Origin of the sequence: Sinorhizobium chiapasense (genome assembly GCF_045277575.1) — a bacterium.
GTDB classification, from domain to species: Bacteria; Pseudomonadota; Alphaproteobacteria; order Rhizobiales; family Rhizobiaceae; genus Ensifer; species Ensifer chiapasense_A.
In genome coordinates this window covers 1361171-1818188 of the sequence record NZ_CP144205.1, presented here as the reverse complement: position 1 = coordinate 1818188, position 457018 = coordinate 1361171, and the positions used below count along the sequence as shown (strand labels likewise).

At 62.6% G+C, this 457018-nt stretch carries 412 protein-coding genes, 12 tRNA genes, 8 pseudogenes and 3 riboswitches (2 of these 435 cut by a window edge); of the genes and pseudogenes, 225 read left to right on the top strand and 207 right to left on the bottom strand.

The genetic code is table 11. From position 1 onward, the window contains the following. Both bmt and QM996_RS08770 read right to left on the bottom strand, forming a co-directional pair. Window positions 1-245, bottom strand: partial view of a betaine--homocysteine S-methyltransferase gene (gene bmt / locus QM996_RS08775; protein ID WP_500270091.1) — the beginning only. Its footprint begins 772 nt before the window's first position; 245 of the gene's 1017 nt are visible here — the first part of the coding sequence; it begins with the start codon at window positions 243-245; its stop codon lies beyond the left edge, outside the window. Between the two features lie 65 nt (window positions 246-310). Then, window positions 311-1705 carry an O-antigen ligase family protein gene (locus QM996_RS08770; RefSeq protein ID WP_500270090.1) on the bottom strand — a complete coding sequence of 465 codons (1395 nt, stop codon included), beginning with the start codon at window positions 1703-1705 and terminating at the stop codon, window positions 311-313. 356 nt (window positions 1706-2061) lie between these two features. On the opposite strand from QM996_RS08770, the gene QM996_RS08765 reads away from it, so the two are divergent. Continuing rightward, entirely contained in the window at window positions 2062-2925 is an 864-nt protein-coding gene (locus tag QM996_RS08765) for a D-alanyl-D-alanine carboxypeptidase family protein (RefSeq protein WP_500270089.1), read from the top strand. A 293-nt stretch (window positions 2926-3218) separates the two neighbouring features. Here QM996_RS08765 and QM996_RS08760 read toward each other — a convergent pair whose 3' ends face one another. The 4 genes from QM996_RS08760 to QM996_RS08745 all read right to left on the bottom strand — a co-directional run bounded on the left by QM996_RS08760 (window position 3219) and on the right by QM996_RS08745 (window position 7393). Next, a complete protein-coding gene (locus tag QM996_RS08760) occupies window positions 3219-4265 on the bottom strand; it encodes a quaternary amine ABC transporter ATP-binding protein (RefSeq protein ID WP_500270088.1) in 1047 nt (348 codons plus the stop codon). Next, complete coding sequence (locus tag QM996_RS08755) at window positions 4258-5169, bottom strand: ABC transporter permease (protein ID WP_500270087.1); 912 nt, start codon at window positions 5167-5169, stop codon at window positions 4258-4260. Before QM996_RS08755 ends, QM996_RS08760 begins: the two co-directional genes overlap by 8 nt. 294 nt (window positions 5170-5463) lie before the next feature. Next, window positions 5464-6462: an ABC transporter substrate-binding protein gene (locus tag QM996_RS08750; protein ID WP_500270086.1), complete on the bottom strand. Its 999-nt coding sequence runs from the start codon at window positions 6460-6462 to the stop codon at window positions 5464-5466. Between the two features lie 787 nt (window positions 6463-7249). Next, window positions 7250-7393 carry a hypothetical protein gene (locus QM996_RS08745; RefSeq protein WP_173516819.1) on the bottom strand — a complete coding sequence of 48 codons (144 nt, stop codon included), beginning with the start codon at window positions 7391-7393 and terminating at the stop codon, window positions 7250-7252. A 250-nt stretch (window positions 7394-7643) separates the two neighbouring features. Between QM996_RS08745 and QM996_RS08740 the strand changes: the two genes are divergently transcribed. Further along, the gene (locus tag QM996_RS08740; RefSeq protein WP_500270085.1) at window positions 7644-9101 is read left to right on the top strand and encodes a cobyric acid synthase CobQ; all 1458 of its coding nucleotides are present in this window, start codon (window positions 7644-7646) and stop codon (window positions 9099-9101) included. Between the two features lie 184 nt (window positions 9102-9285). After that, on the top strand, window positions 9286-9927 hold the full coding sequence (locus QM996_RS08735; protein WP_500270084.1) for a class I SAM-dependent methyltransferase: 642 nt from the start codon (window positions 9286-9288) through the stop codon (window positions 9925-9927). Between the two features lie 22 nt (window positions 9928-9949). Here QM996_RS08735 and QM996_RS08730 read toward each other — a convergent pair whose 3' ends face one another. Continuing rightward, a complete protein-coding gene (locus tag QM996_RS08730; RefSeq protein ID WP_500270083.1) occupies window positions 9950-12178 on the bottom strand; it encodes an adenylate/guanylate cyclase domain-containing protein in 2229 nt (742 codons plus the stop codon). A gap of 203 nt (window positions 12179-12381) precedes the next feature. Further along, window positions 12382-12598: riboswitch (cobalamin riboswitch) on the top strand. A gap of 378 nt (window positions 12599-12976) precedes the next feature. Between QM996_RS08730 and cobU the strand changes: the two genes are divergently transcribed. The 4 genes from cobU to cobO all read left to right on the top strand — a co-directional run bounded on the left by cobU (window position 12977) and on the right by cobO (window position 19739). Next, window positions 12977-13501, top strand: a complete 525-nt coding sequence (gene cobU, locus QM996_RS08725; RefSeq protein ID WP_500270082.1) for a bifunctional adenosylcobinamide kinase/adenosylcobinamide-phosphate guanylyltransferase — start codon at window positions 12977-12979, stop codon at window positions 13499-13501. Between the two features lie 3 nt (window positions 13502-13504). Next, window positions 13505-14569, top strand: a complete 1065-nt coding sequence (cobW, locus tag QM996_RS08720; RefSeq protein WP_500270081.1) for a cobalamin biosynthesis protein CobW — start codon at window positions 13505-13507, stop codon at window positions 14567-14569. 103 nt (window positions 14570-14672) lie between these two features. Continuing rightward, window positions 14673-18935, top strand: coding sequence for a cobaltochelatase subunit CobN (cobN, locus tag QM996_RS08715; RefSeq protein WP_500270080.1), 4263 nt, complete (start codon window positions 14673-14675; stop codon window positions 18933-18935). A 159-nt stretch (window positions 18936-19094) separates the two neighbouring features. Next, window positions 19095-19739: a cob(I)yrinic acid a,c-diamide adenosyltransferase gene (gene cobO, locus QM996_RS08710; protein ID WP_500270079.1), complete on the top strand. Its 645-nt coding sequence runs from the start codon at window positions 19095-19097 to the stop codon at window positions 19737-19739. A 617-nt stretch (window positions 19740-20356) separates the two neighbouring features. On the opposite strand, the gene QM996_RS08705 is transcribed toward cobO, so the two are convergent. After that, window positions 20357-21142 (bottom strand): sulfite exporter TauE/SafE family protein, encoded by a 786-nt coding sequence (locus QM996_RS08705; RefSeq protein WP_500270078.1) that lies wholly within the window; start codon window positions 21140-21142, stop codon window positions 20357-20359. Between the two features lie 521 nt (window positions 21143-21663). Here QM996_RS08705 and QM996_RS08700 point away from each other — a divergent pair. The 6 genes from QM996_RS08700 (at window position 21664) to QM996_RS08675 (ending at window position 26939) form a co-directional block, all read left to right on the top strand. After that, window positions 21664-22128, top strand: coding sequence for a cobalamin biosynthesis protein (locus tag QM996_RS08700; RefSeq protein ID WP_500270077.1), 465 nt, complete (start codon window positions 21664-21666; stop codon window positions 22126-22128). A 130-nt stretch (window positions 22129-22258) separates the two neighbouring features. Then, entirely contained in the window at window positions 22259-23098 is an 840-nt protein-coding gene (gene cobA, locus QM996_RS08695) for a uroporphyrinogen-III C-methyltransferase (RefSeq protein WP_500270279.1), read from the top strand. Continuing rightward, window positions 23095-24396 carry a hydrogenobyrinic/cobyrinic acid a,c-diamide synthase gene (locus QM996_RS08690; RefSeq protein WP_500270076.1) on the top strand — a complete coding sequence of 434 codons (1302 nt, stop codon included), beginning with the start codon at window positions 23095-23097 and terminating at the stop codon, window positions 24394-24396. The genes cobA and QM996_RS08690 overlap by 4 nt, the downstream gene beginning before the upstream one ends. After that, window positions 24393-25412 carry a threonine-phosphate decarboxylase gene (gene cobD / locus QM996_RS08685; protein WP_500270075.1) on the top strand — a complete coding sequence of 340 codons (1020 nt, stop codon included), beginning with the start codon at window positions 24393-24395 and terminating at the stop codon, window positions 25410-25412. Before QM996_RS08690 ends, cobD begins: the two co-directional genes overlap by 4 nt. Then, the gene (gene cbiB / locus QM996_RS08680; protein ID WP_500270074.1) at window positions 25413-26384 is read left to right on the top strand and encodes a cobalamin biosynthesis protein CobD/CbiB; all 972 of its coding nucleotides are present in this window, start codon (window positions 25413-25415) and stop codon (window positions 26382-26384) included. It abuts the gene before it with no gap. Window positions 26385-26549: 165 nt separating this feature from the next. After that, window positions 26550-26939 carry a L,D-transpeptidase gene (locus tag QM996_RS08675; RefSeq protein ID WP_500270278.1) on the top strand — a complete coding sequence of 130 codons (390 nt, stop codon included), beginning with the start codon at window positions 26550-26552 and terminating at the stop codon, window positions 26937-26939. A 247-nt stretch (window positions 26940-27186) separates the two neighbouring features. Here the strand turns inward: QM996_RS08675 and QM996_RS08670 are convergent, their stop codons facing one another. After that, the gene (locus tag QM996_RS08670) at window positions 27187-27924 is read right to left on the bottom strand and encodes a Crp/Fnr family transcriptional regulator (RefSeq protein WP_500270073.1); all 738 of its coding nucleotides are present in this window, start codon (window positions 27922-27924) and stop codon (window positions 27187-27189) included. A gap of 304 nt (window positions 27925-28228) precedes the next feature. On the opposite strand from QM996_RS08670, the gene hemN reads away from it, so the two are divergent. From hemN to QM996_RS08630, 8 genes are all read left to right on the top strand, one after another. After that, window positions 28229-29578 (top strand): oxygen-independent coproporphyrinogen III oxidase, encoded by a 1350-nt coding sequence (hemN, locus tag QM996_RS08665; RefSeq protein WP_500270072.1) that lies wholly within the window; start codon window positions 28229-28231, stop codon window positions 29576-29578. Window positions 29579-29693: 115 nt separating this feature from the next. Beyond that, on the top strand, window positions 29694-29978 hold the full coding sequence (locus QM996_RS08660) for an acyl carrier protein (protein ID WP_089044188.1): 285 nt from the start codon (window positions 29694-29696) through the stop codon (window positions 29976-29978). 130 nt (window positions 29979-30108) lie between these two features. After that, window positions 30109-30594, top strand: a complete 486-nt coding sequence (locus tag QM996_RS08655) for a 3-hydroxyacyl-ACP dehydratase FabZ family protein (RefSeq protein ID WP_500270071.1) — start codon at window positions 30109-30111, stop codon at window positions 30592-30594. Window position 30595: 1 nt separating this feature from the next. Continuing rightward, window positions 30596-31798, top strand: a complete 1203-nt coding sequence (locus tag QM996_RS08650) for a beta-ketoacyl-ACP synthase II (protein ID WP_500270070.1) — start codon at window positions 30596-30598, stop codon at window positions 31796-31798. A gap of 12 nt (window positions 31799-31810) precedes the next feature. Next, a complete protein-coding gene (locus tag QM996_RS08645; RefSeq protein WP_500270069.1) occupies window positions 31811-33094 on the top strand; it encodes a beta-ketoacyl-ACP synthase II in 1284 nt (427 codons plus the stop codon). Between the two features lie 274 nt (window positions 33095-33368). Then, window positions 33369-34397 carry a zinc-binding dehydrogenase gene (locus tag QM996_RS08640; protein WP_500270068.1) on the top strand — a complete coding sequence of 343 codons (1029 nt, stop codon included), beginning with the start codon at window positions 33369-33371 and terminating at the stop codon, window positions 34395-34397. 11 nt (window positions 34398-34408) lie between these two features. Next, the gene (locus QM996_RS08635) at window positions 34409-35338 is read left to right on the top strand and encodes a lipid A biosynthesis lauroyl acyltransferase (RefSeq protein ID WP_500270277.1); all 930 of its coding nucleotides are present in this window, start codon (window positions 34409-34411) and stop codon (window positions 35336-35338) included. Window positions 35339-35707: 369 nt separating this feature from the next. Beyond that, window positions 35708-36418, top strand: a complete 711-nt coding sequence (locus tag QM996_RS08630; RefSeq protein WP_429807592.1) for a PAS domain-containing protein — start codon at window positions 35708-35710, stop codon at window positions 36416-36418. Window positions 36419-36632: 214 nt separating this feature from the next. Here QM996_RS08630 and QM996_RS08625 read toward each other — a convergent pair whose 3' ends face one another. Then, window positions 36633-37067, bottom strand: a complete 435-nt coding sequence (locus tag QM996_RS08625; RefSeq protein WP_500270276.1) for a hemerythrin domain-containing protein — start codon at window positions 37065-37067, stop codon at window positions 36633-36635. Between the two features lie 254 nt (window positions 37068-37321). Between QM996_RS08625 and ccoN the strand changes: the two genes are divergently transcribed. The 4 genes and pseudogenes from ccoN (at window position 37322) to ccoP (ending at window position 40807) form a co-directional block, all read left to right on the top strand. Continuing rightward, on the top strand, window positions 37322-38950 hold the full coding sequence (ccoN, locus tag QM996_RS08620; protein ID WP_500270067.1) for a cbb3-type cytochrome c oxidase subunit I: 1629 nt from the start codon (window positions 37322-37324) through the stop codon (window positions 38948-38950). Between the two features lie 13 nt (window positions 38951-38963). After that, window positions 38964-39695 (top strand): cbb3-type cytochrome c oxidase subunit II, encoded by a 732-nt coding sequence (gene ccoO, locus QM996_RS08615; protein ID WP_500270066.1) that lies wholly within the window; start codon window positions 38964-38966, stop codon window positions 39693-39695. An 11-nt stretch (window positions 39696-39706) separates the two neighbouring features. Beyond that, window positions 39707-39856: pseudogene (locus QM996_RS08610) on the top strand (cbb3-type cytochrome c oxidase subunit 3); the annotation flags it as partial. An 87-nt stretch (window positions 39857-39943) separates the two neighbouring features. Beyond that, window positions 39944-40807, top strand: a complete 864-nt coding sequence (gene ccoP / locus QM996_RS08605; RefSeq protein ID WP_500270065.1) for a cytochrome c family protein — start codon at window positions 39944-39946, stop codon at window positions 40805-40807. A gap of 293 nt (window positions 40808-41100) precedes the next feature. Here ccoP and QM996_RS08600 read toward each other — a convergent pair whose 3' ends face one another. From QM996_RS08600 to QM996_RS08590, 3 genes are all read right to left on the bottom strand, one after another. Beyond that, window positions 41101-41454 carry a VOC family protein gene (locus QM996_RS08600; protein ID WP_500270064.1) on the bottom strand — a complete coding sequence of 118 codons (354 nt, stop codon included), beginning with the start codon at window positions 41452-41454 and terminating at the stop codon, window positions 41101-41103. Beyond that, a complete protein-coding gene (locus tag QM996_RS08595; RefSeq protein WP_500270063.1) occupies window positions 41447-41869 on the bottom strand; it encodes an SRPBCC family protein in 423 nt (140 codons plus the stop codon). The genes QM996_RS08600 and QM996_RS08595 overlap by 8 nt, the downstream gene beginning before the upstream one ends. Before the next feature lie 64 nt (window positions 41870-41933). Further along, window positions 41934-42734 carry an AraC family transcriptional regulator gene (locus QM996_RS08590; RefSeq protein ID WP_500270275.1) on the bottom strand — a complete coding sequence of 267 codons (801 nt, stop codon included), beginning with the start codon at window positions 42732-42734 and terminating at the stop codon, window positions 41934-41936. 343 nt (window positions 42735-43077) lie between these two features. Between QM996_RS08590 and ccoG the strand changes: the two genes are divergently transcribed. From ccoG to gnd, 5 genes are all read left to right on the top strand, one after another. Continuing rightward, window positions 43078-44652, top strand: a complete 1575-nt coding sequence (gene ccoG, locus QM996_RS08585; RefSeq protein WP_500270062.1) for an RdxA/RdxB/FixG family protein — start codon at window positions 43078-43080, stop codon at window positions 44650-44652. Window positions 44653-44654: 2 nt separating this feature from the next. Next, window positions 44655-45176 carry a FixH family protein gene (locus tag QM996_RS08580; RefSeq protein ID WP_500270274.1) on the top strand — a complete coding sequence of 174 codons (522 nt, stop codon included), beginning with the start codon at window positions 44655-44657 and terminating at the stop codon, window positions 45174-45176. After that, window positions 45173-47464: a cation-translocating P-type ATPase gene (locus QM996_RS08575; RefSeq protein ID WP_500270061.1), complete on the top strand. Its 2292-nt coding sequence runs from the start codon at window positions 45173-45175 to the stop codon at window positions 47462-47464. Before QM996_RS08580 ends, QM996_RS08575 begins: the two co-directional genes overlap by 4 nt. After that, a complete protein-coding gene (ccoS, locus tag QM996_RS08570) occupies window positions 47461-47619 on the top strand; it encodes a cbb3-type cytochrome oxidase assembly protein CcoS (RefSeq protein ID WP_034788403.1) in 159 nt (52 codons plus the stop codon). The genes QM996_RS08575 and ccoS overlap by 4 nt, the downstream gene beginning before the upstream one ends. 180 nt (window positions 47620-47799) lie before the next feature. Beyond that, a complete protein-coding gene (gene gnd / locus QM996_RS08565; RefSeq protein ID WP_500270060.1) occupies window positions 47800-49230 on the top strand; it encodes an NADP(+)-dependent, decarboxylating phosphogluconate dehydrogenase in 1431 nt (476 codons plus the stop codon). 118 nt (window positions 49231-49348) lie between these two features. On the opposite strand, the gene QM996_RS08560 is transcribed toward gnd, so the two are convergent. From QM996_RS08560 to QM996_RS08550, 3 genes are all read right to left on the bottom strand, one after another. Continuing rightward, window positions 49349-49534 carry a hypothetical protein gene (locus QM996_RS08560; protein ID WP_500270059.1) on the bottom strand — a complete coding sequence of 62 codons (186 nt, stop codon included), beginning with the start codon at window positions 49532-49534 and terminating at the stop codon, window positions 49349-49351. 201 nt (window positions 49535-49735) lie between these two features. Next, entirely contained in the window at window positions 49736-51358 is a 1623-nt protein-coding gene (locus QM996_RS08555) for an ABC-F family ATP-binding cassette domain-containing protein (RefSeq protein ID WP_500270058.1), read from the bottom strand. A 112-nt stretch (window positions 51359-51470) separates the two neighbouring features. Further along, complete coding sequence (locus QM996_RS08550; RefSeq protein WP_500270057.1) at window positions 51471-52529, bottom strand: LacI family transcriptional regulator; 1059 nt, start codon at window positions 52527-52529, stop codon at window positions 51471-51473. 520 nt (window positions 52530-53049) lie between these two features. Between QM996_RS08550 and QM996_RS08545 the strand changes: the two genes are divergently transcribed. The 11 genes from QM996_RS08545 to QM996_RS08495 all read left to right on the top strand — a co-directional run bounded on the left by QM996_RS08545 (window position 53050) and on the right by QM996_RS08495 (window position 65861). Continuing rightward, the gene (locus tag QM996_RS08545) at window positions 53050-54285 is read left to right on the top strand and encodes an ABC transporter substrate-binding protein (protein WP_500270056.1); all 1236 of its coding nucleotides are present in this window, start codon (window positions 53050-53052) and stop codon (window positions 54283-54285) included. A gap of 211 nt (window positions 54286-54496) precedes the next feature. After that, window positions 54497-55405, top strand: coding sequence for a carbohydrate ABC transporter permease (locus QM996_RS08540; RefSeq protein WP_500270055.1), 909 nt, complete (start codon window positions 54497-54499; stop codon window positions 55403-55405). A 19-nt stretch (window positions 55406-55424) separates the two neighbouring features. Then, a complete protein-coding gene (locus tag QM996_RS08535; RefSeq protein WP_500270273.1) occupies window positions 55425-56348 on the top strand; it encodes a carbohydrate ABC transporter permease in 924 nt (307 codons plus the stop codon). A 4-nt stretch (window positions 56349-56352) separates the two neighbouring features. Further along, entirely contained in the window at window positions 56353-57447 is a 1095-nt protein-coding gene (locus QM996_RS08530) for an ABC transporter ATP-binding protein (protein WP_500270054.1), read from the top strand. Window positions 57448-57595: 148 nt separating this feature from the next. Next, window positions 57596-60070, top strand: coding sequence for a beta-mannosidase (locus QM996_RS08525; RefSeq protein ID WP_500270053.1), 2475 nt, complete (start codon window positions 57596-57598; stop codon window positions 60068-60070). Between the two features lie 5 nt (window positions 60071-60075). Beyond that, window positions 60076-60765, top strand: coding sequence for a D-lyxose/D-mannose family sugar isomerase (locus tag QM996_RS08520; protein ID WP_500270052.1), 690 nt, complete (start codon window positions 60076-60078; stop codon window positions 60763-60765). A gap of 50 nt (window positions 60766-60815) precedes the next feature. Beyond that, complete coding sequence (locus QM996_RS08515; RefSeq protein ID WP_500270051.1) at window positions 60816-61577, top strand: sugar phosphate isomerase/epimerase family protein; 762 nt, start codon at window positions 60816-60818, stop codon at window positions 61575-61577. A 15-nt stretch (window positions 61578-61592) separates the two neighbouring features. Further along, on the top strand, window positions 61593-62771 hold the full coding sequence (locus tag QM996_RS08510; protein ID WP_500270050.1) for a Gfo/Idh/MocA family protein: 1179 nt from the start codon (window positions 61593-61595) through the stop codon (window positions 62769-62771). Window positions 62772-62900: 129 nt separating this feature from the next. Continuing rightward, on the top strand, window positions 62901-63929 hold the full coding sequence (mgrA, locus tag QM996_RS08505) for an aldo-keto reductase family protein (RefSeq protein WP_500270049.1): 1029 nt from the start codon (window positions 62901-62903) through the stop codon (window positions 63927-63929). Between the two features lie 275 nt (window positions 63930-64204). After that, window positions 64205-65311 carry a TRAP transporter substrate-binding protein gene (locus tag QM996_RS08500; protein WP_500270048.1) on the top strand — a complete coding sequence of 369 codons (1107 nt, stop codon included), beginning with the start codon at window positions 64205-64207 and terminating at the stop codon, window positions 65309-65311. A gap of 136 nt (window positions 65312-65447) precedes the next feature. After that, window positions 65448-65861, top strand: coding sequence for a cupin domain-containing protein (locus QM996_RS08495; protein ID WP_500270047.1), 414 nt, complete (start codon window positions 65448-65450; stop codon window positions 65859-65861). Window positions 65862-65952: 91 nt separating this feature from the next. Here QM996_RS08495 and QM996_RS08490 read toward each other — a convergent pair whose 3' ends face one another. Together QM996_RS08490 and QM996_RS08485 are read right to left on the bottom strand one after the other, a co-directional pair. Next, the gene (locus QM996_RS08490) at window positions 65953-67758 is read right to left on the bottom strand and encodes a TRAP transporter large permease (protein WP_500270046.1); all 1806 of its coding nucleotides are present in this window, start codon (window positions 67756-67758) and stop codon (window positions 65953-65955) included. Then, window positions 67755-68330 (bottom strand): TRAP transporter small permease subunit, encoded by a 576-nt coding sequence (locus QM996_RS08485; protein ID WP_429815887.1) that lies wholly within the window; start codon window positions 68328-68330, stop codon window positions 67755-67757. The genes QM996_RS08490 and QM996_RS08485 overlap by 4 nt, the downstream gene beginning before the upstream one ends. Window positions 68331-68675: 345 nt before the next feature. Between QM996_RS08485 and QM996_RS08480 the strand changes: the two genes are divergently transcribed. Continuing rightward, the gene (locus QM996_RS08480; RefSeq protein WP_500270045.1) at window positions 68676-70301 is read left to right on the top strand and encodes a glycoside hydrolase family 43 protein; all 1626 of its coding nucleotides are present in this window, start codon (window positions 68676-68678) and stop codon (window positions 70299-70301) included. Between the two features lie 124 nt (window positions 70302-70425). Then, complete coding sequence (locus tag QM996_RS08475; protein ID WP_500270044.1) at window positions 70426-70815, top strand: RcnB family protein; 390 nt, start codon at window positions 70426-70428, stop codon at window positions 70813-70815. Here the strand turns inward: QM996_RS08475 and QM996_RS08470 are convergent. The 3 genes from QM996_RS08470 to znuA all read right to left on the bottom strand — a co-directional run bounded on the left by QM996_RS08470 (window position 70787) and on the right by znuA (window position 73585). Next, window positions 70787-71065, bottom strand: a complete 279-nt coding sequence (locus QM996_RS08470) for a hypothetical protein (RefSeq protein WP_500270043.1) — start codon at window positions 71063-71065, stop codon at window positions 70787-70789. The two genes, QM996_RS08475 and QM996_RS08470, sit on opposite strands and share 29 nt — an antisense overlap. Beyond that, window positions 71065-72267, bottom strand: coding sequence for a zinc metallochaperone GTPase (gene zigA / locus QM996_RS08465; protein ID WP_500270042.1), 1203 nt, complete (start codon window positions 72265-72267; stop codon window positions 71065-71067). The genes QM996_RS08470 and zigA overlap by 1 nt, the downstream gene beginning before the upstream one ends. Before the next feature lie 289 nt (window positions 72268-72556). Then, window positions 72557-73585 carry a zinc ABC transporter substrate-binding protein gene (gene znuA, locus QM996_RS08460; RefSeq protein WP_500270041.1) on the bottom strand — a complete coding sequence of 343 codons (1029 nt, stop codon included), beginning with the start codon at window positions 73583-73585 and terminating at the stop codon, window positions 72557-72559. Between the two features lie 183 nt (window positions 73586-73768). Between znuA and QM996_RS08455 the strand changes: the two genes are divergently transcribed. From QM996_RS08455 to QM996_RS08445, 3 genes are read left to right on the top strand one after another with little or no spacing between them, the layout of a single operon-like run. After that, window positions 73769-74674 carry an ATP-binding cassette domain-containing protein gene (locus tag QM996_RS08455; RefSeq protein WP_500270040.1) on the top strand — a complete coding sequence of 302 codons (906 nt, stop codon included), beginning with the start codon at window positions 73769-73771 and terminating at the stop codon, window positions 74672-74674. Continuing rightward, on the top strand, window positions 74667-75497 hold the full coding sequence (gene znuB, locus QM996_RS08450; RefSeq protein WP_500270039.1) for an ABC transporter permease: 831 nt from the start codon (window positions 74667-74669) through the stop codon (window positions 75495-75497). Before QM996_RS08455 ends, znuB begins: the two co-directional genes overlap by 8 nt. After that, window positions 75497-75892 carry a Fur family transcriptional regulator gene (locus QM996_RS08445; RefSeq protein WP_500270038.1) on the top strand — a complete coding sequence of 132 codons (396 nt, stop codon included), beginning with the start codon at window positions 75497-75499 and terminating at the stop codon, window positions 75890-75892. The genes znuB and QM996_RS08445 overlap by 1 nt, the downstream gene beginning before the upstream one ends. 46 nt (window positions 75893-75938) lie before the next feature. Here QM996_RS08445 and QM996_RS08440 read toward each other — a convergent pair whose 3' ends face one another. The 5 genes and pseudogenes from QM996_RS08440 to QM996_RS08420 form a co-directional block, all read right to left on the bottom strand. Then, window positions 75939-76469, bottom strand: a complete 531-nt coding sequence (locus QM996_RS08440; RefSeq protein ID WP_500270037.1) for a gamma carbonic anhydrase family protein — start codon at window positions 76467-76469, stop codon at window positions 75939-75941. A gap of 76 nt (window positions 76470-76545) precedes the next feature. After that, window positions 76546-77232 carry a fumarylacetoacetate hydrolase family protein gene (locus tag QM996_RS08435; protein WP_500270036.1) on the bottom strand — a complete coding sequence of 229 codons (687 nt, stop codon included), beginning with the start codon at window positions 77230-77232 and terminating at the stop codon, window positions 76546-76548. A gap of 253 nt (window positions 77233-77485) precedes the next feature. Beyond that, on the bottom strand, window positions 77486-77692 hold the full coding sequence (locus QM996_RS08430; protein ID WP_173516759.1) for a hypothetical protein: 207 nt from the start codon (window positions 77690-77692) through the stop codon (window positions 77486-77488). 323 nt (window positions 77693-78015) lie between these two features. Next, complete coding sequence (locus tag QM996_RS08425; protein ID WP_500270035.1) at window positions 78016-78252, bottom strand: DUF982 domain-containing protein; 237 nt, start codon at window positions 78250-78252, stop codon at window positions 78016-78018. Between the two features lie 213 nt (window positions 78253-78465). Continuing rightward, window positions 78466-79223: pseudogene (locus QM996_RS08420) on the bottom strand (IS5 family transposase). A 134-nt stretch (window positions 79224-79357) separates the two neighbouring features. Here QM996_RS08420 and QM996_RS08415 point away from each other — a divergent pair. Continuing rightward, window positions 79358-80392, top strand: a complete 1035-nt coding sequence (locus QM996_RS08415) for an IS110 family RNA-guided transposase (protein ID WP_500269373.1) — start codon at window positions 79358-79360, stop codon at window positions 80390-80392. Window positions 80393-80687: 295 nt separating this feature from the next. On the opposite strand, the gene QM996_RS08410 is transcribed toward QM996_RS08415, so the two are convergent. The 3 genes from QM996_RS08410 to QM996_RS08400 form a co-directional block, all read right to left on the bottom strand. Continuing rightward, complete coding sequence (locus QM996_RS08410; RefSeq protein WP_500270034.1) at window positions 80688-80924, bottom strand: hypothetical protein; 237 nt, start codon at window positions 80922-80924, stop codon at window positions 80688-80690. 213 nt (window positions 80925-81137) lie between these two features. Next, the gene (locus tag QM996_RS08405) at window positions 81138-81530 is read right to left on the bottom strand and encodes a hypothetical protein (protein WP_500270033.1); all 393 of its coding nucleotides are present in this window, start codon (window positions 81528-81530) and stop codon (window positions 81138-81140) included. Window positions 81531-81765: 235 nt separating this feature from the next. Beyond that, the gene (locus tag QM996_RS08400) at window positions 81766-81888 is read right to left on the bottom strand and encodes a hypothetical protein (RefSeq protein WP_282439026.1); all 123 of its coding nucleotides are present in this window, start codon (window positions 81886-81888) and stop codon (window positions 81766-81768) included. Between the two features lie 336 nt (window positions 81889-82224). Here QM996_RS08400 and dusA point away from each other — a divergent pair, with 336 nt between their 5' ends. Next, window positions 82225-83322 carry a tRNA-dihydrouridine(20/20a) synthase DusA gene (gene dusA / locus QM996_RS08395; RefSeq protein WP_500270032.1) on the top strand — a complete coding sequence of 366 codons (1098 nt, stop codon included), beginning with the start codon at window positions 82225-82227 and terminating at the stop codon, window positions 83320-83322. A gap of 300 nt (window positions 83323-83622) precedes the next feature. Here dusA and QM996_RS08390 read toward each other — a convergent pair whose 3' ends face one another. Further along, entirely contained in the window at window positions 83623-83835 is a 213-nt protein-coding gene (locus tag QM996_RS08390; RefSeq protein ID WP_173516754.1) for a cold-shock protein, read from the bottom strand. Window positions 83836-84719: 884 nt separating this feature from the next. Here QM996_RS08390 and QM996_RS08385 point away from each other — a divergent pair. Further along, window positions 84720-85307: a J domain-containing protein gene (locus QM996_RS08385; RefSeq protein ID WP_173516753.1), complete on the top strand. Its 588-nt coding sequence runs from the start codon at window positions 84720-84722 to the stop codon at window positions 85305-85307. Window positions 85308-85381: 74 nt separating this feature from the next. Here the strand turns inward: QM996_RS08385 and tyrS (QM996_RS08380) are convergent, their stop codons facing one another. Continuing rightward, window positions 85382-86644: a tyrosine--tRNA ligase gene (gene tyrS, locus QM996_RS08380; protein ID WP_500270031.1), complete on the bottom strand. Its 1263-nt coding sequence runs from the start codon at window positions 86642-86644 to the stop codon at window positions 85382-85384. A 344-nt stretch (window positions 86645-86988) separates the two neighbouring features. On the opposite strand from tyrS (QM996_RS08380), the gene QM996_RS08375 reads away from it, so the two are divergent. Further along, window positions 86989-87261 carry a ParA family protein gene (locus QM996_RS08375; protein WP_500270030.1) on the top strand — a complete coding sequence of 91 codons (273 nt, stop codon included), beginning with the start codon at window positions 86989-86991 and terminating at the stop codon, window positions 87259-87261. On the opposite strand, the pseudogene QM996_RS08370 reads toward QM996_RS08375, so the two are convergent. Then, window positions 87223-87411: pseudogene (locus QM996_RS08370) on the bottom strand (integrase core domain-containing protein); the annotation flags it as partial. The gene QM996_RS08375 and the pseudogene QM996_RS08370 overlap by 39 nt on opposite strands. A 95-nt stretch (window positions 87412-87506) precedes the next feature. On the opposite strand from QM996_RS08370, the gene QM996_RS08365 reads away from it, so the two are divergent. The 4 genes from QM996_RS08365 (at window position 87507) to QM996_RS08350 (ending at window position 90716) form a co-directional block, all read left to right on the top strand. After that, window positions 87507-87719: a DUF5372 family protein gene (locus tag QM996_RS08365; protein WP_013845646.1), complete on the top strand. Its 213-nt coding sequence runs from the start codon at window positions 87507-87509 to the stop codon at window positions 87717-87719. 181 nt (window positions 87720-87900) lie between these two features. Next, window positions 87901-88350 carry a helix-turn-helix domain-containing protein gene (locus tag QM996_RS08360; RefSeq protein WP_018210163.1) on the top strand — a complete coding sequence of 150 codons (450 nt, stop codon included), beginning with the start codon at window positions 87901-87903 and terminating at the stop codon, window positions 88348-88350. A gap of 22 nt (window positions 88351-88372) precedes the next feature. Continuing rightward, window positions 88373-88642 carry a hypothetical protein gene (locus QM996_RS08355; RefSeq protein ID WP_101792481.1) on the top strand — a complete coding sequence of 90 codons (270 nt, stop codon included), beginning with the start codon at window positions 88373-88375 and terminating at the stop codon, window positions 88640-88642. Next, on the top strand, window positions 88632-90716 hold the full coding sequence (locus tag QM996_RS08350; protein ID WP_334198642.1) for a recombinase family protein: 2085 nt from the start codon (window positions 88632-88634) through the stop codon (window positions 90714-90716). Before QM996_RS08355 ends, QM996_RS08350 begins: the two co-directional genes overlap by 11 nt. Here QM996_RS08350 and QM996_RS08345 read toward each other — a convergent pair. Next, window positions 90681-91412: pseudogene (locus tag QM996_RS08345) on the bottom strand (DDE-type integrase/transposase/recombinase); the annotation flags it as partial. The gene QM996_RS08350 and the pseudogene QM996_RS08345 overlap by 36 nt on opposite strands. Before the next feature lie 68 nt (window positions 91413-91480). Here QM996_RS08345 and QM996_RS08340 point away from each other — a divergent pair. Next, complete coding sequence (locus QM996_RS08340) at window positions 91481-92530, top strand: IS110 family RNA-guided transposase (protein WP_334198641.1); 1050 nt, start codon at window positions 91481-91483, stop codon at window positions 92528-92530. A 233-nt stretch (window positions 92531-92763) separates the two neighbouring features. Here QM996_RS08340 and QM996_RS08335 read toward each other — a convergent pair. Both QM996_RS08335 and QM996_RS08330 read right to left on the bottom strand, forming a co-directional pair. Next, window positions 92764-93108 (bottom strand): annotated as a pseudogene (locus QM996_RS08335) (transposase); the annotation flags it as partial. Between the two features lie 284 nt (window positions 93109-93392). Further along, entirely contained in the window at window positions 93393-94418 is a 1026-nt protein-coding gene (locus QM996_RS08330; protein ID WP_334198640.1) for an IS110 family RNA-guided transposase, read from the bottom strand. A 103-nt stretch (window positions 94419-94521) separates the two neighbouring features. Between QM996_RS08330 and QM996_RS08325 the strand changes: the two genes are divergently transcribed. Both QM996_RS08325 and QM996_RS08320 read left to right on the top strand, forming a co-directional pair. Continuing rightward, window positions 94522-95460 carry an AAA family ATPase gene (locus QM996_RS08325; RefSeq protein WP_500270029.1) on the top strand — a complete coding sequence of 313 codons (939 nt, stop codon included), beginning with the start codon at window positions 94522-94524 and terminating at the stop codon, window positions 95458-95460. A 9-nt stretch (window positions 95461-95469) separates the two neighbouring features. Further along, window positions 95470-96354, top strand: a complete 885-nt coding sequence (locus QM996_RS08320; RefSeq protein WP_500270028.1) for an SIR2 family protein — start codon at window positions 95470-95472, stop codon at window positions 96352-96354. Between the two features lie 11 nt (window positions 96355-96365). On the opposite strand, the pseudogene QM996_RS08315 reads toward QM996_RS08320, so the two are convergent. Next, a pseudogene (locus tag QM996_RS08315) lies at window positions 96366-96762 on the bottom strand (excinuclease ABC subunit UvrB); the annotation flags it as partial. A gap of 181 nt (window positions 96763-96943) precedes the next feature. Here QM996_RS08315 and QM996_RS08310 point away from each other — a divergent pair. Next, window positions 96944-97600 (top strand): uracil-DNA glycosylase, encoded by a 657-nt coding sequence (locus QM996_RS08310; RefSeq protein WP_500270027.1) that lies wholly within the window; start codon window positions 96944-96946, stop codon window positions 97598-97600. Between the two features lie 17 nt (window positions 97601-97617). Here the strand turns inward: QM996_RS08310 and uvrB are convergent, their stop codons facing one another. Then, complete coding sequence (gene uvrB / locus QM996_RS08305) at window positions 97618-100602, bottom strand: excinuclease ABC subunit UvrB (RefSeq protein WP_500270026.1); 2985 nt, start codon at window positions 100600-100602, stop codon at window positions 97618-97620. A 319-nt stretch (window positions 100603-100921) separates the two neighbouring features. Between uvrB and QM996_RS08300 the strand changes: the two genes are divergently transcribed. Together QM996_RS08300 and QM996_RS08295 are read left to right on the top strand one after the other, a co-directional pair. Beyond that, complete coding sequence (locus QM996_RS08300) at window positions 100922-101866, top strand: FecR family protein (RefSeq protein WP_500270025.1); 945 nt, start codon at window positions 100922-100924, stop codon at window positions 101864-101866. A gap of 185 nt (window positions 101867-102051) precedes the next feature. Continuing rightward, window positions 102052-103065 carry a FecR family protein gene (locus QM996_RS08295; protein WP_500270024.1) on the top strand — a complete coding sequence of 338 codons (1014 nt, stop codon included), beginning with the start codon at window positions 102052-102054 and terminating at the stop codon, window positions 103063-103065. A gap of 191 nt (window positions 103066-103256) precedes the next feature. Here QM996_RS08295 and QM996_RS08290 read toward each other — a convergent pair whose 3' ends face one another. Together QM996_RS08290 and QM996_RS08285 are read right to left on the bottom strand one after the other, a co-directional pair. Next, window positions 103257-105428 carry a CHASE2 domain-containing protein gene (locus QM996_RS08290; RefSeq protein WP_500270023.1) on the bottom strand — a complete coding sequence of 724 codons (2172 nt, stop codon included), beginning with the start codon at window positions 105426-105428 and terminating at the stop codon, window positions 103257-103259. Window positions 105429-105434: 6 nt separating this feature from the next. Further along, on the bottom strand, window positions 105435-107189 hold the full coding sequence (locus QM996_RS08285; protein WP_500270022.1) for a tetratricopeptide repeat protein: 1755 nt from the start codon (window positions 107187-107189) through the stop codon (window positions 105435-105437). Between the two features lie 401 nt (window positions 107190-107590). Between QM996_RS08285 and QM996_RS08280 the strand changes: the two genes are divergently transcribed. Next, window positions 107591-108136, top strand: coding sequence for a GNAT family N-acetyltransferase (locus QM996_RS08280; protein ID WP_500270021.1), 546 nt, complete (start codon window positions 107591-107593; stop codon window positions 108134-108136). Window positions 108137-108166: 30 nt separating this feature from the next. On the opposite strand, the gene QM996_RS08275 is transcribed toward QM996_RS08280, so the two are convergent. Next, on the bottom strand, window positions 108167-108610 hold the full coding sequence (locus QM996_RS08275; protein ID WP_500270020.1) for a C40 family peptidase: 444 nt from the start codon (window positions 108608-108610) through the stop codon (window positions 108167-108169). 577 nt (window positions 108611-109187) lie between these two features. Here QM996_RS08275 and QM996_RS08270 point away from each other — a divergent pair. Then, complete coding sequence (locus QM996_RS08270) at window positions 109188-109541, top strand: DMT family protein (RefSeq protein WP_500270019.1); 354 nt, start codon at window positions 109188-109190, stop codon at window positions 109539-109541. 117 nt (window positions 109542-109658) lie between these two features. Here the strand turns inward: QM996_RS08270 and QM996_RS08265 are convergent, their stop codons facing one another. The 3 genes from QM996_RS08265 to QM996_RS08255 form a co-directional block, all read right to left on the bottom strand. Then, the gene (locus QM996_RS08265) at window positions 109659-110291 is read right to left on the bottom strand and encodes a TerC family protein (protein WP_500270018.1); all 633 of its coding nucleotides are present in this window, start codon (window positions 110289-110291) and stop codon (window positions 109659-109661) included. 132 nt (window positions 110292-110423) lie between these two features. Further along, window positions 110424-111014, bottom strand: coding sequence for a hypothetical protein (locus tag QM996_RS08260; RefSeq protein WP_500270017.1), 591 nt, complete (start codon window positions 111012-111014; stop codon window positions 110424-110426). Between the two features lie 11 nt (window positions 111015-111025). Next, window positions 111026-111415 (bottom strand): acyl-CoA thioesterase, encoded by a 390-nt coding sequence (locus QM996_RS08255; protein WP_429815789.1) that lies wholly within the window; start codon window positions 111413-111415, stop codon window positions 111026-111028. Between the two features lie 273 nt (window positions 111416-111688). Between QM996_RS08255 and QM996_RS08250 the strand changes: the two genes are divergently transcribed. The 8 genes from QM996_RS08250 to QM996_RS08215 all read left to right on the top strand — a co-directional run bounded on the left by QM996_RS08250 (window position 111689) and on the right by QM996_RS08215 (window position 119648). Further along, the gene (locus QM996_RS08250; protein WP_500270016.1) at window positions 111689-113503 is read left to right on the top strand and encodes a methyl-accepting chemotaxis protein; all 1815 of its coding nucleotides are present in this window, start codon (window positions 111689-111691) and stop codon (window positions 113501-113503) included. A gap of 407 nt (window positions 113504-113910) precedes the next feature. Further along, on the top strand, window positions 113911-114462 hold the full coding sequence (locus tag QM996_RS08245) for a Kazal-type serine protease inhibitor family protein (protein ID WP_500270015.1): 552 nt from the start codon (window positions 113911-113913) through the stop codon (window positions 114460-114462). A 322-nt stretch (window positions 114463-114784) separates the two neighbouring features. After that, window positions 114785-116035: an extensin-like domain-containing protein gene (locus tag QM996_RS08240; RefSeq protein WP_500270014.1), complete on the top strand. Its 1251-nt coding sequence runs from the start codon at window positions 114785-114787 to the stop codon at window positions 116033-116035. Window positions 116036-116641: 606 nt separating this feature from the next. Then, window positions 116642-116974, top strand: a complete 333-nt coding sequence (locus QM996_RS08235) for a metalloregulator ArsR/SmtB family transcription factor (protein WP_500270013.1) — start codon at window positions 116642-116644, stop codon at window positions 116972-116974. Further along, window positions 116971-117378 carry a YeeE/YedE family protein gene (locus QM996_RS08230; protein ID WP_500270012.1) on the top strand — a complete coding sequence of 136 codons (408 nt, stop codon included), beginning with the start codon at window positions 116971-116973 and terminating at the stop codon, window positions 117376-117378. The genes QM996_RS08235 and QM996_RS08230 overlap by 4 nt, the downstream gene beginning before the upstream one ends. Beyond that, the gene (locus tag QM996_RS08225) at window positions 117375-117857 is read left to right on the top strand and encodes a DUF6691 family protein (RefSeq protein WP_500270011.1); all 483 of its coding nucleotides are present in this window, start codon (window positions 117375-117377) and stop codon (window positions 117855-117857) included. The genes QM996_RS08230 and QM996_RS08225 overlap by 4 nt, the downstream gene beginning before the upstream one ends. A gap of 106 nt (window positions 117858-117963) precedes the next feature. Beyond that, entirely contained in the window at window positions 117964-118890 is a 927-nt protein-coding gene (locus tag QM996_RS08220) for an ABC transporter ATP-binding protein (RefSeq protein WP_500270010.1), read from the top strand. Beyond that, a complete protein-coding gene (locus QM996_RS08215; protein ID WP_500270009.1) occupies window positions 118887-119648 on the top strand; it encodes an ABC-2 transporter permease in 762 nt (253 codons plus the stop codon). The genes QM996_RS08220 and QM996_RS08215 overlap by 4 nt, the downstream gene beginning before the upstream one ends. Window positions 119649-119661: 13 nt before the next feature. Here the strand turns inward: QM996_RS08215 and QM996_RS08210 are convergent, their stop codons facing one another. From QM996_RS08210 to QM996_RS08195, 4 genes are all read right to left on the bottom strand, one after another. Then, window positions 119662-120351, bottom strand: coding sequence for a permease (locus tag QM996_RS08210; protein WP_500270008.1), 690 nt, complete (start codon window positions 120349-120351; stop codon window positions 119662-119664). Between the two features lie 101 nt (window positions 120352-120452). Continuing rightward, window positions 120453-121154, bottom strand: a complete 702-nt coding sequence (locus tag QM996_RS08205; protein WP_500270007.1) for a retropepsin-like aspartic protease family protein — start codon at window positions 121152-121154, stop codon at window positions 120453-120455. Beyond that, a complete protein-coding gene (locus QM996_RS08200; RefSeq protein WP_173516725.1) occupies window positions 121151-121372 on the bottom strand; it encodes a DUF1289 domain-containing protein in 222 nt (73 codons plus the stop codon). The genes QM996_RS08205 and QM996_RS08200 overlap by 4 nt, the downstream gene beginning before the upstream one ends. A 36-nt stretch (window positions 121373-121408) precedes the next feature. Then, window positions 121409-122197 (bottom strand): adenosylcobinamide-GDP ribazoletransferase, encoded by a 789-nt coding sequence (locus tag QM996_RS08195; RefSeq protein ID WP_500270272.1) that lies wholly within the window; start codon window positions 122195-122197, stop codon window positions 121409-121411. 213 nt (window positions 122198-122410) lie between these two features. Here QM996_RS08195 and cobT point away from each other — a divergent pair, with 213 nt between their 5' ends. Beyond that, entirely contained in the window at window positions 122411-123427 is a 1017-nt protein-coding gene (gene cobT / locus QM996_RS08190; RefSeq protein ID WP_429815761.1) for a nicotinate-nucleotide--dimethylbenzimidazole phosphoribosyltransferase, read from the top strand. A gap of 328 nt (window positions 123428-123755) precedes the next feature. Next, window positions 123756-124169 (top strand): diacylglycerol kinase, encoded by a 414-nt coding sequence (locus QM996_RS08185; RefSeq protein WP_173516722.1) that lies wholly within the window; start codon window positions 123756-123758, stop codon window positions 124167-124169. Window positions 124170-124207: 38 nt separating this feature from the next. Here QM996_RS08185 and petA (QM996_RS08180) read toward each other — a convergent pair whose 3' ends face one another. After that, window positions 124208-124777, bottom strand: a complete 570-nt coding sequence (gene petA, locus QM996_RS08180; RefSeq protein ID WP_500270006.1) for a ubiquinol-cytochrome c reductase iron-sulfur subunit — start codon at window positions 124775-124777, stop codon at window positions 124208-124210. Between the two features lie 324 nt (window positions 124778-125101). Beyond that, window positions 125102-126637: a sensor histidine kinase gene (locus QM996_RS08175; protein WP_500270005.1), complete on the bottom strand. Its 1536-nt coding sequence runs from the start codon at window positions 126635-126637 to the stop codon at window positions 125102-125104. A gap of 276 nt (window positions 126638-126913) precedes the next feature. On the opposite strand from QM996_RS08175, the gene QM996_RS08170 reads away from it, so the two are divergent. The 3 genes from QM996_RS08170 to QM996_RS08160 all read left to right on the top strand — a co-directional run bounded on the left by QM996_RS08170 (window position 126914) and on the right by QM996_RS08160 (window position 128719). After that, window positions 126914-127534, top strand: coding sequence for a thermonuclease family protein (locus tag QM996_RS08170; RefSeq protein WP_500270004.1), 621 nt, complete (start codon window positions 126914-126916; stop codon window positions 127532-127534). Next, a complete protein-coding gene (locus QM996_RS08165) occupies window positions 127527-128165 on the top strand; it encodes a uracil-DNA glycosylase family protein (RefSeq protein ID WP_500270003.1) in 639 nt (212 codons plus the stop codon). Before QM996_RS08170 ends, QM996_RS08165 begins: the two co-directional genes overlap by 8 nt. Window positions 128166-128230: 65 nt before the next feature. Then, complete coding sequence (locus QM996_RS08160) at window positions 128231-128719, top strand: Lrp/AsnC family transcriptional regulator (protein ID WP_173516716.1); 489 nt, start codon at window positions 128231-128233, stop codon at window positions 128717-128719. Window positions 128720-128728: 9 nt separating this feature from the next. Here QM996_RS08160 and QM996_RS08155 read toward each other — a convergent pair whose 3' ends face one another. The 3 genes from QM996_RS08155 to QM996_RS08145 all read right to left on the bottom strand — a co-directional run bounded on the left by QM996_RS08155 (window position 128729) and on the right by QM996_RS08145 (window position 131245). Continuing rightward, the gene (locus tag QM996_RS08155; protein ID WP_500270002.1) at window positions 128729-129439 is read right to left on the bottom strand and encodes a DNA alkylation repair protein; all 711 of its coding nucleotides are present in this window, start codon (window positions 129437-129439) and stop codon (window positions 128729-128731) included. After that, a complete protein-coding gene (locus QM996_RS08150) occupies window positions 129436-130305 on the bottom strand; it encodes an NAD(P)-dependent oxidoreductase (protein ID WP_173516714.1) in 870 nt (289 codons plus the stop codon). Before QM996_RS08150 ends, QM996_RS08155 begins: the two co-directional genes overlap by 4 nt. Before the next feature lie 112 nt (window positions 130306-130417). Then, a complete protein-coding gene (locus tag QM996_RS08145; RefSeq protein WP_500270001.1) occupies window positions 130418-131245 on the bottom strand; it encodes a class I SAM-dependent methyltransferase in 828 nt (275 codons plus the stop codon). 203 nt (window positions 131246-131448) lie between these two features. Between QM996_RS08145 and QM996_RS08140 the strand changes: the two genes are divergently transcribed. Beyond that, the gene (locus QM996_RS08140) at window positions 131449-132174 is read left to right on the top strand and encodes a DUF2270 domain-containing protein (protein WP_500270000.1); all 726 of its coding nucleotides are present in this window, start codon (window positions 131449-131451) and stop codon (window positions 132172-132174) included. Window positions 132175-132292: 118 nt separating this feature from the next. Here the strand turns inward: QM996_RS08140 and QM996_RS08135 are convergent, their stop codons facing one another. The 4 genes from QM996_RS08135 to QM996_RS08120 form a co-directional block, all read right to left on the bottom strand. Then, the gene (locus tag QM996_RS08135; protein WP_173516711.1) at window positions 132293-132559 is read right to left on the bottom strand and encodes an usg protein; all 267 of its coding nucleotides are present in this window, start codon (window positions 132557-132559) and stop codon (window positions 132293-132295) included. Between the two features lie 253 nt (window positions 132560-132812). Next, window positions 132813-133643, bottom strand: a complete 831-nt coding sequence (locus QM996_RS08130; RefSeq protein WP_500269999.1) for an ABC transporter permease — start codon at window positions 133641-133643, stop codon at window positions 132813-132815. Continuing rightward, window positions 133640-134443 carry an ABC transporter permease gene (locus tag QM996_RS08125; RefSeq protein ID WP_500269998.1) on the bottom strand — a complete coding sequence of 268 codons (804 nt, stop codon included), beginning with the start codon at window positions 134441-134443 and terminating at the stop codon, window positions 133640-133642. The genes QM996_RS08130 and QM996_RS08125 overlap by 4 nt, the downstream gene beginning before the upstream one ends. A gap of 168 nt (window positions 134444-134611) precedes the next feature. After that, window positions 134612-135394 (bottom strand): ABC transporter substrate-binding protein, encoded by a 783-nt coding sequence (locus QM996_RS08120; protein ID WP_173516708.1) that lies wholly within the window; start codon window positions 135392-135394, stop codon window positions 134612-134614. Window positions 135395-135810: 416 nt separating this feature from the next. Between QM996_RS08120 and QM996_RS08115 the strand changes: the two genes are divergently transcribed. Next, a complete protein-coding gene (locus QM996_RS08115; protein WP_500269997.1) occupies window positions 135811-138312 on the top strand; it encodes an OmpA family protein in 2502 nt (833 codons plus the stop codon). Between the two features lie 149 nt (window positions 138313-138461). Continuing rightward, window positions 138462-139205 (top strand): polysaccharide deacetylase family protein, encoded by a 744-nt coding sequence (locus tag QM996_RS08110; RefSeq protein ID WP_500269996.1) that lies wholly within the window; start codon window positions 138462-138464, stop codon window positions 139203-139205. A 294-nt stretch (window positions 139206-139499) separates the two neighbouring features. Here QM996_RS08110 and mobB read toward each other — a convergent pair whose 3' ends face one another. From mobB to QM996_RS08095, 3 genes are read right to left on the bottom strand one after another with little or no spacing between them, the layout of a single operon-like run. Beyond that, window positions 139500-140027, bottom strand: coding sequence for a molybdopterin-guanine dinucleotide biosynthesis protein B (gene mobB / locus QM996_RS08105; protein ID WP_500269995.1), 528 nt, complete (start codon window positions 140025-140027; stop codon window positions 139500-139502). After that, entirely contained in the window at window positions 140024-140689 is a 666-nt protein-coding gene (gene mobA, locus QM996_RS08100) for a molybdenum cofactor guanylyltransferase (RefSeq protein ID WP_500269994.1), read from the bottom strand. The genes mobB and mobA overlap by 4 nt, the downstream gene beginning before the upstream one ends. Window positions 140690-140699: 10 nt before the next feature. Continuing rightward, window positions 140700-141608, bottom strand: a complete 909-nt coding sequence (locus QM996_RS08095) for a DMT family transporter (protein WP_500269993.1) — start codon at window positions 141606-141608, stop codon at window positions 140700-140702. A gap of 410 nt (window positions 141609-142018) precedes the next feature. Between QM996_RS08095 and QM996_RS08090 the strand changes: the two genes are divergently transcribed. After that, window positions 142019-144562, top strand: a complete 2544-nt coding sequence (locus QM996_RS08090; protein ID WP_500269992.1) for a methyl-accepting chemotaxis protein — start codon at window positions 142019-142021, stop codon at window positions 144560-144562. A gap of 307 nt (window positions 144563-144869) precedes the next feature. On the opposite strand, the gene moaA is transcribed toward QM996_RS08090, so the two are convergent. Beyond that, window positions 144870-145919 (bottom strand): GTP 3',8-cyclase MoaA, encoded by a 1050-nt coding sequence (gene moaA, locus QM996_RS08085; protein WP_500269991.1) that lies wholly within the window; start codon window positions 145917-145919, stop codon window positions 144870-144872. A 310-nt stretch (window positions 145920-146229) separates the two neighbouring features. Here moaA and QM996_RS08080 point away from each other — a divergent pair, with 310 nt between their 5' ends. Next, on the top strand, window positions 146230-146604 hold the full coding sequence (locus tag QM996_RS08080) for a gamma-butyrobetaine hydroxylase family protein (protein WP_500269990.1): 375 nt from the start codon (window positions 146230-146232) through the stop codon (window positions 146602-146604). Between the two features lie 112 nt (window positions 146605-146716). Here the strand turns inward: QM996_RS08080 and QM996_RS08075 are convergent, their stop codons facing one another. Further along, window positions 146717-147199, bottom strand: a complete 483-nt coding sequence (locus QM996_RS08075; protein ID WP_500269989.1) for a MarR family winged helix-turn-helix transcriptional regulator — start codon at window positions 147197-147199, stop codon at window positions 146717-146719. Between the two features lie 47 nt (window positions 147200-147246). Between QM996_RS08075 and QM996_RS08070 the strand changes: the two genes are divergently transcribed. The 3 genes from QM996_RS08070 to QM996_RS08060 all read left to right on the top strand — a co-directional run bounded on the left by QM996_RS08070 (window position 147247) and on the right by QM996_RS08060 (window position 149718). Then, window positions 147247-148155, top strand: coding sequence for an alpha/beta fold hydrolase (locus tag QM996_RS08070; RefSeq protein WP_500269988.1), 909 nt, complete (start codon window positions 147247-147249; stop codon window positions 148153-148155). An 86-nt stretch (window positions 148156-148241) separates the two neighbouring features. Continuing rightward, window positions 148242-148850, top strand: coding sequence for a pyridoxamine 5'-phosphate oxidase family protein (locus tag QM996_RS08065; protein WP_500269987.1), 609 nt, complete (start codon window positions 148242-148244; stop codon window positions 148848-148850). A 61-nt stretch (window positions 148851-148911) separates the two neighbouring features. Beyond that, window positions 148912-149718: a M15 family metallopeptidase gene (locus tag QM996_RS08060; RefSeq protein ID WP_500269986.1), complete on the top strand. Its 807-nt coding sequence runs from the start codon at window positions 148912-148914 to the stop codon at window positions 149716-149718. 23 nt (window positions 149719-149741) lie between these two features. Here the strand turns inward: QM996_RS08060 and QM996_RS08055 are convergent, their stop codons facing one another. The 3 genes from QM996_RS08055 to fumC all read right to left on the bottom strand — a co-directional run bounded on the left by QM996_RS08055 (window position 149742) and on the right by fumC (window position 153216). Next, window positions 149742-150386, bottom strand: a complete 645-nt coding sequence (locus QM996_RS08055; RefSeq protein WP_500269985.1) for a L,D-transpeptidase — start codon at window positions 150384-150386, stop codon at window positions 149742-149744. Between the two features lie 175 nt (window positions 150387-150561). Continuing rightward, a complete protein-coding gene (locus QM996_RS08050; protein ID WP_500269984.1) occupies window positions 150562-151632 on the bottom strand; it encodes a GGDEF domain-containing protein in 1071 nt (356 codons plus the stop codon). 192 nt (window positions 151633-151824) lie between these two features. Next, window positions 151825-153216 carry a class II fumarate hydratase gene (gene fumC / locus QM996_RS08045; protein ID WP_500269983.1) on the bottom strand — a complete coding sequence of 464 codons (1392 nt, stop codon included), beginning with the start codon at window positions 153214-153216 and terminating at the stop codon, window positions 151825-151827. A 510-nt stretch (window positions 153217-153726) separates the two neighbouring features. Here fumC and QM996_RS08040 point away from each other — a divergent pair. Next, entirely contained in the window at window positions 153727-155619 is a 1893-nt protein-coding gene (locus QM996_RS08040; protein WP_500269982.1) for a L,D-transpeptidase family protein, read from the top strand. 46 nt (window positions 155620-155665) lie between these two features. Here QM996_RS08040 and QM996_RS08035 read toward each other — a convergent pair whose 3' ends face one another. Further along, complete coding sequence (locus tag QM996_RS08035; protein WP_500269981.1) at window positions 155666-156343, bottom strand: HAD family hydrolase; 678 nt, start codon at window positions 156341-156343, stop codon at window positions 155666-155668. A 224-nt stretch (window positions 156344-156567) separates the two neighbouring features. Between QM996_RS08035 and rpiA the strand changes: the two genes are divergently transcribed. From rpiA to QM996_RS08010, 5 genes are all read left to right on the top strand, one after another. Further along, the gene (gene rpiA, locus QM996_RS08030) at window positions 156568-157263 is read left to right on the top strand and encodes a ribose-5-phosphate isomerase RpiA (RefSeq protein ID WP_483502838.1); all 696 of its coding nucleotides are present in this window, start codon (window positions 156568-156570) and stop codon (window positions 157261-157263) included. Window positions 157264-157385: 122 nt separating this feature from the next. Next, entirely contained in the window at window positions 157386-157931 is a 546-nt protein-coding gene (locus QM996_RS08025; RefSeq protein ID WP_500269980.1) for a DUF2059 domain-containing protein, read from the top strand. A gap of 192 nt (window positions 157932-158123) precedes the next feature. After that, window positions 158124-159512, top strand: coding sequence for a glutathione-disulfide reductase (gene gor, locus QM996_RS08020; RefSeq protein WP_500269979.1), 1389 nt, complete (start codon window positions 158124-158126; stop codon window positions 159510-159512). Window positions 159513-160027: 515 nt separating this feature from the next. Next, complete coding sequence (locus QM996_RS08015; RefSeq protein ID WP_500269978.1) at window positions 160028-161401, top strand: 3-deoxy-7-phosphoheptulonate synthase class II; 1374 nt, start codon at window positions 160028-160030, stop codon at window positions 161399-161401. A 209-nt stretch (window positions 161402-161610) separates the two neighbouring features. Then, on the top strand, window positions 161611-162009 hold the full coding sequence (locus QM996_RS08010) for a GFA family protein (protein WP_500269977.1): 399 nt from the start codon (window positions 161611-161613) through the stop codon (window positions 162007-162009). Window positions 162010-162013: 4 nt separating this feature from the next. Here QM996_RS08010 and QM996_RS08005 read toward each other — a convergent pair whose 3' ends face one another. The 5 genes from QM996_RS08005 to QM996_RS07985 all read right to left on the bottom strand — a co-directional run bounded on the left by QM996_RS08005 (window position 162014) and on the right by QM996_RS07985 (window position 168127). Beyond that, window positions 162014-162931, bottom strand: a complete 918-nt coding sequence (locus QM996_RS08005; RefSeq protein WP_500269976.1) for a hypothetical protein — start codon at window positions 162929-162931, stop codon at window positions 162014-162016. Window positions 162932-163125: 194 nt separating this feature from the next. Continuing rightward, window positions 163126-164865 (bottom strand): Tad domain-containing protein, encoded by a 1740-nt coding sequence (locus QM996_RS08000; protein ID WP_500269975.1) that lies wholly within the window; start codon window positions 164863-164865, stop codon window positions 163126-163128. 1 nt (window position 164866) lies between these two features. After that, on the bottom strand, window positions 164867-165289 hold the full coding sequence (locus tag QM996_RS07995; RefSeq protein ID WP_500269974.1) for a TadE/TadG family type IV pilus assembly protein: 423 nt from the start codon (window positions 165287-165289) through the stop codon (window positions 164867-164869). 240 nt (window positions 165290-165529) lie between these two features. Further along, a complete protein-coding gene (locus tag QM996_RS07990; RefSeq protein ID WP_500269973.1) occupies window positions 165530-166078 on the bottom strand; it encodes a DUF1003 domain-containing protein in 549 nt (182 codons plus the stop codon). Window positions 166079-166195: 117 nt separating this feature from the next. Beyond that, on the bottom strand, window positions 166196-168127 hold the full coding sequence (locus QM996_RS07985) for an LTA synthase family protein (RefSeq protein ID WP_500269972.1): 1932 nt from the start codon (window positions 168125-168127) through the stop codon (window positions 166196-166198). Between the two features lie 267 nt (window positions 168128-168394). Between QM996_RS07985 and QM996_RS07980 the strand changes: the two genes are divergently transcribed. The 4 genes from QM996_RS07980 to QM996_RS07965 all read left to right on the top strand — a co-directional run bounded on the left by QM996_RS07980 (window position 168395) and on the right by QM996_RS07965 (window position 173073). Next, window positions 168395-170077: a glutamine-dependent NAD(+) synthetase gene (locus QM996_RS07980; RefSeq protein ID WP_500269971.1), complete on the top strand. Its 1683-nt coding sequence runs from the start codon at window positions 168395-168397 to the stop codon at window positions 170075-170077. A gap of 3 nt (window positions 170078-170080) precedes the next feature. Beyond that, the gene (locus tag QM996_RS07975) at window positions 170081-170416 is read left to right on the top strand and encodes a hypothetical protein (RefSeq protein ID WP_500269970.1); all 336 of its coding nucleotides are present in this window, start codon (window positions 170081-170083) and stop codon (window positions 170414-170416) included. A gap of 26 nt (window positions 170417-170442) precedes the next feature. Continuing rightward, window positions 170443-171270: a TolB family protein gene (locus tag QM996_RS07970; protein WP_500269969.1), complete on the top strand. Its 828-nt coding sequence runs from the start codon at window positions 170443-170445 to the stop codon at window positions 171268-171270. A gap of 216 nt (window positions 171271-171486) precedes the next feature. Then, window positions 171487-173073, top strand: a complete 1587-nt coding sequence (locus tag QM996_RS07965) for a sensor domain-containing diguanylate cyclase (protein ID WP_500269968.1) — start codon at window positions 171487-171489, stop codon at window positions 173071-173073. Here the strand turns inward: QM996_RS07965 and QM996_RS07960 are convergent. After that, complete coding sequence (locus QM996_RS07960) at window positions 173048-174067, bottom strand: LacI family DNA-binding transcriptional regulator (RefSeq protein ID WP_500269967.1); 1020 nt, start codon at window positions 174065-174067, stop codon at window positions 173048-173050. The genes QM996_RS07965 and QM996_RS07960 overlap by 26 nt on opposite strands. A 104-nt stretch (window positions 174068-174171) precedes the next feature. Here QM996_RS07960 and QM996_RS07955 point away from each other — a divergent pair, with 104 nt between their 5' ends. From QM996_RS07955 to bluB, 3 genes are all read left to right on the top strand, one after another. Then, window positions 174172-175365 carry a phytanoyl-CoA dioxygenase family protein gene (locus QM996_RS07955; RefSeq protein ID WP_500269966.1) on the top strand — a complete coding sequence of 398 codons (1194 nt, stop codon included), beginning with the start codon at window positions 174172-174174 and terminating at the stop codon, window positions 175363-175365. Between the two features lie 89 nt (window positions 175366-175454). Beyond that, on the top strand, window positions 175455-176267 hold the full coding sequence (locus QM996_RS07950; RefSeq protein WP_500269965.1) for an SDR family oxidoreductase: 813 nt from the start codon (window positions 175455-175457) through the stop codon (window positions 176265-176267). 98 nt (window positions 176268-176365) lie between these two features. Next, window positions 176366-176578: riboswitch (cobalamin riboswitch) on the top strand. A 46-nt stretch (window positions 176579-176624) separates the two neighbouring features. Next, window positions 176625-177368, top strand: a complete 744-nt coding sequence (gene bluB, locus QM996_RS07945) for a 5,6-dimethylbenzimidazole synthase (RefSeq protein WP_500269964.1) — start codon at window positions 176625-176627, stop codon at window positions 177366-177368. Here bluB and QM996_RS07940 read toward each other — a convergent pair. From QM996_RS07940 to QM996_RS07925, 4 genes are all read right to left on the bottom strand, one after another. Beyond that, on the bottom strand, window positions 177325-178431 hold the full coding sequence (locus QM996_RS07940) for a DUF2865 domain-containing protein (protein WP_500269963.1): 1107 nt from the start codon (window positions 178429-178431) through the stop codon (window positions 177325-177327). The two genes, bluB and QM996_RS07940, sit on opposite strands and share 44 nt — an antisense overlap. A gap of 127 nt (window positions 178432-178558) precedes the next feature. Then, window positions 178559-179203, bottom strand: coding sequence for an acyl-homoserine-lactone synthase (locus QM996_RS07935; RefSeq protein ID WP_429815626.1), 645 nt, complete (start codon window positions 179201-179203; stop codon window positions 178559-178561). A gap of 247 nt (window positions 179204-179450) precedes the next feature. After that, window positions 179451-180185 carry a helix-turn-helix transcriptional regulator gene (locus QM996_RS07930; RefSeq protein ID WP_500269962.1) on the bottom strand — a complete coding sequence of 245 codons (735 nt, stop codon included), beginning with the start codon at window positions 180183-180185 and terminating at the stop codon, window positions 179451-179453. A gap of 282 nt (window positions 180186-180467) precedes the next feature. Further along, window positions 180468-182780, bottom strand: a complete 2313-nt coding sequence (locus QM996_RS07925; RefSeq protein ID WP_500269961.1) for an NADP-dependent malic enzyme — start codon at window positions 182778-182780, stop codon at window positions 180468-180470. Between the two features lie 173 nt (window positions 182781-182953). On the opposite strand from QM996_RS07925, the gene QM996_RS07920 reads away from it, so the two are divergent. Both QM996_RS07920 and QM996_RS07915 read left to right on the top strand, forming a co-directional pair. Beyond that, window positions 182954-183790, top strand: coding sequence for a UDP-2,3-diacylglucosamine diphosphatase (locus QM996_RS07920; protein ID WP_500269960.1), 837 nt, complete (start codon window positions 182954-182956; stop codon window positions 183788-183790). A gap of 97 nt (window positions 183791-183887) precedes the next feature. After that, window positions 183888-185108 (top strand): MFS transporter, encoded by a 1221-nt coding sequence (locus tag QM996_RS07915; protein WP_500269959.1) that lies wholly within the window; start codon window positions 183888-183890, stop codon window positions 185106-185108. On the opposite strand, the gene dgcA is transcribed toward QM996_RS07915, so the two are convergent. After that, window positions 185060-186043: a dipeptide epimerase gene (gene dgcA / locus QM996_RS07910; protein WP_500269958.1), complete on the bottom strand. Its 984-nt coding sequence runs from the start codon at window positions 186041-186043 to the stop codon at window positions 185060-185062. The genes QM996_RS07915 and dgcA overlap by 49 nt on opposite strands. Window positions 186044-186281: 238 nt before the next feature. Here dgcA and QM996_RS07905 point away from each other — a divergent pair, with 238 nt between their 5' ends. The 4 genes from QM996_RS07905 (at window position 186282) to QM996_RS07890 (ending at window position 190518) form a co-directional block, all read left to right on the top strand. After that, window positions 186282-187430, top strand: a complete 1149-nt coding sequence (locus QM996_RS07905; RefSeq protein ID WP_500269957.1) for an ABC transporter permease — start codon at window positions 186282-186284, stop codon at window positions 187428-187430. 22 nt (window positions 187431-187452) lie between these two features. After that, window positions 187453-188262, top strand: coding sequence for an ABC transporter ATP-binding protein (locus QM996_RS07900; RefSeq protein ID WP_173518140.1), 810 nt, complete (start codon window positions 187453-187455; stop codon window positions 188260-188262). Window positions 188263-188442: 180 nt separating this feature from the next. Continuing rightward, on the top strand, window positions 188443-189813 hold the full coding sequence (locus QM996_RS07895; RefSeq protein WP_500269956.1) for an MlaD family protein: 1371 nt from the start codon (window positions 188443-188445) through the stop codon (window positions 189811-189813). 87 nt (window positions 189814-189900) lie between these two features. Next, entirely contained in the window at window positions 189901-190518 is a 618-nt protein-coding gene (locus QM996_RS07890) for an ABC-type transport auxiliary lipoprotein family protein (protein ID WP_500269955.1), read from the top strand. A gap of 6 nt (window positions 190519-190524) precedes the next feature. Here QM996_RS07890 and QM996_RS07885 read toward each other — a convergent pair whose 3' ends face one another. Further along, window positions 190525-190797 carry a BON domain-containing protein gene (locus tag QM996_RS07885; RefSeq protein WP_500269954.1) on the bottom strand — a complete coding sequence of 91 codons (273 nt, stop codon included), beginning with the start codon at window positions 190795-190797 and terminating at the stop codon, window positions 190525-190527. A 195-nt stretch (window positions 190798-190992) separates the two neighbouring features. Here QM996_RS07885 and QM996_RS07880 point away from each other — a divergent pair, with 195 nt between their 5' ends. Then, window positions 190993-191130, top strand: coding sequence for a hypothetical protein (locus tag QM996_RS07880; RefSeq protein WP_500269953.1), 138 nt, complete (start codon window positions 190993-190995; stop codon window positions 191128-191130). A 48-nt stretch (window positions 191131-191178) separates the two neighbouring features. Here the strand turns inward: QM996_RS07880 and hemF are convergent, their stop codons facing one another. Next, window positions 191179-192090: an oxygen-dependent coproporphyrinogen-III oxidase gene (hemF, locus tag QM996_RS07875; RefSeq protein ID WP_500269952.1), complete on the bottom strand. Its 912-nt coding sequence runs from the start codon at window positions 192088-192090 to the stop codon at window positions 191179-191181. Window positions 192091-192398: 308 nt separating this feature from the next. On the opposite strand from hemF, the gene QM996_RS07870 reads away from it, so the two are divergent. Beyond that, window positions 192399-192659, top strand: a complete 261-nt coding sequence (locus QM996_RS07870) for a hypothetical protein (RefSeq protein WP_173516665.1) — start codon at window positions 192399-192401, stop codon at window positions 192657-192659. A gap of 18 nt (window positions 192660-192677) precedes the next feature. Here QM996_RS07870 and soxR read toward each other — a convergent pair whose 3' ends face one another. After that, window positions 192678-193148 (bottom strand): redox-sensitive transcriptional activator SoxR, encoded by a 471-nt coding sequence (soxR, locus tag QM996_RS07865; RefSeq protein ID WP_500269951.1) that lies wholly within the window; start codon window positions 193146-193148, stop codon window positions 192678-192680. 76 nt (window positions 193149-193224) lie between these two features. Here soxR and QM996_RS07860 point away from each other — a divergent pair, with 76 nt between their 5' ends. Beyond that, window positions 193225-193800: an NADPH-dependent FMN reductase gene (locus QM996_RS07860; protein WP_500269950.1), complete on the top strand. Its 576-nt coding sequence runs from the start codon at window positions 193225-193227 to the stop codon at window positions 193798-193800. Between the two features lie 87 nt (window positions 193801-193887). Here the strand turns inward: QM996_RS07860 and QM996_RS07855 are convergent, their stop codons facing one another. Further along, a complete protein-coding gene (locus tag QM996_RS07855) occupies window positions 193888-194349 on the bottom strand; it encodes a tRNA (cytidine(34)-2'-O)-methyltransferase (protein ID WP_500269949.1) in 462 nt (153 codons plus the stop codon). A gap of 152 nt (window positions 194350-194501) precedes the next feature. On the opposite strand from QM996_RS07855, the gene QM996_RS07850 reads away from it, so the two are divergent. The 6 genes from QM996_RS07850 (at window position 194502) to QM996_RS07825 (ending at window position 201906) form a co-directional block, all read left to right on the top strand. Further along, window positions 194502-194909, top strand: coding sequence for a hypothetical protein (locus QM996_RS07850; protein WP_500269948.1), 408 nt, complete (start codon window positions 194502-194504; stop codon window positions 194907-194909). A 12-nt stretch (window positions 194910-194921) separates the two neighbouring features. Next, entirely contained in the window at window positions 194922-196775 is a 1854-nt protein-coding gene (locus tag QM996_RS07845) for an ABC transporter ATP-binding protein (RefSeq protein ID WP_429815578.1), read from the top strand. 120 nt (window positions 196776-196895) lie between these two features. Further along, window positions 196896-198761 (top strand): ABC transporter ATP-binding protein, encoded by a 1866-nt coding sequence (locus QM996_RS07840; RefSeq protein WP_500269947.1) that lies wholly within the window; start codon window positions 196896-196898, stop codon window positions 198759-198761. 369 nt (window positions 198762-199130) lie between these two features. Next, window positions 199131-199709: a ubiquinol-cytochrome c reductase iron-sulfur subunit gene (petA, locus tag QM996_RS07835; RefSeq protein ID WP_173516657.1), complete on the top strand. Its 579-nt coding sequence runs from the start codon at window positions 199131-199133 to the stop codon at window positions 199707-199709. Between the two features lie 14 nt (window positions 199710-199723). Next, window positions 199724-201004, top strand: coding sequence for a cytochrome b (locus tag QM996_RS07830; RefSeq protein ID WP_500269946.1), 1281 nt, complete (start codon window positions 199724-199726; stop codon window positions 201002-201004). Window positions 201005-201036: 32 nt separating this feature from the next. Then, complete coding sequence (locus QM996_RS07825; protein WP_500269945.1) at window positions 201037-201906, top strand: cytochrome c1; 870 nt, start codon at window positions 201037-201039, stop codon at window positions 201904-201906. A 275-nt stretch (window positions 201907-202181) separates the two neighbouring features. Here QM996_RS07825 and QM996_RS07820 read toward each other — a convergent pair. From QM996_RS07820 to QM996_RS07810, 3 genes and pseudogenes are all read right to left on the bottom strand, one after another. After that, window positions 202182-203061: pseudogene (locus QM996_RS07820) on the bottom strand (AraC family transcriptional regulator). Window positions 203062-203318: 257 nt separating this feature from the next. Beyond that, window positions 203319-203741 carry a VOC family protein gene (locus tag QM996_RS07815; RefSeq protein WP_500269944.1) on the bottom strand — a complete coding sequence of 141 codons (423 nt, stop codon included), beginning with the start codon at window positions 203739-203741 and terminating at the stop codon, window positions 203319-203321. Window positions 203742-203996: 255 nt separating this feature from the next. Beyond that, a complete protein-coding gene (locus QM996_RS07810) occupies window positions 203997-210632 on the bottom strand; it encodes an apolipoprotein A-IV repeat region-like domain-containing protein (RefSeq protein WP_500269943.1) in 6636 nt (2211 codons plus the stop codon). A gap of 539 nt (window positions 210633-211171) precedes the next feature. On the opposite strand from QM996_RS07810, the gene QM996_RS07805 reads away from it, so the two are divergent. Both QM996_RS07805 and QM996_RS07800 read left to right on the top strand, forming a co-directional pair. After that, complete coding sequence (locus QM996_RS07805) at window positions 211172-211540, top strand: Hpt domain-containing protein (RefSeq protein WP_500269942.1); 369 nt, start codon at window positions 211172-211174, stop codon at window positions 211538-211540. Between the two features lie 226 nt (window positions 211541-211766). Continuing rightward, window positions 211767-212087, top strand: a complete 321-nt coding sequence (locus tag QM996_RS07800; RefSeq protein WP_173516650.1) for a 2Fe-2S iron-sulfur cluster-binding protein — start codon at window positions 211767-211769, stop codon at window positions 212085-212087. Between the two features lie 541 nt (window positions 212088-212628). Here the strand turns inward: QM996_RS07800 and QM996_RS07795 are convergent. Further along, entirely contained in the window at window positions 212629-213258 is a 630-nt protein-coding gene (locus QM996_RS07795) for a DUF922 domain-containing Zn-dependent protease (RefSeq protein WP_500269941.1), read from the bottom strand. A 107-nt stretch (window positions 213259-213365) separates the two neighbouring features. Between QM996_RS07795 and folP the strand changes: the two genes are divergently transcribed. From folP to folK, 3 genes are all read left to right on the top strand, one after another. Beyond that, window positions 213366-214217: a dihydropteroate synthase gene (folP, locus tag QM996_RS07790; RefSeq protein WP_500269940.1), complete on the top strand. Its 852-nt coding sequence runs from the start codon at window positions 213366-213368 to the stop codon at window positions 214215-214217. Window positions 214218-214343: 126 nt separating this feature from the next. Then, a complete protein-coding gene (gene folB / locus QM996_RS07785) occupies window positions 214344-214712 on the top strand; it encodes a dihydroneopterin aldolase (RefSeq protein ID WP_057248908.1) in 369 nt (122 codons plus the stop codon). Beyond that, complete coding sequence (gene folK, locus QM996_RS07780) at window positions 214702-215226, top strand: 2-amino-4-hydroxy-6-hydroxymethyldihydropteridine diphosphokinase (RefSeq protein WP_500269939.1); 525 nt, start codon at window positions 214702-214704, stop codon at window positions 215224-215226. The genes folB and folK overlap by 11 nt, the downstream gene beginning before the upstream one ends. An 87-nt stretch (window positions 215227-215313) precedes the next feature. Here folK and QM996_RS07775 read toward each other — a convergent pair whose 3' ends face one another. The 4 genes from QM996_RS07775 to QM996_RS07760 all read right to left on the bottom strand — a co-directional run bounded on the left by QM996_RS07775 (window position 215314) and on the right by QM996_RS07760 (window position 219306). Further along, complete coding sequence (locus QM996_RS07775) at window positions 215314-215865, bottom strand: hypothetical protein (RefSeq protein ID WP_500269938.1); 552 nt, start codon at window positions 215863-215865, stop codon at window positions 215314-215316. Between the two features lie 207 nt (window positions 215866-216072). Further along, on the bottom strand, window positions 216073-217164 hold the full coding sequence (locus QM996_RS07770) for a YcjF family protein (RefSeq protein WP_500269937.1): 1092 nt from the start codon (window positions 217162-217164) through the stop codon (window positions 216073-216075). Next, window positions 217161-218657, bottom strand: coding sequence for a YcjX family GTP-binding protein (locus tag QM996_RS07765; protein ID WP_500269936.1), 1497 nt, complete (start codon window positions 218655-218657; stop codon window positions 217161-217163). The genes QM996_RS07770 and QM996_RS07765 overlap by 4 nt, the downstream gene beginning before the upstream one ends. 130 nt (window positions 218658-218787) lie before the next feature. Further along, on the bottom strand, window positions 218788-219306 hold the full coding sequence (locus QM996_RS07760) for a SixA phosphatase family protein (protein ID WP_500269935.1): 519 nt from the start codon (window positions 219304-219306) through the stop codon (window positions 218788-218790). A 415-nt stretch (window positions 219307-219721) separates the two neighbouring features. On the opposite strand from QM996_RS07760, the gene dksA reads away from it, so the two are divergent. Next, the gene (gene dksA / locus QM996_RS07755) at window positions 219722-220141 is read left to right on the top strand and encodes an RNA polymerase-binding protein DksA (RefSeq protein WP_043614592.1); all 420 of its coding nucleotides are present in this window, start codon (window positions 219722-219724) and stop codon (window positions 220139-220141) included. Between the two features lie 130 nt (window positions 220142-220271). Here the strand turns inward: dksA and QM996_RS07750 are convergent, their stop codons facing one another. After that, the gene (locus QM996_RS07750; protein ID WP_500269934.1) at window positions 220272-221255 is read right to left on the bottom strand and encodes a flagellar biosynthetic protein FliO; all 984 of its coding nucleotides are present in this window, start codon (window positions 221253-221255) and stop codon (window positions 220272-220274) included. Window positions 221256-221523: 268 nt separating this feature from the next. Between QM996_RS07750 and cckA the strand changes: the two genes are divergently transcribed. Further along, on the top strand, window positions 221524-224148 hold the full coding sequence (gene cckA / locus QM996_RS07745) for a cell cycle histidine kinase CckA (RefSeq protein ID WP_500269933.1): 2625 nt from the start codon (window positions 221524-221526) through the stop codon (window positions 224146-224148). A gap of 107 nt (window positions 224149-224255) precedes the next feature. Here cckA and QM996_RS07740 read toward each other — a convergent pair whose 3' ends face one another. Next, window positions 224256-225185 carry a pseudouridine-5'-phosphate glycosidase gene (locus QM996_RS07740; RefSeq protein WP_500269932.1) on the bottom strand — a complete coding sequence of 310 codons (930 nt, stop codon included), beginning with the start codon at window positions 225183-225185 and terminating at the stop codon, window positions 224256-224258. A 31-nt stretch (window positions 225186-225216) separates the two neighbouring features. Beyond that, window positions 225217-226164 (bottom strand): carbohydrate kinase family protein, encoded by a 948-nt coding sequence (locus QM996_RS07735; RefSeq protein WP_500269931.1) that lies wholly within the window; start codon window positions 226162-226164, stop codon window positions 225217-225219. A 321-nt stretch (window positions 226165-226485) separates the two neighbouring features. On the opposite strand from QM996_RS07735, the gene recA reads away from it, so the two are divergent. Beyond that, on the top strand, window positions 226486-227574 hold the full coding sequence (recA, locus tag QM996_RS07730; RefSeq protein ID WP_500269930.1) for a recombinase RecA: 1089 nt from the start codon (window positions 226486-226488) through the stop codon (window positions 227572-227574). Between the two features lie 229 nt (window positions 227575-227803). Next, complete coding sequence (alaS, locus tag QM996_RS07725; RefSeq protein WP_500269929.1) at window positions 227804-230467, top strand: alanine--tRNA ligase; 2664 nt, start codon at window positions 227804-227806, stop codon at window positions 230465-230467. A 44-nt stretch (window positions 230468-230511) separates the two neighbouring features. Here alaS and QM996_RS07720 read toward each other — a convergent pair whose 3' ends face one another. Beyond that, window positions 230512-232185 carry a SulP family inorganic anion transporter gene (locus tag QM996_RS07720; RefSeq protein ID WP_500269928.1) on the bottom strand — a complete coding sequence of 558 codons (1674 nt, stop codon included), beginning with the start codon at window positions 232183-232185 and terminating at the stop codon, window positions 230512-230514. A 173-nt stretch (window positions 232186-232358) separates the two neighbouring features. Here QM996_RS07720 and QM996_RS07715 point away from each other — a divergent pair, with 173 nt between their 5' ends. Then, on the top strand, window positions 232359-233207 hold the full coding sequence (locus QM996_RS07715) for an AraC family transcriptional regulator (protein ID WP_500269927.1): 849 nt from the start codon (window positions 232359-232361) through the stop codon (window positions 233205-233207). 209 nt (window positions 233208-233416) lie between these two features. Beyond that, entirely contained in the window at window positions 233417-234412 is a 996-nt protein-coding gene (locus QM996_RS07710) for a carbon-nitrogen hydrolase family protein (RefSeq protein WP_500269926.1), read from the top strand. Window positions 234413-234543: 131 nt separating this feature from the next. Here QM996_RS07710 and QM996_RS07705 read toward each other — a convergent pair whose 3' ends face one another. Further along, window positions 234544-235758: an NADP-dependent isocitrate dehydrogenase gene (locus QM996_RS07705; protein WP_429815515.1), complete on the bottom strand. Its 1215-nt coding sequence runs from the start codon at window positions 235756-235758 to the stop codon at window positions 234544-234546. A gap of 276 nt (window positions 235759-236034) precedes the next feature. Between QM996_RS07705 and QM996_RS07700 the strand changes: the two genes are divergently transcribed. The 3 genes from QM996_RS07700 to murI all read left to right on the top strand — a co-directional run bounded on the left by QM996_RS07700 (window position 236035) and on the right by murI (window position 239771). Beyond that, window positions 236035-238011, top strand: a complete 1977-nt coding sequence (locus QM996_RS07700) for an FUSC family protein (RefSeq protein ID WP_500269925.1) — start codon at window positions 236035-236037, stop codon at window positions 238009-238011. An 85-nt stretch (window positions 238012-238096) separates the two neighbouring features. After that, on the top strand, window positions 238097-238942 hold the full coding sequence (locus QM996_RS07695; RefSeq protein ID WP_500269924.1) for an RNA methyltransferase: 846 nt from the start codon (window positions 238097-238099) through the stop codon (window positions 238940-238942). Continuing rightward, the gene (murI, locus tag QM996_RS07690; protein WP_500269923.1) at window positions 238929-239771 is read left to right on the top strand and encodes a glutamate racemase; all 843 of its coding nucleotides are present in this window, start codon (window positions 238929-238931) and stop codon (window positions 239769-239771) included. Before QM996_RS07695 ends, murI begins: the two co-directional genes overlap by 14 nt. A 12-nt stretch (window positions 239772-239783) precedes the next feature. Here murI and QM996_RS07685 read toward each other — a convergent pair whose 3' ends face one another. Next, window positions 239784-240005 carry a hypothetical protein gene (locus QM996_RS07685; RefSeq protein ID WP_500269922.1) on the bottom strand — a complete coding sequence of 74 codons (222 nt, stop codon included), beginning with the start codon at window positions 240003-240005 and terminating at the stop codon, window positions 239784-239786. Between the two features lie 278 nt (window positions 240006-240283). Between QM996_RS07685 and QM996_RS07680 the strand changes: the two genes are divergently transcribed. Continuing rightward, window positions 240284-241801: an ATP-binding protein gene (locus QM996_RS07680; RefSeq protein ID WP_500269921.1), complete on the top strand. Its 1518-nt coding sequence runs from the start codon at window positions 240284-240286 to the stop codon at window positions 241799-241801. A gap of 51 nt (window positions 241802-241852) precedes the next feature. On the opposite strand, the gene QM996_RS07675 is transcribed toward QM996_RS07680, so the two are convergent. Next, window positions 241853-242188, bottom strand: a complete 336-nt coding sequence (locus tag QM996_RS07675) for a cupin domain-containing protein (RefSeq protein ID WP_500269920.1) — start codon at window positions 242186-242188, stop codon at window positions 241853-241855. A gap of 117 nt (window positions 242189-242305) precedes the next feature. Here QM996_RS07675 and QM996_RS07670 point away from each other — a divergent pair, with 117 nt between their 5' ends. The 5 genes from QM996_RS07670 (at window position 242306) to QM996_RS07650 (ending at window position 246598) form a co-directional block, all read left to right on the top strand. Next, a complete protein-coding gene (locus tag QM996_RS07670; protein ID WP_500269919.1) occupies window positions 242306-242833 on the top strand; it encodes a MarR family winged helix-turn-helix transcriptional regulator in 528 nt (175 codons plus the stop codon). Between the two features lie 227 nt (window positions 242834-243060). Continuing rightward, the gene (rpsD, locus tag QM996_RS07665; RefSeq protein WP_500269918.1) at window positions 243061-243678 is read left to right on the top strand and encodes a 30S ribosomal protein S4; all 618 of its coding nucleotides are present in this window, start codon (window positions 243061-243063) and stop codon (window positions 243676-243678) included. 136 nt (window positions 243679-243814) lie between these two features. Continuing rightward, the gene (locus tag QM996_RS07660; protein WP_500269917.1) at window positions 243815-244762 is read left to right on the top strand and encodes a glutaminase; all 948 of its coding nucleotides are present in this window, start codon (window positions 243815-243817) and stop codon (window positions 244760-244762) included. Window positions 244763-244895: 133 nt separating this feature from the next. Next, entirely contained in the window at window positions 244896-245777 is an 882-nt protein-coding gene (ttcA, locus tag QM996_RS07655) for a tRNA 2-thiocytidine(32) synthetase TtcA (RefSeq protein ID WP_500269916.1), read from the top strand. Next, the gene (locus tag QM996_RS07650; protein ID WP_500269915.1) at window positions 245774-246598 is read left to right on the top strand and encodes an inositol monophosphatase family protein; all 825 of its coding nucleotides are present in this window, start codon (window positions 245774-245776) and stop codon (window positions 246596-246598) included. Before ttcA ends, QM996_RS07650 begins: the two co-directional genes overlap by 4 nt. 125 nt (window positions 246599-246723) lie before the next feature. Here QM996_RS07650 and QM996_RS07645 read toward each other — a convergent pair whose 3' ends face one another. The 5 genes from QM996_RS07645 to QM996_RS07625 all read right to left on the bottom strand — a co-directional run bounded on the left by QM996_RS07645 (window position 246724) and on the right by QM996_RS07625 (window position 250948). Then, complete coding sequence (locus QM996_RS07645; RefSeq protein ID WP_500269914.1) at window positions 246724-248016, bottom strand: multidrug effflux MFS transporter; 1293 nt, start codon at window positions 248014-248016, stop codon at window positions 246724-246726. Between the two features lie 149 nt (window positions 248017-248165). Next, a complete protein-coding gene (locus QM996_RS07640) occupies window positions 248166-249404 on the bottom strand; it encodes a multidrug effflux MFS transporter (RefSeq protein WP_500269913.1) in 1239 nt (412 codons plus the stop codon). 478 nt (window positions 249405-249882) lie between these two features. Then, on the bottom strand, window positions 249883-250221 hold the full coding sequence (gene grxD / locus QM996_RS07635) for a Grx4 family monothiol glutaredoxin (RefSeq protein ID WP_173516619.1): 339 nt from the start codon (window positions 250219-250221) through the stop codon (window positions 249883-249885). A gap of 238 nt (window positions 250222-250459) precedes the next feature. After that, window positions 250460-250708, bottom strand: coding sequence for a hypothetical protein (locus tag QM996_RS07630; protein WP_500269912.1), 249 nt, complete (start codon window positions 250706-250708; stop codon window positions 250460-250462). A gap of 6 nt (window positions 250709-250714) precedes the next feature. Beyond that, window positions 250715-250948: a BolA family protein gene (locus QM996_RS07625; RefSeq protein WP_057248940.1), complete on the bottom strand. Its 234-nt coding sequence runs from the start codon at window positions 250946-250948 to the stop codon at window positions 250715-250717. Between the two features lie 300 nt (window positions 250949-251248). Here QM996_RS07625 and QM996_RS07620 point away from each other — a divergent pair, with 300 nt between their 5' ends. Next, the gene (locus QM996_RS07620; protein ID WP_500269911.1) at window positions 251249-251704 is read left to right on the top strand and encodes an ester cyclase; all 456 of its coding nucleotides are present in this window, start codon (window positions 251249-251251) and stop codon (window positions 251702-251704) included. On the opposite strand, the gene QM996_RS07615 is transcribed toward QM996_RS07620, so the two are convergent. Then, complete coding sequence (locus tag QM996_RS07615; protein ID WP_500269910.1) at window positions 251701-252612, bottom strand: LysR family transcriptional regulator; 912 nt, start codon at window positions 252610-252612, stop codon at window positions 251701-251703. The two genes, QM996_RS07620 and QM996_RS07615, sit on opposite strands and share 4 nt — an antisense overlap. A gap of 42 nt (window positions 252613-252654) precedes the next feature. Further along, window positions 252655-254886 carry a phosphoribosylformylglycinamidine synthase subunit PurL gene (purL, locus tag QM996_RS07610; RefSeq protein ID WP_500269909.1) on the bottom strand — a complete coding sequence of 744 codons (2232 nt, stop codon included), beginning with the start codon at window positions 254884-254886 and terminating at the stop codon, window positions 252655-252657. On the opposite strand from purL, the gene QM996_RS07605 reads away from it, so the two are divergent. Further along, window positions 254873-255040 carry a hypothetical protein gene (locus QM996_RS07605; RefSeq protein ID WP_483502734.1) on the top strand — a complete coding sequence of 56 codons (168 nt, stop codon included), beginning with the start codon at window positions 254873-254875 and terminating at the stop codon, window positions 255038-255040. The two genes, purL and QM996_RS07605, sit on opposite strands and share 14 nt — an antisense overlap. 44 nt (window positions 255041-255084) lie before the next feature. Here QM996_RS07605 and QM996_RS07600 read toward each other — a convergent pair whose 3' ends face one another. Both QM996_RS07600 and QM996_RS07595 read right to left on the bottom strand, forming a co-directional pair. Beyond that, window positions 255085-255603 carry an acyloxyacyl hydrolase gene (locus QM996_RS07600; RefSeq protein WP_500269908.1) on the bottom strand — a complete coding sequence of 173 codons (519 nt, stop codon included), beginning with the start codon at window positions 255601-255603 and terminating at the stop codon, window positions 255085-255087. Between the two features lie 155 nt (window positions 255604-255758). Beyond that, complete coding sequence (locus tag QM996_RS07595) at window positions 255759-257177, bottom strand: aminotransferase-like domain-containing protein (RefSeq protein ID WP_500269907.1); 1419 nt, start codon at window positions 257175-257177, stop codon at window positions 255759-255761. Window positions 257178-257208: 31 nt separating this feature from the next. Between QM996_RS07595 and QM996_RS07590 the strand changes: the two genes are divergently transcribed. Continuing rightward, entirely contained in the window at window positions 257209-257514 is a 306-nt protein-coding gene (locus tag QM996_RS07590) for a DUF1127 domain-containing protein (RefSeq protein WP_500269906.1), read from the top strand. A 146-nt stretch (window positions 257515-257660) separates the two neighbouring features. On the opposite strand, the gene QM996_RS07585 is transcribed toward QM996_RS07590, so the two are convergent. The 4 genes from QM996_RS07585 to purC all read right to left on the bottom strand — a co-directional run bounded on the left by QM996_RS07585 (window position 257661) and on the right by purC (window position 259990). Further along, on the bottom strand, window positions 257661-258068 hold the full coding sequence (locus QM996_RS07585; RefSeq protein ID WP_500269905.1) for a hypothetical protein: 408 nt from the start codon (window positions 258066-258068) through the stop codon (window positions 257661-257663). A gap of 55 nt (window positions 258069-258123) precedes the next feature. Continuing rightward, window positions 258124-258795 carry a phosphoribosylformylglycinamidine synthase subunit PurQ gene (gene purQ / locus QM996_RS07580; protein ID WP_500269904.1) on the bottom strand — a complete coding sequence of 224 codons (672 nt, stop codon included), beginning with the start codon at window positions 258793-258795 and terminating at the stop codon, window positions 258124-258126. 170 nt (window positions 258796-258965) lie between these two features. Next, window positions 258966-259208 (bottom strand): phosphoribosylformylglycinamidine synthase subunit PurS, encoded by a 243-nt coding sequence (gene purS / locus QM996_RS07575; protein ID WP_034794427.1) that lies wholly within the window; start codon window positions 259206-259208, stop codon window positions 258966-258968. Window positions 259209-259225: 17 nt separating this feature from the next. Continuing rightward, window positions 259226-259990 carry a phosphoribosylaminoimidazolesuccinocarboxamide synthase gene (purC, locus tag QM996_RS07570; RefSeq protein WP_173516607.1) on the bottom strand — a complete coding sequence of 255 codons (765 nt, stop codon included), beginning with the start codon at window positions 259988-259990 and terminating at the stop codon, window positions 259226-259228. A 230-nt stretch (window positions 259991-260220) separates the two neighbouring features. Between purC and QM996_RS07565 the strand changes: the two genes are divergently transcribed. Further along, window positions 260221-260535, top strand: a complete 315-nt coding sequence (locus tag QM996_RS07565) for a DUF1476 domain-containing protein (RefSeq protein ID WP_500269903.1) — start codon at window positions 260221-260223, stop codon at window positions 260533-260535. 43 nt (window positions 260536-260578) lie between these two features. On the opposite strand, the gene QM996_RS07560 is transcribed toward QM996_RS07565, so the two are convergent. Together QM996_RS07560 and QM996_RS07555 are read right to left on the bottom strand one after the other, a co-directional pair. Next, a complete protein-coding gene (locus tag QM996_RS07560) occupies window positions 260579-263113 on the bottom strand; it encodes an EAL domain-containing protein (protein WP_500269902.1) in 2535 nt (844 codons plus the stop codon). Window positions 263114-263315: 202 nt separating this feature from the next. Then, a complete protein-coding gene (locus tag QM996_RS07555) occupies window positions 263316-263870 on the bottom strand; it encodes an RBBP9/YdeN family alpha/beta hydrolase (RefSeq protein WP_173516604.1) in 555 nt (184 codons plus the stop codon). 259 nt (window positions 263871-264129) lie between these two features. Here QM996_RS07555 and QM996_RS07550 point away from each other — a divergent pair, with 259 nt between their 5' ends. After that, window positions 264130-264945 carry a DUF2189 domain-containing protein gene (locus QM996_RS07550; protein ID WP_500269901.1) on the top strand — a complete coding sequence of 272 codons (816 nt, stop codon included), beginning with the start codon at window positions 264130-264132 and terminating at the stop codon, window positions 264943-264945. A 106-nt stretch (window positions 264946-265051) separates the two neighbouring features. On the opposite strand, the gene QM996_RS07545 is transcribed toward QM996_RS07550, so the two are convergent. The 7 genes from QM996_RS07545 to QM996_RS07515 all read right to left on the bottom strand — a co-directional run bounded on the left by QM996_RS07545 (window position 265052) and on the right by QM996_RS07515 (window position 271013). After that, a complete protein-coding gene (locus QM996_RS07545) occupies window positions 265052-265357 on the bottom strand; it encodes a PilZ domain-containing protein (RefSeq protein ID WP_500269900.1) in 306 nt (101 codons plus the stop codon). Window positions 265358-265509: 152 nt separating this feature from the next. Next, window positions 265510-266811, bottom strand: a complete 1302-nt coding sequence (gene purB, locus QM996_RS07540) for an adenylosuccinate lyase (protein WP_500269899.1) — start codon at window positions 266809-266811, stop codon at window positions 265510-265512. Window positions 266812-266873: 62 nt separating this feature from the next. Then, window positions 266874-267431 carry a hypothetical protein gene (locus QM996_RS07535; protein ID WP_500269898.1) on the bottom strand — a complete coding sequence of 186 codons (558 nt, stop codon included), beginning with the start codon at window positions 267429-267431 and terminating at the stop codon, window positions 266874-266876. Next, window positions 267428-268171 carry a DUF2259 domain-containing protein gene (locus QM996_RS07530; RefSeq protein WP_500269897.1) on the bottom strand — a complete coding sequence of 248 codons (744 nt, stop codon included), beginning with the start codon at window positions 268169-268171 and terminating at the stop codon, window positions 267428-267430. The genes QM996_RS07535 and QM996_RS07530 overlap by 4 nt, the downstream gene beginning before the upstream one ends. Beyond that, window positions 268168-268845 carry a ribulose-phosphate 3-epimerase gene (gene rpe, locus QM996_RS07525; RefSeq protein ID WP_500269896.1) on the bottom strand — a complete coding sequence of 226 codons (678 nt, stop codon included), beginning with the start codon at window positions 268843-268845 and terminating at the stop codon, window positions 268168-268170. Before rpe ends, QM996_RS07530 begins: the two co-directional genes overlap by 4 nt. Window positions 268846-268920: 75 nt before the next feature. Next, the gene (locus QM996_RS07520; RefSeq protein ID WP_500269895.1) at window positions 268921-269928 is read right to left on the bottom strand and encodes a P1 family peptidase; all 1008 of its coding nucleotides are present in this window, start codon (window positions 269926-269928) and stop codon (window positions 268921-268923) included. Continuing rightward, window positions 269925-271013, bottom strand: coding sequence for a branched-chain amino acid ABC transporter substrate-binding protein (locus QM996_RS07515; protein ID WP_500269894.1), 1089 nt, complete (start codon window positions 271011-271013; stop codon window positions 269925-269927). Before QM996_RS07515 ends, QM996_RS07520 begins: the two co-directional genes overlap by 4 nt. Before the next feature lie 330 nt (window positions 271014-271343). Between QM996_RS07515 and QM996_RS07510 the strand changes: the two genes are divergently transcribed. The 7 genes from QM996_RS07510 to QM996_RS07480 all read left to right on the top strand — a co-directional run bounded on the left by QM996_RS07510 (window position 271344) and on the right by QM996_RS07480 (window position 277108). Beyond that, on the top strand, window positions 271344-271793 hold the full coding sequence (locus QM996_RS07510; protein WP_429815951.1) for a flavin reductase family protein: 450 nt from the start codon (window positions 271344-271346) through the stop codon (window positions 271791-271793). A gap of 126 nt (window positions 271794-271919) precedes the next feature. After that, window positions 271920-272849 carry an AAA family ATPase gene (locus QM996_RS07505; protein ID WP_500269893.1) on the top strand — a complete coding sequence of 310 codons (930 nt, stop codon included), beginning with the start codon at window positions 271920-271922 and terminating at the stop codon, window positions 272847-272849. A 1-nt stretch (window position 272850) separates the two neighbouring features. Next, the gene (locus tag QM996_RS07500) at window positions 272851-274107 is read left to right on the top strand and encodes a vWA domain-containing protein (RefSeq protein WP_500269892.1); all 1257 of its coding nucleotides are present in this window, start codon (window positions 272851-272853) and stop codon (window positions 274105-274107) included. Between the two features lie 23 nt (window positions 274108-274130). Next, window positions 274131-274463 (top strand): XdhC family protein, encoded by a 333-nt coding sequence (locus tag QM996_RS07495; RefSeq protein ID WP_500269891.1) that lies wholly within the window; start codon window positions 274131-274133, stop codon window positions 274461-274463. A 2-nt stretch (window positions 274464-274465) separates the two neighbouring features. Beyond that, window positions 274466-275173 (top strand): XdhC family protein, encoded by a 708-nt coding sequence (locus QM996_RS07490; protein ID WP_500269890.1) that lies wholly within the window; start codon window positions 274466-274468, stop codon window positions 275171-275173. After that, on the top strand, window positions 275170-276786 hold the full coding sequence (locus QM996_RS07485) for an NTP transferase domain-containing protein (protein ID WP_500269889.1): 1617 nt from the start codon (window positions 275170-275172) through the stop codon (window positions 276784-276786). Before QM996_RS07490 ends, QM996_RS07485 begins: the two co-directional genes overlap by 4 nt. Before the next feature lie 4 nt (window positions 276787-276790). Beyond that, the gene (locus QM996_RS07480; RefSeq protein WP_500269888.1) at window positions 276791-277108 is read left to right on the top strand and encodes a TfoX/Sxy family protein; all 318 of its coding nucleotides are present in this window, start codon (window positions 276791-276793) and stop codon (window positions 277106-277108) included. A 67-nt stretch (window positions 277109-277175) separates the two neighbouring features. Here QM996_RS07480 and QM996_RS07475 read toward each other — a convergent pair whose 3' ends face one another. From QM996_RS07475 to QM996_RS07455, 5 genes are all read right to left on the bottom strand, one after another. Continuing rightward, window positions 277176-277607: an NUDIX hydrolase gene (locus QM996_RS07475; RefSeq protein WP_500269887.1), complete on the bottom strand. Its 432-nt coding sequence runs from the start codon at window positions 277605-277607 to the stop codon at window positions 277176-277178. Between the two features lie 8 nt (window positions 277608-277615). Further along, window positions 277616-279124 (bottom strand): DEAD/DEAH box helicase, encoded by a 1509-nt coding sequence (locus tag QM996_RS07470; RefSeq protein WP_500269886.1) that lies wholly within the window; start codon window positions 279122-279124, stop codon window positions 277616-277618. 200 nt (window positions 279125-279324) lie between these two features. Then, window positions 279325-280659, bottom strand: coding sequence for a M23 family metallopeptidase (locus tag QM996_RS07465; RefSeq protein WP_500269885.1), 1335 nt, complete (start codon window positions 280657-280659; stop codon window positions 279325-279327). Between the two features lie 102 nt (window positions 280660-280761). Beyond that, window positions 280762-281589: a ferritin-like domain-containing protein gene (locus tag QM996_RS07460; protein WP_500269884.1), complete on the bottom strand. Its 828-nt coding sequence runs from the start codon at window positions 281587-281589 to the stop codon at window positions 280762-280764. Between the two features lie 8 nt (window positions 281590-281597). Further along, window positions 281598-282065, bottom strand: a complete 468-nt coding sequence (locus QM996_RS07455; protein ID WP_500269883.1) for a peroxiredoxin — start codon at window positions 282063-282065, stop codon at window positions 281598-281600. 413 nt (window positions 282066-282478) lie between these two features. Here QM996_RS07455 and QM996_RS07450 point away from each other — a divergent pair, with 413 nt between their 5' ends. Continuing rightward, the gene (locus tag QM996_RS07450; protein ID WP_500269882.1) at window positions 282479-285871 is read left to right on the top strand and encodes a YhdP family protein; all 3393 of its coding nucleotides are present in this window, start codon (window positions 282479-282481) and stop codon (window positions 285869-285871) included. Between the two features lie 153 nt (window positions 285872-286024). On the opposite strand, the gene tyrS (QM996_RS07445) is transcribed toward QM996_RS07450, so the two are convergent. Continuing rightward, window positions 286025-287278, bottom strand: a complete 1254-nt coding sequence (gene tyrS, locus QM996_RS07445; RefSeq protein ID WP_500269881.1) for a tyrosine--tRNA ligase — start codon at window positions 287276-287278, stop codon at window positions 286025-286027. 98 nt (window positions 287279-287376) lie between these two features. On the opposite strand from tyrS (QM996_RS07445), the gene QM996_RS07440 reads away from it, so the two are divergent. Beyond that, on the top strand, window positions 287377-288504 hold the full coding sequence (locus QM996_RS07440) for an anhydro-N-acetylmuramic acid kinase (RefSeq protein WP_500269880.1): 1128 nt from the start codon (window positions 287377-287379) through the stop codon (window positions 288502-288504). Window positions 288505-288642: 138 nt separating this feature from the next. Then, window positions 288643-289848 carry a GGDEF domain-containing protein gene (locus tag QM996_RS07435; protein ID WP_500269879.1) on the top strand — a complete coding sequence of 402 codons (1206 nt, stop codon included), beginning with the start codon at window positions 288643-288645 and terminating at the stop codon, window positions 289846-289848. A gap of 65 nt (window positions 289849-289913) precedes the next feature. On the opposite strand, the gene QM996_RS07430 is transcribed toward QM996_RS07435, so the two are convergent. Continuing rightward, window positions 289914-290591 carry an alpha/beta hydrolase gene (locus QM996_RS07430; protein ID WP_429815396.1) on the bottom strand — a complete coding sequence of 226 codons (678 nt, stop codon included), beginning with the start codon at window positions 290589-290591 and terminating at the stop codon, window positions 289914-289916. Between the two features lie 224 nt (window positions 290592-290815). Here QM996_RS07430 and QM996_RS07425 point away from each other — a divergent pair, with 224 nt between their 5' ends. The 9 genes from QM996_RS07425 to QM996_RS07385 all read left to right on the top strand — a co-directional run bounded on the left by QM996_RS07425 (window position 290816) and on the right by QM996_RS07385 (window position 300084). Next, the gene (locus tag QM996_RS07425) at window positions 290816-291982 is read left to right on the top strand and encodes a cysteine desulfurase family protein (RefSeq protein ID WP_500269878.1); all 1167 of its coding nucleotides are present in this window, start codon (window positions 290816-290818) and stop codon (window positions 291980-291982) included. A gap of 152 nt (window positions 291983-292134) precedes the next feature. Then, the gene (gene sufB / locus QM996_RS07420) at window positions 292135-293604 is read left to right on the top strand and encodes a Fe-S cluster assembly protein SufB (protein ID WP_500269877.1); all 1470 of its coding nucleotides are present in this window, start codon (window positions 292135-292137) and stop codon (window positions 293602-293604) included. A 78-nt stretch (window positions 293605-293682) separates the two neighbouring features. Beyond that, the gene (gene sufC / locus QM996_RS07415; protein WP_500269876.1) at window positions 293683-294438 is read left to right on the top strand and encodes an ABC transporter ATP-binding protein; all 756 of its coding nucleotides are present in this window, start codon (window positions 293683-293685) and stop codon (window positions 294436-294438) included. 22 nt (window positions 294439-294460) lie between these two features. Beyond that, a complete protein-coding gene (gene sufD / locus QM996_RS07410) occupies window positions 294461-295741 on the top strand; it encodes a SufB/SufD family protein (protein ID WP_500269875.1) in 1281 nt (426 codons plus the stop codon). A 128-nt stretch (window positions 295742-295869) separates the two neighbouring features. Beyond that, the gene (locus tag QM996_RS07405) at window positions 295870-297111 is read left to right on the top strand and encodes a cysteine desulfurase (RefSeq protein ID WP_500269874.1); all 1242 of its coding nucleotides are present in this window, start codon (window positions 295870-295872) and stop codon (window positions 297109-297111) included. Window positions 297112-297180: 69 nt separating this feature from the next. Beyond that, a complete protein-coding gene (locus QM996_RS07400) occupies window positions 297181-297561 on the top strand; it encodes a DUF59 domain-containing protein (RefSeq protein WP_500269873.1) in 381 nt (126 codons plus the stop codon). A gap of 93 nt (window positions 297562-297654) precedes the next feature. Continuing rightward, a complete protein-coding gene (gene sufA, locus QM996_RS07395; protein WP_500269872.1) occupies window positions 297655-298047 on the top strand; it encodes an iron-sulfur cluster assembly accessory protein in 393 nt (130 codons plus the stop codon). A gap of 92 nt (window positions 298048-298139) precedes the next feature. After that, the gene (locus tag QM996_RS07390; RefSeq protein ID WP_500269871.1) at window positions 298140-299645 is read left to right on the top strand and encodes a sensor histidine kinase; all 1506 of its coding nucleotides are present in this window, start codon (window positions 298140-298142) and stop codon (window positions 299643-299645) included. A 40-nt stretch (window positions 299646-299685) separates the two neighbouring features. After that, window positions 299686-300084, top strand: coding sequence for a response regulator (locus QM996_RS07385; RefSeq protein ID WP_500270271.1), 399 nt, complete (start codon window positions 299686-299688; stop codon window positions 300082-300084). A 77-nt stretch (window positions 300085-300161) separates the two neighbouring features. On the opposite strand, the gene gcvP is transcribed toward QM996_RS07385, so the two are convergent. Genes gcvP through gcvT form a run of 3 tightly spaced genes read right to left on the bottom strand, consistent with a single transcriptional unit; the run spans window position 300162 to window position 304544 of the window. After that, window positions 300162-303026 (bottom strand): aminomethyl-transferring glycine dehydrogenase, encoded by a 2865-nt coding sequence (gene gcvP, locus QM996_RS07380; RefSeq protein ID WP_500269870.1) that lies wholly within the window; start codon window positions 303024-303026, stop codon window positions 300162-300164. Beyond that, window positions 303026-303388, bottom strand: coding sequence for a glycine cleavage system H protein (gene gcvH / locus QM996_RS07375; RefSeq protein WP_500269869.1), 363 nt, complete (start codon window positions 303386-303388; stop codon window positions 303026-303028). Before gcvH ends, gcvP begins: the two co-directional genes overlap by 1 nt. A gap of 16 nt (window positions 303389-303404) precedes the next feature. After that, entirely contained in the window at window positions 303405-304544 is a 1140-nt protein-coding gene (gene gcvT, locus QM996_RS07370; protein ID WP_500269868.1) for a glycine cleavage system aminomethyltransferase GcvT, read from the bottom strand. A 141-nt stretch (window positions 304545-304685) separates the two neighbouring features. Then, a riboswitch (glycine riboswitch) is annotated at window positions 304686-304773 on the bottom strand. 223 nt (window positions 304774-304996) lie between these two features. Here gcvT and QM996_RS07365 point away from each other — a divergent pair. Together QM996_RS07365 and QM996_RS07360 are read left to right on the top strand one after the other, a co-directional pair. Then, on the top strand, window positions 304997-305386 hold the full coding sequence (locus QM996_RS07365) for a hypothetical protein (RefSeq protein WP_500269867.1): 390 nt from the start codon (window positions 304997-304999) through the stop codon (window positions 305384-305386). A 94-nt stretch (window positions 305387-305480) separates the two neighbouring features. Next, window positions 305481-306479: a copper chaperone PCu(A)C domain-containing protein gene (locus tag QM996_RS07360; protein WP_500269866.1), complete on the top strand. Its 999-nt coding sequence runs from the start codon at window positions 305481-305483 to the stop codon at window positions 306477-306479. Between the two features lie 22 nt (window positions 306480-306501). On the opposite strand, the gene QM996_RS07355 is transcribed toward QM996_RS07360, so the two are convergent. Further along, window positions 306502-306858, bottom strand: a complete 357-nt coding sequence (locus tag QM996_RS07355) for a hypothetical protein (RefSeq protein WP_500269865.1) — start codon at window positions 306856-306858, stop codon at window positions 306502-306504. A 209-nt stretch (window positions 306859-307067) separates the two neighbouring features. Between QM996_RS07355 and QM996_RS07350 the strand changes: the two genes are divergently transcribed. Further along, window positions 307068-307520 (top strand): nuclear transport factor 2 family protein, encoded by a 453-nt coding sequence (locus QM996_RS07350; protein ID WP_500269864.1) that lies wholly within the window; start codon window positions 307068-307070, stop codon window positions 307518-307520. On the opposite strand, the gene QM996_RS07345 is transcribed toward QM996_RS07350, so the two are convergent. Next, complete coding sequence (locus QM996_RS07345; protein ID WP_500269863.1) at window positions 307484-307798, bottom strand: chaperone modulator CbpM; 315 nt, start codon at window positions 307796-307798, stop codon at window positions 307484-307486. The genes QM996_RS07350 and QM996_RS07345 overlap by 37 nt on opposite strands. Next, window positions 307795-308715 carry a J domain-containing protein gene (locus QM996_RS07340; protein ID WP_500269862.1) on the bottom strand — a complete coding sequence of 307 codons (921 nt, stop codon included), beginning with the start codon at window positions 308713-308715 and terminating at the stop codon, window positions 307795-307797. Before QM996_RS07340 ends, QM996_RS07345 begins: the two co-directional genes overlap by 4 nt. 284 nt (window positions 308716-308999) lie before the next feature. Here QM996_RS07340 and QM996_RS07335 point away from each other — a divergent pair, with 284 nt between their 5' ends. After that, window positions 309000-309242, top strand: a complete 243-nt coding sequence (locus tag QM996_RS07335; protein WP_500269861.1) for a hypothetical protein — start codon at window positions 309000-309002, stop codon at window positions 309240-309242. Between the two features lie 208 nt (window positions 309243-309450). Beyond that, window positions 309451-309573, top strand: a complete 123-nt coding sequence (locus tag QM996_RS07330) for a hypothetical protein (protein ID WP_282439023.1) — start codon at window positions 309451-309453, stop codon at window positions 309571-309573. A 302-nt stretch (window positions 309574-309875) separates the two neighbouring features. Here the strand turns inward: QM996_RS07330 and QM996_RS07325 are convergent, their stop codons facing one another. The 8 genes from QM996_RS07325 to uvrA all read right to left on the bottom strand — a co-directional run bounded on the left by QM996_RS07325 (window position 309876) and on the right by uvrA (window position 324154). After that, on the bottom strand, window positions 309876-311195 hold the full coding sequence (locus QM996_RS07325) for a glucoamylase family protein (RefSeq protein ID WP_500269860.1): 1320 nt from the start codon (window positions 311193-311195) through the stop codon (window positions 309876-309878). Between the two features lie 124 nt (window positions 311196-311319). Beyond that, a complete protein-coding gene (locus QM996_RS07320) occupies window positions 311320-313782 on the bottom strand; it encodes a phosphoketolase family protein (protein ID WP_500269859.1) in 2463 nt (820 codons plus the stop codon). Between the two features lie 211 nt (window positions 313783-313993). After that, window positions 313994-314659, bottom strand: coding sequence for a CBS domain-containing protein (locus QM996_RS07315; RefSeq protein WP_500269858.1), 666 nt, complete (start codon window positions 314657-314659; stop codon window positions 313994-313996). Window positions 314660-314891: 232 nt separating this feature from the next. Next, window positions 314892-314967, bottom strand: a tRNA-Ala gene (locus tag QM996_RS07310). 341 nt (window positions 314968-315308) lie between these two features. Continuing rightward, window positions 315309-319106, bottom strand: coding sequence for a vitamin B12-dependent ribonucleotide reductase (locus QM996_RS07305; RefSeq protein WP_500269857.1), 3798 nt, complete (start codon window positions 319104-319106; stop codon window positions 315309-315311). Window positions 319107-319888: 782 nt separating this feature from the next. Next, complete coding sequence (locus QM996_RS07300; RefSeq protein ID WP_500269856.1) at window positions 319889-320692, bottom strand: DUF72 domain-containing protein; 804 nt, start codon at window positions 320690-320692, stop codon at window positions 319889-319891. A 42-nt stretch (window positions 320693-320734) separates the two neighbouring features. Beyond that, a complete protein-coding gene (locus QM996_RS07295) occupies window positions 320735-321187 on the bottom strand; it encodes a GNAT family N-acetyltransferase (protein ID WP_500270270.1) in 453 nt (150 codons plus the stop codon). A gap of 45 nt (window positions 321188-321232) precedes the next feature. After that, on the bottom strand, window positions 321233-324154 hold the full coding sequence (gene uvrA / locus QM996_RS07290) for an excinuclease ABC subunit UvrA (protein ID WP_500269855.1): 2922 nt from the start codon (window positions 324152-324154) through the stop codon (window positions 321233-321235). 279 nt (window positions 324155-324433) lie between these two features. Between uvrA and QM996_RS07285 the strand changes: the two genes are divergently transcribed. Beyond that, a complete protein-coding gene (locus tag QM996_RS07285) occupies window positions 324434-324982 on the top strand; it encodes a single-stranded DNA-binding protein (RefSeq protein WP_500269854.1) in 549 nt (182 codons plus the stop codon). A gap of 109 nt (window positions 324983-325091) precedes the next feature. Here QM996_RS07285 and QM996_RS07280 read toward each other — a convergent pair whose 3' ends face one another. Next, window positions 325092-325721 carry a MarC family protein gene (locus QM996_RS07280; RefSeq protein WP_500269853.1) on the bottom strand — a complete coding sequence of 210 codons (630 nt, stop codon included), beginning with the start codon at window positions 325719-325721 and terminating at the stop codon, window positions 325092-325094. Between the two features lie 421 nt (window positions 325722-326142). Between QM996_RS07280 and gyrA the strand changes: the two genes are divergently transcribed. Beyond that, on the top strand, window positions 326143-328920 hold the full coding sequence (gene gyrA / locus QM996_RS07275) for a DNA gyrase subunit A (protein ID WP_247958970.1): 2778 nt from the start codon (window positions 326143-326145) through the stop codon (window positions 328918-328920). Window positions 328921-329138: 218 nt separating this feature from the next. Here the strand turns inward: gyrA and QM996_RS07270 are convergent, their stop codons facing one another. Then, window positions 329139-330068, bottom strand: a complete 930-nt coding sequence (locus QM996_RS07270) for a LysR family transcriptional regulator (protein ID WP_500269852.1) — start codon at window positions 330066-330068, stop codon at window positions 329139-329141. Between the two features lie 92 nt (window positions 330069-330160). On the opposite strand from QM996_RS07270, the gene QM996_RS07265 reads away from it, so the two are divergent. Then, window positions 330161-331177, top strand: coding sequence for a Rossmann-fold NAD(P)-binding domain-containing protein (locus QM996_RS07265; RefSeq protein WP_500269851.1), 1017 nt, complete (start codon window positions 330161-330163; stop codon window positions 331175-331177). Here QM996_RS07265 and QM996_RS07260 read toward each other — a convergent pair whose 3' ends face one another. Both QM996_RS07260 and QM996_RS07255 read right to left on the bottom strand, forming a co-directional pair. Further along, complete coding sequence (locus QM996_RS07260) at window positions 331178-332176, bottom strand: lytic transglycosylase domain-containing protein (protein ID WP_500269850.1); 999 nt, start codon at window positions 332174-332176, stop codon at window positions 331178-331180. It lies immediately after the preceding gene. Window positions 332177-332228: 52 nt separating this feature from the next. Then, window positions 332229-332738 (bottom strand): GNAT family N-acetyltransferase, encoded by a 510-nt coding sequence (locus tag QM996_RS07255; RefSeq protein WP_500269849.1) that lies wholly within the window; start codon window positions 332736-332738, stop codon window positions 332229-332231. A 39-nt stretch (window positions 332739-332777) separates the two neighbouring features. On the opposite strand from QM996_RS07255, the gene QM996_RS07250 reads away from it, so the two are divergent. Then, a complete protein-coding gene (locus QM996_RS07250) occupies window positions 332778-333347 on the top strand; it encodes a helix-turn-helix domain-containing protein (RefSeq protein WP_500269848.1) in 570 nt (189 codons plus the stop codon). A 2-nt stretch (window positions 333348-333349) separates the two neighbouring features. On the opposite strand, the gene QM996_RS07245 is transcribed toward QM996_RS07250, so the two are convergent. The 6 genes from QM996_RS07245 to QM996_RS07220 all read right to left on the bottom strand — a co-directional run bounded on the left by QM996_RS07245 (window position 333350) and on the right by QM996_RS07220 (window position 338887). Beyond that, window positions 333350-334153 (bottom strand): aminoglycoside phosphotransferase family protein, encoded by an 804-nt coding sequence (locus QM996_RS07245; protein ID WP_500269847.1) that lies wholly within the window; start codon window positions 334151-334153, stop codon window positions 333350-333352. A gap of 66 nt (window positions 334154-334219) precedes the next feature. Further along, entirely contained in the window at window positions 334220-335341 is a 1122-nt protein-coding gene (locus QM996_RS07240; protein ID WP_500269846.1) for an alkene reductase, read from the bottom strand. A gap of 54 nt (window positions 335342-335395) precedes the next feature. Further along, a complete protein-coding gene (locus QM996_RS07235) occupies window positions 335396-335686 on the bottom strand; it encodes an ArsR/SmtB family transcription factor (protein ID WP_500269845.1) in 291 nt (96 codons plus the stop codon). A gap of 613 nt (window positions 335687-336299) precedes the next feature. Beyond that, window positions 336300-337196 (bottom strand): LysR family transcriptional regulator VtlR, encoded by an 897-nt coding sequence (locus QM996_RS07230; RefSeq protein ID WP_173518131.1) that lies wholly within the window; start codon window positions 337194-337196, stop codon window positions 336300-336302. Between the two features lie 115 nt (window positions 337197-337311). Further along, on the bottom strand, window positions 337312-338286 hold the full coding sequence (trxB, locus tag QM996_RS07225) for an NAD(P)/FAD-dependent oxidoreductase (RefSeq protein WP_500269844.1): 975 nt from the start codon (window positions 338284-338286) through the stop codon (window positions 337312-337314). Window positions 338287-338431: 145 nt separating this feature from the next. Then, window positions 338432-338887, bottom strand: a complete 456-nt coding sequence (locus QM996_RS07220; protein WP_500269843.1) for a hypothetical protein — start codon at window positions 338885-338887, stop codon at window positions 338432-338434. Between the two features lie 55 nt (window positions 338888-338942). On the opposite strand from QM996_RS07220, the gene QM996_RS07215 reads away from it, so the two are divergent. The 3 genes from QM996_RS07215 to QM996_RS07205 are packed head-to-tail and all read left to right on the top strand — an operon-like array spanning window position 338943 to window position 341274. Beyond that, entirely contained in the window at window positions 338943-339413 is a 471-nt protein-coding gene (locus QM996_RS07215) for an Lrp/AsnC family transcriptional regulator (RefSeq protein WP_043614306.1), read from the top strand. Window positions 339414-339422: 9 nt separating this feature from the next. Then, complete coding sequence (locus tag QM996_RS07210; RefSeq protein WP_500269842.1) at window positions 339423-340244, top strand: glycosyltransferase family 2 protein; 822 nt, start codon at window positions 339423-339425, stop codon at window positions 340242-340244. A gap of 7 nt (window positions 340245-340251) precedes the next feature. After that, window positions 340252-341274 carry a glycosyltransferase gene (locus QM996_RS07205; RefSeq protein ID WP_500269841.1) on the top strand — a complete coding sequence of 341 codons (1023 nt, stop codon included), beginning with the start codon at window positions 340252-340254 and terminating at the stop codon, window positions 341272-341274. Window positions 341275-341292: 18 nt separating this feature from the next. On the opposite strand, the gene QM996_RS07200 is transcribed toward QM996_RS07205, so the two are convergent. After that, window positions 341293-342351, bottom strand: coding sequence for a glycosyltransferase family 4 protein (locus QM996_RS07200; RefSeq protein WP_500269840.1), 1059 nt, complete (start codon window positions 342349-342351; stop codon window positions 341293-341295). Between the two features lie 85 nt (window positions 342352-342436). Next, window positions 342437-342913 carry a transcription elongation factor GreA gene (greA, locus tag QM996_RS07195; RefSeq protein WP_034791305.1) on the bottom strand — a complete coding sequence of 159 codons (477 nt, stop codon included), beginning with the start codon at window positions 342911-342913 and terminating at the stop codon, window positions 342437-342439. 294 nt (window positions 342914-343207) lie between these two features. Between greA and QM996_RS07190 the strand changes: the two genes are divergently transcribed. After that, window positions 343208-344722: an MFS transporter gene (locus QM996_RS07190; protein ID WP_500269839.1), complete on the top strand. Its 1515-nt coding sequence runs from the start codon at window positions 343208-343210 to the stop codon at window positions 344720-344722. Between the two features lie 60 nt (window positions 344723-344782). On the opposite strand, the gene QM996_RS07185 is transcribed toward QM996_RS07190, so the two are convergent. The 3 genes from QM996_RS07185 to QM996_RS07175 all read right to left on the bottom strand — a co-directional run bounded on the left by QM996_RS07185 (window position 344783) and on the right by QM996_RS07175 (window position 349992). Then, window positions 344783-345058 carry a DUF6894 family protein gene (locus QM996_RS07185; protein WP_500269838.1) on the bottom strand — a complete coding sequence of 92 codons (276 nt, stop codon included), beginning with the start codon at window positions 345056-345058 and terminating at the stop codon, window positions 344783-344785. 199 nt (window positions 345059-345257) lie between these two features. After that, window positions 345258-348749, bottom strand: coding sequence for a carbamoyl phosphate synthase large subunit (carB, locus tag QM996_RS07180; RefSeq protein ID WP_500269837.1), 3492 nt, complete (start codon window positions 348747-348749; stop codon window positions 345258-345260). Window positions 348750-348963: 214 nt separating this feature from the next. After that, window positions 348964-349992 carry a zinc-dependent alcohol dehydrogenase family protein gene (locus QM996_RS07175; RefSeq protein WP_500269836.1) on the bottom strand — a complete coding sequence of 343 codons (1029 nt, stop codon included), beginning with the start codon at window positions 349990-349992 and terminating at the stop codon, window positions 348964-348966. 229 nt (window positions 349993-350221) lie between these two features. On the opposite strand from QM996_RS07175, the gene ypfJ reads away from it, so the two are divergent. Next, on the top strand, window positions 350222-351160 hold the full coding sequence (ypfJ, locus tag QM996_RS07170) for a neutral zinc metallopeptidase (RefSeq protein ID WP_500269835.1): 939 nt from the start codon (window positions 350222-350224) through the stop codon (window positions 351158-351160). Between the two features lie 62 nt (window positions 351161-351222). Here the strand turns inward: ypfJ and QM996_RS07165 are convergent, their stop codons facing one another. Further along, complete coding sequence (locus tag QM996_RS07165) at window positions 351223-352215, bottom strand: aldo-keto reductase family protein (protein WP_500269834.1); 993 nt, start codon at window positions 352213-352215, stop codon at window positions 351223-351225. Between the two features lie 120 nt (window positions 352216-352335). Here QM996_RS07165 and QM996_RS07160 point away from each other — a divergent pair, with 120 nt between their 5' ends. From QM996_RS07160 to QM996_RS07150, 3 genes are all read left to right on the top strand, one after another. Further along, window positions 352336-353244: a LysR family transcriptional regulator gene (locus QM996_RS07160; RefSeq protein WP_500269833.1), complete on the top strand. Its 909-nt coding sequence runs from the start codon at window positions 352336-352338 to the stop codon at window positions 353242-353244. 168 nt (window positions 353245-353412) lie between these two features. Continuing rightward, a complete protein-coding gene (locus QM996_RS07155; RefSeq protein ID WP_500269832.1) occupies window positions 353413-354726 on the top strand; it encodes a TCR/Tet family MFS transporter in 1314 nt (437 codons plus the stop codon). Between the two features lie 143 nt (window positions 354727-354869). Continuing rightward, entirely contained in the window at window positions 354870-356285 is a 1416-nt protein-coding gene (locus QM996_RS07150) for an MATE family efflux transporter (RefSeq protein ID WP_500269831.1), read from the top strand. A 128-nt stretch (window positions 356286-356413) separates the two neighbouring features. Here the strand turns inward: QM996_RS07150 and QM996_RS07145 are convergent, their stop codons facing one another. After that, the gene (locus tag QM996_RS07145) at window positions 356414-356542 is read right to left on the bottom strand and encodes a hypothetical protein (protein ID WP_255571450.1); all 129 of its coding nucleotides are present in this window, start codon (window positions 356540-356542) and stop codon (window positions 356414-356416) included. A 360-nt stretch (window positions 356543-356902) separates the two neighbouring features. On the opposite strand from QM996_RS07145, the gene coaD reads away from it, so the two are divergent. From coaD to tgt, 5 genes are all read left to right on the top strand, one after another. Next, on the top strand, window positions 356903-357397 hold the full coding sequence (gene coaD / locus QM996_RS07140) for a pantetheine-phosphate adenylyltransferase (RefSeq protein WP_173516535.1): 495 nt from the start codon (window positions 356903-356905) through the stop codon (window positions 357395-357397). A 34-nt stretch (window positions 357398-357431) separates the two neighbouring features. Continuing rightward, entirely contained in the window at window positions 357432-358004 is a 573-nt protein-coding gene (locus QM996_RS07135) for a peptidylprolyl isomerase (RefSeq protein ID WP_429815256.1), read from the top strand. A gap of 22 nt (window positions 358005-358026) precedes the next feature. After that, window positions 358027-358536 carry a peptidylprolyl isomerase gene (locus QM996_RS07130; RefSeq protein ID WP_057250311.1) on the top strand — a complete coding sequence of 170 codons (510 nt, stop codon included), beginning with the start codon at window positions 358027-358029 and terminating at the stop codon, window positions 358534-358536. A 73-nt stretch (window positions 358537-358609) separates the two neighbouring features. Next, complete coding sequence (gene queA / locus QM996_RS07125) at window positions 358610-359692, top strand: S-adenosylmethionine:tRNA ribosyltransferase-isomerase (RefSeq protein ID WP_500269830.1); 1083 nt, start codon at window positions 358610-358612, stop codon at window positions 359690-359692. Beyond that, a complete protein-coding gene (gene tgt, locus QM996_RS07120; protein ID WP_500269829.1) occupies window positions 359693-360823 on the top strand; it encodes a tRNA guanosine(34) transglycosylase Tgt in 1131 nt (376 codons plus the stop codon). A 13-nt stretch (window positions 360824-360836) separates the two neighbouring features. Here the strand turns inward: tgt and QM996_RS07115 are convergent, their stop codons facing one another. The 3 genes from QM996_RS07115 to QM996_RS07105 all read right to left on the bottom strand — a co-directional run bounded on the left by QM996_RS07115 (window position 360837) and on the right by QM996_RS07105 (window position 363515). Next, entirely contained in the window at window positions 360837-361259 is a 423-nt protein-coding gene (locus QM996_RS07115) for a DUF4864 domain-containing protein (protein ID WP_500269828.1), read from the bottom strand. A gap of 304 nt (window positions 361260-361563) precedes the next feature. After that, window positions 361564-361821 (bottom strand): hypothetical protein, encoded by a 258-nt coding sequence (locus QM996_RS07110; protein WP_500269827.1) that lies wholly within the window; start codon window positions 361819-361821, stop codon window positions 361564-361566. Between the two features lie 320 nt (window positions 361822-362141). Continuing rightward, window positions 362142-363515, bottom strand: coding sequence for an ISNCY family transposase (locus QM996_RS07105; protein ID WP_500269826.1), 1374 nt, complete (start codon window positions 363513-363515; stop codon window positions 362142-362144). A gap of 241 nt (window positions 363516-363756) precedes the next feature. Here QM996_RS07105 and QM996_RS07100 point away from each other — a divergent pair, with 241 nt between their 5' ends. Continuing rightward, on the top strand, window positions 363757-364704 hold the full coding sequence (locus QM996_RS07100) for a phosphoribosylaminoimidazolesuccinocarboxamide synthase (protein ID WP_500270269.1): 948 nt from the start codon (window positions 363757-363759) through the stop codon (window positions 364702-364704). A gap of 32 nt (window positions 364705-364736) precedes the next feature. Here the strand turns inward: QM996_RS07100 and QM996_RS07095 are convergent, their stop codons facing one another. The 3 genes from QM996_RS07095 to metG are packed head-to-tail and all read right to left on the bottom strand — an operon-like array spanning window position 364737 to window position 367923. Beyond that, complete coding sequence (locus QM996_RS07095; RefSeq protein WP_500269825.1) at window positions 364737-365576, bottom strand: MBL fold metallo-hydrolase; 840 nt, start codon at window positions 365574-365576, stop codon at window positions 364737-364739. Window position 365577: 1 nt separating this feature from the next. After that, complete coding sequence (locus QM996_RS07090) at window positions 365578-366357, bottom strand: TatD family hydrolase (RefSeq protein WP_500269824.1); 780 nt, start codon at window positions 366355-366357, stop codon at window positions 365578-365580. Window positions 366358-366369: 12 nt separating this feature from the next. Beyond that, a complete protein-coding gene (metG, locus tag QM996_RS07085) occupies window positions 366370-367923 on the bottom strand; it encodes a methionine--tRNA ligase (RefSeq protein ID WP_500269823.1) in 1554 nt (517 codons plus the stop codon). 178 nt (window positions 367924-368101) lie between these two features. On the opposite strand from metG, the gene QM996_RS07080 reads away from it, so the two are divergent. Next, window positions 368102-368407 (top strand): nucleoside triphosphate pyrophosphohydrolase family protein, encoded by a 306-nt coding sequence (locus QM996_RS07080; RefSeq protein ID WP_500269822.1) that lies wholly within the window; start codon window positions 368102-368104, stop codon window positions 368405-368407. On the opposite strand, the gene QM996_RS07075 is transcribed toward QM996_RS07080, so the two are convergent. From QM996_RS07075 to QM996_RS07060, 4 genes are all read right to left on the bottom strand, one after another. Next, a complete protein-coding gene (locus QM996_RS07075) occupies window positions 368402-369433 on the bottom strand; it encodes a DNA polymerase III subunit delta' (RefSeq protein WP_500269821.1) in 1032 nt (343 codons plus the stop codon). The genes QM996_RS07080 and QM996_RS07075 overlap by 6 nt on opposite strands. Then, a complete protein-coding gene (gene tmk, locus QM996_RS07070) occupies window positions 369430-370113 on the bottom strand; it encodes a dTMP kinase (protein WP_500269820.1) in 684 nt (227 codons plus the stop codon). The genes QM996_RS07075 and tmk overlap by 4 nt, the downstream gene beginning before the upstream one ends. 215 nt (window positions 370114-370328) lie before the next feature. Then, a complete protein-coding gene (locus QM996_RS07065) occupies window positions 370329-371489 on the bottom strand; it encodes a D-alanyl-D-alanine carboxypeptidase family protein (protein WP_500269819.1) in 1161 nt (386 codons plus the stop codon). 63 nt (window positions 371490-371552) lie between these two features. After that, window positions 371553-372587 carry a septal ring lytic transglycosylase RlpA family protein gene (locus QM996_RS07060; RefSeq protein WP_500269818.1) on the bottom strand — a complete coding sequence of 345 codons (1035 nt, stop codon included), beginning with the start codon at window positions 372585-372587 and terminating at the stop codon, window positions 371553-371555. Between the two features lie 314 nt (window positions 372588-372901). Between QM996_RS07060 and QM996_RS07055 the strand changes: the two genes are divergently transcribed. The 3 genes from QM996_RS07055 (at window position 372902) to lexA (ending at window position 374620) form a co-directional block, all read left to right on the top strand. Next, window positions 372902-372991, top strand: a tRNA-Ser gene (locus tag QM996_RS07055). A 257-nt stretch (window positions 372992-373248) separates the two neighbouring features. After that, window positions 373249-373545, top strand: a complete 297-nt coding sequence (locus tag QM996_RS07050; protein ID WP_500269817.1) for a hypothetical protein — start codon at window positions 373249-373251, stop codon at window positions 373543-373545. 349 nt (window positions 373546-373894) lie between these two features. Continuing rightward, on the top strand, window positions 373895-374620 hold the full coding sequence (gene lexA / locus QM996_RS07045; protein WP_500269816.1) for a LexA family protein: 726 nt from the start codon (window positions 373895-373897) through the stop codon (window positions 374618-374620). Between the two features lie 93 nt (window positions 374621-374713). Here the strand turns inward: lexA and QM996_RS07040 are convergent, their stop codons facing one another. Continuing rightward, window positions 374714-375040 carry a hypothetical protein gene (locus QM996_RS07040; RefSeq protein ID WP_500270268.1) on the bottom strand — a complete coding sequence of 109 codons (327 nt, stop codon included), beginning with the start codon at window positions 375038-375040 and terminating at the stop codon, window positions 374714-374716. Between the two features lie 392 nt (window positions 375041-375432). Here QM996_RS07040 and QM996_RS07035 point away from each other — a divergent pair. Beyond that, window positions 375433-375506, top strand: a tRNA-Cys gene (locus tag QM996_RS07035). Window positions 375507-375579: 73 nt separating this feature from the next. Here the strand turns inward: QM996_RS07035 and QM996_RS07030 are convergent. Beyond that, window positions 375580-376302, bottom strand: coding sequence for a thermonuclease family protein (locus QM996_RS07030; RefSeq protein WP_500269815.1), 723 nt, complete (start codon window positions 376300-376302; stop codon window positions 375580-375582). A 178-nt stretch (window positions 376303-376480) separates the two neighbouring features. Continuing rightward, the gene (locus QM996_RS07025) at window positions 376481-376774 is read right to left on the bottom strand and encodes a hypothetical protein (protein WP_429820254.1); all 294 of its coding nucleotides are present in this window, start codon (window positions 376772-376774) and stop codon (window positions 376481-376483) included. Window positions 376775-376933: 159 nt separating this feature from the next. Between QM996_RS07025 and QM996_RS07020 the strand changes: the two genes are divergently transcribed. The 4 genes and pseudogenes from QM996_RS07020 (at window position 376934) to QM996_RS07005 (ending at window position 378694) form a co-directional block, all read left to right on the top strand. Next, a tRNA-Asn gene (locus tag QM996_RS07020) sits at window positions 376934-377008 on the top strand. A 408-nt stretch (window positions 377009-377416) separates the two neighbouring features. After that, window positions 377417-377929, top strand: a pseudogene (locus QM996_RS07015) (class I SAM-dependent methyltransferase); the annotation flags it as partial. An 80-nt stretch (window positions 377930-378009) separates the two neighbouring features. Beyond that, entirely contained in the window at window positions 378010-378381 is a 372-nt protein-coding gene (locus tag QM996_RS07010) for a DMT family transporter (protein ID WP_500269814.1), read from the top strand. Then, a complete protein-coding gene (locus QM996_RS07005) occupies window positions 378368-378694 on the top strand; it encodes a DMT family transporter (RefSeq protein ID WP_500269813.1) in 327 nt (108 codons plus the stop codon). Before QM996_RS07010 ends, QM996_RS07005 begins: the two co-directional genes overlap by 14 nt. Here QM996_RS07005 and QM996_RS07000 read toward each other — a convergent pair. After that, window positions 378682-379521 carry an SDR family NAD(P)-dependent oxidoreductase gene (locus QM996_RS07000; RefSeq protein ID WP_500269812.1) on the bottom strand — a complete coding sequence of 280 codons (840 nt, stop codon included), beginning with the start codon at window positions 379519-379521 and terminating at the stop codon, window positions 378682-378684. The two genes, QM996_RS07005 and QM996_RS07000, sit on opposite strands and share 13 nt — an antisense overlap. Before the next feature lie 305 nt (window positions 379522-379826). Between QM996_RS07000 and QM996_RS06995 the strand changes: the two genes are divergently transcribed. From QM996_RS06995 to QM996_RS06975, 5 genes are all read left to right on the top strand, one after another. Continuing rightward, entirely contained in the window at window positions 379827-380867 is a 1041-nt protein-coding gene (locus QM996_RS06995; protein WP_500269811.1) for a cysteine synthase A, read from the top strand. 7 nt (window positions 380868-380874) lie between these two features. After that, window positions 380875-381624 carry an alanyl-tRNA editing protein gene (locus tag QM996_RS06990; protein WP_500269810.1) on the top strand — a complete coding sequence of 250 codons (750 nt, stop codon included), beginning with the start codon at window positions 380875-380877 and terminating at the stop codon, window positions 381622-381624. A gap of 16 nt (window positions 381625-381640) precedes the next feature. Then, window positions 381641-382495 (top strand): sulfurtransferase, encoded by an 855-nt coding sequence (gene sseA / locus QM996_RS06985; RefSeq protein ID WP_500269809.1) that lies wholly within the window; start codon window positions 381641-381643, stop codon window positions 382493-382495. A gap of 4 nt (window positions 382496-382499) precedes the next feature. Next, complete coding sequence (locus QM996_RS06980; protein ID WP_500269808.1) at window positions 382500-383063, top strand: GNAT family N-acetyltransferase; 564 nt, start codon at window positions 382500-382502, stop codon at window positions 383061-383063. A 93-nt stretch (window positions 383064-383156) separates the two neighbouring features. Further along, window positions 383157-383624, top strand: a complete 468-nt coding sequence (locus QM996_RS06975) for a DUF1203 domain-containing protein (RefSeq protein ID WP_500269807.1) — start codon at window positions 383157-383159, stop codon at window positions 383622-383624. 47 nt (window positions 383625-383671) lie between these two features. Here the strand turns inward: QM996_RS06975 and ald are convergent, their stop codons facing one another. Then, a complete protein-coding gene (ald, locus tag QM996_RS06970; RefSeq protein WP_500269806.1) occupies window positions 383672-384790 on the bottom strand; it encodes an alanine dehydrogenase in 1119 nt (372 codons plus the stop codon). A 157-nt stretch (window positions 384791-384947) separates the two neighbouring features. Between ald and QM996_RS06965 the strand changes: the two genes are divergently transcribed. Beyond that, entirely contained in the window at window positions 384948-385409 is a 462-nt protein-coding gene (locus QM996_RS06965; RefSeq protein WP_057255972.1) for an Lrp/AsnC family transcriptional regulator, read from the top strand. A gap of 9 nt (window positions 385410-385418) precedes the next feature. On the opposite strand, the gene QM996_RS06960 is transcribed toward QM996_RS06965, so the two are convergent. Continuing rightward, the gene (locus tag QM996_RS06960; RefSeq protein WP_500270267.1) at window positions 385419-386666 is read right to left on the bottom strand and encodes a GGDEF domain-containing protein; all 1248 of its coding nucleotides are present in this window, start codon (window positions 386664-386666) and stop codon (window positions 385419-385421) included. Between the two features lie 219 nt (window positions 386667-386885). Here QM996_RS06960 and QM996_RS06955 point away from each other — a divergent pair, with 219 nt between their 5' ends. Then, window positions 386886-388859 carry a 2',3'-cyclic-nucleotide 2'-phosphodiesterase/3'-nucleotidase gene (locus QM996_RS06955; protein ID WP_500270266.1) on the top strand — a complete coding sequence of 658 codons (1974 nt, stop codon included), beginning with the start codon at window positions 386886-386888 and terminating at the stop codon, window positions 388857-388859. 174 nt (window positions 388860-389033) lie between these two features. On the opposite strand, the gene QM996_RS06950 is transcribed toward QM996_RS06955, so the two are convergent. After that, a complete protein-coding gene (locus tag QM996_RS06950) occupies window positions 389034-389354 on the bottom strand; it encodes an HlyU family transcriptional regulator (protein ID WP_500269805.1) in 321 nt (106 codons plus the stop codon). Window positions 389355-389431: 77 nt separating this feature from the next. Further along, window positions 389432-390679, bottom strand: coding sequence for a threonine ammonia-lyase (ilvA, locus tag QM996_RS06945; RefSeq protein WP_500269804.1), 1248 nt, complete (start codon window positions 390677-390679; stop codon window positions 389432-389434). A 156-nt stretch (window positions 390680-390835) separates the two neighbouring features. On the opposite strand from ilvA, the gene QM996_RS06940 reads away from it, so the two are divergent. The 4 genes from QM996_RS06940 (at window position 390836) to QM996_RS06925 (ending at window position 394021) form a co-directional block, all read left to right on the top strand. After that, complete coding sequence (locus tag QM996_RS06940; RefSeq protein ID WP_500269803.1) at window positions 390836-392290, top strand: TrkH family potassium uptake protein; 1455 nt, start codon at window positions 390836-390838, stop codon at window positions 392288-392290. An 82-nt stretch (window positions 392291-392372) separates the two neighbouring features. After that, window positions 392373-392963 (top strand): hypothetical protein, encoded by a 591-nt coding sequence (locus tag QM996_RS06935; RefSeq protein ID WP_500269802.1) that lies wholly within the window; start codon window positions 392373-392375, stop codon window positions 392961-392963. 4 nt (window positions 392964-392967) lie between these two features. Further along, window positions 392968-393672, top strand: a complete 705-nt coding sequence (locus tag QM996_RS06930; RefSeq protein WP_500269801.1) for an HAD family hydrolase — start codon at window positions 392968-392970, stop codon at window positions 393670-393672. Window positions 393673-393936: 264 nt separating this feature from the next. Continuing rightward, window positions 393937-394021: transfer RNA gene (locus QM996_RS06925), tRNA-Leu, on the top strand. A gap of 84 nt (window positions 394022-394105) precedes the next feature. On the opposite strand, the gene QM996_RS06920 is transcribed toward QM996_RS06925, so the two are convergent. The 3 genes from QM996_RS06920 to wrbA form a co-directional block, all read right to left on the bottom strand. Next, window positions 394106-394324 (bottom strand): hypothetical protein, encoded by a 219-nt coding sequence (locus tag QM996_RS06920; RefSeq protein ID WP_429820221.1) that lies wholly within the window; start codon window positions 394322-394324, stop codon window positions 394106-394108. A 193-nt stretch (window positions 394325-394517) separates the two neighbouring features. Next, window positions 394518-394760: a DUF2188 domain-containing protein gene (locus QM996_RS06915; RefSeq protein ID WP_500269800.1), complete on the bottom strand. Its 243-nt coding sequence runs from the start codon at window positions 394758-394760 to the stop codon at window positions 394518-394520. A 230-nt stretch (window positions 394761-394990) separates the two neighbouring features. Further along, on the bottom strand, window positions 394991-395590 hold the full coding sequence (gene wrbA, locus QM996_RS06910) for an NAD(P)H:quinone oxidoreductase (protein ID WP_173516499.1): 600 nt from the start codon (window positions 395588-395590) through the stop codon (window positions 394991-394993). A 166-nt stretch (window positions 395591-395756) separates the two neighbouring features. Here wrbA and QM996_RS06905 point away from each other — a divergent pair, with 166 nt between their 5' ends. Continuing rightward, entirely contained in the window at window positions 395757-396509 is a 753-nt protein-coding gene (locus QM996_RS06905; protein ID WP_500269799.1) for a competence/damage-inducible protein A, read from the top strand. A 192-nt stretch (window positions 396510-396701) separates the two neighbouring features. Then, window positions 396702-397199: a xanthine phosphoribosyltransferase gene (gpt, locus tag QM996_RS06900; protein WP_500269798.1), complete on the top strand. Its 498-nt coding sequence runs from the start codon at window positions 396702-396704 to the stop codon at window positions 397197-397199. A gap of 78 nt (window positions 397200-397277) precedes the next feature. Here the strand turns inward: gpt and QM996_RS06895 are convergent, their stop codons facing one another. Beyond that, window positions 397278-398753 (bottom strand): NAD(P)H-hydrate epimerase, encoded by a 1476-nt coding sequence (locus tag QM996_RS06895; protein WP_500269797.1) that lies wholly within the window; start codon window positions 398751-398753, stop codon window positions 397278-397280. A gap of 344 nt (window positions 398754-399097) precedes the next feature. Here QM996_RS06895 and QM996_RS06890 point away from each other — a divergent pair, with 344 nt between their 5' ends. The 3 genes from QM996_RS06890 (at window position 399098) to hspQ (ending at window position 401535) form a co-directional block, all read left to right on the top strand. Beyond that, entirely contained in the window at window positions 399098-399436 is a 339-nt protein-coding gene (locus tag QM996_RS06890; protein ID WP_003528058.1) for a P-II family nitrogen regulator, read from the top strand. A 67-nt stretch (window positions 399437-399503) separates the two neighbouring features. Continuing rightward, window positions 399504-400913, top strand: a complete 1410-nt coding sequence (gene glnA / locus QM996_RS06885) for a type I glutamate--ammonia ligase (RefSeq protein WP_173516495.1) — start codon at window positions 399504-399506, stop codon at window positions 400911-400913. A 292-nt stretch (window positions 400914-401205) separates the two neighbouring features. Beyond that, a complete protein-coding gene (gene hspQ / locus QM996_RS06880; RefSeq protein ID WP_429820207.1) occupies window positions 401206-401535 on the top strand; it encodes a heat shock protein HspQ in 330 nt (109 codons plus the stop codon). A 167-nt stretch (window positions 401536-401702) separates the two neighbouring features. On the opposite strand, the gene QM996_RS06875 is transcribed toward hspQ, so the two are convergent. Next, the gene (locus tag QM996_RS06875; RefSeq protein WP_173516493.1) at window positions 401703-402332 is read right to left on the bottom strand and encodes an invasion associated locus B family protein; all 630 of its coding nucleotides are present in this window, start codon (window positions 402330-402332) and stop codon (window positions 401703-401705) included. Window positions 402333-402639: 307 nt separating this feature from the next. Between QM996_RS06875 and QM996_RS06870 the strand changes: the two genes are divergently transcribed. Both QM996_RS06870 and QM996_RS06865 read left to right on the top strand, forming a co-directional pair. Further along, a complete protein-coding gene (locus QM996_RS06870; protein WP_500270265.1) occupies window positions 402640-404421 on the top strand; it encodes an extracellular solute-binding protein in 1782 nt (593 codons plus the stop codon). A gap of 89 nt (window positions 404422-404510) precedes the next feature. After that, the gene (locus QM996_RS06865) at window positions 404511-405173 is read left to right on the top strand and encodes a DsbA family oxidoreductase (protein ID WP_500269796.1); all 663 of its coding nucleotides are present in this window, start codon (window positions 404511-404513) and stop codon (window positions 405171-405173) included. Between the two features lie 110 nt (window positions 405174-405283). Here the strand turns inward: QM996_RS06865 and mfd are convergent, their stop codons facing one another. Together mfd and QM996_RS06855 are read right to left on the bottom strand one after the other, a co-directional pair. Further along, a complete protein-coding gene (gene mfd / locus QM996_RS06860) occupies window positions 405284-408787 on the bottom strand; it encodes a transcription-repair coupling factor (RefSeq protein WP_500270264.1) in 3504 nt (1167 codons plus the stop codon). Window positions 408788-408794: 7 nt separating this feature from the next. Next, the gene (locus QM996_RS06855) at window positions 408795-409100 is read right to left on the bottom strand and encodes an FAD assembly factor SdhE (RefSeq protein ID WP_173516491.1); all 306 of its coding nucleotides are present in this window, start codon (window positions 409098-409100) and stop codon (window positions 408795-408797) included. 328 nt (window positions 409101-409428) lie between these two features. Here QM996_RS06855 and recG point away from each other — a divergent pair, with 328 nt between their 5' ends. Further along, window positions 409429-411534: an ATP-dependent DNA helicase RecG gene (recG, locus tag QM996_RS06850; RefSeq protein ID WP_500269795.1), complete on the top strand. Its 2106-nt coding sequence runs from the start codon at window positions 409429-409431 to the stop codon at window positions 411532-411534. 41 nt (window positions 411535-411575) lie between these two features. Here recG and QM996_RS06845 read toward each other — a convergent pair whose 3' ends face one another. From QM996_RS06845 to glmU, 4 genes are all read right to left on the bottom strand, one after another. Continuing rightward, window positions 411576-412259 (bottom strand): DUF502 domain-containing protein, encoded by a 684-nt coding sequence (locus tag QM996_RS06845; protein ID WP_500269794.1) that lies wholly within the window; start codon window positions 412257-412259, stop codon window positions 411576-411578. 74 nt (window positions 412260-412333) lie between these two features. After that, window positions 412334-412831: a GNAT family N-acetyltransferase gene (locus tag QM996_RS06840; protein WP_500270263.1), complete on the bottom strand. Its 498-nt coding sequence runs from the start codon at window positions 412829-412831 to the stop codon at window positions 412334-412336. Next, window positions 412831-414657, bottom strand: a complete 1827-nt coding sequence (gene glmS, locus QM996_RS06835) for a glutamine--fructose-6-phosphate aminotransferase (RefSeq protein WP_500269793.1) — start codon at window positions 414655-414657, stop codon at window positions 412831-412833. Before glmS ends, QM996_RS06840 begins: the two co-directional genes overlap by 1 nt. 227 nt (window positions 414658-414884) lie before the next feature. Next, window positions 414885-416255: a bifunctional N-acetylglucosamine-1-phosphate uridyltransferase/glucosamine-1-phosphate acetyltransferase gene (gene glmU / locus QM996_RS06830; protein ID WP_500269792.1), complete on the bottom strand. Its 1371-nt coding sequence runs from the start codon at window positions 416253-416255 to the stop codon at window positions 414885-414887. Between the two features lie 244 nt (window positions 416256-416499). On the opposite strand from glmU, the gene QM996_RS06825 reads away from it, so the two are divergent. Next, window positions 416500-418266, top strand: a complete 1767-nt coding sequence (locus QM996_RS06825; protein ID WP_500269791.1) for a hypothetical protein — start codon at window positions 416500-416502, stop codon at window positions 418264-418266. Window positions 418267-418276: 10 nt separating this feature from the next. On the opposite strand, the gene QM996_RS06820 is transcribed toward QM996_RS06825, so the two are convergent. Beyond that, window positions 418277-419923: a Na/Pi cotransporter family protein gene (locus QM996_RS06820; protein ID WP_500269790.1), complete on the bottom strand. Its 1647-nt coding sequence runs from the start codon at window positions 419921-419923 to the stop codon at window positions 418277-418279. 351 nt (window positions 419924-420274) lie between these two features. Between QM996_RS06820 and QM996_RS06815 the strand changes: the two genes are divergently transcribed. The 5 genes from QM996_RS06815 to QM996_RS06795 are packed head-to-tail and all read left to right on the top strand — an operon-like array spanning window position 420275 to window position 425735. Next, the gene (locus QM996_RS06815) at window positions 420275-422167 is read left to right on the top strand and encodes a peptidylprolyl isomerase (protein WP_500269789.1); all 1893 of its coding nucleotides are present in this window, start codon (window positions 420275-420277) and stop codon (window positions 422165-422167) included. An 18-nt stretch (window positions 422168-422185) separates the two neighbouring features. Beyond that, on the top strand, window positions 422186-423199 hold the full coding sequence (gene trpD, locus QM996_RS06810; RefSeq protein WP_500269788.1) for an anthranilate phosphoribosyltransferase: 1014 nt from the start codon (window positions 422186-422188) through the stop codon (window positions 423197-423199). Window positions 423200-423215: 16 nt separating this feature from the next. Then, window positions 423216-424031: an indole-3-glycerol phosphate synthase TrpC gene (gene trpC / locus QM996_RS06805; RefSeq protein ID WP_500269787.1), complete on the top strand. Its 816-nt coding sequence runs from the start codon at window positions 423216-423218 to the stop codon at window positions 424029-424031. Beyond that, entirely contained in the window at window positions 424031-424519 is a 489-nt protein-coding gene (gene moaC / locus QM996_RS06800) for a cyclic pyranopterin monophosphate synthase MoaC (RefSeq protein WP_500269786.1), read from the top strand. Before trpC ends, moaC begins: the two co-directional genes overlap by 1 nt. Before the next feature lie 4 nt (window positions 424520-424523). Beyond that, window positions 424524-425735 carry a molybdopterin molybdotransferase MoeA gene (locus QM996_RS06795; RefSeq protein WP_500269785.1) on the top strand — a complete coding sequence of 404 codons (1212 nt, stop codon included), beginning with the start codon at window positions 424524-424526 and terminating at the stop codon, window positions 425733-425735. Window positions 425736-426002: 267 nt separating this feature from the next. Here the strand turns inward: QM996_RS06795 and QM996_RS06790 are convergent, their stop codons facing one another. The 8 genes from QM996_RS06790 to pcsA form a co-directional block, all read right to left on the bottom strand. Next, window positions 426003-427295, bottom strand: coding sequence for a hemolysin family protein (locus tag QM996_RS06790; protein WP_500269784.1), 1293 nt, complete (start codon window positions 427293-427295; stop codon window positions 426003-426005). Window positions 427296-427461: 166 nt separating this feature from the next. Further along, entirely contained in the window at window positions 427462-428205 is a 744-nt protein-coding gene (locus QM996_RS06785) for a FadR/GntR family transcriptional regulator (RefSeq protein ID WP_500269783.1), read from the bottom strand. Window positions 428206-428463: 258 nt separating this feature from the next. Further along, window positions 428464-429534 (bottom strand): BMP family ABC transporter substrate-binding protein, encoded by a 1071-nt coding sequence (locus QM996_RS06780; RefSeq protein ID WP_500269782.1) that lies wholly within the window; start codon window positions 429532-429534, stop codon window positions 428464-428466. 49 nt (window positions 429535-429583) lie between these two features. Further along, window positions 429584-430504, bottom strand: a complete 921-nt coding sequence (locus QM996_RS06775; protein WP_500269781.1) for an ABC transporter permease — start codon at window positions 430502-430504, stop codon at window positions 429584-429586. Further along, entirely contained in the window at window positions 430504-431598 is a 1095-nt protein-coding gene (locus QM996_RS06770) for an ABC transporter permease (protein WP_500269780.1), read from the bottom strand. Before QM996_RS06770 ends, QM996_RS06775 begins: the two co-directional genes overlap by 1 nt. Then, on the bottom strand, window positions 431588-433207 hold the full coding sequence (locus tag QM996_RS06765) for an ABC transporter ATP-binding protein (protein WP_500269779.1): 1620 nt from the start codon (window positions 433205-433207) through the stop codon (window positions 431588-431590). Before QM996_RS06765 ends, QM996_RS06770 begins: the two co-directional genes overlap by 11 nt. A 106-nt stretch (window positions 433208-433313) precedes the next feature. Further along, the gene (locus QM996_RS06760; protein WP_500269778.1) at window positions 433314-434291 is read right to left on the bottom strand and encodes a quinone oxidoreductase family protein; all 978 of its coding nucleotides are present in this window, start codon (window positions 434289-434291) and stop codon (window positions 433314-433316) included. A 9-nt stretch (window positions 434292-434300) separates the two neighbouring features. Continuing rightward, the gene (gene pcsA / locus QM996_RS06755; protein WP_500269777.1) at window positions 434301-435026 is read right to left on the bottom strand and encodes a CDP-alcohol phosphatidyltransferase family protein; all 726 of its coding nucleotides are present in this window, start codon (window positions 435024-435026) and stop codon (window positions 434301-434303) included. A 276-nt stretch (window positions 435027-435302) separates the two neighbouring features. Between pcsA and QM996_RS06750 the strand changes: the two genes are divergently transcribed. After that, window positions 435303-436514 carry a UbiH/UbiF family hydroxylase gene (locus tag QM996_RS06750; protein WP_500269776.1) on the top strand — a complete coding sequence of 404 codons (1212 nt, stop codon included), beginning with the start codon at window positions 435303-435305 and terminating at the stop codon, window positions 436512-436514. On the opposite strand, the gene QM996_RS06745 is transcribed toward QM996_RS06750, so the two are convergent. Both QM996_RS06745 and QM996_RS06740 read right to left on the bottom strand, forming a co-directional pair. Beyond that, entirely contained in the window at window positions 436482-437444 is a 963-nt protein-coding gene (locus QM996_RS06745) for an AEC family transporter (RefSeq protein WP_500269775.1), read from the bottom strand. The two genes, QM996_RS06750 and QM996_RS06745, sit on opposite strands and share 33 nt — an antisense overlap. 223 nt (window positions 437445-437667) lie before the next feature. Then, window positions 437668-438414 carry a cytochrome c biogenesis CcdA family protein gene (locus QM996_RS06740; protein ID WP_500270262.1) on the bottom strand — a complete coding sequence of 249 codons (747 nt, stop codon included), beginning with the start codon at window positions 438412-438414 and terminating at the stop codon, window positions 437668-437670. A gap of 191 nt (window positions 438415-438605) precedes the next feature. Between QM996_RS06740 and QM996_RS06735 the strand changes: the two genes are divergently transcribed. Further along, window positions 438606-438681 (top strand) — tRNA-Lys (locus QM996_RS06735). Between the two features lie 205 nt (window positions 438682-438886). Here QM996_RS06735 and QM996_RS06730 read toward each other — a convergent pair. Further along, the gene (locus QM996_RS06730) at window positions 438887-439222 is read right to left on the bottom strand and encodes a hypothetical protein (RefSeq protein ID WP_500269774.1); all 336 of its coding nucleotides are present in this window, start codon (window positions 439220-439222) and stop codon (window positions 438887-438889) included. A 515-nt stretch (window positions 439223-439737) separates the two neighbouring features. Here QM996_RS06730 and QM996_RS06725 point away from each other — a divergent pair. Both QM996_RS06725 and QM996_RS06720 read left to right on the top strand, forming a co-directional pair. Continuing rightward, window positions 439738-439992, top strand: a complete 255-nt coding sequence (locus tag QM996_RS06725; protein WP_429817154.1) for a YMGG-like glycine zipper-containing protein — start codon at window positions 439738-439740, stop codon at window positions 439990-439992. A 315-nt stretch (window positions 439993-440307) separates the two neighbouring features. Then, window positions 440308-440571: a hypothetical protein gene (locus tag QM996_RS06720; RefSeq protein WP_500269773.1), complete on the top strand. Its 264-nt coding sequence runs from the start codon at window positions 440308-440310 to the stop codon at window positions 440569-440571. Between the two features lie 157 nt (window positions 440572-440728). Here QM996_RS06720 and QM996_RS06715 read toward each other — a convergent pair whose 3' ends face one another. Next, window positions 440729-441709: a GlxA family transcriptional regulator gene (locus QM996_RS06715; protein WP_500269772.1), complete on the bottom strand. Its 981-nt coding sequence runs from the start codon at window positions 441707-441709 to the stop codon at window positions 440729-440731. Window positions 441710-442131: 422 nt separating this feature from the next. On the opposite strand from QM996_RS06715, the gene QM996_RS06710 reads away from it, so the two are divergent. Beyond that, window positions 442132-442944: an alpha/beta hydrolase gene (locus tag QM996_RS06710; protein ID WP_500269771.1), complete on the top strand. Its 813-nt coding sequence runs from the start codon at window positions 442132-442134 to the stop codon at window positions 442942-442944. 65 nt (window positions 442945-443009) lie between these two features. Here QM996_RS06710 and QM996_RS06705 read toward each other — a convergent pair. The 4 genes from QM996_RS06705 to QM996_RS06690 form a co-directional block, all read right to left on the bottom strand. Further along, a tRNA-Arg gene (locus QM996_RS06705) sits at window positions 443010-443086 on the bottom strand. Window positions 443087-443122: 36 nt separating this feature from the next. Then, on the bottom strand, window positions 443123-443428 hold the full coding sequence (locus tag QM996_RS06700; protein ID WP_113537239.1) for an ETC complex I subunit: 306 nt from the start codon (window positions 443426-443428) through the stop codon (window positions 443123-443125). A gap of 409 nt (window positions 443429-443837) precedes the next feature. Further along, window positions 443838-444119: a hypothetical protein gene (locus QM996_RS06695; RefSeq protein ID WP_500269770.1), complete on the bottom strand. Its 282-nt coding sequence runs from the start codon at window positions 444117-444119 to the stop codon at window positions 443838-443840. Window positions 444120-444503: 384 nt separating this feature from the next. After that, window positions 444504-444580 (bottom strand) — tRNA-Pro (locus QM996_RS06690). 245 nt (window positions 444581-444825) lie between these two features. Here QM996_RS06690 and QM996_RS06685 point away from each other — a divergent pair. Both QM996_RS06685 and QM996_RS06680 read left to right on the top strand, forming a co-directional pair. Continuing rightward, complete coding sequence (locus tag QM996_RS06685) at window positions 444826-446013, top strand: GGDEF domain-containing protein (protein WP_500269769.1); 1188 nt, start codon at window positions 444826-444828, stop codon at window positions 446011-446013. 492 nt (window positions 446014-446505) lie between these two features. Then, entirely contained in the window at window positions 446506-447147 is a 642-nt protein-coding gene (locus QM996_RS06680; RefSeq protein WP_500269768.1) for a DUF1062 domain-containing protein, read from the top strand. A 48-nt stretch (window positions 447148-447195) separates the two neighbouring features. Here QM996_RS06680 and QM996_RS06675 read toward each other — a convergent pair whose 3' ends face one another. The 3 genes from QM996_RS06675 to QM996_RS06665 form a co-directional block, all read right to left on the bottom strand. Then, window positions 447196-447843: an outer membrane protein gene (locus QM996_RS06675; protein ID WP_500269767.1), complete on the bottom strand. Its 648-nt coding sequence runs from the start codon at window positions 447841-447843 to the stop codon at window positions 447196-447198. Between the two features lie 287 nt (window positions 447844-448130). Next, on the bottom strand, window positions 448131-448610 hold the full coding sequence (locus QM996_RS06670; RefSeq protein ID WP_500269766.1) for a DUF192 domain-containing protein: 480 nt from the start codon (window positions 448608-448610) through the stop codon (window positions 448131-448133). Next, window positions 448610-449188: a cold-shock protein gene (locus QM996_RS06665; RefSeq protein ID WP_043623636.1), complete on the bottom strand. Its 579-nt coding sequence runs from the start codon at window positions 449186-449188 to the stop codon at window positions 448610-448612. Before QM996_RS06665 ends, QM996_RS06670 begins: the two co-directional genes overlap by 1 nt. Window positions 449189-449384: 196 nt before the next feature. On the opposite strand from QM996_RS06665, the gene QM996_RS06660 reads away from it, so the two are divergent. The 6 genes from QM996_RS06660 (at window position 449385) to QM996_RS06635 (ending at window position 452598) form a co-directional block, all read left to right on the top strand. Then, entirely contained in the window at window positions 449385-449825 is a 441-nt protein-coding gene (locus QM996_RS06660; protein ID WP_500269765.1) for a VOC family protein, read from the top strand. A 397-nt stretch (window positions 449826-450222) separates the two neighbouring features. After that, complete coding sequence (locus QM996_RS06655; protein WP_500269764.1) at window positions 450223-451560, top strand: D-Ala-D-Ala carboxypeptidase family metallohydrolase; 1338 nt, start codon at window positions 450223-450225, stop codon at window positions 451558-451560. Between the two features lie 136 nt (window positions 451561-451696). Next, window positions 451697-451771, top strand: a tRNA-Glu gene (locus QM996_RS06650). Window positions 451772-451971: 200 nt separating this feature from the next. Further along, window positions 451972-452046, top strand: a tRNA-Glu gene (locus QM996_RS06645). A gap of 200 nt (window positions 452047-452246) precedes the next feature. Further along, window positions 452247-452321 (top strand) — tRNA-Glu (locus QM996_RS06640). Between the two features lie 202 nt (window positions 452322-452523). Beyond that, window positions 452524-452598, top strand: a tRNA-Glu gene (locus QM996_RS06635). Window positions 452599-452673: 75 nt separating this feature from the next. Here the strand turns inward: QM996_RS06635 and recJ are convergent. The 3 genes from recJ to QM996_RS06620 all read right to left on the bottom strand — a co-directional run. Continuing rightward, a complete protein-coding gene (recJ, locus tag QM996_RS06630; protein WP_500269763.1) occupies window positions 452674-454476 on the bottom strand; it encodes a single-stranded-DNA-specific exonuclease RecJ in 1803 nt (600 codons plus the stop codon). A 237-nt stretch (window positions 454477-454713) separates the two neighbouring features. Next, complete coding sequence (locus QM996_RS06625; protein ID WP_500269762.1) at window positions 454714-456036, bottom strand: homoserine dehydrogenase; 1323 nt, start codon at window positions 456034-456036, stop codon at window positions 454714-454716. A gap of 90 nt (window positions 456037-456126) precedes the next feature. Beyond that, window positions 456127-457018 carry the 3' portion of an LL-diaminopimelate aminotransferase gene (locus QM996_RS06620; RefSeq protein ID WP_429817114.1) on the bottom strand. 326 nt of this gene lie beyond the right edge of the window, so the window shows 892 of its 1218 coding nt (coding positions 327-1218); its start codon lies off the right edge, out of view; its stop codon occupies window positions 456127-456129.

Below are 457018 nucleotides of genomic sequence, written 5' to 3'. Positions count from 1 at the left end.
GCCTGGTGCAGCTTCAGGCGATGGCGGGTGCCGCCGAAGGTGTTGGTGAGGATGATGTCGGCGCCGGCGTCGACGAAGTCCTGGTGCAGCTTGGTGATGTTCTCCGGCTTCGTCTCGTTCCAGAGTTCCGGCGCTTCGCCGGCTTCGAGCCCCATGGCGAAGAGCGAGGTGCCGGTGGCGCCATCGGCGAGAAGAATGCCTTTTTCGGCAAGCAGAGCGGAGAGGACATTGGATGCTGCGGTCATCGGTTTTTCCCGGCTAGAATGAACAGTAGTAAGATATAAAGATATCTTTATGTCTTGGCAAGCGGTCAGCGTTGGGCGGTTGCCGCTTCGGCGCGCATGCTCATGCGGCCGGCAAGGCCGAGGCCGAAGACGGCAAGCGCCGTCAAGAGCCACATTGGATCGGCGCGGTTGAGGAAGAAGCTCTCGAGCATGGCGTTATAGGTCATGAAGATGACCACCATGACGCAGAAATCGGCGAAGATCCGCGCCTGCGGGCGGCGATAGGCGCGCATGTAATCGAAGAGGGGCTTGATGAAGAGGAGCGCCGTCATGAGGATGCCGCCCGGCGCGCCGAACATCAGCACCGAGTCGAGATAGCTGTTGTGACCGGTGACGATGCCGCGCACGTCCCAACTCGCCTCGAAGTTCGCTTCCATGCCCATGATGACCGGCGACAGCCAGAAGCTCGCATAACCCTGGCCGAGCCAGGGGCGCTCGGCGATGCTGGCGCTGGCGAATTTCCAGATGTCGTCACGGCCGGTAAAGGTCGCATCGTCGATCAGCGCCTTGGTGAGCGATAGCAGCGTGTCGGAATAGATGCTGCCAAGCGTCAGGCCAAAGACCAGAACCGACATGGCGAGATGGGCAAGGACCATCAGGCCGGGGCTGCGCACCGCGCGACCGGCAAAGACCAAACCGATCGCGATCGGCAGGAAGCCGATCGTCGTCTTCGACCCGGTATGCAGAATGAAGTTGGCCGCGAGCAGGGTGATTGCCCAACCGCGCAGCGGCGCGCCCGCGCGCAGGCAATAGATGCCGAACATGCAGAGGATGGAAAAGACCGGTGCCGAGACGTTCTTGTGCAACAAATGCCCGCGCCAGAAGCCCGCATGCCAGGGTTCGTCGCCAAAGGCCGAATGAATGGCGCGATCCGGCGCCGCGAAGAGTGCTGCATAGTCGATCAGGATCAAAAGCAGAATGGCGTTGGCGCCGGCATTGACGAAGTCCCGTTCGCTGCGCGGCAACACCAGCACGCCCGCCACCATGATCATCGCGATGAGGCTCAGCGTCAGGCCGCGGGCAGATGCGGCGGGATCATAGGATTGCAGGCAGGAGAGATAGGCGACCGCGAAGATCGCGATCCAGCTTGGCGAGACTAGACGGCCCAATATCCGCCTGTCGACCGCAAGCAGCATCGCGAAAAGATAGACCGCGCCGAGCACCAGGTAGCCGACCTGGTTGATGATGTTGCCTTCGTTGGCCGCGTTCGGATCGGTCTCGACCGCGCCCTGGAACGGGATCAGGGTGAAGACGATGAGGAACAGGCCAAGGCCCGAGAGCAGCGCGGCAAGACCCTGAACGAGCTCCGCCAAGCCGGCGCCGAAGGCCGTCGGCACCCGCTGCCGCGTGGTGGAGTGGTCTGCCGTGGCTGAGTTCGAGTGCATGGCGGTGCCGAAACGGGTGAAGTTCAGATGCCGCAACGCGGGCGGTATCGTCGATTGCGGTTCCCTGTCCGAAGCTGCCGTTCAGCGCTGGCCGGGCAGGGAGGCCGCCGTCACCTTGGCGCAATCAGGTTAAACCTCGGTGAAACGCCCAAGGACCTGCGCGCGTCTCGCTTGGCCTCCGGCGTTTGAGGATCCGATATTTGCGCGCCGATTGCCGCAGGTGCTTGCCGCGCCGTCGTCATAGCCGTAAAAAGGTGGGGCCCCGTGAAAAGGTGGGGAGACTCGGCCGTGGAAAACGCGGCCGCTGCCGTGTTCCGCGGCATGCCTTCCATAATTCGATCACGATTTTCGTCCCGAGGTCGATCGATAGCGTCGAAACGAGAAAACACGATATGCAGTCCCTTATCCGTATGGTCGCGTCTACCGCGGTCTCCGTGAGCCTGCTGCTTGGCAGCGTTTCCTTTGCTGCCGCCGGACAGGCGCATTTTGTCGTCAATGCCGAGACCGGCTCGATCCTCGAGGCCGACAATGCGGACGAGTTGAACTTTCCGGCATCGCTGACGAAGATGATGACGATCTATCTCGCCTTCGAGGCGCTGAAGAACGGCACGTTCAAGTGGGACCAGAAACTGACGGTATCGGAGCATGCCAACGGCCTGGAGCCGTTCAAGCTGGCGGTCGGCGCCGGGCGCCAGATCACCGTGCGCGAAGCGGTCCTGGGCATGGTCGTGCTTTCGGCCAATGATGCCGCCGTCGTCATCGGCGAGACCCTTGCCGGCAACGAGCCCGCCTTCGGCGAGATGATGACCCGCAAGGCCAAGGCGCTCGGCATGAGCCGCACGGTCTTCAAGAATGCCAACGGCCTGCCGGACCCGGCCCAGGTGACGACGGCGCGCGACATGGCGACGCTGGGTCTCGCGCTGATGCGCGATTTTCCGCAGGAGTTCCAGCTCTTCGCCAACAAGACGATCGAGTTTCGCGGCATGAAGCTGCGCGGCCATAACGGCGTGATGAAGCGCTATGAAGGCGTCGACGGCATCAAGACCGGCTATACCGACGCGTCCGGCTACAATCTCGTCACCTCGGCCAAGCGCGGCGGCACCCGCCTCGTCGCCGTCGTCCTGGGCGGCAAGACGGCGCAATCGCGCGACAACGACATGATCGCGCTGCTCGACAAGTTCCTGCCGCCGAAGCAGGACGCGAGCGCTGCAAGTGTTGTCGAACCGGTTGCGGCGGCTGCGACCACGACGAACTGATCGCCTCGCACGGGGATCGCCAGAGCCTGCCCCTCACCCTAACCCTCTCCCCGCAGGCGGGGAGAGGGGACGCGGGCTGGTTGCTATCCGCTCGTGGTGCGGCAGTTCGCAGGGGATTCCAGGTTGAGTTCGGGGGGCTGAGAAACTGCCTGGCTCTCATTGTCAGAGCGCCGAGACGGCCATGTTGACTTGAAAATGCGGCGTTGCCCAACGTCCCTTCTCCCCGTCAGGACGGGGAGAAGGTGCCGGCAGGCGGATGAGGGGCAGTCGCTAATCGGCAACGTGCACCATACTCACGCCGCCGCGCGATCCTCGTGGCTGACCGGCGTGACCATGGCGGCGATGACCGTGGAAAGGTCGAGCGCGCCGATCGGACGGCCATTGCTATCGACGACATGGGCGCTCGCGACGCGGGCGGCGGTCATCGTGCGCGCTGCCGCTTCCAGCACCGTGCCGGCCGCAAGCGGCACGCCGTCGGCATTGCCGGAAAGCGGACGCATGATCGTTTCGACATTGATCACCCGGCCGCGGTTCACTTCCTTGACGAAAGCGGTGATGTAGTCGTCGGCCGGCGAAAGCACGATCTCCTGGCCCGTGCCCTGCTGCACCACCCGGCCATCGCGCAGGATGGCGATCTTGTCGCCGAGGCGCAGCGCCTCGTCGAGGTCGTGGGTGATGAAGACCACGGTCTTCTTCAGCTCCTTCTGCAGGTCGAGAAGCACGGTCTGCATGTCGACGCGAATCAGCGGATCGAGCGCCGAATAGGCTTCGTCCATCAGCAGGATATCGGCATCGTTGGTGAGTGCGCGGGCGAGGCCGACGCGCTGCTGCATACCGCCTGAAAGCTGGTTCGGATAGTGGTTCTCGAAGCCCTTGAGGCCGACGCGTTCGATCCAGCGTCGGGCGCGCTTTTCGCATTCCTTGCGCTCGATGCCCTGGATTTCGAGACCGTAGACCGTGTTGTCGAGCACGGTGCGGTGCGGCAGCAGCGCGAACTTCTGGAACACCATCGCCGTCTTGTGGCGGCGGAATTGCCGGAGGTCGGCGTCGTTCATCTTGCAGACGTCGACGCCGTCATAGAGCACTTCGCCTGCGGTCGGGTCGATCAGCCGGTTGATATGGCGAATCAGCGTCGACTTGCCGGAGCCCGAGAGACCCATGACGACCATGACGCCGCCGGCGGGCATGGAGATGTTGATGTCCTGCAGGCCGAGCACGTGGCCGTGCTTCTCGTTGAGCTCGGCCTTGCCCATGCCTTTCTTGACGGCGTCGACGAAGTCGCCGCCGCGGGGGCCGAAGATCTTGTAGAGGTTCTTCACCTCGATTGCATGACTAGCCATGGATAACCTCCGAGTGCTTTTGCAGCCGCTTGCCGAAGGCCTGGCTGGTACGGTCGAAAATGATGGCGATACCGACAAGGGCAAAGCCGTTGAGGAAGCCGACGGTGAAGAACTGGTTGGCGATTGCCTGCAGCACGTTCTTGCCGAGGCCGCCGACGCCGATCATCGATGCGACGACAACCATCGCCAGCGACATCATGATGGTCTGGTTGATGCCGGCCATGATGGTCGGCAGAGCCAGCGGCATCTGCACGTTCTTCAGTTTCTGCCAGCCGGACGAGCCGAAGGCGTCGGCCGCTTCCAGCACTTCCTTGTCTACGAGGCGAATGCCGAGATTGGTGAGCCGGATCATCGGCGGCACGGCATAGATGACGACCGCGATCAGGCCCGGCACCTTGCCGATGCCGAAAACCATGACGACGGGGATCAGATAGACGAAGCTCGGCATCGTCTGCATGACGTCGAGGATGGGATTGACGAAGGCCTGCACCCGGTCCGACCGCGCCATGAGGATGCCGATCGGAATGCCGATCAGGATCGATATCAGCGTGCAGACCGTGACCATCGCCAGCGTGATCATCGTGTCGTTCCAAAGCCCGACAAGGCCGATGACGATCATCGCCAGCGTCGTTCCGATGGTGACGGCGGTGTTGCGGCTGCCGAAATAGACGATCGCGATCATGACAGCCAGGATCACGATCCAGGGCGAACCGACGAACAGGCTTTCGAGATAATTCAGGAACCATTGAAGCGGTTGCACCACCGTATCGATGGCGTTTCCGTAGGATCGGACGAAGCTCTTGAAACCGTCGTCGACGGTCTTGCGTGCCAGGCGGATCGTGCTGTCGTCAATGGCAGGGAACTTGCAGAGCAAAGCTGGCAAGACACTGCAGATGGATGCCATATGTTTCCCCTTCTTGGCCGGAAGTCTTTTATCGAGCCGGCTGCGTCTCGGCATCGACTGGCGTCGATTCCTGCGCACACTTTGGGTGGCCTCTTTGGGCCCGGCTTTTAGACTGTGTCAGCGAAATGTGGCGCCCGCTTTACTATTTGCGACGCGGACGGCCATGCTTCGCCGCCTCTGGAACGATGCGCGCCCGAACGGAACCCGCAAGGGCGCTGCATTGTTCCGTTCCGCAGGATCATGCCGGAACGGAAAGGCGGCCGTCATGGACGGCGCGCCTGCCATCATGACGTGTCAGAGCGCCGCCTTGACCTTCTCGGCCACTTCCGGGCTCACCCACTGCGTCCACATGTCAGGGAATTCTTCGAGGAAGTGCTTGGCCGCATCCTCGTTGGTGCCCTGGTTCTGGTCCATCCAGGCAAGAACCTTGTTGACCGTGCCGTTGTCCCACTTGCGCGCCTTGACATAGTCCATGGCGACGCTGGCCTTTTCGGCGAAGGACTTGGTCACGACCGTGAAGACGTCGGAGACCGGGTAGGAGTTGACCTTCGGGGCCGGGCAGTCCGGAACGGCCGTGCAGGAGTCCCATTCGGCCTTGTCATGGTCGACGCCGAAGGACAGGCGGGTCATGTCGTATTTGCCGAGGATCGCGGTCGGCGCCCAGTAGTAGCCGAGCCAGCCGGTCTTCTTTTCGAAGGCGTTGGCAATCGAGCCGTCGAGGCCGGCGGCCGAACCGGTGTCGACCAGGACGAATCCGGCCTTTTCCGCATCCAGCGCCTTATAGAGATTGGCGGTCGAAACCTGGCAGTTCCAGCCGGACGGGCAATTGTGCACCGCGGCCTTCGTCGGGTCTTCCGGCGCCGGGAAGAGCTCGGGATGTTTCAACGCATCCTGTACGGTCTTGATGTCCGGGTGCGCGTCGGCGAGGAACTTCGGGATCCACCAGCCTTCGACGCCGCCTTCGCTGAGGATCTTTGCGGCCTCGATCAGCCGGCCTTCCTTGATCGCCGCGTCGAGCGGCGTGCGCACGGCGTTGACCCAGAGTTCCGGCGCCATGTCGGGCTGCGCCTTTTCATTCATCGAGGCGAAGGTCGGCATGGTGTCGCCGGTGACCAGCGTCACGGTGCAGCCGTAACCGTTTTCGAGAATGAACTTGTCCACCTGAGCGGCGACGCCGGCAGAAGCCCAGTTCATTTCGGCAATGCTGACTTCACCGCATTCCGCGGCCTGCGCGGAACCCGCCAGGGCATAGAGGCCCGCCGCGAGAATGGTGGAAGCGAGGAGTTTCTTCATGTTGCAAGACCTCCCAGTCTTTTTTGCAGCCAATATCCAAACGGGAATCCACGGCGGATGCTGGACATCCTCCGTTACCCGGAGCAACTGTGCAGCCTGAGGGTTCGGCATCAAACAAGCCAAGGTTCACCCTTGCTGCGGACGGTGCGGGAGTTCGTTTTCAGCCCTGGCCGCGGAACCCTGTCGCCAGCCAATCTCCTCTTATACCGCCAGCCAAGCCTAAGTATTCTCGCTGAGAAATCAACCTCTTCAATCGGAAGGTCGGGTCGCGATCACTTCTCGCGCGTTCTGTCTGCGACATGGTCGAAGGGCGTTTTATGAGCGCGGGAAGGGCCGAATTTAAGCAATAGCGACAATTCCTGCCGCAAAAGACGGCGCTATGCGCCGCGCGATCCGGAAGCCTGTCGAGATCCTGACTTTTCCTATCGTGATTGCGCCACGGAGATTGGCGCGCATGTCGCGAAAAAAAATCAAAAAAAGCCGGAATTCATCTTTGATTAAATCCTCAATAACCATCCGGTAACGATGTCCAGCTAATTGTTCTCTCGCGGCGGGGGAACTGCCGCGGGTCCGGATCAGGTAGAGCGTCCCGGGCTTGACGCGAACCTTCGGTGCGTTACTCCGAAGTGACCAGGTGTTTTTTTGGCGGCCGCATCCCTCTGTCGAGGTTGATGCGGCCTTCGCATTTCTGGGTCATCGTCGCCATAAAAAACCGCCCCAGATGGGGCGGTGGGAGGAAGCTCTGGGAGGGGAGCCCCGAGGGGCGAGGAATGCCCCGGTCGCTTAATCAGCCGACGTTCGACGTGCGGATGACGCCGAGCGGGCCGAAGGGAGCGTCGGCCACGAGGTTGCGCACGCGCGACTGGCTATTCGGAACCTTGGAGTTCCAGGCGATCTGGACGAAATTAGGCTTGCTGAAAATGTACAGCATGGACGTGAACCTTGAGAGGCCGGAGGCCTATCCTCCGGGGCTTGTTGCGGTGGCGGTGATATAGGTGTGCGCCGCAAAAAAATGAATGCCAAACTCGCCATGCCATGTCGCATTTGGGCTATCCGCTGCGGCGTTTTCGACAAGCCTTGCGACGGCGCGAAACATTGCGTGAGCACCCTGGCTCGATTGCGGCGAAATCGTGTCGAAACAGACCTTTGCCGCTGAGCGTTTCAGTGTTACCGATGGCCCCATGACACGCAGGATCATGTTGCAGGGAACCGGCTCGGATGTCGGAAAATCGGTACTGGTGGCGGGGCTCTGCCGGCTCGCTGCCAACCAGGGCTTGAAGGTCCGGCCGTTCAAGCCGCAGAACATGTCGAACAACGCCGCCGTTTCCGATGATGGCGGCGAGATCGGCCGGGCGCAGTGGCTGCAGGCGTTGGCCGCGCGCATGCCGTCGTCCGTGCACATGAATCCGGTGCTCCTGAAGCCGCAGTCCGATGTCGGCAGCCAGATCGTCGTCCAGGGCAAGGTGGCCGGCCAGGCGAAGGGGCGGGAGTATCAGGCACTCAAACCGAAGCTGCTTGGCGCGGTGATGGAGAGCTTCGAACAGATTTCGGCCGGTGCCGATCTCGTGGTGGTGGAAGGCGCGGGTTCGCCGGCGGAAATCAACCTCAGGGCCGGCGACATCGCCAATATGGGCTTTGCGACCCGCGCCGGCGTGCCGGTCGTGCTCGTCGGCGACATCGACCGCGGCGGGGTGATCGCCTCGCTCGTTGGTACGCATGCGATCCTGCCCGAGGAAGACCGGCGCATGGTCACCGGCTATCTCATCAACAAGTTTCGCGGCGACGTGACCCTGTTCGACGATGGCATTGCCGCCGTGAACCGCTTCACCGGCTGGCCCTGCTTCGGCGTCGTACCCTGGCTCAAGGCGGCGGCGCGGCTGCCGGCGGAAGATTCGGTCGTGCTGGAGAAACTGGCGCGCGGCCAGGGACGGGCATTGAAGGTTGCGGTGCCGGTGCTGTCGCGCATCGCCAATTTCGACGATCTCGATCCGCTTTCGGCCGAGCCGGAGATCGATCTTGTCTTCGTGCGGCCGGGCCACCCGATCCCTGACGATGCCGGCCTCGTCGTCATCCCCGGGTCGAAATCGACGATCGGCGATCTCATCGACTTCCGGGCGCAGGGCTGGGACCGCGATCTTCAACGCCATGTGCGCCGCGGCGGCCGGGTCATCGGCATCTGCGGCGGCTACCAGATGCTCGGCCGGCGCGTGAGAGATCCGCTCGGCATCGAAGGCGGCGAGCGGGAGGTCGAGGGCCTGGGGCTGCTCGACGTCGAAACCGAGATGGCGCCGGAAAAGACCGTGCGCAACAGCCGCGCCTGGTCGCTGGAGCACGACGTGGCGCTCGAGGGCTACGAGATCCACCTGGGCAAGACGCAAGGCGCGGATTGCGACCGGCCTTCCGTGCGCTTCGACGACCGCGCCGACGGGGCGCTTTCGGCCGATGGTCGGGTGATGGGCACCTATCTGCATGGCCTGTTTTCGAGCGATGCCTACCGCGCTGCCCTCCTGAAGAGCTTCGGCATCGAAGGCGGTACCAGCAATTATCGCCAATCGGTCGATGCGGCGCTGGACGATGTCGCGGGCGAGTTGGAGGCGGCGCTCGACCGGCACTGGCTGGACGGGTTGCTTGGACGCTAACCGGACGCCTTGGCTTAGTCGTGCCGAGCGGGCGCTGAAGTTCCTTGATCGGGCGCAGCGGCGGAAAGCCACACAGCTTTCGCTTTTCCGCTCTATTGCATGTCTCCTGAAATCGACTTCGGCTTGAAGTCGTCGACAAGGAGAGAGAGTTCGGCAGCCGCCGTGCGGAGAGGCAGGTGTTTCAATGCAGGACGAAAACACGCGGGCGCACTGGGATAATGCCTACCAGACAAAAGGTGAGGCTGGGGTCAGCTGGTTCGAGGATACGCCGGCGATTTCCCTCGATCTCATCCGCAGGCATACGGCAATCGCTTCGTCGTCGCTGATCGATATCGGTGGTGGCGCCTCGCGGCTGGTGGACGCATTGCTTGACGAGGGCATGAGGACGATCACGGTGCTCGATCTCTCGCCGGCTGCCCTGGGTGCCGCAAGGGCAAGGCTCGGTGCCCGCGCCGACGACGTGCAATGGGTTGCCGCCGACGTGACCGAGTGGGAACCGGATCAGAGCTACGACATCTGGCACGATCGCGCCGCCTTTCACTTCCTGACCGAATCGGAAGACAGGGCCGCCTATGTCGAACGGCTGACCGCGGCCGTGGCGCCCGGCGGGCACGCGATCATCGCCACCTTCGCCCCCGACGGGCCGGAGCGCTGCAGCGGCCTGCCGGTGGTGCGCTACGACCCGGCGACACTCGCCGCGGTGATCGGGCCGTCCTTCCGGCTGGTCGAGCATATGGAGCATCAGCACAGGACCCCGTGGAACTCGACCCAGGCGTTTCAGTTCAGCGTGCTGCAGCGGGTCTCTCACGGCGTCGCCGCTCTGTAGCCGGAAGAGCCGGCTCCATGGGCTAACGGATCTGCGAAAACGTGAAGGCTCTGTCGCCATGGTACCAGATGAACTCGTTTTCCCTGGCCTTCAGTCCTCCGGGATTGCGTAGCACCGCACCACAGAGGTTTGTTGTCTTCAGCCACAGGAAACAAACCTCGTCCTTCTCAAATCGGACCTCGACATCGGTCATGCGACCGGCGCCCATGGAAGCCCAGTCTCCCGTCAGGGCGGCTATGCCCTCAGGCGAAACGAAAGCTTCGTGTTCCTCCCCCGAGTCCAGCATGCGTCCACGCAATTGGTGCCCAAAGAACAATGAGCGGACATCTCCGGCCGGTAGCCTGTTTTGGATGCTGAAGTCGGCATCCATCAAGGCTTCGGGCACGCCTGCCAGGCGCAAGCCCTGACGGAACCTCTCGCTGGCATGCGGCTTTGCCAGGTCCAGCGGTGGGTGCCCCAAGAGGGTGACAGCAACTCCACCGCGGCTGACGCGAAGCGCGTTGAAACGCGCGATCGCCGCCTCGGCTTCGGGGCGGCGGCCGAGATGCCCGGCGGTCGAGGCAAGGAGAAGGAAGGATCCGTCGTCCTCGGGGTTGAGCTTGATACTGCTGCGCGCCGACGCCGCTGCGGCCTTGAAGTCCTCCAGGCTGAATTGAGTCAGCCCGAGAACGTAGATGAAAAAGGATGGCGGGTGGGGATCGAGGCGCATGGCCGTACGGATATAGGGCAGAGCCTCTGCCGGGCGGCCGGCGGAGGTCAGAACGAATGCCGTCAGCGCGTAGCTCCAGGAGTCGCCGGGTTCGAGCGCGATGGCCTGCTTGAGTTCGGCGAGCGCGTCGGCATGCTGCCAGTCCGCTTCCGCCAGGAGAGCGGCCGCCTGGTGGGCCAGCGCTGTTCTATGCGTCTGCGCGGTACGCAGATATTGCCACGCCTTCGCTCTCGCTTCGGACCGGGAGATGCCCAGTTGGTAGTGCCAACGCCACAGATAAATGCGAGCGTAGACCATGGCCGCTGCGCCGTAGGCGCGTCCATAGGCAGGATCGAGCGCGATCGCCTGCTCGAAAAAAGGCACAGCCTTCGCGAAGTCTTCGGGCGTCGTGCGCCGGTTGTGCTCCCATCCGCGCAGGAACGCATCGAAAGCCGCCGGCACTGTCGTTTCCTTTCGCCCGAAGGCCATCTGCTGGTCGGGATCCAGCCGAAGCGCCAGTGCCTCGGCAATCCCGCGCATCACTTCGTCCTGCAGCGCGAAGACATCGGAGAGCGAACCGTCGAATTTCCCGGCCCATACGTTTCCGCCACTGAGTGAGTCTATGAGCTGGGCGTTGATGCGGAGCTGCTCTCCGGCCCGCTGCACGCTGCCTTCGAGCACATATCTGACACCGAGTTCTTCCGACACCTGCCTGGGCGTCACCGACTTATCCTTATAGGTGAAGGTCGAATTGCGCGCGATGACGAATAGGCCAGACACCTGGGCTAGTTCGGTGACAAGGCCGTCGGTCATGCCATCGGCGAAAAAATCCTGCTTGGGATCATCACTCACATTGGCAAACGGAAGCACTGCGATCGAGGGTTTGTCCGCCGCGCTCAGGTCCAATGCCTGAGCCTGACTGTTGTCCGCCGGCGGCTCCCACGGGCGCCACCAAGCCACGCCGGCGGCGGCTGCGAAAACAACCGCAGACGTTGCTAGCGCCGCCCAGCGTCTGGCATGGCGCGCCTTGACCCTTGCCTTTCCAGCGTGGGCTTGATCGAGCAAGAGACGATAGGTCCGCACCGGCTTTTCGACATGTTTCAGGCGCTGTTCGCCGAGAAAGACGAAACCGACATCGAGGTGCTTCTCGACCTGGTCGTAAGCCGTGCCCGAAATGACGATGCCACCCGGTTCGGCAAGGCTCTGCAGCCGCTCGGCGATGATAACGCCATCGCCCTGGATGTCGTCGCCTTCGACGATCACGTCGCCAAGATTGATGCCGATGCGGAATTCCAGCCGGCCCGCGTCGGCCCCGCGGCTGTTGGATTTCGCGCGCTGCACTTCCACCGCACAACGCACCGCCTCGACGACACTATGGAACTCGACCAGCAGGCCGTCGCCCATGGTCTTGATCAGCCGGCCTCGATGCGCGGCGATCTTCTGTTCGAAAAGATCGTGCAGGTCGGCCTGAAACCGGGCGCAGGTACCCTCTTCGTCGGCTTGGGTGAGTAGTCCATAGCCGCAAACGTCGGCAATCATCACGGCGGCGAGCCTGCGTTCCATCTGCCTTCCGGATAATCGAAGCCCCTATTCCGGCTAGTCTACCGCAATATCCGGTGTCGCTAAAATAAAGTTCACGGCGATGGTGTGCCGCTTTTTACTCTTCAATTGCGCCGCGTCTGCTTCCCGTCCGACAAATCGTCGCGCGGCGCAACTCGGTGGCCAAGGTGTCGCAAGCGTCGATTGACTTTGCGCTGCCCGCTTCCTAATCATCTGACGTTGGATGGTTTCCCCGTGTCGTGGCGACATGGGGGAATAATTGGGAATGCGACGGATGGACCCAAATCGGGCATCCTTATCGCAGCCGACCCCGCGACTGTAGAACGGTCAGGGTTCGCCATCGGGCTCGAAGCTTTGGCTTGCCTGGCGATTGCATGGGGCAATCGCGGCAGATCGGAAACGAGCCGGAAAAGCCACTGGCGTGGCATCGTGATCAACCGGGTTGGACGCCTCTTCTTCTACGAATCGTCCGCCTTTCACGAGACCGCCCACAGCGCCCTCGCGTCGGAGACGACGCGCAAAGATTCGCTGTGGCACCGGAAAGCGCCGGGAAGGTGAGGCGGGCCGCTCGGGTCCTGACATCGGAACCTCGCCCTCGCGGGCGAGGCGATGCGGGAAGCCGTGACGCCGTGAGCCAGGAGACCTGCCATCCGGCATGGGCATTCCGCCCGAGGAGACCCGCGGTCTCCAACGCCATCACGGAGGTTGTTTTGGCTCACAGATATTTTCCCGACCGCGCCGCCGGCGCGCCGAACGATCGTTGCCATCTGCCGCTGACCTCGGCGTGTTGAGGCGGCGGCGATGAGCAATTCCAGCGCCGGCCCCGTTCTGGTCCTCGGCGGCGCCCGTTCCGGCAAATCCAGCTTTTCCGAGAGGCTCGTCGAAGCGTCCGGGCTCACCATGCACTATGTCGCGACAGGCCGCGCCTGGGACGACGAAATGCGCGAGCGGATCGACCATCACAAGGCGCGCCGCGGGCCAAACTGGACGACGCATGAGGAGCCGCTCGATCTCGTCGGCATCCTCAGGCGAATCGATGATCGCAATCATGTCGTGCTGATCGATTGCCTGACGCTGTGGGTCACCAATCTCATGCTCGAAGAGCGCGACATGGCGGCGGAGTTCGCCGCCCTTGCCGCCTACCTTCCAGAGGCGCAAGCGCGTCTCGTCTTCGTTTCCAACGAGGTCGGCCTCGGCATCGTGCCCGAGAACCGTATGGCCCGCGAGTTTCGCGACCATGCCGGCCGGCTTCACCAGATCGTTGCGGAGAAATCCGCTGAAGTTTACTTTGTCGCGGCCGGTTTGCCGCTGAAAATGAAGGGTTGATCAATGACCACTGCGAAGGCCAGCCACGGCAAGATCCCGGCGACCGTCATCACCGGCTTCCTCGGCGCCGGCAAGACGACGATGATCCGCAACCTGCTGCAGAACGCCGACGGCAAGCGCATCGCGCTGATCATCAACGAGTTCGGCGATCTCGGTGTCGACGGCGACGTGCTCAAGGGCTGCGGCGCCGAGGCCTGCACCGAGGACGACATCATCGAGCTCACCAATGGCTGCATCTGCTGCACCGTCGCCGATGATTTCATCCCGACCATGACGAAACTGCTCGAGCGCGAGAAGCGCCCGGACCACATCATCATCGAGACTTCGGGCCTTGCTCTGCCGCAGCCGCTGGTCGCCGCCTTCAACTGGCCGGATATCCGCAGCGAAGTGACCGTCGATGGCGTCGTGACGGTGGTCGACAGCGCCGCCGTTGCCGCCGGCCGTTTTGCCGACGACCATGACAAGGTGGATGCGCTGCGCGTCGAGGACGACAATCTCGACCATGAAAGCCCGATCGAGGAACTGTTCGAGGACCAGCTCACCGCCGCCGACCTCATCGTCCTCAACAAGACCGATCTGATCGACGCTTCCGGCCTCAAGGCCGTGCGCGACGAAGTGTCCTCGCGCACCAGCCGCAAGCCGACCATGATCGAGGCGAAGAACGGCGAAGTCGCCGCCGCCATCCTGCTCGGCCTTGGCGTCGGCACGGAAGGCGAGATCGCCAATCGCAAGTCGCACCACGAGATGGAGCACGAGGCGGGCGAGGAGCACGACCACGACGAGTTCGACAGCTTCGTCGTCGAGCTTGGTTCGGTCGCTGATCCGGCTGCCTTCATCGATCGCCTGAAGGGCGTGATCGCCGAACACGACGTTCTGCGCCTCAAGGGCTTTGCCGACGTGCCCGGCAAGCCGATGCGCCTTCTGATCCAGGCGGTCGGCGCCCGCATCGATCAATATTACGACCGCGCCTGGGCGGCCGGCGAAAGGCGCGGCACGCGCCTCGTCGTCATCGGCCTGCACGACATGGACGAAGCGGCGGTGCGCGCCGCGATCACCGCGCTCGTCTAGATCATTGCTTGAGTGAAATGATCTAACGTATTGAAATGATGCAGTTCCGGACGGAGGTCGCTTTCGGCGTTTTCGTTCGGGATTGCCCGAACGGACAAAACGAATGCATCTGCTTCTCGCCCAGAAAGGAACGATCGCCGACGGCAACGAAGCTATCGACCTGGGGCAAACGCCGGCCGACATCCTGTTCCTGTCGGCCGCCGACACCGAGCTTTCCTCGATCGCCGCCGCCCACGGCCACCGCGACGGTGGCCTCAGCCTGCGCATCGCCAGCCTCATGAACCTGATGCATCCGATGTCGGTCGACACCTATGTCGAGCGCACGGCGCGTCATGCGAAGCTGATCGTCGTTCGTCCGCTCGGTGGCGCCAGCTACTTCCGCTATCTGCTGGAAGCGTTGTACGCGGCCGCCGTCACTCACCGTTTTCAGATCGCGGTGCTGCCCGGCGACGACAAGCCGGATCCGGGGCTCGAGCCTTTCTCGACGGTTGCAGCCGACGATCGCCAACGGCTCTGGGCCTATTTCACCGAAGGCGGCGCCGACAATGCCGGCCTTTTCCTCGATTATGCCGAGGCATTGGTCACAGGTGCGGAGAAGCCGCAGCCGGCGAAGCCGCTCTTGAAGGCCGGCATCTGGTGGCCGGGCAGGGGCGTCATCGGGGTTTCTGAGTGGTTGGGCGTGGTGGGTGCGAGTGTACCCCCCTCTGTCCTGCCGGACATCTCCCCCACAAGGGGGGAGATCGGGGATGCGGACGCTCGCTCCGAGGTGGGCGGAGAGCGTGGGGCGCGTTCCGGGCAGACCGATTTGTCCGTTGCCGCCAAGTCGAGCGGTGCAGTTGCTGCCGTTACACTAACCGCCGACCTTAGTTTTGGGCCGAGCGCTCACCCCCAGCCAATCTCCCCCCTTGTGGGGGAGATGTCCGGCAGGACAGAGGGGGGTAACGCCTCCACAAGCGCAACGGTCGCCATCTGCTTCTATCGCGCCCTCGTCCAGAGCGGCGAGACCCGACCAGTGGAGGCGCTGATCGATGCGCTGGCGCAAGAAGGTGTCCGCGCGCTGCCGGTCTTCGTGTCGAGCCTCAAGGATGCCGTCTCGGTCGGCACGCTGCAGGCGATCTTTGCCGAGGCGGCGCCCGATGTGGTGATGAACGCCACCGGTTTCGCCGTCTCCTCGCCCGGGGCCGACCGGCAGCCGACGGTCTTGGAATCGACCGGTGCGCCAGTGCTGCAGGTAATTTTTTCCGGCTCGTCGCGGGCGCAATGGGAGACGTCGCCGCAAGGGCTGATGGCGCGCGATCTCGCGATGAACGTCGCGCTGCCGGAGGTCGATGGCCGCATTCTTGCGCGGGCCGTCTCCTTCAAGGCGGCATCGATCTATGACGCCAAGGTCGAGGCCAATATCGTCGGCCATGAGCCGCTTGAAGATCGTGTGCGCTTTGCCGCCAGCCTCGCCGTCAACTGGGCGAAGCTTCGCCGCACCAGGCCTGCCGAACGCCGCATCGCCATCGTCATGGCCAACTATCCGAACCGCGACGGTCGCCTCGGCAATGGCGTCGGGCTCGACACCCCGGCCGGTACCGTCGAGGTGCTTCGCGCCATGACGCGGGAAGGTTATGCCGTCGGCGAGGTGCCCGGGGATGGCGACGCGCTGATGCGTTACCTGATGGCCGGCCCGACCAACGCGGCAAGCCGCGATCGTGAAATCCGCGAGCGAATTTCGCTTAGGGATTACAAGGCCTTCTTCGATTCGCTTCCGAAACGGATTCAGGATGAGGTCGGTGGTCGATGGGGCGCGCCCGAGGCCGATCCCTTCTTCCTCGACGGCGGCTTCGCCCTGCCGCTCGCCCGCTTCGGCGAGGTTGTCGTCGGCATCCAGCCGGCGCGCGGTTACAACATCGATCCGAAGGAAAGCTACCACTCGCCGGACCTCGTGCCGCCGCACGGCTATCTCGCTTTCTATGCCTTCCTGCGCCAGCAATTCGGTGCGCAGGCGATCGTGCATATGGGCAAGCACGGCAATCTCGAATGGCTGCCGGGCAAGGCGCTGGCGCTGTCGGAGAGCTGTTATCCCGAGGCGATCTTCGGGCCGCTGCCGCACATCTATCCCTTTATCGTCAACGATCCGGGCGAAGGCACGCAGGCCAAGCGCCGCACCAGCGCCGTCATCATCGACCACCTGACGCCGCCCCTGACGCGAGCCGAATCCTACGGGCCGCTCAAGGATCTGGAAGCGCTCGTCGACGAATATTACGACGCCGCCGGCGGCGACCCGCGGCGGTTGCGGCTCTTGAGCCGCCAGATCCTCGATCTCGTGCGCGACATCGGTCTCGACAGCGACGCCGGTATCGACAAGGGCGACAGCGACGACAAGGCGCTGGAAAAGCTCGACGCCTATCTCTGCGACCTCAAGGAGATGCAGATCCGCGACGGCCTGCACATCTTCGGCGTGGCGCCCGAGGGGCGGCTGCTGACGGATCTCACCGTGGCGCTGGCCCGCGTGCCGCGCGGCCTCGGCGAGGGCGGTGACCAGAGCCTGCAGCGGGCGATCGCGGCGGATGCGGGGTTGGGTGGAAACGTACCCCCCTCTGTCCTGCCGGACATCTCCCCCACAAGGGGGGAGATCACGGATGCGGGCGCTCGCACTGTATCGGCCGGAGAACTGGAGGCGACGGCGATCGCGGATCCGAGGGTAACGGCTGGCGGCCGTGCAACCGTCGCTGACGTGATTTTGAGAGCGAGCGGCAGCCCCACGCCGATCTCCCCCCTTGTGGGGGAGATGCCCGGCAGGGCAGAGGGGGGTATCCCGCCCCACGCTCAACCCTTCGACCCTCTCGATTGCGTCATGTCGGACCCCTGGACCGGCCCGAAGCCCGCCGTGCTCGCCGATCTCTCCGACGCTCCTTGGCGCACGGCCGGCGACACCGTCGAGCGCATCGAGCTCCTAGCCGCAAAACTCGTCTCGGGCGAACAGACGTGCCCCGGCGACTGGGCCAATACCCGCGCCGTGCTCGACGAAATCGCCACCCGCCTCAAGCCCTCGATCTCCGGCTCCGGCGCGGCCGAAATGACCGGTTTCCTCACCGGTCTCGATGGCCGTTTCGTCGCCCCTGGACCCTCCGGCGCGCCGACCCGCGGCCGGCCGGACGTGCTGCCGACGGGGCGCAATTTCTATTCCGTCGACAGCCGCGCGGTGCCGACACCGGCGGCCTATGAACTCGGCAAGAAATCGGCGGAACTTTTGATCCGCCGCTATCTGCAGGATCACGGCGAATGGCCGTCGTCCTTCGGGCTCACCGCCTGGGGCACGGCGAACATGCGCACCGGCGGCGACGACATTGCCCAGGCGCTGGCGCTGATCGGCGCCAAGCCCGTGTGGGACATGGTCTCGCGCCGGGTGACGGGCTACGAGATCGTGCCGCTTGCCGTGCTCGGGCGGCCGCGCGTCGACGTGACGCTGCGCATTTCCGGTTTCTTCCGCGATGCCTTCCCGGACCAGATCGCGCTCTTCGACAAGGCGATCCGCGCCGTCGGCGCGCTGGAAGAGGATGATGGCGACAACATGATCGCGGCGCGCATGCGGGCCGAGGCCCGGCGGCTGGAGGCGGCGGGCGTGGACGCCACGGAGGCGGCCCGTCGCGCCTCCTACCGCGTTTTCGGCGCCAAGCCGGGGGCCTATGGCGCCGGCCTGCAGGCGCTGATCGACGAGAAGGGCTGGGACACCAAAGCCGACCTCGCCGAGGCCTATCTCACCTGGGGTGCCTATGCCTATGGCGCCGGCGAGGAGGGCAAGGCCGAGCGCGATCTCTTCGAGGAACGCCTGCGCACGATCGACGCGGTGGTGCAGAACCAGGATAACCGCGAGCACGACCTGCTCGACAGCGACGACTACTACCAGTTCGAAGGCGGCATGAGTGCCGCTGCCGAACATCTGGGTGGCAACCGACCCGCGATCTACCACAACGACCATTCGCGGCCGGAAAAGCCCGTCATCCGTTCGCTGGAGGAGGAGATCGGCCGCGTGGTCAGGGCGCGCGTCGTCAATCCCAAGTGGATCGATGGCGTCATGCGCCACGGCTACAAGGGCGCGTTCGAGATTGCCGCGACGGTCGATTACATGTTCGCCTTTGCCGCGACGACGGGGGCGGTCCGCGATCATCATTTCGAGGCCGCTTATCAGGCCTTCATCGTCGATGAACGGGTGGCCGACTTTCTGCGCGACAAGAACCCGGCCGCCTTTGCCGAGCTTGCCGAACGCTTCCTCGAGGCGATCGACCGCAATCTCTGGACCCCGCGCTCGAACTCGGCGCGATTTGAACTTGCCGATATCGGCAACGCCGCGACCCGGCTTCGGGCCGGCAACGAATAGAGGAGTTCCGGGCAGCGGTTTTCCGTCCGGAATTGCTTGGAAGCAAAGACCTGGTTCCGTTTCGCTGTTCAGTGCAAGGCGGAACTGAACGGAGAAGGGATGAGGAAAAACGCGTGCGGTTTTCCGCCGGCATCCCGCTGATTTGATGAGGGAGTGATCATGAGCGACGAGACGACAGTGAACGGCGAGGCCCCCGCCGAGAAGGATGATGCCCGCCACGCCATGAAGATGGCGAAGAAGAAGGCGGCGCGCGAAAAGATCATGGCGACGAAGACGGACGAGAAGGGCCTGATCATCGTCAACACCGGCAAGGGCAAGGGCAAGTCGACCGCCGGCTTCGGCATGATCTTCCGCCATATCGCCCACGGCATGCCCTGCGCCGTCGTGCAGTTCATCAAGGGCGCGATGGTGACCGGCGAGCGCGAGCTGATCGAGAAGCATTTCGGCGACATCTGCCAGTTCTACACGCTCGGCGAGGGCTTCACCTGGGAAACGCAGGACCGCGCCCGCGATGTGGCGATGGCGGAGAAAGCCTGGGAGAAGGCGAAGGAACTGATCCGCGACGAGCGCAACTCGATGGTGCTGCTCGACGAGATCAACATCGCGCTGCGTTACGACTATATCGACGTCGCCGAAGTGGTGCGCTTCCTGAAGGAAGAAAAGCCGCACATGACCCATGTGGTCCTGACCGGTCGCAACGCCAAGGAGGATCTGATCGAGATCGCCGATCTTGTCACCGAGATGGAACTGATCAAGCATCCGTTCCGCTCCGGCATCAAGGCGCAGCAGGGCGTCGAATTCTGATGAGCCAGAGCTGGCAGCCCTGCAGCGCCGTGCATCCCCGGGACGCGCAAAGGCCGCTGTAGCACTTGGAGGCCTGCATGTTTTTCGCCCTTAAATCGGCATGCCGATTTAAGGAGCCATGTTGTCTGCCGTCCGCGAATTTGTTCCCCGAATGCCCGCTCGATCCAGCCGGCCCTTGATGGGGCTCCTGGAAGCACGCATATAGTTGCTCCACATGGTTTAGATCGCGGGTGAAGCTTGAAGACCGTTGCTAGAGTTGCGTTTGCTGTCGCATCGCTGTTGCTAATCGCATCATGCAGTGAAACCGGCTCATCCCAAACGACCAGGACCAGCGCGTCCGCGATCGAGAAGGCGGAAAAAGCAAAGGCGGCTCCGACACCAAAGATGAGCCGAAAGCAAAGAGCCGCGGCCGAAGCCGAGGCAAAGGCGCGTGCTGAAGCGCGCAGCCCTCGGCAATGCAAGACCCCCAAACAGACATGTGGTTACGGCGTGGGGCCGGCAGGCGAAGAATGCTCATGCTGGTCAACCACAGGCGCGCCCGACGTTGGCCTGACAGTCAAGTGACGTTCGCTTAAGTCGCGGTATCTCGTTGCGGTCTCGGCGAGCCGGGAACTGTCTCAAAGCCCCAGCCAGATCCTGAGGGGATGCGACGGATCGGCGAGCAGGCGAACGGCGAGCGCAATCGAGACGATGACGAGCAGCGGCTTGATGATCTTGGCGCCCTTGGCCATGGCGTAGCGCGAGCCGACCTGGGCGCCGAGGAACTGGCCGAAGCCCATCATCAGGCCGACCTTCCAGAGGATGGCGCCGAAGAAGAGAAAGACGCCGAAGGCGCCGATGTTGGAGCCGAAGTTCAGGAACTTCGTGTGCGCGGTGGCCTTCAAGACGCCGAAACCTGCAAGCGTCACGAAGCCGAGCATGAAGAAGGAGCCGGTGCCGGGGCCGAAGACGCCGTCATAGAAGCCGATCAGCGGCACGAGGGTGAGCGTGAAGACGAAGGGCGTGACGCGGCGGTGCTGGTCAACGTCGCCCATGTTCGGTTTCAGGCCGAAGTAGATCGCGATGGCGATGAGAAGGAAGGGAAGGACCGCCTTCAGCACGTCGCCGGGAACGACGGTCGCGAGCAGCGCGCCCAGCACGGAGCCGGCCGCCGACATCAGCGCCATCGGCAATTGCTCCCTGAGGTTCACGTGTCCGCGCCGCGCATAGGAAAGGCTTGCCGAGCCGGAGCCGAACAGCGCCTGCAGCTTGTTGGTGCCGAGCGTCTGCAGCGGCGGGATGCCGGCGATCAGCATGGCGGGAATGGTGATCATGCCGCCCCCGCCGGCGATCGAATCGATGAAGCCGGCAATGAAGGCGGCAGCAAACAGGAAGGCGAGCAGGTGGAAGGCGAGATCTTGCACGGGAGGGACTCGGGGAGGGAGCTGTCGTGAGGGCTTTTCCGCCTTGTGTCAGAGCCGGGCGCGTTTTGCAAAGCCTTCTGTGGCGGCGGCGCGGCGGCTGCAGCTCGTAAATGAGCAAAACACCCAAGGATTCAAAACCTTGTTCTGAGTCGCTGTGTTTTCGGATGGGGCGCCGGCGATGAGCGGCGGCCGGAAGAGGCTGTCAACGCGATAGAGTGTGTAGGCAGCCGTCTTCGCCAATCGCGACATGGCGATGGCGCAATCCGGTTTGACCGGCCTCACGCGCTTCGGTAAAAATGACGGATATGCGACGGCGTCCGCTTTGGCGGACTGAAAGAGCGTCCGGTGCGGCCGACCCAATCAGGGGGCCTTCAGTCGGTGCTGTCCAGATCGGCCCCGGAACATCTGTTCCAGCCGGCGCTTCGTTAAGGAGAACCGACGAGGGGAGCCGGCCACCGATGGCATCGGTTAGGGGATCAAGGCAATTCCAGCAAAAATGCGCAGCGGTTTTGCGTCCGGAATTGCGTGAAAATAACGCGCTGGTCGAGACGACGAAAGCAGGGGGCGGACTGGTGCTCGGGCTCGGCTGCGAGCGGCGAACGCCGGTCGACGAAGTGATCGCGCTTGCTGAGCGCGCCTTGGCTGCCGCCGGTGCGGCGCCTGCGGATCTCCGGCTTGTCGCCTCGCTCGATGCCCGCGCCGAGGAACCGGCGATCCTGGCGGCAGCGAAACATTTCTCCGTTCCGGCGGCATTTTACGATGCGGCCACCCTCGAAGCCGAGGTTCACCGGCTCGCCAACCCCTCCGAGATCGTCTTTGCCCATACGGGCTGTCATGGCGTTGCCGAAGGTGCCGCGCTCGTCGGCGCCGGGGAAGAGGCCGTGCTGATCGTGCCGAAGATCGTCTCTGCGCATGCGACGGCGGCGCTTGCCGGCCCGCTGAAAGGTGCGGCAGCGCGCGCGCCGGCTGCGGCCGAGGTCGTCTGATGCGAGCTTATGTTGTTGAATTGAATCAATCTTTTGTCCGGGTTTGCTCTAAAATGGAATCCGGTTCTTCGCAGATGAAATTAGGCGCACCGGCAAGCGGTGCCGGTATACAGGGTGGGCAACACGAATGATCGACGACCTCTTTGCCGGATTGCCGGCGCTCGAGAAAGGTTCGGTCTGGCTCGTCGGTGCCGGCCCCGGCGATCCCGGTCTCTTGACCTTGCATGCGGCCAATGCGCTGCGCCAGGCGGATGTGATCGTGCATGATGCGCTGGTCAACGAGGATTGCCTCAAGCTCGCGCGGGCAGGTGCCGTGCTCGAGTTCGCGGGCAAACGCGGCGGCAAGCCGTCACCGAAACAGCGCGACATCTCGCTGCGGCTGGTCGAGCTCGCGCGGGCCGGCAACCGGGTGCTGCGCCTCAAAGGCGGCGACCCCTTCGTCTTCGGCCGTGGCGGCGAGGAGGCGCTGACACTCGTCGAACATCGGATCCCGTTCCGCATCGTGCCCGGCATTACCGCGGGCATCGGCGGGCTTGCCTATGCCGGCATTCCCGTCACCCATCGCGAGGTCAATCACGCGGTCACCTTCCTCACCGGCCACGATTCCTCCGGCCTGGTGCCGGATCGCATCAACTGGCAGGGGATTGCCAGCGGCTCGCCCGTCATCGTCATGTATATGGCCATGAAACATATCGGCGCGATCACCGCCAACCTCATTGCCGGCGGGCGCTCGCCGGACGAACCGGTCGCCTTCGTCTGCAATGCCGCAACGCCGGAACAGGCGGTGCTCGAAACGACGCTTTCGCGCGCCGAGGCCGATGTCGAGGCGGCCGGGCTGGAGCCGCCGGCGATTGTCGTCGTCGGCGAGGTGGTGCGGCTTCGGGCGGCACTCGACTGGATCGGCGCGCTCGACGGGCGCAAACTTGCCGCCGATCCCTTCGCCAATCGCATGCGCAGGAACCCGGCATGAGCGGACTGCTGATCGCAGCACCCTCGTCGGGCTCGGGCAAGACGACGGTGACGCTCGGGCTGATGCGCGCGCTGAAGAAGCGCGGTGTGACAATTGCGCCGGGCAAGGCCGGGCCCGACTATATCGATCCCGCCTTCCATGCGGCGGCAACGGGCGAGCCCTGTTTCAACTACGATCCCTGGGCGATGCGCCCGGAACTGCTGCTTGCCAATGCCTCACAGGCGGCCGCGGGCGGCCGCACGCTGATCGTCGAGGCGATGATGGGGCTGCATGACGGTGCCGCTGATGGCTCGGGAACGCCAGCGGATCTCGCGGCGACGCTCAATCTTGCCGTCATTCTCGTTGTCGATTGCGCCCGCATGTCGCAGTCGGTCGCTGCACTCGTTCGCGGCTACGCGGATCACCGCAGCGATATCCGGGTGGTTGGCGTCATCCTCAACAAGGTCGGCAGCGATCGGCACGAGAAGATGCTCTGCGATGCCCTGGAACGGGTGCGCATGCCCGTGTTCGGCGTGCTCAGGCAGGACAGTGCGCTTCAACTGCCGGAGCGCCATCTGGGTCTCGTGCAGGCGGGCGAGCACGGAGCGCTCGAAGGTTTCATCGAGGCCGCCGCAGCGCGGATCGAGGCGGCATGCGACCTCGATGCCATCAGCCGCGCTGCAGCGATCTTTCCGCGCGGATCGGCCACGGACATCGAGCGGCTTCGCCCGCTCGGCCAGCGCATCGCCGTGGCGCGCGATATCGCCTTTGCCTTCTGCTACGAACATCTGCTGTTCGACTGGCGGAGCGCCGGCGCCGAAATCTCGTTCTTCTCGCCGTTGGCGAACGAAGCGCCCGATGCTGCGGCCGACGCTATCTATCTGCCGGGCGGCTATCCGGAGCTGCGTGCGGGGCAGTTAAGTGCGGCTTCAACCTTCCGTTCCGGCATGCTTTCTGCTGCCGGGCGGGGAGCCCGGATCTTCGGCGAATGCGGTGGCTACATGGTGCTCGGCGAAGGACTTGTCGCCGCCGATGGCGCACGCTACGACATGCTCGGCCTGCTGCCGCTGGTAACCAGTTTCGCCGAGCGCAGGCGGCACCTCGGCTATCGCCGGGTCGTGCCTGTCGACAACGCCTTCTTCGATGGACCCATGACGGCGCACGAATTCCACTATGCGACCATCGTCGCCGAAGGTGCGGCCGACCGGCTGTTTTCGGTGAGCGATGCGGCCGGCGACGATCTCGGCCATGCCGGTCTGAAACGCGGCAACGTTGCCGGGTCCTTCATGCACCTCATCGATATTGCGGGTGAGCCATGAGCGCACCGATCGTTCACGGTGGCGGCATCACCGAAGCCGCGGCGCGCTTTGGCGGCCGGCTCGAGGACTGGCTCGATCTTTCGACCGGCATCAATCCATGCCCCGTCGCCTTGCCCGAGGTACCCGAGCGCGCTTGGCATCGGCTGCCCGATCGGCAGACGGTCGATGAGGCACGGTTGGCAGCCCGGGAATATTACCGCACCAATGGCGTGCTGCCGTTGCCCGTGCCCGGCACGCAATCGGTGATCCAGCTTTTGCCGCGTCTCATGTATGAAAACGGGAAGACGCCGGCGAACAGGCGCGTCGCGATCTTCGGGCCGACCTATGGCGAATATGCCCGCGTGCTGTCGGCGTCCGGCTTTGCTGTCGATTGCGTGGACAATGCCGGTGCCGTGAGTGCCGAGCATCGTCTGGTCATCGTGGTGAACCCCAACAATCCGACCGGCCGTGCCTTCGCCCCGGCCGATCTTCTGGAACTGGCCGCGCGGCAGCGCGCGAGCGGCGGACTGCTGCTGGTCGACGAGGCCTTCGGTGATCTGGAGCCGGAACTGAGCGTCGCCGGCCATGTGCACGGTGAGGGCAACCTCATCGTCTTCCGCTCCTTCGGCAAGTTCTTCGGGCTTGCCGGTTTACGCCTCGGTTTTGTCGTCGGCAGCGAGCCGGTCCTCGCTGCGTTTGGCGATTGGCTCGGCCCCTGGGCTGTTTCCGGCCCGGCGCTGACCATTTCCCGCGCGCTGATGCAGGGCGATACGACAGCGATTGCCGCCGGCATTCGCGAGCGGCGCGCGGGCCTCGATACCGCGCTTGATGGGGCAGGGCTCAAGCGGATCGGCGGCACCGGGCTTTTCGTACTGGTCGAGCATCCGAGGGCCGCTCTGCTGCAGGAGCGGCTCTGCGAAGCCCATATCCTCACGCGCAAGTTCGACTATGCGCCCGAGTGGCTGAGGATCGGTCTGGCGCCTGATGCGGCGGGTGACCGGCGGCTGGCGGATGCGCTTGCCCGGATGGAACTCTGAATGTCCAGCACCACCCTTTTCGTCCTCGCGCTGGCGCTGGTGATCGACCGTCTCGTCGGCGATCCGGATTGGCTGTGGGCGCGCCTGCCGCATCCCGTGGTCTTCTTCGGCAAGGCCATCGCCTTCTTCGATGACAGGCTGAACCGCGAGGATCTGGCGGATGGCGCGCGCAAGCTTCGCGGCGTCGTCACGATCGTGCTGCTCGTCGCCGTCAGCGCCTGGCTTGGCCACCTGCTGCACCGCCTGTTCGCCACCTTTGGCCCGTTCGGCTTCCTGCTGGAGGCGATGCTGGTCGCCGTCTTTCTGGCGCAGAAGAGCCTGGCCGATCATGTGCGCCGCGTCGCCGAGGGCTTGCGGCAGGGCGGGCTGGAAGGGGGGCGGAGTGCCGTTTCGATGATCGTCGGCCGCGATCCGAAGACGCTCGACCAGCCGGCGGTCTGCCGCGCGGCGATCGAAAGCCTCGCCGAGAACTTCTCCGACGGTGTCGTGGCGCCCGCCTTCTGGTATGCAATCGCCGGTCTGCCCGGTCTCATCGCCTACAAGATGCTGAATACGGCCGATTCGATGATCGGCCACAAATCGCCGAAATATCTGCACTTCGGCTGGGCTTCGGCGCGGCTCGACGATCTCGCCAACCTGCCGGCAGCGAGGCTCTCGATCCTGCTGGTCGCCGCCGGCGCGCTGATCCACCGTGGCGCGCGCGCCGCCAAGGATGCGCTCGTTGTAGCCCTTCGCGACCACGGCCTGCATCGTTCGCCGAATTCCGGCTGGCCGGAAGCGGCGATGGCCGGCGCGCTCGATCTGCAGCTTGCCGGCCCGCGTATCTATGGCGGCGTCAAGGTCAGCGAGCCGATGATCAATGGTCCGGGTCGCGCTGTTGCTCAAAGCGAAGATATCGATGCCGGCATCGCCGTATTCTATGGCGCCTGCACGGTGATGACCGTTGTCGTCCTGGCCGTCGCGATGATTTGATCGCTTCGGCGGAACCCGTCCCGCGAAAACGAGTTCCGCGTTAGGATTGTTTGATACTCGGCCGGTTATTCTCTTCGGATGTCTGGTGCCACCGGCAAGTATTTGCCCTCCCGGAGAGAGCGAAGCATGCGGAATGCGTTTTTGACCGTGCTCGTTGCCGCTTTGATGCATTTTTCCGTTCAACCGGTGAACGCCGCCAATCTCATTGCCGATATCAGCCTGTCCTCGCAGACCATGACCGTGATGCAGAACGGCATCGTCATGTATCGCTGGAAGGTCTCTACCGCCCGCAGGGGCTATGTCACGCCGCGCGGTAGCTGGAAGGCAAAATGGCTCTCGCGTTACCATCGCTCGAGCAAATACGACGACGCCCCCATGCCCTTTGCGGTGTTCTTCAATGGCGGTTATGCCATTCATGCCACCTATGACATCAAGCGGCTCGGGCGCCCGGCCTCGCACGGCTGCGTGCGGCTGCATCCGAACAATGCCGCCGAGTTCTTCGCACTGGCGCAGCAGCACGGGCTGGAGAATACGCGTATCGTGATTACGCGGTGACGGCGCTGCCCATGCTGTCTCGTCCAGTTCGCTGACGGGATTTGCCCCTCATCCGGCTGCCGCCACCTTCTCCCCGCAGGCGGGGAGAAGGGACGCATGGCGCCGCCTTGCACCACGCTACTGTGGAGAAGGTGAGGCCAACAGCGAGCTCGTTCCCTCTCCCCGCCTGCGGGGAGAGGGTTAGGGTGAGGGGCAATCCCGCTCAAAAAGACATGAGGAGCAGCGTCGCAACGACGCCGAGCGCCGCTCAGTCGATGCCGGCCACATCCATCAGCCGGTCGAGGCTCGGCACGGTGACGTGGCGGCTGTTTTCGATGCGGATGACGTTGTCCTTGCGCAGCTTGGTGATCTGCCGGCTGACGGTTTCGATTGTCAGGCCCAGATAGTCGGCGATGTCGGCGCGGGAGAGCGGCAGGTCGAACTCCTTCGCGGTTCCCTGTTCCGGATCGACATGGGTGGCGATGATGTAGAGGAAGCTCGCCACCTTCTCCTGGGCCGTTTTCCGCCCGAGCGTCAGCATCCAGTCGCGCGCCTCGTCGAGTTCCTTGAGCGCCTGCTCATGCAGCCGGTGTTCGAGACCCGGCGCCTCGGAAACGAGCCGCTCGATGATGTTGCGCGGGAAGCAGCAGATGTCGGTGTCGACGGCCGCTTCCGCCGTCAGCGCGCTTTCGCGGGTGAAGGGGCGGCCCATGAAGTCGGGCGCGAACTGCAGGCCGACGATCTGCTGGCGGCCATCGGCCAGAACCTTGCTGAGCTTGACGACGCCGCTGATGATGTTGGCGTAGCTGTCGGTCGTTTCGCCCTGGCCGACGACCTCGCGGCCGGGCTCGATGCTGCGGCGGGTCGAGTGGCGGCTGAGGTCGAGCAGTTGATCCGGGGTGAGCGTCCCGCAAACGCCGCCATGACGCGCCTCGCAGGCCACGCAGACGGCCGGAATGTCCGAGTTATGGATATCCTTGCGGCGATGTTCGTTCACGATCTGCAATTCTTTCTACCTGCATGTCGTTGCTCTTACAGCGCCGCGCGTCTCATGAGAGGCGCAAAGGTCGCTGTAGCACTTTGAGGTGCTGCATGTCTTTTCCTTCAAAGGAAACATGCAGCAGAATGACCAAAGAGGATGCGGGTCGTTAAATCAAGAGTTGACAGGTGCTAATTCCGAAAGCGCGAAACAATGTCTCATGCTGGCTTGCGCATTGTCAATTTTAACGTGTTAATTCGGCGACTTGATCAAAATCAAAGGCGTCTCCGCGCATCCGCCCTATGCCATCGTCATGACAGCGGAGAGACCGATGGAAGACGCGCTTATCCTCAAATATGCAGGCCCGGTGCCGCGCTATACCAGCTACCCGACCGCCCCGCATTTTTCCGAGGCGGTGGGCCCTGCCGATTATGAAAGCTGGCTCGATGCGATCGGCCCGGGTGAGGCGATTTCGCTTTATGCCCATGTGCCCTATTGCGACCGGCTCTGTTGGTTCTGTGCCTGCCACACCAAGCAGACGCTGCGCTACGATCCCGTCGCAACCTATTTGCAGGGCCTGCATCGCGAGGTTGCATCGGTCGGCGGGCGGGTGAACCGCGAAGCCCGGGTAACGGCGCTGCATTTCGGCGGCGGTTCGCCGACGCTCGTCCGGCCGGGGGACATGATCGCGCTCAAGCGCAGCTTCACCGATCATTTCACCTTCGCGCCGGATTGCGAGATCAGCGTCGAGATGGATCCGAACGACCTCGACGAGGCGCGTCACGACGCGCTGGCGGCGATCGGGGTGACGCGGGCGAGCTTCGGCATCCAGGATTTCGACCCCGTGGTGCAGAAGGCGATCAATCGCATCCAGACCTACGAGCAGACCCGCGATGCGATCGAGGCGTCGCGGGCGAGGGGTGTCAGTTCGGTCAATTGCGACGTCCTTTACGGGCTTCCGTATCAGAGCCTTTCGTCACTGGAGCGGACGATGGAGGCGGTGCTGACGCTCGCACCCGATCGCGTCGCGCTCTTCGGTTACGCGCATGTGCCCTGGATGAAGACGCACCAGAAGATGATCCCGGACGAGAGCCTGCCCGGCGTGGTCGAGCGTTTCGCCCAGATGAGCCGGGCGGCCGAAATGCTGCTGTCGGCCGGCTACGAGGCGATCGGTATCGACCACTTCGCAAAGCCCGAAGACAGCCTGGCGCGCGCCAATCGGGAAGGGCGCCTCCGCCGCAATTTCCAGGGCTACACGGACGATGCGGCGGAATCGCTTGTTGGCCTCGGCGCCTCGGCGATCGGCCAGTTCCGTCAGGGTTATGTCCAGAACATGCCCGCGACCGGCGAATATCTGCGTCATGTGGAGCAGGCAGGCATGGCGGCGGTTCGCGGCTATCGCTTCACGCCGGACGACCGGTTGAGAGCAAAAGTGATCGCCGACATCATGTGCCGTTTCGCCTTCTCCTTTGACGATGTCGAACGGGCATTTCCGGGGTTGGCCGGTGCGGTGATCGAGGAGGCGCGGCTTTTCCGGGCGCGCGATCTCGACGGGCTAACGACGATCGAAAACGGTGTCTTCCGCCTCACAGAACGCGGACGGCCCTTTGCGCGATCGGTGGCGGCGAACTTCGACGCCTATCTCGGCAATGGTCGCGGTCGGCATTCGGTCGCCGTTTGAGGCGTAAGCCTGCAACACCGGTTTTCAATTCGCGAACGGTTGCAATCAAGGCCATTGGCTTTTGCGGCGCATTTACCTATAGGATCGCCGAGACTCGACTTAAGTTACTAGAGGTATGCGCGTGACAGCTACATTCGACAAGGTTGCCGACATCATTGCGGAGACGAGCGAGATCGATCGCGAGACGATCACGCCGGAAAGCCACACGATCGACGATCTCGGCATCGACAGCCTGGACTTCCTGGACATCGTCTTCGCGATCGACAAGGAATTCGGCATCAAGATCCCGCTCGAGCAGTGGACGCAGGAAGTCAACGAAGGCAAGGTCTCGACCGAAGAGTATTTCGTTCTGAAGAACCTCTGCGCCAAGATCGACGAACTGCGGGCTGCCAAGGGCTGATCGGGCTTTCGCCCAAGCCTTGCCGCACCAATTCCAATGCCGCCCGTCGCGCCCCGCGCTTGACAGGCGGCATTGGCGTTTTTACTTGAGCCCGAAACGAACGGCCCGAAAACGAACAGGGTGAGCCTCAATGCTCCTTGAATACTTCCAGATGATCGATCGTGTCGAAACGATCGATCTTTCGGCTGGCCGGCTGACGGCGCGGTCCGTCGTTCCCGAGAAGAGCCCGGTGTTCGAAGGCCATTTTCCAGGCTACCCGCTGGTGCCGGGCGTGCTGCTGATCGAGACCATGGCGCAGGCCTCCGGTTTCCTGGTGCTGGCCGCCACCAATTTTGCCGCCATGCCCTTCCTGATGTCGGTCGACGGCGCCAAGATGCGCACCTTCGTCGAGCCCTCGGCCGAACTCGAGATCGAGGCCTTCCTCGAGCATGAAGGTTCGGGCTTTGCCGTTACCAAGGCGAAGATCACCTCGGCTGGCAAGAAGGTCTGCGACGCTCAGCTCAAACTGAGGACGATGCCGTTCGATCAGGTTCCGCTCGGCGATATCGTTCGCAAGCGGGCCGAGGAACTGGGCCTGATGGCGGCACTTTCGGCGACAGCCGGTTCGGAGAAGTAAGATGACCAAATCCGCAAACGACGTTGTCATTACCGGCGTCGGCATCGTCACCAGCCAGGGCGTCGGCGTCGAGCCGCATCTGGCCCTCTTGAGCGCCGACGCTTCGCCGGCCGTGCGCGTCGAGACCGAGAAGTTCAGCCCCTATCCGGTGCATCCGCTGCCGGAAATCGACTGGTCGCAGCAGATCGCCAAGCGTGGCGACCAGCGCCAGATGGAAAACTGGCAGCGCCTTGGCGTCTTCGCCGCCGGTCTGGCGCTCGATGATGCCGGTCTCAAGGACAATCTCGAAGCCTGCGGCAGCATGGACATGATCGTCGCTGCCGGCGGCGGCGAGCGCGACATCAACGTCGACTCGCTGATCGTCGACGAAGCGCTGAAGCGCAACGATCGCGAACAGCTCCTCAACGAAAAACTGACCACCGAACTGCGCCCGACGCTGTTCCTCGCGCAGCTTTCCAACCTGCTCGCCGGCAACATCTCGATCGTGCACAAGGTCACCGGTTCGTCGCGCACCTTCATGGGCGAGGAAGCGGCCGGCATCTCGGCGATCGAAACCGCCTTCGCCCGCATCAAGGCCGGCCAGTCGAGCCATACGCTCGTCGGCGGCGCGTTCTCGGCCGAACGTCTCGACATCATTCTCCTGATCGAAGCGATCCAGGGCCATGCGCTCGGCGACTGGCACCCGATCTGGTCTCGCAGCAAGGATAATGGCGGCGGCATGATCCTCGGTTCGGTCGGTGCCTTCCTGGTGCTGGAATCGCGTGAATATGCCGAAGCCCGCGGCGCCCGCATCTATGCCACGATCGACGCGATCGGCGGCGACCGCGGCTCGCGTGAAAGCGGCAAGCTCGAAGCCCGCCTTGCCGATCTCGCCAAGCCGGCGGAGAAACTTGACCCGGCATCGACCGTCGTGTTCTCCGGCACCTCCGGTTTCCATGACCTGGTCGCGCGTGAGAAGGCGTTCCTCGAGGCGAAGCTGGCCGGGGCGCCGGTGCGCGCCTATGGCGGCCTCGTCGGCCACAGCATCGAAGCACAGTTTCCGCTGGGCCTGGCGCTCGCGGCCCTTTCGCTCGGCGAGGGCGCCAAGGTGCCGGCCTTCGATGCCGATGCAGAAAAGCCGATGACGGCAGCGGCCAAGGCCGCGGTGGTGACCACCATCGGCCATTCGCGCGGCGAAGGCGTCGCCGTCCTTTCGGCGGAATAACAGGAGCGGACCATGAGCAACGCTTACAAGGATCATCTCGGCCGCCCGATCATCGCCGTCACCGGCATGGGCGTCATCACCTCGCTCGGCCAGGGTGTCGAAGACAACTGGGCAGCGCTTTCAGGCGGCGTCTCGGGCATCCACAAGATCACCCGTTTCCCGACCGAGGGCTTGAACACCCGCATTTCCGGCACGGTCGATTTCATCGACATCCCCGCGAACAATGCCGTCGAGCGTTCCTATGCCATGGCGCGCGAAACGACGCTGGAAGCGCTGGCGCAGGCCGGCATTTCCGGCGATTTCAACGGCCCGCTGTTCCTGGCCGCCCCGCCGGTCGAGCCGGAATGGAGCGCGCGCTTCGAGCTTGCCGATCGTTCGCCGCCGTCGGAACAGCCGGGCGACGCCTATAATCGTTTCCTCGCCGCCATGCGCCAGAAGGCCGATCCGGTGTTCCATGAGGCCGTGCTCTTCGGCTCGATCTCGGAACGTCTTGCCGATCGCTTCGGCACGCGTGGCCTGCCGGTGACACTGTCGACCGCCTGTGCCTCGGGCGCCACCGCGATCCAGCTCGGCGTCGAGGCGATCCGCCAGGGCCGCACCGATCGTGCGCTGACGGTCGCGACCGATGGTTCGGTCAGCGCCGAGGCACTGATCCGCTTCGCGCTGCTTTCGGCGCTCTCCACCCAGAACGATCCGCCGGAAAAGGCGTCGAAGCCCTTCACCAAGGACCGTGACGGCTTCGTCATCGCCGAAGGTGCAGCGACCCTCGTGCTCGAATCTCTGGAAGCGGCGGTCGCCCGCGGCGCCCGCGTCTACGGCATCCTGAAGGGCTGCGGCGAAAAGGCCGACCTCTTCCACCGCACGCGCTCCTCGCCGGATGGTGGCCCGGCGATCGCGACGATCCGCGCGGCCCTTGCCGACGCCGGCATCGACGAAAACGGTATCGGCTACATCAATGCGCACGGCACCTCGACGCCCGAGAACGACAAGATGGAATACCTGTCGATGTCGAACGTCTTCGGCGATCGCCTGCCGTCGATCCCGGTCTCGTCTAACAAGTCGATGATCGGTCACACGCTGACGGCCGCCGGTGCGGTCGAGGCGGTGTTCTCGATCCAGACGATGCTGACCGGCACGCTGCCGCCGACGATCAACTACCAGAACCCCGATCCGGCGATCGTGCTCGACGTGGTGCCGAACGTGAAGCGCAGCCAGCAGGTGACTGCGGTGCTGTCGAACTCCTTCGGCTTCGGCGGCCAGAACGCCAGCCTCGTCATGACTGCCGAGCCGGCTTGAGTCTCACGAGGGCGATCGGCTCAGGCGTTACCCCCCTCTGCCCTGCCGGGCATCTCCCCCACAAGGGGGGAGATTGGATGTGGCGCCGTCTTGCCCTTCTAAGGCGCTAACGCTGAGACTTAGAGTGATTGGCTTGCCGCGGGTCGATCTCCCCCCTTGTGGGGGAGATGGCCGGCAGGCCAGAGGGGGGTGCAGCGCCACTCTCCCAAAGTGTATATATGCCCAGTCAGCACGGCACAGCCGCTCGACTAGATAGAGATTTAAAGGAAGAACCATGCGCGCCCTGCAACTGCTCGATGACCGCAAGCTCGAAATCACCGACATTCCGGAACCGGAAGCACCCGGCCCGGGTGAGGTGACGCTGCGCGTCAAGGCGGTAGCGCTCAACCATATCGACGTTTGGGGCTGGCGCGGCATGGCCTTTGCCAAGCGCAAGATGCCGCTCGTCATCGGGGCGGAAGCATCCGGCGTCGTCGACGCGATCGGTCCGGGCGTTTCGAGCGTGCTGCCGGGCCAGCTCGTCTCGATCTACGGCGCGCGCACCTGCGGTCTCTGCCGCCCGTGCAAGGAAGGTCGCGACAATCTCTGTGAACATGTCGGCGGCGTGCACGGCTTCCACCTCGACGGCTTCGCGCAGGAGAAGATCAACCTGCCGGCGCGCCTCTTGGTTCCGGCACCTCCGGGTGTCGACGCGGTCGGCGCAGCCCTTGCTCCGGTCACCTTCGGGACCGTCGAGCACATGCTGTTCGACAATGCCAAGCTCGAGCCCGGCGAAACGATCCTCGTCCATGCCGGCGGCTCCGGCATCGGCTCGGCGGCGATCCAGCTCGCCAAGAAGATCGGCTGCACCGTGATCACGACGGTGGGCTCTGACGACAAGATCGAGAAGGCGAAGGCGCTCGGCGCCGACCATGTCATCAACTACCGCACCGACCGCTTCGAAGGCGTGGTGCGCAAGCTCACCAAGAAGAAGGGCGTCGACGTCGTGTTCGAGCACGTCGGCAAGGACACCTGGGCGGGCTCCATGCTTTGCATGAAGCGCGGCGGCCGTCTGGTCACCTGTGGTTCCACCTCGGGCGTTTCCACTGACATGAACCTGATGATGCTGTTCCAGCAGCAGCTGAAGCTGCTCGGCTCCTTCGGCTGCCGCATGGAGAACATGGCGAATGCCATGCAGAAGATGGCGCGCGGCCTGGTGCATCCGGTCATCGATACGGAGGTCGGCCTCGACGAGATCGACCGGGCACTGGAGCGCATGGAATCGCGCCAGATCTTCGGCAAGATCATCCTGAAGATGGACTGATCGACGTGCGCATGCTGATCACACGGCTGGTGCTGGCGGCGGATCGTACCCGGCAGTGGCTGATTGCGCAGTTCGTCTTTCTGCTGCTGACGCTCCTGAAGATGTTTCCCGCCGACGGCGCGATCAACTTCATGGATCGCGCGGTGCGCTTCATCGGCCCGAAGACCGGGCGGCACAAGCTGACGCTCACCAATCTGCGAAACGCCTTTCCGGAAAAGAGCGATGCGGAGATCGAGGCGATCGCGCTCGAAAGCTGGGGCAACATGGGCCGCATGGCGGCCGAATACGTCTTCCTCGACCGTCTCTTCGACTTCGATCCGGAGCGCACGACGCCTGGCCGCATCGAAGTGTCGGGCATTCCGTTGTTCCTGGAGCTCCGGGACAATCCGCGCCCCTTCATCGTCTTCACCGCCCACAGCGGCAATTTCGAGATGCTGCCGGTTGCCGGCTCCGCCTTCGGTCTCGATGTGACGGTCTTGTTCCGCCCGCCGAACAATCCCTATGTGGCCGAGAAGGTGTTCAAGTTCCGCGAGGAGCGCATGGGCAATCTCGTGCCGTCGCATGCCGGCTCGTCCTTCGCGCTCGCTCGGCAGCTCGAACGCGGCCTGGGCGTTGGCGTTCTCGTCGACCAGAAGTTCCGCAAAGGGCTGAAGACCAAGTTCTTCGGCCAGGACGTGCAGACCAATCCGCTGCTTGCCAAGCTCGTCCGTCAGTTCAACTGCGAAGTCTATCCCGCCCGCTGCATCCGGTTGCCCGGCGGCCGTTTCCGGCTGGAGCTCGAGCCGGCGATCGCGATTCCGCGAAAGGCAGATGGCAATGTCGACGTCACCGCCACGGCGCAGGTGCTGAACGACAAGGTGGAAAGCTGGGTGAGGGAATATCCCGGCCAGTGGCTCTGGTATCACGACCGCTGGCACATCAAGCGCTACCTCAAGGACTGATTCCCTTCCGCACGAACAAGCGCGCTTGAGCTGGCTTCAGGGCGGCTTTGAGGATTTGGCGCGTCCGGACATAAAGCTCGGCGGTCGGCACTTTCGCCGGCCCGCCTGCGGCAGCGCATGCCGATTTTGTTTGAAAATGCTTCAAAAGGTTAAGTTTTTCTTTCTGCTGTTGAACGCTAATGCAATGAGTGTAAACTCAACGTTGTCTCGCGAGGGGAAGATTGCAAGCGCTTTGGATGACCGGAGCGGTGCGGTTTTACGCGGAAGTTGTGGGGAGAAGCATCAAAACTAGATCAGTGTCTGCAGCATCAACGCCTGTCTTGTAAGTTGCATCGAAGCGGCTCTGCCGTGGGGAATTGGGGTTTCGAATTGAACGCACTGATTGAGCTGTTCTGGTTCAAGTATTCGCAGCTGCAGTATGCCGTACGTACGGCAGACGAGCATTTGATCGGCATTCTGGATCGCGAATTGGATCCGATCCTCAGATCCGTCTACGACGAGAAGGCGGTGAGCGTCGAAGACGCCCGACTTCAGTTCCAGTTCCTGATCGACATCCTGCGGGTCGAAGCCGACGACATCTCCTGCGTCCTCCGGCACTCGCAACTGCTGCAATCGCTGATCAACCGCTATTTCGCGGCGACGGGCGCGGAGAAATTCGCCGACCTCCAGCTCGAGCGGCTGCCGGCCCAGCCGAGCAAGGGCAGGGCCGATGAAGGCCTGCTCAACGAGGCGATCCTCGACAGCTTCCCGGATCGCATCGCGGTGATTACGCCGGATTACCGCTACCTCTACACCAACCCGCGCAATGCCGAGCATCTGGAGAGCCGCCCGATGGACCTGATCGGCCGGCATATCGTCGAGTTCATCGGCATCCAGCGCTTCGAGCAGCGGGTGAAATCCTATCTCGATCGCTGTTTTGCGGGCGAGGTGGTCGACTATACCTTCGCCAAGACGGTCGATGCGCGCACGGTCGTCGTTCGCTGCCGGCTGACGCCGTGCATGTCCAGCACCGGCAAGCTCATCGGTGCGATCCTGGTGATCCAGGAACATGCCGACCGTCGCCGCGCGATCGCGGCCTGACGCTACAGCGCCGCGCGTCTTATGAGACGCGCAAAGGTCGCTGTAGCACTTTGATTTGCTGCATGTCTTCGTCCTTAAATCGAGGTCGATTTAAGGAGACATGCAGTAGACCCGTCGGCAAGGTCAAGCGAGACGATTTCCGGAATGAAGAAGCGCGACCGCAGTACGGCCGCGCTCAATCCCGTTCTCAAGTACGAGCTTGTCCCTGGCGCCTTCACTCGGCCGGCGAGGTGATGGCGCGCAGACATTCCCGCTCGAAGCCGACATGCCGCCTAAGGCTGGTAAAGAAGCCGCGCAGCATGTAGCCGGCCGTCTCGGCATTGACCGTCTGGTCGGCGGCGCCGAGACGCTCCAGCATTTCCGTCAGCTCTTCTGCGAAGCACTCGTCTTCGCAGTGCTCGTATTTCAGCCGCTCCAGCGTCGCGCCGAGAGTCGGATCGCCGCGGAAGGTGCGCTCGATCCACGGGAACACCAGGCTTTCCTCGCCGGAATGCAGCTCGCGGATCAGCGGTTGCAGCACCTTGGCGGCGTAGACGCATTTCTGCCGGTCGATTTCCGTGGGCAGGCTGTCGGCGATTTCCTCGAGGCTGTTGCAGAGCGCCAGTTGTTCTTCATGCGCGCGGGCGAGCCAGGCGAAGGGCTCGGCCATCGGGGCGGGGCGGGGAGGCGGCTCGGGCCGGCTCCGGATTCGTCCATCCTCAAAGGTCTTTTTCATCGGCTTCAGACGCCAGCTCCCATGGCGCTCCCTATTGTCTGCCGAGGATGATGCATTCGAGGCGCTCCAGCCTTGATCTGAATCAAGGCCGGGCTGCCCCGATTCTGACACTTTCCGGCAAGCTGCAGTGACGTGCCTCGTTCAGGGCGTGTCTCCGCGTGCGATCGGACCAAGTTGGGGACCCAACCATGAAATACACATTCGAGATGATCCTGCTCGGGGTCGGTGCATTCCTGGCGCTTGTCGGCGCCGGCTTTGCGCAGGACCGGCACTTTGAAGCCCATATGTGGGTGCTGTTCTTCGTGCTCCTCGCCGGCACCATCATGCTGATGCGACGCATCGAGTTCAGCCCGGTTTCCGCGGGCAGGGCGCCGCCGCCACCACCGCAGTCGGAATATTTCGACGAGGTGGTCAAGTATGGCGTGATCGCCACCGTCTTCTGGGGCGTCGTCGGCTTTCTCGTGGGCGTCGTGGTTGCGCTCCAGCTCGCCTTTCCGGACCTCAACATCGAACCCTGGTTCAACTTCGGCCGCATGCGGCCGCTGCACACCTCGGCAGTGATCTTTGCCTTCGGCGGCAACGCGCTGATCGCGACGTCCTTCTACATCGTCCAGCGCACCAGCCGCGCGCGCCTCTTCGGCGGCAATCTCGGCTGGTTCGTGTTCTGGGGCTACCAGCTCTTCATCGTCATGGCCGCCACCGGCTATCTGCTCGGCATCACCCAGTCCAAGGAATATGCGGAGCCGGAATGGTACGTCGACCTCTGGCTGACGATCGTCTGGGTTGCCTATCTCGTCGCCTTCCTCGGCACGCTGCTGACACGCAAGGAGCCGCATATCTATGTGGCCAACTGGTTCTACCTCGCCTTCATCGTCACGATCGCAATGCTGCACATCGTCAACAACCTGGCGGTGCCGGTTTCCTTCGTTGGCTCGAAGAGCTACTCGGCCTTCGCCGGCGTGCAGGATGCGCTGACGCAATGGTGGTACGGGCATAACGCCGTCGGCTTCTTCCTGACGGCTGGCTTCCTCGGCATGATGTATTACTTCATCCCCAAGCAGGCCAACCGCCCGGTCTATTCCTACCGGCTTTCGATCATCCACTTCTGGTCGCTGATCTTCATGTACATCTGGGCGGGTCCGCACCACCTGCACTATACGGCGCTGCCCGACTGGGCGCAGACGCTCGGCATGGTCTTCTCGGTCATGCTGTGGATGCCCTCCTGGGGCGGCATGATCAACGGCCTGATGACGCTCTCGGGCGCCTGGGACAAGATCCGCACCGACCCGATCATCCGCATGATGGTGATGGCCGTCGCCTTCTACGGCATGGCGACCTTCGAAGGTCCGATGATGTCGATCAAGACGGTCAACTCGCTCAGCCACTATACCGACTGGACCATCGGCCACGTGCATTCCGGCGCGCTCGGTTGGAACGGCCTCATCACCTTCGGCGCGATCTACTATCTCGTTCCGAAGCTGTGGAACCGCGAGCGCCTCTATAGCGTGCGCATGGTCAACTGGCACTTCTGGCTCGCCACCCTCGGCATCGTCGTCTACGCGGCAGTCATGTGGGTCGCCGGCATCCAGCAGGGCCTGATGTGGCGCGAGTACGACGACCAGGGCTTCCTCGTCTATTCCTTCGCGGAATCGGTCGCGGCCATGGTGCCCTACTACGTGCTGCGTGCACTTGGCGGCGCACTGTTCCTCTCCGGGGCTCTGCTCATGGCCTTCAACGTAACAATGACCATCCTCGGCCGCCAGCGCGACGAAGCTCCGATCTTCGGTGCGACGCCCGCGCTGAAAGCTGCGGAATAGGAGGGCATAGACCATGTCCATTCTCGACAAACACGCTTCGCTGGAGCGTAACGCCACCCTGCTGCTCGTCGGCTCGCTGCTCGTCGTCTCCATCGGCGGCATCGTGGAAATCGCGCCGCTCTTCTATCTCGAAAACACCATCGAGAAGGTGGAAGGCATGCGGCCCTATTCGCCGCTGGAGCTCGCCGGCCGCGACATCTATGTCCGCGAAGGCTGCTATGTCTGTCACAGCCAGATGATCCGCCCGTTCCGCGACGAAGTGGAGCGCTACGGCCATTACTCGCTGGCGGCGGAATCCATGTACGACCATCCGTTCCAGTGGGGCTCCAAGCGCACCGGGCCGGATCTTGCCCGCGTCGGCGACCGCTATTCCAACGAGTGGCACGTGCAGCACATGACCGAGCCGCGCTCGGTGGTGCCGGAATCGGTGATGCCGAGCTACGCCTTCCTCAAGGAGACGCCGCTCGACGTAAACAACATCGCCATGAACCTGAAGGCCAACAAGGCGGTCGGCGTTCCCTATACGGACGAGATGATCGACAACGCGCTGGCTGACATCAAGGCGCAGGCCGATCCGAATGCCGACACTTCGGGCGTCGAGGCGCGCTATCCGAAGGCCAAGCTCGGCGACTTCGACGGCAACCCGCAGAAGCTGACGGAGATGGATGCGCTCGTCGCCTATCTGCAGATGCTCGGCACGCTGGTCGACTTCTCCACCTACGACGACACCACCGGCTATCGCTAAGGAGAACGCAGATGGAAACCTACACGGCCATGCGTCAGTTCGCCGACAGCTGGGCGCTGCTTGCCATGACGCTCTTCTTCCTCGGCGTCGTCGCCTTCATCTTCCGGCCCGGCGCCAAGAAGGCCGCCGACCGGGCCGCAGCCATCCCCTTCGATCACGATGTGATCGAGACTCAAAAATCAGAGCGGCATGCGGGCGGAAAACCGCAGCACACTTTTGCTCATGCCGCTCGTAAGGAGGATTGATCCATGGCGGAAAAACACGTCGACGAAATCAGCGGCGTCGAGACCACCGGCCACGAATGGGACGGTATCCGCGAACTCAACAACCCGATGCCGCGCTGGTGGGTCTATACCTTCTACGCGACCATCGTCTGGGCGATCGGCTACATGATCGTCTATCCGGCGGTACCGCTCCTGACGGATGCCACCAAGGGCGTGCTCGGCTATTCGAGCCGCGCCGAGGTGAGCGCAGAGCTTGCAAGCGCCAAAGCCGCCCAGGCCGGCAACCTCGAAAAGATCGCCTCGAGTTCGATCGCCGATATCATGGCCGATCCGCAGCTCCAGCAGTTCGCCGTTTCCGGCGGCGCCTCGGCCTTCAAGGTCAACTGCGCCCAGTGCCACGGCTCGGGTGCGGCCGGTTCCGCCGGCTTCCCGAACCTGAACGACGACGACTGGCTCTGGGGCGGCAAGCCCGAGGAGATCTACCAGACGATCGCCCACGGCATCCGCTATGATGGCGACGGCGAGACCCGCGTTTCGGAAATGCCGTCGTTTACCGAAATCCTGCAGCCGGAAGAGATCAAGCAGACGGCAGCCTACGTCGTCAGCCTCACCGGCACGCCGTCGGACGTCTCGATGGTCGAGCCGGGCAAGGCATTGTTCGAGGCCAACTGTGCCTCGTGCCATGGCGCCGACGCCAAGGGCAACCGCGAGTTCGGCGCCCCGAACCTGGCTGACGCATTGTGGCTGAAGGGCGAGGGCGAGCAGGCGATCATCGCGCAGATGAAGGCGCCGAAGCACGGCGTCATGCCCGCCTGGCTGCCGCGCCTCGGCGACACCACGGTCAAGCAGCTCGCCGTCTTCGTGCATTCGCTGGGTGGCGGCGAGTAGGGCGCGCCGGCATTGAGCCGCGGTTGCCCCTCATCCGCCTACCGGCACCTTCTCCCCGGCTGCGGGGAGAAGGGCGCAAGCGGCTCCGGCTCCGCCCCCCCTCTACGGCTGAAGCTTGGCGAAGGTCCTGCGCCCAGCGTCTCTCTCCCCGCCTGCGGGGAGAGATGTCCGGCAGGACAGTGAGGGGCGAGATCGCCAAGCGCGCAGTGGCCGCGAGGCTCATAAGCCGAGAACATGTGGCCGCGCCTGCGACGCGGCCTTTCTCATTCCAGCGCGGCGGGACGTTGTCAGCTTTACTGCGCCGACCACACCGCCAGCTCATAACCATCCGGGTCGGCGAAGTGGAAGCGGCGGCCGCCGGGGAAGGAAAAGATCGGCTTGACGATCTTGCCGCCTGCCTTTTCGACACGGGCCTGTGTTTGCTCGAGATTGTCGGCATAGATGATGACCAGCGGTCCGCCGCTGCCGACAGGGCCGGTAGTCGTGAAGCCGCCGGTCAACCGGCCGTCCTGGAACTCGCAATATTCCGGGCCATAGTCGGTGAAGGTCCAGCCGAAGGCGCCGCCGTAGAAGGCCTTGCTCGCAGCGATGTCGGCGACGTTGAATTCGATATAGTCGATGCGGCTGTCGTTGCCCTTGTTACCCATTTTTCACCCTGTCTTTTCCGGATTCCATGAGAGATTTCAAAGTGGCGAGATCCTTCGCCACCCAACCGGCGTCGCCGGCAAATTGTTCCGCGCTCATGCCCGGCTGGCGCAGAAGCGTGAACATCACCTCCGCCCCGTCGCCGTTCGGCACGACGCGCAGCGCGTTGTTGACCTTGGTGCCATCTGCAAGCGTGACGAGATGATCGACGACGCCGAAGTCGTTGTCGGGGGCAAAGCGCACGCGCGCATCGCCGAGCGGTCCCGGCGCCAGCCAGTCCTCGCCGTCACGCGTGAGGCCTGACGAGAGGCCGGACGCCCAGCGGGGCATGTTCTCGTGCTTGGCCATGAAGGCATAGACCTCGTGCCAGTCGCGGTCGATGGTGGTGTGAACGATCTTCGCTTCAAGTGTTGCCATGCTTGGTTCTCCTGAACGCAGAATTAGCACGGGGGAGCGCGCCGGTCTTGAACGAAACGGCCAGTCAGGCGGCCTGCCGATGGCCGCCAAGCTGACGGCGGATCTCCGCAGGCGAAAGCGATGCCAGCTCCTTTGTCTCGCGCGAAAGATGCGCCTGGTCGGCGTAACCGGCATCGAGCGCAAGGATGCCGAGGCTCACCGACAGTTCGCGGCGGCAGGCTGCGAGGAAGCGTTGCAGGCGGAGAATGCGGTCGAGCGTCTTGGCGCCATAGCCGAAATGCTCGTGGCAGCGGCGGCGCAGCGTCCGTTCGCTGGTGCCGGTGGCAGCGGCCAGCGACCGGATTGGATTGTCCGAGGAATCATGATTCTGCTGCAGGTAGGCGAGGCAGGCGGCGACGTCGCTCGATGGCGGCGCAACCGCTGGCAGACGCTGCAGCACGGCCTCCGCCAGGATGTCGGCGCGGCGTGCCGAATCCGATGCGTCCTGAAGCTTTACGTCGAGTTCGCGCCCGGCCTTGCCCCAGAAGGCGTCGAGCGGGACGATTTCACCGGTGATCTCGGAAAGCGATGTGCGCAGGAAGGACGCGGCGACGCCCGGCCGGAAGCGCAGGCCGACGACCTTGGCGCCGGCGGCGATCACTGGAAAGGCGGCAACCCGGTCGGGGCCGGCGACCACGAGACCGCGATCCGACCAGAGGATATCGACGCAACCGTCGGGCACGACCGCGATCGGCGCGGGCGGTCCCGCCGGCATCTGGTGGCTCCAGAGGCATTCGACATGGCGGACAAGCGCTGGAGGTGCGGCGCGCTCGCGATAGATCCCGTGCTGCTTTGCAAGCGTCAGCGGCTCTTGGGAGCCGTCCATGCCGTGTCCTCCACGCTTCGGCCCGTGCCCGATTGCCTCTTTGCGCGACCTGATCTCGCCGGCGATCTGGCCCAGCAGCTCCGGATACGGCGTGAAACACCGGATCGAGACCCTGCCGCCTAGAGGCGAAATAGTCCTTCGTCAGTTCGGCAATGGTACCGGAGAGGAGCAGGATGGCAATCCGCCGCGTCGAACATGGTGGGGATGCGCTCCGACGCCCACCCTGGACCTTTCGCCGCATGCGGGCGCTTTGGCCCGCAAACTTGACACAGATCAACGTTTTCGGCGGCCAAATCGGGCAAAACGTGGTGCAATACATGACATATCCGGGGATTTCCCACAAATGAGCCCTCATCCAGCCGCAAATCCTGCCTCTGTCGAACGTCACGAGGCCGAACCGGTCAATGCGGCGCATGTGCGCAAGCCGCTTTACGAAAAACGCAAGAAGATCTTCCCGAAGCGCGCCGAGGGCAGTTTCCGCCGCTTCAAGTGGCTGGTGATGCTGGTGACGCTCGGCATCTACTATCTGACGCCGTGGATCCGCTGGGATCGCGGCGCGCATGCGCCCGACCAGGCGGTGCTCGTCGATCTCGCCGCCCGGCGCTTCTATTTCTTCTTCATCGAGATCTGGCCGCAGGAATTCTTCTTCGTTGCCGGCCTGCTCGTCATGGCGGGCTTCGGCCTGTTCCTGGTGACCTCGGCCGTCGGTCGCGCCTGGTGCGGCTATACCTGTCCGCAGACCGTGTGGGTCGATCTGTTCCTGGTGGTGGAACGCTTCATCGAGGGCGACCGCAATGCCCGCATGAAGCTCGATGCCGGGCCGTGGACGCTCGACAAGATCGGCAAGCGCGTGTCGAAGCATTCGATCTGGATCCTGATCGGCATCGCCACCGGCGGTGCCTGGATCTTCTATTTCGCCGATGCGCCGACGCTGCTCAAAAGCTTCGTTTCGCTCGAAGCGCCGGCTGTCGCCTACATGACCGTCGGCATCCTGACAGCCACCACCTATGTCTTCGGCGGCCTGATGCGCGAGCAGGTCTGCACCTATATGTGCCCGTGGCCGCGCATCCAGGCGGCGATGCTGGATGAGAACTCGCTTGTCGTGACTTACAACGACTGGCGCGGCGAGCCGCGCTCGCGCCACCAGAAGAAGGCGGTGGCAGCAGGCGAGGCGGTCGGCGATTGCGTCGATTGCAACGCCTGCGTCGTCGTCTGTCCAATGGGCATCGACATCCGCGACGGCCAGCAGCTCGAATGCATCACCTGCGCGCTCTGCATCGACGCCTGCAACGGCGTCATGGACAAGCTCGGCCGCGAGCGCGGGCTGATTTCCTACGCGACGCTGAACGATTATGCGTCCAACATGGCGCTCGCCACCGATGGCGGCACGACGGCCATCGACCCGAGCCGGGTTCGCGATGCGGACGGCGCCTTCTCCGACAAGGTTCGCCATTTCAACTGGAAGATCGTCTTCCGCCCGCGCGTGCTGCTCTATCTCGGGGTCTGGACGCTCGTCGGCATCGGTCTGCTCTATGCGCTACTGTCGCGCGACCGGCTGGAACTCAACGTGCTGCACGACCGCAACCCGCAATTCGTCGTCGAATCCGATGGCTCGGTGCGCAACGGCTACATGGTCAAGCTCTTGAACATGATCCCCGAACAACGCACCATCACGCTCGCGATCGAGGGCATGCCCTCGGCGACGATGCGCCTTGCCGGTCATGCCCCGGGCGACGGCCGCACCTTTGCCGTCGGGGTCGATCCGGACAAGGTGACGGCGGTCAAGGTGTTCGTGACTCTGCCGAAGGAGAAGCTTGGCGAAGCGGCCGATGGTTTCAGCCTGATCGTCGAGGATCCGTCGAGCCACGAGCGCGACGTCTACAAGGCCAACTTCAACAGCCCGGGAGCCGCGAAATGACAATGAATCAGCTAGGGGCGAACCAGGCAGGGGCGAAACAGGCAAAGGCACCGCGCCCCTTTACCGGCTGGCACATGCTGGGCGTCATGGTGCTGTTCTTCGGCACGATCATCACCGTCAACGTGATCATGGCCTGGAACGCCAGCCATAGCTGGAGCGGGCTGGTGGTTCAGAACACCTATGTCGCGAGCCAGCAGTTCAACGGCAAGGTGAAGGAGGCGAAGGCCTTTGCCGCCAGCGGTCTCGACGGCAAGCTCGCGATCGAGCCCGGTGCCCTGCGCTATACGCTGACGCGCCAGGGCAGGCCGGAGCTGACCGCCGACAAGGTGGTCGCGATCCTGAAGCGCCCGGTCGAGGAGCATGAGGATGTGACCGTCGAGATGGCGCATCAGGGCGAGGGTGTCTTCGTCGCCGCCGCGGTTCTCAAGCGCGGTCAGTGGATCGCCGACATTACGGCGACCAAGGGCGATACCGTCGTCTATCGCCAGGCGGTCCGCTTCATGGTGCCGGGAGAGACCCCATGAGCTGCTGCGCTCCCGGGACCGAAATGGCTCTGGAGATCGACAGGGCTGGACAGGGGCTGCCAAGCTCGGAAGAGCTGTGGCTGACGAGCCGGTCGCTTGGCGGCGGGCTGCGCCAGACGGATCTCAGCGTGCCCGGCGTGCATTGCGGCGCCTGCATCATGACACTCGAGGGTGCCTTGAAAGCGCGGCCCGAGGTCGAGCGGGCGCGGGTGAACCTTTCGTCGCGGCGCGTGTCGATCGTCTGGAAGGAAGAGGTCGACGGCGCCCGCACCGAGCCGCAGGAACTGGCGCGCACCATTCGCGCCCGCGGCTATGAGACCCATCTCTTCGCGCCGGGCGAGGAGGAGGGCGACCAGACGCTGAAGAAACTGGTGCGCGCCGTCGCCGTCTCGGGCTTCGCCTCGGCCAATATCATGCTGCTTTCGGTCTCCGTCTGGTCGGGGGCGGAAGCGGCCACCCGCGATCTCTTCCACTGGATCTCGGCGCTCATTGCCGCGCCGACGCTGATCTATGCTGGGCGCTTCTTCTATGCGTCTGCGTGGAACGCCTTGAAGCACGGCCGCACCAACATGGATGTGCCGATTGCGCTCGCGATCACGCTGTCCTTCTCGATCTCGCTCTATGAGACGATCACCCATGGCACCCATGCCTGGTTCGACGGCACGGTGATGCTGCTCTTCTTCCTGCTGATCGGCCGCACGCTCGACCATATGATGCGCGGACGCGCCCGCTCGGCGATCAGCAGCCTCGCGCGGCTTTCGCCGCGCGGCGCCATGGTCCTCGATGCGGCCGGCGGGCGGGAATATCGTCCCGTCGACGAGATCAAGCCGGGCGAGAAGCTGGCGATATCAGCCGGCGAGCGCATCCCGGTCGACGGCCGCATTCTCACGGGGGCGAGCGATCTCGATCGCTCGATCGTCAACGGCGAGAGCGCACCCGCAGCGGTCAAGAGCGGCGACACGGTCGAGGCCGGCACACTGAACCTCACCGGACCGCTGACGATCGAGGCGACGGCTGCGGCGCGCGACTCGCTGCTTGCCGAGATCATGGGGCTGATGGAGGCCGCCGAAGGGGGCAGGGCGCGGTACCGCCGCATCGCCGACCGGGCGGCGCAATATTATTCGCCGGCGGTGCATCTGCTCGCGCTTTTGAGCTTCATCGGCTGGATGTTCGTCAATGGCGATTTCCACCATGCGATGCTGGTCGCGGTCGCGGTGCTGATCATCACCTGCCCCTGCGCGCTCGGCCTTGCCGTGCCGGTCGTACAGGTCATTGCCGCCGGACGGCTTTTCCAGAACGGTGTCATGGTCAAGGACGGCTCGGCCATGGAGCGGCTCGCCGAGATCGATACCGTGCTGCTCGACAAGACCGGCACGCTGACGATGGGCGAGCCTCGGCTCGTCAACGGCCAGGACATTCCGCCATCGGTGCTGGCGACGGCGGCTGGACTTGCCGCCCATTCGCGCCATCCGCTGGCGATGGCCATTCACGACGCCGCGAAGCTTGCACCTGTCATTGCCGGCGAGATCAGGGAAATCCCCGGTGCCGGCATCGAAGTCCACACGGAGGCGGGCGTCTATCGGCTCGGCAGCCGCGCCTTTGCCTGCGGCGATGCCGGCGAGGCGAGCGGCCAGTCCGAGGCGGTTCTCTCGCTCGACGGCCACGAACTCGCCTGCTTCCGCTTCGAGGACCGGTTGCGGCCCTTCGCCCGCGAAAGCATCGAGGAACTCGGGCGGCTGGGTCTGTCGACCGGCATTCTTTCGGGCGACCGCGCGCCTGTCGTCGCGGCGCTTGCCCACCGGGTCGGCATCGCACGCTTCCAGGCGGAACTGACACCGCGCGGCAAGGTCGATGAGTGCGCGGCTGCCGCCGAGGGCGGTCACCGCGTACTGATGGTCGGCGACGGTATCAACGACGCCCCAGCGCTGCGGGCAGCGCACGTGTCGATGGCGCCGGCAACGGCGGCGGACGTCGGCCGCCAGGCGGCGGACTTCGTCTTCCTGCACCAGGGGCTCAATGCCGTGCCGATGGCGATCGACACGTCGCGCCGGGCCGGGCGACTGATCCGCCAGAATTTTGCGCTGGCGATCGGCTACAACGTGATCGCCGTGCCGATCGCGATCCTCGGCTATGCGACGCCGCTGATCGCAGCGGTTGCCATGTCAACCTCGTCGGTGATCGTCGTTGCCAATGCCTTGCGCCTGCGCGCCGCCACGGGCAATGTCGCCGAGGCGGCACCGGACGGCCGGGCGCCCGCCACCCTGCGACCGGTCGGGAATGCCTCATGAACACGCTGATCTATCTCATCCCCATCGCGCTGTTTCTGGGCGGCATCGGGCTTGCCGCCTTCCTCTGGGCACTGAAGAGCGGGCAGTATGAAGACCTCGAAGGCGCGTCCTGGCGGGTGCTCGACGATGGCGACGGCAAGCCCGAAAAGAAGTGATTTTGTCAGGAATCGCTTGTCGTTAATCGATTTGAATGCCAAAACAACCTCCGCCGTCGCTTCTCGCGCCAGGGCCTTCGACAGAGCCCGCCACGAGAGGGCGAAGTTCAATTCGAAGGGCCGGCTCTGACGCGCTTATCCCGATCGCGCCCGGCACTTCTGTCCAATGGAGGCAATCACGTGTCACAGGCGGAAATCGGCCTAATCGGTCTCGGTGTCATGGGCTCGAACCTGGCGCTCAACATCGCTGAAAAGGGCAACAAGATCGCGGTGTTCAACCGCACCGTCGAGGCGACGCACAAATTCTACGCGGAAGCCGGCGAGCTCCAGGGTCAGATCGTGCCCTGCGACACGATTGAAGCGTTCGTCGCCGCCATCCGCCCGCCGCGTCCGATCATCATCATGATCAAGGCCGGCGAGCCGGTCGACCAGCAGATGGAAATCCTCAAGCCGTATCTCGCCAAGGGCGACATCATGATCGATGCCGGCAACGCCAATTTCCGCGACACGATGCGCCGCTTCGAGGCGCTGAAGGATTCCGGCCTCACCTTCATCGGCATGGGCGTTTCCGGCGGAGAAGAAGGCGCGCGCCACGGTCCGTCGATCATGGTCGGCGGCACCGAAGAGTCCTGGAAGCGGGTCGAAAGCGTGCTGACCTCGATCGCCGCGAAATACGACAACGACCCGTGCGTTGCCTGGCTCGGTGAAAACGGCGCCGGCCACTTCGTCAAGACGATCCACAACGGCATCGAATATGCCGACATGCAGATGATCGCCGAAATCTACGGCATCCTGCGCGACGGCCTGAAGATGTCGGCGACCGAAATCGGCGAGGTCTTCGGCGCCTGGAACAGGGGCCGCCTCAACTCCTACCTGATCGAGATCACCGAAAAGGTGCTGAAGGCGGCCGACCCGCTGACCGGCAAGCCGATCGTCGACATGATCCTCGACAGGGCCGGCCAGAAGGGCACCGGCAAATGGTCGGTGATCGAGGCGCAGAACATGGGCGTGCCGGCGACCGGCATCGAGGCGGCGGTTGCCGCGCGCAGCATCTCCTCGATGAAGGACGAGCGCGAGGCGGCCGAGAAGATCCTTGGGCTTCCTCAGGTCGGTGACTTCCAGGTGGCCGACAGGGGCGCCTTCATCAAGGATCTCGAAAGCGCGCTGCTCGCCGCCAAGATCGGCGCCTATGCGCAGGGCTTTGCGGTGATGTCGGCGGCGTCGAAGGAGTTCGGCTGGAACCTGCCGATGCCGACGATCGCCAAGATCTGGCGCGCCGGCTGCATCATCCGTTCGCAGTTCCTCGACGAGATCACCACCGCCTTCACCAAGGCGCCGGATGCCGCCAACCTGATCGTCACCCCGGCCTTTGCCGCCATGGTCAAGGAGACCGACGGGGCGCTGCGGCGCGTCGTCTCGGCGGCGGTGCTCGGCGGCCTGCCGGTGCCGGCGCTCGCCTCGGCGCTCGGCTATTTCGACAGCTACCGCCGCGGCCGCGGCACGGCCAACGTCATCCAGGCGCAGCGCGACTTCTTCGGCGCCCACGGCTTCGACCGCACCGACGGCGCCGACAGCCACCACGGCCCGTGGGGCAGCGGCCTCAACGGCTAAATCTGACGATAGAGCAGTTTGAAGCGGGGCGGCCTTGGCCGCCCCGTTTGCCATTTGGCCCTGCGTGGCAACCCCTTTGGCCCTGCGGGGCAACCCCTTCGGCCACGCGACACGCTGCCTAGGCCTTCGATACGGGCGTCGATATCTCCGCCGAACCGGGGCCGCTCGAGGGGCCCGGATTGGAGCATGACTTGATCGGCAACACGGCGAAGAGCGAGGCGGTCATCAACACAACGATGATCAGCAACAGCCTGTCGGTGAAGGCGGCCCGAAAAATTTGCAGCACATAGTGCTTGGTCTTCATGATGCCCACGCGCTTTCATCGTTACCAGCAAACGATGGCGGCAACGCACCGTCGGCACCTCAGCATCACGGTCCATGAGACGCGCGAAGCCCCCCGGACGATGCGCTGCCTACGTCAATAGGATAACCGCTGACAGTCGAGATGGTTCCGAACGGAAAAGCGCGCCGGGCTTGCGAAAGCGGCGCGCGGGCAGGCTGAGGCTTAGCTCCTGAGCCCCGGGGCCTCCTGGCCGGTGCGGGCGACGTATTCGGTATAGCCGCCGCCATATTGGTGGATGCCTTCGGGCGTCAGCTCCAGCACGCGGTTGGAGAGTGCGGCGAGGAAGTGGCGGTCGTGCGAGACGAAGAGCATGGTGCCTTCGTATTCCGCCAGCGCCTTGATCAGCATTTCCTTGGTGTCGAGGTCCAGGTGGTTGGTCGGCTCGTCGAGCACCAGCAGGTTCGGCGGATCGAAGAGCATGATTGCCATCACCAGGCGCGCCTTCTCGCCGCCGGAAAGCACGCGGCACTTCTTCTCGACGTCGTCGCCGGAAAAGCCGAAGCAGCCGGCAAGCGCGCGAAGCGGCGCCTGGCCGGCCTGCGGGAAGGTGTCTTCGAGCTGCTGCAGTACCGTGCGCTCTCCGTCGAGCAGGTCCATGGCGTGCTGGGCGAAGTAACCCATCTTGACGCTGGCGCCGAGGGTAACATTGCCTTCGTCCGGCTCGGTGGAGCCGGCAACGAGCTTCAAGAGCGTGGACTTGCCGGCACCGTTGATGCCCATGATGCACCAGCGCTCGCGGCGGCGCACCATGAAGTCGAGCCCCTCATAGATGCTCCGGCTGCCATATTTCTTATGAACGCCCTTGATGTTGATGACATCTTCGCCGGAGCGCGGCGCCGGGCGGAATTCGAAGGCGACCGACTGGCGGCGCTTCGGCGGCTCGACCCGGTCGATCTTGTCGAGTTTCTTCACCCGGCTCTGCACCTGGGCTGCGTGCGAGGCGCGCGCCTTGAAGCGCTCGATGAACTTGATCTCCTTGGCAAGCATCGCCTGCTGGCGCTCGAACTGCGCCTGCTGCTGCTTTTCGTTCTGGGCGCGCTGCTGCTCGTAGAAGCCGTAGTCGCCGGAATAGGCATTGAGCGAGCCGCCGTCGATCTCGATAACTTTAGTAATGATGCGGTTCATGAACTCGCGGTCGTGCGAGGTCATCATCAGCGCGCCATCGTAGTTCTTGAGGAAGTCTTCGAGCCAGATCAGGCTTTCGAGATCCAGGTGGTTGCTCGGCTCGTCCAGCAGCATAACGTCGGGCCGCATCAGCAGGATACGCGCAAGCGCCACGCGCATCTTCCAGCCTCCCGAAAGTGCCGACACGTCGCCGTCCATCATTTCCTGGCTGAAGCTCAGGCCCGCCAGCACTTCGCGGGCGCGCCCCTCGAGCGCGTAGCCGCCGAGCTCCTCGTAGCGCGCCTGCACCTCACCATAGCGCTCGATGATCGCGTCCATCTCGTCGAGACGATCCGGATCGACCATGGCAGCCTCGAGCTCGTGCAGCTCGGCGGCGACTTCGCTCACCGGACCCGCACCGTTCATCACCTCGGCAACGGCGCTGCCGCCGGCCATTTCGCCGACGTCCTGGTTGAAGTAGCCGATGGTCACGCCCTTATCGACGGCGACCTGGCCCTCATCCGGTACTTCCTCGCCGGTGATCATGCGGAAGAGCGAGGTCTTGCCGGCGCCGTTCGGCCCGACGAGGCCGACCTTTTCGCCGCGATTGAGTGCAGCAGAGGCTTCGATGAATAGGATGCGGTGGCTGAGCTGCTTGCTGATGTTTTCGATGCGGATCATGTCTGCGGTAGCCTGAAGGGAGGAGAGGGGCGCCGTCGCGCCGAAATGTTGCCCCGGCCTGTCGCAGGTTTCTGCGTCACAAGCAAGACACGAAGGGAATTTCCGGATTTCTCTATGCCCGCAAACCGCGGATGATCGGCGGCTGGAACTCCGGCTGGCTGAGGCTCTGCAGCGTTTCCGGCGGCGCGCCGTCGATATGGCCGATCACCGCCTTGGCGAGCTCCCGGCCGGCGACGCGGATGTCCTCATACATGGTCATGACCTCCGGCCGCAGCCAGCGCAGGAAGTCGCTCGGGACCTTCGAGACCATGTCGCAGTCTTCGGTCAGCTTCTTCTTGGCCATCTCCAGGCCGGCGATCAGCGCGATCGCGCCGGAGCCGCTGCCGGAGACGATGCCGTCGGGCGCATCCTCGGAACGCATCAGCACCTCGAAGGCGTCGCGGATCTCGACGAGCGAATGGTCGATGTTGGTCTGGTGGAAACTGACCGCGTCCGCCTGGAAATCGCGCAGGCCCCGTTCGAAGCCGGCACGCATGTGTGAGTAGAAGGTGAGGTGCGGCGGCGGCTCGAGCAGCACCAGCCGGCGGCGCCCGCGGGCGACAAGCTTGCGCACCGCCTCATAGGCGAAGCGCTCATTGTCGAAGTCGTGATAGGGGTGGACGATGCCCATCTCGGTGCGGCCGTGGGTGACGAAGGGCAGGCCGCGCTCGGTCAGAAGTGCGACGCGCGGATCGTGCGGCTCGGTGCGCGAGATGATCACGCCGTCGGCCGCACCCGTGTCGAGAATATAGCGGATCGGCGCCAGTGCGTCCTTGACGGCGCTATAGGGCGTGACGACCAGATGATAGGGCGTGCCGGCGAGGATCTCGGTGATGCCGACGACCATCGGGCTGGTGATGCCCATGATCTCTTCTTCCAAGGTCAACACCAGGCTGATGACATTGGTCTTGCCGGTCCTCAGGCGCACGCCGGCGCGGTTCGGCTGATAACCGATCTGCTTGGCGACGAGACGCACGCGCTCCTTGGTTTCCGCGCCGATGTCGGGCGCATCCTTCAGCGCCCGCGACACCGTGGTGATCCCGAGCCCGGTCATGAAGGCGATCGTCTTCAGGGTCGGCCGGCCACCGTCCGGCGGCGGCGTCTGCGGCCTGTTTTTCGTCTTGCTGTCCATTGCCGTCACCCGCCCATTCTCTGCCCGCGCGCTGCCGGCATTGTCCGTCCGGCAACGAAACGCGTCGGTTCAGCCCTGTCCACTGCTGCCCGCCGCGTCACTTCATCGCCTTATATACGAAAAGCAGCGAGCGGCTATCCTGCTTCGGACGGAGCGAATTGCTTCAAATCTGTAACGATACAGTAGCGATGTCGAGCGTTTTCGTTGCTGCGCTGCGAAAGATGAAGCGGTCTGGTTGAATCTCGCCTCTGTGCGGATGTTTTTTGCGCTTGCGAGATGACGACTTTCACCGCAGCGCTGGAAAATCGGATAAACATAATAGATCTGAGTGCTTTGAGAAAAACTCGTGGATGATGTGAACGCACGCGGCGGAGGCGCAAAGCGCTTTGGATGACCGATGTCACATGCACGCAATAGGTGTTCTCTAAGATTCTGTTTAAATCGATTGTGGTGGGTGTTGCGTCCTGTAATCGATTGCATTAAGTTTTTTACGGTAACGTTACAGTGAGGGAGGAGACTCATGAATTTACGTTCTTTCGCCGTCGTGCTTTCGGCCGCCGTGGCCCTGCCGCTCAGCGCAGCCAATGCCGCCGATCTTGAAGTGACCCATTGGTGGACCTCCGGCGGCGAGGCGGCCGCGGTTGCGGAACTGGCCAAGGCCTTCGACGCGACGGGCAATCACTGGGTCGATGGTGCGATCGCCGGATCCGGCGGCACCGCCCGCCCGATCATGATCAGCCGCATCACCGGTGGCGACCCGATGGGCGCCACGCAGTTCAACCATGGCCGTCAGGCGGAAGAGCTGGTTCAGGCCGGGCTGATGCGCGACCTGACCGATGTCGCGACCCGCGAGAAGTGGAAGGACATCATCAAGCCGGCGAGCCTGCTCGATTCCTGCACCATCGACGGCAAGATCTACTGCGCGCCGGTCAACATCCACTCCTGGCAGTGGCTGTGGCTGTCGAACGCCGCCTTCAAGAAGGCCGGCGTCGAGGTGCCGAAGAACTGGGATGAATTTGTCGCCGCAGCACCGGCGCTGGAAAAGGCCGGCATCGTGCCGCTCGCCGTCGGTGGCCAGCCCTGGCAGGCAGCCGGCGCCTTCGACGTGCTGATGGTCGCGATCGCCGGCAAGGACACCTTCCAGAAGGTCTTCGGCGACAAGGACGAGGAAGTGGCGGCAGGCCCGGAGATCGCCAAGGTCTTCAAGGCTGCCGATGATGCTCGCCGCATGTCGAAGGGCACCAACGTCCAGGACTGGAACCAGGCGACGAACATGGTCATCACCGGCAAGGCCGGCGGCCAGATCATGGGCGACTGGGCGCAGGGTGAATTCGCGCTCGCCGGCCAGAAGGCCGGAACGGATTACACCTGCCTGCCGGGCCTCGGCGTCAACGAGATCATCTCCACCGGCGGCGACGCCTTCTACTTCCCGCTCCTGAAGGACGAGGAGAAGTCCAAGGCGCAGGAAGCGCTCGCTTCGACGCTGCTCGATCCGAAGACGCAGGTCGCCTTCAACCTCAAGAAGGGCTCGCTGCCGGTCCGCGGCGACGTCGATCTCACCGCCGCCAACGACTGCATGAAGAAGGGCCTGGAGATCCTTGCCAAGGGCAATGTGATCCAGGGCACCGACCAGCTGCTTTCGGCCGACAGCCAGAAGCAGAAGGAGGACCTGTTCTCCGAATTCTTCGCCAACCCGTCGATCACGCCGGAAGACGCGCAAAAGCGTTTCGCCGAGATCATCGCCGCGGCGGAGTAACCGCAACTGCCTTGATTGACCGGCTCTGCCAAGTTGGTGGAGCCGGCCAAGGCCTCCCTTTCGGTGCGGCGTGAACCGCGCCGGTGGCCTGTGCGGGCTGTTCCCGCACGGCGCCTGGGGAGCGGTTGTCGCCCTGATGCGGCGGCACGCGCGTGGAACGCGCGGCGCTGCCCATCGTCCGAAACCCATTGCAGTTCCGGAGGAACGAAACATGGCGGGTTACAGTGAGGGTTCGGGCCGACCGAACCAGTGGCTGCGGAACCTGAATGCGAAGATTGCCTCCGTCCCGATGATCCTGACGGCCGTGGTCATTTTCCTCGGCGGCACGATCTGGACGGTCGTCTATTCCTTTACCAATTCCAAGCTCTTGCCGCGACTCTCTTTCGTCGGCCTCGATCAGTATGAACGCCTCTGGGCGGCGCCGCGCTGGCTCGTCTCGGTGCAGAATCTGGCGATCTACGGCATCTTCTCCTTGATTTTCAGCCTGGTGATCGGCTTCGTTCTGGCGGCGCTGATGGATCAGAAGATCCGCTTCGAGAACACCTTCCGCACCATCATGCTCTACCCCTTCGCCCTGTCCTTCATCGTCACGGGCCTGGTCTGGCAATGGCTGCTGAACCCGGAGTTCGGCATTCAGTCGGTGGTGCGCTCGCTCGGCTGGGAAAGTTTCACCTTCGACCCGCTCTACAATGCCGACATCGTCATCTACGGTATCCTGATCGCGGCACTCTGGCAGGGCACAGGGCTTGTGATGTGCCTGATGCTCGCGGGCTTGCGCGGTATCGACGAGGATATCTGGAAGGCCGCGCGCGTCGACGGCATTCCCATGTGGAAGACCTATCTCTTCGTCGTCATCCCGATGATGCGCGGCGTCTTCATCACCACGCTGGTCATCATCGCCAGCGGCATCGTCAAGGTCTACGACCTGGTCGTGGCGCAGACGAGCGGCGGTCCCGGCATCGCGTCCGAAGTGCCGGCCAAATACGTCTACGACTACATGTTCCAGGCGCAGAACCTCGGCCAGGGCTTTGCCGCCTCGACCATGATGCTCGTCACCGTCGCCATCATCATTGTGCCTTGGGCCTATCTGGAATTCGGGGGAGGGCGCAAGCGTGTCTGATATTGTTGCTTTCAATTCGGTGGCCGAAGAGGCCACACCCAAGGCGCAAGTCGACCGGGTCGTCGCCGGTCCGCGTGGGCGCAAGCCGCGCCGGGCGCTGTCCTCGCGCAATATCGTGATCTACGGCACGCTGATCGTCGTCGCGCTCTATTACCTGCTGCCGCTTTACGTGATGGTGATGACCTCGCTGAAGGGCATGCCGGAAATCCGGCTCGGCAACATCTTCGCCCCGCCAGTCGAAATCACCTTCGAGCCCTGGGTCAAGGCCTGGGCGAGCGCCTGCACGGGCCTCAATTGCGACGGGCTTTCGCGCGGCTTCTGGAACTCGGTGCGCATCACCGTTCCCTCGACAGTCGCTTCGATCGCGATCGCTTCGGTCAACGGCTATGCGCTGGCGAACTGGCGCTTCAAGGGCGCGGAACTGTTCTTCACGATCCTGATCGTCGGCGCCTTCATTCCCTATCAGGTGATGATCTATCCGATCGTCATCGTGCTCCGCGAAATGGGAATCTACGGCACGCTGACCGGCCTCATCATCGTGCACAGCATCTTCGGCATGCCGATCCTGACGCTGCTCTTCCGCAACTATTTCGCCGGCCTGCCGGAGGAACTGTTCAAGGCGGCGCGCGTCGATGGTGCGGGCTTCTGGACGATCTACTTCAAGATCATGCTGCCGATGTCGCTGCCGATCTTCGTGGTGGCGATGATCCTGCAGGTCACCGGCATCTGGAACGACTTCCTGTTCGGCGTCGTGTTCACGCGGCCGGAATACTATCCGATGACGGTCCAGCTCAACAACATCGTCAACTCGGTCCAGGGCGTGAAGGAATACAACGTCAACATGGCGGCGACGATCCTGACTGGCGCCGTGCCGCTCTTCGTCTACTTCGTCTCCGGTCGGCTTTTTGTCCGCGGCATCGCCGCCGGCGCAGTGAAAGGGTAACAACATGCAAAACGTCAGCGTATCGGTCAAAGACCTGTCGTTGAGCTTCGGTGCCGTCACTGTGCTCGACACGCTCAACCTCGACATCAAGGACGGCGAGTTCCTGGTGCTGCTCGGCTCGTCCGGCTGCGGCAAGTCCACCCTGCTCAATTGCATTGCCGGCCTGCTCGATGTCAGCGACGGGCAGATCTTCATCAAGAACAAGAACGTCACCTGGGAGGAGCCGAAGGACCGCGGCATCGGCATGGTGTTCCAGTCTTACGCGCTCTATCCGCAGATGTCGGTGGAGAAGAACCTCTCCTTCGGCCTGCAGGTCGCCAAGGTCCCGAAGGAGGAGATCGACAAGCGCGTGCGGCGCGCCGCCGAGATCCTGCAGATCCAGCCGCTCCTGAAGCGCAAGCCCTCGGAACTCTCCGGCGGCCAGCGCCAGCGCGTGGCGATCGGCCGGGCGCTGGTGCGCGATGTCGATGTGTTCCTGTTCGACGAGCCGCTCTCCAACCTCGACGCCAAGTTGCGCTCGGAGCTGCGCGTCGAGATCAAGCGGCTGCACCAGTCGCTGAAGAACACGATGATTTACGTCACCCACGACCAGATCGAGGCGCTGACGCTCGCCGACCGCATCGCCGTCATGAAGAGCGGCGTGATCCAGCAGCTTGCTGATCCGATGACGATCTACAACGCGCCGGAAAACCTGTTCGTCGCAGGCTTCATCGGCTCGCCATCGATGAATTTCTTCCGCGGCGAGCTGCAGCTTCGCGACCAGCGCGCCTATGTCCACGTCAACGGCGTCGATTTCGACGTGTCGGCCTATCCGTCGCGGGCGCCATTCGTGCATGGGCAGAAGGTCGTTCTCGGCCTCAGGCCCGAACATGTGCGCGTCGACGAGGCGGCGGGCGGTGCGGCGGCCTCGCACCGGGCGGTCGTCGATATCGAGGAGCCGATGGGCGCCGACAACCTGTTGTGGCTGAAGCTCGCGGGGCAGTCGATGTCGGTGCGCATCGCCGGCCAGCGGCGCTATGCGCCCGGTACGGCGGTGACGCTTTCCTTCGACATGGGCGTTGCCTCGATCTTCGATGCGACGAGCGAGAATCGCATTTAGCGGCATGCCGCGCAAAAGTCTGAAGCGGTTTTGCGGAAACGACATGCGCGGACGTAAAGAATAGAGGATGGCGCCGGGTGGAACTGCTGCCCGGCCTATTCCGACAATGACTGTGCCGGCGTTGCCGGTCGACCAGTGGATTACGATAATGCTCTCCGAGGACTACACCCGCACCGCCATCCGTCTCGACCTCGCAGGCGATTGGCAGCTCTCTTCCGTCGACCACAGCCACACGCTGGCGATGGCGTTGCCGGGCGACGTGCACTCGGCTTTGCTGAAGGCCGGGGCGATCGACGACCCCTATGTCGGTCGCAACGAGAACGACGTGCAATGGGTGGCGCACAAGGACTGGGTGATCGAACGCACGGTTACGGTCGCAGCCGATGACCTCTCGGGCTACTGGTATCTCGACCTCGAATACCTCGACACGGTTGCCTCGGTCTTCGTCAACGACCGGCTGGTGCTCGAGGCGGATAATTGCTTCCGCCGCTACCGGCCGGAAGTCTCGAAGGCGCTCGTCGCCGGTGAGAACCGCATCCGCATCGCGTTACGGTCCTCGATATCGGAAGGCGCGCGCCGTCAGGCGGCGCAGCCCTTCTACGTGCCCTATCATCCCGGCAATTCGCCGATCGCCAATGGCAATATGCTGCGCAAGCCGCAATGCCACTTCGGCTGGGACTGGAACCTCGCGATTGCACCACTCGGCGTCTACGGGGAAATCGCCCTTTGCCGGCTGGAGATCGCCCGCATCGAGCATGTGACGACGAAGCAGGTCTGGCTGGAGGACGGCGCCGTCGACCTCGTGGTGACGGTGACGCTCTTTGCCGATGCGCCCGGCATCGTGCCCATACATTTCTCGCTCGACGATGACCGCGAGCGGCTGGACTGCGCCGTCGGCAAAGGCGAGACGCGCATCACCCATGTCTTCAGCGTCGCCAAGCCGAAGCGCTGGTGGCCGGCCGGCAGCGGCGAGCAGCACCTGTCAGTCCTGACCGTCGAGGTGCCGCAGGGTGAGGTGACCCGCCAGATCGGCTTCCGCACCATCGAACTGCTCACCGACAAGGACGAGGCCGGCAGCCGCTTTGCCTTTCGCGTCAACGGCCGCGAGATCTTCTGCAAGGGCGCCAACTGGATCCCGGCGGATGCGCTGGCGTCGCGGGTGACGCGCGAAGGCGTCGAGGATCTGCTGATCTCGGCGGTCGAGGCCAACATGAACATGATCCGTGTCTGGGGCGGCGGCTTCTACGAGCCGGACTGGTTCTACGATCTCTGCGACCGGCTGGGGCTCATGGTCTGGCAGGACTTCATGTTCGCCTGCAACCTCTATCCGTCGACCCCGGATTTCCTGGAAAACGTCGCGGCCGAAGTGGACTATCAGGCCAAGCGCCTATCGACCCATCCGTCGATCGCGCTCTGGTGCGGCGACAATGAGCTCGTCGGCGCGCTCACCTGGTTCGACGAGCCGCGCAAGGATCGCGACCGCTATCTCGTCTCCTATGATCGGCTGAACCGCACGATCGAGGTGGCGTTGAAAGGGGCGTTGCCCGAAGCGATCTGGTGGCCGTCGAGCCCGGCGTCGGGCTATCTCGATTTCGGCGACGCCTGGCATGCCGATGGTTCCGGCGACATGCACTACTGGTCGGTCTGGCACGAGAACAAGTCCTTCGACAATTACCGCACGGTACGCCCGCGCTTCTGCTCGGAGTTCGGTTTCCAGTCCTATACGTCGATGCCGGTGATCCGGCAGTTTGCGGCGGAAAAGGACCTCAACATCGCGTCGCCGGTCATCGAGAGCCACCAGAAGAATGTCGGCGGCAACGAGCGCATCGCCGGCACGATGTTCCGCTACTTCCGCTTCCCCAAGGATTTCCCTGCCTTCGTCTATCTCAGCCAGATCCAGCAAGGGCTGGCGATCCGCACCGCCGTCGACTACTGGCGCTCGCTGAAGCCCCATTGCATGGGCACGCTCTACTGGCAGCTCAACGACACCTGGCCGGTCGCCTCCTGGTCGAGCCTCGACTATGGCGGCGGCTGGAAGGCGATGCACTACATGGTCCGGCGCTTCTTCCAGCCGGTCTCGGTTGCGGCGATTCCGTCCGCGGACGGCAAGGACATCGCCTTCTCGATGGTCAACGATACGGCGGAGCCGGTGACGGTCGAGCTGCAGACCTTCCTCGTTTCGCTCGACGGCAAACGCACGCCGCTGACGGCGGCCGCCGGCACCTGCAGCCCGGATCGCGCGGCCACTCTGGTGACGATCGCGGCTTCCGATATTCCTGCGGACAATCTGCTGTTCTGGACCTTCGAGGCGTCGAACGGCATGCGCGGCGAGGGGCATCACGTCAACGGCACCTACAAGGCGCTCGACCTCCAACCATCCGGCCTGACGCTCGATGTTGCGCCAATGGGCGAGGGCGCGTTCGATGTCACCGTCAAGGCGAGCGGGCTGGCGCTGCACGTGATGATCGAGGCGGACGTCCCCGGCCGCTATTCTGACAACGCCTTCGACCTCTTGGCCGGCGAAACGAAGGTCGTCCGATTTACGTCAAAGGAACTGCTTGGCCTCGGTGAGTTCCCGCGCTTCACCGCCTTCGATCTCGAATCCTGCCGGGGAAAGGGTTGACCGCCATGAAACGCAGCCACGTCAACGATATCATCGCCAAGAGCGATGCCTTCATGAAGCGCTTCGGCTTCACGCTGCCGCCCTTTGCCTATTGGTCGCCGCAGGAGTTGAAGGCGCGGGTCGCCTCCGACAGCCCGACGATCTTCGATGCTCGCCTCGGCTGGGACATCACTGACTACGGCAAGGGCCGCTTCGACGAATTCGGGCTGGTGCTCTTCACGCTTCGCAACGGCGATGCCTCCAACCTCAGGACCGGGCAGGGCATGGTCTATGCCGAGAAGCTGATGATCACGGCCAAGGGCCAGGTCAACCCGTTGCACCGCCATGCGGTGAAGACCGAGGACATCATCAATCGCGGCGGCGGCACGCTGGTGCTGCAGATGTACAATTCCAGGCCTGACGGTTCCGTCGACGAGGAAAGCGATGTCGTCGTCGCCACCGATGCGCGGCTCCGCACGCTCAAGGCCGGTGAACTGCTGAAGCTGAAAGCTGGCGAGAGCGTCACGCTATTGCCCGGCAACTGGCACGCCTTCTGGGCCGAAGGCGCCGACGTGCTGATGGGCGAGGTTTCGACCGTCAACGACGATCTTACCGACAACTATTTCCGCGAACCCGTCGGCCGCTTCTCAGCGATCGAGGAGGACACGGCACCCACCCACCTGCTGGTGTCGGATTACGACACCTGGCTCAGGTGATCCCAGGACCCCAGCAATCCCAAGACTAAGGACCAAACGAGGAGGATTTCATGAAGGACGTCAGTTTCCAGCTCTATAGCGCCCGCAATTTCCCGCCTTTCGCCAACGTGCTGGAGGCGCTCGGTGAGGCCGGCTACAGCCAGGTCGAAGGTTATGGTGCGCTCTATGCGGCGCTCAGCGACGCGGAGATCGCGAGTTTCAAGGAAGGGCTGGACAGCAACGGTTTGGCCATGCCGACCGCCCACTTCGGTCTCGACATGCTGGAGAGCGATCCGGCGCGCGTGCTCGAGATCGCCAAGGCGCTCGGCATCAAGGCGATCTATTGCCCCTACCTGATGCCCGACCAGCGCCCGACGGATGCCGCCGGCTGGCGCGCCTTCGGCGAGCGGCTGCAGAAGGCCGGCAAGCCCTATCGCGACGCAGGGCTGATCTTCGGCTGGCACAACCACGATTTCGAATTCGCAGCGCTTCCCGACGGCAGCATCCCGCAGGATCTGATCTTCGCGGGCGGGCCGGATCTTTCCTGGGAGGCCGACATCGCCTGGATCATCCGCGGCGGTGCCGACCCGATCGCCTGGATCGGGAAATACGGCGACCGCATCACCGCCGTACACGTGAAGGACATCGCGCCGGCGGGCGAGAAGAAGGACGAGGACGGCTGGGCCGATGTCGGCGAGGGCACTGTCGACTGGAAGGGGCTGTTCCAGGCGCTTGCCTCCACCAAGGCCCGCTACTTCATCGCGGAGCACGACAATCCGAGCGATTTCAAGCGCTTCGCCAAGCGCTCGCTCGCCTCCATCCAATCCTATTGAGAAGCAGGTTCATCCATGACCAAGGAACTCGGCGTCGGCATCATCGGATGCGGCAACATCTCCACCACTTATTTCCGGCTCGCGCCACTCTTTAAGGGCATCAAGGTTATCGCCTGCGCCGACATCAATCCGGCGGCGGCCGAGGCGCGGGCGGCCGAATACGGCGTCGAGGCGCAGAGCATCGAGGCGCTGCTTGCCAATCCGGATGTCGATATCGTCGTCAACCTGACGATCCCGGACGCGCATTTCCCGGTTTCGAAGGCGATCCTCGAAGCCGGCAAGCACGTCTACTCCGAGAAGCCGCTGGTGCTTTCGCTTGAACAGGGCGAAGAATTGCGGGCGATCGCCAAGGCGAAGGGCCTGACGGTCGGCTGCGCGCCGGATACCTTCCTCGGCGGCGCGCACCAGCTTGCCCGCAGCACCATCGACGCCGGCAAGATCGGCCGGGTGACCTCGGGCACCTGCCACGTCATGAGCCCGGGCATGGAGATGTGGCATCCGAACCCGGACTTCTTCTTCCTGCCGGGCGGCGGGCCGATCCTCGATCTCGGGCCCTATTACATCGCCAACCTGATCAACCTGATCGGGCCGGTGAAGCGCGTCGCAGCCCTTTCCTCGATGGCCAATCCGACCCGTACGATCACCAGCGAGCCGCGCAAGGGCGAGGTGATCCCGGTCAAGACGCCGACCAACATCCATGCGCTGCTCGAATTTGAGAACGGCGCGACGATCACGCTGTCGGCAAGCTGGGATGTCTGGTCGCACCGCCATGCCAACATGGAGCTCTACGGCACCGAGGGCTCGCTCTACGTGCCCGATCCGAACTTCTTCGGCGGCAAGGTGGAAGCAAGCGGCCGCGACAAGAACATCCAGCCGCTGGAACCCTGGGATCACCCGTTCGGCCTCGAGAACCAGGAACATCCGCAGGGGCCGACGGCGAACTACCGCACCGCCGGCCTTGCCGACATGGCGCTGGCAATCCTCGAGGGTCGTGACGCCCGTTGCTCGCTCGACCGTGCGCTGCACGGCGTCGACGTGATGGTCTCGATCCTGAAGTCGGGCGAGGAGGGGCGGTTCATCGACCTTTCCACCATCTGCACCCAACCGGCCGCCCTCGGCATCGACGAGGCGCGGGCGCTGCTGCGCGAGACGGAGGAAGAAATATCGGGAAATCGCGTCGCTGCCGCTTCATAGGGACGGCGGACAGGTTTAGACCTTTGTGACTTCAGGTTTCCGTTGCGGCCAACCGCTACGGAAACCGTTTCATTTTCGAGGGTGGCGGATAGGGTCGCCATCCGGATACGGATCGCGGAGGATTGTGCGATGACCTGGCTACCGGCGGAAAACCGCTACGACACCATGAAATATAACCGCGTCGGGCGCTCCGGCCTGAAGCTGCCGGCGATCTCGCTGGGGCTCTGGCACAATTTCGGCGGCGACACGCCGCACGACCGCAAGGTCGAGATGTGCCGCACCGCCTTCGATCTCGGCATTACCCATTTCGACCTCGCCAACAATTACGGCCCGCCTCCCGGCTCGGCCGAGACCGCCTTCGGCGAAATCATGCGCACGGATTTTGCGCATCTCCGCGACGAGCTGATCATTTCCTCCAAGGCCGGCTATGACATGTGGGCCGGCCCCTATGGCGAATGGGGCAGCCGCAAATACATGATCGCTTCCTGCGACCAGAGCCTGAAGCGCATGGGCCTCGACTATGTCGACATCTTCTATTCGCACCGCTTCGATCCGGATACGCCGCTCGAAGAGACCTGCGGCGCGCTCGACCATATCGTGCGCTCGGGCCGGGCGCTCTATGTCGGCATCTCCTCCTACAATTCGCAGCGCACCCGCGAGGCTGCCGCCATCTTGAACGATCTCGGTACGCCGTGCCTCATCCACCAGCCGAGCTATTCGATGCTCAACCGCTGGATCGAGGATGACGGCCTGATCCACACGCTCGAAGATCTCGGCATCGGCTCGATCGTCTTCTCGCCGCTTGCCCAGGGCATGCTGACGACCAAGTACCTCCAGGGCATTCCGGCCGACAGCCGCGCGGCGCAGAACCACTTCCTCAAGAAGGACTTCATCCGGCCGGAGATCATCGACAACATCCGCAAGCTGAACGGCATTGCCGAAAAGCGCGGCCAGACGCTGGCGCAGATGGCGCTTGCCTGGGTGCTGCGGGGCGGCCGCATCACATCGGCGCTGATCGGCGCCAGCCGCTCCGAGCAGATCGTCGATTGCGTCAAGGCGCTGGAAAACGACACGTTCACGGCAGACGAGCTGGCCGAGATCGATCTCTATGCGCGTGAGGCCGACATCAACCTCTGGGCCAAGTCAGCAGAGCTCTAAGTTCTGCTGAAAACATTGATTTGCCTGCATTTTGGGCAATATTGGCTGCTTTCCGGCGCATTAGACAAAAGTCGAAGATGTGCCGGAAATCGCCTTCTGGACATGCCTTGGTGTTTCTGTAAGGTGCGAGCATGCCCGTCGATTGCGGCGCCGATTTGCGCCGCTTCGGCAGGTTAACGAGGAGGAGCCACCTTCGTCCGGGAAGGGGCAGGGTGGATTGATGGGTGGTGGCGCTGATCGCGGCCGCCCTTTTGGCGAGAACTAGGGGAGGAACCATGGATCGCCGTTCATTTATCAAAAACGCGAGTCTCGGTGGGCTTGGTGCGGTCGCCGCCACGGCGCTCGCATCGCCGGCCATCGCGCAATCGAACCCGAAGATCAACTGGCGCCTGGCATCGTCGTTCCCGAAATCGCTCGACACGATCTATGGCGGCGGCGAGGTGCTGGCAAAATATGTGTCGGAAGCAACCGACGGCGCCTTCCAGATCCAGGTCTTTGCTGCCGGCGAAATCGTCCCCGGCCTGCAGGCCGCTGACGCTGCTGCGGCCGGTACGGTCGAAGCCTGCCACACGGTTGCCTACTATTACTGGGGCAAGGACCCGACCTGGGCGCTGGGCGCTGCCGTTCCCTTCGCGCTCAACGCGCGCGGCATGAACGCCTGGCACTACCATGGCGGCGGTATCGACCTCTTCAACGAGTTCCTGGGCACGCAAGGGCTCGTCGGCTTCCCCAACGGGAATACCGGCGTGCAGATGGGCGGCTGGTTCCGCAAGGAGATCAAGACGGTCGCCGACATGCAGGGCCTGAAGATGCGCATCGGGGGCTTCGCCGGCAAGGTCGTCGAAAAGCTCGGCGTCGTGCCGCAGCAGATCGCCGGCGGCGACATCTATCCGGCGCTCGAAAAGGGCACCATCGACGCCGCCGAGTGGGTCGGCCCCTATGACGACGAGAAGCTCGGCTTCTACAAGGTCGCGCCCTATTACTACTATCCCGGCTGGTGGGAAGGTGGCCCGACGGTCCACGCCATGTTCAACAAGGCGGCCTTCGACGGTCTGCCGAAGAACTATCAGTCGTTGCTGCGCACCGCCTGCCAGGCCACCGACGCGAACATGCTGCAGAAATACGACTACCTGAACCCCTCGGCGATCAAGCGCCTGGTGGCTTCCGGCGCCAAGCTCAGCCCGTTCAGCGCCGAAATCCTCTCCGCCTGCTTCGAAAAGGCGAACGAGGTCTATGCCGAAATGGAAGACTCGAACCCGACCTTCAAGAAGATCTGGGACTCGATCAAGGCCTTCCGCGGCGAGTATTACCTCAACGCCCAGATCGCCGAATACAACTACGACACCTTCATGATGATCCAGCAGCGCGGCGGCAAGCTCTAAGCTTCCACCCATTGCATAAAGATCAGGAGCCGCTCGCAACACCCGTTGCGGGCGGCTTTTTCGTTTGGCGGCATCAGCCGGCGAACATAGCGATTTCGTGGTAGGGTTGCGGCCTCAACGGAACGGAGGAGCAGCCATGCCAAGCAAAGGCCAATCGCTCGTGCTCGGACCAGACGAGGGCCGGCGGTACGACATGGGCGCCATACAGGCGGTCTTCAAAGCCGATGGGCCGGAGACGGAGGGACGCTTTTCAATCTCGGAATGGTGGCTGGAGGCCCGGCACGAGGGGCCGGGCGCGCATAAGCACGACGACAATGATGAGATCTTCTACGTCATCGAGGGAACCGCCAGCATCCTCGTCGGTGAGACCTGGCACCAGATGGCCAAGGGCTCGCTCTGTGTCATCCCACGCGGGACGATGCATGATTTTCGCAATGAGAGCGCCTCGCGCATGGGCCTGCTCAACGTCTTCGTCGGCGGGCCGTTCGAGGAGATGATGCCCATGATCGTCGACTGGTATCGCGACAACCCGGCGAAGCGGCTCGACTGAGCGGACCTCGTAGCGCCAACAACCGTCGGACTTAATCGAAAGAGAAGAGGGCGGCCCGTGGGGCCGCCCTCTATTTGCGTGCCTGTCCGCTCTACTTGAACGATGGCGGCTGGCTGAGGTCGTTCGACGGCGCCGTCTGCGGCTGGGCGCCGGTGCCGCCGTTCTGGTCGGCCGGCTTCTGATCGGCTGGCTTCTGGTCGAGCGGGCTGCCGCCGGGAAGCTGCAGGCCGCCGGGCAGGCCGAGGCCGCCGCCGTTGTCCGGCAGCGTCAAGCCGCCGCCGGGAGCAAAGCCAGGCACCTCGATCTTGATGGTGTTCGGATCGACGGCAGCACCAGTTCCCTTGTAGTGCATGACCATCTGCGGGAACATGATTGTCAGCGCCACCATCAGGATCTGGATGCCGACGAAGGGCACCGCACCCCAGTAGATCTGCCCGGTCGTGACGGGCTGGATCGTCTTGCCGGTGATCTTGTCGAGATAGGGTATCCTTGCCGCGACCGAGCGCAGGTAGAAGAGCGCGAAGCCGAAGGGTGGGTGCATGAAGCTCGTCTGCATGTTGATGCCGAGCAGCACGCCGAACCAGATGAGGTCGATGCCGAGCTTGTCGGCGGCGGGCGCCAGCAGCGGAACGATGATGAAGGCAAGCTCGAAGAAATCCAGGAAGAAGGCCAGGAAGAAGACGAGCACGTTGACGGTAATGAGGAAGCCGACTTCGCCGCCCGGCATTGCCGTCAGCAGGTGTTCGACCCAGATGTGGCCGTTGACCCCGTAGAAGGTGAGCGAGAAGACGCGCGCCCCGATCAGGATGAACAGCACGAAGGCCGAAAGCCGGGTGGTGGCCGTGAGCGCGCCGCGCACGACGTCCATATGCAGCCGACCCTTGGCCGCAGCCATGATCAGCGCGCCGACCGCGCCCATGGCGCCGCCTTCCGTCGGCGTCGCGATGCCGAGGAAGATGGTGCCGAGAACGAGGAAGATCAGTGCCAGCGGTGGGATCAGCACGATGATGACCTGCTGGGCGAGCCGCGACATCGCATTGATCTTCAGGTTCTTGTCGGCAAGGGCGACGACATAGATGAAGGCGACGCCAACCGTTGCACCGAGAATGTCGGCGTTCTCGCCCTGGGTCGGGGAGAGGTAGACGTGGGCGGCATAGGCGATGCCGGCGGCCACCGCGAGCGCGATCGCCAGCGAGGTGACGCCGGACCCCAGCGTGCGCGCTTCCAGCGGCAGCGCCGGCATGGAGTCACGTTTCAGGATCGTCATGATCAGGATGTAGAGCATGTAAAGGCCGGTGAGCACCAGACCCGGGATCAGGGCGCCGGCATACATGTCGCCGACCGAGCGGCCGAGCTGGTCGGCAAGAACGATCAGGACGAGCGACGGCGGGATGATCTGGGCGAGCGTGCCCGAAGCGGCGATGACGCCCGAGGCGACCTTCCGGTCATAGCCGTAGCGCAGCATGATCGGCAGCGAGATCAGGCCCATGGCGATGACCGAGGCGGCAACGACGCCGGTCGTGGCGGCCAGCAGCGCGCCGACGAAGATCACCGCATAGGCAAGACCGCCGCGGATCGGGCCGAAGAGCTGGCCAATCGTGTCGAGCAGGTCTTCGGCCATGCCCGATTTCTCGAGCACGATCCCCATGAAGGTAAAGAAGGGGATGGCGAGCAACGTGTCGTTGGACATCACCCCCCAGAACCGGTCCGGCAACGCGTTGAGCAGCGGCCAGGAAAGGTTGATCGAGTCGGACAGCGGTGCGAGTTCCACGCCGACGATGAAGAACAAGAGGCCATTGGCGGCGAGCGAGAAGGCGACCGGGTATCCCAAGAGCAGGAACACGATCAGCGACGCGAACATGATCGGCGCCAGGTTTTCAGCGATGAATTCGATCATGGACGGGTCTCCGGAGACACGGCATCGTCAAGCGGCGCATGAGTCGGCACATAGGGTGTCGGGTCCTCCATGTTGCCGGTCATGATCGCGATCTTCTTGATGATCTCGGATACGCCCTGAAAGGCGAGCAGCAGAAAGCCGACGAGCAGGATGGCCTTGGCCGGCCAGATGATCAGGCCGCCGGCCGAGGAGGAGACTTCACCCGAGACGTAGGACATCTTCACATAGGGGAAGAGGTAGTAGAGCACGAGCAGCACGAAGGGCATCAGGAACAGGAGATGCCCCAGCAAGTCGATCCAGTGCTGCACGCGGCGCGAGAACTGGCCGTAGACCACGTCGATACGGATATGCTCGTTCTGGCTCAGCGTGTAGGCGGCCGCAAACATGAAGGCGGCGCCGAACAGGTACCATTGTGCCTCGAGCCAGGCGTTCGACGACATGTTGAAGATCTTGCGGATCACGGCATTGCCGGCGCTGACGAGCACAGCGGCCAGGATCAGCCATGAAACGCTCTTTCCGATGAATTCCGTAATCGTGTCTATTAATCGGCTGAAGCCGAGCAAAGCTCTCATCGATTTCCTCCCCGCGATGGCTTTTTATGGTTGTTGTGCCAAGCACAGCCAGAGTGCCGATTTCAAGCGCGCGTTCAAGTCCGTGGCGTGATTTTCCCGTGTAGTTCGGCCGTGTCCGACTAAAGTAGAATGCGCTGTCGCGCGCTCTGCTCATTGTTTGTGCAAACCCGTGCCGTCTCGTCGGTTCGAGCACCGGCGGACGGTTCAAGGCAGCGCGCCAGCCGTGCGAATCGGTGTGAAAAGACCGCCACAGAGGCCGGCGTGCGTATTTACTGCAACGTTGCAGTCTTGAAATTGTATGATTTTTGAGGTCGGATGCGCGCACCAACGGAGGACGCCGAAACCATGACAGCCATCCGCAACCCGATTCTCAGGGGATTCAACCCCGACCCTTCGATCTGCCGCGTCGGTGACGATTACTACATCGCGACCTCCACCTTCGAATGGTATCCGGGCGTGCAGATTCATCACTCGCGCGACCTCGTGAACTGGCGGCTCGTGCGCCGGCCGCTGGAGCGGGCCAGCCAGCTCGACATGCGTGGCAACCCCGATAGCTGCGGCATCTGGGCGCCGTGCCTCTCCTATGACGACGGGCTGTTCTGGCTGGTCTATACCGACGTCAAGCGCTTCGACGGGAACTTCAAGGACGCGCATAACTATATCGTCACCGCGGAGGCGATCGAGGCGACCTGGTCAGACCCGGTCTACGTCAATTCCTCCGGCTTCGACCCCTCGCTTTTCCACGACGACGATGGCCGCAAGTGGTTCCTCAACATGCAATGGAACCACCGCACCGAGAGTTTCGGCGGTTCGCCGAAACATCCGGCCTTCGACGGCATCTTGCTGCAAGAGTGGGACGAGCGCACACGCAAGCTCGTCGGTCCGGTGAAAAACATCTTTGCCGGTTCGCCGCTCGGCCTCGTCGAGGGCCCGCATCTCTTCAAGAAGAACGGCTGGTACTATCTGACGACCGCCGAGGGCGGCACCGGCTACGATCATGCCGTCACCATGGCGCGTTCGCGCACCATCGACGGCCCGTACGAGATGCATCCGAACACCTATCTGATCACGTCGAAGGATCATCCGGAGGCGCCGTTGCAGCGCGCCGGTCACGGCCAATATGTCGAGACGCCTGACGGCCAAGCCTATCACACGCATCTCACCGGCCGGCCGTTGCCGCCGCAGCGTCGCTGTACGCTCGGCCGCGAGACGGCGCTGCAGAAATGCGTCTGGCGCGATGACGGCTGGCTCTATCTCGAAAGCGGCGGCCCGGTGCCGGAGGTACTCGTGCCCGCTCCGGCTGTGGTGGAGCAGCTACCGGAAGAGATCATGGTGGAGACGGATTTCGACGAGGGCGTACTTCCGATCGAGTTTCAGTGGCTGCGCACGCCTCAGCCGCAGCGGGTCTTCTCGCTCGAAATGCGGCCCGGACATCTGAGGCTCTTCGGGCGGGAAAGCATCGGCAGCTGGTTCGAGCAGGCGCTGGTGGCGCGTCGGCAGGAGCATCATTCCTTCCGCGCCGAAACAGCGGTCGAGTTTGTGCCCGAAACCTACCAGCAGGTCGCTGGCCTGACGCATTACTACAACCGCCACAAGTTCCATGCGCTTGGCGTGACGTGGCACGAAACGCTCGGGCGGGCGCTGACGATCCTCTCATGCCCCGGCGATTTCCCGCATGGGCGGTTGGCGTTTCCCGTCGGCAGCGGTATCGCCATTCCGGAGGGGCGGATCGAGCTTGCCATGGAGATCCGCGACAATGACCTGCAGTTCTTCTGGCGGGAGACGCATGCCAGGGATTGGCACGCGATTGGCCCGGTCCTCGATGCGGGCGTGGTCTCGGACGAGGGCGGCCGCGGCGAGCATGGATCTTTCACCGGCGCCTTCGCCGGCATGTTCGCCTTCGACACATCCGGCGCGGGCACGGCGGCGGATTTCGATCACTTCCGATACATAAGCCTTGCGGCCGTCTGATGTGCGTGCATTAGAAAATCAGAATAAGTGTCGGATATCATTATGCATTTGTAATGCTGAGTTTCATATTCGGTTCAGGAAGCGCGACCTAATTTCCGGGTGTAGACAACGAAAGGACACCCGAATGAAACGTCTCCTGATCGCGCTCGTCGCCAGTTCCGTTCTGATCACGCCGGTCGCAGCGCTTGCCCAGCCGGCAGGATCCTTCGAGGTGGCGCAGAACTATGACCGCTCCCGCCGCCCAATCGACCGGAATGGTGATCGTCACGTCGACCGCCATGTCGACAAGCACGCCACGATCGAGAAACGCGTGATCGTCAAGAAGAAGGAGCGCTGGACGCGCGGCCATCGCCTGACACCGGCCGAACGCCGCCACATGGCGCAGGTGCGCGACTATCGCTATTACAAGCTGCGTCCACCACCGCGCGGCCAGCAGTGGGTGCGGGTCGACAACGACTTCCTGCTGATCAGCCTGGCGACCGGCGTCATCGTCGGACTGGCGAGCGTGCGGTAATCGGCGTGACGGATCGTTGGTCGAAGGGGTGGCGTTCTGACGCCGCCCCTTCACCGTTTCGGTCGTCGGCGACTGCGTCCGTTCGTTCGCCAAACAGCAGACGTTCGATCTCTCCGATTGGCTCCGGCGCTTCTTCGTCCCCGGGCGTATCCCCGAGGAACGGATCGAACATCGGCACCGGGCGTCCGGCGGTATTCAGCGCCATGCACATGAAGCGCGGCCGGCGCGGGGCGGGCGCAGTCTTGGCCATCAGGCGGCTCGCGGCGACCAGTTGGCGAAGGGATCGGCGAGATCGCGCCAGCGTTCCGGGCGGAAGCTTTCGTCCGTCAGCAAGCAGGCGTCGAGTTCGGCGCGAAGCTCTGCCTCATCCATGGGATCCGCACCGATGAAGACGATCTCCTGGCGGCGGTCGCCCCAGATCGGATCGATATAGGGGCCGACCGCTTTCAGGAAACCGGGATCGCGCGGCCATTGTTCCTTCGGCACCGCCGACCACCAAAGGCCCATCTTGCCGGTTCTGACCAGCGGCCCCGCCTGGCTGATCTCGCCGACATAATGCGGACGGGTCGCGAGCCAAAAGAAGCCCTTGGCCCTGAGCACGCCCGGCCACGAGCGATTGAGGAAGACCTGGAAGCGCATGGGGTCGAAAGGCCGGCGGGCGCGATAGACGAAGGAGCGGATGCCGTATTCCTCCGTTTCGGGAATATGGTCCCTGAAGCCGTTGAGTTCCTTGTACCAGAGCGGATGCTGCTCCGCCTTCACAAGGTCGAAGCGGCCGGTTCCAAGCACGTCCCGAAGCGCCACCTTGCCGAAGTCGGTTTCGATCAGTTGCGCGTCCGGATTGAGGCCGACGATGATCTTGCGGGCGGCATCCACCTGCTCGGGCGTAGCGGTGCCGATCTTGTTCAAGACCACGACATCGGCAAATTCGATCTGCTCGACCAGGAGGTCGACGAGCGTGCGCGTGTCGCCTTCGCCCGCCGTCTCGCCGCGATCGGCAAGGAAATCGAGCGAGGAATAGTCTGCGATCAGGTTCACCGCATCGACGACCGTCACCATCGTGTCGAGGCGGGCGACGTCGGCAAGGCTCTCGCCGTCCTCGTCGCGAAAGTCGAAGGTGGTGGCAACGGGCAGGGGTTCGGAAATGCCACTCGATTCGATCAGCAGATAGTCGAAGCGGTTCTGTTCGGCGAGGTTGCGGACCTCCTTCAGGAGGTCGTCGCGCAATGTGCAACAGATGCAGCCATTGGTCATTTCCACCAGTTGCTCTTCCGTGCGCGAAAGACCGGCGCCACCATCGCGCACCAGCGCCGCGTCGATGTTGACCTCGCTCATGTCGTTGACGATGACGGCGACGCGCAGACCGTCGCGATTGGATAGCACGTGGTTGAGCAAGGTGGTCTTGCCGGCGCCGAGGAAGCCGGAGAGCACGGTTACGGGGAGCTTTTCCATCGAATAATCTCGTACGTTATATCGTTACATAAGTTTGTGAAAGAAACGGCGGGCACGGTCGCCCACCTGATACGAGAGTGCGGCGTTTGGCGTTCGATCTTCCGGCCTGACTCCGATTTGCCAGGCAGCCGGATCGTTGTCGCAACCTCTCCGTTGCCTGTGGTTGACCTTTCCTCTCGTCGTCCTCGGGCTTGACCTGGTCAAGCCCGAGCATGACGCAAGGAGGGAAGGGATGGCAGGAGGGGACGGCGGGCGCGGGCGCCCGCCCATCCCGTCTTGGGAGGACGGGTCAGCTTGCCGAGGCAAGGCAGGTCTTGAGCGATGTGCCGATGCCTTCCATCATCTGGAAGTAGAGATCCGGGCCGGCGTCGAGCGTTCCGGCTTCCGGGTCGAGGGTGCCCGACTTCGCCGGCGTTCCCTCGATCACCACGTTGATCAGCTTCGGCTCGAACTGCGGCTCGGCAAAGACGCAAGTAGCACCCAGTTCCCTGATCTTGGCATGGATTTCAGAGAGCCGCTCGGCGCCCGGCAGCACCTCGGGGCTGACGGTGATCGAGCCGGCGACGCGGACCTTGTAGCGGTGCTCGAAATACTGGTAGGCGTCGTGGAAGACGACGAAGGGCTTGTCCTTCACCGGCGCCACTGTCTCCGTCAGCTTGGCGTCGAGCGCGTCCAGCCGCTTGTTGAGTGCTTCGAGATTGGCCTTGTAGGCGCCGGCATTGTCCGGATCTGCTTCGGCGAGCGTCTTTTCGATCTCGGCGGCCATGGCCTTGGCATTCATCGGGTCGAGCCACATGTGCATGTCGGTATCGCCGTGGCCGTGGTCGTGATCGTGGCCTTCGTCAGCGGCTGCAGCCTCCGGCGCCGCTGCGTGGTCGTGCTCCGCTTCGCTCTCCGCATGCTTGTGCCCTTCTTCGCCGTGTCCTTCATCACCATGGTCCTCATCGTCATGGGCTTCAAAGGCGCCGCCCTCGCGGAACTTCAGCTTCTCGATGCCCGGCGCCTCGCTGAGTTCCACCACCTTGGCGCTGTCGCTGAGTGCATCCAGCGGCTTGTCGAGAAAGGCTTCGAGGCCCGGGCCGACCCAGAAGACCACCTTCGCCGCCTGCAAAGCCGAGGCGTTCGAGGGCTTCATGTTGTAGGTGTGGGGAGAGGCGGCACCCTCGACGATCAGCGACGGCTCGCCGACGCCCTGCATGATCGAGGCGACGAGGGAGTGGATCGGCTTGATCGAAACCACCACATTGGGTCCGGCCGCCACGGCGGGCGCGGCCAGAAGCATGGTGGAGGCAAAGAGCAGGGCGGATGTCGATTTCATCGGGTTCTCCAGGCTTGATTGGCGCCCCTGGCCGCATCGACCAAGCACGCTTCGGGGATGCAAAGCTTTCACTCCAACAGGCCATTGATGGCCTTGAAGTGAGTATGTAATGTTATTACATCAATTGCGTTATGCTATAACGTGTGCGATAGCCAGTGGCAACCATCAACCCGGAATTTTTTCATGCTGAATTTCCGCTCCCCAGAAACGCTGCCGCTGGTCAATCTCAGCAATGCCGGCGTGCGCCGCAACGGCCGCTGGCTGGTGCGCGGCGTCGAGTTCTCGATCAGCCCGGGCGAGATCGTCACGCTGATCGGGCCGAACGGCTCGGGCAAATCGACGACCGCGAAGACGGCGATCGGGGTGCTGAAGCCGGACGAGGGCTATGTCGAGCGCAAGCCGGGCCTCAAGGTCGGCTATGTGCCGCAGAAGCTCGCCGTGGACTGGACATTGCCCTTGACGGTGGAGCGGCTGATGACACTGACCGGGCCCTTGAAGGGCCGGGAGATCGAGGAGGCGCTTTCGGCGACGGGCGTGCTGCATCTCGCCAACTCCGAGGTGCAGCATCTTTCGGGCGGCGAGTTCCAGCGGGCGCTCTTGGCGCGCGCCATTGCCCGCAAGCCGGACCTGCTGGTGCTCGACGAGCCGGTGCAGGGGGTCGATTTCAGCGGCGAGATCGCGCTCTACGAACTGATCAAGCAGATCCGCAACCGCACCGGCTGCGGCATCCTGTTGATCTCGCATGATCTGCATATCGTCATGGCGGAGACCGACACCGTCGTCTGCCTGAACGGCCACGTCTGCTGCCGCGGCACGCCGCAGGCCGTCAGCCAGAGCCCGGAATACCAGAGGCTCTTCGGACGTCGGGCCGCCAATACGCTTGCCGTCTACAGCCACCACCATGACCACACGCATCTGCCGGATGGCCGCGTCCTGCATGCGGACGGGTCGATCACCGAACATTGCTTCCCCGGTGACGGCCACCACCACGACGACCAGCAAAACGTACACGACCACGGCGAGGACTGCGGCTGCGGCCACCATACGCGGCTGCACGGTTATGAGCAGAAGGAGAAGCGCGATGCTTGATGATTTCTTCGTGCGCGCGCTGATCGCCGGCATCGGCATCGCCGTCATGGCCGGGCCGCTCGGCTGCTTCGTCATCTGGCGGCGCATGGCCTATTTCGGCGACACCATGGCGCATTCGGCGCTGCTCGGTGTGGCGCTGTCGCTGCTTCTCGAACTCAACCTGATGCTCAGCGTCTTCATCGTCGCCGCCGTCGTCTCGGTGCTGCTGCTCTTCCTGCAGCGGCGCGGCGCGCTGTCGACCGATGCGCTGCTCGGCATCCTCTCCCATTCGGCGCTGTCCTTCGGCCTGGTCATCGTCGCCTTCATGACCTGGGTGCGCATCGATCTCGTCGGCTTCCTCTTCGGCGACATCCTCGCCGTCTCGGAATCCGACATCGACATCATCTGGGGCGGCGGCATCCTCGTCGTCTTTGCCATTGTCTATCTCTGGCGGCCGCTCTTGGCCTCCACCGTCAATCCGGAACTGGCGGAGGCGGAGGGGCTGCAGCCTGAGCGCGCGCGGCTCTTCTTCATGCTGCTGATGGCGCTGGTGATCGCGATCGCCATGAAGATCGTCGGCATTCTGTTGATCACCTCGCTGCTGATCATTCCGGCCGCCACGGCGCGGCGCTTCTCGACCTCGCCGGAGGTGATGGCGGTGCTTGCCTCCGTCATCGGTGCGCTCGCGGTCACCGGCGGACTTTTCGGTTCGCTGCACTGGGATACACCGTCGGGACCGTCTATCGTCGTTGCTGCGGTTGGGCTTTTCGCTCTGAGTCTGCTGCCGCTCGGTCGCCGCCCGATCGAGGCGGCGCATCATTCCACGCCCGGAGGACACCACTGATGGCTACCCCGCTACTGACCAAGAACCAGACGCTGGTGATGGATGCGCTCAGCCATTCCGAAGGGCCGATGAGCGCCTATACGATTCTCGACAAGCTGCGCGACCATGGCTTTCGCGCGCCGCTGCAGGTCTATCGCGCGCTCGACAAGCTGCTGGAATACGGCCTCGTGCATCGGCTGGAGAGCCTGAACGCCTTCGTCGCCTGTACCTGCCCGCATGACCACGAGCACGACCATGGCGTCACCGCCTTCACCATCTGCGAAGGCTGTGGCCAGGTGACGGAGTTCCACGATGCGGTGATCGAGCAGCGGCTTTCGACGCTGACGCAGGCGCAGAATTTCAAGACCGAGAAGACCACGATCGAAATTCGCGGCCATTGCCAGAGCTGCGTGTAAGGTCGGCTCCCTCGACCGGAGCCGCTTTCCTGGAGCCGCTTGGCTTTCAATCCAGCCGGCTGAGGTCGGCGGCGTAGCGCCGCCAGTTCTTCACATAGTGCGCTGCCGAGCGCTTCAGGCCCTCGACGGCGGCGTCGTCCAGCGTGCGGATCGCCTTCGCCGGCGCGCCGACGATCAGCGAATTGTCGGGGAATTCCTTGCCTTCGGTCACCAGTGCATTGGCGCCGACGAGGCAGTTGCGGCCGATCTTGGCGCCGTTGAGCACGGTCGCGCCCATGCCGATCAGCGAGTTGTCGCCGATGGTGCAGCCATGGATGATGGCGCCGTGGCCGATGGTGCAGCCTTCGCCGATCGTCACCGGGAAGCCGGGGTCGACGTGGATGACGACGTTTTCCTGGATGTTGGTGCGGGCGCCAAGCCGGATCGGCTCGTTGTCGCCGCGCAATGTCACGCCGAACCAGATGCCGACCTCGTCGCCGATCTCGACCTGGCCGATGACATTCGCGTCCGGCGCCACCCAGTAGCTGCCGTCCGATGGAGTCTGCGGGCGAAGCGATCCAAGGGCATAAAGCGGCATCGGCAGATATCCTTCCTGTCGTCTGAAATGATGCAATGCCGGGAACAGTGCGTCAGCCGTTCCCGGCACGGTTCTGCTAAAGGACGTGCACGGCTAGGGCTGCGACGCCGTCGACGCCGCAGGTGACCTCGTCGCCGCGCACCACGGCACCGACGCCCGACGGCGTGCCGGTCATGATGACATCGCCGGGGGCCAGCGTGAACAGCTTGGAGAGTTCGGCGATGATTTCCGGCACCTTCCAGATCATCTGGTCGAGATCGCCCTGCTGGCGCATTTCGCCATTCACCTTCAGCCAGATATTGCCGTTGACCGGATGGCCGATCGCTTCGGCCGGCGTGATAGCCGAGACCGGGGCGGAATGCTCGAAGGCCTTGGCTGCCGCCCAGGGCTTTCCTGCCTTCTTGGCCTCGGCCTGCAGGTCGCGGCGGGTGAAGTCGATGCCGACGGCATAGCCGTAGACGCAATCCAGTGCGTCCTCGACGGCGATGTCGCTGCCGCCGCGCCTCAGCGCCACGACGAGTTCGACCTCATGATGGACATCGGTGGTCAGCGGCGGATAGGGGAAGGCGCTGCCGGCAGCAAGCAGGTTGTCCGGATTCTTCTGGAAGAAGAACGGCGGCTCGCGATCCGGATCGTGCCCCATCTCGATGGCGTGGGCGGCATAGTTGCGGCCGACGCAGTAAACCCGGCGAACCGGAAAGCCGACCAGGCTGCCTGAGATCGGCAGCAGAACGGGAAGCGGGGGAGGGATGATTGTTTCCATGATCGTCCGGTCTTGGGGCGCCTATCTGTCTCAAGCGACAGGAAGGTTGCCGCGCATTTCGTGTACGCTCGCCGTCGGCCGATTGCGGTTTCAAGCGAGGCGGAGAAGAATCCGGACGTTACTGCATAAATCCGCGAATCGGAATCGATCCGTAGAAAAATAAGACGAAGGATCGAGTGGAGGTTTCGGCATGGGCGCGCCCGTCCGGGCGCGCGGGATCACGGCATCCGAAAGGGTGCCGTGAGCGGCAAACTCAGGCGCACTGTGCGTAGGCCTGAAGCTGATCTCGGGTCAGGAACCGGCCGTCCGAGCGCGAATTGAGCTCAGGATGGCTGTATTCGAGACTGGGAACCTGGGGAAGCTCAAGCGCCTGGCGCACGGTCATGATGCCGACGTCACGGCGGCCACCTTCACGCTTCACGCTGACTTCAACGATGCGATAGAGATTGCTCTCGCTCATATGTTCTCTCCCGTGTATCGTTTTTTTTGAATTCCCTTGTGGGGATTAAGCGCTCCGAAATTGGTTTTTGTGAGGCACCTCAGAATATAGGCCAGAGAAATGAAGGCTTCACGACAGAAATCGGGCCGTTTCTGGAAAAATCATGCGCGATTGGGCGATAATGCGCCGAAACGATGCAGTTCTTGAGCAAATGCTCAATATCTGAGCCATCCCTCTCTTGTCATCGGGTATGCGGCTTCAACGAAAAAACGGTAGCTTGCGCTCGCCGATGGCGAGCGTTCGCCACCCGGAAGCGGCGAGATCCAGTCCGGCGCGGATGCGCCTCAGTGCGTGCCCAGTTGGGCTTCCTCGGCCGCCGAGATGAACAGTTTTCGCGCTTCCTCGGCCGTGCGGCGACCATCGATCGCGGCGCGGCAAGCACTGCGGGCGGCAACATAGAACGGCCCTCGGCGGGGCCAATGGTCGGCAAGGCAGGCGAGCGCGTCTGAGGGGCCTTTGACGGTGCGGCAAACACCGCCAACAAAGTCGAGCTCGATCGGCTGTTTCCAGACTAATTGCATGCGTCTCCTCCTCGAGATCATCTCAATGAACATCGGCATTGCGGCTGTCGGCCCCTGGCTCCTCTCAAGTGGCGTCGGCAGTCGATCTTGCTAATGTAGCGCAGGAGGACGGATTTGTAAGCAGCTTTTCCGTGTTTGTACGGCCGGATGCAAGCGCAGGCCGTAGGCTCTGATGCCGATGAAGGACGTGGCAGGCCTAGGACGGATCGACATTCAGCGTAGCCAGATAGTGATCGCGGCCAGATGGATTAGTCCGGTGAAATGAATGGTTCGGCGTTCGTAGCGGGTTGCGAGACGGCGGAAATGCTTCAGGCGATTGAAGCACCGCTCTATGCGGTTGCGATGCTTGTAGGCGACCGGGTCGTGGGGGATGATAATCTTGCGGGAGCGGTTCGAAGGGATAACCGCCTCGGCGTCCATAGCCTTGATCGTCTCACGCAAGGCATTGCTGTCATAGGCTTTGTCGCCGAGCACAGCCTTGCCCACCTGTCCATGGAGAAGAGTGGGAGCCTGCGTGATGTCGCCGACCTGGCCGGCCGTCACGATGAAACGCAGGGGACGGCCGAGCGCATCGGCCAGCATATGAACTTTGGTTGTCAGTCCGCCTCTGGAACGCCCCAGCGCCTGATCCTTGGCCCCCCTTTTCCGCTCGCCGCCTGTTGATGAGCACGCACGATGGTGCTGTCGATCATCAGATATTGATTGTCCCGGTCGGCCGTCAATGTGTCGAAAACCCGCTCCCACACACCGGCATGGCACCAGCGGCTGAAACGACGATGGACTGTCTTCCACTTGCCGTAGCGCTCCGGCAGGTCCCGCCAATGTGCGCCCGAGCGCAGCACCCACAAGCACCCGTTCACGAACAACCGGTTATCCGCACCCGTCCGGCCCGGATCGCCGGCCTTGCCAGGTAGCAAAGGCGCAATTTTCGACCACTGCGCCTCGTTCAACTCGTATCGCTTCACCGCCATCAAAGGCCTCCGTGCTTAACACGGTGTCCTATGAATCACCCATCAACTGATTTGATGTTGTGGAACGGCTCTGCTCCCGCCCTATCCTGAAAAGGGCCGAGCATCCGGTTCGGCGAACAGCTTGGAGCGCTCTCATGACCTTGATCACGACGATCGGCCTCGACACGGCTAAGCACCTCTTTCAGTTGCATGGAATAAACGACGAAGGAACCCTTGTCCTCCGCCGGCAGCTCCGACGCTCTGAGCTTCTGGCGTTCTTCAAGAAAATCCCGTCGTGTGTCGTTGGATTGGAGGCGTGTGGGGGCGCTCATCACTGGGCACGCGAGATAAGTGCTCTCGGACATAAAGTTCGGTTGATCCCACCCGCCTATGTGAAACCCTATGTCAAAAGAGGAAAGAATGACGCGGCAGATGCTGAGGCGATATGCGAAGCTGTAGGCCGACCCTCAATGCGTTTCGTGCCGGTCAAGACCATCGGCCAGCAAGCTGCAGCCATGCTGTTGAAGTCGCGAGACTTGCTGGTTCGACAGCGCACCCAAACGATCAATGCTTTGCGCGGCCATCTTGCCGAGCTCGGCATCACCGCCACCAGAGGTGTTGGCAAGGTTGATGACCTTGTCAGCATCGTTCGTGACGAGAATGATGCTCGTGTGCCACCTTTGGCGCGTACCGCCCTGTTGCCGCTGACGCTCCAGATAGACGCCTACACGGCAGAGATCGCAAAACTGGAAAAGCACATGGTGCGCGAAGCCAGACAGGATGCGACCTTGAGCCGACTGACCACAATTCCTGGCGTGGGACCAATAACCGCCGCCTCCATCGCGGCATTTGTACCCGACCCACTAGCCTTCAGGTCTGCTCGCCATTTTGCGGCCTGGATAGGGCTAACCCCGAAATCGAACTCCACGGGTGGGAAGACCAGATTGGGAAGAATCTCAAAGATGGGAAACCCGGTCTTGCGATCTCTCTTGGTCGTGGGGGCGTCCGCGGTCATCCAGCACGTGCGTCGGGGTGCCAAGGTCTCAGGCTGGTTGACCGATCTGCTGAAGCGCAGGCCGTACAAGGTTGCGGCCATTGCCCTGGCGAACAAGATGGCCCGGATCATATGGGCTCTTCTGGCAAGGGGTGGGCAATTCCGTGGCGTTGCGAGCGAAATGGTGGCGGCATGAAATCCGCGCGAAGGTAGCTTGTCGGCATCAGCCGACAGACAGAGGCCAAGGTGCAATGTCAATGATGACCCCGAGGAAAGACATCCGGATTGGATCAAGACCGTGATTCCCAACGTGCTTTGAGCTCGCTGATTTGTTTAGGTCAATCCAATCGCGAACGTCATCAAGGCCGGTAGCCCAGCGCTGCGCGAAAAGGCCGGACATATGGGCGCATCAGCCCTCGGATCATCTGAGGTCAGAAACACCTTGACCGCAGAGCCGTTCCACATATGGGAATCCTGAATGTCGATCCGACCTAGCGGGAAGCGTCGCGCTGCAGGCGCTCGGCAAAGGCGCGGCCGGCAATGAGCAGGCGCATCTCGTCGGTGTTGCCGGCGAGATAGTCGTCGATCAGCATCCGGGCATGGCGGCGTGCCCGTTCGCCGTCGCGGGCCCAGCCCTGTTCACGGCAAAGCTCGTCGAAGACACGCTGCAGCCTCTCCATGTCGCCCTTCGACAGGGCAAGGCATTGTGTCGCTCGCAAAGGGGCCACCTGTTCCTCCCGCAGCACCGAGTTCCCCGGTGCACACTATGGCAGAACGCGGCCGAATTGAACCCCTCGGGAATGAGGGGTCTGCCGGTCTGGCGACTACAGCGCCGCGCGGCTAATCAGACGCGCAAAGGTCGCTGTAGACTTTGATTTGCTGCATGTCTTTGTCCTTAAATCGAGGTCGATTTAAGGAGACGTGCAGTAGGAGCTTGTCGGTCAGGCCGCCGGTACGACGCGGTCGACCTTGGTGCGGCGGCCGCCTTCTTCGATGCGGTAATAGTCGGAGCCGATCAGCGCGTACTGGTCGCAACGCCGACCGCCGTCCTCGAAGGTGATGCAGACCTCGTCGCCGGTGATCGTGTAGGTTCCGCCGTCGCGCACTTCGTAGTCGCGATAGCCATAGCGGCCGTCGGCGAAGAAGGTGGAGTTGACGCCGTTGAGATTGTAACGCAGCGTCTTGCCGACGAGGAAGGCCTGCAGCGCGTCGCCCGACAGCGTCGGCACCGAAGGGGCGGCAGGTCTCGGTGTTGCGACCTCCGGCGCCTCCAACTCCATCGACTGGCATCCGGCCAGTAGAAGCGTGAGCAGTGCCGCGATCGCGCGTTTCATGCCGTCCGTCCTTGTTTCTGTCGGCAACGTTGCAGGAGCCAGGGCTTCCGCGGGTCAAACCACAGCGCCGCGCGTCTTATCAGACGCGCAAAGGTCGCTGCAGCGCTTTGATTTGCCGCATGTCTGTGTCCTCAAATCGAGGTCGATTTATGGAAACATGCAGCAACCGCGCGGCGCTGTAATCGCCTCCAGGGGCACCTGTCAAGCCCGCGAACGCGGGCGGGCGGGGCAGCCTTCAGAAGAAGTTGCCGGCCACCGCCGCTGCGACCGTGGCAGCCAGCGCTGCAAGGACGATTGCAGCACCTATGACGGTCGCTATTGTTCGCCGGCGCCGTGCGCCGCTCCAATCGTAGCTCATGTTTTCGCTCCGACGACGATCATGTCGAAACGGGACAATCGGCGATTCTGCTTAACAAAAGGGAAACCATGGCCGCTGGCCGTCGAGGTGGGCTCGGGGACGCCGGAGCGTGTGCGCAATTTCGCTGCACAGATGGTGACATCAATTGACTGTCGCCGAATTTAAATGCTGATTCCGGCATGGGGACGCCATCTCGCATTCTGCGGTCTTACGCTGTATAAGGCGCCGTCCCGCATGGGAGCTTTGGCGCCGGAGGGCGCCACTGCAGCAGATCCGTCGCGAGTGCTACAGTGTGGCACCGGCGCGCACAGCCAGAATGACGAGAGTTGACCGAGCATGGCAGAAGGCCGCGCACAGCCCGGAAACCCGGGCAATCGCCACTATTTCAACGCACCGGTCTTCGCCGTTGCGCCCATGATCGATTGGACCGATAGGCACTACCGCTTCTTTGCGCGGCGGCTCTCGCAGCATGCGCTGCTCTATACGGAAATGATCGTCGCCGAGGCGATCCTGCGTGGCGACCGGCAGAGGCTGCTCGGCTTTGATCTCTCGGAGCATCCGGTAGCGCTGCAGCTTGGCGGCAACGATCCGCGGAAGATGGCGGAGGCGGCCAAGATTGCCGAGGACCTCGGCTATGACGAGATCAACATGAATGTCGGCTGCCCGTCGGACCGGGTGCAGTCCGGCACGTTCGGGGCGTGCCTGATGCAGGAACCGGAGACGGTGGCGGCCTGCGTTGCGGCGATGAAGGCGGCGGTCAAGATCCCGGTCACGGTCAAATGCCGCATCGGCGTCGACGACCAGGATCCGGAAGTGGCGCTGAGGACGCTCGTCGCGCAGGTTGTCGCGGCCGGCACGGATGCCGTCTGGGTGCATGCGCGCAAGGCCTGGCTGCAGGGCTTAAGCCCCAGGGAAAACCGCGAGATCCCGCCGCTCGACTATGAGCTCGTGCACCGGTTGAAACAGGAAAACCCTAATCTTTTCATCGGTATCAATGGCGGCATTCAGACGTTGAGTCAGGCGCTTGAGCAGGTGCGGCACCTGGATGGCGTCATGCTCGGTCGTGCGGCCTATCACGACAGCGCCATGCTGACGGCGGCCGACGGGCATTTTCCGCATCCGCTGACGGGGGCGGCGCCGGCGGCCCAGGAAGCCGGTGCGTTTTCCGAGCGTGGCCATCGCCTCGATCTCGATTTCTGGGCCGATGTCCGCGACGCAATGGCCGACTACGCCGGCGCGCATATCGCCAATGGGGGTCGGCTGATCCATGTGACGCGCCACATGGTCGGCCTGTTCCAGGGCTGGCCGGGGGCGCGGCGCTATCGTCAGCTTCTTTCGGCCGATGCCACCCGCAAGGGCGCCGGGCCGGAGGTGATCCACGCTGCCTTCGACGCCGTGTTCGAGGCGACGGCGGCCAAGCAGGCGGCGGAGTAGGGCAGTGAGGTGAGCAGGCAGCGGCGACCTTGCGGGCTCTCGAGGTAGTGGGCGCGCAAACCTCTCCACTCGTCATCCTCGGGCTTGACCCGAGGATCCATCAGGCCGGGCAGCCAAGGCGCAGACACTGCCGGTCGAGGGATCGAGAGCGGCGCGCCTGGCTCTGGATGCTCGGGTCAAGCCCGAGCATGACGGAGAGTGTGGAGTCGTTGCGAACCCGCTTTCTACCGATCCCCAAACGAAAACGGCGCCCCTTGCGGAGCGCCGTTTCCAAATGAATGTCCGACTGGACGATCCGGCTTAGGCAGCCTGGATGTTGACGGCCTTCGGGCCCTTGCCCATGCGGTCCGGCTCGGTGTCGAAGGTGACCTGCTGGCCATCCTTGAGGGTTGCGAGACCAGCGGCCTGAACGGCGGAGATGTGTACGAACACGTCCTTCGCGCCGCCTTCCGGCGTGATGAAGCCGAAGCCCTTGTCCTGGTTGAAGAATTTTACGGTGCCCTTGGTGGCCATGGAAGAAGTCCTTTTCCTTCAGTCAAATTGCGTTGCCCGCGCCCCCTGGGGGATGTGGGCATGTCGTCTTCCGCTTGCAAGCGGAAAGGCGTCGAGTGGTCACGATATCGGGGAAAAGACGTCTACGGTGCCGATGCCGGCGGTCCCGGCACGGAGCCAGGCGCAGGTGAAAGTCCAGTCTCCGGGATAGAAATCGCCCGAACGGCGCAAGAAGTGACAGGATTTGCAGAAAAAGGCAAGCGCCTTGTATGCCGCACGAAGGCACGGAGTGTCTGTCTTTGCAAGGCTTTGGCCGGTTCTCGCCGCTCCGTTCACCGCCAGGCAGAAAAATCGGGGACGGTCCGTTTCTCGACACAATTTCGTCCCGAGCTCGACCGAACGTGCGCGCCGCCGAAGGGCCGCTCGCGGATCCCAGCGGAGGGTGTCGTGGCGCCTGGCCTCGTGCCGGAGGCGTGGGCATCCCCGGATGAGCCTCGCGCATCCCCCGGGATAGCCTTGCGATACCCGTGATAAGGCTTGCGCATCCCCGGGATAACGCGCAGGCTTTACCGAAGGTTGGTTTCGTCTTCGCTCACGATGGCGTAGCCAAGGGGTCGGGGCGGCGCGCCGTTTCGGGTGGCCGATGACGGCGCGTGCGGATCGGATGAAGGGCGACTGCCCTGGACGATTGTCGCCCGCAAGGGGTGGTTGATCGTCACAAGGCGGGGCGAATGTGTGCCGAAGCCGGACGAATGGCCGAAAGGGCCGGACGACTTGCCGCCTTGGCCGGACGACGATGTCGCCTTGGCCGGACGATGGCCGGCTAGATTGGGGCGACCTATCGCCAGGAGAATGCGCCGGCCGGCTCTGCCGGGCGGCGGGAGTGACATACGGAGAGGGAAAGCGTGATCGACCCTTACGAATTGCTTGGACTGGAACGCGACGCCGACAATCAGGCGATCCGCAGCGCCTATCGCAAGGCGGCGAAATCGGCGCATCCGGATTCCGGCGGCGATCCCGAACAGTTTGCGCGGCTGCAGGTGGCCTATGAACTGCTGAAGGATCCGGTCCGCCGCAAGGTCTATGACGACACCGGCTACGATCCGCAGCTCGCCGACCCGCGCGACCTCAAGGGCCTGATGATGCTGGAGACGCTCGTCAACGAGTTCATCCTCGACGAGCGCGAGCCCGGCACCTTCGATCCGGTCGCCGCCATGCGGCGCAAGCTCTCCGACGATATCGTCAAGAGCCGCTTCCATATCCTCGAGCTCGAGCGCCACCGCGCCCGCGTGCGCAAGCACCTCGACCGCCTCGGCCGCCGGCCGGAAACCGACGTGCTCGGCTCGATGCTGCGCGCCCGCTCGCGGTCGATCGCCGAGGCGATCAAGAACACCGATGAGCAGATCAAGACGATCGAGCAGGCCTACGAGATGCTGGAAGGCTACAGCTACGAACTGGAAGCGCTGGAGGTGAAGGCGCACGCGGCGGAGTAGGGGGCATCGATTCAAGACGATCTGACGCCGCCCAACACCTGTGCCGGGAACCACCGGTTCCCGGCACAGGTGTTTCACGTCACGACTGCATGGCGTTTGCGGCCAAAGGAGAGCCGTATGGGAAGGGTGTCGGCCCTTATGATCGCCTCAACATCCTCCACGACATCGCCATCGATGCGAATGCCGCGACCGGATATCGCCCGTCGCGCCTCGCTCTTCGAGGACGCCATTCCGGCCCGCAACACCAACTCCACGAGGCCGACTCCATTCGCGCGTTCCTCGTCGCTTAGCCTGACAGTTGGAAGCCCCTCGGCAGCTTCTCCCGCGCCAAAAGCCTGCCGCGCCGTCGCCTGCGCCCGCCGTGCTGCGTCGGCTCCGTGCACCAGGGCCGTTGCCTCATTGGCGAGGCGTTCCTTCACCGCGTTCAGCGCCGCGCCCTCGGCGCGACCGAGGCTTTCGATCTCGTCGAGCGGAAGATCGGTGAAGAGCTTTAGGAAGCGCACCACATCGGCATCCTCGGTGTTGCGCCAGAACTGCCAGTAATCATAGGGCGACAGGCGGTCTTCGTTGACCCAGACGGCGCCGGCCGCCGTCTTGCCCATCTTGATACCGGAGGCTGTGGTGAGCAGCGGCGTGGTCATGCCGAAGACCTCGGCACCCTCGATCCGCCGCACCAGGTCGACGCCGTTGACGATATTGCCCCATTGGTCGCCACCGCCGAGCTGCAGCCGGCAGCCGGTGCGGCGAAACAGCTCGAGGTAGTCGACCGCCTGCAGGATCATGTAGTTGAACTCGAGGAAGCTCAGGTTCTCCTGCTGCTCCAGCCGCGTCTTGACGCTGTCGAAGGAGAGCATGCGGTTAACGGAGAAATGCTTGCCGACGTCCCTGAGCATGTCGATCCAGGCCATCCGGCCCAGCCAGTCGGCATTGTTGACCATCAGCGCATCGGTCGGGCCATCGCCGAAGGTCAGCAGCCGCTCGAACACCTTTCTGATGCCGGCGACATTGGCTGATATCTCGTCCTCCGACAGCATCGGCCGCGCCGCCGAGCGAAAACTCGGATCGCCGATGCGCGTGGTGCCTCCGCCGATCAGCACGATCGGCTTGTGGCCCGCCAGCTGCAGCCTCCGAAGCGCCATGATCGGCAAGAGATGGCCGACATGCAGGCTGTCCGCCGTTGCGTCGAATCCGGCATAAACAGGGATGATCTCTGCCGCAAAGGCGCGATCGACGCCCGCAAGGTCGGTCACCTGATTGACATAACCGCGCTCGACCAGCGTCCGGGTGATCGCCGAACGCGGCGCGAAGACATCGGTGGGACTGTCGGAATGTGTCATTGGAGCTCTCCATGGCATTGCCGCCAGGGAGCACTGAACAAAACAAAGCCGCCTGACGGCGGCTTGTTTCAAGGCCTGATCGAAACGCGCCGCTCCCTATGGAGACGTCGCATAATAGATGGCAGCGATGAGCGCGGTCTTGATCATGCGGTGGTTGTAGCGGGAGTTGGGAGAGGCGGCAAGGGTATACATCCCCGACAAGATGCTGGCGAAGGCCGCCTAAATCACCTTACTTAGGTTGTTTTCATAATTAGTACACCAATAACGGACTATCAAAGGTGCGCACGTCTCGGTGGGTACTGGGAATGTGACTCTACGACAAGTACAGGTGAAAGAGCGAGCAGATGGCAAAGAGGCAAAGAGCTGTAAATTCAGGTATCCCAGTTACTCGCGAGCAAGCCGAGCTCTTTGACAAAGTTCGTTCGTTGGGAAGTCGTGCAACTTGCTTCTTCAACAACAAAGGAGGGGTCGGTAAGACGACGCTGGTTGCGAACCTCGGCGCCGAACTCGCAATGAACTTCGGGGCGAAGGTGTTGGTCGTTGACTGTGTGGAGTTGCCCCCAAAAGACCGGACGTGCTCAGGTTTGAGATTGCGAGCTGATGAACTCGCGGGGTGATTGATATCCTAATGCCTTATGCGGGTGAAGATCGTTGTAATGATCGAACCAGAAGGGCAGTTGTGCGATGACGGTTTCGGCATCCGGAGTTGGGTTTACCGAGACGTAATCGCGCTTGAATGTTTTGACAAAGGCCTCCGCCATCCCGTTCTTTCAAGTCCCGGACTGCAGTTCGTACTGACACTCAAGCGCGTATAGAGTTCGAGGTCACGCACCCGTTCCATCCGTGGCGCGGCCAGCGCTTCGTGCTGTCGACACGCAAACAGAACTGGGGCGAAGACCGCGTCATGTTCTACGACGCTCAGGGACGGTTGCGTTCGCTGCCGGCCTCGTGGACCGATGTCAATGAGGCTGACCTGTTCAGTCAGGTTGCTGCGGGTCGGTCCTTCTCCCGCCCAGACGATCTGTCGGCGCTGGCGTCATTGATTGATCGCATTAAGAGCCGTCAGGAAGAGTGAAGAGGCGTCAAGTAAATTACGCCGCGACTGTAAGGCTAATTATGCCGCGCGCGCGATGCGAACGGCCATCAATCAAGGGCATTTCGCCTGTGATGACTGGGATATCAGTGATAATAGAGATAGAATTTAATTGACGTGTGATCTGTATGCGGCATAATTTAGATTACACAAGGAGGCTCCCGTGACCAAAGAAAGCAAGCCCGATCGCCTGCGCCAGATGGGCGCTCTGAACCCCAAGCCCGAGGGCGTCCGCGCCCCCTGGTTCCGGGAAGCAGGTTTCTTTGATCCGCTCGATCTCGTGCAAGTGAAGTATGAGATGCTTCGGCACGCCCGCGAAGACGGCACCAACAAAGCCGATGCGGCCGCGCTTTTCGGGCTGTCTCGGCAGACCTACTATCAAGCGGAGGCCGCGTTCGAGCGCGATGGCATGTCCGGCCTCTTGCCGCGCACCCGCGGGCCAAAGTCAGCCCACAAGCTTACTGGCGAGGTCATGCGTCTCGTCGAGGAGCACCTCGATGCGAACGGCCAACTGCAGGCCCGTTCTCTGGCGGACCTGGTGCATGCGAGACTGGGCATCAGCGTCCATCCGCGCAGCATCGAACGCGCGGTGGCGCGTAAAAAAAAACGATGAAGAGCCGACGCACGCAATCGCCATGTCGGAGAGCGGCAAGGATGTTTACGAAGCGCTCCGCGCCGATGTTATTTGCGGCACGGCTTGCGCGAGGCGCATGGGCGCCATCGTCTTTCACGGACTGTGGCGCGGCCTGGCAGTGCTGATCGCACCCCATCAATCCGCGATAGCGCGACAGCAGTCGACGCCTCGGCTCAAGACAACTTCGCTGGTCGCGCACGATCGCCAGCTCGTGCACATGCTCGCCAATATGGTGCTGGCAGCAGAGACAGGAGGAAGCCATGTCTACTGATAATGCCATGAAGATTAGCGCCGATCACCTGCGGCGCGATGCCTTTCTCTACGTTCGCCAATCCTCCCTTCGTCAGGTGTTCGAGAACACCGAGAGCACGAAGCGACAATATGCATTACGGGACCGCGCGGTGGCTCTGGGTTGGCCGATTGAGCGCGTCCACGTCATCGACAACGACCTCGGCCTTTCCGGCGCACAGTCGCAGGACCGCGATGGATTTCAGCGCTTGGTGAGCGAGGTCGCAATGGGACACGCAGGCATCGTGCTGGGGTTGGAAGTATCTCGCCTGGCTCGCAACAATGCGGATTGGCATCGCCTTCTGGAACTGGCCGCCATGTCGCGCACGCTCATCATGGACGAAGATGGCGTTTACGACGCCGCGTCGTTCAACGATCGTATGCTGCTCGGCCTGAAGGGCACGATGAGTGAGGCCGAACTCCACATCCTGAAGTCTCGACTGCAAGGCGGCATTCTCAACAAGGCGCGTCGTGGCGAGCTCGAGTTGCCGTTGCCGATCGGACTGGTCTACACGCCCGATATGCGCGTGGTGCTTGATCCGGATCGACAGATCCAGGACACGGTGCGCATGCTGTTCGATACCTTCCGGGAGGTGGGCTCAGCCTGTGCGGTCGTGCGCCGCCTGCGCAGCGAGAAGATCCTGTTTCCCCGTCGTATCCGTCGCGGCATCGGCAAGGGCGACGTGCTGTGGAGCCAGATCGACCATTCTCGCGTGATCCAGATTTTGCACAATCCACGATACGCTGGTGCTTTCGCATACGGACGCACACGCACGGTCTACAATGCCAAGCTTAAGTCCGCACAGCAGAAGATGCCGAGGTCCGACTGGCAGGTGCTCATCCCGCAGGCCCATGAAGGCTACATCTCGTGGGACGAGTTCGAACGCAATCAAACAAGTCTCCAACAAAATGCAGTCGGTTTTTCTCCTGGCCTGCGGGGTCGTATGCCTCGCCAGGGCAACGGCTTATTGCAAGGAAGAGTTTTGTGTGGTCGCTGCGGCGCCCGCATGCGGGTCCATTACGAACAGTTCGAAGGCAATCTTCGTCCCTATTACATCTGCAACGAGGCCGTCGTGCGCCACGCGGGCAAGGCTTGCCAATGGGCAAGAGGACCAGCGATCGATGAAGCGGTCAGCGCGTTGCTGCTCGAAGCAATGGCACCGACGGCGATAGAGGTCGCGCTTGCGGTGCAGGAGGAGATCTCACAACGTGTCGAACAAGCTGCCTCGCTGCGCGACAAGCAGTTACAGCGCGCCCGGTATGAGGCTGAACTCGCACGCCGCCGCTATCTGAAGGTCGATCCCGACAACCGCTTGGTTGCCGACGCACTCGAAGCGGACTGGAATGGCAAGCTTCGCGACCTCGATACGCTTCAGCGCGAACACGAGCGGCAGAACGAGACAGACCAGTCATTGCTGGGCGGCGCTATGCAGGAACGGATCCGAGCGCTGGCCGCAGATTTTCCGCGCATCTGGAACAACGAGCGCACGAGCCCGGTCGAGCGTAAACGCATGCTTGGTCTCCTCATCGAAGACGTGACACTGCTGGTCGACGAGAAGATCAACATGCACATACGCTGGCGCGGAGGTCGCACGCAAAGCCTGGCAGTCGCTCGTCCCCAACCCATGGCCGTGATCCGCAAGACCCCGGAAGCGGTTGTGGCACTGATCAACGAACTGCTGGAGACCGACAACGATCAGCAGATTGCCAGTCGTCTCAACGCACTCGGGCATCGTAACTGGCGCGGTGAGGCTTTTACCTTGAAGAAAGTCATGCTCGTTCGTCGTGCCTATGGGCTGAAGACCCGGTTCGAACGGTTGCGCGAGAGCGGCATGCTAACTGGCGAAGAAGTGGCTCGCCGATTTGGCGTAAGCGCCACAACCGTACACCAACTCGGACGCAATGGTGTTCTCAAGCGCCATCGCTACGCTACCAACCACCGCTACCTGTATGAGCCACCGGGCAACGTCAGACTCGCAAAAGGCGTCGGCGGCCGCTATGGTAGCCGCCAACCCCGGTTAATTGACGCTCAACAAATCCAACAAGGTGCATCGTGATGTCTGCTCCTTCGACTGCGGGCTGCGCACCGGCGTCGAGCACGGCTCCATGCCGATGTCGCGGAGCAAGGATTTGGTGTCCTTGGCGATGAAGCAGGAGCCGTTGTCGGTGAGCCATTCGATAGGCTGCGGCAACATGTTGATGCGGCCAAAGCGGTTCTCGACAGCCGTGATCACGAGGTCCTGCACATCCTGGCTCTTGATGCCTTCCGTGGTGGCGATATGGGCGATTGCTTCCCGGTCGCAGCAATCGAGAGCGAAGGCCACTCGGACCTTCTCCTTGTTGTCGCAGCCGATCTCGAAGCCATCGGAGCACCATCTGGTGTTCGAGCGGGCGACGGCGACCTGGCCGTCATGAAGACGATCATCGACGGCTCCGGTATGTCGCACGAGCAGTAGATGATGCAGCTTCATGACCCGGTAGACGCGCTTGGCATTGGGCCATGACTTGCCCTGTTTTCGGGCATTCCTGCGTAGGATGGCATGGACCCGGCGATAGCCGTAGGTGGGCATGTCGGCGATGACGGCCTTGATATCTTCCACCAGCTCCCGATCCGGGAGTGGCGGGCGTCCTCTGGCTCTGGAAGGGGAACCTGTGGCACGGGCAGCGATATTCGACCGGGCGACACCCAAAGTCTCGCAGACGGTCTTCATTTCAAAAAGTCCTTCGGAAGAGAGAGCGAACGCAACATCTGTTTATGGAATGGCCCGCCCCTTCTCCCGCATCGAGTATGATGCTGGCATCAAAAGAAAGGAACGAGCCGATGTCTATCGTGATCCTTGGAATTGATCTGGGCAAGAATTCTTGCAGTGTAGTTGGTGTCGACGCAACCGGCGCTGTAGTCGCTCGTCGGACGATGCGTCGGCAGACGCTGATTGATTACGCGGCGAAGCTTCCGACGTGTGTAATCGCGATGGAAGCGTGCTGTGGCGCCCATCATCTGGGGCGCCTGTTTGCGGCACAGGGCCACGAGGTTCGACTGATGTCGCCGGAATATGTGCGCCCCTATATCAAAGCCCAGAAAAATGACGACCGGGATGCTGAGGGTATTGCCGAAGCTGCATCGCGGCCGACCATGCGTTTCGTCGACCTTAAGAGCCACGAGCAACTGGACATCCAGACGCTGCATCGCGTGCGTTCTCGCCTGGTAGGCGAACGAACGAACCTTATCAATCAACTCCGCGGCATACTGCTGGAACGCGGAGTTATCTTTCCGGCTGGGCGGCGGAAACTCGAGCTCGGCGTGGACGGCATGCTTGCCCAAGGCGTAGAGATATTGTCTGCGCGCGTGCATCAGTTGGTTGGCGATCTGCGTGCGGAATGGAAGGAACTCGACGCTAAGATCGGAGCCTTGAATACCGAGTTTATCCAATTGGCACGCGGTGATGCCGCCATGCGCAGGCTGACTTCCATCCCCGGAGTTGGGGTTCTTAATGCGACGGCCCTGGTCGCTGCGGTGGGCAATGCGAGCAGCTTCGCCAAAGCGCGTGATCTCGGGGCCTGGCTCGGACTGGTACCCAGACAGTACAGCACCGGCGGCAAGCCCCGACTGCTTGGCATATCCAAGCGTGGTAACACGTATTTGCGCACTCTGCTCATCCACGGTGCCCGTGCGGCCCTGCCAGCGTTGTCCCAGAGCAATACGCCCCTCGGAGGATGGCTGAAGGCCATGATAAGCCGAGGGGTCCATCGCAACGCCGTAGTGGTGGCATTAGCCAACAAACTGGCGCGGGTCGTTTGGGTCGCCTTACGGAAAGAAGCAACCTTCGACCGCAACTATCCGGTCGTACCTATGGAGATCGAGGCCGTGTGACAACACGCGTAGCCCAACGAGATTTGCAGGAAGGATCGTGAAGATGGCCTGACAGTCGAACGGCGTTTAGAAAGCCCGGCCAAAAAAATGGCATTTACTGCCGATCTGTTTATGGGGCTCTGGACGCGCGGATGTCCATCTTGGCCATGAGCTTGCTCATGAGACCGTATACGTTGACGCAGACTGATCAGAACACCGTAAAATCCTCTTGCAAACGGGGCGGGCCATACGTTTTTTGGGCCGGTGGCGATTTCGAGGGCTTCCTTGAGGATTTCGCCTTCCATCGTCTTCTTGCCCAACAGGCGCTGCAACTCCTTCACCTGGGCCTGAAGCGCCCGGTATTCGGAAGCCGGAACGACCTCCTCCTCGGCGGCCGTCGCCGTCAGCGCCCCTTGAGACGCCAGCTTGCGCCATGCGAACAACTGGTTCGGCTGAATGCCGTGCCGCCGGGCAACGACGCTCACCGTCGCATCCGCCTCGTAGGTCTCTTGAATGATGGCCAGCTTCTCCGCCGTGCTCCAGCGCCGTCGCCGTTCCGGACCCGAAAGGACTTCCATCTTAAAGTTGCTACTAGTCATATTACCAACATTACTTCTGTGGTTGCCGTCCGTTGCGCAAGAAGTTTCCAACCCTTCTGACGTGTGATCGAGTGCGGTCTTCTGTCAGGCCTTTTATTGCGGCACTTCGAAAGACCGCTGGCCGGTATGGTGATCTGCGGATCGGGTCCAAATCTCCTACACGGGCTATAGACCCTGAGTAATGTTCTGGTTTTCCCAATCCCGATCGGTTCGATCATGCGCCCATTCAGGTCGTCGACTTCTCACACCTCATCGCCGGCTCTGCTACTCGCAGCCGGTTCTTGTCAGGCCACAACCAATGCCTGGTTTCGATAATCCTCCTGCTTCATCAACATTGCCCATATTCTTCGGGCCATCTTGTTTGCCAGTGCAATCGCTACCAGCATCCGCGGCTTTCTTGTCAGCATCCGCGCTAACCATGAGCCCTTCACAGGTGGCTTGAGGCTCGCCCACCTGATACGGGTCATCGCCCCGATTATCAGCAGCCTGCGTATGTCAGCCTGTCCGGCTTTTGAAGCTCGCCCGAGCCGTTCCTTTCCACCAGATGAGAACTGCCGGGGAACAAGGCCAAGCCAAGCGGCAAAGTTACGCCCACATTGGAAGTTTTCCATCGCTGGCGCGAAGGCCTCAACAGCCATTGCAATCATCGGCCCAACGCCCGGCATGGTCTGAAGCCGCCTTGCATTATCGCTCTGCCGTGACAGCTCGATAAGCCGCTTCGTCTTTTCCTCGATCCGTGCGGTCTTCTCGTTGATCTGTGCTAGCAGATCACGGCATTCATCTCGCACAAGCTCAGGCAGGTCGATATCAACGTCCTCAACTATCACTGCGATGCGCTTGACGCGGCCAATCCCGAGCGGAACAGCCTGCCCATACTCGTAGAGAATAGCGCGCAGAGCATTCATCAGCTCCGTTCGTTGGTGGACAATACGCTCGCGTGCTCGAAACAGGATCGCCTGAGCTTGCTGGTCCGCGGTTTTGGGTGAGACGAAACGCATTTCGGGCTGACGAGCTGCAATAACGATAGCCTCGGCATCAGCAGCATCGTTTTTCTGCCGCTTCACGAACGGCCGCACATATTGCGGCGCGATCAACTTTACTTGATGGCCCAGTTTGACAAGTTCTCGCGACCAGTAATGCGCGCTGCCGCAGGCTTCCATAACGACAAGTGCAGGCGCTTGGGTCGCCATGAACCGGTAGAATTGCCCTCGCGCCAGTTTCTTGCGGAATTTCACGTGCCCTGTCATTGTCGCTCCGTGAAGCTGGAAAACACTTTTTGCCAAGTCCACGCCGATCATCATGTCTTTCATTTGCCATCCTCTCCGCTGGTGCTCTACGCCGCATCATCCTGGCATAGTTCCCGTGCTGTTAGGGGAGGACGGCAACCACCCCATCTCCTACCCACTTAGCTAAGTGGGGGAGCATGTCCGGACCTTTCGGGGGCTAATTCACTGTGATCCTCAGTGCAATTTGACGCAGTATACGCTCGGCGAAGACGAGGCCGTTAGAATCTATTCAGACCAAGACCCAAAGTCTGTCTATAGCGTAATCCGTCCGCTATCACTTGGTAAGGGTTACAGTTCCGAGCTACCAATAAGGACTGCTGAGAAGTTCGGATTTGATTTAATCATTGGAGATCCGCGGCTCGCTTTACAGGAAGATCTATTGGCTCAAGATTGGAGAGACGCTAAAGCTGGTGGTATGCGCGGCATTCAGACTACTTTTGTATTCTTTGATGTGCTTATAAAAGCAAAGCAGCTAAATTATGATTTTGTGTTCTTCGATATGGGGCCTTCTTTGGGCGCAATTAATAGATCTATACTTCTTGCAGTCGACTACTTTGTAGTTCCAATGGCTGTTGATATTTTCTCGATATGGGCAATCAGAAACATTGGGGCCACAGTTGAAGTGTGGCAGCGGGATCTTCGATCAGGTATGAGCATCGCTGAGGATCCTTCTGAACTACCTCGCTTGGATTCCGGCAAAACGCTGAAGTTTCTTGGGTACGTTACTCAGCAGCATAAAGAGCGTAACGCGAACGATCGCGATGAACTTGCGGATGGAGCTGCTGAGGTTCCGGGGAGAAAAATCGTACAAGCATATCAAGAGATCAACAAAAATATCCCTGAAGAAATACGCAGAAATCTTTCCAAGTTTTATGATGTCAGTGTGGTGGATCCGCATCTGGGAGATATTAGGCACTTGGGTAGTCTTGCGCCCATGTCTCAAAGTCAGAATAGCCCTTTGATTCATGTTAAGGCGGGTGGGAGTTACATACAGCTCCGAAAGCAAGCGCGGGAGATCTATCGCGATATCGCGTCAGGCTTCCTAAGGAACGCACTGGCATCTTGAGGTTGCGAAATGTTAGTTAATTCGGACCTTGTCGAAGATCTGGCGCGTCAGAAGGTTGTGTTGTTCTTGGGCGCGGGAGTTTCCGCCAGTGCGGCAACGCGAACTGGGGGCGCGATGAAGGGGTGGCCGGAGTTTCTTTCGGCGTCTTGTGCCAATCTTGATCCCGCGGTGGCGTCGGAGGTTGAGCAACTCATTCAAGACAAGGATTATCTTCTGGCCTGCGAGATACTGCAGAACGCTCACGGTGAGGCTTGGCAAGATCTTTTGACCAGCGAGTATGGACAGACAGCAGAGCCGTCTGAACTTCATAAAGCGATTGTGTCACTTGATCAAAGAATTATTTTGACTACTAATTTTGATAAGCTAATCGAGGCCGCTTGGGAAGTTAAACTCGGAAATTCGAGTCACTATCCAATAGTAATAAGTGGCGTTAAGGATAAAGCGTTCTCTTCTTTGAAGGACTATTCAAGGAAATACTTAATAAAAATTCATGGTAGCGTTGACGATGCCGACACAATAGTATTCTCTAGGTCTGAATATGTGAAGTTAGCATTTGGTAATGCTTCTTATTCTGGATTTCTCGATAGCATTCTCTTGAATTATACATTTTTGTTTGTTGGTTTCTCAATGGACGATCCGGCGATTACGTCTCTGATGGAGATGTATGCATTGCGATATCCGAAAGCTCGACCACATTACATCTTCGCGCCGGAAGGGCGTTCTCAAAGAATAATTGATATAAATAAAAAACTTAGAAAACTGGTAACTATTTCATATGATGGAAGCAACAATCACGCACTCTTGCCAAATTATATTTCTTCCTTGTCAAAGGAGATGATTCGGCGTCGCAATGAGATATATGCAGACATGCGATCCGCCAGTGTGAACATTTAACAATAGCGCGCTCACCGTCCCGGTCGCCCTTCTTACCCTTCGTTCGCTCCGTCTGCCGCATCTCCTCCGCCTGATCCTCATACAACCCGATGTCCGGTTTCGCCTGGGTGAGGATCGGCTTCTCCGGCACATTGCCGATTTTTCCGTACGACCGACGGTCGTTTCGGCCAGGGTGTTTTTCCTGAACAGCGACTGGTCGGACTTGCGGCCCGCGGGGGGCGCAACGTCGCGGCCCATTTCGTCGAGGTCGGGCTTCTGGACGTAGCTCATCGGATGATCTCCCCCCTTGTGGAGGAGATGCCCCGATAGGGGCAGAGGGGGGTATCTTGCCGGATGAGGAGGGCTTACCCCCCCCTCTGTCCTGCCGGACATCTCCCCCACAAGGGGGGAGATTGCGCTGGGCTCGCCCTTGCCGGTCCTTGCACTCGGACATCGTTGTCGGCTGCCAAGGGAAGCCCGCGACTATATATTTCCTTTAAGCCGATTAAAGGACAACATGCAGCAGTTCAAAATGCTACGGCGACCCTTGCGTCCGATAAGACGCGCAGCGCGGTAGGCTTTGCGGTGAGCCGTCAGGTTGGGGCTCGGTATGAACGCCATCGGGCGATTTGTTGAGCGGGTTTCAAACGTAAGGTTTGAGAATTGCTTCAATCCTTATGCCGATACTTGTCCTGTTCATGACCAGCGATCAGCGCCCGACATACGGAGGGACAATCTTACGCAGATCCTGATCGCACTCGCGTCGGCGCCTTCGGTGGACATTTGGGTCGGTCGGGACTTGGGTTACAAAGGTGGTCGCCGTACGGGCGTTGCCTTAACCGACGAATATTGCCTCGATACTTACGCTTCCCATCTGAGGCTGAAATCACTACGCCGTGCCACCAAAGGGCCCGCCGTGAGGGAACGAACGGCATCGAGCATCTTTCGCCTATTGGCTAGAGTCGACGTGCCGATCATGACCTGGAATGTCTTTCCGTTGCATCCCCATTCGGGCGAGGATCCGCTTAGCAACCGTCATCACACGCGAGAAGAAGCTGAGGTTGGATTTACGTTCTTGCAGGAACTCTGCGTCTTGGTTGAGGTGCGACGGATCGTGGCCATTGGCGACGACGCGGCCAAATGGGCTCGCAAAATATCGTCCGAGACCATCCACGTTCGGCATCCAAGTTTTGGCGGCCAAGCCAAGTTTTTAGAGCAGATGCGTTTGCTCTACCCCATAGCGGGAACGAAAAGACAACGGGCGTAGCGGCGTTAGGGCGACGATCACCGCCCTGGCCGCCCCGTCTTGCCCTTGGTCCGGCCCTTTTGCCGCTTTTCCTCCGCCGGATCCTCGTAGGAACCGATGCCCGGCTTGGCGCGCGTGAGGGTCGGTTTTTCCGGGACGTGGCCGGTGACCGGCTTTTCGGTGCGGCCGACGGTCATTTCGTCCAGGGTGTTCTTGCGGAACAGCGACTGATCCGACTTGCGGCCCGCGGGTGTCGCGACGTCGCGGCCCATTTCGTCGAGGTCGGGCTTCTGGAAGTAGCTCTCGGAGGAGGAGGGCTTACCCCCCTCTGTCCTGCCGGACATCTCCCCCACAAGGGGGGAGATCGACCCGGACGAACCCTTACCGGACCGCTTGCCACCCTCGATAGCCTTCGCCTCGTCCCGCGCCATCGGGTCGTCCATCGCAGCCAGTTCGGCGGCCTTGAGGCGTTTGATCTCGTCGCGCAGGCGGGCGGCCTTTTCGAAGTCGAGGTCGGCGGCGGCGTCGCGCATCTGTTTTTCCAGCGCGTTGAGGTGCGCCTGCAGGTTGTTGCCGACGAGGTGGCCGCCGTCGGCGAAACCCTTGCCGGCGACGCCGGAGATGTCGGCGCGGACGTGGTCCTTCTCGTAGACCGAGTCGAGAATGTCGGAGATCTTCGCCTTCACCGATTCCGGGGTGATGCCGTTGGCCTCGTTATAGGCCATCTGCTTCTCGCGGCGGCGGCCGGTTTCCTCCATCGCCCGCTGCATCGAGCCGGTGATGGTGTCGGCATAGAGGATGACCTTGCCGTCGACGTTACGGGCGGCGCGGCCGATGGTCTGGATCAGCGAGGTTTCCGAGCGCAGGAAGCCTTCCTTGTCGGCATCGAGGATGGCGACGAAACCGCATTCGGGAATGTCGAGGCCTTCACGCAAGAGGTTGATGCCGACGAGCACGTCGAAGGCGCCGAGGCGAAGGTCGCGGATGATCTCGATGCGCTCCAGCGTATCGATGTCGGAGTGCATGTAGCGCACACGAATGCCCTGTTCGTGCAGGTATTCGGTGAGGTCTTCGGCCATGCGCTTGGTGAGCACGGTGACGAGCGTGCGGTAGCCGGCGGCCGCCGTCTCGCGGATCTCGCCGAGCACGTCGTCGACCTGTGTTTTCGCCGAGCGCACTTCCACCGGCGGGTCGATGAGACCGGTCGGGCGGATGACCTGTTCGGCGAAGACGCCGCCGGCCTGTTCCATCTCCCAGGCGCCCGGCGTCGCCGAAACGGCGATCGTGTCCGGGCGCATCGCGTCCCATTCCTCGAAGCGCAAGGGGCGGTTGTCCATGCAGGAGGGCAGGCGGAAGCCGTATTCGGCCAGCGTCGCCTTGCGGCGGAAGTCGCCGCGATACATGCCGCCGATCTGCGGAATGGTGACGTGGCTTTCGTCGATGAAGATCAGCGCGTTGTCGGGGATATATTCGAACAGCGTCGGCGGCGGCTCGCCGGGGCGGCGGCCGGTGAGGTAACGCGAATAGTTCTCGATGCCCTGGCAGGAGCCGGTCGCTTCCAGCATCTCGACATCGTAGCGCGTGCGCTGTTCCAGCCGCTGCGCTTCCAGCAGGCGCCCGGCCTTTTCCAGTTCGGCCAGGCGGTGCGCCAGCTCCTCCTTGATCGCTTTGATGGCGCCGTTCAGCGTCGGGCGCGGCGTCACATAGTGCGAGTTGGCGTAGATCTTCACCGATTTCAGGTCGCCGGTCTTCTGGCCGGTCAGCGGGTCGAACTCGGTGATCGCGTCGATCTCGTCGCCGAACATGGAGATGCGCCAGGCGGCATCTTCCAGGTGGGCCGGGAAGATTTCGATCGTGTCGCCGCGGACGCGGAAGGAACCGCGCTGGAAATCCATGTCGCGGCGCTTATACTGCTGTGCCACGAGGTCGGCGAGCAATTGCCGCTGGTCGAGCCGGTCGCCGACATTCATCTGGAAGGTCATGGCGGTATAGGTCTCCACCGAGCCGATACCGTAGATGCAGGAGACCGAGGCGACGATCACCACGTCGTCGCGTTCGAGTAGCGAGCGCGTTGCCGAGTGGCGCATGCGGTCGATCTGCTCGTTGATCGAGGATTCCTTCTCGATATAGGTGTCCGAGCGCGGCACATAGGCTTCCGGCTGGTAGTAGTCGTAGTAGGAGACGAAATACTCGACCGCATTATCAGGGAAGAAATTCTTGAACTCGGAATAGAGCTGCGCGGCGAGCGTCTTGTTCGGCGCCAGAATGACCGCCGGGCGCTGCGTCGCCTCGATCACCTTGGCCATGGTGAAGGTCTTGCCCGAACCGGTGACGCCGAGCAGCACCTGGTTGCGCTCGCCGGAGGAGAGGCCCTCGACCAGATCGGCGATCGCCGTCGGCTGGTCGCCCGAGGGCTGGTAGTCGGTCACCATCGTCAGCGGCACGCCGCCTTCGGATTTTTCCGGCCGGGCCGGGCGGTGCGGCGTCCAGAGCTTGCCGTCCTTGAACAGCGGGTTGCCGCTCTCGATCAGCGCCGCCAGCGCTTCCACCGTGGCGGTGACGCCGGAGGTGGAGGTCAGCTTGTCGGCATCCTCCAGCGATACGTCGAGACCGGCGACCGGATTGAGGCCGGCGGCGGCGCGCGTCTTCGGATCGGTCGAGCCGCCCATCGAGGTGCCGCGCGAGGTTCTTCCGCTCGCGCTGCCGGCGCTCTGCGCCTTCGCTCCGCGGGGGCCTCGCGTCAGCTCGGACGCCCGTTCGGGCTTGCGGCCTTCGGCCGATTTGTCGTCGCCTCGCGCCGCCTTGGAGGCGGCGATCTCCACCGTCTTGCGGTGCTTGCCGGCCTTGGAGGCGACCTCGCGCTGGCTTTCGAAGGCGGAGGCCTCCGCCTCGGCTTCGAGCTGCTTCACCCAGTCGGAGACGTTGCCGCTGAGTGGCGTGCCTGACAGCGGCGCTTGCGGCGCTTCTTCGAAACCGGACGGAGTGGAGGGCTTCGGCGGGGCATTTTTCGGAGTTTTGGTCATGCCGGGGAATATGGCGAGAGTCCGCTGGAAAGAAAAGGGGAGAATGAGTACAAAACAGCAACGTTCGCGCCTCTGCGGTTACAAGATGGCGGGCGAGAGGCAGGGGCGGGGCGTCGGGTTCGCGTGCAGGTCGGTGCCCAGTTCGCGGCGGCCATCGATCGAACTGGCGGTGGCACGGGGTCGCCCATGGCTTGCAGCTCTTCAACCGCTGCGCGCGTCGACATAACTCTTACAGTTGTGACGTGCCGTTACGTTACCCCGATTGGGCGACAAGCATAAATCCCGGTAATGTGATAACAATAACGCTTTGGAGGGTGCCATGTTTTGCCTGCGTGGTGCCGCACTCATCGCGTTTTGCGCCGTGACCTACAGTCCGACCATCGCCGCCGAACCCGTCGGCCAGGCGGTGCAGATCCGGACGGCGGTCAGCGGCGCGCGTGGTCCGATCGCGGTCAGGGACCCGGTCTACAAGGACGAACGGATTTCGACGTCGAAATCCGGTCTCGGCCAATTCGTCTTCCAGGATGGCACCAAGCTTGCGGTCGGCTGGGGCTCGTCCGTGGTCATCGACAAGTTCGTCTATGATGACGCCAAGTCGGTGAAGAAGCTGACGATCATGGCCGCCAAGGGCACCTTCCGCTGGATCAGCGGCAAATCCGGGCATTCGGCCTATGAAATCGTCACGCCGGCCGGGACGATCGGTGTGCGCGGCACCGCCTTCGATTTCTATGTCGGTCGCGACGGCACCACCGCCGTCGTGCTTTTGAGCGGTGCAGCCAATTTCTGCGGCGCCGGCGGCTGCCGGCAATTGACGCAGCGTTGCGATTGCGTCGTCGCCAAGCCGGGCGGCGGCATCAGCGATCCGAAAAGAGTCAGTCGCAATACATTGAAATCACTTGGCAATGCACAAGCTCTGCCTTTCCTCTCCGGTGGGCAACGACTGTCCGGAGCGCTGGGCTGGGCGGGGGGCGGCTGCAGCCTGGCGGCGGCGATCCAGGAGGATCTCGAACGCCAGCCGCTGACTGTGAAGCCCCCCGCCGTCGAGCAAGAAAAGCCGCGTGAGGAAAAACCGAAGCCCGAGGAGAAGCCGCACGAGCCGGAGGAAAAACCTCCCGTGCAGGAAGAAGGCTACCGCAATCGCCACTGGGAGATGAAACATCCGGATATCCGCGGCGAGGATGCCAACCACAAGGACGTGCTCGAACATGCCAACGACCATCAGAACAACGGGCATCAGAGGGCGCGCAGTCATAACAACGACTGACGAACCGGCAGGCCGCCGGGCGCCTGATCCTTTCCGCACGCCGCCGCTTGCCTCCAATGGCCACGACCGGGCAAGCGGCCATGACCGCCTAACTCTTACGGTTGTGATGGGCCGCTTCGTTATCCGATTGGGCGACAAGACATAAATCCCGGTCACATGATAACAATGGCGCTTTGGAGGGTGCCATGTTCTGCCTGCGTGGTGCCGCACTCATCGCGTTTTGCGCCGTGACGTACAGTCCGACTATCGCCGCCGAACCCGTCGGCCAGGCGGTGCAGATCCGGACGGCGGTCAGTGGCGCGCGTGGTCCGATCGCGGTCAAGGACCCGGTCTACAAGGACGAGCGGATTTCGACGTCGAAATCCGGTCTTGGCCAGTTCGTCTTCCAGGATGGTACCAAGCTTGCGGTCGGCTGGGGCTCGTCCGTGGTCATCGACAAGTTCGTCTATGATGACGCCAAGTCGGTGAAGAAGCTGACGATCATGGCCGCCAAGGGCACATTCCGCTGGATCAGCGGCATATCCGGGCATTCGGCCTATGAAATCGTCACGCCGGCCGGGACGATCGGCGTGCGCGGCACCGCCTTCGATTTCTATGTCGGTCGCGACGGCACCACCGCCGTCGTGCTTTTGAGCGGTGCAGCCAATTTCTGCGGCGCCGGCGGCTGCCGGCAATTGACGCAGCGTTGCGATTGCGTCGTCGCCAAGCCGGGCGGCGGCATCAGCGACCCGAAAAGAGTCAGTCGCAATACATTGAAATCACTCGGCAATGCGCAAGCCCTGCCTTTCCTCTCCGGTGGGCAACGACTGTCCGGAGCGCTGGGCTGGGCGGGCGGCGGTTGCAGCCTGGCGGCAGCGATCCAAGAGGATCTCGAACGCCAGCCGCTGACTGTGAAGCCCCCCGCCGTCGAGCAACAAAAGCCGCGTAAACCGCTGATACCCGGGAAGCAGCATCAGGAACAGAGGCAGCGGCAGGAACAGAACGGACAGGGGCAACGGCAGCGGCAGGAGCAGCGCCAGGAACAGGAACAAGGACAGGGGAGCCAGCGGCAGTCCCAATCGCAGCGGCAGGAGCAGGAGCAAGGACAGGGCCAGGGCACGCAGCGCCAGGAGCAGGAGCAGCGGCAGGAACAGTCGCAGCAGGGCGGTGGAATGCAGCGCCAGGAACAGAGCCAAAGCCAGAGCCAGAGCCAGAACTAGAGGCCGGCGAGCGCATGAGCCGCTGACTGGCTTGGCATCCATCGCAACGACCGGTGACAAGCCGGGAACGTCTCTCATTGTCGAGAGTGACAACAACAAACCGACGATAAATCAAAGATTTGCCTAGATATCTGAGAGTCTGAGTCGAGGCCGCCTGGGTCGGAAGGCCATCTGCGGCGGCGTGCCGTCGGTCACTCCGCCGGCCGCTTGGCGTCTTCGGCCGACGTTTCGGCGAAATGCTCCGATCGGCGCGAGATCCGGGCGTAGAAGCCGACCAGTCCCGGTGCCAGGGCGGCAGACTTCAGCTTTGCGGCATTGATGATGCTGCGGCTCGAGGTTGCGCGCGTTCGCAGGACCGTGACGAGCCGCTCGTGCAGGCGCCGCAATTCCGCGAAGGCGGGCGAGGCGGCAAGGTTTTCGTCTCCGGCCACCGCGAAGAGCCGGGTGCGTGTCGTCTTTCCCTTGAGGCCCAGGCTTCCCGCATCCAGCAGCGCGCAGGCCGACAATGCCTCGGCGGTCGCTTCCGACACGAGCACGTCGAAATTGACATCCTTGCAGGCGGCTTCGATGCGGGCGGCAATGTTGACGGTGTCGCCGACCGCCGAATAGTTGAAGCGGGTTTCGGCACCCATGTTGCCGACGCAGGCGAGCCCGGTGTGGATGCCGATGCCGATGCGGACATCGTGGCCGGCGCCGAAGCCGAAGGCATCTTCGGCATTCAGCCGGGCCAGGGTCTCGCGCATGCCGAGGGCGGCGCGCAGTGCCTTTTGCGGATGGTCGACGACATCGACGGGCGCGTTCCAGAAGGCCATGATCGAATCGCCGATGAACTTGTCGAGCGTGCCCTCATTGGCGAGCACATGGCGGCTGAGCGCATCGAGCAGCGTGTTGAGGAAGGTGACGACCTCGGTCGGCGTCATGCGCTCGCTCATCTCAGTGAAGCTGCGCACGTCGACGAACATCACCGTCAGCTCGCGGTCGTCGCCGCCGAGGCTCAGCGCGTTGCGCGTGTGCTCGATGCGATAGAGCAGCGAGGGCGACAGATAGCGCCCGAAGGCCTGGCGGACCTCGCGCCGCTCGCGATCCGTCACCAGGAAGCGATAGGCGGTGGCGACAAAATGGGTGATCGAGGCGGCGAGGATCGGCGCCAGCGGATCGAAAAGCAGCCCGCCATAGTAGAAGGCCAGCCAGGAAGCCGCGAGCGCGAGCGCCGTGACCGCAAGGCCGCAGATGAGCGCCACCACGGGGCTGACGAAGGTGGTGAGCAGCACCAGCAGCGTCCCGGCCAGCGCGATCGAGAGGATTTCGAGCCCGTCGGCCCAATCGGGCCGCGAGAGATAGCGGCCGGAAAGGATCTGCTCGACGATCTGGGCGTGGATGGAGACGCCGGGTACGTTCTGGCCGAGCGCCGTGGTGCGCACGTCCTGCAGCCCGGCGGCCGAGGTGCCGATGAAGACGATGCTGCCTTCGATCGCCGCGCGAACGTCCGGCGACGACGCATCGTTCGTGAGGACCCGCCGGGCGGAGATGTAGCGCTCCGTCGTATCCGGCGTGACGTAGAGCCAGAGTTCGCCGGTCGCGGTGAGCGGCACGACGAAGTCGCCGATCTTGACGGCGGTAAGGGTGTTGGCGACGTTGGGCGCGGCGGCGAGCACATAGGTCGAGGCGCCCTGCGCCACCCGCAACGCTTCCAGGGCGAGGCTCGGATAGAACTGCTGCCCGTCGCTCAGGAACAGCGGCGCAGCGCGCACCACCGCGGAGGAGGAGCCGGGATTGAGGCTGATATGGCCGAGACCGGCAGCGTTGGCTTCGAGCTGGGGCCGCAGCGGTGTGGCGGCGTGCAGGCGCGGCGGCGCCTCGGCGGCACTTTCGCCGGTGAAGGCGAAGCCGGCCTTGACCAGCGGCAGGTAGCTGCCCTCGTTGGTGAGGCCGAAGCCGAGCACGATCGGCTTGTCGAGGATCGCCTGAGCGAAGATCTCGTCATTGTCGGGCAGGGTCGCGACGAAGGACGGATCGACGCCGCCGACGTCCCGCACGACGGTACGCGGCGACAGCCGGTCGGGTTCGGCGAAGAGGACGTCGAAGGCGATCGCCGCAGCGCCCATCTCGGTCAGCCGGTCCGTCAGTTTGGCAAGCCGGTCGCGCGGCCAGGGCCATTGACCGAACTCGCGCAGTGAGGCCTCGTCGATATCGATCACCTTGACCGGCATCGCCTCGAAGTTGCGCGGCGCGATGCGCTGGTATTCGTCGAAGGTGACGTCGCGCGCCTGGCGAAGAAGCTGCGGATCGTTGGCACGCAGGACCGTGAAGACTGCCACCACCGCCAGGCCGATGAGAACGCCGAACAGTTGGGCTCGTGTCATGGCGGCCTACGGGACGATGGGCAGGCCCGCCTTAACGAGCCCATCGTTGAAGTGTGCGTGGTCGGCGGGATCGGCATAAGCGGTAAAGAAACGCCAGTAGCGCGGTACGTCGCTCGGTGCGTTGGCAATCACTTCCGGAAAGAGTTTGCGAGCCTCCTCGATGCGGCCCAGTTGGCCGAGGCAGGTGATCACCACGACCAGGCTGAAATAGGTGCGGCGCAGCAGTAGCGCCCGTTCGGCGTGGTGCAGCGCTTCGTCATAGTTGCCGAGATGGTAGTGGGCGAGTGCGATGCGGCTGAAAAAGAGATAGGTCAGTGGGTCGTGGGGGCTGAGCCTGAGGGCTGTATGCAACGGCTCGAGCGCCTCTGTGAAGCGGCCGACATAGATGCGTGCCCAGCCGAGCGCCATATGGGCGAGGGCAAAATTGGGGTTGAGATCGATCGCCTGTTGCGCTTCCGCGACCGCGGCATGCGGCCGCTGGGCGGCGAAGTTGGCCAGGCACATGACATAGTGGCAATAGGGATCGTGATCTTCCAGCACGACAGCACGCGCGGCTTCCGCCTGCATCTCGGCGCTGTCGCGGTCGATATCGTCGCTGAAGCCGAAATAGCAACGCGCGAAGAGCGAGCGGGCGAGCATCATATGGGCCCGGCCGAAATCGGGATCCAGGGCGATCGCGCGCCGCTGCCACTCGACGGCCTCGTTGAAATGCGCAGCGGAGTCCTGCGCATTGTGCAGCAACGTGCCGCGCATGTGGCATTCATAGGCGTCCAGATTGTCGCTGCCGCGTAAGAGGGCGCGGCGGTTTTCGCCGATCAGGATCTCCGGCTCGATCGCCGCGACGACATGTTGGGTGATCTCGTCCTGGATGGCGAAGAGGTCGGCGAATTCGCGCTCGTAGCGCTGTGCCCAGAGATGGATGCCGGTTTCGGCCTCGATCAACTGTCCGGTGACGCGGACGCGCGAGCCTGCACGGCGCACGCTGCCTTCGACGATGTAGCGCACGCCGAGATCGCGGCCGATCTGTTTGACGTCGACCGCGCGACCCTTGTAGGCGAAGGAGGAATTGCGGGCGATGACGAAGAACCAGCGGTAGAGCGAAAGCGCCGTGATGATGTCCTCGGTCAGACCGTCGGCGAAGAAGTCCTGTTCGGGATCGCCGGACATGTTGACGAAGGGCAGCACGGCGATCGATGGCTTGTCGGGCAGGGCAAGCGGCATGCCGGACAGATCCGGTTTCATGGGATCCTCGTGCCAGTCGACGCGGTGCACCAGCACCGGGCGCGGTATGTTCTTCAGCGCGCGATCCCCAAGCCGGTGCACGGGAAACTCCAGCTTGCCGACGATCTGCTCGTGCAGCGCTCCGGAGATGCAGATGTCGGTGGGCTGCGCGACCTGCTGCAAGCGCGCCGCCACGTTGACGCCGTCGCCGAGCAGGTTGCCGCCGTCAACTACCACGTCGCCGAGATTGAGGCCGATGCGGAACTGCATGCGCCGTTCCGGCGCGAGATCGGCGTTTCGCCGCTCCAGATTGCGCTGGATCGCAACCGCCGCCCGGACCGCTTGCACAGCGCTCTGGAACTCGGCGACCAGGCTGTCGCCGGCCGCGCCGAAGATGCGACCCCCATGCTCGTTCACGAGGCTCGAGATCGTCGCGCTGTAGGTGGCAAGTGTTGCAAGCGCGCCTTCCTCGTCGGCCGCGACAAGGCGACTGTAGCCAGCGACATCGGCAGCAAGGATCACGGCGAGCTTCCGTTCCAAGAGGGCAGCCCCTCCCGCGGCATTTTGTCAGAAGGAAGATAAGCGTAACTTAAATTAGAAAATCCGAGAAGTATAAATCACCCCGATTTGTGTCCATTGCTGGGCCGGAGGCGCAAAAAGCAGTCCACGGGTCTCTACGGCAGATTGTGTCCAGTGGAGCCTCTGAGTGTGGCGATTGTGCAAGTTTCGCATTTCAGCAACCGTGACGGCTACCTTTCGGCAACAGCGCGGGCGGGCAAAGCCGCCTGCCAGGGGGGAGCCACGATCGTCGCGCTGGCCCAGGCCCCCCTGGCCGGCGCCGACTGGCGACCACCTTATCCGGCTAATGAATTGCGGAATTTGAGAGTGCGGCGGCGATCCTTGCGCGTCTCATAGGACAGACTGCGCTAGGATGCGCCATCATGCCTCTGATTCGACCGACCCGCGAAGGCGACACCGCCCTTCTTCCCGACATAGAGCGATCCTCCGGTGAGGTGTTCCGGACGATCCCGGAGCTTGCCTGGATCGCCGACGACGATGTGCAGTCGGCCGAGGCGCATCGTGAATTCCTGCGCACCGGGCTTTCTGTTGTGGCGGTCGATGCCGATGACCGGCCGATCGCCTTTCTATGCGCCGGCATTACGGGAGATGCCATGCATATCTCGCAGCTTGCCGTGACCGCCGAGTGCCAGGGGCAGGGGCTCGGGCGCAGCTTGATGCTGGCCGCGATCGCGCATGCGCGCGTGACGGCGCTCGCCGCGGTGACGCTGACGACGTTCCGCGATCTTCCGTGGAACGAACTCTTCTACCGCAAGCTCGGCTTCTCGACGCTTGCCGCAGACGAACTCGATGTCCGGCTTGCGCAGATCCTGGCGAATGAGGCAGCGCACGGCTTGCCGCCGGAGCGGCGTTGCGCCATGCGGCTTGCGCTGGGACATGCGCCGGCGGTCCGGAAAGCCGGGCACTGAAAAGGCCGCGTTTTGTGGCTCGTGGCGACGCTACCGCCGGACGGCGACGACCTGGCGGCGCGCGAACTGCGAGACCCTGACGCCGCCGGACTGATTGCCGCCGATCAACTGAGCCGTCGACTTTGAAAGCGCGGAAAGGACGCCGACGTGGTAGCCGCGACCGGTTCGCACCACGACGACATCGCCGGCTCGCGCATAGGCGAGCTTGACCGGCGCGCCGAAATGCAGCCAAGAGCGGGCAAAGCCGAAGCTTTGGGGCGGGTTGCGGCCGGCCTTGCGGGCAACCATGCCCATGAAATGGCCGCACCAGGGGGTACGTGCCGGGTTGATGCCGAGCGCCGCGCGAAGGGTCTTGTTGTTCTTGATCTCGTGCAGGCCTTTGTATTGCTGCGCCTGGGCAAGCATGCCCGCGCTGGCAAGAGACGGCGGAAGGAGCGCGACATAGGCAGCCGCAAATAACGCCAGGACCTTCATGGTCAGGTCTCCTTGACAAGTTGCTGGGTGCGAACGGTCGGGGCGGCCTGGCGAACGCCGGCATGGCACCCGGTTGCTCAACTGTTTCCAATGTTCCCTTGGGAAATTTCGGCGGACATGCGCGTGCCCAGCGTCTGATACGCAGCATCGGCGTGTCGGCGAACCGCGCTCAACGCGGAGCCAACTTCACGGCAACCGCCGTTTCGAAGTGTGGTATTCCCCTGCCTGTCCGTCGGACAGTCGAGCGACATTGCGCATGCGCCAGTACAAAATTGTGGCAAAACCCGTAAAAAATTGGGGCAGGGGTTGCTATTTGTCGGAAAAAGTGCCGTTTCGCTGTCGATTCGCCACTCTGGCCAGCCGAAAGATGTCATTTCGGCAGTCTCTACGGCATGTTTGCTTTGGCCGTAATCGATCGAAGGGCATGCGGCAGTTCAAGGTGCTGCAGCGATCTTTGCGCGTCCAACAAGACCTGCGGCGCCGTAGGGCATCGCGTGCCGGCGGAGGCTTCGGGGACTTGCATCCGCACGGGACGACGGCGCATCGTCGGCGCATGATTCGCAAGCCGAGGTTCTCGATGTCCTTCACCCTGTCTCCGGCCTATCTCTGGCCGATCCTTCTGCTCCTGCTTTCCAATGTCTTCATGACCTTTGCCTGGTACGGGCATCTGAAATACACCTCGTCACCGCTCTACATGGCGATCGTGGCGAGCTGGGGTATCGCCTTCTTCGAATATTGCCTGGCGGTGCCGGCCAACCGTATCGGCGATCAGGTCTATTCGGCGGCGCAGTTGAAGACGATGCAGGAGGTGATCACGCTCCTGGTCTTCGCCGCCTTTTCGGTGTTCTGGCTGAAGGAGTCGATCGGCTGGAACCACCTCGTCGGCTTCGCCCTGATCGCGGCCGGCGCTTCCTTCATCTTCAAGGGCTGACAGGCACCGGCCGTTTGGGCGCAATCATTACGGCACCCGAACGGTCGCAAAAGAAAAAGGCAGGGCACGCGGCCCTGCCTTTCCAATGCATAGCGGATGGACCATTACCGTCCGGCGCTAGACCATCGACGCCACGACCGGAGCCAGATGCGGCCAGACCTCGACGGAGCCGCGATAGATCATGTCGAGCGCGACATAGAGGATGATCGCCAGACCGACATAGGCGATCCAGTGGTAACGATTGAGCAGCCGGGCAATGAAACCGGCGGCAACACCCATCATCGCGATCGAGAGAATCAGGCCGACGACGAGGATCGTCGGATGTTCGCGGGCGGCGCCGGCGACGGCGAGCACGTTGTCGAGCGACATCGACACGTCGGCGACGACGATCTGGATGGCCGCCTGCATGAAAGTCTTCTTCGGGGCCTCGCTGGCTTCACTGCTTTCGCCGGCGGCGTTGGCTGCCTGCTCACGGATTTCGCGCCACATCTTCCAGCAGACCCAGAGAAGCAGGATGCCGCCGGCCAGCAGCAGGCCGATGATTTCGAGGAGTTGCACGGTAACGCTGGCGAGCGCCACACGCAGCACGGTTGCCGCGATGATGCCGACGAGGATGACCTTCTTGCGCTGCGCGGTCGGCAGCCCGGCCGCAGCAAGGCCGATGACGACGGCGTTGTCGCCGGCGAGAACGAGGTCGATGACGATGACTTGCAGAAGCGCTGCCAGACCGGCAGCGGTAAAGATTTCCATGATGCGACAGTCCCCCGACGTGCCATGATGCGATTCAAATATGCCTAACGGATAAAGCACCGCCTCGCCCTGGGATCAAGGGCCGAGGCGCGCGGCTGGCGGAAAACCTTCACAGCCGCGCGGATCGCCGTCTCAATCGAGCAGGTCGAAGGCTCGATACATCCACAGGAGCTGATAGGCGACCGCGACGACGACGAAAGCGGCGTGAAAGCGCCGGTTCGGTGTCCATGCGGCGGCTATGCAGAGGAGGATATAGGCGGCGTTGCGGACGGGGTATTCGAGACCGTAGGAGGCAAAATACTGTTTGCCTTTCAGCCCGGTATCGATGAGGTCGACGGCGAAGGCGAGTGCCAGGAAGGCGAAGAACCAGGCCCGCCGCGACATGAAATAGTGCTCGTAGTCGCTGTAGTCCTCGAGCGTCGTCGGGAACAGCATCACGCAGAGGAAGAAGAAGACGCAGCAATAAAGGACGACGAACAGGTAGACGCTGACGTCGATCACGGCCAGCGAATGCAGGTGGAACTCCCACCACCAGAAATGCACCAGAAAGACGAACATGAACAGGACCCAACCGAGGTGGATCCAGTAGACGCGCGTCTTGCCGGGGTGCTGTACGAAGAGCGCCAGTCCGCTGAGAAGTCTCGCCAGGCTCAGGCTGACGATCATGCCCATGACGGTGCGAATATGCGGGAAGATTTCCGGATTACTCGGAACCTGCTCCAAGGCGGCCGCTCCTATTCCTCCGGCGGTACCGGCTTGGGCTTGCCGTGTTCGTCGAGCGCGACCATGACGAAGATCGCGTCGGTCACCTTTTCCATCAGATGCGAGAGATAGCGCTGCGCCCAGGCCTCGACCTTGAGCGTCATGGAGGTGCGGCCGACCTTCACGACATCCGTATAGATGCAGAGCGTGTCGCCGATCTTGACCGGCAGGGCAAAGGCCATTTCCTTGACCGCCGCGGTCACCACGCGGCCGCGGGCGCGTTCCGCAGCGCGAATGCCGCAGGAAAGGTCCATCTGCGCCATCACCCAGCCGCCGAAGATATCGCCGGCGGCATTGGCGTCGGCGGGCATGGCGAGTGTGCGCAAGGTCAGTTCGCCGGTCGGTTTGGTCTGTTCGGTCATGCCGCCTGTCTCCCTGTTGGATGGAAGATGTAACCCGACCGCGCTTCCTGAGGGAAGACCGGTACCGCACGATTGCCGGCGGTGGCCTGCCAGACCGTCCTATTAGACTTTCGCATGGGGTGATTGAGAATTGTCAATTTTAGGGATCGGTTGTTAGGGGCTTTGCAAAGACCTCCCTCTATTCTGCAGGCTCTTGGAGTGCCATCGGCGATGCCGGTGGCGCCAGGATCCGAAGGGGCGGCGCGGGGAGCGCCGAAGGGGCAGGGATTGGCAATGAAGAAATTCAGGATCTCGGCGCGTCTCTACGCGCTGGTAGCGTTTGCGCTTTTGACCATGGCAGCGGCGCTGACTTTTGGTCTGTTCCAGGCGCAGGACAAGCTCGTCGGCGAACGCAAGGCGATGCTTTCGGCAATGAACGAGAACGCGATCGCGGTGTTCGACGCCTATTACAAGCAGGAGCAGGCCGGCGCGCTTTCGCGCGAGGAGGCGCAGAAGCGCGCGCTGGAGGCGATCAAGGCGATGCGCTACCAGGGGAGCGGCTACTTCTGGATCAACGACATGCATCCGACGATGGTGATGCATCCGATCAAGCCGGAGATGGACGGAACGGATCTTACGGGCAACAAGGACGCCAACGGCAAGCATCTCTTCGTCGAGTTCGTGAAGACCGTCGAAAAGAGCGGCCAGGGTTTCGTCGACTATTATTGGCCGAAGCCGGGCGCCGACGAGCCGGTGCTGAAATATTCCCACGTGGCCGGCTTCAAGCCCTGGGGTTGGGTGGTCGGCACCGGCGTCTATGCCGACGATCTGGCGGCGATGTTCCGCGAGCGGGCGTGGCAGGCCGCCGGCATCCTTGCCGCCGCCGCTCTTGCCATTCTGATGGCGGCATTGGCGATCGTGCGCAGCGTCGTCAAGCCGGTCGAGAAGCTGAAGGCCTCGATGCGGGCGATTGCCGACGAGGACCTTTCGTCCGAGGTGCCGGAGACCGACCGCGGCGACGAGATCGGGCAGATGGCCAAGGTGCTGGTGGTGCTGCGTGATTCCGTCCGCGAACGGCTGGAACTGCGCTCGCGCGAAGCCGAGCAGCAGGAGCGGCTCGATTCCGAGCGCCGCGGCAACGAGCAGCGCCAGCGGGCAACGGCGGAAGCGCAGGCGGATGCGATGGAGACCGTCGGTGCCGCGCTCGAGCTTCTCGCGAGCGGCGACCTGACCGCCGAGATCGGCCCTATCGCGCCCGAATACGGCAAGCTGCGAGAGGACTTCAACACGGCCGTCGCTGCACTTCGCGATGTCATCGGTTCCATCTCGCACTCGACCGAGATCGTTACGGCGAGCGCCGGCGACATTTCGGAAGCGGCGAACAATCTCTCGCGTCGGACGGAGCAGCAGGCCGCGGCCCTCGAAGAGACCGCTGCAGCCCTGGACGAGATCACCTCGACGGTCCGCCACGCCGCCGAACGGGCGAACGAGGCGCGCGACATGGTCAACGAGACCAAGGCGAGTGCGGCGAAGTCCGGCGGCATCGTGCGCAATGCCATCGACGCCATGGGGCGGATCGAGGGGTCGTCCGGCCGGATCGGCCAGATCATCGGCGTCATCGACGAGATCGCCTTCCAGACGAACCTGCTGGCGCTCAATGCCGGCGTCGAGGCGGCGCGGGCCGGCGAGGCGGGCCGTGGCTTTGCCGTTGTCGCTCAGGAAGTGCGCGAACTGGCGCAGCGCTCCGCGGGAGCTGCCAAGGAGATCAAGGACCTGATCGGCGCGTCGGTGCGCGAGGTCGGGGCCGGGGTCGAGCTGGTCCGTTCGACCGGCGAAGCGCTGTCGGAGATCGAGATCCTGGTCAACCGGGTCAACGAGCAAGTGGCCTCGATCGCGACCGCCGCCCGTGAGCAGGCGACCGGGCTGCAGGAGGTCAACGTCGCTGTCAACAGCATGGACCAGATGACCCAGCAGAACGCGGCTATGGTCGAGGAAACGACGGCCGCAAGCCAGACGCTGGCTGCGGAGAGCCGGGAGTTGAAGTCGCTGCTGGCGAAGTTCCGGCTGCAATCCTCGGCATCGCATTCGGCCTACGGCCGCGCCGCCTGAGCACGATTGCCGGGCGTTGAGCAAGTCCCGCGTGGCATGCCGCGCGGGACTTGTTTTTATGGTAAGGGCGGGGGCGTCTCCGTCCGTCGCGCTCGGGTTCAACCGAGCATCCGCGCTGAGCCCCGAAGCTTCGAGCGAGAGCGCATCGACTGGGGCCGTTGGACCCGCGAGGCTGGGTCCTCAGCGCAAGCGCGCGGATGGCGAAAGAGATGTCGCGCCGTGGCGCCCAACTGGGTTTGCCCCCTGGAACACGGCGATGCGGGCACGCGCTGCATGCGTTCGATTGCCGTGCAAAGCGGGATGCTCAGCCTTGACCTTACGATAGCCGCGGATAGATACGCGAAATGCGCGAGGTGTTTGACGGGGCGTCGCTCCGGTTGCCGACCGCTTCTTTAGAGGGGACATCCATGGCACTTCTCAAACTTCTTCTGACGCGCCCGGTCGCCGCGCTGATGCTGGCGCTCGGGTTTCTCTCCGCCTGTACCGTCGTCGTCGACGAACCGCGCCCTGGCCCGCGGCCGATCCGTCCGCCGGTTTGCACGATGGAATACGCGCCGGTTTGCGGTGAGCGCGGCAATCGCCTGCGTAGCTTCCCGAACGCCTGCCAGGCACGCGCCGACGGCTTCAATGTCGTCCATCGCGGCGAGTGCCGTCCGGACAACCGTCCGCCGGCACGGCCACCGCAGGCCTGCACCATGGAGTACATGCCGGTCTGCGGCCAGCGCGGCCGCAACACGCGGACCTTCCCCAATGCCTGCCAGGCACGTTCGGAGGGCTTCCAGGTGATCGGCCGCGGCGAATGCCGTCGTGGCGATGATCGCCCGTCGGAAGCGCAGTTCTGCACCCGCGAATTCGCCCCGGTCTGCGGCCAGCGCGGCGGTCGCATGGAAACCTTCCCGAATTCCTGCGAGGCTGGCGGCGCTGGTTTCCGGGTCGTCCATCGCGGCGAGTGCCGCTGACATCCAGCGGATTGATCGCTGAAAACGCGAAGCCCGCGCCTGACGAAGACGCGGGCTTCTTGTTGTCTGCAGTCCGCCAGGGCGGCAAACCTCTCGCACCCTTAATCGCGGGTGTCGGCCGCAAGGCTTCGTTTACCGTATTTGAATAAAATGCTTCCGAAATCAGGTCTTTCAACTGATGTGCCCGGTTTGCGACACAGGCGAAAGGCAGCAATTCGAAGTGCTGCAGCGAGCATTGCGTGCCGGTTGGCCCGCCGCTGCGGGGGCGGCGGGGTGATGATGGCGGTCTTTCTTGGCCGCCCTAGGGAAGGCGCAGTTCGGTATGGCGTATGTTACTCGTCTCCATCGCCCGCTGACGGCACTCGTTCTGTCGCTATCGCTCGTCGCCTGTTCAACCGACGATGCGCTTTCGCCGCCCGGCCGCATCGATGGCGGCTCGCGGGTTGGTTCGATCGGCCCGGTCCCGGTCGATGCAGTGCCGCAAGAAGAGGTCGCCGCCTATCCCGCCGCAACATCGGCTTCGATGGGCAATAGCAATCCCGACTATGTCGCGCCCGCACGGGGGGCGTCTCAGCAAACGCGGCGCACGCTGCCGATGATCGATAGCGACGAAGCGGTTTCCTCCGGCGCCCAGCCGGCGGGCTCGACGGCGATTCCCGATGAAGGCGTCAACATGGATGCCATGCTCGGTGTCGAGCAACCGGTCGTCGGCCTGGCGGAAGAGCAGAGCAACGAGATCGCCGAGGGCAATGCCAGCCAGCCGGTGGTCGGCGGTATCGGCGATGAGAACGTACGCCAGATCGGCGGTGCGTCTGGCGCCGCGCCTCCGGCCGAAGCCAACCTCGGCTACGATCCGGACCTGCCGCCGCTCTCACCCGAGAAGATCGCCGCGGAAGAGGCGCAACGCGCAAGGGCGATGGACGAGCAGCGCGCCATGCAGCGGGCCCAGGAGCCGCAGCAGGTCGCCTTTCTGCCGCGTGTGCGCAATCCGATGTCGACGCCGGATTACACCGGCGAAATGCCGGCTTCGGAGGTCGCCTGCCGCCAGCGGCTGAAGAAGCTCGGCGTCGTTTTCCGTGACATTCCGCGCATCAGCAACGGGCCGTCCTGCGGTATCGATTATCCGATCGAGCTCAGCGGTCTCTCCGGCAATATCGGCGTGAAGCCGGCGGTCAAGCTCAATTGCGAGGTGACGGAAGCCTTCGCCAAGTGGGTGAAGTACGAACTCGCGCCGTCGTCGCGCTATCGCTACTGGTCGGGCGTCAAGACCATCAAGCCGCTCGGCGGCTATTCCTGCCGCACGATGAATTCGCGCCGCGGCAACCCGATGTCCGAACACGCGCGCGGTAACGCCATCGACGTCGGCAAGTTCGTCTTGAAAAACGGCAAGGAAATCGACGTCCGCAAGAAGGGCTTCTTCGCCTTCCGCGAACGCGGGCTCCTGAAGGCCGTGCGCTCCGATAGCTGCAAATATTTCAACACCGTGCTCGGCCCGGGCAGCGACCCGTTCCACAAGGACCATTTCCACTTCGATCTCAGGACCCGCAAGACCGGTTATCGTCACTGCGACTGACGTCGGGCGTCACGCCGGCAAAAAAAGAGGCCGGCGGGGAGGCCGGCCCAACGACCGGAGCAAAAAGGGGGAGGCTCCGGCGTGCAAATCACGAGCGCAAATCAAAGGGCGATATCGCGCCGCGCGAGCAAATTGCTCGAAGAGCATCACCGTTTCGTGACAGGGGAACGGGATTGGCGACAATTCATTTTCGGATCTTTCGCCGGATAACGGTCGCGGTCTTCGTTCGCGCCGAGAGCGAACCGGCGTCGAGACACCAGTATCCGGTGTGCAGGCTGCCGACCCCGAGGCGTCATCGCAGGTTCCTGTTTGAGGTCACTATACCACAAGTTTTATAGTTGCCCGAAATCGTCTGGACGGTTGCCCCAAATATGGCGCTTTCCCCTTTGCCGGGGTCGCGTTGTAACGATCTGAATTTTCTATATGATTTGACAGTCAACGGACAGGTGCGCGGTACTAGCGATGGTAACGTGTTTTGTTTCGTCTGGTTAACCAATAAGTAATACGATATTATACTATTTGATATAACAATCATGGATAGTGGTCCGGCAAACCACAGCAAGCATGGGGCTCCACTCACTCCTAGGGCAACGACAGGAGGAAGCAATGGGAACTGTTATGCAATTTCCGGGGGTGCGCACGGATATGGCCGCGCATGCCGCCGAAGTTTCGAAAATCCTGAGAACCCTCGCCAACCGAAATCGACTGTTGATCGTGAGCGCCTTGCTGGAGGGCGAGCACTCGGTGGCGGCGCTCGAAGAAAGCCTGAGCATTCGCCAGCCGACCCTCTCGCAGCAATTGACGGTGCTGCGCGATGCCGGCATTGTCTCGACGCGTCGGCAGGCCAAGCAGGTGTTCTATCGTATGAGCCACGACAAGGTGGCGCGTCTGGTCGGCGCGCTCTATCAGATTTTCTGTCGGGATGGTTCTAGAGCATGAATGAATACGGGAATGCGCTGGCGGGCGGGCTGTTGATCGGCCTTTCGGCAGCGATCCTGATGGTGGCCAATGGCCGTGTGGCCGGGATCAGCGGTATCACCGGACGCCTGCTGCAGGGCGTGCAGGCCGCCACCGGCGCGTTGTTCTTGCTGGGGCTGATGGCGGGACCGCTGCTCTTTCGTCTCGTGTTCGGCGCCTGGCCCGGGATGACGGTCACGTCCTCCTGGCCGCTTCTGCTGGCCGGCGGGCTGTTGGTCGGCTTTGGGTCCCGCATGGGCTCCGGCTGCACGAGCGGCCACGGCGTCGTCGGCCTTGCAAGGCTGTCGCGACGCTCGATTGCTGCGGTTGCCACTTTCATGGCGGCGGCGATCGTCACGGTCTTCGTCATGGGTTTGCTTGGATGAACGGCGCTTTCTTCCGCCTCGCGGCGACACTCGTCTCCGGCCTCGTTTTCGGTTTCGGCCTTTCACTGTCCGGCATGCTCGATCCCGCGCGCGTGCGGGCCTTCCTGGATATTGCCGGCAATTGGAACCCGAGCCTTGCCTTCGTGCTCGGCGGCGCCGTTTCGGTTTCCGCGCTCGGTGTCCTGCTGACCCGCCGGCTCAAGCGCCCTTTTTTCGACGAAACCTTCCATTTGCCGGACAATCAGCTCATCGACAGGCGACTGATTGTCGGCTCGGCAATCTTCGGCATCGGCTGGGGGCTGGTGGGGCTTTGCCCGGGTCCGGCGCTTGCCTCGCTGTCGCTCGGTCTGCCAGCGACGATCCTATTCGTGGCGGCGATGGTTGCCGGGATGGTCATCCATGACCGGCTGGTGGCGCGCAGACCGTCCCGAATGGGCGGCGGCGCCGGGGCGGAGACCCGTCTGTCACAGCCGCATTGACAAAGCGTCACCTTGTTTTTTCCATAGGGCAGGCTGCAAATCGCGATCAATTGCCCCATATAGGCGAAACCTGCCGACTTCGCCTCCCGCATCCGGATAAGCTTTCATGGCGCCCATCGTTTCCGTTTCCAATCTGTCGAAGACCTATGCCTCGGGGTTCCAGGCGCTGAAGGGCGTCAGCCTCGATATCGAGGAGGGCGAGATCCTGGCGCTGCTCGGGCCGAACGGCGCCGGAAAGACGACGCTGATCTCGATCATCTGCGGCATCGTCAATGCGAGCGGCGGAACGGTGACGGTCGGCGGGCATGACGTGGTGAGCGAGTTTCGCAAGACGCGGGCGATGATCGGGCTCGTGCCCCAGGAACTGACCACCGACGCCTTCGAGACCGTGTGGAACACGGTGTCCTTCTCCCGCGGCATGCACGGCAAGAAGCCGAACCCGGCCCATATCGAGAAGGTGCTGAAGGATCTGTCGCTGTGGGACAAGAAGGACAATATGCTGCGTGAGCTCTCCGGCGGCATGAAGCGGCGCGTGCTGATCGCCAAGGCGCTGTCGCACGAACCGCGCGTGCTCTTTCTCGACGAGCCGACGGCGGGCGTTGACGTCAACCTGCGCAAGAGCATGTGGGACGTGGTCGAGCGGCTGCGCGCCTCCGGCGTCACCATCATCCTGACGACGCATTACATCGAAGAGGCGGAGGAAATCGCCGACCGCATCGGCGTCATCAACGGCGGCAAGATCCTGCTGGTGGAAGACAAGGTGGCGCTGATGTCGCAGCTCGGGCGCAAGCAGTTGCGGGTCGATCTCGCCAATCCGCTGGATGACGTTCCCGAAACGCTGTCGAGCTACAACCTGACGCTGGAGGGCGACGGGCACTGTCTGATCTATGATTACGACACGAGCGCCGAACGCACTGGCATCACCGCGCTGCTGGCGGCTTTGGCCGAGGCCGGTATCCGGCTCAAGGACATTTCCACGCGGCAGAGCTCGCTGGAAGACATCTTCGTCGAAATCGTGAGGGCAGGGCGATGAACATCGAAGCGATCAAGTCGATCTATTTCTTCGAGATGGCGCGCACCCGGCGCACGCTGCTGCAGAGCGTGGTGTCGCCGGTCATCTCCACATCGCTCTATTTCATCGTCTTCGGCGCGGCGATCGGCGGGCGCATCCAGCAGATCGACGGCGTTTCCTATGGCGCCTTCATCACACCCGGGCTGATGATGCTGACGCTGTTGACGCAGTGCATCGGCAACGGTTCCTTCGGCATCTATTTCCCGAAATTCACCGGAACGATCTATGAGGTCCTGTCCTCGCCGGTGTCGATGGTCGAGATCGTGCTCGGCTATGTCGGCGCAGCGGCGACCAAGGGGATGATGATCGGGACGATCATCCTGCTGACGGCCTCGCTGTTCGTCGACCTGACGATCGCCCATCCGTTCGTGATGATTTTCTTCTTCGTGCTGACGGCGATTTCCTTCAGCCTGTTCGGCTTCATCATCGGCATCTGGGCCAAGGACTTTGAACAGTTGAACCTGATCCCGATGCTGGTGATCCCGCCGCTCGTCTTCCTGGGCGGCAGCTTCTACTCGGTCAAGATGTTGCCGCCTTTCTGGCAGGCGGTCAGTCACTTCAACCCGGTGCTCTATCTGATCAGCGGCTTCCGCTGGAGCTTCTTCGAGGTTTCCGACGTCAACCCGATCTTCAGCGCCGTGATCATTCTCGTCTTCCTGACGGCCTGCATGTCGATCCTCGCCTGGATCTTCCGCACCGGTTACCGGCTGAGAAACTGACAGGCGGTGCCCTTCAGAATGCCGGCACCGGCACGGCTCCACTCGCATAGGCGATGATGACGCTGACAACGGCCATCGCAAGCAGCGCCTGAAGGATCGTCACGACGACCTGGAGGAGCGACCGCATCGCGGAAAGCTCGATGTCGGCCATGAACCAGCGCGTCTCGGCGACGATATACCAGCCGATCGAGGCCATCACGAAGACGACGCCGACGGGCGTGAAGGCGCTGTGCCCGGCCATCAGCAACTGGCCGCCGAGGCTGATCGCGAAAGCGAAAGGTGCGGTGACGTAGCACTGGCTGAAGAAGGGCGGGCGCAGCGTATCGCGCGTCAGCTTGGCGCCCTTGTTGCGCAAGAGCTTCACCGCCATCAGCAAGGGCAGAATGCTGAAGGCGACGGCCCGAAACATCAGCAGGTTGGAGTCGGAGGCAAGCAGCGACGTCGCTGCCCAGGGAGCAGCCTGCCTGACGAGGCCGAGCTCCATTCCGTGCGCCAAGAGCAGCGTGATCAGCAGAAAGAGCGGTGGGCTCAGCGCGTCCGAATATTGTTCCGGCAGGTCGTCGCCGAGCTCGACGTCGGCGTAGCGCATCATGGCCTGCGGGTGGCGGAGCGTGCGCCACATGGTCAGCGGGTAGAAAAGCAGCCAGCAGACGAGCTCGTAGAGAAGCTCTTCGATCGACTTCAGCAGTCGCATGAAATCCATGAGGCGCCCTCGCATCAGTGGTTTCGTCCCTTGGCCCGACGAGGAGACGCGTCAGGCGTCTTTGAACAGTCCGCCGCCGTGCGTTCTGCACCTTGGACGTATTAGTCGCGCAGCCGCAGCTCGTCGGTGCGCATCTGCAGCATATCGAGCGTCGACAGGAAGCTCATGCCGAGCAGGCTCTGATCAAGCCGCCCCTTGGCGGCGACCGTTGCGCCGATGTTGCGACGGGTGATCGGGCCGACGGAGATCTCCTCGAGCATGACGGGGGCTGCCTGCGCCCGGCCATTGGCCGTCATGACGGTGACGATATAGCTGAGATTTTCCGGATCGAGACCGATGCGCTCGGCATCCTCATAGGTCAGCGCGATGCTGCTGGCGCCGGTATCGACCAGCATGTTGATATCCTTGCCGTTGACGGTCACGCCGGTCTCGAAGTGTCCGTTCAGCATCTTGTGCAGCACCACTTCCTGTTGGCCCTCGCTGTCGGTGATCACGGTCGCGCGGCCGGGAACGAGGCCGGCAAGCAGGCGATTGCCGAAACCCTGCAGTTCGAAGCGGTAGACATAGGCCGAGACGAGGGCGAGCGTGATGAAGAGCCAGATAGCGACCTGGCGCAGCCCTTCGCCGAAGCGGCGGCGGCTTTGCAGAATGCCGGCGCCGATCAGCGTGGCGATGGCGCCGAGCGACACCAATTGGCCGAAATCGTCATTGGCAAGGCCCATGGTGCGGCCGGCATCGTGGTTGACGATCAGCAGAAGGAGGCCGATGGCCAGGATCGAGAGCAGAATGGCGAGACGGGTCATGCTTGGCCGCGTTCCCTCGCCATGCGGCTGCGGCGCGTTTCGCGCCGGGGCTTGCGTTCGACCGTCTCGAGCCGGTCGGGCAATGTGGTCATGATCGCCCGGCGTTCGGCGTCGGTGTAGAGCGTCCAGCGGCCGATTTCATCCCGCGTTCGGCCGCAGCCGAAACAGTAGCCGGTCTTGTCATCGATCGAACAGACGAGAATGCAGGGAGATTCCATGGCCTTGCTCTATTTTTCCCTGAATATATCGATGTTTCAGACCGTCAGCGCAAGGGTGCCGAGCACCGCGATTTCGGTGAGTTGCTGCGTCGCGCCAATCGTGTCGCCCGTATGTCCACCGATCTTGCGCGTCGCGACCCGGCCGAAACCTTTGACGGCGAGGAAGAAGGCGACAATCGTTGCGATCAAGCCAAGGGCCGGGACCTTGGCGAAGTAAAAGAGCAGCATGGCTGCAATCAGGCCGAAGCCGAGTGCAAAGCGCGCGGCAGCCGGGTCCGGTGTCCCGGCGGAAGCCGCAACGCCGCCGCTGCGGGCCGGCGGCAGGCTTGACCAGTGCCAGACCATGGCCGCCCGGCTGAACGCGGCGGTGCCGAGGATCGCCATGCCAGCGCCGAGCGGCGTGAAGAGCGGCAGGATCGAGGCCAGCGCGGAGACGCGCAAACCAAAGGAGAGAATGAGCGCGACGGCGCCATAGGTGCCGACCCGGCTGTCCTTCATGATCTCGAGCGCCGCATCGCGGTCGCGACCGCCGACAAAGCCGTCGGCCGTATCACCGAGCCCATCCTCATGCAGCGCCCCGGTCAAAAGCGCCTGGAGAGCGATGACGACGAAGGCGGCAAAAAGCGAACTGACCTGCAGCGCGTTCATCGCGCCGGCAGCGGCAGCGGAGGGCAGGACGATCACGATGCCGGCAAGGGGAAAGGCGCGCACGGCCCGGTTCAGGCGTCCGTCGTATCCGACGAAGTGGCGTCCCGGCATGGGAATGCGGCTCAGGAAGCCGACCGAGCGCACCACGTCGTCACAGAAATCGCCCACAAAGCCCATGGCCCCTCCAAAGATCTGCCCCCAAGCCGCATCGCAGATGTCACGGCGGCCCGCAAGTGAAGGCATGACGAGCGCGCCGGATCGCGGTGCGTCGAATCGTCCATCCCGTGGCGGATCATGCTCCGGCGACGCGGATTGGCGCAAATGTCGTTGCCCGAAAATTCGACGCCCTCTATGAGGAGCGTAGATTCACGATATGCAAGGATATCCAGCATGAGTGCCAGCGGCCTGCCGTTTGATGATTTCCGCGAATTGTTGCGCAACCTGCCGGGGCCGGATTCGGCAGCGCTGGTTGCGGCACGGGAACGGGACGCACAGCTGACAAAACCGCCGGGCGCGCTCGGACGCCTCGAAGAAATCGCCTTCTGGCTCGCCGCCTGGACCGGCAAGGCGCCGGCGGTCAACCGGCCCCTGGTGGCGATCTTCGCCGGAAACCATGGCGTCACCCGTCAGGGCGTGACGCCGTTCCCGTCGTCCGTCACTGCGCAGATGGTCGAAAACTTCGCCGCCGGCGGCGCGGCGATCAACCAGATCTGCGTCAGCCATGACCTCGGCCTCAAGGTCTTCGACCTGGCGCTCGACTATCCGACCGGCGACATCACCGAGGAAGCAGCGCTCTCCGAACGGGACTGCGCTGCGACCATGGCCTTCGGCATGGAGGCGATCGCCGGCGGCACGGATCTGCTCTGCATCGGCGAAATGGGCATCGGTAACACGACGATCGCGGCCGCAATCAATCTCGGTCTCTATGGCGGCACGGCCGAGGAATGGGTCGGCCCGGGCACCGGTTCCGAAGGCGAGGTACTGAAGCGCAAGATCGCGGCTGTCGAGAAGGCGGTGGCGCTGCATCGCGATCACCTTTCCGACCCGCTGGAGCTGATGCGCCGCCTCGGCGGCCGCGAGATCGCGGCGATGGCGGGTGCCATCCTCGCCGCCCGCGTGCAGAAGGTGCCCGTCATCATCGATGGCTACGTGGCGACTGCGGCCGCGGCGATCCTGAAGGCGGCCAATCCGTCGGCCCTCGACCACTGCCTGATCGGCCATGTCTCGGGCGAGCCGGGCCATATCCGCGCGATCGAGAAGCTCGGCAAGACGCCGCTGCTGGCGCTCGGCATGCGGCTCGGCGAGGGCACGGGCGCGGCCCTTGCCGCCGGCATCGTCAAGGCGGCCGCCGCCTGCCACAGCGGCATGGCGACCTTCGCGCAGGCTGGCGTCAGCAACAAGGAATAATCAAGATACGGCCGGCTTTCGCAGCGAAGCCGGCCAATTGCTGTCCAAAGCCTGTCGCGGGCGCCATTCCCGCCTATGGCGGGTCTTGATGGACACGTGCTTCTCGCCTATCCAAGCGCACATGCAGCCCTAACTATTGTCTGACAGCGCCGCGCGTCTCGTCAGACGCGCAAAGGTCGCTGCAGCACTTTGAAGTGTTGCATGTTTTATCCTTGGATCGGGTAGGATCTAAGGATACGTGCAGCAGGCCGCTGCAACCGGGAACGCCTTGCATTCGCCTCATTCACGATGTCGAAGCAAGCGCAGTTTCAAGCCCTGTCGAGAAGAAATGGACGCCAAGAACACCACGCACCGCATTGGCCAGACGAGTCCTGTCGAGAAGCAGACCGGCATTCGCCATCTCTTCGCCGCCGCCAGCTATTCGCTGGGTGGCGCGAAACGGCTGATCAGCGAAGCTGCCTTCCGCCATGAGCTGATCGCCTTCGGCATTGCCATGGTTGCCTTCGTCATCGTCGGCGCGACCTTCTTCCAATTCGTGGCGATGGCGATCCTGTTTCTCCTGATGATGGCCTTCGAGGCGATCAACACGGCGATCGAGGAGATCGTCGACCGCGTATCGCCGGAAATCTCGGAAATGGGCAAGAACGCCAAGGATCTCGGTTCCTTCGCCTGCCTCTGCCTGATCATCGCCAACGCCGTCTATGCCGGTTACGTCGTGATCTTCGACGGCTTCATGAACTGAGGCGACATATCTTTGTGCATTCGTTTGAGCGCACGGGTCTAGCCGATCTTGATGACGGTATCGGAGATGAACGTCATCGGCGGTATCGCCAGGTTCTCCGGGGCTGGCCCCTTACGAACGCGGCCGGCGGTGTCGTAGTGCGAGCCGTGGCAAGGGCAGAACCAGCCGCCGTAGTCGCCCGACTGGCCGAGCGGGATGCAGCCGAGGTGGGTGCAGACGCCGACCATCACGAGCCAGTTCTCTCGGCCTTCTCCGGCCGAGCGCGCAAGATCGGTGGCCGGCTGGTCCTTGGGAAGATTGGCGTTACGCGCCACCGGGTCCTTGAGTTCATCCATCGTGACCGCCTTCGCAGCCTCGATTTCCTTGGGCGTCCTGTTGCGGATGAAGATCGGGCGGCTCCGCCACCTGAGCGTCATCGACGCTCCCTCCTCGAGCGAGGCTACGTCGACCTCTATCGAGGCCATCGCCAGCGTCGAGGCATCAGGGTTCATCTGGTTCAAGAACGGCCACGAAGCGCCAGCCACTCCGACAGCGCCGGCAATACCGGTGGAAAGATAGAGGAATTCACGCCTCGTCGGCTCCCTGGTTTCATCAGTGAATATGTTCATGCCACAGCGCTCCTTCCGTCGCGCCACGCGGTCGAGCGACACGGCCCTGGCGAGGGGCAGAAGGGACGTCCGACCTTCGGCTATCGTGGTTGCAATGCAAGCGTGGCGATATCCGACTTTAACCTTGCAATTTTATCCCTAATTCGCTCCGGAATTAAGGTGTTGCCTCGCAGTGGCGCTCACGGCGCCGCAGGCACTATCGGACGCGCGAAGGTCGCTTTCGCGAGATGCGAAGATTCAACGGCCTAAAGCGTAAAAGAGCGAAACTGAAAGACCGCGACGCGCTTTTAGGTGGCAAGCATGAACTGCTTCAGCGCCTAAGGATCAGGCGAAACTCTTGCGACGGCGGACCGGGGCTGCCACGTCCTCCACCGGCGGCAGGCTTTCAAGCACGCGGCGGGCCGGCAGTATGGCGATTGCCTCCGTGCCTTCCCGAAGCTTGGAGCGCAGGATGAATTCGCCATTGTGCTTGGCGAGGATGGCCTGAACGATCGGCAGGCCGAGGCCGGTGCCCTGTTCGGCACTCTTGATCGCGATCGAGCCCTGGCCGAAGGCCGACAGAACGATCGGGATCTCCTCTTCGGGAATGCCAGGACCATTGTCCTTGATCGAGAGATATTGTCCGCCGCCGGCGGTCCAGCCGCACTTGAAGGTGATTTCGCCGCCCGCATTGGTGAACTTCACCGCATTCGACAGCAGGTTGAGGATGACCTGCCGCATCGACTTCTCGTCGACCCAGACCGAGGGCATGCCAGCTTCGAACTGCGAGTGGATGGTGATGTTCTTGGCGCGCGCCCTCAGTTGCACCATGCCGACGCAGTCCTCGGCAATCTCGACAAGGCTGACTGCGTCTTCGTTCAGGTCGTAGCGGCCGGCCTCGATGCGCGACAGGTCGAGGATCTCGTTGATCAGGTTCAGCAGGTGTTCGCCGGAACGATGGATATCGTTGGTGTATTCCTTGTAAGTCGGGTTGCTGAGCGGGCCCAGGACTTCCGTCGACATGACCTCGGAGAAGCCGAGGATGGCGTTCAGCGGCGTGCGTAGCTCGTGCGACATGGATGCCAGGAAGCGCGACTTGGCGAGGTTCGCTTCCTCCGCCCGGCGCCGCGCTTCGTCCGACATCGATTTTGCCACTTCGAGCTCGGCGATCAGATCGTCCTTCTCCGATTGAACCGAGAGAATGTGGACATTGGCGCGGTTCATGCGGTCGGTCATGACCACGAGGAAGAGCAGAGACAACGAAATGATGCTGGTGAGGCCGATATAGGTCTGATTGCCCGTCGTCAGCGAGACGAAGGCCAATGCGGCGACCACCGGCGTGAACGTGCACAGCAGGGCATTGCGCAGCAGGAATGTGCCCATGGCGGTGACGGCCAGCGCGAAGAGCAGTGCAGTGCCGACGAAAAAGCCGAGGCGGACATCGCCGCACGTCGCGCAGTCCTGAGCAACGAGGGCCGCCCAGCAAAGACCCATCAACACCTGGGCGAGCAGCAGGCGCCGGCGCCAGACCGGGACCTTTTCCGCGCTGATGTCCTTCTTGCGGGCCTTCCTTGCCAGCACGAGCGTCACCGCATGCGCCGAGAGGGTCATGACGGCCCAGAGGACAATGCTGAGATTGCCGGAGAGATAGACCCCGACGGCGGCAATCAGGGTGACGAGCACCGGGACGGCAATGGCGCTGTGCAGGGCCGAACCGATGTAAAGATTGAGCATCTCGCGCTCGAAGCCCGACGGCACGGACGAGCCCGTTTGCAGCCGTTCACGCGTCGCGCGGACCGTCCTCGAAACGGCCTTGTTTCGATGGTTTCGCGACTTGTCGACAATGATCTTATCTGTCGAGGTGCTGGCGGCGATACTCATGCTCTTATGCGAAGGTTATGGTTTCCTTGCAGTCTAGTGAGCAATCCTTAAGAAGTTGCTGCGGTGTGTGAAGGATTCGACAACCATTGTGGCGCGGGGGTGTCTTTCGGCCGAAAGCGAGAGCCGGCGCATGAGATTTCGCCTCCAAGCTTTTGGAATCATGTGTAATCATGGTGCGCCCCGAGTGTGTCGGGAGCATGTGACGATAGAGGTGCAGGAAACGTGAAATCGGGCCGGACGAGATACCGCTTCACCGGCGGGCGAGGCGGAGGCTCAGTGGGTCGATCGCGACCGGTCGGCCGTGGCGGCATGCGTATCGGGTGGATCTTTCTTCTGATCCTTTCGATCGGTGCCTACTTCGCCGACAAACTGCCCGTCGCGGAGCGCGTGGCGACCGGCGAGGCGCGTGGTCTCGCCACGGCAAGCGATGGCGACAGCCTTCGCCTCGATGGCAGGCGCATCCGCATCGAGGGGATCGATGCGCCGGAACTGGACCAGAGTTGCGAGCGCGACGGCGGGACCTGGGATTGCGGCTGCGAGGCGCGTGATCGCCTGAGAGTGCTGATTTCGGCGGGCGATGTGCGCTGCCGCTTCCATGGACGCGACCGCTACGGCCGCGACCTTGGCACCTGCGAGGCAGGCGGGCGTGATGTCGGCCGGGAAATGGTGCTCTCCGGCTACGCGGTCAGCTACGGGCGCTACCAGGCGGAAGAGGCACGGGCGGAGAAGGAGCGGCGCGGCCTTTGGGGAGGCGAGTTCACGACGCCGCAGGAATGGCGCCGGACGAACGGCCATCCGGACGAGGGCCCGCATCTGGTCGGCGGTTGGCTGGAGACGATCAGGGGCTGGCTTCTGGAGCGCCTGACCGCATTGTTTGCGGGTATCGGCGATGCCTGAGAACGACATTTCAGACCTGGAGCGCCTGCGGGCTGCGATTGCCGCCTGCCGCATCTGCCGCGACAGCCCGATGCGCGGTGATGACGACCGTCTGCCGCATGAGCCGCGGCCGGTGGCGGTGATCTCGACGACCGCGCGCATCCTGATCGCCGGGCAGGCGCCCGGGCTTCGCGTGCATGACAGCGGGCTGCCCTTTAACGATGCGTCCGGCGATCGTCTCCGGCAATGGCTGGGGGTGGACCGCGACACCTTCTACGATCCGGCGAAATTCGCGATCGTGCCGATGGGCTTCTGCTTTCCGGGCTATGATGCCCACGGCAGCGACCTGCCGCCGCGCCGGGAATGCGCGCCGCTGTGGCGGCAGCGGGTGATGGATCTGATGCCGCAGGTCGAGCTGGTGCTGGCGATCGGCCACTATGCGCAGCGCTGGCATATTGGTCCGGACTGTCCGAAATCGATGACTGAGACGGTGAAGGATTGGCGGCGCTACGCGCTGCGCAATAGGGACCCCGCGATCCTGCCGCTGCCGCATCCGAGCTGGCGCAACACCGGCTGGCTGAAGCGCAATCCGTGGTTCGAGGCCGATGTTCTGCCGTTCCTGCGGGAGCGGGTGATTATGCTCACGGCCTGAAACAATTTTCTTTATCTTCATTAATTTCGCGCTATAGAGGGAAAAATAATTCGAGAGGGACTTTCATGGACCGCCTAGACCGCAAAATCCTGCGCCTGCTGCAGGAGGATTCCACGCTGGCCGTTGCCGACCTTGCCAAGAAGGTGGGACTTTCGACCACGCCGTGCTGGCGGCGCATCCAGAAGATGGAAGAGGACGGCGTTATCCGCCGTCGCGTCGCCCTTCTCGATCCGGTGAAGATCAACACCAAGGTCACGGTGTTCGTGTCGATCCGCACGAATTCGCACTCGATGGAATGGCTTCGCCGCTTCTCCGAGGTGGTGTCCGAGTTTCCCGAGGTGGTCGAATTCTACCGCATGAGCGGCGACGTCGACTATCTTCTGCGGGTGGTTGTGCCGGATATCGCTGCCTATGACGCGTTCTACAAGCGCATGATCGCCAAGATCGAGATCCGCGACGTTTCTTCCGCTTTCGCCATGGAGCAGATCAAGTACACGACCGAGCTTCCGCTCGACTACATGGTGATCGACCAGGCGAAGTCCTCCGAGGACTGAGGGTATCCACTAACCCGCTGGGCTTTGATCGAGGCCGAGGCGCGCAAGCACCTTGTCGCTCTTAAGTTCGCGGACCGCGTCCTTGCCCGTCCAGCGGGCGGCGCGGTTCGTGCTTGCGGCCAGGCGCTCCGCCAGCGCCAGTGCCGGACCGTGGCAGGCGGCATTACGCTTGCCGATCTGCCTGAGCGCCCAGTTGACTGCCTTCTTGACGAAATTCCGCTCGTCGCCTGCATGCTTTTCAATCAGCGGCAGCCAGTTGAGGAGGGTCGCGTCCGGTTCCTTCTTGAGGTGGACGGCGGCGGTTGCAATCATCGCAAAGGCGATGCGGCGGACGAACTCGCGTTCGTTGGCCGCGAATTCCGGGATCAGTTCGCGCTCGAAGCGGGCGGCGACAAAAAGGTCGGCGACGGTGTCGACGACTTCCCAGGAATTGCAATCGTCCGCCCAGCGGCGCGCCTCTTCCAGCGTCAGCACTTTCGGCTCGGCCGTGAAGGCGGCCAGGATGCGCGCCTCGCGGATGCCGGATTGCCAGAGTTCCAGCGCACGGCGGTGATCGGCTTTCACCTGCCGCGTCACCTTGTGCAGTTCGACATTGGAGAGGCCGAGGGCGGCTTCGGTGACGATGCCGAAGCGCGCCATGCCGGCGAGATTGTCTACAGACCCGAGAGACCGCAGGTGAGCGATGATCTCGTCTGCGGTCGAGGACGGGCCGAGGCTCATTTTTCGAGGCGGGCGAGCAGCGAGGATGTATCCCAGCGGTTGCCGCCCATGGCCTGAACGTCGCCGTAGAACTGGTCGACGAGGGCGGTCACGGGCAGCTTGGCGCCGTTGCGGCGGGCTTCCGCCAGCACGATGTCGAGGTCCTTGCGCATCCAGTCGACGGCGAAGCCGAAGTCATACTTGCCGGCGTTCATCGTCTTGTGGCGGTTCTCCATCTGCCAGGAGCCGGCCGCGCCCTTGGAGATGACATCGACCACCTTCTCGATATCGAGCCCGGCCTTCTTGCCGAAGTGAATGCCTTCGGCGAGCCCCTGGACGAGGCCGGCGATGCAGATCTGGTTGATCATCTTGGTGATCTGTCCGGCGCCGGCCGGGCCCATCAGGCCGACCATGCGGGCAAAGGCTTCAATGATGGGCTTGGCACGATCGAAGACCGGCTCGTCGCCGCCGCACATCACCGTCAGCACGCCGTTTTCGGCGCCGGCCTGGCCGCCGGAAACCGGCGCATCGATGAAGTGGGCATTGCGCGCCTTCGCCGCTTCGTAGAGTTCGCGGGCGACCTCGGCGGAAGCGGTGGTGTTGTCGATGAAGACGGCGTCGGCGCCAAGCGTTTCAAAGGCGCCGTCCTTGCCCGTCGTTACTGAGCGCAGGTCGTCGTCATTGCCGACGCAGGAAAATACGAACTCGGCGCCGTCGGCCGCTTCCGCCGGCGTCCGCACCGCGCGGCCGCCGAACTCGGCGGCCCATTTCTCGGCCTTGGCGAAGGTACGGTTGTAGACCGTCAGCTCGTGTCCGCCGCGGACCTTGAGGTGGCCGGCCATGGGGTATCCCATCACGCCGAGACCGATGAATGCGACCTTTGCCATTTTTCGAATACTCCCATTGCTTTCGCTCTGGTGTAACTGATGGCGCGGATGGGGAAAAGAGCGAAGGGAGCATCGTGCGATGCTCCCTTCGCATGATGCCATGTCGGCGTGATCAGGGCTTGAAGCGGGCGATCACCAGATGGCCCGCGATCGGTTCGCCTTCTTCCATGCGCACGGTGATGTCGCCGACCTCGACGATCTCGAAGCCGGTGGCTCCGAGACGGTTACGCAGGTAGGTCTCGGCATGGGCGAAGCGCTGGTGCGGGCCGACCATGAAATCGCGGCCGGCGAAGGTTTCGGCGGGCAGCGTCTCGCTGGAGAAGATCAGCAGGCCGCCCGGCACGAGATTGTCGACGGCGCCGAAGAACAGCGCTTCGAGCGCGCCCATATAGGGAAGCACGTCGGTCGCGACGATCAGGTCGAAGGGCTCGTCGTCGTTGTCGTCGAGATAATCGACTGCCTCGGCGACGTAGAGCGTCTCGTAGAGATCCTTCTCATGCGCGATCTCGACCATGTTTTCCGAGAGGTCGACGCCGGTGATATCGTCAGCCATGTCGCGAAGCGCACCGCCGGTGAGGCCCGTGCCGCAGCCGAGATCGAGCACGCGATCGAACGGACCGAGTTCGAGCGCCTGCAGCCGCTGGCGAACGAGCAGGGGTACGCAATAACCGAGCTGGTCGACGAGCACGTTGTCGAAGACCTCGGCATGCTGGTCGAAGAGGGTGGCGACATAGGCGTCAGGCGCCTTCACGGGCGTTTCGCCGCGTCCCATCGAAGCCAGCCGCACGGCAGCGCCGCCGTGGTCTTCCGGGTCGAGCGCCAGCACTTCGGCATAGGCGTCGGCAGCGGCATCGAAGTTGCCGGATTTTTCCAGGGAGAGGGCGCGGTTATAGGCTTCCGCCAGCGCTTCCTCGTCGATTTTCGTGCTCTTCTGGGTCATCGCCGCTTCTTACGTCCGCAAAAGGGCTTTGGCAATCGCCGTCGGCGATCGTTTGCCGCGGCCGCTCACACATGGATTGCGAAAGGATACAGAAATTTAGCCCTTTCGAAGGGAAAAAACGGCGACGCGTGGGGCTGCGGGATTTATCGGGCGGAGGAATGGAGTCATCATCATAACCATAAGAAAACATGGGAGGAACGCCAATGTCCGCCGAACTTGGTCCATTGGTGATAACGACGGAGATCAAGGAGCCGAAGGGGCCGCCGCTGCCGCAGTCATCGCAGGAGCAGATCAACGCGGTCGTGCATTATTACCGCGGCGAATTGGGCCGCATGGCCGGCTGGCGCGATCGCATCGACCGCACTTCGAACTGGGCGATCACCGTCGCCGCCGCGCTGCTCTCCGTTTCCCTGTCGACCCCGTCGTCGCACCATAGCGTGCTGCTCTTCGCGATACTGCTGATCACGCTGCTGCTGCTCATCGAAGCGCGGCGCTATCGCTTCTTCGATGTGTACCGGGCGCGCGTCAGGCAATTGGAACGAGGGTATTTCGCGCAGATTCTTGCACCGGACGGAACGCCGAACCTCAACTGGGCGGTGGCGATCGCCAAGAGCCTGCGCAAGCCGGCCTTCCTGATGAGTTACCGTGAGGCCGTCTGCCGGCGGCTGCAGCGCAACTATTGCTGGATGTATCTGATCCTGTTGCTTGCCTGGACGCTGAAGATTTCCTCGCCGAAGATCTCGACCAATGGCGAGCCTTTCGGCCACGTGCGCTCCTGGGCCGATGTCGCCCAGAATGCGGCGCTCGGTCCCATATCCGGCTGGCCCGTGATCGTTGGCGTGCTGCTGTTCTATGCGCTGGTGCTTTACGGCTCGCTACACAGGGAACCGACCGAAGGTGAATTGGCGCATGGGGAGGTGCATGTTTGAGGGCGCGTCGCCTGGAAATTCTGAACGCCTGCGCCATCGCGGTAGTCCAGGCGTGCCGATCGCAATGCGGGTGGCTTGACCGAACGGCCACTTAGGCTCGTCAGATCCGGTCGGCGGTTCAGTGCAGGATGAACTCGCCCTTTAGCGCCCGCCATTCCGTCGCCGAGATCAGCTTGCGGTGCACATAGCGCACCGAATGCAGCGGCCCATCCAGTTTTTCCTGCCAGAATTTTAGGAAGCTGCGCATCTCCGGAAAGTCCGGCGCGATGTCGTAGTGCTGCCAGACATAGGTCTGGAGGAAGGTCGGATGATCCGGCATGTGATAGAGGATCTGGGCCGTCGTCAGGCCATAGCCTTTAAGCTGAAGTTCCATCTCGTTTGTCATGAGGACCTCACTTCTCGCAAAGGTTGGTCTCTATGATGAAACGCTTGATTTCTTAATCAAGGGCTAATGTTTGCCCCGAAATGAAACTTTCGTAGAAATAACAGAAGCTTGGCAGCACCTTACGGGGAGTGCTGCCAAGCTTTTTCGGTGGTGACTTGCGGACCTAAGGCGCGTCGCGATCTTTCAGGTTCGCTCCTTGCGCTTTCAGTCTTTGATATTTCGCATATCGCTATCGCAAAGCCGCTGACAAACTTTAGCGCTTGAGGTGACGGGTCAGCCGCGCCTCCAGCAGGCTCCAGACGTTGCGCAGGATCTCGACCATGATCAGGTAGAGAATGGCGGCCCAGATATACATCTGGAAGTCGAAGGTGCGCGAGAAGGCGTAGCGGGTTTCGCCCATCAGGTCGAAGACGGTGACGATCGCGACGATCGCCGAACCCTTGATCATCAGGATGATTTCGTTGCCATAGGGGCGCAGCGCCACGATCATCGCCTGCGGCAGGATGATCTTCCAGAAGGCGATGCGCTCGGGCAGGCCGAGGGCGGCGGCACCTTCACGCTGGCCGCGCGGCACGCTTTGGATCGCGCCACGCAGAATTTCCGCCTGGTAGGCTGCGGTGTTGAGCGTGAAGGCGAAGAGCGCGCAGTTCCAGGCATCGCGGAAGAACCACCACAGGCCGACCGCTTCGAGCTGCGGGCGGAAACTGCCGAGGCCGTAATAGATCAGGAAGAGCTGCGCGAGCAGCGGCGTACCGCGGAAGAAATAGACATAGCCGTAGGCGAGCCACGACCAGAGCCTGTTCTTCGACATGCGGGCAAAGGCGATCGGCAGCGACAGAATGGCGCCCAGCACGATCGAGATCGAGACCAGCATCAGCGTGACGCCGAGGCCGGAGAGGAAACGCGGACCGTATTTCGCGAACTTCTCCGGGTCCCAGCCGTTGACGACGGTCAGGAAGATGCCGACGCCGAGTGCGAGCCAGATGCCGAGCGCAATGCTGCCGACGAAGCGGGCGAGTGTGTAGGGCTTTGGCGGAACCGGAGGCGGGGCCTGCGGCGGGATCATCGTTGCAACAACACTCATCGGCCCATCTCCGCACGTTTGGTCCAGCGCTCCAGGTTCGCAAAGACGATCGAGGAGATCATCGCGAGGATCAGGAATAGCACGCAGGCCACACCATAGAATTCAAAGGCTTGCTTGGTCACCCGGGCGGCGACGCCGGTCTGGCGCAGGATGTCCGTCAGGCCCACGACCGAGACGAGGGCCGTGTCCTTGAGCAGCGCCATCCAGAGATTGCCGAGACCGGGCAGAGCGATGCGCACGAGTTGCGGCAGGATGATGAGGCGCATGGTCCTGTTGCGATGGAAACCAAGGGCATCGCCGGCCTCGTACTGTCCATGCGGAATGGCCTTGAAGGCGGAGAGCAGCACTTCCGAACAATAGGCGGAGAAGACGACGCCGAGCGCGATCATGCCGGCGAAGAAGGCGTTGATCTCGACCGGCCCCCCGTAGCCGAACGTCCCCAGCAACTGCTGAACGAGGATCTGCAGGCCGTAATAGACGATGAAAAGCGTCAGCAGTTCGGGCAGGCCGCGGAAGATCGTCGTGTAGATATTGGCGGCGAGCCGCACGGTGCGCTCTTCGGACTGCTTTCCGAGAGCGACGAAAAAGCCGATCAGCAGGCCGACGGGCAGCGTCGCGATGGCAAGGCTCGCGGTCACGACGAAGCCGTAGGCGATATCGTCGCCCCAGCCCGTGTCGCCGCAGGCCAGCAAGGTGCCGGGCGCCAGCCAACGAAAGACCCCGACCGGGCCGCAGAATGGATCGACGATCGACCCGATCCAGGAGAGGATGGAATAGAAGCCGGCAAACAACCCGCTCATGTCAGAAGTTTCCCCTTTGCGCCGTTTTTGTGTGTACCGATCGCGCTGTGTTTTAGGCTCTTGTCAAACAAAAACGGCGGAAGGGCAAGCCATCCGCCGTTGCATTTTTCGCATGAACTGACGTTTCTCCGGCATGATTCACTAGGAAATCGCGCCGAAGCCCGTCAATCAGCTGCCATAAACGTCGAATGGGAAGTACTTTTCGTTGATTTCCTTGTACTTGCCGTTGGCGCGGATCGCTTCGATCGCCTTGTTGAACTTTTCGCGCAGCGCGTCGTCGCCCTTGCGCACAGCAATGCCGGCGCCTTCGCCATTGATGACCGGGTCGATCGGCAGGGTGCCGAGCAACTTGCAGCAGGCGCCGTCAGCCGTCTTCAGCCATTCGGAGAGCACGACGACGTCGTCGATGACGGCGTCGATGCGGCCGTTGGCGATGTCGAGCTTGTACTCGTCAGCCGTCGGATAGAGTTTGATGTCCGCACCCTTCATATGCGCTTCGGCATAGTTGGAGTGGGTGGTGGAACCCTGCGCGCCGAGCGCCTTGCCGGCAAGCGCTGCCTCGGTCGCCTCGGTGATCGGCGAATCCTTCGGCACGACGATGGCCGGCGGCGTGTTGTAGTATTTGTTGGTGAAGTCGACCTTTTCCTTGCGCTCGGCGGTGATCGACATGGACGCGACGATGGCGTCGAACTTCTTGGCGATCAGCGCCGGAATGATGCCGTCCCAGTCCTGCGTGACGAAGGTGCACTCCGCCTTCATTTCCGCGCACAGCGCCTTGGCGATGTCGATGTCGAAGCCCGTCAGCGTGCCGTCCGCTTCGAGGTTGTTGAAGGGCGGGTAGGCGCCTTCCGTGCCGATAACGACCTTTTCGCCGTCGGCCATGGCCGAGCCTGCCATGAGCACGAAAACGGCAGCCGATGCGGCGGCTGCCAGCCGTCTGGAAATACGCATGATAGTCCTCTCTGTTGGTCGGTGCCCGGTCTTTTCTTCTTCACGGACACCAATTTCGACCGGGGCGTTTGCCTCCGGTTGCGGCGATATTCGTACTCTTTTCCTGTAAAAATCAACAGGAAAGCGAAGGTGCTCGCCGGGAATCGGATTTCGACCGCAGATTGCGATGGCGGCCTTCGCAATGAACATGAACGGCGCGTTCAGCGGCGGTTAATCTTGCCTCCGTTAGCCCTAATCAAGGAACCGGCGCGTGGTTCGGCCTTTGCGCGTGACGGCATGCGTCGCGGGCAACACAAAAAAGCCGGAACCTTGGGTCAAGGCCCCGTGAGCATTCGCGTACGCATCATTCTTCGGCGTGTCATAGAGCGGGAAGAGGATGCGGGACCAGGACCTCCCAGGAAGAGGAAGGAAGACAAATGTCGATTCGATCCAAACTGTTTGCGACCGTCGCGCTGCCGGTGTTGTCGGTGTCCGTCGCGGTTCCGCCCGCCGTCGCCGATAGCCTGATGAAGCCATTCGAGGTTGCACAGGAGGGCGGTGGTCAGTCGGACGAAGAGCTGCTGCTGCAGAAGCAGCGCCAGGCCGAGGAAGAGGCCGCGCGTCAGGCGGCCGAACAGCAGCGGGCCGCTGAAGAGGAAGCCGCTCGCCAGGCCGCCGAGCAGCAGAAGGCGGCGGAAGAAGAGGCGGCCCGCGCGGCCGCCGAGCAGCAGAAGGCGGCTGAAGAGGAAGCTGCGCGCCAGGCCGCCGAACAGCAGAAGGCCGCTGAAGAAGAGGCTGCGCGCCAGGCCGCCGAACAACAGAAGGCTGCCGAAGAAGAGGCTGCCCGTGCGGCCGCCGAGCAACAGAAGGCTGCCGAAGAAGAAGCTGCGCGCCAGGCCGCTGAACAGCAGAAGGCTGCCGAGGAAGAGGCAGCGCGCCAGGCCGCTGAACAACAGAAGGCGGCTGAAGAAGAGGCAGCCCGTGCGGCTGCCGAGCAGCAGAAGGCGGCTGAAGAGGAGGCTGCCCGTGCGGCCGCTGAGCAGCAGAAGGCGGCTGAAGAAGAGGCAGCCCGCGCGGCTGCCGAGCAGCAGAAGGCGGCTGAGGAAGAAGCGGCCCGTGCGGCCGCCGAACAGCAGAAGGCGGCTGAAGAGCAGAAGGCCGCCGACGAGCAGAAGGCTGCGGAAGAGCAGCAGAAGGCCGCGGAAGACGAGGCAGCCCGTCAGGCTGCCGAACAGCAGAAGGCAGCTGAAGAACAACAGAAGGCTGCCGAGCAGCAGAAAGCTGCCGAGCAGGCTCAGCCCGGCGACTGTGTTGTTCCGGAAGGTCAGGATGCGTCCACCGCATGCCCGCCGGAAGGCGGCAAGGCGGCCGAGCAGCCTGCAACCACTGAGGAGCAGAAGGCCGGCGAGCAGCCGCCCGTGACCGAAGAGCAGAAGGCAGGCGAACAGCCTGCGACCGAAACGGCGCCGGGGACGGAGCAGCAGCCACAGACGGGCGAAGGCCAGCTTGCGCCCGGGACGGAGCAACCCCAGACCGGCGAGGGCCAGCCTGTGCCCGGCACGGAGCAGCCGCAAACCGGTGAAGGCCAGCCGGTCCCGGGCACTGAGCAGCCGGCGACCGCCGAGCAGCAGCCGCAGGTGCAGCAGCCGGTTCCGGAAGTGGTCGACACCCGCACGGAAGAAGAGAAGGTGAAGATCGCCGAAGACCCGGCGGCGACCGACGAGACCGTCGTTCTGCCGGTCGAAAACGGTGCGGCCGTGCTCGACAGCGACAAGGACGCCGACAATTCGGGTGGCAACCAGGCGCGCGAACAGCGCCAGAAGCTGCGCGAGGAGTTGCGCGCCAAGGAAGAAGACGCACCGCCGCCGGCAGACGACGCTGCAGCCCAGGCTGCGATCGCCGCCGAAATCCCGGCCGACCTGCCGCAGAAGATCGAGGCCAACCTCAACGAAAAGGGCACACGCGTCGATGAGGCGCCGGTCTTTGTGGTTCCGGAGACGACCAACATCGTCAACAACACCGTCATCAACAACACGGTGATCAACAACAACACGACCGTCAACAACATCACCAACAACGTGACCGAGGTGAAGGTCGTCGAGCAGGTCGACAACCGCGTGATCCTCGGCGTCGGCGACCAGATCTTCGTGCGGGGCGACGATCGTCCGCGTCTGCGTCACGATGCGGAAGAGACCTACTACGATCAGCTTCCGCGCGGCCGCACCCGCGAAACCATCCTGCGTCCGGGCGGCTACCGGATCGTCACCGTCTACAATCGTTACGGCGACATCCTGCAGCGCTCGCGCGTCGACCGCGACGGCAACGAGTACCTGATGATCTATGCTCCCGAGCGAGACGAAGGTCCGCGTCCGGCGATCATCGACGTCGGCTACGAACTGCCGCCGATGCGCCTGCGCATCCCGGTGCGCGACTATATCGCCGACGTTTCGGACGATCCGGATCGCGACTACTACGAGTTCCTGGCCGAGCCGCCGGTGGAGCCCGTCGAGCGCGTCTACACGATCGACGAGGTCCGCCACTCCGCCCGCCTGCGCGACAAGGTTCGTCGTGTCGACCTCGACACGATCACCTTCCCGACGGGCAGCGCCGAGGTGTCGATGTCGCAGGCCAAGACCATGCGCAAGGTCGCGGCCGCAATGGAGAAGATCCTTGCCAAGGATCCGGGTGAAACCTTCTTCATCGAAGGCCACACCGATGCTGTCGGTTCGGACCGCTCCAACCTCGTGCTTTCGGACAAGCGCGCCGAATCGGTCGCGTCGCTGCTGACCGAGGTCTACGGCATCCCGCCGGAAAACCTGGTGACCCAGGGCTACGGCGAGCGCTTCCTGAAAGTTCGCACGCAGGAAGCCGAACAGCAGAACCGCCGCGTCACCATTCGCCGCGTCACGCCGCTGGTCCGCCCAGTCGCGCAGCGCTAACCAAGCTTCGCGCAGCGCTAACCAATTTCGCGCAGCGCTGATCAAGCTTCGGGCAGGACTGCCCGGCTACATCCAGGAAACCCGCCTCGCAAAAGGCGGGTTTCTGTCGTTTCAAAGATTTGCCACCTTTTTTGCTTCCCCGGATTGCCATGAAAGCCGCTGCCCTCCCATTTTTCGCCTTCGCCCTGCTTGCACACTCGGCCAGCGCGGCGCCCGGCCTCGTCGAGCCGGATCTGCGGCTGCCGACAAACCCGGATAGCAAGGGAGCGGCGCCGCGCGTGGCGCTGACGCTCGACGCCTGCAGCGGCGCGACTGACATGCGCATCCTCGGCACGCTGATCGAAAACCGCATCCCGGCGACGATCTTCGTCACCGCGCGCTGGCTGAAGCGCAACGGCCTCGTCGTCGACGTGATGAAGGCGCATCCGGACCTCTTTGAAATCGAGGATCACGGCGCGATGCACGTGCCGCCGATCGACGTGAAGGTCTCCGTTTATGGTTTGGCGGCGGCCGGCTCCGAGGCAGCGGTCGCGGCCGAAGTCGACGGCGGGGCGACGGCGATCAAGGCGCAAGGCCTGCCGGCGCCGCACTGGTTCCGCGGTGCGACCGCCAAATATACCCATTCCTCGATGGGCCAGATCCGCGCGATGGGGTATCGCATCGCCGGCTATTCGGTGAATGGCGACGGCGGTTCGCTGCTGGGCGCAGCTATCGCTGAGAAGCGCATCCGGGCTGCCAAGGACGGCGATGTCATCATCGCCCATATCAACCAGCCGACCCATTCCGCCGGCGCCGGCGTCGCGCGCGGCATCCTCGACCTCAAGGCGAAGGGCTACAGCTTCGTCCGCCTCAATGACATTCCGGACGAAATGACCGTCGGCGCGACGAATTGACGGTTTTTGCCGCGTAGACCGAACAGACGTCCACGGATCACGACATTTGACGGAGCTTCGGTTCCGCAAGGCGGACGCCCGTTGATCGGTGCCAAGCCGAAAACCGACGGCACAACGTATGACGCGACCGCTCAAAGGCATGGTCGAGGCGGAACAGGCGCTCGAAAAGCTGCCGAAGCAATGATGCGGGCCTAGAGCATCCTGCTTTCAAGTGGTATCACTTGAGAGCAGAAAGATGCTCTAGAATCAAAGTGCTAGAGCGTCCTTTGTGCGTTCACATGAAAGAACGGCGCTCTAGAGAATATCGGCCTTGCGCTGCAGACCAATGACTTTTTCGACGAAATCGGCGATTGCCGCGGTGTCGTCGAGATCGAAGATCGGAAGATCGGTATCGGCAACCGGATGGTCGGCTGCGATCGCGCAGATGTGCGCATCGGTGGGGGCCAGCGGCTCGCGGTTTGCCGATTCCAGGCGGCGGGCCTCGATCTTCGGGATCGGTTCGCGCTTGTAGCCCTCGACGAGCACCAGATCGCAAGGGGCGAGCCGCGCAAGGATCTCCTCGAAGCTCGGCTCCGGCGCGCCGCGCAATTCGTGCATGATCGCAAAACGCGTGCCGGAGACGATCGTCACCTCATGGGCACCGGCCTCGCGGTGGCGGTAGCTGTCGGCGCCAACCTTGTCGATGTCGAAGTCGTGGTGCGCGTGCTTGACGGTGGAAACCACATAGCCGCGCTGCGTCAGTTCGCTGACGAGCCGCACCATTAGCCCGGTCTTGCCGGAGTTCTTCCAGCCGGCGATGCCGAAGATCTTCATCGCGCTCATGCTTTGCTATCCTCGAACAAGCTCAACCATTCCTGCGCCTCAGCGAGATCCTCAGGCGTGTTGATGTTGAAGAAGGGATCGAATGCGCCTTTCGACGTCAATATGACAGGAAAATCGACCGTTACCGAGGCATGGCGTTCGATGAAGGCACGGACGCGGCGTTTCGGGTCGTTCGTCAGCCAGTTCTCCAGATCGTCAGCGAGCGCGACCGGCCAGAGCGCGAACAGCGGATGCATCTGTCCGACGGATGCCGCAACGGCAATCTGCTGACGTTCCGTCAAGGCGCCGGTCAGCCGTGCGACGAGATCGTCTGGGAAGAAGGGCGTGTCGGTCGGAACGGCCACGACATGGGTTGCTTCCGGCGTGGTCGCCGCCGTGTGACGCATGGCCGCCAGTACGCCGGCGAGAGGGCCGAGAAAACCTGGAACCGTATCAGCAATAATGGGGATATCGCCGACGATGGCGTCCGCCGGTTCGGCATTGAGGTTGACCGCGATGCTCGTGACCTGTGGCCGAAGCCGTTCAATGATGCGCGAAAGCATCCCTTGGCCGCCGAGTTGAAGGTCGGACTTCGGGCTTCCCATGCGGCGCGACAATCCGCCGGCGAGGATGACGGCCGGTCGCGGCGCGCTGATCAGCGATGGGTGTTTGGTCTCCGGCATCGGGATGCTCCTATTCCAACGGGCCGGCCAGCGAGCGCTGGGCGACAGCTTTCCTGCCGCGCCGCGTCTCGCGATAGAAGGTGTAGAGACCGGAGCCGATGATGACCGCGACGCCGACCAGCATCCAGCTATCCGGCACTTCCGCAAAGAAGAAGATGCCGATCGCGATCGACCAGATGAGGCTGGTGTAGCGGAAGGGGGCGATGACAGAGATGTCGCCGGCGCGCATCGCCAGCACGATCGTCTGGTAACCGAGCATCAGCAGGATGCTCGCGGCGGCGATGTGGCCGAAGGTGGTCGCCGACATCGGCTGCCAGCCGCCCATCGGCTGGATCAGCACGGCACCGACGATGGTGGTGACGAGGGAGGTCGATACGGTGATGTAAAGCGACGGCACCTCATGGCCGATGCGGCGGGTGCAGAGATCGCGCGTTGCCGTTACGAACACGCAGGCGACGACGGTCAGCGCCGCCGGAGTGAAACCCTCGGGGCCGGGTCTGAGCACGATCAGGACGCCGATGAAGCCGGCGATGATCGCCGTCCAGCGCCGCCAGCCGACCGGCTCGCCGAGGAAGAGGGCGGCGCCGAGCGTTACGGCGAGCGGCAGCGCCTGCATGATCGCCGAGGCGTTGGCGAGCGGGATCTGGCCGAGGGCGGAGATATAGGTGACCGAGGCCAGCGCCTCCATGGCGATGCGCAGCAGGATCACCGGCTTCATCAGGGTGCCGAGCGGCCTGAAGGCACGAAACTGCCAGGCGGCGAGCACGACCATCGCGGTCGTCAGCAACCCGCGCACGAAGATGATCTGGCCCACATTCATCGCGCCGGTGACCGATTTGACGAGCGCGTCGTTGCAGGAGAACGTGACCATTGCCAGGCACATGAACAGAATGCCGCGGAAATTGGTGGAGGCTTGCATGCTTGGTGTCCTGCGGCGCCGGCGAGCGGGTCGCTGCCGACGGATGGGGAGGCGAATCCACGGGATGGGATCGCCCAATGTTTAAGCATTGGCCGCGGTCTTGTGCAAACGGGTTCGCATGCGCTGGCCGCTTTTCTTTCAGGGCAAGTAGAACGGTTGGAAACGGCCGCGGGCGAACGTGAGCTTATTCGCGGAATCTTAAGTTTCGCTGCCTATCGTCGCCACAATTCCGCATCCATTCGCATGACGCGATCGGCGGGGTGGCGCCGCAGTAAACCTTGCAGGGTGGCCATTCCAGGGATGTCTGCCGAGGGCTTGGGAGAGCCTGCGGCAACTACCCCATCGGTGTTCCCACCAAGAAAAGCCGCCGCGCGGGCCTGCTTCCCATAAGAATAATTCAGGGGTGCGCAATGTCTTTCATCGATCGCCTGCTGCAACGCTTGCGGATCGTCACCAAGGTTCTGCTTTTCGTGGTTCCGCTGGTGGCGCTGATCGCCGGTATTGGTCTCATTGGCTTCTTTACCGCCCGCACGCTCAACGGCCATATGACCGTGACGCGCGAAACCATCAACAATCTCTCGGATTTCCAGGCGCTGCGCAGCGCGCTGCAGACCTTCTCGGATGCGCCGAGCGAAGAAACGAAAACAGCGCTCGCGGGCCAGATCGACGAGCAAGAAAGCGGCGTGAAGGCGCTCGATAGCCTGCTGACGCGTGATCAGGACAAGGCGGAGATCGCTTCCGTTCTTGCGCTGGGGAAGGCGATGCGCGGCCAGACCGAAAAGCTCTGGGCGACCAAGCTCGAACGGGACCAGGTGACGGCATCGCTGGAAGCGGCACTCGCCGACATGACCGAGCAGGGCAATGGCGCCTACAAGCAGATCGATTTCATCCGCAAGGAATCCGGTGAGAAGGAAGCCTTTGCCAAGGCGCTGCTCTTCGACGCCGCCGCCTATCAGGGCCTTGCCGAGCGCATCAAGAAGTTCCGCCTGCCGGTAACGATGGCCGTCAATCCGGATGCCAAGATCGACCAGGCCGGCAAGCTGCTGCCGCATCTGCTGAAACAGATCGACGAGGCGGAAAAGATCGCCTCGGAAAAGGTACAGGCGCCGATTGCCGACGTGAAGGATCAGGCGCTCAAGGTTCAGGCGATCCTTGCCGGTGCCGAAGACAGCGAGGCGAAGAAGAACGCGCTGGTGCCGATCCTCGGCAAGTTCTCCAAATATGAGGCGGACTTTGCCAAGGAGGCCGCGAAGAACTCGGACACGGCCGCCAAGCGCTTCGTCGGCATGGACGCCGAGATCTCGCAGCTCAAGACTCTGATCACGCTGATGGGCGACACCTTCAAGGGGCTCGACAGCACCCGGCTGCATATCAGCGAGCTGCACCGCAAGCTCGATGCGGCCGGGCGCGAGCCGGTCATGGCCGACATCGAGGCGGTTCGCGAAACGGCGGCCAAGCTCGGCGAACTCGGCGGCAAGAACGCGGCTCTCCGTGACCTGCCGGCGAAGCTCGGCCCCTCGCTCGACAACATCGCCAAGGACACCGCAGCGCTGATCGACGTCGGCAGCCGCTGGCAAGCGGCGAAGGCGGAAGCCTCGTCGCTCGTCGCCGCTGCCAGCACCACCCTCGAAAGTTTCGTCAGCAGCGCGCAGGAAGCCGGCAAGGTCGACAGCCAGCGTTCGGCCGACGTTTCGATCGTCGCCATGATCGCCGGCACGCTGCTTGCGATCATCGGCGGCCTGATGCTGGTCGAAACCCTGCGCGGGCCCCTGAAACGGGTGACCGAAACGATGACGCGGCTTGCCAGCGGCGATCTCGATGTCGCCATCGAGGGCCGCAACCGCGGTGACGAGATCGGCGACATGGTGCGCTCCGTTGCCGTGTTCCGCGACAATGCCGTCGAAAACGTGCGGCTGGGGCGCGAGGCGGAAGCGGCACGCGCGCTTTCGGCCGAGGAGGAAGCGCGCCGCGCCGCCGAGCGCGCCCGGGTCGAAGCCGAGCAGATGCAGGCGCTGAATGCGCTTTCGGATGTTCTCGCAGCTCTCGCCGACGGCAATCTCGAGGAAGGCATGGCCGAGGATCTGCCGGCCGACTACGTGATCATGGCGCGCACCTACAACAATGCGGTCGAGGCGCTGCGGGCGACGCTTGCCGACGTGCGTATCGTCACCGGCGAGATCACCGGCGGCACCGGCAACTTGGCAACGTCGGCTGACGACCTGGCACGCCGCACCGAGCAGCAGGCGGCGGCGCTCGAGGAAAGCTCGCGGGCGCTTCGCCAATTGACGGAGATCGTTCGTGCGACGGCGGAAAGCGCGCGCAAGACGACCGTCTCCGTCGGCGAGACCAACTCCTATGCCAAGCATTCCGGCCAGGTGGTGGCCAAGGCGATCGATGCGATGGCGGAGATCAATCGCTCGTCTGAAAAGATCGGCACGATCATCGGCGTCATCGACGAAATCGCCTTCCAGACCAACCTTCTGGCGCTGAATGCCGGCGTCGAGGCGGCACGGGCAGGCGAGGCGGGCCGCGGTTTTGCCGTCGTGGCCCAGGAAGTGCGCGAGCTTGCCCAGCGTTGCGCCGGTGCCGCCCGCGAGATCAAGGGGCTGATCTCCGAAAGCTCGGCCCAGGTGAGAAGCGGCGTGGCTCTGGTGCAGGAAACCGGCGATGCGCTCACCGTCATCAACAGCCACATCACCACGATCCACGATCTCGTCAGCAATATCGAGGCTTCGGCCGCCGACCAGTATACCGGCCTCAACGAGGTGAATTCGGCGGTGCACGAGGTTGAGTTGATCACCCAGCAGAATGCCGCGATGGTCGAGGAAAACACCGCCGAGATCCACGGGCTGCGCCGGCAGGTGGAAATGCTCAACGAGAAGATCGAGCGCTTCCGCACCGGTACGGAAGGTGTTGCGGTACAGGGGCGGGGTCGCGTCGGCTACGCGGCTTAGATTTGGCTTGTCTTTGGGTATGACGGTCATTCTTTGAAGGCAACGCCGTGCGGATCAGCCCCTCACCCTAACCCTCTCCCCGCAGGCGGGGCGAGGGGACGTGCCCAAGGGGGCGCTTGCACCGGCATCCAACGGATGCTTGAGCCGCTTTGATTGTTATCAGCCGCCGGCTCCCCGTATCCAGAGGAACACCGTGAGTAAGCGAAAGCGTCGCCTCACGTTTCCTTCTCCCCGCTTCGCGGGGAGAAGGTGCCGGCAGGCGGATGAGGGGCTGCCTGCCGGCAATCCAAATCGAGAAGCGGAAAGGTCAGCCGCCGGTGACGCTCATGTGGCGGGCGACGGCGGGGCGGTTGTGCTCCCGGTCGATGATGAAGTCGTGGCCCTTCGGCTTGCGGCCGATCGCTTCGTCGATCACCTGGCTCAGATAGGCATCGTCATCGGAGGCGCGGAGCGCCGTGCGCAGGTCGGCCGCGTCGTTCTGGCCGAGGCACATGTAGAGCGTGCCGGTGCAGGTGAGGCGGACGCGGTTGCAGCTTTCGCAGAAGTTATGCGTCATCGGCGTGATCAGGCCGAGCCGTCCGCCGGTTTCGGCGACCTCGAGATAACGGGCCGGGCCGCCGGTGCGATAGGGAATGTCCGAGAAGGTGAACTGCTCTTCCAATTGCCGGCGCATTTCCGAAAGCGGCATGTAGTGGTCGGTGCGGTCTTCCTCGATCTCGCCCATCGGCATGGTTTCGATCAGCGTCAGGTCCATGCCGCGGCCGTGGGCCCAGCGCATGAGATCGGGGATCTCCGCGTCGTTGAAACCTTTCAGCGCCACCGCGTTGACCTTGACCTTGAGGCCGGCAGCCTGGGCCGCGTCGATGCCTTCCATCACCTTGGCGAGATCGCCCCAGCGGGTGATCTGGTGGAACTTCGCGGGATCCAGCGTGTCGAGCGAGACGTTGATGCGCTTGACGCCGCAATCGACGAGCTCGGTCGCATATTTCGCAAGCTGCGAGCCGTTCGTGGTCAAGGTCAACTCGTCGAGCCGGCCGGCCTCGATCTCCTTGCCGAGTTCGCGCACCAGGAACATGATGTTCTTGCGCACCAGCGGTTCGCCGCCGGTGAGCCGAAGCTTACGCACGCCCTTGGCGATGAAGGCGGAACAGAGCCGCTGCAATTCTTCGAGCGTCAGCAGATCCTTCTTCGGCAGGAAGGTCATGTGCTCCGCCATGCAATAGGTGCAGCGGAAATCGCAGCGATCGGTGACGGACACGCGCAGATAGGTGATCGCCCGACCGAAGGGGTCGATCATCGGAGCGGTTTGCTGCTCGATCGGCGTTGCGCCGATCCTGTCTATCGTGGCTGTGTTCAAGCGTCTTTCTCCCAGCCCTTTCAATGTCGTTGCTGAGAATGGTCGCGTCAAGGCGCATACTGTCGCAAAGTGTTGATCGGAAGAACAGGGTAATTCAGGCGGCAATGCGGTGCGTCACTTTATCCCTGGGCCGGAATCGGTTTGAAGATGAAATAGACGGCGAAACAAGGCACTGCCTTTTGCAGCCTACTGCATGTCTCCTTAAATCGACCTCGATTTAAGGACAAAGACATGCAGCAAATCAAAGTGCTACAGCGACCTTTGCGCGTCTGATTAGACGCGCGGCGCTGTAGAAACAGGAGCAGGCAATATGAGTGAAATCTGGCCGACGGAACTGCGTGTCTCCAAGGACCGTCACCGGCTCGTCGTCACCTTCAACGATGGCGCATCATTCGATCTTTCGGCGGAGATGCTGCGGGTGCTTTCGCCGTCCGCCGAAGTGCAGGGACACGGCCCCGGGCAGCGGGTGACGGTACCCGGCAAGCGCAACGTGCAGATCATTTCGGTACAGCCAACCGGCAATTATGCGGTCCGCATCGGCTTCGACGATTTCCACGACACCGGCATCTTCACCTGGAGCTATCTGCGCGAACTCGGCGAGAAGGGTGAAGAGCTGTTCGCCGCTTACGAACAGGAACTCGCCGACAAGGGCATGTCGCGCGACAAGGCGGAGAAGCCGCGCTGACCATTACAGCGCCGCGCGTCTTATCAGACGCGCAAAGGTCGCTGTAGCACTTTGAATGCTGCATGTTTGGTCCTTAAAGCGGTTACGATTCAGGAAACATGCTGCAGGTACGTCAGGCCAGCTCGTGCTCTTCCTTGAGCAGAATGCCGATCAGCCGCTCCATGGACTGGGCGACGATCATGCATTCCTCGATCGGCGCGCCCACCATGGACTTCTCGATCAGCGCCGTGTGGATTTCCATGGCGGCCTCGGTCAGCGTGCGTCCCTCCGGCGTCAGCGACAGCCGCAGCACCCGTTTGTCCTTCTCGTCACCGCGGCGCAGGATCAGCCCGCGCTTCTCCAGTTGCGGCAGCAGCATGCTCATGTTGGAACGGCCGACCAGCAGCTTGCGGGCCAGCTCCTGCTGCGAGATGCCATCGAACCGATAGAGATTGATCAGGATGTCGAGGTGCGGCGGCTTGATGTCGAGATGGGCGATCTCGCGCGTCAACGTCTGCTGCATGAGCTGGCAGGCGCGCGCCACGGCGATCCAGCTGCGAAAGCGGGGATGATCCCAGGGAAAATGGCGTTCGTTCGTCACTTGATTTTTGTTCAACGTTGTACAATTATGTTCAGCATTGAACATAACAAGAGATTCCCACTATGGCATCCTTTGCGATCAAGGTCATCCGCCATGCGCTGAAAGGCGTGGCAGCGCTCTCGCCGGAGACCGCCGGTAGCCTGGCTTTCAAGCTTTTCAGCATCACACCCGGCCGAAAGCCGAAAAACGCCAAGGAAAAGGCGGCTCTTGCCGCGGCGGAGCCGGTGATCGCCAAGGCAAAGCCGGTGACGCTTTCCTATGCCGGTGGCTGGGTGCTGGCGCGGCAGTTCGCGGCGCCGCACGGTGCGGCAAACGCCAAGCGCATCCTGCTCGTGCATGGCTGGGGATCGCGGAGCGACTACCTTGCTGCGATGATCGATGGGCTGGTCAAGGGCGGCGCCGAGGTGGTGACGCTTGACTGGCCGGGGCATGGCGGCTCGCCGGGACGGACGCTCACCATGCCCGCGGCCGTCAGGGCAATCGACGCCGCCTGGCGGCATTTCGGCAATTTCGACGTCTGCGTTGGTCATTCCTTCGGCGGCGCAAGCCTTGCCTGTGCGGCGGGCGGCATCGTCTGTGACGTGCGCAGCCATGTGGCGAAGAAGCTGGTGCTGATCGGCGCGCCGAGCGAGATGACCTGGCTTTTCAAGGGCTTCGGGAAGGTTCTTCGCCTGGCGCCGAAGACGCAGGCTGCCTTTGAAGGTGTCGTCGAACGTCTCTCCGGCCGCCGGCTCGAGGAATTCGACGCTGCGCGGATCGTCGGCGTCCTGGCCGTGCCGACGCTGATCATCCATGCCGAGGACGACAAGGAGGTCGCGGCCGATCATGCGCGCCGCTATGCAGCCGCAGGGCCGAATGTGGAGATCCATTGGGCGAACGGCCTCGGCCATCGCCGCATCGTTTCGGCTGCCCCCGTGATCGCGCGGATCAACGCCTTCATACACGCGGAAGATCAAAAAGCCGCCGCCTGACACTTTTTCGTTGCTGCCGTCATCAGACTGTCATGCTATCGGTCGAAGGGTCGCTTTGGCGAGATCTTTCGGTATTGGAGGACGGCATGACGGTCATCACCTCGGTCGAGGAACTCAACGCGCTCTATGGCGGTGTCAGTGAAGCTTCGGTGGCCAAGGTCACCAAGACGCTGACGGCGGAATATCGGCTGATGATCGAGGCTTCGCCCTTCTGCGCGCTCGCAACTGTCGGGCCGGAGGGGCTCGATTGTTCGCCCCGCGGTGACGACGCTTGCGTGGTTCGGATTGCCGACGACAAGACGGTGCTGCTTCCCGACTGGCGCGGCAACAATCGGGTCGATTCGCTCGCCAATATCGTGCGCGATCCGCGCGTGGCGCTGATGTTCCTGATCCCCGGATCGAACACGACGATGCGCATCAACGGCACGGCCGTGCTGTGCATCGATCCGGCCCTTACCGACAGCTTCGAGGTCGATGGCAAGCACCCGCGCAGCGTCATTGTCGTGACCATCGGCGAAGTCTATTTCCAGTGCGCGCGCGCCGTGATGCGGGCGCAGCTCTGGAACTCCGACCGTTTCCTCGATCCGGCAACGCTGCCGACGCCCGGCACGCTGCTGAAGGCTGCCAAGGCGGATTTCGACCGCGAAACCTATGACCGCGAATGGCCGGAGCGCGCCGCCAAGACCATGTGGTAGGCTGCCGTCCGGGCTGACCCGTCCGGTCGCCCATCAGAAAGGCGCGTGGGTGGAGGCGAGGGTGCGGCGGCAAGGTCTGACAGGTGCATCTGCCATCCTCTTCGCGCTCGCTCTCTTGGCCGACCGGGCGACGGCTGCCGAACCAACGCTTTCGGAGAAACTGCGCCTGCTGGCTGCCGCCTATCCTGGAGCTATCGAGCAGATCGACGCCAATACCCTGATCCTCAGCGATGGCGGGCCGCCGCTTGCGATCGACGACGGCAGGAAGAAGAGCCACGCCGAAAAGCTCGCCGCGGCCGATGTCGAGGACAGCCTGTCGCAAATCTATCCGCTGGGTGCCTGCGCGAGACCGCCGGCCGTCGATTTCGAACCGGGGCGCATCCGCAGCGAAGTGCTCCTGAAACGGCTCTATGGCGGCAACGCCAAGGCAGTGAGCCAGGATCTCGTCACCGTCGATTGGTTCGGTGAGCGGCTGCGGGTCACGCGCAAGCACGGCGCCGCAGAGGCACTGAAAGCGGTCGCCGCCGACCTCTCGCGGCATGCCGGCCTGAAGCGCTATCTCAGCCCAAGCGCCGGCACCTTCAACTGGCGGCGGATTGCCGGCGCTGACACGCTTTCGGTCCATAGCTTCGGGGCGGCCATCGATCTCAATACGGACTTTGCCGACTACTGGCGCTGGGCCGGGAGGGCGAGTGGCGGCGCGCTGCGATATCGCAACCGCTATCCGCTTGATATCGTCGGGATTTTCGAGCGTCACGGCTTCATCTGGGGTGGCCGCTGGTATCATTTCGACACGATGCACTTCGAGTACCGGCCGGAGCTGATTGCGATTGCGCGGAACACTGGGGCTGATGCATGCGGCCGATAAGCGGTGAGGTTTTCACCACAAGCTCAATCGCGAACGATGACCGTGGCGCCGATCTCGACGCTGGCATAGAGGTGTTCGACATCCTCGTTGGCCATGCGAATGCAGCCGGATGACATTGCCTTGCCGATCGACGATGGCTGGTTCGTGCCGTGAATGCGGTAGATGGTGGAGCCGAGATACATGGCGCGCGCGCCGAGCGGGTTGCCGATGCCGCCCTTCATGCTGGCCGGCAGGATCTTGCCCTTCTTCGCCTCGCGGGCGCGCATTTTTTCCGGCGGTATCCAGGTGGGCCATTCGGCCTTGCGGCTGACCGTGTTGGTGCCTGTCCAAAGGAAACCGCTGCGGCCGACACTGACGGCATATTTGACCGCAACGCCGCCACCGAGGACGTGGTACAGACGGCGCTCGGAATTGTCGACGATGATCGTGCCCGGGGCCGCTGCTTCGTTGAAGGCAACCACTTCGCGCGGGATCGGCGACTGGCTGATGTCGCGGCGCAGAGCTTTCGATTTCGCACCGCCCTTTGACAGGATCTGAAGCGAACTCGTCTTGGCGGTGGCGCTGTCGAGCGAGGCGACGGTGATCGGCGCGTCGTCCGCGGCCTTCGCCGATGTGGTGACGCCTGCAAGGAAGCTGGTGGCAATCAGCGCTGCGAGAATGGTCTTCATGGTGGTCCCCCCTCGGTTGCGGGAACCGTCCACGCCTGTCCTCGAGCGGTTGTTCCCCGTTGAGGAGAGTTCTAGCGGTTGTGGCGAAAGGCGGCTGTTTCCAAGGGAACGCGGCTCTCAAACGCAAATGGCGCCCGGGGCGGCGCCATTTGTAGGTATAGGACCAGGAGAAGGATCAGCGCCGATAGATCAGCCAGTTGCGGCCGGATTCCTTGCGCATGCCGTCTTCAAAAAGAACGGTCTTGTTTCGCCCGCCATTCTTGGCCGAATAGAGCGCGATATCCGCCTTGTTGTAGAGATCGACAGGGTCTTCGGCCGCGGTCGCCATGCAGACGCCGACGGAAAGCGTGATCGGGCCGTAGTTGACCCCGGTCTTCGAGTTCCGGAAGGGCGTTGCCGCAAGCACGGTGCGGATGCGATCGGCGATCTGCAGGCATTCCTCCTGGGTGCTGTCGCCGAGGATGATGGCGAACTCCTCGCCGCCGGTGCGGGCCACGAAGGCCTCGCGGCGCAGGTTGGCGCGAAGCACGCCGCCGACGGTCGCGAGGATCTTGTCGCCGACCGGATGGCCGAAGGTGTCGTTGACCTTCTTGAAATGGTCGATGTCGGCCACGAGCAGGCCGGTGAAGTTCTTGAGGTGCTCGCTGTTGTAGACCGCGGCCAGATTGTCGTCGAAGGCGCGGCGGTTGGCGAGGCGCGTCAGCGAATCCGTGTTGGCGATGCGCTTGTACTCGTCGAGTTCCTGCCGGATGACTTCCATCTCGAAGGATTTCTGCACGACCGTCTGCACGCGCTCCTTGCCCTGGCTCATCGTCTCGGCCGTCGCGTCGGTCAGGATGCCGATCGCATGGCGCAGGATATCGGCGCTGGAAGCACTCTTGCTGATGATGTTGACATAGGCCTCGTCGAGAACCTTGTTGTAATTCTCGAGCGCGTATTGCTCATCCTTCAGCAGGGTGACGAGTTCGGCAAGCTTGGCTGCAAGCGTGGTGTGTGCGCGCTCGATGCCGGTCGAGCGGTGGATATGGCTGAAATATTGCGCGCCGATCGCGTCCAGCTCTTCCTGGGTCGCGCGGCTGCCGAGGGCCGCGAGCTCCTTGGAGAGCTGCGGGTTGGAGCCGAGATAGGCTTCGTAATAGAGCTCGTAGTTGCGGGGGATAGGCGCGACACCCATCATGCGCATGGCATGGGTCACTTGCGCTGCGATATCGGGCGTTTGAGCTTTGCCCGAGTTTGCCGTTTGCATGTGCAAATCCCCTAATATTAATCACTGCTTACGGGTTATGATTTTTAGGGGCAAATGATTTGCGAAGTCTTAATATTTGCCGCCGCCGCGGACCGCAATTCGATCGATTGCGGCCGTTTTCGCCGATCTATCCCTTGCGTTTGCGGCTTGAAGCCACGGCGCCGGTGAGGCGCCGTGGTGTCTCAAAATGGATCAGGCCGGGCTGATCATCGTTTCCGGGCGCACGATCGCGTCGAACTCTTCGTTCGTCACATAGCCGCCGCCGACGGCTTCTTCGCGCAGCGTCGTGCCGTTCTTGTGGGCGGTCTTGGCGATCTTGGCGGCGTTGTCGTAGCCGATCTTCGGAGCAAGCGCGGTGACGAGCATCAGCGAGCGGTCGAGCGCCGCCTTGATGTTGTCTTCGCGTGCCTCGATGCCGACGACGCAGTTGTCGGTGAAGGACACGGCCGCATCGGCGAGCAACTGCACCGACTGCAGGAAGTTGTAGGCCATCAGCGGGTTGAACACGTTGAGCTCGAAATGGCCCTGGCTGCCGGCGAAGGTCAGCGCCGCGTGGTTGCCGAACACCTGGACGCAGACCTGGGTCAGCGCCTCGCACTGGGTCGGGTTGACCTTGCCAGGCATGATCGACGAGCCGGGCTCGTTTTCCGGCAGCGACAGCTCGCCGAGACCGGAGCGCGGGCCGGAGCCGAGGAAGCGGATGTCGTTGGCGATCTTGAAGAGGGCTGCGGCCGTCGCATTGATCGCGCCATGGCTGAACACCATGGAATCATGGGCGGCAAGCGCTTCGAACTTGTTCGGCGCCGAGGTGAAGGCGATGCCGGTGATCTTGGCGATCTCTTCGGCGACCTTCTCGGCAAAGCCGACGGGCGCGTTGAGGCCGGTACCGACGGCCGTGCCGCCCTGGGCGAGTTCGCAGAGGCCGGGGAGCGTCATCTCGATGCGCTTGATCGAGGAGGCGACCTGGGCGGCATAACCGGAGAATTCCTGGCCGAGCGTCAGCGGCGTCGCGTCCTGGGTGTGGGTGCGGCCGATCTTGATAATGTGGCCGAACGCCTTGACCTTGGCTTCGAGCGCCTTGTGCAGGTGCTTCAGCGCCGGCAGCAGGTCATGGATGACGCGTTCGGCGCAGGCGATGTGCATCGCCGTCGGATAGGTGTCGTTCGACGACTGGCTCATGTTGACGTGGTCGTTCGGATGGACCGGCTTCTTCGAGCCCATGACGCCGCCGAGCAGTTCGATCGCCCGGTTCGAAATCACCTCGTTGGCATTCATGTTCGACTGGGTGCCCGAGCCGGTCTGCCAGACGACGAGGGGGAAATGGTCGTTGAGCTTGCCATCGATCACTTCCTGCGATGCCTTGACGATCGCATCGGCGATGGTCGAATCCAGGCGGCCGAGCGCCTGGTTGGTGCGGGCGGCAGCCTGCTTGACGATGCCGAGCGCCCGGACGATCGAGGCCGGCTGCTTTTCCCAACCGATCTTGAAATTGCCGAGCGAGCGCTGGGCCTGAGCGCCCCAATAGCGGTCGCTTGCCACTTCGATGGGGCCGAACGTATCTGTTTCCGTGCGCGTCGATGTCATCGTGATACCTGCCTTGATCATGCGGTTCATGAAGCCTGGGCGAGGGGGCCGCGCGGCGGATCTCCCCAGGTGCCGGGCCTCTCTCTGCCCCGCCTGCCGAAGCTTGTAAAGGGGCGTGGCGCGGCTTGCCATGCTACAATCGTTTGAAACGTTGCAGTGCAACAAGGCAGCCCCGCAGCGAACGTGATTCGCGCGCTTCCGGCCCGCTGGCGCCGTTGTGATGTTTCGGTCACAGGCACGGTGTTCTTTTCGGGCGCCGATTGCCGGCTGCGGCCCGCCCATGACCTCCTGCTGAAATAAAATCCATATGGATCAAATTTTTATCCCCCTTCGAACGTTATGGAATCGAGGCGTTTGCTGGGAGGAAGAAGAAGGATCAAGGTCGATGTTCGCAGGCGCGTTTCCTTTTCATTCACCATCCTTTTCTATAACTTTCAGTGCACGAGGGCGTGGCGAGAATCTGGCTTCAGCCGAATTCGGCGACAACGCGATACGGGGACGTAGTTTCATATGAGAGTAATTAAGACGGCAGCGATCGTGGCGCTTATGAGCGGCTGTGCGATCGTGACCATGGATGCGCGGCCGGCTTCGGCCTTCTCGTTTGCGGATTTCATCCGGGCAGGCAGAAAGAAGCCAGATTCCGCCGAACAGAGCCAGCCAGCCCAGCCGCTCCCCGGCATGGGCGCAATGATCGGCCCGCAGCAGGCCGCCAGGCCGCTGCCGAAGGTCACCGGGCCGAAATACTATACCTACAAGGCCGAAGCGCTGCGCCGGATCGCGACCGACAAGCTGCTCGACCCGGTGGTGACCGGCTCCGTGCGCAACGGCGCACTGCCGCCCATGCTGCGCATGCCGCTTGCCGATGCGCGGCAGTTCCTTCCGGAAATCAACGTGCGTGCCACGGGCGACGTCGCAAAGGCGGTCGAGGCTCATTACGGCGCGCGCATGGATTACATCTGGATTGGCGCCGAGGGCGTGAATGCCAAGGCGAAGGCGGCGATCGCCGTTCTCGCCGATGCCGCCAAGGTCGGCCTCGATCCGCAGGATTATGCCGTCAGCGTACCGGCCGATAGCTTCGACCGCGGCGACATGATCGCGCGGGAAAAGGAGCTGCTGCAGTTCGAAATCGCTCTGTCGGCGGCAACGCTCACCTATGCGCAGGACACGGTGCGCGGCCGCATCGATCCGAACAAGATCTCCGGCTACCACGACTTCAAGCGCAAGACCGTCGACCTCACGTCGCTTCTCGACAAGCTGTCTGCGAGCGCCGACGTCGCCACGCTTCTCAACGACCAGAACCCGAAGAGCGCGCAATTCGCCGCCCTCTCCGTCGAACTGGAGAAGCTGAGGGCGGAAACGGGCGCCGAGCAGCGCGTCGAGATCGCGCCCGGCACCCTGCTGAAGCCGGGAGAGAGCAATCCCGAGCTCGCGAATATCATTGCCGGTATTCGCCTCAAGGGTTCGGAGGCGCTGAAGGCCGAGCATGCGGCGGTTCTTGCCGCCTATCAAGGCACGCCGGAATACACGCCGGAACTGGTGTCGCTGGTCGAGGCCTTCCAGAAGGAGCACGGGCTGAAGGCCGACGGCGTCGTCGGCCAGGCGTCGGTGCGCATCCTGACAGGCGGCGACAGCGTGGCGAACAAGATCAACAAGCTCGAAATCGCCATGGAACAGGCGCGCTGGCTGCCTGACGGCCTCGGCGACCGCTACGTCTTCATCAACCAGCCGGCCTTCACCGCCACCTACGCCGACCAGGGCGCCGAGCAGTTCTCGATGCGCGTGGTCGTCGGCTCGAAGACGAACCAGACCTACTTCTTCCAGGACGAGATCCAGACCGTCGAGGTTAATCCGTATTGGGGCGTGCCGCAGTCGATCATCGTCAACGAGATGCTGCCGAAGCTCAGGAGCGATCCGAACTACCTCGACCGCATGGGCTACCAGGTCGAGATCGGCGGCCGGGCGGTTCCGTCGGCGTCGGTCAACTGGAACGGCTCGACCGCTTCGATCGCCGTGCGCCAGCCGCCGAGCAGCGACAATGCGCTCGGCGAGCTGAAGATCCTGTTCCCCAACGCGCATGCGATCTACATGCACGACACCCCGTCGAAGAGCTTCTTCAAGCGCGACAACCGGGCACTCAGCCACGGTTGCGTGCGGCTTGCCGATCCGCGCCGCATGGCGGCGGCCGTGCTCGGCACCAGCGTCGAGGATGTCGGCAAGGAGATTGCCGACGGCCGCAACAAGGCGCTGCAGGTTCCGGTGAAGGTGCCGGTTTATGTCGCTTATTTCACGGCCTGGCCGAACAAGGATGGCGTCGTCGAATATTTCAACGACGTCTACGAGCGCGACATGTACATGAACCGCGCCCTTGACGCGACGCGGGGCGCCCGCAGAGCCGAAGGATAAGGCATAAGGGTAGAAACGGCCGCTTCGAGCGGCCTTTTCTTTGCGACTATCGGGCTTCGAGCAGAGCGGAGACCAAGTCCGGCGTCAGCTCATCGAAGTGGCCGATGATCTTCGTCGGCTCGAGGCTTTCGACGGGGACGTCGGAGTAGCCGAAAGGAACCGCGATCGACGGCACCGCGGCATTGCGCGCGACGAGGAAGTCGTTGAGGCTGTCGCCGACCATCACCGAGCGTTCGGCCCGGCCGCCGGCATTGGTGACGGTTCTCAGCAGGTGCTCGGCATTCGGCTTGCGCACTTCGAACGTATCGCCGCCGGAAATCGCGGCGAAGCGTTCGATCAGTCCCAGGCGTTCGAGCAGGCGCTTTGCCAGCTTTTCCGGCTTGTTGGTGCAGACCGCCAGTTTGAACCCGGCGCCGGAGAGGCGGTCGAGTGCGTCGATGAGGCCCGGATAAGGCAGCGAATCGCCGGGCATCGAGCCGTGGTAGAAATCGACGAACTCCTTGAGCTGCCATTCCAGCACGTCTTCAGCGAGCGGCTTTTCCCGGAGCGCGAAGGTGCGCTCGATCATCGCGCGTGCGCCGTGGCCGACGAGGTGGGTCAGATCGGCATAGCCGACCGGCGCGATGCCGGCCTGGGTCACTGCATGATTGAGGCTCGCGACCAGGTCCGGCGCGGTATCGACAAGCGTTCCATCAAGATCGAAGACGACTATGGGAGATGACACCGAAAAACCTCATGGCACCGGAAACGTTGCCGTTCGGGTAGGCGAAGTGACGGCAGAATGCAATGGGGAGTACACCTCGCAAGCGGTGCGGAATCCTTGGCGGCAATTTCATTTTGACTTTTGTTTGCGTCGCCGGGCGTGTAAGTGTCTCAGCGGAAAACGGGCGCGCGGTTCGCAGATTGGAGCGAAGTCGTCCGTCGGCGTTACAAGGGAGCGACTGGCGCATGGACGCCCGCGAAATGAAAATCAAAGCCGCGGCTGCGGCTCTGGAATATGTCGAAGACGGCATGCGCCTCGGCATCGGTACCGGCTCCACGGCTGAGGAATTCGTCCGACTGCTGGCCGAGAAAGTCGCGGCCGGCTTCCACATCGAAGGCGTTCCCACTTCGGAGCGTACGGCGCGACTCTGCCTCGAGCTCGGTGTACCGTTGAAGTCGCTCGACGAACTGCCGGAACTGGATCTGACGATCGACGGCGCCGACGAGGTCGATGGCCGGCTGCGGCTGATCAAGGGCGGCGGCGGCGCATTGCTGCGTGAAAAGATCGTCGCGAGTGCCTCGAAGCGCATGATCGTGATTGCCGACGAATCGAAGGTGGTCGACGTTCTCGGCGCCTTCAAGCTGCCGATCGAGGTCAACCCCTTCGGTCAGGTGGCAACGCGGATCGCGATCGAGAAAGTCGCCGCGCGGCTCGGCCTTTCCGGCGAAATCGCCGTGCGTCAATCCCATGACGGCGCCTTCAAGACGGACGGCGGGCACCTCATCCTCGATGCATCTTTTGGCCGTATTCCTGATGCAGATGCGCTCGCGGGAGAGCTGAATGCCATTCCCGGCGTCGTCGAGCACGGGCTTTTCATCGACATCGCGTCGCTGGCGATCATTGCAGGGCCGGAAGAGGCACGCATTCTGACTGCGTCCTGAACCGGCTCCCGACAGCCCGCACCGGGCTGGGAGCGGCAAAGACAAACAGGTTTCCATACATGCGGGCCTGGCGGCGGCAATCGCCCGGGCAGCATGCGACAAACACAGGAGCAAGGGTAAAAATGAACAAACTCGCAGGTCTTGTCCGCACATTCGCTGCCACCGCGGTTCTGCTTTCCGCATCGGTTCCGGCGGTGCAGGCCCAGGACGTCTCCGAAGAGCAGATCAAGGCGGCGCGCGCGACGATCGCAGCGCTTGGCGTCACCAACAGCTTCGACAATATTCTGCCGAATCTTGCCGAGCGGCTGAAGAACACGCTGATCCAGGCATCGCCGAACCATCAGGAACTCATCACCGCGACGGTTGACGAGAAGGCGCTCAGCCTTGCCGCCCGCCGCGCCGACCTCGAAAACGAAGCGGCGACGATCTACGCCAAGACCTTTTCGCTGGAAGAACTGAACGCGATCACGGAATTCTACGGTTCCGCCGCCGGCAAGAAGCTCCTGAACGACGGCCCGATCGCTTCGCGCGAACTGCTCAAGGCCGCCGACATCTGGGCGTCAGGCGTTTCCCGCGACCTGACCCAGGAAGCGACCAAGTCGCTCGACGCCAAGGTTGGCAGCACCCAGCCGGCGGCCGAAGGCGCTGCCCAGCAGCCGGCGCAATAATCGAGCGCGCCGGCGCCGTTCATCACGTTTCAAGGAGCCCGGAGTGATCCGGGCTTTTCTTTTGCCTGGAGGCACCACTATATGTGCCTGCGGCCCGGTCGTCGGCTGGGCGCGACCGGCTGCCGGACGCGAGATCCTTCGGCCAGCTTTCCATTTCGCCATTCCGGCCCGCTTGCTTTCAGGAGACTGCCCATGCCCGCATTCGACTATGACCTCTTCGTAATCGGTGGCGGGTCCGGTGGCGTCAGGAGCGGGCGCCTGGCGGCGAGCCTCGGCAAGAAGGTCGCGATCGCGGAGGAGTTTCGTTATGGCGGCACCTGCGTCATCCGCGGCTGCGTGCCGAAGAAGCTCTATGTCTACGCGTCGCAGTTTTCCGAACATTTCGAAGACGCCGCCGGCTTCGGCTGGTCGGTCGGCGAGAGCCGGTTCGACTGGAAGAAGCTGGTCGCCGCGAAGGAACAGGAGATCACCCGGCTCGAGGGGCTCTACCAGAAGGGGCTGAACAATGCCGGGGCCGAAATCCTGCATACGCGCGCCGAACTCGTCGGCCCGAATACCGTTCGCCTGCTCGACAGCGGCAAGACGGTAACGGCGGAGCGGATCGTGATCGCCGTTGGTGGTCATCCGACGCCGCATGACGCGCTGCCGGGACACGAGCACTGCATTTCCTCGAACGAAGCTTTCGATCTCGCAGAACTGCCGAAGTCGATCCTGATCGCCGGCGGCGGCTACATCGCCGTCGAATTCGCCAACATCTTCCACGGCCTCGGCGTCGAGACGACCTTGATCTATCGCGGCAAGGAAATTCTCTCGCGCTTCGACCACGACCTGCGCCGCGGGCTGCACGTGGCGATGGAAGAGAAGGGCATCCGTATCCTCTGTGAAGACATCATCCAGTCGGTCACGCTCGATCCCGACGGCAAGCGCATCGCGCACACGATGAAGCACGGCGACATCGCCGTCGACCAGGTGATGCTGGCGCTTGGCCGCGTGCCGAACACGAAGGGGCTCGGTCTCGAAGCGGCTGGCGTCAAGACCGATGAACGTGGCGCCATCGTCGTCGACGCGTTCTCGCGCACCAGCGCGCCCGGCATCTACGCGCTTGGCGACGTGACCGACCGCGTGCAGCTGACGCCGGTCGCGATCCACGAGGCCATGTGCTTCATCGAGACCGAGTACAAGAACAATCCGGTCTCGCCGGATCACGACCTGATCGCCACCGCCGTCTTCTCGCAGCCGGAGATCGGCACGGTCGGTCTGACGGAAGAAGAGGCCGCGCGCCGCTTCGACGAGCTGGAAGTCTACCGCGCCGAATTCCGGCCGATGAAGGCGACGCTTTCGGGCCGCAAGGAAAAGATGATCATGAAGCTGGTCGTCAATGCCGCCGACCGCAAGGTGCTTGGCGCCCATATCCTCGGCCACGACGCCGGTGAAATGGCACAGTTGCTCGGCATCTCGCTCAAGGCCGGCTGCACCAAGGACGATTTCGACCGGACGATGGCGGTGCACCCGACGGCGGCCGAGGAACTGGTGACGATGTATTCGCCGTCCTACCGCATCCGCAAGGGCGAGCGGGTCTGACCGCCTCTGGCGGATGCACCTGCAAACCCTCCCGGTGGTCCACCTGTCGCGCGCCTGTTGCGCCGACGGTGGGCATGCGCCGCGATGTGGGGGCCTCCTGCCGCGGGCCGGAAGCCGCCGGACACGATTGATGAACAATCTGTCGTCCGCTCGTCGCCGTTTCTGCGCAGAAAGGGGCGGCGGCGAAGTGGCGCTACTATCTCGTTGAAATTGCGCACAATTCTTTCGGGATGTCGCCTTGGCTTTTCAGGATTGTGCGCTGCCCGGACATATCCTTGCGCCGGATGTGTCCTGCAGCGCAATGAATTCTGGTAGGATGGCTTTCCAAGCGTTTCCTTAACGTCTATAAGCCCGCATTCCGCGGCGTTTCCGCCCGGGGCCGGCACAGAGGCCGGGCTCAGCGTCCGGGCAGGGCACGTGGATGTGAGTGAAATTTCCGAATACCGGGCGGCCGCCTTCGGCCGTCAGGGCGCGACCCGCGCGGATGGATCCGCGGCAGACAACAGGTGAACGAAATGGCACAGACTTGGACTCCAAACAGCTGGCGGCAGAAACCCATCCAGCAGGTGCCGGACTATCCGGACCTGGCAGCGCTTGAGGCGACCGAAGAACGCCTCGCGAAGTATCCGCCGCTGGTGTTTGCGGGTGAAGCGCGCCGTTTGAAGAGTGCCCTTGCGAATGTCGCCGAAGGCCGCGGCTTCCTGCTGCAGGGCGGCGATTGCGCCGAAAGTTTCGCCGAGCACGGCGCCGACACGATCCGCGACTTCTTCCGCGCCTTCCTGCAGATGGCCGTCGTCCTGACTTTCGGCGCGCAGCAGCCGGTGGTGAAGGTCGGCCGCATCGCCGGTCAGTTCGCCAAGCCCCGTTCTTCCGGCGTCGAGAAGCAGGGTGATGTGACGCTGCCGTCCTACCGTGGCGACATCATCAACGGCATCGAGTTCACCGAGGAAGCGCGTATCCCGAACCCGGAACGCCAGATCATGGCCTACCGCCAGTCGGCTGCAACGTTGAACCTTCTGCGCGCCTTCGCCATGGGCGGCTATGCCAACCTCGACAACGTGCACCAGTGGATGCTCGGCTTCGTCAAGGACAGCCCCCAGGCGGAACGCTACCGCAAGCTCGCCGACCGGATCTCCGAAACCATGGACTTCATGAAGGCGATCGGCATCACCTCGGAAAACCATCCGAGCCTGCGCGAAACCGACTTCTTCACCAGCCACGAGGCGCTGCTGCTCGGCTACGAGCAGGCGCTGACCCGCGTCGATTCGACCTCGGGTGACTGGTACGCCACCTCCGGCCACATGATCTGGATCGGCGACCGCACCCGCCAGCCCGACCATGCCCACATCGAATACTGCCGCGGCATCAAGAACCCGCTCGGTCTCAAGTGCGGTCCTTCGCTGACGGCCGACGGCCTGCTCGAGCTGATCGACATTCTGAACCCGGCCAACGAAGCCGGACGCCTGACGCTGATCTGCCGCTTCGGCCATGACAAGGTGGCCGAGCATCTGCCACGCCTCATCCGTGCGGTCGAGCGCGAAGGCAAGAATGTCGTCTGGTCCTGCGATCCGATGCACGGCAACACGATCACGCTCAACAACTACAAGACCCGTCCGTTCGAGCGGATCCTGTCGGAAGTCGAGAGCTTCTTCCAGATCCACCGCGCGGAAGGCACGCATCCGGGCGGCATCCATATCGAGATGACCGGCAACGACGTGACGGAATGCACCGGTGGTGCACGTGCGCTTTCCGGCGACGATCTTGCTGACCGCTACCACACGCATTGCGATCCGCGCCTCAATGCGGACCAGGCGCTGGAACTGGCGTTCCTGCTTGCCGAGCGCATGAAGGGCGGCCGCGACGAGAAGAAGATGGTCGTCAACGGCTGATCCCGCCGCGCCGACAAGGCGCACGGGCGTGCAGGCGTGGTTCAGCTTTTCTGAACCTCGCCGGGCGGTTTTGAATTTGACAATGCCGGGCCGGCTCTCGAAGCTGGCCCGGCATTTTCGTGTCTGGAGCAGGAAGCGGCGCGCGTGACCGTACTGCCGCTTTCACCTCATGGCAGGATGACGCATGATGATTGCGCTTTGGGGGGACAATGCCGGACGTTCACAAGGGAACCTGCCTTTGCGGGGCCGTGCGCTTTGCAGCGCATGGTGAGTTGCGCGAGCTGATCTATTGCCATTGCAGCCAGTGCCGGAAGCAGACCGGCCTCTATTACGCTGCGACCAATGTAGAGGATCGGAACCTCGAGGTGGAGGGGGCGGAGAACCTCACCTGGTATCGGGCAAGCGAGACCGCCGGCCGCGGCTTCTGCCGCCATTGTGGATCGGCCCTGTTCTGGAAGGCGGATGGGCTGGACTATACCTCGATCCTGGCCGGTGCCTTCGAGAAGCCGACCGAGTTGAAGGGCGGCTATCACATCTTCTGCGAAGATCAGGGCGACTTCTACGAAATCAGCGACGACTTGCCGAAATATGCGGCCGGGCGCGGCTGAGCGTTCATTCCGGCGTATGCTTCGCCCACCGCACCGCCTGTTCGAAGCCGTTGGCAAGGCCGGCCATCTTGACCGACTGCCAGTGACAATATTCGTCGAGCAGACGTTCGCTTAGCCAGAAGAGCCCCCTCTGATGCTCATCGGCGCGACCGATGAGGCCTGCATCCTGGGCGCGGGCGAAAATGCGTCTGATATGGGTGTTCGAAATCATGTAGTGCGTGGCGAGTTCCGAGAGGCTCGCTTCGAGCCAGACCTTGCCATCGACGGGATCGAGGCTTTCCGGCCGCGACATGAGATCGTCCAGCAGCAGCCCGCCGCACTCGGTCCAGACGAAGGCGGCCACGGCTTCCGGTGGCTCGCTCCAACGTTGGTCGGCGAGCAGCAGGCGAGTGGCGATCGGCTGGGCGCGCTCGAAGATGGTCCGGTCCGCCTCGACGCGCTGGACGCGGCCCTTGTCGTCGAAGCGGTCGAGCGTACCCATCTGGCTCATGAACCAGCGCAGCATCGCCCCTTCGCTGGTCTCGGTCGGCTCCAAGGGCCGCACCTTCTTTCTGGCGCGACCGCCATCGACATCACGAAGCAGCTTGTAGGTCAGCAGCTCGGCGATGAAGGCGGCGGCGGTGTTGCGGCTGGCGCCGCCCATTTCGTGCATGAACTTCAGGAGCCGCGCGGTCGTGATGCCAGTCTCCGGGTTGGTCGGGTCGCGCTCGAGGTGCAGCGTGTAGACGGCCTGGCTCAGCGTCCATTTCTGGTGGGAGGCGACGAGACGGCCGACCCGCGGGAAGATATCAAACACCGACATCAGATCGCGACTGCTCGCCTGCAGGATCGTCCGGAAGTTCGGATGATTGCGAAAATCTTCTGCGGTGAAGGCAGGGGCACCGGCTTGCGCAAGCCCCTCATGCTCTGCCACGACACGCATTTGCTGCGCTCACCCCCATGCTTGCGCGGCGCGCCGGATGCTTGAAATTCAAGTTGCCCGGTCGCCAATCGCCACTCAGCCTCACCCCTTTATAGTAGGAGTAGCTTGCGCATAACGTGTGAACAACCGATTTTGTTCAAAAGGGGCATCTGACGTTCAGTCGTCAGACGCCCCGTTCGATTGCTGGATCTCGATCACTGCACCAGTACCGGCGGCTGGCACTTGACACCGGTGACGCGCACATCGGCTTCGCCGACCCGGACGCCGACCAGCAGAAGCAGGTTGTAGAGCAGATCGTCGACCGGCTTGGTGACGCCACCCAATGTCTGGGCCAGTGCCTGCTGCACGACCGTCGGGCTGCCGAGCGTCAGGAACAGAACCTGGATGTTGAGATCGAGATTGTTGAGCAGTGTTTGGGTCGTGGAGGTGAGGATATCCTTCGTGGAGACGCTCTTGATCGATCGAGCGGCGATCTCGGACGGGCTGAAGTTCAGGCGTGAGGCCTTCAGGTTTTGTGCCTCGACATGAGCGAGCGCATCGATCTTGACGACGAGGGCATCGACGAGGCGGGCCCTTTGCACGCGGGCATCGGACGAGAGGTTCGAAAGCACTGTCGGATCGACGTCGCCGATGGCGATCTCGGCAATGCCCGGCACCGCATCCACGCTGACCGCCGCATTTTCCGGGGTGCCGCCGTAGCAGCGAATGTCGGCAAGCTTCGCCTCGGCATAGGCGAGTTCGACGTAGATCGGCAGTCTGATGCGGATGCCGGCGAGGGCCGCCAGGCCATCGACGTTGACTTCGACGGCGAGGCGGGTTTGTGCGGTGCGGACGGCCGCGCCCGGCGTTCCGAGGCGATGGCTTGGCGTTTCGACCGGCGGCTCGCCGATCGCGAGCTTGACCTTGGCAGACGCGATGCCCGGAAGCCCGGTCACGGCGTTGAGCGCGATCTGGTTCTCACCATTGGCGATCGCTGCCGCTGCGGAGACGATCTGCAGCGCGCTGACCTTCATCGCCCAGTCGGAACCGGCATCGATCTGCAGGCTCTTCTTCGGATCGAGGTTGAGGATCTGCGCCAGCGTCACGGTCTTCTTGTTGTTTGCGGTCGAAAGCTCGATGCTCTTCAGTGCCGCCGTCACGGTTCCCGACAGGCCCTGGACGAGCCGCATCGAGGAGAGCAGCTGCGGCATGGTCAGGTTGGCTTTCAGCACGTCCTCATAGGAGGCGGCGGTCAGGTTCAGCTTTGTCGAGACGATCTTCAGGAACGGCTGGACGTCGATGTCGGCATCGATCAGCGCTTCGTAGTCCATGACCTTGAGGGAGATAGTCGTGCCGAGCATCTGGCCGAGGATCGAATTCAGCAGCGCGCCGTTCAGGCTGGCGAGGCGCGAACCGACAGAGAAGGCGGCAATCTTGGAGCTGGCCGCCGTGCCGATGACGCTGAGATCCGGCGGCGCGCTGAACAAGGAGGCAAGGAAGATTTCCCCCTTCTTTTCCAGCAGGACCTGCACGGCATCGGTCGGTGTCGCGTCCTTGACGAAACGTTGTCCGGCATCGACCGAGGGGTCGGGGACGTAGCGGCCGCGGGTCAGCGTCGCGACACCATCCACCTTGCCTGAGCCGACATCGCTCAACGGCAGCACCTTGCCGTCGACCGTCATCAGCCCGCTCGGCGTTGCCACGGCATAGTTGAGACCGTTGTTGGAGAAATGATTGAGAACGGCCTTCTCGGCCAACGAGATGTTGGCCGCCGCCGCGATCGCGGCAAGGTCAGCCGTCGACTGCATCTCGCGTTTCTGCACGGTCAGATAACCGTAGTCGATGCCGAGCCCCATGGAGGCAACGACCAACGGCATGACCAGTGCGGCGGAGATGCCCACGTTTGCGTCCCGCGATCGGAGCAGCCTGCGCAGTCGCGTTGTTTTCCACGACATGTCAGACCCCTCCCACGCGAATGGTTGCAAAGCGCTCGATATCGCTGCTCGGCATCGCGAATGTGAAAAGATTAAAAATCGGCAGGTCTGCGGCGTCGTATTTGATCCGAACGGTGAACTGGTTGGTGTTGTTGGCGTCGTCCTTGACGGTCACGACCATGCGAGAGGATTTGATGAAGGCCTGGTCCATGGTCGTGCGCTGGATGTAGTCGGTCGCAAGGCGTTCACGTTCACTTTCCGACAGTCCAGCGATGGCTGTGCGCGCGGCATCGGCGGCGATCTGCTGTATGGAATGGGCTGTGCTGAGATAGATGCCGTAGGCGATCAAGGTCAGCACGCAAAGGAAGAAGAGCGGCGCTATGATTGCAAATTCGATTGCAGCGGCGCCGTCTCGGCCGCCTAAAAGGCGCTTGAAGTTGGACATTGCAGCATCTCCGCGTACCCACGTTGCTGTATTTTTTCGAATGTCCCTGCACCCGTACGATGCCCCTCAAACGTTAATTTTTTCATACCCCGATAAGTTGTTGAATCTGCGCCGATTTCGCAGATGTTGCAAAAAATGTATCTTCAGTTGAATTAGTGTTTATGAAAATTAGCGCGTTTTACCGGCGCGAAGGGTGGCCGATGTGCGGACGGCAATGAAACTGATCCGCCGGGGGTGCGCTCAGTCCTGGCGGGGTGCTGAACGGTATTGTTCCAGCTGCCGGTTGAGGGTTGCGAGGTCGGCGCGTAGCTCCGAAATCTCGCGCAGCAAGACGTCGTCGACCTTGTGGTGCAGGGCGATCAGTTCGACTTCCGATTTCAGATTGACCTCGTAGTCCTTGGATGCGGCGAAGCGGTCGCGTTCGGCCTGGCGGTTCTGCGACATCATGATGACCGGCGCCTGCAGTGCGGCGAGCATGGAAAGCACCAGGTTGAGGAAGATATAGGGGTAGGGGTCGAACGCACCGGTGATGAGCAGCACGGAGTTCACCAGGACCCAGCAGACGAGAAAGCCGCAGAAACCGATGATGAAGCTCCACGAGCCGCCGATGCGGGCGATACTGTCGGCAAGCCTGTCGCCGAACGAAAGCCCGGCCGTAAAGGCTGCATGTGAATCGGTGGCAAGGGTGCGCCGATCGCGGGCGTGCGCAAGTATGCGACGTTCGATTTCGCCAAGCTCGTTCAGCGGCTTGCCGAAAAGCTGTTTTGATATGTCGTTGAAATGCGGCATTGCGATCTCCGGTGTTGGCGTGAAGCCAATCTAGAGCGCAGGGGCCGCAAGGAAAATCAGGCGGGGCCGGAAAATGCGGAGGGCCGGACCGGATTCAGCCGGTCCGGCCCTCATGGATCAGTGGCTTTCAGCCGCGCTTGCGAAGAGCTCGGCGTGGGACTTGAAGAACCGGTCCGTCGAGAAGCGTTTTCCGAACATCATGTCGTGCTGCAGGAAGCGATAGTCACGCAGCAAAGCAGGCACCTTCGGCTGACGCGACCACTCGGCGACTTCCTTGCCGTTCTTGCGGATCAGCATGTAGCGGTCGACGACGCGGAACTGGTCGTGAACCTTGCCGAGGAACCCAGTATAATAGGGGTGCTCGTAGCCGGACTGCTTTAGGATCGTGTAGGAGAGGAAGGCCGGGCTGATGCTGCCGACGTTCTTCTTCGGTCCGGTCTTGTTCGACCAGACGACCAGCGGCGTTTCATGCTGCGCCTTCATCTGGTCCTTGGAACCTTTGCGCTCCGCGGTGACGCCCTTCATGTAGCCGGTATTGGTGTAGACGGTGTTCAGCGGCGGCAGATGGTCGCCGAAGAGCACGATGATCGTTTCGCGATCGCGTTTCTTCGCCCAGTCCATCAGCCTCTTCAGGCTGTCGTCGGCTTCCTTGATCCCTTGCGCATAGGTGGCGAGCACCTGGCGGTCGCTTTCGGGCAGGTCGCCTTCGATCTTGATGGTGTTCTTCGCGTAGCGGTTCGCCTCATAGGGACCATGGCCCTGGAGGGTGACGGCGAAGAAGAAGAACGGATCGTCCATTGCATCGGCCTGGCGGATGATCTCGTTGGTCAGCGACTCGTCTGAGGCGAAGATGCCGCGCTTCTGCATCGGCGGCATGTTCTCCTCCGACTTGAACGTGTCGAAGCCGAAGGCCTTGTAGACGGCGGTGCGGTTCCAGAACCAGCTCTGGAAGGGATGGATGGCGCGCGAGACGTAGCCTTCGCCACGGAAGAAGGTGGCAAGCGACGGGATCGGGTTGCGGATGTACTGCTGGTACGGAATGCTGCCATAGGGCAGGAAGGCGTTGGAGAAGCCGGTCAGCGCCTCGAACTCGACATTGGCGGTCATGCCGCCGAATTCCGGCGAGAAGACGTTGCCCGACTGCATCTCGCGTATCGTCGGCATCGGATCGGGCGAGAGCTTGACGTTCGGCAGGCGGGTCGGATCCCAGAAGGACTCGCTCATCAGTACGATGACGTCGGGCTTGCCGCGGTGCGAGGTGCCGGCCGGAAGCGGCTTCACCGGAATGCGATCGATGGCATCGGCCATGTAGCCGGCGGGCGCGCTGACATTGGCCATCGGCAGATTGATGGCGAAGGCGAGTGCGAAGCCGTTGTGCTTATAGTTCTCGGTCTGGTCCCACATGATGGGGATGACCTTCAGGCGGTCACGGATCCAGGAGAACTGGTTATAATCCATGATGTTCCAGAAGGCGACGAGGAGCGGCAGCGCGAAGGCGAGCCGAGCCACGCGCTCGCGGGTCGTCAGCTTGGGGAAATTCCGCCAGGCAAAACGCAGCAAGAGCGCGATCGCGATGACCCCAGCGACGAGGCCAACGGCGATGCCGACGGCGGTCCAGGGTCGATCCTTCACGAGTACCGGCATCAATTCCATGATCTGGCGGCCGAACAGGAAATCTGTCGGATAGAGCGGATCGGACAGGAAGACCTGCTTCTGCTGGCAGATGACGGCCGGTATGATGGCAAGCGGCGCCATTACCACGGCCGACTTGTGCTCGCGGCCGAAAATGCCGTCGATGGCGAGCAGGACGAGGAAGAAGGCGCCGACCGTGGTCAATGCCGGACGCATGGGGTCGAGGAAATAGGCGACCGTATCGGACATCGACTGACGCACGACCAGTTCGACGACGAACACGAGAGCAGCTGCGAAGAAGAGGGAGAACAATGCGCTGCGGGTGCCCGCGAGCGTCTTGGCGTGCCGTGCGGTGAAGCCGGGTCTATCGACATAGACGCGCGAGCCTCTCGCGACAGCGGAATTGATACTAGCCAATATATTCTCCAATTCACAAATGTGTCGTGTAACTGTCATACGCTCGTCATTTTGAACAGGGGATGAATGGTTTCTTAACGGGAGTTGGGAACAGCTTTCCGTCGCGTGACGGCGCTGCAACTGCCCTTGATAAGAACCGGGAAAGACAGAATTTTTCGGATTTTTTCGTCTAGCGGCGATTGCCTGTGGGTATTTTCCCGCGGATTGCGCTAAAGAACACTGCGAAAGCCAGATGCAATCGCTCAGAAGAGACCGACAGGCCCGCTCATGACCGCTCACAAGACCGCCCCTTCGCTCCTGCGCATCGCAGTCGCCCAGCTCAATCCGACGGTGGGTGACATCGCCGGAAACCTGGCCAAGGCACGCGAGGCGCGCGCCGATGCGGCGCGCCAGGGCGCCGATCTCCTGCTTCTGACGGAGCTGTTCATCTCCGGCTATCCGCCGGAAGACCTGGTGTTGAAGCCGGCCTTCCTGAAGGCCTGCTTCCAGGCGGTCGAAAAGCTGGCGGCCGAGACGGTCGACGGCGGCCCGGGCGTCATCATCGGCTTCCCACGGCAGGGCAAGACCGGGCGGCACAATTCGGTGGCAGTGCTCGACGACGGCAAGGTCATCGCGGTCCGCGACAAGGTCGATCTGCCGAACTATGGCGAGTTCGATGAAAAGCGCGTCTTCGACCAGGGCGAGATGCCGGGTCCGGTGAATTTCCGCGGCGTGCGCATCGGCATTCCGATCTGCGAGGACATCTGGGGCGATCTCGGCGTTTGCGAGACGCTGGCCGAAAGCGGCGCGGAAATCCTGCTGTCGCCGAACGGCTCGCCCTATTATCGCGGCAAGGTGGACGTGCGGCATCAGGTGGTGCTGAAGCAGGTCATCGAGACCGGCCTGCCGATGATCTATGCCAACCAGCTCGGCGGCCAGGACGAACTGGTGTTCGACGGCGCGAGCTTCGCCTTCAATTCCGACAAGTCGCTGGCCTTCCAGATGAGCCAGTTCGAAGAGGCGATCAGCATCGTCGAGTGGAAGAAGGGCGAAAACGGCTGGCACTGCGACAGCGGGCTGAAGTCGCGCCTGCCGGAGCGGGAGGAGGCGGACTACCGTGCCTGCATGCTCGGCTTCCGTGACTACGTCAACAAGAACGGCTTCAAGAATGTCGTGCTCGGCCTTTCCGGCGGCATCGATTCGGCGATCTGCGCCGCACTGGCGGTCGATGCGCTCGGCGAAGAGCGGGTGCGCACCGTCATGCTGCCCTATCGCTACACCTCGCAGGAATCGCTGAAGGACGCCAAGGAATGCGCCGCGGCGCTCGGCTGCCGCTACGACATCGTCCCGATCTCAGAACCGGTCGAAGGCTTCCTCAGCGCACTCTCCGACATGTTCGAGGGGACCGAATCGGGCATTACCGAGGAGAACCTCCAGAGCCGCACGCGCGGCACGATCCTGATGGCGATCTCCAACAAGTTCGGCTCGATGGTTGTGACGACGGGCAACAAGTCGGAAATGTCGGTCGGCTATGCCACGCTCTATGGCGACATGAATGGCGGCTTCAATCCGATCAAGGACCTCTACAAGATGCAGGTCTATGCGCTGTCGCGCTGGCGCAACACGACGGTTCCGCCGGGCGCGCTGGGTCCTTCGGGCATCGTCATTCCTGAGAATATCATCGACAAGGCGCCGTCGGCAGAACTTCGCCCCAACCAGACGGACCAGGATTCGCTGCCGCCCTATCCGGTGCTCGACGATATTCTCGAATGCCTGGTCGAAAAGGAGATGGGAACCGACGAGATCGTGGCCCGCGGCCATGACGAAGCGACGGTTCACCGGGTCGAACACCTGCTCTACATCGCCGAATACAAGCGGCGGCAGTCGGCGCCGGGCGTCAAGATCACCAAGAAGAATTTTGGCCGCGACCGTCGCTACCCGATCACCAACCGCTTCCGCGACCGGGGATAGACGGTGAGCGCCTCCGGTGAAGGGCGGGACGGCAAGCATGGCGGTCCCCCGTTCCCGGACGAGGAAATTCGGCTGATCCGGCTGTGGTCGGTGAGCGACGTTTCCGCTGTAAGGCAGCTTTCGGCGCAGATTGCCTATTTCGCGACGCCGGCGGTCTTCGGCATCTATGGTCTTGCAACCGGCGGCGTCGTCATCGTCGGCGTTGCTTTCGTCTGCATCCTGCTGCTGTTGGCCTGGGGCCTCGTCTCAAGCGGGCGAGAGCAACGCCATTCCATCTTGATGCAGTCGGTCTGCGCCAAGGTCCTGGCGACGCTGAGAGCGGGCGAAGAACGTAAATAGCTGCTTCACTGCGGCGGGAGAACGGTATGCGCAGTTCCATCGAAACCCATGACATCGTTACCGGCGAAACGCGCGTCGTCTGGCAGACGGATCGGCTGGTCGAGGCGCCCAACTGGTCGCGGGATGGGACCCACCTCGTCATCAACGGCGATGGCCGCCTTTATAGCCTCGGCTTCGACGGTTCGGAGCCGACGGAGATCGATACCGGCTTTGCCACGCTCTGCAACAACGATCACGGCATCTCGCCCGATGGCGGCACGATCGCGATCAGCGACAAAACCGAGTTCGGGAAATCGGCGATCTACCTGCTGCCGGCCGAAGGCGGAACGCCGCGGCTCGTCACCCGCAATCTGCCATCCTATTGGCACGGCTGGTCGCCCGACGGGCAAACGGTGACCTATTGCGGCATCCGGGACCAGGTCTTCGACATCTACACGATTTCGGTCGATGGCGGCGAGGAGAGCCGCTTGACCCACGGGGAAGGGCGCAATGACGGGCCCGACTGGTCGGCGGACGGGGAATGGATCTATTTCAACTCGAGCCGCACCGGCCAGATGCAGATCTGGCGCGTCCGTCCCGATGGCAGCGATGTCACGCGGATCACCGACAGCCCCTATGGCGACTGGTTCCCGCATCCGTCGCCCGATGGAAAACATCTGCTGGTGCTCTCCTATGACGGCGACGTCTTCGATCATCCGCGCGACCTCGATGTCCGCCTGCGGCTGATGGACATGGACGGCGGCAATGCGCGCGTGCTGTTCGAGCTCTTCGGCGGGCAGGGAACGATGAACGTGCCCAACTGGTCTCCCGCCGGCGACCGCTTCGCCTTCGTTCGTTATCAGCCGGAAAGCTGAGACGAGGCGGCCTGCACGGAGCGCCGGCTGCCGCTTGCGCTCCCTTTGGTTTCGCCTGCGACTGCTGATTGTCGGTCGATTTGTCGATCGATTCAGGCGGTTGAAATCGTTAAGTATTTCATCACCAGCTTATTTAAGCCAAACTTCTAGTTTGGTCGCTAGGGTGCCGGCGTATCGGCTGCCATCGCCGAGCATTGCGCTTGCAGGAGTGCCCAAATGCTCGCCGTGGCCGGTGCGGGCGAGGGGGACTGGCGGTTGGACAAGACGTTGCGGTTGGCGAAGCGGAGCAGAACGGTTTGGGCGATTCATGCCGCCTGTACCCTGGTCGCCATCCTGATCATCGCGAGCCTCATCTTCGTTCTTGATCGTTCGGTCGCCGAGGCGGATCGCTTCGGCCTTTCGGCGGAGCGGCGGCTGGTGGCAAACGAACTGCGCCACCAGATGGATGCGGTCGTCCAATTCCAGGCGCAGCTCTCCTTCTGGGACAAAACCTACCAGGAACTGGCCAAAGGGCACGTCAGCGACGCCTTCGTTGCGGATGAACTGGCGGGCTGGCTGTGGGAAGACTACGGTTTCTCCTGGCTGATCTTCACGGACATCGACCACAACGTTTCGACGGTGTTGAAGGACGGCGTTGCGGTGTCGAGCGGGGCGGCCCGTGTTCCGCTCGAGGAGGTGGACGATCTGCTCGACGAAGCCAGGCGCCGCTACGACAACGCGCTCAGAAACAATCACGGCTCCTACGTGCTGGATGTGGTGACGCCGGACCCGCAATCGGTGATGCCGGCCGTGCCCGGAATTCACGCCGTGGACTTGCGTGAGATCGACGGGCGCATGAGCGTCGTGGTCGTGCAGGCGGTGATTCCGGAAACGCTGGCGATACCGGCGGAGCGTCGCGCGCCCGTGCTCATGGTTTCGGTGCGGCCGGTGACGCCGAAGATGATGCGCGAGATCGCGGTGCGGCTGGGTGTCGGGGGACTCGCCTTCGCGCCCCTCAGCGCGCGGCCGGAGGGCAGCGTCTATGCGTCCGTCGGGCGCTGCTCCGACGCATCCTGCCTCGTGGCGGCGTGGATGCCGAAGTCACCGGGCGGGTTCGTCCGGGCCGAGTTGTTGCCGAGCGTCATCGTGATGGCGATTGTGGCGGCGCTGCTGATGGCCTTCGTCGCCCTGCGCTTCTCGACGCTCTTTGCCGCCTTGCAGCACAGCGAGGCACTCAACCGGCATCTTGCCAAGCACGACCGGCTGACGGGGCTGCTCAACCGGAGCGGTTTTGACGACATGCTGGCGGCGGCGCTATTGAAGGTAAAGACGCACCCATTCACGCTCGTCTATGCCGACCTCGACGCGTTCAAGGCGGTCAACGACTGCCATGGTCATGCGGCGGGCGACGCCGTTCTGGTCGCCATGGCCGAGCGCTTCCGGAACCGTGCCGGTCCCAAGGGTACTGTCGCACGGCTCGGCGGCGACGAGTTCGCCATCATTCTCGGCGATTGCAGCGAGGCCGAGGCTCGCGGACTTGCGGCCGGGCTTGTCGCCGATGCGCAGACACCGGTCGGGTTCAATGGCCAGTTGCTCATCGTCGGCGGCAGCGCCGGCATCGCCTTTGCGCCGCGCCATGGGCTGACCGCGCGCGCCCTGCTGCTGGCTGCCGACGAAGCGCTCTATCTCGCCAAGCGGCGCGGCCGCAATCGCGTTGAAACGGCTGACGATACGGTCCTGCCGGGCGGAACCTCCGGCAACAGGCTCGTCCCCGGACCGAGTGGCGCTGGCGATCGTCCTACTCCGGCACGTTATAGGGCGTGATGACCACGACCGCCGAAAGCTGAGGGCCGACCGCGCCAGACGAAGCGCGGCCGTAGAGCATGATCGTGCGAAATGCCGTGCGCGCGTCGGTCTTCAGATCATGGTGCAGGACGAAATGAATGCGCCGCTCGCGCAGCAGCGCCAGATTGTCCTCGTCGAGGTCATGGGCGACGTAGAGCGCGCAGTGGCGGCCGAACCGGTCGAAGGCGGCCAGCACCGAGCGGTTGCCGCCGCCGATGGAATAGGCGGCATTGATGTCGGGGTTGGCGGCGAGTGCCGTGTCCGCCAGTGCACCGGTTTCGCTGTCCCGCCCATGGCCCTCGCTGATCTCGACGATCCGGATCGTCGGGTAGTGCTGGCGCAGCACGCGGCGAAACCCGATTTCCCGCTCTTCCTCGCCGCGGAAGCGGCCGCTCGACAAGGTGACAAGCACGGTTGCCGACGCGCCGGCGAAGCGCTCGCCGATCAGATAGGCGGCGGTTTCTCCGGCTGCCCTGTTGTCGGCGCCGGCATAGGCGGTTCGCTGGGAATGGGGCAGGTCGGTCACCAGCGTGACGACGGGGATGCCGCTCGTCTCGAAGCGCGCCACGGCGCCGACGATCTCGGGCACATCCGGCGCCTTCAGAACAAGCCCGTCGGTTCCGCGCAGCCGGATGCGATCGAGCAATTGGACGATCTCCTGCGGACGCATCGTCTCGGCGAAATGGAAGCGGCAGCGAAAGCTCGTCGGCGCCAGCGTCATCGCCTCGCCCTCGAACGCCCGCCGCACCGCGTCGGTAAAACGTTCCGGCGCCTCCATCACGATGTCGATCGCGAACTTGCGGCCCTGGATGTCGAGCCCCGCCTGCTGCTTCTCCAGCTCTGCGATGGCCGCGCGAACCCTGGCGATGGTCTGCCGCCTTACGCCCGGGCGTTCGTTGAGCACGCGATCGACGGTCGCGGTGCTGAGGCCGGCCTGAAAGGCGATGTCCTTGACCAGAAACGGATGGGCCATCGCCGCTGCTCTCCTGATGGATTTTTGATGGCTTCTTGCTCTATATCATGTTTTGCCGCCGCCTATAGTCGTGCTCATCAAGATGTTCCAGAGGAGGAAACGGGATGAAGACCGACGACGGTGCGAGGCAGCGGGTGGAGCGTGTCTGGCTCACCGAAGAGGCCTGCGATATCGAGGCGTTCCGGGCGGAAGTCGAACGGCGCACCAACCTGGCCGACTATCCCTATGCAGCAGGCTGCGACAATAACGTGCTGGTCTACAACAGCGCCGACCTGATTGCCGCCTGCGGCAATGCCGAGACGCGGCGGGCGGTGCTTGCCGAAATCTGTGAAGCGCTGGCGACCGGCCCGGGTGTGGCGGTCTTCAAGCGCGCCTTCGCCGACACGGCCGCAATCGACGTCGCGAGCGCCGTCTTCGACGAGATCATCGAGGAGCAGCATCGCAGCAACAGCGGCGGCGGCGATCACTTTGCCAAGCCCGGCGCCAACGATCGCATCTGGAACTCGCTGGAAAAACATTGCCTGAAGGCGCCGGAGAATTTTGCGGCCTATTACGGCAATGCCATCATCGCGCTCGTCAGCGAGGCCTGGCTCGGACCGAACTATCAGATGACGGCGCAGGTGAACCGCGTCAATCCGGGCGGTGCGGCGCAATCGGCACATCGCGACTATCATCTCGGCTTCCAGACCTCCGCGGTGATCGAGCGATATCCGGTTCATGTGCACAAGCTCTCGCCGGTGCTGACGCTGCAAGGCGCGGTTGCCCATTGCGACATGTCGCTCGAAAGCGGGCCGACGCTGTTCCTGCCCTATAGCCAGACCTATGTGCCGGGCTATCTGGCGCTCAACCGGCCGGAGTTCCGCGCCTATTTCGACACGCACCACGTGCAGCTTCCGCTCGAAAAGGGCGATGTCGTCTTCTTCAATCCGGCACTCTTCCACGCGGCCGGCAACAACCGCTCCGCCGATATCCGGCGCGTCGCCAATCTCCTGCAGGTGTCCTCGGCTTTCGGCCGGGCGATGGAGACGGTCGATCGGCTGACGATGAGCGTTACGCTTTACCCGGCCTTGAAGACGTTGCTGGCGAAGGGCAAGCTGACCGAGGCGGAAGCCGCCAACGCCATCGCGTCCTGCGCCGAGGGCTATTCCTTCCCGACCAACCTCGACCGCGATCCGCCGTTCGGCGGCCTGGCACCGAAGACGCAGGCGCAATTGATGCGCGAGGCACTGGCCGCGGGAACGAGCGAGCAGGACTTTCATGCGGCACTCGATGCGCAGGCGCGGCGCAAGCTGAGCTGACGGTTCAGTCTCACATTGGGCGGGCTCCCGGTGCGTTGCGCTCGGGGGCCGTACCTGTTTCACACGATCATTTCCGAGGGAGGAATTCGATGAACGGACAGATGCAAGGCAAGATCGCCATCGTCACCGGTGGCACGCAAGGACTGGGTGCAACGATTGCCGGCCTTTTCGCCGAACGCGGCGCCGCCGGTATCGTCATTTGCGGGCGCAATGCCGCCAAGGGGCGCGCGAAGGCCGAAGAAATCGGTAAGGCCAGCGGCACGAAGGTGGTCTATGTCGAGGCCGACCTGGAAAAGGTGGACGATGCCCGCAAGGTCGTTGCCGCCTGCGATGCGGCGTTCGGCCGGATCGATGCGCTGGTCAACGCTGCCGCCATTACCGATCGCGGCACGATCCTCGACACGACACCGGAACTCTTCGACCGCATGTTCGCCATCAATGTACGGGCGCCTTTCTTCCTGATGCAGGAGACCGTGAAGGTGATGCGGCGCGAGCGGACCGAAGGCACGATCGTCAATATCGGTTCCATGTCGGCGATGGCCGGGCAGCCCTTCATCGCGGCCTATTGCTCGTCGAAAGGGGCTCTCGAAACCTTGACCAAGAACACGGCTTACGCGCTCTTACGCAACCGCATCCGCGTCAACGGCTTGAATATCGGCTGGATGGCATCCGAGGGCGAAGATCGCATTCAGCGCGAGTTTCACGGCGCCGCCGCGGATTGGCTGGAAAAGGCGGCCGCCAGCCAGCCGTTCGGCAGGCTCGTCGATCCGGCGGAGGTGGCGCGCGCCTGCGCCTATCTGTCTTCGGCCGAATCCGGGCTGATGACCGGATCGGTGATTTGCTTCGACCAGTCGGTCTGGGGCGCCTATGACGGTTCGCCGCATCCGGTGGCGCCGCTTTAGATCACGATCCTCGTAAGTTGGAGCGGGATGCGGGCGGAAAACCGCCGGCACTTTTCCTCACCCGCCCTGACCGGTGCTTGTCTTTCCCTGGCGGCTGTGCCCTTATGGCGCCGTCAGGTGCCCGCGCGAGCGGGAGAATCGGGAATCCGGTGTCATTCCGGAACGTGCCCAACGCTGTGACGGGGACGGTCGCCTCAAGGAACCTTGAATAAATGATTCAAGGTTTTGCCACTGGATCTTCAATCGATCTGGGAAGGTGGGGCGACCGGTTGAACCGAAGTCAGAAGACCGGCCTGGCGAGATAGACCGAACCCCGCGTGGACGGCGGGAGGTTTTCGCATTGTTGGGGATCGAACGATGCTGACTGAACCGAAGGGCGGCCTTGCGGCTGCCGGTGCCTTTTCGCTGCAAGAGCGGGAGGCCGTCTACCGCGCCATCGAAACACGCCGCGACGTGCGCGACGAATTCCTGCACAAGCCCTTGCCCGACGAGTTGGTGAAGCGGCTGCTGACAGCGGCGCACAGCGCGCCGTCCGTGGGTTTCATGCAGCCATGGAACTTCGTGCTGGTGCGGGCGCCGGAAACGCGCGAACGCGTCTGGCAGGCCTTTCGCCGTGCCAATGACGAGGCGGCGCTGATGTTTGCGGAGGAGCAACAGGCCAAGTATCGCTCGCTGAAGCTCGAAGGCATCCGCAAGGCGCCGCTCAGCATCTGCGTCACCTGTGACCGCACGCGCGGTGGCGCCGTCGTTCTCGGCCGCACGCACAATCCGCAGATGGATGTCTATTCAACGGTTTGCGCCGTGCAGAACCTGTGGCTTGCGGCCCGCGCCGAAGGCGTCGGCGTCGGCTGGGTCAGCATCTTCCACGAGGCGGAAATCAAGGCGATCCTCGGCATCCCCGATCATATCGAGATCGTTGCCTGGCTCTGCCTCGGCTATGTCGAACGCCTCTACCAGCAGCCCGAACTGGCGGTGAAGGGATGGCGCCAGCGCCTGCCGCTTGAAGAACTGGTCTTCGAGGAAGGCTGGGGAACGGCAGCGACGGATCGTACCGACATCAATTCTGGACCGGTTGATAGGCCGGTCCCTTCGGGTGCTTGAGGTCGATCGAGGTTTCTTCGTTGGGCAGGAAGGTCGGGCCGACGACGCGCACCTTGTTCTTGGACGGATCGTAGGGGCGCTCCTCGGGCGGCGCCTTTGCGGTCGTGGCATCGGCCGGCTTCTTGGTTTCGATCACCACGATCGACGACTGGTCATCACCGGTCATCGTACCGGTCGCTTTCGGTGAGGTCGCGGCCGTCTGTGGTATCTGGCAGCCGCACATGCCGGGTTTGCTGATGCCGCGGGTGCGATAGGCGAAGGCATTGGGCATTTCGGTATAGGGCCGGCCGGTCACGGCCGAGACCATCTGTTCGCTCTCCTCCGTGTTGAGGTCGTGAAAGTAGAGCTCCGTTTCGGCGCCAGGGCAGCGCGCCCGGCACGCCTGTTCGTCCCGCGGGAAGTCGGCGGGCGTCGCATCCGAGGAGATCGGGAAGAAGGCGCCGTCGCAGGTGCGCACGCACATGGTCCGCAAGGTTCCGCGATAATAGCCGTCCTGCGGCGCATAGCCGTCTTCGCCATGCCCAAGCATCGGCCCATAGGCATCGTCAGGCGGCAGGTCGGCAACGATGTTGCGGTGCGTCTCCGGCTCTTCGGGTTCGACGGTCGCAAAATAGTCGCGGTCGCTGTAACAGCCATTGATCTCGAGCGCGGCGACGATACGGCGACGGGTGTCTTCGCTGCCGCCGGCGACGATCTGCTCACGCTCCGATTTCAGCATGCGCAGATTGTCTTCCATCTCGGCGATGAGGCTGTTGAGCTCGCCGCAGCCGTCGGGGTCGCCGCCATCGAAGGTGGCGACGCTGCCGCCACCACAGCCCGCGCGCCGGCGATCGTTCTTCGCCCGGCGCAGCTCGATGTTCTGGCGCGAGATGGCGCTGGCATAGTCGCGGGCGTCGGCATTGGTGGCGACGATGTCGGACATTTGCGCAAGCCGGGTATTCAGCCGGTCGCACACGGTCGATGCCAGCGAAGGATCGGCACCGACCAGAGCCAACGGCACAAGCGCCGCAGCGACGTGTTTCAAGCGCGGGAACACGGGCGAAGTCTCTTCCTGCCGCCGCACGATGCCAACCTTCTGCTATGGGCGGTTGCCGGCGGCAATTCCTGTTTCACCTCCATCATAGAGCTTGTCGGTGATCGTGCAACGACAAGCGGCGGTTTGCGTTAACGGGTCCGGCCGGCCGAAGCGCTCAGGCGGCGCGGGCGGTTTCCAGCGACATCGGACGTTCCAGAACGGTGCCTTCGATGGCGGCAACCGCCTTCATGCGCTGAAGCAGGTTCTCGGTTACTTCCCAGGCGACGGCAACGGCGAAGACCGAGCCGATGCGATGCGGTTCGGCGATGCGCTCTCCCGGGCATCCCATGCGGCGGAACATGCGCTCCAGGAACACGTCGGTGACAGTGACGATATGGCTGATGCCGGAGGCGAGACCGAGCTCGCCGACGCCGCACATCAACTCGGCGGCCGCGACCGTGACCTGGTTCGAGGCGCGGTCTTGGGAAATGTCGGGCTCGATGCAGAATCGGCTCGATTCCCAGACCGAAGCGCTGCGGATTTCCGGGTTGTCGCCGAGCAGGATCGGGAAGGTATCGTCCAGCATGTTGGGGCCAAGCGTCGGCAGCAGCCGGAGCGCGCCGCGCAGGCGACCGGTGTCGGGGGCGTAGGACAGAACGTAGAGCGGGTTCGCCTTGTCGTAGTTGTCGATTTCCCACTCACCGTCGGTCTGAACATCCCATTTCAGGAAATCGTGAAAGACGCGCTTGCGCAGCCGGAACATCTCGTCGACGGCCTGCGGGTGCTGTGCGCGGGTCTTTCCGTTCAGAATCCTGATCATCTTTTTCTCCATCCTTGTTTTGGGATGGCCGGATGCTGTCAGGCTGGCGACGGTCGCGTAACTGTCGGTAGTGACAGTTTAAATCAGTGATATCTCCCACTAGATTTCGAGGGGTTTTGGGAGAGAGCCTACTGCATGTCTCCTCAAATCGACCTCGATTTAAGGACAAAGACATGCAGCAAATCAAAGTGCTACAGCGACCTTTGCGCGTCTCATAAGACGCGCGGCGCTGTAGGCGCGGCCGGCGTCAAACGGTGGGGATCAGCGCATGGCGGACGGCCTGGGCAACCGCCTGCGTATTGGAGACGACATTCAGCTTGCGCCTCGCATTGGTCATGAAGAAGCGCACGGTGCGCTCGGAAATGCCGAGAATCGTGGCGATTTCCCAATAGCTCTTGCCGGCGGCGGCCCAGGTCAGAACCTCGGTTTCGCGACCGGTGAGGCGCTCGCGCGCCGAGAACGCTCCGGGCATTGCGGCGTGCTCGAGCATTGCGGCATGGAAGAGGTTGGCCGCAAGCTGGAAATCGCGCAGATGCTGGCGCCGATAGGCCGTCCATTCGTCGGCCGGCATGTTGACGTTAAGTGCAAGCAGCGCCATGCGGCCGGCAGGCGAAGGTAGCGGCAAGGCGACGCCTTCGGTCGAAAGGCCGATCTCCTGCGCCGCCTGGAACAGGGGCTCGCAATCCGGAAAACGTTGCCGCGCCATCGTCCACTCCACCGGGCGGACGCCGCCAAGTGCGAGTTTCAGGATGGGATCGATTCTGTGAAGGCTGCGCGACCGGTAGATTTCGGCTGCATAGGCACCGAATGTGTGATGCAGGCGGCAGATCTTCAGCTCGTCGGCGTAGGGCTCGGCTTCAAGGTACAGAAGATGAGCGATACGGAAGGTCCGGCGCATCAGCGTAAAGAAATGAGCGGGCTCGACACAGCCCCCGCATTCCAGGATTTCCAGCATGTCGAGGACAGCCTGTTGCTCAGTCATGCCACAACACCGAATCTCGTCCGAGGTTGCAGCATGGTTAGGGGTTCACCTTTTGTCCAGCGCAATCTTACCCGTTTGGAGTATAATACCAGCTCTGCAATCTTCGGTTGCTGCTGATGGCGGCAGGCGCAGCCGCTCAGAACGCAATCGATGATTCCGCTGGGATCCCCGGGCCTTGGAGCGCCGCGTTCGGAGATTGCGCGACGCTTGGATATGGCATTGGGGGCGCCGGTCTGGCGCCCGGTATCCGCGAAGATCGATGGCGATCTCCGCGGCTTCATGTCAGCCCGGATGGCTGGCTTCGACGACCGCAAGCGCCGCCATGTTGACGACACCGCGCGACGTGACCGAAGGCGAAAGGATGTGTGCCGGCAGCGCCGAGCCGAGCAGGATCGGGCCGACATGCAGGCTGTCGGTCATGGTCTTGACGACGCCGAGTGTGATGTTGGCGGCATCGAGATTGGGGAAGACCAGCAGGTTGGCTTCGCCCGGCAGGCTGCTGTCCGGCATGACGCGCTGGCGCAGCGCTTCCGAGATCGCCGCATCGCCGTGCATTTCACCGTCGACTTCGAGGTCGGGCGCGAGTTCCCGCACGAGCTGGAGCGCCTTGCGCATCTTGGTGGCGCTCTCCGAATCGCGCGAACCGAAGTTCGAATGCGAGACGAGGGCCGCACGCGGCGTGATGCCGAAGCGGCGGATTTCCTGTGCCGCCATGACGGTGGTCTGGGCGATCTCCTCGGCACTCGGGCAGTAGCTCACATAGGTATCGGTGAAGAAGGTGGCGCCGCGCTGCGAGATCAGCAGGCTGAGCGCGGAGAAGTCGAGCACGCCCTCGCGCTTGCCGATGATCTGCGAAACGTCGCGCATGTGGCGGGAATAGCGGCCCTCGACGCCGCAGATCAGCGCATCCGCTTCGCCGCGCTTGACGGCAAGCGCGCCGATCACGGTCGTGTTGGTGCGCACGATCGTACGGGCGGCTTCCGGGATCACGCCCAGGCGGCCGACGAGCGAGAAATAGTCCTCGACATAGTCGCGATAGCGCGGATCGCCTTCGGGGTTGACCACTTCGAAATCGACATCGGGACGGATGCGCAGGCCGTAACGGCGCAGGCGCGTCTCGATGATCTGCGGACGGCCGATCAGGATCGGGCGGGCCGTGCCTTCTTCGAGCAGAACCTGGGCGGCGCGCAGCACGCGTTCGTCTTCGCCTTCGGCAAAGATCACGCGGTTCTTCTGGGCGTTTTTCGCCGCAGCGAAGACCGGCTTCATGATAAAGCCCGAGCGGAAGACGAAGCGGTTCAGCTTGTCGAGATAGGCGTCATAGTCCTGGATCGGACGGGTGGCGACGCCGCTTTCCTCGGCCGCCTTGGCAACGGCCGGCGCGATGCGCAGGATGAGGCGCTGATCGAAGGGCGAGGGGATCAGGTAATCCGGGCCGAAGACCGGGGTCTCGCCGGAATAGGCGCGGGCGGCAACGTCGGACGGCTCCTCGCGGGCAAGGCCGGCGATGGCGCGGACTGCCGCCATCTTCATTTCTTCGTTGATGGTGCTTGCGCCGCAATCGAGCGCGCCACGGAAGATGTGCGGGAAGCAGAGAACGTTGTTGACCTGGTTCGGGAAGTCCGAGCGGCCGGTGCAGATCATCGCATCCGGACGGGCGGCACGGGCAGCCTCCGGCATGATTTCCGGCGTCGGGTTGGCAAGCGCCATGATCAGCGGCTTCTCCGCCATCTGCACCAGCAGGTCCGGTTTCAGCACGCCGGCGGCGGAAAGCCCGAGGAACACGTCTGCGCCACCGATGCTGTCGGCAAGCACGCGGTTGTCGCTCTCCTGCGCGTAAACGGACTTCCATTCGTCCATCAGCACTTGGCGGCCCTTGTAGACGAGGCCTTCTAGGTCGTGCACCCAGATGTTCTCGCGCTTGGCGCCAAGCGTCACGAGCAGGTTGAGACAGGCGAGCGCGGCGGCGCCGGCGCCCGACGTGACGATCTTTGCCTTGGCGATGTCCTTGCCGGCGAGTTCGAGGCCGTTGAGGATGGCGGCTGCGACGATGATGGCGGTTCCGTGCTGGTCGTCATGGAAGACCGGGATCTGCATCTTTTCGCGCAGGCGACGCTCGACCTCGAAGCACTCGGGCGCCTTGATGTCTTCGAGGTTGATGCCGCCGAAGGTCGGTTCGAGCGCCGAGATGACTTCGACCATGCGGTCGATGCTCGAGGCATCGATCTCGATGTCGAAGACGTCGATGCCGGCAAACTTCTTGAAGAGAACCGCCTTGCCTTCCATGACCGGCTTCGAGGCCAGCGGCCCGATATTGCCGAGGCCGAGCACGGCCGTACCGTTGGAGATGACGGCGACCAGGTTGGCGCGGGCGGTGAAATCCGCGGCCGTTTCGGGGTTGTCGCGGATGGCGATGCAAGGGGCGGCGACACCAGGCGAATAGGCAAGCGCCAGGTCACGCTGGTTGCCGAGCGGCTTGGTGGGCTGGATTTCGAGCTTTCCCGGGCGAGGGTAACGGTGGAAGAAAAGCGCCTGCTGATCGATATCGCCGCTGGCCGGACCGGTTTGGGATTTCGTTTTGTCGCCCGTATTCATTCTCTCACATTCCTCATTCGTGGTCGTGCCTTTTGGCATGAATTCGGAGCAAGGTACAGTTTTGCCGTGCTGATTTCGGCGGCCAGATGGGCGGCAAGACGCTCATGTCATCTTCCTGAAACACGAGTCTGGTTTTCACGGGGGCAGAAAGCGTAACTGAAGACGAGGCTGGCATGACGGCGCAGCAAGACAACTCCGTACGAAAGCTCAGGACGTTGTTCATCTCCGACGTCCATCTCGGGTCGAAGGCCGCCAAGACGGACTTCCTGCTCGATTTCCTGCGGCATCATGAAGCGGAGACGATCGTGCTCGTCGGCGACATCGTCGACGGCTGGCGGCTGAAACGCAGCTGGTACTGGCCGCAGAACTGCAACGACGTCGTGCAGAAGCTTCTGCGCAAGGCGCGCAAAGGCGCCCGCATCGTCTATATTCCCGGCAATCACGACGAATTCCTGCGCGATTTCCCGGGCGTCCATTTCGGCGGCATCGAGGTGGCGCAGCGTTACCTGCACAGGGGCGCGGACGGCCGCAACTATCTGGTGCTTCACGGCGACGAGTTCGATGTCGTGGTGCGCAATGCCCGTGTGCTCGCCTATCTCGGCGACTGGGCCTACGACACGGCGATCGCCATCAATATCGGCCTGGCCGCAATCCGCCGCCGTCTCGGCATGCCCTATTGGTCGTTCTCCTCCTGGGCCAAGCTCCAGGTGAAGCACGCCGTCAACTTCATCGGCGAGTTCCAGAAGGTGGTTGCCGAGGAGGCCCGTCGTCACGACGCCGAGGGCGTGATCTGCGGACACATCCACCACGCCGTCATCGAGGACATCGGCGACATCCGCTACATCAATACCGGCGACTGGGTGGAAAGTTGCACGGCGATTGCCGAGCATCATGACGGGACGATGGAACTCATCACCTGGCACCAGATGCGTGGCGGCGCCGTTGAAAGCGAAGCCTCCGGTGAAGCCGACAAGCTGCTTGCCCAATTGCTGACCCAGCGCGCCGCCTGACCGGAGGGCGACACTTCGGCTCCTGTCGCGAAAACTAGGTTATGGCGAGGCCTGCCGGGGCTGTGCTAGAGATCGGGTACAGCCATCAGGTCAGCCGATGATTCCCACCTCAGCGCCCGCATCCGTGGGCCCTCCGCCGCGCCATTTCGCGCTTCGCATCGCCTTGCTCTTCTGCGCGCCGCTGATCGTCAACGGCTTCGCCATGCCGTATTTTCCGATGTGGCTGAGCACGCTCTCGATGACCGACTTCGAGATCGGCGTGGTTCTGGCGCTGCCGATGTTCGTGCGCGTCATCACGGCGCCGATCGCGGGCGTCATCGCCGACCGCCTGGGCGAGCGGACGATCGTGCTGATCTGGTCCGGCTTCCTGTCGCTTACGACCGCACTGGTGCTGTTCTATTTCCGCGACTTCTGGCCGGTGCTGGTCATCTACACGCTGCAATCGGCGGTCTACTCGCCCTATGTGCCGATCGTCGAGGCGATTGCGCTCTCCGGCGTCCGGCGCTGGGGCTTCGACTACGCCCATATGCGGCTCTGGGGCTCGGTCGCCTTCATCGGTGCGACGATGCTCGGCGGTTGGATGGTCGGTATTTTCGGCAGCGACATGGTGCTGCCGGCGATGGCGATCGGCTTCGGCCTGACGATCGCCATGGCCTACGCGGCGCCGCGCGTCGGCAAGCCGCGCCGGCCGTCGCCGATCACCGCGCTCACCGAGCCGCCGCCGAAGTCGCTCAAGCAGCTCGACCTGCAACTGCTCCTGATCGGGGTGACATTGGTGAACGCCAGCCACGCGATGCTGTTCGCCTTCTCGGCGATCTACTGGCAGCAGATCGGCTACAGCGGCACCGAGATCGGCCTGCTCTGGAGCGCGGGCGTGGCGGCCGAAGTCACGATGTTCATCTTCGCCAAGGCGATCAGCCGCCGCTTCAGCGTGTGGGTGATGATCCTGTCGGGCTGTTCGCTTGCGGTGGTGCGCTGGATCATCTTCCCGATGAATCTCGGCTTCAGCGGCTATTTCGTCCTTCAGTGCTTCCACGCCTTCACCTACGCGATCATGCACACCGGCATGCAGCACAAGCTCGTCGAGCGGGTGGTGGAATCCCAGGAAGCATCGGCCCAGGGGCTCTATTTCTTCTACACCGGCATCTTCACTGCGATCTTCACCTTCCTGTCCGGCTATTTCTACGCCTGGTATGGAGTGAACGGCTTCTATTCGATGTCGGTCGTCGCCTTTGCCGGTTGCTGTTTCGCGGTTACCGCTTGGTATCTTCAGCCCCAGAGACGCGGCTCCGGGGGGAAGACGAGCGAAGCCTCGTAGCGCAGACCCGGTGTGCGATCTTCGGCGAGCAGCAGCGGCCCGTCGAGGTCGACGAAGTCAGCACCCTGAGCGACGAGGATCGCCGGCGCCATCGCCAGCGAGCTGCCGACCATGCAGCCAACCATGACCTTGAGGCCGAGGGCTGCTGCCTGATCGCGCATGCGCAGCGCCTCGGTGAGGCCGCCGGTCTTATCAAGCTTGATGTTGACCGCGTCATAGCGGCCGACGAGGGCGGCGAGGTCCTCGGTCGCGTGCACGCTTTCATCCGCGCAAATGGGGACGGGGCGGGCGACCGTCGCCAGTGCCTCGTCGCGCCCGGCCGGCAGCGGCTGCTCGATCAGGTCGATCCGTTCCTCGGCGCAGATCGCGAAGTGGTAGGCGAGCGTGTCGGGCGTCCAGCCTTCATTGGCATCGAGGATGATGCGGCTCTCAGGCGCCCCGGCCCGGACAGCGCGGATGCGCGCGGCATCGTCCGAGGTACCGACTTTGATCTTCAGCAGCGCACGGTGGGCGTATTTCGCCGCCTGTTCGCGCATGGCATCCGGCTCGGCGAGCGACAACGTATAGGCGGTCGTCAATGCATCGGGTGAGGCTATGCCCGCAAGCGCATGAACAGGCTCGTTTTTCTGTTTGGCTTCCAGATCCCATAGGGCACAATCGACGGCGTTTCGCGCGGCACCCGGTTTCATCTGACGCTGCAATTCGACACGGGTCAGGCCGCTTTCGATGCGCGGGCGAACGGAAGCGATCTCGGCCAGCACCGAATCGATCGTTTCGCCGTAGCGGCCGTAGGGCACGCACTCGCCGGAGCCGGTGTGGGTGCCGTCGCTAATTCGGCACGTAACGACGCTTGCCATCGTCTTGGAGCCGCGCGAGATCGTAAAGGTGCCTGCAATCGGGAAATGTTCCACTACGGCATCGAGAGAAAGTGACATGAAAGCGCCTCCGGCGCGCAATCTGAGGGTCCGACATTGCCGCCAACCGAACGTGCGGGTGACAGCTACGGTGCGAGCCGTTATGACGGTGTAAGGATTTACGAATCTTTACAGCGCCGCGCGTCCGTGGGACACGCAATGGTCGCTGTAACACTTTAGGTCTGCTGCATAATTTTGTCCTTAAATCGATTCCGGTTTAAGGAATTATGCAGTCGCAATTCAGGAAAACCGAAGCCACGTGTCGCCATCCGCCCGCAAGCTTACCGCCGATGTTGCGCTGGCCGAAAGTGCCGGCGGGCGAAGCTATGTCTTTACCGGCGCCTGGCGGCATGAAACCGCCGAGGCGATGGCAGCGAAGCTCGACGGTCTTGCAGGCAAAAGCGACGGGGTCGCGCAGTTCGATCTCTCTGGCGTGACGGCAATGGACACGGCCGGTGCGTGGGTCATCCGGCGGTTCATGACCCGTATCGCCGGTCCGTCCCGGGATGACATCCATTTCGCCGAAGGCGGGCAGCGCTATGTCGAGCTGATCGATGCCTTGCCGGCGGAATTGCGCGCGCCCGAGAAAGGCAGCGAGCGGCTGCCGTTGTTCCAGCGCATTTTCGCTCCGGTCGGCGAGGTGATGGTCGCGACCTGGGACGACGTCGTCGCGGCGATGTACATCCTCGGTTCCGCGGTGCGCGGCGCGCAGCTCAAGCTTGGGCGACACAGCGGCGTCTCGCCAGCGGCGATCGTTCATCAGATCGACCGGATGGGCGTGATGGCGGTGCCGATCATCACGCTGATGTCGTTTCTGATCGGTGCGATCATTGCGCAGCAGGGCGCGTTCCAGCTCCGCTACTTCGGTGCGGAAGTCTTCGTCGTCGATCTCGTCGGTATCCTGCAATTGCGTGAAATCGGTGTTCTCCTGACGGCGATCATGATCGCCGGCCGTTCCGGCAGCGCCATCACCGCCGAGATCGGCTCGATGAAGATGCGCGAGGAAGTGGACGCGCTGAAGGTGATGGGACTGAGCCCGATCGGCGTTCTCGTCTTTCCGCGCCTCGTCGCGCTCACCGTCGCGCTGCCACTGCTGACGATCATCGCGAACTTTGCCGCCTTGACCGGCGCCGCCCTGGTCGCCTGGGGCTATTCCGGCATCACGATCCCGACCTTCCTTGCACGCCTGCAGGAAGCGGTCGATTTTTCGTCTGTCGCGGCCGGCATGATCAAGGCACCGTTCATGGCGCTCATCATCGGCGTGGTGGCTGCGGTGGAGGGACTGAAGGTCGGCGGCAGCGCCGAATCGCTCGGACGTCACGTGACCTCTTCGGTGGTCAAATCGATCTTCGTCGTGATCCTGATCGACGGGCTCTTCGCCATGTTCTACGCAGCAATCGATTTCTGAGGCGAGGAACAACGTGAGCGCAATCGAGAAACGACACGAGGAAGACCAGGCAACGGAAGCGAATGGCCGCGAGTCCGTGCTTTCCGTGCGCGACCTGACGGTGGGCTTCGGTTCGAACATCGTGCTCGACAAGCTGAACCTTGAAATCTACCGCGGCGAGATCCTCGGTTTCGTCGGTGCTTCCGGCACGGGCAAGTCAGTGCTGATGCGCACCGTGCTGAGGCTGCTGGCGAAACGAGCCGGCAAGATCGAGATCCTGGGCGCGGACTACGACAAGATCACCGAAGCCGAGCGCATCGCGCTCGACATGCGCCTCGGCGTTCTCTTCCAGCATGGCGCGCTCTTTTCGGCGCTGACGGTGCGCGAGAACATCCAGGTGCCGATGCGGGAATATCTCGACCTGCCGCAAAGGCTGATGGACGAACTGGCGCGGGTGAAGATCGAACTCGTGGGCCTGGCGCCGGAAGCGGCGGAAAAATATCCATCCGAGCTTTCGGGCGGCATGATCAAGCGCGCCGCCCTTGCTCGTGCGCTGGCGCTCGACCCCGACCTGGTTTTCCTGGACGAGCCGACCTCGGGCCTCGATCCGATCGGGGCTGCGGAGTTCGACGAGTTGATCGCCAAGCTGCGCGACACGCTGGGATTGACCGTGTATATGGTGACTCACGACCTCGACAGCCTCTTTTCCGTCTGTGACCGCATCGCGGTTCTCGGCAAGAAGAGGGTTCTGGTCGAGGGGACCGTCGAAGACATGCTGGCCTGCGATGACCCCTGGGTGCAGTCTTATTTCCGTGGCAAGCGGGCTCGATCGATCGTACGCCACGATCAATGACCGGAGCATGCCGCGCTCAAGTGAATGGCTTGGTGCGGAAAGAGGCGCCGGAAACGAAGTGCAGGAGCGTCCCTCGTGCGTCATTGGACGCACGGCGCTCGAAATGAACGCGGTTTTGGCGCCAAGGCGTCGGGATCGGAGGAAGAGCCGGTGAAGCGGCCACGAAGGTAGTCGGTACGAATGGAAACGAAAGCGAACTACGCCATTGTCGGTTTCTTCACGGTGTTCGTGATCGCGGCCGCCTTCGGCTTCGTCTACTGGATGTCGCAGTACGGGCGCAGTGGCGAGATGGTCGAGCTGGTGGTCAACATTCCGGGCTCCGCGAATGGCCTCTCCGTCGGCTCGCCGGTGCGCTTCAACGGCATTGCCGTTGGTACGGTGCGCAATCTTGCGATCGACGCCAATGATCCGCGCTATTCGATTGCCGTCACCGAAGTCTCGATCGATGCGCCGGTGCTGAGATCGACCAAGGCGACGCTGGAAGTGCAGGGGCTGACGGGCGCCGCCTATATCGAACTCAGCGGTGGCCGCAAGGGCGACGAGAACATCCTGAAGGCCGCGATCGAAAAGGGCACGCAGGCGCGCATCCTTGCGGATCAGTCGAGCGTCACCAGCCTACTGGCGACCGCCGACCAGATTATGGACCGCGCCAACAACGCGATCACCGACATCCAGGGCTTCGTGACCGACGTGCGCGGCCCGCTGACGAAAACGATCGGCAATGCGGAGAGGTTTTCGACGGCGCTCGCCAACAATTCCGGCGCGATCGATGACTTCCTGCAGGGCGTCACGGAGCTTTCCGGCTCGGTGAGTGCCGCTTCGAAGAAACTCGATTCGACCTTGGCGTCCGCCGAGACCCTGGTGAAGTCCGTCGACCCGCAGAAGATCGATCACATCGTCTCCAACGTCGAGCAGATCAGCAACGATCTGAAGGCGGCCTCAGGCGGTGTCTCCGAAACGATCGCCGCCTTCCGTCGCACGGTCGAAACCTACGAACAGTTCGGCAAGAACGCCCAGAAGACGCTGGAGCGGGTCGATACGCTGGTGGCCTCGGTAGACAAGAACAAGGTCGAACTCGTCGTTGACGACATCACCGCGGCGACGGCCGACGCGCGCCGAACCGTTGCCAATATCTCTCAGTTCGCGTCGAAGATTACCGCGCGGCAGGCCGACATCGACCGCACGATCACCAATGTCACCGAGCTCGCGAGCAAGCTCAACAACGCCTCCAATCGCGTCGACAGCATTCTCGTCAAGGTCGATGGCTTCCTCGGCGACGCGGATGCGCCGTCGCTTTCGGCCGAAGCGCGCGCGACGCTCGAATCCTTCCGCAAGGTCGCCAACAATCTCAACGCGCAGATCGGGCCGATCGCCGAAAACCTTCGGCGCTTCTCGGGTTCGGGCCTGCGCGATGTCGAAGCGCTCGTCACCGATACGCGGCGCACGGTCCAGAGCCTGGAAAACACGATCTCCACCTTCGACAAGAACCCGCAGCGTCTTCTCTTTGGCGGCGAGACAGTAAAACAATATGATGGCCGCACCCGGCGCTGAGTCGGAGCGGCAGGAGCGGTGTGGGGCCAGGCGGCGCGCTTTCGATCAAAGGCGCGCCAAGGTGTGTGGGACAAAGGTATTGGCAGTATGAATTTTCAGGGGCTGGTTGGTATGCGAGTAGCGGGAGCGCGGCGCTCCGCCCTGATTTTCATGCTGGCAGCCGGACTTGCCGGATGCGGCACGCGTGCCGCCGTCAACGACACTTTCAGCCTTTCGGCTTCGCCCGTTGTCGAAGGACGCGCGTCGACCGGCAAGCAGATCCTCGTGCCGGAGCCGACGGCGCTGAAGGCGCTCGACGGCGACCAGATCGTCGTCCGTCTGTCCGCTTCCGAGCTGCAATATCTCTCCAAGGCACAATGGAGCGACCGGCTGCCGAAACTGGTGCAGGCAAAGCTCGTGCAGGCCTTCGAAGACACCGGCAAGATCGGCGGCGTCGGCAAGCCGGGCCAGGGGCTGGCGATCGATTATCAGGTCATCACCGAAATCCGCGCCTTCGAGGTTTCGACGGAGGGGGCCGATACGGCTGTCGTCGAAATCTTCGCGAAAATCCTCAACGACCGCAACGGCACGGTGCGGGCGCAAAAGGCGTTTCGCGCCACGGCAGACGTCAAGGGTGCAGGCAATCCGGCCTTCATCAAGGCGATGGATCAGGCCTTTGCCGGCGTCTCCGCCGAGATCGTCAGTTGGACGCTGGGCACGATCTGACGCCTTCTATTCCACGCCGGCCGTCTCGATCCGGTTGATCACTTCCGCAACGCCTTGCATGCGCCTTGCCGCCTCTTCGGCGCGGGCAATTTCGGCCGCGGTTGCCACAAATCCAGCGAGTATGATCGTGTTGCCTTTGGCGGTCACCGTGATGTCGGCGGCATCGAGACCGGGTGCCACCGCCAGAAAATGGGCAACGCGGCGCTCCAACTCCGCCGGGTTGTCCGCGGCCTGCCGCTCCGGCTCGTCGCCGTAGAATGTTCGCTTCTTGAAGATCATCGCATCCACCTTGCTCAACGCAGGGGAAACGTCGGATGCCACACTTTGTTCGTCTGTTTCATCCGAAACAGCGGGAAATGTTCAGCCGTGCCATGTGTCTCTGCACGCGACGGGATCGGTCGCGGTCACAAACAGTGGGCAGGGGACATATATTCGATGCGCGGCTCTTTTTTCGCCATGGCTCTGGCGATAGCGATGACACTTGCCTTGGGGCTACCGGCCCAGGCCGAAAACTACAGCTATGGTCACAGACAAAGCTGCGTCGTCAAAACCGTCAAGACCTACGGCGCCCATGGCAGGGTCATCCTGAAGAAGGTGCGTGTCTGCGGTTAGCGTGGCGAGAGCGGATCGCGCTTGGCGAACCGCTCTCAAATCTTGCCTTTACGGCCAGCGCACCACCGGCGGCAGGGACGACAGGATCGACTCGACGTTGCCGCCTGTCTTCAGGCCGAAGATGGTGCCGCGGTCGTAGAGCAGGTTGAACTCGACATAGCGACCGCGCCGTACGAGCTGCTCGTCCCGGTCTTCTTCGGTCCAGGGCATGTTGAAGTTGGTGCGGACGATCTTGGGGTAGACGAGGGCAAAGGCCTTGCCGACATCGCGGGTGAAGGCAAAGTCCGCATCCCAGCCGCCCTGTTCCTCGGACGAATGCAGCCAATCGTAGAAGATGCCGCCGGTACCGCGCGGCTCGTTGCGGTGCGGCAGGAAGAAGTAGTCGTCGCACCACTTCTTGAATTTGGCGTGGTCGGCGACCGCATGACGGCTGCAGGTGATTTCCATGGCGCGATGGAACAGTTGCGTGTCCGCGTCGGTCATGACCCGGCGGCGGTCGAGTACCGGCGTCAGGTCGGCGCCGCCGCCAAACCAGTTGCTCGTCGTCACCACCATGCGCGTGTTCATATGCACGGCCGGCACGTTGGGGTTCACGGGATGGGCGATCAGCGAAATGCCCGAGGCCCAGAAGCGCGGATCTTCCGCTGCACCCGGGATCTGGCTGCGGAACTCCGGCGAGAACTCGCCATAGACGGTCGAGGTGTGGACCCCGACCTTTTCGAAGACGCGGCCCTCCATCATCGACATGCGGCCACCGCCGCCCTTGCCGTCGTCGCGGCTCCAGTCCCTGGCGACGAAACGCCCGGGTGCACGATCGGAGAGAGGACCGGTCAGTTCATCCTCGATCGCCTCGAAGGCCGCGCAGATGGTGTCGCGCAGCCCTTCGAACCATGCACGCGCCTCCGCCTTCTTCTCTTCGATATCTGCAGGGAGGCCTGGGGGGAGTTGCGGTCGTTCCATGGAAAATTACGTCCTGTTGGCGGGTTTCCCGATGAAATTCCGCCGATTCGATTGAAGTCGCCACAGTTCATACTTTCGCGCCGATGGCAACGGCGGTCCAGCGCCTCGGGCGGTCTGTCGCACCACGGCGCCGCGTATCTGCCAAGACGTGCCAGGGCCGCCATCACGGCCAAGACTGCGGCATCTATCATCGCCAATCTAAGGAATACATGCAGCGACAGTTTGGCTGTACGACGAAGCCCGCCTGCGAACAAAGCCCTGGCAAAGCTCGAGCGCCGTCACTATCTTAGCGCTTAGAGGTATAGCCCATGGCAAGAATACCTGCAGGCCCGCCGCTCGATGGTTTGCGACGGCAGATCGCCCGGCATCGCCGGGACAATCCGACACGAGGCGATAGCCTTTTCGTGCGGGAGACCTTTCGGCTCAATCGCAGCGCCGCCCGAGCGAAGGCACGGGAATGGTTCGATACCTGGCCGAAGGCCGCCTATTGGACTGAGGTCGAAAGCTGGCGGCAGCTCGAGGGCGACGAGATCGAGTTCACGATGCGCCGCCTGCCGTCTGCCGATTAGCCGAGTTCGGCCCCGACCTCAGCCATGGCTGTCTTCATCCATCAGGCGTGGACCGGCGCCTTCCATCGACAGCACGTCATGCGGGTTGCGCAGAGGACATTCACGCAGCGACAGGCAGCCGCAGCCGATGCAGCCTGTTAGGTGATCGCGCAGGGCCATCAGGCTGGCAATGCGTTCGTTCAGTTGTTCGCGCCAATTCTCGGACAATCTGCCCCAATCTTCCACCGTCAGCGGACGATCGTCCGGCAAGACCGACAAAGCGTCCTGAATTTCCGACAGGGGAATGCCGGTGCGCTGCGCCACCTTGATGACCGCGACGCGCCTGAGCACGCTGCGCGGATAACGGCGCTGGTTTCCGCGGGTGCGGTTGCTGCGGATCAGGCCCTTGGCCTCGTAGAAATGCAAGGTGGAGACGGCGACGCCGCTGCGTTCCGCCACTTCGCCGACGGTCAGCTCGCGGCGCAATTCGCTGCTCTTCACAATTGTCATAATGGTTATTGACCTCAACTATTGTTGAGGTTTTATAGCATTGGCTCCACGACGTCGACAACAGGAGCTTGATCCCATGACCGATAAAATGACCCTTGCCGTGATCTATGGCAGTGCGCGCCAGGGTCGCTTCTGCGATACGGTCGCCAACTGGCTGATCCGCGAGCTTTCGGCTTCCGAGACCTTTACCCTGACGATCATCGACCCGGCGCGGCTGCGGACCTCGCGCGGCTTGGGAGCCGCGGTCAATCCGGGCGAGTGGCTCGAACGCAAGATCGCCGAGGCGGATGCCTTCATCATCGTAACGCCCGAATACAATCACGGTTATCCGGCCGCGCTGAAGGAACTGATCGATTCGGTCTATGAGCCTTGGCACGCCAAGCCGGTCTCCTTCGTCTCCTATGGCGGCGCCTCGGGCGGCATTCGCGCCGTCGAGCAGTTGCGCCAGGTTTTCGGCGAGTTGCATGCGGTGACGCTGCGCGACGGGATCGCGCTCCCCAAGGCCTGGTCGAAGTTCGACGCCGCCGGCAATCTCTACAAGCCCGAGGAACTGCGTGCGCCGCTGTTCCTGATGATGGACCGGCTGACGTGGTGGGCGCGCGTTCTCAAACAGGCGCGCAAGAGCGCACCGTACAACGAGGTGGCGGCGTAACGCGCCGGCACCGAGGACGGGCGGTATCGCTTCCGCGGCACCGACCGCGGCCAACAGCCAGGATAGGAGGTAGCGATGCTTACGCCGTCAGGCTGAAGAGACCTGCCGGATCGCTTCGCCGGCAATCATCGCGGCGGAGATAGCGATGTTCAGCGAGCGCTGGCCCTCGGCCATCGGAATGAGCACGCGGCCGTCGGCGCGCTCGTGCACATGGTCGGGCACGCCGGCACTTTCCCGGCCGAAGAGCAGGATGTCGTCGGGACGGAACGCGAAGCGGGTATAGGGCAGGGCGGCCTTGGTCGAGGCGAGCACCAGCCTTCGCCCGCTTTCCGCCCGCCACGCCTCGAACCGCTCCCAGTTGACGTGACGGGTGAGCGCGACCGAAGCGATATAGTCCATCCCGGCGCGCTTCAGGTTGCGGTCGGAAAGATCGAAGCCGGCCGGCTCGATCACGTCGACGGACAGCCCGAGGCAGGCGGCGAGACGCAGGATCGTGCCGGTATTGCCGGGAATGTCGGGCTGGTAGAGGGCGATGCGCAGATTGCTCACGTCAGGTTACTCGTTTTCGGGGGCACCTATGCCTTCGATGAACTTGCCAATACCCGTTTCGTGACGGCCATGCCAAGTCCCGTGCCGAGTCGTTCGGGATCGAGAATGCCGAAGAACAAAGCCGACACCTTGAAGATCAGGAGGCGTATCCGATGAAGCGTTCATCCCTGTTCTCCGCTGCGAAGAGCCCGGCACTGCTTGCTTTTGCGGTCGCTGATTTTGCCGGCGCTAATCTGTGCCGAAACGGCAACAGATACGCGAACGATGAAAAATTGTGCAAGAAACAGCCTGCGACAATCTGGCATGCCGCCGCGAATAAGGGTAGAGATCAATCCTCTTCAACGCGAACCGACGGAGGCAAACATGAATGTATTGATGTTGACACGCCTTCCTGGAGTAGTGGGCCACCGTTTGGCCTGACCGGTTCCGCGACCTATCTTTTAAGAGATCGACGCGCTTCCGGGACTCCGGAAGACGAAGCCCTCTTCCGGGCGGCATTTCTGGACCGACTTTTCATCCTAAGAACGCGGGGAAACCCGCTTTCCTTCAAAATACTCTGAAGGAGCAATGCAATGTTTGGCTGGTTTGAATCCCGCCTCAATCCCTATCCGGCGGAGGAGCCGACGCTCCCGCCGAAAAGCCTTTTCGGCTTCTGCTGGCATTATTCCAAGCCGGCCGTGCCGTGGCTTCTCATCATGTCCGTCTGCACGATGCTGATTGCCATCGGCGAGGTGGCGCTGTTCCAGTTCCTCGGCAACATGGTCGACTGGCTGTCGAGCGCCAACCGCGAGACTTTCCTCCAGGCTGAGGGCGGCAGGCTCTTCTGGATGGGCGCGCTGGTGCTCATCGGCCTGCCGGGTCTCGTCGCGCTCGACTCATTGATCATGCACCAGGTGCTGCTCGGCAACTATCCGATGATCGCCCGCTGGCAGATGCACCGCTATCTCCTGCGCCAGAGCATGACCTTCTTTGCCAACGAGTTTGCCGGACGCGTGGCGACGAAGGTGATGCAGACCTCGCTTGCGGTGCGCGAAACGGTGATGAAGATCCTCGACGTCTTCGTCTATGTCGTCAGCTACTTCGTCACCATGCTCGCGGTGGTGGCGACGGCCGATTGGCGGCTGGTAATCCCGCTCGCCATCTGGCTCGCGATCTATATCTGCATCGTCGGCTATTTCGTGCCGCGCCTGCAGAAGATCTCCAAGGAGCAGGCCGATGCGCGCTCGATGATGACCGGCCGGATCGTCGACAGCTACACCAATATCGGCACGGTCAAGCTCTTCTCGCATGCGGGCCGCGAGGAAGGCTATGCGCGGGATGGCATGGATAGCTTCCTCGACACCGTGCATCGCCAGATGCGCAAGGTGACGCTGTTCCACATCCTGGTTTACGCCAACAACAGCGTCGCGCTCTTCGCCATCGCGGCACTCGGCATCCATCTGTGGCTGACCAGTGCCATCTCCGTCGGCGCGATTGCGATCGCCGTCGGTCTCGCCATGCGCATCAACGGCATGTCGCAGTGGATCATGTGGGAAGTCTCGGCGCTGTTCGAGAATATCGGCACGGTCTATGACGGCATCGGCATGATGACCAAGGCGCACGACATCGTCGACGAACCGGACGCCAAGGCGCTGAAGGCGGACAAGGGGGCGATCGCCTTCGACAACATCCGCTTCCACTACGGCAAGGCCAAGGGCGTCATCGATCACCTGTCGCTCGACATCCGGCCGGGTGAGAAGATCGGTCTGGTCGGCCGCTCGGGCGCCGGCAAGACGACGCTGATGAACCTGCTTCTGCGCTTCTACGATCTCGAAGAGGGCGCGATCCGGATCGACGGCAAGGATATTTCCACCGTCACCCAGGACAGCCTGCGCGCCCAGATCGGTGTCGTGACGCAGGATACCTCGCTGCTGCACCGTTCCATTCGCGACAACATCGCCTATGGCCATCCCGAAGCGGACGACGAGGCGATCATCGCGGCGGCAAAGAAGGCGAATGCCTGGGACTTCATCCAGGGTCTCGAGGACAACCAGGGCCGCAAGGGACTGGACGCGCAGGTCGGCGAACGCGGCGTCAAGCTCTCCGGCGGTCAGCGGCAACGCATCGCGATCGCGCGCGTGTTCCTGAAGGATGCGCCGATCCTGATCCTCGACGAGGCGACCTCGGCGCTCGATTCGGAAGTCGAGGCGGCGATCCAGGAAAACCTCTTCGCGCTGATGGCCGGCAAGACGGTGATCGCGATCGCCCACCGCCTGTCGACGCTGACGGAGATGGACCGGCTGGTGATCCTCGAAGCGGGCCGCATCGTCGAGACGGGTTCACACGGCGAACTCGTCGCCAAGGGAGGCCTTTATGCCGATCTCTGGTCGCGCCAATCCGGCGGATTCATCGCCGACGACGTCGAAAAAGAAGAGGCGGCAGAGTAAGATACCGGCGGCCCGTCGTTCGAAAGAGCGGCAGGCTGCGGTCTTGGACGTTACGCATTTGTAATCTGCAATTGTGTCGAAACCGATTGCTGTTGCCGCCGAACCGCCTATATCGGAACAATGCTCAGCGCCATCGTCAGCCTTTTCGAGAACTGGATCAAGCCGTTCGCGCCGCGCGAGCGCCTGCAGCCGCCCAAATCGCTCTGGGGTTTCGCCTGGTTCTACGCCAGCCAAGCAAAGGGACCGTTCATTGCCATGGCCGTGCTCGGCGGTCTCGTCGCCATGCTCGAAGCCGGCCTGTTCTATTTCGTCGGACGGCTCGTCGACGTTCTCGACACGGTGAAGCCCGAGGCCGGCTGGAGCGGCCTGATCGCCGCCAACGGGCCGGAACTCCTGTTCATGCTGCTGACGGTCATGGTGTTCCGCTTTGTCGCAGTGTCGCTGGCCGCGCTCGTCGAAGAGCAGTCGATCATCACCGGCTTTCTCAACCTGGTGCGCTGGCAGTCCTATGTGCATGTGGCGCGCCAGTCGCTCACCTTCTTCCAGAACGATTTCTCCGGCCGCATCGTCACCAAGGTCTGGGCCGGCGCCCAGGCGACGAGCGATCTCATCGTCTCGCTCTTGCAGGTCGTCTGGTTCATCGTCATCTACACGGCCTCCACCATGGCGCTGGTGGCGCAGCTCGACTGGCGTCTTGCGGCGATGGTCGCCTTCTGGATTGTCGTCTTCCTGTCGCTTGCGCGCTATTTCGTTCCGCGCATCCGCAAACATGCCCGCGACACGGCCGAAATGGCATCGATGCTGAATGGCCGCATGGTCGATGCCTATTCCAATATCCAGACGCTGAAGCTCTTCGGTCGCGACGAGGAGAACGATCGCTATATCCGCTCCGGTTTCGATCGGTTCCAGGGAGCGGTCATTCCGTTCACGCGGCTCCTGACGGCGGTGCGCGCGTCGCTGGCGCTGCTTTCCGGCCTGATGATCACGGCCATCGCCGTCTATTCGATCCACCTCTGGCTCGGCGGCGCGATCAGTTCCGGCGCCGTCGCCTTCACGCTGGCGCTGGTGCTCCGGCTCAACATGCTGCTCGGCCGCATGATGACCCAGTTCAATGCGATCATGCGCAACATCGGCACGATCCAGAACTCGGCAGAGCTCGTGTCGCAGCCGATCGGTCTCGTCGACCGGCCCGGTGCCGCAGAGCTTGCCGTCAGCCGGCCGGAGATCCGCTTCGAGCACGTGCGCTTCCATTACGGCAAGGGCGAGCGCGTCATCGACGATTTTTCGCTGATCGTCCGTCCGGGTGAGAAGGTGGGTATCGTCGGACGCTCCGGCGCCGGAAAGTCGACCCTGGTCAATCTGCTGCTGCGCTTCTACGACCTCGAGGGCGGGCGGATCCTGATCGACGGGCAGGATATCGCCGCGGTCACGCAGGAGTCCTTGCGTGCCCAGGTCGGCATGGTCAGCCAGGACACGTCGCTGCTGCACCGTTCGATCCGCGACAACATCCTGTTCGGCCGGCCGGATGCAAGCGAGGAGCAACTGATTGCCGCCGCGCGCAAGGCCGAGGCCTACGACTTCATTCTCGGCCTGCAGGACCAGCGCGGCCGCAAGGGGTTCGACGCTCATGTCGGCGAGCGCGGCGTCAAGCTTTCCGGCGGTCAGCGCCAGCGCATCGCCATTGCCCGGGTGATGCTGAAGGACGCGCCGATCCTCGTGCTCGACGAGGCGACCTCGGCGCTCGATTCAGAAGTCGAGGCGGCGATCCAGTCCAACCTCGACCGTCTGATGCAGGGCAAGACAGTGCTCGCGATCGCGCACCGGCTTTCGACAATCGCGGCGCTCGACCGGCTCGTCGTCATGGACAAGGGGCGGATCGTCGAGGAGGGAACCCATGCGGAGCTCGTCGCCCGCGGCGGGCTTTACGCCGGGCTCTGGTCGCGCCAATCGGGCGGATTCCTTGCCCGCGACGAAGCGGCGGAGTAGGGCGCCCCAAGAGCGCTTCGACGCCCACCCGCCCAGCCTGAATTCACCCTAACTGGCGACCGTCAAGTCCTTGTGCCGATTGGCCGCGCTTTTCCCCGCGACAATCTGCCCACATCCCCTTGTCAAGGCTGGACATAATTTGCGATCAAGCATAGAACGCGCCGGATTGACGGGGAATCTGTGTGCCGTGCGCGCGCAGAATTTTTCCGGATTCTGGTGCCGATGTCGTGTTTGCAGCCGCAAGACGACGGGGGCGACAGCACTATGAATAGGGCGTGGTTCCTTGACCTGGATCAAGTCGCAAGGGGCAGGAATTTCGCCGGGGGCGGATGCGGTTTCCGCAATATTGCGTGAGAGGATGGTTTAGCCGTGAGCGAACACGACACTTCAAGCGAGGCCTTGGGCGAGCCCACTCGCCGCGATTTCCTTTATCTGGCTACCGGTATGGCAGGCGTCGTCGGCGCCGGTGCTGTCGCTTGGCCGTTCATCGACCAGATGCGTCCGGATGCATCGACGCTCGCGCTCGCCTCGATCGAGGTTGACGTTTCGAGCCTGCAGCCCGGCATGTCGCTGACGGCGAAATGGCGCGGCAAGCCGATCTTCATCCGCAACCGTACGGAGAAGGAAGTCGAAGAGGCAAAGGCCGTCAAGCTCGACGAGCTGAAGGACCCGGTTGCGCGCAATGCCAACCTTCCGGCCGAAGCACAGGCAAGCGACGTCGATCGCTCTGCCGGCGAGGGCAAGGAAAACTGGATCGTCATGATCGGTTCCTGCACCCATCTCGGCTGCGTGCCGCTTGGCCAGGCCGGTGACTTCGGTGGCTGGTTCTGTCCCTGCCACGGTTCGCACTACGATACGGCCGGCCGCATCCGCAAGGGTCCGGCGCCGGAGAACCTTCACGTGCCGACCTTCGCGTTCGTTTCCGACACAGTTATCAAGATCGGTTGAGGGGACTACTGATAATGAGTGCTGAACATTCAACCTACACGCCGACGACTGGCATTGAGAAATGGGTTGATTCCCGTCTGCCGTTGCCGCGTCTCGTTCATGATAGCTTCATCAGCTATCCGGTTCCCCGGAACCTGAACTACGCCTACACCTTCGGTGCCATGCTTTCGGTCATGCTGATCGTTCAGATCCTGACCGGCATCGTGCTGGCGATGCACTACGGCGCCGACACGGTCGTTGCCTTCAACTCCGTCGAAAAGATCATGCGCGACGTCAACCACGGCTGGCTGCTGCGCTACTTGCATGCCAACGGCGCGTCCTTCTTCTTCATCGCCGTCTACCTGCACATTGCCCGCGGTCTCTATTACGGCTCCTATAAGGCGCCGCGCGAAATCCTCTGGATCCTCGGCGTGGTCATCTATCTGCTGATGATGGCGACCGGCTTCATGGGCTACGTTCTGCCCTGGGGTCAGATGTCCTTCTGGGGTGCGACGGTTATCACCGGCTTCTTCACCGCGTTCCCGCTGGTGGGCGAGTGGATCCAGCAGTTCCTGCTCGGCGGCTTCGCGGTCGACAACCCGACGCTGAACCGCTTCTTCTCGCTGCACTACCTGCTGCCCTTCATGATCGCCGGCGTCGTCGTCCTGCACATCTGGGCGCTGCACGTCACCGGCCAGACCAACCCGACCGGCGTCGAGGTCAAGTCGAAGACCGATACCGTTCCCTTCACGCCCTATGCGACGCTGAAGGATGCGCTCGGCGTCTCCGTCTTCCTGATCGTTTACGCCTGGTTCGTCTTCTACATGCCGAACTTCCTCGGCCACCCGGACAATTACATTCCGGCTGACGCGCTGAAGACGCCTGCCCACATCGTTCCGGAATGGTACTACCTGCCGTTCTACGCGATGCTGCGCGCCATCACCTTCAACATCGGCCCGATCGACTCCAAGCTCGGCGGCGTTCTGGTGATGTTCGGCTCGATCATCGTCCTGTTCTTCCTGCCCTGGCTCGACACGTCCAAGGTCCGCTCGGCCGTCTACCGTCCGTGGTACAAGCTGTTCTTCTGGATCTTCGTCGCCAACGCCATCATGCTCGGCTGGCTCGGCTCGCGCCCGGCAGAAGGCCTCTACGTCGTGATGTCGCAGATCGGCACGCTGTACTACTTCGGCTTCTTCCTCGTCATCATGCCGGTTCTCGGCCTGATCGAAACGCCGAAGCGCATTCCGAACTCCATCACCGAAGCGGTGCTGGAAAAGAAGAATGCCAAGGCGCAGCCGGCCGCCGCACGCGCCTGATCAGAACAGCGATTGATAAGGAACCCACAACAATGAAAAAGCTTGTTACAGGCATTCTGTCACTCGCTGTCGTCGCTGGTCTCGGTCTCGGTGCAGCAGTCGCCGAAGAGGCGAAAGGCGGCGAGGAGCATGGCGGCGGTACGCCTCACTATCCGATCCACAAGCCGGAACAGCAGGAATGGAGCTTTGCCGGCCCGTTCGGTCACTATGACAAGGGCCAGCTTCAGCGCGGCCTGAAGGTCTACACCGAAGTCTGTTCGGCATGCCACTCGATGAACCTGGTGGCCTTCCGTACGCTCGAAGACCTCGGCTACTCTGAAGCGCAGGTGAAGGCGTTTGCGGCGAACTACGAGGTTCAGGACGGCCCGAATGCCGAAGGTGAGATGTTCACCCGCAAGGCTCTGCCGTCCGACCACTTCCCGTCGCCCTTTCCGAACAAGGAAGCGGCTGCGGCTGCGAACAACGGTGCAGCGCCGCCGGACTTCTCGCTCATCGCCAAGGCACGCGGTATCGAGCGCGGTTTCCCGCAGTTCATCTTCGACATGTTCTGGCCCTATCAGGAAGGCGGCCCGGACTACATCCACGCGCTGCTGACCGGTTACCAGGATCCGCCGCAGGGCGTCGAAGTCGCGGAAGGCACGCACTACAACCCGTACTTTGCGAACGCTGCCGCTCTGGCGATGGCCCAGCCGATCTCCAACGACCAGGTCACTTACGACGACGGCACGCCGCAGACGGTCGACCAGTACGCCAAGGACGTCGCCTCGTTCCTGATGTGGGCGGCCGAGCCGCACCTCGAAGAGCGCAAGCGCACCGGCTTCATGGTCATGGTGTTCCTGCTGATCTTCACCGGCCTCGTCTACCTCACGAAGAAGTCGGTCTACGCCAACAAGGAACATTGATCACTTTCCGGCCTGGCCGGCTCCGATCGAGATCCAAAGAAGAGGCCCCGGTTCGTCCGGGGCCTTTGGCGTTTGGGGGAGGGCCCGAGGCTCGCGGCAGCCATCTTGTGCCGATTTCACTTTCTGAGTAGCCCTTCAGTGAAGGCCGCCGTGATCTAGTCTGATGGAATGCCCGCTTTCAGCGAACGTGCTAAGGAGCCGGACCGGCGGACTTGGGTGCGATACTGCCTGTCCACCTCCCACGACGGGAAGGGACAAGCCGCCGTCAAGGGCCGCTATTTCAGGGGCAGGAACAGCTCGGCAACCGCCTCATGTTCTGGCACTTCCGGAAAGAAGGTAAGGCGCTGGCAGTACAGGGGGAAGTCCCTGGCTTCCTCGCCACTAGCCGGCAGCCAATCGCGATAGAGGTAAAGCGCGGCAGGTTCCAGATCGTCGGTATTGCCAACGACGTGCAGCACGGCGCAACGGCCGCCGGGGATCACGCCCGCCTCGATCTGCTCTCCGTTCGTCTTGATGCCGATCAGTGCCGACACACAGGTCCAGCCGATACTCGTCCGCGGATGTCACACGCGGATCGGAATGGAAGATGTTGAAAGTCAGACTTGTTTTCGGATTCAAACCAGTGGCCTTGCGCCATGCTATGAAGCGTTGGATCGTGTCGCCGATCCTTGCCGGATCACCCCGATGTTTCATGATCGCGACAGGGGTCGAAGACACCTCGCGGATTTCGACGTCATTGGCTGTGAATGTCTTTTGCACGAGCTTATTCCTTGCGTGGTTGAGAGGCCCGAAGGCGGTAAGCCACGGTTCCCAATCGGGAGATTTCCGGAACTGCGAAGGCGACTGGCCGAACCGTTGCCGAAATGCGCGTGCAAAGGCGTCAGGAGCTTCGTAGCCGGCATCCATCGCTATCTCGGTCACGTTGACTACGTCCCTGTAGGCCAGCCTGTAGGATGCCCGCTTCATGCGCACGAGCTGGATATAGCGACGCACGGACAGCCCAAAGGTCGCCGTGAACTGCCGATGGAAATGATACTTGGAGAAGGCGGCCACGCAACTCAACTCGTCTAGGTCCAGATTGTCGTCGAGATGCTGATCGATGTGATCCAGCACCCGTTGCATCCGGGCATGGTAGTTTCGAAGCGTCGTCGTCATCATCCTGTCCTTACCGTGGCAGGACTAAATAGCCCCGCACAAGTGCTGTGCGCTCGACCGATCTTGCGAATTATCAGGCTCGGCTGCTCGGCAATTGTGTCGACATATGAGGTAACCATCCCTACCGGGGAACTTCGCGACAGCTTGGCACCTCACCGTGGGGTTACTTTTCTGACGCCAAGGCCGCTTAATTGAAGCGGCCCGCGCGTGGGCAGCACACCGGATAGTGGCAAGGTCTACGGCCGCCATCCGAGCCTTCAATCCGCGACGGTCCATTGCGGATTCCAGGCGATCTCCCAAAGGTGGCCGTCGGGGTCGTGGAAGTAGCCGGAATAGCCGCCCCAGAAACGTTCGTGTGCGTGATCGGTAACGATCGCGCCGGCATCTTCGGCCTGTTTCATGACCGTATCGACCTCCTGCCTTGAATTGACGATATGCCCGATTGACACGGCGCCGAGCCGCACCTGCGTCGGGGATATCTTTGCGTCTTTGGCAAGTGATTGCGCGGGAAAGAGCGCCAGTATCAAGTCGTCGCCCATGTGGAAAAAGACCACTGGGCCGTCCTCGAATTCCTGGCCGATAATTCCCTGCGTCGGCAGCCCCATGCCGTCGCGATAGAAGGCCAATGACCTTTCAAGGTCGTTTACCGCGAGCGTGAGGACTTTCAGCCGTGGTTTCATATCCGCCTCCTGATCTGAGAAAGAGAGTGGCTACCGCACAGTCGGCGGCCGTACCCACTCATTGTAACGGAGAAAGTCCGCTTTCGCCTGCTGCGGCAAAGGTCCGCGCCACGGCCGAGCCATCAGCGAGGAGGCAGGTGATAGGTGCGGTGCGCCGTTAGTGACTCTGACTTATATCGGCGGCTTTGCGCATACGAAAACGGCCCCGTTTTCCGACGGGGCCGTCCATGACATCAGCGTACGATCGGCTGCCGCTTAGCTGAAGCGGCCGGCGGCGTGGGCGAGCATCGTGTAGACCTTGCCGGTATCCGACGTCAGGTAGGTCTGGGTGATGCGCTTGTCCGGGTCGTTGCGGGCAACGTCGGCGAGCAGCTTCTCGAAGTCGGCGATGTAGCGGTCGACGGCGGTGCGGAACTCCGGCTCGCGGTCGTACTTGCGCTTGATCTCGTCGAAGGTCTGCTGGCCCTTCAGCGTATAGAGGCGACGGGTGAACACGTCGCGCTCGCCGCGCTGGTAACGGCGCCACAGTTCGACCGAGGCATCGTGATCGATGGCGCGGGCGATGTCGACCGACAGCGAGTTCAGCGACTCGACGACGTGGCGCGGATTGCGGCTGTCGCCAGTGCGGGCCGCAGGCTGCGCTTCGGCCGGGCGCTGCGGCGCCGGCGAGGGTGCCTCTTCGCGCGATGCCGCACGCAGCAGATCGCGCATCCAGCCACCACCTTCTGCAACTTCGCTGGTCACCGCCTGCGAGGGAGCAGGCTGGCGAATGGCCGGCTGCTCGATGCCGAGACTACCGCGCAGCGCCGGGGCCGGTTCCTGCCGGGCTGGCTGCTGCACTACCGGCTGTTGAGCGACCGGCTGGGGCTGAGCGACCGGCTGCTGCGGCTGGGGCGCAGGTTGCTGCTGCACCGGACGAGAGACCGGAGCGGCGGGCTGCTGGCGCAGCGGCTGGGCGACTTCGAGCTGCGTCGAGGACTTGCCGATGATGTCGGACAGTTCCTGCAGCGCCTTGATCTGTTCGCCGACGGCGCGACGCATGACCGCCGCGTTTTCCTTCGCCTCTTCCGGCAGGTCGAAGGCACCGCGCTTCAGTTCTTCGCGGGTCATATCGAGTTCCTTGCGGATCTCGCCGGCCGAGCGACGGATTTCGTCGGTAGCACCGCTGAAGCGGCCGATCGCCTCGTCGATCGCCACGCGAACCGCGTCGCGCAGTTGGCCTGCAACGCCGTCGGACTTCTTGCCGCTCTCGGCCAGCATCCGCTCGATGTCGGACACCGAGGCCGCGACACTGCCGCGCAGACGCGAGGCCACTTCCTTGGAGCGTTCCTCGGCATTGGCGAAGGCGCCTTCGATCGATGCACCGGCATCTTCTCCGATTTTGGCGATCGCCTGGCGCAGGGCTTCCGACGCGCCGAGCGCACGGCCCTCGACCGAAGAGAGCGTCTTGTTGACATCGGCAAAGGAGGTCTCGACGCCTGAGCGAAGCGTATCGGCGATCTGGCGCGAGCGCTCCTCGGCTCGGCTGAAGACCTGCTCGACCGACGCACCGGCGTCGTCGCCGGCCTGGGCGAGCGTATTGCGCATCGCTTCGGCAGCCTCGGCCGCGCGCTGTTCGGCGCTGGTCAGCAGGCGACCGACATCCGAGAAGGATTGCTGGATACCGCTGCGCAGGTTGCCGGCAACGAGGCCCGAACGCTCTTCGGCGCGCTGGAAGGCGCCATCGACGAAACCTTCGAGTGCGCGCATGGTCCGTTCGATCTCTTCCGAGCGCTGGACGAGGCCGACCGAAAGGGTGCGCAGCGCATCCTGACGTTCTTCGAGCGTGCTGACGAGGTTCGACTGGGCAGCGCCAAGCAGGTCGGACGCCTGGCTCAGCACCTTCGAGTGGTCCTCGAAGCGACCGACGATGCCGCCGATCTGCGACAGGGTCGCGGCGGAAATGTCGGACAGCTTGTCGACCTTGCCTTCGATGAGGCGGGTCGAGGTCGACAGCATGTCGGAGGCCTGACGGGTCGATTCCGATACGCGGGCGATCGTCGATTCCAGACGCTGGTCCATTTCGCCGAGGTTGCTGCTCGCCTGGTCGATGACCGTGGCGATCGCGGCGTTGTTGTTGGCGAGCTGGTCGATCAGGCCCATGGCGGTCGACTGCAGACGGTTCTCGACCATCTTCATCGCCTTTGCCGTTTCTTCGGCCCGGTGCGAGATCGCGTTCAGCGTTTCGCCGGTGCGCTCGGCGATGGCGTTGACGAGGGCGGCGTTTTCCGCACGCAGACGATCGGCGCTTTCCTGGGTCACGGCGGCAATGCGCTCGGCGGCCTCGCGGCCGGTCGCGGCATATTGGTCGATGACCGGGCGGGCCTGCTCGTCGATCAGGCGCGACAGCTCCAGCGAACGGCCGGCGAGCATCGAATTGAGCTCGCGGGTGCGGTCGTCGAGCGTATTGCGGATCGCTTCGCCACGGGCTTCAAGCGCCTTCTCGGTGCTGGTGAGGCCCTGGTGAATGTTGTCGGCATGGCTGGCGATCTGGCTGTGCGTGGCCGCGAGCCGTGCCGTTACCGTATCGGCCGCGTCGGCAATCGAACGGGCAAGATCGGCGTGACGCGCCGCGGTGGCAGCAGCCTTCTGCTCGATCGTATCGGCAAGCTCCGCATGGCGGGCGGCGGTTGTCGCTGCCGTCTGGTCGATCGTGTTGGCAAACTCGGCCTGGCGGGCGGCAAGCGCCGAGGCGAAATCGTCGCCGGCCCTGGAGAGGAGCTCGGCGGAGCGTGCTGCTTCCGCGTCGATCTCCCGAGCGACATCGCTGACGGCGCCGCGAAGCGTCGTCGCGAGGCCTGCAGCCTTGCCTTCGATGCGTGCGGCCTCTGCGTCGAGCTCCTGGGCAACCTCGCCGACCGCGCCGCGAAGCGTGGTGGCAAGGCCTGCAGCCTTGCCTTCGAAGCGCGCGGCTTCGGCGTCGAGTTCCTGGGCGACATCGCCGACCGCGCCACGAAGCGTGGTGACGAGGCCGGCGGCCTTGTCCTCGATGCGGACGGCTTCCGCGTCAAACTCTTGGGCCACGTCGCCAACGGCGCTGCGCAGATTGCTGACGAGATCGCTGGTCTTGCCTTCGAGGCGGGAGGCTTCCGCATCCAGATCCTGTGTTGCTTCGTTGACGGCACCGCGCAGGCTGCTGACGAGCACGGCGGCCTTGCCCTCGATCGTCCGGTTGACGTTTTCAAGACCGATATTGAGGGCACGGTCCATGGTGCCGAGGCGCTCGGCGATGTGCTCGGCACCGGCTTCGATGGCGCCGGTGATCCGGCTGGCCGCCATTTGGCTCATGCGATCGATGTCGCCCGCCCGGTCGCCGAGGCTGTTGGCGATCCGCTGGCCGGCGCCATCGACGATCTCGTTGACGCTGCCGACGCTGTCGCGGACGCGTTCCTCGAGCGAGCTGAGGCTGACTTCCAGGCGCAGGCCGGTATCGTCGACCAGGGCGTTGACGTCGTTGACGCTGCCGCGGATGCGATCCTGCAGGGCACCAAGGCTGTTTTCGATGAGGGTGCCGGTGTCGCCGACGACCGAGCCGACGCTGCCGACGCTGCCACGGATCCGATCTTCCAGCGCATTGAGGCCGCTTTCGACGCGGGCTGCGGCATCGTCGACGACGGAGCCGACATTGGCAACGCTGCCGCGGATGCGGTTTTCAAGCGCGCCGAGATTGCTTTCGATGCGGGCGCCGGTGTCGTCGACAACCGTGCCGACATTGCCGACGGTGTTGCGAATGCGATCTTCGAGCACGCCGACGCGGGTTTCGATGTGCATGCCCGTTTCGTCGACGATCGAGCCGATGTTGCCAGCGCTTTCGCGCATGCGCTCCTCGAGAGAGCCAAGGCTCGTCTCGATGCGCAGGCCGGTGTCGTCGAGGCGGTCGTTGATGCCGTTGATCGACATGTCAACGCGGTTGGTCAGGCTGTCGGCCGCCAGGCTGATCTGATTGGCGGTTTCGGCCAGGCGCTCGGCAATATTGCCGGTTGTCGAGCGCATGCGGGCTTCGAGCGCTTCGCCGCTGCGGTCGATGACGCCGGCAAGCGCGGACTGGCGCTCATCCAGTGACATTTCGAGCATGCTGGCGCTGGTGGCCAGCGTCGTGGCGATTGCGGTCGACTGATCGGCTAGCATGCCTTCGAGCTGATCGCGGCCCTGGCCGACGGCGAGGTTGATGGCGTCGATGCGGTCGTCGAGCGTGGCGCGGATCTGTTCGTGTGTCGACGACAGGGTATCGCGCAGGTGCTCGGCACGGCCGCTCAGCGTCTGCTCGATTTCGGCTGCCTTGCCGGCGAGCGAAGCGGTCGCTTCGGTCGTGCGTGCCGTCAGGGCATCGGCGATATGCGCGCTGGTCTCGGTCAGCGTGTCGGAGATCTTGCCGACACGGTCGCTGAGGTCCTCGGCGATGCGGGCGCTTGTCTGGGTGAGGGTATCGGAGATCTGGCTGACGCGGCCGCCGAGGTTTTCGGCGATCGTGTTGACGCTCTCGGAGAGCTTCTGCTCGATATCGCCGACGCGGTCGGTCATGGTTTCGGCGACGGCCGTCGCGCGGAACGTCAGGCTGTCGGCCACGTCTTCGGCGTGGCGGCTCAGCGTGTTGGCCATTTCATTGGCGCGCGACGACATCGTCGAGGTGATGGCGGCGGCACGTTCGGCGAGGACGCCATCGAGGGCCGACGTCTGGCTCGTGAGCGCTTCGGAGATCGCTTCGCCACGTTCGGACAGAACGCGCTCCAGCCGGTCGGCCGTGCCGCTGACGGCGTTGTCGATCGAGTCGGCGCCCATCGACAGGATGGTCGAAAGGGCGAGCGTGCGCTCGGAGAGCGTGTTGTCCAGGCGGTGCTGGCTGGCAGCGATCGCGCTGGTGATCTCGTCGGTCGAGCCGCTGAGCGTCTGTTCTATGCGGGCGTGGGCGGCGTGCAGGCCGTCGACGAAGGCGGCGGTGCGGGTATCCAGCCCCTCGGTCAGGCGCTGTTCGCTGGTGGTGAGCGCGCTGGCAAGAGCGTCGGCGCGCTGGCCGAAGCCGTTCTCGATGCGCTCCTGCGCCTGCGAGAGGGCGCCCATGAGGCCGCTGGTCTTCTCGGAGAGAACGGCATCGATGCGGCTGTGGGCATCGCCGACCAGGTTGCTGAGTTCCGAGGTGCGGCTGGCGAGCGTCTCCTCGATGAAGTCCTGGGTCGCGCCGAGTGTGGTCGCCAGCGTCAGCGACTGATCGGAGAGCGCAGAGCCGATCTTCTCGATGCTGCTGTCGAGCGCGCCGCCGATCGCTTCCGAGCCGCCGGAGACGGTCTCGTTGATGCGGTGCAGGCTTTCCATGAGCTTGGTGTCGAGCATGCTGGCGCGCTTGTCGAAGGCGGAAGCAAACTCGTGGAAGCGCTCGTCGAAGGCGGTCGCGAGCTGGCCGACGGTGGTCTGCAGCTTCTCTTCGAAGAAGCCACCGCGCAGGTCCAGATCCATGATCGCGTCGTCGGCGCTGGAGCGCAGGCTCTGGCGGAAGCTTGCGCCTTTCTCGTCGAGCGTGGCGTTGAGCGAAGCGAGGACGTCATCGAGGCCGCCGGTGATCGCCTGCTGGCCGACGCTGAGGCTTTCATTGAGGTCACGCGTGCGGGCGATCAGCGTCTCGTTGAGCTGGCGCGCACGGTCGTTGAGCGCCGCGTTCAGCCGCTCGGTGCTGGCGTCGAGCGAGGAGGCGCGCGTCTCGAACTGGCTGAGCAGGTCTTCGCCGCGCTTCGTCAGCGTCTCGCTCAACTGGTCAAGCCGGGTATCGAATTCGGTGCTGAGGCCAAGGCCGGCCGCAGTCAGGCCGGAAAGCAGCGCATCGGTGCGGGACGACAGCATGGTGCCGATCGACTGCAGGGCGCTGTCGGACTTTTCGCTGAGAGCTGCGGCGCGCGTGTCGATCAGCGAGGCGAAGGCTTCGCCCGAAATGGCAATGCGCGAAGCGATGTCGTCGCTCGCCTGTTCCAGGTCGTCCTTCAGCTTGCTGTGGGCGCCCGATATCGCCGAGCGGATACGCTCCGAATGACCTATGATCGCTTCGCGCTCGAGGCCGAGTTCCTGCACCAGCGTGCGGACGCGCAATTCGTTTTCGCTGTAGCTGCGCTCGAGCGCGTTGACTTCCGAATGCACCAGCGTTTCGAGCTCGGTGGCGCGCGCGATGGTGCGCTCGATACCCTCGTTCATGGCCGACACTTCGCGGCGAACGGCCTGGCCGACGGTCATGACGCGGTCGGCTGCAGCCGTTTCGGGCTCGGCAAGGCGCAGCGCGACCTCGGCCATGGACCGGGCGGCGTTGCGCAGTTCCTGCGCACGGGCGATCATGATGGCGAAGGAGAAGAAGAGCATGACCGGCAGCAGGATGCCGATCGCGACGCCAATGGCGCCCGGCGTCGCGGCGAGATCGCTCAGCGAGCGGATCTGCCAGATTTGCGGCCCATAGAGCAGGTTGGCAATGCCGAGGCCGGCGATGGCCCAGATGACCGACACCAGCGCGGCAACCCGGATCGCGGCGCGATTGGAGCGCACGTCAAGCGCGCGCAGCATCGCAGCCGGCGATCGACGACCGTCGTCGTTGGCGGCGGAAAGGGCAGGGGATTTCGGCGCAGGTTCCGGGGCGAGCGTCTTGGCCGCTTCGGCAGCACGCGCAGCGCGGGATGACTCCGGTTGAGACTTTGCTCTTTTATTCTGATCGGGCGCGTGCGCCTGATTGCCGGGCTGAGACACATTTTCCTCCGGATCATCCAAGGAAGTCTTGTCGTTCGGGCTCGAGTTAAGCTCGTCGAAATCGATCTTCAGGGCAGCTTCCAAAGCCTGGAAGGCCTTTTCGTCGATTGACTCATTGCTCTTTTTCGTCGCCATAGGGATACGCCTCATTACCTTTTGCCAGCGACAACACTGCCAGCGCTCGCGCACAACGGGCGGGCCGGATTTCTTCCTCGCGGGCTGTGACGGCAAGATACGCGCATCGGATCTACGCAATACCCTACTGATCACACACTGCATTGCCTCGACGGATAGTCACATTTGTGGCCGAAAGGGACCACGCGTTGAGCTTATCCACCGGAACGGTTGCCATTTTCGCACGTAGGCAAGTTCCTAAGCGTATCGTAGTGACACATTAGCTGGGTTCTTACAATTAAGAGCGCTCGGGCTTAGTTAAAATCCTAATGAAATCTTAATGCGACAACCGTGCCAAAGCCAGAAAATATAAGGAAATCAGCCGGTTTAACGGCCATTAACCATTTCCCCAGATTCCTGCCCATATTGCGCCCCGATTTAAGCTGATAGCAGCCCGCACCCGCAAAGGATGAGTATCTGAGTTTGCGCGTGTAGGTGGCCGCGACATGGCGACACCGAAAACAAGACCAACATACAATAAACAATAGGGAATTTGGCTCATGGCGGCCCTCAGGATTGCCTTCGAAGCTCCGGACACCCCGGGAAACTCTGCCGCTGCCGGCAGGAAGCCGATCGACTTCGCCCATCTTGCGGCACAGACGATGGGTGACAAGGCGCTGGAAATCGAAGTGCTGCAGCTTTTTGCGCGCCAGGCGCGCCAGGTCATGAAAGAGATCGTGGAGAGCGAGAGCACGCTACGCGCTCAGGCCGCCCACCGGCTGAAGGGTGCGGCGCTTGCGGTTGGCGCCGTCGACGTCGCCAGCATTGCCGGCGCGATCGAGCAAAACCCGGCAGACGCATCGCTTTCCGACACGCTTTCGGCCGCCGTGCTCGAGGCCGAGCTCTTCATATTGAAGCTTTGCCGCTAATCCAGCGGCCCGATGGGGCGAGCGGAAGCGGAGAACGCATCCCAACCGCCCCACATTTCAAGATTGCGGCCCCGCGCCCTTGGCGCGCGAGGCACGGACTGACGGCCGTTGTTGACTGACAGGCGGATTTGTTGGAAGAACTTCCACTGAATTTGCGCCCGAGCGGCGTGCGTTCTGAAGAGGCTCTGCGCCTTGCCAGTCCCAGCAGTTCATTCCGGAAAGAGACATGACAAAACTTACGATCGTTGCCTTTGATGGCGCGCGCCATGAACTTGATGTCGAAAACGGCTCGACGGTCATGGAAAACGCCGTTCGCAATTCGGTTCCCGGCATCGAAGCCGAATGCGGCGGAGCCTGCGCCTGTGCGACCTGTCATGTCTATGTCGACGATGCCTGGGCGGCTGCCGTCGGCGCTCCGGAAGCCATGGAAGAAGACATGCTGGATTTTGCCTATGACGTGCGGCCGACGTCGCGGCTTTCCTGTCAGATCAAGATGAACGATGCACTCGACGGTCTCGTCGTGCATGTGCCGGAGCGCCAGGCGTAAATCCCGCCGCGATCTTTCGGGTTCACGCCTTAAGCCTTGAGTTCTTGATATTTCGCATGTCGTCGACGCAAGACCGCTGCGCACTTGTACGCGACATGCGCTCCACGCCGCCCAGCGGCGCCTTTCCAATTCATCATTGACGCACAAAAAAAGCGCCTCGCCGGTCGATGGACAAGCGAGGCGAGGAGGGCGCATCGCTAACAGATGAGGGAGGGGACATCTGCAGCACCAAGACACGCCAGGAGAACCCATTTTGGCCCCGCTGTTCGGTTTTCTTCTTTTTAATATTGAACAACGTCGCCTAAACTAAAGTAACGGCAACATTTAAGCTCTTCGCACAACTACTGCGCCGCGCTTAACCCGCTCTTTCAGCGGAGGCTAGTCTTTACCCTGGCCCCTCGCTCCATGGTTTCAATATAGATGAGTCGGTGGCCGGCAGCCATCGTTATATTTCACCAATAAAATACTGTGGGTATTGCCACTGAAATCACGCCGGGCCCGACTATAGTCAGGCTCTTCTTCAGGGTCAGGGTGCGGCGACCTATTGTTGCGTTTTCTTCAGCGCTTCGAGCCGGTACTGCAGAAGCCGGATCATGCGTTTGTCGAAATTCGCAGATTCCGTACGGTCGAAGCGCGCCTGATCCTTGTCGTGCGCTTCGATTGCGGTGACGCTGACGCGCGCGACGGTCGCCTGCATGCGTTCGCAATCCGCTTCCGGCTTCAGGGCGAGGAACGCCTTCTCCATGCGGCGGGCGTGATTGCGGGCGATTTCCGCGTGCCGCTCCTCATGGCGCTTGATGTCGCTCGAAAGCGTATCCCAAACCAGAGCCAGATCCCGGCCGGCCTGGCGCCGATATTTCCAGCGCGGCAGGATGATGCGGGTGCTGAGCGTCACCCGTGCGGAGCCGACTGCACAACGGCCACCACGACTGACGTAAGTGATGGAGCCTCCGAACTTGATGCGGGTGGCGCCCGGATGGCGCGCGCCGGTGGATTTCATCATCGGGCCGCCGGCGGAGAGCGCCTTGTCGAGTTCCTCCGCAGTGCGTCCACCGATCGTGAAATAGGAAAAGCTCTTGTTGATCACGGTTTCGCCCGACGCAGCGCTGAGGGGAGCGGCGACCAGGAGAGCGAGGAGGGCGGCTTTGAGCGGGACGCGTACTCGGGACATCAATGCGTGGTTCTCTTCAGTTGAACTTCGATCAAGCTTGGGGCATAGCCACGACCGGCGCAACAGCAAATCGAGGGCTCTCGGCCGAGGACGGATCGTGAGGGAAAATGACTTACAATCCATTTCAGAAATTTAGCTGGAAGCTGGCGCATGGGCGCAGCCTCGAACTCGGGCCACGTGGCGTTTTGATGGCGATCGTCAATGTTACCCCGGATTCTTTTTCCGATGGCGGACGTTTCATCGATGCTGTTGCAGCGGTGGCGCAGGGCGTGCGTTGCCTGCGGGAGGGCGCATTGATCCTCGATATCGGCGGTGAATCGACGCGGCCGGACGCGGCGCAGGTCAGTGCCGAGGAGGAGCAGGCGCGCATCCTGCCGGTGATCTCCGCGCTCAGCCGCGAGACCGATGCGCTGATCTCCGTCGATACCTACCGGGCCTCGACGGCGCGGCTTGCGGTCGAGGCCGGCGCGCACATCGTCAACGACGTGCACGGCCTGCAGCGCGAGCCGGATATCGCCGCCGTTGCCGCGGATACCGGAGCCGGGCTCTGCATCATGCATACGGGGCGCGACAGGCAGAAGCTCGCCGACGTGATCGACGATCAGTTTCACTTCCTCGATCGATCGCTGGAGATCGCGGCTGAAGCCGGCGTGAAGCGCGAGCAGATCGTGCTGGACCCGGGATTCGGCTTTGCCAAGGATACGGACGAGAACATCGAGCTTATGGGGCGATTTGCCGAATTGCACCGTTTCGAACGTCCGTTTCTGGTCGGAACGTCGCGGAAGCGCTTCATTGGAGCGGTGAGTGGACGTGAGGCAGCCGACCGGGATGTGGCAACAGCGGCGACGACGGCGCTGCTGCGGGCTGCGGGTGCCTCGATTTTCCGTGTACACGATGTCGCAAACAGCAGGGATGCGCTGGCCATGGCCGATGCTATGCTGAAGACGCGAGCGGGATGAGGACAAGCGCATGCGGCCCTTCGCCCGCATCCGCCTGCAATTTACAAGAATAGATTACGTCACGATTTTAGGTCGGCTCGACCCAAAACCAGCGTGATCCCAGAATAGCCGATGGGACGGAGAAGCATGAGCCCGACTTACACGATCACTCTCAAGAACTGTGCCTTCTTCGCGCGCCACGGCGTCTTTGACGAAGAAGAGCTCCTCGGGCAGCGCTTCTTCGTGGACGCCGAGCTCGAAGTCGAGCAGGGAACGGCGCTCGTCGATGATTCGATCGAAGACACCGTCCACTATGGCATCGCCTTTCAGGAGATCGAGCGCATCGTCACGGGGCGCCGCCGTTACCTGATCGAGGCGCTGGCGCTGGAGGTCGCAAAGACGCTCTGCGTGCGCTTCCCGCAGATCAAGCGCGCCAAGGTTTCGATCCGCAAGCCGAATGCGCCCGTACCCGGCGTGCTCGACTATGTCGAAGTGACGGTCGAACATGTCGTCTGAGCCGGACTGGCGGGTCGCCACTCTCGGCCTCGGCGGCAATCTTGGGGATCCGCGCAAGGCCATGGCAGCCGCGCTTCAGGCGCTCGATCGGCGCACCGACTGCGTCGTCAAGGCCGTCTCGCGGCTCTACCGCACACCGCCATGGGGCAAGACCGACCAGGCGTGGTTCTTCAACGCCTGCGCCGCGGTCGGTACGACTTTGGAACCAGAGGCTTTGCTCGACACCTGTCTCGACATCGAACGTTCGATGAAGCGGGTGCGTGACGAGCGCTGGGGACCGCGCACGCTGGATATCGACGTCCTGACCTATGAAGGTGTGGCTCAGGCCGAAACACGGCTGGAACTGCCGCATCCCAGGATGACGGACCGGGGCTTCGTGCTGATGCCGCTCGCCGATATCGCCGCCGACATGCAGGTTCGCGGACGTACGGTCAGCGACTGGTTGCGCGGGGCGGATGTGACCGGCATCGAGGTCGCCGATGGCAATATGACCTGGTGGCGCGCCAAATCCTGATCGATCCCGTTCAGCCGACGAGCTTTCCCGAAACAACAAAGCCCCGGCGAAGACGACCGGGGCTTTGTTGCTTGACTGTGCCTGGAGCTACTTGATCGAGCCGACAGCGATCGCGTCGACCTGGCGGTTGAGGCTGACGCCGATAACCGGGACCATCGTCTCCTCGACCTTGACGGAGATGGTGATGTTCATCGTCTGGTCATCCTGAAGGCGGGCGATCATGGCGCCGTTCAGCTTCTTGCGGTTGATGCCGACCACGACCTTGTCCTTGGCGACATTGCCGGAAACGATATCGAGGCCCTTGCCCTCGGCGCCGTCGAGGAACTTGCCCGTATAGCTGTTGCCCTTGCTGGTGATCAGCGCCGACATCGGCTGCTTGAACACGCCGACGCGGCAGAAACCGTCGAGCTTGATGCCGGTATCGTCACCGGCGACCGGTTCGCCCGAGAGGTCGCAGGTGAACTTGGTGCCCTTGTATTTGCCGGCGACGATCTCGCCCGGGCCCTTCCACTGCCCGGCGACCTTCTCGAAGAAGGCCTTGTCCTTGACGCCGGAAAAGGCTGGCGTCGCAACGCCGACGGCAGCCGCAAGCGCGATGGCGGCAGTGCCGCGGGCGATCAAAGAAGGGCGCGAGAACATAAACGATCCTTGATGGGTCAACGTCCGAAACTGGAAGTCACATTTGCGCGGAAATGGTTAATGGAGCGTTTCCAGAAGGTGGCTATCAAGGCAACTTTGTGGCCGTGACGCCGATTATGCACTGAGCTTTCGGGCCCACCAAGGCCAACCGTTGCACGTTTTCCGCAAACCGGCCTCAGGACGCCGCCGCAAGGCCAGGAAGGCGGTTCAAGCGAATCGATCGCCGCCTTGGCTGCCGGCGCGCCCGGCACCGGGACCCAAGTCGGCGAGAAAGTCGCCGATACCCGGGCGTTTCAAAGCGCGGAACGGCATGGGACGGCAGAGATCCATGGCCGCAATGCCGATGCGCGCGGTCATCAGGCCGTTGATGACGCCTTCGCCCAGGCGCGCCGAGAGCTTCGAGGCGAGGCCGTGGCCAAGCACCTGCTGGATGAGGCTGTCGCCGGCGGCGATCGAGCCGGTCACGGCAAGGTGGGCGATGACATCGCGCATCAGCCGCAGCAGGCCGAGTGTGCCGGGGCGGCCGCCGTAGAGTTCGGCCATGGCGCGGATCAGGCGCGCGGATTCGTAGAGCACATATCCAAGGTCGACGAGGGCGCGTGGGCTGACCGCAGTAACGATCGAGACGCGCTTGGAGGCAGCAAGGATGAGACGGCGCGCCTCGCGGTCGAGCGGGCTCAGGAGCTCGCGCTCGGTCAGCTCGATCAGATGCAATCCATCGATGATCTCGCCCTCGGTCTCCTTCAGCCGCGTGCGGCCGCGTGCCGTTCGCGGATTGCCGGCGAGCAGGTGGACGAGCTTCGTCTGCGCCGACCGTGCGAGCTTGGTATTGCCGGAGGTTGCCGCGGTTTCCGTATCCGCTTTCAGCTTCTGGATGGCGGTGAGCTGCATCATGCCCGAGAGTTCGCGGGCAACGACGATCAGCAGCGCCAGCAATCCGATCGCGACGACGGCGAGGGCGGTGTAACCGAGCCAGTCGGCGCGGGAGAACAGATCGCGCAGCAGCCGGTCGACCCACAGGCCGGCGGCAAGCGACAGGATGATGCCGAGGGCGCCAATCGCGATCTTGCCGACCGACAGACGGCGCTTGCGCGGGGTCGCCTCCGGGAGTGTCAGTGCCTCGACCGCCAGCGTGGTCTCGCGGAACGGGTCTTCCGCATCGGGCGTCAGCACGACGTTGTCCTCGAAGCTCGCAGGCGAACGCGGCGCACGCGTCTGAGGGCCGGGCCGAACGGGCTTCTCCTCTCCAACCGAAAAGGCGCTGGGTCGGCGACGGCGGCCGTTGCTATCGTCACTCATGCGAGCCGGTCTCCGAACAGAAATTGCATGGCCCGGTCGAGGCGGATATGCGGCACCGACAGCTTTAAGCCGCCACCGGTTTCTTCGAGATGCGGCGGACGGAAGCGAACGAAGCTGAGTTCCGGCAGCGGGTGGGCGCTTTCGACAAACGTCGTCCCGCCGGACTGCATCTCGATCGCCTTGAACAGCACTTCAGGATCTTCCGGCAAGTCACCGGGAAATATCGCAGTTTTCTTTTCGCCGTCAAAGATTTCGCCGTTGATCTTCTCACCGGCGATCGGCGTGCCGACGATGACCGGCAGCGTATGGCCGTCGTGGTCGACGGTTGCTTCCCGGGTCGCCCTGACCGAGGCGAGCGCCATGACCTCGAGGCCGGCGCCGCTCATGCCGATGCTCTCCGCCGCGCGGTCGACCAGGCGCGCGGCGATGCGCTCCAGACGGTCGTGGCTTTCGTGGTGGAGATGATCCGCCTTGGTGGCGGCGATCAGCACCTTGTCGATCCGGCGTGTCAGGAAGGATGAGAGCCAACTGTTGGTCCCCGGGCGGAAGCAGGCGAGCACGTCGGCCAGCGCCTGTTCGAGATCGAGCAGCGCCTCCGGACCATTGTTGATCGCCTGCAGCGCGTCGACCAGCACGATCTGGCGGTCGAGGCGTGCGAAGTGCTCGCGGAAGAACGGGCTGACCACGTGCTTCTTGTAGGCCTCGTAGCGCCGCTCCATCATCGCCCAGAGCGAACCCTTGGGCGCACGTCCGTCGGGAAGATCGGGAAGCGGCGAGAAGGTGAGCGCCGGCGATCCTTCGAGGTCTCCCGGCATGAGAAACCGACCAGGCGGCAGGGTCGACGGGGACCGTTCGTCCGCCTTGCAGGCCCTGAGATAGCCGGTGAAACTCTCGGCAAGCCGGCGGGCGCTCGCCTCGTCGGCAATGGCTGTCGGCCCTGCGGAAGAGGCCAGCGTCAGCCATTCCGCCGAAAAGGCGCTCCGGCTGGCGGCGCGGGCGCGTGTCACGGCGTTGTTGCTGAATTCGCGAAATTCCTGCGCCAGCAGCGGCAGGTCGAGCAGCCATTCACCGGGGTAATCGACGATATCGAGCGACAGGCGGCCCGGCGAGAACAGTCGGTTCCAGCCGCTGGCGCTCTCATAGTCGAGCGTGATGCGCAGTTGCGAGATGGCGCGGGTCGAATCCGGCCAGATGCGATCGCGGACCAGCGCGGCAATATGATCCTCGTATTGGAAGCGCGGAACGGCATCATCCGGTTGCGGCTCGAGCCTGACCTTCGAGACCCGCCCGGAGCGCACCGGCTCGAACACCGGCAGGCGTCCGCCGTTCAGCAGATTGTGCACCAGCGACGAGATGAAAACGGTCTTGCCGGAGCGCGACAGGCCCGTGACGCCGAGGCGGATGGAGGGGTTGACGAGGCCGGAGGCTCGATCGGCCAGATTGTCGAGCGCAATCAGGGCGTCGTCTTTGAAGCTGGTCAGGTTGGGCGCCAAATCTTGCTCTTTCTTGCGGCGTATGTCCGTTGGTCGTTCTTCCGCCGCCGTCCGGCTGAACTGTCGCACGCAGGCAGCCACCGCGATATAGTCAATATTTCCCCGGCCGCAACGAGGCGTGGCAAATCTTCTATTGGTTCGGCAGCAGGATCGAGACCAGTGTCGCGGTCTCAATGCCGTCTTCCGGCGCGACTGCCGGCAGATCGAGGATCGAGAGCCCCGCCGGCGGATAGCCATGGGGCATTGCCTCATGCGCGGCGTCGTCGCCGATCAGGCGGTGAAGCAATTGCTCGATCATCGGATTGTGCCCCACCAGCATCAGGGAATTCAGATGCCGATGAGCGTCGATGAGATCGAAATAGACGCTCATCGGACCCGAATAGAGCGCGTCGATATAACGGATATCGAGGTTTTCGCTGACGGTGCGAAAGAACGGTTCGGCGGTCTCGCGGCAGCGCAGGGCCGTGGAGCAGAGGATGCGTTCGGGGCGAATACCCCGGTCGGCGGCAATCTGGGCGAGCCGTTCCGCATCGACGTAGCCGACATCGTCCAGCGCCCGGTCGAAGTCCCGTTGCCCGGGCAAAGCCCAGCCGGAGCGCGCGTGCCGCAGCAGGTAGAGGCGAAGGACCTTTGGGGCGCTGTCTTGCATCGAGCGGTTTCCGGTGGCTGCCTGTTGCTTGTCGCGACAGGGGTCGAATGTTGTTGGCCGGGCAGCTTTCGCGTCGTCCGGCCGACCTTCACCTTTTCCCGCAGGGATCGCAAAGATCAAGCTGTTCGCCACTTTTTTCCGGGGATCGGCGCGCTGCTGCGCTTTGCCGCGGTCGCGATCAGACGATCCAATGACGCAAACACATCAGTCTCACTTTTCAGCGAGGTCCGCCGAATGCAACGGTACGCACAAGCAGGAAATCAAGTTCCAATGTGTAATTTTGATGAAATATTCGTCAGTTAGCCTGAATCGCGAGCAATATTAAAATACCGTTGAGTGTCTGTTCCGAGGCTTGAATCACGGCTTCCATAGGTCTATACACCGCCGCAATGAGATGTTCTTCAGGAGAATCGCGTTGAGTGAGAAGATCGATCTTAGTACCTTTGTCCTCTCCGAGGACGAGGAATTCATGAATGCCAACCACCGGGCGTATTTCCGGGCCAAGTTGAACGCTTGGAAAAACGACATCCTTCGCGAGGCACGCGAGACACTGGATCACTTGGCGGAGGAGAGCGCCAATCATCCCGATCTCGCAGACAGAGCTTCTTCCGAAACAGATCGGGCAATTGAGCTCAGGGCCCGTGACCGCCAGCGCAAGCTGATCTCCAAGATCGATGCGGCGCTGCAACGGCTCGACGAAGGCACCTATGGCTATTGCGAGGAAACCGGTGAGCCGATCGGCCTGAAGCGGCTGGATGCACGCCCAATCGCAACCCTGTCGATCGAGGCGCAGGAGCGTCACGAGCGTCGGGAAAAGGTCTACCGGGACGAATAAGATATCCGGCTTTCGGAACTGTCTGAAAAAGAGGCGCGGGTCAAACCGCGCCTTTTTCTTTGGTTCGAAAGCACGCCAGGGGCGGACGTTTTCGCGCGATGTCGAACGACGTTACTCCTGAGAGCGGGAGCTACGGCTTCCGGCCGGTCGAGATATCGGCCAGCATGCGGTTCATCTCTTCTTCGATGGTCGGTTCCCTGCGGCCGCCGTCAGCACTTGGCGTGCCAAGCGTCGGCTCCTGCCGGCCGGATGGCGTCAGGGAGCGGCTCTCCGGGGCGACCGTGCCCGAGGCGGCAACCGGGCCCTGGCCAAGGCGCTGGAGGTCGCCGCTGATCTCCGCATCAAGCAGGCGCTCGAAGTCCGTGAGGCCGGCCGTCGGCGCCGGCTGCGGCTGTTGGACGGAGAGGGCTGGGCGCTGCACCTGCACAGGCTGCGACGGGATTGGCTGCGGCTGGACCTGCTGGGCCGCAGCAATGGGCCTGTCCAAAGATATGTCGAAGTTTGCCTGGGGGGGCGAAGCGGTCGCCACGGCCGGGCTCTCCTGAGCCGGCTGCACGGACGGACGGACAAGCGGACGCTGTTCAGCCGTCACCCCCGGGGTCACCACCGGGCGCTGCTCGGCGACGACGCGCGGTGGTGCCGCCGGCTCGATACGGGTGGCCGGTTGTTCTTGCGGTCGGGCAACGGGCTGCACCGGCGTGATCGCAGCGACGGGTTCAGATTGAGGCGAAGGTGCCGTTTGCTGCGGAAGCTCCCTGGCTGCCGGTCGGCTGTCCACTCCCGCCGGCTCCGCAATTTTGCGTTCCGCAATGGGCGCGCGCTCCTCGGTGCTCCCGATCCGGCTCTCGATGACGATATCCGTCGGACCGCCGATCATGATCAGATGTTCGACATCGTCGCGACGCACGAGGACCAGACGGCGGCGGGTGTCGACGGCGGCGGCGTCGAGCACGGCAAGCCGGGGCTGGCGGTTCTTGCCGCCGCGAATGAAGGGCGAGGAGGGGCGGTTGCGCATGATCCAGAGCACGACCACGAGGCAGAGAAGCCCGATCGCGACGGCCGCGGCGGCGATGACGAACCGGCTGCCGTTGTCGGCGATGATCGTTTCCATCATGGACTGAACTCCTTCTGCCTTTCGAGTGCCAGTATTTGACGGCTTTTTTCGGGCTCGGACAAGGACTTCACCGACATTCCCTGTGAATTGGCCGCAATGCTTCCGCCGAGGTGCTTTTTGCTGTTATCTCTGATTGTTAAAGATGATTCTTGTCCGAGTGATCGAGGGCGTGTCGGGAATGGCCGATTTCGCCCGGCGGATCTTGCGGATGCCGGCCGGAAGGGCTGGGCCGCGCCCGCGCGCGGCGCCGGCCGCATAAGAGGACCCGATGACGAAATTGCGGCAGTCAGGCGACTACCAGATGCCGGTTGTTGACCGTGGCGTCAGGCCGGGCACCGTGCTGCGGATCGTATTGCTCGCGATCGTCCTCACCGTATCGGCCATCGCCTTCGTGATCTTCAAGAACGAGATGGACAACGAGATCGTTCTCGGCATCCTCGGCGTTCTTGCCATGGTCGGCATCTTCTTCCTCGTCTCCTCCGTCATCGGTTTCATCGAGGTCATGCCGCAGTCGCGCCCGGACGAACTGGCGCGCGCCTTTCTCGATGCGCATGAGGACGGCACCATCGTCACCGACCGCAAGGGCCGGATCATCTACGCCAACGCGGCCTACGGTGCTCTGACAGGCGCCAAAAGCGCCGCCGGCATCCAGTCGCTCGAAACCATCCTGTCGCGCAACCGCGAGGCGACGGAGGCGATCTACCGGCTGACCAACGGTCTGCACGAGGGCAAGCAGGGGCATGAGGAATTTCGCCTGCTGAAGCCGCTGGCGACCACCACCTCCAGCGGTTCCGGTGCCCATTGGTTCCGCTTGAAGGCGCGGGTGCTGCCGCTCGAGGACAACGCACGCAATCCGCTCTATCTCTGGCAGATCGCCGACATCACGGCGGAGCGCGACGATCAGGAGCGCTTCTTCAAGGAATTGCAGAACGCGATCGACTATCTCGACCACGCGCCGGCCGGCTTCTTCTCCGCCGGGCGCAAGGGCGAGATTTTCTACATCAATGCCACTTTGGCCGATTGGCTCGGTATCGACCTGACCAAGTTCCAGCCGGGCTCGATCAGCATCGGCGACCTGGTGGCCGGCGAAGGGCTGACGCTCGTCCAGGCCGTACAGGCCGAGCCCGGCCTGAAGAAGACGAAGATGCTCGACCTCGATCTGCGCAAGATGAACGGCCAGAGCCTGCCGGTGCGCATGATCCACCGCGTCTCCTCGACCCGCGACGGCGCGCCTGGCGAAAGCCGCACCATCGTGATGTCGCGCGAAGGCGGCGAGGACAACGAGCAATCGGCGTCCAGCGCGGCCATGCGCTTCACCCGCTTCTTCAACAACACGCCGATGGCGATCGCCTCGGTCGACGGCAATGGCCGGATCCTGCGCACCAATGCGCCGTTCCTGAAGCTCTTCTCCGGCCTCGTCTCGCAGGACGACGTCGAGCGTGGAGCGCTGATCGAAGCCGTGGTGCACGAGAACGAGAAGGGCCGCCTGCATGAGGCGCTGGCAGCCGCGAAGGATCGGCAGGGCGACATTGCGCCGATCGATGCGCTGCACCCGACGGACGGAGAGCGCCACTTCCGCTTCTACGTCAATGCCGTGATCGACCAGAGCGATCAATCGCCGGAGGAAGCGGCGATCATCTATGCGCTTGAAATCACCGAGCAGAAGGCGCTCGAGAACCAGATGGCGCAGACCCAGAAGATGAACGCCGTGGGCACGCTCGCCGGCGGCATCGCGCACGACTTCAATAACGTGCTGACGGCGATCCTGCTCTCGTCCGACCACCTGCTTCTGTCGGCCCGCCCGGCAGACCCGAGCTTTGCCGATCTCATGGAGATCAAGCGCAACGCCAACCGCGCCGCGGTTCTCGTGCGGCAGTTGCTTGCCTTCTCGCGCAAGCAGACGATGCGGCCGACGGTGCTCAACATGACGGATGTGATCGGCGACCTGCGCATGCTGGTCGACCGCATGACCGGAACCAACGTCAAGGTCGAGGTGGACTATGGCCGCGATCTCTGGCCGGTCCGGACCGATCTCGGCCAGTTCGAACAGGTGCTCTTGAACCTGGCGGTCAATGCCCGCGACGCAATGCCCGAGGGCGGCACGATCACGCTTCGCACCCGCAACCTGCCGGCCGCCGAGGTTGCGGCCTTCGGAAGACGCGAGTTGCCGGACGATGATTTCGTGATGGTCGAGGTCGCCGACCAGGGGACCGGCATCCCGCCGGAGATCCTCGACAAGATCTTCGAGCCGTTCTTCACCACCAAGGAAGTCGGCAAGGGCACCGGTCTCGGCCTGTCGATGGTCTATGGCATCGTCAAGCAGTCGGGCGGTTACATCTATCCGGAATCGGAAGTCGGCAAAGGCACCACCTTCCGCATCCTGCTGCCGCGCCACGTCGAGGCGCCGGCAGCAGTCGATGAGGCCGAGGCGGCGACCGTAACGGCGGAGGCCGCGCCCGCGCGGGTGGCGCAGGCGGCTGCGACACCGACGGCAAAAGCCGAGGAGCCGGCGGATCTCACGGGAGATTCAGCCGTCGTCCTGCTCGTCGAGGACGAGGAGGCGGTGCGCCGCGGCGGCAAGCGCATGCTGGAAACGCGCGGCTACACGGTCTACGAGGCCGGCTCAGGCGTCGAGGCGCTCGATATCATGGATGAGCTCAACGGTGCGGTCGACATCGTCGTTTCGGACGTGGTGATGCCGGAGATGGACGGGCCGACGCTTCTGAGCGAACTCAGGAAGAAGTATCCCGACCTGAAGTTCATCTTCGTTTCCGGCTATGCCGAAGACGCCTTTGCCCGCAACCTGCCGGCGGACGCCAAGTTCGGCTTCCTGCCAAAGCCGTTCTCGCTGAAGCAGCTTGCGGTCGCGGTGCGCGAGATGCTCGACTCTTAGTCTAAGTCACCGATCTGACACGCTGAAATCACAACCCCGGCGCAAGCCGGGCATGAAAAAGCCCGGCGCTTGCGTGCCGGGCCTTTCTGTCTGGTAGCGTATCGGACTTACTTGGCGTTCAGCGCCACCGCGATCTCGCCGGCAAGCCGCGCATTGTTCTCGACCAGCGCGATGTTGGTCTCGAGGCTGCGGCCTTCGGTCATGTGGAAGAGATTGTCGAGCAGGTAGGGCGTGACGGCCTTGCCGGTGATCTCGTCGCTCTCGGCATTGTCGAGCGCGCGGGCGATATAGATTTCCATCTCTTCGCGCGGGATTTCGCTTTCTGCCGGGACCGGATTGGCGACGAGCATGCCGCCGTCGACGCCGAGCAGTTCGCGCATGTTCTGGAAGTTGGCGATCGCCGCCGGGCTGTTCAGCATCAGCGGGCTCTTGAGGCCGCTGTCGCGCGACCAGAAGGCCGGGAAGATTTCGCTGTCATAGGTGACGACGGGAACGCCGCGGGTCTCCAGAACTTCGAGCGTCTTCGGGATGTCGAGGATCGCCTTGGCGCCGGCGCAGACGACGATGACGGCGGTGCGGGCGAGCTCATCGAGGTCGGCGGAGATGTCGAACGAGAGTTCGGCGCCGCGATGCACGCCACCGATGCCGCCGGTCGCAAAGACGCGGATGCCGGCGCGGGCGGCGGCAATCATCGTCGCGGCGACAGTGGTCGCGCCGGTGCGGCGTTCGGCGATCGCGAAGGCGAGGTCGGCGCGCGAGACCTTCATCGCCCCTTGCGTCTTCGCCAGTTCTTCTAACTTGGCATCATCGAGGCCGATATGCAGCACGCCATGGATGACGGCGATCGTCGCCGGCACGGCACCCTGTTCGCGGATGATCGCTTCGACGCTGCGGGCCATGTTCAGATTGCCCGGATAGGGCATGCCATGGGTGATGATGGTCGATTCCAGCGCCACGATCGGCGCGCCACGCGCCTTGGCGGCGGCGACCTCGTCGGAATATTCCATCGGCAGGGAGGGAGAAGCGGGTTTGGTCATGGTCGTTCCTTGGGAGTTCTGCTGGCAATTGTCATGACAGCATTTGGGGCGCGGGCACAAGGGCCAGCGCCTGTTCGAGATTGGCCGCGGACATCTCTTCGGATGCGGCCAAGGGGGAGCGCAATGTGATTCCGGCGGCTGCGATGCCGTGCCGCAGGCACTCGGCAAGATTGCGGCCGGCGAGGCGCGCGGAAAGGAAGCCGGAGGCCAGCGCATCGCCTGCACCGGTGACATCGGCCAGTGCCGGAAGCGCCGGCGGAACGGCGACGCAGGCGCCATTGTCGTCAAAAGCGACGACCGCGCGGCCACCGCGCGTCACGACACCGCCGTTGAGCCCCACGCCTCTCAGCAATGACGGCCATTCCTCCGCCTCAGCCGTATCCTTGCCGGTCAGTGCCCGTGCCTCGGCCTCGTTCATGAACAGGAACGAGAGATGCGGGAGGCACGGCCGGTAGCGGATGACCTTGGCGGGCGACACGGCAATGCCGGCGACGAGGCGCCCGTTGCCTGCGGCCGACTGGGCGAGCGCGGCAATCGTTTCTTCCGGCAGGTTGGCGTCCGTGAGCACGAGCTTGCTCGCGGCAATGATGTCGCGGAAGGCGCGGCGCTGCAATTGCCGCGGCGAAAACAGCCGGTAGAGCTCCATGTCTGCGAGCGCGATGACCAGGTTGCCGTCGTTTTCGAGGATCGCGGTGTAGCTCGGTGTCTGGCGATCGAGAAAGGTGAGGGGGCTGTCGATGACGCCGGCGGCGGCCGCCGCAGCTGTCACCATCTCGCCGGCCGCATCGCCGCCACGGGTGCTGATCATGCGCACCCCATGGCCAAGGCGTGCAAGGTTGCGGGCCGCGTTGAAGCCGCCGCCGCCGGCCTCCTCGAACCAGGTGCCAGGATTGCTGGAACCCGGTGCGGTCGCGCCCGATATCCGGCCGCGCCTGTCGATATGCGCACCACCGAAGACGGCGATTTCAGCTTCCGTCATGAATGTTCCTCTGCTTGGCCCATCGGCCGAAAAATCTGTTGGCTTTCTGCATTGGCCGAGGCGCGAATTCCAAGGGCCGGATGCGCCCGACGTCTCCGTCTCAGGCGAATCGGCCCAGCCTTGCCGGGCAGGCTCGAAGGCGTGCTGCGCGCATTTCGGAACCTATGGTTTCAATCCGTGAACATGAAAAGAACGAAAGCAAGATAATGATTGTTTTTCAATGTGTTGTCCTACCCTTGCAAATACGGAACAAAACATGTACAAAAACTCCTGCGGCGGCTTCATTGCCTCGGTAGCTTCAATAACCTAAAGGTGGACCAAATGGCACAAAACTCTTTGCGGCTCGTAGAGGACAAATCGGTGGATAAAAGCAAGGCACTTGAGGCGGCACTTTCCCAGATCGAACGGTCGTTCGGCAAGGGATCGATCATGAAGCTCGGTGGGAAGGACAGCATCATCGAGATCGAGACGGTATCGACGGGTTCGTTGAGCCTCGATATCGCGCTTGGCATCGGCGGCCTGCCGAAGGGCCGCATCATTGAAATCTACGGCCCGGAAAGCTCGGGCAAGACGACGCTGGCGCTGCAGACCGTCGCGGAAGCACAGAAGAAGGGCGGCATCTGCGCCTTCGTCGACGCCGAACACGCGCTCGATCCGGTTTATGCCCGCAAGCTCGGCGTCGATCTCGAAAACCTCCTGATCTCGCAGCCGGACACCGGTGAGCAGGCGCTGGAAATCACCGACACGCTGGTACGCTCGGGTGCGATCGACGTGCTCGTCGTCGACTCGGTTGCAGCGCTCGTGCCGCGCGCCGAAATCGAAGGCGAAATGGGCGACAACCTGCCGGGTATGCAGGCTCGTCTGATGAGCCAGGCGCTGCGCAAGCTGACCGCTTCGATCTCCAAGTCGAACTGCATGGTCATCTTCATCAACCAGATCCGCATGAAGATCGGCGTCATGTTCGGTTCGCCGGAAACCACCACCGGCGGCAACGCGCTGAAGTTCTACGCTTCGGTTCGCCTCGACATCCGCCGCATCGGCTCGGTCAAGGAGCGCGAAGAGGTCGTCGGCAACCAGACCCGCGTCAAGGTCGTCAAGAACAAGATGGCGCCTCCCTTCAAGCAGGTCGAATTCGACATCATGTATGGCGAAGGCGTGTCGAAGACCGGCGAACTCGTCGACCTCGGCGTCAAGGCCGGCATCGTCGAGAAGTCGGGGGCCTGGTTCTCCTACAACAGCCAGCGCCTCGGCCAGGGCCGTGAAAATGCCAAGCTGTTCCTGCGCGACAATCCGGATCTCGCCCGCGAGATCGAGATGGCGCTTCGCCAGAACGCCGGCCTGATCGCCGATCGGTTCCTCGAGAACGGCGGTCCGGAAGCGGACGACGGCGACGACGCTCCCGAAGCGTAAGCCGCTGCGGCCCACGGAAGCTGCCAGGAAACCGGTCGTCCCATGGCGGCCGGTTTTTTGCTGCCGTCTGGACAGTGTGGTACGTGAACGATAAAAGCCTTTGGTTCCGGCGACCGAGGGCGTTGGAGGGCGCAGCCATTATGGGTGGCTGCGGGGTTTAAGGACAACGGCTGATGGCGCGGCGATGGCCGCGGCCGGGCCGGAATTGGTGCTAAGAATAGGACGCAAGATGAGCGGCGTGAATGAAATCCGGTCGACCTTTCTCGACTATTTCCGCAGGAACGGTCATGAGGTCGTGTCGTCGAGCCCGTTGGTGCCGCGCAACGACCCGACATTGATGTTCACCAATGCCGGCATGGTGCAATTCAAGAACGTCTTCACCGGGCTGGAGCAGCGTCCCTATTCGACGGCAGTGACCGCGCAGAAATGCGTGCGCGCCGGCGGCAAGCACAACGACCTCGACAATGTCGGCTACACCGCGCGTCACCACACCTTCTTCGAAATGCTCGGCAACTTCTCCTTCGGCGATTACTTCAAGGAGAACGCCATCGAGCTTGCCTGGAACCTGATCACCAAGGAATACGGCCTCGACGCCAAGCGGCTGCTGGTCACCGTCTACCATACCGACGACGAAGCCTTCGGCCTCTGGAAGAAGATCGCCGGCTTCTCCGACGACCGCATCATCCGCATTCCGACCAGCGACAATTTCTGGGCCATGGGCGATACCGGCCCCTGCGGTCCGTGCTCGGAAATCTTCTATGACCACGGCGACCAGATCTGGGGCGGACCGCCCGGCTCGGCCAATGAAGACGGCGATCGCTTCATCGAGATCTGGAACCTCGTGTTCATGCAATATGAGCAGGTCACCAAGGAAGAGCGGGTCGATCTGCCGCGTCCGTCGATCGACACGGGCATGGGCCTCGAGCGTCTGGCCGCGGTGCTGCAGGGCGAACACGACAACTACGACATCGATCTTTTCCGCGCGCTGATTGCCGCTTCGGAAGAGGCAACCGGCGTCAAGGCCGAAGGCGACCGTCGCGCCAGCCACCGCGTGATCGCCGACCACCTGCGTTCGTCCGCCTTCCTGATTGCCGATGGCGTGCTGCCTTCGAACGAAGGCCGCGGCTACGTTCTGCGCCGCATCATGCGCCGCGCCATGCGCCACGCTCAGCTCCTGGGCGCACAGGATCCGTTGATGTGGAAGCTCTTGCCGGCTCTCGTCGGCCAGATGGGCCGCGCCTATCCGGAACTGATGCGCGCCGAAGCGCTGATTTCCGAGACGCTGAAGCTTGAGGAAACCCGTTTCCGCAAGACGCTGGAGCGTGGCCTCAATCTCTTGTCCGACGCCTCGGCCGGCCTTTCCGAAGGCGACCAGTTCAGCGGCGAGACCGCCTTCAAGCTCTACGACACCTACGGCTTCCCGCTCGACCTGACACAGGATGCGCTGCGAGCCAAGGGCATCACCGTCGACACCGATGCCTTTTCGGCAGCGATGGAACGGCAAAAGGCCGAAGCCCGCGCCAACTGGGCCGGCTCCGGCGAGGCTGCGACCGAGACGATCTGGTTCGAGCTCAAGGAAAAGCATGGTGCAACCGATTTCCTCGGTTATGACACCGAGACGGCCGAAGGCGTGATCCAGGCGATCGTGCGCGATGGCGCCGTGGTCGCTTCCGCGGCCAAGGGTGACACCATTCAGGTGGTGCTCAACCAGACGCCGTTCTACGGCGAATCGGGCGGCCAGATGGGCGACACCGGTACGATCACCACCGAAGGCGGCAAGCTCACCGTGACGGATACGCAGAAGCGCGGCGAGGGGCTTTTCGTCCACTACGCCACCGTCGCCGAAGGTTCGGTCAAGACAGGCGACGCCGCCCAGCTCGATGTCGACCATGCGCGTCGCTCGCGCCTTCGCGCCAACCACTCGGCAACCCACCTGCTGCACGAGGCGCTGCGCGAAGTGCTCGGCACCCATGTCGCCCAGAAGGGCTCGCTGGTGGCACCGGAGCGCCTCCGCTTCGACGTTTCGCATCCGAAGCCGATGACGGCAGAGGAGCTGAAGGTCGTGGAAGACATGGCCAATGAGATCATCGTGCAGAACACGCCGGTGACCACGCGCCTGATGAGCGTCGACGATGCGATCGCCGAGGGCGCCATGGCGCTCTTTGGCGAGAAGTACGGCGACGAGGTCCGCGTGGTCTCGATGGGCCGCGGCATTCACGGTTCCAAGGCCAACCGGCCTTACTCCGTCGAACTCTGCGGCGGCACCCACGTGTCGGCCACCGGTGACATCGGCCTCGTCCGCGTCGTCTCGGAAAGCGCCGTCGGCGCCGGCGTTCGCCGCATCGAAGCGCTGACCGGCGAAGCCGCGCGCTCCTATCTCAACGAGCAGGACGAGCGTGTGAAGACGCTTGCCAACACGTTGAAGGTTCAGCCGGGTGACGTGCTCGGCCGTGTCGAGGCGCTGCTCGACGAACGCCGCAAGCTGGAACGCGAACTGACCGAGGCGAAGAAGAAGCTGGCACTCGGCGGTGGCGGCGAGGCGGGTTCGGCCGATGCGGCCCGTGACATCGCCGGCGTCCGCTTCCTCGGCAAGGTCGTCTCGGGCGTCGAGCCCAAGGACCTGAAGAGCCTTGCCGACGACGGCAAGAAGAGCCTCGGCTCCGGCGTCGTCGCCTTCGTCGGCGTTTCCGGCGACGGCAAGGCGAGCGCCGTCGTGGCCGTCACCGACGACCTGACCTCGAAGCTCAGCGCCGTCGACCTGGTTCGCGTGGCCTCTGCCGCCCTCGGCGGCAAGGGCGGCGGCGGACGCCCGGACATGGCGCAGGCCGGCGGTCCGGATGGCGGCCGCGCGGCGGAGGCCATCGAGGCCGTCGCGGTAGCGCTGGCGGGCTGAGCGCCAGTGGAGAACGATGAAAAGGGCGCTGCGGGCGCCCTTTTTTATGCCGCCTTTTCGCTTGCGGCCTTTTCGCTCCGGATGGTCTGGAGCGCCGCCTCGACCGAGGCGCGCATCAAAACCCGCGGCGGCCGGACGTCATGCTGGTAGAGCGTGCGGCGCACCTGTGACCTGGCGCCCGTGATGATGAATCGAACCCCCGTCCGCTCGGCTTTCCGCAGCGTTCCCTCGATGACGTTGGCGGCGGTCGAATCCATGAAAGGCACTTCCGAGCAATCGAGGACGAAATTGTGGCGCTGGTCGGCGATGCGGTCGAGGACGGTGCCGACGGTTGCGGCCGAGCCGAAGAAGAAGATGCCGGATATCCGATAGATCACCGTATCCGGATCGTCGGCGACAACGGGATGTTCCTCCTCGCTGTTCTCCAACTTGCCAGCCGCCAGCGGTTTGGTTTCGCCGATGGAGATGCTCTTTGCCATGCGATCGATGAAGAGAACCGCGCCGAGCGCGAAACCGATAACGATGCCTTCCGTCAGTTCGCGGAAGACGACGATGAGGAAGGTTGCAAGCAGCACGACCGCATCGCCGTAGGAGGAGCGCAGCAGCGCCATGAAGGCCGGCTTCTCGATCATGTTCCAGGCAACGATCGCGAGCACGCCGGCAAGCGAGGCGAGCGGGATGTAGCTCGCGAGCGGCGCCGCGAGGAGCATGAAGAGCAGCAGAAAGACGGAATGCAGCATGCCGGAGACCGGGCTGGTGGCGCCGGCCCGGACATTCGTCGCCGTTCGCGCGATCGTGCCGGTGACGCAGATGCCGCCGAAGAGCGCGGAACCGATATTCGCGATGCCCTGGGCGATCAACTCGACGCTGGAGCGATGCCGGCGCCCGGTCATGCCGTCGGCAACGACGGCCGACAACAGCGACTCGATCGCGCCGAGGAGAGCGAAGGAAACCGCATCCGGAAGGACGGCCGTGGCCTTTTCGAGCGAAAGCGGCGGCAGGGCGGGAAGCGGCAGGCCGCGCGGAATGCCGCCGAACCGCGTGCCAATCGTTTCTGCCGGGAGTTGCAGAAGGGCGACGAAGGCCGATGCCGCGGCCACAGCGATCAGCATGCCAGGCCAATGCGGTCTCAACCGACGCAGGCCGAGAATGATGCCGATGGTCAGGCCCGCCGTCAGCACCGCCGCCCCGTTGACCGTACCGGCGGCGTGGGCGAGCACCACGATCTTGTCGACGATCGGACCGGGCTCGGGGCCGCCCAGCGTCAGGCCGAAAAGGTCGCGCAACTGGCTGGCGAAGATGATGACGGCAATGCCGGCGGTGAAGCCGACGGTGACGGGGTAGGGTATGAACTTGATATATTGCCCGAGCCGGAGATAGCCTGCCGCAACCAGCATGATCCCGGACATGGCGGTCGCGAGCAACAGGCCGTCGAGACCGTGCCGGGCACCGGTTGCCGCGACGAGCACGATGAACGCCCCGGCCGGACCGCCGATCTGCACCCGACTGCCGCCGAGAAGCGAAACGAGGAAGCCGCCGACAATCGCGGTATAGAGTCCGCGGTCGGGCGTCACCCCCGAGGCGATCGCGATCGCCATGGAGAGCGGCAGTGCGACGATCGCGACGGTCAAACCAGCGAGCGCGTCTGCTTTCAAGCGGGTAAGGCCATATCCTTCCGCAAGAACGCTGACCGTTTTCGGAACAAGAGAATCGGGCATCGGACTCTCCAGAGGCACCGCATTGGCTGGAACGAACATGGCGGGCATGCTCAGCCTATCTGAGTCGCGATGCGGCACAAGCGGACGCGGCAGAGGTCCGCAGGATTTGTCAATTCGATCTGTGATTTGAAGGGTTTCGAGCGAAACGCGATGGTTTCGACGGGGAGCACGACATGGGTGACGATGCATGGGCAATTTACGAGGGGCGGCTCCACCGCGTCTCGGCCTATATTTATGCACATCTCGACGGCGACCTCGACCTCGATCGTCTCTCCGAGATCGCCTGCCTGTCGCCGCATCATTGGCACCGGAACTACCGGGCCGTTCACGGCGAGACGCTGGCGGCGACGGTGAAGCGGCTGCGGCTGCAGCGGGCCGCCGCCGACCTTGCCCAGTCCGATCTTCCCGTCGAAGCGGTCGCGCGACGCTCTGGCTACCCCAATCTCCAATCCTTCAATCGCACCTTCAAGGCGGCCTACGGGTTGCCGCCGGCGCGCTACCGCAAGGAGGGCAGCCATGTCGCCTTTGAAACCGCCTCAACGGAAGGAATTACGGATATGTATGAAGTCACCCTCAAGGACATTGACGCCCTCGACCTCGTCGGCGTCGCCCATAGCGGCTCCTATATGGAGATCGGCAAGGCGTTCGAGACGCTCTACGGAACCCTGTTTTCGCGCAGGCAGTTCCGGCCGGACATGGAAATGATCGGCATCTATCTCGACGATCCGGAGCTGGTGCCGACGGAGAAGCTGCGTTCCTTCGCCTGCGTCAGCGCTCGCACCCCGGTCCCGGTGGAGGCACCGCTGACGCCGCAGCACCTCGACGGCGGCCGCTACGCCGTGCTGCGCTACAAGGGTCCCTATGCGGATATGCCGAAGGCCTATCAATGGCTCTATGGCACCTGGCTGCCGCAATCGGGTCGCGAGATCCGCGACAGCCTGATGTTCGAGAAATATCTCAACAATCCCCGCGAAGTTCCGCCGACGGAACTGCTGAGCGAGATCTATCTGCCGTTGAAATGACAGGCGTCGGGTCGCCGCGTTGGAATTGACGAATCGGCGGCTCAGCGGCACCTTTGGTTCGGCGTGGCCTGCGCCGAACCTCCAAAGATCGTCCCCAGCACGGTCCTTTCAAGGGGGCAAAGGGACTTCAGTCTCGGGTCGCAAACCTCGGTCCCACCGTTTCGGGTCCGGTTGCTGGGGAACTTGCCCGAGACGTGAAAGGCCCAGCTATGACTGAAAACCGAAACTTCAAACGGCGCGTTCGCGCCCGCGCCGCCAAGACCGGCGAATCCTACACCGTTGCGCTCATGCATCTTCGCGACGCGAAGGCAACCGGGGCGCGGCCCCAATCAAAGTCGCTGCGCTTGGCCGTGGCGCAATCCGGCTATTTCGACGACCCTCGCGATGCGGCAGCACTTCGCCTTGCCGGGGAGAAAATCCGGCACCTGATGCGGGAGGCGCATCGGGCAGGAGCCCGCGTGGCGCATTTCCCGGAGGGGGCGACGTGTTTTCCAAACAAGCGCATTATGTCCGCCATCGGTCCCCGCGAAATAGGGCCATCCGATTGGCGCCGGTTCGATTGGACAGTTCTGCGCGAGGAGCTTGATGCCACGCGAACGCTGGCGCGGGAACTCGGCCTGTGGACAGTCCTCGGGTCTGTACACCCGCTCACCGAACCTCACCGCCCGCACAACAGCCTGTATGTCATCTCGGACAAGGGGACGGTCGCGACACGCTACGACGAGCGCATGCTGTCGAACACCAAGATCTCGTTCATGTACACGCCCGGATCGATCCCGCTGACATTCGAGGTCGACGGTGTCCGCTTCGGCTGCACGCTTGGTATCGAGTGCCACTTTCCGGAGCTTTTCATCGAATACGAGCGGCTGAATGTCGATTGCGTCCTGTTCTCGACCACCGGCGGCTCCTTGCCAATCGACCTGGCTTTTGCCGCTGAGGTGCAAGGGCATGCGTCGAGCAATCGCTATTGGGCGAGTTTTGCCGTTCTCGCACAACCGGGCCTCGCCGCTCCCTCGGGTATCGTTGCCCCCGACGGCCAATGGGCCGCGCGATGCGCCGGAGACAGGCCTTCGATTGTCGTGGCCGATATCGGCAACGATCCCGGCGATCCGGCCCGGCCATGGCGTCGACAGGCCCGGGACGGAATCTACGATCCGCATATCGTAGATGACGACCCGCGAAGCAACAGTCGTGACATGTTCTAACGACGGCCGCGCTCGGCTTTCGCGCAGACGAGCGTAGGCCGCAGAACGATGACCGGGCTCCGGAATTGCGATCAGCCAAAAAGAAACCCGGCTCGAGGCCGGGTTCCGTTACCTTCGAGTCTGGCGCCTTATCAGGCCGCCATGGCCTTCTTCAGGTTCTCGTCGATCTTGTCGAGGAAGCCGGTGGTCGAGAGCCACGGCTGATCGGGACCGATGAGGAGCGCCAGGTCCTTGGTCATGAAGCCGGCTTCGACGGTGTCGACGCAGACCTTCTCGAGCGTGTCGGCGAACTTGGCGAGCTCGGCATTGCCGTCGAGCTTGGCGCGGTGGGCGAGGCCACGGGTCCAGGCGAAGATCGAGGCGATCGAGTTGGTCGAGGTTTCCTCGCCCTTCTGGTGCTGGCGGTAGTGACGGGTAACCGTGCCGTGGGCGGCTTCGGCTTCGACCGTCTTGCCATCCGGCGTCATCAGAACCGAGGTCATCAGGCCGAGCGAGCCGAAGCCCTGGGCCACGATGTCCGACTGCACGTCGCCATCGTAGTTCTTGCACGCCCAGACGTAGCCGCCCGACCACTTCAGAGCCGAGGCAACCATGTCGTCGATCAGGCGGTGTTCGTACCACAGCTTCTCGGCCTTGAACTTCTCGGCAAATTCTTCGTCGAAGACCTTCTGGAAGATGTCCTTGAAGCGGCCGTCATAGACCTTGAGGATGGTGTTCTTGGTCGAGAGGTAGACCGGAACCTTGCGCTGCAGGCCGTAGTTGAAGGAAGCGCGGGCGAATTCGGTGATCGAATCGTCGAGGTTGTACATGCCCATGGCAACGCCGGCCGACGGAGCGTCGAAGACGTCGTATTCGATTTCCTTGCCGTCTTCACCAACGAACTTCATCGTCAGCTTGCCCTTGCCGGGGAACTTGAAATCGGTGGCGCGATACTGGTCGCCGAAGGCGTGACGGCCGACGATGATCGGCTTGGTCCAGCCGGGAACCAGGCGCGGAACGTTCTTGCAGATGATCGGCTCGCGGAAGATGACGCCGCCGAGGATGTTGCGGATCGTGCCGTTCGGCGACTTCCACATCTTCTTCAGCTTGAATTCTTCAACGCGGGCTTCATCCGGCGTGATCGTGGCGCACTTGACGCCGACGCCGTGTTTCTTGATCGCGTTGGCGGCGTCGACCGTCACCTGGTCTTCGGTGGCATCGCGGTTTTCGACGCTGAGGTCGTAATATTCCAGATCGATGTCGAGGTAGGGATGGATCAGCTTGTCCTTGATGAACTGCCAGATGATGCGGGTCATCTCATCGCCGTCGAGCTCGACGACCGGATTGGCGACCTTGATCTTTGCCATGAATATGCCTCGTAGCTTATGCGGGACAGCGGGAGCGATGTCCCTTCCTCTCTGAAAAATCCTGTGCCCTATAGCACTCAGAACCGGCAAGGCAAAGCATGCTTGGCTGAAACTTTGGATGGAGGCGACGGCTTCAGTCGACCGAGGGTTCGGCGACGCTTTCCGGGTCGGCCGAGGACACCATCGGCCTTGCAAAGATCGCTGCTGTCGTTATGCAGGAAGGAACGGCGAGGCGGCGCCCGTTTGAGGCGGACGCAGACAAGCAAAAGGCTTCCGATGGCATTTCGCTCCCGCGTGCGTGACTGGCTTCTTGCCAACGATCCCGCTTTCTCCCGCCTGCGGCAAGCCTCCCGCATCACCGCGACGATCGTCGTTTCCGTCCTGATCCTGATGGCGGTTCATTACCTGATCGCGCCACTGCCGCCGGCGGCCTATGGTCTTGCCGCATCGCTTTCCATAGAAGGCGGACTGGCGGTCCGCGACCGCACCGTGGCAGGCCAGCGCCTCACGCGCATCATCGCCGTCCTCGTCGGTGTTTCGATGGTCGGCCTGGCCTCGCTTCTGGAAGATCATCGCTACGTCTCGGACGTCGTCTTCCTGCTGATCATCTTTCTCGCCGTCTACGGCCGATCCTTCGGTCCCCGCGGATTTGCTGTCGGCATGTTCGCCTTCATGTCCTATTTCACCGGCGCCTACCTGCGGCCGACGGCCGACCAGTTGCCGGCGCTGTTCTTCGGGGCGGCCGTGTCCGCGACGGTGGCGCATCTCGTTCGCACTCGGCTGCTGCCGGATGACCGCTACCGTGACCTGCTGCGCGCTGCGGCGAGCGTACAGCGTCGTGTCGACCGCATGCTTCTCGAACTGGCGGAGATCGCACGCAAGCCGGTTCTTTCCGAGATCGATCGGCGTCGGCTGCACACGGCGGAAGAGCGGCTGAAGGAAGCCGTGCTGATGGCCGAGAGCTTCATTCCGACCGAGAACCGACGGCCGCAACCCGAGCCCGGAGTGGCGTCCGCCGATCTCGTCGTCAACCTTTTCGATCTGCATCTCGCGGCCGAAAGCGTCATCGTCCTAAGCTTCCAGTCGATGCCGCCGCCGGCGCTGGTGGAGGCGATGATCGCGCGCGACGGTGAGAGGATCGACGAGGAGATGGCCCGGCTTGGCGATGCCGCACCGCGCCGCCAAGAAACGGTGAAGGCGCTGCTCTGGCTTCGAAATGTCAGGCAGAGGCTCGCCCGCAGTCTGGCGGAGCTGACACCGGCCGATCTCGAAGAGCCGTCGGCGCAACAGGGCGGCACGGCAACCCGCTGGAAACCGTCGTTTGCCGACCCGGCGCTGAAAGCCGCGATCCAGATCACCCTTGCCTCCGGTATCGCCATGGTGTTCGGGCTGATGCTGTCGCGCGAGCGCTGGTTCTGGGCGGTGCTTGCGGCGTTTCTGGTCTTCACCAACACGCGCTCGCGCGGCGATACGGCGGTGAAGGCGCTGCAGCGCTCTGCCGGCACACTCTTCGGTATTGTGGTCGGCATCGTCGTCGGCACGCTGGTCGGCGGCAACATCTATCTGGTGCTGCCGCTGAGCGCGCTCTGCGTCTTTCTCGCCTTCTATTTCCTCGCGGTTTCCTATGCGACGATGACCTTCTTCATCTCCGTCGTGCTGTCGCTGCTCTACAGCCTCATGGGCGTGCTGACGCCGCATCTGCTGCAATTGCGTCTCGAGGAAACCATGATCGGCTCGATTGCCGGCGCGGCCGTCGCCTTCGTGGTTTTTCCGACCCGGACGCGCACGACGCTCGATGCGGCCGTTGCGACCTGGTGCGACGAGTTGACGGGTCTGCTGCAGGCGGCGAGGGACGGGGCCTCGGGCCTCGTGCTCATCACCCGCTCGCAGGCGCTCGACCGTGCCTATCGCGATCTGGCGGCGGCGGCAAAGCCGCTCGGGTTGCCCTGGCAACTCGTCACCCGCCCTGGCCATGTTCGCCAGGCACTGGCGATCTTCATGGCCTGTACTTATTGGGCGCGGGTGTTCGCGCGGCGCGTCGGCACGGATGCCGGACTGGAAGGCGCCGATTTCAAAGAGGACATCGAGGCCAATCTCGAACTCGTCCAGTCGGTTCGCGGCAAGGCTTCTGCCTATTTCTATGAAGTCGGCCGGATCGGCGCGCCGGTCGATCGTCACCTGCCGATATCGAGGGACGACGCCGAGCTTGGTCTGGAAATGATCGGGATCTCTCTCAACCGTCTTCATCTGTAGCTGCACGGCTCAAACCCAAGCCGGACTTTAATTTCGCCGACATTTGTGCAAGGGAAGCGCCGAACGAGAGGCAAAGGCTAAGGAAATGGCAGGCACGAACAGCGAGCGCGAACTTCTGGCGGAAGGACCGGCCATCATTCTCGCCTATCCGCAGCTCGGCGAAAACATCGGCATGGTCGCCCGCGCCATGGCGAATTTCGGCCTGGCGGAGCTTCGGCTCGTCAATCCACGCGACGGCTGGCCGAGCGAGAAGGCGCGTTCTGCCGCAAGCCGCGCCGACCATGTCATCGACAGCGCCAAGCTCTACGGTTCGGTCGAAGAGGCGATCGCCGATCTCAATTTCGTCTATGCGACGACGGCCCGCGACCGCGACGGCTACAAGCCGGTGCGTTCGCCGATCGTTGCGGCGCGAACGCTTCGTCAGCGCTTCCAGAGCGGGGAGAAGACGGGCATCCTGTTCGGGCGTGAGCGTACCGGGCTCACCAACGAGGAAGTGGCGCTTGCCGACGAGATCGTGACCTTTCCGGTCAACCCGGCCTTCGCATCGCTCAATCTCGCCCAGGCCGTGCTGCTGATGTCCTACGAGTGGCTGAAGACCGGCATGGAATCGGAGGACCAGACCTCGTTCCAGCCGATCGAGCAGCGGCCGGCCACCAAGGAACACCTTCAGGGGCTCTTCGAGCATGTCGAGGAGGCGCTCGATGCGCGCAACTATTTCCGCTCCGCCGACAAAAAGCCGAAATTGGTCGAGAACCTGCGCGCCGTTCTGACCAGACCATCCTTTACCGAATCGGAAATCCAGGTGCTGCGCGGCGTCATTTCTTCGCTCGACCGGTTCACGCGGGAAAACCCGCGCGGTTCCGGCGCTCCGAGTGAGCGCAGCAGGGGCGCACACAGCAGGAAAGCGCGAAACAACGGTGACAGCGAGTGAACTGAAACCCATCCTCGTCTTCGACAGCGGCATCGGCGGCTTGACCGTGCTGCGCGAGGCGAGGGTGCTGATGCCCGAGCGGCATTTCATCTATGTCGCCGACGACGCCGGATTTCCCTATGGCGGCTGGGAAGAGGCGGCGCTGAAGGAAAGGGTGATCGACCTCTTCGGCCGGCTGCTTGCCGAGCATGATCCGGAAATCTGCGTGATCGCCTGCAACACCGCCTTCACGCTGGTTGGCGCCGATCTGCGCGCAGCCTATCCGCAGATGACCTTCGTCGGCACGGTGCCTGCGATCAAGCCGGCGGCCGAGCGCACGCGCTCCGGGCTCGTTTCGGTCCTGGCGACGCCGGGTACCGTCAAGCGCGCCTATACGCGCGATCTCATCCAGTCCTTTGCCAGCCAGTGCCATGTGCGCCTCGTCGGCTCGGAGAACCTCGCCAAGATGGCGGAGGCCTATATTCGCGGCGAGAAGCTGGAAGACGAGACCGTGCTTGCCGAAATCGCCCCGTGTTTCGTCGAAATGGACGGCAAGAAGACCGATATCGTCGTGCTCGCCTGTACGCACTATCCCTTCATGGCGAACGTCTTCCGCCGGCTTGCACCCTGGCCGGTCGACTGGCTGGATCCGGCCGAAGCCATTGCCCGGCGGGCGCGGTCACTCGTGCCGCTGCCAAACGGCTTCGAACCGCTGAACGGGCAGGATCCGGCGATCTTCACCTCCGGCAAGCCGGATTTCGCGACGCGACGGCTGATGCAGGGCTTCGGCCTGACGGTGGCGTCAACTGTCGCTGCGCGTGAACAGGCAGAGACCAGCGAAGCAATCTGAACGCGCAGCGCTCTATAAGAAGATTGCCAGCGATATGCCGACCAGGACAGCCAAGGCACAAGCAAGCAGGAAGTTCGTGCGGTTTGTTCGCGCCGCTTCCTTTCTCGATGTGATGCGTTGTCCATCCTTGTAGGCCTTGCGCATGCGTTGATCGAGATTGTTCATCTCGAAATGCCGTTTCGTCTCGTTCTGGTGCATTGCTGCCTCTGGCAAACGATTGCGGTTCCAATCCATATGGGCATGCGCGCATACGAGAGAAAGAAGGTCGATGGCAGGTTTTCAACTTTATCTTGCGGCAAGTGGATAGTCGCATCGATCTTTGTAAGCGGTTTTCACGCCCGTATTCCCTGTGGGTTTTCTGCGGCGGCGGCACGATTTACGGCAAAAGCGTGCTAGGTGTCGCCCGTTTGGCGGTCTTCGCATGAGCGCGAATCAATCCAGAGCATTTCCAGAAAGAGTGCGCAGCGGTTTGCGCCCGGAGGTGCGGAAGAACAAAACAGGACGAGGTGGAAATGAAGGTCGGCATCGACATGGGAACGACGTCCGAAGGGACCTCGGCCTCGCTCGATATCGAGGAGCTTCTGGCCACCCGTCTTCTGGTGCAGGGCAATTCCGGTTCGGGCAAGTCGCACCTCTTGCGTCGGCTGCTGGAGCAATCGGCACCTTGGGTGCAACAGTGCATCATCGATCCCGAAGGCGATTTCGTCACGCTTGCCGACAAGTTCGGCCATGTGGTCGTCGAGGGCGAGCGGACCGATGCGGAACTGATCGGCATTGCCACCCGCATCCGCCAGCACCGCGTTTCCTGCGTGCTGTCGCTGGAAGGCCTCGATATCGAGCAGCAGATGCGCAATGCCGGCGTTTTCCTCAACGCCATGTTTGATGCGGATCGCGAGTATTGGTATCCGGTTCTCGTCGTCGTCGACGAGGCCCAGATGTTTGCGCCCTCGGTTGCCGGCGACGTCACCGAAGAGGTGCGCAAGATCTCGCTCGGCGCCATGACCAACCTCATGTGCCGCGGCCGTAAACGCGGGCTCGCCGGTGTGATCGCCACGCAGCGCCTGGCGAAGCTTGCCAAGAACGTGGCGGCGGAAGCCTCCAACTTCCTGATGGGCCGTACCTTCCTCGACATCGACATGCTGCGCGCGGCCGATCTGCTCGGCATGGACCGGCGTACGGCGGAAATGTTCCGCGACCTGAAGCGCGGCTCCTTCGTGGCACTCGGCCCGGCCCTGTCGCGCCGCCCGCTCAAGGTGACGATCGGTACGGTCGAGACGTCAGCCCGTTCGACGAGCCCGAAGCTCATGCCGCTGCCGGAGGCGCCGCAGGACGTCGAGGATTTGATCTTCACCCCGGATCCGGACGAGTTGACGCGGCCGATCATGCGCCGCACCGTCGCACCGCCGCGTCCGACAACCGACATCCTCGCCGAACTATCGCGTCCGCGACCGGAAGCGGCGACCCCGATCGAGCCGAAGCCGGCTCAGCCGGAAATGACTGCCGAAGAGAAGGAGAACCTGCTCGACAGCGTCTTTGCGGAAATTCTCGCCAATCCCGAGGCGGCGTTCCGGCCGGATGCTGAACTGTTCCAGGATTTCCTGGTGCGTTGCCGTATTCGCCGCCTGCCGTCCGGAGCAGCGCTTTCCCTCAGCGCCTTCCGCCGCAAGATGGCGGTCGCGCGTTCGGGTGTCGACGCGGAGACGGCAGCCACCGAGACCTGGGCACAGGCGCTGCAGCTTGCCGATCGTGTGACCGAGGATCTTCAGGCGGTGTTCCTGATGATGGCGCAGGCGGCCGTCCGCGGCCTGCCATGTCCTTCGGACGCGATGATTGCGCGCGCTTACGGCACCCATTCGGCGCGCCGCGCCCGCCGTCTGCTCGGCTATTTCGAGGAACACGGGCTGATCGTCATCCATGCGGATTTTTCCGGTAAACGGATCGTTGCCTTTCCGGATCTTGGCAGCGAAACCGCGCCGGGCGACGCGAACGGGCCCGATATGGCGAATACGACGGCCACGGCAGCCGAATAACCCCGCGCTGTCCCGTTCTTTGGGGCGTTGGCGCAACGCCGACGGCAAGCGCTAGAGCCAGCTTTGAATGACCCTGTCGGACGCATGGATGCAGGTCATCTGCAATCGGCTGGTGCCGGTATTGACGAAACGGTGCGGTGTCTCCGGATCGACGACGATGATGTCACCGGCCTTGCCCATGATCTTCTGCGCGCCGACGGTGAACTCCGCTTCGCCGGAGTGGACGATCCAGGTTTCCGGATAGGGATGCACGTGCAGGGCAGGCCCCTGGCCGGGCTCCGCATCCATCAGGAACAGCGAAATCGGGGTACCGTACTGCCCGCCCTCAAACAGGATCGTCCGGTTGGGGCTCTGCTTCTGCTCTGCACGCGGAATGACATGAAACATGCTGGCCTCCATCTCCGGCGGGTTGGCTTCCTGCTGCGGATGATTTATCTTCACAAGAAGATATTATTCGAAACTATCTTCTCGTCAAGATATATTGACGGGATGCCGGGGTGAGCGATGCAGAGCGGAAACGAGGCGAGGGATCATGTCGACCGGTTGCAGGCGCAGTGGGCGCGCGAATTGCCCGATCTCAACACCGAGCCGATGACGATCCTCGGCCGAGCCTACCGGCTCTCCAATCTGGTGCGTCCGTCGATCGAGGAGACCTTCGCCACCTTCGGCCTCGACCGCGGCGAGTTCGACGTGATCTCGACGCTGAGAAGATCCGGTCCGCCCTACCGGCTGACGCCGACCGATCTCTATACGTTTCTGATGATTTCCTCGGGTGGGCTCACGCATCGGCTCGACCGGCTGCAGAAGGCCGGGCTGATCGTGCGCGAGCGCTCGGCATCCGATGGCCGCAGCAGCGTCGTCGGACTGACCAAGAAGGGAATGGCGATTGCGGAGGCGGCGATTCGTGCGGATATGACCAGCGAAGCGCAGTATCTCGAAGGGCTGAGCAAGGAGGACCGCGCCACATTGGCTGAGCTCCTCAGGAAACTGCTCGTCTCGCTGGAGCGGGCAGACGCCGTTGATCCGGCTTGAACGGATGCCGATTGCCACGATTTCGTTTGACAAGAGGGGCCGGACCCACTAAAGCCGCCCCAACGCCGGGCAGAAATGTCCGGTGTTTCATTTGACATGTCCCGTGGCTTCTCCGTCAGCGTGATCGTGAGAAACCTGTCAGAACCCCAAAAATGGGTTCAGAGGAGGGCGTGTTTCCTTGATCCGGTTTGGAAACAGACCGGTGTAACTGTTTGAAAGGAAATGCGATGAGCAAGCGCGAATCGTCCAAGTACAAAATTGACCGCCGTATGGGCGAAAACATCTGGGGCCGTCCGAAGTCCCCGGTTAACCGCCGCGAATACGGCCCGGGCCAGCACGGCCAGCGCCGCAAGTCCAAGCTCTCGGACTTCGGTGTACAGCTGCGCGCCAAGCAGAAGCTGAAGGGCTACTACGGCGACATCCGCGAGAAGCAGTTCCGCGCGATCTTCGCTGAAGCTTCCCGCCGCAAGGGCGACACCCCGGAAAACCTGATCGGCCTGCTCGAGTCGCGCCTCGACGCGATCGTCTACCGCGCCAAGTTCGTTCCGACGGTCTTCGCTGCCCGTCAGTTCGTCAACCATGGCCACGTCAAGGTTAACGGCGTCCGCGTCAACATCGGTTCCTACCGTTGCAAGCCGGGCGACGTCATCGAAGTCAAGGAAAAGTCCAAGCAGCTCGTAACCGTTCTGGAATCGGTCTCGCTCGCTGAACGCGACGTTCCGGACTACATCGAAGTCGACCACAACAAGATGGTTGCGACCTACGTCCGCGTTCCGGTTCTCTCCGACGTTCCGTACCCGGTCGTCATGGAACCGCACCTGGTCGTCGAATTCTATTCGCGTTAATCCGGGGCTTACGCCTTGTGACGTTTCGAAAACCGCCCGGAAACGGGCGGTTTTTTTGTCGGCAGCGATTACCGTGACGCTGCCGTCCATGGCGCGATTTCATCCCTTCGACAGGCGATGAGTGAGAGGGAAGCCGATGCCCGAGCAGAACGCTCCGCAAGACCTGCAGGCGATCATCGACGACATCCATCAGGAGCTGAGCCCAAGGTTCGGCCAGGGCAAGGTTGCCGACTACATCCCGCAGCTCGCGCGCGTCGACCCCAGACATTTCGGCATGGCGATCGTAACGACCGATGGCAAAGTGCATCGGGTCGGCGATGCGGAAGTGCCGTTTTCGATCCAGAGCGTTTCGAAGGTCTTCACGCTGACGCTGGCACTCGGCAAGCACGGCGAGAACATCTGGCACCGTGTCGGCCGCGAGCCGTCCGGCTCGGCGTTCAACTCGATCGTCCAGCTCGAGCACGAGGGCGGAAAGCCGCGCAATCCCTTCATCAATGCCGGCGCCATTACCATCAGCGACCTGATCCTCGCCGGTCACACGCCACGGGAGCTGATCGGCGAGATCGTGCAGTTCATCCGCTACCTGGCCGACGACGACCAGATCGTCATCGACCACGAAGTGGCGCGTTCCGAGACGGCGACGGGCTACAGGAACTTCGCGCTTGCCAATTTCATGCGTTCCTATGGCCGGCTCGACCACCCGGTCGAGCATGTGCTCGGCGTCTATTTCCACCATTGCGCGCTTTCGATGACCTGCAGCCAGTTGGCCAAGGCCGGGCTGTTCCTGGCGGCCGGCGGCAGCAATCCGCTGACGGGCCACAATGTCGTCTCGCGCCAGCGGGCCCGACGCATCAATGCGCTGATGCTGACCTGCGGCCACTATGACGGCTCGGGCGACTTTGCCTATCGCGTCGGCCTGCCCGGAAAGAGCGGCGTTGGCGGCGGCATTCTGGCCGTCGCCCCCGGCAAGGCGTCGGTTGCCGTCTGGTCGCCGGGCCTCAATGAAAACGGCAATTCGCTGCTCGGCTCGCTGGCACTGGAAATGCTCGCGGCGCGCACCGGCTGGTCGGTGTTCGGGCCCTAGAGCCGGCTGCGTCACCGGGGATCAGTACCATCCGGCCGATTTCCCTTGATCTTGACGGCCGGAGCGGGCAAGTGCTGGCCCAAGATTTGCCGGGCGCCGGTTGCGCCCGCGCCTGCCGCACAGGATCCCCGCCATGGACCTTTCGCTCAACGCGTCGCAAGACCACGCAGAAACCGCTTTTGAGACCGAAATCGACGCCGGCACGCATCCGCTTTTCGGTCGCATGCCGTCCTCCGTCTCGTTCAACAAGCTGCGCAAACGGCTCCTTCGCCAGACCCGCCAGGCGCTCGACGATTTCGGCATGCTGAAGGGCGCGAAGCGCTGGCTGATCGGCCTTTCCGGTGGCAAGGACAGCTACAGCCTGCTGGCACTGTTGATGGACCTGCAATGGCGCGGGCTGCTGCCGGTGGAGCTTATCGCCTGCAATCTCGACCAGGGGCAGCCGAACTTCCCGAAGCACATCCTGCCGGAATATCTGGAATCGATCGGCGTCAAGCATCGCATCGAGTACCGCGACACCTATTCGATCGTGAAGGAGAAGGTGCCGACGGGGGCCACCTATTGCTCGCTCTGTTCGCGGCTGCGCCGCGGCAATCTCTACCGCATCGCCCGGGAGGAGGGATGCGACGCGCTGGTGCTCGGCCACCACCGCGAAGACATTCTCGAAACCTTCTTCATGAACCTCTTCCACGGAGGTCGGCTCGCCTCGATGCCGGCAAAGCTTCTCAACGACGAGGGCGACCTGATGGTGCTTCGGCCGCTTGCCTATGCGGCCGAGGACGATCTCGCCAAGTTTGCGACGGCCATGGAGTTCCCGATCATCCCCTGCGACCTCTGCGGCTCGCAGGACGGCCTCGAGCGCAACGCGATGAAGGCGATGCTCGCCGATATCGAGCGACGCATGCCCGGCCGCAAGGACACGATGCTGCGCGCGCTCGGCCATGTGAACCCGTCGCATCTGCTCGACCCCAAGCTGTTCGATTTCCTGTCCCTCGCTCCGGAGCCCAAAGAATGAGCCATTCCGTCGATATCGCCGGCCTTGCCAACCTCATGCAGGAGGCGGCAGTCAAAGAGATCCTGCCGCGGTTCCGCAATCTCGGGGCAGACGATGTCCGGATGAAGTCGGAAGCGATCGATCTCGTGACCGAAGGCGACGAGGCCGCCGAGCGGCTGATGAAGTCGCGCATCGAAGAGTTGGCGCCGGGCGCTCTGTTCGTCGGCGAGGAATCGGTCGCGGCCGATCCGGCGCTGCTCGACAAGCTCACCGGTGCCGATCTCGCCGTGGTCGTCGACCCGATCGACGGCACCTTCAACTTCGCCGCCGGCCTGCCGCTCTTTGGCGTGATGGCAAGCGTCGTCTCCAAGGGTGAGACGGTCGCCGGCATCATCTACGATCCGCTCGGCAACGACTGGGTGATCGCCGAGAAAGGTTCGGGCGCCTGGATGTGCCGCCCGGACGGATCGCAGGAGCGTCTCTCGGTCACGGCCGGCGTGCCGCTCGAAGCCATGGTCGGGGTTGCATCCACAGGCTTCTACAAGCAGGAAGCCCGGCGCGAGGTCATGGCCAATATGGCGAAGGTCCGCATGGCCACCAGCTACCGCTGCGCCGCCCATGAGTACCGCATCTTCGCCGCCGGTCACATCCACTTCCTGATGTATCAGAAGCTGATGCCCTGGGATCACCTGGCGGGAACGTTGATCTCGCAGGAGGCCGGTGCCTATGCCGCCCGCTTTGACGGTTCTCCCTACCTGCCGGCGCATCTCAATGGCGGACTACTGCTCGCGACCGACAAGGAAAGCTGGGAGATACTTCGCCGCGAGGTCTTCACGGTCTGATTTCGAAGAGGCCGATGCTGACTCAAAAGGCCCGCCCGGGATCGCTCCGGGCGGGCCTTTTCATGTCATGCGGCAACTGAAAGCTACAGCGACCTTTGCGCGTCTCAAGAGACGCGGCGCTGCATTTACATGTGGCCGCCACCGTGATCCATGGCGACGTCCTTGTCGCCGGGATGGGTGAAGAGCTTGCCCTTCTCTGCCCAGAGCGTCGCCATGATCGTCAGGATGCCGAAGAGGGCGAAACCGCCGAGGAGCGGCTGCAGCGTGCCGTTGAAGAGCTGGCCGACGGCGCCGCCGATCAAAGCCCCGCCCGTGGTGGAGACGAAGCCGGTGATCGCCGTTGCCGTGCCGGCGAGGTGGCCCATCGGTTCCAGGCTGATCGCGGTGAAGTTCGTCGCGATCACCGCAAAGAACATCAAGAGCACCGAGAACATCAGGTAGCTGACGACGAAAGCCGGCGTGCCGGAGAGCGACATCACGAAGCCTGCGACCGAGATCAGCGTGAACAGGATCATGGCGACGTGCGAGATGCGGCGCATGCCGAAGCTGCGGACGAAGAAGCCGTTGGCGAAGTTCGCGACCGCAATACCACCCGCCGTGCCGGCGAAGGCGATCGGCAGCCAGTCACCGAGGCCGTAGACCTCGCCGAAGATTTGCTGAACCGTAACGATGTAGGCGCAGATGACCGCGGTGAAGAGCGTCATGCCGATCATGTAGCCGCAAGTGATGCGGTTGGTGAGAACGGTCTTGAAACCCGAAGCGACGGCGCCGACGGAGAGCGGCATGCGCTCTTCGCGGGGCAGGGACTCCTTCATGCGGGACAAGGCCCAGACGAACAGGACCGCGCCGATGACGCCGATCAGGATGAAGATCCAGTGCCAGTTGGCATAGAAGATCACGAGTTGGCCGATCGAGGGCGCGACGATCGGCACGATCATGAAGACGATCATGACATAGGACATGACGCGCGCCATCTCGCGGCCGCCGAAGCAGTCGCGCACGATCGCCATCGTGGTGATGCGGATTGCGGCAGCACCAATGCCCTGGATGAAGCGCAGGATTAGCAGCGTCTCGAAGCTTTCGGTGAGGGCAGCCGCAAACATCGACACGGTGAAGAAGGCGAGGCCGCCGAGCAGCACCTTGCGGCGGCCGAAGGCATCGGAAAGACTGCCGAAGAAGATCTGCGAAATGCCGAAGCCGAGGAAGAAGACACCGATCACCAACTGGCTGTCATTGGTGCTGGCGACGTTCAAGGACTGGCCGATGGCCGGCAGCGCCGGCAGCATGCTGTCGATGGCGATCGCAACACTCGCCGTCATGACGGCGATGGTGATGATGAATTCGAAGAGGCCCATGTTGAGGCGCTCTGCCCCGGAAACTCCGTCGATATGTTCGGATTGATTGGTGATGGTGGACATTGGGAAACCCGTAAATTCAATCTTGGAAAAGACTGGCCGGCTCGACTGCATGTTTCCTGGAACCGTCCCAGACGAGGAAAAAACATGCAGCATTTCAAAGCGCTACAGCGATCTTTTCGAGTCCGATGGGACGCGCCTCGCTGTAGAGATCAGCCGGCCGGCTGATGGTGTGGTTTGAAGAGCTTGCCGCCTTCGGCGATGAAGACGAAAACGAGACCGATTACGGCGACGGTGAAGTAGCCGGTTGCAAGAGGTGTCGCGGTTCCATCGAATAACTGGCCGATGAAAGCGCCGATCACGCTTCCTCCGATCGTCTGCATGAAACCGAGTACCGAGGAGGCCGTGCCGGCAACGTGGCCGAGCGGCTCCATGGCCATGGCGTTGAAGTTCGGCGCGATCAGCCCGAACTGGAACATCGTGGCACAGTAGAGGACCACGAAGACCGGGAAGGGCAGCGGCGCATAGAGCGAGGCCGACATCCAGACGAAACTCGCCAGCGTAAAGCCGATGAGCGCCGCATGGGACAGCGGTCGCATGCCGAAGCGGCGGACGAGGCGGGAATTGGTGAAGGAAGCGACCGCCATCATACTGGCAAATGCCGCGAAGACAAGCGGAAACCACACGCCGAGGTCGTAGACGCCGACGAGCACCTGCTGGGCCGAATTGATGAAGCCGAAAAGCGCGCCGAGAATGACGGAGGTCGCAAGCGTATAGAGCAGCGACAGCCGGTTCGTCAGCACGATGCGGAATCCGCTGAGGATGACCGAGGGCGTAAAATCGCGGCGATGGGCCGGATCGAGCGTCTCGCCGAGCTTTGAGGAGACGATCGCAATGTTCATCACGGCATAGAGCGCGACGACCACGAAGATCATGTGCCACTCGGCAAGGCTGATGATGAGCTGGCCGATCGAGGGGGCGATGACCGGCACGATCATGAAGACCATCATGACCAGCGACATCACCTCTGCCATCTGCCGGCCGCCATAGACGTCACGGACGATCGAGATGGTGATGACGCGCGTGGCCGCAGCACCGGCGCCCTGTACGAAGCGCAGCGCCAGCAGGAGGCCGAAGCTCGGCACGATTGCGATCGCCATTGCGCAAACGGCGTAGAGAATGAGGCCGGCGAGAAGCGACGGCTTGCGCCCGAAGCGGTCCGAAAGGGGGCCGAAGAACAGCTGCGCCACGCCCATGCCGAGCAGATAGGCGGTGATGATGTATTGCCGCTCATTTTCAGAGGCGACGCCGAGGCTGGCGCCGATCTCCTGCAGGCCGGGCAACATGATGTCGATCGAGATCGCGTTGGTCGCCATCAGCATGGCCATCAGCGCGATGAACTGAGATTTGCTGAGGCCTGGCAGGGCGTCGTCGTTGGTCGTGCTTGTCATTTTCAGTCCTAACGGCGCACGGGGGCGCAAGCGGAACAGGTAGGTCCGGAGCAGATCCGGAAAAGAAGGATGCCGGTTGGCGTCATGCCGACTGGCTTTGAAATCTTGAGCGGGGGCAGCCGGGGCGATTTGAAACCGCACGGACCGGGCCGGCATGAAGCATGGGAAGCGTCGAGCGGCAGGGACAGGGTTTTCCGGCCGCCAAAGGGCGAGGCGAGAACCTCTGCAGGCAGCTTATGCCGAACGATCGCAACCGATTCATGACAGGCCGGAGATCCGGCCCTTCGCTCCACATTCGAACGCTGGAATGCGTTCATGAAGGAAGCACGCTCTGAACGTATCTTGGCGGCACCTGCGCGAACCGCGCGCGCAAGGCCTTCAGAAGGACAACGAAAATTAGGTAATCCGGAAGTACGGCCGGAATCAAAAAAGGCGGTTGCCCGCCTTCTCCGATAGATCGGGACGAGGCGTCCTTAGATCAGGCGACGGCGCCCTTGACGGCAATGCCCTGTGCCTCGAGGTGCGACTGCAGCTCGCCGGCCTGGAACATTTCACGCACGATGTCGCAACCGCCGACGAATTCGCCCTTGACGTAGAGCTGCGGGATCGTCGGCCAGTTGGAGTAATCCTTGATGCCCTGGCGCAGGTCCGCATCGGCGAGCACGTTGATGCCCTTGTAGTCGACGCCGATGTAATCGAGAATCTGGACCACCTGACCGGAGAAGCCACACTGCGGGAACTGCGGCGTACCCTTCATGAAGAGTACCACATCGTTCGTCTTGACTTCGTTGTCGATGAATTCGTGAATTCCGCTCATCTTGTCTTCCTTCCTGCGCCGGCTTCAAGGGCCGGGATATCGATTGGGTCTTAGATAGCATGCATATCGGTGATTTTCACCACCCAATCGCAACAAATATTGATGGGCCTCAAGATGTGGTTTTATTACCACTGCCGCGCCGCGCGTCCTATCAGACGCGCAAAGGTCGCTGTACCACTTTGATGTGCTGCATGTTTTTGTCCTTAAATCGGCTAGGAATTAAGGACACATGCAGTTGTCAGGCCGTGCGGCGCCGGGTCTTGCTGCGCGCCGCAGCCGTTCGACGACGGCTGACCTGCTTCTTGGCCGGTTTGCGGATGGCCGCCTCGAGGATATCCGCGAGAATGCCGCCGCCGGCGGACGAGGTTGTCCGTGCCCGGCGCTTTGTCCGCTTGGTCGAACTTCGCTTGACGCCGGTCTTCTTGAGGATTTCCTTCAGCGCGCTGTCAACGACACCGCTGACAAGTTCCTTGATCAGATCAGCCATGCCGGCTCACTCCGGCGCGCTCGTCTGCAGGGCAAGGGCATGCAGAACACCCCCCATGTTGCCCTTGAGCGCGTTGTAGACCATCTGGTGCTGCTGCACGCGGGTCTTGCCACGAAACGCTTCGGCCACGACTTCGGCGGCATAGTGGTCGCCGTCACCGGCCAGATCGCGGATCGTGACCTTGGCACCGGGAATCCCGGCCTTGATCATGTCTTCGATGTCGCCTGGTGTCATGGGCATGATACGCCAACTCCTTGTTTTTCTGCAGTGCCGGCCGCGTCGCCCGCACCGCTCCATACTATCAGGGAACCACGATTCAGGGGCGAAACGCAAATGCTGAATCAGGTGAGCAACAACGAGGTGTCGACGGCAATCGACGTTCTGCAAATCTGCAGAGGGTCGCTGCGACAAAGCTGATAGCAGCGAAATGCAGGTTCCTCTCTAATGCGCGACGGGGCGGCAAGACGAGGCGAAAAGCCGTTGCCGCCCCCCGTTTCAATGGCGCCCGTGCCGATGTGCCGGGCCCGGCAGGGAGGTCACATGCCACGAGATCAGGCGAACAGGGCGACGGTCGAAGCCTATGTGCAGGCGATGAATGCGGGGAATATCGAGGCGTTGCGCCCGCTCTTTACCGCCGACGCGGAGATCCAGGGGGTGGTGGGCGTCGGTGCCTTCGATTTTGCGGCACGCGTCTGGCGCGACCTTCATCATGGGCTGAACATGAGGCTGGACGTCCTGTCCATGGTCGCCGACGGCGACACCGTCGTGGTTCGCCTGCGCGAAAGCGGCAAATGGACCGGCCCGTTTCTGGACTTCAAGCAACCGACCGGCCACTCCTACGAGCTGCTGGCGATCGAATGGTTCGAGCTCAGCGACGGCAAGATCGCACGGCGTTGGGGCGCGCGGGACGGCGGCTCGCAGGCGCGGCAACTGGGCTTTCCAGGCTCGGCGAGCCACTGTCCGGCCGCAAAGGAAGATAGGCCAGAAACCGCCTAGGCCCCTGGACCGGGGCGGCCCTCGAACCGGTGGCGGACGGCTTCGAAGCGAGCCGTCACCGCTTCGCGAAACAGTCGCACGTGCGGGCTCTCACGCAGGCTTTCGTGATAGAGGAGCCAGATATCCGAACGGGCCTCGAGCTCGGGAATGGGACAGCGCAGCAAGTCGTCATCCGCGGAAGCAGCCCAGCACGGAAGCGGGCCAACGGCGACACCGGAGCGGACCGCAGCGATCAGATTGGGCACGGAATTGCAGTGGATTCCGATCGGGGCATCGGGTGCCGCTTTCCGCAAGGCGACGAGAGGCCCCAATCCGGCGAGGCCGCCGGTGCCGCCGACGATCTCATGTCGGCCGAGGTCGGCGATGGTGTCGGGCAAGCCGTGGCGCGCGGCGTAGGATTTGGCGCAATGAAGCGCCCACACACTGGTCGCAAGCCGGCGCCGCACGATGCCCGGCTCTTCCGGGCAGGAGCCGACGCGCAGCGCGACATCCACTTCACCGCGCGAAAGATCGAGCCGGCGATCATCGGCAATCAGTTCAATGGACAATGATGGCTGCTGGCTGCGCAGTTCGGAGACCAGCGGCGCCACCACGTCGATCGCAAGAATCTCCGTCGTGGTCACACGCACGGTTCCGGCGATCGCCCGGCTCCACCCGCGTACCGTGTCGGCCAGCGTGCTCGCGCCTTGCTCGACCTGTTCGGCGAGCGCGACGGTCGCTTCCCCGCGCTCCGTGAGGCGATAGCCGTTCGGGAGACGCACGAAGAGGGCAAGGCCGAGACCGCGTTCGAGGGCATCGATCCGGCGAGCGACGGTCGTCTGATTGACCCTGAGGCTACGTGCGGCGGCAAGCGTGGAGCCGGTGCGCGCCACGGCGAGAAAATATTTCAGGTCGTTCCAATCGAACATGGCGCGTCCGGAAAATCACCCGCCGTGATGGCGCTGTTGCTGTCAGTTCTCCGGCGCGAGGTCGCCCTGCATGAATTCCGGGAACCAGGCTTCGTGGACGGCACGCAGATCCGCGACCGGAACCGCCTCGGCGTCGCCGAGCTTGACGGCGTCCCCGCCGGTCTTGCCGATGACCGGGAGCGAGACGCCGGCGGCCTTCGCCCGTGCTACAACCGCGTCGAGCGCGCCGGCAGCGACGGTGACGACGTAGCGGCCCTGGTCTTCGCCATAGAAGGTGGCAATTGGGTCGTGGCCGGCAACCGTGTCGACCGTAGCGCCGATGCCCGATGCCATCGCCATTTCGGCGACAGCAAGCGCCAGGCCACCCGACGAGCAGTCGTGTACGGCCGTCGCCAGGCCATCGATGATCAGGCCGCGGACGAAATCGCCGACCTTGCGCTCGTGGGCGAGATCGACATGCGGCGCCGGACCGTCGGTGCGGCCATGGATGTCACGCATGTAGACCGACTGGGCGATGTGCGAACCGAGTCCATCAGGCGCGCCGGCGAGCAGGATCGTCTCGTCTTCAGCCGCAAAGCGGATGCGCGCCATCTGCGACCAGTCCTTGATCAGACCCACGCCGCCGATCGTGGGCGTTGGCAGGATCGCCTGGCCATTGGTCTCGTTGTAGAGCGAGACGTTGCCGGACACGATCGGGAAATCGAGCACCGTGCAGGCTTCGCCGATGCCTTTGATGGCATGAACAAACTGGCTCATGATCTCCGGACGCTCAGGGTTGCCGAAGTTCAGGTTGTCGGTGGCCGCCAGCGGCAGCGCGCCGGTTGCCGTCAGGTTGCGCCAGCACTCGGCGACGGCCTGCTTGCCGCCTTCGTAGGGATCGGCTTCGACATAACGCGGCGTCACGTCGGACGAGAAGGCGAGCGCCTTGGAGGCGTGGCCCTCGACGCGGACGACACCGGCGTCACCGCCGGGAAGCTGCAGCGAGTTGCCCTGGATCAGCGTGTCGTACTGCTCGTAGACCCAGCGGCGCGACGAGTTGTTGGCCGAACCGACGAGCTTGACGAGCGCATAGGCGACGTCGGTAGCCGGGATGTCGTTGGTTGCCAGCGGAGCAGGGGTCTTTGCCGGCGTCCAGGGGCGGTCATATTCCGGTGCCTGGTCGCCCAGTTCCTTGATCGGCAGATCGGCGACCTGTTCGCCCTGGTGCAGGATGCGGAAGCGCAAGTCGTCGGTGGTCTTGCCGACGATCGCGAAATCGAGGCCCCACTTGACGAAGATCGCCTTGGCAACCTCTTCCTTGGCGGGCTCCAGCACCATGAGCATGCGCTCCTGGCTTTCCGACAGCATCATTTCGTAAGCCGTCATGCGCTCTTCGCGCACCGGCACCTTGTCGAGATCGAGTTCGATGCCGAGGTCGCCCTTGGCGCCCATTTCGACGGCCGAGCAGGTAAGACCGGCTGCACCCATGTCCTGGATGGCGATGACGGCGCCCGTCTGCATCAGTTCGAGGCAGGCTTCGAGCAGGCACTTTTCGGTGAAGGGATCGCCGACCTGAACGGTCGGGCGCTTCTCTTCGATCGACTCGTCGAATTCGGCAGACGCCATGGTCGCGCCGCCGACACCGTCGCGGCCGGTCTTGGCGCCGAGATAGACGACCGGAAGGCCGACGCCTTCGGCCTTGGAATAGAAGATCGCGTCGCTCTTGGCGAGACCGGCGGCAAAGGCGTTGACGAGGATGTTGCCGTTGTAGCGGGCGTCGAACTCGACTTCACCGCCGACGGTCGGAACGCCGAAGGAATTACCGTAACCGCCGACACCGGCAACGACGCCCGAAACCAGGTGGCGGGTCTTCGGGTGATCCGGCGAGCCGAAGCGAAGCGCGTTCATCGCCGCAACCGGGCGCGCGCCCATGGTGAAGACGTCGCGCAGGATGCCGCCGACGCCGGTCGCGGCACCCTGGTAGGGCTCGATATAGGACGGGTGGTTGTGGCTCTCCATCTTGAAGACGACGCAGTCGCCGTCATCGATGTCGACAACGCCGGCGTTTTCGCCCGGGCCCTGGATGACGCGCGGTCCCTTGGTCGGCAACGTGCGCAGCCATTTCTTCGAAGACTTGTAGGAGCAGTGCTCGTTCCACATCGCCGAGAAGATGCCGAGCTCGGTAAAGGTCGGCTCGCGCCCGATCAGGCTCAGGATGCGCTCGTATTCATCGGGCTTCAGCCCGTGCGATGCGATGAGGTCCGGGGTGATGGGGCGGGTGTTGGAAATCGTCATCGTCGACCGTCAAATCCTTCGGGCGGCGCGCAATCCACTTACGAGGAATATGGCGCGTGCGAACCGCAACAGAAACAGGGGGCGCTTTGCGGCTTCTTTAGCCTATGCTGCGGCGCGGCGCGACAGAAAAATACGGGCGATCAACAGCGGCTGACGCCCGTAGAAAGCTTTCCAGAAGGCTCCGTGCGGCAGCCAGCGTCAGAACTTGTAGCCGAGCGCGAGGCCGGCACGTGTCAGGCCATTGTTCGGACCGTCGCACAGATTGGCGTGCGAAGCATGTTCCACGGTCGCCGAGACGTTCCAGTGCTCGTCCAGGCGCACGCCGGCGGCGGCGTACTCGCGGAAGAGGAAGCGGCAGCCGAGCTGGGGACCGTCGCCATTCGGATTGTCGAGGTCGCCGTCATGAACCGTGCCGCCGGCGCCGAACTCGACGAAGAGGCGCTTCGTCATGTCGAAGGTCCAGCTCAAGCCGGCATAGGCCTGATTGACGCCGTTGGACGATGTCGCAACCGCCGCGCCCGCATGGATGCGCGGCCGCAACAGCTTATCGCCGAAGTCGGTCGCCCCATCGGCGTCGAGCGGATCGAAATACGCGGTGAACGACGGAAACACTCCGTCCTCCTGCTTGTCGCCGGCGGCGATCGAGGTTGTGACGCCGAAACGCATTTCGTCGAAAACGCCGTCCGCGGCAAAGGCGGGTGCGGCGATGGTCAACATGGTCGTAGCAAGAAGAAGAATTGCGAGGCGAGGCGACAAGGCGGAGCTGAACGGTAGCGGCATGCGGAATCCTTACAAGCGAATCATGTGCGCAAAACTGCTAAAGTAGTATGTTGCGCAACCTTGCCCGAAAGTCACCCCGTGGATTTCTATAGTCACTCGAAACTGTCGTAACCGGCGCGCCCGCTGTCGAGCAGCCGCTTCAGCGTCTGAAAACCTGCTCTCACCTGGGCCCGGTCGGGCGGCGAGGAAAAGCCGATCCGTATGCGATAGAAGACGCGGTCGGTGCGTCCGGCTTTGAACTCGTCCTCGTCATCTACGAGCACGCCTTCCTGCAGTGCCGCTTGCTTGAAGGTGCCGGAGAGCCATGGATCGGGCAACTTCATCCAGAGGAACGGAATGCAGGGGTGCGAGGTGAACTCGATGCCCTCGAAGATTTCGCGGGCCATCGCCTCGCGGGCGCGCACCTCCTCGATGCCCTTGCTGCGCAGGATTGCGGCCGAGCCGGAAAGCACGAGCCGCGCGCAAAGCTCAGCCAGGATGAACGGCAGGCCGCCACTCACCATCTTGTGTGCGATGCGGATGCGCTGGCTGAAGTGCGGAGGGCAGGCGACCCAGCCGCCGCGGACACCGGCAGCCACCGACTTCGAAAGACCACCGACCAGGAAGGTGCGTTCCGGCGCAAGCTCGGCCAAGAGCGGCGTCTGATCCCCGGTCATAGCGCCATAGAGATCATCCTCCACAAGCCAGACGCCGTATTTGCGGGCGATGTCGGCGATCGCCTGGCGGCGGGCAAGCGACATGACGGCGACGGTCGGGTTCTGCGCGCTCGGCATCAGGAAGGCGAGCTTCGGATGCTGCTGCGCGCAGACGCGCTCGAAGTCCTCCGGGATCATGCCGAACTCGTCGGATTCGACCAGCGTCGTGCGGCGGCCGACGAGGCCGGCGCTGCGGCTCACCTGCGAATAGGTGAGCGTTTCGAAGGCGATGCGGTCGCCGGGTGCCGTGACCGCAGTGATGACGGCGACGACGGCCGCGTGGGCACCGAGCGTCGGCACGATGTTTTCCGGCTTCGGGCGGAAGCCGCCGCGCGCCAGCCACAGGCAACCCGCCTCGAACCAATGGTCCGGAAAGTTGCGTGCGTAGCTTGCGATGTCCGCATGGTGGTCGTGGCTGATCTCGCCGAGCACCTCGCTCAACACCGTGCCTTGGCCGATATCGGGTGCCGCCGTGCTGTCAAATCGCAATTTGCCGGCAGGTGCCACGAGCGGCCGGGTGCCGGCGAGCGAGGTCGTCAGCGGATCCGCCTGTTCCGGCGGGCGGCTCTCGGGATGATCAAGCACATAGGTGCCGCGTCCGACTTCGCCGCTCACCAGTCCGCGTTCGCGCACGATGTTGTAGGCGCGCCCAATCGTACCGATTGTCACGCCGATATCGTAGGCGAGGTTGCGCTGGGGTGGCAATTTGGCGCCGACGGGAAGGGCGCCGTTGCCAATTGCCTGTTCGATCTGGTCGGCGATCCGCGCATAGAGCGGACCGTGACCCTGCTGAATGTCCGGAAGCCAATTTGTCATAGTGACAATTCTTTAGATTACAGCGGGAAATATGTCAATTATCACCAAGACAACGATAGCAATCGCTGCATTGGGGTTATCAATGAGTACAATCGATACAATTTGTTTGTCCCGCCCAGGTGCGAAGTCCGTCGAGTGCAGCAACGCATTGCTGGGCGGCGACTATTCGGAACAGCGTAAGAGCGTGCTGAAGCGGCTTTGGGGTCTTTATTGCGAGCTGGCGGCGAAGCGGCGCGGCCGTCTGGCGCTCGGGGAAATGAGCGACTGGCAACTTAGGGATATCGGCGTTTCCGCGAAGGATGCGCGCCAGCAGTCGACCGTCCCGTTCTGGCGCTGAGAATATCGCGCGAAGCTGCGAAGCGGTTTTGCGACAGCGACGCGCTTTCCCTATAGGATTGGAACGACTGATCGACGAAACGCCAAGGGGCCGGCGTCCTCTGCGAACGGCCGGCCCCTGGATCGATTCGACAATTCGACTTGAAGCTATTTGCAGCCCTGTCCGCCGGCGGCCCAGCGCTTGATATCGGTGGCCATGCGCGTGCCGACCGGTTCGCTCATCAACGGCCCGAAGGCCTGCAGGCGTGCCGGGTTGCCCTCGGCCTGAATGACGGCGAGCGGCCGGGCTTCCGGCGACTTGCGCGGCACGATCAGAATGCGCGGGCGGCCGGAGAAGGAATTGAGCTCCGGCGCCAGGCGATAGGACTTGAACTCGGAATCGCCCGATTTGAACCAGCAGCTGTTGGCGCCAAGCGCCACGCGCTCCATCGTCGGCAGCGCAGCCGTGTTCGGACTTGGCGCCGGCGGCTTTGGCGATTGGCAGGATGCGAGCAGCGTCAGGCCAAACGTCGCGCAGGCAAGGCTGGTCAGGCGTCCAGGGAAGAATGAAGGCATCAACGGTCTCGCTCGCATTGGGGGATGGGTCGGATGCCTTCTATCAGCCGGATGGTTAAGCGGCGATTACTTCGAGCGCCGACGCGAAAAGACCACGGCCGTCAGAGCCACCATGTGCCGCTTCGATCAGGTTTTCCGGATGCGGCATCATGCCGAGCACGTTGCCCCCGGCATTCATCACGCCGGCGATATCGTTCATCGAGCCGTTCGGGTTGGTGCCTTCGGCATAGCGAAACACCACCTGGTCGTTGCCTTCGATCGTCTTCAGCGTCTCGGCATCGGCAAAGTAGTTGCCGTCATGGTGGGCAACCGGCGAGCGGATGATCTGGCCCTTCGAATAGGCGCGGGTGAAGTCGGTCTCGGCGTTGACCACTTCGAGCTTGATCTCGCGGCAGACGAATTTGAGCGAGGCATTGCGCATCAGTGCGCCGGGCAGGAGGCCGGCTTCGACGAGGATCTGGAAGCCATTGCAGACGCCGAGAACCTTGACGCCCTTTTCCGCCTTGGCCTTGATTGCCTGCATGACCGGCATGCGCGCCGCGATCGCGCCACAGCGCAGGTAGTCGCCATAGGAGAAACCGCCGGGAATGACGATCAGGTCGACATCCGGAATGTCGGTCTCAGTCTGCCAGACGGTGACCGGAGCCTTGCCGGAAATCTTGGTGAGGGCCGCGATCATGTCGCGGTCGCGGTTGAGGCCCGGAAGCTGGACGACGGCTGACTTCATATCTCTGTCTCCGTTAGCGGCGAGATGTCATCTTGATGCCGCGCCCCAGAGAGCCAGGCACCTTCTCCGACGAGAACAGCAGCGCTCCCTGAGGCGCTCGTGCTGCTCCGGCGGTGCTTAACGTCTGGTTCCGCGCCTGAAAGCGCGGAACGATTTCGATGCCTGACGGATCAGGCGAACGAGATGCTGTAGTTCTCGATCACCGTGTTGGCGAGCAGCTTTTCGCACATGGCCTTGAGGTCTTCCTCGGCCTTGGCCTTGTCTGCGGATTCGATCTGCAGATCGAAGACCTTGCCCTGGCGGACCTGGCCGATGCCGTCGAAGCCGAGCGCGCCGAGAGCGCCTTCGATTGCCTTGCCCTGCGGATCGAGAACGCCGTTTTTCAGCGTCACGGTTACACGTGCCTTGATCACTTTGATTTTCCCCGAAGTTATTTCACCAGAACCGGACCGGTGCCGCGCACGGGTTCGTTCTCGTTCATGATGCCGAGACGGCGGGCGACTTCCTGGTAGGCCTCGACGAGGCCGCCGAGGTCGCGGCGGAAGCGGTCCTTGTCGAGCTTCTCGCGAGTCTCGATGTCCCAAAGCCGGCAGCTATCCGGCGAGATCTCGTCGGCCAGCACGATGCGCATCATGTCGCCCTCGAACAGGCGGCCGCATTCGATCTTGAAATCGACGAGCTGGATGCCGACGCCCAGGAACAGGCCCGAAAGGAAGTCGTTGATGCGGATGGCGAGCGCCATGATGTCGTCGAGTTCCTGGGGGCTTGCCCAACCGAAGGCGGTGATGTGCTCTTCGGAGACCATCGGGTCATCGAGCGCGTCGGCCTTGTAGTAGAACTCGATGATCGAGCGGGGCAGAACGGTGCCTTCCTCGATACCGAGGCGCTTGGCCAGCGAGCCGGCGGCGACGTTGCGCACGACGATCTCGAGCGGGATGATCTCGACTTCCTTGATCAGCTGCTCGCGCATGTTGAGACGGCGGATGAAGTGCGTCGGGATGCCGATCTTGTTGAGATGCGTGAAGATGTATTCGGAAATACGGTTGTTCAGCACGCCCTTGCCGTCGATGACGTCATGCTTTTTCTTGTTGAAGGCGGTCGCGTCGTCCTTGAAGAACTGGATGAGCGTGCCCGGCTCCGGACCCTCATAGAGGATCTTGGCCTTGCCCTCGTAGATACGGCGGCGACGATTCATGGATTCTGTCTCTGTGGTTGTTGGCGCTCTTGGGTCGCGCTCGTGGAATATCTCCCGGGGTCCATAGCTGAAAAGAACGGATTTCACAATCGGCGTATCTTTCCGTCCCCCTGATTTGCAGAGGGTAGCATGAAAGTCGCGAAACCCGAAAAGGACGCAATTCAGTTTGACCTCCATTTTGGTTATGGCGATAACTATCTAAGGCACCGAATTCTCAGGGAGATCATTTGATGACCACTATGCAGGATCGCGAAAAAGCCTTTGAAGCGAAGTTTGCGCTGGACGAAGAACTGAAGTTCAAAGCTGAGGCGCGTCGCAACAGACTGCTTGGTCTCTGGGCTGCCGGCCTGCTCGGCAAGCCCGATGCCGAAGCCTATGCCACGGAAGTGGTGACCGCTGACTTCGAGCGTGCCGGCCACGAAGAGGTCATCCGCAAGCTCAAGGCGGATTTTGACGTCGCGGGCGTTGCCCAAACGGAAGAGCAAATCCGCAAGCGCATGCTTGAGCTTCTCGCCGAAGCGATCCAACAGATACAGAACAGCTGATAGACAAGCACGCTCGCGGCGACCGCACGGCCATCGGGCCGGCCTACTTGTCGGCTTTGCCGAAGACCGGCTTCCATCCGCGCCGCAGGCGCCGCTCGAGTTCCAGGCGGTCCATCGGCCGGGCCAGCGCATAACCCTGCAGCACATCGCAGCCGAGATCGCGCAGCATTGCCGCATGCTCCCAGGTCTCGACGCCTTCGCCGACGACCTCGATGTTGAGCGAATGGCCAATGTCGATGATCGCGCGAACGAGCTTGGCCTGTTTCGCACTCTCCGTGATCGGCCCGACCAGCGCCCGGTCGATCTTGAGCCGCGCCGGGTTGAGGTTGAGCAGGCCGATGATCGAGGCGTGCCCGGTGCCGAAGTCGTCGATCTCCACCTCGATGCCAAGAGCGCCGAGGGCCGAGAGCGTCTCGGCGATTTCATCCTCCGGATCGTCGAGGAAGATGGACTCGAGCAATTCGAACGAGAGGACGCCAGGCGGAATCCGCAGATCCCGCAGGTCGGCGATCAGACCGGGATCGCGCAGGCGCGGCGACGACATGTTGACCGAGATCTTGGGAATGGCGAAGCCGGACTGCCGCCAGGACTGAAAGTCGGCATAGGCAAGCTCCACGACCTTGCGGTCGATGGCCGGCAGGACATTGATCTCCTCCGCGACCTTCAGGAAATGGAAGGGTGCGAGCACGCCGCGCTCGGGATGGTTCCACCGCACCAGCGCCTCGACACCGGTGATCTCGAGTGAAGTCGCATCGAACTGTGGCTGGTAGTAAACCGTGAACTGCCCTTCCTCGATCGCCTGACGGATGTCGTCGCCGATCCGCTTGGCCGTCAGGATCTGCGTCTGGATCTGTTCGGAGAAGACTTCGACGCGGTCGCGGCCGAGGCTCTTTGCCCGGTAGAGCGCGATGTCGGCATTCATCAACAATTGCTTCGCATCGAAATCGTCGTGCCCTTTCCAGGCAATGCCGATGCTCGCGCCCAGGCGGCAGAGCTGGCCCTCATAGGGAATGGGGCGACGGAAGGCGTGCACGATGCGCTCGGCAAGCTCGGAGAGCTGCGGCAGATTTCGCCCCCCGCGGCATAGAATGACGAATTCGTCGCCACCGATCCGGGCGATGAAATCGTCGTGCCGGGCATGCGCGCGAAGGATGGCAGCCGCGTGGCTCAGCATGGCATCGCCCGCTTGATGCCCGAGCGTGTCGTTGATCTGCTTGAAACGATCGAGATCGATATGCAGGATGGCGTTGACCGCGACATTCTCCGCCAGCATCTGATCGAGGTAGCGCCGGTTGGGCAGATCCGTCAGGTAGTCGTGCAGGGCGTTGTATTCGATCCTGACCCGCGCCTGCTCGAGCTCGCGGTTGCGCGCCTCGGCGGAGGCCTGGGCCTGGCGCAACTCCTCCTGCAAGGCGACGTCTTCGGTGACGTCCCAGTTCGCCCCGATGAGCTTTCGCGTGCCGCGATGATCGACATAGGTCGCGGCATTGGAGCGGATATGCCGGATCGAGCCGTCCGGCCGCACGATTCGAAAGGCATTGCTGTAGGGCTTACCGGAGGCGATACCTTCGATCGTCCGAGCGATGGCCTTGTCGCGGTCGTCGGGATGCAGCGTGTTTTCCCAGACCTCGGAGCTCGGCGGTCCGTCGCTTGGATCGAGGCCGTAGATCTCGAACATGCGCTCGTCCCAGTCATCGCGCTCAGCGTCGAGGTTGAAGTCGAACACGCCGATCTTCGAGACGTCGAGCGCGAGCCTCAGGCGGCGCGAGACCTCTTCGAGCCGCGCCTCCGCTTCCTTCCGGGCGGTAATGTCCGTGTCGGTGCCGATGATGCGGCTGGGCCTGCCATCCGGCCAATAGCCAACGGATGCACCGCGGCTCTCGATCCAGACCCAATGCCCGTCCGCATGGCGTTCGCGGTATTCGAAGGTGTTGAATACGGCCTCGCCGGAATCCTGCCGCTCGATTGCGGCCCGCACATGCGCGCGGTCGTCGGGGTGAACGGCCTGGATCCACGCTTCGAGGGTCCCGTCGACCTCGGCATCGTCAGGCAGGCCACGTAGCCGCTTCCAGGTGGTGGAGTAAAACAGGTTCCCGGTTTCGAAGTCGTGGTCCCAGACGCCTTCAAGCGCGCTGTCGAGCGCATATTTCCAGCGGGTCTCGTCATTGCGCAGACCGGCGATTTCGTCGACGAGATCATGGACCGGGAGCATCAGCAGGAGAAAGGCGTCCTGTTCGGCGAAAAGCACGGGCGACCAGGAGACGAGCATCGGCAGGGGGCCGGAGAGGCTTTCGAAACGGAGCATCGCGGACGAGGTGGCCGCCGGCGGCAACCTATTCCGGCCCGGCAACAGGGGCCGGTCCTCATCCAGCACGAGATCTCCGAGGAGGGCTTTCCGCAGCGAAGCTGGCGTCCTTCGCAGCAGTTCGCCGGCGCGCGCGTTGGTCGTTACGATCCGTCCCAGCCCATCGGCAATGATTGCCCCGGCCGGCAAGCGCTCCAGGGCGGCCTGCGTGAGGACATCCAAATTCGCCGGCGCACCACGCGCACCTTTGGTGAGACCTTCGTTGACGGCCACTTATCCCATATCCAGCGTTTGCGGCCGCAAATTCCAAGGCACTGAGAGCCGGAAATCAGGCAGCAAATCAAGATTCGACAACGCTCGACGCCTTCGAGGACGAGTCGCGCTGCCATGCCGACCGATGATGACGGCGGACAATGAACGTCGGATTAATGGGAAGTTGCAGGATTAAGGGGCGGTCAACCAGTTCGTCGAGGCATCAGGGCTTCAGGCGGCTCAGGAACTGGGCAAACACCATCGTACCCTCCGGCCAGGGGCCATGCCCGGACTCGGTGTTGATATGGCCGGATTCGCCGGCGTCGACGAGCAGCGAACCCCAGGCATTGGCAATATCGTCGGCGTGATCGTAGGAGCCGAAAGGATCGTTGCGGCTCGCGACCATCAGCGACGGGAACGGCAAGGGATCACGCGGATAGGGGCCGAAGGTCATCAGGTGTTTCGGGCGGATCGTCGGATTGGCCACATCCGGAGGTGCGACGAGGAAGGCACCGGCGATCGGCTTGTTGATATGGGGCAGGGCGTGCACCGCAGTCGCGACGCCAAGCGAATGGGCGACGATGACGACCGGCTTCTCGGCGGCGTTGACCTCTTCGACCATGCGCGCCACCCAATCTTCGCGCACGGGCTTTGCCCACTCCGCCTGCTCGACGCGGCGCGCGGTGGACATCTTGCGCTCCCAGCGGGTCTGCCAGTGCTCCGGTCCGGAGTTGGTGTAGCCAGGGACGATGAGGATATGGGCGTCGGATACTTTCATGGTGGCCGCGATGTGGCGCTGAAAGCGGCCGAAGTCAAGGCCTGCAATGCCGCGGGCCTTTTGAGAGGTGCTGTGGTCGCAGCAAGATTTCGAAGTGCCGCATGCTTTGTCCCGAAATCGGCGACGATCCAACGAAACATGCGGCAGGCGACAGCGCCTTCATTTTCTGTATAATCGGCATGACGGTCGCGGTTGGTGCGACTTTGTTTTGTCGCATCGCTGTTCCGTGGCCGCTCTGGTTCGTTGAGGAGTGTGAGCCATGACAACATTCCATGTTCTGTCGGGGCCGGACGCGAGTGTCGCCCACCCCGGGATAAAGAAAATCGGCGTCTCGGATGTGTTCGATGCCTTGCGTCTCGGATTCGAAGATTTTCGCGAGAAGCCGTCGCATTACGTCTTCCTTTGCCTGATTTACCCGATTGCCGGCGCGGTGCTGATCACCTGGAGCGCGGGCGCAAACATGTTGCCGCTGCTTTATCCGCTGGTCTCGGGCTTTGCCCTCATCGGCCCCGTCGCGGCGATCGGCCTTTACGAAATCAGCCGACGGCGTGAACTCGGCATGGACTATTCATGGCCGCATGCGCTTCGCTTGCATCGCTCCCCGGCCTTACCGTCGATCATGGCCGTCGCTTCCATGCTCTTCGTGGTGTTCATCGTCTGGCTGCTGGTAGCCCAGGCGCTCTACGTACAAATCTTCGGAGCCGAACCGCCGGCTTCGATCGTCGCCTTCTGGAATGGCATCATCGGAACCGAGCCGGGTTGGAACCTGATCCTCGTCGGCAATGCCGTCGGCTTCGTCTTCGCCGTCATCGTGCTATCGACGACCGTCGTATCCTTCCCGTTGCTGATCGATCGTGACGTCGGAGCCGTCGCGGCCGTCGAGACATCGATCCGCGCGACCCTGGTCAATCCGGTACCCGTTGCCCTCTGGGGCTTCATCATCGCGGCAGGCCTGGTGATCGGATCGATCCCGATCTTCGTCGGTCTCGCCGTCATCATGCCGATCTTCGGCCATGCCACGTGGCATCTCTATCGCAAGATGGTGGAGCCCGGTCCGCGCGCCCGTACACGATAGGCCTGGCGCCGTCCGGCGAGGGCCGACGCGACCTCTCAAAGCGAAAAGCGCCGCAGGTCAATTGACTTGCGGCGCTTGACGGCGTTGGCGTCGACCGGTCTCCGGTCTAGCGAAAGTGCTTGTAGTAGGACGATATCTGGGCCGCTGTGTTGGACGACAGGTTGAGCTTGATGCCGATCTTGTCGCCGCGGTACCAGCGCACCATGCCGGTCAGGAAGCCCAGTTCTTCGCTCCGGATCGTCACTTCCTGCCCCGTTTTGGCGCCGATGTCGAAATAGAGCTGGAAGCAGATACCTTCGTCCGAAAGGTCTTTGACCACGCCGTTGCTCGACCCGGTCTTGCAGGTGACCATGCCGGTGATCTTCGTCTGTGTGCGTACACCCGTACGCTCGGTGCTGTCCTTGTAGGCCATGTGTTCCCCGAAACCGATTTGACAGGCCTGGATCGTCACATGGGATCACTGAACACCGCGCTAAAAGAAATGCCCGCATTTGAGCGACCTGCGCCAAATGCGGGCATATTCATGAGATGCAACGCGGGCGAGTGACCCGCAAGCTGTCAGGCTCAGCCGAAGACGCGCTTGAAAATCGTGTCGACGTGCTTGGTGTGGTAGCCAAGATCGAACTTCTCGCGGATGTCCTCCACGGAAAGCGCTGCACGGACTTCGGTATCGGCCAGCAGCTCTTCAAGGAAGTCCTTGCCCTGTTCCCATACCTTCATGGCGTTGCGCTGCACGAGGCGGTAGGCATCCTCGCGCGAAACACCGGCCTGGGTCAGCGCCAGCAGCACGCGCTGCGAATGCACGAGACCGCGGAACTTGTTCATGTTCTTGATCATGTTCTCGGGGTAGACGAGCAGCTTGTCGATCACGCCGGTCAGGCGAGCGAGCGCGAAATCGAGCGTCACCGTCGCGTCTGGTCCGATCATGCGCTCAACGGAGGAGTGCGAGATGTCGCGCTCGTGCCAGAGGGCAACGTTTTCCATGGCGGGTACCGAGAAGGCGCGGACCATGCGGGCAAGACCCGTCAGGTTCTCAGTCAGGACCGGGTTACGCTTGTGCGGCATTGCCGACGAACCCTTCTGGCCCGGCGAGAAATACTCTTCGGCTTCGAGCACTTCGGTGCGCTGCAGGTGACGGATTTCCGTCGCCAGGCGCTCGATCGACGAGGCGATGACGCCGAGGGTCGCGAAGTACATGGCATGACGGTCGCGCGGGATGACCTGGGTCGAAACCGGTTCCGGCTTCAGGCCGAGCGCCTTGGCGACGTGTTCTTCCACGCGCGGGTCGATATTGGCGAAAGTGCCGACGGCGCCGGAGATCGCGCAGGTGGCGACTTCTTCGCGCGCGGCCAGCAGGCGCTGCTTGCAGCGGTCGAACTCGGCATAGGCAAGCGCCAGCTTGACGCCGAAGGTGGTCGGCTCGGCATGGATGCCGTGCGAGCGGCCGATCGTCACCGTGTCCTTGTGTTCGAAGGCGCGGCGCTTCAGCGCTTCGAGCAGCTTGTCGAGGTCCGCAAGCAGCAGATCGGTCGCGCGCACGAGCTGCACGTTGAAGCAGGTGTCGAGCACGTCGGACGACGTCATGCCCTGGTGGATGAAGCGGCTGTCCGGGCCGACGAATTCGGCAAGGTGCGTCAGGAAGGCGATGACGTCATGCTTGGTGACGGCTTCGATCTCATCGATGCGCGCGACGTCGAAGGTGGCGGCGCCGCCCTTTTCCCAGATCGTGCGGGCTGCATCCTTCGGGATCACGCCGATTTCGGCAAGTGCATCGCAGGCGTGGGCCTCGATCTCGAACCAGATGCGGAACTTGGTTTCCGGCGACCAGATGGCCACCATTTCCGGACGGGAGTAGCGCGGGATCATGGGCTTTAGCTTTCGTCGTCAGTGAAGGATGGCCGTGCCTCTAGCAAAGATAGCCGTGAAGCTCAACGCCATTGGCGCCGGCCTTTTGCCAGCCACAGGCTGACGCCGATGAGTATAGCACCGCCGAGGGGCAGATAGAGGCGAAGCCCCAGCACCAGAAACTGGTAGAACGCGATGAGCGAGGTGAAGGCAAACTGGAAGAACCAGGTCCTGGTGCCGGCAGGCGCATGCCATTGGGCGTAGAACTGCCGGTAGTCGAGGGCATAGAGCATTGCCGTCATCGCGACGGTTCCGAGCGACAGGAAGAAGAGGTAGGCCGCAAAACGTGTTTCGGGCCGACGCCCCAGGGCTGCCAATCGGGCCAGAAACAGCGATGGCGCCCAGGTCAGAAGCGCCCCGGAGCCGAAGATCAGTAGCAGCTCGGACAGATGAAACGTGAGAGCACGCTCACGAAGCCAGAGGCCGAACCAGGCCGAAAGCACCATCGCGCCGCCCCAGAGCGGCGCACCGATGAGAAGCTCCCGCATTGTCGGAAGGGATTGTGCGAGCCGGCCGCGCTGCAGGGCGCCTTGCGGCACCAGACCTGCTTTTGCCTCGACGCCGGCGGCCGCGTCGTTCATTTGGCGATCCGGGTCGGGATCGCGATCCAGCGTCCATCGGTCGTGCCTTCGAAGCCGAGCGACTTGACGAGAACCATGATGACATGGGTTTCGGAGCCGTCGTCATTCCTGTGGGTGACGGCGCCGCCGATCTGATAGCCGGTCGGGCAGCGGCGGCTCTCCGGTATGCGGCTATCGTCCTGCAGGACATCAGTCGCCGGCGTGCCCGCCTTCATCGTCATCGAAAGGCGAAAGCCCCTCACTTCCTTGAGGAAATCCTTGCAGATGCCTTCCGGCTCGAAGGTCTTCTCTTCGAGCGCCACCGAATAGGTCTCGCGGAACCCTTCGTCGGCTGCAAAGGAATCGTAAGTCAATCCCAGCGGCTTGGCGTTCGCCTCGGTGATCGGATTGAAGGCAGCGAGCAATCCGGGTGCGTCGGGCAGGCGATAGGCGTCGATCAAGGGTGCCGCGCGGCGGCGAGCTTCGTGACGCGCCTTCGAGAGCGGACTGCCATCCTCGCGGCCGACGGCACGCACCGGCGCGCCCGGCAAGAAGCTGTCGTTGCGCGTGTCGATCACGTAAATGGTCGAATAGGGAAAGCCGGAGCCATCCTGAACACCGTATTCCTCGAAGGCGAAGACATTGCCGTCGGCCGAAAAGCCGATCGGCTGGAGCGCGGCATAATCGCCCGCTAAGGCCGGCGCTGCGACTGCCGCAGCGCCCGCGAAAAGCACGCCGGATACTGCCGCGCGTGTCTTCATCGATAGGCCTTCTCTGCCGGCGTGCGGATCGCCTCGATCGCCGCGCGATAGGCTTCGACGGAGCCGCCCTTGAAGATCGCCGAACCGGCAACGAGGACGTTGGCGCCGGCGTCGGTGGCAATGGCCGCCGTATCGGGCGCAATGCCGCCATCGACTTCGATCTCGATCGGCCGGTCGCCGATCATCGCCTTGATGCGGCGGATCTTCTCAGCCGTGGCGTTGATAAACTTCTGTCCGCCAAAGCCCGGGTTGACGGTCATCACGAGGATGAGATCGACCTGATCGAGCACGTATTCGATCGCGCTTTCCGGCGTTGCCGGGTTGAGCGAGACGCCGGCCTTCTTGCCGAGCGAGCGAACGGTCTGCAGCGAGCGATGAAGATGCGGGCCGGCTTCCGCATGCACGGTCAGGATATCGCAGCCGGCTTTCGCAAAGGCTTCGAGGAACTGGTCCGCCGGCGAAATCATCAGGTGGCAATCGAAGGTCGCGTCGGTGTAGCGGCGCAGCGATTTGATCACATCGGGCCCGAAGGTGATGTTCGGCACGAAATGACCGTCCATGACGTCGAGGTGGATCCAGTCGGCACCGGCATCGACGACGTCGCGGACTTCCTGTCCGAGCTTGGAGAAATCGGCCGCCAGGATCGACGGGGCAATGCGGATAGGATGGGTCATGGCGCACTCCAGCGTGTTTTCCGCGCAATAGCACCGGCGGGCCGCGCAAACAACATGTCGGCGATCAAAGCTGCGTCAGGCGCCTTCAGACCAGCAGCGCATGAGGTCGTTTTCCGAAGGCGTCGCGTCGTGCACGCCACGAGCGATGGCGCGTGCCATGGTCGAGGCCGCCACCGCGCCGAGGTCGATGAAATCCTCAAGCGTCGGGGTCTTGCCGCTGGCGCCGGTGGCAAGCGCGAAGATCAGATCGCCGTCGAGCGGCGTATGCGCCGGCCAGAGGCCCCGGGAAAAGCCGTCATGGGCGGCGATTGCCAGGCGCTTCGCTTCGGCCTTGGTGAGTGCGGCATCCGTCGCGATCACGGCGATGGTCGTATTCGCCGCCGCGGACTGTCGGTCGCGGAACTTGATGCGGATGTCGGCAGCGTCGGCGGGCAGGGGATGCGGCAGGCCGAGTGCACCGAATTCGCCATCCATCTCGAAGGGCGCGGACCAGAAATGCCTGCCGTCGCCAACCGTCGCCGAGCCGAGTGCGTTGACGGCGACGAGCGCGCCGATGGTGATACCGTTTGGCAGAACGGTCGACGCCGAGCCGAGACCGCCCTTGAAGGTGGCGGTCAGGGCGCCGGTTCCGGCACCCGCGGTCCCGGTTGCGAACTTGGGGCCGGCGCGACGAACCGCCTCGAAGCCGAGCTCGCGATAGGGCGGGTAACGCCCCCAATCCTTGTCGCCGCCGTTGATCAGGTCGAACAGGATGGCGGTCGGCACGATCGGTATCCGGTGCGGACCAACGGCAAAGCCACGACCCATTTCGCGCAGCGCCGCCTGGGCCCCGGACGCAGCGTCGAGGCCAAAGGCCGAACCACCCGAGAGCACGAGGGCGTCGACCGACTGCACAGTATTGTGCGGGTCGAGCAGATCGGTCTCACGCGTTCCCGGCGCACCGCCCAGTACCTGAACCGCAGCCGTCGCCGGCGGGTCGCAGACGATCGCGGTGACGCCGGATTTCAGCCGGTGATCCTCGGCATTGCCGACCGTCAGGCCCGAGACGTCGGTAATCAGGTTCAGCGGTCCGGTACGCATCATTGGGCGGTTCCTTCGGCGGGCGCCGGCACGAAGCGGCTGCCTTGCCACTGCATCAGTCGATAGGGATTTTCGGCGCGCTCGTGCTGCGCGTTGAACGCAATGGGGCCGAGCACGGTCGGGTAGGGTCCCTTGGCGAATGCGTCGAGCAGGGGCTTGTCGTCCTTCTCCGCCTGGTCCTTGGCCTGCTCGAGCAGGGAGACGGCGGCAAAGGCCGGCAAGACGTAGCCGTCCGGCTCGGTCCCGGCGGCGCGAAGCGCATCCGCGACCGGCTTACCCGCCGGCGATTGCGATGCGTCCGGCAGCGTTACAGCAAGCACGCCATCGGCGAGCGGCACGGTGAGATCGGCGGCGTTCAGCGCGTCGCCGCCGAACAGGGTGAGGCTCGCGCCTTCGCCCTGCGCATCACGCGCGATTACCGCCGTGTCCTGTCTATCGCCACCGGTAAAGACATGTGTTGCGCCGCTCTTCACCAGGCGCCGCACCAGGCTGATCTGCTGCTCCTGAGCGGGCCGATAGGTGTCAGTGAAGACCGGGGTCAGCCCTATGTCGCCGAGGGCGGAACGGACGCTCTCGACCAGCTCCCTGCTGTGGATCGTGCCGTCGTCGATCAATGCGATCGGCTTGCCCTTCCAACGCTGAACGATAGTGTCGACGATGCTCGCAGCCTCGGCGTTGCCGCTCGGCGCAAGGCGGAAGAGTGGCCATTTCTTCTTCAGCGCATCTTCCATCAGGATGTCGGAACGCACGCTGAGAGTGATGGCGGGAAGGCCCGCTTCGGCGAGTGCCGGAAGCGTGGCGTCCAGGCTTTCGGTGCAGAGGAACCCGATCGCCGCTTCGGCGCCGGCCGCAAGCAGCGCCTTCGTCAGCGCTTCGTTGCCGGCGGTATCGCAGGTCTCGGGAATGACGACGATCTCACTGCCGCGATCACCGGCCTGGAACCCGGCGCCATCGATGATCTGCTTGCCGAGAAGCGCAAACGGACCTTCGACCGGCGCGACGACCGCGACCTTGATGCCGGCTGCCGCGGCAGGTGCGGTCTGTACCAGTCCGGCCACGACAAGGCTGGCGACGATCGATCGAAGCATTCACTTTCTCCGCTGCCGCATTTTCCCGGATCGGGAGGGATCCTGAACCCACGGCGAGCCCAAACATTGCCTTATCCGTGCCGGTTACCATGGGCGCGCGGCACGGTAGTGGCCGCATGTTTTAAGGATGTGCCCTGCCGCGTCAAAGGAAAAGATGTGACTTCGGATGCGGATGGCCCTATCCGCGTCGCAACCATGTCGCAGATCTGCAAGATTCTCCTTGCAGCGGGTTTCATATTTCCCGGTACTGTCTATGTATGTGGCTGACTTCGCTCGGAGAAAGAAGTGTTGGACAAGACCAGGCTGGACCCCATCAGTTTCCGCGACGCGATGAGTCGCCTGGCCGGCCATGTGCAGATCATCACCGTGGCCGACGGTGCCGAGCGGCGCGGCGTCACCGTCACCGCATCCTGCTCCGTGTCCGACAGTCCGCCGACGGTTCTCGCCTGCCTGAACGGCGCCAACCCGCGCAACGAGATCTTCACGCGCAGCGACAGCTTCGCGCTCAACCTGCTTGGCGACGAGCATCGCGCCGTGGCACACGCCTTTTCCGGCCGTGACCAGCTCGACATGGAACTGCGCTTTGCCCTTGGGCGGTGGACCAAGCTGACGACGGGCTCTCCGATCCTCGCCAACGCGATCGCTTCGTTCGATTGCCGGCTCATCGAAGTGAAGACGATCGCCACGCATCTGGTGCTCTTCGGCGAGGTCGTCGATGTCGCGATCGGGCCGCCGCGGCCGCCGCTCATTTATGTGGACCGCGGATACCACTCGCTATAAGTTTTACGTGGCGAGATTTCGTGCCCATCGAGACATGAGAAGATCGCTGTAAGTCTTTGAGTTGGCCGGGCGAATTCATTCTCTCGCCAACATCGAGCGATCGATTCGAGCCGTCGTGGAGGAGACATGGCGACACAGGCGACAACAGGCCTGCCGCAGTCCATCGAAGAGACGATGGCGCTTCTGGAGGCTCACGACTATCTCGCCGGCACGGCGCTCGCGACCGTGCTGTTTCTCGCGCTCATGATGAAGCGCCCGCTATTTCTCGAGGGCGAGGCCGGCGTCGGCAAGACCGAGATCGCCAAGGTTCTGGCAAAGGCGCTCGATCGGCCGCTGATCCGGCTGCAATGCTACGAGGGTCTCGATGTCGCCTCGGCCGTCTACGAATGGAATTATCCGGCACAGATGCTGGAAATCCGCCTGTCGGAAGCAGCCGGCAAGGTCGATCGCAAACGGGTCGAAAGCGATATCTTTTCCGAACGCTTCCTGATCCGCCGTCCGGTTCTCCAGGCCATTTCGTCCAATGCCGGCCGCGCACCCGTCTTCCTCATCGACGAGCTCGACCGGACAGATGAAGCCTTCGAGGCCTTCTTGCTGGAAGTTTTGTCCGATTTCCAGGTCACGATACCGGAACTCGGTACGATCCGGGCGGACGAACCGCCAATCGTCATCATCACGACCAACCGCACGCGCGAAATCCATGACGCGCTCAAGCGGCGCTGCCTCTATCATTGGGTCGATTACCCCAAGGCAGCACAGGAGCTGGAAATCATCCGCCGCAAGGTTCCCGGCTGCAACGCGACACTCTCGCGGGAAGTCATCGCCTATGTGCAGCGGTTGCGGACGATCGATCTTTTCAAGAACCCGGGCGTCGCCGAAACCATCGATTGGGCAACGGCGCTGACGGAGCTCGACCGGCTGGCGCTCGATCCGGAGACGATCGCCGATACTCTCGGAACGTTGCTCAAGTACCAGGACGACATCGCCAGGATAGAGGGGGCCGAAGGGCGCAAGCTGCTCGCCGAAGTCAAGGCGGAATTGCTGGCGGCGGGCTGACATGGAGGAGCGGGAGCAGCACAGCGATGGCGCTATTCTCCCGCCGATCGGGGGAGGCGACGGGCAGCTCGCCGACAACATCGTCTTCTTTGCGCGGGCACTGCGGCGCGCCGGCATCAAGATCGGACCCGGGGCGATTGCCGATGCCATCGATGCGGTGGCGCTGATCGGTATCGGCGACCGGGACGCCTTCTACGCCGCGCTGCAATGTGTCTTCGTGAAGCGCCACGAGGACCAGCCGGTGTTCGACGAAGCTTTTCGGCTGTTCTGGCGCTCACGCGGCCTCGTCGAGAAGATGATCGCGATGATGTCGCCGCTGGCGCCGGAGCGTGAGAGCGAGCGGCAACAGCGACGGGCCGGTGAGACCCGCGTCAGCGATGCGCTGCTTTCCGGGCACGAAGTGGATCGGCCGCCACGTGACGAGCCCGAAATCGATATCGACGCGCGCTTCACGGTTTCGGGCCGCGAACTGTTGCGCAGGGCCGATTTCGCCCAGATGAGCGCCGCCGAGCTCGCCGAGGCGAAGCGCGCACTTGCCGCGCTGACGCTGCCGCTGGACCGGGTCGTCACGCGCCGCTTTCGTCCGTCGACGAGACAGATCCGCATCGACCCCCGCACCACCATGCGCGACGCGATGCGTTTCGGCGGGGAACTGATCCTTCCGCGCTTCCGGGAGAGGCGTGTCGTGCACCCACCGCTCGTCGTGCTTGCCGATATCTCGGGCTCGATGAGCCAGTACACCCGCATCTTCCTGCATTTCCTGCACGCCCTGACCGAGGAGCGGCGGCGGGTGCACACCTTCCTGTTCGGCACAAGGTTGACGAACGTCACCCGCCAGTTGCGCAATCGCGATCCCGATGCCGCAATCGACGACTGCGTTGCCGCAGTCAGGGATTGGTCGGGCGGCACGCGCATCGGCGAAACGCTGCATGAATTCAACAGACGCTGGTCGCGGCGTGTGCTTGGGCAAGGCGCCATCGTGCTGATGATCACCGATGGCCTCGAGCGTGACGACGTCGGCGATCTTGAAGTCGAGATCGACCGGCTGCACCGGTCCTGCCGGCGGCTGATCTGGCTCAATCCGCTGCTGCGCTTTGAGGGCTTCGAGGCCCGTGCCCGCGGCGTCAGGGCGATGCTGCCGCATGTTGACGAATTCCGGGCGGTGCACAATCTTGAATCGATTGGGGAACTGGTGAAGGCGCTTTCCGGGCGAAGCTCCCGGCAGGCAGACCCGCGGCGGTTCCTCCGATCACGGTGATCGATCCGGCGGGAGGGTGGAAGATGCTGGGAGCTAAAAATGTTCTGGATCCCCTCGATATCGCCGAGGCCTGGATGAGGGAGGGGCGCGAGGTGGCGATTGCGACCGTGATCGAAACCTGGGGTTCGGCCCCGCGTCCCGTCGGCAGCCATCTGGTGATCGACGGCGAGGGCAATTTTCAGGGCTCGGTTTCCGGCGGCTGCGTCGAAGGCGCCGTCATCACCGAAGCGGCAGACGTGATCGCTTCGGGCGCGCCGAAGGTTCTCGATTTCGGCGTCGCCGATGAGACTGCCTGGCGCGTCGGGCTTTCCTGCGGCGGCCGAATCCGGGTCCTTGTCGAACGGGTCGATGGTTAGCAATGGAACGGAAGATCCTCGAGGCACTCAATGCGGCGCGTTCGGCGCGTCGGGCCGCCGTTACCGTCAGTGACCTCGCCGGCGACAACGGCCAGATCTATCTTGAGGGCGATGACTGTCCCGACACCTGGCGCGCCGCGGTCGGGCGAGCCCTGCAATCCGGCAAAGCCGGGATCGTGGAAACGGAGCAGGGCTCCTTCTTTCTCAATGTCTATTTGCCGCCGCCACGCATTCTCGTCATCGGCGCCGTCCATATTTCGCAGGCCTTGGCGCAACTGGCGCCGGTTGCCGGATTCGACGTCACGATCATCGATCCGCGCACGGCCTTCGCAACGCCGGAACGCTTCGCAGGCGTCGAACTCATCGCCGAATGGCCCGAGGATGCCTTGAAGGAGAGGCCGCTTGATCGCTTCACTGCGCTCGTGGCCGTCACCCATGATCCGAAGATCGACGACGAGCCGATCCGCGCCGCCCTTGCAGCGGGCTGTTTCTACGTTGGCGCGCTCGGCAGCCGGAAGACCCATGCGGCACGGGTCGAGCGGTTGCGGCAGGCCGGTGTTTCCGATGCCGAGATCGGCCGCATCCGTGCGCCGATCGGCCTCGATATCGCGGCGGCGAGCCCGGCCGAGATCGCCGTCGCAATCCTCGCCGAGATCATCGAAGCACTTCGGCGCCGTGATACCAGCCAGATCAATGGAGCGATCGCGTGAGGTTCGGGCCGGTCAAGACCAGCGAAGCGGAGGGAGCCATTCTGGCGCATGCGGTGAAGACGGATGAATCCCGGCTGGCGAAGGGCCAACGGCTTTCGCCCGCCGATATCGCCGCTCTGATCGCTTGCGGCACGCCGGAAGTGGTCGTCGCGCGCCTCGATCCCGGCGACCTCATGGAAGACGAGGCCGCGACGCGCATTGCAGCGGCAATCGCGCCCGATCACTTGCGGTTTTCCCAGGCGGCTACCGGGCGAGTGAACGTCTACTCCCGGGTTGCGGGCCTTTTCGTCGCCACACGCGAGACCGTCGACCGATTGAACCGCATCGATCCGGCGATCACGCTTGCCTGTCTTGCCGATCATGTGCCGGTGCAGGCCGGCGACATGGTCGCGACGATCAAGATCATTCCGCTCGCAGTGGCCGGTCGTTTCGTCGAGGAAGCCCAGAGATTGCTCCGGAGCCATGCCGCTTTCGAGGTGAAACCCTTCGTGGCGCGGCGTGCAGCACTGATAGCAACTCAGTTGCCGACCCTTAAGCCGCAGGTGATGGACAAGACGAAAGCCATCCTCGCGGCTCGCCTGCGGCAATCGGGAAGCGAGCTTCTGACCGAGCGGCGCGTCGCCCACACCGAGGGCGCAGTCGCCGCGGCAATCGACGATCTGCAGGCGGATCATGACCTGCTGGTGGTCTTCGGCGCTTCCGCCGTCGCCGATCCGCACGATGTGATTCCCGCAGCCGTCCGTCGGGCAGGCGGCATCGTCGATCACGTCGGCATGCCCGTCGATCCGGGCAATCTCCTCGTGCTTGGCCGTGTCGCCGAGATCCCGGTGATCGGCGCGCCGGGATGCGCCCGCAGCCCGCGTGAAAACGGTTTCGACTGGATTCTCGACCGCATTCTCGCGGGCGAATGGCCAAGCTTCGACGACATTACCGGCCTTGGAGTCGGTGGCTTGCTGGGCGAAATCCCGTCCCGACCGCAACCGCGCGAAAAAGCGACAGCGTTGCCATCAGGGCCGGTCGAGATCGTGGTTCTGGCCGCCGGCCGCGCCAGCCGGATGGGAACGGACGGTGGACACAAGCTGCTGGCGACCTTTGACGGCGTGCCGTTGGTGCGCCGCAGCGTCGAGGCGGCAATCGCAGCAGCGCCCGGCAGAGTTATCGTGGTCACCGGCCACCGCGAGACCGATATCCGCGCCGCGCTGGAGAACCTGCCGGTGACGCTCGTCTCGAACCCCGATTACCTATCCGGAATGGCCTCCTCCCTGACGGCGGGACTTTCGGCCGTCAACGAGCGGGCCGCCGGCATATTGGTGATGCTCGCCGACATGCCTAATGTCACCACCGCTGACTTGCGCAAGCTCCTCGATCGTTTTTCTGCCGAAGGCGGCCGTGCCGTCATTCGGGCAACGGCCGACGGCCAACGCGGCAATCCGGTCATTCTGCCGAGACAAACCTTCTCCGCCGTCAGGCAATTGGTTGGAGACGTTGGCGCAAGGCACATCATCGAGAAATGCGGCCTGCCGGTCATCGATGTCGAGCTGGGCCCGGCCGCCCGTCTTGATCTCGACACGCCGGAGCAGATCAGGGCTGCGGGCGGTATCCTGGAGGAATGAACGCGTGGACAATGCTGCGATCGAGGAGATGTTCGAGACGCTCGGGCCGGTGACCATCAAGCGGATGTTCGGCGGCAAGGGCATCTATTGCCAAGGCGTGATCTTCGCCCTCGAAGTCGACGGTGAAATCCTGCTGAAAGGCGACGAGCAAACGACCGCAACCTTCGAAGCGGCCGGTTCCCGGCAATGGGCCTATGAAGGCAAGGGGAAGCCGGTGAAGATGCCCTATTGGAGCATCCCGGACGACGCCCTCGACGATCCCGACGAAATGGCGCGCTGGGCGCGGCTTGCCTATGACGCGGCGCTACGGTCAAAGAAGTAGAGCAATCAGCCGCGGGTCGCGCTTGCGGTCCGATCTCAGGAAAGCCATTGGCTCTGACAACGTCTGGCTAGGCGGTGGCGCCGCGTTCCGTCTTCCGCAGTGCTTCGACAGCGTCGGCCGCAAAACGTGACAGCGGCTGGGGTAGGGCATCGAGGTCGAACCAGCCGAGAGCGGAGAGCTTGTGCGGCTCGGTAAGTTCAGGCTCGCCGGCAAAATCCCGGGACACGTAGATCATCGAAATCCAGTGCTGGCGGTCAGCCTCGATCACCTGTTCGCTGAGGCAGAGGAACTCGCTCGAACGGATCTTGAGGCCGCTTTCCTCTTCGGCCTCGCGTCGCGCGGCGGCATCCGAGCGCTCCATATGATCGACCTTGCCGCCGACGATGTTCCAATGCTCGGCTTCCGGCGCGTTAACGCGCTTGTAAAGCAGGATCTTGCCGCCGCGCACGATCGCAAGTCCGCAGCCGAAACCCGGAAAATCGATGCCCGGCAGGCCCATGGGATCAATCAGGCCTTGCCGGCAATCAGCATGAAGGCGGGAATTTCGTCGCCGAATCCGACCGGGGTCGGGCCGTCGTCATAGTCGCGGCGGTGACGGTTGCGGCGGTCGCGATTGTCGTCGTTGGCGGGGTTCGATGCGCGCACCGGACGATCGGCGCGGTTGTTCTGTCCCTGCTTGTTTTCTGCGCTGCGTGCCGGTTTCACCGATTCCGCCCTTTCCGCGACTGTTTCAATTTCGGCCTCATTATCGGCACGCACGGTATCGGATTTATGATCGGGACGGCCCTTCGAGCCGCGATCCCCATCTTTTTTCCGGTCCCTGCGACCATCGCGGGCGCGATCACGCCGGCCGGTGTCGTGGCTTTCCATCGGCTCGGGCAGATTGGAAAGGTCGCCGTTCAGCCATTCGACCTTCTGGCCGATCAGCTTCTCGATGGCGTCGGAGAACTTGGTGTCGCGCTTCGTCACCAGCGTGAAGGAGGCGCCCGAACGGCCGGCACGGCCCGTGCGGCCGATGCGGTGAACGTAGTCTTCCGCATGGATCGGAACGTCGAAATTGAAGACGTGGCTGACATCGGGGATATCGAGACCGCGCGCTGCGACGTCGGAGGCGACCAGCAGCTTGATGTTGCCGTCCTTGAAGTTCGCAAGCATCGTCATGCGCGAACGCTGGTCCATGTCGCCGTGAAGCGCGCCGACGGAGAAGCCGTGGCGGTCGAGCGAACGGAAGAGGTCGGCGACATCCTTCTTGCGGTTGCAGAAGATGATCGCGTTCTTGAGTTCGTCCTGGGCGCGAATCAGATCGCGCAGCACCGCACGCTTCTCATAGTCCTTGGCATGCGCCGCCACGAAGCGCTGCGTCACCGTCTGCGCCGTCGACGACGGGCGGGCGACTTCGATGCGCTCCGGGTTCTGCAGGAAGCGGTCGGCGAGCTTCTGGATTTCCGGCGGCATGGTCGCCGAGAAGAACAGTGTCTGGCGGGTGAACGGAATGAGCTTGGCAATGCGCTCGATATCGGGAATGAAGCCCATGTCGAGCATGCGGTCGGCCTCGTCGATGACCAGGATTTCGACGCCGGTCATCAGCAGCTTGCCGCGTTCGAAATGATCAAGCAGCCGGCCGGGCGTGCAGATCAGCACGTCGGCGCCGCGCTCGAGCTTGCGATCCTGCTCGTCGAACGAAACACCGCCGATCAGAAGCGCGATGTTGAGCTTGTGGTTCTTGCCGTACTTGTCAAAGTTCTCTGCGACCTGGGCAGCGAGTTCGCGGGTCGGCTCCAGGATGAGCGTGCGCGGCATGCGGGCGCGAGCGCGGCCCTTTTCGAGCAGCGTCAGCATCGGCAGCACGAACGAAGCCGTCTTGCCCGTACCCGTCTGGGCGATGCCCAGAATGTCACGACGCTGCAGGGCCGGCGGGATGGCGCCAGCCTGGATCGGGGTCGGGGTTGTGTAGCCCGCATCGGTGACAGCGGAGAGAACTTTTTGGCTCAGGCCAAGGTCAGCAAAATTGGTCAAAGGGAAATCTGTTTCCGTTCCGGTTCAATAGAACACTGATCGATCGATGGAAAACGCACGAGCACGTGGCCGCGCTCATAAGCTGAACGTCGCTGAAAGTCAAGAAATCCAGCACGTTGAAGCAGCAAAAGGTAAATAGTGGCGAATCTGTCGCATTTCTTGTCAAGCCGCGCAAGACCCGCGAACAGCGAAACGACCGGTCAGTTCATGTAGGAGGCGAGCTTCCGGCTGGCGTCGAGAAACCGTATGGGATCCACCGCCTCGCCATTCAGGCGGATTTCATAGTGCAGGTGCGGACCGGTGGAGCGACCCGTATTGCCCGACTTGGCAATGACCTCACCTTCCGTCACCTGGTCGCCGACCTTCACCAGGACCGTGGAGAGGTGGGCATAGCGGCTCGACACGCCGTTGCCGTGGTCGATCTCGACCATGTTTCCGTAGCCGCCGGTCAAGCCGGCATTCGTGACTGTGCCGGGCGCGGCCGAGCGGATGCGCGTGCCGACCGTCGCGCGGAAGTCGATGCCCGCATGGAGCGCCAGGCGACCGAGAAACGGATCGAGACGATTGCCGAAGTCGCTGGTGATGTCGCTCGATGGCGAAGGGTTGCCGAACGGCAGCGCGCGGACCTGCGCTCGCGTCCGCTCCAGTTCCAGAAGCGCCGTATCCAGGGCAGCCAGGGAACGGCCGAATTCGTCGTCGGTTGCCGGTTCGACGAAGGGGCCGCCAATCGCGGTCTCGGAAGAGCGCGAGGACGCGGACGTCGGGACCATTTCGGCAACGTCGCTGACGGGGAGATCGACGCCGACCCTCCCGACGATCGAGCGAATCGCGTCCGACGTCCTTGCCGCGCCATCCGTCAATTGTTTCAGCCGCGCCATCTGCTCCAGTTCGACGTCCTTCAACGAGAGCGTCACTTTCGAGAAGATCCGGTCGGCACGATCGGAGGTCGATTCGGTCGCGTCGGGCGCGGCATAGGCGAGGGGGGTCGGGCGAGTGGTAGCGGAGACCGAGGCGCTGTTCAGCCCCATCAGCTTCTCGATCGCCTTCACACCGCCGCTGCTCGCGTCGGCTCGCTTCTCATAGGCGAGAGGTTCGATCTCCGGCGTCTCGTTGCTTTCCGTCGTCAGGCCGGAATTTTCGGCCCTTTCGACCAGGGCGCCGAGCTTTCCGTTGCGCGAGGTCAATGCCATCTGCTGGCGCAGCAGCTTCTCGACTTTCTCCTCGACCACTTGTTGGTCGAGCAACTGACGGCTGGTGACGCGATCGACCTGCGCCCTAAGCGCCGTGATTCGATCCTCGTATTCGTGCTGCATGCGCGCTTGGCGCGCAATCGTGCCACCAATGAGATCGTCGCGCAGGACGAGATAGGAGGTGGCCGCGAGATAGCCGATGCTGCAGACGCCGGCAAAGGATACCGCGATTGCCGCCATCCACGGGCGAACCGTCATATGACGGACCTTGTCGCCACTGGCCAATATCAGAACGTGATGTTCCTTACGTTTTCCGAAGGCACGATTTGCCGAACGTCCAGACACCCGTTCTCTCCCGCCATGTGCGCGTTGCCTCGCATCACCTGCGGATCATTACACTTCGTTAGGGTTAACAATTGGTTAGGCCGAGTGCGGCGCGCGATGCGGCTATCGGTTGGTCGAGGCGGTCATCGAGCGATAGAAGGACGGCGTCAGTCCGGCCTCGGCGCGGGCAATGTCGTTGAACGGCGCCTTCAGTGGTCCGCGGAAATTGGCGCGCACCAGCGCCTGGAACGTCGCTGCCGGATCCTTCTTCTCGCGGGCGCAGAGAAAGCGGAACCATTTGGCGCCGACGGCGACATGGCCCTTTTCGTCCTCATAGATGACATCGAGCACAGCGGCACTCTCGAAGTCGCCGGTTTCACGCATCTTCGCCTGCAGCGCCGGGGTCACGTCGAGACCACGCGCTTCGAGAATGAGCGGCACCACGGCAAGGCGTGCCGTCAGGTCATTGCGGGTATCGTGCGCCGCCTGCCAGAGCCCGTCATGGGCAGGCAGGTCGCCATAGTCCGCACCGAGATCGTTCAGTCGCTGGCGGACCAGCCGGAAGTGCTTGGCCTCTTCGAAGGCGACACGCATCCAACCGTCGAAGAAGGAATTGGGCACCGGCTCCGTGGCGAAGCGGGCAACGATATCGAGGGCAAGGTCGACGGCGTTCAACTCGATATGGGCGATCGAGTGCAGCAAGGCGATGCGTCCCTTGAGGGAGCCGAGCGATCGCCGTTTCACCTGCGTCGGCGGGGTCAGCACCGGCTTTTCGGGCCGCCCGGGGCGCACCGGCACCGGTCGGTCGAGCGGCGAACGCAGCGACAGGGTGCGACGCTGCCAGCGCCTGGCCGCCTCCTGCGCGAGCGCCGTCTTGACCTCGAGGTCGGCCGCGCGAATCGCTTCGACGGCGCCGCCCCGCAGGCTGTGAAACACGGGCAATTCGGTCATGGCTTTCCTCAGAGGGCCTTTGCCGCGGCCAGGACCTCCTGGGCATGGCCATCGACCTTCACCTTTTCCCACGCCCTGACGACGACGCCATCGGCGCCGATCAGGAAAGTGCTGCGTTCGACGCCCATGTATTTCCTGCCGTACATCATCTTCTCGACCCAGACGCCGTAGGCGTTCACGACCGCCTTTTCCTCGTCGGCGGCGAGAGTCACCGTCAGGTTGTGCTTCTTGGCGAAGCGGTCGTGCTTCTTCACCGAATCAGGCGAGAGCCCGATCAGCGTGATGCCGGCCGCGGCAAACTCGTCGGCAAGCTCGGAAAACGAGATCGCTTCCAGCGTGCAGGCCTGGGTATCGTCCTTTGGATAGAAGAACAGCACGACGGGACGACCGCGAAAGGCGGAAAGCGAGATCGTACCGCCGCCATCACGCGGCAACGTGAAGTCGGGAGCGACATCTCCGGGAGCGGGTCTTGCCATGATTAAACCTTCCTTCTGCCAAGTTTTGCAGACAATCGGACGCTACTGCATGCTGACCTTGGCCGTCGCCGTTCAAGGGGCAAAATGTGCGGTAACTCGAAGCGCTGCAGCGACCTTTGCACGTCTTTCAAAGACTTGCGGCGCTTAAGGGCATATCGAAAATCGTCGACTGCCGTCCAGCGCATTTGTGCTAGATTTGACAGCTTTCGGACGGCACAGGCCGCTACGAAACGTTGCTGTCGCCCGCACGCGCAATTCCCGTTGCAGCTGGTGGCTTTCCACAGCAACTCCCGGGTCGCTTGGTGACTCGGTACGGCGATATGTGGTCTACAGGAAACGAGAAACGGCCGTCCCAAACATCGGCAAAGGAGGACGGCGAGCAAGCTCGTATCGAACGGAGGACGTCCGCGCTGATGAGTGAGATCCGCGGCGAAAAAGTCGGCTTTCGCAAGAAAGACATCGTCGCGCTGCATGCGTTGCCTTCGGCGCAGGCTCACGATCCCATTATCGTGCACGCACCACGCAAGCGCTCTCCCTTGCGTCTCTGTGCCAAGATTTTCCTGTCCATATCGTTGCTTGCCTTCATGCTGGGCGCGATCCTCCTAACCGTGATCGAAAGCGGGATGATGGACAGCACGCTGAACGCGCGTGCCCGGACCGCCCTCAATGCCGCACTCGGCAGCGCCTACCGCGCCGACGTCGGCAGCACGGTCGTGCGCATGACGGCAAGCGGCGCGATCGCACTCAAGGCACGGGAGGTGGCCCTCAGCGAAACGGCAACCGGCCAACCCGTCGCAAAGCTTCGTTCGATCTCAATCGCACTCGACCCGCTGTCCCTGATGACGGGCCACATCGCCGTCTCCCGCCTGGAAGCGGAAGGTGGCGATTTCGACACTGGCCTGCTTCCTCGGGGCGAGCCGCTCGACCTCACCAAGATCCGCATCGCCGATGTCGGTGATGCTCTCGAGGCCCTGTTTTCCCATGTCGACCGCATGTCGCAGATGGCGGCCGGGAGAGGCAGCCAGACGGTAACGCTCTCCGACTTCAGCTTCTCCGTCATCGGTGCGCGCAATCGCGTCGTTCCGGTCGTCGCCTCCGCGCTCGAATTCAGCCGGGACGCAAGCGGCTCCATGAGCGTGCAGGGCAGCGCCACCGTCGATGGCGTCGCGGTCGACATCAATGCCGATGCGCTTGGCCAAAAGGGGCACGTCACGGGCTTCGACGCGGCGATCACCAACCTGCCGCTCGCGCCGTTCTTCTATCACGGCAAGTCGGGTGCAGAGCAGGCCTTTGGCATCGACGCAACGGCGGGGCTGACGCTGAAGGCGACGCGGGCAGCCGGGGAGGCGAAGCCGGATCTGCGCGTAGCGGTGCGTACCTCCAAGGGTACATTCCATGCGGGCGGCCTCGTCTCGACGCTCAATCCGTCGCAGATGGACATCGCCTATGATTTCGGGCGCGCCTCGGTCGAAATCCTGCCGTCGGTGGTCAAGATCGGTCGGTCGACCTTTCCGTTTACCGGCGCCGTCATCGACCTCGACAAACTTGCCGGCGTCACGGACAAGGGCTTCGCGATCGATCTCCTTCTGAAGAACGCCAGCTCGGCTCCGGAAGATGTCGCCGAGCAGCCGCTGACCTTCGATGCCAAGGCAAGCGGCCGGTTCACCTCGGATACCCACCGGCTGATCTTTGACCAGCTCGCGGTGTCGAGCCCGCTCGGCTCGATGTACGGTTCGCTTTCGGTCGCTTTCGGCAACACCTCGCCGCAGATCAGCTTTGCGGCGGTCAGCGATCGCATGGAGGCAACGGCGGTCAAGCAATTGTGGCCGTGGTGGCTCGCCAAGGGCGCTCGCCGCTGGGCGATCGGCAACCTCTTCGGCGGCATCGTCACCAATGCGCGCATCGAAGTGTCGGTTGCCGAAGGACGGATTGCCAATAACGAAGGGGAGTTGAAGCTCAACGAGCAGGAGCTCAACATCAACTTCGACATCGACGACACCCGCATCAATATCACCGGCGAGATACCGCCGCTACGCGACACGTCCGGCAAGTTCAAGCTGAGCGGCCAGCGCATGACGGTCGAGATCGGGCAGGGCACCGCCTATTTCCCGTCTGGACGGTCCGTGGCGCTCAACGGCGGCGATTTCATCCTTCCCGATGTCTACACCAAGCCGCTGATGGCGGAGATGAAGATCGAGGTTGGGGGTGCCGCGGACGCGATTGCCGAGCTCGTCACCTACAAACCGATCCAGGCACTGCAAAAGACATCGTTGCAGCCCGAGGACTTCAGCGGTCCTCTCACCGCCCTTGTCGGCGCGCGCTTCGGCCTGATCTCGGACCAGCACCCGCCCAAGCCGCTGTGGCAGGTGGAGATGCAATTGGACAAGGTCAGCGTCAACAGGGCGTTCTATGGCCGGCCCGTTTCGGACCTCGTCGGGACGTTCCGGGTCGATAACCAGCAGGCCGTGCTCGATGCCGACGCGCGCCTGGAGGGCGCGAAGGTCAGCATCGCCTTGACGGAGCCGGTTGACAGCGATTCGCAGGTCAAGCGCTCGCGTCAAATTTCGGGCATCCTGGACCAAGACGTCTGGCAGAAGCTGGCGCCGGGCCTGTCGAAGATCGTATCTGGACCGATCAGCGCCGACGTGACGATTGGCGATCAGGATCGCGTAGAGGCGAAGATCGGGCTCACAAAGGCCGCTCTGTCCTTGCCATGGATCGGCTGGAGCAAGGGAGCGGGCATCCCGGCGGAAGCGCGCTTCACGGCGAGCAAATCCGATGAGACCATTGTCATCGACGATTTTGCCGTCGCGGGAGACGGTTTCGGGGCACGGGGTGGCCTGCGGGTGGATGGCGGCGGACTGGTCTCCGCCCGCCTCGACAACGTCCGCCTGGCCCAGGGCGACGACTTCAGGGTCTCGGTCGACCGCCGCAAGGGTGGCTATACGGCGACGCTCAGCGGCGCGGCGGCGGACATCAGGCCAATTCTTGCGCAGATGAAGGCGGGGAGCGATCAGGGCCAGGGCGGAAGCGACGACATCACGATCAAGGCTCAGCTCGATCGCGTCACCGGTTTCAATGGCGAGGCGCTGTCGAACGTGAACCTGGTCTACGCCGAGCGCGGCAGCCAGATCGAGGATGTCAACCTTTCGGCGGTTACCGGCAGCGGCCAGGCGCTCGTCGCCCGGCTCGCCAAGGCCGGCGCCGACAACACGCTCGAGCTGACCGCTGGCGACGCCGGCGCGCTGGCGCGTTTCGCCGATATCTACCAGAACATGCGCGGCGGCCTGCTCAATCTGAAACTGCGTGATCGTGGGGGACGTTCCTGGCGCGGCAGCGTCGACATCCGCAAGTTCCAGCTTGTCGGCGAGCAACGCCTGCAATCGATGGTGTCGACGCCGACGGGCGCCGATGGGCGAAGCCTCAACCAGGCCGTTCGCCGCGACATCGACGTGAGTTCGGCCCGCTTCGAGCGCGGCTTTGCCCAGCTCGCCCTCGACCGCGGCGCGATCCGCGTTGATGGCGGCGTGTTGCGCGGTACCGACGTCGGCGCGACGTTCCAGGGAACGGTACGCGACAACAACGGTATCATGGACATGACCGGCACCTTCATGCCGGCCTACGGCTTGAACCGCATCTTCGGCGAACTGCCGCTGATCGGCGTCTTGCTCGGCAATGGCCGCGACCGTGGCCTGCTCGGCATCACCTTCAAGCTCAACGGTCCCTTCAATCAGCCGAAGCTGACGATCAACCCCCTGTCGATCATCGCGCCGGGCGTCTTCCGCAGCATCTTCGAGTTCCAATGAAAAAGGCCGGCGCACTGCATGTTCCTTAAATCGTCGCCGATTTAAGGACAAAACATGCAGCACTTCAAAGTGCTACAGCGACCTTTGCGCGTCTTACAAAGACGCGCGGCGCTGTAGAGCCGGCCTCTTGAATCGATCGTGGGATGCCTCGGCTTAGGCCGGGCGCACGAGGATATGCTTCTTCTTGCCGAGCGACAGCTTGACGACGTTGTCGGCAGTCACGTCGCCGGTGCCGATCACGCGGCGCTCATCGCTGACAGCCTCGTCGTTGATCCTGACGGCGCCGCCCTGCACATGGCGACGGGCCTCGCCATTGGACGCGGCAAGGCCGGCGCGCACGATCAGCGTCAGCAGGCCCAGGCCCGCTTCCAGCTCGGCGGTCGGGATCTCGACCGACGGCAGGTTCTCGGCCAGCGCACCTTCCTCGAAGGTCTTGCGGGCGGTCTCCGCCGCCTGCTCGGCGGCCGGGCGACCGTGCAGCATGGCGGTGATTTCCGTCGCCAGGATCTTCTTGACCTCGTTGATCTCCGATCCGCCGAGCTTCGAAAGCCGCTCGATCTCCGCCATCGGCAGGGTCGTGTAGAGCTTCAGGAAGCGGGTGACGTCGGCGTCTTCGGTGTTGCGCCAGTATTGCCAGAAGTCATAGGCCGACAGCATATCCGGGTTCAGCCAGATCGCGCCGTTGACCGACTTGCCCATCTTGGCGCCCGACGAGGTCGTCAGCAGCGGCGAGGTCAGCGCATAGAGCTGCGGCGTGCCCATGCGGTGGCCGAGGTCGATACCATTGACGATGTTGCCCCACTGGTCCGAGCCGCCCATCTGCAGGCGGCAGCCGGTGCGCTTGTAGAGTTCGACGAAGTCGTAGGCCTGCAGGATCATATAGTTGAATTCGAGGAACGACAGCGACTGTTCGCGATCAAGCCGCATCTTGACGCTGTCGAAGGACAACATGCGGTTGACCGAGAAGTGGCGGCCGACATCGCGCAGGAACTCAAGGTAGTTGATGCCGAGCAGCCAGTCGGCATTGTTGATCATCAACGCATCCTTCGGGCCCTCGCCATAGATCAGGTAGTTGGAGAAGACCGTCTTGATGCTGGCGATGTTGGCTTCGATCGTCGCGGGCGTCATCAGTTGCCGCGCCTCGTCCTTGAAAGACGGGTCGCCAACCATGCCGGTGCCGCCGCCCATCAGCGAGATCGGCCGATGGCCGGTCGCCTGCATCCAGTGCAGCATCATGATCTGGATAAGACCGCCGGCGTGAAGGCTCGGTGCGGTCGGGTCGAAGCCGATATAGGCCGTCACGGTTTCCTTCCGGAACAGTTCATCCAGGCCAGACTCGTCGGAGATCTGGTGGATGAAGCCACGCTCGCTGAGGGTGTGAAGGAAATCGGACTTGAAACCGGACATAATCTGTCTCTCTTGCGGGGAAGTTTTTGAACGAACGGGCGTTTAGCACTGTTTCCGCGCATAATCACTCCAAAAGTGATTCTGGAAACGTTGACGGCATGGCACGGACAAGAACGGCAATCGGCCTGATGAGCGGCACGAGCATGGACGGCATCGATGTCGCGCTGCTGAGGACCGATGGCGAAACCATCGTCGAGCGCGGCCCCTCTGCCGGCTTTGCCTATGACGCCCGCTTTCGCGACCGCCTGAAGCAGGGATTGGTCGATGCGAAAACGATCACGCAACGGGACCAAAGGCCCGGCGCGCTGTCGGAGCTTGAGCGCGACCTGACGCTGCGGCATGCCGAAGCGGTCAAAGCCTTCCTGCAGCAAAACAACCTGTCGCCGGCGGATATCGACGTGATCGGCTTCCATGGCCAAACCGTGCTGCACCGCCCTGACGACGCCTTGACGGTGCAGATCGGTGACGGCCCGCTGCTTGCCTGCGAGACGGGCATCGACGTCGTCTACGACATGCGCGCCAACGACATGGTGCATGGCGGGCAGGGTGCGCCGCTGATCCCCGCCTACCACGCCGCTCTCGCACGTGGCGCAGCCGGCCTTGCGGCGCCGGTCGTGTTCGTCAACATCGGCGGTATCTCCAACCTGACCTTCATCGGTGCCGGCGAGACGCTCGTCGCCTATGACAGCGGCCCGGGCAACACGCTGATCGATCAATGGGTCGAAGCCCATGCCGGCATTCCCTTCGACCAGGGCGGCATGGTCGCGAGCGAAGGGACCGTTCTTCCCGATCTTGCAGAGCGCTACCTCGCCAATCCCTTTTTCACCGCGAAACAGCGCCGCTCGCTCGACCGAAACGATTTCGCGCCGCCGGCCGGAAGCGACGCAGGCCTTGCCGACGGCGCCCGCACGCTTGCCCACGTCACCGCGGCCGCGATCCTCAAGTCGGCCGGACACCTGCCACAGCGGCCATCCACCTACATCGTCTGCGGCGGGGGTCGCCTCAACCCGGTCATCATGCGCGATCTTGCGGCGCTCGCCGAGGCTGAGGGCGCTACGGTTCTGCCGGCGGAGGACGCCGGCTTCAATGGTGATTCCATGGAGGCAGAGGCCTGGGCGTACCTTGCCGTACGCTCGCTGCAGGGCCTGCCGCTGACCTATCCGGGAACGACCGGTGTCCGCCAGCCGGTCACGGGTGGAAAACAAGCCGCCAGACCTCTTCGCTGAGAGGCCCGAAACAGTGTATAGGCTATCCACCGAACGGATTAATCAAATTTTCGCATCGGCCTATTAGCATCGGCAGCCGCTACCGTCGGGGGTGGCGAAAGGCGGCTTGCCCGCAATACGAAGGTTTCGGGTTCTTCGATGGGTGGTGCGATTTCTCTGCTGGCCGTGAATTTCATCATTGCGCAGATTTTCACGGTCGCATTCCTCACCATTGCCGTGAAGAGCCGTCAACGTCCCGCGGCACTGTGGTGTGCGGCCGGTTTTGCCGTCGCCTCGCTTTCGGCCGTTTGTGAAGCGATCGTTCCCTTCTCGTCCACGCCACGGCTCTTCGCCATCGGTGCCTTCGCCTGTGTGCTCGGCGGCTTCTGTCTGCTGCGTTTCGGTCTGGGCCGCTTTTATGGGGTTCCGGTGCGCTGGACCGCGCTTGGCGCGTGTTTCCTTGCCGGCGTCGCGCTGGACGTGGCAATCTATGACCTGCCGCGCGGCACCTGGCAGCACGCCATTCCCTACCAGATGCCCTTCTTTCTGATCCAGGCGTGGACCGCATCCGTGGTAATCCGCTCGGGACGCCGCTCCTTTTTCGACCGCGTGCTTTTCGGGCTGTTGGCATTGTCCGCTGCCTACTATCTCCTGAAGATCTATGCCGCCGTTGCCGCCGGATCGGGCGCTACCGCCCAGGATTATGTTTCGAGCCCGTTTGCACTCATTTCCCAGGCGCTTGGCGCGATGCTGATCGTCGGGGCAGGCCTTGCCATGCTCGGCGTCATGGTCAAGGACATCGTCGACGACGCGCAGGCCCGCTCGGAAATCGATCTTCTTTCGGGGCTCTACAATCGTCGCGGCTTCATGGACCGCGTCATACCGCTCCTGCATGCACGCGAAAGCCAAGCGCCGGGCACGCTGATCCTCGCCGACCTCGATCGCTTCAAGCTGGTCAACGACACCTACGGCCACCTTGCCGGCGACGAGGTGATCCGCCGTTTCGCGCGGGTGCTGATGGACGTCATGCCGAACCGTGCCGTGGCCGGCCGCCTGGGCGGTGAGGAGTTCGCGGTGTTTCTGCCCTGCACGGAGTTGCCGGAAGCGCGTGTCGTCGCCCACGGCATGCGCGCGGCTATCATGTCCCAGCAGATCGCCGGCCTGCCCGAAGCGGCGCGCGTGACGGCAAGCTTCGGCGTCACGGCCGCCGGCAGCGGCGAGGCTCTGGATCCCGTGATACAGCGCGCCGACAAGGCGCTCTACACGGCCAAGGCAAACGGGCGCAATCGGGTCGAATGCGGCGAGACGCCAACCACGGTCGTCAATCCGTCCGTACCGCAGTGGGTGGGCCGCCCGCAAAGCTGACCTGAAACGAAAAGAGCCGCGCGATCCGAAGAACGCGCGGCTCTTTTGTTCAAACTATAAAGCGATCAGCGAATGCGCTTTGCGGCCGGTTCCGGCGTCAATTCGCCATTCAGGCGACGGTCGAGGTAGTCCTCGCATTCCGACATCAGGCCTTCGACCTGGCCGTTGAAGAAGTGGTTGGCGCCGGGGACGGTGCGGTGGGTGATGAGAATGCCCTTCTGGGCTTTAAGCTTCTCGACGAGACCGTTCACGTCCTTCTCCGGCGCGACCTTGTCGGAATCGCCGTTGATGATCAGGCCGGACGAGGGGCAGGGCGCCAGGAACGAGAAGTCGTAGATGTTCGGCTGCGGTGCCACGGCCATGAAGCCCTCGATTTCCGGACGGCGCATCAGGAGCTGCATGCCGATCCAGGCGCCGAAGGAATAGCCGGCAACCCAGCAGCTCTTCGAATCCGGATGAAGGCTCTGCACCCAGTCGAGCGCGGACGCTGCATCCGACAGTTCGCCGGCGCCATGGTCAAATTCACCCTGGCTGCGCCCGATGCCACGGAAGTTGAAACGGAGCGTGGTGAAGCCGCGCTTCTGGAACATATAGAAGAGCTGGTAGACGATCTGGTTGTTCATCGTGCCGCCGAACTGCGGGTGCGGGTGCAGAATGATGGCGATCGGCGCGCTCTTTTGCTTCGAAGGCTGATAGCGGCCTTCGAGGCGGCCAGCGGGTCCGTTGAAGATGATTTCGGGCATTGGCTCTCCGGGAGTGTTCCTGGTTCGAATCTTGGTTTCAGATCGCGATCAGTCTTGACGAAAGCAGTCAGCTTTTCTAAAACCTAGTTTAGAACCGTTCAAAACTTCTGTGCGGGCATTCCGCCTTGTGCTTCGTCTCATAAGGCAAGCGACGCGGAAAATTCAAGGAAAATGCATCGCCAGAGGTTGCCGGGTCGCAGCCTGTTGTTCTAGCGAAGGAAATCATGTCGGGTTCGCGCATCTACATGGACTGGAACGCCACGGCGCCGCTTCTCACCGAAGCGCGCGAGGCCTGCCTGTCGGCGCTCGACCTCGTCGGCAACCCTTCTTCCGTCCATGGCGAAGGCCGGGCGCTGCGCACGCTGATCGAAAACGCCCGCCGCGATGTGGCCGCCCTTTGCGGGGCAAAAGCGGCAAGCGTCATCTTCACCAGCGGCGCGACGGAAGCGGCGAACCTGGTGCTGACGCCCGATTTCCGCATGGGCCGCGCGCCGCTCAAGATCGGCCGGCTCTATGCTTCGGCGATCGAACACCCGGCGGTGCGCGAAGGCGGGCGCTTCCCGCGCGAAGCCGTTTGCGAAATCCCGGTGACGCCTGCCGGCATCGTCGATCTCCAGGCGCTTGGTGAGCTGCTGGCTGCACATGACCGCCAGATCGGCCTGCCGATGGTGGCCGCGATGCTGGTCAACAACGAGACCGGCATCATCCAGCCGATTGCCGAGATAGCTGAGATCGTTCGCGCCAATGGTGGTATACTTGTCGTCGACGCGGTACAGGCCGCCGGGCGGTTGCCGTTGGCAATCGAAGAGCTCGACGCCGATTTTCTCATTCTCTCCTCGCACAAGATCGGCGGACCGAAGGGCGCTGGCGCTCTCGTCGCGCGCGGCGAGGTGATGATGCCCGCACCGCTGATCCGCGGCGGTGGGCAGGAGAAGGGGCACCGTTCCGGCACCGAAAATTCGGTGGCGATTGCCGGCTTTGCCGCAGCCGCCCGGAAGGCCGGCGAAGGTGTCGGCCAACGGATGAGCGCGATTGCCGCTTTGCGCGACAAGCTTGAAAGCGAGATGCTGGCGGCGGCGACCGACGTGGTCATTCACGGCCGTGACATTTCGCGCGTTGGCAACACGACGTTCTTCACGCTTCCTGGCCTGAAGGCAGAGACGGGACAGATCGCCTTCGACCTCGAAGGCGTCGCGCTATCGGCCGGATCGGCATGTTCGTCCGGCAAGGTGGGACAGAGCCACGTGCTGACGGCGATGGGCTACGATCCGCGCCAGGGCGCGCTCAGGATTTCGATCGGCGAGGCGACGACGGCGGCTGAAATCGAACGTTGCGCCGCCGCCTTCGCAAAGGTAGCAGCAAGACGCCGGGCGCCGGGACAGGCGGCCTGAGGCGGGACGATGGGACGAAATTGCGGAAAAGCAATTTTCCGCTTGGCAAACAGGGTGAAAAGCGCCTTTTAGCCATTACATAAGCGGTGCGCCACGTTCGCATCGTGTTGACAAGCTGCCGGACCTTGGATCCGGCGAGATTGGAGAACGACATGCCTGCCGTGCAGGAAACCATTGATCAGGTCCGTCAGATCGACGTCGACCAGTACAAATACGGCTTCGAGACGCATATCGAGGTCGAGAAGGCGCCGAAGGGCCTTTCGGAAGAGATCATTCGCTTCATTTCGGCGAAGAAGAACGAGCCGGAATGGATGCTCGAGTGGCGTCTTGGCGCCTATCGCCGTTGGCTGACGCTCGAAGAGCCGACCTGGGCCCGTGTCAGCTATCCGAAGATCGACTTCAACGAGATCTACTACTATGCCGCGCCGAAGGGCACGACGGGTCCGAAGTCGCTCGACGAAGTCGATCCCGAAATCCTCAAGGTCTACGAGAAGCTCGGCATTCCGCTGAAGGAACAGGAAATCCTCGCGGGCGTGCAGAAGTCGAAGATCGCCGTCGACGCCGTCTTCGACAGCGTCTCGGTCGTCACCACCTTCAAGGAAGAGCTGAAGAAGGCCGGCGTGATCTTCATGTCGATCTCCGAGGCGATCCGCGAACATCCTGAGCTCGTGCAGAAGTATCTCGGCTCCGTCGTTCCGACGACCGACAACTACTATGCGACGCTGAACTCCGCGGTCTTCACCGACGGTTCCTTCGTCTACGTGCCGAAGGGCGTGCGTTGCCCGATGGAGCTCTCGACCTACTTCCGCATCAACGAGAAGAACACAGGCCAGTTCGAGCGTACGCTGGTCATCGCCGACGAGGGCGCCTATGTGTCCTATCTCGAAGGCTGCACCGCGCCGCAGCGCGACGAGAACCAGCTTCACGCTGCGGTCGTCGAGCTCGTCGCGCTCGATGATGCCGAGATCAAGTATTCGACGGTGCAGAACTGGTATCCGGGCGACAAGGACGGCAAGGGCGGCATCTACAACTTCGTCACCAAGCGTGGCGATTGCCGCGGCAAGAACTCCAAGATCTCCTGGACGCAGGTCGAAACCGGTTCGGCGATCACCTGGAAATATCCGTCCTGCATCCTGCGCGGCGACAATTCGCGCGGCGAGTTCTATTCGATCGCGGTCTCGAACGGCCACCAGCAGATCGACTCGGGTACCAAGATGATCCACCTCGGCAAGAACACGTCGAGCCGCATCATCTCCAAGGGTATCGCTGCCGGCGTCTCGGAAAACACCTATCGCGGCCAGGTTTCGGCCCACCGCAAGGCCGAGAACGCCCGCAACTTCACCCAGTGCGATTCCTTGTTGATCGGCGACAAGTGCGGCGCGCACACCGTGCCCTATATCGAGGCAAAGAACTCGACGGCACAGTTCGAGCACGAGGCGACCACGTCGAAGATTTCCGAGGACCAGTTGTTCTACTGCCTGCAGCGCGGCATTCCGGAGGAAGCGGCGATCGCATTGATCGTCAACGGCTTCGTCAAGGAAGTGATCCAGGAACTGCCGATGGAGTTTGCGGTCGAGGCGCAGAAGCTGATCGGCATCTCGCTCGAAGGCTCGGTCGGCTAAGGCCTTGAACTGAATATTGAATGGCGCGCACCGCGTTTGCGCGCGAACAGACATTCGCTTCCCAAGAGGACGATAGAAATGCTTGAAATCAAGAACCTGCACGCCCGCATCGCCGAAGACGGCACCGAAATCATCCGTGGCCTGAACCTGACCGTGAAGGCCGGCGAAGTTGCTGCCATCATGGGCCCGAACGGCTCCGGCAAGTCGACGCTTTCCTATATCCTCTCGGGCCGCGAAGACTATGAGGTCACCGAAGGCGACATCCTCTATAACGGCGAGAGCATTCTGGAACTGGACGCTTCCGAGCGCGCGGCCAAGGGCATCTTCCTCGCTTTCCAGTATCCGGTCGAAATCCCCGGCGTTGCCACCATGCAGTTCCTCAAGGTGGCAATGAATGAGCAGCGCAAGTATCGCGGCGAAGACGAACTGACGACGCCGGATTTCATGCGTCGCGTCAAGGAAGCCGCAGCCGAGCTGAAGATCGCGCCGGAAATGCTGCGCCGTCCGCTCAATGTTGGCTTCTCCGGCGGTGAAAAGAAGCGCGCCGAAATCCTGCAGATGTCGCTGCTCGAGCCGAAGCTGTGCGTGCTCGACGAAACCGACTCCGGCCTCGACATCGATGCGCTGAAGGTCGTCGCCGACGGCGTCAATGCGCTCCGTTCGCCGGATCGTGCCGTCGTGGTCATCACCCACTACCAGCGCCTGCTCGACTATATCGTCCCGGACACCGTCCACGTGCTCTACAAGGGCCAGGTCATCAAGTCGGGCGACAAGACGCTGGCGCACGAACTCGAAGCCAACGGCTACGCGGATATCATCGGGGCCGCGGCCTGACGCCTGTTGAAGGAGTGTTCGAATGAATATGCAACAGGCAATCAAGATGACGGCCGCCGAAACGGCGCTCGTCGATGCCTATACCGCGCAGATCGGCGATCTGCCGGGTGACGGCTCGGTGCTCTCGGTGCGCGACATGCTGGTGCACGAACTCAAGACCGCCGGCCTACCGACCCGCCGGGTCGAATCCTGGCACTATACCGACCTGCGGACGCTGCTGCGCGCCGTGCCGGACGCCGATCCGACGGCCTTTGCCGATCGCGTCGACGCGCTGGTTCCGGGCTCGACCGTGCTTTCCATCCGCAACGGCCGCGCCGAGGTCAAGGGCAGCCTGCCTGAAGGTGTGACCGTCCGTTCCTATGTCGACAGCCTGCTCGACGGTTCGGCGGCGGCCGGCCTCGCCGTGCTCGGCTTTGACGACGCGATCGGCCGCATCAACGGCGGCCTCGTTCGCGGTGGTCTCGAGATTGACATAGCCGCTGAAACGGCGCTCGAGGACCCGCTGGAAATCCAGCTGGTGCAGAGCCTGGGCCAGGCGCACACGCGCTTCCCGGTGACCTTCGGGGCCGGCGTCAAGGCAACGGTGATCGAACGGCATCTTTCAACTGATGACGCCGAGAGCTTCGTCTCGTCGGTCAGCGACGTGACGCTTGCCGAAGATGCCGATGTCATCTGGATCATCCTGCAGCAGCAGGGCGCTGCCGATACCCATCTCGGCCAGATCCGCTTCGATCTCGGCAAGAACGCCAAGCTGCATCTCTTCGTGATCAATGCCGGCGGCAAGCTGGTGCGCCAGGAGATCCACGGCAAGACGAGCGGCGAGGGCGCGGATTTCAAGCTGCGCGGCATCAACCTGCTTGGCGGCGAGAGCCATACGGACGTGACCTTCACGCTTGGCCACAACGTACCGCACACGACCTCGACCGAGATCATCCGCAACGTCGTCTTCGACCGCGCCAAGGGCGTCTTCCAGGGCAAGATCCTGGTCGCCAAGGACGCCCAGAAGACGGACGCGAAGATGGCGTGCAACACGCTGCTTCTCTCTGACGATGCCGACCTGTCGGCTAAGCCGGAACTCGAGATTTTCGCGGACGACGTTCAGTGCGGTCACGGCGCGACGGTTGCCGACATCGACCACACCCAGCTGTTCTACATGCTGGCTCGCGGCATTCCGGAGAACAAGGCGCGGGCGATGCTCGTCAACGCCTTCGTCGCCGAGATCGTCGAAGAGCTGGAAGACCACGAAGCGGTGGTCGAGGCACTCGAAGACGTCATTTCGACCTGGCTCGACAAGCACGCCTGAGCGGCTCCTGCGTAATTCCTTAATTCGGCATCGATTTAGGGATAAATTATGCAGGGGTTCAACACGTTACAGCGACCTGGCGCGTCCTGAAGGACGCGCGGCGCTGTAGGGCAATTGGATTGAAAGACATGGAACACTCTGTACCGGTGCCCGCCTACGACGTCAAAGCGATCCGCAAGGATTTCCCGATCCTGTCGCGAACCGTCTACGGCAAGCCGCTTGTCTATCTCGACAACGGCGCATCGGCGCAGAAACCGCAGGTGGTGATCGACGCGGTGGCCCATGCCTATGCCAACGAATATGCCAACGTCCATCGTGGCCTGCATTTCCTGTCGAATGCGGCGACGGAAGCCTATGAGGCAGCACGCGAAAAGGTGCGTCGCTTCCTGAACGCCCCTTCGCCCGACAACATCATCTTCACCAAATCCTCGACGGAAGCGATCAACACCGTCGCTTACGGCTACGGTATGCCGAAGCTCGGCGAGGGCGACGAGATCGTGCTGTCGATCATGGAGCACCACTCCAACATCGTTCCCTGGCACTTCATCCGCGAGCGCCAGGGCGCCAAACTCGTCTGGGCGCCGGTGGACGATAACGGCGCGTTCCATGTCGAAGATTTCGTCAAGTGCCTGACGGACCGCACCAAACTCATCGCCATCACCCATATGTCGAATGCGCTTGGCACCGTGGTTCCGGTCAAGGAGATCTGCCGCATCGCCCGCGAGCGCGGCATCCCGGTTCTGGTCGACGGCAGTCAGGGCGCCGTTCACATGCCCGTCGATGTCCAGGATATCGATTGCGACTGGTACGTGATGACCGGCCACAAGCTCTATGGTCCGTCCGGCGTCGGCGTGCTCTACGGCAAGATGGACCGGTTGAAGGAGATGCGGCCGTTCCTCGGCGGCGGCGAGATGATCGAGGTGGTGACCGAGGATTACGTCACCTACAACGATCCGCCGCATCGCTTCGAGGCCGGAACGCCGCCGATCGTGCAGGCGATCGGTCTCGGATACGCGCTGGACTACATGGACAAGCTCGGCCGCGCAGCGATCCAGGCGCATGAAGCAGACCTGACCGCCTATGCGCGCGAGCGTCTTTCGGCCGTCAATTCGCTGCGGGTCTTCGGCAATGCGCCTGACAAGGGCAGCATCTTTGCCTTCGAGATTGCCGGCATCCATTCGCACGACGTGTCGATGGTGATCGACCGCGCCGGGGTCGCCGTTCGCGCCGGCACCCATTGCGCCCAGCCGCTCTTGAAACGCTTCGGTGTCACCTCCACATGCCGTGCATCTTTCGGCCTTTATAATACAAGGGCCGAAGTCGACGCACTGGCGGACGCGCTGGAGCATGCGCGCAAGTTCTTCGCCTAGGAAATTGATAAAAGGTTCAAAGAGTTCTAGGAATTTGCTGAACCAAAAGAGAAAGCCCAGGAGGCCGAGATGAGCCTTGATGTTACGGAAGAAAAGGTCGATGTTCGCGAGGGCATCGTGCATTCGGCAATCCCGACCGAGGAACTGGCGCGTCTCAGCGACGATATCATCGCCGCGCTGAAGACCGTCTACGATCCGGAAATCCCGGCCGACATCTTCGAACTCGGCCTCGTCTACAAGATCGACATCGAGGATGACCGGATGGTCAAGATCGACATGACGCTGACGGCGCCGGGCTGCCCGGTGGCCGGCGAAATGCCGGGCTGGGTCGAGAATGCCGTCGGCGCCGTCGAGGGCGTATCAGGGGTCGAGGTCTCGATGACCTTCGATCCGCCATGGACACCGGACCGCATGTCCGAGGAGGCACAGGTCGCGGTGGGCTGGTACTGAGCCGAGCGTATTGATCCGTCAAGGCACGGATACTACATTTGATTCTGTAAGGCGCCGGGCCTTTACCCCGGTGACGACAAGGAGAATGAGCCCATGGGCTTTGCCGTTATGAGCCTGACCGATGCTGCCGCCGACCGCGTCCGTTCGATTGTCGAAGGCGCCGGAGCCGATGCCAAGGGCATCCGCGTCAGCATCAAGAAGGGCGGTTGCGCCGGCATGGAGTATGCCGTCGATCTGGTGACCGAGCCCAATGCGAAGGACGACCTGATCGAACATCAGGGCGCCAGGGTCTGGGTCGCGCCAGAGGCCGTACTCTACCTGCTTGGCACGCAGATGGATTTCGAAGTCACGCCGCTGCGTTCCGGCTTCACCTTCAACAACCCGAACCAGACGTCCGCCTGCGGTTGCGGCGAATCGGTCGAACTGAAGCCCGCCGACCTCGCGGCACTCGCCGCGCGCGGTGACGCCGTGGTGCGCGCCAACTAAGTTTCTCTGTTCCTTCAAACGGATAGGTCGGCCCGGTTTTCGCCGGGCCTTTTTTCTGCTGTGATGCGCGGACATGGAACAGGGGATTGGGCATGGCGGCGTTCAATGAGGATCTCGTCTTCAAGGCGCTTTACGAGGCCTTTCCCGATCCCGTGATCATCATCGACGCCGAACGGATTATCCGCTCCGCAAACAATGCCGCCCTTCGCCAGTTCGGTTATTCCGCCGAAGAGTTCATCGACCGCTCGGTGCGGCTGATCTACGCCAACGACGCGGAATATGAGAAGCGCCTGCGGAACCGCGCGGCGCGCGTTGATGAAACCGCCGCCCGGACGTCGAACTATCTCTATGTCAGGCGCGACGGATCTACCTTTTCCGGCCACCTTCGCACGACACCGCTGCTCGACGACCAGGGCGAGGAACTGGCGCTCATCGGCATCATCCGCGATGTTTCGGATTTGACGGAGGCTGTAGGCGAGAAGCAGAAGGCTTCCGAGATGCTCAATGCAGCGCTGGAAGCGATGCCCGAGGGCTTTGCCATCTTCGACCGGCAGGAGCGGCTGGTCGTCTATAACAGGGCCTATCAGGCCATCTGCGGGCCGGCCGGAGCAGCCCTGAAGCCCGGCATCACCGCCGAGGAGATAATGCTTCTGGGGCGACAGGGCGGCCACTATCCCGATGCCTTGCCGGGCACCCGCGAGGGCGACGAGTGGATCGCTTCGCGCCTGCGCGATTTCCGTCACCCCGATGGTCGCCCCAAAATCTACCGCTATGCCGAAGATCGTTGGCTGCGCGTGGAGAACATCAAGGCGAAGGACGGCAACACCGTCGTTGCGCGCGTCGACGTCACCGATCTCAAGCGCGCCGAACTGGCGCTCGAGCGCCAGCGGCAGGAACTCGAGCATAAGAACGAGGCGCTCGATCAGTTCACGGCCACGGTGTCTCACGACCTGAAGGCGCCGCTCAGACACATCTCCATGTTCTCGGAAATGATCGAGGACGATCTGGCGGCCGGAGACCAGGCCGAACTCGCCGAGAATGCGCGTCATCTGCGCGACAGCGTGAAGCGGATGAACAGGGTGATCGACAGCCTGCTCGACTATGCGCAGATCGCGCACCGGATTAGCCATTGGACGAAGGTGCGGCTGGCGGACATCGTTGCCGAGACGCTGACGATGCTTGCCAGTGACGTGCAGGAAGCGCAGGCAATCTTCGAGATCGGTGAGTTGCCCGAGGTGGATGGGGATCCGGAACTGCTCCGCCGCCTGGTCCAGAACCTGATCGGCAATGCGATCAAGTATCGGCACGCCGACCGTCAACCGGTGATCCGCATTCAGGGCGGTGTCGCCGACCAGATCGTCGAGCTGATGGTCGAAGACAATGGCATCGGCATCGATCCGCGCTTTTCGACGCGGATCTTCGAGGTGTTCCAGCGGCTGCACAAGGATGAATCCGTCTATGGCGGCACGGGGATTGGCCTGGCTCTTGCCAAACGCATAGCCGAAAGTCACGACGGCTCGATCCGACTTGACACCACCTTCCGCGAAGGCGCACGTTTCATCGTGCTTCTTCCGAGGCGGCTACGGAAGGCAAACTAGGGCGGAACAGGTGGTCTCGACGCCAAAGCGACTGCTCTTGGTGGAGGACGACGCGCACGACGCGCGCTTCGTGATGCGTGCCTTCGCGCAGGTGGACGAAACGATCGACCTGGTGCTGGCGGCGGATGCGGACGAAGCGATCGCCAAGCTCGCCCACGCCCATTTCGACTATGTGCTCCTGGATATCAAGCTGCCCGGCAGCGACGGTATCGAGCTTCTGCGGCGCATCCGCAGGGGACAGGCGACCGTCCTTATTCCCATCATCGTGCTGACGTCGTCCAGCAATCCGGCCGACGTGCTCCATTGCTATCGCGCCGGCGCCAATGCTTATGTGGCCAAACCTGCCTCGGTCGCCGGCTACCGGCACTTTGCCGAGGCCTTCGTCCGCTTCTGGATTGAAAACACCATCCCGCCTCCCGGAATGAGCTCGCGTCGGTAAGTGCGGCCCGCAAAGTCACGGTCGCCAGATGGCGCGCGGGAAACCGGCGGAGCGAGGCCCCGCCGGTTCGCTTGACGTTACTCTGCCGCTTCCGCGTAGCTTTCCAGCGGCGGGCAGGTGCAGACGAGGTTGCGGTCACCATAGACGTTGTCGACGCGGTTGACCGGCGACCAATACTTGTCGACACGGAAGGCACCCGGCGGGAAGCAGGCCTGCTCGCGCGAATAGGGACGATCCCAATCGCCGACCAGGTCTTCGACCGTGTGCGGAGCGTTCTTCAGCGGGTTGTTGACGTTATCCATGCGACCTTCCTCGATGGCGCGGGCTTCCTCGCGGATTGCCAGCATCGCATCGCAGAAGCGGTCGATTTCAGCCTTGGTCTCCGACTCCGTCGGCTCGATCATCAGCGTGCCGGCAACCGGCCAGCTCATGGTCGGCGCATGGAAACCGCAGTCGATCAGGCGCTTGGCAACATCGTCCACCGTGACGCCGGCGCTTTCGACCAGCGGACGGGTGTCGATGATGCACTCATGCGCGACACGGCCCTTCGACGACTTGTAGAGGACCTCATAGGCGCCCTTCAACCGTGCGGCGATGTAGTTGGCGTTGAGGATCGCCACCTTCGTCGCCTGGGTCAGGCCTTCGCCGCCCATCATCAGGCAGTAGCTCCAGGAGATCGGCAGGATCGAAGCCGAGCCGAAGGGAGCCGCCGAGACCGCGCCGTCCTGGCCGTCCGTTTCCGGGTGACCGGGGAGGTAAGGGGCCAGATGCGCCTTGACGCCGATCGGGCCCATGCCGGGACCGCCGCCGCCATGCGGAATGCAGAAGGTCTTGTGCAGGTTCAGGTGGCTGACGTCGGAGCCGATGTCGCCGGGGCGGGCAAGACCGACCATGGCGTTCATGTTGGCGCCGTCCATATAGACCTGGCCGCCATGCTTGTGGACGATCTCGCAGACCTCGCGCACGTTCTCCTCGAACACGCCATGGGTCGACGGATAAGTGATCATGCAGCAGGAGAGGTTCTCCGCGTACTGCTCTGCTTTCGCACGAAAATCGTCCATGTCGATATCGCCGTTGTCGCTGACCTTGACGACGACGACCTTCATGCCGGCCATCTGGGCCGAAGCAGGATTGGTGCCATGCGCGGAGGTCGGAATCAGGCAGACGTCGCGATGGCCGTTGCCGTTGGCGATGTGATAGGCGCGGATCGTCAGCAGGCCGGCATATTCGCCCTGGGCACCGGAGTTCGGCTGCATCGAGATCGCATCATAGCCGGTGACGGCGCAGAGCTTTTCCGACAGATCCTCGATCATGTGCTGGTAGCCAGCCGCCTGATCCTTCGGCACGAAGGGATGGATCTCCGAGAATTCCGGCCAGGTGATCGGCAGCATTTCCGCGGTCGCGTTCAGCTTCATCGTGCAGGAGCCGAGCGGAATCATTGCGCGGTCGAGCGCGAGGTCACGGTCCGAAAGACGGCGGATGTAGCGCGTCATCTCGCTCTCGGCGCGGTTCATGTGGAAGATCGGGTGCGTCAGGTATTCGCTGGTGCGCAGCAGCGCTTCCGGCAGACGGTAGTCCGGATCGAACTGCTCGACCTTGAAGTCGCCGCCGAAGGCGCGCCAGACGGCTTCTAGCGTGACGGGGCGCGAACGCTCGTCGAGGCTGATGCCGATCTTGGTCTCGCCGATCTTGCGCAGGTTGACTTCCTCGGCGACCGCGGTCTTGAGGATGATGCCCTGCAGCTTGCCGACCTCGACGGTGATCGTGTCGAAGAACACGTCGGGCTCGACGGTGTAGCCGAGTTTTTCGAGGCCCATGGCAAGACGAACGGTCTTTTGGTGAACGCTCTGAGCGATCGCCTTGATGCCCTTCGGGCCGTGGAAGACGGCATACATCGAGGCCATGACGGCGAGCAGCACCTGCGCGGTGCAGATGTTCGACGTCGCCTTTTCGCGGCGGATATGCTGTTCGCGGGTCTGCAGCGACAGGCGGTAGGCACGGTTGCCGCGCGCATCGACCGATACGCCGACGAGGCGGCCGGGCATGGAGCGCTTGTGGGCGTCCTTGACCGCCATATAGGCGGCATGCGGACCACCGTAACCGACGGGCACACCGAAGCGCTGGGTGCAGCCGATGGCGATGTCTGCGCCCATTTCGCCGGGTGACTTCAGGAGCGCCAGGGCCAGCGGATCGGCGGCGACCGTGGCGATCGCCCCGGTCTGGTGCAGACGGGCGATCAGCCCGGTGAAATCATGCACATGGCCGTACGTGCCCGGATACTGGAAGATCGCGCCGAAAACGTCGACCGGATCGAGGTCGGTGAACGGATTGCCGACGACGATCTGCCAGCCGAGCGGCTCGGCGCGCGTCTTCAAGAGAGCGATCGTCTGCGGGTGGCAGTTCTCGTCGACGAAGAAGGTCTTGGCCTTCGACTTCGAGACGCGCTCGGCCATCGCCATGGCTTCAGCGGCGGCGGTCGCTTCATCGAGCAGCGAAGCATTGGCAACGTCGAGGCCGGTCAGGTCGCAGACCATGGTCTGGTAGTTGAGCAGCGCTTCGAGGCGGCCCTGGCTGATTTCCGGCTGGTAGGGCGTATAGGCCGTGTACCAGGCCGGGTTTTCCAGGATGTTGCGCTGGATGACCGGCGGCGTGATCGTGCCGTAATAGCCCTGGCCGATCAGCGAGACGAGCTTCTGGTTGCGGTTGGCCGTTTCGCGCATCTTGTCGAGCGCTTCGCGCTCGGTCATCGGCGCGCCCCAGGAGAGCGGGGTCTTCTGGCGGATCGACGGCGGGACGGTGTCGTCGATCAATGCATCGAGCGTCGGATAGCCGACGACTTTCAGCATCTCGTCCATTTCGGCCGGCGACGGGCCGATATGACGCCGGTTGGCGAAGTCATACGGCTTGTAGTCGGTAAAGGTGAAATCCTTGGGCATGCTCATCAGGCGACGAGCTCCTTATAGGCCGCTTCATCGAGAAGGGCGTCGACATCGCCGGGATTGGCGAGCTTGAGCTTGAAGAACCAGGCAGCCCCCTGCGGGTCGCTGTTGACCAGCGACGGATCGTCGACGATCGCCTGGTTCACTTCGACGATTTCGCCGTCAAGCGGACAATAGACGTCGGAAGCTGCCTTGACGGACTCGACGGTGGCAGCGGAATCGCCCTTCGAGAAGGTCGAGCCGGTTTCCGGCAGTTCAACGAAGACGAGGTCGCCAAGCTGGCCGGCGGCGTGCTCGGTGATGCCGACGGTTGCGACACCAGCTTCGATCTTCAGCCACTCGTGTTCCTCAGTGAACTTCAACATGTGCGCTCTCTCCTGATCAGCGTTTGTAGGTTTGTTTGACAAAGGGCAGGGCGGCGACCGCTACAGGCAGGTACTTGCCGCGCACTTCCGCAAAAAGGGTGGTGCCGTTTTCGGTATGGCCGGCGTCGACATAGCCCATGGCAACAGGGCCATCGACGGAGGGGCCGAAACCACCTGAGGTCACCTGCCCGACCGGGGTCTTGCCCTCGGCATCGGCGAAGAGCTTGGCGCCGCCGCGAACCGGCGCGCGTCCCTCCGGCTTCAGCCCGACGCGACGGCGCGAGGCGCCATCGGCCAACTGCCCGAGGATGCGGCCGGCACCGGGGAAGCCGCCTTCGCGGGCGCCACCGGCGCGACGCGCCTTCTGCATCGCCCATTCGAGCGCTGCTTCCACCGGGGTCGTGGTGGTGTCGATGTCGTTTCCGTAAAGACAAAGGCCGGCTTCGAGGCGCAGCGAATCGCGGGCGCCGAGACCGATCGGCTTGACGTCGGGATGTTCCAGAAGGCGCTGGGTCACATCGACGGCGGAGGCGACGGGAATGGAGATCTCGAAGCCGTCTTCGCCGGTATAGCCCGAGCGGGAGATGATGCAGGTCACATCGTGCAGGTCCGCCTCGGCAACGTCCATGAAGCGCATGTCGGAGACATCGGCCCAGAGTTCGCCAAGAACAGCTTCGGCACGCGGCCCCTGAAGCGCGATCAGCGCCCGATCCTCGATCATCGTCACGTCGCAGGTGTCGGAAAGGCCCTTCTTCAAGAGCTCGAAGTCGGCGTCCTTGCAGGCGGCGTTGACGACGAGGAACAGATGGTCGCCGCGATTGGTGATCATCAGATCGTCGAGGATGCCGCCCTCGGCATTGGTGAAGAGGCCATAACGCTGGCGTCCTTCGGCGAGACCAAGCACATCGACCGGCACGAGCTTTTCGAGCGCCAGCGCCGCGTCTTCGATCTTGCCGGACTTCGGCCGGACGATGACCTGGCCCATGTGCGAGACATCGAAGAGGCCGGCGGCAACGCGGGTGTGCTGATGTTCCTTCATCACGCCGTCAGGGTACTGCACCGGCATTTCGTAGCCAGCAAAGGGCACCATGCGCGCGCCGAGCGAAAGGTGCAGCGCATGCAGCGGCGTATGTTTCAAATGAGGATTGTCTTCCAAATCCGGCCTCCAGGTCTGGCGCTCTCGCGCCGGCTCACACTTCCGGCGTCAATCGCCGTCGATTCGAGCCCCCTCTGTCCCTTTGCCTGAGATTGTTATCCCTTCGGCGAGCGCAAAAGCGCTTCTCTCCAGAGTCCTACCGGCACCTTGCTGGTCCTTTGGCCTGAGAGTTTCCGGGGCGGTTGCTCCTTCGGCACCGGAGTGAACCGGTTTCTCCCAACAAGATCGTCTCCAGATAACGGCGAAGGCGGGAGCTTGGCAAGGGGGCGGTGTCGCGGTGAAACATATTTTTGTCGCATGACCAAAAGACGCAGCCGACGCCACTGCGGCAATTCTGCCTTTGCTTTCTTCTCCGGTTGAGGATAACCCAAGATCGATACGAGCGCTTGGGATGGGACAGATCTGTGCGGTTTTCCATCCGCATCCCGCTCTAACCTATAAGAGTCGATCGGATGACAGGGCGCGAAGGCAAATTCGGGATAGCAGTGCGGCTGATCGCCGTATTTGCGCTCGTTTTCCTGACCTTTGCCCACAAGCCGCTCAGTGCCAAGACGCTGACACCGGCCGAGATCGCCGCCTATCAGCTGCCTGACGGTACGCTCGCCGAAATCTGCTTCGGCATGGACGGCGTCGACCATCAAGGCGGCAAGGGCCAGTCCATGGCCCCGGTCTGCGAAGCTTGCCGTCTTTCGAGTGCGATCCTTCTGCCGGTTCCGCCGGTGGAGAGCGTTCGCGCCGATACAGGCACATGGCCCGTTTCGCCCATCCTGATAGAAAACGATGCTGCCCATCAGCATCTGCGCCTGCTGCCGCCTTCGCGCGGGCCGCCGGCGCGCTTGTAATCCTCCTCTCGCATCCCATTCAATACGCCGCCGTCACGCGGCTTGGACCACCGGCAGACGGGCAAAGGCCCGCGCGTGGTCAGGAGATTACGACATGACAAAGACCAGGATCGTTTCGCTTTCGCTCGGCCTCACCCTTGCCGCAAGCGGCATTGCCCACGCGCACGCGACGTTTGAAAACGACAAGGCGCCGGTTGAGAGCACCTTCAAGGCGGTGCTGCAGGTACCGCATGGCTGCGACGGCAAGCCGACGACGGAAGTGCAGATCAAGCTGCCGGAAGGATTTGTCCTCGCTCAACCGCAGCCGAAGCCCGGCTGGGAAATCGAAATCATCAAAGGCGACTACCAGAAGACCTACGACAACCACGGCAAGAAGGTCTCGTCCGGCCCGGTGGAAATCCGCTGGAAGGGCGGCAGCCTGCCGGACGAATATTACGACACCTTCGTCGTCCGCGGCAAAGTTTCGGGCTTCGACAAGGAGACCGTGCTTGCGTTCCCGACCACGCAGCTTTGCGGGACCGACGGCAAGGTCGTCTGGGACCAGGTAGCGGCCGAGGGCCAGAATGCGCATGACCTGAAGAGCCCGGCGCCGACCGTGACGGTGACGATGGCGGATGCCGCCGATCCCCATGCCGGTCACGGCGGGCATATGGGCGGGCATATGGCTGCTGCCGGCGGGTCGGCAAAGATTGGCGACATCGAGATTTCGGACGGGTCGCTGAAGGCGATGCTGCCCGGCGCCAAGGTCGGTGGCGGCTTCCTGACGATCAAGAATGGGGGGGCAAGCGAAGACCGGCTTGTGGCGGTCGAAAGCCCCGCGGCTGGACGCGTCGAGATCCATGAGATGAAGATGGAAAACGACGTGATGAAGATGCGCAAGCTCGATGACGGCGTTGTGCTGCCGGCCGGAGAAACGGTCGAGCTCAAGGCCGGCGGCCTGCACCTGATGTTCATGGACGTGAGGGCGCCGTTCAAGGAGGGCGATGCCGTTCCCGTCACGCTCGTCTTCGAAAAGGCCGGCAAGGTCGATGCGACGTTCCCGGTCGGCTCCGCCAAGGGCGGCGAAGCGGCCGGTGGCCACAAGCATCAGTGATCAAGAGACTGCGACGCCCGCCTCAGGCGGCGTCGCTTTCATCCTCTTGGCCGGCGGGCTCCTCCTGCCGGCCAGCGCCTTCCTGCTTCTCGAAACCATCGTCGTCATCGCGCATGAATTCGAGATAGCGGCGCAGGGCTTCAGCTTCCGAGCGTTCCGGCAAACGGCCGTCGGCGCTTGCCAGCATGAAGGCAAGGGGCAGGGCACCCTTGGTCTTGGGGACCGAGACCGCTGTCAGCGAGGGCTCCTCAGGGCGCCGGATCGAAAGCAGCGTGATCGCTTCATCGGTCGGACCGTCACCACCGACGCGTGCCGACGGCTTCAGCGCTTCCGCTGCATAGGCCGCCGTCGTCGCGGATACTGTGACGACCTGTGTCACGTCTTTGCTGCCTTCCCGTTGTCAATCCTTTCTTGTCGCTCAATTCCACTTGCAGGCGTGTAAAAGCCAACGCCCGCCTTTTAATAAAATCCTAACGATGACCACATTGGCGGCGATTACGGCAAAAGAATCTCGAAGCGCGAGCCTGTACTTGCGATATTGCTAAAGTGCGCGCACACTCGCCCAGATAGAAAACGGGGAGGCCTCCCATGACCGAGCGCAGCGTGCTGGAAAGCAGGGTGCGGGCCCTTTACAGCGCCCGCAATGTCAACGACCTCGATACCATAATGGCGCTGCTCGATCCCGACTTCAGCTTCCGCATCGCCGGGAACGCCAGGCTTGGCACGATGGCGCTCGCGGTCAACACGCCCGAGACCGTGCGCGGCAGTTTCCAGGCGCTCATAGAAAACTGGGACTTGAGCGAGATGGAGATGGTCGGCGCCTATGCTGACGGCGACACCATCGTCGTTCACCGCGCCGGCGTCGTTTGCTTCGTTCCCTCGCAAACCCGCGAACGGACCGAAATCATCGACAAGTTCACGTTCCGCAACGGCCGGATCGTCGATCTGACGGAGTTCGTCGACACTTTGTTCGTCGCCGAAACGGTCGGGCTGCTGGACAGGGACTATTCGCCCTCAACCCTCGACAGGATGAGCCTCTGAACCTCCGGGTCTTGGGAACGGATGGCGTTCATCAACTCGGCGAGGCGGCCGCGCAGGCCGTGGATCTGGTCGAGCAGCCGCATGGCGACGTCGACACCGTTGTCGTTGACACCCATCGGGCCGGTCAGGTCCTGGATCAGCCGGGCGCGGGCGAGGTCGGCCTCCTCGAAGGACCAGCCGGCTTCCGCCTCGCGCGGCACCAGCCAGCGCTGCTCGACCCAGACGCGCAGGACCTTCACCTCGATGTCCAGGTGTTCGCAGAATTCACGGTCGTTCATGCGTGCCCTCCCATGCCTTTGCGCGGGTCTTCCGTCTTTCCGGCTGCCCAGCTTTCGACGAAAGCGGACAATGCCGGGTCGGGGGTCTGTGGCAGCACGATCTTCAGGCTGACATAGGCATCGCCATGGCCGCCACCCGGCTTGTGCAGGCCCTTGCCCTTCAATCGCAGGGTCTTGCCGGTGTTGGAGTACGGCGGGATCGTGACATTGACCGCCCCGTCGATCGTCGGAACCCGGATCTTGCCGCCGAGCACCGCTTCACTGAGTGAGATTGGCACCTCGTAGCGCACGTCGTCGCCATCGGCTGCAAACAGAGGATGGGGCCTGACGCGAATATCGATCAGCGCATCGCCTGCCGGCGCGCCGTTGACCCCGGGCTCGCCCTTGCCACGCAACCGAAGCGTCTGGCCGTCGCGCGTGCCGGGCGGGATGGTGAGATCGAGCGCCGGTCCGCCGCCCGGCAGGCTGATCTCGGTCTTGGTACCATTGGCCGCATCGAGAAAGCCGATCTCCATGGAAAAGTGGTGGTCGCGGCCGCGCTGGCGTCGCTGCTGGCCGCCGCCGCGGCGGGAAAAGAAGCTCGAGAAGATATCGTCCGCATCCGCGAAATCCGAGAAGCCGTGCGCGCTCTCGTAGCGTCCCGCCGTATCCCCGGACGCGGCATAATCGCGGTAGTAGTGACGGCTCGCGGCCTCCGCACCCGTCTCGTCAATTTCGCCCCGATCATATTTGCCGCGTTTTTCCTCGTCACTGAGGAGAGCGTAGGCCGCCGAAATCGCCTTGAAGCGGTCCTCCGCTCCTTTGTCTCCCGGGTTTAGGTCCGGGTGCAATTTCTTGGCGAGCTTGCGATAGGCGCTCTGAATGTCCTTCAGTGTCGCATCGCGGCTGACGCCGAGCGTTTCGTATGGGTTCGACATGCGATCTCCTCAGACGGAAACGGTTGAGGGCACATCACCGACGCCCGCATGCGTTGCGGTCAGACACCTTCAACACTCGCCTAAGAGCATAGGGCGGATTTTCGCGTGCGACAGGGGCGGCGTACCGTGCGTGACGCATTGTCGCCGGCGCGGGTCCGTTGCGGCCGTGCGCCTCGCGCCATTTCGCGCATTCGCGATCCCTGATACAATCGACGTCGGGAATTTCGTTCGCGGTGCAATTTCGTTCGAAGCGCAACGTCGCCTCGAAGCTCGGGGAGGTCGAAATGTCCGTCCGCCTGCAACTCGCCATCATGGTCGGCCTGATGATCAATGCCATTCTGTTCGGGATCGGCATCGTGACGGTTTTGTCGATCCCGGTCCTCGCCGACAACGCCAAGTATGCGATCCCGGCGCTGGTCGTGGCCTGCTTTGTCACGACGCCGTTCGTCGCCTGGATCATGGCGCCGCGGCTTCGCCTCAGATACTGGCAGGAGCGGGAGCAGGCGAACAAACGGCAGCCGATCTAGAGCGCCGTGCTCATCGATCATTCACGTTCATCCATGAATTTCCGGGTGCGCGAGGCGCCAGGCGGCCGCCGGCACAATTTACATCTTCAACGATCAAGCGTTTTGTTATACCACCGACTGGATGCCGCTTGTCCCTTACGCTAAGCCTTATATACCCCACTAGTCTCAAGGACATAGCTGCCGCCAAGGCCCGAAAGGAATCGATTTCATGAGAACGATCGTATTGCTGCTCGCACTCGCCACTCTGGCCGCTTGCTCGCAGACCGGTGGTGGCCCGCGCTATGTTGGCGGTGACGGAGATTACTACCAGGGCATCGTCGCCCCCCGCTAAGAGCGATCGTTTTCCATCGATCCGTTGGCTGCTCCGAGCGTGCCTTCGCAGAGGGAAAGGTCTGGGGCAGCCTTTCAGGAGCCGGTGCTGGCCTGGCCCAAGTGGCAGGCTTCTGCGGTCTCCCACGCATTGCGCCTGAGGCTGCACTGGGCGCGGAGCGCGGTGAGGGCAAACCGACCATGTTGGGCGATGCGTCCAACGGCCATTCTCTCGGCAATCCAATATGACTTCATAGGGGCCACGCGCATCGCCTTCTGATCGGCACTAGCTGGCTGTCCATCAGAGTACCTTTGGGTTGGCCTTCAGAGCCAGCCACCGGAGAAGCCGGCTCGCCTCAACCCCACCACCAGCGGCGCGCACCGGCGCATGATGTTCCACAACAGGCCGGTTCGGTAGTTCTCGATCATCAGGACCACCGGGCCCTGATCGATGCCGAAGTGATAGGGGCTGACCCACCATCCAGCTTCGGTTCCTTCCACCGGAAAGCTTCGGTTGAAGGACGGCTTGAAGCCGTAAAGCCTGGTCATGCCGAGGTTCATGCGCGCAAAGTTCCAGACCGTCGGGATGACGATCTCCGGCGCGAAGGGCAGCGAGGCAACGGCAGCCCAGGGCGACACGGTTCCATCATCCGGGCCGAAGGGCGCGCCGCGGGCGATGTAATCGAAGAACTCCCTTTCGCTACCGTTCACGCTGCGCTTGGTCCAGCCGGGTCCGTCGCTCGCCGTGAACCCCCAGCAATGCTCGCCGTAGCCGACGAAACTCAGCGGATTGCGGATGGCATATTGCTGCTGGACGAAGGTCGCATGCCGGCTGTTCTGGAAGTAGTCGCTGTTGTGCTCGCGCATGAACGCGTCGCGAATCCCCCGGAAATCGATCCACATATGCGAGAGCTGGTGGGTGAAGAGTGGGCCCGAATAGAGGAGCTCGCGACCATAGAGGTTTCGCCAGTCGTAGCTTTCAGTATAGGCGGCATAGGCTTCCGCCGGCAGCGGATGGGTGGGGGAACCGAGGCCCAGGATGTAGAGCAGCAGGCCCTCGTCGTAACCACGCCAACGGTAGGGAATGAAACCGTTTTCCGGCCGCCAACCATGGGTCAGCGTAAGTCCGTGATCGCAGGCCCAGTTCCAGTCGGCCCGTTCATAGAGCGCATTTGCCGAACGGCGAATTTCGACTTCTTCCGCCGCATCGCCGTCAAAATAGGCGGCCACCGTCAGCGCACCAGCGAAAAGAAAGGCGGAGTCGATCGTCGACAATTCACATTCCCAAACGCGCCGGCCGGTCTCGATATCAAGGAAGTGATAGAAGAAGCCCTTGTAGCCCGAAGTATCCGGCTCCGGCCCCTGCGGGCATTGCAGCAGAAACTGCAGCCGTCGACGTGCGATCTTCGCGGCGAACTTGCGAATGACGATGCCCCTCTCGACCAGCACGGGGATCGTCGCGAGCGCCATGCCGATCGCCGCAATGCTTGCGGGTACATCCTCCTGGGTCTTGTCGCGAACCAAGCCGTTGTCGGGATTGGTACAATGCAGATAGTAGAGCAGGGTCGTGAACTGCAGCCGGGCAAGATCCTGCTCGGTCGGCATCCGGTTCAATTCGGGATCGGTCGATAGCAATTCCGACATGGCCAGCCAGCCGCGATTATGACGAAGGTTCATTCATCTAATGTGAACGAGACGTTCCTGCTGGAGCGCCTCGCAAGCCCGACCGATCGATCGGAACACGGCCGTCAATCCGGTAGCGCGGGCCTTAGACGTTATCGCCCTCCGTCGACGTCGTCGGCTTCGCCTGTTGCGCCCCCTGAACGCCCCATTTCCAGCCGCTGATCGACGGCATGTCGTCGCCGTGCTTCTCGATATATTCCCGATGTTCGATCAGCTTGGCCTGTATCGCCTGCTTGAAATAGGCGGCACGGGCGCCGAGCTGCGGCAGGCGGTCGATGACGTCGCCGGTGAGATGGAAGCGATCCAGCTCGTTCAGCACCACCATGTCGAACGGCGTCGTTGTCGTGCCTTCTTCCTTGTAGCCGCGCACATGCAGGTTGTCGTGGTTGGTGCGGCGGTAGGTGAGGCGATGGATCAGCCAGGGGTAGCCGTGGAAGGCGAAGATGATCGGCTTGTCCCTGGTGAAGATGCCATCGAAATCCCGATCAGAGAGGCCGTGGGGGTGCTCTTCCGCCGGCTGCAGCTTCATCAGATTGACGACGTTGACGACCCGGACCTTCACTTCGGGAAGATGCTCGCGCAACAACTGCACCGCTGCCAGCGTTTCGAGCGTCGGAACGTCGCCGCAGCAGGCCATGACGACGTCCGGCTCGCTGTTGGCATCATTGCTGGCCCAATCCCAGATGCTGACGCCCATGCTGCAATGGCGCACGGCCTGTTCCATCGTCAGCCATTGCGGCCCCGGTTGCTTGCCGGCGACGACGACGTTGATGTAGTTGCGGCTGCGCAGGCAATGGTCGGTGACGGAGAGCAGCGTGTTGGCATCCGGCGGCAGATAGACGCGGATGACGTCGGCCTTCTTGTTGACGACGTGATCGATGAAGCCCGGATCCTGGTGGCTGAAGCCGTTGTGGTCCTGCCGCCAGACATGGGAGCTCAGGAAGTAGTTCAGCGACGCGACGGGCCGACGCCAGGGGATCTCGTTGCAGACCTTCAGCCACTTGGCGTGCTGGTTGAACATCGAATCGATGATGTGAATGAACGCTTCGTAGCAGGAGAAGAAGCCGTGGCGGCCGGTCAAAAGATAGCCTTCGAGCCAGCCCTGGCACTGGTGTTCGCTCAAGACCTCCATGATTCGGCCATCCGGTGAGAGGTGATCGTCCTCCGGATAGATCTCGGCCATGTAGCAGCGATTGGTGACCTCGAGCACGTCCTGCCAGCGGTTGGAGTTGTTTTCATCCGGGCTGAACAGACGGAAGTTCCTGGAGTCCATGTTGGACTTCATGACGTCGCGCAGGAACTTACCCATGACACGGGCGGCCTCCACGGTCGTCGCACCCGGACGCGGAACGTCGACGGCATAATTCCGGAAAGCCGGCATCTTCAGGTCGCGCAGAAGCAGGCCGCCATTGGCGTGCGGATTGTCGCTCATGCGGCGATGCCCCGCCGGCGCCAGCGCTGCGATTTCGGGCTTCAGCCGGCCCTCGTCGCTGAAAAGCTCCTCGGGGCGATAACTCTTCATCCACTGCTCGAGGATGCGGATGTGCTCGGGCCTGTCCATCTCGCCCATCGGCACCTGGTGCGAGCGCCAGTAGTCCTCGCATTTCTTGCCGTCGATCTCCTTCGGACAGGTCCAGCCCTTGGGCGTGCGGAAGACGATCATCGGCCAGGCCGGCCGCTTCAGATTGCCCCTCACGCGGGCGTCGTCCCAGATCTGCCGGATCTCGGCCATCGCTGTATCGAGCACGCCGGCCAGTTGCTGGTGCACGCTATCCGGATCATGCCCTTCGACGAAATAGGGCTTGTAGCCCATGCCCTCGAAGAACTTCTGCAGCTCGTCGCGCGGAATGCGGGCGAGGAAGCACGGGTTGGCGATCTTGTAGCCGTTCAAATGCAGAATCGGCAGGACGCAGCCGTCGCGGGCGGGGTTCAGGAACTTGTTGCTTTGCCAACCGGTGGCCAACGGCCCGGTCTCGGCCTCGCCATCGCCGACGATGCAGGCGACGACGAGGTCCGGATTGTCGAAGGCCGCGCCATAGGCGTGGCTCAGCGCATAGCCGAGCTCACCGCCTTCATGGATGCTGCCGGGCGTTTCCGGCGCCACGTGGCTCGGTATGCCGCCCGGAAAGCTGAACTGCTTGAAGAGCCGCTGCATGCCTTCGGCGTCTTCGCCGATATCCGGATAGAACTCGCTATAGGTGCCTTCAAGATAGGCATGCGCCACGAGCGACGGTCCGCCGTGCCCCGGCCCGATGATATAGATCATGTTGAGATCGTCGCGCTTGATCACGCGGTTGAGATGCACATAGAGCATGTTGAGGCCGGGCGAGGTGCCCCAATGGCCGAGCAGGCGTGGCTTGATGTGTTCGCGTTTCAGCGGCTCGCGCAGCAGCGGATTGTCGAGCAGATAGATCTGGCCGACGGAAAGATAGTTCGAGGCCCGCCAATAGGCGTCCATCAGACGGAGTTCGTCCGATGACAACGGAGTTGCTGAATGCGATTTTCCGGATGCCGTCTCTTGCATCGATGCCGTTTCAGGCGAAACCATCTGAACCTCCCGATCATTAGGACATTGCCTGGATTTCTCAGGCTCGCGGTGGTGCAAGCCACTGCAGTCTTCTGAATTCGCTTCGGTTGTTGCCGTCTCCCGGTGGCGGGCGGAATGGTGGAACGCCTGTCTTCGGACGACAGCGGCAGGGATCGTCTTGCTATTTCAGCGTCGCGAGCACCTTCGTGCCGCGGCGATGTCAAAACGGGCGCTATTGCGGATACGGTTCCGAGAAGTGCTCGACCACGGCCCGAACGCCGCGGACATTTTCCGCGACGATCCGTGCGGCTCTCCGGCACTCGGCGGTCTCGACATTGCCCCAGAGATGGACGATGCCGTCGGTCACCGCGACCTTTATATCCAGCCCTTCGAGGCCGGTATTCTCGCCGAGGCGCACGAGAATGCTGCGCCGGATGGCTTCATCGCCTGCGGCCGTCTCGTCCTGTTTCGCCGACAAAACTGCCTGCAGCAGGTCGGCGCGGCTGACGATGCCGACCAGAATGCCGTTTCTGAGGACCGGAATGCGCTTGATGCCGCGCTCCTGCATCACCGCGGCTACACGCGCCGCGGACGCATCCTCATCGATCGTCACCGGATCGGCCGTCATCGCGTCGCCGACCCTCCAGGAGGAGCGCCGCACGTAGGCGTTGGCTCGATCATCGGCAGCTATCGTGGCGTCCACCATCGGGACGCCGCCCCCGAGTTCGGTCCGACGGATGAGATCCCCCTCGCTGATCAAGCCCACCAGACGACCTTCATCGTCAACGACGGGGAGGCCGCTGACGTGATTGTCGAGCATGATCCGGGCTGCCTGTCTGACGCTGTTGTCAGGGGATAGTTTGACGACCGATGTCGTCATTACATCTTTGACGCGCATGTCGATCCAACCCCGAATAGGACCTTGGTACCGTCATCAGCGGGCGTAAGGTAAACCTATCGCGGTTGTTCGACAACCGGTTGGCGCGATGCAATTTCAATGGAGGCAGATACAAGCTGCATCTTCTAGGAGAAGACACATTCTGCCGGCGCTTACTGTGAGAGCACGAGATTGTCACCCGTGTCTTACCGACAAACTTCCACCGATGTCTTCGGGTCGGACACTTAGGTCTTGGTGGAGCCGAAGGGAGTCGAACCCTCGACCTCCGCAGTGCGATTGCGGCGCTCTCCCAACTGAGCTACGGCCCCATCCCAAGTGGGATCATGTACAAATCTGCGGTCTTTGCAAGGGCTGTCGCGAGTGCTCAGCCGAGGAGCCCCGGCAAACAATCCATTGACATTTTCTCAAATTCAAGAGCGGCGACTGAAGCAAATGCGCATGACCCAGTGCATCGCTTAGCGACAACAGCGACCCATGCAAGGTTGTATTGGCGAATTTAGTTCTTCAGCGCCGAAGATCCGCAGGTGTGATGCAGAAAGGGCCGCTGGTCGAATACCAACGGCCCTTTCAATGACATCGTGATGTCACTCAACGGTGGCGGCGGCGGTGCTCGTCGCCGCAACAACAGCACCACCCATTTGCGATCTGCTCAGCTGCAGCCGCTCGTCGCGCCGCAGGTGTCGCACTTCTCGCAGGTGCCGTTGCGTACCATCGTGAAGTTCTGGCACTCGGTGCACATGTTGCCGGTGTAGCCCTGCATGATCGAGCGGGCGCGGCGTTCGGCTTCCACCTTCTTGGCATCCGTCTTGGCCGATGCCGCTTCGGCGGCTGCCTTGTCGGAGAAGAGGGCGGTCACTTCCTGCTCGACTTCGCCGGCGATCTCTTCGGCGAGTTCCGCAGCGCGCTCTTCATACTCGCGCTTGAAGGCGACGATTTCCGAGGTTGCAACGGCCGTTGCCGGCTCCAGCTTGCGGGCCGCGTTGCCGGCAATCGCCGTTACCGTCGCGCCGGAGGAAGCGCGGGCAGGGGCTGCCGTGGACGAGCCCTTGGGCTCGCTGGCGGTCCGGTCGCCGGTGCCGCCGACGATCGTCGGCTTGTAGCCGCGGGTCCAGCCGGTGGAGATCAGGTTGGTCTTGCCTTCCTGGATGCCCTTGCCGAGCGCGGTGTTGCCGAAGTCGGAGGTGTCGACATGGGCGAGATCGTGACGGCCGAGGTAGGAGACCGCCAGTTCGCGGAAGACGTAGTCGAGGATCGACGTCGCGTTCTTGATCGCATCGTTGCCCTGGACCATGCCGGCCGGCTCGAACTTGGTGAAGGTGAAAGCCTCCACATATTCTTCGAGCGGCACGCCGTATTGCAGGCCGAGCGAGATGGCGATGGCGAAGTTGTTCATCATCGCACGGAAGGCAGCACCTTCCTTGTGCATGTCGATGAAGATCTCGCCGAGGCGGCCGTCACCGAATTCACCGGTGCGCAGATACACCTTGTGACCGCCGACGACGGCCTTCTGGGTGTAGCCCTGGCGGCGGTTCGGCAGCTTTTCGCGGGCGCGGATCACCTTCTCGATGACGCGCTCGACGATCTTCTCGGTGATGGTGACGGCCTGGGCGGCGGCGGGCGCCTGGATCAGGTCTTCCAGCGCATCCTCGTCCTTGTCGTCCTCGATCAGCGAGGCGTTCAGCGGCTGCGACAGCTTGGAGCCGTCACGGTAGAGGGCATTCGCCTTCAGCGCCAGCTTCCAGGAGAGCATATAGGCGTTCTTGCAATCCTCGACGGTCGCCTCGTTCGGCATGTTGATCGTCTTGGAGATGGCACCCGAGATGAACGGCTGGGCGGCAGCCATCATGCGGATGTGGCTTTCGACCGAGAGGTAGCGCTTGCCGATCTTGCCGCAGGGGTTGGCGCAATCGAAGACCGGCAGGTGCTCGTTCTTGAGGAAAGGCGCGCCTTCAAGCGTCATCGCACCGCAGACGTGGATGTTGGCGGCCTCGATGTCCTTCTTCGAGAAGCCGATGTGCTCCAGCAGGTTGAAGTCCATCGCGCCGAGCTGCTCGTCGGTGACCTTCAGAGTGCCCTTGAGGAAGTCGGCGCCGAGCGTCCACTGGTTGAAGACGAACTTGATATCGAAGGCGCTCTTCAGCGCGGCGTTAACGGCTTCCACCTTCTCGTCGGTGAAGCCCTTGGCCTTCAGCGTCGTCGGGTTGATCGCCGGCGCCTGGTTCAGGTTGCCGTGGCCGACGGCGTAGGCTTCGATCTCGGCGATCTGGCTTTCGCTATAGCCGAGCGAACGCAGCGCTTCCGGAACGGCGCGGTTGATGATCTTGAAGTAGCCGCCGCCGGCGAGCTTCTTGAACTTGACGAGCGCGAAGTCGGGCTCGATGCCGGTCGTGTCGCAGTCCATGACGAGGCCGATCGTGCCGGTCGGCGCGATCACGGTCGCCTGGGCGTTGCGGTAGCCGTGCTTCTCGCCGAGTTCCAGCGCCTTGTCCCAGGCGCTCATGGCGTGAATGATCAGGTCCTGGTCCGGGTTGTCGGCGTGGATGAGCGCGACCGGGTTGACCGAGAGCGCCTCGTAACCGGTCGTCTCGCCATAGGCGGCGCGGCGGTGGTTGCGGATGACGCGCAGCATGTTGTCGCGGTTCGGCGCAAAGCCCGGGAACGGGCCCAGCTTCTCGGCCATTTCGGCCGACGTGGCGTAGGAGATGCCGGTCATGATCGCTGTGAGGGCACCGGCGATGGCTCGGCCTTCGGCGCTGTCATAGGGGATGCCCGAGGACATCAGCAGGCCGCCGATGTTGGCGTAGCCGAGGCCGAGCGTGCGGTACTCGTAAGAGAGTTCGGCAATCTCGCGGGACGGGAACTGCGCCATCATGACCGAGACTTCGAGAACGATCGTCCACAGGCGGACGGCGTGTTCGTAGTCGGCGATGTTGATGCGCTTGGTCGCCGCATCCTTGAACATCATCAGGTTCAGCGAGGCGAGGTTGCAGGCGGTGTCGTCGAGGAACATATATTCCGAGCACGGGTTCGACGCGCGGATCGGGCCGGCGGCCGGGCTCGTGTGCCAGTCGTTCATCGTCGTGTTGAAGTGCAGGCCCGGATCGGCGGACGCCCAAGCGGCGTAGGAGATCGACTCCCAGAGGTCACGAGCCTTCAGCGTCTTCAGGATACGGCCGTCCTTGCGGGCGGTCAGGTGCCAGTCGCCATCCGCTTCGACGGCGCGCAGGAAGTCGTCCTTGATCGAGACCGAGTTGTTGGAGTTCTGGCCCGAAACCGTGAGGTAGGCTTCCGAATCCCAATCGGTGTCGTAGGTCTTGAATTCGAGGTCTTTGTAGCCCTGCTTGGCGAACTGGATGACGCGCTGGACATAGTTTTCCGGAACCAGCGCCTGCTTGGCAGCGCGGATCTCGCGCTTCAGCGCCGGGTTCTGCTTCGGATCATAGCAGGCGTCGTCGGTGCCGTCGCAGTTGACGCAGGCCTTCATGATCGCCTTCAGATGCTTGGCGACGACCTTGGAGCCGGTGACAAGGGCGGCAACCTTCTGCTCTTCCTTGACCTTCCAGTTGATGTATTCCTCGATATCCGGATGGTCGATGTCGACGACGACCATCTTGGCGGCGCGACGGGTCGTGCCGCCCGACTTGATGGCGCCGGCAGCGCGATCGCCGATCTTCAGGAACGACATCAGGCCGGAGGACTTGCCGCCACCCGAGAGCTTTTCGCCTTCGCTGCGCAGGTGCGAGAAGTTGGAGCCGGTGCCGGAGCCGTACTTGAACAGGCGCGCTTCGCGCACCCAGAGGTCCATGATGCCGCCTTCGTTGACGAGATCGTCGGCGACCGACTGGATGAAGCAGGCGTGCGGCTGCGGGTGCTCGTAAGCGGACTTGGACTTCGTCAGCTTGCCGGTGAAGGGGTCGACATAGAAGTGGCCCTGGCCGGGGCCGTCAATGCCATAGGCCCAGTGCAGGCCGGTGTTGAACCATTGCGGCGAGTTCGGTGCTACGCGCTGGGTGGCAAGCATGTAAGCGAGTTCGTCGCGGAAGGCGGAGGCGTCTTCTTCCGTATCGAAATAGCCGCCCTTCCAGCCCCAATAGGCCCAGGTGCCGGCCAGGCGATCGAAGACCTGGCGGGCATCGGTTTCGGAACCGTACTGCTCTTCCTTCGGCAGCGCCTTCAGCGCTTCCTGATCGGGAACCGAGCGCCAGAGGAAGGAGGGGACATCGTTCTCCTCGACGCGCTTCATCTTGGCGGGAACGCCAGCCTTGCGGAAATACTTCTGGGCGAGAATGTCGGCAGCGACCTGGCTGAACTGCGCCGGAACGTCGATATCGGCAAGGCGGAAAACGATCGAACCATCGGGGTTCTTGATCTCACTCGTAGCCTTGCGGAATTCGATCTCCGCATAGGCGGATTGCCCGGCCTTGGTGAAACGACGTTCGATCTTCATTGTCCCTGGTCCTTCGTGTTGCCTAGCGCCCGCCACAGGCGCAATTGTCCCCGCCCGGCCGCGAGGGGCATCCCGCAGCCAGTCTCAGCTTCCGTCCTTGGAGAGAAACCCATAACTGGGTGACCCTGTATCTTGTGAGATAGGCTGACTGCAAGCACTAAATATAGTGTTAACAGCTGATTTATGCCAGCCAATTGTTGCTCAAGCGGGCCACAAAGATCGCACAAAAGCCCTCACGGCGACCGCATGGTGAAATCCATGACTGCCGCCTGTCAGAACCGACGATTTGGTGAGATGAACCGGGCGCTCAACAATCCGGTCCGCCGCCGTCGCAACGTGAAATCCATTAACCGTGAATCGTCCGGGGGCGTCAAGGGGTGGTTTGTGACGGAAGTTTGGGCGCTAGATGTTGTGTGGACCGACTGTGGAAAACGGGGACATCGGCCAACCCCATGAAAATCAGGCACTTCCAGAGGTTGCCTGTGAGACTGCCGCAACGGACAGCGCGAAATCAAAAAATTGACGGGTAAAAAACTGCATAAATTCTATCCCCAACGGTACCCTCGGTTGCACTTGCGGAAGCGATGTGGGTGGGTGTGGTGATTCGCGTCTTGCGCCTTGAGGCTGTTGGCCTTTTGGGCTCCCGCGGCGCAACGCCGACACCGCTTGGAGCGGCTGTTCCAGCGTCGCTGCGCGCCGGTGACGCCGGCTCAGGCACAAGGACTGGTAGGTTGGTAAGGGGTGAGCGGGATCAGGCACGTGCACTGATCCCGCCTTGGACCTCAATCGACGCGCTTCTGCAACTCACGGGCACCGTTCGGCGCATTCACCTTGCCCTCGGTGATGAAGTAGGCGAACACGTCGCGCGGCTCCTTCGCGGCCTTGCGCTCCGGAGCGCTCTTGTCGAGCCCGCTCGGCTCGTCGCCGCTTGCGAAGGTCTTGGCGCGATCGGCCCAGAGGTCGAGCTTGTCGGCTGGATAGCAGGTCTCGATGTCGTCGCTGCCCTTCTGCAGGCGGAGATAGACGAAATCGGCGGTAACGTCGGCGATCATCGGATAATCCGCATGTTCCGCGAGCACCACGGCAACGCCGTATTTCTCCAGCAGCGCCACGAATTCCGGAACCTGGAAGGTGGAATTGCGGACCTCGACCACATGGCGCAGCGCAAGCCCGTCCTGCTTTGCCGGCAGAAGTTTCAGAAAACCCTCGAAGTCGTCGGGTTCGAACTTCTTCGTCGGCGCGAACTGCCAGAGGATTGGCCCGAGATGGGGTCCGAGCTCGGTCAAGCCTTGCGTCAGAAATCGCTCCATGGATTCACCGGCTTCCGAGAGAACCTTGCGGTTGGTGACGAAGCGGCTCGCCTTCAACGAAAAGATGAAATCCTCGGGCACTTCGGAGGCCCACTTGGCGAAGGTCTCGGGTTTCTGCGAGGAGTAATAGGTGCCGTTCACCTCGATCGCGCGAAGCTGTTTGCTTGCGTATTCGAGCTGGCGCTTCTTCGCGAGCCCGCTCGGATAGAAGGTGCCCTCCCAGGGCTCGAAGGTCCAGCCGCCGATACCAACGCGGATCTTTCCGGATTTTGCCATGCCATCCTCCTCGACAACGGTCATCGCTTGACCGCGTGCTTTTCAGTCTTCGATCGATTTCGTCATGTCCACAAGTGTCCACCCTGGACGATAGGGATTGGGTCTGCGACCCGTTTCTTGAAATCCATAGGCGCGATAGAGCGCGATGTTTCGCTCCATGCGTGAATTGGTATAGAGCCGCACCTCCGGCAGGCCCCACTCGGCCGCCTTGCCATCCAGGAATTGCAGGAGCTCTATACCGAGCCCCTGGCCCTGACAGCCAGGCGCGACGGCAATGCTGAAGATCAGCAGGTGATCGGCGTGCCGCTCGAAGACGGCAAGTGCCACGACAACTTCATCTCGCTCCCGAAGCCAAACCTCACCGCGAAGAATCCGTGGGCCGTAGTCTTCGGTAACCGGAAGCGGCGGCCCGCCAAGAAGTGCCCGGTAGGGCTCGTAGGCCGCTTCGGTCAGGCTTTGCACAGCAGCCAGATCCTCCAGACGAGCAGGCCGCATCATGCCGCGATCACTCCTTGCGGTTGCCGATCGGCGTCGAGGCGATCACTCCGCCGCCTCGACCTTCTTCATCGGCCGGCGCTCCAAAAGCTCCTTGAGGAACTGGCCGGTATAGGAGCGCTTCTCCTTGACCACCTCCTCAGGCGTGCCCTTGGCGATGACCTCGCCGCCGCCATCGCCACCTTCGGGACCGAAGTCGATGATCCAGTCGGCTGTCTTGATGACTTCGAGATTGTGCTCGATGACGACGACGGAATTGCCCTGGTTCACAAGTTCATGCAGAACTTCAAGAAGCTTGGCCACGTCGTGGAAATGCAAGCCGGTCGTCGGCTCGTCGAGAATATAGAGCGTCCGGCCGGTGGAGCGCTTCGACAGTTCCTTCGCCAGCTTGACGCGCTGGGCTTCACCGCCCGACAGCGTGTTTGCCTGCTGACCGACCTTGATGTAGCCGAGGCCCACCTGGTTCAGCGTCACCAGCTTGTCGCGCACGGCGGGGACGGCGGCAAAGAACTCCACGCCTTCCTCAACCGTCATGTCGAGCACGTCGGCAATGGACTTGCCCTTGAAGTGCACGTCGAGCGTTTCGCGGTTGTAACGCTTGCCGTGGCAGACGTCGCAGGTGACGTAGACATCCGGCAGGAAGTGCATCTCGATCTTGATGACGCCGTCGCCCTGGCAGGCCTCGCAGCGGCCGCCCTTGACGTTGAAGGAGAAACGGCCCGGCTGATAGCCACGCGCTTTTGCCTCCGGCAGACCGGCAAACCAGTCGCGGATCGGCGTGAAGGCGCCGGTATAGGTCGCCGGGTTGGAGCGCGGCGTGCGGCCGATCGGCGACTGGTCGATGTCGATTACCTTGTCGATATGCTCGAAGCCATCGATGCGGTCGTGCTCCGCCGGGTTCTCGCGCGCGCCCATGATGCGGCGGGCAGCGGCCTTGTAGAGCGTTTCGATCAGGAAGGTCGACTTGCCGCCGCCGGACACACCGGTCACGGCGGTGAAGACACCGAGCGGGATCGAGGCGGTGACGTTCTTGAGGTTGTTGGCGCGGGCGCCGACGACGGTGATTTCCTTTTTCTTCTTCGCCTTACGACGTTCCGACGGGACCGCGACCGAAAGCTCGCCGGAAAGATACTTGCCGGTCAGCGATTTCGGATTGGCCATGATGTCCGATGGGGACCCTTGCGCGATGACCTCGCCGCCATGGATGCCCGCGGCCGGGCCGATGTCGACGACGTAATCGGCCGTCAGGATCGCGTCCTCGTCGTGCTCGACGACGATCACGGTATTGCCGATGTCACGGAGATGCCGGAGCGTTTCGAGCAGGCGGGCGTTGTCGCGCTGGTGCAGGCCGATTGACGGTTCGTCGAGCACGTAGAGCACGCCCGTGAGGCCCGAGCCGATCTGCGAGGCAAGCCGGATACGCTGGCTTTCACCGCCCGAGAGCGTTCCGGAATTGCGCGACAGGCTGAGATATTCGAGGCCGACATCGTTGAGGAAACGCAGACGGTCGCGGATTTCCTTGAGGATGCGGACGGCGATTTCGTTCTGCTTGGTGTTGAGATGCGCCGGCAGCGCCTCGAACCAGTCGCGTGCAACGCGGATCGACATGTCGGTGACCTGACCGATGTGCAGTTTGTCGATCTTGACCGCCAGCGCCTCTGGCTTCAAGCGGAAACCGGCGCAGGCCGGGCAGGGCGCGGCCGACATGTAGCGCTCGATCTCTTCGCGCGCCCAGGCGCTGTCGGTTTCCTTCCAGCGGCGCTCGAGATTGGGCACGATGCCCTCGAAATTCTTGGTGGTGTTGTAGGAGCGGGCGCCGTCCTCGTAGTGGAAGACGATCTTCTCTTCCGTTCCGTGCAGGATCGCATTCTGCGCAGCCGACGACAGTTCGTTCCAACGATTGCCGAGCTTGAAGCCGAAGGCCTTGCCGAGCGCTTCCAGCGTCTGGTTGTAATAAGGAGACGAGGACTTGGCCCAGGGGGCGATCGCGCCGTCACGCAAGGTTCTGTGCTCCTCCGGCACGATCAACGCCACGTCGATCTTCTGCTGGCTGCCGAGACCGTCACAGGTCGGGCAGGCGCCGAAGGGATTGTTGAACGAGAACAGGCGCGGCTCGATCTCGGGGATCGTGAAACCGGAGACCGGGCAGGCGAATTTTTCAGAAAACAGCACGCGCTCGTGGGTTTCGTTCAGCGACTTGTTGGCCGAGCCGCCTGCAGCCGTTTCTTCCGGCGGCAGCGGCTTGTCGGCGAATTCGGCAATGGCAAGCCCGTCGGCCAGCGTCAGGCAGGTCTCCAGGCTGTCGGCGAGGCGCGAGGAGAGATCCGGCCGCACGACGACACGGTCGACCACGACGTCGATGTCGTGCTTGTACTTCTTGTCGAGCGCCGGAACTTCGGCGATCTCGTAGAAGGTGCCGTCGACCTTGACGCGCTGAAAGCCCTTCTTCATCAGCTCGGCGAGTTCCTTCTTGTACTCGCCCTTGCGGCCGCGAACGAGCGGCGCGAGGATATAAAGGCGCGTGCCTTCGCCGAACTCCAGCACCCGATCGACCATCTGGCTAACCGTCTGGCTCTCGATCGGAAGGCCCGTCGCCGGCGAATAGGGCACGCCGACGCGCGCGAAGAGCAGGCGCATATAGTCGTAGATTTCGGTGACCGTCCCGACCGTCGAACGCGGATTGCGCGAGGTCGTCTTCTGCTCGATCGAAATCGCCGGCGACAGGCCGTCGATCTGGTCGACATCCGGCTTCTGCATCATCTCGAGGAACTGGCGCGCATAGGCCGACAGGCTCTCGACATAGCGGCGCTGCCCTTCGGCATAGATCGTATCGAAGGCGAGCGAGGACTTGCCGGAGCCGGACAGGCCGGTCATCACGATCAGCTTGTTGCGCGGCAGATCGAGGTCGATGCCTTTCAGATTGTGCTCGCGCGCACCACGAATGGAGATGGTCTTGAGTTCACTCATCGGAAGCCAGCTTTTGCATGTCGGTTGAAAGCCCCCTATGTAATGACGCTAACGCCCATGTCGAGGCGCAATCGGCAAAAGAGGCGGCCAATTCGAGTCGGTTGACAGGATCATAGCCAAATACTAGAACAAATAAAGAACAGATCGCCCATAAAACGACCAAAACTGTTGTGGATTATGTGCGAGGCGGGGCGTATCGGCGGCATCAGGCCGCTAAGATGCGCGCTCTTGAAATTCCAAGCCGGGCCTAAGGTCCGGTGAAACCACGGGAAAAGCAACATGGCTGGAAGCGTCAACAAGGTGATCTTGATCGGAAATGTCGGGGCAGACCCGGAAATCCGGCGCACGCAGGACGGCCGGCCGATCGCCAACCTGCGCATCGCAACCTCGGAATCCTGGCGCGACCGCAACAGCGGCGAGCGCCGTGAGAAGACCGAATGGCACACCGTCGTCGTCTTCAACGAGGGCCTCTGCAAGGTCGTCGAGCAATATGTGAAGAAGGGCGCCAAGCTCTATATCGAAGGCGCACTGCAGACCCGCAAGTGGCAGGACCAGAACGGCAACGACCGTTACTCGACGGAAGTCGTGCTGCAGGGCTTCAACTCGACGCTGACGATGCTTGACGGCCGCGGCGAGGGCGGCGGCTCCGGCGTCAGCCGCGGTGGCGGCAGCGACTTCGGCGGCAGCAGCTATGGCGGAGGCGGCGGCGGTTACGACGATTACGATCAGCCGCGCCAGTCGTCCGGCGGTGGACGCTCGGGCGGCCAGGGTGGCCAGGGCCAGGGCGGCGGCTTCTCACGCGATATGGACGACGACATTCCGTTCTGATCGGCGTAGCCAACTCGCACTGTTTCAGGCGCCGTGTCCGTTTGGGCACGGCGTTTCCGTTTGTCCGGAGGAAGCCACCGTCGTCTCGCGATGACTTCAGATCGTCGTCCTAGACGGCCATGGCGGATTTGACCCCGTCGACGACGAACTGGACGGCAAGGGCCGCCAGGATGACGCCGAGCAGGCGAGTCAGGATCGCGCGGCCGGTGACGCCGAGAAACCGGTCGATACGCTCGGCGATCACGAGCGCCAGGAAGAGGCTCAAGATCGACAGCGCGATGACGATGATGAGTTGCGTGCGCTCCACGGCCGTCGGGAACGAGCCGGCAAGCAGGATCGTCGCCGAGATCGCGCCTGGCCCGGCAATCAAGGGCAGGGCAAGCGGGAAGACCGCGATGTTATGAATGTGGTCCTTGGCGGTCGCGTTCTCGCCGGTCTTTTCCTTGCGCTCCTGCCGCTTCTCGAAAATCATCTCGAAGGAGATCCAGAAGAGCAGCAGGCCGCCGGCGATGCGGAAGGCGCCGATCGAGATGCCGAGCAGACCGAGGATACCGTTACCGAAGAGCGCGAAGGCCGCGAGAATGAAGAAGGCGATCAGCGAGCCGCGCGTGGCCACCTGAAAGCGCTCCTGCCGGCTGAGGCCGACCGTCAGGCTCAGGAAGATCGGCGCGAGGCCGGGCGGATCGAGGGTGACGAGAAGCGTGGTGAGCGCATTGACCAGGAGGTCGACATTGAACATCCGTTTCCCCTTCCGGATTCGCCCCGGGTTTTCCCGGTGGCATGAGGGCATTGTTAGGCAAGCCGCAAGCGCTTGGAAAGAGGGCGGCAAACAAAGTCTCAGCAATGACTTAATGAGCAATCCCTTGCGGCGAGCGGACCGCAAATGCACGGCGCCGCGGCGATTGGCGACGGGGGTCTTCCGATTTGCCGCGCAATGCCCTAGAAAAGCCTCCTCCGGCGGCAAAAGACTGTTCACAACTGCCGCATGGCTCGCCGGCTCCGGATCTGGATCACTGAGCGAATCATGCAGCGAATCAAAGCGTTACAGTGACATCTTCACACTTGGGCGGACGAATGGTGCCGTGGGCCGCAAATTGGCGATTCCGGTGGCAATCCGCTATAAATATCCGACTGATTCTGAACAAAGATCGTGATCACCATTGACTGAGCAAAGCACTCCCGGCGGCGGAAAAACTCCGCCAGGCATCGAGCCGATTTCCATCATCGAGGAAATGCAGCGGTCCTATCTCGATTACGCGATGAGCGTTATCGTCAGCCGCGCGCTTCCCGACGTGCGTGACGGTCTGAAACCCGTGCACCGCCGCATCCTCTACGGGATGAGCGAGCTCGGCATCGACTGGAACAAGAAATACGTCAAATGCGCCCGCGTCACCGGGGACGTAATGGGTAAGTATCACCCGCACGGCAACGCCGCGATCTACGACGCGCTGGCACGCATGGCGCAGGATTGGTCTCTCCGCCTGCCGCTGATCGACGGCCAGGGCAACTTCGGTTCCGTCGACGGTGACCCGCCGGCAGCGGAGCGCTACACCGAATGCCGCCTGCAGAAGGCAGCGCATTCGCTGCTCGACGATCTCGACAAGGAAACGGTCGACTTCCGCGACAACTATGACGGCACCCTGCAGGAGCCGTCCGTCGTTCCCGCGAAGTTCCCGAACCTGCTCGTCAACGGCGCCGGCGGCATCGCTGTCGGCATGGCGACGAACATCCCGCCGCACAATCTCGTCGAAGTCATCGACGGTTGCGCAGCGCTGATCGACAATCCGGCGATCGAATTGCCGGAACTGATGGAAATCATCCCGGGCCCGGACTTCCCGACCGGCGCGCTGATCCTCGGCCGCTCCGGCATCCGCTCGGCCTACGAGACCGGCCGCGGCTCGGTCATCATGCGCGGCCGCGCCCATATCGAGCCGATGCGCGGCGACCGTGAGCAGATCATCATCACCGAGATCCCGTTCCAGGTGAACAAGGCGACGATGATCGAGAAGATGGCCGAACTGGTGCGCGAGAAGCGCATCGAGGGCATCTCCGACCTGCGCGACGAATCGGACCGTCAGGGCTATCGCGTCGTCATCGAACTGAAGCGCGACGCCAATGCCGACGTCATCCTGAACCAGCTCTACCGCTACACGCCGCTGCAGACCTCCTTCGGCTGCAACATGGTGGCGCTGAACGGCGGCAAGCCCGAGCACATGACGCTGCTCGACATGCTCAGGGCCTTCGTTTCGTTCCGCGAAGAAGTCGTTAGCCGGCGTACGAAATACCTGCTGCGCAAGGCGCGCGACCGGGCCCATGTGCTCGTCGGTCTCGCCATCGCGGTCGCCAATATCGACGAAATCATCAAGCTCATCCGCCACGCGCCAGACCCGCAGACGGCACGCGAGCAATTGATGGAACGCCGCTGGCCGGCCCATGACGTCGAGAGCCTCATTCGCCTGATCGACGACCCGCGCCACCGCATCAACGAGGACGGCACCTACAACCTCTCGGAAGAGCAGGCCCGCGCTATCCTCGACCTGCGCCTGCAGCGCCTGACCGCGCTCGGCCGCGATGAAATCGGCGACGAGCTCAACAAGATCGGCGAGGAAATCAAGGATTACCTCGACATCCTGTCGTCGCGCCTGCGCATCATGTCGATCGTCAAGGAAGAACTCATCGCTATCCGCGACGAGTTCGGCACGCCGCGCCGCACCGAGATCATGGAAGGCGGCCCGGATATGGACGATGAGGACCTCATCGCCCGTGAAGACATGGTCGTGACCGTCTCGCATCTCGGCTACATCAAGCGCGTGCCGCTGACGACCTACCGGGCACAGCGCCGCGGCGGCAAGGGCCGTTCTGGCATGGCGACCAGGGACGAGGATTTCGTTACCCGGCTATTCGTCGCCAACACCCATACGCCGGTTCTGTTCTTCTCCTCGCGTGGCATCGTCTACAAGGAGAAGGTCTGGCGCCTGCCGATCGGCACGCCGCAATCGCGCGGCAAGGCTCTGATCAACATGCTGCCGCTGGAGCCCGGCGAGCGCATCACCACGATCATGCCGCTGCCCGAGGACGAGGCGACCTGGGAAAACCTCGACGTCATGTTCTCGACGACCCGCGGCACGGTTCGCCGCAACAAGCTGTCGGACTTCGTCCAGGTCAACCGCAACGGCAAGATCGCCATGAAGCTCGAGGAAGAGGGCGACGAGATCCTGTCTGTCGACACCTGCACGGAACATGACGACGTCATGCTGACGACGGCGCTCGGCCAGTGCATCCGCTTCCCGGTCGACGACGTGCGCGTCTTTGCCGGCCGCAACTCGATCGGCGTTCGCGGCATCAATCTCGGCGACGGCGACCGCATCATCTCGATGGCGATCCTTGGCCATGTCGACGCCGAACCGTGGGAGCGCGCTGCCTATCTCAAGCGCGCTGCCGCGGAGCGCCGGGCAACGAATGGCGACGAGGAAGAAATCGCGCTGGTTGGCGAGGAAGTCACCGATGGCGGCGAGCTTTCGAACGAACGCTACGAGGAGCTCAAGGCACGCGAACAGTTTGTGCTGACGGTCTCGGCCAAGGGCTTCGGCAAGCGCTCGTCGTCCTACGACTTCCGCACCTCCGGCCGTGGCGGCAAGGGCATCCGTGCCACCGATACGTCGCGGACCGCGGAAATCGGCGAGCTGGTCGCAGCCTTCCCGATCGAAGACAACGACCAGATCATGCTCGTCTCCGATGGCGGTCAGTTGATCCGCGTTCCGATCAATGGCGTCCGGCTGGCGAGCCGCGCGACCAAGGGCGTCACCATCTTCTCGACCGCCAAGGACGAGAAGGTCGTTTCGGTCGAGCGCATCAGCGAGCCGGATGGCGAAGACGAAGGCGAGGAGGCAGCCGTCGACAACGGCGTGCCGGAAACGCCAGCCGAATCCGAGGGCTAACCGCCCCGCGACCGACTAACCCAAAAAATTTGAGAGCCCGTCATCTTGGCGGGCTTTTCTCTTGCCCGATGCTAAACTGCCCTTTGCGACGGTCGCAAACGTGCCGATGGGAGCGGGGGTGTTGGGCGCGATCCGCGCTCGTCATCATGGAAGCCGTGCTCGACACGGTGGACGCGGATGGAGGCGATGTCTCCATCGTCAGGCGAGCAACCACTGAGCTAGGCGGAAGCATCGCTGTCCTCTGCCGCAGGTGCTGCTCCGCGAATGTAGTCGCGCAGCCCCTTGGCCAATGCGTCGAACGTGACGCGGCAGCGCGGCGCCGACTTCAGGTTCTCGTGCATCACCAGCCAGGTCTCGAGCTTCATCTCGAAGAGGCCGGGCAGAACCGGGAGAAGATCGGGGTCGCGCGCCGCCAAGCCGTTCTGGCAGATGCCGATGCCGAAGCCGGCGCGGATCGCCGCCAATTGGGCAAGGTTGCTGTCGGCCTTCAGCGCAAAGCGTGCCGCCGGTAGTTCGGGCGAGCGTGCGATAATCGCCCGGATTGCCGCGGTTTCCCGGTCGTAGCCGATCAGGCTGTGACCGGCGAGGTCGGCCAGTGCCTGCGGCATGCCGCGCCGCGCGATGTAACGGCGGTGGGCATGAAAGCTGATGGGGACAGCGCCGAGGTGGCGGGCGATCAAGGCATCCTGCGCTGGCGCGACCATGCGCACGGCGATATCCGCCTCCTGGCGCAACAGGTCTTCGACCGCATCGGAGGCGGAGAGTTCGATCGTCAGCTCCGGATAGGCCTCGTGCAGTTGCGCCAGGATCGGCGGCAGGACCTCGATGCCGATGACCTCGCTGGCGCTGATGCGCACCGTACCGCTGACGGCATCACGCTGGCTGGATGCGGCCCGCAAGAGCGCCGCCGATGTCGCGGAAAGCGTCTCGGCATAGGGCCTGAGCGCCAGCGCGGCATCGGTCGGCAGCAGGCCGTGCGGAGACCGCACGAAGAGCGGATAACCAAGTGATGCTTCCATGGCGTCTACGTGCCGACCGATGGTTGGCTGCGTCAGGCCGAGCTCGCGGGCGGCCGCGGACAGCGATCCCTCCCGCAACACCGCGAGGAACGTTCTGTAGAAGTCCCAGCTCAGATCCAGTTTGCTCATACATTTCAGTATATCTGCTCAAAGATATTCGGCAATTCCGTTTAGCCCCATGATGCGTGATCCTCTCTTCATCGAAATGGATGGAGCGTGACATGATCGAGACGCAGGAAAGAACAAGGATCGCACTGGTGCTCGGAGCGACAGGCGGCATTGGCAGCGCCGTCGCGCGCGGGCTCGACAAGCGCGGCTGGCAGGTGCGCGCCTTGAACCGAAACGCCGAGAAGGCGGCGCGGGCGGAGGCGGCATTCGACTGGCGGCAGGGCGATGCCATGAGCCCGCAGGACGTCCGCGCCGCGGCGGAAGGGGCCGATCTGATCGTGCACGCCGTCAATCCGCCCGGCTACCGCAACTGGGGCACCCTGGTGCTGCCGATGCTCGACAGCACCATTGCTGCGGCCAAGGCCACGGGGGCGCGCATCCTGCTGCCGGGAACGATCTACAATTTCGGCCGCGATGCCTTTCCCATTCTGACGGAGGACGCGCCGCAGAACCCGGATACGGACAAGGGCATGATCCGCAAGGAAATGGAACGTCGGCTGAAGGATGCGTCCGAGGCAGGCGTCGGCGTCATCATCGTCAGGGCAGGCGACTTCTTCGGCCCGGGAGCCGCGAACAACTGGTTTTCACAAGGGCTGGTAAAGCCCGGAAAACCGCTGACGGCGATTTCCTATCCCGGCCGCCAAGGCACCTCGCATCAGTGGGCCTATCTGCCCGATGTGGCGGAAACCATGATCCGCCTCGTCGAGCGTGCCGAGAACCTGCCGCGCTTTGCCGTCTATCACATGCGCGGCTTCCTCGACCGCAACGGCACAGAGATGGTCGCGGCGATCCGCCGTGCCGTCGGTAAGCCGGAGCTACCGGTGCGGGCCTTCCCCTGGTGGCTGATCGGCCTTGCCTCGCCCTTCGTCCCGCTCTTCAGGGAACTGCGCAAGATGCGCTACGTTTGGCGCGAACCGCTGAGAATGCCGAACGAGCGGCTGCTTGCCGTTCTCGGTGAAGAACCGCACACGCCGATTGACGAGGCGGTAGCGACGACGCTCAGGGGGCTTGGCTGCCTGCCGGTAGAGGCAGCCGCACGCACGAGCGCCGGCGACCGCGTTCTCGCCTGATCAGTTCTTGAAGACAAGGCAGGCGCCGCCGCTCTTGCGGATGGTGGTGCAGAGCTTGTTCGCTTCCGCCTGGGTCTCGCGGCCGATGCGTGCGGCGTAGCGAATCCGGAGGCCAAAGCTGGCATTGCGCTCCCTGAGCAACAAAGGCTTCTCGCTTCGAATCGATTCCGGCAGGCGCTTGACAGCGCGCACGAACAGGCGCTGCGCGACCGACTTTTGGAAATGCGCGGCGAGTTGTACGCCCCAGGGCGCCCATTCGGCTTCGTCGATCACCTCGATATCGCGAAGGTTGCGGGTGCTGGCGAGCGCCACGCAGCCATCGAGGAAGGTCTTGCTCTTGTCGAGCGTCAGGTCGAGCACCTTCGGTGGATTGTCGCGCCAGTCCTCGACGCTGTAGGCGGTGATCGCGAGCACGTAGTTGCGCGTTTCGGCCGGCAGCCAATCGACCTCGAGAAACCGCTCCAGCCCGTTCTCGCCGGCATTGTAGGCAGCGGCGGCAAAGCCGAGATTGCCATAGCGCGACTTGAGCTCGTTCAGATATTCCGCCGACTTTCCCAGCGCCTCGACGACATCGAAGCTGTTGTTGAGCCCCCGCAACTTCGCCGTTCCCGGCATGAACTGCGCGATCCCTTCGGCACCCTTGGGGCTGACCGCATTTGGCCGGAACAGGCTTTCGCGCCAGATCAGACGGGCGAAGAAGGCCGAAGGCAGGTCGTTGACCGTCGCGTAGTGGTCGATCACGCCGCAGACGTCGCGGGCGAAATTCTCCTTGCTGATGCAGAGCGCCTGCGCGGGATCTTTGGCCGATCGCCCCGAATAGACGCATTTCGGGCGAGGGGCGAGGTCATCGATGCGAGCGGCGGCGGGGGCCGCGACGAATACGGGTGCGCTGACAAGCAGCGCCAGCGCCGCTCTCGCGACCCGTGACCAAGCGACCGATCTCACCTTCCGCCGAAGACTCACGTTGCTGCGATCCAGAAACACGCCTTGTGCGTTCATAGCATCTCCAATCGCCTCGACAAGCGGTCATCGTCGAAGCGGATGCCGGGGCCTAACGTGGTGAGCCCGTCCGAAGTACCAGTTGCATGAATGTGAGATCGAGCCAGCGGCCGAATTTCGTGCCGACCTCGCGCATGCGACCGGTATCGACAAAGCCCAGTTGGGCGTGAAGGCGGATCGAGGCCGTGTTTTCCGATTCGATGCCCGCGATCATCACGTGCTTGTCCAGCCGTTCCGCTTCGGCGATCAGCGCGACCATGAGTTTGCGGCCGATGCCACCACCGCGACGATCCTTGTGAACGTAGACGGAATGCTCCACCGTGTGGCGATAGCCATCGAAGGCGCGCCAATCGCCGAAGGAGGCATAGCCGACGATATCTCCCTCGCCGGAGACGGCGACCAGCACCGGATAGCCTGCGTCCGCACGGGCTTTCAGCCAGGCCGCCCGATTGGCGACATCGACCAGGGTCTCGTTCCAGATCGCCGTCGTGTTCGCGACGGCGTCGTTGTAGATCTCGCAGATGGCTGGCAGATCGTCTTGGATGGCCGCCCTGATCAACATATGCTTGCTCCTCGCATTCGTCCACTATATGATTACATCATGAATACTAAAGTAGACGGCCTGGATCAACGGCTCAGTGAACGAATTCGTCTTGAACGGGAAGCGCGCGGCTGGTCGCTGAGCGAACTTTCAGAGCGCTCCGGTGTCTCGCGCGCAATGATCCACAAGGTCGAGCGGGGCGACAGCAGCCCGACGGCGACATTGCTCGCAAAGCTTGCGGGCGCGTTCGGCCTGACGATGTCCAGCCTGATCGCGCGAGCGGAAATGAGCCAGGGCAGGCTGTCGCGACGGCGGGATCAATCGGTGTGGCGCGATCCGCAAACGGGATATCTTCGGCGCCACGTTTCACCGATGTCGGACCTGCCGCTCGAACTTGTCGAGGTCGAGCTTCCGGCCGGCGCGGAGGTGCCGATCCCGGCATCCGCCTATGCGCTTCATCGTCGATGGATATGGGTGAAACAAGGCAGCCTCACCTTTGTGGAAGGCCTTGAGACCCACGTTCTTGGCGAGGGGGACTGCCTGGAACTCGGGCCACCGCAGGATTGCGTCTTCCGCAACACCGGCAGCGAGGCGTGCATTTATGCCGTCATCCTGTTGAGGACCGGCTGAGCTTAGCGATCGAGCTCGGCGATTGCGATCTCGGCCATCGTCAGATCGCTCTCGACGCCGAAGTCGTCACCGTCCTCCACGAACCAGGCAGCGGAAAGCCCGGCATAGGCCAGCACCCAATTGAGGATGCGGCGCGGGTGAAGTCCCGTCTCCTCCGCGACAATCGGCAGATGCCGTTGCAGCCGGCCAGGAACGGTGACCAAAGGCAGTTCCGGATTGCAGAACAGGTTGGCATAGTCGTAGCCGCGATCGCCGAATACGCGCTTCGGATCGATCGCCAGCCAGCCGCGGTCGCCGAAATCGAGGATGTTGGCGTGGTGCACGTCGCCATGCAACACGACGGGCGGTTCCGGCTCGGCAAATAGGCCCTTCGCCGCTTCGAGCGCACGTACAAACAGGCCACCTTGGGCAGGGGCGGCGGCCTCCAGCGAGGCGAACCATTTGTCGAGCGGGACGAGATCTTGCGGAACGGGCGTCGAACGTGGCGCATGCAGTTCCGCAACCGTGCGGCAGATGATGCGCGTCGCGTCTTCATCGCTTCCTGTCATTGCCATGTGGAACAGGTTGCGTTGGCTATCCGTGCGCTCCATCAGTACGGCATCGCCGTCGGATTCATAGACCTTCGCGGCGCCTTGCCCGTTCCAGTAAAGCAGCGGCAGGCGACCGAATTTTTCTTCGGGATCCTGCGCGACTTTGAGCATCGCCGACTGGTTGCCGTAGCGAACGGGATGAAGATGGCTGGAGGGCGTGACGATAATTCCACCGTCCGGCTGCAATGACCATTTTTCAAAATATGAAGAAAACATAAGGGGTTGATTTCCCAATGGACACATGCCCCGCCGAGGTGACGGGGCATGGGCCATGTGGGAGCGTCAGGCGACCTGTTCAAGGGACGGATAGTCGGTGTAGCCCTTGGCGCCGCCGCCATAGAAGGTTGCCTGGTCCGGCGTGTTGAGTGGTGCGTCGCGCTTCAGCCGCTCGACGAGATCCGGATTGGCGATGAACGGCTTGCCGAAAGCGACGAGATCGGCTTCGCCGTCCCTGACCGTCTTCATCGCCAGCGCCTTGTCATAGCCGTTGTTCGTCATCCAGGCAGCCTTGCCGCCTGCCGCTGCATAGGTGGCACGCAGGGCGTCATAATCGAACGGCCGGTCACCCTGCTGGTGATCACGTGGACCACCCGTCGCGCCTTCGATGATATGGATATAGGCGAGGGGATAGCGGGCGAGATTCTTGACCACGTAACCGAACACCGTTTGCGGCTCCGGATCGAAGACGTCGTTGGCGGGCGTAACGGGTGAAAGGCGGATGCCGACGCGGCCGGCGCCGATTTCCCTCGTCACGGCATCCATGACCTCGAACAGGAAGCGAGCACGATTCTCGATCGAACCGCCGTACGAATCCGTCCGATGGTTCGAACCGGAACGCAGGAACTGATCGATGAGATAGCCATTGGCCGCATGGATCTCGATGCCATCGAAGCCGGCATCGATCGCGGCGCGCGCAGCCTTGCGGTAGTCCTCGACGATACCTTCGATCTCGGCAACTTCCAGCGCGTGCGGTTCGGAGGTTTCGGCAAAGGAACCGGTGCCATCCGGATTGATCAGATAGGTCTTGGATTTGGCGCGAATTGCAGACGGCGCAACCGGCTTGAGACCGTCCGGCTGCAGCGAATTGTGCGAGATACGGCCGACATGCCACATCTGCACGATGATCCGGCCACCCTTCGCATGCACCGCATCCGTCACCTTGCGCCAGCCTTCCAACGCCTCCGGCGTATAGAGGCCGGGCACGTCGGCATAGCCCTGGCCCTGCTGCGTGATCGCCGTTCCCTCGGTAATCAGCAAGCCGGCCGTTGCACGCTGCTCGTAATAGGTGACGTTCAATGTGTTCGGTACGGCGCCGGGAGAACGGTTGCGCGTCAGCGGCGCCATGACGATGCGGTTCTTCAGCGGGATATCGCCGATGGTGATGGGGTCGAAAAGCGAGGCCATGGGAGGTCCTTTCATGGAGGTCTGTTTGGGAGGCTGCTTGGGAGGTGTTGCGGTTCAGAGGTCGCCGATGCTCTTGAGGAAGGCGGCAATCGCCTCTTCGTCACGACGGTAGAAGATCCACTGGCCGACCCGGCGCGTTGTCACGAGGCCGGCGCGCTGAAGCACCGCGAGGTGCGAGGAAACGGTCGACTGCGACAGGCCGCAGCGTTCGAACTGACCGGCGCATACGCCGAGATCGAACGGATGCTCCTGCGTCGGGAAATGGAGCTGCGGCTCTTTCAGCCAGGCGAGGATGTTCACCCGCACTGGATGGGCAAGCGCTTTCAATATCTCTTCTCGGTCCATTGTATATCGCCATATCGGGTTTTATCGATAGATGTATCGTGAAAGCACGATATTCAATTCACAAGGCCGTGAGCACCGCGAGGGCAAAAAAAAGGGCCTCAAGAAACTTGGGCCCTTGTAGTTGTGAAGGTAATGAGAACCTCCAGAGGGGAACAGCTAATGCGGTGGCGGGGAGGAGAAGCCACCAAGAATGCATCAGCTACAATTTATATGGGAAGCGAAGTATCGGCTTTCAATAGCCGGCTGTGATTTTCATCACGGTTCGCCCGTATCTAACAGTAGACAAAAAAAGAGGGCCACAAGATGACTTGGGCCCTTATAAGTTGTGAAGGTAATTTAAACCTCCAGAGGGGAACAGCTGCTGCGGTGGCACTGGGAGGAGAAGCCACCAAAGATGCATCAGCTGAGTTGGGTATGCTGCTTTTTTGGGCGGGCAACAATCATTTAATATGCATGACAGCCATGCCATGTGCGCATCCCTGCACATTTTTGCATCGCACAATAAAAATGTGCCGCATAAAACAGAGGGCGCATTCAAAATATCACATCAGAAACAGTCAGTTATGGACGAATCTAGGAAATGCTCACAAAAAGAGCATTTGCCAGGCCAGCGTCAGAAGTTCCAGTTCCGCGCCTTGGCGACGATGTAGTCACGGAAGACCTTGAGCTTCGCAGCGTTCTTCATCTCGTCGGGATAGCAGAAATAGGTATCGAACGACGGGATGTCGGCACTGATCGGAAGCTGGATGAGGCCAGGGTCGCGGCCGACGATATAGTCCGGCAGCATGGCGATGCCGATGCCCAGCAGGCAGGCGCGCTTGATCGAGGTCTGGCTGTTGATCTGCAGGTGCGACACGCGCGGATTGTCGGAATCGCGGCCAGCGATCTCGAGCCAGTTCACATCGAGCAGATAGTTCGGCGCCGGTTCGCCGAAGGTGATGATGCGGTGATTGTCGAGGTCGTTGATCGACTGCGGTTCACCATACTTGTTGATGTAGGACGGCGCAGCGTAGACGTGCATATGCACCGTGAACAGCTTGCGCTGAATGAGGTCCGACTGCTGCGGCTGGCGCAGGCGAATGGCGCAGTCCGCATGGCGCATGTTCACGTCGAGCTCTTCGTTGTCGAGGATGAGCTGGACCTGCACGTCCGGATGCAGCGACATGAATTCCTGGATCTTGTCCGTGAGCCACCCCTGGCCGAGACCGACGGTCGTGGTGATGCGCAGCTTGCCGCTCGGCTTGTCGGTGGTCTCGCTGAGCTGGATCTTGACGCTTTCGAGCTTCATCAGCACTTCGTGCGCGGTGCGGTAGAGGATCTCGCCCTGTTCGGTGAGGATCAGGCCGCGCGCATGGCGGTGAAACAGCTTGATGCCGACGTCCTGTTCAAGCGAACTCACCTGCCGGCTGATCGCCGATTGCGAAAGATGGAGCTTGTCTGCCGCATGCGTGAACGACCCAGCCTCGGCCGCCGCGTGAAAAATGCGCAGTTTGTCCCAGTCCAGCGACATGAAGTCCCCCATATGAAACCACTCCGGGAGACGGGGTCCTGTCTCCCGGATGTGGCTGATGCGTCTGTTCCCACACGGGGAGGTGCCTCAGGACACCCGCCCCGATTCGCAGCTTCTATTCGGCTGCAATTGCGACGGGCATATGACCCGCCAGGTATTTCTCGGCCTCGAGCGCTGCCATGCAGCCCATGCCGGCCGCCGTCACCGCCTGACGATAGATGTCGTCCGTAACATCGCCTGCGGCAAAAACGCCGGGTACGTCGGTCGCCGTCGAATCGGGCGCGGTCCACAGATAGCCGTTGGACTTTTGCCGAAGCTTGCCTTTGAAAAGCTCGACCGCCGGCGCGTGGCCGATCGCGACGAAGACGCCGTCTGTGACCATGTCCGAGGTCTCGCCAGTCTTGGTGTTGCGCAGCTTCACGCCGTTGACCGAAGCAGGCATCGGCGGTTTCGCCGGAGTACCCAGGTACTCGACGACCTCGTGGTCCCAGATCACCTTGACATTCGGCTTGGCGAACAGGCGCTCCTGCAGGATCTTCTCGGCGCGGAAGGAATCGCGGCGGTGCACGACGGTGACGGTCTTGGCGAGATTCGACAGATACAGCGCTTCTTCCACGGCCGAGTTGCCGCCGCCGACGACGATGACGTCCTTGTTGCGGTAGAAGAAGCCGTCGCAGGTGGCGCAGGCCGAGACGCCGAAGCCCATGAAGGTGTGTTCGGTCTCGATGCCGAGCCATTTGGCCTTGGCGCCGGTTGCGATGATCAGGGCATCCGCTGTCCAGTCGCTACCGCTGTCGGTCTTGACGCGGAACGGGCGCACCGACAGATCGACATCGGTCACGAGATCGTTGACGATCTCTGCGCCGACATGTGTCGCCTGCTTCAGCATCTGCTCCATCATCCAGGGCCCCTGAACCGGATCGGCATAACCCGGATAGTTCTCCACGTCGGTGGTGATCATCAGCTGGCCGCCCTGTTCCAGGCCGGCGATCAGCACCGGCTCGAGCATGGCGCGCGCCGTGTAGATGGCAGCGGTATAACCAGCCGGGCCGGAGCCGACGATCAGCACTTTCACGTGACGGGCAGTCATAGTCTTGTCCTTCGTTCACGGGGAGAGGGAACGCTCTCGTCCGATTCCATTGCGTCAATGGGAAATAGTTCCATAGTTTAGGTATTCCCTGCCATGACTTTCAAGGGCGTCCGTCCTGATACACACAAGTGCTTGAGCGCCAAGCCTAGTTTTGCCACCAGATGACGCGTTTGTGCACCAGGTTCGGCCATGCGATCCGTTTTGCCGGACCTTGCGCCGCGAGCGGTGCGACGGGCGAATGATCGCCGCAGCGAGCCAAGCCCATGCCGCTTGCGGCGCTCGCGGCCCATTTTTGCGGTCCTACCGGTCTCGGCCATGCCATTTTCCCGCGAATAGTCGGCGCGACTGCTTGTTGTCCAGCGGGTTTGGCGATATTCCACGCGGATTCACTTTGCTGGAGAAGCATATGGGGTTGAATGCCGGCCGTGCTTGGTTCCATCGCGAAGGCGCTGCGCTCGGCCACCCACCGACTCGAGACGGCCTCGCCCTTGGAGAGCGCGCCTTGCCGAAAATCTCGACAGAGATGATCGCGGCTGCGCCGGGATAGGGGACCAGTCAGCGTCGTCGGCCATTGGACCAACCCAACCATCAGCAAATACAAGGTTTTCGACTTTGCCCTCGCGCATAAAGTCGCCACGCAAAAAGGACGTATGTTCATGACGAAACAAGTCGAGCTCGACGCAATCGATCTCAAGATCCTTCGCGAGCTCCAGCGTGATGGCCGGATGACCAATGTCGATCTCGCCCAGCGGGTCGGCATCTCTGCGCCGCCGTGCCTCAGGCGCGTGCGCAAGCTCGAGGAAACCGGCGTGATCAAGGGCTATCACGCGTTGCTGAACGCACCGGCGCTCGGCTTCGATCTCGTCGCCTTCTGCATGGTGGGCCTCAAGCGCCAGTCGGAAGCCGATCTCAAGGCCTTCGCTGCCGCCACGGCCGAATGGCAGATCGTCCGGCAAGCCTGGACAGTTTCCGGCGAAAGCGACTTCTTGCTGCATTGTGTCGCCGAGAACCTGACAACTTTCCAGGATTTCGTCATCGAAGTGCTGACGGCCAACGAACGGGTCGACACGGTGCGCACGATGCTGACCATTCGCCAGGTCAAGGATATCGGCCTCGTCCAGATCTAAGGCCCGCCCATGAGCAAGCTTCCGCTTTCCGCCTTCATCATCTGCCAGAACGAAGAAGCCTATCTCGGCAATTGCATCGAGAGCCTCGATCAATGCGCGGAAATCGTCATCGTCGACTCCGGCTCGACCGACGGCACGCCGGCACTCGTGCAATCCTATATCGACAGGGGCTGGCCGATCCGCTTCCTGCATGAGCCGTGGCGGGGTTATGCCGGCCAGAAGCAGTTCGCCCTCGATCAATGCACGCAGCCGTGGTGCCTCAACATCGATTCCGACGAGCGCCTGGACGGACCGCTGAAGGCGCTGCTGCCATCGTTGCTCGATGCACCGGCAGAAACGGTCGGCTGGCGCGTCGCCCGCAGGCCCTATCTGATCGGTTACGGCTACACGCCCGAGCGCGTGCACGAAAGGCGGAACCTCAGGCTGATCCGCCAGGGCAGGGGACGCTACGACCTCAACCAGAAAGTCCATGAGGGTATCGTTCCGGATGGTGCCGTCGGTGCCGCCCGCAAGGGCAGCCTGCTGCACTACCGGCCGCTGATCATCGACGAGCAGATCCTCAAGGAAAACAAATACTCGACACTGAAGGCAGACCAGCAGTTTGCGGCCGGCAAGTCCGCGCGGCCCTACAAGATGCTGTTCAGCCCGCCGCTCTATTTCTACCGGCTCTATTTCCGCAATGGCCTTTGGCGCTGCGGCTTTCCGGGCTTCATCGAAGCGATGACGGGGGCGGTCTACGCCTTCTTGACCGCAGCCAAGATCTATCAGAGGCACGCGCTGAAACGTCGTCCGAACCATGACGACATGGATCGGCGCCAGGCCAGCCCGTGAGGTTCCCATGAAAATCATGCACTTTCATTTCGGCAAGGACGGCGGCGCAGAGCGCTTCTTCGTTCATCTGGTCAATGCGCTTGGCGAGCGCGGCGTCGAGCAAACCTCGGTCATCCGGCCCGGGCGCATCTGGCGGAAGGATATCGAAGGTGCGACGCACATCATCGAAAGCAATTTCCGCAACCTGTCGCTCGACCGGATCCTCCTGCCGATGAAGGTCAGCAGCATGGCGCGCCGCGAGAAGCCGGACGCGCTCTTCGCCTGGATGCCGCGCGCGAGCCGTCTCATGCCCAACTATAAGGGCTGCATCAAGATTTCCCGCCTCGGCGACTATCCGCTGCGTCTCGACTATTTCCGCAATACCGATTGCCTCGTCTGCAACACGCCCGGCATTGCCGAACATGTGCGCAAGCTCGGCTGGACGCGCGACGTCGAGGTCATCTCCAACTTCACCGGTACCGAGCGGGTCGCCCCCGTCAGCCGGGCGACACTTGATACGCCGGAGAACGCGCCCGTCATCATGTCGATGGGACGCTTCGTCCCGCGCAAGGGATTCCACACGCTGATCCAGGCGATCGCCAAGGTGCCGGACGCCTACCTCTGGCTCGTCGGCGACGGCGAGGAACGTGGAAACCTGGAGAAGCTGGCTGCCGATCTCGGCGTCTTGAAGCGCGTGCGCTTTGCGGGCTGGCAGAAGGATACGCGCCCGTTCCTCGCCGCTTCGGACATTTTCGTCATGGCGTCGAGCCATGAGCCGCTCGGCAATGTCATCCTCGAGGCCTGGGCGCAAGGCACACCTGTTGTTTCGAGCCGTTCGGAAGGGCCGCAATGGTTCATGCGCGACGGCGAAAACGGCTTGATGGTCGATATCGGTGATGCCGATGGCTTTGCCCAGGCGATTGACAGGATCGCCAACGACACGTCGCTCGGCGAACGCCTGGCCCAACGCGGCCACGAGACGCTGATGAACCAGTTCTCGAAGCAGGCGATCACCGACGCCTATCTGAAACTTTTCGCCTCGAAGCGCTGAGGTCGCTCAATCACGCGCTCAGAAGCGCATCAACCGCTCGTAGACGGCGTTGATCGCACGGGCCTCGCCTTCGATCGCGAATGATGCGCAGGTCAACCCCAGCCCATTGGCGCCGGCCACCGCGCGGCGCCGATCATCGTCCATGAAACCGGCAGTCGCCTCGACCATCGCCTGCAGATCATTTGCGGCAATGATCGTGCCGGTTTCCTGCTCACCGACGACCACCAGTTCCGAAAACGCGCCGACATCGGTCGCGACAACCGGCACCCCGGTTGCCATGGCCTCGAGCGGCGTCAGGCCAAAACCTTCCCAGCGTTGCGGCGCGACGAAGAGGTCGAGCGCGCGATACCAATCGGGAATGTTGGTGTGTTCGCCGACGAAACGGATGCGGTCCGTCAGACCGGCCCTTGCCACACGTTCCTTCAGCTCGTTCTCGAATGCCACATGCGGGCCGGTCGCGCGCCCCGCGACGACGGCGCTCCAGCCTGGCCGGCAAGGGAGCAACGCAATCATGCTGTCGACGAAGAGATCGGTTCCCTTCTGCTTGCGTACCCGCCCGAAGCAGCCGACATATTTCTGCGCGGGGTCGAGGCCGAGCGCAGACTTGGCATCAGCCGCGTCCACAGGCGGCTGGAAGCGTTTCGTGTCGATGCCGTGCAGGATCACCGTGTTCGGCACGTCGAGATAGGCGGCAGTCTTGCCGCTCGTCGCGATCACCGCATCCATCCTGGAGATCAGGAACTTGCTCCAGCCGGTGTGGCGGCGCTGCGAAGCGGACGTGAAGACGATCTTCAGCTTCATGCCGAGCAGGTCGCGCAGCACAATCGCCGGCAGCATCTCGACGTTGCGGCGCGCGTGCCAGACCCGGCAAGGTCGGCCATCCGGCGCGCTCCACAAGCCCAACAGATCGCGGAATCGGATCGAGGGCAGGGTGTCCGGCAGCCCCGGGCCAAGCACGGCGATCTTTTCGCCGAGCGCGCGCTGGATCGGAATCAACTGGATAATGGTGGACGTCACGCCCGAGAGGCGGCGCTTGAAATTGGGAGCGATGACTTCGACGTTCCGGATATCGGCCACGAAAGCGCACTCCTTGCGCGAGCAACGATCGTCTTTTTGGAAAGAGAGAATGGGGCGAAGGGAGGCTCGCCCCTGCCGGGGCTGATCAGCCCCAGTTGACCGCGAGAATTTCGTAGGCCTTGGAGCCGCCGGGGGCGTTCACTTCGATGGAATCGCCGACTTCCTTGCCGATCAGGGCGCGCGCGATCGGCGACGAGATCGATATGCGGCCAGCCTTCACGTCGGCTTCCTGGTCGCCGACGATCTGATAGGTCTTTTCTTCTTCCGTGTCTTCGTCAACGAGCTTGACCTTGGCGCCAAACTTGATCTTGGATCCGGACATCTTCGAGAGATCAATGACTTCCGCGCGGGCGATCAAGTCTTCGAGCTCGGTGATGCGGCCCTCATTGTGGCTCTGCGCCTCCTTGGCGGCATGGTATTCGGCATTTTCCGACAGGTCGCCATGTGCACGGGCTTCAGCAATAGCCTCGATGATTCGTGGTCGTTCTTCCTGCTGGCGCCAGCGCAGCTCCTCCTGCAGGTTGACGAATCCACCCTGTGTCATCGGCACTTTTTCGACCATTTCATTGTCCTTCATCAAGCACGAGGCGCCGCCCTTGGGGCGGCGCCAACGCAAAAGAAAACGGTCTCCGGCGCGCGAACACCGGAACCGTCCGAAACTTCGAACCGTCGTTATAGCAGAAACGGAAGCGCGAAAGCCAGATATTTCGCCACCGTCCACCGAAGGCGACAAAACATCCGCAACTTGTAGACGAACGAAACCGGTGGCAAGTTTCGCAGAAACCGCTTTACCTCAACTGCGCTTGAGGTCGTATCAGAATTGCTCCCGCAGAATATCAATGAGGAAGCAAGGCGCATGGATCTGGCCAAGGACTACGACATCAAGGCGGACCTGGACACGGGGCCGCACGGGGACGGGCGCTGGAGCGAACTGCTCCGGCCAGACTATCTGGCGGCAACGGTGACGCTCTGCCTTGGGGTCGCACTTTTTGCGTTCAACGAATTTTTCATAGCGACGGCACTACCGACGGCTGTCGCGGACATCGGCGGCGCTACGCTGCTTTCCTGGGCGGTCACGCTCTATCTCGTCTTTGCGATTCTCGGCGGGGCGGTTGCGGCCAATCTGAAGGCAAGGTTCGGCGCCCGCGGCACGCTGATTACAGCCGCCATCGTATTTGTGGCCGGAACCATGATCGCGACGACCGCGAGCAGCATGCCGCAGGTGCTCGCCGGTCGGGTGTTCCAGGGATTCGGTGAGGGTATCATCGCCGCGGTCTGCTACGCGCTGATCCCGGAGTTGTTCCCGCCGCGGTTGGTGCCAAAGGTCTTCGGAGCCGAAGCCATCGTCTGGGCAATGGCCGCCTTCGGCGGTCCGCTCGTCTCCGGATTCGTTACAGAACATTGGTCCTGGCGGGCGGCTTTCGGCGTCAACATCCCGGCCGCGGCAATCTTCGTCGCCCTCGTCCTCGCCATCGTGCCGGCCCAAAAGATATCGGTCGACACGTCACGCCCGATCCCGCTCGCGCGGCTGATCATCGTCGGCGCCGGCATATTGCTGATATCGGTCTCAACCACGGCCAGAAGCGTTCCGTTGATGGTCGCTGCATTGGCAACGGCGCTGGCGATCCTCTGGGCTGCGGTCGAGACCGACCGGCGGGCGACGCATTCGATCTTGCCTGCCGGCGCCTTCGCACTCACAAAACCGCTCGGCACCGGCCTTTGGGTCGTGCTGCTGATGCCGCTGGCGCAAGCGTCCGGTTCCGTCTACCTCATCTATGGCCTACAGCACGTTTGGAACTTCAGCCCGACCGCTGCCGGATTTTCCGGTGCGCTAATGGCGATCTCCTGGAGCGTGACCGCAATTTTCGTCGCGAGCCTGCGCTCGCATGATCTGCGCGTGAAGCTGATCCAGACGGGGCCGGCACTTCTCAGCCTCGGACTCGCCGGCTTGACGATCGCGGTCGCCATGGACGAATTCCGGCTGGTCTTTCCGAGCCAGATCGCGATTGGCGCAGGCTTCGGCGTCTCCTGGGGGACGCTCAGCCAATTGATGATGGATGTTTCACCACACAGGGAACGCGACAAGACTTCCGCATTTCTGCCGACGCTGCAATCGGCCGGTTACGCCATCGGTGCAGCAATCTGCGGATTGACCGCGAATCTCCAGGGCTTCGACGAGAAGGCAAGCGTCGCCACGATGCACGGGGCACTGTTCGCCGTCTTCGTCGTCGCTGCCATGATCTCGACGGCATCGCTCTACTTCGGCCTTAGAACCGTGCGGCTTGCCACGAGGCGGTCCGGGCGGAATGCGGGGGAAGCGGCGGTCCGGGCGGTCTCTGGAAACCAAAGCGTCGTGCTTTCAGATGACTGACGCTTTGGCACTTTGAACCGGGACCATCTTTCGGTTCCCGCGGCCCGGCCTGGGGCTTCCCTAGGCGGCCGCGTGGAGCGGCGCGCCGACGTGACGGCGCCCAAGCAGGGCGCGCTGCTCGCCGCCGCGGCCGCTCGACGGAACGATCGTCGCAAGCAGCCGGCGATTGCTGGAGAAGACCTCGACCCTCAGCGATCCATAATCCGCATCGCGGCCGATCCTGTCGGCGATGCGCTGGCCATAATAGAGGGCCGAGCCCTCGTCGAAATAGATAATACCGTCCTCGTCAACGAAGTGCTCGTCGCCCCAATGCAAGTCGAAAAAATAGAGTTGCACGATCTTGCCCCGTAGCGCGCCCGCCGGAGGCCCCTCCGATCCCCAAGCGCTGACATATTGGAGCATGGTGCGGACGAACGCAGTCTGAACCACCCATTCATGCGGCATTCAGCCGGACAGAGTGGACGAAAAGCGTGAATTGCAGTCGATCGTCAGGATTGGAAGCGGCGCGCGAGATCGTCGCGCGCCGCTTGTCTTATCAGGCCTTGAAGTAGCTCTGCAGCGGGCGCACTTCGAGGCTGCCGGCCTTCAGCGCCTTGATCGCATGCGCTGCCGCTTCCGCGCCGGCCATGGTGGTGTAGTAGGGCACCTTCTGCATCAATGTCGCGCGGCGCAGCGACTTCGAGTCCGAAATCGCCTTGTTGCCATCGGTCGTGTTGATGACGAGCTGGACCTGACGGTTGCGGATCGCGTCCTCGACGTGCGGCCGGCCTTCCTGGACCTTGTTGACCTTGGTGGCGGCAATACCGTTTTCACCGAGGAAGCGCGCGGTGCCGGCCGTGGCCATGACCTTGAAGCCGATGTCGACGAGAATGCGGATCGCCGGAAGAACCCGGGTCTTGTCCTCGTCGCGCACCGAAACAAACACCGTTCCATCGCGCGGCAGATCGACGCCGGCGCCGAGCTGCGACTTGGCGAAGGCAAGCGCATAGTCGGTGTCGAGACCGATGACCTCGCCGGTCGAGCGCATTTCCGGGCCGAGCAGCGTGTCGACGCCGGGGAAGCGCGCGAAGGGGAAGACCGCTTCCTTCACTGCAATGTGCTTCAGGTTGCGCGGATCCGGCTTCTCGCCATAGGCGGCGATCGCCACATCCAGCGCTTCGCCAGCCATGACGCGGGCCGCGATCTTGGCGATCGGTGCGCCGATCGTCTTGGCGACGAAGGGCACGGTACGCGAGGCGCGCGGGTTGACTTCAAGCACGTAGATCGTGCCGTCCTTGATGGCGAACTGCACGTTCATCAGGCCGCCGACATTGAGCGCCTTGGCAAGTGCCGCCGTCTGGCGTTCGAGTTCGTCGACCATGGCCGTGTCGAGCGTATGCACCGGCAGCGAGCAGGCGCTGTCGCCCGAGTGGATGCCGGCTTCCTCGATATGTTCCATGATGCCCGAGACGAAGACGTCCTTGCCGTCGCAGAGGCAGTCGACGTCGACTTCCGTGGCGTTCGTCAGGTAGCTGTCGAAGAGCAGCGGGTTCTTGCCGAGCAGCGTGTTGATCTGGCCGGTCTTGTCGTTCGGGTAGCGCTGCTTGATGTCTTCCGGAACCAGGCCCGGAACCGTGTCGAGCAGATAGGTCTGCAGCATGCTTTCCGAATGGATAATCTGCATGGCGCGGCCGCCGAGAACGTAGGACGGGCGCACGACCAGCGGGAAGCCGATCTCGGCAGCGACGAGGCGGGCCTGCTCGACCGAGTAGGCGATGCCGTTGCGCGGCTGGTTGAGGTCGAGCTTCATCAGGAGCTTCTGGAAGCGATCGCGGTCTTCGGCAAGGTCGATCGCATCCGGCGCGGTGCCGAGGATCGGGATGCCGTTCTTTTCCAGCGCTTCGGCGAGCTTCAGCGGCGTCTGGCCACCGAACTGCACGATGACGCCGACGAGTTCACCCTTTTCCTGCTCGGCGCGCATGATCTCGATCACGTCTTCGGCCGTCAGCGGCTCGAAATAGAGGCGATCGGAGGTGTCGTAGTCGGTAGAGACCGTCTCCGGGTTGCAGTTGATCATGATCGCTTCGTAGCCGGCATCCTTCAGCGCGAAGGCCGCGTGGCAGCAGCAATAGTCGAACTCGATGCCCTGGCCGATGCGGTTCGGACCACCGCCGAGAATCACGACCTTCTTGCGGTCGGAAACGCCGGCCTCGGAGCGCGCGGCACCGACGAAGGGTGTTTCATAGGTCGAGTACATGTAGGCCGTTGGCGAGGCGAACTCGGCAGCGCAGGTGTCGATGCGCTTGTAGACCGGGCGAACATTCAGCGCGTTGCGCAGTTCCGCCACTTCCTTCGGGCGCTTGCCGCCGAGCGTGGCGAGCCGGGCATCGGAGAAGCCCATGGCCTTCAGCATGCGCAGGTTCTCGGCATCCTGCGGCAGGCCGTGCTCGCGGATGCGCGCCTCCATGTCGACGATCGCCTTGAACTGGGCGATGAACCACGGATCGATCTTGCTCGCCTCGTGAACGTCCGCCTCACTCATGCCGAGGCGGAGCGCCTGGGCAACCATGCGCAGCCGGTCCGGCGTCGGCGTGCCGATCGCAGCACGGATGGCGTTACGGCCATCGCCGTCGTCGTCCATGTCGGGGATTTCGATTTCGTCGAGGCCGGTGAGGCCCGTCTCGAGGCCACGCAGCGCCTTCTGCAGCGATTCGGCGAAGGTACGGCCGATCGCCATGACTTCACCGACCGACTTCATGGCGGTCGTTAGAACCGGCGAGGCGCCCGGGAACTTCTCGAAGGCAAAGCGCGGGATCTTGGTGACGACGTAGTCGATCGAGGGCTCGAACGATGCCGGGGTCGCGCCACCGGTGATGTCATTGTCGAGCTCGTCCAGCGTGTAGCCGATCGCAAGCTTCGCCGCGATCTTGGCGATCGGGAAGCCGGTCGCCTTGGAGGCGAGCGCCGAGGAGCGCGAAACGCGCGGATTCATCTCGATGACGACCAGGCGGCCGTTTTCCGGGTTGACGGCGAACTGGACATTCGAGCCGCCGGTCTCGACCCCGATCTCGCGCAGCACCGCGATCGAGGCGTTGCGCATGATCTGGTATTCCTTGTCCGTCAGCGTCAGCGCCGGGGCGACGGTGATCGAATCGCCGGTATGCACGCCCATCGGATCGATGTTCTCGATCGAGCAGATGATGATGCAGTTGTCCGCGGTGTCGCGGACCACTTCCATCTCGTATTCCTTCCAGCCGAGCACCGATTCTTCGATCAGAACTTCGGTGGTCGGCGAAGCATCGAGACCGCTGCCGACGATGTCGAAGAATTCGGTGCGGTTGTAGGCAATGCCGCCGCCGGTGCCGCCGAGCGTGAAGGACGGGCGGATGATCGCCGGCAGGCCGACATCGTCGAGCGCTTGTGCGGCAATAGCCATCGCATGGTTCATGTAACGCTGCTTGCGATCGCCTTCGCCCAGGTTCCACTGGTTCTCGAGCTCGTCGAGCGCCTTGTCGAGGTCCGGACCAGAAAGACGATTCTTCAGTTCGGCGCGCTCGGCCTCATGTACCTTGCGGTCGTGGTCCTTGATGTCGGTGGCATTGGCGAGCCGCGACTTTGGCGTCTCGAGGCCGATCTTCGCCATCGCTTCGCGGAAGAGCGCGCGGTCCTCGGCCTTGTCGATCGCGTCCGGCTTCGCACCGATCATCTCGACATTGTAGCGATCGAGAACGCCCATGCGGCGCAGCGACAGTGCCGTGTTGAGCGCGGTCTGGCCGCCCATGGTCGGCAGCAGTGCGTCCGGGCGCTCCTTGGCGATGATCTTGGCAACGACTTCCGGCGTGATCGGCTCGACATAGGTTGCGTCGGCGAGGCCCGGATCGGTCATGATCGTCGCCGGGTTGGAATTGACGAGGATGACGCGGTAGCCTTCCTCCTTCAGCGCCTTACAGGCCTGGGTGCCGGAATAGTCGAACTCGCATGCCTGACCGATGACGATCGGCCCCGCGCCGATGATAAGAATGGACTTGATATCTTGGCGCTTCGGCATGGTCGGTCATCCGTTTCTAGCTGCGCGAAAAACCGGCCAAAGTGGGAGGTCACCGGCCGGGCACGCATTGATGGTCTTTTCAGGCTAGAAGCGGCTTATAGGCAAATGTATCTGCGAGCGAAACCCCGAAAATTCCGGAATCGACAAGAAGCCGGCATATTTGCGCATCCTCTGCTTTATCGCTCGCTCGGCGGCACCAGATCCGCTCCAAACGTCAGGCGCGACCGGGAATCACCAGAACCTTGACTTCCCCGGCCGCCGGAGGGTGTGAGATGACACTGGCGGCCTCATCGAGCGTTACGCGCCGTGAAATCAGCTTGTCGATCTCGATGACCCCGGATGCCACGAGGTCGGCGGCGCGACGGTGCACGAAGGGGTTGATGAAGGAGCCGAGCACGCGCAGTTCACGAAAGAGAATATCGAATGGTTCGATCTCGACCGTCTCCCCCTGCGGCATGACGCCGAGAATGACAACCGCGCCGCCCGCCTTGGCGAGTCGCGTCGACTGCCTGACGGTTTCGGCGACGCCGGCACATTCGATGACGACGTCGACCCCACCGGGAACGAGTCCATCCTTGCCGGCGATCCGTTCGACGATATCGGCCGAGGAGGGATCGACGGTCGCGGTTGCTCCGACCTCTTCGGCAAGACGGCGCTTCTGCGCCTGTCGTGTCGACAGAATCACCGTGGTAGCGCCGGCGAGCCTGGCGAGCTGCACGACCAGCAGGCCGATCACGCCGCCGCCCAGAACGACGACGGAGGAGCCGGCGCGAATGCCCGCCATGTCCACGCCATGCAGGCAGCAGGCGAGGGGCTCGCAGAAGGCGCCGTGTACCGGATCGAGATTCGACGGTATTTCGTAGGCCTGCTTTCGAGGCACGAGAACGTATTCCGCGAAGCCGCCGTCGCGATGAATGCCGATCGCCTGGAGATTGCGGCAGAGATTGACGCGACCGGCATGGCACTGTGGACAGGCCCCGCAGGCAATGTTCGGGTCGCCGGTAATTCTCGCGCCAATCGCGATATCGGAGACTTCCGCGCCGACCGCCTCGACGATGCCGCAAAACTCGTGGCCGAGTGTGACCGGCGGTTTCGAGGGGAATTCACCGTGCAGCAGGTGCCGGTCTGTGCCGCAGATGCCACAGGCTTCGACACGGACGAGCAGGTCATGTGGGCCGGGCAGGGGCCTTTCCACGTCAGCCAGGGTGAGACGACCGATACCTTCGAGCCGCAACGTCTTCATGAACGCTTCTCCTCGTTCTGTCCGCGAGTGCATAGGAGCGGTAAAGCGGCCGAGGGTCAAGAACGCGACCTGGGTTGCGAAGCACCTTCGCAGGCCCGGCTCGAAGCAGCAAAAAGTCTGGCCAGATCGCGAACTTACGGGTGGCAATTGCGTTTTACAACGACATTAGGCCCGTCCTATAAAAGAGCAAACCGACAACGCCTGTTTACCGAGGCTGGGAGGACAGATCATGGAATGGAAAGGCCGCCGCCAATCCGAAAACATCGAAGATCAGCGCGGCGCGAGCCCGGGTGGCGGCAATCCGTTCGGACGCGGCGGCGGTTTCCGCATGCCGGGCGGCGGAGGCGGCATGCGCCGCGCCGGCGGCGGCATGAGCTTCGGCACGATCATCTTCCTCGTCATCCTCTACTTCATCCTCAAGGCCATGGGCATCGACATGCTGCAGGTGCTGGAAGGCGGCGGCGGTCAGATGCAGCTGCCCGGCTTCGAGCAGAGCGACGGTTCACCGGCGCCGCGCGGTTCGGCCCAGGAAGAGGAAACGAAGCAATTCATGGCGACCGTGCTCGCCGAGACCGAGGATACCTGGAACGGCATCTTCCAGGCGAGCGGCAAACAATACGAAGAGCCGAAGATGGTGCTCTTCCGCGGACAGGTACGCTCGGCCTGCGGCTTCGCGTCGGCCGCCTCCGGGCCGTTCTATTGCCCGGGAGACCACAAGGTCTATCTCGACATGAGCTTCTTCGATGAACTCGCGCAGAAATTCGATGCGTCCGGCGACTTCGCCCAGGCCTATGTCGTCGCGCACGAGGTCGGCCACCACGTCCAGAACCTGATCGGCGTCCTGCCCAAGTTCAACCAGATGCGCCAGTCGATGAGCGAGAACGAGGCGAACCAGATGTCTGTCCGCGTTGAGCTACAGGCCGATTGCTTCGCCGGCGTCTGGGGCAAATACACCGAGCAGAAGGGTCTGCTTGAAACGGGCGACCTCGAAGAAGCGCTGAACGCTGCCACCCAGATCGGCGACGATACGCTGCAGAAGCGCATGCAGGGCTACGTCGTTCCGGAAAGCTTCAACCACGGCACCTCCGAACAGCGCATGCGCTGGTTCAAGCGTGGCTTCGACAGCGGCAAGATGTCGGCTTGCGATACCTTCTCTGGTGCAGTCTAACCGTAGCGACGCAACAAACCGTCAGGGCCGGCACGATTGCCGGCCCTCGTCGTTTGTCGTGGTCAGCGTTCGCTGTCCATATGGGCGAGCAGCGCTTCGGGATAGCGGGCGCCCGCGGCGGCGTCTTTCGGAACCGCCTGTTCGATCGCCGCCAGATCGCCTGCGCTGAGATTGACATCGCGCGACGCGAGGGCTTCCGCCAGGCGATCCCGCCGGCGTGCCCCGATCAAAGGCACGATGTCCTGACCCTGTGCAGCCACCCAGGCAATCGCGATCTGCGCCACCGAAACGCCCTTGCTATCGGCGATCTGCCTCAGTGCCTCGACGAGGGCGAGGTTCTTGTCGATGTTGCCCTCCTGGAACCGCGGGCTCATGGCGCGGAAATCGCCCTTGCCGGCCGCGCCCTTCTGCCAATGACCGCTGATCAGGCCGCGCGAGAGAACACCGTAGGCGGTGATGCCGATGCCGAGAGCGCGGCAGGTCGGCAGGATCTCCGTCTCTATACCGCGTGATATCAGCGAATATTCAATCTGCAGATCCGAGATCGGGTGCACGGCAGCGGCGCGGCGGATGGTCTCAGGCCCGACCTCGGAAAGACCGATATGGCGGACATATCCAGCCTTCACCATGTCGGCGATCGCACCAATGGTCTCTTCGATCGGAACGTCGGGATCGAGCCTGGAGGGGCGATAGACGTCGATATGATCGACGCCAAGCCGCTGCAGCGAATAGGCGAGAAAGTTGCGGATGGCCTTGGGGCGGCAATCGTAGCCGGACCAGTTGCCGGCAGCATCACGCAGGGCGCCGAACTTCACGCTTAACAACGCCTTCTCGCGTTTTCCGCCTTTCAGCGCCTCGCCGATCAGCATCTCGTTATGGCCCATGCCATAGAAGTCGCCGGTGTCGAGCAGCGTGATGCCGGCCTCCAGCGCGGCGTGGATGGTAGCGATGCTTTCGGCCCGATCGGCCGGGCCGTACATGCCGGACATGCCCATGCAGCCGAGGCCGAGGACGGACACCGACGGGCCGGACTTTCCGAGTGAAACGTAATCCATTCGTGTTCTCCTTCGACAAGGCCGAAATCTGCCGGCCGTTTGCTCGGTCTCTTGTTTACTTCGTTCGGCGTCGTGCGATAATCCGACCTCAACCGAACGACTTGTACGAAAATCCGCACAATGAACGACCTGCCGCTTGCCGATCTCGATGCCTTCACCGCCGTTGCGGCCGCGCGCAGCTTCCGCGCGGCAGCGAAGAAGCGCGGCGTTTCCGCGTCGTCGCTCAGCGAGGCGCTGCGCCGACTGGAAGCGAAGCTGCAAGTGCGCCTGCTCAATCGCACGACCCGCAGCGTCACGCTCACGGAGGCCGGCACACGGCTGCTCGATCGGCTGACGCCGGCACTCGGCGAAATTGCCGGCGCGCTCGAGCAGGTCAACGAAATGCGCGACGGTCCCGCGGGAACGCTGAAGCTCAATGTCCCGACCATCGTCGCCCGCGAAATCCTACCACCGATCATCGGTCGCTTCCTCAGCGAGCACCCGGCCATCTCGTTGGAAGTGACGGCGGAAGATGGCTTCGTCGACGTACTGGCGGCCGGGTTCGATGCCGGCGTGCGTTACGAGGAACGCGTCGAGCGCGACATGATCGCGATCCCCATCGGGCCAAGCCGGCAACGCTATGTCACGGCCGCGGCACCGGATTATCTCGCGAGGCGAGGGGTGCCGCGCCATCCACGCGACCTGCTCGAACATGGCTGCATTCGTCACCGTTTCGCCAGCGGCATCTCGCTTCCCTGGGAATTCGGCGAAGGCGACGCGGCGCTGACGATCGCGCCGCCCGCTGTCGTGACCGCCAACACGATCGACCTCGAAATCGGCGCCGCCCTCGACGGGCTTGGCATCATCCGGACCTTCGAGGAGTTCGTGGCGCCTGCAATCGCGACCGGGCAGCTCGTGCCCATCCTCGAAGACTGGACGACCAGTTTTTCCGGGCCGTTTCTGTATTATGCAAGCCGCAGGCACATGCCGGCGCCGCTGCGCGCCTTCGTGGATTTCTTGAAGATCGAGCAACGGCGCGACCACGCATGACAGGCGGTCGCCCCCGTCACGCGACGCATCAACCATTGCGATAGTCTCATCAGATAAATTGAGATGTTCACGGATTGTTTCGCGCAAAATGATCCGTTACACCTAAATTGGTAGCGTCGTTCACGTTCTGTCTCTCACCCGAGGCAGGCCGCCCGGGGGAGGAATCGCATGCTCGACGAGAAATTTGTGCGACGCGGCCTGTTCCTCGTCTTCCTCATCCTGTTCCTGGATATCCTCGGCATCGCGATCATCGTTCCGGTGTTGCCGACCTATCTCGAGGAGCTGACCGGATCCAATGTCAGCGAGGCGGCGATCGACGGCGGCTGGCTACTGCTCGTCTATGCGGCGATGCAGTTTCTCTTCGCCCCGCTGATCGGCAATCTCAGCGACCGATTCGGCCGACGCCCGGTCCTGCTCGCATCTGTCTTCACCTTCGCGCTCGACAATCTGATCTGCGCGCTCGCGACCAGCTATTGGATGCTGTTCATCGGCCGCATTCTCGCCGGCATCAGCGGGGCGAGCTTCGGCACCGCATCGGCCTATATCGCCGACATCAGCAACGACGGAAACCGCGCCAAGAATTTTGGGTTGATCGGCATTGCCTTCGGGACTGGCTTCGCCCTTGGTCCTGTGCTTGGCGGCCTGCTCGGAGAACTAGGGCCGCGCGTGCCGTTCTACGGTGCCGCAGCACTCTCCTTCCTGAATTTCATCCTCGGCGTGTTTCTGCTGCCGGAGACACTGGATCGGGCCAATCGCCGCCGCTTCGAGTGGAAACGCGCCAATCCGCTCGGCGCTCTGAAGCAGATGCGTAACTATCCCGGCATCGGCTGGGTCGGTTTGGTGTTCTTTCTCTTCTGGCTCGCCCATTCCGTCTATCCAGCCGTCTGGTCCTTCGTATCCAACTATCGTTATGGCTGGAGCGAGGGGCAGATCGGGCTTTCACTCGGGATCTTCGGCATTGGCGGCGCATTCGTCATGGCCGTCATTCTGCCGCGTGTCGTGCCGCGGCTTGGCGAGTGGCGGACGGCGGTACTCGGACTGACCTTCACGACGCTCGGCGCCATCGGCTATGCCGGCGCCTGGCAGGGATGGATGATCTATGCGGTGATCATCGCAACCGCGCTCGAAAGCCTCGCCGACCCGCCGCTGCGCAGCATCGCCGCCGCGCATGTCCCACCGTCGGCACAGGGAGAACTTCAGGGTGCGCTGACCAGCATCGGCAGCATCACCACGATCATCGGCCCGCTGATCTTCACTCAGGCCTTCGGCTACTTCACCAGCCCCAGCGCTCCCGTCGCTTTCGCCGGTGCGCCCTATGCGCTTGCGAGTTGCTTCCTCGTCGGCGCGCTCGTCGTCTTCCTGTTGAAGATCCCCAGGAGCAGCGCGGTCGGGCCACAAGCATTGGAGACCGACGCGCCGGTCGTTGCCGCAGCAGCGGAAGCGGTTGGGATGGTCGAGCGGCCGAGAATGCACGGAAATTGATCAATTTTCGTGATCTATCGATGAAAGTTTGAGCAATGTCGCCCTAGCGGCTGGCTCTTTTCCCGGCGGTATTCTATTTCCGGTTTTCCTCCCTCCGACTTCCAGTTGCGGCCCGGGGCCGCGCCGACTGCCAGGAATCTGCCATGCTGACCGCGAATGCGAGCTCGATGCCGTTGACGACCGACAACTCCTGGCGGACGCATTATCGCGCGAGCTTCTATCTCGGCGTGCCGTTCGTCGGTGCCCAGCTTGCTCAACTCGCGATCAACACGACGGACGTTCTGATGGTCGGCAAGCTCGGCGCAACCGAGCTTGCCGCGATCATCCTGGCGACGCAGATGTATTTCACGGTCTACATCTTCGGCAGCGGCTTTGCGAACGCGGTCGTGCCGATGGCAGCGCAGGCCGTGGGGCGGGGCGACAAGGTCTCTGTGCGCCGCTCCGTGCGCATGGGGATGTGGGTCGTCCTGCTCTATGGCGTGCTGACGGCGCCGATCCTCTGGATGGCCGAACCGATCCTGCTCTTTGCCGGGCAGCAGCCAAAGGTGGCAGCGCTTGCGGCCGAATATATCCACGTTGCGCAATGGGCGATCTTCCCGGGCCTCATCTTCATGGTGCTGCGAGCATTCCTGAGCGGTTTGGAGCGGGCAGGGGTCATTCTCTACGTGACGCTGGCGACGCTCGTGCTCAATGCCACCCTTTGCTACGTGCTGATCTATGGCCATTTCGGCTTCCCTCAGCTCGGCATCTTCGGTGCTGCGGTTGCGGCCCTTGGCGTGGCGCTCCTCGGCGCGGCGCTGACGATCGGCTATATCAAGAGCAAGCCTGAGCTCAACCGGTACGAACTCTTCGTCCGCTTCTGGCGGCCCGACTGGGTTGCTTTCCGCGAAGTCGTCTATCTCGGCATTCCGATCTCGCTGACGATCCTCGCCGAGGTCAGCCTCTTCACCGTCGCGTCGCTGCTGATGGGCACGATCGGCACGATCGAGCTTGCCGCGCACGGCATCGCGCTGCAGTTCGCCTCCATCGCCTTCATGATCCCGCTTGGTATCGCGCAGGCGGCCACGGTTCGCGTCGGGCTTGCCTTTGGTCGCGGCGACATGCTGGGCGTGCGGCGCGCGGCGATTGCGTCTCTGGTCCTCGGTGCCGGCTTTGCCGTCGTCGGGAGCGCGATCTATGCGTTTTTCCCGGGCCAGCTCGCCGCGCTCTATCTCGATACCGACCGGCCGGATGCCGCCGCCGTGCTTGCCTTTGCCGCGCCGCTCATCGTCATTGCCGGCGCCTTCCAGCTCGTCGATGGCATGCAGGCAATCGCTGCCGGCATGCTGCGCGGCCTGAAGGACACCAAGGTGCCGATGCTGCTGGCGATGATATCCTATTGGCCGATCGGCTTTGTCTGCGCCTGGGCTTTCGCCTTTCCGTTCAACTTTGGCGGAATCGGCGTCTGGTTCGGGTTCGTCCTCGGCCTTGCGGCGGCAGCACTATTGTTGAATTGGCGCTTCTTCCGGATGATCAAGGGGATTTCGACAAGGGCTGCCCAACCGGCCAAGGCGCTGTGAACGCCCAGCAAAGAAAAAAGCCGGACGGGCAGGGGATGCCGTCCGGCTTGCAATGGCGGTCGCCTCAGGGGAAGGGAAGGAACGACGGCCGCTTATTACCAAGCTTCATTCGCGAAGCCGTTGGGCTGCTAGACGTTGAAACCGTCGAGCCGCTCCGAACCCTGACGATCGCGCTGGAGGTCGCGTATCGTCCGGGCAAAATCGATCAAAAAGACGAAACTGATGACCGCCGCCGCGATCATGAACAGGGTGGCCATGACGCCCTCCATCAACGGAAGATCTTCTGGGTCACGTATTGCTCGCGCCGGTCACGGGACTCGTTGCGAAGTCCTTGAATCGTCGCGAAAAGCATCGTGAAAAACATCACCATCGAAAACAGAGCAAGTCCCATAGCCGTAATCCTTTCGCATCGTAAACGGCAGTACGTTCGAAAAGTTCCGTTGTTTATGGCGCTACACTAACGTTCTGCGTGTGAAGCACCTTTGAACATGGCATTCATCTAGCATTCATTCTTTCTGCCTCGCTGTTTCCCAGGGAACAGCCCTTAGCTATCGGCACAACTCTTGCGGTCCGTCGCCGTACGTGACAAAAGGCTTCACCAAACGGAAACAGGTGCGATGACCACGGCATTCTATCCCGGCTCCTTCGATCCGATGACGAACGGGCATCTCGACGTGCTCGTGCAGGCACTGAACGTGGCGGCGAAGGTCATCGTCGCCATCGGCATCCATCCGGGGAAGGCGCCGCTGTTTTCCTTCGAAGAACGCGCCGAGCTCATCCGTCAGTCGCTGCAGGAGTTTCTCCCCGAAAGGGCCGGTGACATCGAAGTCGTCGCCTTCGACAATCTGGTCGTCGACGCCGCGCGCGCCCGCGGCGCGAAACTGCTGGTGCGCGGGCTTCGCGACGGCACGGACCTCGACTACGAAATGCAGATGGCCGGTATGAACCGGCAGATGGCCCCCGACATCCAGACGTTATTCTTGCCCGCCGGCACGGCATCGCGGCCCATAACGGCCACATTGGTCCGCCAGATCGCCGCCATGGGCGGTGACGTCAGCGCCTTCGTGCCCGCGGCAGTTTACCAAGCGCTGCAGGCCAAACGCCGCGCCTGACGCGCGGCACAATTTCACCACGCAGGGAGAAACCATGAAAATCCTCCACCTCGCTTTCGCCGGCGCCCTTGCGCTTGCCTCCTGGACGGGAACGGCGATCGCACAATCGGCCGACAACTTCATCACGATCACGCTCAAGGATGGCCCTGTTGTCGTTGAACTGCGTCCGGACATTGCTCCGAAGCATGTCGAGCAGATCAAGGCGCTTGCCGCCGCCGGCGAATATGACAACGTTGCCTTTCACCGCGTGATCAAGGGCTTCATGGCCCAGACCGGCGACGTGCAGTATGGCGACATGGAAAACGGCTACCAGCCGCAGGCTGCCGGCACCGGTGGCTCCTCGCGGCCTGACCTGCCGGCGGAGTTCTCCGACGTTCCGTTCGAACGCGGCACGGTCGGCATGGCCCGCTCACAGGACCCGAACAGCGCCAATTCGCAGTTTTTCATCATGTTCGCACCGGGCGACTTCCTGAACGGCCAGTATACTGTCGTCGGCAAGGTCGTTTCCGGCATGGAAAACGTCGACAAGATCAAGCTCGGCGACGATGCCAACAACGGCTCCGTCACCGATCCCGACCGCATGATCAGCGTCAAGGTCGGCAAGTAAAGTCAACAGAAGGAGAAAACCCATGGCCGAGATCAAGGATCCGGAAAACACGATCATCATGGAGACCACCAAGGGCAAGATCGTCATCGAGCTTCTGCCTGACGTCGCTCCGGGTCATGTCGCCCGCATCAAGGAACTGGCTCGCGAAGGTGCCTATGACGGCGTGGTGTTCCACCGCGTGATCGAGGACTTCATGGCTCAAACCGGCGACGTACAGTACGGCAAGACCGGCGGCGAGCACTTCAACCCGGCGCGTGCTGGCATGGGCGGCTCCTCCAAGCCGGATCTGAAGGCCGAATTCTCGAATGTCAGCCACGTTCGCGGCACCTGCTCGATGGCCCGCAGCCAGATGCCGAACTCGGCAAACTCGCAGTTCTTCATCTGCTTCACCGATGCCCCCTGGCTCAACAAGCAATACTCCGTTTGGGGCCAGGTCATCGAGGGCATGGACAATGTCGACAAGATCAAGCGCGGCGAACCGGTGCGCGATCCCGACTCGATCGTGACGATGCGGGTTGCCGCCGACGCCTGATTTGCGCTAATGCACGGACCCGCCCCGGTCGCCAACTGCGCCGGGGCGGGTTTGCTTTTGTCTGAAGATAACGATGCGCGTAGACCTGTTCGACTTCGACCTTCCGGAAACCTCGATTGCGCTTAGGCCCGCAAGCCCGCGCGACAGCGCCCGCATGCTCGTCGTTCGCCCTGATGGCCCGGAAGTTCTGTCCGACAAGGGCGTGCTCGATCTGCCGTCGTTCCTCAGGGAAGGCGACGCACTGGTCTTCAACGACACCAAGGTCATCCCGGCACAATTGGAAGGCATTCGCCGCCGCGGCGAGGAGATCACCACGCCCGTTTCGCTGACCCTGCACATGCGGACGGCACCCGATCGCTGGAAGGCCTTTGCCCGCCCGGCGCGGCGACTGAAGGTCGGTGACCGCATCGCCTTTGGCCATGAAGGCGCGAGCTGCATGCTCGGCACGCTCGACGCGACCGTGGAAGAGAAGGGCGATGCCGGCGAGGTGACGCTGCGCTTCGACCTTTCGGGACCCTCGCTCGACGAGGCGATCATGGCGGTCGGCCACATTCCCTTGCCACCCTACATCGCCTCGAAGCGCGCCGAAGACGCCCGAGACCGCGCTGACTACCAGACGATGTATGCCCGGGAGGAAGGCGCCGTTGCCGCGCCCACGGCAGGGTTGCACTTCACCGACCGTCTCTTCGCCAAGCTCGACGAGGCCGGCATCGAACGGCACTTCGTCACGCTGCACGTCGGGGCGGGAACGTTCCTGCCGGTCAAGGCGGACGACACCGATGATCATGTGATGCATCAGGAGATCGGCCATGTCGACGCCCGCACCGCCGAACGGCTCAATGCCGTCAAGGCGAGGGGCGGGCGCATCGTCTGCGTCGGCACGACTTCGCTGCGGCTGATCGAGAGCGCGACTTCCGAAGACGGCGTCATCAGTCCGTGGTCCGGGCCAACCGGCATCTTCATTACGCCCGGCTATCGCTTCCGCGCCGTCGACATGCTGATGACCAATTTCCACCTGCCGAAATCGACGCTGTTCATGCTGGTCTCGGCCTTCTCGGGCCTGGAGACGATGCGTGCGGCCTACACACATGCGATCGAGACCGGCTACCGCTTCTATTCCTATGGCGATGCCAGCCTGCTTTTCCGGAAAGACTAGATGACCGAGACCTTCCAGTTCAAGCTCCACAAAACCGACGGCAAGGCACGCCGCGGCGAGGTTTCCATGCCGCGCGGCACGATCCGCACGCCGGCTTTCATGCCTGTCGGCACGGTCGGCACGGTCAAGGCGATGTATCTCGACCAGGTGAAGGATCTCGGCGCCGACATCCTTCTTGGCAACACCTACCACCTGATGCTGCGCCCCGGCGCCGAGCGCGTCGCCCGGCTTGGCGGCCTGCACGGGCTGATCCGCTGGCAGGGACCGATCCTCACCGATTCGGGCGGCTTCCAGGTCATGTCACTTGCGGGCCTGCGCAAGCTCGACGAGCAGGGCGTCACCTTCAAGAGCCATGTCGACGGTGCAATCTTCCATATGTCGCCGGAACGCTCGATCGAGATCCAGGGTCTGCTCGACAGCGATATCCAGATGCAGCTCGACGAGTGCGTGGCGCTGCCGGCCGAGCCCAAGGAAATCGAGCGCGCGATGGAAATGTCGCTGCGCTGGGCCGAGCGCTGCAAGGTCGCCTTCGGCGACCAGCCGGGCAAAGCGATGTTCGGCATCGTGCAGGGTGGCGATATCCCGAAGCTGCGCGAGCGTTCGGCCGAGGCTCTCAAGGGCCTCGACCTCAAGGGATACGCCGTCGGCGGTCTCGCCGTCGGCGAGCCGCAGGAGGTGATGCTGCGTATGCTCGACATCACCTGCCCAATCATGCCGGTGGACAAGCCGCGCTATCTGATGGGTGTAGGCACGCCCGACGATATCCTGCGGTCGGTGGCCGAAGGCATCGACATGTTCGACTGCGTGATGCCGACCCGCTCCGGGCGCCACGGTCTCGCTTTCACGCGCCACGGCCGCATCAACCTGCGCAACGCGCGGCACGCCGAAGACATGCGCCCGCTCGACGAGCAGTCGTCGTGCCCAGCGACGCGCGACTATTCGCGCGCTTATCTGCATCACCTGATCCGTTCGAACGAGTCGCTCGGCGGCATGCTTCTGAGCTGGAACAACCTGGCCTACTATCAGGAACTCATGGCCGGCATTCGCTTGGCGATCGACGAGGGGCGTTTTGCCGACTTCATGGCCGAAACCCAGGAAAACTGGCGGCGAGGGGACCTGCCGCCGGTATGAGGCGCGATAGCGCTCAGATCGCGGGCCCTGGCGCCGACTGGAGCATCATCACGGCATTGATCTTGTAGCTGCCATCCGGCTGCTTCACGAGCTGGTAGATCGCCGTCCAGTCCTTGCCATCGGGGGCCGAGATCAGCACCTCCTGGATAACCTGATCGCCCACGACCTTCGACCGGCCAAAGGCGAAATTGCCGGGCCGGTAAACCGGCTGATAGCCGCGCTTGACCATGTCGAAGAAGGTGGACTTGTCGGGAAACTTGCCGCGGATCTCGGGCGAGGCGAAGGAATAGGCGGCCTCCGCATCGTCACGCAGAAAGGCGGCGATCTGCTCCTGTATGATTGATCGCGCCGTATCGACAGGCTCTTCGGCGCGTGCGGCACCCGCCGCGACAAGTTGGGCCGCCAGGCTGAGGGCAATGGCAAAGGTCCTGAACATCGCCGATCTCCATAGCCAGAGCTGAAGAGCATAGGACAGTCGCGCGCTTTGGAAACGACAGCTTCGGCAGCGATATCGGATCTCCAGCTCATATTGGATAGAATAAACTATTTAATTTCAATATCTTATTTCGCAATACAGAGACATTTATTTAAATATCATAAGTTAGTGCTATTTGCGCGTTGGATTTGATCACGCCGGGCGAGCGACGGCAAGTTAGAAGCGGACCCGCTACATGCAAGGGCGAACAGTATCGTTCGCTCGAACTTGCTGGAACGTCGCCTCGAACCGCCACTTGGGCTCACTACGCCGCGCGCTGCTTGGGTGGCTCCGTAGAGATAGAGCGCCATGCTGGCGTTGGCGTCTCGCCGGTCGAATAGGTTCCGATCAGTGCTCTGCCTGCGCCAGGCGATTTCAGTCGCAACGGCAGATAGCGCTGCTTGGTTTCCTGCTGCAGACGCTCGGCGATACCGGAAAGGCGCTCCGGCTGAGGTGAGGTCGTGCGCTCTTCGCCGACATTGGCGGCGGCAAAGCCGAGCGCTTCAGTCGGTGATGGTCTCAACCACGCTTCACGTCGCCGGTCTTCCGCCGAGTGTTGACGTTTGGCCAGCCTGGCATCCAAGAGGCGACGACCGTTGCATATGAAAATGAAATCCGCCCTGGCTACATACAATGTGGCGGCCAGGTTGAAATGTCCGTTCCGGCGCAAAGTAGAAATGTCACTTTGGGTACGTCTTCAGCCATTTAGAAATACGACACCCGGCATCTCCACTTGCGCTGCGGCAAGCCCCCGACCGGACCGGCTGGGCCGGGTTGCAAGGGAAGGGAGGGGGCGGATGAGACGCACCCATCGGCTTTAGCTTGGACAGTTGAAGCAGCCGGTCATTCCGCCGCATCGAGGTCAGAGAGCGCCTGTCGCCGCCGGGCAATGACCGCAGGATCGTTCATGAAATCCTTCCGACGTCCCGGGCCGCGCGCGCGTCGAACGTAGCCATTCTTCTCGCTGTTCGTCTTCACGGCCGGCTGCGTCTGCTGCTCCTGACGTTCCTTGATGTAGGCCAGGACATCACCGAGCCTTTTGTTCTCGGTGATCGCCGCATGCGTCACCCGCTGGTCCTTGTCGAACACCCGGTAGGGTAGGGAATGCCCCTTCCAGCGCACATCCAGCCTGCCGTCGGCAAGCGCGTAGGTCTCGACATAGCGACCGACCAGCCCGCGCGTCACCTCGTTCTCTTCCAGCATGATCCGCTGGCGCTCGAACGAAAACGTCAACTGGGCACCGACATAACGCTGCTCACGTTTGCATAGCACGTCGCGCAGCCGATTCGGGGCAAGGTTCAGCGGCCGATGCAGATCATCAGATCGGGCAGGGGTAATGGCAAACTGGCGGTTATAGCGCTCCATGAACCGAGGCAGGAAAGCGTTGCCGTCGTCCATGCCGCAGATGCCCTCCAGGCGCAGATCCTTAATCAACCGGTCCTGTAGCGTCCGGTTCATCCGCTCGACCCGGCCCTTGGCTTGGCTCGAGTTTGCGCAAAGAATCTCGATGTTTAACTCGCAAAGTGCACGCCCGAACTGGGTCATGCCCTGACCGCCCTTGGCATCCTTCTTCGCAACCCGGAACACCGAATGCTTGTCGGAATAGAAGGCGACTGGAGCACCATGCGCCTTGAGATAGAGCTCCAGCGCCTCGAAATAGCTGAACGCACTTTCCGAGCGTACAAACCGCAACTGCATCAGCTTGCCGGTCGCATCATCGATGAACACCAGCAATGAACATGGGTCACCACGATCCTCGAACCAACGATGCTCGGATCCATCGATTTGCACCAGTTCACCGTAGGCCTCGCGCCGCAACCGCGGCTGATGAAACGTCCGTCGCTGCTTGCGCGACAGCCACAGACCGGCCTCCGACATCCATTGGCGCAAGGTCTCGCGCGACACCGTCAGACCATCACGCTCCGCAAGCTTCTCGGCCGCCAACGTTGGTCCGAAGTCGGCATAACGCTCGCGAACGAGCGTCACTGCATAATCCCGGACACCGTCGTTGATCCTGTTGTTCGAGGGCCGGCCGATTGCCTTGTGCCGGATCGACGCCGCACCGCCGGTGTTGATCCGCTCCAGCAAGCGACGCACCTGGCGCGTGCTCAGCTCAAGCACGCGCGCCGCCGACACCAGCGTCATGCGTCCGGCGGTCACTTTCGACAAAACCTCGATCCGCTGCAGATCACGCTCGCTCATCGCAATCAATCCCATCCGCAATCTCCCAGGTCATCAAAACGCGGGGAGAGTGACATTCCAACTTTGCAGGATCAGGACACTTTAACTTTGCGGCTATATACAAAGATCACATAAGATAGATTATGGAACTTACGTATATGCCGGAAAACATGGATTGCGCACTGTTCCTTGCCTTGCCGAGCTTGACCCGGCCTTTCCGGGCTGCTTAGCGTTCCAGCGACAGACACCTCTTTCAAGGCCAGATGTGATGAGCGAATTGCGCGTTCTTTCAGATGCTTTCATTCCGGAACTGCCAAACCGCTACAAAGGCAAAGTTCGTGAAAATTACGATCTGCCCGACGGCAACCGGATCATCATCGCCACGGATCGGCTGAGCGCCTTCGACGTCATCCTGACCTCCATTCCGCACAAGGGTCATGTCTTGACCCAGACCGCGCGCTACTGGTTCAAGGAAACGGCCGACATCTGCCCGAACCATGTGGTCAGCTATCCGGACCCCAATGTCGTGATCGGCAAGCGGCTCGACATCCTGCCGGTCGAGGTCGTCGTGCGCGGCTATCTTGCCGGGACCACGAGCACCTCGATCCTGACGAAGTACCGCAACGGCGAACGTGAGATGTACGGCATCACCTTGCCGGACGGCATGCGCGACAACGAGAAGCTGCCGCAGCCGATCATTACGCCCACCAGCAAGGCTTTCGACGGCGGTCACGACGAGCCGCTCTCGGCCGAAGCGATCCTCGAGCAAGGACTGCTGACGAAAGAACAACTGGATACGGTCTGGCAATATGCGCTGGCTCTGTTTGCCCGTGGCCAGCAGCGCGCCGCCGAGCGCGGCCTGATCCTCGTCGACACCAAATACGAGTTCGGAACCGACGAGAACGGCACGATCATTCTCGCCGATGAGATCCACACGCCCGATAGCAGCCGCTACTGGATTGCCGACAGCTACCAGCAGAGCTTCGAACACGGTGAACGCCCGAAAAGCTTCGACAAGGATTTCGTGCGCGCCTGGGTCACCGCGCGCTGCGATCCCTACAAGGATCCGATTCCGGAAATTCCCGTCGACCTCATCGAGCAGACCTCGGCGGTTTATATCGAGGCTTTCGAGAAGATCACCGGCCAGCGCTTCGTTCCGGACCTATCAGGCGCTACGGTACTGGAGCGCATCCGCTCCAATCTCGCACCCTATTTTTCCAAATGAATCCGCATATTAGAGAGTGATTCTAATCTAATCTACCCATTATCGGCGGGTGCCGGATCGTCGACGTCGAACTCGAGCCGCATCATGTCGTAGGCCGGCTCGATGTGGTCGGGCGTTTCGCCCTGAACCGTGTCGTAATCCAGCGGCACGTGCATGTGTGTCAGTACCGCCCGCTTTGGCTGCAGCTTAGCGATCCAGCCGAGCGACTGCACCAGCGACAGGTGGCTCGGGTGGAACTTGTACTGCAGCGTATCGATGACCAGGAGATCGAGACCGTCGAGCTTGGCGATGGTTTCGGCAGGAAAATCACTGACATCGCTGCAATAGGCGAAATCGCCGATACGGAACCCCAGCGAATGGATATTACCGTGAAACTGCATCAGCGGCCGGAACGGGATCGGCCCGCCGGCGCCGGTGATCACGATGGGCGATAGATCGTCGGGAATGATCCGTGGCTCGACAATCGGCGGGTAACCGCTGCCGGGAGGTGATTGCAGGCAATAACCGAAGCCTTCGCGGATTCGCCCCATGGTGTAGGCATCGGCCCAGATTGGCACCCTTCTCCGGTTTTCAATGACGTAACCGCGCAGGTCGTCGATGCCGTGCAAGTGATCGGCATGGGCGTGGGTATAGAGCACCGCATCGATGTGGCGCACCGCTGCTGCAACCATCTGCGCACGAAAATCCGGCCCGGTGTCGATGACGACGGTCGTCTTGCCGCCATCGGGCGCGGTTTGTTCAACCAGCAAAGCCGCGCGCATGCGCCGGTTCTTTGGGTTTTCAGGATTGCAGGCGCCCCAGTCACCGGTAATGCGCGGCACGCCCGGCGACGAGCCGCAGCCGAGAATGGTGAAGGCGCGCCGGAACGCCATGTCAGATCCTCGGCATCTTGGAGAAGATGCGAAAGGCGTTTTCCGTGGTGATCGTTGCGATCTCCTCCTTGCTCACACCAATCGTTTCGGCGAGCACGGCAGCCGTATGGGCGACATAGGCCGGCTCGTTGCGCTTGCCGCGGAACGGCTTCGGCGCGAGATAAGGCGCGTCGGTCTCGACGATCATCCGGTCGTGCGGCACGGTCTTGGCGATCTCGCGCAGCTCTTCGGATTTCGGAAAAGTCAGGATTCCCGAGAAGGACACGTAGCCGCCGAGTTCGACGCCGATACGGGCGAGGTCAGGACCGGACGAGAAGCAGTGCAGAAGGAAAGGGAAGGCCCCCTTCCCGGTTTCCTCGGTCAGGATCGCCGCCATGTCCTCGTCGGCCGAACGGCTGTGAATGACGAGCGGCAGACCGGTCTCGCGCGCTGCGGCGATATGACGGCGCAGGCCCTCTGCCTGGGCATCGCGCGGCGCGTTGTCGTAGAAGTAGTCGAGACCCGCCTCGCCGATCGCAACCACCTTCGGATGTGCCGATAGCCGGACAAGGTCTTCGGTCGTGATGTCCAGTTCCTCATCCGCATTGTGCGGATGGGTGCCGACGGAACAGAAAACGTTCGGATAGGATTCGGCAATCGAAAGGATCGTCTCGAACCGCTTCACGCGGGTCGAGATCGTGATCATCTGCTCGACACCGGCCTCGTGCGCCCGCGCGACAATGGCATCACGCTCCGCTTCGAAGTCGGGGAAATCCAGATGGCAATGCGTATCGATCAGCATGCTCAAAGTGCCTTATTGCGCTTCCGGTGCAACATAGCGCGGGAAGACCGGCTTCGGTGCCTCTAGCGGTGTACCCGAGACAAGGCGTCCCGCCTCGCCGAGTGCTGCGAAGTCGCGCTTGTCTGCCGGAGCGGAGACGAGATCGAGCAGCTTTGCCGACGATTCCGGCATGAACGGCTGCAGCAGGATGGCGATCTGGCGTACGACTTCGGCGGTGACATAAAGCACGGTTCCCATGCGCGCCGGATCGGTCTTCTTCAGCGCCCAGGGCTCCTGGCCGGCGAAATATCGGTCCGTCTCCGAGACGACGGCGATGATCGCCGCCAATGCCCGGTGGATCATCTGCTTGCCCATCTCGTCGCGCGTCGTTTCCAGCAGCGCGTCGGCGGCCGCCAGCATCGCCTTGTCCTCGTCGGTCAAGGTACCGCAGACCGGGATCTGGCCGTCGCAGTTCTTGACGATCATCGACAGCGAGCGGCTCGCCAGGTTGCCGATACCGTTGGCGAGGTCGGAGTTGATGCGGGTGGCGATCCCCTCCTCGCTGTAGCTGCCGTCCTGACCGAAGGAGACTTCACGCAGAAAGAAGTAGCGGATCTGGTCGAGGCCGAAATGCTCGACGAGATTGAACGGATCGACGACGTTGCCGAGCGACTTCGACATCTTCTCGCCCTTGTTGAGCAGGAAGCCGTGGGCGAAAACGCGCTTCGGCAGCGATAGGCCGGCCGACATCAGGAACGCCGGCCAGTAGACCGCGTGGAAGCGGATGATATCCTTGCCGATCACATGGATATTCGCCGGCCAGAACTTGGCGCGCGGCCCCTTGGGATCATCGAGATAGCCAGTGGCGGTGAGGTAGTTGGTCAGCGCGTCGACCCAGACATACATCACATGCGCCGGGTCGTTCGGAACCTTGATGCCCCAGTCGAAGGTCGTGCGCGAAACCGAGAGGTCCTTGAGACCCGATTTCACGAAGGAAATCACTTCATTGCGACGCTCGGCCGGACCGATGAAATCAGGGTTTTCCTCGTAATGCTTCAGGAGCTTCTCCTGATAGGCGGAGAGGCGGAAGAAGTAGCTCTGCTCCTCGACCCATTCGACCGGCGTTCCCTGCGGGCCGTAGCGGACGCCATCGTCGCGCAGTTCGGTCTCGTTCTCCTGGTAGTAGGCTTCGTCGCGTACCGAATACCAGCCGGCGTAGGAATCCTTGTAGAGATCGCCCGCCTCGCCCATGCGGATCCAGATCGCCTGCGACGCCTCGTGGTGGCGCTTCTCGGTCGTGCGGATGAAGTCGTCGTTGGACGCGTTCAGAAGCACCGCCATCTTCTGAAATTCCGCGGAGTTGCGGTCGGCCAGCTCCTGCGGCGTCACGCCTTCCTTGCGCGCCGTCTGTTGCATCTTCTGGCCGTGCTCGTCCGTACCGGTCAGGAAGAACACGTCACGTCCGTCGAGGCGCTGGTAGCGCGCCATGGCATCGGTCGCGATCAACTCATAGGCATGGCCGATATGCGGCCGGCCGTTCGGGTAGGAAATCGCGGTGGTGATGTAGAAAGGGGACGTGTCTCTCATAGGCGGATTCAATCTATCTCGGATTAAGCTACGCACGCTCTTAGCGCATACGCTTAAAGGAAGAAACATGCGATCCGTGAAAAGGCCCGCCGGAGAGATCGCCGCCGATGCCGTCAACCTTGCGCAATCTGCACGCACGAACTAGAACAAAACAGAAACAAAAGGAAGAGGGTGAGTCATGCTGGAGCGACTTGGCAGCCAATTTGAAACCGCCTCCGCCGGCTATGCCGGCGCGCACGGGATCGAGCGCGATGCCGACTGGTTCATCCTGAAGATGCAGGAGGAACTTGGGGAGTTGACCCAGGTGTGGAACAAGCTCAGCGGTCGTGGCCGGCGTCACGGCAAATCAGCGGAGGAACTCACGGCGCTGATGGCTGACGAGACCGCTGACCTGCTCGGGCATGTCCTGCTTTTCGCTCACCATCATAAGCTCGACCTGCCGGCGGCAATCGAGCGCAAATGGCGCTTCCAGGCAACGCTATAGTGCCGCCTTCATGTCGTCGAGCAGCGACAGGATGGTTTGCTTGCGGTCGAGATTGTAGGCGTCGCTGACGGTCAGGCGCTCGCTCACGGAGGCCGATAGCCGCGCGAAGCGCTCGGCGCGCATGATGTCTCCGGCAATCGCGGCCTCTCGCGCGTCGCGCATGATGCGGTCGCTGGCGAGTGCCTGGAAAAACTCGAAGATCGTTTCGCTGTCCTTGCCCGAAAGCACGTCCGCCAGCTTGTGCATGTCCTTGCGGACCGCCGGGCCCTGCCCTGCGAGGATCCCATCGAAGGTCGCGGCGATCTCCAGCCCACCATAATTGATGAGCTTCAGCGCTTCGGCGACGCTGCCATTGGCCGCCGCGACGATGCGCTCGGCATTTTCGCCCTCGATATCGAAACCGAGATGAGCCAGTGCCTGACGGAGCGGCGCGGCGTCGAGCGGCTTCAGCCGTAGCGGCAGGCAGCGCGAGCGGATCGTCGGCAACAATTTTCCAGGCGCATGCGTCAGCACCAGGAAGAGCGAGCGGCGCGGCGGCTCCTCGAGGATCTTCAGGATGGCATTGGCAGCATTGCGGTTGAGGTCGTCGGCGGGGTCGATGATGACGATGCGCCAGTTACCCGTACCAGACGTCTGGCTGAAGAACTTGCCGGCCCGCCGAACCTCGTCGACCGTGATCGCGCCCTTCGCCCTGCCCGTCTTTTCATCGATCGGTCGCGTCAGGTGCAGCAGATTGTGCGAGGCGCCCGAAGCAAACTGCCTCCCGATGGCGGAAGACGGATCGGGATCGGAAAGCGCGTCAGGCGCTTCAGCGGGTTCGGGATGTTTGAGAATGTGGTGCGCAAAGCGGAAGGCAAGCGTCGCCTTGCCGATCCCCTCCGGCCCTTCGATCAGGATCGCGTGGTGCCCCTTGCCGGAGCGATAGCTCTGCGCCAGGAAGCTTTCCGCCTGTTCGTGGCCGAACAGCCGATTGTTCTCGGCGGGCGCGATGGCGCCATCCAGGACGCCGGCTCTTTCCGCGCTCATGACACGACTTCCTCGGTCGCGGCGTCGGCGCCGTTACCGTGCGGTAGCAAGGACTCCACAAGCGAGAGCACCTCGGCGGCGATGGCTTCGACGGGCTGCGTCGCGTCGACCACCCGGCATCGCTCGGAATCGCGCCTGGCGATATCGAGAAAGGCCTCCCGCCGTTTTTCGTGGGTCTCCAGTTGCTCCTTTTCGAAGCGGTCGGGATTATCGTCGCCGGCGCGGCGCTGCGCCCGCTCGAGGCCGATGCTGGCCGGCAGATCGAAAATCACGGTCAGATCCGGCACGACGCCGTTGATCGCCACACGCTCCAGGCTCTCGACGAAGCTTTGCTCGAGATTGCCGGTGATGCCTTGGTAGACGCGCGAGGAATCCATGAACCGGTCGCAAAGCACGATCGTGCCCTTTTCGAGCGCCGGGCGGATGACCTCTTCGACGTGGTCGCTGCGGGCCGCGGCAAAGAGAATCGCTTCCATCTTAACCCCGAAGGCCTCCGCCGCCCCCGAAAGCAGCACGTGGCGGACCGCTTCGGCGCCGGGCGATCCCCCAGGCTCGCGCGTCGTCAGCACCTCGTAGCCGCGGGCGCGCAGGGACTCGGCCAGGAGGCGGAGCTGCGTCGACTTGCCGGCACCCTCCCCGCCCTCGAATGTTACGAACAGACCTTTTTTCAGCGACACCATGCTTTCCCATATCGGCATGCGACCCCGGTCATGATGATTAGGTCGACTCGACCCACTCATCATGACCGGCTCTCATAAGTTAGACCGGGATGCGGGCGGAAAACCGCACACGCCGTTCATCATCCCGCTCCGGCCCTGTTTAGCCGATTGGTCCGCGGTGCGAAACCGTCAGGCGGCGATGAATTGGCGGAAACAACCTCGCGCAAATAGGGCGACTAAATCCAGAAGAACAGCAGCTCCTGCAGCGCATCGAGAGCGCGACTGGTCAACGTGCCCTGCCCCACGGCGTTGGCGGTCTTGACCGGCACTTCGCGCAGCAGTTTCTCGCCATTCCACAATTTGACGACGCCGACCTCCGTTCCAGCCGTCACCGGTGCACGCAAGGGCCACTTGTAGACGATCCGTGCCGTCAGCCGTTCCGGGTTGTCGACCGGCAACAGCAGGTCGACGGGACCGCCGGCCACCAGGGGGACGTGAGACGCATCGCCGCCATAGACGGCCGCTTCGCCGATCGCTTCCCCGTAGGCAAAAATCCGCTTCTTCTCGAAGGCGGTCATTGCCCAATCGAGTACCTTGCGGCTCTCCTCGATGCGCTCCTTGTCGGTTTCGAGGCCGCCCATGGCGAGATAGACGCGGCGATCGCCGCGCTGCAGCGAGGCGGCGAGCGAGAAGCCGAAGCCTTCGGCAAAACCGGTCGCCAGGCCGTCCACACCGATATTGGCCGAGATCAGCGGGTTCTTGTTGCGTTGCAGGATCTTGTTCCACTCAAACTCCGGCTGCGAATAGAGCCGGTAGAGATCCGGATGGGCCTCATGGAGATGTCGAATGAGCGTTACCAGTTCGCTCATCGTGATCTGGTTGCCCGGATCAGGCAGCCCCGTGGCATTGCGGAACGTCGCAATCGGCATGCCGAGCTCGCGAGCGCGCGCCGTCATGCGCTCGGCAAAGGCGCCCTCGTTGCCGGTCATGCCTTCGGCAAGGATGATGCAGGCATCATTGGCGAGCTGCACCGCGACACCCTGCAGGAGGTCGGCGACACGGATTCGGGATTTTAACGCCGCAAACATCGTCGAAGTGCCGGCCGGGGCGCCACCGGTACGCCAAGCGTGTTCGGACACGTCGAAGGTGGTTTCGGGGGAAAGCTCGCCCTTGCCGAGTGCCTCGGCCACGACCTCCATGGTCATCAGCTTGGCGAGAGATGCGGGCGGGATCGGCTGGTTTTCGGCGCGCGAGAAAAGCACGGTGCCGGTTTCGGCATCGACCAGCAGGATCTGCTTTGCCTTGGTGTCGAAGGCAGGCGCCGGTGTCTGCGCGAGTACGGCACCAGCAAACAATGCAACGCCGAAAAACACCGCCGAAAACATCTTCATGCGCATGGGAAACTCCGGTTTCCCCTTGGCCATAGCAGCGTGGTCATTTTGGCACAACGCCGCCAGCGGTTATCGGACGGAACTGCTGAACTTCTGGCGCTTCGCGTAATCGACAATCACCTGGGGGGTAAGCTGCTTCTTGTCGACCATGATCGCTTCAAACGGCGATTCGGCGTCGCTGACGCGAACTTCGTAGTAGGCAGCCGCATAGGCCATGTTGCCGTCGGGCATCGGGATGAATTCAGGACGCTCGCGCGGGATCGGGCCGATCTCCGGCAGCATCACGAATTCGTTGAGCGACTCTGGCTGGGCGAACTGCGGCACGGGCGCGGCGAGCGCCGTCACCGGTTCGCTGACATCAAGCGATGCCTTTGCGGGAACGGTGAGCGTGCCGAGGCTCTGATTGCGGAACGGCTCGTTCGAAGCAACCATCACGCCGGTTGCGATCTGGCCTTCCGGCATCACGCTCGGGCCACGTTCGCCTTTCTGGACATAAGAAGCCATCAGATAGGGCATGTCGTTACCTTCGAGCGGCGCGCGGCCGACATATTGTACGCGCACCTGCGCGCTGCCCTTGCGCTTGATGTCGAGCATATCGGCGGTCTTCGAGGAAACGTCGATGATGCGGCCATATTCATAGGGGCCACGGTCGTTGACGCGCACGATCACCGACGCGCCATTTTCCATATTGGTGACGCGCGCATAGCTCGGCAGCGGGAACGTCGGATGGGCGGCCGACAGATGCGCCTTGTCGTAGACCTCGCCGTTGGCAGTCAGGCGGCCGTGAAATGCCGAGCCGTACCAGGAAGCGACACCGGTCTTGTTGTAGCCGAAGTCCTCCTTCGGCTGATACCACCTGCCCTTGACCTGATAGGCCTTGCCGACCTGGTAACGTCCGCCGCCCTTGGGGATATTGTTTCCAGTCGCAACGCGCGGGCTCGCCTTCACGCCATAAACGGATTCGGCGAAGTATTCCTTGCTGCGCGACTTGGACTTCTTGATGCTCGACGTGGATCCGCAGGCCGCAAGCGTTACGCACAGCATGGGGACCGCCGCAAGGCGCAGTCCCTTGACCAGATATGCCGCATTTTTACTGGATGTCATCTGTCCCACAACATCGATCGAATAAGCCGTACTCGAAACCTTCCGCTCATGCCCCCAGCGGAAATCTCGGCGTCCCGAAACGGAACAGTCGATCAAACATGACAGCAACAAGGCAAAAATGCGAACTCATCCACAGATCAGCGCCGGATTTCATGCGTTATGGTTTACAGATGGTTACCGGCGGAGCAGGCCTGCGCTCTCAAGCACTATCACCGAGAAAATCTTTCGGCGATGCATGTTAAATCTTGCAAAGCAACAGGGCTTCGCGCAATAACGCCGTGCCCGGTAGGCCGTTAGCTGCCGACTTCAGGCAAGGACAGGTGGCCGAGTGGTTTAAGGCTCTGGTCTTGAAAACCAGCGTACGGGAAACCGTACCGTGGGTTCGAATCCCACCCTGTCCGCCATTGACCTCTCGGAAATACGCTGACGTCGGCGCGGTTATCAAAGCACCTTACTTCAGCGAGCACCGCTGCCGCAAAACCGTAGCTCCCGTTCTCCGCCTTTCTGGGGGCGCGTGACGTAAAACAGTCACAGCTTGCACTCAAAGAGCTGTTGAACACGTCAGCGTGACCGCCAGGCTTGCTGGACTTCGGAACGAAAGCGCGGTTCACATCGTTAACCGCCCCGTAGTCCCACCCTTGCATCAAAGTGGACGATCACCGTGCTTGCCGCCCTGCTCCTCGCTTCGATAGTCGCATCGCCCAATATGCCCGATGTCAAGCTCAGCGCCGCCACGGTTGACGAACTGCAGACGGATTTCGAAACCGCCGTTCCTTGCCATCAGATCGACGGACGCAAAGTGTGGAAGGGCGCGATTGCGTTCTACATCCAGTCGTTCGTGTATGATGGCGACACGCCTGTTGCGACCGATGCGGCGGACGCCGTGCTTCCCGAAGACAACACCCCCGAGACGGTGAAGGAATTCGAAGACGCCTGCTCCACCACGCAGCCGGCCTAAAGCGCCGTGCGTTCCGATGAACGCACCGAGGTCGCCCTGGCACGCTTGTTTCCGGAGCATCTTTCCGCTCCCAGCGATTCCACTTGAACGCAGGATCACCTGGCCTGCTCCACAAAAACGCTCACGAATCGTTCGAATCAACCTCACGGTCCCGCCAGGTTGCCACGTCGCAGACCCTATTTCGCGCGTATTCATCGCCCAAACCCGCCTTGCTCCCGCAAAAGTGACCGATTGACAGGCGCAGACGCACCAATTGCCTGAATTCACGGAATTTTAGGCACTTGCAGAACACATATGGAACAGATAGTGTCTGTTCTTGATTTGTTTCACGCCTCTGGAGCGACGTGCCATGCTGACCCGCAAGCAACAGGAATTGCTTCTGTTCATTCACGAACGCATGAAGGAGTCGGGCGTCCCGCCGTCATTTGATGAAATGAAGGATGCGCTCGACCTGGCGTCGAAATCCGGCATTCACCGCTTGATCACGGCGCTCGAAGAACGCGGGTTCATTCGCCGTCTGCCGAACCGGGCCCGTGCGCTCGAGGTCATCAAGCTTCCGGAAGCCTACGCATCCAGCCAGCAGCAGCCGCGGCGCGGCTTCTCGCCGAGCGTGATCGAGGGAAGCCTCGGCAAACCGGCTGCACCTCCCCCTGCCGCGCTGCCGAAGCCGGCGCCCGTGGCCGAAAACACTTCGGTTTCCGTGCCGGTTATGGGCCGCATCGCTGCCGGTGTGCCGATCTCGGCCATCCAGAACAACACGCATGACATCACCGTTCCGCTCGACATGATTGGCAACGGCGAACACTACGCCCTCGAAGTCAAGGGCGACTCGATGATCGAAGCCGGCATCTTCGACGGCGACACGGTGATCATCCGCAATAGCAACACGGCCAATCCCGGCGATATTATCGTGGCGCTCGTGGACGATGAGGAAGCGACGCTGAAGCGCTTCCGGCGCAAGGGCGCATCGATTGCGCTCGAAGCCGCGAATCCCGCCTACGAGACACGGATTTTCGGGCCCGATCGGGTGAAGATCCAGGGCAAGCTCGTCGGACTGATCCGCCGCTACCACTGACCTCCGGACAAGATCTGGCGTTTGACAGGGCCTCGCCGCTGTAAGCAGCGGCGAGGCCCTTTGTCTGTTCGCGGCGACCTGACGTCGCGCCACTTATTCGTGGATCGTGTATTCGCCGAGTTCGCAGAGGTCCTGGGTATCTTCGGTCGTATCGAGGCCAGAGCCTTCCTCGAACTCGAAGCGCATGTCGTACCTGCAGACATCCCGGCCGTCGGCGATGGTGATCTCCATGTCTTCTCCGGGGTTCAGCACCTGCCGGCCGAAAACATCGTCCTCCCACTCGTTGACGCCTACGGGCGACGTGTAGAAGTTCGTCAGCACCGCGCTGGTGTTGTTTTTCAGTTTGAAAACCAGGTCCTCTGCCCGCGCGTCGAAAGTGGTCGCAGCAAAGAGGACCAGTCCCGTCAGGACAAGTTTCACTTTCATATATGCCATTGCCTCCGTTTGATGATGACGGACGCTACCGATGCGGCTGATGCCAGCGGGGTCATCGTTCCCCCTCTACCGATTTCACCGAAGCGATAAGATCCGAACGGGACTTAGAAAACGTGGCTTGCGCGGGCGTGTGGAGGTCCTTGAAACGCCCCCCAAGAGCTACGCAGTTCAATGGAGTTTATTGCAACAGTCGCTGTCACTGGCCGGTGTTGAGACGTCACTGCTCATTGCCGGTTACGACGACAGGCCCGCTAAACTTTCAAGCTGTGGAAAGCATTCATTCGCAGATTCCACTTTGTGTTTTTCGGAAAATGCCTCTTGCGGATTCTCTGCAATCATTCTAAATCCGCGCCAACGCTCGGTTATCTGAGCTGTGAGGCCTCGTGGCGGAGTGGTGACGCAGAGGACTGCAAATCCTTGTACCCCGGTTCAATTCCGGGCGAGGCCTCCAAAATTTTCCACGTCATAACGAGTGCGATGACAACGCCTTCTGTCGAAGGCGTTGAACTCTGCAAATTTCTACGTCAGCACCAGGGCGTCGCGTGCCCCGTCCACGGCCGCACCAGCCCTTCGGAGACGAGCACGCGCCCGATGGACTGGTCGCCGCGGGTGACCAGCCGCAGCTTTTCACCAGGGTTGGCATCCGGACGACCGCTCGCCGCTTCCAGCTTGAAGTCACCCGCATTCAGCAATTCCCTCAGGCGCTGCTTGGCGTAAAAACCGCGCGAACGCTCCTTGTCGCAGCTTGCCTGGCGAATGCGCGGTGCGTCGACGTCTGCCACGCGGATCGTTTCGCCGCGGTACAGGAAGGTGGCGCCGTCGATCACGCAATTATCGTTGCGAATCCCGCAGAAATAAAACTGATCCGTGCGGATGGATGCCGTCGTCACTTCCTCGTTCGGCCGCACCGCGGGTGTCGGCGCCTTTGCACCGACGTCAACGGACGGCACCGGAGCGGCAAGCGCGACTCTCGTCACCGGATTCGGTTTCTGCTTCTCGACCCGCTGAGCAGGACGCTCGTCCGCTTTCTGAGCGACGCGAACGGGCTTCGGCTTCGATTCGTGGCGCGACGTGAATGCCAGCACGTCCGATGCCACCGGCCAGTGTTTCAGTTCGGCGCGGTGATCATAGGCGACCACGCCGCCGATGGTCAGCGCCGCGGCCAGATACCACGGCGCCATCCCGCCTTGTTTACCCCTGCTCCGGCCGGAATTCCGGCTTCGACGTTTCGTGGTGGCTTTGGCCATGCGTCCCCATCCTGATTCGCGACCGCATTATGGGTCTGATGGGTTGCCGAAAAGTTTTCGGCGGCCTCCCTCAACAGGGGGCTCGCTGGTTCCGTTGGAATCAAATGCTGGGGAAGTGGAAGCGCTCATCGATCAAATGTTTCGCGATCCATCGAAAAAGTAGGCGACAGCTCTTGGTTCACGAGCCGTTGGAGGAATTCGCGCGTCCGCGCCAGCGTGCCCACCAGACAGCCAAGCGACGACGGCGGCGGCGAACGGATGGGATATCGTGCGAAAGGACGATGAGGCCCAGCGGTATCATCCAGAAGCCGAGCACCGGCAGAAAGCCGAGAAAGCCGCAGAACACCAGGAGCGAGCCCAGCAGGATACGCAGCAGCGGCGATTGCGGCAGTGTGATGCGCCATTTGCCGAGCACGATCTGGCGCGTCTGCGGATCAATCCCGAAGTGCGTCTGCTTCCTGTTTTTATTCATCATTCGCTATCCGGCGTCATTTCCCACAATTGGGGACTTCTCCACAGCCTCGCAACCGAACTTGTCATTTTTTTTGAAAAAACCGCTTGGCAAATCAGAAAAGCATGCGTATTAGCAGCCTCACTTCTGAAGCGCACAGCGAAACAGCGGCGCGGATGATCCCTGGTAGCTCAGCGGTAGAGCACTCGACTGTTAATCGATAGGTCGCCGGTTCGAATCCGGCCCGGGGAGCCAGTTTCAAAAAGGGCCATTTGCAGAAACGCGAATGGCTCTTTTTCATTTCGCACCTATCAATCCCATTCCCAGACGGTACCTATAACAAAGGCGGTGCCGATCATCGTCCGATCCGCCAGGATCTGGACCTTGCCGACAACAGGGCCCTTGCGGCCGCGGCGGGCGAGCTCCCATCGTTGCGCTCTCTATTCGGAAGCTGCACGAAAGCGGCAACGACCCACTGGGCGCGGCGCAGCGATGGTGGCTGCACCATACATTGGCGGCCTTAGCTGCCGGCCTCGGCCGCCCAGGCCCGCAACTCATCGCCCGCGAGATCACAAGCAGCACAGTTGGCGTCTCGGCCGATTGCCGCTAGGCTCACCTTACGGATGCAACCGCTGAGGGGATGGTGTATGCGTGTTCCGGAAGCGGGCCGGGCTTGCCGATCGAGTCGAGCTGAAATTCCAGGACTACCGCGAGGAAAAAGACACCTATGACCGCATCGTCTCGATCGAGATGTTCGAGGCGGTCGGCGAACGATTCTGGGCGACCTATTTCTCGCAGCTCAAAAGATGCCTGAAGCCCGGCGGCAAGGCCGGCCTGCAGATCATCACCATCAAGCCCGAAGCCTATGAGGAATACCGATCCAATCCGGATTTCATTCAGAAATACGTCTTCCCGGGTGGCATGCTGCCGACGCGCGAACATCTCATCGACCTTGGCCGCCATGTCGGCCTGCGCATGATCAACGACTTCGGCTTCGGTATCGACTATGCCCGGACACTCGGCGAATGGCGCGAGCGTTTCTGGTCCGTCTGGAACCGGATCGAGCCGTTGGGCTTCGACCTGCGTTTCAAGCGGTTGTGGGAGTTCTATTTCTACTATTGCGAAGCCGGCTTCCGCGCCCGCAACATCGATGTTCGCCAGATCGTCTTCGAATAGGAACGCATATGGCGCGTCTTTACCGCGTCACGCGTAGCGCTTAAGAGGCGGTCGATCCAATTCTCATTTGTAGGTTCCGCATGCGTCTTGCATGGTTTTTCCTCGCGCTCGCGATCGCGACAGAAGTGGTGGGCCTGACGGTGATGAAGGCCGCCTCATCGAACGGCTCTTATCTCGGCCACATCGTCATGTATGTCTCGATCGCGCTCTCCTACGTCTTCCTGGCCAAGGCCGTGAAGACGATCTCCGTCGGCGTCGCCTATGCGATCTGGGAAGGCTCGGGCGTCGCGATCATCACGCTGGTGTCCGTATTCGTCTTCGGTCATGTGCTAACCGGCCGCGAGATGCTGGGGATTTCGATGGCGATCGTCGGCATTCTGCTCGTCAATGCCGGCGAGCGTCATGACGAGGACGAAGCCGCGACGGAAGGAGCAGCCAGTGAACGCGCCTAGCATCTACTTCGTGCTGGCCATGATGGCGGGCATTCTCGATGTCGCCGCCAACCTCGCCTCGACGAAATCGGAGGGCTTTGCCCGCCGTGGGTGGGGTGCCCTCTCCATTCTGCTGGTGCTTGCCGCCTTCGCGCTCCTTGCCGAAGCGGTCAAGGGCATGGAGCTTGCGATCGCCTATGCCGTCCTCGGCGCGACCGGAATCTTCGGCACGGCCATCTGCGGACGGATGCTCTTCGGACAGAAGTTGAAGCCGATCGGCTGGGTCGGGCTTGCACTCATCTTCGGCGCCGTGCTGGTGCTTCACACGGCCTGACGCCGGCGCTCGCCGGTGCCGGCATGTTTCTTCGCCTCTCTTGCCTCGGCAACGACACCCGTCAGCCGCCTGATAAGAGCGAAATAGAGACTATAGGGCAGCAGGCGCATGAGCTTCACCGCATAGGTGAAGTGCCGCGGGAAAGTGATTTCGAAGCGTCGGGACTTCAGGCCCGCAACGATGCGATCCGCCGCCTGCTCGGCACTGACGAGGCCCGGACGCGGGAAGCGTATCCTCGCAGTACCCGGCGTATCGACAAAGCCGGGGCAGATGATCTGCAGACGGATGCCGATCCGGTCGAGATCAAACTTCAGGCTCTCGGCCATGTTGATCAGCGCGGCCTTGGACGCGCCGTAGGCGGCGCTGGTGGGCAACCCGCCATAGCCGGCGACGGAAGACACGATGGCGATGTGGCCATGTCCCTGCGCCTTCATATGCTCGACGGCCGGCAGCAGGCAGTTGACCACGCCATTGAGATTGACCGCAAAACTTTCCTCGAAGGCTTCGCGGTGGAGGTCGTCTCCCCGCACGGGGACCGCAACCCCGGCATTCAGGATCACCAGCGACAGGTGGCCATGATCGTACTCGATCGCCGCCAGCACGCGCTCCATGTCCTTGGGGTCGGTGACGTCGCCGTCGAGAACGGTGATCCTTCCCTCACCGGCCGCCTCGTGCTGCAGGTCCACCAGTTTCTCGTGGCTTCTGGCGGTGACGACCACCGAATAGCCTTCACGCACCAGCTTGAGCGCCAGAGCCCGCCCGATACCCCCGCTCGCGCCGGTGACCCAAGCCAGTTTATGTTCGGATTTCACAGACTGAATACTCATCACTCTCACTCCTCGGCACGCGCCGGAAAAAACGCACGCATCTCCTTCTGGCGAAAGAGACGAGCCCGGCCCTTCATCGCGGCAGCGGTCCCTGCCGCGGAGCCCCAGATGCCTTGGAGACGATTTTTGTTCGGGACAGAGCGGCGGCGAAACGCTATTTCTTGCCTGAAGTGCAGGCTGAGCCGAAAACACGCCAACATTTCGGCGGTCCGGGATCGTTGTCGATTTTCGTCAGCCGCCGTTCGTATTTCTCTGGCACGTGTCGCCCTGCTCCGGCGCCTGTCCTCAAACACGAGGTTCTGAAAATGGCCATCCTACCGTCCGTCCTCGAAGCGATCGGCAACACACCCTTGATTCGGCTGAAGGCCGTGTCGGAGGCCACGGGCTGCGACATCCTCGGCAAGGCCGAGTTCCTCAATCCGGGACAATCGGTCAAGGACCGTGCCGCGCTGTCGATCATCCGTCACGCGGAACGGAGCGGGCAGCTTCGTCCGGGCGGCGTCATCGTCGAAGGCACGGCCGGCAACACGGGCATTGGGCTTGCGCTCGTCGGTCAGGCGCTTGGTTATCGCACCGTCATCGTCATTCCCGAAACCCAGAGCCAGGAGAAGAAGGACGCCTTGCGTCTGCTCGGCGCCGAACTCGTCGAAGTGCCGGCGGTTCCCTACAAGAATCCCAACAACTACGTGAAGCTCTCCGGCCGGCTCGCCGAGCAACTGGCAAAGACCGAACCGAATGGCGCCATCTGGGCGAATCAGTTCGACAACGTCGCCAACCGCGACGCGCATGTGGAAACCACGGCGCCCGAGATCTGGCGCGACACGGACGGCAAGGTCGATGGCTTCATCTGCGCCGTCGGCTCCGGCGGAACGCTGGCGGGCGTCGCACTGGGGCTGAAGGCGAAGAACCCGGCAATCAAGATCGGCCTTGCGGATCCGCAGGGCGCAGCACTTTACAGCTACTACACCAGCGGCGAACTGAAAGCCGAGGGCAGCTCAATCACCGAGGGCATCGGCCAGGGCCGTATCACCGCCAATCTCGAAGGCTTCACGCCGGACTTCTCCTACCAGATTCCGGATTCGGAAGCCGTTCCCTACGTCTTCGACCTGATCGAGCGGGAAGGCATCTGCGTCGGCGGCTCGACAGGCATCAACATTGCCGGTGCCGTGCGGCTCGCCAAGGAGCTCGGTCCAGGACATACGATCGTGACGATCCTCTGCGACTATGGTAACCGCTATCAGTCGAAGCTCTTCAATCCGGACTTCCTGGCCTCCAAGGGACTGCCGGTGCCGGCCTGGTTGAAGACGTCTTCCCACATTGCGGTGCCATACGAATCAGTTGGATAGGAATGCGATGACCAGGACCGTGACCGCCCTTTTCCGAGACGATTTCTACCTCTCGACCTGCGAAGCAAGCGTCACCGGAATTCTGGAAGATGGCGGGATCGAACTGGATCAGACCTGCTTCTACGCAACATCGGGCGGACAGCCCGGCGACACCGGCTTTCTGGAGCGCGCCGACGGCAGCCGGATCGACATCGCGGTCGCGCGTCATGGCGAAACCAAGGACATCATCATCCATGTGCCGGCTGCGGGACAGCCGGCACCGAATGTCGGTGAAAAGCTCGTCCTGCACATCGACTGGCCGCGCCGCTACCGGCTGATGCGCATGCACACCGCCTGCCATCTGCTCTCGGTCGTCTGCCCCTTCCCGATCACCGGAGCCTCGGTCGGCGAAGACGAGAGCCGTGTCGATTTCGACATGAGCGAGACGATCGACAGGGACGAGGTCACGACGGCGCTGATGAAGCTCGTCGAGGAAAATCACCCGATTTACGTCCAGTGGATCACCGACGAGGAACTTGCCGCCAATCCCGGCATCGTCAAGTCGAAGAACGTGCGCCCGCCGATCGGCCTTGGGCGCGTCAGCCTTGTCTGCATCGGCGAAAATTCGGCCATCGACAGCCAACCCTGCGGCGGCACGCATGTGTCGGAAACGCAGGAAGTCGGCGCCATCCACATCGCCAAGATCGAGAAAAAGGGCAAGGAAAACCGTAGGTTCCGTATCCGCTTCGGCACGCCCGAAGATCGCGCATCAGTTTGAGTAGGGAGTTGCGACCGTGACCAACAACAAGAGCGCCTTTGTCGTTTCCGCCGAATGGCTGCAGGAGCGCCTCGGCGACCCGGCGATCCGGATCCTCGACGCTGCCTGGTACCTGCCCGCACAGAACCGCAACCCGAAGGCGGAATACGACGCCGGACACATTCCCGGTGCCGTGTTCTTCGACCAGGATGCCATTGCCGACCACACGAGCGGCCTGCCCCACACCTTGCCCTCGCCGGAAGTCTTCGCCTCGTCGGTCGGCGCGCTCGGTGTCAGCGAGAAGGACACGATCGTCGTCTATGACGGCCCCGGCATCATGACCGCACCGCGCGTCTGGTGGATGTTGCGCATCATGGGCGCCAAGAACGTTTACGTGCTCGATGGCGGCATGGACGGCTGGAACAGGGAAGGACGCCCTGTCACCACCGAAGTGCCCTCGCCCAAGCCGGCAACGTTCAATGCGAGCTTCACGCCTTCGGCGGTCACTTCCTTCGAGAAGATGAAAGAGATCGTCGCCGACGGCAGCATCCAGATCGCCGATGCCCGCGGCGCCGGACGTTTCTATGGCGAAGAACCAGAGCCGCGCGCTGGCATGCGCTCGGGCCATATGCCTGGCGCGCATAGCCTTCCCTCCGGCATTTTCTCGGAAAACGGAAAGTTCAAGGATCTCGCGACGCTGCGCCAAACCTTCGCCGACGCCGGCGTCGATCTCTCCAAACCCGTGGTCACGACCTGCGGATCGGGCGTCACCGCCGCCATCATCACCCTGGCGCTGCAATCGCTCGGCCACACGGACAATACCCTTTACGATGGCTCCTGGTCGGAATGGGGCGGCCGCGCCGACACGACGATCGTCACCGGTCGAGAGTGATATCATGCGCTCACCGAAGCTCGCCTCCCTGACAGCGCACGTAACCGAACTCGAGATGACGGCGCCGCCGAAGCAAAGCCTGCCGATGCCGGTCAACATCCAGACCGCCATCCTGCGCGTCTCCGACATCCCGCTCAGCTACTACCGCTTTTTGTACCTGCGTGTCGGTCGCCGTTGGCACTGGACCGAGCGGCTGCGGATGAGCGACGAGGAACTCGCAGCGGTGCTTGGCGACAAGCGAACGAGCGTCACGGTTCTCTATGTCAACGGTGCGCCGGCCGGCTTTTTCGAGTTGCACCAGGGCGACGACGATGTCGTCGAGCTCGTTCATTTCGGCCTGATGGAACATGCGCTCGGCCTCGGCCTCGGCAAGTGGTTCCTGCTCCAGACGCTCTTTGCCGCCTGGGCGCTCAATCCGAGCAAGCTGACGGTAACGACCAACAATCTGGATCACCCCCGCGCGCTCCAGCTTTACCAGCAGTTCGGTTTCTCGCCGGTCGCCACCCGTGAGGCGACGGTCGAGCCCCTGACCGACGAGGAACTGCTGACCCTGGCGAAAAATCTCTAACGCATGTCGCCCCGGCAAGTTCCGGGTGTCGAAAGGATCGCGACCGGCGCATTCTCCTGATCGAACACTTCAAACCGATCAAGGAGATGCGCCATGACTTTGCGCTACATTCCGATATCCGACGACGAAGCGCGGCGGATCCGAGAGGGCGGGCCGGACGCCTATGGCAATCCGCCAGAGCGAGAGATTTCCGACGGTGACGGCGTGCCCTGCCGGCACTGCCTGCGCAATGTCGGCGCCGGGGAGCCTTACCTGATCTTTGCGCTGCGGCCGTTTTCGTCGTTGCAGCCCTATGCGGAGACCGGCCCGGTGTTCATGCACGCCGAGGAATGTCCGGCGCATGATGGCAACGCGCTTCCGCCGATCCTGGCCTCGAGCGTCAGCTATCTATTGCGTGGTTATGGCGAGAACGAACGGATCGTCTATGGGACCGGCGGTGTCGTTTCGTCGGAACAACTGCAGGCGCGGGCGGAAGAATTGCTGGCGCGACCGGACGTTTCGTCCGTACATGTGCGTTCGGCCAGGAACAATTGCTACCAGTGCCGGATAGAACTGGCCTGAACACGAATTCGGCCCGGCATTTCTGCCGGGCCGAAAAGATCTATCCCTCAGGCGACGTTCAGGACGGCCTCGGGCGCATAGGCATCGTAGCCCAGCGCTTCGGCGACCGGCGCGTTGGTGACGCGGCCGCGGTGGACGTTGAGGCCGGCACGCAGATGCCGATCCTCGGCGATCGCCTTCAGGCCCTTGTCCGCGAGTTGCAGGCCGTAGTGAAGCGTCGCGTTGTTCAGCGCTTGCGCCGAAGTCACCGGCACCGCGCCCGGCATGTTCGCCACGCAGTAGTGCACGATGCCGTCGACCTCGTAGGTCGGGTCGGAATGGGTGGTGGCATGCGAGGTCTCGAAGCAGCCGCCCTGGTCAATCGCGACGTCGACGATGACGGCACCCTTCTTCATGCCGGTCAGCATTTCGCGGGTCACGAGCTTCGGCGCCGCAGCTCCCGGAATGAGAACCGCTCCGATCACCAGATCAGCGGAGAACACTTCCTCCTCCAGCGCATCGATAGTCGAATAGCGCGTGTGGACGCGGCCGGCGAAGAGATCGTCGAGCTGGCGCAGGCGCGGGATCGAGCGATCGATAATCGAGACATCGGCGCCGAGCCCCGCCGCCATCCGTGCCGCATGCAGGCCGACGACGCCACCGCCGATGACGGTGACCTTCGCCGGCAACACGCCCGGCACGCCGCCGAGCAGGATGCCGCGGCCGCCATTGGCCTTCTGCAGCGAGGTCGCACCCGCCTGGATCGCCAGGCGTCCGGCAACTTCGGACATCGGCGCAAGCAATGGCAGGCCACCACGATCGTCGGTCACGGTTTCATAGGCAATCGCCGTGACGCCGGAATTGAGGAGACCCTTGGTCTGTTCCGGATCGGGCGCAAGATGGAGATAGGTGTAGAGAATTTGGCCTTCGCGGAGCTGCGCCCATTCTGAGGGTTGCGGCTCCTTGACCTTGACGATCATGTCCGACTTTTCGAACACTTCCTTTGCCGTCGCGACAATCTTCGCGCCAGCCGCACGGTAAGCATCGTCATCCGCGCCGATCCCTGCCCCGGCCTTGGTTTCCACGATCACCTCGTGGCCATGGGCAACATATTCACGCACCGAGCCGGGCGTCAGGCCGACTCGATATTCATGGTTTTTGATTTCCTTCGGGCAACCGACACGCATCCTCGCGTTCCTCTCCTGTTATGGGCTTTTCGCCACTTTTGACGAGGCATTCAGCAAAACACGGCCTAAATCGAATGTCCTTGCAAAGACGGAATCCCGGGCGCATTGATTTCGAATAGTGTTGCGTGCGCTGAAGCATTATTGAGGGAAATCACGAATGAGCGAACTCGATGCAATCGATCATGCGATTCTGCGCATCCTCCAGCAGAATGGCCGGATCTCGAATGCAGACCTCGCGGCGAAGGTCGGGCTCTCTCCGTCCGCCTGCTCCCGCCGGGTCGACATCCTCGAAAAGTCAGGAACGATCGCCGGCTATCATGCCCGCATCGCGCATAAGGCGCTCGACTACCAGATCATGGTGATCGTGCATATTTCGCTGTCGGGCCAGTTCGCCAAGACGCTCGCCGAGTTCGAGGCGGCAGTGAAACTCTGTCCGAACGTGCTCGTCTGCTACCTGATGTCGGGAGAATACGACTATATTCTGAGGGTCGCGGCCAAGGACCTGCAGGACTACGAGCGCATCCACCGCGATTGGCTCTCGGCCTTGCCCCATGTGGTCAAGATCAATTCCAGCTTCTCGCTGCGGGAAGTCATCGACCGGCCAAATGTCGGCATCTGAGCGAGCGACCTACCGGCCGACGACACAATTGCGGCCGCGTCCCTTGGCGGCGTAGAGCCTGAGGTCGGCCTGAGACAGCAGGTTCTCGATCGCCGTCCCGTCGTCCGGTGTCGACGACAGACCGATGCTTGCGGTCACCGGCCGCCCGTCCGGCGTCGAGACGAGCTCCGACACGGCTACGCGAATCTCGTCCGCCCGGCGCAAGGCATCGCCATGGGTCATTGCCGGGCAAAGGATCACGAACTCCTCGCCGCCATAGCGAAACAGCCGATCGACCGGGCGCAGTCTCGATTTTACCGTCTCGACCAGCCGCTGCAGGACGCGGTCGCCTTCCTGGTGGCCGAAGCGGTCGTTGACGCCCTTGAAATGGTCGACGTCGATGATCATCAGCGTGACTGCGGCATTATCGGCGCTCGTCGCGCGGAGCATTTCCGGCCCTTCGATTTCAAACCGGCTGCGGTCGAGCGAACCAGTCAGCGTGTCCTGCCCCGACCGCGAAAGCAGGTCTTCGTAGCGTTCGCGGAACGTCAAGGTGTTGAAGATGTCGCCAAGCGGCCGGTCCGACATAGCCAGGAACGGATGGCGCGAGGCATTGAGATACATGCCTGTCGCGATAGCAAAAAAGGGCGCCGCGAGCATCTTCGCCATCCAGCCGCCCCAGAAGACCTCGAGGGGCGCACCGTTCCACCAGCGTAGTGCCGCATAGAAAGCAGCCTGATCGAAAGTCAGCACGACGACGCCGCAGATCAGGAATCGGACAGTCACGAAACGCCGGAACCACCTGCCCAGCCGCTCGTAAAGCAGAATGATCATCAGCGAATCGAAATAGAGGATCGTCGTCCCCCAGACCATCAGCCAACCCATCTCGTCGATGAAGGCGATGTCGGCGGATCGTTCCGCCACAATCGAGACGGTATCGTGCTGGCGCAGCAACAGGCTCAGCGCCACCGTCAGGAAATTGCCGGCGAGCAAGCCATAGATCGGCTGGCGAACGGTTGCGGCGTCCTCCTTCACGTAGAGCAGCAGGATCATCATCAGCTTGCCGGAGAAGAGCACGGCCGAGCCGGGCGAGATCACGCCGAACGGCAATTGTACGTAGAAGACGGCAGCGAGATAGGTCTCGATGAAATGCATCACGCCGAGCGCGGCGACGAAGACGCCAAGTCCCAGCCGGGCGCGAAGATGCAGCAGCCCGATCATCGCCATGACGTAGACCAGCGCCTCGCCGACGAAGAGAAGAAGGTTGGCGTTTGGCATGCGCTTCAAAAAAATCCGTTTCCCGAAGCCCGGTTAAACGGGAAGTTTGAAGAAAACTTTAGCGGGGCCCGCAGTTGCCCGGCTTCAGAATGCGAAAATCTGCCGCTTTCGGAAATGCCGCCTTTCCGGCATAGTCGCCGCCAACCCACCGTGGTTCGCGTGTCTGCGAACAAAACTCCGGATTGCACTCGTCTATAAATGGAGGACCGCATGCCAACGATGACATCCCCGCTCCATCTCACGCGCCGCTCGCTTCTCGCGGGCGCTGCGGCTTCCTCGGCGTTCGTCATGCTGCATCCGTTTTCCGTCCGCGCTGCCGCCAACCAGGCGCATCTCAGAATCATGGAAACGACGGACCTACACGTCCACGTCTTTCCCTACGACTATTATGGCGACAAGCCCAACGATACGGTCGGTCTTGCCCGCACCGCCTCGATCATCGATGCCATCCGGGCCGAAGCGACAAACTCCATCCTCGTCGACAATGGCGACTTCCTCCAGGGCAACCCGATGGGCGATTACATCGCCTATCAGCGCGGCATGAAGGACGGTGATATCCACCCTGTCATCGCCGCCATGAACGTGCTCGGCTATGATTGCGGCACGCTTGGCAACCACGAATTCAACTATGGCCTGGACTTCATGTTCAAGGTCCTGAACGGCGCGAACTTCCCGCTCGTTTGCGCCAATCTGACGAAGGGCGCTCTTGCCGCCAACGGGCGTCAGGACGACCTGTTCCTCAAGCCTTACGTCATTCTCGACAGAAAGGTGAAGGACGGCTCCGGCACGGAGCATCAGATCCGCATCGGTCTCATCGGCTTCGTTCCGCCGCAGATCATGACCTGGGATGCCAAGAACCTCGAGGGCAAGGCCAATGCCCGCGATATCGTCAAGGCGGCCGAAGCCTGGGTGCCGCAGATGCGCGAGGAAGGCGCCGATATCGTCGTCGCCCTCTCGCATTCGGGCATCGGCCAGCAGTCCTACGCGGAGAACCTCGAGAACGCATCCGTTCCCCTTGCCGCGATCGAAGGCATCGATGCGATCGTCACCGGCCATAGCCACCTGGATTTCCCCGGCCCGAAATTCGACGGCATCGCCGGCGTCGACAACACGAAGGGCCTGATCTCCGGAAAGCCCGGCGTCATGGGCGGCTTCTGGGGGTCGCATCTCGGCCTCATCGACCTGCTGATCGAACGCGAGGGTGGCGCCTGGCGCGTCGTCAGTTCGACAAGCGAGGCACGGCCGATCTATCGTCGCGAAGAGAAGAAGGTGATCCCCGAGGTCGTCGACAAGCCGGAGGTGCTGGCCGCCGCAAAGAAGGACCACGAGGCGACGCTCACCTATGTGCGCACGCCCGTCGGCAAGACCAGCGCGCCGCTCTACTCCTACTTCGCTCTGGTTGCGGATGATCCGTCCGTCCAGATCGTCAGCCAGGCGCAGACCTGGTACATCAAGGACATGCTGAAGGAGACCGAGTACCGCGACCTGCCGGTGCTATCGGCCGCCGCCCCCTTCAAGGCGGGCGGCCGGGGCGGCGCGGACTACTATACTGACGTTCCGGCCGGCGATATCGCGATCAAGAACGTCGCCGACCTCTATCTCTACCCGAACACGGTGCAGGCCGTTGTCATCACCGGCGACCAGGTGCGCAACTGGCTGGAAATGTCCGCCGGCATCTTCAACGAGGTCAAGCCGGGTGCCGCCGATGCGCCGCTGATCAACGGCGGTTTCCCGTCCTACAATTTCGACGTCATTGACGGGGTCACCTATCAGATCGACCTTTCCGAACCGCCGAAGTTCGACAAGGACGGCAACGTCATCAACCCTTCCTCGAACCGCATCAAGAATCTGCAGTTCAACGGGAAAGCGATTGATCCGGCACAGAAATTCGTGGTCGCCACCAACAATTACCGGGCTGGCGGCGGCGGCAATTTCCCCGACATTGCCGCCGACAAGGTGGTGTTCGCAGCCCCCGACACCAACCGCGATGTCGTGGTGCGCTACATCATCGATCAGGGCACCATCAACCCGTCGGCCGACGCCAACTGGACCTTCGTGCCGCTCGCCAATACGAGCGTGACATTCGACAGCGGGCCGAAGGCCCGGCAGTTCCTGGCGCAGGTGAAGGGTGTGACGATCGAGGATGCCGGTGATGCCGCTGAAGGCTTTGCCCGCTTCCGGATCAAGCTCTGAGGATCAGACAAACGAGAATCGGGCCGCCACCTGTGGCGGCCCACCGCTTTTGGCAGGCGGCGTAGATTCAGCCGAACCAGCGATGCCTATGCAGGCTGACGAAAGCCAATGCGAGACATTAAGAATGTCAGCTAACTATCTGAGAATATTTGGATATACCGCAGGCGAGACCGATCAAACCTGGCGCGACTGGGCATCGTCGGAAAACAGCGACGGGCCGGTCTGGTCGATGATCTGGCGTCCCTTGCGCAGCGCGGCATCGATCGCGTCCTGCTCGGAAGTGAAGAGATCGGCGCGAATGAAGCTGCGGATCTTGGCACTGCCATCGGCTGCGGGCTTTTCGATACTGCCGGCCAGGCGAAACTGCGAGCCCTCGCGCATGGGCGTCGCGCGGATGGTGCATTCGGCATAGGCCTCGGCCTTGCCGGGCGCAGCCTGCGCCTGGTTTTCAGAGGAGCCCGAACGGCCGAACAATTTCGAGAAAAACGATGCCATGACCAAGACTTAGACGCCGCGGTCGGCACTGTCAAAGCTTAAGTGCCAATTTTCAACCGCGACGCCGTCATCCGGGCCTAGATGATGAGATTAGCGAGGATCTCGTTTTCGGTGATGTCCTGGTAACGCAGTCCCGCGGCGTCGAAGCGGGCCTTCAGCACCGGGAAATTCTCGGCATGTTTGGTCTCGATGCCGATCAGGATGGAGCCGAAATTGCGCGCCGATTTCTTCAGATATTCGAAGCGCGAAATATCGTCCTCGTCGCCGAGCAGATTGAGGAAATCGCGAAGCGCGCCCGGTCGCTGCGCCATGCGCAGGATGAAGTATTTCTTGAGTCCGGCGTGGCGCATCGCCCGCTCCTTGACATCCGGCAGGCGCTCGAAGTCGAAATTGCCGCCGGAGACGACGGCAACCACCGTCTTGCCCGCAAGCGCCTCGGGGCCCAGCGCTTCCAGCGCCGCAACCGAAAGGGCGCCTGCCGGTTCCAGCACGACGCCTTCGACGTTCAGCATATCGACGATCGTCAGGCAGATCGCATTCTCCGCCAGGAGCATCACCTGATCGGCGGAAAAGCGGCGAAGGGCAGCAAAATTGAGGTCGCCAATCCGTCCGACTGCGGCACCGTCGACGAAATTGTCGACCTGATCGAGGGTGACGACACTGCCGGTTTCGAGGCTCTCGCGCAGGCTGGGTGCGCCGGCGGGTTCGCAGAAGATGAAGTGATCCGCGGCGATCACGTCCTTGAGATACCCCGTCACGCCGGCAGCAAGGCCACCACCGCCGACGGGCAGGACGACGAGATCGGGTGTCACGCCATCAGGCAACTGCCAGACAATTTCAGCGGCGACGCTTGCCTGGCCTTCGATGATATCGGCATGATCGAAAGGCGGCACCATGACGCCGCCGATCGCTTCGACGTGGTCGCGCGCCGCCTTATAGCACTGGTCGAAGATATCGCCGACGAGGCGGATGGTGATGAATTCGCCGCCGAACATGCGGGTCTTGTCGATCTTTTGCTGTGGCGTCGTCACCGGCATGAAAACGACGCCCGGCACGCCGAAATGGCGGCAGACGAAGGCAAAGCCCTGGGCGTGGTTGCCGGCCGAGGCGCAGACGAAGGTCTTGCCGGATGCGTCGGCACCAAGCGCCTTGCGGAAGAAATTGAACGCGCCGCGGATCTTGTAGGAGCGCACGGGCGACAGGTCTTCGCGCTTGAGGTAGATGTTGGCACCGTAGCGCGCGCTCAAGTGCTCGTTGAGCTGCAGCGGCGTCGGCGGGAAGATCTCCCGCAAGGCTTCGGTTGCGGCTTCGACATCCTGCTTCATCGCGTGCGGTCTTCCGTTGAGTTGGTCGATGGGTGTGGCTATTGCACATTGCAACGCCCGAAGCCATCGCTTTGACTCGAATCGGACCGCCGTGAACAATGCAGCCGCATCCCCTTCGGCCGGGACGTCCGCAACACTTTCCGGGAAATTGAACGCTTGAATGCAACTTTGATCCGGCATGCTGTGCACATCGCGGCAATCCTCGGTATCTATCTGGCGGGCGCCATGCTCGTGCCGGCGATGGTCGATCTCTATTACGGCCACCCGGACTGGCAGATCTTCGCCGCTTCGGCCTTCATGGTCGGCGGGCTGTCGCTTGCGACCTTCATGGCGACCCGCATGGGACCGCCGCCGTTTTCCAAGAAGTTCGGCTTCGTCCTGGTCAATCTGTTGTGGGCGGTCTTTTCCGTGGTCGGAGCAATCCCGCTCTGGCTGTCGTCGCTCGATCTTGATTTTGCCCAGGCGCTTTTCGAGTCCGTCTCGGCAATTACCACGACCGGCGGCACCGTCATCGTCGGTCTCGACGACGCGCCGCCGGGGCTTCTGGTCTGGCGTTCGCTGCTCTGCTGGCTGGGCGGCATCGGCATCGTCGTGCTCGGCCTGTTCATCATCCCCTATCTCAGGGTCGGCGGCATGTCCTTCTTCAAGATGGAATCCTCCGACACCAGTGACAAACCGTTCGCGCGCCTCGCCAGCTTCAGCCGCGCCTTCCTGATCGTCTATGTCGTCATCACGCTTCTCTGCACGATCGGCTACTTCCTGACCGGCATGAACCGCTTCGACGCCATCAACCATGCGATGTCGACGGTCGCGACCGGCGGCTTTTCCACCCATGATGCGTCCTTCGCCTATTTCGGCAGCATCCCGCTGCTCTGGACGGCGACCTTCTTCATGGCGCTTTGCAGCCTGCCCTTCTCGATCCTGATCGTGCTGGTGGCACGCGGGCGGCTCGATGCGTTGCGCGATCCGCAGATCATCGTGTTTCTCGGCTATCTCTCGACCTTCTCAATCGCGGTCGCTGTCTATCACCGCCTGGTCAATGGCGTCGAATTTCACCTGGCGCTGGCGCATTCCTTCTTCAACATCACCTCGATCCTCTCGACCAGTGGCTATGCCAGCCAGGACTACAGCCTCTGGGGGCCTTTCGTCGTCATGGCTGCCTTCATCGCCACCTTCATGGGCGGCTGTTCCGGATCGACGGCAGGCGGCATCAAGGCCTATCGCTTCATCGTGCTCTTCAACGCGATCCGGTCGGGGCTCAACAAGCTCGTCTACCCCAACGCGATCTACGCCGTGCGCTACGGCGAAAATGCCGTCGATGCCGACACGCAACGCGCGATCTTCCTGTTCTTCATCACCTATATCCTCCTCTGGGTCTTCGGAAGCCTCGCCATGGGTGCGCTCGGCTATGATCTGATCACTGCGACATCGGCAGTCATCACCTGCCTCTCAAATGTCGGCCCCGGGCTTGGCCCCATCATCGGACCGGCAGGCAACTTCTCGACGCTCGGCGATCCCGAACTCTATCTACTGTCACTGATGATGCTGCTCGGCCGTCTGGAGGTTCTGACCGTGCTCGTGATCCTGACGCCGGTGTTCTGGAAGCATTGACCATTGGCCTGCCGGCCCTATCGTCTTGACTCGATGCGGCAGATGCCGAAAGTCGGTGTCATCCGGCGATGGGGAAAACGTCATGGTGAAACATATGCTTCTTCTGGCGACGCTGACCGCCGCCGCGACACTGGCCGGAAATCCGATCGCGCATGCCGGACCACTCACCGATGCGGCGGCGCAGGCGGAGAAACTTGCCGCTTCGGGTGATGCGGCAAAAGCCCGCGACCTCCTTCGCCAGGCGATCAGCGATTTTTCGCAAAAGCTGCCCTTCGCGATCGGCAAGGCGATTTTCGTTTCCAAGCAGCCGACGGGCTATGCGATGTACCAGCCGAGGGACGGCTCCGTCTTCAAGGAGGGCGAGTCGCTGATCTCCTACATCGAGCCGATCGGCCTTTCCTGGAAGGATGCCGCGGAGAAAGGCAAGCTCGAGAGCCACTTCACCGTCGATTTCGACATCCTCAACCCGAAAGGCGACGTGCTCGCCGGGCAGAAGGCCTTCGGCGATTTCACCTTCACCGGTTACCTCAGAAACCAGGAAATCTATGCGACACTGACCATCGACGTTTCCGGCGCGCCGGCGGGCGACTACGTGCTGCGCTTCCACTTCAACGACGTCAACAGCGGCAAGAGCGCCAGCGTCGACCAGCCCTTCAAGATTGCCGGACCGTAAGACCATGCCTGACGCAATAACGACCGTTGGTTTCGATGCCGACGACACCCTCTGGCAGAACGAACAGTTTTTTCGCCTGACCGAGGCTCGCTTCGCCGAACTTCTCAGTCCCCACACCGACACCGAGCATTTGTCCGAACGGCTGCTTGCCGCAGAAAAACGCAATCTCCGTCTCTACGGTTTCGGCATAAAGGGCTTCGTCCTCTCGATGGTCGAAACCGCAGTGGACGTGACGGAGGGGAAAGTCCCCTCTTCCGTCATCGCCGAAATCCTGGCGGCCGGCCGCGACATGCTCGTGCACCCGGTCGAGCCGCTCCCGCATGCCAAGGAAACACTTGACGCCCTTCATGGCCAGGTCCGGCTCGTCATGATCACCAAGGGTGATCTCTTCGACCAGGAGCGCAAGCTTGCCGCCTCCGGCCTTGGCGACTATTTCGACGCGGTTGAAATCGTTAGCGACAAGAATGCCGGTACCTACGAGCGCATCTTCAAGCGCCATGGCGACGGCCCGCTGAAGAGCCTGATGGTCGGCAATTCACTGAAGTCCGATATCGTCCCGGCACTCGATGCGGGAAGCTGGGGCGTTTATGTCCCGCACGCGCTCACCTGGTCATTCGAGCACCATGACAAGCCGGAGCACCATCCGCGTTTCCGCGAGATCGAGCATCTCGGCGGACTAGCCGCGCTCGTTCGTGGTTTGAGCGACTGACCTGCCCCTTCTCATCTGAAAGACAGATCTTGCGCTGGTGCGGGCGACGGGGGGGCGGGCGGCCCCATGCAGGCTAGGCCGAGGGATTTTAAGTCCCTTGCGCACATCCAGTCTTTCGCCAGATCCGGGACTCCAAGCGCCGCCAAATCGATGCAGGAAGAAGCGGTAGACAGTGGCGTGCGAACGATTTCCAGGGAACGCGCGGGAAAAGCGAAAGCGCATCCCCTTGACGCAGCAGCGTAAGTGTTTGATCTAGGAGGTCATGCGGGCGTGGCGAAACTGGTAGACGCAAGGGACTTAAAATCCCTCGGCCTTGGCCGTACGGGTTCGACCCCCGTCGCCCGCACCAGACAGACGGTTTTCAGGATCATTGGGCGGCCGGCGTCCAACTCTCGCTCGGCAGCGACGGGTTTGCGCCGGAAAAGGTGGCCGCTCAGTTGTTGTAGTAGTAGCAATCGCATTCCGCCTGGTAGGCATCGTCGTGCCATACCCGGACGGCGAGTTTCGAAGCGCATCCCTCGTCTTCCAGCCTGAGGCCGAGAAGCGAGACCGCTGCCGCCTTGGAATTGGGGGCGTCCACCTCGATTGCCGATCCGACCTGGTGGACTCCCTGCCGCGGGGTCCAGGTGAAGATCTGAACGCTGTAGTGCATCGAATATCCTCCGTGGAGAGATGGTGTGCACGCAATACTGTTGCAGAACGCTGGAGCGGAATGAGGAAGCGTTGACGTTTCCGCCCGCATCCTACTCTAACTTATTATAATCGATCACGTTTGCGATATTATGTCGCCCGACCCAAATCACCGTGATCCGGTGTTCGGATTGAGCCGGCTGCCTTGAAGCGAACTAACCGTCTTCTACGGTCGCCTCCGGTCGATCGCCGCCGTCTGTGTGTTCGAAGTGCCAGCGACCCTGCTCGTCCTGGAAACTGATATCTTCGTCGTCGCCGCCAACCTGCTGTTCGGCGGCGGCAGCCTTGGCGGCGGCAAGCGCCATTTCGCGGCTGGGGAAGGGTTCCGAAAATGCGTCGGCAGCCTTGTAGGCCCAGCCTCCGTCATGAGGAACGATGGTGTAAGTGATCCGCGCCATACTTCCCTCCAACAGTCCGAAAGACGCTTCGGTCTTCGGGCGGGCCGTTGCCGCACGGCCCTTTCTTTCCTCCTCGTCAAAGGCATGCTCATGCCGAACGCCGCGGATATTACCACAGGTACGGTGCGAATTGCCACCTTCGCGAATCACCCGGGAACGGCGTGTAGCGAAACAAAAAAGCGGCCCCTCGCGGGGCCGCCCTTGATCAAGAAATCCAATATCTTGAGCGATCAAACCGCGAGCTTCGCGGCAATCTTGGCGACATGTGCGCCCTGGAAGCGAGCCGCCTCGAGTTCGACCTCGGAGGGCTGACGCGAACCGTCGCCGCCGGTGATCGTCGAGGCGCCGTAGGGCGAGCCGCCCTTGATCTCGTCAAGGCCCATCTGCCCCTGGAAGGCATAGGGAAGGCCGACGACGACCATGCCGTGGTGCATCAGGGTCGGGATGAAGCCAAGGATCGTCGACTCCTGGCCGCCGTGCTGCGTCGCCGAGGACGTGAAGACCGAGCCGACCTTGCCGACCAGCTTGCCCTTGGCCCACAGGCTGCCGGTCTGGTCGATAAAGTTGCGCATCTGCGAGGCAACCGTGCCGTAGCGCGTGCCCGCGCCGAAGATGATCGCGTCATACTGCGCAAGTTCCTCGACATTGGCGATCGGCGCTGCCTGGTCCAGCTTGTAGTACGAAGCCTTGGCAACTTCTTCCGACACGAGCTCGGGAACGCGCTTCACGTCGACCTCGGCGCCGGCCGATTTCGCGCCTTCGGCCACCGCATAGGCCATCGTTTCGACGTGTCCGTATGCCGAATAATAGAGAACAAGAACCTTGGCCATAAAATGCTCCTTTGGATTCAAGCGATCCCACTTGATCACCGCTACCGGGAAGATTTATCAAAATGGAGCCACTTGCCAGGAGTTGTCCGGGAAACAGACTGTTCTTGCTCATCGAACAATGAACAATCACTGTTAAACAATTCGCTTATATAAATAGGAATTACCGATGAGCCCAAAAATCGTCACTGCCGCGATGGTCGCCATCGGCGACGAACTTCTGTCGGGTCGCACCAAGGACAAGAACATCGGCCATCTCGCCGACATGATGACCATGGTTGGCATCGATCTGCGCGAAGTCCGGATCGTCGCCGATGACGAGGCTGCGATCGTCGAGGCCATCAACGCCGTGCGCGGCCGCTACGACTACGTCTTCACGTCAGGCGGTATCGGCCCGACGCATGACGACATCACCGCCGACGCGGTGTCGCGCGCTTTCGGCGTCGAATGCGTCTACGACCCGGAGGCGATGGCCCTGCTCGCTGCAATGTACGAGCGCCGCGGCATGGAGTTCACCGACGCGCGCAAGCGCATGGCACGCATGCCGCTTGGTGCGCGCCATATTCCAAACCCCGTCTCCACCGCTCCGGGCTTCGCCATCGGCAACGTGCATGTCATGGCCGGCGTGCCGCAGGTATTCCAGGCCATGCTCGACGCCTTGTTGCCCGGCCTTCAGGTCGGTTCGCCTCTCCTCTCCCGGACCGTACGCTCACCTTTCGGGGAAGGCGATATCGGCAGCCCGCTGACAGAGGTGCAGAAGAACCATCCGGAGACGAGCATCGGCTCCTACCCCAAGTTCGACGGCAAGAACTTCTCGACCGATATTGTCGTGCGTGCCCGCGATCCACAGGCGCTGGCTGCGGCCGAAGCCGACGTGCAGGCAATGATCCAGGCGATCACCGAAGCGCGCGCCAAGACCTGAGTGCGACTGCAGCAGATCTCAAGTGTTGCTGCCACCTTGGCGCGTCTTAAAAGACGCGCGGCGCTGTAGAGCCTTGCGCTTAGACCGCCATTGCCGTTATTGCATGTCGGCAAATCAGGATGACGCGTTCCCGCCTGCCCGATCTGCCGGACGCTTCGCCTTTACCTCGTACAGACAAGCCGGAGCCCACCCATGTCGCTGCCCGATAAAGCCTTTCCCGTCTCCTGGGACCAGTTCCACCGCGATGCCCGCGCCCTCGCATGGCGCCTTGCCGACAACGGCCAGCAATGGCGCGCCATGGTCTGCATCACGCGCGGCGGTCTGGTTCCTGCGGCGATCATCTGCCGCGAACTCAATATCCGCATGATCGAGACCGTCTGCGTCGCGTCCTACCACGACTATGACACGCAGGGTCAGATGAAGGTGCTGAAGGGCATCGCGCCCGAAATCGCCGAGAATGGTGGCGAAGGCGTGTTGATCGTCGACGACCTGACCGATACCGGCAAGACCGCCGCGGAAGTGCGCGCCATGCTGCCGAAGGCGCATTTCGCCGCCGTCTACGCCAAGCCGAAGGGCCGGCCGATGGTCGACACCTTCGTTACCGAAGTGAGCCAGGACACCTGGATCTACTTCCCTTGGGACATGGGCTTCACCTATCAGGAGCCGATCGCCAAGGGTACGCGCGGCTAAGAGCCGGGCATTCGACCCAAGCGACTCGGGCAATCCCTTCGCCGAGGGCCGGTTGCTTGAGGCGCTGCTTAGCCGCCCTCACGCCATTGGCGGTATGGCGCCGATCAATGTCTCGGCTGTCAGTCCCCGCCCGGCCTGACTGCCGGCCGCACCGTGTCGCCAGACGGCGGCGGCCGCCGCCTCGAAGGCCGGCATCCCCCGAGCAAGATGTGCGCCGGCGATACCGGCGAGAACGTCTCCCGAACCGGCGGTTGCCAGCCATGGCGGCGCATTGTTGTTGATCACGGCCCGGCCGTCGGGTGCGGCAATCACCGTGTCTGCTCCCTTGTAGACGATGACAGCGTGGCTGACGCGCGCCGCCGCCTGCGCCTTCTCAATCTTGGAGAGGGTGTCGTCGCCGGCAATATCGGGAAAGAGGCGGGCAAATTCGCCTTCATGCGGCGTCATGACCATCTGGCCGCCGGCTCTTGCGAGCGCGGAGAAGAGCTCTTCGCGGTTCGCCTGGAACGATGTGATGCCGTCGGCGTCGAGCACGAACGACCGGTCGCAGAGTGCCAGCACAAAATCCCTCGCCTTCTTGCCGACGCCGAAACCCGGCCCAAGGACGAAGCTACCCAAGCGGTGATCCTGCAGCCATTTCGTCAGGTCTCGCTTACCCTCCACTTCCTTCACCATCACGGCGGTCAACTGCGACGCGTTGATGCTGAGCGCGGCCTTTCCCGTCGCCACCGTGACCAATCCGGCGCCGGCCGCAAGGCCGGCCGTTGCCGCCAACCGCGCGGCGCCCGTCGCTTGCCGATCCCCGGAAAAGACGACGAGATGACCACGCTTGAACTTGTGCGTCGATGGGGCGAGATCATCACCCCAGCCCGACCAGACGGCCGGCGAATTCAGACGCAGTCGGCCGGCTCCGGCCAGCACGATGCGCGGCGGAATCCCAATATCGAAGACTTCGAGCGTTCCGCACAGGGATCGGCCAGGCAAAAGCCAGTGGCCCGGTTTCGGCGCCATGAAGGTTACCGTGTGGCGGGCTGCGAAAGCTGCGCCACGGATTTCACCGGTCCGTCCATCAATGCCGCTTGGCAGATCGACGGCAATGACCGGGAGCTTGCTTGCGTTGACACGCTCGATCAGTTGAACGGTCTCACCCGAAAGATCGCGCGAGAGCCCTGCCCCGAACAGCGCATCGATGACGACATCGCCGACCCGTGGTTCGAATACGTCAAGCGACGCCACCGCTCCGTGCCATTCCGACCGCGCCCGTGCGGCGTCGCCCCGAAGTGCTCCTGGGTTGCCGAGTGCAAAGACCGCGACGTCCGCGCCACTCTCCGCGAGACCGCAAGCGGCGACATAACCATCGCCGCCGTTATTGCCCGGCCCGCAAAGCACGACGAAACGGAGAGCATCCGGGCAGTATCGCAGCGCCGCAGCGGTCACGGCCAGCCCGGCGTTGCGCATCAGTGTAAAGCTATCGATGCCGGATTGGGCGGCCGCCTGATCGATTGCCGTCATTTCCGAGGGCGTGATCAACAAGTGCTGAAGTTCGGAGCGCATGGCCGAGACTTATCCATGCCCGGCGGCGCGAAGCAAGGCCCACCGTCGCGGCACACAATATGCCCACTAATTATGCATATGCACATATTTGTTGCTCAAATAACGTGCGCCACCATGTCAATGACCAAAGGCAGCGGCCAAGACCGGGCAACTTTCGATCGGAAATCATAAAAATTAGGCAGATCACCTCCCGGAATGGCATGGAAACGCCGCAATCCGGGTCTCGGCAGCAGATTTTTTGTTATTCCGACAGATTTTCGCAGAAAAACTGGCATGCAACGTGCATATTCAGGGCGAGCGGGCATGATCCTGCTTTAAAGGGAGAAGCGGAGAGACATTTTCTCATGAAAAAGATCGAAGCGATCATTAAGCCCTTCAAGCTCGACGAAGTGAAGGAAGCCCTTCAGGAAGTCGGCCTGCAGGGCATTACCGTCACGGAAGCCAAGGGCTTCGGGCGACAGAAGGGCCACACGGAGCTTTATCGCGGTGCCGAATACGTGGTGGACTTCCTGCCGAAGGTAAAGGTCGAAGTCGTGCTGGCGGATGAAAACGCGGAGGCCGTCATCGAGGCGATCCGCAATGCCGCGCAGACCGGCCGCATTGGTGACGGAAAGATTTTCGTTTCCAATGTGGAAGAAGTCATCCGAATTCGCACGGGCGAAACCGGCCTCGACGCCATCTGATATCTCACGGGCCGTCCGGCCCGGTTTCTTTTCAAACCTCGTCATCTCACACAGGGAATTACGGCAAATGACGACTGCAAGCGATATTCTGAAGCAAATCAAGGACAATGACGTCAAGTTCGTCGACCTGCGCTTTACCGACCCCAAGGGCAAGCTGCAGCACGTAACGATGGACGTCGTCTGCGTCGATGAAGACATGTTCGCCGACGGCGTCATGTTCGACGGCTCCTCGATTGGCGGCTGGAAGGCGATCAACGAGTCCGACATGGTGCTGATGCCCGATCCGGAAACAGCGCATATGGACCCGTTCTTCGCGCAGTCGACGATGGTCATCATCTGCGACATTCTGGACCCGGTTTCCGGCGAAGCCTACAACCGTGACCCGCGCGGCACGGCCAAGAAGGCGGAAGCCTACCTCAAGGCCTCCGGCATCGGCGACACCGTCTTCGTCGGCCCGGAAGCCGAGTTCTTCGTTTTCGACGACGTCAAGTACAAGGCCGATCCGTACAACACCGGCTTCAAGCTCGACTCCTCGGAACTGCCGTCGAACGACGACACCGACTACGAAACCGGCAACCTCGGCCACCGTCCGCGCGTCAAGGGCGGCTATTTCCCGGTTCCGCCGGTCGACAGCTGCCAGGACATGCGTTCGGAAATGCTGACGGTTCTCGCCGAGATGGGCGTGACGGTCGAAAAGCACCACCACGAAGTGGCTGCCGCCCAGCATGAGCTCGGCGTCAAGTTCGACGCGCTGGTTCGCAACGCCGACAAGATGCAGATCTACAAGTACGTCGTGCACCAGGTTGCCAATGCCTATGGCAAGACCGCAACCTTCATGCCGAAGCCGATCTTCGGCGACAACGGCTCGGGCATGCACGTGCACCTGTCGATCTGGAAGGACGGCAAGCCGACCTTCGCGGGCGACGAATATGCCGGCCTGTCGGAAACCTGCCTCTACTTCATCGGCGGCATCATCAAGCATGCCAAGTCGCTGAATGCCTTCACCAACCCGTCGACGAACTCCTACAAGCGTCTCGTCCCGGGCTATGAAGCGCCGGTTCTGCTCGCCTATTCGGCCCGCAACCGTTCGGCCTCCTGCCGCATTCCGTTCGGCACCAACCCGAAGGCCAAGCGCGTCGAAGTCCGCTTCCCGGATCCGACCGCCAACCCCTACCTCGCCTTCGCAGCCATGCTGATGGCGGGCCTCGACGGCATCAAGAACAAGCTGCACCCGGGCAAGGCCATGGACAAGGACCTCTATGACCTGCCGCCGAAGGAACTGAAGAAGATCCCGACCGTCTGCGGCTCGCTGCGCGAAGCGCTCGAAAGCCTCGACAAGGATCGCAAGTACCTGACCGCCGGCGGCGTGTTCGACGACGACCAGATCGATTCCTTCATCGAACTGAAGATGCAGGAAGTGATGCGCTTCGAAATGACCCCGCATCCGGTCGAGTACGACATGTACTACTCGGTCTAAGACCATGCCCACCGGCAACATCGACTTTGCTGCCGGCACGGTAAGAGCATGAAGAGCCGGCGGTTCCTCGAAGGGCCGCCGGTTTTTCTTTCGGCTTTCGCTTTCGTCCGCGGAGGTGGCCCCTTGCGCAGGCGGCACCATTTGCGGAATTGTGTGATATTATGATGGCGGCAACCTTTGCGCGTCCAGCCGGGCGCACGGCGCCGAAGGTCAACGCAGGGCGGAAGGGAGATCCCTATTGATGTTTTGGGTTCGCCAACCCAGATAATCTCCTGAAAGGATGTGTTGCGTCATGAAACAAAGAAACGCCAAATTCGAGATCGGACAGGTGGTTCGCCATCGGATTTTCCCGTTCCGCGGCGTCATTTTCGACGTCGATCCGGAATACGCCAACACCGAAGAGTGGTGGAACGCTATTCCGCAGGAGATCCGCCCAAGCAAGGATCAACCCTTCTACCATCTGTTCGCCGAAAACGATGACAGCGAATATGTCGCCTACGTTTCCGAGCAGAACCTGGAGTTCGACGATAGCGACCGGCCGATGCGCCACGCCCAAGTCGATGCTCTGTTCGATAAGGATGGCGTTGGCCACTACAGGCCCAAGGCGACTTTCCGTCACTGAAGCATGCCGCATAAGTGCGTAGCAGCTTTGCGATGAAATGCCGAAAGCTCAAAGCGCAAGGAGCGAACCGGAAAGATCGCGACGTGCTTCAGGGCTTTTGCCCCGGATAAAATGAAAACGCCCGGACGTTAAGTCCGGGCGTTTCTTTTGGGATCGCGAAGGATCGCTCAGTTCTGCTTGGCAGCCTTCTGGGCTTCCTCGAGCTTTTTGCGGGCGTCCTCGGCCTTCTTCTGCATTTCTTCCTGCAGCAGGCGCTGACGCTCTTCGAGCTGCGACTGTTCGATCGGCTCGCCGTCGAACACACCAGTGAAGCCCGTGAGGGCCATCTTGATCGGATTCGGCGCGCGCTGGAAGTTGACCGACGTGAAGACGACTTCGTTGCCCTTCTTCAGGCTTGCGATCAGTTGGTCGGAGAGCGGCGCTTCGGCAACGCACTTGTCCGGCATGCAGATGGCGTAGTCGAGCTTCACCGGCTTGCCGCCGTCGATCTGCATCTGGACACCGGTCGGGATGAGGCGTGCGGACGGTACGGAAACCTGCAGGACCTTGCGATTGACCTTGCCGCTTACGGTGATGAGGCCGACAGCGGTCACGAGCTGGCCGTTATTGGCGGTCAGCAGGTTCTGAACGATGCAGACGTCATTGTCTTCCTGCTTGGTGCAGACCTTGAACCAGCCCTGCGGCGGCTTGCCACCCGCCTGCTGGGCGGATGCAACACCCGGCACGCCCGCAGCAGCTACAGAGAGCGCCAGCGCTGCCATACCCGAGCGTTTGGTAAAATTCGACTTGAAGATCATTGTGATTCCGTCTCCTGAAATCCGGTAACGGAACAATTCGTTCCGCAGGTGAGTATCGTCAGCCGCCGTTGTCCTGTTGGCCAAATAAGGCAAATGCATGACCCCGTTTCCGGAAACACCTGTTACATTGGCTCGCTTCGATTATCCAGTGTTTCCTGTCATTTTTTGACTTGCGACTGGGTGGAATTTGGGCGGCGGATCGGTTGGATTCATCGGTCACCGTTGGTAACGTTTAGGGAATCGGCCTGTTGATACCCCTTCACGGGAGGTGACTTTGCGTTCAATTCTCTCCGGTCTGGCACTGCTCATGACCGTCACTTCGTTCGCCAACGGCGCGGCAGCCGCTCCTGTCCATGCCATTGCCATGCACGGCGAGCCGGCGCTGCCAGCCGATTTCAAGAACTTTCCCTACGTCAATCCGAACGTGAAGAAGGGCGGGAAGATCTCTTACGGCGTCGTCGGCAGCTTCGACAGCCTCAATCCCTTCATCCTGAAAAGCATGCGCACGACGGCGCGCGGCATGTGGGACCCGGAATACGGCAACCTCGTCTACGAATCGCTGATGCAGCGCTCGCGCGACGAGGCCTTCACCATGTACGGCCTGCTCGCCGAATCGGTCGAATGGGATGACGATCGGACCTTCATCCAGTTCAACCTCAATCCCAATGCCCGCTGGGCCGACGGGCAGCCGGTCACCGCTGAAGACGTCATCTTCAGCTTTGAACTGCTGCGCGACAAGGGACGGGTTCCCTTCAGCAACCGCCTGGCCAAGGTGGCAAAGATGGAGAAGGTGGGCGACCGCAGCGTCCGCTTCACCTTCACCGAAGAAGCCGACCGCGAACTTCCACTGCTGCTCGGGCTCTCGCCGGTGCTGCCGAAGCATGCGATCGACGTTGCGACCTTCGATCAGACGAGCTTGAAGCCGCCGCTCGGCTCCGGTCCCTATCGCGTCGCCGAAGTGAAGCCCGGCGAGCGCATCGTCTACAAGAGAAACCCGGACTATTGGGCGAAGGACCTGCCGTCGAAAGTCGGCCAGGACAATTACGACGAAATCTCCGTCGAGTATTTCCTCCAGGAAAATTCGCTGTTCGAGGCGTTCAAGAAGGGCGAAATCGACATCTATCCGGAAGGCAGCGCCACCAAGTGGGCACGCGGCTATGATTTCCCGGCTGTCCGCACCGGCGAGGTCGTCAAGGAAACCTTCAAGCCGAAGACGCCCTCGGGCATGCTTGGCATCGTCTTCAACACCCGCAGGCCGATGTTCGACAACCTCAAGCTCCGGCAGGGTCTGGCGCTGGTGTTCGACTTCGAGTGGGTCAACAAGAACCTCTTTGACGGCGCCTATACGCGCACCCAGAGCTACTGGCAGAATTCGACGCTGAGCTTCCTCGGTGCGCCGGCCGACGACCGCGAACTCGGCCTCATCGGCGATGCGCGCGACCGGATCAATCCGGCGATTCTCGATGGCACATACCGGCTGCCGGTGACCGACGCCTCCGGTCGCGATCGCAACGTGCTGCGCGTCGCCGTTTCGCTGATGCGGGAGGCCGGCTTCCAGATAAAGGACGGTAAGATGGTGGACGCCAACGGCGCACCGCTCGCCTTCGAGATCATGAGCCAGAATGCCGGCCAGGAAAAGATTGCGCTTGCCTACCAGCGCTTTCTCGCCCCGCTCGGCATTCAGGCTTCAGTGCGCACCGTCGACGATTCGCAGTACCAACAGCGCAGCCAATCCTTCGACTACGACGTGATTATCAAGTCCTTCCCGTCGACTTTGTCACCCGGCGTCGAACAGGTCGGGCGCTGGTCCTCCCAGTCGCGAGACCGGCAGGGAAGCGACAATTTTGCCGGCGTTGCCGACAAGGATGTCGACCGCATGATCAACAATATTCTCCAGGCCCGGACGACCGAGGACTTCACGGCCGCCGTGCGTGCGCATGACCGGTTGCTGATCAACAATTTCTATCTGGTGCCGCTCTATCACCTCGACGCGCAGTGGGTGGCCAGGCACAAGCATATCGGCCGCCCCGATGTATTGCCGCTTTACGGCTATCAACTTCCGACCTGGTGGGATCAAAACGCACAGTAGAGGGTTGGTTCCCTTTTGGTAACGCATTGAAAGCCGGGTGAAACCGGCTTATCTCGCCGATATACCAAACAAGGAAAGGCACCCGCACCATGGAAACCGTCAGCATCGATATCGTCTCGGACGTCGTCTGCCCCTGGTGCTATCTCGGCAAGGCAAGGCTCGATCAGGCGATTGCCAATGTCCCGGACGTGCTCGTCACGGTCAATTGGCGTCCCTATCAACTCAATCCCGACCTGCCGCCCGAAGGCGTCGACCACAAGCAGCACCTAGCCGCAAAGCTCAGCGGCCAGGCAGCCGTCGATCGCGCGCATGACATGCTGCGCGAACTCGGAAACGCCGACGGCATTGCCTTCGACTTCGATGCCGTGAAGATCAGCCCGAACACGCTCGATGCCCATCGGCTCGTGCGCTGGGCTGCAACCAACGGCGAACCGGCGCAATCGGCCGTCGTCGGCATGCTCTTCAAGGCGAATTTCGAAGAAGGTCGCAACATCGGCGATCACGCCGTGCTGCTGGATATCGCGGAGAAGGCCGGTCTCGATCGGCCGGTCATCGCCGCATTGCTGAGCTCCGACGCCGACAAGGACGCCGTCAAGGAAGAGGTCGGCATGGCACGCGAGATGGGCGTGACCGGTGTGCCGTGTTTCATTCTCGACGGACAATATGCCGTGATGGGAGCGCAAACAGTCGACGTATTGACGAACGCGCTGCGCGAAATCGCGCAAATGAAGGCGAGCGGCAAGCCCAACTGAGTAGCCCTGCTGCATGTCTAAAGTGCTACAGCGACCTTTGCGCGTCTGAAAAGCCGCGCGGCGCTGGTCTGGCGCTGCCGCAGCTCGCGGCAGCGCGCTACCCAACGTGGCTACTTCGCTAGGCCCGCGAGCTGCGTCATCACCATCGCAGCGCCTGAAAGGCGCTTCTCCGGCGTTGCCAGCTCCCTTTGGAAGAAGATGCTGTGATCCGGCCGGATCTTCGCCAGCGTGCCCTGCTTGGCGATGTAACCGACGAGTGCGGCCGGGTTCGGGAACTCCTTGTTGCGGAGCTGGACGACGACCCCCTTCGGCCCGGCATCGAGCTTCTCGACATTCGCGGTGCGGCAGAGCGACTTGATGTAGACGATCTTCAGGAGGTGCTGGACCTCGATCGGCAGCGGCCCGAAGCGGTCGATCATCTCGGCGCCGAAGCCGTCGATTTCCTTGAGATCCGTCAGTTCGCCGAGGCGACGATAGAGTCCAAGCCTCAGATGCAGGTCCGGCACGTAGTGTTCGGGGATCATGACCGGAGTTCCGACCGAGATCTGCGGCGACCAGCCGGTATCGTGGATTTCTTCCTCACCCTTGAGCTCGGCGACCGCTTCCTCGAGCATCTGCTGGTAGAGTTCGAAACCGACCTCCTTGATATGGCCCGACTGTTCCTCGCCGAGCAGGTTGCCGGCGCCGCGGATATCGAGATCGTGGCTGGCAAGCTGGAAGCCGGCGCCGAGCGTGTCGAGCGACTGCAGCACCTTCAGCCGGCGCTCGGCCGTTCCCGTGAGCGTCTTGTTGACCGGCAGGGTGAAGAGCGCGAAGGCACGCACCTTCGAGCGGCCGACGCGGCCGCGAAGCTGGTAGAGCTGGGCGAGGCCGAACATGTCGGCGCGGTGCACGATCAGCGTATTGGCCGTCGGGACATCGAGACCGGATTCGACGATCGTCGTCGACAGAAGCACGTCGTAACGCCCGTCGTAGAAGGCGTTCATGATGTCTTCGAGCTCGGTCGCCGGCATCTGGCCGTGCGCGACCGCCACCTTCAGCTCCGGAACGTCGGATTTCAGGAAGTCATGGATCTCCGAGAGATCGCTCAAGCGCGGGCAGACATAGAAACTCTGGCCGCCGCGATAGTGCTCGCGCATCAGCGTTTCGCGGATCACCAGCGCGTCGAAGGGCGAGATGAAGGTGCGCACCGCCATGCGGTCGACGGGCGGCGTGGTGATCAGCGACAGTTCGCGAACGCCGGTCAGGGCGAGTTGCAGCGTGCGCGGGATCGGCGTTGCTGACAGCGTCAGCACGTGCACGTCGGACTTCAACTCCTTCAGCCGTTCCTTGTGCTTGACGCCGAAGTGCTGCTCCTCGTCGATGATCAGCAGGCCGAGATTGGCGAAATTGACCGAGGTGCCGAGCAGCGCATGGGTACCGACGACGACATCGGTCTTGCCATCGGCCACCTCCTTCTTCGTCAGCGCCAGTTCCTTCGAGCCAACGAGACGAGAAGCCTGCTGGATGCGGATCGGCAGACCGCGGAAGCGCTCGGAAAAGGTCTTGAAATGCTGGCGCGCGAGCAGGGTCGTCGGCACGACGACGGCAACCTGCACGCCATTCATCGCTGCGATGTAGGCGGCACGCAGTGCCACTTCCGTCTTGCCGAAGCCAACGTCGCCGCAGACGAGCCGGTCCATGGGGCGGCCGCTGCCGAGATCGTCGCGCACTGCCTCGATCGAGTTCAGCTGATCCTCCGTCTCGTCATAGGGGAAACGGGCGGCGAATTCGTCATAGACGCCATCCTGAGCGACGAGAACCGGCGCCCGGCGCGTATGGCGTTCGGCGGCGATGCGGATGAGACCACCCGCCATGTCGAGCAGCCGCTTCTTGAGCTTGGCCTTGCGCGCCTGCCAGGCGACGCCACCGAGCTTGTCGAGGATCGCATCGGTCCCCTCCGCACCATAGCGCGACAGAAGCTCGATGTTTTCGACCGGCAGGAACAGCTTGGCATTGTCGGCGTAGACAAGCTCGAGGCAATCGTGTGGCGCTCCGACGGCCTCGATGGTGCGCAGCCCGACGAAGCGGCCGATACCGTGCTCGGCATGAACGACATAGCTGCCCTCGTCGAGGCCCGCGACTTCGGCGATGAAGTCGGCGCCGCGCTTGCGGCGCTTCGAACGCCGCACCATGCGGTCGCCCAGGATATCCTGTTCGCCGATGATCACGAGATCGCCGGTCTCGAAGCCGGCCTCAATGCTGAGAACGGTCGATCCCGCCTCGCCCGGCTTCAGGCTCTTGACCTCGGCCAGCGCCTTGATCGGCTTGATGTTGCCGAGACCGTGTTCGACGAGCACCTGCAGCAGGCGGTCGAGCGATCCCTCGCTCCAGCCGGAAATCACCACCTTGGCGCCCTTCGAACGGCGCTCGGCAATGTACTTGACCGCCTGGTCGAAGACGTTGACGCGCTCGCCATCGGTCTCGCCCTCGCCCGCTGACTTCGCCCAGCGCATGCCCTGCCGCGCGTCGACCGATATCACTTGTCGGGCTTCGCCTTCATGCTCGTTGAACGGCGACAGGCGAATGGCGTCGCGCGAGGCGAGCGCAGCGTTGAAAGCCTGCGAATTCAGATAGAGCAGTTCCGGCGGAACCGGCTTGTAGGGCGTGCCTTGGGTGGCCTGCGCCTTGCCGGGAGAGGCCGACGCCAGGCGGGCATCGTAATAGTCGAGAATGAGCTTCGAGCGTTCGGCGGCGGCCTCACGCGCCAGATGGTCGGTGACGATGCGGAAACCGTCGAGATAGTCGAAGACCGTCTCCAGCCCATCGTAGAAGAGCGGCAGCCAGTGCTCCATGCCGGCGTAACGCCGCCCTTCGGAGACAGCCTGATAGAGTGCATCGTCGCGGGTCGTGGCGCCGAAGAGCGACAGATACTGCCTGCGGAAGTGGCTGATCGTCTCCGGCGTCAGCGACACCTCGCTCATCGGGTTGAGATCGAGAGAGCGGACCTGGCCGGTCGTGCGCTGGCTGGCGGGATCGAAGGAGCGGATGGTCTCAAGCGTGTCGCCGAAGAAATCGAGACGCAGCGGCTCGCCGCTGCCGGGCACGAAAACATCGAGGATGCCGCCGCGCACCGCGTATTCGCCGACTTCGCGCACCGTCGCGACCCGCTCGAAACCGTTGCGCTCGAGCCGGGTGGCGATGTCATCCATGCGCACCTGATTGCCCGGACGGGCCGAAAACGCCAGGCTCTCGATCACATCCCGCGGTGAGATCTTTTGCAGGGCGGCATTGACCGTCACCAGCACGATCGCCGCATGCGGCTTCTTCTTGTGCGCGATTAGCGCGCTGAGTGCCGCGAGACGCCGTGCTGACGTGTCGGCGCTCGGCGACACGCGGTCATAGGGAAGGCAGTCCCAGCCGGGCAGCGTCAAGACCGGAATATCGGGCGCCATGAAGCCCAGGACCTGCTCAAGATCCGCGATCCGCTGGCCGTCCGACAGAATATAGGCGACCGGCTGGCCCGCCCGCGCAAGTTCGGCCAGAACCAGTGCCTCGGCACCGGCGGGAACCGGGCCGATCGTGATCTCCCGCTGCGCTTCGACGATCTTCTTCGGATCAAGGCCAACCAACATCATCGGTCTATTTCATTCCTTCGGGAAGCTTGTCGAAATCGGGACGATAGGCGGCAATGCGCTCGAACATCGGCGTCTGATAGCGAACGGGCACCGGCTGTTCACCGGTGATCCACCTGACGAGATCATTGTCCTCTTCGCGCATGATCGTCTCGAGTTCATCGAGTTCCACTTCGGAAAGCGCCGAAAGCTCAGCCTCTGCAAACTGCCCGAGGATCAGATCCATCTCGCGAATGCCGCGATGCCAAGCGCGGAACAGGATCCGCCGTCGCCGCGGATCGAGATCGGCGCTGGTGCGTGAGATGCCAGTCATGGAAATTCCTTCCTGCCGCCCGCTACCGCGCCGCGCGTCTTCCAAGGCGCACGAAAGTCGCTGTAGCGCTTGAGATTGCTGCATGTTTTTGCCCCTGATCCGGACTGGGTTCAGGGAGAAAGAAGACATGCAGGAGAGCGCCGCGCATTCGGACGAACACGCGAAAGACGCTCCAGCGCTTGATTCCAGAGCACCTTGTCGCCTTCAGTGATACCACTTGAAAGCGGGACGCTCCAGGCTACGGTTTGTCGTCACTGGGCTCTATAAACTCTGAATAGGTGATTGTCAGCCTTGCCAAAGCCCGATTTATCATCGCAATTTCATCGCCATGCGCCCCGCCCTGCTCGACCCGCTCTTCTCACCGCTCGACACGCTTCCAGGCATCGGCCCGAAGATCGGGGAGCTCTATGCCAAGCTGCTCGGTCGTGAAACGATCGAGGATTGCCGTGTCGTCGATCTTGTCTTCCACGCGCCGCACTCGCTGATCGACCGCCGGCAGCAGCCGGGAATTGCACATGCGCCGCAAGGGGTCATCGTCACCATTACCGGCCGGGTCGACCGCCATCAGCCGCCACCGCGCGGCAAACCCAACCTGCCCTATCGCGTCTTCCTGCATGACGAGACCGGCGAACTGGCGCTCACCTATTTCCGAGTCAAGGGCAATTGGCTGGAAAAATCGCTGCCAGTGGATGAGACAGTCATCGTCAGCGGCAAGGTCGACTGGTTCAACGGCCGGCCGTCCATGGTGCATCCGGACTACGCGGTTCGGGCGAGCGAGGCGGAAAACCTGCCGCTGGTGGAGCCGGTCTATGGCCTGACCGCCGGGCTTTCGCCGCGGACATTGCGCAAGTCGATCGAGGCGGCCGTCGCCCGCGTGCCGGAAATGCCGGAATGGGTGGATGATGCGCTGCTCACGAAGCAGGGTTTCGCCAGTGCCGCGGAGAGTTTCCGAGCGCTGCATGATCCCCGGGATGCAACGGATATCGATCCGCAGGCCCGTGCGCGCCGCCGGCTTGCCTATGACGAATTTCTCGCCGGACAGTTGTCGCTCGCGCTGGTCCGCCAGCGCCTTCGCAAGGTCGCGGGTACGCCGGTCCACGCCACCGGCGCGCTCTCCCGGCCCGTCGTCGATGCACTTCCGTTTTCGCTGACGGCGAGCCAATCCACGGCCATCGCCGATATCCTCAAGGACATGGCCGGGACCGAGCGCATGCTCCGTCTGCTGCAGGGCGACGTCGGCTCCGGCAAGACGATGGTGGCGTTGATGGCGATGCTGGCGGCCGTCGAATCCGGCGGCCAGGCCGTGCTGATGGCGCCGACCGAAATTCTTGCACGGCAGCATCATGCGACCCTTGCGCGGATGGCCGCGCCGGCCGGCATCACGATTGACGTCCTGACCGGCCGCACCAAGGGCAAGGAGCGCGATGCCATCTTGGACCGCATCGCGTCCGGCCAGACGCAGATGGTGATCGGCACCCACGCGCTCTTCCAGGACACGGTGAACTACAAGGAACTGACGCTGGCGGTGGTGGACGAGCAGCACCGCTTCGGCGTTCACCAGCGCCTGCGTCTGACTGCCAAAGGGATCTCGCCGCATATGCTCGTGATGACGGCGACGCCGATCCCGCGGACACTGGTGCTCGCAGCCTTCGGCGACATGGATGTCTCGAAGCTGACGGAGAAGCCTGCCGGGCGTAAGCCGATCCAGACCGTGACGATCCCGACGGAGCGTACCGGCGATATTGTCGATCGTCTGGACGCAGCCCTTCGCGAGGGCAAGAAGGCCTACTGGATCTGCCCGCTCGTCGAGGAGTCGGAAGCCGTCGACGTCATGTCTGCCGAAGAACGATACGAAGGCCTCGCCAAGCGCTTCGGCAACAATGTCGGCCTCGTACATGGCCGCATGAATGGCGCCGAGAAGGACGCCGTCATGCTCGCCTTCAAGAATGGCGAGATCCGGTTGCTGGTCGCCACCACCGTCGTCGAGGTCGGCGTCGACGTGCCGGATGCGACGATCATGGTGATCGAACATGCTGAACGTTTCGGCCTTGCCCAGCTTCATCAGTTGCGCGGCCGCGTCGGGCGCGGCGACGAGGCTTCGACCTGCATCCTGCTCTACAAGGGTCCGCTCAGCGAGAATGGCCGATCACGGCTCTCGATCCTGCGTGACAGCGAGGACGGCTTTCTGATTGCCGAGGAGGACCTGAAGCTGCGCGGTGAAGGCGAGTTGCTCGGCACGCGCCAGTCGGGCACGCCCGGCTTCCGCATCGCCAGCCTGGAAGCCCATGGCGATCTCCTGGAAATCGCCCGCAAGGACGCCGCCTATGTGATCGAGCGCGACCCGGACCTGACGTCGGAACGCGGCGAAGCGCTGCGGACACTGCTCTATCTCTACCGGCGCGACGAGGCGATCCGTTTCCTGCGCGCCGGCTAGATGTCCACCAGGACAGTGTGAGCCGGACGGACGCCTGGTCGTCAGGCTGTCTTCTGCTGGCCGATCTTCAACGGCGCATTGGCAAGCGGCTTGTGATCAGGCATCACAAGGCCACCGGAGATCAACAGCTTGGCGGCATCCTCCGCACTCATATCGAGCGGAATGATCTTGTCGCGCGGTACGAACAGCAGAAAGCCAGCCGTTGGGATGGGAGTCGGTGGCAGAAACACCGTGACCATGTCCATGCCGCGGTCGTCGAACTTGGCGGCGATCTCCCCTTTGACATCCGTTGCGATGAAGACAAGCGCCCATAGGCCCGGGCTCGGATATTCGATCAGCCCTGCCTTTTTGAAGGACGACGATTGCTCCTGAAGCACCGTCTGGAAGATCTGCTTGGTCGACTTGTAGATCGTGCGCACCAGCGGCGTGCGGTTGACCAGGGACTCGCCGAAATTCACAATCGACCGGCCAACAAGGTTTGCGGTCAGGAAGCCGACGAGCGTGATCACGACGATGGCGACAAGCAGTCCGAAACCGGGGATGGCAACGGGAGAATAGGTGTCCGGATTATAGAAATTCGGCAGATACGGTTTCACCCAACCATCCGCCCATTCGATGAAGGAACGGACGAGCCACGCCGTGATCGCTATCGGTGCACAAATGATCAGACCAGTCAGGAAATAGTTTCGTAACCGGGTTGCGATGAAGCTCTTCTTCGTCGTCATGCGTCTTTCGCCTTAGATCACGCTTATGATTTCGGGTCGGATCGACCGAAAATCATAAACCTGGTCGCTTCTCCTCACGCGACCCCGAAGGCCGGATGATAGGCGGCAGTGCCCGCCGCCATCGCGCCTGAGAGTGCCAGCGCCATAAAATATTGCGGCGCACAACCGGGGAATACAAGAGCCGATTCGTTGCGGAAACCGAACTTTTGATAATAGGCGGGATCGCCGACGACGACGCAGCCGGCGGCCCCTTCCGCCCGCAGCCATTCGAGCCCCTCGAGGATCAACTGCCTGCCGATGCCCTGCGCCTGGACCTCCGGCTTTACCGACACTGGCCCAAGCCCGAACCAGCCGGATTCTGCCGGCGTCAGAGTGACCGGCGAAAAGGCGATGTGCCCGACAATCTCATCGTTCATCTCGGCAACCAACGAGACGCTGAGCGCACCGGCTTCGCGCAGGCGTTCGATGATGAGGGGCTCGCTCTGATCACTGTGCGGATGCCCTTCAAAGGCGGTAGCGGTCACGTCACGGATCGCCTTCTCATCTCCTTGACGCTCATGCCGGACGTAGATCATTCGACGGTCACCGATTTGGCGAGATTGCGGGGCTGGTCGACGTCGGTGCCCATGAACACCGCCGTGTGGTAGGCAAGAAGCTGGATCGGCAGCGAGAAGACCATCGGTGCGATGACCTCGTCGACGTCAGGCAGCACGAGCGTCGCCATGGTTTCGAGCTTCGAGGCGGCAGCCCCCTTCTCGTCGGTGATCAGGATGATCCGGCCGCCGCGTGCAGCAACCTCCTGCATGTTGGAAACGGTCTTTTCATAGAAGCGGTCATGCGGCGCGATGACGATAACCGGCATGTTCTCGTCGATCAGCGCGATCGGCCCATGCTTCAGCTCGCCGGCGGCATAGCCTTCGGCGTGGATATAGGAGATTTCCTTGAGCTTCAGCGCACCTTCCATCGCCAGCGGGAAGCTGGTGCCGCGGCCGAGATAGAGCACGTCGTCGTACTTGGCGAGCTGGTGCGACAGTTGCTCGATCTTCGGCTGGATGGCGTTCAACACTTGGCCCATGATGCGCGGCATCTCGGCGAGGTAGCGAACCAGCGTCTGCTCCTCCGCCGCGCTGACCGTGCCGCGGGCGCGGCCGGCGCCGATCGCCAGCGATGCCAACACCGCGAGCTGGCAGGTGAAGGCCTTGGTCGAGGCGACACCGATCTCCGGGCCGGCGAGGATCGGGAACACCGCATCGGACTCGCGCGCGATGGTCGATTCGCGGGCGTTGACGACGGCGCCGATCTTCAAGCCGAGCTCCTTGCAGTAGCGCAACGAGGCGAGCGTGTCGGCGGTTTCACCCGACTGCGAGATGAACAGTGCTGCCGACTGCGCCGACAATGGGATTTCGCGATAGCGGAACTCGGAAGCGACGTCGATTTCCACCGGCAGGCGGGCATAGCGCTCGAACCAGTATTTGCCGACCAGGCCAGCGAGATAGGCGGTGCCGCAAGCGGAGATCGCCAGACTCGGAACCTTTGCAAAATCGATCGTGCCGGCGAGCGGCTTGATGCGGTTGCCGGCGAAGTCGATGTAGTGGCTCAGCGCGTGCGCGATCACCTCCGGCTGCTCATAGATCTCCTTCTCCATGAAATGCCGGTGGTTGCCCTTGTCGATCATATAGGCGGCAGCCGACGAGATCTGGCGCGGCCGATCGACGACATTGCCGGCGAGATCGAAGATATGCACGCCGTTCGCACCGATCACCGCCCAGTCGCCGTCGATCAGATAGGTGATCTCGTTGGTGAAGGGCGCAAGCGCGATCGCGTCGGAGCCGAGGAACGTCTCGCCCTTGCCGTGACCGATCGCCAGCGGCGGACCGTTGCGCGCCGCCATGATCGTCGACGGGTCGTCCTGATAGAGCACGGCGAGCGCATAGGCGCCGGTGACCCGCTTCAGCATCGCATGCATCGCCTCGCGCCGGCCAAGGCCTTCACGGCGGAACTTGGAGAGCAGATGGGCCACGACCTCGGTGTCGGTGTCGGTCTCGAACCTGGCGCCATCGGCGATCAGTTCGTCCTTCAACTGGGCAAAGTTCTCGATGATGCCGTTGTGGACAACGGCGACACCGTCGGTGAAGTGCGGATGGGCATTGCGCTCGGTTGGCGCACCATGGGTCGCCCAGCGCGTGTGCGCGATGCCGATCGTGCCGGCGAGCGGCTGTTCGCGAAGCCGGATCTCGAGATTGACGAGCTTGCCCTCGGCGCGCCGGCGCTCCAGCGTTCCGCCATTGATAGTCGCCACACCGGCGGAATCATAGCCGCGGTATTCGAGGCGCTTCAGCGCATCGACCAGTCGCTCCGATACCGGCTGGTTGCCAACGATGCCCACAATACCGCACATAGTCGTCTCCGATTTGTCCCCGCGCCCGTCGCGGCGCCTCAGTCAATGAGGGCAGATGTCCCGCCCGACGCGCTGCCTTGGTAAAGCATTTGCCGGGTGAGGCAATCCGCCCCGATTTCACTTTCGGTTTCAGTATTTAACGCTCCGCATGTTTCCCTGAATCGCAGCCGATTCAAGCAAGCTGCAGCGGACCTTTGCGCGTCTGATGGGGCCACGGCGCCGCCGGCCTAGCCGGCGGCTTTTGCGGCCTTCTTGGCTGCCTTCACCGCCTGGTAGCGTTCGCGCAGCAGTCGCGCCCGACCCGGCTTGATCTCCTGGCGCGCGCGGCCGAAGGCAACGGCGTCGGCCGGCACGTCCTCGGTAATCACGCTGCCCGAGGCAACCAGGGCCCCATCGCCGATCGTCACCGGCGCGACCAGCGACGAATTCGACCCGATGAAGGCATTTTCGCCGATTCGGGTCTCGTGCTTGTTCACGCCATCATAGTTGCAGGTGATCGTACCGGCACCGATGTTCGAACCGGCGCCGACGAAGGCGTCGCCGATATAGGTCAGGTGATTGACCTTGGCGCCAGCGCCGATTTCCGCCTTCTTGATCTCGCAGAAGTTGCCGACCTTCGACTTCTCGCCGAGATCGGCGCCCGGGCGCAGCCGGGCAAAGGGCCCAACCGTCGCGCCGGCCCGGACCGTTGCGCCCTCGACATGCGAGAAAGCGTGGATGACGGCACCGCTCTCGACGCGCGCGCCGGGACCGAAGACGACATTCGGCTCGATCAGCACATCTTGCTCGAGCACCGTATCCCAGGCGAGAAACACCGTTTCCGGCGCGATCATCGACACGCCCGACAACATGAGTTCGTGGCGGCGGCGCTGCTGCCAGAGGCGTTCGATGAAGGCGAGCTCGGCGCGCGTGTTGCAACCGGTCAACTCTTCTTCCGGCGCCTCGACGGCAATCGCCCGGCCGCCGATCTCGCGGACGATCTCCACGAGGTCCGTCAGGTAATACTCGCCCTTGACATTGGCGTTCCCGATGCGCCCGAGAAGATCGAGCGCCTTGCGACCGTCGATCGCCATCAGTCCGCCGTTGCAATAGGTGATGCGGCGCTCTTCTTCGGTCGCATCCTTGTGCTCGCGGATGGCGAGCAAGGCGCCGTCCTTGACGATCAGGCGTCCGTACCCGCTCGGATCGGCGGCCTCGAAGCCGATCACCACCACGTCGTTGCCGGCGGCAAGGCCGTCACGCGCGGCCTTCAGCGGTTCCGGCGTGATCAGCGGCGTATCGCCGAAGACGACGAGAACGTCGTCATAACCTTTTGCCAGCGCTTCACGAGCAGCCAGCACCGCGTGGCCGGTGCCCAGCCGTTCCTTCTGCAGATAGGAGGAGACCGACACGCCGCCGATATCGGCAGCCGCAGAAACCGAATCTGCATCGCGGCCGACCACCAGGGCGATATCGGATATCGAAGCACTCGCCAGCGCCTGAACGACATGGGCGATCATCGGCCGGCCAGCGACCGGATGCAGCACCTTCGACATGGACGATTTCATCCGCGTGCTTTCACCCGCAGCCAGAATGATGGCCAGGCACGTCCGTTCCATACAATACTCTCCTTGGTCTTTCCGAGGCTGACGCCTCCCGCACGACTTCTTAAATCGAAACCGGCTCAAGTACAAAATCACGCACGATTCGGCGCTGTGGTACCGGCAAGATATTGCGAGAAGCATAATTCTCGCAATCACGTCGCATTAACCGGCTTAAAACCGGATGATGGCATAAGAAGGCGCGGAGCCTGTATCAGCATGCAGCGCGGGTGCACCGCTCCCAAGGGGAGACGAGACCGCAATGCACAGCCGCACCGAACGCGATCTAGAGGCGCAACAGCAAAGCGCGGCACGCACCTTCGTCCGCTCACCGCTTTTCCTGCTCGCCCTGACCTTTGGCGTGCTCGCGCTGCTGCTTTGCGTGACAGTCTCGCAGCCGATCGGGCCGATGTTCTGGGACCATTATCTCTATCTCGATGCTGCAAACCGAATTCGTGACGGGCAAATCCCGTCGGTCGATTTCTTCACGCCCGTCGGCGCCATCGGCTATTACCTTTTCGCTGGCCTGCAGGTCATCTTCCCCAACGGCCAGCCATTGCTGCTCGCGAGCTGGTGTCTGCTGCTCGTCACCGGGCCGGTGATGGCGCTCGTCGTCTTCGACGTGCAAAGGCGCTCGGCGCTCTTTGCCTATGCGATCCTACTGCCGTTCCTGTTGTTCTCGGTGTTGCCGTTCAACACCGGCGATTTCTACCCCTATCCCGGCTCAGACGGCTTCGGCATCTACAACCGCCAGGTCTGCCAGCTTCTTTATGTGCTCGCCGCGGCATTGGTTCATGTTCGCGACCGTCGTATCCTTGTGTTCGTCGTTGCCGCGGCGATGGTCGCTCTCTTCTTCGTGAAGATCACGGGCGCTGTCGCCGGCATTGTTCTCTGCCTGATGGCTTTTGCCGCCGGCCGTATCCCCCTGAAATCAGCGCCGAGCGCAGCATTGCTGTTCTTCGCCGTGCTCGGCGTGGCCGAGATTTCGGCGGGCGCCGTGTCTGCCTATATCAGCGACATCCTGGCCCTGCTGGCTGTCAATGACGACAGCCTGTTGCCACGCCTGCTGCAGGCGGCGTCGCTCAACGCCGGCCTGCTGATTCCGGCCGGGCTGCTCGGCCTGGTGCTATTCGTGGCGCACCTTTCGTCCTTTGCACAGTCCTTGCGGCAGCTTGGCGCGCAACCCTCTCTCTCGGCACTCGCGAAGGTCTTCGACCAACCGTTCCTCTGGCTGGCCGCCTTCGTTCTCGCTGGCATTCTCTTCGAAAGCCAGAACACCGGCAGCCAGGCCTTCATCTTTCTGCTGCCTTTGCTGCTGAAGATCGTTGCCGATGAGGTCACCGATGCCGCGCCTCGGCCGCGTGCGATCGCAGTGGCCATACTCGCCCTGGCGGCTACCCTCCCACCGGTCACGGCCGTCCTGCAAAAAAGCGCTCGCGCGTGGATCGGGGCCATCAACAATGTGCCACTCGAAAGCCGGAACCTCAAAACAATGGGCGCCGTCAATCTCCGGCCCATTCTGGCGCTACGCGCCGAACGCCTGCGCGATATCTATACCGCCCATCGCCCCGCCTTCGTCGCCTTCGCGAATGCCGGCGAGCTACTGTCGTTCCTGCTCTACAGCGATTTCGACTTCCAGGCCGGCTGGCTGACAAATGTCGATGAAGCCATCGATGCGATGCGCGCCTATGAGACGGCGAATGGCGTGCATTTCGAAACGATCCTCAACATCGATTTTACCAATCCGTTTCCGTGGCTGATGGATCGCAGCGCCCCGAAACACGTCGCGATCGGTGCAGATCCATTCCGCGCCGTCCCTCCGCCGGATGAGAATGTCCGCGCCGCCCTCCGTTCGGTCGACATCGCGCTCGTGCCGACCTGTCCGGTCACCAACGTCAATCGGATGCTGCTTTCGCTCTATCAGCCGAGCCTCGAGCCCGGCCATGAGCGCGTGACGCTGACAAGATGCTTTGACGCCTTTATCCGCAAAGAGCTAAAAGCCACGGCATCAGCCGCCGGCAGCTCCTGATAACCGACGACTAGGCCTCGGGACGCAGCCGGCTCTCGGTCAGAAGCCCGCTCTCCTCCAGGATCGGATAGGCGACGGACGCGATGTGCGCGTTGACCCGCTTGAGGTCGCGCAGCATGTCGAGATGCAGCGAGCTCGTCTGAAGGCTCTGGACCAGCCCGTCTCGCAAACGCTCGATATGCCGCTCGGCCGAACGCTTCTCCATGTGGCGAACGCTCACCTTCACCTCGATGAGCTGCCGGGCAAGATCGGCGTTGCGGCTGACGAAGATGGATTGGGCAACGCGAAGATTGTCGATCGTAAGATTGAACAGGCTTTTCAGCTCCTGATAGCCCTCCTCCGAGAACTTCAGACCGTTGTCGACCTTTTTGACGATCTCCTCGCAAAGCCCCTTCTCGATGATGTCGCCCATATGCTCGAGGTTGATGGCGTAGTCGATGATGACGATCGAGCGCCGACCGTCCTCCTGGCTCAAGCCATCACGTCCCAAGCGCGACAGAAAGATTTTCACTTCCTGCTGCAACTGGTCCACCTGCTTTTCGAACTTGGCGATGTCGCGAATTTCGGAGAGATCGTTGTTTTCGAAGGCGGTGGCTGCGCGCATCAACATCATCTCGACCAGATCGCCCACGCGCAGAACCTCGCGGGTCGCTCCGGAGAGCGCCATGATCGGCGTATGCAGGGCACTTTCATCGAGATAGCGCGGCCCGCTCTCTTCCGTCTCCGCATCGGGAATAAACCGGACCATCAGTTGCGACAGCAGGCCGGCAAAAGGCCAGGCAAGGATCGCAACGGCGAGATTGAAGGCAAGGTGGATATCGACAGGCAGGTTCTGTCGCGGCAGCGGCAGGCTCTGCAGGAATTCTACGCTCAAGCTCGTCAGCGGTAGTGCGATCAAACAGCCGGCTGCGCGAATGACGAGATTGCCGAGGGTAACACGGCGCGCCGATGGCGCGGAGGCCAAGGTCGCCATGACCGGCGGGATCGCGCCCCCGAGATTCGCGCCAAGCACGAGTGCCACCGTCAATCCCACGGTCAGAATGCCCGCGGACGAGAGCGACAGGACCAGCATGACAACCGCCAGGCTGGAGGACGAAGCGAAAGCCAGCCCGGCGGATATGAGGAGTGCGACAGGCCAGGCGCTGTCGAGCATGCCAAGGAATGCCGCCAGCGCCGGAGAATCGCGCATCGGCTCGGTCGCAGAGCCCAGCAGATGCAATGACAGGAGCATGAGGCCGATGCCGACGAAGGCGGCCCCGAGACCCTGGCGGGCGTTCGAGCGGCTGGCACGGTGCAGAACGACACCCAGGAGGATCACGAGCGGCGACAGCCATTCGATGCCGGTTGCGACGATCCAGGCCGTCATGGCCGTGCCGACATTGGCGCCAAGGAGCACGATCTGAGCCATGCGCGAGCGCACCAACCCCTTCTCCACGAAGGAAGCCGTCATCAAGGCGGTGGCCGTCGAACTCTGCAAGGCAAGCGTCGCGACCAGTCCCGTCGCGAAAGAGCGGACGGCCCCATTGGTTCCCTGCGCGAGGCCGGCGCGCAATCGCGCACCGAAGGCGCGTGTCACGCCATCCTTGACGAGCGACAGGCCGAAGAGGAGCAGTGCGACCGCTCCGAAAAGATTGACCATCACGATTGTCGACTGCATCGCATGCCTTCCCGCGGGGACTTCAGAATCGCCCCTTATCCTTTCAACAGAACCACAGTTCCAATGCGTATTCGACTCAATCTGACAGATAAATTTCGATTGCCGGCTAAAGAATCCGACATGGGTTGTGCCGCGCGCGCCCGATGGGTTTGCAGGTCCTTCGCGGGACCTTCCGCGCCCGCGGCAACGCGGCGGTGGCAAGCATTGAAAGCCGGGCGATCGCGACCCACCAACGATCCCGTGAGCGCGCGCAATTTGCGGCAATCGACCCTTCATTTCCTGTTTCGTTTGTTTTAAGGAACGAATTCGTTTGGCCCATGGCCGCCGCATTGCAACGAGGTTTCTACCCCCATGCTCGAATCCCTGAGAACTGCCGCCCAGACCTGGGTAGTCAAAGGCCTGCTAGTCATTCTCGTTCTGTCGTTCATGGTGTGGGGCGGCTCATCTCTGACGATGACGAGCCAGTCGGACGCGGTGGTGGTTGTCGGCGACGTCAAGGTCAAGGCGCCGGAGTTCCGGCTCGCCTATGAAACCATGCTGGCTCAGGCCTCCCGCCAGCTTGGCACCCGCCTGACGCCGCAACAGGCACGCGCCTTCGGCATCGAACAGCGGGTCTATTCGCAAGTCGTCGCCGGCGCGGCTCTCGACCAGCTTGCAGACGACATGAACCTCGGCCTGTCGCAGGACCGGCTGGCCAAGCTGATCGCCGACGATCCGGCGTTCCACAGCGTCAATGGCCAGTTCGACCGGCTGACGTTCTCGAGCGTGCTGCGCAATGCGGGCCTGCGCGAACAGGATTACATCAACAGCCAGAGCCAGACCGCGATCCGTTCGCAGATCGTCGATGCGCTCTCGGACGGTTATGCCGCTCCCAAGGTTCTCACGGATGCGATCGGCGCCTATCGCCACGAAAAGCGGACCGTCGACTACCTGCTGCTCTCGAACGCCAATATCGACGCGGTGAAGGTGCCGGGCGATGACGTGCTGGCGCCTTGGTACGAGACCCGCAAGGCAAACTACCGCGCCCCCGAATACCGCAAGTTCAGCTATGTGAAGCTGGAGCCGGTCGACGTCGCCGACACGGCAGCCGTGACGGATGAAGAGATGCGAACCGAATATGACCGGCGCAAGGAGAGCTTCCGCACCGCTGCGACGCGGACCATCGAGCAGCTCACCTTCCCGTCACGCGAAGCGGCTGACGCTGCGGCGGCCAAGCTCTCCTCCGGCACGAGCTTCGATGATCTGGTGAAGGCCGAAGGCAAGACGTCGGCGGACGTGCTTCTCGGCGAATTCACCAAAGATCGCGTGCCTGACGCCAAGATCGCCGACGCGGCCTTCGCGGTTGCTGCCGACGGTGGCGTATCTCCGGTTGTCGACGGCGCCTTCGGCCCGGTCATTCTGCGCGTGACGAATATCCGTCCGGAAGCGGTACGCAGCTTCGACGACGTCAAGGAAGAACTGCGCAAGGACATCGCGCTTTCGGCAGCGAGCGAAGAGGTCATGCGCCTCCATGACAAGATCGAGGACGAGCGCGCTTCCGGCGCTCCGATCAAGGAGGTCGCCGACCAGCTCAAGCTGAAGCTGGTGACCATCGATGCCGTCGATGCAACCGGCAAGGACAAGAACGGCGACGCCGTTGCTGGCCTGCCGGAGCAGGCTGCCCTTCTTCAGGAAGTCTTCAAGGCGGATGTCGGAGGGGAAACTCTGCCGGTCAATGTCGGCCGCGACGGCTATGTCTGGTTCGACCTTGATGAAGTTACCCCCGCGCGCGATCGCACGCTGGACGAGGCTCGCGATGAGATCGGCGCCGATTGGATGGCGGAACAGCAGCGTGCGGCCCTTGCCAAGAAGGCTGGTGAGTTGAAGCAGCGTGTCGAGCAGGGTGCAAAGCTCGCCGACATCGCCAATGAACTCGGTCTCGCCGTCGAAACGAAGTCCGGGCTGACGCGCGCCACTTCGGACGCGGCCCTGAGCCCGGCGGCTGTCGCAGCCGCGTTCTCGGGTCCGAACGGCTTTGTAACCAACGCTGCCGGCATCGGTGGCGAGGGACAGGTGCTCTTGCAGGTGACGGCAGTCGAGAACGGCGGCCCCACCGACGCACTGCAGGACGATAGCCGCCAGATCGAGGCCATGGCCCGCGTCAGCGGCGAAGATATTCTGGATCAGATGGTCGCCACGCTGCAGGCCGCCTACGGCGTTTCGATCAACCAGACGCTCGGCGAAACCGCAGTTGCGCAACGATAGGCTTCGAGGAAACAACCGATGAGTGATCTCAAGCCATTCGTCGCCAAGGTCGCTGCCCGCGAGGCGCTGAACCGTGAAGACGCCCGTGCCGCCTTCGAAATCATCATGTCGGGGGCCGCAACACCGTCGCAGATCGGTGGCTTCCTGATGGCGCTGCGTGTGCGCGGCGAAACGGTCGATGAGATCGTCGGCGCGGTCGGCGCCATGCGTGCCCGCATGCTGCCGGTCGATGCCCCGGCCGATGCCGTCGATATCGTCGGAACCGGCGGTGACGGCGCCGGCACCTACAATATCTCGACGCTCGCTTCGCTCATCGTCGCTGGCGCGGGCGTCCCGGTCGCCAAGCACGGCAACCGCGCGCTGAGCTCGAAGTCGGGCACAGCGGATGCGCTCTCGTGCCTCGGCGTCAAGCTCGACATCGGCCCCGCAGCCATCTCGCAATGCATCCGAGAAGCGGGCGTCGGCTTCATGTTCGCGCAGCAGCATCATTCGGCGATGCGTCATGTCGGCCCGACGCGCGTGGAACTCGGAACACGGACGATCTTCAACCTGCTCGGTCCGCTCTCCAATCCGGCTGGCGTCAAGCGTCAGCTCGTCGGCGTCTACGCGCCGCAGTGGGTGCAGCCGCTCGCTGAGGTGCTGCGCGATCTCGGCTCCGAAAATGTCTGGGTCGTTCATGGCGAAGGCCTCGACGAGATCACCACGACCGGCACGACTGAGGTCGCGGCTCTCGAGAACGGCAAGATTTCGACCTTTACGCTGACACCGGCCGATTTCGGCCTTCGGACGGTGACGCTCGATGCACTCAAAGGTGGCGACGGGGCGCACAATGCGGCCGCGCTGCAGGCGGTGCTCGATGGCGCCGAGAACCCCTATCGGGACATTTCCCTTGCCAATGCGGCGGCATCGCTGATGATAGCCGGACGAGCGAAGGACCTCGGCGAAGGCATGGCGCTCGCCCGCCAGTCGCTTTCGGGCGGCGGTGCCAAGATGGCGCTGCAGCGCCTGATCAGCGTTTCGAACGCGGCCTGAGGAAGGATCGGTAACGATGACGGATATCCTGCGCAAGATCGAAGCCTACAAGCGCGACGAGATCGCGGCCGCGAAATCGCAGACGCCGCTTTCTGAGCTCAAGGCGCGAATCGCCGCGCAATCCGCGCCGCGCGGCTTTCACGCCGCGCTCGCCACACGCAAGGCTGCCGGCACATTCGGGCTGATCGCGGAGATCAAGAAGGCAAGCCCGTCGAAGGGGCTCATTCGCCCGGACTTCGACCCGCCAGCCCTTGCCAAGGCTTACGAAGCTGGCGGTGCCGCCTGTCTCTCGGTACTCACGGATGCACCGAGCTTTCAAGGCGCCCCCGCCTTCCTTGAAGCGGCACGCGCGGCCTGCGCCCTGCCCGCACTGCGCAAGGACTTCATGTTCGACACCTACCAGGTGTTGGAGGCACGGGCCTGGGGCGCCGACTGCATCCTGCTGATCATGGCTTCGCTCAGCGACGACGACGCTCGCCGCCTCGAAGAAGCAGCGTTCGAACTCGGCATGGATGTGCTCATCGAGGTGCATGACGCCGAGGAAATGGAACGTGCGCTCAAGCTCGCCTCCCCGCTCATCGGCATCAACAACCGCAATTTGAGGACGTTCGAAGTCGATCTCGCCGTTTCCGAGCAGCTTGCAGGCATGGTGCCTTCCGACCGGCTGCTGGTCGGCGAAAGCGGCATCTTCACCCACGAGGATTGCCAGCGGCTGGAAAAAAGCGGCATCACCACCTTCCTCGTCGGCGAAAGCCTGATGCGCAAAAGCGACGTCGAAGCGGCGACACGCACCCTGCTGACCGGCACCGCAAACACTCTGGCGGCCGAGTAATGGGTAAGCCGACGCTCACACATCTCGGTGGCAGCGGCGAAGCGAACATGGTGGATGTCGGCGACAAGGCCGAGACGGTGCGCATTGCGGTCGCCGAAGGCCATGTCCGGATGAAGCGGGAAACGCTGGCGCTCATCCTCGAAGGAGACGCCAAGAAGGGCGACGTCATCGGCACGGCGCGGCTTGCAGGCATCATGGCCGCCAAGCAGACCGCCAATCTCATCCCGCTCTGCCATCCGCTGATGCTGACGAAGGTGACCGTCGATATCACGCCCGACCCAGCGCTTCCCGGCCTCCGGGTCGAGGCGCTTGCCAAGCTCACCGGCCGCACGGGTGTCGAGATGGAGGCACTGACGGCCGTGAGCGTCGCGTGCCTCACCATCTACGACATGGCGAAAGCCGCCGACCGCGAGATGGAAATCGGTGGGATCCAGGTCGTCAGCAAATCTGGTGGCCGGTCCGGCGACTTTCGACGCGAAGGGAAATGAGATCATGTCGCTGCTATCCGTCGAAGATGCGCTCGACCGAATTCTTGGCAGCGCCACCCCGAGATCACGGACCGAACATGTCGGTCTTCACGACGCTGTCGGCCGCGTCCTTGCCGAGGATGTCTCGGCGCTCGTCACGCATCCTGCCTTCGACAATTCGGCGATGGACGGCTATGCGGTCCGCCACCAGGACATCGAGACCGTTGGCGTCGAGCTTGCCGTGATCGGCCAATCGGCTGCCGGCCATGGCTTCAAGGGAGAGGTGGGGCCTGGACAGGCCGTCCGCATCTTCACCGGCGCGCCCCTGCCCGCCGGCGCGGATACGGTGATCATCCAGGAGGATACCGAGCGGCTTCCGGAAGACCGGATCCGAACCAAGTTCGTTCCCGGCAAAGGGCGCCATATCCGCTTATCCGGGCAGGATTTCGCCTTTGGCGAAGCCGCGCTGTCGGCGGGCGAGTTGCTCGATGCCGGGCGACTGACGCTCGCCGCCGGCATGAATCATGCGCGCCTGCCCGTTTTCAAGCGCCCGAAAATTGCGATCCTCGCCACCGGCGACGAACTGCTGCCCCCCGGCAGCAAGCCGGGCGCCGACCAGATCATCGCCTCCAACAGCTTCGGCGTCGGCGCCATCGCGCGCGACAACGGCGCGGAGGTCATCGATCTCGGTATTGTCGCTGACAACCAGAAGGCGATCGCCGCCGAGGTCGCGCGGGCCCAGGCGGCCGATGTCGACGTGCTTGTCACGCTCGGCGGCGCATCGGTCGGCGACCATGACCTGGTTCAGGCAACGCTGCTTTCCTGCGGCATGACGCTCGACTTCTGGCGCATCGCCATGCGCCCGGGAAAGCCGCTGATGGTGGGCAAGCTCGGCGATACGACCGTGCTTGGGCTGCCCGGCAACCCGGTTTCGAGCCTCGTTTGCGCACTGCTGTTCCTGGAGCCGCTGACACGCAAGCTCGCGCGACTGCCCGCCCGCGAGCGTATGACGACCGCACGACTTGCGAGCCCGCTGCCAGCCAACGACGTCAGGCAGGATTACGCGCGCGCGCGTCTTTCCAGGGACGAAGACGGGACCCTCGTCGCGCATCCCTTCTCGCGGCAGGACTCGTCGATGATGAAGGTCTTCGCGCAGTCCGACTGCCTGATCGTGCGCCGGCCGCACGCGGCGGAAGCGCCGCTCGGCACATCCTGCGACATTCTCAGGCTGCGCTGAAACACGCGCATCAATTCTGCTGGCATTCCCGGATTGGCAAGCGAACAATAGCTGACCCGGGAAGGTTTCTGCTTCCAAGCCTGGTTCGTGTCATGGCACCGACATGATAGCGCTGTACAAAGGGAGCTACTTGATCGCCGCCGAGGACGTCCGACTACGGATGTACTAGCGGACCCGCGGTGATCTGGAGAAAGGTCGGGTTCAGCCCGGCCTTTTGCTTTTGCGCGGCAGGTCCGCGTCGTCCCCTCGATAACTTCATAGACTGGCTCAGTTGGCCGCCTCGTCGCTGCGGCTGACGAGGATCTTGTCGATCCGCCGTGCGTCCATGTCGACCACTTCGAAACGGTAACCGTGGGCGATGGCAATGTCGCCCTCCTCCGGCGTCTTGCGCAGTTGCTGCACCAGGAAGCCGGCGATCGTCTCGAAGTTGCCGTCGGCGTCGATACCTTCAATTCCGATCGTCAGATGGATTTCGTCGATCGGTGTCCGGCCGTCGACGAGATAGCTGCCATCTTCACGCTGGCGGATCAGCGCGTGTTCAATGTCGTCGTAGTTCGACGGCAAAACGCCGACGATTGCCTCCAGAATATCGGCAATGGTGATGATGCCTTCGGTGCTTCCATACTCGTCGACGATCATCGCCATGTTGATGCTCGACGACTTGAAAGCGTCGAGTGCCTTCAGGCAGGACGCGGTTTCCGGCAGCGTGTGGATCTCCCGGATATATTTGCGCACGTCGAACGGTGCGGAAGCCGGGGCGTTCAGGACTTCCTTCGCCAGGACTGCGCCGAGCACGTCACCGCTCGGTCCATCGACCACCGGATAGCGGGAATGGCCGAACTGATCGATCTTGCGGCCGACGGTCTCCAGGCTGTCGTTGACGTCGATGAAGCTCACCTCCGTCCGGTGCGTCATGATCGACTTCACGTTGCGGTCGCCGAGCCGGATGATTCGCCTGAGCATCTCATGTTCCGACTTCTCGATGGCGCCGCTTTCGACGCCCTCGGCCATGATCGCCTGGACCTCCTCTTCCGTCACATGGTCCGGGTCGTCCGCGCGCATGCCGAGCAGCCGCATGGCGACCGATGCGGCCGTTTCGAAGAGATAGACGATCGGTGCGGAGATCCGCGACAGGAGCAGCATCGGCCTTGCAACGAACATCGCCAATGCTTCGGAATTCTTCAGCGCCAGTTGCTTCGGGATCAGCTCACCGATGACAACGGACAGGAAGGTGATCAGGGTGACGACGAGCGCGACGGCGACCGTATTGCCGTAGGGATGGATCCAGGCGATCTCATCAAGGATCGGCGCGATCCTGGCAGCGATGGTCGCACCGCCATAGGCGCCGGCGAGCGTACCGACCAGCGTGATGCCGACCTGAACCGTGGACAGGAATTTGCCCGGATCTTCCGCCAGCCTCAGCGCAACCTCGGCGCGGCGATTTCCCTGTTTTGCCATCTGGCGAAGCATGGGCTTGCTTGCCGAGACGATTGCCATTTCCGAAAGAGCAAAAAATGCATTGATCAAAAGCAGGACGAAAATGACAAAAAACTCGGACATGGTCTCCAGGTCACCGTTGACGAAAGCCGCTCCGCCGGGGAACGACCAATCACCAGATAAGGCCAGCGGACGATCTGAGCAAGCGCAAGCATTGAAATCGATGCGATCTGGCGAACATTGAAGCTCGCCAACGGCGGAATATCGAACAATCCCGGAGAGGCCGAGGTCAGGCGCTGTTATGCAAGGCGCTGCGAACCCGCTCGCGACCGATCTTGATGACATTCTCCATGGCGAGCCGGGCGCCGACCTCATCACGCCGGCCGATCTCCTCAACGATGCGGATATGGTTGCGGGCGACCTCGTCTATGCCGCCCCTTTCGGCGACCGGCGAACTCAACTTGAAGACGCCAACCAGCGCCGCTTCGATCAGCCCGCCGACCGTTCGCATGAACGGGTTTCCGGAGGCCTCGGCGACCGCGAGATGAAACTTCAGATCCGCGAGCGCGAGGCTTTCTGCGCTATGTCCTTCCTCGCCCATGGCAACAGCGAGACGCATCATGCGGCTGATTTCCGCTTCCGAAGCGTTTCGCGCGGCGAGCGCTGCCGCATGCGGCTCGAATGCGAGACGCACTTCGCTGAGGTGATAGAGGAAATCCTCGTCGACCCCGCACTCGAAATGCCAGGTCAGGATATCGCTGTCGAACAGGTTCCAGTCGTTGCGCGGCGTCACACGCGTGCCGATGCGGGCGCGGGGCACGACCAGTCCCTTGGCGGCCAGCGTCTTCATCGCCTCGCGAAGAACCGTCCGCGACACCTTGAAGCGCGCCGCGAGCTCCGGATCTCCTGGAAGAATCGAGCCCACAGGGAACTCGCCGGATATGATCGCCTTACCAAGTTGATCGACGACATGCGCGTGGCTCGTGCGTTTGCGCGAGCCGGACACAACGGTTTCCAGCAAACTCCTGTTCAATCCATCTCCTCCAGGCACTCCCCTGCCTGATTCCTGCCGACACGCGAATATCGGTGCGCCGAAGCACCGCCGGCCGCTTGCCTCAAACTTGCGCAACCGAGTGTAGTTTGATCGATCGATTCCGGAAAGCCCCCGGAAAGACAGGCAGAATCAGCGTTTGCGACATTCTCCAATCGTCGCTACGCCTGCTTGCCCATCCTCAAAAGACAAGCCCCGCCTGTGAGGGCGGGGCTTGCTTAACGTCCCTTTCGTAACCGCTTACTTCGGCAGTTGGTCGTCGACGCCTTCGACGTAGAAGTTCATGCCGAGCAGCGTGCCGTCGTCAGACGTTGCGCCGGCTGCAAGCCATTCGCTGCCGTCCTGCTTCTTCAGCGGGCCGGTGAAGGGCTTCAGCTCGCCCGACTTGATCTTGGCTTCGGTTTCCTCGGCCATCTTCTTCACGTCGTCAGGCATGTTGGTATAGGGCGCCATCGTCAGGATGCCGTCCTTCAGGCCGTCCCAGCTCGAGGTCGATTCCCATTTGCCGTCGAGGAAGGCCTGCGTGCGCTTGATGTAGTAGGCGCCCCAAGTATCGACAATTGCCGTCAGCTGCGTGTTCGGGCCGGCGGTGATCATGTCGGAGGCCTGGCCGAAAGCCTTGATGCCGCGTTCGGCGGCAACCTGCATCGGGGCCGTCGTGTCGGTGTGCTGCGTCAGGATATCGACGCCCTGGTCGACGAGTGCCTTGGCGGCGTCAGCTTCCTTGCCGGGGTCGAACCAGGTGTTTGCCCAGACAACCTTGATCTTGAAGTCCGGGTTGACCGAGCGCGCGCCGATGATGAAGGAGTTGATGCCCATCACCACTTCCGGGATCGGGAAGGAGGCGATGTAACCGGCCACGCCCTTCTGCGACATCTTCGCGGCGATCTGACCCTGAATGTACCGGCCTTCATAGAAGCGGCTGTTGTAGGTCGCGACGTTCGGCGCGGTCTTGTAGCCGGTGGCGTGCTCGAATTTCACGTCCGGGAACTTCTGCGCGATCTTGATCGTCGCATCCATGAAGCCGAAGGACGTCGTGAAGATCAGACCACAGCCCGAGCGCGCCAGACGCTCGATTGCACGTTCCGCATCCGGACCTTCCGGCACGCTTTCGAGATACTGGGTTTCGATCTTCTCGCCGAGCTGCTTTTCCAGCGCCTGGCGGCCGAGATCGTGCGCCTGGGTCCAGCCGCCATCGGTCTTGGAGCCGACGTAAACGAAGCAGATCTTGGCCTTCTCCTGGGCGCTCGCAGCCGGGGCAAAGCCGATCACGGCTGCGGTGCTTGCGAGGACGAGCAGTAGTTTTTTCATTTTCTTGACCTCTGTCGGTTTGAGAAACGTCCGTCTGAAAGGCTTGGAATCACCGGTCCGGCACAAACGGTTTGCCGAGCGATGCCGGCGTATTGATCAAGGTCATGCGCCGGTTGTGCGAGATGAGGATGAGCACGACGATCGTCGCGAGATAGGGAAGCGACGACAGGAACTGCGAGGGAATGCCGATGCCGAAGGCCTGCGCATGCAACTGGCTGATCGAAACGGCACCGAAGAGATAGCCGCCCGCCACCAGCCGCCAGGGTCGCCACGAGGAAAAAACCACCAGCGCCAGCGCGATCCAGCCGCGCCCGGCCGACATGTTCTCCACCCATTGTGGCGTGTAGACGAGCGACAGCTGCGCACCGGCGAGGCCGGCGCAGGCGCCACCAAACATCACGGCAAGATAGCGTGTGCGGATGACGTTGACGCCGAGCGCGTGGGCGGAGGCGTGGCTGTCACCGACGGCGCGCAGCTTCAGGCCGGCGCGACTGCTGAACAGGAACCAGTTTACGCCGGCGACAATTGCAATCGACAGGTAGAAGATGATGTCCTGCCGGAAGAACAGCGGACCAATCACCGGAATGTCCGCCAGAAGCGGTATCGCGATCGGCTGCAGCTTGATGCCCTGCATGCCGAGGAAGGTCTCGCCCATCATGCCGGAGACGCCGATCCCAAGCAGGGTCAACGCCAGGCCCGTTGCCACCTGGTTGGCGACGAGCGTCAAGGTCAGGAAGGCGAAGAGCTGCGAGAACAGCGCGCCGCAGGCCACGCCCGCAAGCATGCCGAGATAGGGCGAACCGGTGATCTGGGTGATCGCGAAGGCGGACACCGACCCCATGATCATCATGCCTTCGACGCCGAGGTTGAGCACGCCCGAGCGTTCCGTCACCAGTTCGCCGATTGCGGCCAGCACCAATGGGGTCGCGGCGGTGATGACACTCAGCAGGATCGCTTCGACGATACCCATCAGCGGCTCCCCTCGGTGCTTGTCGCGGTCAACCGTTCGAAGACCAGCTTGATGCGATAGTGGATGAGCGTGTCGCAGGAGAGCACGAAGAAGAGCAACAGGCCCTGGAAGACGCGGGTGACCTTCTCGGAAACGCCGATCGAAAGCTGCGCCGCCTCGCCGCCTAGATAGGTCAAGGCGAGCACGAGGCCTGCGGCGACGATGCCAAGCGGATTGAGACGGCCGAGAAAGGCGACGATGATGGCGGTGAAACCGTAACCGGGCGAGATGACCGGGCGTAGCTGCTGGATCGCGCCGCTGACTTCCGAAATGCCGGCGAGCCCGGCAAAAGCGCCAGACAGCAGCATCGAGAACCAGATCATGCGGCGTGACGAGAAACCGGCAAAGCGCCCTGCCCGCTCCGACTGGCCGAGAACCGAAATCTCGAAGCCCTTCAGCGTATAGCGCATCATGAACCAGACGAGGACAGCGGCGATGATGGCAAAGGCGAAGCCCCAATGCGTGCGCCCAGATGCGATCATTTCCGGCAGAATCGCATCGACGGCGAAAGTGCGCGTCTCCGGAAAGTTCATGCCGCCGGGGTTGCGCCAGGGACCACGCACCAGCCAATCGAGAAAGAGCTGGGCGACATAGACCAGCATCAGGCTCGTCAGGATCTCGTTGGTGTTCATATGCGCCTTGAGGAAGGCGGGAATTGCCGCAAAGAGCGCGCCGCCGAGCATGCCCATGAGCATCATCAACGGTAGCACCAGCGGTGACTGCCAATCGTAGAAGACCACCGGCAGGATCGAGCCGGCGATGGCGCCCATGATGAACTGGCCCTCGGCGCCGATATTCCAGTTGTTGGAGCGGAAGCAGACCGAAAGCCCGACGCCGATCAGGATCAGGGGCGCGGCCTTGATCGCCAGTTCGTGCAGCGACCAGACCTCGCTCAAAGGTTCGACGAAGAAGCTGTAGAGCGCCGCCACCGGGTTCTTGCCGAGCAGCGCGAACATGATGCCGCCGAAGACGATCGTCAGCAGGAAGGCGATGAACGGCGACAGGATCGAAAAAAGCGTCGAGACCTTGGCACGCTTTTCCAGTTCAATGCGCATGTGCGGCCTCCGTGCCTTCCGTCTTGCCGTACATACCCCCCATCAGGAGGCCGATCTTTTCACGCGAGAGCTCTTTCGCCGGATAGGGATCGGAGAGCCTTCCGTCGCTGATGACGGCGATCTCCGTCGCGACTTCAAAGATCTCATCGAGATCCTGGCTGATGACGAGGACCGCGGATCCCGCTTTGGCAAGGTCGACGAGTGCCTGGCGGATGCGGCTGGCAGCTCCGGCATCGACACCCCAGGTCGGCTGATTGACGACCAGAACGCTCGGCTGACGGTCGAGTTCACGGCCGACGATGAACTTCTGCAGGTTGCCGCCCGACAGTGACCCCGCTGGCGGGTCTTCGCCGCTCTTGCGCACATCCATCGCCTCGGAAATGCGCTTCGCGGCGCTCGCCACCGCATCCCGCCGGATGATGTTGAGGAAACCGCCCCCGAGAAAAGCCTTGGCATCCGAGCGGCTGCGGGCAAGCACGAGATTGTCCGAGAGCGGCAGCGCCGACACGGCGGCATGGCCGTGGCGCTCTTCCGGAACGAACCCTGCGCCCATCAGGCGGCGGGCATTGATGTTCCTGCTGCCGACGGGCCGTTGGCGGATCTGCACGGCATTTTCATCAGCGATGGGATACTCGCCCGACAGCGCATCGAAGAGTTCGCCCTGGCCGTTGCCGGCTACACCGGCGATCGCCAGCACCTCGCCGGCGTGAACCTTGAGACAGATGTTCTTCAGCGATACCGCGAAGGGTGTGCGCGCGGGAACCGTCAGGTGACGCGCCTCCAGTTGCACCTGGCCCTTGGCGCTCGTGCCTTCGGCCGTCACGACCGCGACATCGCTTCCGACCATCATGCGCGCCAGCGATGACGGCGTCTCCGTCTTCGGATCGCATGCGCCGGTGACCTTGCCATGACGCAGCACGGTGGCGCGGTCGCAGATGCGTTGAACCTCTTCGAGCCGGTGGCTGATATAGAGGACCGAGCGTCCCTCCGCCTTCAGCTTGTAAAGCGTTTCGAACAGACGATCGGCCTCCTGCGGCGTCAAGACCGAGGTCGGCTCGTCCAGGATGATGAGACGCGGGTTCTGCAGCAGCGCGCGCACGATCTCGATGCGCTGGCGCTCACCCACGGAAAGATCGGCCACATGCGCCTTCGGGTCGAGCGGCAGGCCGTAGGCATGCGACAGGCGTGAGGCCTCCTCCGCTACCTTTGCCAGCGAGATGTTCGCGTCCATCGAAAGCGCAATGTTCTCGGCGACGGTCAGCGCCTCGAACAGCGAGAAATGCTGGAAAACCATGCCGATGCCGAGCTTGCGCGCGGCGGCGGGGTTGGCGATGCGCACGCTCTGGCCCTGCCAGAGAATCTCGCCGGCCGTCGGCGCCAACACGCCGAACAGCATCTTCACCAGAGTCGATTTTCCGGCACCGTTTTCGCCGAGAAGGGCGTGGATCTCGCCCTGTTCGATCTGCAGATCGATCCCATTGCAGGCCGCGAAGCTGCCAAACAATTTCGTCAAGTTGCTCACAGCCAATAGATGACCGTTCGCCGCTACTCCCTCAACAGGCACGCTGCCCTCTTTCCCCTCTGTTGATCCGCGTCCGCCTTCCCGCATGTTTCCTTAAATCCTAGCCGATTTAAGGATAAAAACATGCAGCAATTCAAAGTGCTACAGCGACCTTTACGCGTCTGATAAGACGCGCGGCGCTGTAGGGCTTCGATCACGGAATCAGCAGTGTTGTTCCACTTGTTTTTCTTGTCTCGAGATCCGTATGCGCCCGCCCAGCATCGGCAAGCGGATAAGTCTGATTTATATTGATACGCACTTTGTTGCTTTGCACAATATCAAACAGGGAATTTGCACACGCTTCCAGCGCAGGCCGCGTGGCAACGTAACCGAAGAGTGTCGGACGCGTCGCGAAGAGAGAGCCCTTCTGCGCCAGGATGCCGATGCTGAAAGCCTCCACCGGACCGGACGAGTTGCCGAAGCTCACCCACAGGCCGCGCGGCTTCAGGCAGTCCAGCGACGCCGGATAGGTGTCGCGTCCGACGGAATCGTAGACGACGTCGACACCGCGGCCATCGGTCAGTTCCTTCACCCGCGCGACGAAGTTGTCCGTGCGGTAATTGATCACGTGGTCGTAGCCGTGCGCCAGAGCCAGGTCGATCTTGTCCTGCGAACCCGCGGTGCCGATCACGGTCGCGCCAAGCGCCTTTGCCCATTGGCCGGCGATCAAGCCGACACCGCCGGCGGCGGCATGGAAGAGGATCGTCGTGCCCGGGCCAACCTGATAGGTCTGGTTGAGCAGATATTGTGCCGTCATGCCTTTCAACATCATCGCCGCCGCGGTCTCGAGGCTGATGTCGTCCGGCACCTTCACCAGTTGCGAGGCATCGACATTGCGTTCGCTGGCATAGGCGCCGTCGGCCGAGGCATAGGCGACGCGATCACCGATGGAGAAGAGATTGACGCCGTCGCCGACCGCCGTGACGATGCCAGCCCCTTCCTTGCCCGGCACGAAAGGCAGGCCCGAGGCGGACTTGTAGAGGCCGGTGCGGAAATAGACGTCGATGAAGTTCAGGCCAACGGCGACCTGGCGGATCTGCACCTCGCCCGGGCCTGGCGGCGAGAGCGTGACGCCTTCGAGTTTCAGGACCTCCGGTCCACCGAGTTCGCGTACCACAATCGCTTGTGCCATTGCCTGCTCCTATTTTCGGCCGAGACTTGTAAAAATCTGCAGCACGAAGCCAATCACGTAGAGATAGATGCCTGCTACGACGAAGCCGGTCACGACCCAGGCCGGCGTCGCGAAATGCAAGAGCAATGCGTAAACGCCGAGTGCCGACCAGATCAAGAAGACACCGAGGTTCAGCGGCCGCAAACGCTGCACACGGACCGGGTGGAGGAAATTAATCGGCAGGAAAGTCAGGACCACCGAGACGAATACCACGATCGACGCTGTGACCTCGCTTGCCTGAATGACGAACAGCGTGAACACGATCATGTTCCAGACGACGGGGAAGCCCGAAAAGAAATACTCGTCCGTCTTCATGCCCATGTCGGCATAATAGATCGCGCTCGAAACGACGATTGCGCCTGCCGCGACGAAGGACCAGGGTTCGCCGATCATGCCGCTCTGATAGAGCGCAAAGGCCGGCAGCAGCACATAGGTCACGTAGTCGATGACGTTGTCGAGCGTGTCGCCCGACCAGTTGGGCAGCACTTCCTTGACGCGGACCTTACGGGCGATCGGGCCATCGATGCCATCGACGAGCAGCGCAAGACCCAGCCACCAGAACATGTCGACGAAGCGATGCTCGGCGGCGGCGACGACGCCGAGGAAGGCGAGAAACGATCCCGACGCAGTCAAGATATGCACGGAAAAGGCACGGATCTCGGCGTAGGGAACTCGTCTGTAGTTAAAAAACTTCATCTGCGGACGCCGCCCACCCCTACTGTTTTCCCCGTGCGGGCCTCACACCCGCCTCAACCGCTTTGCGGCGCATTGCCGGTAATATGCACCCTTTGCAACGCATCGCCACTAAAATTCAAGGTTCTCAGCTTCCGCTTGCCACATTGTTCTGTGGACACTTGCAAATTGCTTCTGCGCTGATTCTACCCATTTATTTCGCTCTCGCCCGCGACTAGAGGTATGATCGAGGCTGGACCAGGACGCCTCACAGCGTGTGCGAAAGGGTTTGGTTGCATCATGGATCACTACGACATCGCCATCATCGGTGCAGGCCTCGCGGGATCGCTCGCGGCCATTGCGCTCGCCGACGCCGGTTACCGCGTCGCCCTGATCGGCCCCGAGCCGGCGGTCGCCGACGGTCGCACCACCGCGCTGATGGACCAATCAATCGAGTATCTCAAGAAGCTCAACCTATGGGAAAAGGTCGAGCCGCTGACCGCGCCGCTCGCGACCATGCGCATTCTCGACGGAACCAACCGGCTGCTGCGTGCGCCGCCGGTCAATTTCCGCGCCTCGGAAGTCGGGCTCGACGCCTTCGGCTACAACATCCCGAACGCGCCTTTCATCGACATTCTCCGCCAGCGGGCCGAAGAGAGCCCGACGCTGACGCGCATCACCGCCTCCGCAATCGGCTTCGACCTTTCGGATACTGTCGCGACGATCGATCTGGCGAACGGCAGCCAATGCAGCGCCCATCTCCTCGTCGGCGCCGATGGTCGTCGCTCACCGGTGCGCGAAGCGGCGAAGATCTCCGTCAGCACCTGGTCCTACCCGCAGACTGCGGTCGTCTTGAACTTCGCACACGAATTGCCACACCAGAACATCTCGACCGAGTTCCACACCGAAAGCGGCCCCTTCACCCAGGTTCCCCTGCCCGGCAACCGCTCCAGCCTCGTGTGGGTGCGCAAGCCCGACGATGCTGCACAAACACTGACGCTCGACCTTGCCGCACTCTCCCGCGCGGTCGAGGACCGCATGCAATCGATTCTCGGCAAGGTGACGGTGGAGGGCGCGCCGCAATCCTTCCCGCTTTCCGGCATGACAGCACAACGTTTCGGCAAGGGCCGCGTCGTCCTTCTCGGCGAGGCGGCACACGCCTTTCCGCCGATCGGGGCTCAGGGGCTCAATCTCAGCCTGCGGGACGTGATGACGCTCGTCGATCTCATCGGTGCATCGAAGGGAGAGACGCTTGCCGACGATATCGGCGACCGCTTCGACAGTCGCCGCCGTCTGGATATTGTCAGCCGCACGGCGAGCGTCGATCTTCTCAATCGCTCGCTGCTTTCCGGCTTCCTGCCGGTGCAGGCGCTGCGCGCGCTTGGACTGCATGTGCTTTCCGCCGTTGGGCCGCTTCGCAGCCTCCTGATGCGCGAAGGCGTCCACCCCGGCAGCGCGCTTCACGCCTTCAAGGACAGCCTACGGGAAAAGATCGGGCGGAAGAGCGCCTGAGCGGATGAGATAAAGCAGGCCGGTGACGGTCGCGACCGAAAGCGTCGTGGTGATGAGGATCGTCGCCGAGGCCCGCTCCTGCCACACACCGTACTGGTGGCCGATGACGAAGACGTTCGTTGCCGTCGGCAGGGCGGCAAGCAACACTGCCGTCTGCACCCAGATCGGGTCGTAGTTCCCTGTCAGGCTCATGGCCGTGAACATGACCAGCGGATGCAGCAGCAGCTTCGCCGGAACGATGTAGCCAATCTCGACGGGGATGCGCTTGATCGGCCGTAGCGCCAGCGTCACGCCCATGGCAAAGAGCGCGCACGGTGCTGCGCACTGGGCGAGATAATCGATGAGCCGCTGAACCGGCACTGGCGGTTGCACCGCGAAGAAGGCGGCGACGACGCCTGCGAGCGTCGCAAGGATGAATGGGTGCAGGATGATCTTGCGTGTGACGCTTGCGGCGAGCGCCAGCGGCTTTTCCTGCCGGCCGCCTGATATCGCCATCATCGCCGGCGCGACTGCAAAATGCGCCGCATTCTCGAAACTGAAGATCAGCGCCACTGGCACGGCGGCCGCATCACCGAGGGCAAGAAGCGCCAGTCCAGGCCCCATATAGCCGATATTGCCGTAGGCGGCACCAAAGCCCTGGATCGTCGCCTCGGCAATAGAGTTGCGCCGCACGTGGACGCCGATAAGGAAAATCAGCGAAAAGACGATGTAGGTCGCGCCGACGGTCGTCAGGATGAAATCGGCGCGCGCCAATTGTTCGATCGGCGTGCGCGACACTAGCTTGAAGAACAGCGCCGGCAGAGCGAGGTAAATGATGAAGGTGTTGAGCCAACCCATCGCCTCGCCCGGATGATCGACAAAGCGCGCCGTCAGATAACCGAGAAAGATCAGGCCGAAGAACGGCAACACCAGCCCCGCGATTTCCGTCATCTTTCCCCTCGCATCTTTCGCTTCCCCGAGCCAGCGCCAGGCCTTCGCACGCCTGCAGTGCCCTGCATTCAAATGAACGCACAAGGTCGCTCTAGCACTTTGTCTCCAGAGCATCTTTCCGCTGCAAGTGATTCCACTTGAAAACGGGATGCTCTAGCCCGGATATCGACCTGGCGATTAGGCCGGCCCCAGCGAAAAGTGATTCCGAAATACGAGGGATGCCCTAGCCGATTTTCATCAGGATAGGGAAGGTCTGCTGGAACCAGATGGCCACCGAACTGATGAAGCCGAAGAGAAATGCAAGGCCCGCAAGCACGAGGAGCCCGCCCATCAGCTTTTCGACCAGGCCGAGATGGCGGCGGAAGCGGAACAGGAAGCGCATGAAGGCGCCGGAGAAAGCGGCTGCGATCCAGAACGGGACGGCAAGTCCGAGCGAGTAGACGGCAAGCAGCATGGCGCCGTCGGACACGGTGTCGCGCGCAGCGGCGACGCCGAGGATCGTGCCGAGCACAGGGCCAATGCACGGCGTCCAGCCGAAGGCGAAGGCGAGCCCCATGATATAGGCGCCAGAGAGTGTCGCCGGCTTGCCGCCGCCCTGGAAGCGCGCCTCGCGCGCAAGCAAACCGATCTTGAACACGCCGAGGAAATGCAAACCCATGATGATGATGATCACGCCGCCGATGCGCGACAAGAGATCCATGTGCTGCCGGAGCAGCATGCCGATCGACGAGGCCCCTGCCCCGAGCGCCACGAAGACCGTTGCAAAGCCGAGCGTGAACAGGAGTGCTGCCGGCAGGATCGCGCGCCGGGTGCTGCCGATCGTCGCCGCATCACCGCTGCGGAACTGGTCGACGGAAACGCCGGCCATGTAACAAAGATAGGGCGGCACCAATGGCAGAACGCAGGGGGAAAGGAACGACAGGGCGCCGGCAAGAATGGCGGTCCAGATGGAAATATCGGCGATCGACAACGGCAAGAACTCCGGCATGCGGCATTTGGGCCATTCCTTAGCCGCAGGATCACGATGATACCAATCACCTTTTGGCGATCATTGCGCCATGCACGGTTTCTTCGCAAAACCCGCAATTTTTAGGTTGACCGACAGGAAACACGCGTGCATATGTCCGCCCACTTCCGCCGGGCTTCACGGCCGCGGCCAGGGAGCGCGTAGCTCAGCCGGTAGAGCAACTGACTTTTAATCAGTAGGTCCAGGGTTCGAATCCCTGCGCGCTCACCACTGGTTTCCAATGGTTCACCAATAAGTCAAGCGTCTGTCCTAGTTTGACGAGTCGTCGCGGCGGGCATCCGCCAAAGACAAAGCGGCGCTTCCCGATCTGCAAAGATCGAGCGGTTGGACATTACAGCTAACGCTCAAGCAGCCGGAGAAGTCTGGCGGGACCTCAAGCAACCTGCTGATTCAGGCGTCAATCACAGTCGGCACGCTAGAAGTCGAAATAGACAGTGACGCCAGATCGACGGTAGCGGTACGGATCATAGTAGCCATAGTACCCGCGGTCACGATAGCCGTTGTAGTACCCATAATGCCGCGGATAGCACCTGCCGTAGTAGTGACATGAACGCCAAGCGTACCGCCTATCCCAACGATGATGCCACCGGCGTTCCGCGCGCCAATGACGGTGGCTGCGATGACTGACCTGTTCGACAGTGCCAGCCTGTACTTGCTCGGGTTTTGGCACGAAAATCGGAGCGGCGCTCAGCGGCACGGCGAAAGACGCAGCCAAACCAATCGCTGCGAAGGCGGATAAGAGCTTTTTCATCGTAATTCCTCCTATCTTGTAATTATTTTGGGCTATTCAGCCTGAACCTCCGATGAATACGGGAGCTGCACGGCTAGTAGCCTGGCACCGCTGGCGCCGCCCCTATGAGCGGTGCCGGGCGACGCCGGCGTGCTATTACGGAACGTTCCCGTCGGGTCGACGGTTCCCTCCTTGGCCACCTAGGAACGAACGACGTGGGGAAGATCTGAAGCGGGCCTTGCCGGAAAACCGAGCGAAGCACCTGCGGGCGCCCGCAAGGCAGCGAAGACGGTGCCAACGCCGTGCGCCGTGTGGCCCGATCGTCGGCCGTCACCGGGCAGCTGGCAATAACCGGCCAGTTGTTTGCAAGGCAGGCGGCCAGTTGGTCAGACTGACGGCCGGAGGCTTCGGTTACCCGATTGTGCTCTCTGGCATCACCCTATCGACAATTGCGCGCGTTGCGTAGATGCTGACCTTCACGCTAAGGATGCAGAGTGGTGAACTCCCGGGTTGATTTGTAGCAAAAGGTGAAAAGCATGAAAAAGCTTATCATTGCGATTGGAATGGTCGGTACGCTTGCTTCCTGCACGCAGACCGAGAAAGGGACCGCCATCGGCGCAGGCACGGGCGCAATCATCGGAGGCGTCGTGAGTGATAGTTGGGGCGGCGCGGCGATCGGCGCCGTGGCCGGTGGCATCATGGGCAACCTCATTGGTCGTTCCCGCGAGCGCGAAGGCTATTGCATCTATCGCGATCGCTATGGCCGCCGATACGAAGCGCGCTGCCGATAACGGTCGCCTCTCGAAGCGAACGGCATATTTCCTGCAACGCGTGTGACTTCGAAACTGGCAAGAAACCCTTGTGATAGCAAACAACTTGGCCGCCACGCGTCTCTCGCCTGGCGGTCGGCGTGCGATTTAATACCGAGCCATTCCGGCACCAGCGTCTCGGCAGCCTTTCGGGTCGAAGCCGCTATCCAGGCGGAACATACCGCCAGAAGAACAAGAGCAAAGGTGCCAGCGATGGCGAGCATCGTTGCACGCCGGGCCAGCGATAACGGCCGAACAACATGAGACGTCCTCCATCAAGCGTGTTACACTGCTGACATGACTGATGAAGAGCAGACGTACGAATACTCGGATTTTTCCGGCCAGTTCAGTGACGATGGCGTCATCGTCGAATTGCGGATTTATCGGCCCGCGGGCACGAATCTCGATTGGGTACTCGAGGTGATCGATGAGGAAGGTTTCTCCACCACGTGGGAGGAGCCCTTCCCCACCGATCGAGAAGCCTTTGAGGAATTCATTGCGACCGTTCAGCGAGACGGCATCCAGGCATTTACCGACGTACCGCCACAGACCGTTCACTAGCTCCAATCCTAACCCGTAGATTGATTGCAGTGGCCGCATCTCTCCTCTGATCACAGCCGGCCAAAGGGACATGCAGCAAATCAACGTGCGCCAGCGACCTTTGTGCGCCTGAACACGCGCGGCGCCGCAGGCGGCATTCACCGCTCAGAAAAATCCACTACGCCGCAGCCGCCCTCCGCGTCGCACGCATCTTCAGTGGGCTCATGCCATATTCGCGGCTGTAGGCGCGGGAAAAGGCGGACAGGCTGTCGAAGCCGCAACGAAGTGCGATCTCGCGGATCGGGCTGCCGGAATCGCGCACCAGACGGTGCGCGACCTGGAGGCGGAGCCGAAGATAGTAGGCGCCGGGGCTGGTCGACAGCCCGCGCGCAAAAAGCAACTCCAGCTTGCGCTGCGAAATCGACAGCCGCTTCGTCAAAGCTGCGATCGTCAACGGACGCTCGAGCGTGCGCTCCATCAACCGAATCGCGTCTGCGAGTTCCGGGTCGCGCGTCTCGATCCGCCCGAGCGATACGAATGGCTGGACATCGGTGGCGCTGTGCGTCTGGTCATAGACGAAGATGCTGGCGACATCGAGTGCCAGCGCCGAACCCAGCCTTTGCGTGATCCAGTGCAGCATCATGTCGAAGGTCGGCGAGGCACCGCCCGACGTCCAGAACTTTCCGTCAGCCACGAAGCGATCGCCAAGCACGGTCAAAGCCGGAAAGGCCTGGCTGAAATCCTCGAGTTCTTCCCAATGCGCGGTCGCCCTGCGGCCATTCAGCAGGCCCGTTCGCCCGAGCAGCCAGCAGCCTGATTCGATGCCGGCGATGATATCGAAATGCCGGGAGGACTCCTGCAGGATCCCGATGAATTTCTTGCCGACATGCCGATCGAGGTTGAAGCCCCCGATCACCAGCAATGCGTCGCCGGCAAGTGGCTGAGCGAACTTGCCGTCGACCACGATCGGCACTCCGCAGGTCAATGTCACCGGTTTTCCGTCGGCCGAAAGCAGCCGCCAGCGAAACACGTCGCGTCCAGAGATGCGGTTGGCGGCACGCATCGGATCCAGCACCGACGCAAGCGACATGATCGACGACTCCGGCAGGATGACGACGGAAACTTCGATCACAGATTGTGGACGTCCATCGGAAGGCATGCGGGAAATGTCAAATTTTGAGCGATAAATGTCAATTCTGGAAATGGCGTTCGGGCATTATCAGACCGTATCGATCTCCCTACGCGCGGCGCTGCAGCCCCGCGCAGAGACGTTCCCCTTTTCCGCCTTTTGCCGGAACGGGCCGGTCGGAGCCATCCACCGGCCCGTTTTTTTTATGCGGAAGAGCAAGCGCTGCAGGCGAACGCCAAATCCGGCCTTGACTGCATTCAACGTAGGAGACCTCGATCCCGCTTGTTTGAGATCGAGGATCGACAAGGCATGGGACAAGACGTCCGCTACTTACAATTTCGGCCGGACATTAGTGAAAATTTCCGTACGTTTTTCCAGTCGGTTCGCAATCCCGCTGGAATCACAGTACATTTGCCGTCGCCTTTTCTCTCTCTACGGCCGGGAATGACATCATGAACATTCCAAGATTTCTGCTGATCTTGCTGCTATGTGCGATCCTGACCTATCTTCTGCTTCTCGGCTTCATTTATCTATCGCAACGCACGCTTCTCTATCCCGGGGCCGAAGACATTGCCGCGCCGGAGCGAGCGAGTTGGGGCGAGAATGTCTCCGTCAAAACGCCGGATGGCGAGACGCTGCACGGGCTTTACAGCCAAGGCAACCCCGACAGGCCCACTGTGCTGCTCTTTTTCGGGAATGGCGATCGGGTCGACAACTACGGCTTTCTCGCACATGCCTTGGCCGTGCGGGGCATTGGATTGCTCGGGATTTCCTATCGCGGCTATCCGGGATCAACCGGTTCACCAAGCGAGGACGGTCTGCTGACCGACGGCATCGCGGCGTTCGACTGGCTGGCGCCTCGCGTCAAAGGGGGCATCGTCGTGCTCGGCCGCTCGCTCGGCACCGGCGTCGCCGTGAACACGGCGACACAAAGACCAGCAACCGGCATGATCCTTGTCTCTCCATATCTGTCGGTTCAGTCGGTCGCCCAGGCGCGCTACCCATTCCTTCCGGTCTCGCTTCTCATCAAGGATTCCTTCCGCTCCGACCTCAAAATAGCGGCGGTGAAACAGCCAAAGCTTTTCATTCACGGACGGTTGGACGACAGCATTCCCCTGTCCTCGGGCGAGGCGCTCTATCGCATCGCTGCTGAACCCAAGCAGATGCTGGTCGACGAGCGCTCGGGTCACAACGACATCTGGAACGACAATACGGTAAGCGAGGTGATTCACTTCGTGGAGGCGCTGAAACCGGACGCGACCTAGGCTGCGCCTGCCCAACTAGAGGCAGGACTCTCGGATTTTCATTGAAGAAATAGACGATTAGGAGATGGCGACCCCTGCAGGATTCGAACCTGCGACAACCTGCTTAGAAGGCAGGTGCTCTATCCAACTGAGCTAAGGGGCCGTCCCGGGCCAGGCCCGTCGAATGCGGCCGGAGGACTTAGTGGGTCCAGGGCTGCATCCGGTTGAAACGGAAGTTGTCCGGATAGGACACGTTCTTGCGCGTCGCTTCCTTCGGCGCGATCACGCGGTATTCGATGCCGTTGCGCTCCGCATAGGCGATGGCCTGCTCGGCATTTTCGAAGGTCAGTCGCAGCTGCTGCTTCATGTCACCGGAGCTGGTGTAACCCATGATCGGGTCGATGGTGCGCGGCTTTTCCTGATCAAACTCCAGCACCCACAGATTCGTCTTGGCCTTGCCAGACTGCATGGCGGTCTTTGCTGGACGGTAGATCTTTGCGGACATGGTTTCGAACGGCTCCATACTTTCGCCGGCAACGCTCACGGGCGCCAGCATTCCGTCTTCCCATAACGCAGAATGATTTAAAACGGAATGACTTTCGGCCGGATAAATTTGGCTTTTCTGCGGGAGATCCGGCCGGGCCAAACGTTCGGCGAGCAGACCGGGCGATCAGCTACGGCGGTGATCGCGCAACGCAGCTCGCGCAGTATCGAAGGAACCGGCGACAAGTGACGGATCTCGCGCTGGACGATGGCTGACGTCGAGAGACTCGACCGTGCGCCTCTTGCCCCAAAGACGGAAATGTTGAAACAGGCGAGCACCCTATGTCCTCGCCTGTTCATCTTCACTTTGCGAAACGGTCCCAATCTGGCCCGTCCCGGCACTGACCAATGGGCCTCACGCCCCCTCTGGATCACGGAACGCGTATCTTTACGTTGGCGTGCTCATTGGCGGACTCGGTATCGGTGGCCGGGGTCTGGGTGTCATGGCCGGTGAAGGGACTTCCCTGCCCAGGAGCCAGGGTGCCACTGTGACCGGCGCTGTTGGTCGTAAAGGCGTGCGTCACAGAAGACGCCCTACTACCGGGCGCCAGTCCATTCTGTTGCGCTTGGAAAAGATGATCGTCCGCATGTGCAACGGCGCCGGAAACGATCAGCAAAGCCGCGACTGCGGCAACTCGGGTGTGCATCATCATGGTAAGCTCCACTTTTGCTGCCCCCGATTGAGCGACACACCGCCCAACGCTTCTATTCCGCAGTTCATGATCACGACTTCGTGAACCGCCCTCTTCAAGATCGGCGATCCGTGTATCGCGCGCTTGAGCCTGGCCGCCTCTACCCTGGCGTGGGCCTTCCTCCCTGCCCGGGAACAAGGCATACCGAACACGGCCGGTGAGTGCGCCGGTTTGAGCAAAAGCGTCATGCGCCGGACGCGCCACGTGGAAAGCTAAGATCGCTTACGGGGGAAGAGCGCACCGGAGATAGGGCGCGCGACCCTTTTCCGCACACAATAAACCCACAGGGGCATTGTGCGCGCTGTGAAACGACCGATAAAATTTGGATGATTTCAAATAGTTAGATGGTCGGAGTGGAGAGATTCGAACTCCCGACCCTCTGGTCCCAAACCAGATGCGCTACCAGACTGCGCTACACTCCGTACCAACGGCGCCGGAGATACACGGTTCGCCCTTGGGCTGCAACATGAAATTTCGTTGACGCCTGCACTAAAGAAAAACCGGCTTTCGACCCAGCCACGGTCCGCGGCCGAAGAAATGTCCCGAATTGGGACAAAAAAGCCGGCTTGTCATTCGAATTTAGTAATCACTAAATCCATTGCGGCTAGAGCCAAGCAGTGCACAACCGCGCCGTGCCAGCCTTCCAAGCCCGCCCGAGCATCATCCCATGAACACCCAACTCGATCTCGCCACCGTCCTCCTCCTTCACAAATCATCGTTCCTTGTCGGTGCGTTCTGCTTCCTCTACGCCCGTTGGCAATCGCCGCGCGATGAAGGTCTTGGGATTCTTGCGAGTGGTTTCCTCTTCCTGGCTCTCGCTTCGACGCTTGCCGGCTACGGCGAACAGAAACTGCTGCCAGGCTATCTGTGGACGCTTTCGAGCTTCACGCTCGGGATCGGCGGTTATGCGTTGTTCTGGATCGGCGTGCGCCGCCTGAGCGCCGGTCGTCGACGCAAGACGGACTGGCTGGCGCTTTCAATACCGATCGCGGGCGCGGCAATCGGCCTTGCCACGCATTTCCATGTGGTCAACTACATCCGCGCCAGCGTGTTCAACGCCACCGCCTTTGTCTTCCTGGCCGCCTCCGCCCTTGCCGTCATATCCGATCGCAGCAGGGAACCGCTGCCGGTACGCGCCCTATTTGCGGCGGCCATGGCCGTCGGCGCCAACCTTTGCCTTGCGGTGGTTATCGGGCTCGTGAAGCCCGGCATCATACCGATTACCACCACCTACGCCTTTTTCCTCTCCATCATCTGCCACTTCGCGATCGCCCTTTTTGCTCTGGTCCTCGTCAAGGAGAGAGCTGAAGCCGAGCTCAGATATTCGGCCGATACCGACGCCCTGACCGGCGCCTGCAACCGACGCTGGTTTCTCGCGCAACTGCCCAGATCGAACTGGCACGGCGACTGCCTCGTCGTCATGGATCTGGATTTCTTCAAGCGCATCAACGATCGCCACGGCCACCAGGCCGGCGATCAGGCTTTGATCGCCTTTGCCGATCTCATCAGGAAGAATCTCAGAAAGGGTGATTGCTTTGCCCGTCTCGGCGGAGAGGAGTTCGGCCTCTACCTCCCGCAGACGAGCGAGACGCAGGCGCTGATGATCGCCGAGCGACTCCGTCGCGCGGTCGAAGACCTCGTGGTGACAAGCAACGACCAGTGCATCGCGCTCAGTGTCAGCATGGGGCTGGCCTTCGCGGGCGGTGACGAGGGTACGTGGGAAGATTTGTTCAACAGGGCGGATGCAGCGCTCTACGAAGCCAAGCGCAGCGGTCGCAACCGCGTCACTTCATTTTCTTCAGCGGCGGCGAGCGGTTCGAACCCAATGGAACGTAGCCTCAGTCGCACCGGGTGAGGCAGAGGCGGACGGCCGAGCCCCCAAAAAAGAAGCGGCCATCCTCTACGGGGGCCGCCCAGGCTGGAGGTATAATGCCTCACTTTACTCCTATTGAGAGAAATTGCCTGTGGCCAATTTTCACCTATGCCGAGCAAAAGCCACCATCGCGCGAGCACATGGCAACTCTACACTTTGTGCTGCAGGCGCCGTGGTATAGAACGGGCACGCAGCCGCCATCGCGCTGTCTCTCCTGGAGTTTGGCTTTGCCTTTGTAAAATCCGGTCTCGCTAGTTTCACCCTGCACGCCCGATAGCGCCCGCCGCTATCGGATTGTTTTTTTCGCGCGTTCGTTGAGGTGACGGTTCGAGACCGGAATGGCATTGCCGATCTCGAGCCCGGCGAAACACCGCCAGGCGGAACCATCACTTAAAAACGCTGCCAGACCGTGTCCCCGGAACGGGTAATCAAACCGTCGTCTCGATGGACTTCCATTTGGAAGAACCAGACGACATGTCTCATACACTGACGGTCCAGTGGACCATTGAACCACAAACTCCGCCGCGTCCCTGGCTTGCTTGCAGCCGCTGCCGCGGCGCACGCCCCTTCGAATGCAGCGGCAAGACACGGCTGAACGCCAACGGGCGACGGCTGGATGCCTGGCTGATCTATCGCTGCGCCGACTGCGACGACACCTGGAATCGCCCGATCTTCGAGCGGCAATATGTTCGCCACATCGCACCCGAGACGCTCGACGCGCTTCAGAACAACGACTCGGACTGGATCCGTCAGCTCTCGTTCGATGTCGAGGGGCTCCGCCGAAACACGGACAGGATCGAAGAATTCGCCGAATGCCGCGTGACGAGGCGCGTACTCGCTCAACCGCTTGAGGTCTGCACCCAGCTTGAGATCGTCTTCGAGGTGCCGCTGCCGATCAGCATGCGCGCCGATCGCCTGTTGTCGGCGGAACTCGGCCTGTCGCGCAACAGGCTCGTCCGGCTCGAGGAAGCAGGACGGCTTAGGCTGCAGTCCGGCTCTCGCAAGGCTCTACAACGGCCTATCCGGGACAGTCTACGCGTCGTTCTTGATCTCCCGAACGAAGGTGATCAGGGAGAAGTCGCCGATCGCGCGACGGGCCACCTGCACCCCGCATGAACGAATCGAGGAAGCGCCGGCCACAGGCCGGCGCTTCCTTCATAGAGATCAGAATTTCACGCCGACGCCGACGGTGAACTGGTGCTGGTCGAGATCGACATTGACGCCGCCGATGTCCTTGTCGCCATAGTCGTTGTAGCGATACTCGGCACGTCCGAAGACGTTGTCGGTGAACGAGTAGTCGACGCCGGCACCGATCGTCCAACCGTTGAAGGTCTCTTTTTCCTTCGAAACGCCGGGCACGTCGACAAAGCCGCGGGTCACCGTCCAGCCACCTGCTCCGTAGAGCAGCGCCTTGTCGTTCAGCACATAACCCACACGCCCGCGTATCGCGCCGGAGACATCGGTGCCGACTTCGGCCGAGGTTCCACCGATATCGACGGTCTTGTCGTTCCAGTTGTAGTTGACGTCACCCTCGATGCCGTAGACCCAATCACCCTGCTGATAGTTGAAACCGGCAAAGGCACCGAGAAGACCGCCGTTGAAATCTTCAGAGGCACTGCCGCCGGGCGCGCTGAAATCACCGTTCAGCCAGCCGCCGCCACCCTGAAGACCGACATAGCCGCCGGTCCATACGAAAACGGGCGGCGTTTCGACCACTGGCGGCGGCTCAGCCGGCTGCGTAAGGTCTGCCGCCATTGCGGTTTGGGTAAATGCCGAGGCCGCCACGATGGCAACAAGCACATTCCGGATCATCACAGATGCCTCCTGTCGTCTTCGGTAGAACATTAGCAACTTATTAAGTTGAAGTCTGCCCAAAAGGCTTCGCAGTCGTCATCGATAGGATCGAATCGTCTCGATATGGGTGATTTAGGCGCTGATCCTCAAACTACAAGGCGACGACGGAAGCCATCTGACGATTTGCGGCCGCTACAGCGCCGCGCGTCTAATCAGACGCGCAAAGGTCGCTGTAGCACTTTGATTTGCTGCATGTCTTTGTCCTTAAATCGAGGTCGATTTAAGGAGAGGCAGTAGGCCCCAGGTCATCGGCGCGGGATTCGAGCGCCTTCGAGGCGATCTCCGGCCCGAATGGCAAGCCGTTTGACGGCGCCGGCATTGAGCTCGAGAACGAAGGCGACAGGTTCGCCGGAATCGATGATCGCCTCGGAAAATGGTACGGCATCCTCGCGGATCGTGCGCACGGTGCCCTTGTTGTCGATGAACAGCATGTCGAGCGGGAGGTATGTGTTCTTCATCCACATCATCACGCGGCGGGTTTCGCCGAAATCGAACAACATGCCGTGATCCGGCGCCATCGACCGCCGAAACATCAGCCCCTGCTCTCGCTGATCGGGATCGACGGCCAGTTCGACGGTCAGTTCATGGACTTTCCCATCCGAAGTCACAAGGCGCATCTTGTCCTTCGTGAAGGCGACATCGGCGAGCGCCGCAGCGGCCAAGGCGAACAACAAAAAAAGCGCCGACAGGGCGCTTTTTCCGGCAAGGTTTCGGACCATGAGCATCAGTGCGACCGGCTGGTCGGCGACGGGCCGTCCGGATGAATCTCGGCGGCCATCAGGCCCTTTTCACCATCGCCGAAGCGCACCAGGACAACCTGTCCCGGACGAAGCTCGGTGAGGCCGAAGCGCCGCAGGGTCTCCATGTGAACAAAAATGTCCTCGGTGCCCTCGCCACGCGTCAGGAAACCGAAGCCCTTGGTGCGGTTGAACCACTTGACGAGCACCCGCTCGAGGCCGCTGGTCGGCGTCACCTGGACATGGGTGCGCACTGGCGGAAGCTGAGATGGATGCACCGCCGTCGACTGATCCATGGACAGGATACGGAACGCCTGGTAGCCGCGATCGCGCTTTTGGATAAGAGCCACGACCCGCGCGCCCTCGAGAACCGTCTGATAGCCGTCGCGCCTCAGGCAGGTCACGTGGACCAGCACGTCCTGCATGCCGTTATCAGGCACGATGAACCCGAAGCCCTTGGCGACATCGAACCATTTGATCACGCCCGTGATTTCGATGAGGTCGAGAGCGTCACTGCCAAAGTCGTCACCATGCATGACGTCTTTTGAAGATGTCCTATCCGCCATTCTCTCCCAGCCCCTCGTTTACGCGCGACTACCGATACGGTTAACTGATTCTTATTGACCAGAATAACATCGTCCCGCCGCGGATACGCAAGACCCTCGGCATATTTTGGCCGAGATCTAATATGCGGACGCAGCCTTGCCTCTGGCTTGCTGGCAGCTCAGTATACGCCATCTTCTGCAAAACAGGGACATTGCAATGCGCTATCTGCACACGATGGTTCGCGTCAAGAATCTGGACGAGGCCTTGAACTTCTACTGCACCCTTTTCGGCCTGACCGAAATCCGCCGGTACGAGAACGAGAAGGGCCGCTTCACGCTGGTTTTCCTCGCCGCCCCCGGCGACATCGACCGCGCGCGCGGCGAGCTCTCCCCGTGCCTCGAACTTACCTACAACTGGGATCCGGAAGACTACACCGGCGGGCGCAACTTCGGTCACCTCGCCTATGAGGTCGACGATATCTACAGCTTCTGCCAGCACCTGATGGACAATGGCGTGACCATCAACCGTCCACCGCGCGATGGTCACATGGCCTTCGTGCGCTCGCCGGACGGCATTTCGATCGAGATCCTGCAGAAGGGCGAAAACCGTCCGCCGCAGGAGCCTTGGGCTTCGATGGCCAATACCGGCGCATGGTAAGCCCCGCGCAATTCTGACCGGCGAGGATGACCCTATGCGACCGATAATTCCGGTCTGCATGGCCGAGTCGCCGATCAGCAGCAGCTATGAATGATCTGAGGCCCGGTCGATCCGGGCCTTTGCATGTTTGAAACATGCGGGCTCAAGGTTAGCGCCGGTTTACAAATCACGTGTCGTTGAGTATTTTTTCGCGCGGGACGTTGATGCCGGGTCCTTTCCGCGATGTCTCGTGGCGGCGACCCCCTTTGTACTTGGCCTGATCTTTTCCCGTGGCGTTCTTTTGGATCGCCGCGAGAAGCTTGAGTTTGTTTGTTCTGAGCGATGTTTCGGAACTGAGACTTAATGCATGACAAGGCGAAGGTTTCGCCGGTCATGCACGGAGAGCGGGGATAGGACGTTGCAACATCCGGACACGAAGGGCGCAGTGCTCGCTGCCATTGCGCGGGCGGCAGCTTTATCCGTTTCGCTGCTGGCGCTCAGCGGCTGCGTGTCGGCCGTCGCCGACGGTGACGTCACCGCCGGATTGAACCCCGAAGAGCAGACGGCGTCGCAACAAGCGGCCGAACCGGCCGGGCAAGGCACGGTGCGGGATGCGCAGGTGGCTGCGCTCGGCAGCAATCCGCAAGCGCAACAGGCCGCCACTGCGCAGGATTCCGGGCAAGCCCAATCCCTGACGATGCAAAACACAGGCCTGCGCGCTGCTTCTTCCAGCATCTACGGGCAGGCTGCGGCGCCGCAAGGCATGCCGGCCACCCAGCCACAGGCCAATGGAACCGTGCCGCTGCCGGCCGGCCAACCCGCCATGAACGCGACCACGAACAGTCTGTTCAGTGGCACCCAGCGACAGCCTCAGCCCATCATGACGCCCCAACAAGGTGCCGCGAACGAGGCCAGCGCTGCGGCGGCAGACACGGCGGTCGCCGCTTACGCTCCGACTGCAGCGCAGGACGCTCTTCCCGCAGCCGTTCCCGTGCCGCTCAGCGCCGAGGCTGCCGCCGGCGGCGAAAAATCGGCTGCCCTTCAGGCCGTGGCCAATGCGGAGGTTGCGCCGGCCGCGACCGACGTCGCGATGGCGGAGCCGACGCAGGCGTCCACCGAAGCCAAGGAAAGCGACGGCGACAAGCAAGCGCCGAAAGCCTGGACGCTCGCAACGCTCTTTGCCGGAAAACGCAAGGAGAATCAGCAGGAAGCAGAGCGCGCCGCCCAACCGGCGGAAAAGAAGACGATCACCACCAGCAATGCGAGCCAGCCGCAGACGGCCTCCCTTGCCTACACGCTTCCGGGCGTCAAACTGAGTTCGCTCTACAACTTCGAGCACGAAGAGCATCTCGGCGACGATGACGACGGCGCGCCGGTTCAGGTCGCCTCCCTTTCAGGCCTGGCGCGGCTGGCACCGAGTGGGCTGATTCTACAGACGGAAAAGGTCGATGCCGGCTGCTTCAAGCCCGAACTCATGCAGATGCTGAAGAAGGTGGAAACGCACTACGGCAAACAGGTCATGGTGACTTCCGGCCTCAGGCCGATCAAGGTGAACCGCGCGAAGCAGTCGCTGCATACACGCTGCGAGGCAGCGGACATCCAGGTCCAGGGCGTCAGCAAGTGGGGCCTCGCAGAATTTTTGCGCAGCATTCCCGGCCGCGGCGGCGTCGGTACCTATTGCCATACGGAGTCGGTCCATATCGATATCGGCGCACAACGAGACTGGAACTGGCGCTGCCGGCGCGGCAAGGGCTGAAGCCAACTGCTTGTTTCCATGGGCTATTCCGCAGATTCAGCCCATCAACTCCCGCCTGTGGAATTTTTACAGAAATATGAAATTTGCCGCTTGCGGTTCGCAAATCCTCTGGCTATAAGGCGCCCACACAGCGAGTGCGCCCTTCGTCTATCGGTTAGGACACCAGATTTTCATTCTGGGAAGAGGGGTTCGACTCCCCTAGGGCGTGCCACTGTGTTGATCTCCTCCCCACACACAAATCGCTATTTTCCTCGCCTGAGGCAGTGACTTGCTGCTTCGGACGCGTCTCTGATTCCGACCCTTCCAGCGCCAAATTTTTCTCGCTGTTTTTAACAGGAAAAGCACAAAAATCCTGCGATTGGCGCTTGCGGTCTCCAGAGTCGCTGGATATAAGGCGCCCACACAGCGAGTGCGCCCTTCGTCTATCGGTTAGGACACCAGATTTTCATTCTGGGAAGAGGGGTTCGACTCCCCTAGGGCGTGCCACTGTGTTGATCTTCGTTCCCATGAAATTCGACATTTTCTTCATCTGAAACAGCAACTTGCTGTCTCGGACGCATCTCCGATTCCAGCTATTCAGACGCTGAATTTTTTCCTGATGTTTTTAACAGGAAAAGCACAAAAATCCTGCGATTGGCGCTTGCGGTCTCCAGAGTCGCTGGATATAAGGCGCCCACACAGCGAGTGCGCCCTTCGTCTATCGGTTAGGACACCAGATTTTCATTCTGGGAAGAGGGGTTCGACTCCCCTAGGGCGTGCCACTGTGTTGACCTCTTCCCCCACATTTCCAATATTACGGTCGTAGTATCCGCGCGATTGCAACTCATGTTCGATCGCGGCTCGGCACCCTGGAAGCGATGCCTCTGAATTGATGTCGAGGTTTGAGCTGAAAGAGGATAATATGCGCGGGTGAATTGCTCACGGTCACCAGACTGCGTTGCAAGTCATCAGCGAGAAGCATGGGCGCCCATCGTCTAGCGGTCAGGACGCCGCCCTCTCACGGCGGTAACACGGGTTCGAGTCCCGTTGGGCGTGCCAATCGCTGCTCGCAAGAGCAGCAGCCGGTCATTCAATCATCGATGGGTGAACCCGAGCGATTCTCGCGCGGCGATCTTACAGTGCCTTCGCGGCATCCGTGACGCGCAATTGCACACGACGCTGGCCTTGCCACAGATCCGCCGACACCGAGCCGGCGATATGAATGGACGCGCCGCGGCTTGCGAGCAGGAAATCGCCGAGCGGCGTTTCCGTTGCCCGGAACGCAATCCCGTCGAGCCGGCTGCCGTCCTGACCTTCCAACGTTACCTTAACGTGGTTGGCCCCCACCTGCCGGCTGTCGCGCAGCCGGTGCTGCGGAAAGGCGAAGACCGGTTGCGGATGCGCCGAGCCATAGGGGCCGGCCTGCTCCAGGAGATCGATGAGCTCCAATGTCGCGCCGGAGGCAGCGAGCGCACCGTCGACCTTAAGTGTCTGGATGGCGACGAGGTCGCGTACTGCCGCCTCCGCGCGTTCATCGAAGAATTGCCTGAGCTTGCCGAGCTTGGCGCGCTCCACCGTAAGGCCGGCAGCCATCGCATGGCCGCCGCCTTTGATCAGCAGGCCGCCGTCAACCGCGGCCCGGACCATCTTGCCCATGTCAAAGCCGTTGATCGAACGCCCCGAGCCAGTGCCGCGGCCATTCGGATCGAAGGCGATGGCGAAGGTCGGCCGGCGGAACTTCTCCTTGATGCGAGCGGCGAGCAGTCCGACGATGCCGGGGTGCCAGTTTTCCCGCGCCGTGACGATCACCGAGGCGCCCTCGCCCGTGCCGTACTCCGCGAGAACCTCGGCCTCGGCTTCGGCCAGCATGACGGCTTCCATGGCCTGCCGCTCGCGGTTGAGCTCATCAAGCTGCGCGGCGATCCTTTCCGCCGTACCGGCATCGTCCATCGCCAGCAGACGGCTGCCAAGGGCAGCGTCGCCGATGCGGCCGCCGGCATTGATTCGTGGTCCCACGAGAAAGCCTAAGTGATAGGGCGTGACCGGGCCACCGATCGCCGCCTTGCGCAGCAGCGCCGCAAGCCCGACATTGCCCATGTGACGCGCGGCGATCAGTCCCTTGACGATATAGGCCCGGTTGAGCCCCTTGAGCGGCACGACGTCACAGACGGTCGCGAGCGCCACCAGATCGAGCTGCGCCAGCAGATCGAAGGATGCAGCGCGGCCGTCGCCGGCACTGCGCAGTACGCGCAAGGTGTTGACGAGAACCAGATAGACGACGCCGGCGGCACAGAGATGTCCCTGTCCGGAAAGATCGTCTTCCCGATTGGGATTGACCAGCGCGTGACAGGCTGGCAGGGCCGAACCCACCTGGTGGTGGTCGATGACAACAACATCGACGCCGCGTTTCGCCGCCACCGCAAGTGCTTCATGGCTCGTCGAACCACAGTCAACGGTCACGATGAGCTCGGCGGCATTGTCGATCAACTGTTCGATCGCTGCCGGATTCGGCCCGTAGCCCTCGAAAATCCGATCGGGAATGTAAATCTCCGCGTCGATGCCGAAATGACGGAGGAACCGGGTCATAAGCGCCGACGAGGCGGCACCGTCGACGTCGTAGTCACCGAACACCACGACCTTCTCACGCCGCGTGATGGCCGCCGCGAGACGATTGGCGGCTTTGCGGCAATCGGTGAGCGTATCCGGATCCGGCATCAGCGATCGAAGCGTCGGATCGAGGAAGCTCGCGGCATCGTCGAGCACGACGCCACGGCCGGCAAGCACGCGACCAAGGAGATCGGAATAGCCGTGGACCTGGCTGATGGCGAGCGCCCGGTTCTGACCCGCCTGGTCAAGCCGCGACACCCAGCGCTGGCCGCTGATCGACTGCTCGACGCCGAGAAAGGCCCGCTGTACCGGATCCACCAATTCTTCCATGTTCGTCCACCCGCCTGCGCTTAACGTTTCTTAGCGCATAACCCCGACAATCGTGACCGTTTTTGGAACGGCATACACAGAGATCCACGGTCCGCGCCCCGTTTTCGGCGCCGCTCGCCTGACATGCCCATACGAGAAAGCCTCGCCGGCGTGCTTGCACGGCGAGGCTTCCAATCTATCGGCGGCAATCCGGCGCTACGCGCCGCCCTGCCTTGCTGCCTGAAGTCTATTTCGTCCTCAGTTCGCCTTCGGACGCTCGATGCGGATGACCTGCGGCTCGCCGACGAGATAGCCCTCGCTCTTGATCGCCTTGATGGCATCGCGCACGGAATGTTCCGAGGTCGCATGTGTCACCAGGATGATCGTCTGCGGCTCGCCGCTCTCCATCAGGTGCTTGGAATGCTGCATGATCGATTCCAGCGAGATGCCGTTATCCGCCATGCGCGTCGCGATGCTGGCAAAGACGCCGGTGCGGTCGACGACCTTCAGGCGGATGAAGTAGCCGCCCTCGTGGCTCTGGATCTGCGCGCGCTTGTAGGGAAGCAGCGCATTGGTCGGGCGACCGAAGGCCGGAACGTGCTGAGCACCGGGGCGGCTTTTCGCGATATCGGCGATATCGCCGAGAACGGCCGAGGCGGTCGCGTTGCCGCCGGCACCGGGGCCGACCATCAGCAATTCGCCGAGAATATCGGATTCGATCGCGACTGCATTGGTCACGCCGTCGACCTGGGCGATGACGGAATCATAGGGCACCATCGTCGGGTGGACGCGCTGCTCGATGCCGCTCTCGGTACGCTGCGCGACCCCCAGGAGCTTGATCCGATAACCGAGATCGGCCGCCGCATGGATGTCGTCGATCGAGATATTGGTGATACCTTCGAGATAGATGTCGTCGGCAGCGATCGCCGTACCGAAGGCAAGGCTCGTCAGGATCGACAGCTTGTGCGCCGTGTCGTTGCCCTCGATGTCGAAGGCCGGATCGGCTTCCGCATAACCGAGGCGCTGTGCTTCCTTGAGGCAGGCTTCGAAGGAAAGCTCTTCCTTCTCCATCTTCGTCAGGATGTAGTTGCAGGTGCCGTTCATGATCCCGTAGACGCGCGAGATCGTATTGCCGGTCATGGACTCGCGCAGAGCCTTGATCACGGGAATACCGCCGGCAACGGCCGCCTCGTAGTTCAGAAGCGCGCCCTTTTCCTCGGCGATCTTGGCGAGTTCGATGCCATGGGCCGCAAGCAGCGCCTTGTTGGCGGTGACCACATGAATGCCACGCTGCAAGGCGGCCTTGACGGCGGAATAGGCTGGATCGCCGGAGCCGCCCATCAATTCGACGAAAACGTCGATATCGGCGTCACGCGCAAGCGAGACGGCATCGTCGAACCATTTGATTTGCGAAAGGTCGACGCCGCGATCCCTGTTGCGGTCGCGTGCCGTTACGGCCGTGGTCTCGATTGCCCGCCCGCACGTTGTCGCAAGCATCTCGTGACGATCCTGGAGGATTCGCACGAGCGAGGCACCGACGGTACCCAAGCCCGCAATGCCGATTTTGAGGGCATCTGCCATAGCCATTTCCTAACATGTAAGGGGCGAGCCGCGAGAACCGCGGTGCCGGTGTGGAAGGAGGCGCACCCAAGAGCGCGCCTCCCGTCTTATTTACCTGTGCGCGTTGAGCGAGATGACGTTGTGCATCGTCTCGTCGGCAGTCGACAGGAATTTCTTGATATTGCGCGCCGCCTGGCGGATGCGGTGCTCATTCTCGACCAGAGCGAGGCGCACATAGTCGTCGCCCTGCTCGCCGAAACCGATGCCCGGAGCAACCGCGACATCAGCCTTCTCGACCAGGAGCTTCGAGAACTCGAGCGAACCGAGATGGCGGAACTTCTCCGGGATCTTCGCCCAGGCAAACATCGTCGCTGCCGGCGGCGGCACGTCGAAGCCCGCCTTGCCGAAGCTTTCGACCATCACGTCGCGGCGGCGCTTATAGACGTTGCGGACTTCGGCGATGTCGCTGCCATCACCGTTCAACGCCTGGGTTGCCGCCACCTGGATCGGCGTGAAGGCGCCGTAATCGAGGTACGACTTTACACGGGTCAGCGCCGCGATCAGCCGCTCATTGCCGACGGCAAAGCCCATGCGCCAGCCGGGCATCGAGAAGGTCTTCGACATCGAGGTGAACTCGACGGTGCAGTCGATCGCGCCTGGAACCTCCAGCACCGACGGCGGCGGCGCGTCGTTGAAGTAGATTTCCGAATAGGCAAGATCCGAAAGCACGATGATGTCGTGCTTCTTCGCGAAGGCGATCACGTCCTTGTAGAAGTCGAGGGTCGCGACCTGCGCCGTCGGGTTCGACGGATAGTTGAGGATCAGCGCCAGCGGCTTAGGAATCGAGTGACGCACGGCGCGCTCGAGCGGCGGGAAGAAGGTCTCATCAGGCTCGACCGAGATCGAGCGGATGACCCCACCGGCCATCAGGAAGCCGAAGGCGTGAATCGGGTAGGTCGGGTTCGGGCACAGGACCACATCACCCGGCGCGGTGATCGCCTGG

What these genes read in the sequence shown, in the direction of transcription:
- QM996_RS08765 (WP_500270089.1), top strand. Translation starts at nt 2,062, where the DNA reads ATGCAGTCCCTTATCCGTATGGTCGCGTCTACCGCGGTCTCCGTGAGC.
- QM996_RS08760 (WP_500270088.1), bottom strand. Translation starts at nt 4,265, where the DNA reads ATGGCTAGTCATGCAATCGAGGTGAAGAACCTCTACAAGATCTTCGGC.
- QM996_RS08755 (WP_500270087.1), bottom strand. Translation starts at nt 5,169, where the DNA reads ATGGCATCCATCTGCAGTGTCTTGCCAGCTTTGCTCTGCAAGTTCCCT.
- QM996_RS08750 (WP_500270086.1), bottom strand. Translation starts at nt 6,462, where the DNA reads ATGAAGAAACTCCTCGCTTCCACCATTCTCGCGGCGGGCCTCTATGCC.
- QM996_RS08745 (WP_173516819.1), bottom strand. Translation starts at nt 7,393, where the DNA reads ATGCTGTACATTTTCAGCAAGCCTAATTTCGTCCAGATCGCCTGGAAC.
- QM996_RS08740 (WP_500270085.1), top strand. Translation starts at nt 7,644, where the DNA reads ATGACACGCAGGATCATGTTGCAGGGAACCGGCTCGGATGTCGGAAAA.
- QM996_RS08735 (WP_500270084.1), top strand. Translation starts at nt 9,286, where the DNA reads ATGCAGGACGAAAACACGCGGGCGCACTGGGATAATGCCTACCAGACA.
- QM996_RS08730 (WP_500270083.1), bottom strand. Translation starts at nt 12,178, where the DNA reads ATGGAACGCAGGCTCGCCGCCGTGATGATTGCCGACGTTTGCGGCTAT.
- cobU (WP_500270082.1), top strand. Translation starts at nt 12,977, where the DNA reads ATGAGCAATTCCAGCGCCGGCCCCGTTCTGGTCCTCGGCGGCGCCCGT.
- cobW (WP_500270081.1), top strand. Translation starts at nt 13,505, where the DNA reads ATGACCACTGCGAAGGCCAGCCACGGCAAGATCCCGGCGACCGTCATC.
- cobN (WP_500270080.1), top strand. Translation starts at nt 14,673, where the DNA reads ATGCATCTGCTTCTCGCCCAGAAAGGAACGATCGCCGACGGCAACGAA.
- cobO (WP_500270079.1), top strand. Translation starts at nt 19,095, where the DNA reads ATGAGCGACGAGACGACAGTGAACGGCGAGGCCCCCGCCGAGAAGGAT.
- QM996_RS08690 (WP_500270076.1), top strand. Translation starts at nt 23,095, where the DNA reads ATGAGCGGACTGCTGATCGCAGCACCCTCGTCGGGCTCGGGCAAGACG.
- cobD (WP_500270075.1), top strand. Translation starts at nt 24,393, where the DNA reads ATGAGCGCACCGATCGTTCACGGTGGCGGCATCACCGAAGCCGCGGCG.
- cbiB (WP_500270074.1), top strand. Translation starts at nt 25,413, where the DNA reads ATGTCCAGCACCACCCTTTTCGTCCTCGCGCTGGCGCTGGTGATCGAC.
- QM996_RS08675 (WP_500270278.1), top strand. Translation starts at nt 26,550, where the DNA reads ATGCATTTTTCCGTTCAACCGGTGAACGCCGCCAATCTCATTGCCGAT.
- hemN (WP_500270072.1), top strand. Translation starts at nt 28,229, where the DNA reads ATGGAAGACGCGCTTATCCTCAAATATGCAGGCCCGGTGCCGCGCTAT.
- QM996_RS08660 (WP_089044188.1), top strand. Translation starts at nt 29,694, where the DNA reads ATGCGCGTGACAGCTACATTCGACAAGGTTGCCGACATCATTGCGGAG.
- QM996_RS08655 (WP_500270071.1), top strand. Translation starts at nt 30,109, where the DNA reads ATGCTCCTTGAATACTTCCAGATGATCGATCGTGTCGAAACGATCGAT.
- QM996_RS08650 (WP_500270070.1), top strand. Translation starts at nt 30,596, where the DNA reads ATGACCAAATCCGCAAACGACGTTGTCATTACCGGCGTCGGCATCGTC.
- QM996_RS08645 (WP_500270069.1), top strand. Translation starts at nt 31,811, where the DNA reads ATGAGCAACGCTTACAAGGATCATCTCGGCCGCCCGATCATCGCCGTC.
- QM996_RS08640 (WP_500270068.1), top strand. Translation starts at nt 33,369, where the DNA reads ATGCGCGCCCTGCAACTGCTCGATGACCGCAAGCTCGAAATCACCGAC.
- QM996_RS08635 (WP_500270277.1), top strand. Translation starts at nt 34,409, where the DNA reads ATGCTGATCACACGGCTGGTGCTGGCGGCGGATCGTACCCGGCAGTGG.
- QM996_RS08625 (WP_500270276.1), bottom strand. Translation starts at nt 37,067, where the DNA reads ATGGCCGAGCCCTTCGCCTGGCTCGCCCGCGCGCATGAAGAACAACTG.
- ccoN (WP_500270067.1), top strand. Translation starts at nt 37,322, where the DNA reads ATGAAATACACATTCGAGATGATCCTGCTCGGGGTCGGTGCATTCCTG.
- ccoO (WP_500270066.1), top strand. Translation starts at nt 38,964, where the DNA reads ATGTCCATTCTCGACAAACACGCTTCGCTGGAGCGTAACGCCACCCTG.
- ccoP (WP_500270065.1), top strand. Translation starts at nt 39,944, where the DNA reads ATGGCGGAAAAACACGTCGACGAAATCAGCGGCGTCGAGACCACCGGC.
- QM996_RS08600 (WP_500270064.1), bottom strand. Translation starts at nt 41,454, where the DNA reads ATGGGTAACAAGGGCAACGACAGCCGCATCGACTATATCGAATTCAAC.
- QM996_RS08595 (WP_500270063.1), bottom strand. Translation starts at nt 41,869, where the DNA reads ATGGCAACACTTGAAGCGAAGATCGTTCACACCACCATCGACCGCGAC.
- QM996_RS08590 (WP_500270275.1), bottom strand. Translation starts at nt 42,734, where the DNA reads ATGGACGGCTCCCAAGAGCCGCTGACGCTTGCAAAGCAGCACGGGATC.
- ccoG (WP_500270062.1), top strand. Translation starts at nt 43,078, where the DNA reads ATGAGCCCTCATCCAGCCGCAAATCCTGCCTCTGTCGAACGTCACGAG.
- QM996_RS08580 (WP_500270274.1), top strand. Translation starts at nt 44,655, where the DNA reads ATGAATCAGCTAGGGGCGAACCAGGCAGGGGCGAAACAGGCAAAGGCA.
- QM996_RS08575 (WP_500270061.1), top strand. Translation starts at nt 45,173, where the DNA reads ATGAGCTGCTGCGCTCCCGGGACCGAAATGGCTCTGGAGATCGACAGG.
- ccoS (WP_034788403.1), top strand. Translation starts at nt 47,461, where the DNA reads ATGAACACGCTGATCTATCTCATCCCCATCGCGCTGTTTCTGGGCGGC.
- QM996_RS08560 (WP_500270059.1), bottom strand. Translation starts at nt 49,534, where the DNA reads ATGAAGACCAAGCACTATGTGCTGCAAATTTTTCGGGCCGCCTTCACC.
- QM996_RS08555 (WP_500270058.1), bottom strand. Translation starts at nt 51,358, where the DNA reads ATGATCCGCATCGAAAACATCAGCAAGCAGCTCAGCCACCGCATCCTA.
- QM996_RS08550 (WP_500270057.1), bottom strand. Translation starts at nt 52,529, where the DNA reads ATGGACAGCAAGACGAAAAACAGGCCGCAGACGCCGCCGCCGGACGGT.
- QM996_RS08545 (WP_500270056.1), top strand. Translation starts at nt 53,050, where the DNA reads ATGAATTTACGTTCTTTCGCCGTCGTGCTTTCGGCCGCCGTGGCCCTG.
- QM996_RS08540 (WP_500270055.1), top strand. Translation starts at nt 54,497, where the DNA reads ATGGCGGGTTACAGTGAGGGTTCGGGCCGACCGAACCAGTGGCTGCGG.
- QM996_RS08530 (WP_500270054.1), top strand. Translation starts at nt 56,353, where the DNA reads ATGCAAAACGTCAGCGTATCGGTCAAAGACCTGTCGTTGAGCTTCGGT.
- QM996_RS08525 (WP_500270053.1), top strand. Translation starts at nt 57,596, where the DNA reads ATGCTCTCCGAGGACTACACCCGCACCGCCATCCGTCTCGACCTCGCA.
- QM996_RS08520 (WP_500270052.1), top strand. Translation starts at nt 60,076, where the DNA reads ATGAAACGCAGCCACGTCAACGATATCATCGCCAAGAGCGATGCCTTC.
- QM996_RS08515 (WP_500270051.1), top strand. Translation starts at nt 60,816, where the DNA reads ATGAAGGACGTCAGTTTCCAGCTCTATAGCGCCCGCAATTTCCCGCCT.
- QM996_RS08510 (WP_500270050.1), top strand. Translation starts at nt 61,593, where the DNA reads ATGACCAAGGAACTCGGCGTCGGCATCATCGGATGCGGCAACATCTCC.
- mgrA (WP_500270049.1), top strand. Translation starts at nt 62,901, where the DNA reads ATGACCTGGCTACCGGCGGAAAACCGCTACGACACCATGAAATATAAC.
- QM996_RS08500 (WP_500270048.1), top strand. Translation starts at nt 64,205, where the DNA reads ATGGATCGCCGTTCATTTATCAAAAACGCGAGTCTCGGTGGGCTTGGT.
- QM996_RS08495 (WP_500270047.1), top strand. Translation starts at nt 65,448, where the DNA reads ATGCCAAGCAAAGGCCAATCGCTCGTGCTCGGACCAGACGAGGGCCGG.
- QM996_RS08490 (WP_500270046.1), bottom strand. Translation starts at nt 67,758, where the DNA reads ATGATCGAATTCATCGCTGAAAACCTGGCGCCGATCATGTTCGCGTCG.
- QM996_RS08485 (WP_429815887.1), bottom strand. Translation starts at nt 68,330, where the DNA reads ATGAGAGCTTTGCTCGGCTTCAGCCGATTAATAGACACGATTACGGAA.
- QM996_RS08480 (WP_500270045.1), top strand. Translation starts at nt 68,676, where the DNA reads ATGACAGCCATCCGCAACCCGATTCTCAGGGGATTCAACCCCGACCCT.
- QM996_RS08475 (WP_500270044.1), top strand. Translation starts at nt 70,426, where the DNA reads ATGAAACGTCTCCTGATCGCGCTCGTCGCCAGTTCCGTTCTGATCACG.
- QM996_RS08470 (WP_500270043.1), bottom strand. Translation starts at nt 71,065, where the DNA reads ATGGCCAAGACTGCGCCCGCCCCGCGCCGGCCGCGCTTCATGTGCATG.
- zigA (WP_500270042.1), bottom strand. Translation starts at nt 72,267, where the DNA reads ATGGAAAAGCTCCCCGTAACCGTGCTCTCCGGCTTCCTCGGCGCCGGC.
- znuA (WP_500270041.1), bottom strand. Translation starts at nt 73,585, where the DNA reads ATGAAATCGACATCCGCCCTGCTCTTTGCCTCCACCATGCTTCTGGCC.
- QM996_RS08455 (WP_500270040.1), top strand. Translation starts at nt 73,769, where the DNA reads ATGCTGAATTTCCGCTCCCCAGAAACGCTGCCGCTGGTCAATCTCAGC.
- znuB (WP_500270039.1), top strand. Translation starts at nt 74,667, where the DNA reads ATGCTTGATGATTTCTTCGTGCGCGCGCTGATCGCCGGCATCGGCATC.
- QM996_RS08445 (WP_500270038.1), top strand. Translation starts at nt 75,497, where the DNA reads ATGGCTACCCCGCTACTGACCAAGAACCAGACGCTGGTGATGGATGCG.
- QM996_RS08440 (WP_500270037.1), bottom strand. Translation starts at nt 76,469, where the DNA reads ATGCCGCTTTATGCCCTTGGATCGCTTCGCCCGCAGACTCCATCGGAC.
- QM996_RS08435 (WP_500270036.1), bottom strand. Translation starts at nt 77,232, where the DNA reads ATGGAAACAATCATCCCTCCCCCGCTTCCCGTTCTGCTGCCGATCTCA.
- QM996_RS08430 (WP_173516759.1), bottom strand. Translation starts at nt 77,692, where the DNA reads ATGAGCGAGAGCAATCTCTATCGCATCGTTGAAGTCAGCGTGAAGCGT.
- QM996_RS08425 (WP_500270035.1), bottom strand. Translation starts at nt 78,252, where the DNA reads ATGCAATTAGTCTGGAAACAGCCGATCGAGCTCGACTTTGTTGGCGGT.
- QM996_RS08415 (WP_500269373.1), top strand. Translation starts at nt 79,358, where the DNA reads ATGACCTTGATCACGACGATCGGCCTCGACACGGCTAAGCACCTCTTT.
- QM996_RS08405 (WP_500270033.1), bottom strand. Translation starts at nt 81,530, where the DNA reads ATGAAACGCGCGATCGCGGCACTGCTCACGCTTCTACTGGCCGGATGC.
- QM996_RS08400 (WP_282439026.1), bottom strand. Translation starts at nt 81,888, where the DNA reads ATGAGCTACGATTGGAGCGGCGCACGGCGCCGGCGAACAATAGCGACC.
- dusA (WP_500270032.1), top strand. Translation starts at nt 82,225, where the DNA reads ATGGCAGAAGGCCGCGCACAGCCCGGAAACCCGGGCAATCGCCACTAT.
- QM996_RS08390 (WP_173516754.1), bottom strand. Translation starts at nt 83,835, where the DNA reads ATGGCCACCAAGGGCACCGTAAAATTCTTCAACCAGGACAAGGGCTTC.
- tyrS (WP_500270031.1), bottom strand. Translation starts at nt 86,644, where the DNA reads ATGACACATTCCGACAGTCCCACCGATGTCTTCGCGCCGCGTTCGGCG.
- QM996_RS08375 (WP_500270030.1), top strand. Translation starts at nt 86,989, where the DNA reads ATGGCAAAGAGGCAAAGAGCTGTAAATTCAGGTATCCCAGTTACTCGC.
- QM996_RS08355 (WP_101792481.1), top strand. Translation starts at nt 88,373, where the DNA reads ATGTCGGAGAGCGGCAAGGATGTTTACGAAGCGCTCCGCGCCGATGTT.
- QM996_RS08350 (WP_334198642.1), top strand. Translation starts at nt 88,632, where the DNA reads ATGTCTACTGATAATGCCATGAAGATTAGCGCCGATCACCTGCGGCGC.
- QM996_RS08340 (WP_334198641.1), top strand. Translation starts at nt 91,481, where the DNA reads ATGTCTATCGTGATCCTTGGAATTGATCTGGGCAAGAATTCTTGCAGT.
- QM996_RS08330 (WP_334198640.1), bottom strand. Translation starts at nt 94,418, where the DNA reads ATGAAAGACATGATGATCGGCGTGGACTTGGCAAAAAGTGTTTTCCAG.
- QM996_RS08320 (WP_500270028.1), top strand. Translation starts at nt 95,470, where the DNA reads ATGTTAGTTAATTCGGACCTTGTCGAAGATCTGGCGCGTCAGAAGGTT.
- QM996_RS08310 (WP_500270027.1), top strand. Translation starts at nt 96,944, where the DNA reads ATGAACGCCATCGGGCGATTTGTTGAGCGGGTTTCAAACGTAAGGTTT.
- uvrB (WP_500270026.1), bottom strand. Translation starts at nt 100,602, where the DNA reads ATGACCAAAACTCCGAAAAATGCCCCGCCGAAGCCCTCCACTCCGTCC.
- QM996_RS08300 (WP_500270025.1), top strand. Translation starts at nt 100,922, where the DNA reads ATGTTTTGCCTGCGTGGTGCCGCACTCATCGCGTTTTGCGCCGTGACC.
- QM996_RS08295 (WP_500270024.1), top strand. Translation starts at nt 102,052, where the DNA reads ATGTTCTGCCTGCGTGGTGCCGCACTCATCGCGTTTTGCGCCGTGACG.
- QM996_RS08290 (WP_500270023.1), bottom strand. Translation starts at nt 105,428, where the DNA reads ATGACACGAGCCCAACTGTTCGGCGTTCTCATCGGCCTGGCGGTGGTG.
- QM996_RS08280 (WP_500270021.1), top strand. Translation starts at nt 107,591, where the DNA reads ATGCCTCTGATTCGACCGACCCGCGAAGGCGACACCGCCCTTCTTCCC.
- QM996_RS08275 (WP_500270020.1), bottom strand. Translation starts at nt 108,610, where the DNA reads ATGAAGGTCCTGGCGTTATTTGCGGCTGCCTATGTCGCGCTCCTTCCG.
- QM996_RS08270 (WP_500270019.1), top strand. Translation starts at nt 109,188, where the DNA reads ATGTCCTTCACCCTGTCTCCGGCCTATCTCTGGCCGATCCTTCTGCTC.
- QM996_RS08265 (WP_500270018.1), bottom strand. Translation starts at nt 110,291, where the DNA reads ATGGAAATCTTTACCGCTGCCGGTCTGGCAGCGCTTCTGCAAGTCATC.
- QM996_RS08255 (WP_429815789.1), bottom strand. Translation starts at nt 111,415, where the DNA reads ATGACCGAACAGACCAAACCGACCGGCGAACTGACCTTGCGCACACTC.
- QM996_RS08250 (WP_500270016.1), top strand. Translation starts at nt 111,689, where the DNA reads ATGAAGAAATTCAGGATCTCGGCGCGTCTCTACGCGCTGGTAGCGTTT.
- QM996_RS08245 (WP_500270015.1), top strand. Translation starts at nt 113,911, where the DNA reads ATGGCACTTCTCAAACTTCTTCTGACGCGCCCGGTCGCCGCGCTGATG.
- QM996_RS08240 (WP_500270014.1), top strand. Translation starts at nt 114,785, where the DNA reads ATGGCGTATGTTACTCGTCTCCATCGCCCGCTGACGGCACTCGTTCTG.
- QM996_RS08235 (WP_500270013.1), top strand. Translation starts at nt 116,642, where the DNA reads ATGGGAACTGTTATGCAATTTCCGGGGGTGCGCACGGATATGGCCGCG.
- QM996_RS08230 (WP_500270012.1), top strand. Translation starts at nt 116,971, where the DNA reads ATGAATGAATACGGGAATGCGCTGGCGGGCGGGCTGTTGATCGGCCTT.
- QM996_RS08225 (WP_500270011.1), top strand. Translation starts at nt 117,375, where the DNA reads ATGAACGGCGCTTTCTTCCGCCTCGCGGCGACACTCGTCTCCGGCCTC.
- QM996_RS08220 (WP_500270010.1), top strand. Translation starts at nt 117,964, where the DNA reads ATGGCGCCCATCGTTTCCGTTTCCAATCTGTCGAAGACCTATGCCTCG.
- QM996_RS08215 (WP_500270009.1), top strand. Translation starts at nt 118,887, where the DNA reads ATGAACATCGAAGCGATCAAGTCGATCTATTTCTTCGAGATGGCGCGC.
- QM996_RS08210 (WP_500270008.1), bottom strand. Translation starts at nt 120,351, where the DNA reads ATGGATTTCATGCGACTGCTGAAGTCGATCGAAGAGCTTCTCTACGAG.
- QM996_RS08205 (WP_500270007.1), bottom strand. Translation starts at nt 121,154, where the DNA reads ATGACCCGTCTCGCCATTCTGCTCTCGATCCTGGCCATCGGCCTCCTT.
- QM996_RS08200 (WP_173516725.1), bottom strand. Translation starts at nt 121,372, where the DNA reads ATGGAATCTCCCTGCATTCTCGTCTGTTCGATCGATGACAAGACCGGC.
- QM996_RS08195 (WP_500270272.1), bottom strand. Translation starts at nt 122,197, where the DNA reads ATGGGCTTTGTGGGCGATTTCTGTGACGACGTGGTGCGCTCGGTCGGC.
- cobT (WP_429815761.1), top strand. Translation starts at nt 122,411, where the DNA reads ATGAGTGCCAGCGGCCTGCCGTTTGATGATTTCCGCGAATTGTTGCGC.
- QM996_RS08185 (WP_173516722.1), top strand. Translation starts at nt 123,756, where the DNA reads ATGGACGCCAAGAACACCACGCACCGCATTGGCCAGACGAGTCCTGTC.
- petA (WP_500270006.1), bottom strand. Translation starts at nt 124,777, where the DNA reads ATGAACATATTCACTGATGAAACCAGGGAGCCGACGAGGCGTGAATTC.
- QM996_RS08175 (WP_500270005.1), bottom strand. Translation starts at nt 126,637, where the DNA reads ATGAGTATCGCCGCCAGCACCTCGACAGATAAGATCATTGTCGACAAG.
- QM996_RS08165 (WP_500270003.1), top strand. Translation starts at nt 127,527, where the DNA reads ATGCCTGAGAACGACATTTCAGACCTGGAGCGCCTGCGGGCTGCGATT.
- QM996_RS08160 (WP_173516716.1), top strand. Translation starts at nt 128,231, where the DNA reads ATGGACCGCCTAGACCGCAAAATCCTGCGCCTGCTGCAGGAGGATTCC.
- QM996_RS08155 (WP_500270002.1), bottom strand. Translation starts at nt 129,439, where the DNA reads ATGAGCCTCGGCCCGTCCTCGACCGCAGACGAGATCATCGCTCACCTG.
- QM996_RS08150 (WP_173516714.1), bottom strand. Translation starts at nt 130,305, where the DNA reads ATGGCAAAGGTCGCATTCATCGGTCTCGGCGTGATGGGATACCCCATG.
- QM996_RS08145 (WP_500270001.1), bottom strand. Translation starts at nt 131,245, where the DNA reads ATGACCCAGAAGAGCACGAAAATCGACGAGGAAGCGCTGGCGGAAGCC.
- QM996_RS08140 (WP_500270000.1), top strand. Translation starts at nt 131,449, where the DNA reads ATGTCCGCCGAACTTGGTCCATTGGTGATAACGACGGAGATCAAGGAG.
- QM996_RS08135 (WP_173516711.1), bottom strand. Translation starts at nt 132,559, where the DNA reads ATGACAAACGAGATGGAACTTCAGCTTAAAGGCTATGGCCTGACGACG.
- QM996_RS08130 (WP_500269999.1), bottom strand. Translation starts at nt 133,643, where the DNA reads ATGAGTGTTGTTGCAACGATGATCCCGCCGCAGGCCCCGCCTCCGGTT.
- QM996_RS08125 (WP_500269998.1), bottom strand. Translation starts at nt 134,443, where the DNA reads ATGAGCGGGTTGTTTGCCGGCTTCTATTCCATCCTCTCCTGGATCGGG.
- QM996_RS08120 (WP_173516708.1), bottom strand. Translation starts at nt 135,394, where the DNA reads ATGCGTATTTCCAGACGGCTGGCAGCCGCCGCATCGGCTGCCGTTTTC.
- QM996_RS08115 (WP_500269997.1), top strand. Translation starts at nt 135,811, where the DNA reads ATGTCGATTCGATCCAAACTGTTTGCGACCGTCGCGCTGCCGGTGTTG.
- QM996_RS08110 (WP_500269996.1), top strand. Translation starts at nt 138,462, where the DNA reads ATGAAAGCCGCTGCCCTCCCATTTTTCGCCTTCGCCCTGCTTGCACAC.
- mobB (WP_500269995.1), bottom strand. Translation starts at nt 140,027, where the DNA reads ATGAGCGCGATGAAGATCTTCGGCATCGCCGGCTGGAAGAACTCCGGC.
- mobA (WP_500269994.1), bottom strand. Translation starts at nt 140,689, where the DNA reads ATGCCGGAGACCAAACACCCATCGCTGATCAGCGCGCCGCGACCGGCC.
- QM996_RS08095 (WP_500269993.1), bottom strand. Translation starts at nt 141,608, where the DNA reads ATGCAAGCCTCCACCAATTTCCGCGGCATTCTGTTCATGTGCCTGGCA.
- QM996_RS08090 (WP_500269992.1), top strand. Translation starts at nt 142,019, where the DNA reads ATGTCTTTCATCGATCGCCTGCTGCAACGCTTGCGGATCGTCACCAAG.
- QM996_RS08080 (WP_500269990.1), top strand. Translation starts at nt 146,230, where the DNA reads ATGAGTGAAATCTGGCCGACGGAACTGCGTGTCTCCAAGGACCGTCAC.
- QM996_RS08070 (WP_500269988.1), top strand. Translation starts at nt 147,247, where the DNA reads ATGGCATCCTTTGCGATCAAGGTCATCCGCCATGCGCTGAAAGGCGTG.
- QM996_RS08065 (WP_500269987.1), top strand. Translation starts at nt 148,242, where the DNA reads ATGACGGTCATCACCTCGGTCGAGGAACTCAACGCGCTCTATGGCGGT.
- QM996_RS08055 (WP_500269985.1), bottom strand. Translation starts at nt 150,386, where the DNA reads ATGAAGACCATTCTCGCAGCGCTGATTGCCACCAGCTTCCTTGCAGGC.
- QM996_RS08050 (WP_500269984.1), bottom strand. Translation starts at nt 151,632, where the DNA reads ATGCAAACGGCAAACTCGGGCAAAGCTCAAACGCCCGATATCGCAGCG.
- fumC (WP_500269983.1), bottom strand. Translation starts at nt 153,216, where the DNA reads ATGACATCGACGCGCACGGAAACAGATACGTTCGGCCCCATCGAAGTG.
- QM996_RS08040 (WP_500269982.1), top strand. Translation starts at nt 153,727, where the DNA reads ATGAGAGTAATTAAGACGGCAGCGATCGTGGCGCTTATGAGCGGCTGT.
- rpiA (WP_483502838.1), top strand. Translation starts at nt 156,568, where the DNA reads ATGGACGCCCGCGAAATGAAAATCAAAGCCGCGGCTGCGGCTCTGGAA.
- QM996_RS08025 (WP_500269980.1), top strand. Translation starts at nt 157,386, where the DNA reads ATGAACAAACTCGCAGGTCTTGTCCGCACATTCGCTGCCACCGCGGTT.
- gor (WP_500269979.1), top strand. Translation starts at nt 158,124, where the DNA reads ATGCCCGCATTCGACTATGACCTCTTCGTAATCGGTGGCGGGTCCGGT.
- QM996_RS08015 (WP_500269978.1), top strand. Translation starts at nt 160,028, where the DNA reads ATGGCACAGACTTGGACTCCAAACAGCTGGCGGCAGAAACCCATCCAG.
- QM996_RS08010 (WP_500269977.1), top strand. Translation starts at nt 161,611, where the DNA reads ATGCCGGACGTTCACAAGGGAACCTGCCTTTGCGGGGCCGTGCGCTTT.
- QM996_RS08005 (WP_500269976.1), bottom strand. Translation starts at nt 162,931, where the DNA reads ATGCGTGTCGTGGCAGAGCATGAGGGGCTTGCGCAAGCCGGTGCCCCT.
- QM996_RS08000 (WP_500269975.1), bottom strand. Translation starts at nt 164,865, where the DNA reads ATGTCGTGGAAAACAACGCGACTGCGCAGGCTGCTCCGATCGCGGGAC.
- QM996_RS07995 (WP_500269974.1), bottom strand. Translation starts at nt 165,289, where the DNA reads ATGTCCAACTTCAAGCGCCTTTTAGGCGGCCGAGACGGCGCCGCTGCA.
- QM996_RS07990 (WP_500269973.1), bottom strand. Translation starts at nt 166,078, where the DNA reads ATGCCGCATTTCAACGACATATCAAAACAGCTTTTCGGCAAGCCGCTG.
- QM996_RS07980 (WP_500269971.1), top strand. Translation starts at nt 168,395, where the DNA reads ATGACCGCTCACAAGACCGCCCCTTCGCTCCTGCGCATCGCAGTCGCC.
- QM996_RS07970 (WP_500269969.1), top strand. Translation starts at nt 170,443, where the DNA reads ATGCGCAGTTCCATCGAAACCCATGACATCGTTACCGGCGAAACGCGC.
- QM996_RS07965 (WP_500269968.1), top strand. Translation starts at nt 171,487, where the DNA reads ATGCTCGCCGTGGCCGGTGCGGGCGAGGGGGACTGGCGGTTGGACAAG.
- QM996_RS07960 (WP_500269967.1), bottom strand. Translation starts at nt 174,067, where the DNA reads ATGGCCCATCCGTTTCTGGTCAAGGACATCGCCTTTCAGGCCGGCCTC.
- QM996_RS07955 (WP_500269966.1), top strand. Translation starts at nt 174,172, where the DNA reads ATGAAGACCGACGACGGTGCGAGGCAGCGGGTGGAGCGTGTCTGGCTC.
- QM996_RS07950 (WP_500269965.1), top strand. Translation starts at nt 175,455, where the DNA reads ATGAACGGACAGATGCAAGGCAAGATCGCCATCGTCACCGGTGGCACG.
- bluB (WP_500269964.1), top strand. Translation starts at nt 176,625, where the DNA reads ATGCTGACTGAACCGAAGGGCGGCCTTGCGGCTGCCGGTGCCTTTTCG.
- QM996_RS07935 (WP_429815626.1), bottom strand. Translation starts at nt 179,203, where the DNA reads ATGATCAGGATTCTGAACGGAAAGACCCGCGCACAGCACCCGCAGGCC.
- QM996_RS07930 (WP_500269962.1), bottom strand. Translation starts at nt 180,185, where the DNA reads ATGACTGAGCAACAGGCTGTCCTCGACATGCTGGAAATCCTGGAATGC.
- QM996_RS07925 (WP_500269961.1), bottom strand. Translation starts at nt 182,780, where the DNA reads ATGAATACGGGCGACAAAACGAAATCCCAAACCGGTCCGGCCAGCGGC.
- QM996_RS07920 (WP_500269960.1), top strand. Translation starts at nt 182,954, where the DNA reads ATGACGGCGCAGCAAGACAACTCCGTACGAAAGCTCAGGACGTTGTTC.
- QM996_RS07915 (WP_500269959.1), top strand. Translation starts at nt 183,888, where the DNA reads ATGATTCCCACCTCAGCGCCCGCATCCGTGGGCCCTCCGCCGCGCCAT.
- dgcA (WP_500269958.1), bottom strand. Translation starts at nt 186,043, where the DNA reads ATGTCACTTTCTCTCGATGCCGTAGTGGAACATTTCCCGATTGCAGGC.
- QM996_RS07895 (WP_500269956.1), top strand. Translation starts at nt 188,443, where the DNA reads ATGGAAACGAAAGCGAACTACGCCATTGTCGGTTTCTTCACGGTGTTC.
- QM996_RS07890 (WP_500269955.1), top strand. Translation starts at nt 189,901, where the DNA reads ATGAATTTTCAGGGGCTGGTTGGTATGCGAGTAGCGGGAGCGCGGCGC.
- QM996_RS07885 (WP_500269954.1), bottom strand. Translation starts at nt 190,797, where the DNA reads ATGATCTTCAAGAAGCGAACATTCTACGGCGACGAGCCGGAGCGGCAG.
- QM996_RS07880 (WP_500269953.1), top strand. Translation starts at nt 190,993, where the DNA reads ATGACACTTGCCTTGGGGCTACCGGCCCAGGCCGAAAACTACAGCTAT.
- hemF (WP_500269952.1), bottom strand. Translation starts at nt 192,090, where the DNA reads ATGGAACGACCGCAACTCCCCCCAGGCCTCCCTGCAGATATCGAAGAG.
- QM996_RS07870 (WP_173516665.1), top strand. Translation starts at nt 192,399, where the DNA reads ATGGCAAGAATACCTGCAGGCCCGCCGCTCGATGGTTTGCGACGGCAG.
- soxR (WP_500269951.1), bottom strand. Translation starts at nt 193,148, where the DNA reads ATGACAATTGTGAAGAGCAGCGAATTGCGCCGCGAGCTGACCGTCGGC.
- QM996_RS07860 (WP_500269950.1), top strand. Translation starts at nt 193,225, where the DNA reads ATGACCGATAAAATGACCCTTGCCGTGATCTATGGCAGTGCGCGCCAG.
- QM996_RS07850 (WP_500269948.1), top strand. Translation starts at nt 194,502, where the DNA reads ATGAAGCGTTCATCCCTGTTCTCCGCTGCGAAGAGCCCGGCACTGCTT.
- QM996_RS07845 (WP_429815578.1), top strand. Translation starts at nt 194,922, where the DNA reads ATGTTTGGCTGGTTTGAATCCCGCCTCAATCCCTATCCGGCGGAGGAG.
- QM996_RS07840 (WP_500269947.1), top strand. Translation starts at nt 196,896, where the DNA reads ATGCTCAGCGCCATCGTCAGCCTTTTCGAGAACTGGATCAAGCCGTTC.
- QM996_RS07830 (WP_500269946.1), top strand. Translation starts at nt 199,724, where the DNA reads ATGAGTGCTGAACATTCAACCTACACGCCGACGACTGGCATTGAGAAA.
- QM996_RS07825 (WP_500269945.1), top strand. Translation starts at nt 201,037, where the DNA reads ATGAAAAAGCTTGTTACAGGCATTCTGTCACTCGCTGTCGTCGCTGGT.
- QM996_RS07815 (WP_500269944.1), bottom strand. Translation starts at nt 203,741, where the DNA reads ATGAAACCACGGCTGAAAGTCCTCACGCTCGCGGTAAACGACCTTGAA.
- QM996_RS07810 (WP_500269943.1), bottom strand. Translation starts at nt 210,632, where the DNA reads ATGGCGACGAAAAAGAGCAATGAGTCAATCGACGAAAAGGCCTTCCAG.
- QM996_RS07805 (WP_500269942.1), top strand. Translation starts at nt 211,172, where the DNA reads ATGGCGGCCCTCAGGATTGCCTTCGAAGCTCCGGACACCCCGGGAAAC.
- QM996_RS07800 (WP_173516650.1), top strand. Translation starts at nt 211,767, where the DNA reads ATGACAAAACTTACGATCGTTGCCTTTGATGGCGCGCGCCATGAACTT.
- QM996_RS07795 (WP_500269941.1), bottom strand. Translation starts at nt 213,258, where the DNA reads ATGTCCCGAGTACGCGTCCCGCTCAAAGCCGCCCTCCTCGCTCTCCTG.
- folP (WP_500269940.1), top strand. Translation starts at nt 213,366, where the DNA reads ATGACTTACAATCCATTTCAGAAATTTAGCTGGAAGCTGGCGCATGGG.
- folB (WP_057248908.1), top strand. Translation starts at nt 214,344, where the DNA reads ATGAGCCCGACTTACACGATCACTCTCAAGAACTGTGCCTTCTTCGCG.
- folK (WP_500269939.1), top strand. Translation starts at nt 214,702, where the DNA reads ATGTCGTCTGAGCCGGACTGGCGGGTCGCCACTCTCGGCCTCGGCGGC.
- QM996_RS07775 (WP_500269938.1), bottom strand. Translation starts at nt 215,865, where the DNA reads ATGTTCTCGCGCCCTTCTTTGATCGCCCGCGGCACTGCCGCCATCGCG.
- QM996_RS07770 (WP_500269937.1), bottom strand. Translation starts at nt 217,164, where the DNA reads ATGAGTGACGATAGCAACGGCCGCCGTCGCCGACCCAGCGCCTTTTCG.
- QM996_RS07760 (WP_500269935.1), bottom strand. Translation starts at nt 219,306, where the DNA reads ATGCAAGACAGCGCCCCAAAGGTCCTTCGCCTCTACCTGCTGCGGCAC.
- QM996_RS07750 (WP_500269934.1), bottom strand. Translation starts at nt 221,255, where the DNA reads ATGATGGAAACGATCATCGCCGACAACGGCAGCCGGTTCGTCATCGCC.
- cckA (WP_500269933.1), top strand. Translation starts at nt 221,524, where the DNA reads ATGACGAAATTGCGGCAGTCAGGCGACTACCAGATGCCGGTTGTTGAC.
- QM996_RS07740 (WP_500269932.1), bottom strand. Translation starts at nt 225,185, where the DNA reads ATGACCAAACCCGCTTCTCCCTCCCTGCCGATGGAATATTCCGACGAG.
- QM996_RS07735 (WP_500269931.1), bottom strand. Translation starts at nt 226,164, where the DNA reads ATGACGGAAGCTGAAATCGCCGTCTTCGGTGGTGCGCATATCGACAGG.
- recA (WP_500269930.1), top strand. Translation starts at nt 226,486, where the DNA reads ATGGCACAAAACTCTTTGCGGCTCGTAGAGGACAAATCGGTGGATAAA.
- alaS (WP_500269929.1), top strand. Translation starts at nt 227,804, where the DNA reads ATGAGCGGCGTGAATGAAATCCGGTCGACCTTTCTCGACTATTTCCGC.
- QM996_RS07720 (WP_500269928.1), bottom strand. Translation starts at nt 232,185, where the DNA reads ATGCCCGATTCTCTTGTTCCGAAAACGGTCAGCGTTCTTGCGGAAGGA.
- QM996_RS07715 (WP_500269927.1), top strand. Translation starts at nt 232,359, where the DNA reads ATGGGTGACGATGCATGGGCAATTTACGAGGGGCGGCTCCACCGCGTC.
- QM996_RS07710 (WP_500269926.1), top strand. Translation starts at nt 233,417, where the DNA reads ATGACTGAAAACCGAAACTTCAAACGGCGCGTTCGCGCCCGCGCCGCC.
- QM996_RS07705 (WP_429815515.1), bottom strand. Translation starts at nt 235,758, where the DNA reads ATGGCAAAGATCAAGGTCGCCAATCCGGTCGTCGAGCTCGACGGCGAT.
- QM996_RS07700 (WP_500269925.1), top strand. Translation starts at nt 236,035, where the DNA reads ATGGCATTTCGCTCCCGCGTGCGTGACTGGCTTCTTGCCAACGATCCC.
- QM996_RS07695 (WP_500269924.1), top strand. Translation starts at nt 238,097, where the DNA reads ATGGCAGGCACGAACAGCGAGCGCGAACTTCTGGCGGAAGGACCGGCC.
- QM996_RS07685 (WP_500269922.1), bottom strand. Translation starts at nt 240,005, where the DNA reads ATGGATTGGAACCGCAATCGTTTGCCAGAGGCAGCAATGCACCAGAAC.
- QM996_RS07680 (WP_500269921.1), top strand. Translation starts at nt 240,284, where the DNA reads ATGAAGGTCGGCATCGACATGGGAACGACGTCCGAAGGGACCTCGGCC.
- QM996_RS07675 (WP_500269920.1), bottom strand. Translation starts at nt 242,188, where the DNA reads ATGTTTCATGTCATTCCGCGTGCAGAGCAGAAGCAGAGCCCCAACCGG.
- QM996_RS07670 (WP_500269919.1), top strand. Translation starts at nt 242,306, where the DNA reads ATGCAGAGCGGAAACGAGGCGAGGGATCATGTCGACCGGTTGCAGGCG.
- rpsD (WP_500269918.1), top strand. Translation starts at nt 243,061, where the DNA reads ATGAGCAAGCGCGAATCGTCCAAGTACAAAATTGACCGCCGTATGGGC.
- QM996_RS07660 (WP_500269917.1), top strand. Translation starts at nt 243,815, where the DNA reads ATGCCCGAGCAGAACGCTCCGCAAGACCTGCAGGCGATCATCGACGAC.
- ttcA (WP_500269916.1), top strand. Translation starts at nt 244,896, where the DNA reads ATGGACCTTTCGCTCAACGCGTCGCAAGACCACGCAGAAACCGCTTTT.
- QM996_RS07650 (WP_500269915.1), top strand. Translation starts at nt 245,774, where the DNA reads ATGAGCCATTCCGTCGATATCGCCGGCCTTGCCAACCTCATGCAGGAG.
- QM996_RS07645 (WP_500269914.1), bottom strand. Translation starts at nt 248,016, where the DNA reads ATGTCCACCATCACCAATCAATCCGAACATATCGACGGAGTTTCCGGG.
- QM996_RS07640 (WP_500269913.1), bottom strand. Translation starts at nt 249,404, where the DNA reads ATGACAAGCACGACCAACGACGACGCCCTGCCAGGCCTCAGCAAATCT.
- grxD (WP_173516619.1), bottom strand. Translation starts at nt 250,221, where the DNA reads ATGAGCGGAATTCACGAATTCATCGACAACGAAGTCAAGACGAACGAT.
- QM996_RS07630 (WP_500269912.1), bottom strand. Translation starts at nt 250,708, where the DNA reads ATGGCTGATCTGATCAAGGAACTTGTCAGCGGTGTCGTTGACAGCGCG.
- QM996_RS07625 (WP_057248940.1), bottom strand. Translation starts at nt 250,948, where the DNA reads ATGCCCATGACACCAGGCGACATCGAAGACATGATCAAGGCCGGGATT.
- QM996_RS07620 (WP_500269911.1), top strand. Translation starts at nt 251,249, where the DNA reads ATGCCACGAGATCAGGCGAACAGGGCGACGGTCGAAGCCTATGTGCAG.
- QM996_RS07615 (WP_500269910.1), bottom strand. Translation starts at nt 252,612, where the DNA reads ATGTTCGATTGGAACGACCTGAAATATTTTCTCGCCGTGGCGCGCACC.
- purL (WP_500269909.1), bottom strand. Translation starts at nt 254,886, where the DNA reads ATGACGATTTCCAACACCCGCCCCATCACCCCGGACCTCATCGCATCG.
- QM996_RS07600 (WP_500269908.1), bottom strand. Translation starts at nt 255,603, where the DNA reads ATGTTGACCATCGCCGCACCCGCCTTTGCCGCGGACGGCGTTTTCGAC.
- QM996_RS07595 (WP_500269907.1), bottom strand. Translation starts at nt 257,177, where the DNA reads ATGACAAATTGGCTTCCGGACATTCAGCAGGGTCACGGTCCGCTCTAT.
- QM996_RS07590 (WP_500269906.1), top strand. Translation starts at nt 257,209, where the DNA reads ATGTCAATTATCACCAAGACAACGATAGCAATCGCTGCATTGGGGTTA.
- QM996_RS07585 (WP_500269905.1), bottom strand. Translation starts at nt 258,068, where the DNA reads ATGCCTTCATTCTTCCCTGGACGCCTGACCAGCCTTGCCTGCGCGACG.
- purQ (WP_500269904.1), bottom strand. Translation starts at nt 258,795, where the DNA reads ATGAAGTCAGCCGTCGTCCAGCTTCCGGGCCTCAACCGCGACCGCGAC.
- purC (WP_173516607.1), bottom strand. Translation starts at nt 259,990, where the DNA reads ATGAATCGTCGCCGCCGTATCTACGAGGGCAAGGCCAAGATCCTCTAT.
- QM996_RS07565 (WP_500269903.1), top strand. Translation starts at nt 260,221, where the DNA reads ATGACCACTATGCAGGATCGCGAAAAAGCCTTTGAAGCGAAGTTTGCG.
- QM996_RS07555 (WP_173516604.1), bottom strand. Translation starts at nt 263,870, where the DNA reads ATGAAAGTATCCGACGCCCATATCCTCATCGTCCCTGGCTACACCAAC.
- QM996_RS07550 (WP_500269901.1), top strand. Translation starts at nt 264,130, where the DNA reads ATGACAACATTCCATGTTCTGTCGGGGCCGGACGCGAGTGTCGCCCAC.
- QM996_RS07545 (WP_500269900.1), bottom strand. Translation starts at nt 265,357, where the DNA reads ATGGCCTACAAGGACAGCACCGAGCGTACGGGTGTACGCACACAGACG.
- purB (WP_500269899.1), bottom strand. Translation starts at nt 266,811, where the DNA reads ATGATCCCGCGCTACTCCCGTCCGGAAATGGTGGCCATCTGGTCGCCG.
- QM996_RS07535 (WP_500269898.1), bottom strand. Translation starts at nt 267,431, where the DNA reads ATGAACGACGCGGCCGCCGGCGTCGAGGCAAAAGCAGGTCTGGTGCCG.
- QM996_RS07530 (WP_500269897.1), bottom strand. Translation starts at nt 268,171, where the DNA reads ATGAAGACACGCGCGGCAGTATCCGGCGTGCTTTTCGCGGGCGCTGCG.
- rpe (WP_500269896.1), bottom strand. Translation starts at nt 268,845, where the DNA reads ATGACCCATCCTATCCGCATTGCCCCGTCGATCCTGGCGGCCGATTTC.
- QM996_RS07520 (WP_500269895.1), bottom strand. Translation starts at nt 269,928, where the DNA reads ATGATGCGTACCGGACCGCTGAACCTGATTACCGACGTCTCGGGCCTG.
- QM996_RS07515 (WP_500269894.1), bottom strand. Translation starts at nt 271,013, where the DNA reads ATGCTTCGATCGATCGTCGCCAGCCTTGTCGTGGCCGGACTGGTACAG.
- QM996_RS07510 (WP_429815951.1), top strand. Translation starts at nt 271,344, where the DNA reads ATGAGTCGCCTGGCCGGCCATGTGCAGATCATCACCGTGGCCGACGGT.
- QM996_RS07505 (WP_500269893.1), top strand. Translation starts at nt 271,920, where the DNA reads ATGGCGACACAGGCGACAACAGGCCTGCCGCAGTCCATCGAAGAGACG.
- QM996_RS07500 (WP_500269892.1), top strand. Translation starts at nt 272,851, where the DNA reads ATGGAGGAGCGGGAGCAGCACAGCGATGGCGCTATTCTCCCGCCGATC.
- QM996_RS07495 (WP_500269891.1), top strand. Translation starts at nt 274,131, where the DNA reads ATGCTGGGAGCTAAAAATGTTCTGGATCCCCTCGATATCGCCGAGGCC.
- QM996_RS07490 (WP_500269890.1), top strand. Translation starts at nt 274,466, where the DNA reads ATGGAACGGAAGATCCTCGAGGCACTCAATGCGGCGCGTTCGGCGCGT.
- QM996_RS07475 (WP_500269887.1), bottom strand. Translation starts at nt 277,607, where the DNA reads ATGGGCCTGCCGGGCATCGATTTTCCGGGTTTCGGCTGCGGACTTGCG.
- QM996_RS07460 (WP_500269884.1), bottom strand. Translation starts at nt 281,589, where the DNA reads ATGACCGAATTGCCCGTGTTTCACAGCCTGCGGGGCGGCGCCGTCGAA.
- QM996_RS07455 (WP_500269883.1), bottom strand. Translation starts at nt 282,065, where the DNA reads ATGGCAAGACCCGCTCCCGGAGATGTCGCTCCCGACTTCACGTTGCCG.
- QM996_RS07450 (WP_500269882.1), top strand. Translation starts at nt 282,479, where the DNA reads ATGAGTGAGATCCGCGGCGAAAAAGTCGGCTTTCGCAAGAAAGACATC.
- tyrS (WP_500269881.1), bottom strand. Translation starts at nt 287,278, where the DNA reads ATGTCCGGTTTCAAGTCCGATTTCCTTCACACCCTCAGCGAGCGTGGC.
- QM996_RS07440 (WP_500269880.1), top strand. Translation starts at nt 287,377, where the DNA reads ATGGCACGGACAAGAACGGCAATCGGCCTGATGAGCGGCACGAGCATG.
- QM996_RS07435 (WP_500269879.1), top strand. Translation starts at nt 288,643, where the DNA reads ATGGGTGGTGCGATTTCTCTGCTGGCCGTGAATTTCATCATTGCGCAG.
- QM996_RS07430 (WP_429815396.1), bottom strand. Translation starts at nt 290,591, where the DNA reads ATGCCCGAAATCATCTTCAACGGACCCGCTGGCCGCCTCGAAGGCCGC.
- QM996_RS07425 (WP_500269878.1), top strand. Translation starts at nt 290,816, where the DNA reads ATGTCGGGTTCGCGCATCTACATGGACTGGAACGCCACGGCGCCGCTT.
- sufB (WP_500269877.1), top strand. Translation starts at nt 292,135, where the DNA reads ATGCCTGCCGTGCAGGAAACCATTGATCAGGTCCGTCAGATCGACGTC.
- sufC (WP_500269876.1), top strand. Translation starts at nt 293,683, where the DNA reads ATGCTTGAAATCAAGAACCTGCACGCCCGCATCGCCGAAGACGGCACC.
- sufD (WP_500269875.1), top strand. Translation starts at nt 294,461, where the DNA reads ATGAATATGCAACAGGCAATCAAGATGACGGCCGCCGAAACGGCGCTC.
- QM996_RS07405 (WP_500269874.1), top strand. Translation starts at nt 295,870, where the DNA reads ATGGAACACTCTGTACCGGTGCCCGCCTACGACGTCAAAGCGATCCGC.
- QM996_RS07400 (WP_500269873.1), top strand. Translation starts at nt 297,181, where the DNA reads ATGAGCCTTGATGTTACGGAAGAAAAGGTCGATGTTCGCGAGGGCATC.
- sufA (WP_500269872.1), top strand. Translation starts at nt 297,655, where the DNA reads ATGGGCTTTGCCGTTATGAGCCTGACCGATGCTGCCGCCGACCGCGTC.
- QM996_RS07390 (WP_500269871.1), top strand. Translation starts at nt 298,140, where the DNA reads ATGGCGGCGTTCAATGAGGATCTCGTCTTCAAGGCGCTTTACGAGGCC.
- gcvP (WP_500269870.1), bottom strand. Translation starts at nt 303,026, where the DNA reads ATGAGCATGCCCAAGGATTTCACCTTTACCGACTACAAGCCGTATGAC.
- gcvH (WP_500269869.1), bottom strand. Translation starts at nt 303,388, where the DNA reads ATGTTGAAGTTCACTGAGGAACACGAGTGGCTGAAGATCGAAGCTGGT.
- QM996_RS07365 (WP_500269867.1), top strand. Translation starts at nt 304,997, where the DNA reads ATGACAGGGCGCGAAGGCAAATTCGGGATAGCAGTGCGGCTGATCGCC.
- QM996_RS07360 (WP_500269866.1), top strand. Translation starts at nt 305,481, where the DNA reads ATGACAAAGACCAGGATCGTTTCGCTTTCGCTCGGCCTCACCCTTGCC.
- QM996_RS07350 (WP_500269864.1), top strand. Translation starts at nt 307,068, where the DNA reads ATGACCGAGCGCAGCGTGCTGGAAAGCAGGGTGCGGGCCCTTTACAGC.
- QM996_RS07345 (WP_500269863.1), bottom strand. Translation starts at nt 307,798, where the DNA reads ATGAACGACCGTGAATTCTGCGAACACCTGGACATCGAGGTGAAGGTC.
- QM996_RS07340 (WP_500269862.1), bottom strand. Translation starts at nt 308,715, where the DNA reads ATGTCGAACCCATACGAAACGCTCGGCGTCAGCCGCGATGCGACACTG.
- QM996_RS07335 (WP_500269861.1), top strand. Translation starts at nt 309,000, where the DNA reads ATGTCCGTCCGCCTGCAACTCGCCATCATGGTCGGCCTGATGATCAAT.
- QM996_RS07330 (WP_282439023.1), top strand. Translation starts at nt 309,451, where the DNA reads ATGAGAACGATCGTATTGCTGCTCGCACTCGCCACTCTGGCCGCTTGC.
- QM996_RS07325 (WP_500269860.1), bottom strand. Translation starts at nt 311,195, where the DNA reads ATGTCGGAATTGCTATCGACCGATCCCGAATTGAACCGGATGCCGACC.
- QM996_RS07320 (WP_500269859.1), bottom strand. Translation starts at nt 313,782, where the DNA reads ATGGTTTCGCCTGAAACGGCATCGATGCAAGAGACGGCATCCGGAAAA.
- QM996_RS07315 (WP_500269858.1), bottom strand. Translation starts at nt 314,659, where the DNA reads ATGCGCGTCAAAGATGTAATGACGACATCGGTCGTCAAACTATCCCCT.
- QM996_RS07305 (WP_500269857.1), bottom strand. Translation starts at nt 319,106, where the DNA reads ATGAAGATCGAACGTCGTTTCACCAAGGCCGGGCAATCCGCCTATGCG.
- QM996_RS07300 (WP_500269856.1), bottom strand. Translation starts at nt 320,692, where the DNA reads ATGGCAAAATCCGGAAAGATCCGCGTTGGTATCGGCGGCTGGACCTTC.
- QM996_RS07295 (WP_500270270.1), bottom strand. Translation starts at nt 321,187, where the DNA reads ATGCGGCCTGCTCGTCTGGAGGATCTGGCTGCTGTGCAAAGCCTGACC.
- uvrA (WP_500269855.1), bottom strand. Translation starts at nt 324,154, where the DNA reads ATGAGTGAACTCAAGACCATCTCCATTCGTGGTGCGCGCGAGCACAAT.
- QM996_RS07285 (WP_500269854.1), top strand. Translation starts at nt 324,434, where the DNA reads ATGGCTGGAAGCGTCAACAAGGTGATCTTGATCGGAAATGTCGGGGCA.
- QM996_RS07280 (WP_500269853.1), bottom strand. Translation starts at nt 325,721, where the DNA reads ATGTTCAATGTCGACCTCCTGGTCAATGCGCTCACCACGCTTCTCGTC.
- QM996_RS07270 (WP_500269852.1), bottom strand. Translation starts at nt 330,068, where the DNA reads ATGAGCAAACTGGATCTGAGCTGGGACTTCTACAGAACGTTCCTCGCG.
- QM996_RS07265 (WP_500269851.1), top strand. Translation starts at nt 330,161, where the DNA reads ATGATCGAGACGCAGGAAAGAACAAGGATCGCACTGGTGCTCGGAGCG.
- QM996_RS07260 (WP_500269850.1), bottom strand. Translation starts at nt 332,176, where the DNA reads ATGAACGCACAAGGCGTGTTTCTGGATCGCAGCAACGTGAGTCTTCGG.
- QM996_RS07255 (WP_500269849.1), bottom strand. Translation starts at nt 332,738, where the DNA reads ATGTTGATCAGGGCGGCCATCCAAGACGATCTGCCAGCCATCTGCGAG.
- QM996_RS07250 (WP_500269848.1), top strand. Translation starts at nt 332,778, where the DNA reads ATGAATACTAAAGTAGACGGCCTGGATCAACGGCTCAGTGAACGAATT.
- QM996_RS07245 (WP_500269847.1), bottom strand. Translation starts at nt 334,153, where the DNA reads ATGTTTTCTTCATATTTTGAAAAATGGTCATTGCAGCCGGACGGTGGA.
- QM996_RS07240 (WP_500269846.1), bottom strand. Translation starts at nt 335,341, where the DNA reads ATGGCCTCGCTTTTCGACCCCATCACCATCGGCGATATCCCGCTGAAG.
- QM996_RS07235 (WP_500269845.1), bottom strand. Translation starts at nt 335,686, where the DNA reads ATGGACCGAGAAGAGATATTGAAAGCGCTTGCCCATCCAGTGCGGGTG.
- QM996_RS07230 (WP_173518131.1), bottom strand. Translation starts at nt 337,196, where the DNA reads ATGTCGCTGGACTGGGACAAACTGCGCATTTTTCACGCGGCGGCCGAG.
- trxB (WP_500269844.1), bottom strand. Translation starts at nt 338,286, where the DNA reads ATGACTGCCCGTCACGTGAAAGTGCTGATCGTCGGCTCCGGCCCGGCT.
- QM996_RS07215 (WP_043614306.1), top strand. Translation starts at nt 338,943, where the DNA reads ATGACGAAACAAGTCGAGCTCGACGCAATCGATCTCAAGATCCTTCGC.
- QM996_RS07210 (WP_500269842.1), top strand. Translation starts at nt 339,423, where the DNA reads ATGAGCAAGCTTCCGCTTTCCGCCTTCATCATCTGCCAGAACGAAGAA.
- QM996_RS07205 (WP_500269841.1), top strand. Translation starts at nt 340,252, where the DNA reads ATGAAAATCATGCACTTTCATTTCGGCAAGGACGGCGGCGCAGAGCGC.
- greA (WP_034791305.1), bottom strand. Translation starts at nt 342,913, where the DNA reads ATGGTCGAAAAAGTGCCGATGACACAGGGTGGATTCGTCAACCTGCAG.
- QM996_RS07190 (WP_500269839.1), top strand. Translation starts at nt 343,208, where the DNA reads ATGGATCTGGCCAAGGACTACGACATCAAGGCGGACCTGGACACGGGG.
- carB (WP_500269837.1), bottom strand. Translation starts at nt 348,749, where the DNA reads ATGCCGAAGCGCCAAGATATCAAGTCCATTCTTATCATCGGCGCGGGG.
- QM996_RS07175 (WP_500269836.1), bottom strand. Translation starts at nt 349,992, where the DNA reads ATGAAGACGTTGCGGCTCGAAGGTATCGGTCGTCTCACCCTGGCTGAC.
- ypfJ (WP_500269835.1), top strand. Translation starts at nt 350,222, where the DNA reads ATGGAATGGAAAGGCCGCCGCCAATCCGAAAACATCGAAGATCAGCGC.
- QM996_RS07165 (WP_500269834.1), bottom strand. Translation starts at nt 352,215, where the DNA reads ATGGATTACGTTTCACTCGGAAAGTCCGGCCCGTCGGTGTCCGTCCTC.
- QM996_RS07160 (WP_500269833.1), top strand. Translation starts at nt 352,336, where the DNA reads ATGAACGACCTGCCGCTTGCCGATCTCGATGCCTTCACCGCCGTTGCG.
- QM996_RS07155 (WP_500269832.1), top strand. Translation starts at nt 353,413, where the DNA reads ATGCTCGACGAGAAATTTGTGCGACGCGGCCTGTTCCTCGTCTTCCTC.
- QM996_RS07150 (WP_500269831.1), top strand. Translation starts at nt 354,870, where the DNA reads ATGCTGACCGCGAATGCGAGCTCGATGCCGTTGACGACCGACAACTCC.
- QM996_RS07145 (WP_255571450.1), bottom strand. Translation starts at nt 356,542, where the DNA reads ATGGCCACCCTGTTCATGATCGCGGCGGCGGTCATCAGTTTCGTCTTT.
- coaD (WP_173516535.1), top strand. Translation starts at nt 356,903, where the DNA reads ATGACCACGGCATTCTATCCCGGCTCCTTCGATCCGATGACGAACGGG.
- QM996_RS07135 (WP_429815256.1), top strand. Translation starts at nt 357,432, where the DNA reads ATGAAAATCCTCCACCTCGCTTTCGCCGGCGCCCTTGCGCTTGCCTCC.
- QM996_RS07130 (WP_057250311.1), top strand. Translation starts at nt 358,027, where the DNA reads ATGGCCGAGATCAAGGATCCGGAAAACACGATCATCATGGAGACCACC.
- queA (WP_500269830.1), top strand. Translation starts at nt 358,610, where the DNA reads ATGCGCGTAGACCTGTTCGACTTCGACCTTCCGGAAACCTCGATTGCG.
- tgt (WP_500269829.1), top strand. Translation starts at nt 359,693, where the DNA reads ATGACCGAGACCTTCCAGTTCAAGCTCCACAAAACCGACGGCAAGGCA.
- QM996_RS07115 (WP_500269828.1), bottom strand. Translation starts at nt 361,259, where the DNA reads ATGTTCAGGACCTTTGCCATTGCCCTCAGCCTGGCGGCCCAACTTGTC.
- QM996_RS07105 (WP_500269826.1), bottom strand. Translation starts at nt 363,515, where the DNA reads ATGGGATTGATTGCGATGAGCGAGCGTGATCTGCAGCGGATCGAGGTT.
- QM996_RS07095 (WP_500269825.1), bottom strand. Translation starts at nt 365,576, where the DNA reads ATGGCGTTCCGGCGCGCCTTCACCATTCTCGGCTGCGGCTCGTCGCCG.
- QM996_RS07090 (WP_500269824.1), bottom strand. Translation starts at nt 366,357, where the DNA reads ATGCTGATCGATACGCATTGCCATCTGGATTTCCCCGACTTCGAAGCG.
- metG (WP_500269823.1), bottom strand. Translation starts at nt 367,923, where the DNA reads ATGAGAGACACGTCCCCTTTCTACATCACCACCGCGATTTCCTACCCG.
- QM996_RS07080 (WP_500269822.1), top strand. Translation starts at nt 368,102, where the DNA reads ATGCTGGAGCGACTTGGCAGCCAATTTGAAACCGCCTCCGCCGGCTAT.
- QM996_RS07075 (WP_500269821.1), bottom strand. Translation starts at nt 369,433, where the DNA reads ATGAGCGCGGAAAGAGCCGGCGTCCTGGATGGCGCCATCGCGCCCGCC.
- tmk (WP_500269820.1), bottom strand. Translation starts at nt 370,113, where the DNA reads ATGGTGTCGCTGAAAAAAGGTCTGTTCGTAACATTCGAGGGCGGGGAG.
- QM996_RS07065 (WP_500269819.1), bottom strand. Translation starts at nt 371,489, where the DNA reads ATGCGCATGAAGATGTTTTCGGCGGTGTTTTTCGGCGTTGCATTGTTT.
- QM996_RS07060 (WP_500269818.1), bottom strand. Translation starts at nt 372,587, where the DNA reads ATGACATCCAGTAAAAATGCGGCATATCTGGTCAAGGGACTGCGCCTT.
- lexA (WP_500269816.1), top strand. Translation starts at nt 373,895, where the DNA reads ATGCTGACCCGCAAGCAACAGGAATTGCTTCTGTTCATTCACGAACGC.
- QM996_RS07030 (WP_500269815.1), bottom strand. Translation starts at nt 376,302, where the DNA reads ATGGCCAAAGCCACCACGAAACGTCGAAGCCGGAATTCCGGCCGGAGC.
- QM996_RS07025 (WP_429820254.1), bottom strand. Translation starts at nt 376,774, where the DNA reads ATGAATAAAAACAGGAAGCAGACGCACTTCGGGATTGATCCGCAGACG.
- QM996_RS07010 (WP_500269814.1), top strand. Translation starts at nt 378,010, where the DNA reads ATGCGTCTTGCATGGTTTTTCCTCGCGCTCGCGATCGCGACAGAAGTG.
- QM996_RS07000 (WP_500269812.1), bottom strand. Translation starts at nt 379,521, where the DNA reads ATGAGTATTCAGTCTGTGAAATCCGAACATAAACTGGCTTGGGTCACC.
- QM996_RS06995 (WP_500269811.1), top strand. Translation starts at nt 379,827, where the DNA reads ATGGCCATCCTACCGTCCGTCCTCGAAGCGATCGGCAACACACCCTTG.
- QM996_RS06990 (WP_500269810.1), top strand. Translation starts at nt 380,875, where the DNA reads ATGACCAGGACCGTGACCGCCCTTTTCCGAGACGATTTCTACCTCTCG.
- QM996_RS06980 (WP_500269808.1), top strand. Translation starts at nt 382,500, where the DNA reads ATGCGCTCACCGAAGCTCGCCTCCCTGACAGCGCACGTAACCGAACTC.
- QM996_RS06975 (WP_500269807.1), top strand. Translation starts at nt 383,157, where the DNA reads ATGACTTTGCGCTACATTCCGATATCCGACGACGAAGCGCGGCGGATC.
- ald (WP_500269806.1), bottom strand. Translation starts at nt 384,790, where the DNA reads ATGCGTGTCGGTTGCCCGAAGGAAATCAAAAACCATGAATATCGAGTC.
- QM996_RS06965 (WP_057255972.1), top strand. Translation starts at nt 384,948, where the DNA reads ATGAGCGAACTCGATGCAATCGATCATGCGATTCTGCGCATCCTCCAG.
- QM996_RS06960 (WP_500270267.1), bottom strand. Translation starts at nt 386,666, where the DNA reads ATGCCAAACGCCAACCTTCTTCTCTTCGTCGGCGAGGCGCTGGTCTAC.
- QM996_RS06955 (WP_500270266.1), top strand. Translation starts at nt 386,886, where the DNA reads ATGACATCCCCGCTCCATCTCACGCGCCGCTCGCTTCTCGCGGGCGCT.
- QM996_RS06950 (WP_500269805.1), bottom strand. Translation starts at nt 389,354, where the DNA reads ATGGCATCGTTTTTCTCGAAATTGTTCGGCCGTTCGGGCTCCTCTGAA.
- ilvA (WP_500269804.1), bottom strand. Translation starts at nt 390,679, where the DNA reads ATGAAGCAGGATGTCGAAGCCGCAACCGAAGCCTTGCGGGAGATCTTC.
- QM996_RS06935 (WP_500269802.1), top strand. Translation starts at nt 392,373, where the DNA reads ATGGTGAAACATATGCTTCTTCTGGCGACGCTGACCGCCGCCGCGACA.
- QM996_RS06930 (WP_500269801.1), top strand. Translation starts at nt 392,968, where the DNA reads ATGCCTGACGCAATAACGACCGTTGGTTTCGATGCCGACGACACCCTC.
- QM996_RS06920 (WP_429820221.1), bottom strand. Translation starts at nt 394,324, where the DNA reads ATGCACTACAGCGTTCAGATCTTCACCTGGACCCCGCGGCAGGGAGTC.
- QM996_RS06915 (WP_500269800.1), bottom strand. Translation starts at nt 394,760, where the DNA reads ATGGCGCGGATCACTTACACCATCGTTCCTCATGACGGAGGCTGGGCC.
- wrbA (WP_173516499.1), bottom strand. Translation starts at nt 395,590, where the DNA reads ATGGCCAAGGTTCTTGTTCTCTATTATTCGGCATACGGACACGTCGAA.
- QM996_RS06905 (WP_500269799.1), top strand. Translation starts at nt 395,757, where the DNA reads ATGAGCCCAAAAATCGTCACTGCCGCGATGGTCGCCATCGGCGACGAA.
- gpt (WP_500269798.1), top strand. Translation starts at nt 396,702, where the DNA reads ATGTCGCTGCCCGATAAAGCCTTTCCCGTCTCCTGGGACCAGTTCCAC.
- QM996_RS06895 (WP_500269797.1), bottom strand. Translation starts at nt 398,753, where the DNA reads ATGCGCTCCGAACTTCAGCACTTGTTGATCACGCCCTCGGAAATGACG.
- QM996_RS06890 (WP_003528058.1), top strand. Translation starts at nt 399,098, where the DNA reads ATGAAAAAGATCGAAGCGATCATTAAGCCCTTCAAGCTCGACGAAGTG.
- glnA (WP_173516495.1), top strand. Translation starts at nt 399,504, where the DNA reads ATGACGACTGCAAGCGATATTCTGAAGCAAATCAAGGACAATGACGTC.
- hspQ (WP_429820207.1), top strand. Translation starts at nt 401,206, where the DNA reads ATGAAACAAAGAAACGCCAAATTCGAGATCGGACAGGTGGTTCGCCAT.
- QM996_RS06875 (WP_173516493.1), bottom strand. Translation starts at nt 402,332, where the DNA reads ATGATCTTCAAGTCGAATTTTACCAAACGCTCGGGTATGGCAGCGCTG.
- QM996_RS06870 (WP_500270265.1), top strand. Translation starts at nt 402,640, where the DNA reads ATGACCGTCACTTCGTTCGCCAACGGCGCGGCAGCCGCTCCTGTCCAT.
- QM996_RS06865 (WP_500269796.1), top strand. Translation starts at nt 404,511, where the DNA reads ATGGAAACCGTCAGCATCGATATCGTCTCGGACGTCGTCTGCCCCTGG.
- mfd (WP_500270264.1), bottom strand. Translation starts at nt 408,787, where the DNA reads ATGTTGGTTGGCCTTGATCCGAAGAAGATCGTCGAAGCGCAGCGGGAG.
- QM996_RS06855 (WP_173516491.1), bottom strand. Translation starts at nt 409,100, where the DNA reads ATGACTGGCATCTCACGCACCAGCGCCGATCTCGATCCGCGGCGACGG.
- recG (WP_500269795.1), top strand. Translation starts at nt 409,429, where the DNA reads ATGCGCCCCGCCCTGCTCGACCCGCTCTTCTCACCGCTCGACACGCTT.
- QM996_RS06845 (WP_500269794.1), bottom strand. Translation starts at nt 412,259, where the DNA reads ATGACGACGAAGAAGAGCTTCATCGCAACCCGGTTACGAAACTATTTC.
- glmS (WP_500269793.1), bottom strand. Translation starts at nt 414,657, where the DNA reads ATGTGCGGTATTGTGGGCATCGTTGGCAACCAGCCGGTATCGGAGCGA.
- glmU (WP_500269792.1), bottom strand. Translation starts at nt 416,255, where the DNA reads ATGGAACGGACGTGCCTGGCCATCATTCTGGCTGCGGGTGAAAGCACG.
- QM996_RS06825 (WP_500269791.1), top strand. Translation starts at nt 416,500, where the DNA reads ATGCACAGCCGCACCGAACGCGATCTAGAGGCGCAACAGCAAAGCGCG.
- QM996_RS06820 (WP_500269790.1), bottom strand. Translation starts at nt 419,923, where the DNA reads ATGCAGTCGACAATCGTGATGGTCAATCTTTTCGGAGCGGTCGCACTG.
- QM996_RS06815 (WP_500269789.1), top strand. Translation starts at nt 420,275, where the DNA reads ATGCTCGAATCCCTGAGAACTGCCGCCCAGACCTGGGTAGTCAAAGGC.
- trpD (WP_500269788.1), top strand. Translation starts at nt 422,186, where the DNA reads ATGAGTGATCTCAAGCCATTCGTCGCCAAGGTCGCTGCCCGCGAGGCG.
- trpC (WP_500269787.1), top strand. Translation starts at nt 423,216, where the DNA reads ATGACGGATATCCTGCGCAAGATCGAAGCCTACAAGCGCGACGAGATC.
- moaC (WP_500269786.1), top strand. Translation starts at nt 424,031, where the DNA reads ATGGGTAAGCCGACGCTCACACATCTCGGTGGCAGCGGCGAAGCGAAC.
- QM996_RS06795 (WP_500269785.1), top strand. Translation starts at nt 424,524, where the DNA reads ATGTCGCTGCTATCCGTCGAAGATGCGCTCGACCGAATTCTTGGCAGC.
- QM996_RS06790 (WP_500269784.1), bottom strand. Translation starts at nt 427,295, where the DNA reads ATGTCCGAGTTTTTTGTCATTTTCGTCCTGCTTTTGATCAATGCATTT.
- QM996_RS06780 (WP_500269782.1), bottom strand. Translation starts at nt 429,534, where the DNA reads ATGAAAAAACTACTGCTCGTCCTCGCAAGCACCGCAGCCGTGATCGGC.
- QM996_RS06775 (WP_500269781.1), bottom strand. Translation starts at nt 430,504, where the DNA reads ATGGGTATCGTCGAAGCGATCCTGCTGAGTGTCATCACCGCCGCGACC.
- QM996_RS06770 (WP_500269780.1), bottom strand. Translation starts at nt 431,598, where the DNA reads ATGCGCATTGAACTGGAAAAGCGTGCCAAGGTCTCGACGCTTTTTTCG.
- QM996_RS06765 (WP_500269779.1), bottom strand. Translation starts at nt 433,207, where the DNA reads ATGCGGGAAGGCGGACGCGGATCAACAGAGGGGAAAGAGGGCAGCGTG.
- QM996_RS06760 (WP_500269778.1), bottom strand. Translation starts at nt 434,291, where the DNA reads ATGGCACAAGCGATTGTGGTACGCGAACTCGGTGGACCGGAGGTCCTG.
- pcsA (WP_500269777.1), bottom strand. Translation starts at nt 435,026, where the DNA reads ATGAAGTTTTTTAACTACAGACGAGTTCCCTACGCCGAGATCCGTGCC.
- QM996_RS06750 (WP_500269776.1), top strand. Translation starts at nt 435,303, where the DNA reads ATGGATCACTACGACATCGCCATCATCGGTGCAGGCCTCGCGGGATCG.
- QM996_RS06745 (WP_500269775.1), bottom strand. Translation starts at nt 437,444, where the DNA reads ATGACGGAAATCGCGGGGCTGGTGTTGCCGTTCTTCGGCCTGATCTTT.
- QM996_RS06730 (WP_500269774.1), bottom strand. Translation starts at nt 439,222, where the DNA reads ATGAAAAAGCTCTTATCCGCCTTCGCAGCGATTGGTTTGGCTGCGTCT.
- QM996_RS06725 (WP_429817154.1), top strand. Translation starts at nt 439,738, where the DNA reads ATGAAAAAGCTTATCATTGCGATTGGAATGGTCGGTACGCTTGCTTCC.
- QM996_RS06720 (WP_500269773.1), top strand. Translation starts at nt 440,308, where the DNA reads ATGACTGATGAAGAGCAGACGTACGAATACTCGGATTTTTCCGGCCAG.
- QM996_RS06715 (WP_500269772.1), bottom strand. Translation starts at nt 441,709, where the DNA reads ATGCCTTCCGATGGACGTCCACAATCTGTGATCGAAGTTTCCGTCGTC.
- QM996_RS06710 (WP_500269771.1), top strand. Translation starts at nt 442,132, where the DNA reads ATGAACATTCCAAGATTTCTGCTGATCTTGCTGCTATGTGCGATCCTG.
- QM996_RS06700 (WP_113537239.1), bottom strand. Translation starts at nt 443,428, where the DNA reads ATGTCCGCAAAGATCTACCGTCCAGCAAAGACCGCCATGCAGTCTGGC.
- QM996_RS06695 (WP_500269770.1), bottom strand. Translation starts at nt 444,119, where the DNA reads ATGATGATGCACACCCGAGTTGCCGCAGTCGCGGCTTTGCTGATCGTT.
- QM996_RS06685 (WP_500269769.1), top strand. Translation starts at nt 444,826, where the DNA reads ATGAACACCCAACTCGATCTCGCCACCGTCCTCCTCCTTCACAAATCA.
- QM996_RS06680 (WP_500269768.1), top strand. Translation starts at nt 446,506, where the DNA reads ATGTCTCATACACTGACGGTCCAGTGGACCATTGAACCACAAACTCCG.
- QM996_RS06675 (WP_500269767.1), bottom strand. Translation starts at nt 447,843, where the DNA reads ATGATCCGGAATGTGCTTGTTGCCATCGTGGCGGCCTCGGCATTTACC.
- QM996_RS06670 (WP_500269766.1), bottom strand. Translation starts at nt 448,610, where the DNA reads ATGCTCATGGTCCGAAACCTTGCCGGAAAAAGCGCCCTGTCGGCGCTT.
- QM996_RS06665 (WP_043623636.1), bottom strand. Translation starts at nt 449,188, where the DNA reads ATGGCGGATAGGACATCTTCAAAAGACGTCATGCATGGTGACGACTTT.
- QM996_RS06660 (WP_500269765.1), top strand. Translation starts at nt 449,385, where the DNA reads ATGCGCTATCTGCACACGATGGTTCGCGTCAAGAATCTGGACGAGGCC.
- recJ (WP_500269763.1), bottom strand. Translation starts at nt 454,476, where the DNA reads ATGGAAGAATTGGTGGATCCGGTACAGCGGGCCTTTCTCGGCGTCGAG.
- QM996_RS06625 (WP_500269762.1), bottom strand. Translation starts at nt 456,036, where the DNA reads ATGGCAGATGCCCTCAAAATCGGCATTGCGGGCTTGGGTACCGTCGGT.